The organism is Sphingomonas jatrophae (genome assembly GCF_900113315.1).
In the GTDB taxonomy this organism is placed as follows: domain Bacteria; phylum Pseudomonadota; class Alphaproteobacteria; order Sphingomonadales; family Sphingomonadaceae; genus Sphingomonas_P; species Sphingomonas_P jatrophae.
Genome location: NZ_FOZG01000002.1, coordinates 505,304 through 953,092, shown reverse-complemented (window position 1 = coordinate 953,092; position 447,789 = coordinate 505,304). Strand labels below are relative to the sequence as shown.

Genomic DNA, 447,789 nt, shown 5'->3' with positions numbered 1-447,789 from the left:
ACGCCGCATCATCAGGGCCGCTCTGCTCGCCACGCCAGAGAACTTCACGCAAGTCCTCCGTTAGATCAGCGAGATCGTCGATCGCGTCGCCAGTCATCGCTGCCTCCCCCAACGCTAAGGGACTTGAGACAGCGTAGAGGCCATAGGCAGGAAATCGTGTCGCAATCTGCCCATACACGGAAGTCCAATCACGATCGGTTCGCGCGACTTCGGCGTCGGCGGGCTCTGCCTCCGGAACGTCGTGGACAGCCGCTAGAAGGCGATCGAGGGCCACAAGCAACTCCGCGTCGGATGGGGGCACGTCCGCCCACACCACATCAAGAAAGGATCGCGCAACGACCATCGCAGAAGGCTTCATGATCCTGCCCAACTGTCACTCAGACCCGGCGAGCGGGACGTCCGCTTCCCACCAGTCCAAGCCATTCCGCTCCGGCGCCACAACCTTGATCTAGTTTCGGAAGCTGCCGGCCGAACAGTGCTGCGGCGCTCCGAAAGGCCCCTCGTCATGCTGAAACGAGTTCAGCATGAAGGGAGGAGGTAGGATGCGCGCTACTTCTTCGGGCGCCGCGCCGATTGTTCTTCGTAGGCGCGTTTGAATTCGCGGGAGAAGACTTCCATGAAGGCTTCGTCCGAGCCGTGGGCGACGCCGCCGAATTCGCGCTCATAGGCCTGCCACAGCGCCGCGTCGCGTGCGCCGGGGAGGATGCGGGACATCAGCCCCTTGTCTTCCGCGCGCGCCTTGATCGCGGTCGGCGAGAAGCGGTCGAGCGTGGCCTTGAGCGCGCCCTGCATCGCCTTCAGCGTGGCGATCTGGTGCGACTGGAGATCGTGGAACGCATCCTCGACCGCACGGTCGGCCGGCATGAAGCCGCGCTCTACGGGATTGAGCAACTGCGCCAGCGCGCCCTCGGGCGTGCGGGCGAACTTCATCGGGTTGTTGCCGTCGAACTCGAGCGCGGTGGACTGCGCACCCATCTGCGACTTGGCGCGGGCGCGGGCCTCCAGCATCACCACCAGCCCGGCGACGAGACGGCGGACGAGCCCGCCGGCGGACGCCATCAGATCGGCGTCATTGCCCTTGAGGTCGCCGCGCTTGAGCCCCGCCTCGGCAAGGAAGCGCGCCATCGCCTCGCCGCTGCCGGGCGCGGCGGCGGGGGGCTGCGGCGCGGCGGCGGGGGCGGCCGGCGCCTGCGGCGGCATCGGCATGGGGGCGGGCGGAGTATAGGCGGCAGCGGCAGGCGGCGTCGGAAAGGCGGTGGGCGCCGGGGCGGGCGCGGGGCGTGCAGCGGGCGGCGGGCTGCCGCCGAAGCCGGCGGCGGGCGGAGGCGTCGCAGGCAAGGCGGCGATGGCGTTGCGCGGCGTCAGGCCGAGCTTGTCCGTCTCGGCCGGCGCTGCTGCCGCGCCGAAGCCGCCGCGCGCCCAATCGACCACGTTGCCGTCGTTGATCTTGCCCCAGACATCGTCGGCGGTCGGAGCGCTCGGCCGGTCGGCGACCGCGCTGGACCAGCCTGAGGCGGCCTGCCCCTGTTCGGCCGGGCGATCCCAGGCGGAGGGGTTCGGCGCCTGCTCCACCGTCTTGTGCGTCGGCACGAACGCCTCGGTCGGCGCGGCGAAGGACGAGGTGGGGGACGGGCTGGCCGGTGCGGGCGCGGGTGCGGCCCAGCTGGCGTTGGACGGGGCAGGGCCGGTCGCGGGGGGTGGGCTACCCCAGCCGGCGGACGCGCCGCTCTCCGCGGCGGGTGCGGCGCCCCAGCCGTCATTGCTTGAGGGTGCCGGCGCGGCGGCGGCGCCCCATCCGTCGTTGCCGCCGGCGGCAGGCGCAGCGGGCGCGGCTCCCCAGCCGCCTGCATCGGCGGCTGGCGCTGCGGGTGCAGCACCCCACCCGTCATTGCCCGACGGCGCGGGCGCGCCCCAGCCATCGGTGGCAGGGGCGGCGGGCGTGGCAGGGCTGGCGGGTGTGCCCCACCCGTCCGACGCGGGTGCTGCGGGGCTGGCGGGTGCGCCCCAGCCGTCGGCCGACGGTGCGGCGGGCGTGGCAGCCGCGCCCCAACCGCCCGCGGCGTCGCCTGGCGGGGCGCCCCAGGCGGAGGCGTCGGGCTTCGGGATGGCAGGGGCGGCCCAGGCGGCAGAGGCTGCGCCGGCACCGAGAGCGGGCGCCGCGACCGATGCGGCCGACCCCCAGCCCGAGCCGGCCGCCGGCGCGGCCGCAGCGCCGCTATCCCACCCGCCCCAGCCGCCGGAGGCCGCGGGCGGCGCGGCGGGGGGCGGTGCGGCGGCGGCGGGGCCGCCGGTCAGCGTAACGACGATCTCGTAATGGCCGACGGCGATCACGTCGCCATCCTTCAGCGTGACGGGCTCGTAGCTCCGCTCGGTCGCGCCGTTGATGAAGGTGCCGTTGGTGCTGACGTCGATCAGGCGATATTGGCCGTCGACGAAATCGATCTCGGCGTGGCGCGACGAGATATAGGCGCGCGGATCGGGCAGGCTCCAGTCGACCGTCGCCGAGCGGCCGATGACGGCGCCGCGCTGATCGAGATCGATGCGGGTCGGAACGCCGTTATCGAGCGCGTCGACGTTGCGGATGGTGAGGCCGAGTTTGGGAGCGCCCGAGCCGTGCCCGCCCCACATCAGCCTGCCGCCTGCGGCGCAGGCGCGCCGGAGGCGACCGCCTCACCCGCGGCGAGTGCCGCCTGGAGCGCGGCGGCGCGCTCCCCCGCCACGCCGGCGGCGATCACCACGGCGGTGGATGCGAAGCGATTGCACATGCCGTCCTTGGGCAGCACCGGCGCGACCCCTTCGGGAGCGATGCTGCCGCCCGAATAGTAGGTCGCGAAGCCGAGCATCTGCTCTGGCCCGGCTTCGTCCAGCGCGCGCGCGGCATCGAAGGCGGCGCGGCGCAGGCTGTCATTCGGATCCTTGACCCACTCCGCGACGAGATCGAACACCGCCTGCTCGGCCGGTTCGGCCGGCGTGTGCGCGCGGGCGGCGGCGACCTGCGACGTCGCCCACGCGACGCTTTCATAGCGGGGCAGCGCATGGCCGACGAACGTCACCGCATCGGACAGCTCACCCGCCGTGGCGAGCGCGGTGCAATGCGCGCGCGGTGCCACGCCTTCGGCCGGCGCGTCGCGATCGCGGACGCCCATCAGCTGCGTCACCTGACGCGCCTGCGTCCACCTGACCTTGGTCCACTCGCTCATCGCTTCACCGACCCGCCTTAGTTCAACATGATCAGGCCGCCATCGACGTCCACCATCGCATCGCCCTTGATCGTCATCATGGGCGCCTGCTGGGACATCATGGCATCGGCCTTTTCGTCGATCATGATGCCTTTCAGCTTTATCCCGGTTTGGTCGATCACGATAGAGTTGCCGGCGACCTTGAGCGTGATCGAGGTGCCCGCCTCGATCTCGATCGTGTTGGTGACCTTGACCGTCTGCGACTGGTTGACGGTCAGCTTGTCGTTGTTGTCGATCGTGGTGGTGCGGCCGCCGTGGATCTCCGACGTCTGGTCGAGGCCGACATTGTGCGTCTCGTTGCGGCGGACGCGGGTGGCGAGATCGCGCTGGGCGTGGACGAACAGCTCCTCCTTGCCGACCATGTCCTCGAAGCGGATCTCGTTCGCGCTCGGGTTCTTGGTGTCGAGCGGCTTGGCCGCGCCGACATCGTCCGCGCCGCCCGCCGACGTATAGGTCTGCGTCCGCCACACGGCGCGCGTCTTGTTGCCGGGCAGCGCGTAGATCGGCATGTGCTGCTGGTTGAACACGCGGCCGACGACGAGCGGGCGATCGGGATCGCCGTCGAGGAAGTCGACGATTACCTCGTGGCCGACGCGCGGCAGGATGATGTTGCCGAGGCCGCCCGTCTGCGACACGCGCAGCCAGCATGTCATCTTGCTGACCGGATCGCCCGAGCGATCCCAGTGGAAGCGGACCTGGACGCGGCCATATTTGTCGGTGTGGATCGTCTCGCGCTCCGGCCCGATGACGATCGCGGTCTCGGGCCCGCGGACGACGGGGCGCGGCGTGAATTGCGGCGCGCGCCACTTGGCCTCGACCGGCACCGCTTCGAACACGACGCCCTGGTCGCCGCCGCCGCTGCCCGAGCGGTAGGTCTCCGTCACCAGCACGTGATGCGTGCGGGTGATCAGCAGCTCGCGATTATAGCGCTCGTTCGGGTGCGAGGCGATCTTCACCTTGGTGCCGATCTCCAGCAGCGGCAGCTGCGATTCCGCGGTGTAGAGCACCTGTTCGGCGCGGCGGCCGTCGAGGATCGCCTCGGCCAGCCGCTTGCCATGCGCCGGCTGGATGTAGGGGCCAGGCCACTCATAGACCTCAGCGACGGGCGCGGCGCTCGTCTCCTTGGCGTCGGCGACCTGGGTGAGCGGTTGGCCGGGCTTCTCGAAATCCCAGTCGCGCAGCGTCACCTTGGTCTCGGCGCCAGTGCTGACGCGTTCGTGCAGGCGCTGGACATATTTTTCGGAGCCGAGCGCGGTGCGCGCCGCGCTGTCGGCGTGCAGCACATGCGCGCTGGCGCTGTTGTAGGTGAGCGGCGTCGCCTTGCCGGCCTGGTGATCGGCGGGCTTTTCGCAGATCACCATCTTGTGACCGCCGGGACTGTGCGAATAGAAGTAATAAAGCCCTTCTTCCTCCATCAGGCGCGAGATGAAGGTGAAGTCGCTTTCACCATATTGGGTGCAATATTCGCGGACCAGCCCGCTGCCCGCCGCACGCACCTCGAGATTGGCGGAGAAGCCGGCCTGCGCGACGAGCGCCTTGATGATGTCGATCGCACTCTTGTTGTAGTGGATCATGAAGTTGCGGTTGTGCGACATGAAGTGGGTGAACGGCCGGAGCGCCAGGCGGTAATGATGCCCTTCCTCCTCGTTGAGGAATTCACCCTCCGCGATCAGGCCGTGAAAGTGGCGCTGCAGCTGGTCGTCATCCTGCTTGATCGTGACGCAGGCGGCCTTGCCGAGGTGCGGCAGCAGATCGATCTCGCCCAGTTCGGAGATGAGATCGACCGAGATCGAGAAGGGCCGGCCAAACGACTCGACCGCTTCGACCCGTTCCAGCAGGATCTGTTCGCCGCCGAGATTGATCGCGAGCTTGGCCTGCCGCTCGCCTCCCCCCGACTGACTGCTGAACGACGACTGCCTGTCTGCCATTACCCGCTCCCCGCCGGACGCACACGGGCGCCCGGAACCGAATTACACCACCCAATGACGGTTGCAATCTCGCCCGCCTGACTTGGATCTCTTGTGTTGCGGGTCACATACGATTTGAATTATGGGAAGTAATCATCGACTCCATCATCAACGAACCGTCTTGGGGGCTCCAAGCCATGAAGTCCGCGATTGTTGTCGCCGTGTCCCTGTCTGCTCTGTCGCTGCCGGGTGCGGCGCTGGCACAGGTGAAGGCGAGCCGTTCCGCTGCACAGGTCGTCTGCGAACTGACCGGTGACTGCGCTGCCGAGTCGGCGGACTCGGGCATCGAGCTGCCGAAGGAAGCGGCGTTCAGCTTCACCCGTCCGGGCACGGTGAAGGCGGCGACCGCGCCGGCGCGCCAGGCGCAGCCCGTGGCCGCACGGCCCGCCGCGCCGACCCGCGTCGCCTCCGTCGCCCGCCCCGCGCGCGGCGCAGCGGCGGCCGCTGCCGTCGCGGCACCCGCCCGTCCGGCATCGCCGCAGGGCATCGACATGCGCATCACCTTCGGCCTCGGTTCCGCCGAGATGACGCCGCAGGGCCGCGCCGAGGCGGAAGCCTTCGCCAAGGCGCTGCAGCTGCCGGCGCTGGCCTCGCGCAAGTTCGTCGTCGAGGGGCACACCGACGCGAGCGGCGATCGTGACGCGAATGTCCGCCTGTCGCAGGCGCGCGCCGAGTCGGTGGCGAACTTCCTCAAGGCGCAGGGCATCGCCGAGGACCGGCTGATCGCCAAGGGCTTCGGGCCCGACAAGCCGCTGCCGGGTCGCTCGGCGGCGGCGGCCGCGAACCGGCGGGTGCAGTTCGTTCCCGCCAGCTGATGGTTAAGCCAAGGCGGCCGCGGTTGATCCCGCGGCCGTTTTGGTTTCAAAGGTATCGGGTGGCGGATCGCGGGGGTTGGCGATCGCGTCACGGGTGAAGCGTACCGGGGGGTGCGACCATGGCGGTTGATGTCGCGTTATTGTTGGCACCCGTCGATGGCGACAGCCGCGTCGGCGAAGACCTGTCCTACGACGATGGACGCATCCAGATCGAGAGCGCGTTCGAGCGCTCGGTCAGCGACGACGATGACGCGCCCGAAGTCGAGGTCGACTGGCGCAGCACGATCAACGCGATCGTCGAGCAGAGCGCGCAGACCAAGGACGTGTGGCTGGCCGTCTATCTGGCGCGCGCGGGCGCCAAGGCGGGCCAGCTCGACGTAGTCGAGGCGGGTGCGCAATTCCTCGGCGGGCTGTTCGAGGATTATTGGCCCGACGTCCACCCGCAGCTCGACGAATACGGCTTCCAGGGCCGCAAGGGGCCGACCGAGTCGCTGACGCGCATCGGCGAATTCCTCGGGCCGCTGAAGAAATTGCCGGTGCTGCGCCACCCGCGTCTCGGCGTTTTTTCGGGCGCCGACTTCGCCCGCTTCCGCGAGGGCGGGGCGAGCGAGGATGGCTATGGCATGTTCCGCGCCGCGCTCGAGGATATCGGCGACGAGGGCCTCGGCGAGATCCTGCAGCAGATCGACAACATCATCGACGGCATCAAGCGCGCCGACCGGGTGATGGTGGCCAATGCCGATGGCGATACCGGCACCAATTTCCAGCCGACCTATGATGCGCTGAACGAGATCCGCCGCGGCATCGCCGCCTTCACCAGCACCGGCGCGGATGCGGGCGAGGAGGATGCGGCCGAGGCGGGCGACGACGATGCAGCGGCCTATGCCGGCAGCTTCGACAGCGGCAGCGGTGGCGGTGCTTCGGGCGGGCCGGCTTTCTCCGGCGGCGTCAACAGCCGCGAGGACGTGCTGCGCGCGCTCGACGCGATCGTCGGCTATTATCAGCGGCGCGAACCGTCTTCCCCCGTGCCGCTGGCGCTCAACCGGGCGCGCGAATGGGTCAACGCCGATTTCCTCACTGTGCTGGAAGACATAGCGTCCGGCGCCTTGGACGACGTTAAGCGCATTCTCGTCTCACAACGCTCGGACTATTGAGCGAGACGAATAAAGACGCGGAGCAGATTGTAGCAGACCTGCTCTTGGATTAATCTCAGGCAAGGCAGACCGTCCGGGCGGCAAGGGCCTCCCCGACGAGATCGAGGGGGTTCACGATGTCGAAAAGCGGCCAGCGTTTCATCAAGGAAAACCGGGCGCCTCGCGTCCACATCGAATATGAGGTCGAGACGTTCGGCTCGCGCCAGAAGGTCTCGCTGCCGTTCGTCATGGGCGTGCTGTCCGACCTGTCGGGCAAGAGCCATGTCGAGAAGAAGAGCCTCGACAAGCGCGACTTCGTCGAGTTCGACATGGACAATTTCGACCAGCGCATGGCCGCGATCGCGCCGCGCGCGGCGTTCAACGTCGAGAATACGCTGACGGGCGAGGGCAAGCTGGCCGTCGACCTGACCTTCAAGTCGATGGACGATTTCGATCCGGGTGCGATCGCCAAGAAGGTGCCGGCGCTGGCCAAGCTGCTCGACGCGCGGCGCGAGCTTAACGACCTCATGCTCTACATGGACGGCAAGGACGGCGCGCAGGACCTGCTCGACAAGGTGCTGAAGGATCCGTCGCTGATGAAGGCGCTCGCCGCCGCCAAGCCCGCGGGTGAGGCCGCCTCCGCCGACGAGCCGCAGGCCTGATCGCGCGGCCACACGCCAACGACATTCGGGAGTTCACGACCATGGCAACCCAGCTCGAGCAGGGTGGCGCACCGGAAGCGGTCGCGCTCGACGATTTCTCCGCGCTCCTCCAGAAGGAGTTCAAGCCGCAGGATGACACCAAGGCCAGCCGCATCGAGGCGGCCGTCGCCACGATGGCGCAGCAGGCGCTCGCCGATTCCAACGTGATCGGCGAAGACGTGTTCACGACGATGGACGCGATGCGCTCGGCGCTCGATCGCAAGCTGACCGAGCAGGTCAACCTGATCATGCATCACCCCGATTTCCAGAAGCTGGAATCGGCGTGGCGCGGCCTGAACTACATGGTGATGAACACCTCCACGGGCACGGACCTGAAGATCCGCGTGCTGAACATCGGCAAGGATGAGTGCCGCAAGATGTTCCGCCAGTTCCGCGACGCGTCGTGGGATCAGAGCCCGCTGTTCAAGAAGATTTACGAGAGCGAGTTCGGCCAGCTGGGCGGCCAGCCCTATGGCTCGTTCGTGTGCGATTACCAGTTCGACCATTCGGCGCCCGACCTGGAGGTGCTGAAGGGCCTGTCGAAGATCGGTGCGGCGGCGCATGCGCCCTTCATCGCCGCGGCGGCGCCGGGCCTGCTCGGCATGGAAAGCTGGCAGGAACTCAGCAATCCGCGCGACATCGCCAAGCAGTTCGACGCGACCGATTATGCCGCGTGGCGCTCGTTCCGCGACACGCCCGACAGCCGCTACATGGCGCTGACCATGCCGCGCTTCCTCGGCCGTCCGCTCTACGGCGCCAAGACCAACCCGGTCGAGGATTTCGCGTTCGAGGAGGATGCCGGCGGCAGCCACGACAACCATCTGTGGCTGAATGCGGCCTATGCGATGGGCACGCGCATCACCGAGGCGTTCAAGACCTATGGCTGGACGACGCGCATCCGCGGCGTCGAATCGGGCGGCACCGTCGAGGGCCTGCCCACCGCCACCTTCCCGACCGACGATGGCGGCGTGGACATGAAGTGCCCGACCGAGATCGCCATCTCCGACCGCCGCGAGGCGGAGCTGAGCAAGGCGGGCCTGATGGCGCTGGTCCACCGCAAGAATACCGACCAGGCGACCTTCATTGGGGCGCAGACGCTGAATGCGCCGCGCCAGTATGAGGATCCGGCGGCGACGGCGAACGCCAACCTCTCCTCGCGCCTGCCGTACATCTTCGCGTCGTGCCGCTTCGCGCACTACCTGAAGTGCATGGTGCGCGACTGGGTGGGCAGCACGCGCGAGGCGCCGCGCCTCGCCGCCGACCTGAACAGCTGGGTGCTGCAATATGTCGACGCGCAGCCCGACAGCTCGTCCGAGGAAATGAAGGCGCGCCTGCCGCTGAAGGACGCCAAGGTCGAGATCGTCGCGGACGAGGAAAACCCGGGTTACTACAAGGGCAAGTTCCTGTTCGTGCCGCATTACCAGCTCGAGGGGCTGGATATTTCGATGAGCATGACTTCGCGTCTGCCCAAGGCATAAGAAAAAAGTTTGGTGCCGGGCTTTCCGGTGATGAAAGTCACTGTCGGACTCGGCACCCACCTCTAAAAGCAAATTCAAGGCGGCCGGCCTCTTCCGGCCAAAGTAAAAAGCGGGAGTTTCTGAAATGGCCGTTGACTCATACCTGGACTTCCAGATCTCGAACAAGAAGATCGACGGCGAGTCGATGGACGACAAGTTCAAGAAGTGCATGCACATCCTGAACTATGAGTTCGCGGTCCGCCAGAAGGGCACCTCCTCGACCGGTTCGGGCCTCGGCGCCGGCAAGGCCGAGTTCGACGACTTCACCTTCACCAAGGCGACCGACTCCGCCTCGCCGCAGCTGATGAAGCACTGCGCCTCGGGCACCCACTTCGACAAGGTCGCGCTGCGCCTGCGCAAGGCCGGCGGCAGCCCCAAGGAATTCATGACCGTCACGTTCAAGGGCGTGCTGATCTCCGAGTTCACGCAGAACGGCGAAGAAGAAGCGACCGAGACGGTGAAGTTCAACTACACCTCGATCTTCTTCGAGTACAAGCCGCAGGACCAGGACGGCAACCTCGGCGCCGCGTCGAAGGGCGGCTGGGACCTCAAGGTCAACAAGGAAGTGCTGGAAGGCGAAGCGCCGAAGTCGGCCTGAGCCTGAACGCGTAAAGAGACGAAGATCATGCCGTCCGCGGACGAGCTGCTTCGCCAGGGCGATCTCGACGGGGCGCGTGCCGCGCTCGTCGAGGTCGTCCGTGCGCGCCCCGGTGATCCGGAGGCGCGCATCTTTCTTTTCCAGCTGATGGCCGTCGCCGGCGAATGGACCAAGGCGCGCACCCATCTCGACCTGCTCGCCAAATTGTCGGCCGAGGCGCAGATGCTGGCCGTCGCCTACAACCAGGCGCTGGAGGCGGAGATCTTCCGCAGCGCCGTGTTCGACGGCACCGCCACCGCGCCGATCCTGACGCGCGAGGCCGACTGGGCCAAGGACATCGCCGAGGCGATCAAGCTGGCCGCCTGCGGCGAGGCGAATGCCGCCGACGATGCGCGCGGCCGCGCCTTCGACGCCGCACCCGATACGCCGGGCACGCTGGACGGCATCGCATTCGACTGGATCGCCGACGCCGATGCGCGGTTCGGCCCCACGTTCGAGGCGATCATCGCGGGCCAATATGGGCTGGTCCCCTTCTCCGCCGTCGAGAAGATCACCAGCGAAGGTCCGAAGGATCTGCGCGACATCGTCTGGTATCCGGTGCAGATCGGCTGGAAGAACGGCCAGTCCGTCGCCGGCATGCTGCCCGCGCGCTATCCCGGCACCGAGCATTCGACCGATGGCGCCGAGCGGCTGGCCCGCGCGACCAGCTGGCGCGAGACGCCGGTGGGCGAGGCGGGATCGGGCCAGCACCTGCTCGCGCTGTCGGGCGGCGAGGAGCGGGGCCTGCTGGAACTCCGCGCGCTCAGCTTCGCCTGAGCCGCGCCATGGCCCTGCCTCCCCGCGCGCGCGCGACCCTGTTCGACAAGCTCGTCTCGGGCAACGACATGGAAGGCCTGATCGACCAGGGCGAGGGGCGCGTCACCTCCGTCAGCCGCGAGACGATGCGCACCTATGCGGTGCCCAAGGTCGAGCGGTTCAACGAGGAGGCGCTGCGCGTCACCGTGCGGCGCGAGATCGCCTGGCTGCTCAACACCACGCAGCTGGGCGCCGCCGTCGATCTGGAACCCTATCCGCACGTGCAGACGTCTGTCTTGAACTATGGCGTGCCCGATCTGGCGGGGCGGGCGATCACGCGCCGCATCATCGTTCAGCGCGCGCGCGACGTGCGCAACGCGATCCGAACCTTCGAGCCGCGCATCGACGACAGCTCTCTGGTCGTCGAGCCGCAGGAGAATGAGTTTGGCGACGGCGCGGTGCGGTTTGCCATCCACGGCGACGTGATCGCCGCGGCGCACCCGATGCCCGTCACCTTCACCACCGCAGTCGACCCGGATACCGCCGCGGTCGAGATCAGCGGCTGAGCGGCGCGCCGATGGATCCGCGGCTGCTGCGCGCATACAATGAGGAACTCGCCTATCTGCGCGAGACCGCGCGCGAATTCGGCGAGGAGCATGAGACGGTCGCCGGCCGGTTGGGGCTGAAGACCCCGACCGACCCCGACCCCTATGTCGAGCGGCTAATGGAGGGCGTCGCCTTCCTCAATGCGCGCGTGCAGCTGAAGCTGCAGGATCAATATCCGCAATTCACCGAGCATCTGCTGCAGGCGATCCAGCCGCATTATCTCGCGCCGACGCCGTCGATCGCCGTCGTGCAGCTGGAGCCGCTGGACAGCGATCCCGGCCTTGCCGCGGGCGTCGCCGTACCGCGCCAGACCGAGCTGGTCGCCATCGCCGAGGATCAGGGTGGCGCGCCCGTCACCTTCCGTACCGGCCATGAGGTGAAGCTCTGGCCGGTGAAGATCGTCGAGGCGGAATATCTGAGTTCCCGCGCGGCGGTGGCGGCCTATGCCGGCCGCGCCAACGTGCGCGCCGAGGCGGGGCTTCGCCTGCGCATCGCATCGACCGCCAAGGTGCCGCTGGCCAACCTGCCGATCAGCGAGCTGCCCGTCTATCTCGACGGATCGGAAGCGATACCGGGCGAGCTTTACCGCCAGATTGCAGGCGAGTCGCTGGCGGTGCTCGCCGGGCCGCCGGGCAAGGAGGCGGAGTGGCGGCGGCTGGACCTGCCGCGCCAGCACGGCTTCGGCGACGACGAGGCGCTGCTGCCGGCGGAGCAGCGGAGCTTCCGCGGCTATCGCCTGCTCAGCGAATATTTCGCCTGCCCTGAGCGCTTCCTGTTCGTCACGCTGACCGACCTGGCCAAGGGCTTCGCGAAATGCGACGAGCAGTGCGACATCGTCATCCTGTTCGGCCGCAACGCGCCGGCGCTTACCGGCGCGGTGGAGCCGGCCAACCTCAAGCTGTTCGCCACGCCTGCGATCAACCTGTTCGAGATGCAGCTCGGCCGCGTGCCGGTGACGCCGTTCGAGCATGAGTTCCACATCATTCCCGACCGCACTCGGCCGCTCGATTACGAGCTGTTCCGGCTGACCGAGGTCAAGGCGTTCGGGCGCGACAATGCCGATCCGCGGCCGGTGGCGCCGCTCTATGCGTTCGGCGCACTGCTCTACGACTGGCGGGATGCGCTGTTCTACACGACGCAGATCCGCACGCGGCGCTTATCTACGCGCGAGCAAAGGGTGCGGCGGCGCTCCGACTATGTCGGCACCGAGACGTGGATCAGCATCACCGCCCCCGGCGAGGCGGAGCGGCTGGAGGGGATCAACGAGCTGGCGGTGCGCGGCCTCGTTACTAATCGCGAGCTGCCCGAGACGCTGACCTTTCGCGGCGACAGCCACTTCCAGCTGACCGGCTTTCCGGTGACGCGCGTGCGCGTCGTCCGCGCGCCGACCAAGCCGCGCCCGCCCATGGGGCTGAACGACGCGGCGTGGCGCGTGTTGGGGCACCTCACCCCCAATTACGCGACCCTGGCGCCGATCGACCGCGACGATCCGTCGGTGCTGCGCGATCACCTCGCGCTCTACGGCCGGCAGGACGATCCGGGGCTGCGGCGCCAGATCGATGCGGTGACGGGCGTGCGCGCGCGGATGGTGACGCGGCGCGTGCCGGGGCTGGACCGGATGGCGGTGGCGCGGGGCCTGCGCATCACGCTGCGCCTCGACGATGCCGGCTTCGACAATGGCCGCATGTTCCTGTTCGCCGCGGTGCTGGAGCAGTTCCTCGCCGAATTCACCACCGTCAACAGCTTCACCGAGTGCGTGTTCGAGACGCCGTTGGAAGGAAATTTCGCCCGATGGCCCCCGAGGATCGGCCGCCGACACAACATCTGAGCTTCCTCCGCACGGCCGCCGAGACGGTCAAGCGGTGGGGGCTGTTCCCGATGGTGCGGGCGGCGGAGGCGCGTGCGCCGCAGCTGCCGCGCGTCGGCCGCGCGCGCACGCCGGCGCAGAACATCGTCGATCTCACCTCCTCCCCCTCGATGAGCTTCGCGCAGACGACGCTCGACCGGGTGGAGGAGAAGCATGGCCGCGCGCGCATCCGGGGATTGTGGCCGGGGCTGATCGGGCCGATGGGCGCGCTGCCGACTCACCTGACCGAATTCGCCATCTACGAGGCCCGCTATGCCAAGGCGCGGCCGTTCGGCGAGTGGCTGGACGTGCTGGCCGGGCGGCAGCTGCAATTCTTCTACCGCGCCTGGGCGGATTCGCAGCCGACCGCCTCGCTCGACCGGCCGGACGATGACCGGTTCGGCGACTATCTGGCCGCGCTGACCGGCGCGCGCGAGGGCGTGCAGGCGGACAGCGCGTTCCCGGCGCAGGCGCGGCTGCACTATGCCGCCCTGTTCGCCTCGCGCCGTTCCGCCGCCGCCATCGAGGACGGGCTGACCCACCTGATGCGCCAGCCGGTGCGCCTGATCGAATATCAGCCGCGCTGGCGCGACATCGAGCGGGAGGATCGCACCCGGCTCGGTCGCAGCTTCGCCAGCCTCGGCGACGATGCGGTGCTGGGCGCGCGGGTGAAGGCGGCGTCGGACGCCTTCCGTGTCGAGATCCGTGCCAAGAGCCTGCGCGACTACAAGACGTTGCTGCCGGGTGGCACGCGCTTTGCCGTCGCCTCCGAGGCGCTCAACGCCTTCGCGCCGAGCCACCTGGAATGGGACATCGCGCTGAAGATCGACGAGGCGGACGCACGGCCGGCGCGACTCGACGGGCAGACGCAGCTCGGCTGGACGGGGTGGATGACGAAGGCGGACAAGCAGATTGTTCGCGGGGATGCGCATCTTCGTCGCCGGACGCGTGTGCGGCGTGGTAGTAATCGGCAATAATCGCCACAGATTCAGATCAATCGGGGGAGTAGGGCAAAGATGAGCGAAATCAGCAGGTCGGCGCTGTTCGGGCGCCTCAACCAGACGGCGCTCAAGGGCATCGAGACCGCGACCGGTTTCTGCAAGATGCGCGGCAACCCGTATGTCGAGCTGGTCCATTGGCTGCACATCCTGGTGCAGGACAGCGCCAACGATCTCGCCTCGATGCGCACCGCCTTCGGCCTCGACGACACGAAGCTGGCCAAGGACATCGTCGCGGTGCTCGACGGCCTGCCGCGCGGCGCCACCGCCATCTCCGACTTTTCGCCGCTGATCGAAGAGGCGATCGAGAAGGGCTGGCTCTATGCCTCGCTGCAGTTCGGCGCGGGGAAGATCCGCACCGGCCACCTCGTCTATGGCATGCTGCGCACGCCCAGCCTGAAGAATGCGCTGATCGGCATCTCGCCCGAATTCCGCAAGCTGAACGCGGACAAGATCGCGACCGAGTTCGCCAGCGTCACGACGCAGTCGAAGGAGCAGACCGAGGCGGGCGGCGGTTCGTCCATCCCGACCGCGTCCACCGCGCCCGACGGCACGCCGCAGTCCGGCGAAGCAGGGGCGCTGGAGAAGTTCTCCGTCGATCTCACGCAGCAGGCGCGCGACGGCAAGATCGACAAGATCGTCGGCCGTGACGCGGAGGTGCGCCAGCTGATCGATATCCTGCTGCGCCGCCGCCAGAACAACCCGATGCTGATCGGCGAGGCGGGCGTCGGCAAGACGGCAGTGGCCGAGGGCTTTGCGCGTCGCATCGTCGACGGCGACGTGCCGCCGGTGCTGAAGGACGTGACGCTGCGCTCGCTCGACATCGGCCTGATGCAGGCGGGTGCGAGCGTGAAGGGCGAGTTCGAGAAGCGCCTGCGTGCGGTGATCGACGAGGTGGAGGCTTCCCCCAAGCCGATCATCATGTTCATCGACGAGGCGCATACGCTGGTGGGTGCCGGCGGGGCCGCAGGCACGGGTGACGCCGCCAACCTGCTGAAGCCGGCGCTGGCCCGCGGGCGGCTGCGGACGATCGGTGCGACGACGCGCGCCGAATATCGCCAATATTTCGAGAAGGATCCCGCGCTCACCCGCCGGTTCCAGACGGTGGACGTGCCCGAGCCCGAGACGGACGTCGCAATCGACATGATCCGCTCGATCACCTCGATCATGGAGAAGCACCACAAGATCGTCGTGCTGGACGAGGCGGTGGAGCAGGCGGTTAAGCTGTCGCAGCGCTACATTCCCGCGCGCCAGCTGCCCGACAAGGCGGTGAGCCTGCTGGATACCGCCTGCGCGCGCGTCGCCGTGTCGCAGCATGCGACCCCCGCCAAGGTGGAGGACCGTGCCCGCCGCGTCGAACTGCTGAACGTCGAGCGCGAGATCGCGCAGCGCGAGGCCGAGGGCCAATATGGCAAGGCCGAGCGGGTGGCGAAGCTGGATGCGGCGATCGCCGAGGCGCAGGCGCAGCTGGATGAAGTTAACGCCAAGTGGGCGGGCGAGAAGCAGGCGCTGACCGACCTGATCGAGGCCCGCCGCGCGCTGGCCGAGGCGCGCAAGGGCACGGGCGAGGGCGCGGTGCCCGCCGACGAAGTTGCGCTGCGCAAGAAACTGGACGAGGCGATCCTCGCCATGGCGGCGGCGCATGGCGACGATCCGATGGTGTTCGGCGTGGTCGATGCCGATGCGGTGGCCGCGGTGGTCGGCGACTGGACCGGCATCCCGATGGGCCGGATGGTGAAGGACGAGATCGCGTCCGTCCTGACGATCGAGAATGAGCTGAAGAAGCGCGTCGTCGGCCAGGATTATGCGATGGATACCATCGCCAAGCGCATCAAGACGAGCCGCGCGAAGCTGGACAATCCGGGCAAGCCGGTCGGCGTGTTCATGCTGTGCGGCCCCTCCGGCGTCGGCAAGACCGAGACGGCGCATGTGCTGTCGGAGATGCTCTATTCGGGCGACGACTCGATGATCGTCATCAACATGAGCGAGTTCCAGGAAGCGCACACCGTCTCGACGCTGAAGGGCGCGCCTGCGGGCTATGTCGGCTACGGCCAGGGCGGCGTGCTGACGGAAGCGGTCCGGCGGCGGCCTTATTCGATCGTGCTGCTCGACGAGGTTGAGAAGGCGCACCCCGACGTCCACGAGATGTTCTTCCAGGTGTTCGACAAGGGCTTCATGAACGACTCGGAAGGGCGCTTCATCGACTTCAAGAACACGCTGATCCTGCTCACCTCGAACGTCGGCACCGACCTCATCACGCAATCTAGCGAGGATGAGGAAACGAAGCCCGATCCCGAGGCGCTGGCGCAGATGCTGCGGCCGGAGCTGCTGAAGGTGTTCCCGCCGGCGCTGCTCGGCCGCCTGATCGTGCTGCCTTATTACCCGCTGTCGCCATCGATGCTGACCGGCATCGTCAAGCTGCAGCTGGGCCGCATCGTCAAGCGCATTGCCGAGAACCACAAGATCGCGTTCAACTATTCGCAGGACGTGGTGGATCTCATCGTCTCGCGCTGCAACGAGGTGGCGAGCGGCGGGCGCGTGATCGACGCGATCCTGACCAACACGATGCTGCCCGAACTCTCCATCGCGCTCTTGGAGCGGCAGATGGCGGGGGACGAGGTGACGGCGATCCAGGTCGGCACCGACGCCAACGGTTTCACCTATTCGTTCACCACGGCGGATGATGCGCCCGCAGCGGCGAACGACGTGGGCGCCGCGGTGGCGGCGGCGGAGTAAGCCCGTGCCTCCCCGTCATGCCGGACTTGTTTCGGCATCCACCGTGCGGCACGGCCCTAAGCTGCTGGCCAGGCACCGCGGTGGATGCTGAAACAAGTTCAGCATGACGAAGGATTATCAGATGCGCCGGTTGACGATGTTCGTGGCGGCCTCTCTCCTGGCCGCCGCCGCCCCTGCGCTGATGACGTGGGACGGCCTTCTCTCCCGCCCCAAGCCGACCCTGCCCCGCGAGCGGATCGCCTATGGCGCGGATCCGCTGCAGTTCGGCGAGCTGTGGCTGCCGGCAAAGGGCGTTGCGCGCAGGCGGGCGGTGGTGATGATCCATGGCGGCTGCTGGCGGAGTGACGTGGCCGACCGCACGATCATGGACTGGGCGGCGGCCGATCTCGCCGTGCGCGGGCATCCGGTCTGGAACATTGAATATCGCGGCATCGACCGGCCGGGCGGCGGCTACCCGGGCACGTTCCGCGATGTCGCCGCGGCGGCGGATGCGTGGCCGGGGATCGCGACCAAGCACCGGCTGGCAGCGGATGCGCCGGTGGTGCTGGGCCATTCGGCTGGCGGGCATCTGGCGCTCTGGCTGGCGGCAAGGGGACGGTTGCCGCGGGGCAGCGTGCTGGCGGCGGCACGGCCGCTGAAGGTGGCGGGCGCGGTCAGCCTCGGCGGGCTGCCCGACCTTCAGGCGGCGCGCGACCTGCCGGGGAATGACTGCGGCGCGTCTGCCGTGCCGCTGCTGATCGGGCGCGGGCGCGCCGACCCGCTGGCGGATACCTCCGTGCCGCGGCTGATGCCGCTGGGCGTGCCGCAGATGCTGGTCAATGGCGGGGAGGACCGGATCGCGCCGCCGGCCATGGCGCGAGACTATGCGGCGGCTGCGCGAAAGGCGGGTGACCGCGTGCAGGTGATCGAGGTGCCGGCGCAAGGCCATGTCGAGGAGATCGCGCCGGGCACGCCCGCGTGGGCGGCCGCTTTGGCGGCAGTGGAGCGCTTCTAACCCTTCCGGCGCACCAGCAGGAACAGCAGCACGCTGGCGGCGATCACGCCGAAGAAGCCGGCAATCTCCGCCCAGGCACCCATGAACAGGATCGTCACCATGCTGGCGATGCCGATCACGGCGGCGATCGGGGTGACGGCGAAGGTGAGCGGCGCGCCTTGCGTCGCCACGCCGCGGCGGCGCAGCACCAAGGCGGCGGCGCAGGCGAGCGAATAGATGCCGCAGCTGGCGAGGCCTGCCAGCACCGCCAGGTTCTCGAACGTGCCCGTGAGCGCGAGGACCAGCGCGAGCGCGGCGTGGACGAGGATCGCCACCCACGGCGCAGCGGTGCGCGGATGCAGCCGGCCGAGCGCCGCCGGCAGCAGCCCGTCCCGGCCGAAGGCGAACAGGAAGCGCGGGCCGCCGAGCAGATCGCCTGCCACCCAGCCGGTCAGCGACAGCAACGTGCCGGCCAGCAGCAGCGCGCCCAGCCGCGGATCGATGCGCATCATGCCATCCGCCAGCGGCGCCGCCGACGTGGCGAGCGCAGCGCCCAGCAGCCCCTGTGCAACCAGCTGCACCGCGACATAGAGGAGGAGGACGAACAGCATCGCGGCGATCAGCGCGCGTGGCACGGTGCGCGCAGGGTCACGCACCTCGCCGCTGGTCGCCAGGATCGTCTCCATGCCGGAGAAGGCGAACAAGGCGAGGATCACCGCACGGCCGAAGCCCGCCGGCTCCAGCGCGCCTGCGGGCACCACCCGGTCCATCGCGAACCAGCCGACCGCGACGAACAGGCCAAGCGGCACGAGCTTCACCAGCGTCATGAGGATGACGATGCCGGTGCCCGCGCGCACGCCGAGGATGTTGATCGCGGCAAAGGTGCCGAGCACCGCCGCCATGATCAGCGCCCGCGCACCGGGGCCATGCAGCGCGGGCGCGATCGTGCCCGCCGCATCGGCGATCGCCGCCACCACGCCGCCGCATGCCAGCACCGCCGAGAGCCACAGCAGCATGCCCTGAACGAAGCCGGTCAGCGGGCCGAACGCCGCCTCCACCGTGCCATAGGCGCCGCCGCTGGTCGGCACGCGGCTGCCCGCCTCGGCAAAGCAGATCACCACCGCCGCCATCGCGATCGCACAGGCGACGTAGGCGAGTGGCGCATAGGGGCCGACCGCGGCGGAGAGGCGGGCCGGCAAAGCGAAGATGCCGCTGCCGACCACGCCGTTGACGATGGCGATGGCGAGCGCAACCGGCCCGATGCCGCGCACCAGCCCGGCATCGCGGGCGCGTTCGTCGGCGGCGATGCGTGACGTGGCGATGATGGCGTCCCCCGAAGTGCCTTTGGCCGCGAGCATTGCCCGGCACGCGGGATCGGCCAAGCGGAATATCGCCATCGGCCGCGGTCGCGCGTTAGGGAGGGGCATGACGCTCGACGATGCCCGTGCGGCCGATGCGGCCGATCCCTTGCGCGGCTTTCGCGAGCGCTTCGTGCTGCCGGACGGCGTGATCTATCTCGACGGCAATTCGCTTGGCGCGCTGCCTGCCGTGACGGCGGCGCGCGTGGCGCGGACGGTGGCGGACGAGTGGGGCAGAGGGCTGATCCGCAGCTGGAACGATGCCGACTGGCTCGGCGCGCCGCAGCGCATCGGCGCACTGATCGCGCCGCTGCTGGGGGCGGCGGAAGACGAGGTGATCGTCGCCGATTCGACCTCCGCCAATCTGTTCAAGCTGCTCGCCGCCGCGATCCGCGCGACCGGCCGCTCGACCATCCTGACCGAGCCGGGCAATTTCCCGACGGACCTGCATGTGGCGCAGGGAGTCGCGGCGCTGCTGCCGGGCGTCAGCGTCCGCGCCGCGCCGGCGGACGAACTCGCCGCCGCGCTGGACGGCGACACGGCGGTGCTGCTGCTCAGCCACGTCCATTACCGAAGCGGCGCGCGCCACGACATGGCGGCGCTGTCCGCCGCGGCGCGGGCGGCAGGCGCGCTGTCGCTGTGGGATGTCAGCCACTCGGTGGGGGCGGTCCCGCTCGATCTGGTGCGGGACGGCGCGGATCTGGCGGTCGGCTGCGGCTACAAGTTCCTGAACGGCGGGCCGGGGGCGCCTGCCTTCCTGTTCGTCCGCCGCGCGCTCCAGCCGACGCTCGCCTCGCCGATCACCGGCTGGATGGGGCATAAACGGCCGTTCGCCTTCGAGGACGATTATGCCGCGGGCGAGGGCATGACGCGCTTCCTAGCGGGAACACCGCCGATCCTCGGCATGGCGGCGCTGGAGGAGGGCGTGCGCATCCTCCGCGAGGTGGACATGGCGGCGGTCGCGGCCAAGTCGGCGGCCCTGTTCGACCTGTTCGCGGCGCGCGTGGCCGCGCTGGCACCCGAACTGCGGCTCGTCTCTCCGACGCAGGCGCGTGCGCGGGGCAGCCACATCGCCTTCGCCCACCCTCATGCGCATGAGATCGTGCAGGCGCTGATCGCGGACGGGGTAATCGGCGATTTCCGCGCGCCCGACGTGCTGCGCTTCGGGCTGACGCCGCTTTACCTCGGCCATGAGGATGTGTGGCGCGCGACCGACATCCTCGGGCGGATCATGGCGGGGGGGAGCTGGCGGGATCCGCGCTTCGCGGTGCGCGCGCGGGTGACGTGAGGGTCAAAGTTGCTCGGCGCGCAAAGCCGTCTCGAAATCCATTTCCGCATCAGTAACCATGCGCTGAAGCAGTCCGGGCATGAGGAATGCGTCGCGTTCCCCCCGCCGCGCGCGGGCGGCGCGGGCGAGCAGGTCCACCTGCTCGGGATGGGCTGGCAGAACGACGTCGGCGTTGAACCGCCTCAGCCTCCAGAAGCTTCTGCGATAATCGTCAACGATACCCGGATAGCCGCGATTGCCGACCAGCTTGTTGCCCGCGACGCTCAGGCTGCAGGGAAAGATCACCCGCAGGTCGCGGCCTTGCTCTTTCACCGTCATCCACCATGTCGTGCAGCCCGGGGTGTGACCGGAGGTCAGCTTCGGGGTGAGCGAGACTTCGCCGAGTTTAACCGATCCCGGTTCGAAGTCAGCGGCCCTCACACTTTCGTCCACCTTCACGGGCGGGAAGCGGACGACTCCGTAGCTCGTCTCCGACGGCGGGATGCCGCTCTCCAGCGCAGACCGGTCCGCGGCGCTAGCGAGCAGGCGCGCGCCAGTGTCACGCTTCAGCCGCGCCAAGCCTCCGGCGTGATCGAAATGGGCGTGGCTGTTGAGCAGCAGCTTCACGGAGGACAGCGGCACGCCGAGCGAGCGGATGTTGCGCTCGATCGCCGGTACGTTCCGCTCGAGCGTGCCGTCGATCAAGATCGCACCCGCGGACGTGCGGATCAGCCATGACGCGAGGCCCTTGGTGCCGACGTACCAGATCGGCCCGACCACGTGGAACGGCGCGGTCGGGCGCGACCATGCCGGCGGATCGGCGGCTTGGGCGGGGGCGGCGAGTGCCAGAAGGAGTGCCGCACCGCGGCTGAGATACTTCGTCATGCTGAACTCGTTTCAGCATCCACCCTGCGGTGCAACCAGCGGCCGCAAGCCGGGCCGCACGGTGGACGCTGAACTAGGTTCAGCATGACGGAGGAAGTCAGGTCGTCGCTTCTTACAGGTCGACCAGCAGGCGCATCGGATCCTCGATCGCCTCCTTAATGCGGACGAGGAAGGTCACCGCCTCGCGCCCGTCGATTAGGCGGTGATCGTAGGAGAGCGCGAGATACATCATCGGCCGCGCAACGATCTGGCCGTTCCGCACCACCGGCCGATCCTCGATCCGGTGGAGGCCCAGCACCGCCGACTGCGGCGGGTTGATGATCGGGCTGGAGAGGAGCGAGCCGAACACGCCGCCGTTGGAGATGGTGAAGGTGCCGCCGCGCATCTCCTCCATCTTCAGCGTGCCGTCCTTGGCGCGCTTGCCGAAGTCGGCGATCGTCTTCTCGACGCCGGCGAAGCTCAGATCCTGCGCATCGCGGATGACGGGCACGACGAGCCCCTGCGGCGCGGACACCGCGACCGAGATGTCGGCATAGTCGCGATAGACGATCTCGTCGCCCTCGATGCTGGCATTGACCGCCGGCACGTCCTTCAGCGCGAGGCACGCCGCCTTGGTGAAGAAGCCCATGAAGCCGAGGCGGATGCCGTGCTTCTTCTCGAACAGGTCCTTGTAGCGGGTGCGCGCCTCGATCACAGCGGTCATGTCGACGTCGTTATACGTCGTCAGCATGGCGGCGGTGTTCTGCGCCTCCTTGAGGCGGCGGGCGACCGTCTGGCGCAGGCGCGTCATGCGCACGCGCTCCTCGCGGCGGCTGCCTTCCCGCGGGGCGGCGGACGGCGTGGTGGCGGGAGCGGATGCGGGCGCGGCGGGCGCCGGCTTGGTCTGGCCGGCGGCGGCGATCACATCGTCCTTGGTCAGCCGGCCGTCCTTGCCCGTGCCCTTGATCTTGGAAGGATCGACCTGATGCTCCAGCACCGCGCGGCGAACCGCCGGCGACAAAGTGAGCTGCGCATCGGCATCGGCGGGGGCGGAGGCGGGCTCCGCCGGCGCGGCGGCTTCGGCCTGGCCGACGGCGGTGCGGTTCTCCGCAGCAGGCGTGGCGGCGGTGGAGGCGCTGCCCGCCTCGATCTGCGCGATCACCGCGCCGACCTCGACCGTGTCGCCTTCCGCCACCGCCTGTGCGCCCATCACGCCCGCGACGGGCGCATTGACCTCGACCGACACCTTGTCGGTCTCGAGGCTGGCGATCGGCTCGTCCGCCGCTACCGCCTCGCCCGGCTGCTTCAGCCACTGGCCCAGCGTCGCCTCGGTGATCGATTCGCCGAGGGTCGGCACCTTCACTTCCGTCGCCATGATCTGTCCTACCGCCTTTGTCGGGACCGACTGGTCCTTACCGTTCGTGCCGAGCGTGTCGAAGCATCGTTCTGCCCTGTGCCGAAGATCCGTCCTCCGGCGGGCTCAGGGCGAACGAACTGCCTCAGCCCGCCTGCTGCTTCGACTGCGCACCTGCGCCGATCGCCGCGGCCACCTCCGCCGTCGGCTCGCCGAGGGCTTCAGCGACGAGCGCCTGCTGCTGCTCGGCATGCTTGCGGGCGAGGCCGGTCGCGGTCGCCGCCGAAGCCTTGCGGCCGGCATAGCGTGCGCGGCGCACCGGCCCTGCGGCCTGTGCCAGGCACGCCTCGATCAGCGGCTCGACGAAGAACCAGGCACCGTTGTTCTTCGGCTCCTCCTGCGCCCACACCACGTCGCGCAAGCGCGGCATGCGCGCGATCCGCGCGGCCAGCGCGTCGGACGGGAAGGGATAGAGCTGCTCGATGCGGACGATGCTGGTCGTCTCGTCGCCCGATTTGTCGCGCGCCTCGGCCAGATCGTAGAACACCTTGCCCGAGCACAGCACCAGCCGCTCGACCTTGTCGTCCGCCGGCGCCCTGGGGTCGGAGAGGATGCGGCGGAAGTGGCTGTCGCCGGTGAAGTCGGCGAGGGTGGAGACCGCCTCCTTCTTCCGCAGCAGCGACTTGGGCGTCATGATGATGAGCGGCTTGCGGAAGTTGCGCATCATCTGCCGCCGCAGCACGTGGAAATAATTGGCCGGCTCGGTGATGTTGCAGACCTGGAGATTATCCTCCGCGCAGAGCTGGAGATAGCGCTCCAGTCGGGCGGAGCTGTGCTCCGGACCCTGGCCCTCATAGCCGTGCGGCAGCAGCAGCACGAGGCCGTTGACGCGCAGCCACTTGGCCTCGCCCGCGGCGATGAACTGGTCGATCATCACCTGTGCGCCGTTGGCGAAGTCGCCGAACTGCGCCTCCCACAGCACGAGCGTGTTGGGCGACTGGCTGGCATAGCCATATTCGAAACCCATCACGCCGAATTCGGACAGCGGGCTGTCGAGCACCTGAAAACTGCGATCGACTGTGCTGAGCGGGATATATTTGTGCCCGTCCTTCTGATCGACCCAGACGGCGTGGCGCTGGCTGAACGTGCCGCGGCCCGAATCCTGGCCGGAGAGGCGGACGGCATATTTGTCCTGCAGCAACGTGCCGAAGGCGAGCGCCTCGGCGGTCGCCCAGTCGATGCCCTCGCCCGACTCCAGCATCTGCCGCTTGGCCTCGAGGATGCGGGCGAGCGTCTTGTGGATCGACAGGTCGGCCGGGGGCGTGGTCAGCACCTGCGCCAGCTCGGCGATCCGCTCGGGCGTGACGCCGGTCGCGGCGGCACGGCGTTCGCTGATCGTGTCGCGCGGCGCGGCGAAGCCCGCCCAGTCGCCCTCGAACCAGTCCGCCTTGTTGACGCGGTAGCCCTTAGCCGCTTCGAAATCGGCCTCGAGCAGCGCGATATAGTCGCGGCGCTGGCCCTCGGCCCAAGCCTCGTCGATCACGCCTTCCTGCGCGAGGCGTGCGGAATAGACGCCCGACACGCCCGGCTTCACCTTGATCGCGTCATACATGAGCGGCTGGGTGAAGCCCGGCTCGTCGCCCTCATTGTGGCCGAAGCGGCGATAGCACCACATGTCGATCACGACATCGCGCTTGAACGTCTGGCGGAACTCGGTCGCCACCTTGCAGGCGAAGGTGACCGCCTCGGGATCGTCGCCATTGACGTGCAGGATCGGCGCCTGGACCATCTTGGCGATGTCCGACGGATAGGGCGAGGAGCGCGCGAACTGCGGCGAGGTGGTGAAGCCCACCTGATTGTTGATGACGAAGTGGACGGTGCCGCCCGTCGAATAACCGGCGAGCCCGGAGAAGCCGAAGCACTCCATGATGATGCCCTGACCCGCAAAGGCGGCGTCGCCGTGCAGCAGAATGGGCATCACCTTCTCGCGCTTCACGTCGCCGAGCTTGGTCTGCTTGGCGCGCGCCTTGCCGAGCACCACCGGATCGACCGCCTCGAGGTGCGAGGGATTGGGCGCGAGGCTGAGATGGACGCTGCGGCCGTCGAAATCGCGGTCGGTAGAGGTGCCGAGGTGATATTTCACGTCGCCCGAGCCGCCGACATCCTCCGGATTGGCCGACCCGCCGGCGAATTCCGCGAAGATGGCGCGCGCGGGCTTGCGCATCATGTTGGTCAGCACGTTCAGCCGGCCGCGGTGCGCCATGCCGATGACGACCTCCGTCACGCCATATTGCGAGCCATATTTGATCACCGCCTCAAGCGCGGGGATCGCGCTCTCGCCGCCGTCGAGGCCGAAGCGCTTGGTGCCGACATATTTGCGGCCCAGGAATTTTTCCCACTCCTCCGCCTGGATGACGCGGGCCAGGATGGCCTTCTTGCCCTCGGGCGTGAACTGGATCTCGGCGTCCTTGCCTTCCATCCGCTCCTGCAGGAAGCGGCGCTCGGCGACGTCGCCGATGTGCATATATTCGAGACCGACCTTGCCGCAGTAGTTGCGGCGCAGGATCGCGACGATCTCGCGCACCGTCGCGCGCTCGAGGCCAAGCGTGCCGCCGAGATAGATCTCGCGGTCCATGTCGCTGTCGAAGAAGCCGTGGAATTCGGGCGTCAGGTCCGCCGGCAGATCGCGGCGGGTGAGCCCCAGCGGATCGAGATCGGCGGCCAGATGGCCACGCACGCGGTAGGTGCGGATCAGCATCTGCGCGCGGACCGCATCGGACAGCGCCTGCTGCGTCGCCTCACCCGCATCGGCGGCCGGCGTCGGCGCGGCAGCGGGCTTGGCCTTGTCCGCCTTGGGCGGCAGGGCGGACTGGGTGGGGTCGAGCCCGGCGGTGAGCGCGTCGGTGTCGCTCAGCGGCCAGTTGCTGCGCGTCCAGCTCGGGCCCGTCGCCTGGTCCAGCCCGTCGAACCAGTCGCGCCAGCCCTCCGACACCGTCTCGGGGTTCTTGCGCCATTGGCGGTACAGCCCCTCGACAAAGCCGGGGGAGACGCCTTCGACGCCGCTCAGTTCACTCGGTTCGAAACCCACTGGACCAAATCCTCACCCGCGGGACTGACTCCCGCGGGCGACGCATATAGGTGCATTCGTCCCGCGGGTCAGCCCGCTAATTGTCTGAGTTATCCCTTCAGCACCTCGACCAGCGTCTCGCCGAGCAGCGACGGGCTGGGCGACACGCGGATACCCGCAGCCTCCATCGCCGCGATCTTGTCCTCGGCGCCGCCCTGGCCGCCGGAGACGATCGCACCGGCATGGCCCATGCGACGGCCCGGAGGCGCGGTGCGGCCGGCGATGAAGCCGACCATCGGCTTGGAGCGGCCACGCTTCGCCTCGTCGGCGAGGAACTGCGCGGCCTCTTCCTCGGCGGAGCCGCCGATCTCGCCGATCATGATGATCGACTTGGTCGCCTCGTCGGCGAGGAACAGCTCGAGCACGTCAATGAAGTTGGTGCCGTTGACCGGATCGCCGCCGATGCCGACCGCGGTGGTCTGGCCGAGGCCGACGTTGGAGGTCTGGAACACCGCCTCGTAGGTCAGCGTGCCGGAGCGCGACACCACGCCGACCGAACCCGGCTTGAAGATGGAGCCGGGCATGATGCCGATCTTGCACTCGTTCGGGGTCAGCACGCCCGGGCAGTTCGGCCCGATCAGGCGCGACTTGGAGCCGGCCAGCGCACGCTTCACGCGCACCATGTCGAGCACTGGAATGCCCTCGGTGATGGTGACGATCAGCGGCACTTCCGCATCGATCGCCTCGAGGATCGAATCGGCCGCGAAGGGCGGCGGGACGTAGATGACGGACGCGGTCGCGCCCGTCTTCTCGATCGCCTCGTGCACCGTGTCGAAGTTCGGCAGGCCGAGCTCCTCATGCGTGGTGCCGCCCTTGCCGGGCGTCACGCCGCCGACCATCTGCGTGCCGTAATCCAGCGCCGCCTTGGTGTGGAAGGTGCCGGTCTTGCCGGTCATTCCCTGAGTGATGACCTTGGTGTTCTTGTCGACGAGGATGGACATCTTTCGTCTTTCGCCCTTGTAGCGGGAGGAATGGAGGCAGTCGGCGGGCGGTGTCAGGCCAGCGTGCTGTCGATGCCCTTGCAGGCGACCAGCAGTTCCTTGACGGCATCGACGGAGACCTGGAGGTTGGCCTTGGCCGTCTCGTCCAGCTCGATCTCGACGATCTCCTCCGCGCCGCCCGCACCGATCACCACCGGCACGCCGACATAGAGGCCGTCCACGCCATACTTGCCTTCGACATAGGCCGCCGTCGGCAGAATGCGCTTCTGGTCGTAGAGATAGGCCTCGGCCATCGCGATGCCGCTGGTGGCGGGCGCGTAGTAAGCCGAACCGGTCTTGAGCAGGGCGACGATCTCGCCGCCGCCCGAGCGGGTGCGCTGCACGATCGCGTCGATCCGCTCCTGCGTGGAACGGCCCATCTTGACGAGATCGGGCACGGGAATGCCGTTCACGGTGCTGTACTGCGGCACCGGCACCATCGTGTCGCCATGGCCGCCCAGCACGAAGCTGTTCACGTCCTTCACCGACACGCCGAACTCGTCAGCGAGGAAGTGGCTGAAGCGCGCCGAATCGAGCACGCCGGCCATGCCGACGACCTTGTTGTGCGGCAGGCCGGAAAATTCACGCAGCGCCCACACCATCGCGTCGAGCGGGTTGGTGATGCAGATGACGAACGCGTCGGGCGCGTTGTCGCGAATGCCCTCGCCGACGGCCTTCATCACCTTCAGGTTGATGCCGAGCAGGTCATCGCGGCTCATGCCGGGCTTCCGCGCGACACCGGCGGTGACGATGATCACGTCCGCGCCGGCGATGTCGGCATAATCGTTCGAGCCGGTGATCTTGGTGTCGAAGCCTTCGACCGGGCCGCACTGGCTGAGATCGAGCGCCTTGCCCTGCGGCACGCCCTCCACCACGTCGAACAGCACGATATCACCCAGCCCCTTCAGGGCAGCCAGGTGGGCGAGCGTGCCGCCGATATTGCCAGCGCCGATCAGCGCGATCTTCTTGCGAGCCATGTCTCTCCCCTCGGACGTGCGGACGCACGGGAATGCGGCCACGCCCAATGGGGCCGCGGGTCGGCACGCCGCTTAGCTGCGCTGCGGCAGAGGGGCAACCGTTTGATTGCCGATCCGGGCACGATCTTCTAGGTGCAGCGCACAGCATTTCTCCGACAGGAAAGCGTTCCATGGCTGACTATGACTTCGACGTGCTCGTGATCGGCGCGGGCCCGGGCGGCTATGTCGCCGCGATCCGCGCGGCGCAGCTGGGCCTGAAGACCGCATGCGCGGAGAGCCGCGAGACGCTGGGCGGCACCTGCCTCAATGTCGGCTGCATCCCGTCCAAGGCGCTGCTGCACGCGTCCGAGCTCTATGAGGAAGCCGCGGGCGGCGCGCTGGCGAAGCTGGGCGTGAAGATCGAGGGGATGAGCCTCGATCTCGACGCGATGCACGCGCAGCGGCTGGACGCGGTGAAGGGCCTGACCGGCGGCATCGAATATCTGTTCAAGAAGAACAAGGTGGAGTGGCTGAAGGGCCGCGCCAGCTTCGAGTCGGCCGATACCGTGACGGTCGGCGGGCGCACCGTGCGCGCGAAGAATATCGTCATCGCGACCGGCTCGTCCGTCACCCCGCTGCCGGGCGTGACCGTCGACCATGATCGCATCGTCGACTCGACCTCCGCGCTGGAGCTGCCCAAGGTGCCGGGCCACATGGTTGTGATCGGCGGCGGCGTGATCGGGCTGGAGCTGGGCTCCGTCTGGCGGCGTCTGGGCGCCAAGGTGACTGTGGTCGAATATCTCGACCAGATCCTGCCCGGCATGGACGGCGAGGTCCGCAAGGAAGCCAACAAGATCTTCAAGAAGCAGGGATTCGAGTTCAAGCTGTCGACCAAGGTGACGGGCGCGGAGACGAGCGGCGAGGGCGTCACCCTGACGCTGGAGCCGGCGGCCGGCGGCGCGGCCGAGACGATGCAGGCGGATGTCGTGCTGGTCGCCATCGGCCGGCGCCCGAACACCGAGGGGCTGGCGCTCGACAAGGCGGGCCTCCAGGTCAACAAGCGGGGCCAGGTTGACATCGACCATGATTTCCGCACGAGCGTGCCCGGCATTTGGGCGATCGGCGACGTCGCGCCCGGGCCCATGCTCGCCCACAAGGCCGAGGATGAGGGCATCGCCGTGGCCGAGAACATCGCCGGCCAGACGGGCATCGTGAACCATGCGGTGATCCCGAGCGTCGTCTACACCAATCCCGAGATTGCCGGCGTCGGCCTGACCGAGGAAGCGGCCAAGGAGCAGGGCGAGATCAAGGTCGGCAAGTTCCCGATGCTGGGCAACAGCCGCGCCAAGACCAATCATGAGCCCAACGGCTTCGTGAAGGTGATCGCGGATGCCAAGAGCGACCGCGTGCTGGGCGTGTGGATCATCGCCGTGCCCGCCGGCACGATGATCGCACAGGCGGCGCAGGCAATGGAGTTCGGCGCGACCAGCGAGGACATCGCCTACACCTGCCACGCCCACCCGACGCATTCGGAGGCGCTGAAGGAAGCGGCGATGGCGGTGACGGGCAAGCCCATCCACGTCTGATCCGTCCCGCCCGTAGCGGCGGGCCGGGAACCCGAATCGGCCGGCGCATCGTTCCACCTCCGCAAAGGAGTGACGAACGATGCGCAAGACGATCCCCCTCGCCGCCGCGGCCGGCGCGCTCGCGCTCACGGGATGTGGGCCGAAGGCACTGACATTGCCGGCCGATCCGGTGGAGCAGGCCGCGACCTGCGGCGTCGTTGCCGCGGCGGGCGCCCGCGTCGGCCAGGCGGCGGATGCCATCTCCAAGCCGCTGCCGCTCGCCGCACAGGCCAAGACGATCCACTATGCGCTGCTGGCCGGCGCCGCGTCCGAGCCCTTCTCGCAGGAGCGGGTCGCCGCGGTGGTGAACCGCATGCCGCAGATCGGCGACCAGGTGACCAAGGGCAAATGGCAGGATCTCGCGCCGGCCTGCGCTGCCGCCTATCCGCAGGCGGAGGCGGCGACGCCGGTGACGCTGCCCAAGGACGCGCTCGACGCGCAGCTCGGCTGCTACACGCTGGCCGCCTTCCTGGAGAAAGCGTTCGCCACGCAGGGGGATGCCTATCTCAGCGACACGTCGGCGTGGAGCGCGATGCGGCGCAAGCTCGATGACCGCATCGGATCGAAACTGTCGGCACGCGGCAAGGACGATGCCGAGTCGCAGGCGTCCGAGCGGGCGGATGCGCTGGGTGAGGCGGCGAAGCTCGGCCCGCCGGTGAAGGTGATGGAGGCGTGCGTCGCGCGGTTCGGGTGAGGGTCTGACGGGTGGATGCGGCGGCTCGCTCCGCTGCATCATCCTGCGCTAGGGAGGGGGCGTGACCCCGCTTCCGCCCCACCTCAGCGCCGTCTTCCCGCTGCTCGACCTGATCGGCATCGCGGTGTTCGCCGCATCCGGCGCGCTGGCAGCGGCGCAGCTGCGGCAGACGATGGTCACTTTCGCCTTCTTCGCGGTGATCACCGGCACGGGTGGCGGCACGCTGCGCGATTTGCTGATCGGCGCGCCGGTCTTCTGGATCCGCGACGCCTCGGCCCTGGCGGTGTGCCTTGCCATGGCGGCGATCGTCTGGATCAGCCCGCGCGGCCTGTGGCGCCCGCGCGCGCTCGACTGGTTCGATGCGGTCGGCCTTGCCGCCTACGCGGTCTATGGCGCGGCGAAGGCGCTGCGCTTCGGCGTGCCGCCGCTGCCCGCCGCGGCGATGGGGGTCGTGACGGCGTGCGTCGGCGGCATCCTGCGCGATGTGCTGGCGGGTGAGCCGTCCATCCTGCTGCGCCCCGAAATCTACGTCAGCGCGGCGGCACTGGCGGCGGGGCTGTTCATCGGGCTGACGCTGCTCGGCACGCCGTTCGGCTGGGCCGCGGTGGCGGGCGGCGGCGCCGGCTTCCTCCTGCGCGCATTGGCGATCGCACGGGGGCTGGCGCTGCCCGCCTATCGCAGGTGAGCAGCGCGGCGTGCGGCTCAGCCGCGTTGCGCGCCCTCATGGTCGCTCACCGTGCCGGTATCCGGCTGCACGTCGTCCGACTTGGTCGCGCTGGTGGCGGACGCATCGGGATTGAGCGCCTTGTTGACCTCGACGCGCGTGCCGACATCCGTCGCGACGCGGCCGCCGCTGCGCGAGGCTTCGCCGCCGCCGCCGGCCTCATCGGCCATGCGCTCGATCAGATCGTGATCGTCATTGGCGCGCGCGGTGTCGGCGCGGTCGATCGGGGGCTGCTGGTCCATGGTCAAACTCCTTCAGGGATGAGGAGAGAATGACCCGCAGCTTCCGCCGTTCCGATCAGGACGCCTCCGTTCCGTCCAGCAGCTTGATGATCGCGGAGAAATCAAGCCCGGCGGAGCCCGCATTGGCAAAGGCCTGGTAGAGAGACTCGGCCGCCGCCCCCATCGGCACGGCAGCGCCCGCCTCATGCGCGGCGGCCATGGCGAGCTTCAGGTCCTTCAGCATCAGCGCGGTGGCGAAGCCGCCCTGATAGCCGCGATCCGCTGGCGATTCGGGGCCGACACCGGGCACCGGGCAATAGCTGGTCATCGACCAGCTCTGGCCCGTCGCCTTGGACGAGATGTCGAAGAAGGTCTGCTGGTCGATCCCGAGCTTCTTGGCCAGCACGAATGCCTCGCACGTCGCGATCATGTTGGCGGCGAGCAGCATGTTGTTGACGATCTTGACCGCCTGACCTGCGCCCGATGCGCCGGCGTGGATCACCGCTTTGCCCATGCCGGCGAGAATCTCCTGCGCCGCGGCGAAATCCTCCGCGCTGCCGCCCACCATGAAGGTGAGCGTGCCGCCATTGGCGGCGGCGATCCCGCCCGAAACGGGTGCGTCGACCATGCGATAGCCGGCGGCTGCCGCATCCGCCGACACGGCCTTGGCCGACGCGCCGTCGATGGTGGAGCAGTCGATCAGCAGCGCGCCCGCGGGCGCCTTGCCGAGCACCTCGCCGGCATAGACCGCGCGGACATGCTTGCCCGCGGGCAGCATGGTGACGACCACCTCGGCATCGGCCACCGCCTCCGCCGCGGAGCCGGCGACCGTCGCGCCGGCTTCGGCGGCACGGTCCAGCGCCGCTTGGGCCAAGTCGAAGGCGCGGACCTGGTGGCCCGCCTTGACCAGATTGGCGGCCATGCCACCGCCCATGTTGCCGAGCCCGATGAAGCCGATCCGCGCCATGTGCGGGTTCCTTGAATGAAATGGGGTCAGAAGGTCAGCGGCCGGCCCAGTTGGCGGCGCGCTTCTCGACGAAGGCGGTCATGCCCTCGGCCTTGTCGTCGGTGGCGGTGAGGCCGTTGAACAGCCGCCGCTCGAACAGGATGCCCGTGCCGAGCGTCGATTCGAAGGCGAGGTTCACCATCTCCTTGTTGGCGATGGCGGCGAGCGGCGGCATCGACGCGATCGTCTTCGCCATGTCGAGCGCGGCGGGCACCAGCTCGGCCAGCGGCACGATCTTGGAGCAGAGATTGCCCTTCTCGGCCTCCACCGCATCCATCATCCGGCCGGTCAGGCACATGTCCATCGCCTTGGACTTGCCGACCGCACGCGTCAGCCGCTGCGACCCGCCCATGCCGGGCGCAACGCCGATCTTGATCTCGGGCTGGCCGAACTTGGCATTGTCGGCGACGATCATGATGTCGGCCATCATCGCCAGCTCGCACCCGCCGCCGAGCGCGAAGCCCGCAACGGCCGCGATCCACGGCTTGCGCGTGCGCGTCACCTGCTCGAACCCCGCGAAGAAATTCTCCGCATACATCTCGGCAAAGCCCTTGGCCTGCATCTGCTTGATGTCGGCGCCGGCGGCGAACGCCTTTTCGCTGCCCGTCAGCACCAGGCAGCGCTGCTCGGGATCGGCGTCGTAGGCGGCGAAGGCATGGATCAGATCGGCCAGCACCTGCGTGTTCAGCGCGTTCAGCGCCTGCGGGCGGTTGAGGCGGACGAGCGTCACCGCATCGTGGCGCTCGATCAGCAGGGTTTCATAGTCGGCCACGGCTCAGCTCTCCAGTTCCAGCGGATCCCAGGTCTTCTTGGCAGGCAAGGCGGTGAAGATCGCGTCGACCATCGCGTCGGTCACGCCCTCGGGCGTCGCGGGGTTCCACACCGGATTGCCGGTCTTCTCGATCAGCGCCGCGGTGACCCCCTCGAGGAAGTCGTGCTGGCGATACATGCGCGAGACGACCGCATATTCCAGCCGCATCTCGTCCTCGAAGGTCGGCTGGCGCGGGCTCTCCGTCAGCAGCCGCAGCGACACCTTGCAGGCGAGCGGGGAATGCTTGCGGATGCGGGCGAGCTCCTTGTCCGCCCACTCGGACCCGTCTGCTTCCAGCGCAGCGAGGATGTCCTCCAGCCGGTCGGAGGCGAACAGGCGGTCGATCCGCTCGTAATTGCTCTCGATCCGGGCGGGCGGCGGCGTCTCGGACGCGTCCGCCAGGATCTGCTCGACGTCGCCCGGCCGCTCGGTCAGCGCCTGCTTGACCGCGTCGAGCCGGTCGGACGGGATGTAATGCGTGGCGAGCCGGAGCGCCAAACACTCCGCCCCGTCGAGCCGCGCGCTGGTGAGGGCGAGGAACTGCGCCGCACGCCCGCGCAGGCGCGAGAGATAACGGCCCGCGCCGACATCGGGGAACAGGCCGATCGCGGTCTCGGGCATGGAGAAGACCGTCCGCTCGGTCGCGACGCGGTAGCGGCAGGGGCAGGAGATGCCGACGCCACCGCCCATGGTGATGCCGTCGAGGAAGACGACGCCCGCTTTCGGATAGGAATACATCAGATGGTTCATCCGATATTCCTGGTAGAAGAAGGCATCACCCGCGGCGCCGTGGCCTTCCGCGCTCTTGGCGATCGTCACCACGTCGCCGCCGGCGCAGAAGCCGCGGCCCTCGGCATGGTCGATCAGCACCAGCTCGACCGTGGGATCGTTGCGCCACTCAACCAGTGCGCGGGTCATCGCCTGCACCATGTCGAGGGTGAGCGCATGGATCGCCTTGGGGCGGTTCAGCCGCAGCCGGCCGACGCGTCCGTCGACGTGCGTCAGCACCTGATCCTGGGTCATGATGTTCACTGGCGCGTTTTCCTGAATTGTCACTGGTCGGCCAGCGCGTATGAACCCGGAGCGGGCTCGATCGCCGGCAGTGCGCCTTCACCAACCTCTCGCGCCGGCACGCGCTCGGCAGAACCGTGCGCGCCCAGCCACTCATTCCAGGTGGGCCACCATGAACCTGGCAGCTTCTCCGCCCCGGCGAGCCATTCGTCGGCGCTCTCCGGCATATCCGGGTTGCGCCAGAAACCGTGCTTGTTCGCGGCCGGCGGATTGATCACGCCGGCATTGTGCCCCGATCCGCCGAGCAGGAAGGTCACGTCGCCGCCGAACAGGCGCGCGCCGCGATAGACCGCGTCCCAGGCGGAGACGTGATCGTCCTTCAGCGCGATCGACAGGATGGGGGTGCGGATCGCGCCGAGATCGATCGGCACGTCGACCACCTTGAACGCCGCCGGCTCGCGCAGCCGGTTGTTGTAGAGCAGCTCGCGATTGTAGGATTTCAGGAAGGCGGCGGGGATGCGCGCGCCGTCCTCGAACCAGTAGAGCAGGTCGGACGGCGGGGCCGGCCGGTCGAGCAGATAATGGTTCACGACGGACGACCAGATCAGGTCGTTCGCGCGCACCGCGCTGAACAGCTGCTGCAGCTCGTCCGCATGGATGTAGCCGCGCTTGGCGGTATGTTCGTCCAGTGCATCGAGATGCGCCTCGTGGACGAAGGCGGACCAGTCGCGCATGTCGCCGAAATCGACCATGGAGCCGATCAAGGTCGCCGAGTTGGCGCGCTCCGCCTCGCCCTTCGCCGCGAGATAGGCGAGCGCGATGGCGATCAGCGTGCCGCCCAGGCAGAAGCCGAACAGGTCGGTGCCCGTCCGCCCCGTCGCCCGCTCCACGGCGCCGAGCGCCTCGATCACGCCCTCGGTGACGTAAGCGGAGACATCCGCATCGCGCTGAGCCTCACCCGGATTGACCCAGGAAATGACGAACACGGTGCGCCCCTGCTCGACCAGCCAGCGTACCATCGATGCCTTCGGCTTCAGGTCGATCATGTAATAGCGGTTCACCAGCGGCGGCACGTAGAGCATCGGCTCAGCCGCGACGTCCGGCGTTGTCGGATCGTACTGGATCAGCTGGAACAGGCGGTTCTGGAACACGACCGAGCCGGGCGTGGCGGCGATCGTCTCGCCCTTTTTGAACGCGTCCGGATCGGTGCGGCGGCGGACGATGCCGCGGCCGCTGGCGGCATCCTCCAGCAGGTTGGCGAAGCCGGCAACGAGGTTGGCGCCGCCCGTCTCCACCGTGCGGCGCGCCGCCTCGGGGTTGGTCAGCGGAAAGTTGCTGGGCGCGACCGCGTTGAGATAGCTCTCGACGAGGAAGTTCAGCATTGTCTTGCCCGGGCCCTCGCCCGCCGTCTGGTCGTTCAGCTGGCGCAGCTGGCGGCTGGCGAGCAGATAGGCATCGCGCAGCGTGCGATAGGCGGGGTCCTCCGCCCATTGCGGATCGGTGAAGCGCCGGTCCCCGCGCGCGATCGGCTGCTCCGCGCCTTGCCCGCGGAAAGTGGCGGCCCAGAAATCGGCCCACTCGCCCATCGCCTGCGTCTGGAGCTTGAACAGATCCTGCGGCCGCGACGCCCAATCCGCCATCGCGCCCAGCATCGACTGGAGGATGGGGGCGGGATCCCACGGCCGGCTGGCGGCAGGGGTGGGGGGCGACTTGGCGAGCGACAGCATCGCCGCGCCGGCGCGCTGCATCGCCTCGCTCCACTGGGCGACGGCGGCGGGGCGGGCGGTGTCGCTCATCCGCGCACCAGCTCGCGGCCGACGATCATGCGCATCACTTCGTTGGTGCCTTCGAGAATGCGGTGGACGCGCAGGTCGCGCCAGATCCGCTCGATCGGATAGTCCATCAGATAGCCGTAGCCGCCGTGCAGCTGCAAGGCGCGGTCGACCACCGCCTGGCCGGTATCGGTGGCGAAGCGCTTGGCCATGGCGGCGAAGCGCGTCTTGTCCGGTGCGCCTGCCGTCACCTTCGCAGCGGCGGCGTAGAGCAAGGCGCGCGCGGCCTGCAGCTCCGTTTCCATGTCGGCCAGCGTGAACTGGGTGTTCTGGAAGTCGGCAATCGCCTGGCCGAACTGGCGGCGGTCCTTGGTGTAGCGGATCGCCTCGTCCAGGCAGCGCTGCGCACCGCCGAGCGAGCAGGCGCCGATGTTGAGCCGCCCGCCATCGAGGCCGGACATCGCGATCTTGAAGCCGTCCCCCTCCGCGCCGACGAGGTTCTCCGCGGGCACGCGCACACCGTCGAAATTGACCTGCGCGGTCGGCTGCGAATGCCAGCCGAGCTTGCGCTCCTGCGCGCCGAACGACACGCCGGGCATGTCCTTCTCGATGACGAGGCACGAGATGCCCTTCGGCCCCTCAACCCCGGTGCGGACCATGACGACATAGACTTCGTTCTCGCCGCCGCCGGAGATGAACGCCTTGGAGCCGGTGACGACATAATCGTCGCCGTCCCGCACCGCGCGCGTCTTCAGCGCGGCCGCGTCGGAACCCGAGCCCGGCTCGGTCAGGCAGTAGGAGCCGAGCCGCGTGCAGCTGACCAGATCGGGCAGGTATTTCGCCTTCACGGTGTCGCTGCCGAAGCGGTCGATCATCCACGCGGCCATGTTGTGGATCGAGATGAACGCGGACGTGGAGGGACAGCCATAAGCCATTGCCTCCATGATCAGTGCGGATTCGAGCCGGCCGAGGCCGATGCCGCCGCTCTCCTCCGACACGTAGATCGCGCCGAAGCCGAGCTCGGCCGCGGCGCGGATCGTGTCGCGGGGAAAGATGTGATGCTCGTCCCACTCCGCCGCGAAGGGCGTGATCGCGTCCGCGGTGAACCGCTGCGCCATCTCCTGAATGGCGCGCTGGTCGTCGTCGAGATCGAACTGCGTCATCGTCATCCCGCCTGTCTCGTTCGGAGGAGCGCCACGGCGGCCGCCCCCCACATCGTCGCGACCCACATATAGAAGCCCGCACGCCAGCGGACGACCAGGTTCGATCCGCTATCATCGGGCAGATCGTGCCAGAAGAACGCGCCCGCGCCGCAGACGATCAGCGCGATGGCCCCGATCTGCAATGCGCGGGGCCGCACCCGCTCAGCGCCGATCAGCGGCAGCATGACGGGCAGCACGATGTTGCCGAGCCATGCCGGATTGCCCATCAGCACGCCGAACCAGCCGAACATCAGCAGGACGATGCCCTCTGCCTGGGGCCCGCGCGCGAGATCGCCGACCGGCATCATGCACGACACCGCCCAGACGAGGCCGAGCAGCCAGGCCAGCCGGCCCGGCTTCCCGATCCTGTGCGGGCGATCCACGTGCGTCGCCTTACCCCATCGTCGGAATGATGAAGGCGCTGTCGCCGCTGCCGCCGTCCGGCCAGCGCTGCGTCACCGTCTTCACCTTGGTCCAGAAACGGATGCCTTCCATGCCGTGCTGGTTGTGGTCACCGAAGGCGGAACGCTTCCAGCCGCCGAAGCTGTGATAGGCGACGGGCACCGGGATCGGCACGTTGATGCCGACCATGCCCACCTGGACGCGCTGGGCGAACTCCCGCGCGGCATGGCCGTTGCGCGTGAAGATGGCGACGCCGTTGCCATATTGGTGCTTGGACGGCAGCGCGACCGCCTCGTCGAAATCCCTGGCGCGGACGATCTGGAGGACGGGCCCGAAAATCTCTTCCTTGTAGGTCGTCATGTCGGTGGTGACGCGGTCGAACAGCGTCGGACCCACGAAGAAGCCGTCCTCATAGCCCTGCAGCTTGAAGCCCCGGCCGTCGACGACCAGTTCGGCGCCTTCGTCGACGCCCTTCTGGATGTAGCTCTCGACCTTGGCCTTGTGCGCGGCGGTGACGACGGGGCCGTAATGCGCATCCTTGTCGGTCGACACGCCGACGCGCAGCGCCTCGATCGCGGGCAGCAGCTTTGCGCGCAGCCGTTCGGCCGTGTCCTCGCCCACCGGCACGACGACGGGCAGCGCCATGCAGCGCTCACCGGCCGAGCCATAGGCTGCACCGATCAGGTCGTTCACCGCCTGGTCGAGATCGGCGTCGGGCATGATGATGCCGTGATTCTTGGCGCCGCCCATCGCCTGCACGCGCTTGCCCGCGGCGACGCCGCGCGAATAGACATATTGGGCGATGTCGGACGACCCGACGAAGCTGACCGCGCCGATATCGGGGTGGTCGAGGATCGCGTCGACCATCTCCTTGTCGCCGTGGACGCACTGGAAGATGCCGTCGGGCGCACCCGCTTCCTTCATCAGCTCGGTAAGCCGTACCGGCACCGACGGATCGCGCTCGGACGGCTTCAGGATGAAGGCGTTGCCGCACGCCACCGCCACCGCGCCCATCCACAGCGGGATCATCGCCGGGAAGTTGAACGGCGTGATGCCCGCGCCGATGCCGATCGGCTGGCGCATCGAGAAGACGTCGATGCCGGGGCCGGCGCCCTGGGTATATTCGCCCTTGAGCACATGGGGAATGCCGCAGGCGAACTCCACCACCTCAAGCCCGCGCTGGATGTCGCCCTTCGAATCGGCGATCACCTTGCCATGTTCGGACGAGAGCAGGTGGGCCAGCTCATCCATGTGCGCTTCGACCAGCGCCTTGAAGTTGAACATGATGCGCGCGCGGCGCTGCGGGTTGGTCGCGGCCCAGGCGGGCTGCGCCGCCTTCGCGGCATCCACCGCGGCCTGAAGCTCGGCCTGGCCGCCAAGCAGCACCTGCGCCTGCACCTGACCCGAATTCGGGTCGAACACATCGGACCGGCGGCTGCCGCCCCCGGCGCTGGCGCCTGCGACAAAATGTTCGACGACTCGCATGGCGTGAAAGACCTCCGCTCGTTCCCATCCGCCTTCTGCCATTGCGCCGTTGCATGCAACCGTGCAGCTTTGCACCGGGCAGCTGCGTTTTTGCAGGATAGGCGATGTTCGACTGGGACGATCTGCGCGTGTTCCTGGCGGTCGCGCGGACCGGCCGGATCGCACCGGCGGCGCGCACGCTGGCGCTGGACGCCACCACCGTTGCGCGCCGCCTGTCGCGGCTGGAGCGGGCGCTGGGTGCGGCGCTGTTCGAGGGGACGGGGGGCGAGCGCCGGCCGAGCGCGCGGGGCGAGGCGCTGCTGGCGCATGCCGAGGCGGCGGAAAGCGCCGCCATCGCCGCGGCGGGCGAGATTGCCGGCGGGGCGGCGGGCGCGAGCGGACAGGTGCGCGTGAGCGTCGCCGAGGGCTTTGCGACCTGGGTGCTGGCGCCGGCGGTCGCCGCCTTCGCCGCGGCACACCCGGCGCTGCGGCTCGATCTGGTCACCGCTTCGGGCTTTCTCGACCCCTCCCGGCGCGAGGCGGATCTGGCGGTCATGCTGGCGCGGCCGCGCTCGGGCCGGCTGGTGGCGGCCAAGCTGGCCGATTATGCGCTGCGCCTCTACGCCGCGCCGACCTACCTCGAGCGGCATGGCGCGCCCGGGGCCGCCGCCGACCTCGGCGAGCATCGGCTGGTCGGCTACGTCCCCGAATTCGTGCCTGCGCCCGAGCTGGATTATCTGGGCGAGCTTGGCGACGCTTTGGCGCCGGCGATCCGATCCCCGTCGATCAACGTCCAGCACCGCGCCATTGCGGGCGGCGGAGGCATCGGCGTGCTGCCGCAGTTCATCGGCGATGCCGATCCCGGGCTGGTGCCGATCCTGCCCGACTTCCGGCTGCGCCGCAGCTTCTGGCTGGTCACGCATGCCGATCTGCGCCGCGTCGCACGGGTGGAGGCGGTAGCGGCGTGGCTGCGTGCGTGCGCCGCGACGCTCGCCTGAGGCGGAGCACCGCCATTTCCTTAACCCTGTCCGGCCTATCCCGCCGTCACTGTGGACAGACCGGACCTTGCCTCGATGAACGACCTGAGCCCGAGCTTCAGCGCGACTCCACCCGTCGCCGCCGGATCGCTGGCGCAGGATCTCGAAGTCGGCCGCGTGCTGAGCATCGCCGGATCGGCGAGCGAGGTGGCGCTGGCCATGCCGATGCTGCGCGCGCTGGAGGACGATCCCGACCCGGCGGTCGCGGCGGCGGGGCAGGTGGGCAGCCAGCTGAAGATCCGCCTGGGCGGCCGCTGGCTGATCGCCAATGTGCGCGAGCTGCGGCTGGCGCCGGATGACGACGAGACGGTGCTGGCCGGCATCGACTTCCTGGGCGAGGGCGACGCCGCCTCCGAGGGCCGGATGCTCGGCTTCCGCCGCGGCGTCACGCGCTATCCGCTGCCCGGCGCGCGCGTCTATCCCGTCGCGACGAGCGACCTGAAGCAGATGTTTTCCGCCGACGAGCGGCCGCACATCGAGGTCGGCACCATCTATCCGACCAGCGACATCCGCGGTGCGCTGTACGTCGATGCCATGCTGGGCAAGCATTTCGCGCTGCTGGGATCGACCGGCACGGGCAAGTCGACCTCCGCCGCCTTGATCCTCCACCGCATCTGCGATCTGGCGCCCGAAGGCCACATCGTGATGATCGACCCGCACGGCGAATATAGCGCCGCCTTCCGCCACCGCGGCGAGATCTTCGACGTGGGCAACCTCGCTTTGCCCTACTGGATGATGAACTTCGAGGAACATGCCGAGGTGTTCGTCACCACCGAGGGTGCCGAGCGGCAGATGGACAGCGACATCCTCGCCAAGGCGCTGCTCGCCGCGCGGGCGAAGAACCGGCTGGCCGAGCAGATCACCAAGATGACGGTCGATTCGCCCGTCCCGTATCTCCTCTCCGATCTGACCAACATCCTGACGCAGGAAATGGGCAAGATGGAGAAAGCGGGCGGCACCGCGCCCTATATGCGGCTGAAGGCCAAGATCGACGAGATCAAGGCCGATCCGCGCTACGCCTTCATGTTCTCGGGCATGCTGGTGGCCGACAACATGCGCAACTTCCTGTCACGGCTGTTCCGCCTGCCGGGTCATGGCAAGCCGATCTCGATCATCGACGTGTCGGGCGTGCCGTCGGACATCACCAGCGTGGTGGTGGCGGTGCTGGCGCGCGCGGTGTTCGATTATGCCCTGTGGTCGCGCGACGATACGCAGCGGCCGATCCTGCTCGTCTGCGAGGAGGCGCATCGCTACATCCCGTCCGACCGGATGACGAGCGGCGCGGCCGTCCGCAAGATCCTCGAGCGGATCGCCAAGGAGGGCCGCAAATATGGCGTGTCGCTCGGCCTCATCACGCAGCGGCCGTCCGATCTGGCCGAGGGCGTGCTGTCGCAATGCGGCACGATCATCGCGATGCGGCTCAACAACGAGCGCGACCAGGCGTTCGTGAAGGCGGCGATGCCGGAAGGCGCACGCGGCTTCCTCGATTCAATCCCGGCGCTCAGAAACCGCGAATGCATCATCTGCGGCGAGGGTGTGTCCATCCCGATCCGCGTCTCGCTCGACGATCTGGAGCCGGAGAAAAGACCCGCCTCCAGCGATCCGCTCTTCTCCGATCTGTGGCGCCAGGTGGGTGGCGAGGAGGCGATGGTGGAGCGCGTCATCAAGAAGTGGCGCAACCAGGGACGCTGAGCCGGGGCAACCCCGCCGCCTTCCGCTGGTTCTGTCCCGGACTGTTCGTTCGGGAGCCTGTGCCATGATCCGATCCATCCTCATCGGCCTTGCCGCCGGCCAGCGTGCCATGTCGCCGCTGCCGGTGATTGCGGGGGCGTTCCGCCGAAAGAAGGCGGAGGCATCTGGCCCCTTCGCCTTGATGGCGCATCCGCTGGTCGCGGCCGGCGCGGTGGCGCTGTCGGCGGCGGAGATGGCGGGGGACAAGATGAAGACGGCGCCCGACCGGATCGTGCCCGTCGGCCTCGTCGCGCGGGCGGCCACCGGCGCGTTCGCCGGCGCGGCGCTGGCGGACGAGGGGCGGTGGCGGACGGGCGCGCTGCTGGGCGCTGCCGCCTCGGTCGCCTCCTCCTATGTCGGCTTTGCGCTGCGGGTGCGGGCGATGCGTCGCTATGGCCAGACGGCAACCGGCTTCGTCGAGGATGCGCTGGTGCTGGGGGGTGCGTGGGCGGCAGCGACCGCGCAGCGCACCGCCTAGCCGGCGGGCTTCGCCGCCTTTGCCGCGAGCTGCACCGCGCCGCCCGCCCGGACCGCCATCAGCCGGGCGAGCGTCGCCTTGAACCGCTGCAGCTCGCCGCCGGCAATCTGCTGGACGGAGGAGAAGGCGAAGGTGGCCGGATTGACCGGCGCACCGCCGCGATACACCTCGTAATGGAGGTGCGGCCCGGTCGACAGGCCGGTCGAGCCGACATAGCCGATCAGCTGCCCCTGCGCGACGTGGCTGCCCGGTCGCGCGACGATACGGCTCATGTGCGCATAGCCCGTCTCGATCCCGCCGCCATGCGCCACGCGGACGTAATTGCCATGCCCGCCATGCCAGCCGGCGAAGCGCACCGTGCCGTCCACCGACGCGACGATCGGCGTGCCGTAGGCGGCGGCGAAGTCCATCCCGCGGTGAAAGCGGGTGAAGCCGAGGATCGGATGGCGACGCAGGCCGAAGCTGGACGTCGTGCGCCCCTGCACCGGGCGCGTCATCATGCCGCGCCGCTCGCCCTGGCCCGACGCCTCGAACCATTGCTCGCGCCCGCCGAGCGTCCAGCGCAGCAGGCGCACGTCCTTCCCGCGGTGATCCAGCCCGGCATAGAGCAATTTGCCCGTCTCCGTCTCGCCGGTCGCGGCGCGGCGATGTTCCAGGATCAGGTCGAACCGGTCATCGCTGCCCATCGCACCGATGCTCATGCGGCTGGCAATCGCCTTCAGATAGGCTTCGACCGCGCGGGCGGGGGCGCCCGCCGCACGCGCGGTGCGATACAGGCTGGTGCCGACGCGACCGGTGACGCGTAGCGGCGTCTCGTCCACGGCGATCGGCTCGGGGCGGAGCAGGAAGCGATCGCCCTGCCGCTCCAGCCCGAGCGCGAGATCGAAGCGCGCGCGGAAGTGCAGCCGGTCGAGCGGGCGGGCGGTGGTGCGATCGGCCCGGCGGCCGAGCGTCAGGTCGATCCGCGTGCCGGGCGCGATCTCACCCAGCGGCTGGCGGCTGGCGACAAGATCCGCCACCTCGCGGGCCTGCTGTGCGCCCACGCCGGCACGCTCCAGTACGCGGGCGAAGCCGTCGCCGATGCCGAGCGTGGCGGTGAGATCGATCGTCGGCCGCTCGGGCGTGTCGGCCAGCGGCTGGACCTGCTCGGTCGCGGCCATGCGGCGGCCGGTATCGCCGCCGAAGCTGAGCGGGGAGATGGCCTGCGCGCGCGCCTCGTCATAATGGGCAGGCGCGAGCGGCGCGGGCACGGGCGTGTCGAGCACGGGCATGGCCGGGCGCAGCATCAGCGCGCCGGTGCACAGCGCCGTGCAGGTGGCGAGGCCGCGCCACCATTCGCCGCTGCCGATCCGCGCGCCGAGATCGACGACAAGGTCGATCCGCGCCAGCTTCTCGTCCAGCGCCTCCTGCAAGCCCGCCCGGCCGAACGTCGGCAAAGGGGGTGCGAGCGTCAGCGCGGCCGCAGGCCCGCCTCCGCCGAGGCCGAACTCTTCACGCTGGTACAAGGCCGAAGCCCCCCGCTAGTTTTCTTTTGCCCATCGCGTCCGACACACGGGCGCGACCCCGGCGATTTCACTGTGGGAGCACAGGGTTAAGGTCAACCTAACGGCCCCGCGCCCGAGTCGCGGCTGCGCCGAAGCGTTGCGGCGGCGGTCCGAGTCGCGCGAGGCCAACAAGCCTCTTGCCTTTGTCACGTGCGCCCCCGACATTCCGGTCATGGCCCGTGCCAGTCCCGTGGTCGCCGTCCTCGGCCCGACCAATACCGGCAAGACGCATCTCGCGATCGAGCGGATGTGCGGCCACTCCTCCGGCATGATCGGATTCCCGCTGCGCCTGCTCGCGCGCGAGGTCTATGACCGGGTGGTGCGGATCAAGGGCGAGCGTTCGGTCGCGCTGATCACGGGCGAGGAGAAGATCGTCCCCGCGGATGCGCGCTACTTCCTGTGCACCGCCGAATCGATGCCGCTGGACAAGGATTTCGCCTTCGTCGGGCTGGACGAGGCGCAGCTGGGTGCGGATCCCGAGCGTGGCCACGTCTTCACCGACCGCCTGCTGCGCGCGCGGGGGCGGGAGGAGACGATGGTGCTCGGCTCCGCCAGCCTCGCGCCCATGCTGAAGGCGCTGGCGCCGGGTAGCGAGATCGTCTCGCGCCCGCGCTTCTCGACCCTGAGCTTTGCCGGGCAGACCAAGCTCAGCCGCCTGCCGCCGCGCTCCGCCATCGTCGCCTTCTCGGCGGAGGAGGTTTATGCGGTGGCCGAGATGCTGCGGCGGATGCGTGGCGGTGCGGCCGTGGTGATGGGCGCGCTTTCACCCCGCACGCGCAATGCGCAGGTGCAGATGTTCCAGAATGGCGAGGTGGACTATCTCGTCGCCACCGACGCGATCGGCATGGGTCTCAACATGGACGTGGCGCATGTCGCCTTCGCGTCACTGCGCAAGTTCGACGGGCGGCGCCAGCGGCGGCTGACCGTCGCCGAGATGGCGCAGATCGCCGGCCGTGCGGGACGCCACCAGCGCGACGGCACGTTCGGCACGCTCTCCTTCGAAGGCACGCGCGGTGCGGCGTTCGAGGAGGAAGAGGTGCTGGCGATCGAGGAGCATCGCTTTCCGAATCTCGACCACCTCTACTGGCGCGAGGGGGCGCCCAGCCTCGCCAGCGTCGACGCGCTGATCGCCGATCTTGAGCGCCGCCCGTCGCTGCCGGGCCTGCGCGCGGCACCGCAGGCGACCGACCTCGCCGTGCTGAAGCGGATCGCCGACGAGGATTGGGTGCGCGACCGGGCCAAGGGCGCGCGCATGGTCGGCCGGCTGTGGGCGGCCTGCGGCCTGCCCGATTTCCGCCGCACCGGGCCGGAGGCGCACAGCCGCCTCGTCGCACGCGTCTGGCGGCACCTCAGCGAAGGTGCCGGCCACCTGCCGCCGCAATGGTTCGCCGAGGAGCTGGCGCGGCTCGACCAGGTGACGGGTGACGTCGAGACGGTGGCGGACCGGATCGCGGGCGTGCGCACCTGGGCCTATATCGCCCACCGCCCCGACTGGCTGGCCGACCCCGCCAAATGGGCCGAGCGGACGCGCGTGCTCGAGGAGAAGCTGTCCGACGCGCTGCACCAGCGGCTGACCCAGCGCTTCGTCGACCGCCGCACCTCCGTGCTGATGCGCGATCTCGGCGCGCGAGGCGTCGATGCGCTGCCCGTCGCAGTGGCGGAGGACGGCACCGTCACCGTCGCGGACGAGCCGATCGGCCGGCTTGAGGGCTTCCGCTTCCACGTCGATCCCGATGCGCGGTTGCAGGACAAGAAGCGCCTGCTGGCCGCGGCCGAGCGCCGGCTGGGCGGCGAACTGGGCGAGCGCGCCCGTACGCTGGCGGCGGATGCGGACGACGCCTTCACGCTCGACACCGCGCCGGGCCTTCCCGTCGCGATCCTGTGGCGCGGGCATCTGGTCGCACGGCTGGGGCACGGCAAGGGGCTGACCCGGCCGAGGCTGGTGCTGCACCGCGCGCTGGACGCGCTCGATCCCGCATCGCGGCGGCAGGTGGAGGCGCGACTCGACGGCTGGATCGCGGCGCGGGTGGAGGCGGCGCTGGCTCCGCTCTCCCGCCTGTGCGCCGCCGCGCGCGATCCGGCGCTGCCGCCCAGGCTGCGTGCGCTGATCGCGCCGCTGGCGGATGCCGGGGGTGTCGTCGAGCGGCGGAAGGTCGAGCCGGCGCTCGCCGCGCTCGACCGCGAGGATCGGCGGATCGCGGTGCGCTTCGGCTTAAGGATCGGCGCGCTCGATCTGTTCGTGCCCGCGCTGCTGAAGCCCGAGGCGGTGCGCTGGCGCGCGGCGCTGCTTGCTGCCGACGAGGACGGGCGCATGCCGGAGCTGCCGCCGCCGGCCGCGGTCGCCGTGCCGACGCCGGCGGAGCGGGGGGCCTGCGAGGCGCTGGCCCGGCTCGGCTGGCGGCCGTTCGGTGCGCAGATGCTGCGGATCGACATGGTCGAGAAGCTCGCCCGCGCCGCGCATGACGCACGCGAGGGCAAGGCCGCCTTCCTGCCCGATGCCGCGCTCGCCACCTCGCTCGGGTTGCTGCCCGCCAGCTTCGCGCAGGCGATGATGGCGCTCGGCTTCCGCCCTGCCGGGGATACCGGCTGGAGCTGGCGCGGCGCGCGGACGGACCGGCCGGCTGCGCCTGCGGCACCACGGCCGGGCAATGCGTTCGGCGCGCTCGCCGCGCTGACCGCCAAGGGGTGAGCGCAGGCCCGTGCGGCTCGACAAGTTCCTCTGGTTCACCCGCCTGACCAAGACGCGCACGCTGGCGCAGGCGCTGGCGGCGGAGGGGCATCTTCGGATCGACGGACGCGCGGTGGATCGCGCGCATGCCGAGGTGCGCGTGGGGCAGGTGCTCAGCTTCCCGCTGCACGGGCGCGTCCGCGTGCTGCGCGTGCTGGCGCTGCCCGCCCGCCGCGGCTCCGCACCCGAGGCGCAGGCCTGTTACGACGATCTGGCGCCCCCGCCGCAAGCTGCAAACGTGTCGCAGCAAGCCGCAAGTGATTGACCTGCCGAAAGGGCGGCCATAGCAGGGCGCCGCTTGACGCCCGGAGCGAGATTTCCATGACCTACGTCGTCACCGACGCCTGCATCCGCTGCAAATATATGGATTGCGTCGAGGTTTGTCCGGTGGACTGCTTCTACGAGGGCGAGAACATGCTCGTCATCAATCCCAACGAATGCATCGATTGTGGTGTGTGCGAGCCGGAATGCCCGGCCGAGGCGATCCTGCCCGATACCGAAGGCGGGCTGGAGCAGTGGATGGAGCTGAACGCCACCTACTCCGCGTCATGGCCCAACATCACGCGCAAGCGCGACGCACCGGCGGATGCCGACGAGCACAAGGGCGTGGACGGCAAGTTCGACAGATATTTCTCGGCAGAGCCCGGTCAGGGAGACTGAGCCGGGCGCGGGCACGTGCCCCGCGGCTGTCACGAAGCTGGCATTTTGTTGCGCAAGCTGCTATATGGCAGGCCTTCGCCGCGGACTTCTGCGTCCGCACGGTCTGGTAATTGGAGAATGCGCCTCCCGCCGTTGCTGTCCGGTTGTGCGGCAACGCCCGCGACCGCGGCTGTTCGGGGGTGCTCGCACGCGAAAGGCGACTCATGGCTGCAAAGCCCCTCAGCTTCGACGTCGGTGATTATGTTGTCTATCCCAAGCACGGCGTGGGCCGTGTGATCGAGCTGCAAAGCCAGGAAATCGCTGGGGCCAAACTCGAACTCTACGTGCTCCGCTTCGAGAAGGAGCGCATGACGCTCCGCGTGCCGACCAACAAGGCCGAGGCGGTGGGCATGCGCAAGCTGTCCTCCAACGTCACCATGAACGAGGCGCTGGCGACCCTGAAGGGCAAGCCCAAGGTGAAGCGCACCATGTGGTCGCGCCGCGCGCAGGAATATGAGGCGAAGATCAACTCGGGCGACCTCGTGTCGATCGCCGAGGTGGTGCGCGACCTGTTCCGCGCCGACGATCAGCCCGAGCAGAGCTATTCCGAGCGGCAGATCTTCGAGGCCGCGACCAGCCGCCTCGCGCGTGAACTGGCGGCAATGCGCGAAGTGGACGAGCCCAAGGCGCAGGAGGAGATCCTCGACATCCTGCGCGCGTCGGCGGGTATCCACGCCAAGTAATCCGCCGATACGGCTGTACGGGATGGGGCGGCTCCGCCAAGGGGCCGCCCTTTTCGTATCCGCTTGCGCCGCTGCGACCTCGCTGTATTATCCCGGCAATACAGCAGAGGGGAAGCCGATGATCGCCCGCCTGACCGCAGCCGCCGCGCTGCTCCTCGTCGCCGCCTGCTCGTCGGGCGGCAGCGACGCCACCGGCACACCGGCCAACGCGCAGACGCTCGGCCCCGATGCCACCCGCGATTATCCGCTGAACGGCTTCGACCGCGTCGAACTGGCTGGCATCGATGCGGTGTCGGTGCGCACGGGCCCTGGCTTCGCGGTGCGCGCGCAGGGCCCGCAGGGCGTGCTCGACCGGCTCGACATCCGCGTGCAGAACGGCACGCTCAAGGTCGGCCGCCGCTCCGACTCGCTCGACTGGGGCGGTGAGCGGTCCGCGGCCAAGGTGGTCGTGACCTTGCCCAAGCTGGCCGGTGCCACCGTCAGCGGATCGGGTGACATGGATGCGGATCGCGCCGACGGCGACCGATTCGAGGCGGCGGTGGCCGGCTCGGGCGATCTCACCGTGCGGATCGAGGCCAAGGAGGCGGTGCTCTCCATCGCCGGCTCGGGCAATCTCACCGCGCGCGGCAAGATCGCCAACGGCACCTACAGCGTCGCGGGTTCTGGCGAGCTCGACGCCGACGATCTGGAGGCGGGGACGATCCGCGCCTCCGTGGCAGGATCGGGCGACATCAGCGCCAAGGCGACCGGATCGGCCGCGGTCTCCATCATCGGCTCGGGCGATGTCGCGGTGGGCGGCGGTGCCCGCTGCACGGTCAACAAGGTCGGCTCGGGCGACGCCAAGTGCGACTGATCGCGGCTGCGCTGCTGGCGCTGGCGGTGCTACCCGCCGGGGCGAGCGCGGCGACCCGGAACTACACCGTCACAGGCTATGAACGCGTCCGGCTGCTCGCGCCCTTCCCCGTCACGCTGAGCGTTGGCCCGGCCGGCGCGGCGCGGGCGGAGGGGCGGCTGGAGGATCTCGATCGCCTGCGCATCGACGTGCAGAACCGCACGCTGATCATCTCGCTAGATCGGTCGGGCGGGACGCGGCCGATGGAACCGGTGAAGATCGTCGCCAGCACGCCGCTGTTGACCGCGGTGCAGGTGAGCGGCGCGGGCTCGCTCGCGGTCGATCGCGCCAAGGCCGACCGGTTCGACATCGCGCTCGGCGGCGCAGGCTCGCTGACGCTCGGCAGGCTGGATGCAGGGGCGGTGGCGATCAACGTGCTGGGTGCGGGCAACGTCACCCTGGCGGGCAAGGCGGCGCGCGCGCGGATCGCGGTGCAGGGCGCGGGCGATGTCGATGCCGCCGCGCTGACCGCGCAGGATGCGGACATCAGCGTGTCGGGAGCCGGTGATGTGACGCTGGCGGCGACACGGACCGCGAAGATCGCCTCGACAGGCATGGGGCAGGTGCGCGTGACGGGCGGAGCCGCGTGCACCGTCCAGCGGACGGGTATGGGCGAGGTCGACTGCGGCCGTTAGCGTGGGATCAGATCAGCGCGAGCGCCATCAGTTCGCGTGCGAGGGCAGGCGGCAGCAGTTCCAATGCATCCGCGTCACCATCGGCGAAATCGGCGGGCGCGTCCGCCGCAACAAGGTAGCGCCAGCCCTGATGCGCCCGCTTCGGTCGCGCCCTGACAGGCACGACCAGTCCACCTAGCCGGATACGGCAGCGCCCCTCCTCCGTCTCGACAAAGCCGAGGATCGCCTGGCGGGCGACCAGCCGGTGCTTGACGATCCAGTAGATGGAGCCGCCGATCAGTTCTGCATGGCGCGTCGGGCGATAGCGCGTCTCGAGCCACGCCTCCGCGCCGCCGGCGGCACGGGCCTCCATACGCTCGATCAGCGCCTCCATCGACGCACAGCCGACCGCGACCTTGGTGAGATGCAGGGGATGCATGGGTGACGCTCAGGTGGGGAGCCCGAGGCCCTCCGACAAGAAGCGTCAGCCCGCTAAGCCTGCTGCCGTCGCCAGACCGAGGAAAGCGAGAAAGCCCATCGAGTCTGTGGTCATCGTCACGAATACCGACGAGGCGACCGCCGGATCGGCGCCCGCGCGGTCGAGGGCGACGGGCACCAGCACGCCCGCCAGCCCGGCGATGAAGATGTTGGTCATCATCGCCGCCGCGATCACGCCGCCCAGCGCCGGGCTGGTGAAGACGAGCGCGACGCCGATGCCGATCACCGCCGCCACGGTGACGCCGTTGAGCAGCGCCACGCGGATCTCGCGCGTGATCGAGCGCCATGTGTTCGACGCTGTCAGCTGGTTGGTGGCGATGGCGCGCACGGTAACCGCCATCGTTTGCGTGCCGGCATTGCCGCCGACACCCGCGACGATCGGCATCAGCGTGGCCAGCGCCACCATCCGCGCGATGGTGCCCTCGAACAGGCTGATGATGGTCGAGGCGACGAGCGCTGTCAGCAGGTTCGCCAGCAGCCAGCGCACGCGCGCGCGGTAGCTGTCCAGCACGGGCTCGTTGATGTCGCCTTCGCCCGCGCCGGAGAGGAGCAGCACGTCCTCGCCCGCTTCCTCCTGGATGATGTGGACCACGTCGTCCACGGTGATCATGCCGACGAGCCGCCCCGAGCCGTCGACCACCGCGGCGGAGATGAGCGCATATTTCTGGAAGCGGAGCGCCACCTCCTCCTGATCCATGTCGACCGGGATCAAGGTCTGCTCGCGCTGCATTACATCGGCAATGGCAACGCCGCGCGGCGTGCGCAGCACCCAGCTGAGCTTGCACGTGCCGACCGGATGGTGGCGCGAATCGACGACGTAGATCTCCCAGAAGTCAGTCGTCAGATCGGCATTGCGCCGAAGATAGTCGAGCACGTCGCCGACGGTCCAATGCTCGGGCACCGCGATCAGATCGCGCTGCATCAGGCGGCCGGCGGACTCCTCGGGATAGCTCAGCGCCTCTTCGATCGCGGCGCGATCGTCGGGTTCCAGCGCGCGCAGCACGGCGCGCTGGTCCTCGTCGTCCATCTCCTCGATGATCGCGACCGCGTCGTCCGTATCGAGCTGCGCGGCGATCTCGGCGACCTCGTGCGGCGCAAGCACGTCGATCAGCTCGTCGCGGACCCACTCGTTCATCTCGGCGAACACGTCCGCGTCGAGCCGGTCGGAGATGGCGGCGGCGAGGCCGGCGCGGCGATCCTGCGGCACCAGCTCGAACAGGTCGGCGATATCGGCGGGGTGAAGCGGCTCCACCAGCGCCCGCGCGCCCTCGGCATCGCCCTCATCCAGCCGCGCCAGCACGCCCCCGACGAAGCCGGGGTCCATGCGGTCGTCCTCGTCGTGCAGCGGCGCGCGTGCCTCTTCGGGGTCGAGCCCGGTATCGCTCATCTATGGCCTCCCGCTGCCGGATGGGTGCCGCCTTTGGGATAGTGCGGAGGCCCGCGCAAGCGAAAGGGCCGGGGAGTCGCCTCCCCGGCCCTTCGTTGATCGGTGGTACAGCGACGCGGAGTGAATCCGCGCCGTTGGCCGGCCCAATTTCGTCTCCGGGGCAGCATGTCGCTGCCCCGGTGCGAAATCAGAAGTCCATGCCGCCCATGCCGCCCATGCCACCCATGCCGCCGGGCATGCCGCCGCCGGCCGGAGCCTTGTCCTCCGGAGCGTCCGAAACGGCCGCCTCGGTGGTGATCAGCAGGCCGGCGACCGAGGCCGCGTTCTGCAGCGCGGTGCGGACGACCTTGGTCGGGTCGATCACGCCGGCCGTGACGAGGTTCTCGTACGTGTCGGTCTGCGCGTTGAAGCCGAGCGTCGGGTCGTTGCTCTCGAGCAGCTTGCCCGAGACCACCGCGCCGTCATGGCCGGCATTCTGCGCGATCTGGCGGACCAGCGCGGTCAGCGAGCGGCGGACGATGTCGATGCCGCGAGTCTGATCCTCGTTGGCGCCGGTCAGGCCCTCGAGCGACTTGGTCGCATAGAGGAGCGCGGTGCCGCCGCCGGGGACGATGCCCTCTTCCACGGCCGCGCGGGTCGCGTGCAGCGCGTCGTCGACGCGGTCCTTGCGCTCCTTGACCTCGACCTCGGACGAACCGCCGACCTTGATCACCGCGACGCCGCCTGCGAGCTTCGCCAGACGCTCCTGGAGCTTCTCGCGGTCGTAGTCGGACGTGGTGTTCTCGATCTGGCGGCGGATCGCCTCGACGCGGCCCTTGATCGCCTCGGCCTCACCCGCACCGTCGACGATGGTGGTGTTGTCCTTGTCGATCGAGACGCGCTTGGCGGTGCCGAGCATGCCGAGCGTGACGCTCTCGAGCTTGATGCCGAGATCCTCGGAGATCATCTCGCCCTTGGTCAGGATCGCGATGTCCTCGAGCATCGCCTTGCGGCGATCGCCGAAGCCCGGCGCCTTGACGGCCGCGACCTTCAGGCCGCCGCGCAGCTTGTTCACGACGAGCGTGGCCAGCGCCTCGCCCTCGATGTCCTCGGCGATGATGAGGAGCGGACGGCCGCTCTGCACCACGGCCTCAAGGATCGGCAGCATCGCCTGCAGGTTCGAGAGCTTCTTCTCGTGGATCAGGATGTACGGGTCGTTGAGCTCGACCGTCATCTTCTCCGGGTTGGTGATGAAGTAGGGCGACAGATAGCCGCGGTCGAACTGCATGCCCTCGACGACGTCCAGCTCGAACTCGAGGCCCTTGGCCTCCTCGACCGTGATGACGCCTTCCTTGCCGACCTTCTCCATCGCCTCGGCGATCTTCTCGCCGACGACGGTGTCGCCATTGGCCGAGATGATGCCGACCTGCGCGACTTCCTGCGAGCCCGAGACGGGCTTGGAGCGCGCCTTCACGTCGGCGACGACCTTCTCGACCGCCTGGTCGATGCCGCGCTTCAGATCCATCGGGTTCATGCCGGCCGCGACCGACTTCATGCCCTCGCGCACGATCGCCTGGGCGAGCACGGTGGCGGTGGTGGTGCCGTCACCGGCATTGTCGTTGGTCTTCGAGGCCACTTCGCGCAGCATCTGCGCGCCCATGTTCTCGAACTTGTCCTTGAGCTCGATCTCCTTGGCGACAGTGACGCCGTCCTTGGTGATGCGCGGCGCGCCGAAGCTCTTGTCGATCACGACGTTGCGGCCCTTGGGGCCGAGCGTCACCTTCACCGCATCGGCGAGGATGTCGACGCCGCGCAGGATGCGCTCGCGCGCGTCGCGGCTGAATTTCACGTCCTTGGCTGCCATGTGGCTACCCTTTCAGATGATAAGTTGACGAAGTTGACACTCAGAGGGGCTTTTCCGACCCCTCGCGGACGTGTCAGCCGATGATCCCGAGAATGTCGGATTCCTTCATGATCAGCAGGTCTTCGCCGCCGATCTTGACCTCGGTGCCCGACCACTTGCCGAACAGGATGCGGTCACCCGCCTTGACGTCGAGCGGGGTCACCTTGCCCGTCTCGTCCTTGGCGCCGGCACCGGCGGCGACGACTTCGCCTTCCTGCGGCTTTTCCTTGGCGGTATCGGGGATGATGATGCCGCCGGCGGTCTTTTCCTCGGCGTCGACGCGCTTCACCAGCACGCGGTCGTGCAGCGGGCGAAAGTTCATGGGGCTTCGTCCTTCCTGTCTCGCGGCGGCCATCCCGGCCCGCCCGCGCTGTCGTTGGAATGGGTCATTAGCACTCCCCGGGGGCGAGTGCTAACGGTCGCCATATGGGGCAGCGAGCCCGAGCGTCAAGCGCATGTGCGCGAAAGTTCCATGACGAGTTACCGGGCGATGCGACAGGGCGTGGCAGGGGCGGCGTGGATGGCGCGGGCGAAGGCTGCTAAGCGTCCGGCCCGGTTCGACAGGAGCGTCACGCGTGCGGTTTCTCAAGGGCATCTGGAAGCTGCTCGTCGGCGTCAAGGACGGGCTCGTCCTACTGTTCATGCTGCTCTTCTTCGGGGTGATGTTCGCTGCCCTGTCGCGCAGCCCCAATCCGCGGCTGCCGGCGTCCGGCGCGCTGGTGCTCGACCTGCGCGGCAGCCTCGTCGAGCAGCCCGAGGATGCCGACCCGTTCGAGGCGGTGAGCGGCAGCGGGCCGCTGACGCGCGAATATCGCCTGCGCGACGTGATCCGCGCGGTGGATGGCGCCGCGCGCGACGCATCGATCAAGGCGGTGGTGCTTGATCTCGACCGCTTCACCGGCGGCGGCCAGACGGCGATCGCGTCGCTGGGCGAGGCGCTCGACCGGGTGCGCCGCACGGGCAAGCCGGTGCTGGCCTTCGCCACCGGCTATACCGACGACAGCTACCAGCTGGCGGCGCACGCCACGGAGGTGTGGCTCGATCCGTTGGGCGCGGTGCTGCTGACGGGGCCGGGCGGATCGCGGCTCTACTATAAGGGCCTGCTCGACAAGCTGGGCGTGACCGCCAACGTCTACCGGGTCGGCACCTACAAGTCGGCGGTCGAGCCGTTCACCCGCACCGACGCGTCGCCCGAGGCGAAGGCGGCGGATCAGGCGCTGGTCGATGCGCTCTGGGGCACGTGGCGGGCCGAGGTGTCGCAGGCGCGGCCCAAGGCGAATCTGGCCGCCTATCTGGCCGATCCCGAGGCGGTGGCCCGCGCGAGCGGCGGCAATGTCGCGCAGGCGGCGCAGGCGGCGGCCATGGTCGACAGGCTGGGCGACCGGATCGCCTTCGGACGGCGGGTCGCGGCGCTGGCGGGCGCCTCCACCGACAAGGACGGCGACGGCTATCAGGCGATCGGCCTCGCTAACTGGCTGTCGGCCAATCCGGTGCCCGAAGGCCAGGTCGGCGTGCTGACCATCGCGGGCGAGATCGTCGATGGCGAGACGGGCCCCGGCCGGGCGGGCGGTGAGACGATCGCGCGGCTGGTGCTGCAGGCGGTGCGCGAGAAGCGGATCAGGGCGCTGGTGGTGCGCGTCGATTCGCCCGGCGGCTCGGTCACCGCGTCCGAGCGCATCCGCGGCGCGATCATGACGGCGCGGGCGGCGGGGATGCCGGTCGCGGTGTCGATGGGCAATGTCGCGGCGTCGGGCGGCTATTGGGTGTCGACGCCGGGACAGCGGATCTTCGCCGAGCCGTCGACCATCACCGGATCGATCGGCGTGTTCGGCATCATCCCGACCTTTGCCGGCACGCTGGAAAAGGTCGGCCTGTCCGCCGACGGCGTGGCGACGACGCCGCTGTCCGGCCAGCCCGACGTGCTGCGCGGCACCTCGCCGCAGTTCGACCGGCTGGTGCAACTCGGGATCGAGGACATCTATGGCCGCTTCATCGGCCTCGTCGCGCAGGCGCGCCGCCTGCCAGTCGCGCGGGTGGACGAGATCGGCCAAGGCCGCGTCTGGGCGGGCGGCACCGCGCGGCAGATCGGTCTGGTCGATCAGTTCGGCGGGCTGGACGACGCCATTGCGTGGGCGGCGGGGCAGGCCAAGCTGAGCGGCGGCAGCGCCCGCCCGCTGTTCATCGAGAAGGAGCCGAGCGCGTGGCGCGGCTTCCTGCGCGATCTGCTGCGGCGCGAGCGGGGCGACGGGCAGGGCGGCGACGCGTCCGTCGGCGATGCGTGGTCGATGCTGGCGAGCCGGCCGGAGCGGGCGGTGGCGCAGGCGATCGGCGATGCGCGGGCGATCGCGGCCGGGCCGGCAATCCAGGTGCGCTGCCTGCAATGCGGCGGCAGCGGCCGGCCGGTGCCCCCGCGCGACATGCGGCTGTGGCAGCTGCTGCTGGCGCGGATCGGCGCATGAGGCTGCGGCCGGCCATCCTTGACGATGCGGGCGCGATCGCGGCGCTCTACGGCTGGTATGTCGAGCATGGCGCGGTGACGTTCGAGGAGGTGCCGCCGACGCCCGACGAGATGGCCGCGCGGATCGCGCCGCCCGGGCTCTGGCTGGTAGCGGAGGCGGACGGAAGGCTGCTCGGCTATGCCTATGCCAAGCCGTTTCACGCCCGCGCCGCCTATCGCTGGACGTGCGAGACGAGCATCTATCTGGCGCATGACGCGCGCGGGCAGGGTGTCGGCGGGCGGCTCTATGCCGCGTTGCTGGAGCGGGTGACGGCGGCGGGCTTCGTCACCGCGATGGCGCTGATCACCGAGCCCAATCCGGAGAGCACGAACTTCCACGAACGGTTCGGCTTTGCCCGCGTCGGGCTGGCGCGCGGGGTCGGCTACAAGCAGGGGCGCTGGCACGATGTCGGCTATTGGCAGCGCGACCTTGCGTCCCGCGCGGTGCCACCGGTGGAGCCGCGACTGGCCTGACGTGCGGCAGGGTGGGCGCGCCGGTCATCCGACGCGCCCTCTCATGCGATCAGGCGAATTCGAGGATCACCGCATCCACCGCCAGGCTCTCGCCCGGCTTGGCCGAGACCTTGGCGACCGTGCCCGCCTTCTCGGCGCGGAGGATGTTCTCCATCTTCATCGCCTCGACCACGGCGAGCGGCTGGCCCGCCTCCACCTTGTCCCCCTCGCCCACGTGGATCGCGGTGACGAGGCCGGGCATCGGGCAGAGCAGATACTTCGAGAGATCCGGCGGGACCTTCTCGATCATGTGGCGGGCAAGCTCGGCCACGCGCGGGCTCAGCACCGTCAGGCTGTGGCTCGCCCCGCGGGTGGTGACGCGCCAGCCGGTGCGGTTCTTCTCGACGCGCAGCGCCAGCGGCTCGCCATTGACCGTCGCCTCGACGAGGCGCTGGCCGGGCAGATAGGGCGCATCGACGACGAAGCTCTCGCCATCCACCGTCACCGTATCGCCGCCGAGGCTGACGCGATGCTCCGCCTTGTCGAGCAGCACGACCCACTCGGTCGGCACCTCGCCCGAACCGCCGAGCTGCCCGTCGATCCGGCCGCCGCGCGCCGCCTCGGCACTGGCGAGCAGACCCGCCACCGCCGACAGCTTGGCCGACAGCCCGTCGGATGCGGGCGCGCCCTGGAACCCCTCGGGATATTCCTCGGCGATGAAGCCGGTCGTGATGTTGCCCTCGCGGAAGCGCGGGTGCTGCATCAGCGCGGAGAGGAAATCGATATTGTGGCCGATGCCGTCGATCTCGAACCGGTCGAGCGCGGCGATCTGCGCATCGATCGCGCCTTCGCGGGTAGGGGCGTGGGTGATCAGCTTGGCGATCATCGGATCGTAGAACATGCTGATCTCGCTGCCCTCGACGACGCCGTCATCGACGCGCACCTCGCCGCCTTCCGCCGCCTCGGCCGCAGGCGGGCGATAGCGGACGAGCCGGCCGGTGGAGGGCAGGAAGCCGCGATAGGGATCCTCGGCATAGACGCGATTCTCGACCGCCCAGCCGTCGATCTTCACGTCGTCCTGGGTGAAGGCGAGCTTTTCGCCATAAGCGACGCGGATCATCTGCTCGACCAGATCGAGGCCGGTGATGCACTCGGTGACGGGATGCTCCACCTGCAGGCGGGTGTTCATCTCGAGGAAGTAGAAGCTCTCGCCCGTCTTGTCGGCGCCGGAGACGATCAGCTCCACGGTGCCTGCCGAATAATAGCCGACGGCGCGCGCCAGCGCGACCGCCTGCTCCCCCATGGCCTTGCGCATCTGCGGCGTGACGAAGGGGGAGGGCGCCTCCTCCACCACCTTCTGATGGCGGCGCTGGATCGAGCATTCGCGCTCGTTCAGATAGAGGATGTTGCCGTGCTGGTCGCCCAGCACCTGGATCTCGATGTGGCGTGGGCTTTCGATGAACTTCTCGATGAACACGCGGTCGTCGCCGAAGCTCGACAGGCCCTCGCGCTTGGTCGCCTCGAAGCCCTCGCGCACGTCCTGCTCGGAATAGGCCAGGCGCATGCCCTTGCCGCCGCCGCCGGCGGACGCCTTCATCATCACCGGATAGCCGATGTCGGATGCGATCCGCACCGCCTCATCCGTGTCGGCGATCTCCCCGAGATAGCCGGGGACGACGTTGACGCCCGCTTCCTTGGCGAGCTTCTTGGATTCGATCTTGTCGCCCATCGCGGCGATCGCATTGGCCGGCGGCCCGATGAAGGCGATGCCGGCATCCGCCAGCGCCTTGGCGAACGAAGTCCGCTCCGACAGGAAGCCATAGCCGGGATGGACCGCCTCCGCCCCCGTCGCCTTGCAGGCGAGGATGATCTCGTCGGCGAGCAGATAGCTCTGCGCCGCGGGCGGCGGCCCAAGGCGGACGCGCTCGTCCGCCATCTCGACATGCGGGCTGCGGGCGTCGGCGTCCGAATAGACGGCGACCGTCTTGATGCCCATGCGCTTGGCGGTGCGGATCACGCGGCAGGCGATCTCGCCGCGGTTGGCGATCAGGATCTTCTTGAACATAGGGCCCTTTATCGTTGCGCGAGGAGAAGCGCCTGGAGGCGCAGGTCGGTCTGGCCGCCGCTGGCGTTGGTGGTGGTGGCGATCAGGCGGGCGGTGCGGCCGTCGGGCTGGCGCACGTCCCAGATGGTCTGCGCGGCGCCGCGACCGGTGCGGGTGCGGCCGCCGGCAAGGCTGAGTGCCTGCGCCACGCGCGCGGCGAGCGTCAGCTGATCGGCGGCGCCGGCAAGCTTGGTGCGGAGCGTACACTGGCGGCTGGGGACGCCGGCGGGCAGATCGTCGCCCGCGACATAGGTCAGCACCGCCTCGTCCGTGCGCCAGACGGTGGTGGGACCGGACCTGGCCTTGGGCTGCTCGGCCAGCGGCAGGCTGAGCGTCGGGATGGCAGCGCGCAGATCGTCGGGCTCGCGGAAATGCGCCCAGCAGCTCAGCTTGAACGTGTCCACCGCGGTTGCCGCATCGCTCGGCCGCAGCTTGGGCGCAGCCGCCTCGACCGGTGCCGGGGTGACCGGCGCAGGCGGGGCGGCGGCGGGGGCCGCAGCCTGGAGCAGGGCGGCGAGCAGCATCATGCCGCCGCGGTCATCCCGAGACGGGCGAGCAGAACGGTGTCGGCATCGTCGCCGGCATTGCCCGCGGTCAGCAGCTTGTCGCCCGAGAAGATCGAGTTCGCGCCCGCCATGAAGCACAAAGCCTGCGTGGACGCGCTCATGCTCTCGCGCCCGGCGGACAGGCGGACGATCGAGCGCGGCATGGTGATGCGCGCGACGGCGACGGTGCGGACGAACTCGATCTCGTCGATCTGCGCCATGGGCGTATCGGCCAGCATGTCGCCCAGTACCGTGCCCTTGACCGGCACCAGCGCGTTGATCGGCACGCTCTCGGGATGCTCCATCGTGGCGAGCGCGTGGATGAAGCCGACGCGGTCGGGCCGCTGTTCGCCGAGGCCCACGATGCCGCCGCAGCAGACGTTGATCCCCGCCGCGCGCACAGCCTCCAGCGTGTCGACCCGGTCCTGGAAGGTCCGCGTCGAGATGACGTTGGTGTAGTTTTCGGGCGAGGTGTCGATATTGTGGTTGTAGTAGTCGAGCCCGGCGTCGGCGAGCTGCTCGGCCTGGCGAGGCGTCAGCATGCCGAGCGTCATGCAGGTCTCCAGCCCCATCTGGCGGACGCCCTTCACCATCTCGACGATGGCGGGCATGTCGCGCTCCTTGGGGCTCCGCCATGCGGCGCCCATGCAGAAGCGGGTGGAGCCGCTGTCCTTAGCCTGCGCGGCGGCCTGGAGCACCGCGCGCGGGTCCATCAGCTTGGTTGCCTTCAGGCCCGTGTCGGCATGCGCGGACTGCGAGCAGTAGCCGCAATCCTCGACGCAGCCGCCCGTCTTGATCGACAGCAGGGTGGCTCGCTGGACGGCGTTCGGATCGTGGTTCGCGCGGTGGATCGTGGCGGCGCGGAACAGCAGTTCGGGCAGCGGCAGATCGAACAGATCGGCAATCTCGCCCCGCGTCCAGTCGGTGCGGACGGCATCCTCGGTCGGACGGTCCAGCAGGTCGGTCGTCATTTACGCCACTCCAGCGACTTGAGCTGTGCGGTGCGCGCGTCGGTCAGGCGCGCCCGGCAGAAAGCGGTCGTCATAGCCTGTGCCGAGCCGCCGGCATATTCCCCACCCTCAATCGCGCACTCCGCGTCGCGGAAGCGCAGCCACGCCCGCTGGCTGGCGAGCAAGGCGGCGGCATAGCCGAAGCCGCCGCCGCGCGATCCGTTCGCCGCATCGCGCCGCTTCATTGCGGCGTTGGTGACCGCCCATTGCCGCGCCATCGCCGCATTGGCACGCGTGAAGGCGGCACCCGCACAGCGGTTCAGCATCGCCTGGGTCGGCGCCTCGCCACAGCCGTTGATGCCGGCCGCCAGCGCAAGCAGCAGCAGGCTCACTCCGCCGCTTCCTGCTCGGGCGGCATGTTGTGGCCGAGCAATGCCAGCACCTGACCCGCCGCATCGACGAGGTTCGTGCCCGGGCCGAAGATGCCCTGCACGCCCGCATCGCGGAGATATTGGTAATCCTGCGCGGGGATGACGCCGCCGGCGATCACCTTGATGTCGGAGCGCCCCGCATCGCGGAGATGGCCGATCAGTTCGGGGATCAGCGTCTTGTGGCCCGCGGCCAGCGACGACGCGCCGACCACGTCGACATCCTCGCGGATCGCGACCTCGGCGGCTTCCCTGGGCGTCTGGAACAACGGCCCTGCGACGATCTCGAAGCCGAGATCGCCGAAGGCGGAGGAGACGAGGTTGGCGCCGCGATCATGGCCGTCCTGGCCCATCTTGGCGACGAACATCTTCGGCTTGCGGCCCTTGCGCCGCTCCACCGCCGACACGCCGTCGATGAGGTTCGTCCAGCGCGCATCGTCCTTGTAGGCGCCGCCATAGATGCCCTGCACGGGCGTGGGCGTGGTGCCGTAGCGGCCGAACACGTCCTCCATGGCGAGGCTGATCTCGCCGAGCGTCGCGCGCTTGCGGGCGCATTCCACGGCGAGTTCGAGAAGGTTGCCATTGCCCCGCGCGCCTTCGCGCAGCGCATCGAGCGCCGTCCGGCAAGCGGCTTCGTCGCGCTCGGCCTTGACCTTCTCGATCCGGCGGATCTGCGCCTCGCGCACGGCGACGTTGTCGACATCGAGGATCTCGATCGGATCCTCCTTGTCCTTGACGTATTTGTTGACGCCGACGACGACCTCTTCGACACGGTCGACGCGCGCGGCCTTGGCCGCCGACGCCTGCTCGATCATCGCCTTGGGCCAGCCCGCGGCGACCGCCTTGGCCATGCCGCCCTCGGCCTCGACCTTCTCGATGATCTCCCACGCGCGGTCGACCAGTTCCTTGGTCAGGCTCTCGATATAGTAGGAGCCGCCCAGCGGATCGACGACGTTGCACATGCCGGTCTCCTCTTGGATGACCAGCTGCGTGTTGCGCGCGATGCGGGCGGAGAAATCGGTCGGCAGCGCGATGGCTTCGTCGAGCGCGTTGGTGTGGAGCGACTGGGTGCCGCCCAGCATCGCCGCCATCGCCTCGATCGTGGTGCGCATGACGTTGTTATAGGGGTCCTTCTCGGTCAGCGAGACGCCGCTCGTCTGGCAGTGCGTGCGCAGCATCTTGGAGCGCTCGTCCTTGGCGCCCAGCTGCGTCATCACGCGGTGCCACAGCACGCGCGCGGCGCGGAGCTTGGCGATCTCCATGAAGAAGTTCATGCCGATCGCGAAGAAGAAGCTGAGGCGCCCGGCGAACTTGTCGATGTCGAGGCCGGAGGCGACGCCGTATTTCACATATTCCATGCCGTCGGCGATGGTGAAGGCAAGCTCCTGCACCTGCGTGGCACCGGCTTCCTGCATGTGGTAGCCGGAGATCGAGATGCTGTTGAACTTGGGCATCTCACGCGACGTGTAGCCGAAAATGTCGGAGATGATCCGCATGCTCGGCTCGGGCGGGTAGATATAGGTGTTGCGGACCATGAACTCCTTGAGGATGTCGTTCTGGATGGTCCCGTCGAGCAGTTTGCGATCGACGCCCTGCTCCTCGCCCGCGACGATGAAGAAGGCGAGGATCGGGATCACCGCGCCGTTCATCGTCATCGAGACCGACATCTTGTCGAGCGGGATGCCGTCGAACAGGATCTTCATGTCGTCGATCGTGTCGATGGCAACGCCCGCCTTGCCGACATCGCCCGTCACGCGTGGATGGTCGCTGTCATAGCCGCGGTGGGTGGCGAGATCGAAGGCGACCGAGAGGCCCTTCTGCCCCGCCTTCAGGTTGCGGTGGTAGAAGGCGTTGGACTCCTCGGCCGTCGAGAAGCCGGCATATTGCCGGATCGTCCAGGGGCGCCCGGCATACATGGAGGCGCGCACGCCGCGGGTGAAGGGCGCGAAGCCGGGCAGGCCGGGATCGATGCCGGCCACGTCCTCGGCCGTGTAGAGCGGCTTCACTTCGATGCCCTCGGGCGTCGCCCAGGTGAGGTCCTTGCCCTTCACCTCCTTGGCGGCGGCAGCGGCCCAGTGGTCGAGCGTCGGCGTGGTCGCGGGGGCGGCCGGCTCGGCCTTGCGTGTCGCGCCGCTGTCCTCGCCCGTGTTCAGCTCGATCTCGGCCATGCTCATCGTCCCTCGAACTGCGGCTTCCGCTTTTCCGCAAAGGCGGCGACGGCCTCGCGGAAATCGGCGGTGCGGCCCGCCACGCGCTGATTGTCCCGCTCGGCATCCAGCGTCTCGTCGAGCGTCTGGCTGAGCGCGGCGGCGACCTGGCGACGGATCATGCCGATCGCGACCGTCGGCCCGGCGGCCAGCTTCGCCGCGATCGCCTGCGCCTGCTCCAGCACCGAGCCGTCATCGACCACACGGGTGACGAGACCTGCCTCATGCGCCTGATCGGCGGCCAGCTTCTCACCCAGCAGCGCCATTTCCAACGCCTTGGCGCGGCCGGCCCCCTTGGCGACGAGCCACGTCGCGCCGGCATCGGGCACGAGGCCGATATTGACGAAGGCGAGCAGCAGATAGGCCGAGCGTGCCATCACGACGATGTCGCCGAGCAGCGCGAGGCCGCAGCCCGCACCCGCCGCCAGCCCGTTCACCGCGGTGACGACGGGCACGTCGAGCGCGGCGATCTTGCGGCTGAAGGGATTATAGGCGCGGTCGATGATCGCGCCGAGATCCTCGGGGAGTGCATCGTCGCCCTCGCCGTGCAGATCCGCCCCCGAGCAGAAGGCGCGGCCCTCACCCGTGATGACCAGCGCGCGCGCACCCTGTTCGAGCGCGGCGTCGATCGCGTGGCTGGCCTCGTCGAACAGCGAGGGGACGAGCGCGTTCAGCCGCTCCGGCCGGGCGAGCGTGATCGTGGCGACGCGGTCGGCCAGATCGAGGCGGATGTGGCGGTAGGTCAATGCCCGGCACCTTCCTTTGGAGATTCCATGATCTCGGTCAGCACGCCGTTCATGTCCTTGGGGTGGACGAAGAAGATCAGCGTGCCGTGCGCACCGATGCGGGGTTCGCCCAGCACGCGCGCGCCGCGGCCCTCGAACCACGCCTTGGCTTCGTGGATGTCGGGCACTTCGTAGCACATGTGGTGCTGCCCGCCGGCCGGGTTCTTGGCGATAAAGCCGTGGATCGGCGACTCCGCCCCCAGCGGCTCGATCAGCTCGATCTGCGTGCCAGCCGTGCCATTCTCGCCGGGCGTATCGACGAAGCACACCTTCACGCCTTGCGCCGGCAGGTCGAACGGATCGTGGATCTTCGTCGCGCCCATCACGTCGCGATAATAAGCGATGCTCTTCTCGAGCGAGGGCGTCGCGACGCCGATATGGTTGAGGCGGCCGAGCTTCATGCGTCCATCCTTAAAGCGGGATGTTGTCGTGCTTCTTCCAAGGGTTCTCCAGCTGCTTGCCGCGCAGCTTGCGGAGGCCCAGTGCGATGCGGCGGCGGGTGGAGTGAGGCATAATCACCTCGTCGATGAAGCCCTTGGACGCCGCCACGAACGGGTTGGCGAAGCGCGCTTCATATTCAGCAGTGCGCGCGGCGATCTTATCGGGGTCGCCGATATCCTTGCGGAAGATGATCTCCACCGCACCCTTCGCACCCATCACGGCGATCTCGGCGGTCGGCCAGGCGTAGTTGAGGTCGCCGCGCAGATGCTTGGAGCTCATCACGTCATAGGCGCCGCCATAAGCCTTGCGCGTGATGACGGTGATCTTCGGCACGGTCGCCTCGGCATAGGCGAAGAGCAGCTTCGCGCCGTGCTTGATGATGCCGTTATGCTCCTGCGCGGTGCCGGGGAGGAAGCCTGGCACGTCGACGAAGGTGACGATCGGGATATCGAAGGCGTCGCAGAAGCGGACGAAGCGACCGCCTTTCTTGGCCGAATTGATGTCGAGCACGCCCGCCAGCGCCAGCGGCTGATTGGCGACGATGCCAACGGTGCGCCCCTCGATCCGGCCGAAGCCGGTGACGATGTTGGGCGCATGCGTCGGCTGCGTCTCGAAGAAATCGCCCTCGTCGACGACCTTCCGGATCAGCTCCTTCATGTCGTAGGGCTTGTTGGCGTTGTCGGGGATGAGCGTGTCGAGGCTCATGTCCAGCCGGTCGGCGGCGTCGTCGGTCGGCCGCTCGGGCACCTCGACGCGGTTGCTGAGCGGCAGAAAATCGAAGAAATCGCGCGTGGCGAGCAACGCCTCAATGTCATTCTCGAACGCGACGTCGGCCACGCCCGACTTGGTCGTGTGGGTGACGGCGCCGCCCAGTTCCTCCTGCGTCACCACCTCGTTGGTGACGGTCTTTACCACATCCGGCCCGGTGACGAACATGTAGCTGCTGTCCTTCACCATGAAGATGAAGTCCGTCATCGCCGGCGAATAGACCGCGCCGCCCGCGCACGGGCCCATGATCAGGCTGATCTGCGGCACGACGCCGGAGGCGAGCACGTTGCGCTGGAACACCTCGGCATAGCCGCCGAGCGAAGCGACGCCTTCCTGGATGCGCGCGCCGCCGGAATCGTTGAGGCCGATCACGGGCGCGCCAACCTTCAGCGCCATGTCCATGATCTTGCAGATCTTCTGCGCGTGCCGCTCGGACAGCGAGCCGCCGAAGACGGTGAAATCCTGGCTGAAGACGAAGACCAGCCGGCCGTTGATCGTGCCGGAGCCCGTGACCACGCCGTCGCCGGGGATCACCGTGTCCTGCATGCCGAAATCGACGCAGTTGTGCTCGACGTAGGCGTCCACCTCCTCGAACGAGCCGGGATCGAGCAGCACGTCCAGCCGCTCGCGCGCAGTGAGGCGGCCTTTCTTGTGCTGCGCGTCGATGCGCGCCTGACCGCCGCCCAGCCGCGCCTCGGCGCGCTTCTTTTCCAGCTTCTCCAGGATCGCGAGCACACTACCTCCACTTGGCCGGGCGCTTCCCCTCGCAAGCATGCCGCGATAAGTCCAATGTGAAGTTGCGGAATTGCGAACCATGGATCTGCATACAGGGACGCTACAGGCCGCGCCGGTGCGGCTGTTCGCCGGCGGCGCGATCCGCCGGCTGCGGCGCGAGGCGGGGCTGGGGCAGGCGGCATGCGCGGCGCGGCTGGGCCTGTCGGTCAGCTATCTGTCGCAGCTGGAGAATGACGACCGGCCGGTGACGGCGGCGGTGGATGCGGCGCTGGCGCGGGCCTTTCCGGCGGCGTGGAGTCGTGCGCAGGGCGTCCACCTCGCCGGGCTGGCGGAGGCGCTGGCCGACCCCCTGTTCGCCGATCTCGACGAGGCGCCCGGCCTCGCGCGGGCGGGCGAGGCGGCGCCCGCGCTGGCGCAGCGTTTCCTTCGCCTCCACGCTGCATGGCGCGCAACCGAGGAGGCGCGCCACATGCGCGACGAGGCGCTGGCGAGCGGGGTCTCGGGCGGGGAGGGCGCGCGCTTGCCGTGGGAGGAAGTGCGCGACTGGTTTCACCTCGCCGGCAATTATGTCGATCCGATCGACCGGGCGGCCGAAGCGCTGGCCGACGCACTGGGCGGGGCGGATGACGAGGCGCTCGCCCGCCGCCTGCGCGACCGGCACGGTGTCGTCATCGACACGGCAGGCGGCGAGGCACAGCCGCTCCGGGCGTTCGACCGTGCCGCGCGGCGGCTGACGATCGACCGGGTGGCGCCGCCCGCCAGCCGCCGCTTCCTGCTGGCGCACCAGCTGGCGGCGATGGAGCTGGACGGCGAGATCGCCGTGGTTGCGGCAGCGGCGGACCTGCGCACTGGCGAGGCGCGGCGGCTGCTGGCGGTCGGCCTCGCCAATTATGCCGCGGGGGCGCTGACCATGCCCTATGGCGACTTCCGCACGGCGGCGCGGGCGATGCGCCACGACATCGACCGGCTGGCGCAGCGCTTCGCGGTCAGCTTCGAGCAGGCGTGCCACCGCCTGTCCACCCTGCAGCGGCCGGACGCGCGGGGGCTGCCCGTCTTCTTCTGTCGCGTCGATATGGCGGGCAACATCACCAAGCGCCATTCGGCGACGCGGCTGCAATTCGCCCGCTTCGGCGGCGCCTGCCCGCTCTGGATCGTGCACGAGGCGGTCGCGATCCCTGATCGCATCCTCGTCCAGCTGGCGGAAACGCCCGACGGCGTGCGCTATGTGTCGATGGCCAAGGGGCTGGTGAAGCCATCGGGCAGCTTTGCGCGAGCCCCGCGCCGCTATGCCGTCGCGCTCGGCTGCGAGGCGAGCCATGCGGCCGAGTTCATCTATGCCGATGGGATCGACGTGAGCACGGGGGCGGCGACGCCGATCGGCATCTCCTGCCGCCTGTGCCCCCGCCCGGATTGCGACCAGCGCGCCTTCCCACCAGCCGAGCGGCCGATCGCGGTTGACCCCGACGTGCGCGGGGTGGTGCCGTACAAGGTGCTGTGATGCGCCAGCCGGGCCCGTGAGCGGGCTCCGGCCGGCGCATGCGGTTACTTGGCGGTGACGGTCAGCTCGGTGCGGCGATTCTCGAACTGCCCCTCGCTGGTGGCGTTGCTGTCGGTCGGGTTGGCCTCGCCGCCCGATACCGCCTCAAGCCGGCTGGCATCGATGCCCTTGGCGGTGAGCGCCGCGACCACCGCCTGCGCGCGCTCTGCGCCGAGCGTCGCGTTCGCCGCACCCGAACCGCGAGCGTCGGTATAGCCGGTGATGCGGCCACGCGCGGCCGGATAGGCGGCGAGGATCTGCGCGAGCGCATCGACATTTGCCTGATCCTCCGGCCGGATCACAGCGGAGCTGGTGTCGAAGTTCAGCTTGTCGAACTGGAAGGTGCGCGGCGCGGCCTCGTTGGAGGCAAGGTAGCGCTGCAGCGAATAGTTGAGCGAGTTCGGCTCGACGTTCACCGACGTGCCGTTGGGCAGCGCCACCGCCTCCACCGGCAGCGCCGCCGTCGCCCCCGACGCCGTTGCCGTGGCGGCCGGATCGGCGACCGGTGCAGGCTCGTCGCGATCTAAGCAGCTGCGCAGCAGCAGGAGCAGGAGAATCACGCCGACGATGCCGACGATCCACGGCAGGTAGAAATTGCCGCGCGGCTTGGCATCGTCCACCGCCCGGTTCTTGACCGGTGGCAGCAGGCCATCATGCGAGGCCCCGGCAGCACCCGCCGCCGCGCCGACGGCCGCAACGGGCATGTCGAGCAGGGCGGCGGTGTTGTTTAAATGCACCTTCTCGTCCACGCGGGCGACCGCGCTCAGCGGCAGGTGATGATGCTTGCCGTCGCCGGCATCCTTGCGCGCCAGCTTGATGCCGTCGTCGCCGGCATGATCCACCGTGCCGACATGCACGCCGACGGAATCGACCACGGCCATGTGCGCGCGGATATCCGATGCCTTCACCATCCCTGCCTCCTGTCCTTCAGGCAGGCAACAACCGGCAATTACAAGTCGTTCCGGTGCCGCGTCCGCTTACCCGCGATGAAAGGCGTCGCGCACGCTGGCCGTGCCGAGCGTGACGGCGAAGAGACTGGCGGCGAGGATCGGCACGAGCGCGAAATGGGTCCCGATGAAGTTCAGCATGGCAGGTCTCCTTGGTTGGTGCCGCTGCCTTGCGCCCCGCTGCCCGCCGCTTCCTTGACCGCGGTCAAAGTTGGTCGCGGGGCGGAGCCGTCCTATGTGGAGGCGCGATGACGGCCCCTGTCTGCTCCGATTGCGCGGTACGCGACCGGGCGCTGTGCGGCGCGCTCGACGACGTGCAGCTGGGTGCGCTGAACCGACTGGGGCGGCGGCGCAGGCTGGCGGCGGGCGAACGCTTCGCCTGGGCGGGTGATGAGAGCGACGTCTGCGCCAACCTGCTGTCGGGCATACTGACGCTGACCACCTCCAGCCTGGGTGGCGAAGAGCAGATCGTCGGCCTGCTCTACCCCGCGGACTTCGTCGGCCGCCCTTGGGCGACCCGCGCGGACTTTACGGTCACGGCGCTCGCCCCAGCCGAGCTGTGCGTCTTCCCGCGCGAGGGATTCGAGCGCGTGCTGGCGGAGCATCCGGCGATGGAGCGGCTGCTGCTGGAACGCACGCTGGCAGCACTCACCGAGGCACGGGGCCGCATGCTGACGCTCGCGCGCGGATCGGCGGAGGCGCGCATCGCCGGCTTCCTGCTCGACATCGCCGCGCGGGCGGGCGGATGCAGCGGGGCGCCGGGCCTGCCGGTCACGTTCGATCTGCCGCTCGATCGTGCCGGGATCGCCCGGCTGCTCGGCCTGACGATCGAGACGGTGAGCCGGCGGCTCACGCGATTCGAGCGCGACGGGCTGGTGCGGCTGCCGGCGCGGCGAGCGGTGACGATCCTCGACCCCGATGCCCTCGCCCGCCTCGCGGCGGGTTGAACCCTCAGCCCGCCAGCGCCTTTGCCCGGCGGCGCTGCACCGACGAGCCGAGGCCGATCGCCTCGCGATATTTGGCGACGGTGCGGCGCGCGAGATCGAAGCCGCGCTCGTTGAGCAGCTCGACCAGCTTGTCGTCGGAGAGGATCTTGTCGCCCTCGTTCGCGATCAGCCGGGCGATATGGCTTTTCACCGCCGCCGCACTCGCAGCCTCGCCACCGTCGGCCGAGGCGACGCCGCTCGTGAAGAAATATTTGAGCTCGAACAGGCCGCGCGCGCAGCTGAGATACTTGTTCGAGGTGACGCGGCTGACAGTCGATTCGTGCATGCCGATCGCGTCCGCCACCGCCTTCAGCGTCAGCGGCCTGAGCGCCTCGACGCCGTGGAGGAAGAAACCCTCCTGCTGCTTGACCAGTTCGGTCGCCACCTTGACGATGGTGCGCGCGCGCTGATCGAGCGCCTTGGCCAGCCAGTTGGCCGATTGCAGGCAGTCGGCCAGCCACGCCCTGGACGCCTTGTCCTGCGCACCCGACGACAGCTCGACATAATAGCTGCGGTTGACCAGCACGCGGGGCAGCGTGGCGGCGTTGAGCTCGATCGCCCAGCCGGCCTTGGTCCGCGCGACGAACAGATCGGGCGTGACGGGGGCCGCCGGCTCCCCGCCGAAGCGCAAACCTGGCTTCGGATCGTAGGCGCGCAGCTCGCGGATCATGTCCGCCAGATCCTCGTCGTCCACCCGGCAGATGCGCTTGAGCTGCGCGAGCTGGCCGCGCGCGACCAGATCAAGGTTTGCGATCAGCGCGGCCATGCAGGGATCGTAGCGATCCGCCTCGCGGGCCTGGAGTGCGAGGCATTCGGCGAGGCTGCGCGCACCGACGCCGGTCGGATCGAAGCCCTGCACGATCGTCAGCACCCGCTCCACCGCCGACTCCGCAAGGCCGAGGCGCAACGCCACTTCACCGAGTGGCGCTGTAAGGTATCCGGCATCGTCGATCAGGTCGATCAGATGCTCGGCGATCAGCCGGTCGCGTTCGCGCAGCGCAAGGCCGGCCTGCGCGCGCAGGTGATCGTGGAGCGACAGGCCGCCGGCGCCCAGGCCGTCAATGTCGGGCGCCTCGTCGCCACCGGCGCTCCGCCCGCCGTCGATACCGAACGCGCCGTCCAACCCCGGCGCGCCGTCGGTCGGGCCGTCATGGTGGAAGGTTTCGGCCGCATAATCGGCATCGAGCGGGGCGTCCGCGGCGGCGTCGCCCGTCTCGATCAGGCGGTCGGCGCTCTCGGGCTCGGGCGCCTCGTCACCACCGCCATCGGCGTCGTGCGTGTCCGCGGCGGGCTCGCTTGGCTCCTCCTCGCGCGCGGTTTCCAGCAGCGGGTTCTTCTCGATCTCCTCGGCGACCGCCGCTTCGACTTCCAGGTTGGACAGCGCGAGCAGGCGGATCGCCTGCTGCAACTGCGGCGTCATCACCAGCGACTGCGACTGGCGCAGGTCGAGGCGGGGGGCGAGGCTCATGCGCGCAACGGGGAGGGGCGCTGAGGCATAACGCTAGAGCGAGAAACCCTCGCCGAGATACAGCCGCCGCACATCCTCGTCGCGCACCAGCGCCTCGGGCGCGCCCTGGAACAGCACGCGGCCGTCATAGATGATCGCCGCACGGTCGACGATCTCCAGCGTCTCGCGGACGTTGTGATCGGTGATGAGCACGCCGATGTCGCGCCGCTTCAGATCGCGCACCAGATCGCGGATGTCGGCGATGGAGATGGGATCGATGCCGGCGAACGGCTCGTCCAGCAGGATGATCGACGGATCGGCGGCCAGCGCGCGGGCGATCTCGGCCCGCCGCCGCTCGCCGCCCGACAGCGCCATGGCGGGGGCATCGCGCAGGTGCGTCAGGTGAAACTCGTCGAGCAGGGTCTGCAGCCGCGCGGCGCGGCCGGCGGCGGTCGGCTCGGACAGTTCCAGCACCGCCATGATGTTCTGCCCGACCGTGAGGCCGCGGAAGATGGAGGTTTCCTGCGGGAGATAGCCGAGGCCGAGGATCGCGCGGCGATACATGGGCAGGCCGGTAATATCCTCGCCGTCGAGCAGGATGCGGCCGGCATCGGGCTTCACCAGGCCCATGACCGAATAGAAGCAGGTCGTCTTGCCCGCTCCATTGGGGCCGAGCAGGCCGACCACCTCGCCGCGCGCGACATCGAGGCTGACATCGGACAGCACCTGCCGCCGGTCATAGGCCTTGGCGATGGAGACGATCGACAGGCCGCGGCCGATGGCGCCGCCGCCGCCGGACGGATCGGCCAGATCGAGGATGGCGGCGTCGTTCATGCTCGTTCCCGAATGCGGGCGGAAAGGTAGCGAAGGGCAAGGGCGCCGGCAACCGGCATGCGCCTTGCAGGGCCTTCGCCTGGGCTCAGTTGCTGCGCGGCGCCACGGTGAAGCGGCCGGTGACGCGCCCGCCGCGGCCCGACGACACGCCGGTGCCGCCGCCCGCCACCGCGCTGCCATCGACGGTGGCGCGCCCGCTGTTCAGATCCATGACGAGGCGGCCACCCTTCACCTGGTTGGCGCCGCGCGTCAGCACGACATTGCCGAGCATGGTGATCAACCGGCGATTGAGATCGTAGATGGCGATGTTGCCCGTCGCCGTCTCGCTCGGCGACTGGACGACGACCCCGCCCGATGCGTCCAGCCGCTGGATCTGCGGGTTGCCGCCACTGGCATTGGCATAAGCCACGGTGAGGCGCTGCGCGGCGAGGTTGAGATTGCCCTGCTTCACCCGGACATTGCCCGAGAAGAGCGCGCGATCCGACCGGTCCTGCACCTCTATCCGGTCCGCCTCGACATCGACGGGGCCGTCGCTGTTGTGATTCTTGAGCGCGGACACCGCCTGCGCCCCGGCAGGCGCGGCGAGCGGCAGCAGAGCGGGCATCAGGGCTGCGAGGGCGAGGCGGCGGATCATCGCGTCCCTCTGGCGGCGCCCTGCACGATGTGCAAGCGCGCGCGACCGGTCAGCACCACCGTGCGGCCGCGCAGATCGGCGGACAGCTGGTTGGCGCGGAACGTGCCGAGCGGCATGCGCCCGTCCACCGCGCCGCCGCTGCGCACCATGCGCGTCGGCAGATCCACCGCCACGTCGCGCGTGTCGAGCTGATAGTCGTCTGCCCGGCGGAAGCGGACGGGGCCGTCGATCGCCACCGTCTCCTGGCTCATGTCGTAGCGGCCGCGCGGCGCGGTGACGGTGGCGGGGCCGTCCGCCATGTCGAGCCGGCCCGACAGATCGTTGAGGCGGACCACCGGATCGCGCGAGGTGAGCTGCACCGCCGAGCCGGCCTGGAGGGCGAAGCCCTGGCCCTTGGCATCCTGCCCGCGGTAGACGGCGCCTTCCGCGCGCATCCGCTCATGCGCGACGGCCACGCGGTCCTTGGACAGGACGAAGCTGATGTCGCGCCCGCCCAGCAGCGGCGCCAGTGCGAGCAGCACTGCCAGAGCGGCGACCGCCACCGGCAGGATGATCCGCAGCGCCCCGATCAGCCGATCGTGGCTGCTGCCCGCGGCCGCCCACGCCTGCCGTGCGCGGCGCTGGCGGACCGCGGCGTCAGACATGGGCGAAGATGTCGACCTCGGGCCAGCCGGCAATGTCCAGCGCGGCGCGCGACGGCAGGAAATCGAAACAGGCCTTGGCCAGCGCCATCCGTCCCTCGCGCACCAGCCGCTCGTCCAGCTTCACGCGGAGCTGGTGGAGGAAGCGCACGTCGGAGGCGGCATAATCCTTCTGCGCGTCGCTCAGCTCGGGCGCACCCCAGTCGGACGATTGCTGCTGCTTGGAGATATCCTGACCGAGCAGCTCGCGCACGATCTCCTTCAGGCCGTGGCGATCCGTATAGGTGCGCACCAGCCGCGAGGCGGTCTTGGTGCAATAGACCGGCGCGGCGACCGTCCCCAGATAATATTGGATCGCGGCAAGATCGAAGCGGGCGAAATGATAAAGCTTCAGCCGCGCAGGATCGCCCAGCACGCGCCGCAGCTCCGGCGCGGCATAGTCGCTGCCGGGCCTGAAGCGGACGAGATGCTCGTCCCCCTCGCCATCAGAGATCTGGACGACGCACAGCCGGTCGCGCGGCGTAATGAGCCCCATGGTCTCGGTATCGACGGCGATCGGGCCGGGGGCGAGGACGCCCTGCGGCAGATCCTCCTCGTGGAAATGAACAGCCATGCGGGCCCGCATAGGCGCGCGCGCCGCGGCGAACAATATGGCTGGTTCGGTCCGCTCTGGTGCCAAGAGCAGGACGGAGCGCCGTTGCAGCGGGTTCGATTGCACGGAAAGCGCTCGCTCCGTTCACAAATTTACTTTATGGCGATTCTTTGGCGCGGCAGATACATTCGCGCTGGAGGTCATGAGCGTCTCGGCGCCCGCGATCTTTCAAGCAGGGGCGACACGTGGGAAAGACGTTTCAGGCATGAGTTTCGATCGAGGACGGCGCGGGCAGCGCGGCGGCAAGGACAAGCGCGAGGGCTTCGGCGGCGACGACTTCTACGGCGGCGGCGGCGGCTTCGGTGATCGCGGCGGCTTCGGTGGCGGCGGCGGTTACGGCGGCGGTGGCGGCTATGGCGGCGGCGGCGGCGGTTACGGTGACCGCGGCGGCTTCGGCGGTGGCGATCGCGGCGGCTTCGGTGGCGGCGGCGGCGGTTACGGCGGCGGCGGCGGCGGTGGTTTCCGCGGTGGCGGCGGCGGTGGCGGCCGCGGCATGCCCGCGCAGGTCATCGGCGAAGGCAAGGGCGTCGTTAAGTTCTTCAACGCGCAGAAGGGCTTCGGCTTCGTCGTGCGCGATGACGGCGGCGAGGACGTGTTCGTCCACATCTCTGCGGTCGAGCAGGCGGGCCTGTCCGGTCTGGCCGAAGGTCAGCCGCTCGAGTTCACGCTGGTGGATCGCGGCGGCCGCATCTCGGCGACCGACCTCAAGATCGAAGGCGAGCCGATGCCCGTCACCGATCGCGCGCCTCCGCGCGATGCCGGTGGCATGGGTGGCCCGGGCGGCGCCCGTGGCGGCCCGCAGCGTCAGCTGACCGGTGAGAAGGCAAGCGGCACCGTCAAGTTCTTCAACGCGATGAAGGGCTTCGGCTTCATCCAGCGCGATGACGGGCAGCCGGATGCGTTTGTCCACATCTCCGCGGTCGAGCGTGCTGGCATGACCTCGCTCAACGAGGGCGACCGGCTGGAGTTCGAGCTCGAGGTGGATCGTCGTGGCAAGTATGCCGCGGTGAACCTGAGCCCGCTGCAGTAAGACCTCGCCTCCGGGCGACGTCGACAGAACAGGCCCGGTCGCCCCTGCGGCGGCCGGGCCTTTCTTTTGGCCGGCGCTGCACCGCGACGGCTCACCAGGTGCTGCCGCTGCCGGAACAAAAAAAGCGGCGCCGGCGGTGAAGCCGACGCCGCCAGTCGGGTCGCACCCATTTGATGGGCCGGATCGGAATAATCTGCATCACCCGATCGGGGGATGCTGGACATCACACCTCCGAGACGCGCACATAAAAAGCGGGGAAATCAGGGGGCAGCGCGGCGTGGCGACCGATGAGATTGCGCGACTTGCACATCTCTTTGCCCAGGCTGCGGTTAATGCGGATGGCTGGCTGCCCGCGCTTTCCGCGCTGAGTGCCGCGACTGCCAGCGCGCATGGCGAGCTGCTGTTCCTCGATCGACGCACGCAGGCTCCGTTCGGCTGGTGGTTCACCGATGTCGAGGCGATTAATCTCGACCGGTTCCGCGAAGCCGGCGGCTACGATCCCCGGGCCAACATGCGAATCGCGACGACCGGCCGTCCGATGCAGATTGTCCACGAACGGCATTACGATCTCGTCCAGCCGCTGCTGACCGAGGGTGAGGCGCTGCGCGACGTCTGGCTCGAGTCGCGGGTGGAATCGGGCTGCCAGGTCGTGCTGCTTGACGATCCCGACCTGCTCGTCGGGCTGGCGGTGCTGCGAGGCGGCCGCGACGGGCGGACCTGCGAGGCGGATCGCGCGCTGTTCGCCGCGGTAGCACCATTCGTCCGCGATGCCGCAACGATCAGCATCGGCATGGAGCGCCAGGGTGCGCAGCTGATGGCCGGTGCCTTCGAGTCGGTCGCCGCCGCCGCTTTCCTGCTCGACGGCATGGGCCGGCTGATGGCGCGGACCAGCGCGGCCGAGGCGTTGCTGCGCGACGGCCGCCTGCTGGTGATCGACGGCCGGCTGGTGGCGCCGGCGGGGGGTGCCATGGCCTTCGCCCGCGCGATCGCGCAGCGGCTGCGGCCGGAGCCCGGCCTGCCTCCGCCGCTCGCCACCGTGGCGCTGGAGAGCATGGCCGGGCTGCTCGTCGCCGATGTCTCCGCCTTGCCGCGCGGTGTGTGGAGCTATGGCGCGACGCCGTCGGTGCTGGTCGTGGTGCGGGGCGGGGCGCTGCGGCGCGACGGCGCGGCGGCGCGGCTGCGCGCGGCGTGGGACTTGTCACCGGCGGAGGCGGAGGTTGCGCTGGCGCTGGCCGACGGCCGCTCGCGGGCGGAGATTGCGGCGGCGCGCGGCGTCTCCCTGGAGACCGTACGCTCGCAGCTCAAGACGCTGTTCGGCAAGGCGGGCGTGACGCGCGAGGCGGAATTGGCGGCCCGCGCCGCGGCGCTGATCGGGGCGGCCTGACCTCGCCCGCTCAGGCGATCATGCGGCGCAGCGTCTCGATCCGGTCCGCCTCGTGTGCGGGCTTGTCGCGGCGGATGCGCGCGATCCGTGGGAAGCGCATGGCCACGCCCGATTTGTGGCGGCGCGATTCGTGGATCGAATCGAACGCAATCTCGAGCACGAGGCTCTTCTCCACCTCACGCACGGGGCCGAACCGCGCGGTGGTGTGCGCGCGGACGAAGCGGTCCATCTCGCGCACTTCCTCGTCGGTGATGCCCGAGTAGGCCTTGCCGACGGGCAGCAACTCGCCATCCTCGGTCCAGCAGCCGAAGGTGTAATCCGAATAATAGCTCGATCGTTTGCCGTGGCCGCGCTGCGCATACATGACGACGCAGTCGGCGGTGAGCGGATCGCGCTTCCACTTGTACCACAGGCCCGCGCGGCGGCCGGCGATATAGGGGCTGTCGCGGCGCTTCAGCATCACGCCCTCGATCGCGGCATCGCGCGCGCCTGCGCGGATCGCCTCCAGCGCGTCGAAGTCGGCGGCGTCGATCGTCTGCGACAGGTCGAACCGCTCGGGATCGAGCGCGGCGGCGAACCGCTCCAGACGCGGCCGCCGCTGTGCCCAGGGCAGTGCGCGCACATCCTCCGCGCCGTCGAAAAGGATGTCGTAGAGGCGGACGAACGGCGGATAATCCGCCGCCATCTTGGCCGACACCGTCTTGCGGCCCAGCCGCTGCTGCAGCGCGTTGAAGCTGGCGGCCGATCCGCCATGCTCGTCCGCGCCCTGATCGGCGCCGCGCACCATCAGCTCGCCATCGACGACGCCGCTGGTGCGATAGGCCGCGACGATCTCCGGGAAGGAGCCGCTGATGTCGTCTCCCGCGCGGCTGTAGAGCCGGGTCTGGCCACCCGCGCCGACGATCTGCACGCGGATGCCGTCCCACTTCCACTCGGCGGCATAGTCGGCGAGGTCGACGCGCGCATCCTCCAGCCCGTGCGCCAGCATGAAGGGGCGGAAGACGGGCGTGTCCTCTGCCGTCGGCTGTTCGCCATGCCCCTCGCCCCAGGCGAACAGCGGCAGGAAGGGCGGGGTCAGCCCGTGCCACACCTCCTCCACGGCCTCGACATCGAGACCGAACGCCTGCGCCAGCGCGGTCTTGGCGAGCCGCGCCGAGACGCCGACGCGCAGTTCGCCCGTGGCGAGCTTGAGCAGGGCGAAGCGGCCCGACGAATCGAGATGGTCGAGCATCTGCGCCACCGCCTGCGGCGCCTCCGACCGGCCGAGCGATTGCAGCCGCTCCACAACCGCGCCCAGTCGCAGCGATCCGTCGTCCAGCTCGGCGGGCTGGTCGATCCGCTTGGGCCAGATCAAGGCGGCGGTCTCCGCCAGGTCGCCGACGAAGTCGCGGCTCATCGCGAACAGCACGGGATCGACGCGTTCCTCGACAATGGCGCGGATCGCCGCGGCCTTCACCGCGCGGATGTCGAGCGTGCCCGTCAGCGCCGCCATGGCCCAGCCACGATCGGGATCGGGCGTGGCGCGCAGGTAATCGGCGATCAGCTTCAGCTTGGCATTGCGCGACCGCGTGTAGACGAGCGCATCGAGGAGCTGACTGAATTCCCGCACGCCTCGGCAACGCGCGTGGGCTCGCACCGGTTGCGGCGGCGATATGATCGGCTAGGACGGCAGCCATGCTGCGCCGCATCATCGCCGCCCTGCTGCTTGTCGGGATCGGGCTGACCGGGATCGCCTTCCTCGTCGCGCGGCAGACGCCTGCCGTTCACGCCTATCGTGTCGGCATGGTCGATTGGCCTGAAGGCACGCCGCCGCTCCGCCTCGTGATGCTGTCGGACACGCATGTCGGCAGCGCCGCCATGCCGCGCGCGCGGCTCGACGCCATTGTCGATCAGGTCAATGCGCTGCGGCCCGACTGCGTGCTGCTCGGCGGGGACTATATCGAGGGCTATCCCAGGCAGAGCACCGTCAAGGCCGAGGCGCGCGCGGTGGTGGCGCCGTTCGCGCGATTGCGCCCGCGGCTGGCGACGATCGCGGTCGCCGGCAATCACGACATGGTGCGCGACAGGGACGAGAGCCGCGCCATGCGCGCAGCGCTGGCGCGGATCGGCGCACGCCCGCTGGATTATTCGGCCACGCGCTGTGGCCCGCTGACCGTCGCCGGCTTCGATCATCCTCATTTCTCGAAGGAGCATGTGCGGCAGACGGCGGCGGCGGCGACGCGGCTGGGCGGCCCGGTGCTGCTCCTGTCCCACTCGCCCGAGCATTTCGAGCGGGAGGGTGTGCGGCGATTCCCGCTGATGGTGGCAGGCCACACGCATTGCGGGCAGATCGCCGCGCCCTTCTACGGCGCGATCCTGACCGCCAGCGTCGACCGGCGGCTGGCCTGCGGGCTGGTGCGCGAGGGGGGCAGGGTGCTGATCGTCGGGCCGGGGCTCGGCACGTCGGGGCTGCCGCTCAGGCTGTTCACCCGGCCCGAAATCCTGCTGATCGAAGTGGGTCCGCGTCAGGGATAGCTGACGGTGGTCGGCACGTCCGGCAACGGGATATGCTCCTCGGCATCGCCGGGGACGAGCGGGAAGCGGCCCGCGCGCCAGTCCGCCTTGGCCTGCTCGATCCGCTCGCGCGACGAGGAGACGAAGTTCCACCACACATGCCGCGGCGTGGCGAAGGCGGCGCCGCCCGCCAGCATAACGCGCCCGCCGCGCTGCGATCGCAGCGTGCCCGCATAACCGGGCTTGAGCAGGTAGAGCGTGCGCTGGAGCAGCGGGACCCCATCCACGCTGGCATCGCCATTGGCGAGATAGACGGCACGCTCCTCCGCCTCCGCATCGAGCGGCACGGCGGCGCCCATCGTGAGCAGGATGTCCGCATAGATGGTGGGGCTGTGCGCGGTGACGGGCGACGTCTCGCCCCACAAAGTTCCCATGATGACGCGGGCGCGCGCGCCTTCGGAGGACACCATCGGCAGCGCAGCGGCCGGCACATGCTCGAAAGCGGGATCGATCTCCTCTCGCCCGTCGGGCAGCGCCAGCCACGTCTGGATGCCCGACAGGCGCGGGCCGGCGGCGCGTGCGTCGGCGGGCGTGCGCTCCGAATGGACGATGCCGCGTCCTGCCGTCATCAGGTTCACCGCGCCCGGCTCGATCACGATGCGGGTGCCGAGCGAGTCGCGATGCTCGATCGCGCCGTCGAACAGATAGGTGACGGTGGCGAGATCGATGTGCGGGTGCGGCCGCACGTCGATGCCGCCGCCCGCCGGCAGCGTTGCCGGGCCCATCTGGTCGAAGAAGATGAACGGCCCCACCATCGTCCGTTCGCGTGAGGGCAGGGTGCGATGGACCTGGAAGCCGCCGAGATCGTGGCTGGCGGGCAGGATCGTCTGGAGGAAGGGGTCAGCCATGCGGTGCGGTCTCCAGCAGCATGTCGGCAAGATCGACGGGAAAGATGAGTTCGGGCCAGTCGGCCAGCTCGGCGGGTGTGAACCAGCGCCATTCCTGCATGATGCGGCGTTCCAGCTCGGTATGGCCGGCGGTGTCGACGGCGCACTCATCCACCTGAAGCCGGAAGAAGCGCTCGTCGGCATCCACCTCGACGCCCTCCAGCGTCAGGAACTGGACGACGCGGCGGGCGACGACGGCGCCGGGATCCGCATCCAGCCCGGTTTCCTCCAGCAGCTCGCGCCGCGCCGCCGCCTCATAGCTCTCGCCCCGCTCGACGGCACCGCCCGGCGTGACCCAGAAGGGCGGGCGATCCGCCGGCACGAAGCGGAACAGCAGGATGCGGCCGGCGCGATCCAGAAGCAGGATGCGCGCGGCCGGGCGCAGGGCGCGCATCGTCACGCCGCGTCCAGCTCCGGATAATGGCGGAACAAGCCGTCGCCGAACGCCTGACAGCGATTGCTGCCGAGATAGTCGGCGAGCTCGGGCAAAGCGGCGACACGTGCGTGCAGCTGGATCAGCCGCGGGCAATCGCGCGCGACGCCGGCGAAACGCTGCGGGAAGGCGAAGGCGAGCCCTTCGAGCAGGTGCCACAGCGAAAGGTCGGCATAGCTCCACCGCGCACCCGCCAGCCACGGCTGGTTGTGCAGCAGCACGCGCTCGAACCAGTGGAGGAATTTGGGGATGCGATCGGTGCGGAAGGCATGCGCGGCGCTGGCCGCCTCCGCCGCCTGCTCTTCATAGGTCAGCGCGACGGACACCGGGTGGTGGACGTTGTGCGCCTCCGCCGCCATGTCCATGATCGTCAGCTGCACCTGGTTGACCCACAGCCGCCCGGCCAGTTCGTCGGGGGCGAGGCCGTGCCGCTCGCCGAGGAACAGCAGGATATTCGCCGTCTGCGCGATGGTCATGCCCTCGGCGCGCAGCCAGGGCGGGGCGAGGGGCGGGTGATCGCGCGGGGTGACGAGCTCCTGCTGGAGCGCCGCGACGGCGTCCGGCTCGAGCGCCACGTCGCGATAGGGGATTCTGCCCGCTTCCAGCGCGAGGCGGACGAACTCGCCGCGCCCCGGTATGCCCGGCCAATACCACAGCTCGTAGGCGCTCATGCTTCCTCCGGCGATCGGGCCCTGATCGCCAGCGCATGGACCCGCTCGCGCAGCAGGTCGGCCAGCGCCGCATTGACCAGTCGCTGACGATCAACGCGCGACTTGCCGGTGAAGGCATGCGCGACGATCTCGACGGTGAAATGGCTTTCGCCGCGCGGATCGTGGCCGGCATGGCCGCGATGCTTGGCGCTGTCGTCCGTCACGACAAGCCGTTGAGGGGAAAGGGCGGATTGCAGCCGTGTGGCGATTTCTCGCGCCACCGGCCCGGTGCCAAGCGGGTCCATGACCCCTACATAGGCCCTTTCACTCCCAAGAGGCGAGCGTTGGCGGAACAGGGTAAGCGGCGGGAAACGCGTTTTCACGGCCGCATCGAACGGGAAGAGACATGCGCGCACCCCGGCTGCACCGAACCGGGTGAGTTCCGCGCGCCGGGCGAGCGGCGCGGCGGCTTCGACGGGCCGGGCGAGTGGCGCTGGCTGTGCCTCGATCATGTCCGTGCGTTCAACGGCGGCTACAACTTCTTCTCAGGCATGAGCACGGAGGAGATCGAGGCGGCGCAGCGGCCTTATGCCGGGTGGGAGCGCGAGACGCGCGCCTTTGCCGCGGGCGCGGGCTCGACGCCGCGCTGGGCGGATTTCACCGACCCGCTCGACGCGATCCAGGCATCCCTGCGCGGTCGCATGGCGGATGCCGCGCCGCGCGCCGATGGCCGCCCGCTGAGCGATGCGGACCGGCGATCGCTCAAGGTGCTGAAGCTCGGCCCCGATGCCGACCGGCGCGAGCTGCGCGAGCGTTATGCCGAGCTGGTCCGCCGTTACCACCCGGACCGCAACGGCGGGGATCGCAGCCATGAAAAGGCGCTCGGCGAGGTGATCGCCGCCTATCAGCATCTGCGCAAGGCGGCCGCCTTCGCCTGAACCGTCAGGCGAGCCTCAGTCGATCGAGCCGCCTTCCGCCAGCGTCTTCAACTGGTCGAGGCACGCGCCCCAGCCTTCGGCGAAGCCCATCGCCTCGTGCTGGGCGCACGCTTCCTCGGTCCAGTGGCGGGCGGTGCCGCGCAGGATCGTGCCGCCCGCGCCATCATCGTCGAAGCTCCAGATGCCGACCATGAAGGGACCGGCAGGCTGCCAGTCGCTTTGGAAGGCGTCGGTGGTGACGATGCGGTGCTCGCTCGCCTCTAGGACGATGCCGTGGTTCGGCATGTCCTCGCCGTCCGGACCCAGCATCCGCATCTGCGAAACGCCGCCGGGGTGCAGGTCCAGCCTGTCCACCACCATCCGCCATGGGCGCGGGCAGAACCACTCCTCGATCCGCTCCTCCCACATCCGTCGCACCGTGGCGGGTGGAGCGGCGACGCGGCGCTCGACGGTCAGTTCGTGCGCCTGCGCCGGGCGGATGGCGCAGCTATTGTCGGCCGTCTCGGTCATGCCCGTGCTCCGACGAAGCCGACGGTTGCGCCCTGCGGATCGCGCGCGACCAGCGCGAAGCTGCCGCCGGGGATCTCGTCCGGCCCCTGCAGCACCTCGCCGCCGCCCGCAGTGACAGCGCGCGCGGCGGCATCGATGTCGGGCACCATGAAGTAGGTCGTCCAGCCCGCCTTCGCGCCCCGTATCTCGCGCATCAGCGCGCCGATCGACAGCGCGCCCGCATGGAGGAAGCGATAATCGCCAAGCTCGCCCATCGGCATCGCGCCCTCCTGCCGCCAGCCGAACCGGCCAGCGTAGAAAGCGAGCGCGGCATCGGGATCGGGCGAGGCCAGCTCGTTCCACACGGCATGGCCGGGGCGGGCATCCTGCGCCGCCTCGAAGGCGCGGCGGTCGCCCTCCGTCTCGGGCGTCATGACGTAGAAGGTGGCGCCCCACGGATCGGCCAGCAGCGCCATGCGGCCGACGCCGCCCAGCGACATGGGCGGCATCAGGATGCGCCCGCCCGCCGCCTCGATCTCCGCCGCCTTGGCGTCAGTGTCCGTCACGCCGTAATAGGCGAACCAGGTTGGCCCGTCGCCGAAGCCTGGCGGCGCCGTCATCAGCCCGCCGATGGCCTCGCCATCCGGCGCCATCAGGATGCGGTAATCGATGCCCGGCATGCCGCTCGGCGCGATCGTCCAGCCGGTGACGGCGGCGTAGAAGGCCTGCGCCGCGTCCGCGTCGCTCGTCATCAGCTCATACCAGATCGGTTCGTTCTCGCTCATCGGATCAAGCTCCCGCTTCGTCGACGATGACGGCGAAGCCGCCGTAGATCATGCGCTTGCCGTCGAACGGCATGTCCTCGGGCGCCGTGTGCATGCGATCGTCCGCCATGATCGCCGCCATGCCGGCGTCGCGCGCGGCCTTGTCGGCCCATTCGCACCAGGAGAAGACGATCACGTCGCCGTCCTCCGCATGCGCGGCGCGGTAGAAGTCGGTGATCGTGCCCGCGGGCACGTCATCCCCCCACGCCTCGACGTAGCGCAGCACGCCATGATCGCGGAACACGACGGACGCCTTGGCGGCGAGCGCGGCATAGGCGTCACGCTTGGCCTTCGCCACCGGCAGGACGAAGCCGTCGATATAGCGGCCGCGCCCGCTCCCCTCGTCGAGGAAGGGCGCGAAGCCGCCGAACATCATGCGCTTACCGTCGAACGGCAGCTCGCCCATCTCCGCCATGCGCGGATCGCTCATCAGGCCGGCATTGGCCGCGTCATAGGTGGCGCGATCGGGATACTCAATCCAGCTGAACAGCGCCGCCTCATCGTCGCCGCGCTGCACCGCGCCATGAAAGTCGTTGAGCTTGCCGGTGGGCACGTCGTCGCCCCACGCCTCGACCAGCCGGGTCGCGCCATGGTCGGCGAACAGCGGCACCGCGCCGGTCGCGTGGCGGATATAGTCGTCACGCCGGGCGAGCGGCACGGGGGTGAGGAAGCCCTGCACATACGTCATCGCGCATCTCCCATGAAGACGGCGCGGAGCGCGGGGCGGCGCAGCAGCAGCCCGCCCCAGACGATCGCGCCGAGATAGAGGCCGAACAAGGTATGGCTGACCAGCGGATTGCCCACGCGCAGGTGGCAGGCGATGGCCCCGCCGAGATAGCCGGTCAGCAGCACCGCCCCCAGCACCGCCGTCCGCGGCCAGGTATAGAGCAGGGTGCAGGCCGCGAGGATGAGCCCGAGCAACCGGTAGAAACCGATCTCCGCCGGCAGGCCGAGCGGCGGGCTGTTGGCGATCATCGCCGCGGGCGCGATCAGCTTGCCGCCCGCATCCATGGCAAGGAACAGGATGGCGATGCCGCTGAGCACCCGGCCGGCAATGACACCGCGGGAGAGCCGCGCCGCCGGCTGCGCCGTCATGGCCGCCGCGCTCACGCCGCGACGCCTTGACCGGCGGTGGCCGCCATCGCTGCCTCCATGTCCATCCACGCCAGACCGATCATGTGACCGTCCGGATCGGTGAAGCCGCGGCCATACATCCAGCCATAATCCTCGACCGGCGCAGGATCCGCCGTGCCGCCCAGCGCGACCGCGCGGGCGACAGTGGCGTCCAGCGCCTCGCGGCTGTCCTCGGACAAGGTGATCAGCATCTGCGCGGTCGCGCTCGCTTGGGGCGCTCCTGCGGGCGCGAAATCGGCGAAGCGCGCGTGGCTGAGCAGCATGAAGTAGATCGTGTCGGAAAAGCGGACCGCCGCGCCCGCATCCCCTTCGCGATACCTGTCGTCCTCCGTTGCGCCGATGGCGCTATAGAAGGCGACGGCGCGGGCCACGTCGCTGACGGGCAGGTTCACGAAAATCATCCTCGCCATGGCAGTCCGCTCCCTTGATCCGGCGAATCGTCCCTTGAAGCTTGTGCCTGCGATAGTTACCTAAAGCAACCATGAAGTCCCAAAAACTAACTGACGTAGCTGCCGGGCGCTCGCGCTGGTATGATGACGCCTGCGGCACCGCCCATGCGCTCGAGCTGGTGGGTGAGCGCTGGTCGCTGCTGATCCTGCGCGAGCTGATGTTCGGCGCGCGCCGATTTTCCGAGCTGCGCCGCGCCCTGCCGGGGATCAGCGCCAACGTGCTGACGCAGCGGCTGGTCGGGCTGGAGCAGGCGGGGCTGCTCGTGCGGCGGCTGCTGCCGTCCCCCGCCAATGTCGCGGTCTACGAACTGACGCCGTGGGGCTATGAGGCGGAGGAGCCGATCAAGGTGCTCGGCCGCTGGGCGGTCCGCTCGCCCGATCACGATCCGACCCTGCCGCTGTCCGCTGCGTCGCTGATGATGTCGTTCCGCACGATGTTCGATGCGGGCCGGGCGGCGGGGCTGGAGGCGGTGATCGGCTTCGATCTCGGCGCGGCGGACCGCTTCGTCGCGACGATCGGGCAGGGCGCAATCGCCGTCGTTCGCGGCGATTGCGCTTCGGCGGGCTTGCGCCTCACCGGCACGCCCGAACAGGTCGGCGCCATCGTCTATGGGGGCGCCGCCGCGCAGGACGTGGGCGTGCGGGTGGACGGGGATGCGCCGCTGCTCGCGCGCTTCGCGCAGCTGTTCCCATTGCCGGAAAAGGCGGGCATTGCTCCGGGCGCTGCGGCTCAATAGGCACTTGCCCGATCCTGCGGCGTTATCCTCGCCCTGCCTCTCCTGGACCTGGACCCGATGACCGATCTGCCGAACACACAGCCCGACAGCCGTGCCGCCCCCGTGCTCGACGCGCCCGACAAGCGCGTGAAGGTGCGCGACATGTTCGGCATCGATTCAGATCTGGAGGTGCCTGCCTTCTCCGAGGCGGACGAGCGGGTGCCCGATCTCGATCCGGCCTATGTGTTCGATCCGGAGACGACGCTGGCGGTGCTCGCCGGCTTTGCCCACAATCGCCGCGTGATGGTGCAGGGCTATCACGGCACCGGCAAGTCGACGCATATCGAGCAGGTGGCCGCGCGGCTGAACTGGCCCTGCATCCGCATCAACCTCGACGCGCATATCAGCCGCATCGACCTGATCGGCCGCGACGCCATCGTGCTGCGCGACGGCGCGCAGGTGACCGAATTCCGCGAAGGCCTGCTGCCCTGGGCGCTGCAGACGCCGACCGCGCTCGTGTTCGACGAATATGATGCCGGCCGCCCCGACGTGATGTTCGTCATCCAGCGCGTGCTGGAGACAGAGGGCAAGCTGACCTTGCTCGACCAGAATCGCGTGATCCGGCCCAATCCGTGGTTCCGCCTGTTCGCCACCGCCAACACGGTGGGCCTCGGCGACACGACGGGGCTCTACCACGGCACGCAGCAGATCAATCAGGGCCAGATGGACCGCTGGAACGTGGTCGTCACGCTCAACTATCTGCCGGCCGCGGTCGAGGCGCAGATCGTGCTCGCCAAGTCGGGCGAATATGACAAGCCGGACGGCAAGAAGGTCGTCGACAACATGGTCAAGGTGGCGGATCTCACCCGCCGCGGCTTCGTCGCGGGCGATATCTCCACCGTGATGAGCCCGCGCACCGTGATCAGCTGGGCGCAGAATGCGCTGATCTTCGGCGATGTCGGCACGGCCTTCCGCCTGTCCTTCCTCAACAAGTGCGACGAGGCGGAGCGGTCGCTGGTCGCCGAATATTATCAGCGCGTCTTCGGCAAGGATCTGCCGGAAAGCGTCGTCGGCCGGAAGTGACCGGACGGGGAGGGCTTCGTCATGGCGGATAATTCGCCCATGGACGCGTTCCGCGCGGTCCTCGCCGGCACGGCGCGCGCGGTCTCGGGCGATCCCGAGGTCGAGGTTGCCTTCAGCGCGGATGGCGGCGGCGCGCTCGGCAAGCAGGTGCGCGTGCCGATGCCGTCGCGCAACCTGCCGTCCGAGCAGGTGGCCGAAGCGCGCGGTGCGGCGGACGGCGCGGCGCTGCGCCTGCGCCACCACGATGCCTCGCTCCACGGCCGCGGGCAGCCGATCGAGGCGGTGGCCCGCGCGGTGTTCGACTCGATCGAGCAGGCACGCGTCGAGGCGCTCGGCGCGCGATCGATGGCGGGCGTGCGCGCGAACCTCACCGCCAGCCTGACGCAGAAGCTCCGCTCCGACCCGCTGACCCGGGCGCGCACGCGCGACGAGGTGCCGCTCGCCTCCGCGCTCGGCCTGATCCTGCGCGAGCGACTGACCGGCGACGCGCCGCCTGCGGCTGCCACCGCGCCGTTGGCCCTCGTCCGCGACTGGATCGAGGAGCGCGCGGGCGGCGATCTCGATGCGATGGCGCTCGCCATCGACGATCAGCGCGCCTTCGCGGCGCTCTCGGCCAAGCTGCTGCAGGATCTGGAGCTGACCGCGGCCGATACGCCGCCCGAGGATGGCGACGCGCCCGAAGGCGAGCAGGAGCAGGAGGAAGGCGAGTCCGAACAGGACGGCGAAGACGATACCGACAATGAGTCGGGCGGCAGCGACAGCCAGATGGAGATGCGCGCCGAGGCCGGTGAGGACGAGGGCGACGAGGGCGAGCAGGGCGACCTCGACGAAGAGATGATGTCCGATGCCGAAAGCGGCATGGATGACGATTCGGACAATGGCGCCGCGCCGCAGCGGCCCAACCGGCCGCTGGCCGATCTTACCCCCGATTTCGGCTACAAGGCGTTCACCACCGTGTTCGACGAGGTGATCGAGGCGAACGAGCTGTGCGAGCCCGAGGAGCTCAACCGGCTGCGCGCCTATCTCGACCAGCAGCTCGTCCACTTGCAAGGCGCCGTCACCAAGCTGGCCAACCGGCTCCAGCGGCGGCTGATGGCGCAACAGTCGCGCAGCTGGGATTTCGATCAGGAAGAGGGGCTGCTCGATGCCGGGCGGCTGGCGCGCGTGGTCGTCAGCCCCGGCTCGTCGCTCAGCTACAAGGTGGAGCGCGATACTGAGTTCAAGGACACGATCGTCACGCTGCTGATCGACAATTCAGGGTCGATGCGCGGGCGGCCCATCTCGATCGCGGCGATCAGCGCGGACATCCTCGCGCGCACGCTGGAGCGGTGCGGCGTCAAGACCGAGATCCTCGGTTTCACCACGCGTGCGTGGAAGGGCGGCCAATCGCGCGAGCGCTGGCTGGCGGACGGCCGCCCGCCGACGCCCGGCCGGCTGAACGACCTGCGCCACATCGTCTACAAGCGTGCGGACGAGCCGTGGCGCCATGCGCGCCGCAACCTCGGCCTGATGATGCGCGAGGGATTGCTGAAGGAGAATATCGACGGCGAGGCGCTGCTGTGGGCGCACAACCGGCTGATCGGACGGGCTGAGGACCGCAAGGTGCTGATGGTCATCTCCGACGGTGCGCCCGTGGACGATTCGACGCTGTCGGTGAACTCAGGCAGCTATCTGGAGAAGCATCTGCGCCAGGTGATCGCCTGGATCGAGGGCCGCTCACCGGTCGAGCTGGTCGCCATCGGCATCGGCCATGACGTGACGCGTTATTATGCGCGCGCGGTGACGATAATGGACGCCGAGCAGCTGGGCGGCACGATGGTGGAGCAGCTGGCAGGCCTGTTCGACCTCAAGACCTGAGCGGCGCCGGACACGAAAAGGCCGGGCCCCGTTTCCGGAGCCCGGCCCTCCTCGTTACGCTACGCGAGGATCTCAGCAGTTGCGGTCGATCGCGCGGCCGGCCAGCGCACCCAGGCCGCCCCCGATGATCGCGCCTGCGGTGCCATCGCCCCGGCCGTAACGGCCGCTGCCCTGGCCGATCTCGTTGCCGAGCAGGCCGCCGGCGATCGCGCCGATGATGGTGCCGCCGGTGCCGTTGTCGCGGCAGCGATAGCCGCGGCCGTACCCGCGGGCATAGCCGCGCCCGCCATAATAGCCGCGGTTGCCGTAATAGCGGCCACCGTCGCGATAGCCGTATCCGCGGCCATAATAACGATCACCGCCGCGGTAGCGGGCGCCACGATAGCCGTCATAGCCGCGGTCGTAGCCACGGGCATAACCGCCATTGCCGTATCCATAACCCCAAGGCTGCGCCGACGCAGCGGTGGGCGCGACCAGCGCGGCGGCCGCCAGCGCCGTCGAGGTGCCGATCGTGAGAAGCTTGCGGAACATCGCCTGATCTCCTGTCCGAACCACTGGCGGCCTGCTCGCCGCCTCACCATGGCCTTATGCCGCCGGTCGCGTGACGCGAGGCTGAATGCCGATGTTAGCGGCCGTTCAGCTTGCGACCCCTTGGCGGGTAACGCGCGAGCACCGTAAACGGCCGCCGGTGCGCGCGCTTCGTCTCTTTCCCGCTCTGGCGATGCTGCTCGCGACCGCCTCGGTCCCGTTCGCGGCGCACGATCCGCACGCGCCGATCCGTGCCTGGCCGGTGCTGCTCGATCTCGACCGTCCGGCGCTGCGCACGCTTGGGCAGCTGCGCTTCGTCCGCGGGTGGGCGCTGGCGAGCGCGAATGCGTCGTTCGGCGGCATTTCGGGTCTGGTGGCATGGCGCGGCCGCCTGATGGCGGTGAGCGATACGGGCACCGCAATCAGCTTCCGCCTGCACGACGGGCAGATCGTCTCGCCCTGGATCCGGCCGCTGCCCGGCTTGGCCAGGCGCGCGCGCAAGAAATATCGCGACACCGAGTCGCTGACGATCGATCCGGCGACCGGCCGCCTGTGGGTCGCGACCGAGACGAACAACGAGGTGTGGCGATTCGCGGCCGACTTCGCGCGAGCCGAGGCGGTGGCGCGTCCGCCGGCGATGCACGACTGGCCCGACAATGGCGGCGCCGAATCGATGACGCGACTGCCCGACGGCCGCTTCGTGGTGGTGGCGGAGCATCGCGAGGGGCGCCGTCCCCGCACCGCCGAACTGCTCGTCTTCCCTGGCGATCCAACGGCTGGCGTCCGTCCGATCCGGCTGGACTATCGCCGGCCGCGCGGCTGCGTGCCGAGCGATGCCGCCGCCTTACCCGATGGGCGGCTGCTGGTGCTCAATCGCTGCTTCACGCTACGGCACGGCTTCTCGGCAGTGCTGGAGCGGGTAGACCTGAACCAAGGCCGGCGCAGCGACCTGTTGGTGGGGGAGGAGATTGCGCGCTTCGCCCGGCCGATCACGCTGGACAATCTGGAGGCGGTGGCGGTGGAGGCGGTTCCCGGCGGCGCGCGCCTGTGGATCGCGTCGGACGACAATTTCAGCATCGCACAGCGTACGTTGCTGCTGGAATTCATCCTGCCCGATTGAGGCAGGCCAAGTTTGCAGACACGGAAAAAGCCCCGGCTTTCGCCGAGGCTCCTTGTCCGGAAAGCGGCCCCGGCCTGTGGCCGGGGCGGGGCCTGATCAGGCCGCCTGCTTCTTGGCGATATCGCGCTTCAGGCGGCGCGCACGCAGCGACAGCTTGTCGTCGCTCGTCTTCAGCAGCCAGTTGTCGAGGCCGCCGACATGCTCGACCGAGCGCAGGCCGTGCGTCGAGACGCGCAGCTTCACGCTCTCGCCCAGCGCGTCGGAGATCAGCGTGACGTTCTGCAGGTTCGGCAGGAAGGTCCGCTTGGTCTTGTTGTTGGCGTGAGACACGTTGTGGCCCACCTGCCGGCCCTTGCCGGTCAGCTCGCAAATGCGCGACATCGCTTTCGAATCCTGCTGTTCGGTTGCCCGGAAAGTCGGCGCGGATAACGGCAGGCGGTGATTTCGTCAACCGCGGCAATCGTTGCGCGAATGCAACCGTATCCCAAATCGCCCGTTAGGGGCCACCGTCATGGGGACAACAGGAGAGACGAAATGCGCGGTGTGCTGATTGCTTTGGTGGTGGTCGTGTTGCTCGGCATCGCAGCAGTGGCGACCGGGTTCGTCAATCTCAGCGGCGACGCGGGCAAGCTGCCCGAGGTCGCGGTCGAAGGCGGCAAGCTGCCGTCGGTCGACGCCGATGTGGGCAAGGTCGTCGTCGGCACCAAGGAAACGCAGGTCGACGTGCCGAAGGTGACGACCGAGAAGGAGTCGATCGACGTTCCCGTCGTCGGCGTCCAGAAGGCCGACGGCAAGTAAGATGCCCGTGCTGGCGATCATCGCGGCGGTGCTGTTGCCGCCGCTCGGGGTGTTCCTCCGCGAGGGGCTGTCGACCGCCTTCTGGGTGGACGTGCTGCTGACCATCCTCGCCTGGGTGCCGGGCGTGATCTTCGCGCTGATCGTCGTGCTCAAGCCGGACCTGCTGCCCGCCGGATGGCGGCGGCAGGGACCGGCGCGGGTGAGGTGACGCAGGCCGCCCGGCTGTCTAGTCGGGCGGCATGGCCTTTCCACTGCCCTTGCCCATGCGCCGCGCGCTCGATCTGGCGAACGCGGCTGCGGCAGCGGGGGAGGTGCCTGTCGGTGCGGTGGTGATGCGGGGCGACGCGCTCGTCGCCACGTCTGCAAATGCGATGCGCGGGGGCAATGACCCGACCGCGCATGCCGAGATCGTCGCGATCCGGGCCGCTGCGGCGGCGCTCGGCACATCGCGACTCGATGATTGCGATCTGTGGGTGACGCTGGAGCCGTGCGCGATGTGCGCGGGCGCGATCGCGCTGGCGCGGCTGCGGCGGCTTTACTTCGCGGCGCCCGATCCGAAGGGCGGCGCCGTGCTGCATGGCCCGCGCCTGTTCGCGCAGCCGACCTGTCACCATCGTCCGGAGGTTTATCCGGGGATCGGCGAGAGCGAGGCGGCGGCGCAGTTGCGCGACTTCTTCGTCACGCGGCGCTGACCGCCGCAGAACCGCTCAGGCGGCGCGGCGTGGGCCGGTCTGGCTGAGCCACGAGCGTGCCTGGCGCTGTGCCTCGGCGATCTCGCGCTGGCTCATCTCGCCGGCGATTTCGGCGCGGCATTGCTGCGCATGCGCCGATCCCGCCACAGCGGCGAGGTTGAACCATTTATGTGCCTCGACGAGGTCGATCGCGACACCGCCTGCCCCGGCGGAGAAAGCGATGCCCAGATCGACCAAAGCGTCGACGTCACCTTGAACCGCATCGGCCATGCGGCTCGCCATCAGGAAATCGGCCGATTTCTGGCTGTATCCCATGTTCTTGCCCCTTTTCGACGAGAGGCAGGATGGCCCGGCGACCTTCAAGAAATGGTTAACACCGCTTTCGCCAGATCAGTTCTCGGCGTCCGGCTCCACCGCCAGATTGTCGATCAGCCGGGTGGTGCCGATCCGTGCGGCGACAAGCAGGCGGCCGGGTGCCGATTCGCGCGGCTCCAGCGTCACCGCATCGACCAGCGCGATGTAGTCGACCGTGGCGAAGCCCGCCTCAAGCAGCCGCCGCTCGGCCAGCGCAAGCGCTTCCGCCGCCGCCTGCCCGCGCGCGATCGCCGCCGCAGCCTCGCCCAGCGCTCGCGGCAGCGCACGCGCCGCCGCCCGCTCGTCCGGCGTCAGATAGGCGTTGCGCGAGGAGAGGGCGACGCCGTCATCCTCGCGCTGCGTCGGCACGCCGACGATCTCAACGGGCAGATCGAGGTCGGCAACCATGCGGCGGATGGTGGCGAGCTGCTGGAAATCCTTCTCGCCGAACAGCGCGACATCGGGCGCGACCTGGTTGAGCAGCTTGCACACCACCGTCGCCACGCCGGCGAAATGGCCGGGGCGGGACGTGCCGTCCCACCGCTCGGTCACGCCCGACACGGTGATGCTGGTAGCGAAGCCCGCCGGATACATGGCGGCGGCGTCGGGCGCCCACAGCAGCGCGGTGCCGCCCGCTTCTAGCATCGCCGCATCGGTTGCCTCGCGGCGGGGATAGCGGTCGAGATCCTCGTTTGCGCCGAACTGGGTCGGGTTGACGAAAATGGAGACGACCACCGCATCGGCCCGCCGCCGCGCCTCCGCCACCAGTGCCATGTGGCCGGCGTGCAGCGCGCCCATCGTCGGCACCAGCGCCACCCGCCGCCCGCCGGCGCGCAGGCCCGCCATCGCTGCCCGGAGTGCCGCCACGTCACGAACCGTTTGCACCCCCGGCCCCCCTCCACTAGGTTCGGCTGGCGCTTTAGGGGGGCGCTCGGGGGCCGATCAAGGGCCGTATTCCCGTTTTCGGAGCTGGTAGTGGCCAACGCGCATCTGATTGTCTTCGCAAATGAAAAAGGCGGGTCGGGCAAGTCCACCACCGCCGTCCACACCGCGGTCGCGCTCGCCAGCGCCGGCCGCCGCGTGGCCGCGCTGGATCTCGATCACCGCCAGCGGACCTTCGGCCGCTATCTCGACAATCGCGCGCTCACCGTGAAGAAGACCGGGGTCGAACTGCCGACGCCTGCGCACGAGACGCTCGATCCGGCCAAGCATGACGTGGCCGAGCGGATCGCCCACTGGCGCGATCAGGTGGACGTGATCATCGTCGACACGCCGGGCCGCGACGATGCGCAGGCGCGTGCGGCGGTGGAGCGGGCGGACACTTTGGTCACGCCGATCAACGACAGCTTCGTCGATCTCGACTTGATCGGCCAGGTCGATCCCGAGACTTACAGGATCCGCCGGCCGAGCTTCTATGCCGAGATCGTGTGGGATGCGCGCAAGGTGCGCGCCAAGGCAGATGGCGGCACGGTCGACTGGGTGGTGCTGCGCAACCGCCTGCAGCATATCGAGGCGCGCAACATGAAGCGCGTGGCGGCGGCGCTGGGCGAGCTTTCCAAGCGAGTCGGCTTCCGCGTCATCCCCGGTCTGTCCGAGCGCGTCATCTTCCGCGAACTCTTCCCCAAGGGCCTCACCTTGCTCGACCTCAAGGCGATCGGGCAGGAAGCGGGCCTCGCCCATGTCGCCGCGCGACAGGAATTGCGCGAGATGATTTCAGGCCTCGCACTGCCCGACTGGCTGAAGGGCAAGGCGCCCATGCTGCAGACGGCAGGGCTCGACATTGCCGGCGCGCCGGTGGCCGCCTGATGGGCCTGACGCTCATCGTCGCGATCCTCGTCACCGGCTGGGCGTGGAAGTCCGGCCGGCTGAAGGCGCTGCGTTACGGCGATGTTGCGGCGGCTGTCGCCGCACTGGTCGCGCTCAACGGGTTCCGCCACGGCTCGCCCGGCCTCGGCTTCCTCGGCTTCGCGGTTGCGGGCGCATGGCTGTTCTGGCGGCGCAAGGAGCCGGCGGTGCTGCCCGATACGGAGGAGGCGCGCCGCCTGCTCGAACTGCCCCACAATGCAAGCGCCGCCGAAGTGCGTGCGGCGCATCGCCGGCTGATCGCGCGGGTGCATCCTGACGCAGGCGGCTCGGCCGAACTGGCGCGCCGCGTCAACGCCGCGCGTGACGTGCTGCTGGAGGAGTTGAACTCCACCGCCGTTCGCGCGTCCTGACGCCGATCCTTAATGTCTGCGGCGTAACGACCGCGGCCGAACCACTTTCCGGGAGACCCGCATGACGCACCGCTTCGACCCGACCTCGCTGCGCGAATATGATATTCGCGGGATCGTCGGGCAGACGCTGGGCGAAGCGGATGCCTATGCCATCGGCCGCGGCTTCGCCACGCGGGTGCGCCGTGCGGGCGGCACGCGCGTGGCGGTGGGGCGCGACGGCCGGCTGTCGTCGGAGGCGCTGGAGGCGCAGCTGCTGCGCGGGCTGACCGAGGGCGGGGTGGACGTCGTCCGCATCGGTCTCGGCCCGACGCCGATGCTCTATTATGCCGAGGCGACGCTGGAGGTGGATGGCGGCATCCAGATCACCGGCAGCCACAATCCGGGCAATTACAACGGCTTCAAGATGGTGCTCCAGCACAAGCCCTTTTTCGGCGAGGACATTCAGTGGATCGGCCGCGCCGCAGCCGAGGGGGACTGGGAAGAGGGCAGCGGCACCATCACCGATGCCGACATCATGGACCTCTATGTCGAGCGGCTGATCGCCGGCTATTCGGGCGGCGACTTCAAGATTGGCTGGGACTGCGGCAACGGTGCGGCCGGGCCGGTGATCGAGAAGCTCGTCAAGCTGATCCCCGGGGAGCACCATCTGCTCTTCCCGGAAGTGGACGGCAACTTCCCGAATCACCATCCCGATCCGACCGAGGAGAAGAACCTCGCCGACCTCAAGGCGCTGGTCGCCGAGAAGGGCCTGGATTTCGGCCTCGCCTTCGATGGTGACGGCGACCGGCTGGGCGCGGTGGACGGCAAGGGCCGCGTCGTGTGGGGCGATCAGCTGCTCGCCGTGCTGGCCGAGCCGGTGCTGCGCGAGGAGCCTGGCGCGACGATCATCGCCGACGTGAAGGCATCCCAGGCGCTCTACGACCGGATCGCGGAGCTGGGCGGCACGCCGCTGATGTGGAAGACCGGCCATAGCCTGATCAAGACCAAGATGAAGGAGACGAACGCGCCGCTCGCCGGTGAGATGTCGGGCCACATCTTCTTCGCGCATGATTATTACGGGTTTGACGATGCGCAATATGCCGCCGTCCGCCTGATCCGCGCGGTGCGGCTGCTCGGCGGCTCGCTCACGGCACTGAAGGATGCGATGCCGGCGATGGTCAACACGCCCGAGATGCGCTTCCAGGTCGATGAGAGCCGCAAGTTCGCGGTGATCGACGAGGTGCTCGACCGGCTGGAGGCGGACGGCGCCGACGTGAACCGCACCGACGGCGCGCGCGTCAACACGGCGGATGGCTGGTGGCTGCTGCGCGCGTCCAACACGCAGGACGTGCTGGTGGCGCGCGCCGAGGCGAAGGATCAGGCCGGGCTCGACCGGCTGATGGCGCAGATCGACGCGCAGCTCGCCGCCAGCGGGCTCGAGCGCGGGCCGCAGGCGGGCCACTGAGGCCGCTGCTCGACGGGGATCGCCGCATCCCCGTCGCGCGGGGTGCCGCCTTCGTCGCTCCGCCCCGCGCCTCGTCGCAGGTGCGTGGCGCGCATCACAGGGCCGCTCCACCGATGCGTCAGGATCGACGCATCGGACGCAGGGGAGCGGTTTCATGATCTACCATCTATCGATCGAGGCGGACGTGCCGCAGCGCGTCGCGCAGGTGCTGGCCGAGCTGATGGGCGGCGTGGCGACGCCGTTCCCGCCGGTGACGCCCGGCAGCTGGCTCGCGCTCGCGCCCGACGCGCACAACAGCGCGGTCGAGGTATATCCGCGCGGCACGCAGCTGCACGAGACGCCGGGCGATGCCGATGCGCATGGCGTGATCGCGCCGACCTCGCGTCACTGCGCCACGCATTTCGCGCTGGGCGTCGACAGAAACGAGGCCGAGGTGATGGCGATCGCCGCGCGCGAGGGCTGGCCCGCCAAATATCGCAAGCGGGACGGTGTGTTCGGCGTGATCGAGCTCTGGGTCGAAGGCTGCCTGATGATCGAGGTGCTGACCCCCGAGATGCAGGCCGAATATCGCCAGGGGTTCACGATGGATGCGTGGCTCGCCGCCGTCGCGCGGATGGGGCTGGACCGTCAGGCTGCCTGACCGGCGCTTACCCCGGACGACGTGTCCGGAACGGGGTTGACGATCGTGCCGTCCGGCGCGGCGGTATAGTTGGTCTGCGTCGGATAGGCGAAGGGGATCCCCTCCTCGTTGAACCGGCGCATGATCGCGAGGCCCACGGCACTGCGCGCATTGTAGACCTCGTCGTAGATCTGGCTCATCACGTCGAACTGCACCTCGAAGTCGACCGAGGAGCCGGCAAAGGCGGTGAGGCCGCAGCGCACCAGCTTGCACTTGTCCTGCGCCTCGATGATCTCGCGGATCATCGCGGGCACGCGCTCCAGCACGTCGACCGGCGTCTCGTAGGTGAGGCTCAGCACGAAGCTCATCCGTCGCCGGTCGAGATTGGCGAGGTTGTGCAGTTCCTTGTCGAGCAGGTTCTTGTTCGAGATGATGATCTGCTCGCCCGTGATCGAGCGGACGCGCGTGGACTTGAGGCCGATCGATTCGACCGAGCCGTTGGTCCCGTCCCACCGCACCGAATCGCCGCGGCGGAACGGCTTGTCGAAGATGATCGCCAGCGCCGCGAACAGGTCCGCGAAGATGCCCTGCGCGGCGAGGCCGATGGCGATGCCGCCGATGCCGAGACCCGCAATCAGGCCGGTGACGTTGACGCCCAGATTGTCGAGCACCAGCACGATGGCGATGGCGAACAGGCCGAACGTCACCAGCAGGCGGATGATGCCCATGGCGGAGCCGAGCCGGCCATGCTCGGTATCGCCACCCGCACGATGCTCCACTGCACCCAGCACGATCTCGCGCGCCCAGATCGCCGCCTGGAAGGCCGCGGCGATGGTGAAGGCGGCCTGGATCACCTGCTGCACGCCCGCGGGCGGCTGCGCGATGCCGGACACCATCGCGGCGGCCAGCGCGACCATGAACCACAGATGCGTGCGGGAAACGGCGCGGCCGATGATCGTTCGCCAATGCGTGTAGCCCGGTTCGCGGCACAGCCGCGCGCCGATCATGCGCAGCCCGTAGAGCGCGGCGACGATGGCGACGCCTGCTGCCAGCGCGATGCCGATCTGGAGATAATGGGTCAGGAACCAGTCGACGCTCTGGTCCCACAAATCGCGGATATCCCCCGCCAGACTGGCGACGCGCTCGCTGGGGCGCACGGCGGGGGCCGTGGCATTGGCATTGCTCGTCATGTCAGGCCGCCTTCCGCTCCGCTTCCGCGGCCTTTTCGGCAGCCACCTCGCGGAGGAAGCCGATCAGCCCGCGCTCGGCCGGACGCATCCAGCGCGTGGCCCGCGGCAGCTTGAGCCCGCCGATGCAGGCGCCCTGGCGGGTCAGTTCGATCAGCGCCGGGTGAACATAGGATTTGCGCGCGATGGCGGGCGTGTTGCCCAGCGCCTGTGCGACAGGCTCCAGCATGGCCTTGAGCGAGCAGCTGGTATCGCCCGAGGCGAGCAGGGTCTCGAAAGCGATGACCGAGGCCCCCCAGGTGCGGAAATGCTTGGCGGTGAAATCCGTGCCCGTCGCGTCGCGGATATAATCGTTCACGTCGACCGAGCCGACGGCGTGGCGATGCCCGTCACCGTCGACATATTGGAACAGGCGCTGGCCCGGCAGATCCTGGCAACGCTTGACGATGGTGGCGAGACGCCGGTCCTCCACCGTGATCCGCTGCGTCTTGCCCGACTTGCCGAGATATTCGAGGTGCAGCCGTCCCTTCGAGAATTTGGCATGCCGATCGCGCAGCGTCGTTGCGCCGAAGCTCTTGTTCGCCTTGGCATAAGCATCGTTGCCAACGCGGACGCGACCGAGATCGAGCAGGCGGACGATCGCGGCGACCACCGTGTCGCGGCCGAGCGCGCGGCGCGACAGATCGCAGTCGACGCGCTGGCGCAGCTTCGGTAGCGCGTCGCCGAAATCGGCGGTCCGCTCATATTTCGCGGCTTCCTGCGCCTCGCGGAAGCCGAGGTGATAGCGATACTGCTTCCGCCCCTTCTCGTCCCAGCCGATCGCCTGGATGTGTCCATGCGGATCGGGGCAGAACCACGCGTCGCGATAGGCGGGCGGCAGCGCGATCTTGTTCAGCCGGTCGATCTCGTCCCGGTCGGTGATCCGCTCACCGCCTGCATCGAAATAGCCCCACTTGCCGCGGATCAGGCGGCGGGTGATGCCGGGCTCGGCGGGATCGGAGAAGCTGAGCGACGGCGGCACGCGCGGTCCTTAGGTGATTGCGGCAGGGCTGACGGATGAACGGCACGCCTCACCGTTTCGTTCCGGTGGCTCACGGAACGGCGCCTGTCGGCTGCGGGTTATGCGGCCTTCTTCCAGCGCCCGAAAGGTTAATCCCATGCCCGCCATCGCCGACGCGCGCGTCCTCATCATCGCTACCGACGGGTTCGAGCAGGCCGAGCTGTTCGGCCCGCTCGAACGGCTGCGCGAGGCGGGGGCGGACGTCACCCTTGCCAGCCTCAGGACCGATCCGATCCAGGGCATGGTGCATGACGAGAAGGGCAGGACGATCACGCCCGACACGCTGATCGCGGATGTCGATGCCGACGATTATGATGCGCTGGTCATCCCCGGCGGGGTCGCCAATCCCGACAAGCTGCGCACCGACGAGGCGACGGTCGCGCTGGTCCAGGCGTTCGACGATGCGGGCAAGCCGGTGGCGGCGATCTGCCATGGGCCGTGGCTGCTGGTCGAGGCGGACATGGTCGAGGATCGGACGGTGACGAGCTGGCCGTCGCTGCGCACCGATCTCGAAAATGCGGGCGGCGAGTGGGAGGACGAGCAGGTGGTGGTGGATGGCAACATCATCACCAGCCGCAAGCCGGACGACGTGCCCGCCTTCAACGAGGCGCTCATTCGCCTGATCGAGCAGGGCGTCGAGGAGGACTGAGCCGCCTCGACCGGCTCAGGACGAGGACGGTACGGGCGGCGCGCCGAACGGCGCCGCCGCCGGCCGGCCCCAGCCGACCTTTGCCGCGGCCGTGCCGCGCCGCCGGCAGTAATTGTCGAAGCCGATCTCCAGCGCGACCAGCATGTAGACGAACGGCTGGAAGGCGATGCCGACGAATGCGCCACCGACGAGATAGATGAGGTGCCCGTGCTGCAGCGCGGTGGCGAGCGGGGCGATCCAAGCATCTTCGGGCCCCGCCCGGGCATAGCGGCGGCGCAGCACCTCCATCCGGAACATGCCCGCTACGTGCAGTGCGATCCACAGCAGGAAGCCGGGGAAACCCTGCTCGCCCAGCATCTCGAAATAGCTGGAGTGGAAGGCGCGGCCGGCATCATAGGTGGTGCGCGCACTGGTGGTCGAGGTGCCGCCGACCTTCTCGGTCGCGACCTGATCGATCTTCAGCTTGTTCTGACGATACACCTCGAACCCGCCGCCCATCGGGTTTTCCTTCACATAGTCCCACGTCCATGCCCACACGGCGAGGCGTGTCGAGGCGGACTGGTCTGACTGGTAGCCGGCGATCGTGTCCATCCGGCTGAACCAGGCGGCGGGCAGGAATTGCAGCGCGATCATTCCGCCCGCGCCCAGCAGCATCAGGTACAGCACCCGCCGCTTGACCGAGCGCAGCATCAATACGGCAAGCAGGCCGATGCAGATCAGACCGGTGCGCGCCTGCGTGCCGACGGGGATCAGCAGGCAGGAGAAGATCAGCGCGCCGGCATAGGTGCGCACGCGCCAGTCCGGCGGGAAGATCGTGCCGTAGCGCGCCAGCCACAGGATCAGCGGGATGATCGCGACCGCCACCGCCGAGATGATCGATCCTTCGTAGAGGCCGCTATTATTGTCGACCATCAGGTTGAGCGAGCCGTAGCCGCCGCCCGACGCCAGCGTCTTCACGCCGCCGACGACGATGATCGACGAGGCGGAGAAGACCATCGCCAGCGCCAGCCCCTCCATCCGCACGCGGGTGCGCAGCGTCAGCGGCAGGAAGATGGCGAAGGCCAGCGCCTTCCACACCCACTCCCACTTTTCGGGTGCGGCATCGGGCAGGTCGGCGTTGATCGTCGTCCAGCTGCACCAGGCGAGCAGCAGCACCAGCAGCACCTGCCGCATGCTGAACCGCGTACCGCTCTTGTCGTCGCTCACCGCCCAGCCGCCGACCGCCAGCGCCGCCGCGATGAGCGACACGGGCACCGCGTTGAGCAGGAAGTAGGTCAATCGCTGCGGCGAGACGATGTCGATATAAACATAGGCGATGACGAAGAGGAACGGCCGGCGGAAGCCCAGGCCGAACAGCATGAGCAGGAAGCCGACGAGGGCGAGATCGCGCATCGATCAGGGCTCCTCGCGGTCGAGATCGGGGCGGCGCAGAAGCCGCCATGCCAGGATCGCGAGCAAGGCGTGGCTGAGCGCCAGCGAGAATGTATCGATCATCGCTCAGCCCCCGTCATGGTCGCCGCCTAGACGCGCCCGAGTTGACGTCGCGTTAAGCAGCGCGCCTTCATAGAGCTGCCTCATGCGGATTCTCCACGTCCTCGATCATTCGCTGCCCGCGCATAGCGGATATACCTTCCGCACGCGTGCGATCCTGAAGGCGCAGGCGGCACGCGGCTGGGAGGTGGCGGGGCTCAGCAGCTGCCGCCAGCCCGATCCGACCGGCGCGGCGGAGGAGATGGTCGACGGCCTGCGCTTCTTCCGCACCGCGCCGTGCCCGCCGAGCCCCAGCCCGATTCGCGAATGGCGCGAGATCGAGGCGCTGGCGCGGCGGCTGGATCAGGTGATCGACCAATGGCAGCCGGATCAGCTGCACGCCCATTCGCCGGTGCTGACCGCACTTGCCGCGATGCGGATCGCCAGGCGCCGCAAGCTGCCGCTCGTCTACGAGATCCGCGCCTTCTGGGAGGATGCGGCGGTCGGCAACGGCACCGATCGCGAAGGCTCGGCGCGCTACCGGGCGACGCGCATGCTGGAAACCTATGCCGCCAAGCGCGCCGATGCGGTGGCGGTGATCTGCGAGGGCCTGCGCGCCGATCTGGTCGCGCGCGGCGTCGATCCGGGCAAGATCGTCGTCTCGCCAAATGGCGTCGACCTGTCGCTGTTCGGCGATCCGCCGCCGGCCGACCAAGCGCTGGCCGAGTCCCTGGGGCTGGCGGAGGCCGAGGTGGTCGGCTTCGTCGGCTCCTTCTACGATTATGAAGGACTGGACGATCTGATCGCCGCCATGCCCGCGCTGATCGCCGCGCGCCCGCGGGCCAAGCTGCTGCTGGTCGGCGGCGGTCCGATGGAGCGCGCGCTCCACGCACAGGCGACCGCCTCGCCGGTTGCCGATCGCATCGTCTTCGTCGGCCGCGTGCCGCACCAGGAGGTGGAGCGCTATTACGGCCTGATCGACCTGCTCGCTTACCCGCGCAAGGCGATGCGGCTGACCGAGCTGGTGACGCCGCTCAAGCCGCTGGAGGCGATGGCGCAGCGCCGGCTGGTCGCCGCGTCGGACGTGGGCGGACACCGCGAGTTGATCGAGCATAATGTAACGGGCACCTTGTTCCCGCCGGACGATCCGCCGGCCCTCGCCGCCGCGCTCGCCGCTTTGCTGGCCGATCGCGGCGGGTGGGATCGCCGCCGCGCCGACGCCCGCGCGTTCGTCGAGCGGGATCGGGACTGGGCGTCGAACATTGCGCGCTATGCGCCGGTTTATGGCCGACTGACGGGCAAGACCTTGTGATGGGGGCTGATGTGATGAGAAACGGCATGATGCGCGCGCTGGATCGCCTGCCGCTGGGGCCGATCATGGCCGGTGCCTTCGCCGCGGCGCTCGCCTTCGCGCTCTACGCCATGCCCAACTGGCGGCTGGAGAGCGCCGTGGTGGCAAGCGGCCTGCCCGATCTGCTGGGTGCGGCGGAACCGCCGCTCGGCCGCACCGCGCGCACGCTGGTGATGCTCGCCGCCGCGCTGGCGGGCGGCGGCGCCGTGTGGGCGCTGTTCTGGTGGATCGAGCGCCCGCGCCCCGCACCCGCCGCGGCACCGGCCGCAACCGTCGCCATGCCCATCGACGAGGCGCCCACGCTGCGCCGCGCCGATGCGCATCCCGATGCGCCGCCGCGCCGCCCGATCTTCGCCGCGCAGGATCTCGGCGCGCCGCTCGACGAGGCCCCCGTCATTCCGTGGCGCGAGGATCGCCGCCAGCTGGCGCCCGTCACGATCGACGCGTCCGAACTGCTGCTCGACAAGCCGTTCGTCGAGCCCGCCGCCGATCCGCTGCCCGACAGCGCCGCCGGCCTGCTCGCGCGGCTGGAGGCGGGGCTGGTGAAGCGCGGCACCGCGCCGCGCCCCGACGCCCGCCTGCGCGAGGCGCTGACCCGCGGCGCCGCCTGATCGGGCTTCCCGTCGCGCCTCCGAGCCCCTAAGCACCGCGGCGGGGCAGGGGGCATAACACGAACATGGTCGCGCACGTCTCGACGGTGGCGTTCCTCGGGCTGGAGGCGCGGAGCGTCGAGGTGCAGGTGCATGTCGCCGCCGGCCTGCCCGCCTTCGTCATGGTGGGTCTGGCCGACAAGGCGGTGGGCGAGAGCCGCGAGCGGGTGCGCGCCGCGCTCTCCGCCATCGGGCTCGCGCTGCCGCCCAAGCGCATCACCGTGAACCTTTCTCCCGCCGATCTGCCCAAGGAGGGATCGCATTACGATCTCGCCGTGGCGCTCGGCCTGCTGGCCGCAATGGGCGTGGTCGATGCGGAGGCGCTGGCCGACTATCTCGTCGTCGGCGAACTCGCGCTCGACGGGCGGGTGCAGGCGGCGCCCGGCGTGCTGCTTGCCGCGCTGCATGCCGCAGAGCGCGGGCTCGGCCTGATCTGCCCCGCGACGCAAGGGCCCGAAGCCGCGTGGGCGAGCGGGATCGAGGTCGTCCCCGCCGCCGACCTGATGGGCCTGCTCCAGCACCTCAAGGGCGACACCCTGCTGCCGCCGGCCCCCGCGGGCGAGGCGGCGGCGGCGCCCGCCGGGCCCGATCTGCGCCAGGTCAAGGGCCAGGAAACCGCCAAGCGCGCGCTGGAGATCGCCGCGGCCGGCGGCCACAACCTGTTGATGAGCGGGCCGCCCGGCGCCGGCAAGTCGCTGATGGCCGCGTGCCTGCCGGGCATCCTGCCGCCGCTCACCCCCGCCGAGGCGCTGGAGGTGTCGATGATCGCCAGCGTCGCGGGGCTGCTGGAGGGCGGGCGGATCAGCCGCGCGCGCCCGTTCCGCACGCCGCATCACTCCGCATCGATGGCGGCTCTGGTCGGCGGCGGCCTGCGCGTGAAGCCGGGCGAGGTCAGCCTCGCGCATCTCGGCGTCCTGTTTCTCGACGAGCTGCCCGAGTTCCAGCGCGCGGTGCTCGATTCGCTGCGCCAGCCGCTGGAGACGGGGCGCGTCTCGGTTGCGCGGGCCAATGCGCACGTCACCTTTCCTGCGCGGGTTCAGTTGATCGCGGCGATGAACCCCTGCCGCTGCGGCCATCTGGGCGATCCCGCACTCGCCTGCGCACGCGCGCCGAAATGCGCGGCGGATTATCAGGCCAAGGTGTCGGGCCCGCTGCTCGACCGGATCGACCTGCATGTCGAGGTCGCCGCCGTCTCCGCCGCCGATCTCGCGCTACCGCCGCCGGCAGAAGGGTCGGCCGAGGTCGCCGCCCGCGTCGCCGCCGCGCGCGCGGTGCAGACGGAGCGCTATGCGGGGGAAAGCGTGCGCACCAATGCCGAGGCGGACGGCCCCCTGCTCGATACGGTGGCGACGCCGGACGAGCCCGGCCGGCTGCTGCTGGCGCAGGCGGCGGAGAAATTGCGGCTGTCAGCGCGCGGCTATCACCGCGTGCTGCGCGTCTCGCGGACGTTGGCGGATCTGGCGGGGGCCGAGTCGGTCGGGCGCGTCCATGTCGCCGAGGCGCTCAGCTATCGGCGGCGCGCACCGACCAACTGAGACTCAGTCCCGGCCCTTGCGCGTAGCGTCGCGGGCGCGCGCGTCGTGCCCGCTCTTGTCGCTGTAGAAGGCGGCCGCGAACAGGCCGCAACCAAGCAGGACCGAGAGGAACACGCCGGCGATCGTCGCGATCACCATGTGCAGCCTGAGCGGCCCCCAAAGCGACAGATACCACAGCGCGCCCGCCACCATCAGCACGCCGGCCAGTGCGATGGTCAGCATCATGCGCCGGAACTGGGCGGTGGCATCGCGATTGCGCATGGCAGTCTCCATCATGGCGGCGAGATAGGCACCGGGCGGATGCGTCGCCATAGGACAGATTGTCCCAGCACCGCCTCCGTCGCAGCCGCCGCGGGGCTCGTCGTGCTGCGCTGGCCCACGCCTGGGCTTCGCGCGATCCCGCTTGCAAGGAATCGCGGGAAGCATAGGCTGCCCGCCTCCGTCCCGAACCGAACAGGGGGTTGCGATATGGAATGGGCTCTACTGCCGCTCAAGCGCTACGCGGATTTCAACGGCCGGTCCCGGCGCAAGGAATATTGGTTCTTCGCGCTGATGATCCTGGCCATCTACCTCGTCATCACCGTCATTGGCATGGTGCTGGGCAGCCTGACGCCGTCCGATACGGCGAACGGCATCCTCGCCGCGCCGGCCTTCCTGCTGCTGCTGCTGTTCGGCCTCGCGGTGATCGTGCCGGGCATCGCGGTGCAGGTGCGGCGGTTCCACGATCAGGACAAATCGGGCTGGTTCGTGCTGCTGAACCTGATCCCTTATGTCGGCGGGCTCGTCGTGCTCGTCTTCATGTGCCTTGAGGGGACGCGCGGGCCGAACCGCTTCGGGCCGGATCCGAAGACCAACCTCGCCGGCGCTTACTGAGGGTGAGCGACGCCCCCTCCGGTCGAGGAGGGGGCGATGGTGCGGGCGGTCGGGCTCGAACCGACACTCCTTGCGGAACCGGATTTTGAGTCCGGCGCGTCTACCAATTTCACCACGCCCGCGTGGCCCACGCGATGCCATGCGCTCGCGCCGCCGTCCAGAGCGGATGCGTCAGGCGGGCCGCTCCAGCCGCACCACGGCAAGGTCGCAGCGCCGGCGAAAGCCGAGCGCCTCGTAGAGCGCGATGGCCCTGGCATTGTCCGCATAGGAGGTGAGGAACGGCGTCTCGCGGTCGCGCAGGATCCGCGCCGCCACGGCAAGGGTCAGCCGCGCGGCCAGACCTTGGCCGCGCGCGTCCGGGTGCGTGCAGACGCCGCTCACTTCGCGCCAGCCGGGCAAATGCAGCCGCTCGCCGGCCATCGCCAGCAGCCGCCCGCCCGCATCCCGCACGCCGACGAAGCGGCCGAGCTGGTGCGTGCGCGCAAAAAAGGGGCCGGGTGCGGTCAGCGTGGCGAGGGCCAGCATCTCCGCCGCATCCGCGTCGCCGAGCGGCACGATGTCGTCGCCATCAGGTGCGGTGACAGGCTCCGCCACCATCTGCACCCCGGCCCGCGTCGTTGCGGCGAGGCCGGGGGGCAGCGCGGGCATCTCCCGCTCGATCAGGATCACCGCATCGCCGGGCGCGATCAGCGCGGCAAGCGCTGCCGTCGCCGCCGCGCCGCGATCTGCGGCAGCCGCGAACATGGCGTAATCAGGATGGTAGCGGCGTGCCGCCTCCCCTCCGATCGCGAGGTGCGCCTGGTGCGTCGCGAGGGCGTGCCAGATCGGCCGGTCGAGCGGATGGTCCATGGCATGGCAGGCTAGCCGCACGCACGGCCTCGCGGAAGCGGGGGTGACGCGCCGCCGCGCCTTGTCTATCGCCCGCGCGGATGACGCCGCCCGCCCTCCGCCTCGCACTCGACGGCGCCGCGCTGGTCGCCAACTGGCGCGCCGTCGCGGCGCTTGGCCCGCAAGCTGCGTGCGGCGCGGCCGTGAAGGCCGATGGCTATGGCCTCGGCGCGCGCGAGGTGAGCGCGCGCCTCGCTGCCGCGGGGTGCCGTGACTTCTTCGTCGCGACCTGGGCCGAGGTGGAGAGCCTGGGCGCGCTGCCGGAAGGTGCTGCGCTTTCCGTTCTGCACGGCGTCCGCGGGGCGGACATGGCCGCAGCACGTGCCTCGCCCGCACGCCCGGTGCTCAATTCGCCGGAACAGGTCGCCCGTTGGCGCCAGACGGGGCGGCCCTGCGACGTGATGGTCGATACCGGCATGAACCGCCTCGGCCTCACGCCGGAGGAGGCGACGTCGGGCCTGCTCGATGGCGTGCCCATCGACACGCTGATGAGCCATTTCGCCTGCGCGGACGAGCCGGATCATCCGCTCACCGCCCGCCAGCGCGCCGCCTTCGACGCGGTCGCCGCACGCGTGCCCGCCCGGCGGCGCAGCATCGCCAATTCGGCGGGTGCGCTGCTCGGCCATGCGCTCGATCTCGTGCGGCCCGGCCTGGCCCTCTATGGCGGCGCGCCCGCGCCGGGCGCCGCCTTCGCGCAGGTCGTCCGCCCGCAGGCGGAGGTGCTGCAGCGCCGCCGCGTGCCGGCCGGCGAGACGGTCGGCTATGGCGCGACCTTCACCGCGCCCGTCGACATGGCCGTCGCCATCCTCAACATCGGCTATGCCGACGGCTATTTCCGCGCCTTCGCCGGGCACGGTGTCGCGCGGGCGGGAGAGGCCGCCTGTCCGCTGGTCGGGCGCGTGTCGATGGATCTCGTCGCGGTCGACGTGACCGGCACGGACGTGGCCGAGGGCGACTGGCTGACGCTCGATCTCGCGCTGCCGTCTGCCGCCGCGGCGACGGGCATGTCGCAATATGAGTTGCTGACCAGCCTCGGCCGCCGCTACAGCCGGGTGTGGGAATGATGTCCGGGTCTGTTCCGAGAGCGGTGATCGCTGCCTTTGCCGCAATCGGCGGGCTGATCGTGGCGATGCTGGCCGAAATCGGCCGCGTCACCCGTTTCGCTGCGCTGACCATCGGCCGTGCGCTCACCCCGCCTTATTATCCCGGCCGCCTGCTCGAACAGCTCGGCCATATCGGCTGGCTGTCGCTGCCCGTCGTCGGCCTCACCGCCATCTTCACCGGCGCGGCGCTGGCGCAGCAGATCTTCACCGCCGGATCGCGCTTCTCCGCCCAGTCGACCGTGCCCGCGGTCGTCGTGATCGGCATGGTGCGCGAGCTCGGGCCCGTCCTCGTCGGCCTGATGGTCGCGGGGCGCGTCTCCTCCGCCATGGCCGCCGAGATCGGCACGATGCGCGTGACCGAGCAGCTCGACGCGATGACCACTCTGCGCACCGATCCGTTCCGCTACCTGCTGTCGCCGCGGCTGTTCGCGGGCGTGATCGCGCTGCCGCTGCTGGTGCTCGTCGCCAACGCCATCGGCATCTTCGGCGGCTATCTGCTGGCGGTGCACAAGCTCGGCTTCAACGCGTCCAACTATCTCGCGGTCACGCGCCGCGTGTTGCGTGCGGACGATTTCCAGATGGCGCTGGTGAAGGCGGCGGTGTTCGGCTTCTTCATGGCGCTGATGGGCTGCTATCACGGTTATCGCACGGCAGGCGGTGCCGCGGGCGTCGGCCGGTCGACCACCAATGCGGTCGTCTCCGCCTTCGTGCTGATCATCCTGTCCAACCTGCTCATCACCATCGCGGCGTTCGGCTGATGGCGGGCGAGAAGATCCTGCTGGAGGACGTGCGCAAAAGCTTCGCCGGCCGCGCGGTGCTCGACGGCGTCAACCTCGCGATCGAGCCGGGCGAATCGCTCGCCATCATTGGCCAGTCGGGCAGCGGCAAGTCGGTCACGCTGAAGTGCATCCTCGGCCTGATCCGTCCCGATGCGGGCCGTATCCTCGTCGATGGCGAGGATGTCACCGCGATGCGGCCGGCGCAGCTGGAGAAGCTGCGCACCAAATTCGGCATGCTGTTCCAGGGCTCGGCTTTGTTCGATTCGCTGCCCGTCTGGCGCAACGTCACGTTCGGCATCACGCAGGGGCGGATGCGCGAGCCGGCGCGCATGCGGATGATCGCCGAGGAGAATCTGGAGCGCGTCGGTCTCGACGGCCGCATCCTCAACCTGCGCCCGTCCGAGCTGTCGGGCGGCATGCAGAAGCGCGTCGCGCTCGCCCGCGCCATCGCGCCCAGGCCCGAGATCATCTTCTTCGACGAGCCGACCACCGGCCTCGATCCGATCCGCGCCGACGTGATCAACGACCTCATCGTCAGCCTGGTCGACGATCTCGGCGTCACCGCGCTGACGATCACGCACGACATGGCGTCCGCCCGCAAGATCGCGCACCGCGTGGCGATGCTCTACCAAGGCCGCATCATCTGGCGGGGCCCGCGCGACCGGCTGTACGATTCGGGCAATCCTTACGTCGATCAGTTCGTGCTCGGCCGCGCCGAGGGACCGATCAAGTAAGGCGCACGTTCTTCCGCTCCGCCTTCAACCCGAACGGAGTGTCGCGATGCTCGGCCGCGAAATCCCCAACGTCATCCTGAAAACCCGCGTCCGCGACGAGAGCGTGGATGGCCCCAATCCCTTCCGTTGGCAGGACGTCCACACGCCCGAGCTGTTCAAGGGCAAGCGCGTCGTCGTCTTCTCGCTGCCCGGCGCCTTCACGCCGACCTGTTCGACCGAGCAATGCCCGGCGTTCGAGCGCAGCTATGCCGACCTGAAGGCCGCGGGCGCGGACGAGGTTTATTGCATCTCGGTCAATGACGCCTTCGTCATGTACCAGTGGGGCAAGCATCTCGGCGTCGAGCGGGTGAAGCTGCTGCCCGACGGATCGGGTGATTTCACCCGGCGGATGGGCATGCTGATCAACAAGAACCATCTCGGCTTCGGCGATCGCAGCTGGCGCTATGCGATGGTGGTCGACGATGGCCGCATCACCGGCTGGTTCGAGGAGCCCGGCATCAACGACGAGGGCGCTGACGACGACCCTTATGGCGAATCGAGCCCGGACAAGGTGCTGGAGTGGATGGCGGCGAACCCGCGGGGGTAATTACCCCGTCGTCACCCCGACTTGTTCCGGAGTCTACCGGGCGGCCAGACCAGCAGCGTCCGGATGTGCCGCGCGGTGGATGCTGAAACGAGTTCAGCATGACGAAGAAAGGGAGGGAGCGGCTCGTCACCGCTCCCCCTCGACTTACATCTCGTTGCGGATCTCGTCGCCCGCGCGGTCCGCGGCGTTGCCGATCGCGTCGCCGGCATTGTCCAGCGCGGAGCCCGTCGCCTCGGCGGCGTTGCTCGCCACGTTGCCGGCGGCATCCAGCGCGGCGCTGGTGTCGTCCACCGCCTCGGCGGCCGTCGCATTGACGTCGGCGGCAACCGCGGAGGCGGCCTCGCTCGTCTCGTTCTGGGCCTTGTCGCTGCACGCGCCGAGCGCGAGCGCGCCGGCGAGGATCAGGGGGAGTGCGATCTTCATGGTCATCCTTCCAGGAGGGTGGCGAGGTTGAACGCCAGCGTCGGCGACGGGGTTGCAGCCGTATCCGGCGGCGTGGTCGCGGTGTCCGCGGGCGCGGGGTCGGCGGGCGGCGTGACCGGCTCGGTGGCGGGCGTCGTCACGACAGCATCCCCGGCCGGCGTCGTCGCGGCATCGCTGCCCGTCTCGGGCGGCGGCGCGTCGGCACTGGTCGGGTCGAGGCTGGCCGGCGTCTCTCCCGCCGTGCCCGCATCGTCTTCGGCATCGGCGATCGCGGTGGCGCGGCCCTGCAGATAGGCCGAGCGCGCCGCCGCATAGGGATCGAGGCTGGTCTGGAGGAAGGTGTCTGCCCCGCTCTCGATCAGGTCGGAACGGATCGACACCAGCTCCGCCGCGGTGAAGCCCAGCCGCTCGATCTGGTTCAGGTTGGTGCACTGTTGCAGGCAGATGTTATACGGGTCGGCGACCATGGCGACGCCCGAGCCGATGCCGTCGCGGATGGTGGAGGGCCCGAGCAGCGGCAGCACGATATAGGTGCTGCTCTTGATGCCCCACCTGGCCAGCGTCTGGCCGAAATCCTCCGGCGCCGGGCGGATGCCGAGGTCGCTGGCCGGATCGCCGAGGCCGGCGACCCCCACCGTCGTGTTGACGACGAAGCGGCCGAGATTCTGCACCGCGCGGCCGGGCTTGCCCTGCAGCAGGTTGTTGATGAACGACCATGGCTCGTTCAGGTTGGCGAAGATGCGCGAAACGCCGCGCCGCACCGGCCGCGGCGTGACGAAGCGATAGACCACCGTCACCGGCTTGACGACGAAGCGGTCTGCCGTCTGGTTGAAGCCCCACACCGCGCGGTTGAAGCCTTCCAGCGGATCGCGCGGCGCATCGGCCAGCGGCGCCTCCCCGCCCGTCAGGCTGGCTGCGGCGGCGTCTGCCGTGGCGGCGTCGATCGGCGCTTCCGGCGGCGTCAGGTCGGCGCCTGCCGCCTGCGATGCGGCGCCGCCATCGGCTGCAGCCGGGGGCGGCGTGGACGGGCTGGCGCTCGCCGCCGGCAACTGCCATGCGGCCGCGGGGACCGCGGCGCTGGCAAGAGCGATCACCGCGACATGGGCGAATAGACGCATTGAGTTGTCCTGTGTGTCGAGCCCCCGCTCGCAAGCCTGTCCGCTTGCCATGGCGCATTGCAGCGCACAAGTCGCTTGCAGGGATATAAAGATATCTTTATGTCTTGAACTGACATGCAGCCCGCTCTCGACATCTTTCGCGCCCTGGCAGACCCCACGCGACTGCGCATCGTCGCGCTGATCGCGGCCATGGAGCTGTCCGTCGGCGAACTCGCGCAGGTGCTGGGGCAGAGCCAGCCGCGCGTGTCGCGCCACGTCAAGATCCTGACGGCCGCCGGCCTGGCCGAGCGGCGCAAGGAAGGCAGCTGGGTGTTCCTTGCGCCGGGTGCGCCGGCGCTGTTCGCGCCTGCCATGGCGGCCATCGCGGCGCTGGGCGGGGACGAATGGTCCGCGGCCGATCGCGCCCGCCTCGCCGCCGTGCGAGCCGATCGCAGTGCCGCGGCGGAGGCATGGTTCGCCGCGCATGCCGATGATTTCGACGCGCTTGCATCGCTCCAGGTGGGCGAGAGCGAAGTGGAGGCGGCGATGGCGCGCATCCTCGCCGGGCGCGGCATTGGCCGCCTGGTCGATATCGGCACCGGCACCGGCCGCATCCTCGAACTGTTCGGCCGCGACGCGACGAGTGCGCTCGGCCTCGATCGCAGTCCGGAGATGCTGCGCCTCGCCCGCGCGAAGCTCGGCGCCGCGGGCCTCACCCGCGCGGAGCTGCGGCAGGGCGACATGCATGCGTTGCCGCTGCCAGACGGCTCCGCCGACACGGTCGTGCTGCACCAGGTGCTGCATTATGCGCAGCAGCCCGCGGCGGCGGTGGCGGAAGCGGCGCGGCTGCTCGGCGACGGCGGGCGGCTGCTGGTGGTCGATCTCGCCGCGCACGACCGGGAGGAGCTGCGCACGCGTGATGCGCATGCCCGGCTCGGCTTTCGCGACGAACAGATGACGGCATGGTTCGAGGCGGGCGGGCTCAAGGCCGGCGCGATCGACCGGCTGGATGGTGGACTGACGGTGAAGCTGTGGCTGGCCACGCGCGAGACGACGCGTGGGCTCGGCGCGAAGGACGTGGAGAGGATCGCGGCATGACGTTCACTTTGACCCAGCTGGAGGAGGCGCGCCGCGCGCTGGACGCGCCGCTCTACGCGGATCTCGCCGGCGACGCGGAGGTTTCGTTCGAGTTCTTCCCGCCCAAGACGGCGAAGATGGAGGAGACGCTGTGGAGCGCGGTGGAAACGCTTGCGCCGCTCGCCCCCCGCTTCGTGTCCGTCACCTATGGCGCGGGGGGCTCGACGCGCGAGCGGACGCACGCCACCGTCGCGCGGATCGCCGCCGAGACGAACGTGCCGGCTGCCGCGCACCTCACCTGCGTCGAGGCGTCCAAGGGCGAGATCGCCGAGGTGGCGGATGCCTATTGGCAGGCGGGCGTGCGCCACATCGTCGCGCTGCGCGGTGATCCGCCGCGTGAGGGCGAGCGGTTCCAGCCGCATGCCGACGGCTACCGCTCCGCCGCCGAGCTGGTCGAGGGCCTGCTGAAGCTGCACCCGTTCGAGATTTCGGTCGCCGCCTATCCGGAGATGCACCCGGAGGCGGATTGCGCCGATACCGACGTGCTCAACCTCAAGCGCAAGCTGGATGCGGGCGCCGCCCAAGCGATCACGCAATTCTTCTTCTCGCCCGACGCTTATTTCCGCTTCCGCGACCGGGCGGCGGCGGCGGGCATCACCGCGGATATCGTGCCCGGCATCCTGCCCGTCTCGAACGTCGCGCAGACGCGCAAGTTCGCCGGCATGTGCGGCGCGGCGATCCCGCCGTGGATGGACCGCCTGTTCGAGGGGCTGGACGATCACCCCGCCACCCGCCAGCTCGTCGCCGCGACCGTGGCAGCGGAGATGTGCCGCAAGCTTTATGCCGGGGGCGTGCGCCAGTTCCACTTCTACACGCTGAACCGCGCCGAGCTGGCCTATGCCATCTGCCACCTGCTGGGGAAGCGCCCGGTACGCGCCGCAGCCCCGCTGGAGGTGGCGGCGTGAGCGTCACCCCCTCTGCCGCCGCCGCGCGCTTCCGCGCGGAGGCCGCGCGCCGCGTGATGCTGACCGACGGCGCGTTCGGCACGATGATCCAGAACTACAAGCTGGGCGAGGCGGATTATGCCGGCAGCCTCGGCCTCGCCCACGAGCAGAAGGGCAATAACGACATCCTCGCGCTGACCCGGCCCGACGTGATCGCCGAGATCACGCAGGCCTATCTCGACGCGGGATCGGACATCGTTTCCACCAACACGTTCAACGCCAACACGATCAGCCAGGCCGATTACGACGCGGTGCATCTGGTGCGCGAGATCAATCTCGCCTCCGCCCGGATTGCGCGCGAGGCGGCCGATGCGGCGCAGGCCAAGGACGGGCGCCCGCGCTTCGTCTCGGGCGCGCTGGGGCCGACCAACAAGACGCTGTCGCTGTCGCCCGATGTCAACGATCCCGGCTTCCGCGCGGTCGATTTCGACACCGTGGCGAATGTCTATGCCGATCAGACGCGCGCGCTGCTGGATGGCGGTGTCGATTTCATCCTGATCGAGACGATCTTCGACACGCTGAACGCCAAGGCGGCGATCTACGGCGTGCGGATGGTCGAGGCGGAGCGCGGGCTGGAAGTGCCGATCATGCTGTCCATGACGGTGACCGACATGTCGGGCCGCAACCTCTCCGGCCATTCGGTCGAGGCGTTCTGGCATGCGGTGCGCCACGCCCGGCCGCTGACCGTCGGCTTGAACTGCGCGTTCGGGGCGGAGCTGCTGCGGCCGCATGTGCAGGTGCTCAGCCACATCGCCGATGCGCTGGTGATGATCTATCCCAATGCCGGCCTGCCGAACGACCTCGGCGAATATGACGAGCTGCCCGCCACCACCGGCGGCCTGATCGGCGGCTGGGCGGAGGAGGGGCTGGTCAACGTCGTCGGCGGCTGCTGCGGCTCGACGCCGGGGCACATAGCCGCGATGGCCAAGGCCGTTGCCGGCCGCCCGCCGCGCTCCATCCCCGTCCTGCCGCCGCAGATGCGGCTGGCCGGGCTGGACCCGTTCAGCATGGCGGCGTGACGGCAGGCGTCATCCCAGCGAAAGCTGGGATCTCACGCGGCGCACGACACCCTTACCCCCCAAAGAGACCCCAGCATTCGCTGGGGTGACGATTAGGACCGACATGGCCACCGCCCCCAAGCTCGACGACGACCAGCCCGCCGCCGCCGCGTCCTCCGCCTTCGTCAACATCGGCGAGCGCACCAACGTCACCGGCTCCGCGGCGTTCAAGAAGCTGATCATGGCGGGCGATTACGCCCGCGCGGTCGAGGTCGCGCGCCAGCAGGTCGAGAATGGCGCGCAGGTGATCGACGTCAACATGGACGAGGGCCTGCTCGATGCCGAGCATGCCATGACCACCTTCCTCAAGCTGATCGCCGCCGAGCCCGATATCGCGCGCGTGCCGGTGATGGTCGATTCGTCCAAGTGGAGCGTGATCGAGGCGGGGCTGAAGTGCGTCTCGGGCAAGCCGATCGTCAATTCGATCAGCATGAAGGAGGGCGAGGAAGAGTTCCTCAAATATGCCCGCAAGTGCATGGCCTACGGCGCCGCCGTCGTCGTCATGGCGTTCGACGAGACGGGCCAGGCCGATACGATGGCGCGCAAGATCGAGATCTGCACGCGCGCCTATGACCTGCTGATGGGCATCGGCTTTCCGCCGGAAGACATCATCTTCGATCCCAACATCTTCGCGGTGGCGACGGGCATCGAGGAGCATAACAATTATGCGGTCGACTTCATCGAGGCGGTGAAGGTGATCCGCCAGCGCTGCCCGCACGCGCATTTCTCGGGCGGCCTGTCCAACCTGTCGTTCAGCTTCCGCGGCAACGAGCCCGTGCGCCGGGCGATGCACTCCATCTTCCTCTATCATGCCATCCCGGCCGGGCTGGATATGGCGATCGTCAATGCCGGGCAGCTCGACGTCTACGACACGATCGATCCCGATCTGCGCACCGCGTGCGAGGACGTCATCCTCAACCGCGATCCGGACGCGACTGACCGGCTGATCGCGATCGCCGAGCGCTACAAGGGCAAGGATGCCGTCGCCGAGAAGGCCGCCGAGGAATGGCGTGGCTGGCCCGTCGCCAAGCGGCTGGAACATGCGCTGGTCAAGGGCATCGACGCCTATGTGGTCGAGGATACGGAGGAGGCGCGCCAGTCCGCCGCGCGCCCCATCGAGGTGATCGAAGGCCCGCTGATGGACGGCATGAACGTCGTCGGCGACCTGTTCGGATCGGGCAAGATGTTCCTGCCGCAGGTGGTGAAATCCGCCCGCGTGATGAAGAAGGCGGTCGCCCACCTCATCCCCTATATCGAGGCGGCGAAGGAAGCGGGCGCGCGCGCGAAGGGCCGCATCGTCATGGCGACCGTGAAGGGCGACGTGCACGATATCGGCAAGAACATCGTCGGCGTCGTGCTCCAGTGCAACGGCTATGAGGTGATCGATCTCGGCGTGATGGTGCCGTGGCCGGCGATCCTCGCGGCGGCGAACGAGAATGATGCCGACATGATCGGCCTCTCGGGCCTCATCACCCCCTCGCTCGACGAGATGGTGACGGTGGCGGCGGAGATGGCGCGCTCGGGCATGACGATGCCGCTGCTGATCGGCGGCGCGACCACCTCCAAGGTCCACACCGCGCTGCGCATCGCGCCGGCCTATGAGGGGCCGGTCGTCCACGTGCTCGATGCGAGCCGAGCGGTGGGCGTCGCCTCCACGCTGATGAGCGACACGCAGCGCGATCCCTTCGTCGCCAAGACCGCGGCCGATTACCAGGCGGTGCGCGATGCGCGCGCCAACAAGGGCCAGAACGAGCTGGTGCCGATCGAGGCCGCGCGCGCCAATGCGCAGGCCTATGACGAGGCGCAGAAGCCCGCCGCGCCGGCAAAGCCTGGCCGCCACGTCTTCGAGTGGGATCTGGCGGACCTGCGTGAGTATATCGACTGGACGCCCTTCTTCCGCGCATGGGAGCTGGCGGGCAACTATCCCGCCATCCTCGACGATGCGGTGGTGGGCGAGAGCGCGCGCAGCCTCTGGGCCGATGCGCAGGCCATGCTCGACACGATCATCGCGGAGAAGTGGCTGACCGCGCGGGGCGTTGCGGCGCTGTGGCCGTGCCGCCGCGACGGCGACGACGTGCTGCTGGATGACGGCACGCGCCTGCCGTTCCTCCGCCAGCAGATCGCCAAGCGCGAGGGGCGGGCGAACATGTGCCTGGCCGACTTCATCAGCCCCGAGGGCGATACGCTCGGCGGCTTCGCGGTCGGCATCCACGGCATCGACGCGCACATCGCCCGCTTCAAGGCGGATCATGACGACTACAAGGACATCCTGCTGAAGGCGCTGGCGGATCGCCTGGCCGAAGCGTTTGCGGAAGCGTTGCACGCTCATGTCCGCACGGACCTGTGGGGCTATGCGCCGGACGAGCAGCTGACCAACGAGGCGCTGATCCGCGAGCAATATCGCGGCATCCGCCCCGCCCCCGGCTATCCGGCCTGCCCCGATCACAGCCTGAAGCCGATCCTGTTCGATCTGCTGGACGCAGGCGAGGGGGCCGGCCTGACCCTGACGGAGAGCTTCGCGATGCTGCCCACCGCCGCCGTCTCGGGCTTCTATTTCGGTCATCCGGATGCGGCCTATTTCGGCGTGGCGCGGGTGGGGCGCGACCAGCTCGAGGATTATGCGGCGCGGCGCGGCGTCGATCTCGACACGGCGGAGCGCTGGCTGCGGCCGAACCTCGACTGAGCGGGTGGGTAGGACGTGCGGGCGGATTTCGCCCGCAGGTTCAAGGAGTAAGAGGCCGACCGGCGCGTCCTGGTGCGCGCATCCGGGAGGGGGTCGCCCGTGTGACCGGGCCGCCCGCCTCAAGTTCTGGCGCGTCTGCCTTCGAGACGCTGCCGGTTCGGAAGCGGGATGGTGGCGGGGAAAGCGACCATGCCCCGCGACTGCCCGCATCCCGGCCCGGGCTTGCGCCCGAGCCGTTCAGTCCATCTCGCGAAGCTTCGGCTGGGAGCCGGATGTCTTCGCGCCGGTCGGTGCCCTGAGGCTGCCCCTTGCCCGCCGCCGCGATCACTGGTGGCGAGCGGGCGGGCTGTTAGCCGATATGGTTCGTTTTGTCAAGGGGCGGGCGTGGTGCTGATCCCAAGCGCCCTCAGCTCCGCCGCCGGAGGGATCCCGGACCAAGTCCGGCCTGACGAGGGAAGGACCGTTTCCCCCAGCGTCGTGCCAGCGAAAGCTGGCATCTCTCGAGGCCTGACCTAAGCCAGGAGGATGCGCGGCGGCTGATGCGCGAGAGACCCCAGCTTGCGCTGGGGTGACGCTGGAATGGCGCACGGCCACCGTCCGACTGGTTAACCCTCTCTCCACCTCGACTCATGTCGCGGGGCGCGGCATTTCGGCGACCATGCGCCAGACCCTCGCCCTCGCCGCCCTGCTTCTCGCGACCGCCGCTGCGGCGCAGAACCAGTCCCCGCCCTTTGTTGTCGCGGAGACGGGCAAGGGCTTTTACCGGCTGCAGGATGCGGTCTCCTCGATCGGCGAGCGGGATGGCACGATCCAGATCGCGCCGGGCACCTACCGCGACTGCGCGGTGGTCGATGCGGGGCGCGTCGCTTTCCAGGCGACCCAGCCCGGCACCGCCATCTTCGACGGCGGCACCTGCGAGGACAAGGCGGCGCTGGTCCTGCGCGGGCGCGATGCGGCGGTCGAGGGGCTGGTGTTCCAGAACCTGCGCGTGCCCGACGGCAATGGCGCCGGCATCCGGCTGGAGCGCGGCAATCTCACCGTCAGCCAGACCATCTTCCGCAATTCGGAGGAAGGCATCCTTACCGCCGACGATCGTGCGCAATCGGTGCGGATCGATCGCTCGACCTTCTCCGGCCTCGGCCGCTGCGATCGTGGCCTGTCCTGCGCGCACGCAATCTATGTCGGCCTGAGCGGTGCATTGTCCGTCACGCATTCGCGCTTCGAGCGCGGCACCGGCGGCCATTACGTCAAGAGCCGGGCGGCGAAGATCGAAGTCACCGATTCGAGCTTCGACGATTCGCAGGGCAAGACGACCAACTACATGATCGATCTGTCGACCGGCGCTGTCGGCACGATCGCCCGCAACGAGTTCGTGCAGGGGACCGACAAGGAGAACCGGTCCGCGCTGATCACCGTCGCCCCCGAGGCGCGCGAGAACCGCTCCGCCGGCTTGACGATCACCGGCAACAAGGCGCGGCTGGCGCCCGGTGCCGTGCCGACCGTCTTCCTGGCCGACTGGAGCCACGAGCCGCTGAACGTCAGCGCCAACACGCTCGGCAAGGGGCTGAAGCCCTTCGAGCAGCGGAACTGACGGGCCACTAAGTTGCCACGCCGTTGGACGGAGCGGCTGCGCCGCACCGCCGCCCGCCGTGGCATGTCTTCGGATTGCTGACGCAATCCGAAGCTGCCCGCTAGCGCCCGCAAGTACTTCCCGCGCCCGCGTCCAGATCGAGGCAGCGCCCGTCGATCTCGGCCGCGGGCACGTCCAGCCCGATCGTCGCGGCGAGTGTCGGCAGGATGTCCACCGTCTCGACCGGCAGCGGATGCTCGAAGCCGGTCATGCCCGGATACCAGAACAGGATCGGCACGCGCCGGTCATAGTTCCAGGGGCTCCCGTGCGTCGCGACATAGCCCTTGGTCGGATCCGCGATCGGTACGACATGCGGCTTCAGCGCGACGACGAGGTCGCCCGATCGCGCCGCATCGAAGCTGGCCCTGAACCGCTGGGCGAGCGGCCATTCGTCCATCGGCACCGCCGCGGTGGGTGACGGGACCGTCAGAAGCTCCTCCGCCGTGAACACCGCCGCCACCTGCGGCTCTGCCAGCAGCCGTGCCTTGGCGAGTGCCACCACCTGCGCCTTGCGGTCCGCCGGCACGTCCCGCGCGACATAGACGTCGCCGAACGGCCCCGTCCCCAGCAGCACCGGGCCGGACAGGCCGAGCGTGCGGCCGATGGCCTTGCCGACGGTGCCGACCGGATCGGCCGAGCTGACGCGCGCCGCATCGGCCGTGCCCTGCACCGTCAGGCGCTCGGGCAGGTCGAAGCCGCCATGATCGGCCGACAGCGCCACCTCGTAGGGAATGCCGATCCGGTCCAGCGCCGCCAGCAGGCGGCCGATCGTCGCATCCAGCCCGACCTGCTGCGCGCACATCTCCGCACCCTCGGTGCCGTAGGTGTGGCCGACATAATCGCTGGCGGAGAGGCCGACGATCAGCACGTCGGTGGCCGGGCCGCGGCCGAGCTTCATCTCGTCGGCAAGCGCGATGGCGAGATCCGCCACCGCCGCGTCGAACAGCGGCGAGGCGCGGAAGCCGCGCGCGTCGTTCGGCTTCATCGCCACCAGCCGGCCCACGCTCTTGCCCGCACCGATCGGCACCGCCACGTCGCGGCCGCGGCAGATCGGCGGCAGCGGCACGGCAGGCGGGCGCGCGACGGTTGCCGCGACGCGCGCATTCGCCGCGGCAACGGCGGCGGGGGCGGGGCCGGTGCGATCGACCAGAGTGACGAAGCCGGGCTTGCTGCTCGGATCCCAGAACCAGATCTGGTCCGTGGTGTGGCCGCCCATCATCACCGCCGCCCGGTCCTTGCCCGCAACCGAGACGACGCGGCTCTGCGGCGAGACGGCCTTCAGCCGGTCCCCCAGCGTCGGCACGCGCAGGTGGGCGGGGGAGACGACATAGGGCTGTCCGGGAGCGGGCGTCTTCGTCTCGTCCTCGGCGCAATAGACGCCGTGGCTGCTGTCCTTGCCGCGGGTGACGCCCAGATCGAGCCAGTCATTGGCGATGATGCCGGTGCGCGCCGGGCGCGATCCGGTGAGCAGGGTGGAGTGGCCGGGGCACGTCTCCGTCGCGGCGTGGCTCTGATAGCCGGCCGGGAAGACGCCGCCCTGCATCAGCCGCTTGAGGCCTGACGTGTAGGTGCCGCGATATTCGGCGAAGAGGTCGGCGGAGAACTGGTCCACCGAGATCATCACCACCAGCTTCGGCCGGGGCGGCGGCGCGGCGGAGGCAGCCGTGGGCAACAGCGCGGTCAGGGCCGCCAGGATCCAGTGCGCGCGCATATAACCTCCTCGGTGCAGGCCGCCTCGCCCGATGCTATAGCGCGGGGGGACGACGCAAGGAGGTTCGGTGGCGGCACTTGGTTTCAGGCTGATGGCGATGCTGCTGGCCCTGCTCGGCGCCGGCCTCGCGGTGGCGGCGCCGCCCCATATCGCCGCCACGTTGGAGGCCGAGTCGCGCGCGCCCAAGGCGGGCAGCCGCATCGACCTTGCCATCGCCTTCCGTCCCGCGCCGACATGGCACGGCTACTGGAAGAACCCCGGCGACGCGGGCACCGAGACTTTGGTCGAATGGACGCTGCCCGCGGGCGTCAAGGCGGGTGAGCTGCGCTATCCCGTGCCGGGCACGCTGCTGGTCGGCGGGATCATGAACCATGTCTATGAGGCGCCCTATGCGCTGCTGGTGCCGCTCGACGTGCCGGCGGGGCTTGCGCCGGGGACGCAGCTGCCGATTCGCGCCAAGGTCGACTGGCTCGCCTGCACGCGCGAGATCTGCGTGCCCGAGCGGGCGACGCTGAGTCTCGACCTGACTGTCGGCGATGGCGCGGTCGAGCCGGCGGCACGGACGCGCTTCGACGGCTGGCGGGCGGCGCTGCCGCGCCCGCTGGGGGCGCAGGCGCGGTTCGAGCGGGCGGGCGAGACGCTGCGGCTGGCGGTGCCGCTGCCGGCGTCGGCGGCGGTGAAGGAGCCGTGGTTCTTCCCGCTCGGCGACGATGTGACCGAGCAATCCGCGCCGCAGCGGGCCAGCCGTGCGGGCGACGCGCTGGTGATCGAGGCGAAGGTCGGCCGGGGCAGCCCGGAGCGGATCGAGGGCGTTGTGCGTATCGGGCCGGATCGCGGGCTCGCTATCGTCGCGGTGCCGGGCAAGGTGCCCGCGGGCGGCGCGGCAGCGGGTGCCGTGGAGAGCGAAGGCGAGGGCGGCGGCGGGCTGCTGCTGGCGCTCGGCGGCGCGCTGCTCGGCGGGCTGCTGCTCAACGTCATGCCCTGCGTCTTCCCGATTTTGAGCCTCAAGGCGCTGAGCCTCGCGCGCGGCGGCGGCTCGGCCGCGGCGGCACGGCGCGAGGCGCTGGCCTATACCGGCGGCGCGGTGATTGCCTGCGTCGCGCTGGGCGCGGCTTTGCTCGGCGTGCGGGCGGGTGGCGCGGCGGCGGGATGGGCGTTCCAGCTGACCGATCCGCGGATGATCGCGGCGCTGCTGCTGCTCAGCCTCGCCATCGCGCTCAACCTCGCCGGCCTGTTCGAGCTGCCGAGCCTCAGCGGCGGCCTGCATGCGCAGGGAGCCTTTGCCACAGGCGCGCTCGCCGCCTTCGTCGCGACGCCGTGCACCGGGCCGTTCATGGCGGCGGCGCTGGGGGCGGCGCTGGTGCTGCCATGGGTGCAGGCGCTGGCGGTGTTTGCCGGGCTGGGCCTCGGGCTGGCGCTGCCCTTCCTCCTCATCGGCTTCGTGCCGGCTCTGCGGCGGGCGCTGCCGAAGCCGGGGCCGTGGATGGCGACGATGCGGCACATCCTGTCCGTGCCGATGTTCGTGACCGCGCTCGCGCTCGCCTGGCTGCTCGGCCGGCAGGCGGGGGCGGACGGCATGGCGATGGGCCTCGCCGCGGCGCTGGCACTGGCGCTGGGCCTCTGGTGGGTCGGCCAGCGCGGGCTTGGCGTGCGCGCCTGGCTGCCGCTCGCCCCCGCGCTGGCGGTGAGCGCGGCGCTGATCCTGACGGTGCCGCGCGCCGGCCCGGCGGAGGCGGCGGTCGCATCCGCCGGGTCGGAGCCGTTCAGCGAGGCGAAGCTGGCGGCGCTGACGGGCGCGGGCACGCCCGTCTTCGTTTATTTCACCGCGGACTGGTGCCTAACCTGCAAGGTGAACGAGAAGGCGGCGATCGAGCGCAGCATTGTGCGCGACGCCTTTGCCGCCAAGGGCATCAAGGTGCTGGTGGGCGACTGGACGCAGGGCGATGCCGCAATCGGCCGCTTCCTCGAGTCGCAGGGGCGCTCGGGCGTGCCGCTCTATCTGTTCTACGCGCCCGGCCGCGCCCCCCAGGTTCTGCCGCAGCTGCTGACGCCGGGGCTCTTGACCGGGCTCGCCGTGTGAGCGGATGATCGGCGGATCAAGCGAAGGAGAGGTTCGATGCTGTACCGAACGATCGCGCTGTTGACCGCTCTTGCCCCCGCCATCGCCGCCGCCGCGGCGCAGGTGGGCGCGCCCGCCCCGGCCTTCACCGTGGCCGACAGCAAGGGCAAGCCGGTGCGGCTGGCCGACTACAAGGGCAAGCTGGTGGTGCTGGAGTGGAACAACCCCGGCTGCCCCTATGTCCAGAAGCATTACAACAGCGGCAACATGCAGCGCACGCAGGCCGCCGCGCGCGCGGCGGGCGCGGTGTGGCTGACGGTGAATAGCGGCGCGCCGGGCAAGCAGGGCCATATGTCGGGCCCACAGGCGGATGCCTTCGTCGCCTCGGCCAAGGCGCGGCCCGCGGCCTATCTGCTCGACGCCTCGGGCGCGGTCGGGCGCGCTTATGCGGCGAAGACGACACCGCACATGTTCGTCATCAACCCGGCGGGCCGGCTCGTCTATGACGGCGCGATCGACGACAAGCCGACCGCCGACCCCGCCGACATCAAGACCGCGAAGAACCTCGTGATGGCGGCGGTGAACGAGACCAGGGCGGGCAAGCCGGTCAGCGTGGCGACCAGCCGGCCCTATGGCTGCTCCGTCAAATATGCCGGCTGACGGCTATTTCCTGATCCACACACGCTGGCCGCCGACCCACGTTTCATAGACCTGCGTCGCGCGCAGTTCGCGCGGGGCGGCGGTCAGCGGGTTGCGATCGACGAGGATGAAGTCTGCGCGCTTGCCGGGCGTGAGGCTGCCGAGGCGGTCCTCGGCGAAGCCGGCATAGGCGGCGCCGGTGGTGAAGCCGGCGAGCGCCTGCTCGATCGTCACCTTCTCCTGCGGGCGCCAGCCGCCCGGCGGCTGCCCTTCCGCATCCTCGCGGCTGATCGCGGCGGCCAGGCCGGGGAAGGGATTGGGGCTCTCGACCGGATAGTCCGACCCGAAGGCGAGCCGCGCGCCTGCCTTGATCATGGTGGCCCAGGCATAGGCGCCGCCCAGCCGGCCCTCGCCCAGCCGGGTGCCTGCCATCTGCCAGTCGGACGTCTCGTGCACCGGCTGCATCGAGGCGATGATGCCGGTGCGGCCGAAGCGGGGGAGGTCCGCCGGATCTACGATCTGCGCATGTTCGATCCGCCAGCGGCGATCGCCCTTGTAGGTCTCCGCCACCTCCTCGATCGCGCCGAGCGCCTGCGCGTTGGCGGCATCGCCGATGGCGTGGACGGCGACCTGGAAGCCGTCCATCGCCGCGCGGCTCATCAGGTTGCGGATCTTGGTGTCGTCGAGGAACTGGAGCCCGCGCGTGGCCGCGTCGGAATAGGGATGCTTGAGCCACGCGCCGCGTGAGCCGAGCGCGCCGTCGGCATAGAGCTTGACGCCGACCATGCGCAGCCGATCGCCATAGAGCCACGGCGTCTTGCCCGTGCCCGCAACCGCGAGCAGCGGCTCGATCCCCTTGGCATAGGAGAGCAGGCGAACGCGCAGCCGCCCGGCATCGCCCGCACGGCGATAGACGTTCCAGTCCTCGGCGGTGGTGCCCATGTCGGCGGTGGCGGTGATGCCGGAGCCGAGCAATATGTCCTGCGCGCGTGCCAGCGCCTCGTCGCGCTCGCGCGGCAGCGGGGCGGGCACCGCGCGCCAGACCAGCTCCATCGCCGCATCGACGAAGGTGCCGGTGGGATTGCCCTTCGCATCCCGCTCGATCCGGCCGCCGGGCGGATCCTTCGTGGCGGCGGTGATCCCCGCCTCGCGCATCGCCGCGCTGTTGGCGAGGAGGGCGTGGCCGTCGACCCGCTCCAGCACGACCGGACGATCCGGCACCACCGCGTCGAGATCGGCGGCGGTCGGGAAGCGGCCGAGCTTCCAGCGCTCCTGATTCCAGCCGCCGCCCTGGATCCACGTCGGCGTCTCATGCTCGCGGGCATAGCGGCCGAGCGCGTTCTGCGCGTCGGCAAGCGAGGTGGTGGCGAACAGATCGAGCCGCAGCGCGCGGAAACCGAGATCCATGACGTGGCCGTGCGCGTCGATCAGCCCCGGCATCAGCACGCGGCCGCGCCCGTCCAGCTTGAAATCGAGCCACTCGGGGCGCTTGTCGCCGGCGGCGAGCAGGCGCTTCACATTGCCGTCCTTGCCGATCAGCAGGCCGGTGAAGCGGCGGACGCGGCCGTCCTCGTCCAGCGTCAGCCCGTCGACATTGTCGATCAGGCCGCCTTCGTTGGGCGGCGGGGCGGCGGGTTCGCGCTTGCGGGCGGCGGTGGCGGGCTGGGCGATGAGGGCGAGCGCGATCGCGGCGCCGGCCAGTCGGGCAAAGGCGCTCACTCGGGCAGCGTCCGCACCACCGCCGACACGTCCTGCCGTCCGCCGCCCATCGCCTGCACCTCCGCATAGAATTGATCGGCGAGCGCAGTGAGCGGGATCGCCGCGCCGTTGCCGCGCGCCTCATCGAGCGCGAGGCCGAGATCCTTGCGCATCAGATCCACCGCGAGACCGAAATCGAACCGGTCCTCGCGCATCGTCGCCCAGCGATTGCTGAGATACCAGCTGGCCGCCGCGCCGCCCGACACGGCTTCGTGCACGCGGTCGAGATCGAGGCCGGCCTTTTGCGCGAAGCGGAACGCCTCCGCCACGCCCTGCATCGCGCCGGCGATGGCAATCTGGTTGACCATCTTGGCCTGCTGCCCCGCGCCCGCGCCGCCGATGTGGATGACGCGCGCGGCATAGGCAGCGAAGAGCGGCTCGGCCGCGGCCATCGCCTTTTTCGGCCCGCCGCACATCACCGACAGCCGCCCCTCGCGCGCGCCGCTCTCGCCCCCCGAGACGGGCGCGTCGAGCACGAGCAGGCCGCGATCCTTGCCCTCGACCGCCAATTGCCGCGCGATGCGCGCGGACACGGTGGAATGATCGACGAACAGCGTGCCCGGCGCCATCGCGCGGAAACAGCCCTCCGCCCGCACGGTCGCGCTTTCGAGATCGAGATCGGAGCCGACGCAGGTGAACACCGCCACCGCGCCCTCGGCGGCGGCGGCAGGGCTGGCGACGGCGCGGCCGCCATGCTGCGCGACCCACGCCTCGGCCTTGGCGCGCGTGCGGTTGCACACGGCGACGTCGTGCCCCGCCGCGGCGAGACGCGCCGCGATCGGCGCGCCCAATGTTCCCACCCCGATGAAGCCCAACTTCGCCACACCCAAGGCGATAGGGGAGCGGGGGCGGTTTGAGAAGCGGGCGCGCTTGCGCTAAAGGCCCCCATGGCTACCGCGCTGATATCCGACGCCGTGCGCTCCGCACTCCCCGTGACGATCGACGATGTGCGGGCGGCGCACATGCGGATTGCGGACGCGATCGTGCGCACGCCCACGCTGCACAGCCGCACGCTCTCCGCGCTCACGGGTGCGGAAATCTACCTGAAGTTCGAGAACCTCCAGTTCACCGCCGCCTACAAGGAACGCGGTGCGCTCAACACGTTGCTGCAGCTGCCGGCGAACACGGTGGGCGTGATCGCGGCCTCGGCGGGCAATCACGCGCAGGGCCTCGCCTATCATGCCAACCGCCTCGGCATCCCGGCGACCATCGTCATGCCGACGCACACGCCCGTCGTGAAGGTGACGCAGACCGAGGGGCATGGCGCCACCGTGGTGCTGCACGGCGACACGTTCGACGAAGCTTCCGCCCACGCGCGGCTGCTGGAGAAGGAGCGCGGACTGACCTTCGTCCATCCGTTCGACGATGTGCGCGTGATTGCGGGGCAGGGCACCGTCGCGATCGAGATGCTGGAGGATGTGCCAGATATCGACCTGTTCGTCACGCCGATCGGCGGCGGCGGGCTGATCTCGGGCATGTCGGCGGTGGCGAAGGCCTGGCACCGCCCGATCGAGGTGGTCGGCGTCGAGGCCGAGCTCTACCCGTCCATGTACAATCGCCTGCACGGCACCGATCTGCCCTGCGCGGGCGACACGCTGGCCGAGGGCATTGCGGTGAAAGAGCCGGGCGGCATCACCGCGCAGATGGTGGCGGCGCTGGTGGACGAGGTGCTGCTCGTCGACGAGCGGCGGCTGGAGGAGGCGGTCAGCCTGCTGCTCCAGATCGAGAAGACGGTGGTGGAGGGCGCGGGCGCTGCCGGGCTTGCCGCGCTGCTGACGCATCGTGGCCGCTTTGCAGGACGCACCGTGGGCGTGGTGCTGTGCGGCGGCAATATCGACACGCGCCTGCTTGCCAACGTGCTGCTGCGCGATCTCGCCCGCTCGGGCCGCCTCGCGCGCCTGCGCATCCGGCTGAAGGACCAGCCGGGCCAGCTGTTCAAGGTGGCGCGCGTGTTCGACGAGCAGCAGGCGAACATCATCGAGGTCTATCACCAGCGCGTCTTCACGACGTTGCCCGCCAAGGGCCTGATCGCCGAGATCGAGTGCGAGACGCGCGATCGTGCGCATCTCGACCGGCTGATCCTCGCCTTGCAGAGTGCGGGCTACGAGGTCGCGACGGTCGAGCCCGCATAAACAGTGCCTTAACCTTTTTGTTTGCGGTGAACGCCCTTTTCACTCTGCCGAGCCGGTCGCATAACGGCCGACAGGTTGACCGATCGGGCGTGGCAGGGGAGAGACTAGGGAAGTGAGCGCACAGTTCCGCTTTCCCCGCTTCTTCGTCACGACGCCTTCGCCCTGCCCCTATTTGCCGGGGAAGACGGAGCGGAAGGTGTTCACGGAGCTGAACGGCCAGCATGCCGGTGAGCTGAACGACGCGCTCGGCCGGATCGGCTTCCGCCGCAGCCAGGGCGTCGCCTATCGCCCGTCCTGCCTGGATTGCACCGCCTGCGTCTCCGTCCGCGTCGTCGCGGGTGAGTTCCGGCCGAATGCCAGCCAGCGCAAGCTGCTGCGGCGCAACGCCGACCTGGTCGTCACCCCGTGCCGCCCGTGGACCACGGAGGAGCAGTTCGCCCTGCTCCGTCGCTATCTCGCCGCGCGTCATCCCGGCGGCGGCATGGCCGACATGGACGAACTCGATTTCGCCGACATGGTCGAGCAGACGCCGGTCGACACCTATGTCGTCGAATATCGCGAGCCGTCGGACGATCAGGGACGCCCCGGGCGGCTGGTGGGCGCCTGCCTGACCGACCGGCAGGGCGATGGCCTGTCGATGGTCTACAGCTTCTTCGAGCCGGACGAGGCGATTCGCCCCGGTCTCGGCACCTTCATCATCATGGATCACATCCTGCGCGCCGCCGAAGCGCAGCTGCCCTACGTCTATCTCGGCTACTGGGTCGATGGCTCGGCGCGGATGCAGTACAAGGCGCGCTTCCGCCCGATCGAGCGCTTGGGGCCGAGCGGCTGGCAGCGGTTCGAGCCGACGCCGCCCGCCTGCATCGCGGCCGCGCCCGCGATCGCGTTGACGGAGCCGGTCGCCGCGTAATGCGGAGCCTTGTGTAAAAAGGTCCGTTCCGACCTCTAATCGATCGTTAAGCAGTCCCTGCGATAGCTGTGGAAGTTCCGTAAGGAGACTTTCGTTGCTGCGCGTCTATGCCTGCATCGCAACCGAGCACGACATCCGTCTCGTGCTGGTCGCGGCCGTGATCTGCCTGTTCGCCAGCTGCACGGCCTTTGCGCTGGCGCGGCAGATGCGCCCCATGCGTGGCGGGCGGCGGACCTTGTGGCTGGCGGCGCTCGCCTTCGTCACCGGCACGGGGATCTGGGCGACGCACTTCATCGCGATGCTGGCGTTCCAGCCGCACATGCCGACCGGCTACGCGCCGGGGCTGACCCTGCTGTCGATCCTCATCGCCATCACGGTGACGGGCTTTGCGTGGCAGGTCGCGCTCAATCGCGGCGGCACCCTGCTGCCGGCTCTGCTGTTCACGGCCGGCATCGCGACGATGCACTTCACCGGCATGGCCGCGCTCCAGATCGGCGGGCGGATCGACTATGATCTGCCGACCGTCGCGATCGCAGCGCTGCTCGGCTGGTTGTTCGCGGCCGTCTCGGTCGATCGCTTCCGGCGGCACGCCCATGGCCTGCCGATCGTGCCCGCCCTGCTGTTCGTCGGCGCCATCTGCGTGCTGCATTTCGGCGCCATGTCGGCGGCCTCGATCCGTCCCGATCCCAGCATCACCATCTCGGCCTCGGCGGTCGAGACGAGCACGCTGGCCATCGCGATCGGCTCGCTCGTCGTGCTGATCCTCGGGCTGGCGACGGTCAGCGTGCTGACGGAGGCGCGACTGGTGCGCAATGCCGCGGAGGAGGCCGAGCGGCTGAAGCGCTTCACCGAGAGCGGCATGGAAGGCCTCGCCATCCTCGACCGTGGCCGTATCGTCGATGCCAACCGCATCTTCTGGGGCATGCTGGGCGTCGATCCTACCTTCCCGCCGACCGGGCTGGAGCTGGCGGCGATCATGCCCGGTGCGCCGGCGCGACCCGACGAAGCCGACGGCCCGCTGTTCCGCGAGGCGGAGCTGCTCCGGCCCGATGGCGGACGGCTGAGCGTGGACGTGGCGCGCCGTCTCGACCGGACGCGGGGCCAGCGCCGCGACATGGTGGTGCTGCGCGACATTTCGGAGCGCAAGGCGGCGGCGGCACGGATCGCGCACCTCGCCGCGCACGATCCGCTGACCGGCGCTGCCAACCGGCTCGCTTTCTCGCAGGTGCTCGACGAGACGATCCTGCGGTCCAGCATCGATGCGCCGGTCGCGATGCTGTGCCTCGATCTCGATCGCTTCAAGTCGGTGAACGACATTTACGGCCACCCGGCCGGCGACACGCTGCTGGTGGAGGCGACCCGGCGCGTGCGGGCCTGCCTGGGCGCGGACGAGATCCTGGCGCGCCTCGGCGGGGACGAGTTCGTCATCCTCCAGCCCCCCGGCGATCAGCCGAGCAGCGCGGGCCTCCTGGCGGAGCGTGTCTGCCGCACGCTGGCCGAGCCGTTCGAGATCGGCGCGCACCGCATCCAGATCGGTGCCAGCGTCGGCATCGCGCTGCACCCGATCGATGCGGACAGCGCGGAGGAGCTGCATCGCAAGGCGGACGTGGCGCTCTACCGCGCCAAGGCAGAGGCGCGCGGCACCGCCCGCTTCTTCGATGCGGAGATGGACGAGCAGCTGCTGCGCCGCCACCGCATGGAGGCCGAGCTGCGCGGCGCGGCGCAGGCCGGCGAGCTGCACCTCCACTACCAGCCGCTCGCCTCGACGCATGCGGGCGAGATCGTCGGCTTCGAGGCGCTGCTGCGCTGGCGCAGCCCGACCTTCGGCGATGTGCCGCCCGCCGCCTTCATCCCGCTGGCCGAGGAATCGGGTGCCATCGTCGACATCGGCGAATGGGTGCTGCGCGAGGCCTGCCGCGAAGCGGCGAGCTGGGTTCGCCCGCTGAAGATCGCCGTCAACCTGTCGCCGCTGCAATTCGCCTGCGGGGATCTGGTCGACACGGTGGAGCGGGTGCTGGCGGAAACCGGCCTCGAGGCGCACCGGCTGGATCTGGAGATCACCGAAGGCGTGCTGATCAAGGATGCGGACCGGGCGCTCGACGTGCTGACCCGGCTGAAGGGCCTTGGCGCCAGCATCGCCATGGACGATTTCGGCACCGGCTATTCGTCGCTCAGCTATTTCCGCACCTTCCCGTTCGACAAGGTGAAGATCGACCAGAGCTTCATTCGCGACATGGCGACGAGCCCGCAGGCGATGGCGATCGTCCGCGCGGTGATCGGGCTCGGCAAGACGCTCGACATGGCGGTGCTGGCCGAAGGGGTCGAGACGCTGGGGCAGATGGACATGCTGCAGCACGAGGGCTGCGCCCTGATGCAAGGCTATGCGATCAGCCGTCCCGCGCCGATCGCCGCCTTCGACGCGTTGCTGCGGGCGCCGACCGCCGATCCGCTGGACCGACGCGTGGCCGCCTGATCAGCCGGTGAGGAAGGGCGGATCGGGGATCGCCTCGCGCGCCTGTTCCAGCAGATCCTGCCAGAGGGTGGAGAGTGCGCGGAAATAGGCGTCGTCCTCCGCGATGCGATGCCGCACCGGCTGGCGCGCCTTGTCTGCCGGCACCACCATTATGTCGATCGGCAGCCCGACCGCGAGGTTCGAGCGGAGCGTCGCGTCGAAGGAGAGCAGGCCGACCTTCACCGCCTCGTCCAGCGGCGTCTCCCAGCGCACCGCCCGGTCGAGGATCGGCTTGCCGTAATGCGTGTCGCCGATCTGGAGGAAGGGCGTGTCGGGCCGGCAGGCGATGCTGTTGCCCGCAGCGTAGACGAGGTTCAGCGCCAGCGGCTCCGCGCCGATCCGCCCGCCGACCAGCAAGGTGACGCCCCAATCGACGCCCGCGCGCGCCAGATTGGGGCGGAGCGTATCGAGCGTGACGGTGAGCGCCTCGCCGACCAGCTGCGCGGCGCGGAACATGCTGGGCATAAGCGCGATCGTCCGCGGCGGATCCCCCTCCACCAAGGGCGGGAGCCCCTCGGCGAGCAGCGCGAGTGCCGCCTGCGTGACGGACAGGTTGCCCGCGCTCAGCGCCACCACCAGCCGGTCCTCGCCGTCCGCCAGCACGTGCAGCTTGGCATAGGACGAGATGTTGTCGATGCCCGCATTGGTGCGCGTGTCCGCCATCAGGACGAGGCCGTCGCGCAGCAGCAGGCCGAGGCAGTAGGTCATGCCGCTCCGACTAGAGCGGCGCCGCCCCGCCTGTCACGCTCAGCTGTCGCTGGCGGCGCTCTCGACGGTGACGCCTACCTCCAGCCGCTCGTCCCCGCCGCCGATGCGCGTGCCCGAGACGGGCGCCGCGCCGCGCGCGTCGAGCCCGATCGCCACGCGGACGTAGCGATCGTCGGGGCACATGGCATTCGCCGCGTCGAAGCCGATCCAGCCGAACCCCTCGACATGCAGTTCCGCCCAGGCATGGCCCGCCTCGTCACTCGCGCCGCCATCGTGACAGTAATGGCCCGACACATAGCGCGCCGGTATGCCGAGCGAGCGGGCGGAGGCGACCAGCACGTGCGTCAGATCCTGGCCGACGCCCGTCTTCGCCTCCAGCGCTTCCGCGGCGGTGCGCGCGGGATCGGGCCAGCTCTTCCGGTAGGCGACCCGCTCATGCACCGCGTGCATCAGCGCGTGGGCATGTTCCAGCCCGGTATCGCCGGTGGGCACCGCCGCGGCGAAGGCGGCGATGGCAGGATCCACCTTGGTCAGCTGCGTCGCCTGGAGGAAGGCGAGCGGCGGCAGCGGTTCGGCCGCGCCCGCGACCACGCCCGCCCGATCGTCGGTCAGCACCTCGCCATGCACCGACAGCGTGATCGCATCGAGCGGTCCTGCGGCATAGAGCATGTGCGTCTCGTTGCCGAAACCGTCGCGGCTGGCCTTCAGCCGCGCGTCGCAATCCACGTCGATCCGCCAATCGACCACGGTCTGGCCGTAATGCGATCCGGGCGTCAGCCGCAGCAACTGGACGACGCGCGCCTGCGGCTCGGTGAAGCGGTACACCGTCCGGTGACTGATCCGCAGCCTCATTTCAGGACCTGCATCAGGCGAAGCGGAACTGTGCGCCTATGGCGCGGTCGATGCGGCTATTCTCGACGATGTAGCCGGTCAGCCATTCATGCAGCCCGCCGGCGAAGATCTCCTCGATCGAGGCGCGGGCGAGCGTGGTCTGGCGCTGGCGGGCCAGCCGATCCGCCTCGCCCTGCATGCCCGTGATGCGGCCGATAAAGGACAGTTGCTGGACCACCTCATGCGCCGATGCGGCGAGCGAGCGCGGCATCTCGCCGCGGGTCAGCAGCAGTTCCGCCACCAGCCACGGGCGCAGCGTGTCGCGGTAGAGCCAGCGATAGGCGGTGACGGCGGAGACGGTGTGGAGGATGGTGGTCCACTGATCCCGGTCGATCAGGCCGCCTACCTGCTCGCCCTCGGGCAGCAGCAGGTGATATTTCACGTCCAGCAGGCGCGCGGTGTTGTCGCCTCGCTCGACCGCGGCGCCAAGCTCGATGAAGGCGTGCGATTCGTTGCGCAGCATGCGGTGGACCGCTCCCTCGAAGCCGCGCGTTTCCGCCTTCAGCGCTTCGATCAGCTGCATCCATTCCTGCGGGCCGGCGGCGGCGTTCATGCCGCGGAGGTTCAGCCAGCTGCGGTTGATCGCCTCCCACGCATCGCGGGTGAGCGCGGTGCGCACCGACTTGGCATTGGACCGCGCTCCATCAAGGCACGAGCGGATCGAGGACGGATTATCTGCCGACAGCGTGAGATAGCGGCCGACATTGGCGGGCGTGCGCTCCTCCCCCGTCGCGACGAAGCCCGATTCGGCCGCGGCGACGAGCAGCGCGCTTTCCCATGCGCTCTCGCCCGCGGGGCGGGCGGACAGGGCGTCGAGCCGGATCGTCGCTTCGATCAGGCGGGCGGTGAATTCGGCGCGTTCGACATAGCGGCCGATCCAGTAGAGGTGGGCGGCGGTGCGGGAGAGCATCAGCGCGGCTCCCCCAGGCTCTGCACCATGCCGACCATGGCCTGCGTCAGCCCTGCGCCCATCGACTGGGTCATGCCGCTCATGCTCTGCGTCATCGGTGCGTCGGCCAGGATCAGGCTGTCCTTGGTGCCGCCGCCCTGGCTGGAATTGACCACCAGCGATCCCTCGCGCAGCGCCACGCGGGTCAGGCCGCCGGGCACGATCGTCACGCCGTGCGTGCCGGTCAGGCAGAAGGGGCGGAAGTCGACATGGCGTGGCGCCACGCCCGCCTCGGTCAGCGTCGGCACGGTGGAGAGCGCCAGCGTCGGCTGCGCGATGTAGCGGTGCGGCTCGGCGACCAGCGCGGCGCGGAACTCGGCCACCTGCGCCTTGGTGGCGGTCGGTCCGACGAGCATGCCGTAGCCGCCCGAGCCGTCGACCAGCTTCACCACCAGCTTCTCGAGATTGTCGAGCGTGTACTGGAGTGCCTGCGGCTCGCGGCAGCGATAGGTCTCGACGTTCGGCAGCTTGGCCTCATCACCCGAATAGAATCGGACGATCTCGGGCATGTAGCTGTAGATCGCCTTGTCGTCGGCGATGCCCGTGCCCGGCGCATTCACCAGCGCGACATTGCCCGCCATATAGGCGGCGATCAGGCCGGGGACGCCCAGCAGGCTGTCCGGCCGAAAGGCGATGGGATCGATATAATCGTCGTCGATGCGGCGATAGATCACGTCCACGCGGACGCGCCCCTCGATGGTGCGCATCCAGACGACGTCGTCGTCCACCTCCAGGTCGGCGGCCTCGACCAGCTCGATCCCCATCGAATCGGCCAGGAAGCTGTGTTCGTAGAAGGCGGAGTTGAAGTGGCCCGGCGTCAGCAGCACGCAGACGGGCATGTCGCCGCGCCGCGGGGCGACCGACTGCATCGTCTCGCGCAGCGAATCGGGATAGCGATCGACCGGGCAGACGGGATAGCGCTGGAACAGCTCGGGGCAGAGGCGCAGCATCGCCTCGCGGTTTTCCAGCATGTAGCTGACGCCCGATGGCGTGCGGGCATTGTCCTCCAGCACGAAGAAGTCGGTCGGCCCCGTGCGGACGAGATCGATGCCGCAGATGTGGGCGAAGATGCCGTGCGGGGGCACCGTGCCGTGGAGGAAGCCGCGGAACTGCGGATTGGCGAGGATCAGCTCGGCCGGCACGATCCCTTCCTTGAGGATACGCTGCGGCCCGTAGACGTCGGTCAGGAAGGCGTTGATCGCCTCCACGCGCTGCACCAGCCCTTCGGACAGCTGGCGCCATTCGGGCGCGGTGAAGATGCGCGGCACGATGTCGAACGGGATGATCCGCTCCGCCGCCTCCTCCTCGCCATAGACGGCGAAGGTGATGCCCAGCTGGCGAAACGCGGCCTCGGCGGCCTGTTGGCGGCGTTGCAGCTCGCTGGCGGGGGTGTCGGCGATCCAGCCGGCGAGGTCCGTCAGCTCGGGCCGGCCCGCAGGATCGTGCGGCTTGCCCCAGACTTCGTCGAAAGCGATGATGTCGGCCAAGTTTACCCCTTTTGCGCCGGATTTCCGGGCCTAACGCATGTCTGCACAGAAGCGTTGCGGCGGCAAGCCGGGCGGCCGCGAAGATCGCTCAGGCGGGGAGCGGCGCCGTCGATCGCCGCCGCGCGACCAGCGCCGCGACGGGCACGGCGGCGAGCACCAGCACCAGCGGCATGGCGGGCGTCCGGTAGCGCGCCATGACGTAGACGATGCCGTGCATGCCCCAGAAGCCGACCAGCGCCGCGGCGACCACCCACAGGCCCGGCCTCCACCACCGCCACCCGGCGAACGCCACCAGCGCGAGTGCCAGCGCAAGGACATGCTGTGCCGCGCCCGCCCAGCGGATCGCGCGGATGGCGCCGCCGCCGTCGGCATCGCCGGCGTCGGGCGTGTCGGGTGCCCAGAACAGGACGAGCTTCTTCACGTCCAGCAGCGCCGTCTCGACCGGATGCGCCGCCATCCACTCGAACGCCAGTTGCTTCAGCAGCGTATCATGGCCGAGCTCGCCCAGCCGCGCGCGCGTCGCCTTCCAGTCGCGGCCGGCCGGCGTATCGCTCGGCGCGACATAGCCGCCCGTCGCGGTCGGATTGTTGCCGACATAAAGGTTGATGCCGCCATTGGTGGAGAAGACCGGCGCGCCCAGCTTCGCGGCGTTGCGCGCGATATAGGGGGCGACGACCAGGGCGGCGGCAACCGCGAAGGCGAGGGCCGGGGCCATCACCGTGCCCCCGGCGCGCCGCCGCTGCCACAGCGCAACCGCGACGGCGATACCGGCGAACAGGGAGGAGATGCCGGTCAGCAGTCCATAGCCGAAGACGAGGCCCGCCGCGGCGGCGATCAGGCCCGCGCGGCGTGAATCGGGCAGGCGCATCGCCAGCAGCACGAACAGCAGCAGCAGCGGCACGGACAGATGCTCGCGCTCCAGCACGTCGATCGACGCGACCAGCGGCACCAGCACCGCACAACCCGCAGCGGCGATCAGGCCGGCGAGCGGGTTCGCCGCACGCCGCCCGACGCCCCACGCAAGCGCCACCGCAGCAAGCCCGAGCAGCAGGTTGACCGCACGCGCGACACCGACGTCCGCACCGAACAGGCGGAAGGGCAGGGTGAGGAACAGCGGATAGCCCGGGCTATAGAGCGCGAGATTGCCGTAGATGTCACGCATCTCGGGGCCGGCGATCGCGGTCTGCGCCATGCGCAGATAGGCGGCACCGTCACTCTCGGGCGGGCGGTTCAGCACGGCCAGCGCGGCGAGGCGGACGATGAGCGCGCCGAGGAGGATCAGGAGGAGGAGGTTGCGCTCGAGCGGCGAGGGCGCGCCGTCCTCGCGGGAGAGATGGTCGATCCAGCGCATGCAGCGTCATCCTCGGGCGGCGTGCCTGCCGCGACGCCTCGCTATGCGGATAAAGCTGAGATCGCGTTAAGCAACGGCCCGGACGTAAATGCCGCCCGCGCTTCCTTCGTCATGCTGAACTTGTTTCAGCATCCACGGGCCGGCGCATCTTGGAACCGCCGGGCCGGGCACGACGGTGGACCCTGAAACAAGTTCAGGGTGACGACAGATCGATAAGGAAAGAGCGTCAGGCGGCCGTCAGGCCACCCGCGCGATATCCGCCTCGTCCGGCTCGCGCAGCACATAGCCGCGGCCCCACACCGTCTCGATATAGTTCTCGCCGCCGCACGCGAGGCTCAGCTTCTTGCGCAGCTTGCAGATGAACACGTCGATGATCTTCAGTTCGGGCTCGTCCATGCCGCCATAGAGATGGTTGAGGAACATCTCCTTGGTCAGCGTGGTGCCCTTGCGGAGCGACAGCAGCTCCAGCATCGCATATTCCTTGCCGGTCAGGTGGACCCGCGCGCCGTCGACTTCGACCGTCTTCGCGTCGAGGTTCACCGCCAGCTTGCCGGTGCGGATGACCGACTGCGAATGGCCCTTGGAGCGGCGCACGACCGCGTGGATGCGCGCGACCAGCTCGTCCCGGTGGAACGGCTTGGTGATGTAATCGTCCGCCCCGAAGCCGAGCGCGCGGACCTTGCTGTCCAGCTCGCCAATGCCCGACAGGATCATCACCGGCGTCTGCACCTTGGCGACGCGCAGCTTCTTCAGCACGTCATAGCCGTGCATGTCCGGCAGGTTGAGATCGAGGCAGATGATGTCGTAATCGTAGAGCTTGCCGAGGTCCAAGCCCTCCTCGCCAAGATCGGTGGTGTAGACGTTGAAGCCTTCGGCCCCCAACATCAGCTCGATCGCCTTGGCGGTCGACGGATCGTCTTCGATGAGCAGCACGCGCATAAGCCAGATCCCTGTTCGCTCGCCAAGCTGCCGCGTCCCTACGGCACGACCGACGACCTCATTAACCATCGCATCAGTGAAGGCAAAAGGTTAACGGCAGGTAAAGCGCTTTGACCTGAATATGTTGCGTCGATGCATCAAGCGGCGGCATCAAGAAAATACGGGAACAAAATCCAACATGCTGCTTGCTGACCGCATCCTCTTCATAGACGCCGAGGCCATGGTGCTCGACAAGCCGGCGGGCCTGCCGGTCGATGCGCCGCGGGATGGCGCGCTGGCGGTGGAGAATCACCTCGATTCTCTCCGTTTCGGATTTATTCGCCGTCCAAGTGCCGTCCACCGGCTCGATCGCGATACGAGCGGCTGCCTCCTGCTCGCGCGCAATCCCAAGGCGCATGCCCGCCTGTCCGCCGCATTCGAGGCCGGGGAGGTGCGCAAGACCTATCTCGCCGTGCTCGACGGCGTGCCGCAGGACAAATCGGGCATGATCGACCTGCCGCTCGCCAAGGTGTCGACGCGCGAGGCGGGGTGGCGGATGGTGCCCTCGCCCAAGGGGAAGGCGGCACGCACCGGCTGGACCCTGCTGGCGGCGCGCGGCGGGCGCGCGCTGGTCCGCTTCGCGCCGGAGACCGGGCGCACCCATCAACTGCGCGTCCATGCGGCCGCGGGCATCGGCCATGCCATCGTCGGCGATCCCGTCTACGGCCGGGGCGGGCGCGCGATGCTGCTCCATGCCTGGCAACTGGAGGTGCCGCGCCCGTCCAAGCCCGCCATCTCGGCCGAAGCGCCGCTGCCGCCCACCTTCGCCGACTTCGCCGATGCCGTCGCCTGAGCCGCCGCCGCTGCCCGAATCGGCGCTGGAGGAGCGCTTCCTCGCCGCCACCGGCCCCGGCGGGCAGAACGTCAACAAGGTGGCGACGGCCGTGCAGCTGCGGCTCGACGTCTATGCGCTGCGCCTCGCGCCCGATGTCTATCGCCGGCTGAAGGATCTGGCGGGAAGCCGCTGGACCGGCGAGGGCGAGATCCTCGTCACCGCGCGCGAGCATCGCACGCGCGAGGCGAATCGCACGGCGGCGCGGGCGCGGCTGGCGGATCTGGTCGCGCGCGCCCATGTCCGCCCGATCAAGCGCGTCGCCACCAAGCCCAGCCGCGCGGCCAAGGCCAAGCGCGTCGAGAGCAAGGCGGCGCGCGGTGCGATCAAGGCCGGCCGGCGCAAGCCCGGCTTCGACTGAGCCCATCACGAGGATTGCCATGTACCAGTTCGATATCGACACGGCCGACAAGGCCGCGCTCTACCGCGACCTGCTCGCCGCGGTGGACGCGATCACCTCGGGCGAGCCCGACCCCGTGGCCAACATGGCGAACGCCGCCGCCTTGCTGTGGGAATATCTGCCCGAGCTGAACTGGGCCGGCTTCTACCGTGCGGTGGACGGGGAACTGGTGCTCGGCCCGTTCCAGGGAAAGGCGGCGTGCATCCGCATCGCCTTCGGTAAGGGCGTGTGCGGAGCGGCGGCGGCGACGCTCCAATCGCAGGTGGTGGCGGATGTGCATGCCTTTCCGGGCCACATCGCCTGCGATGCCGCATCCGCGTCCGAGCTGGTCGTGCCCGTCGTGCAGGATGGCCGTCTGCTCGGCGTGATCGACCTGGATAGCCCCGTCGCGGGCCGCTTCGACGATGCCGACCGCGTCGGGGTGGAGGCGATCGCCGCCCTGCTGGCGACGCGGATCGGCTGACCCAAATAGAGACAGGCGCGCCGCGCACCCTTTCTGGCACAGCCGCCCTCCGAAATGTTACGCAACCGCTAACCATTCCGTCCGTTTGCGGCGGCGTGCTTTGGGAGCGGTGCGATATGCGGGTGCTGATCGGAATGCTGGCGGCGGCGGTGGCGTTCGTCCCCGCAATGGCGGTGGCCGGCGGCGCACCTGCGACGATGAATGTCGGCCATGGCCCGATGGTGCGGCCGGGCGGCGGCTGGGGGCCCGGCGGCTGGACCGGGGGCGTACGGCCCATGCCGCAGCCCGGCGGCATCCGGCCGGGCTTTGCCGGCGGCGTGCATCCCGGTGTGCCCGGCGGCGTCCGTCCGGGTGGCTGGGTCGGCCATCCCGGTTTCGCCGGTCGCTGGCAGGGCGGCTTTGCCGGCTATCGCCGTCCGTTCGTCGGCTATTACGTGCCGCGCACGTGGATCGCGCCCAATTACTACATCTCCAACTGGGGCGGATGGGGCCTCAGTGCGCCGGCCGCCGGCTATAACTGGTATCGCTATTATGACGATGCCGTGATGGTGGATGGTGCCGGCCGCGTGCGGGATTGGCGCGGCGGGATCGACTGGGATCGCCGCTCGACGACGGCAAGCGCGGGCGCCGCTTATGACGACGGCTACGAGGATGGCTATGACGACGGCTTCGACGACGGCGTCGAATATGCCGACGATGCCGTCGGCTATCGCGGCGACTGGAAGCGCGGCAAGGGCGGCAAGCATGATCGCGATGCACGCGCTTACCCGCCGGTCGCCCCCGGCGGGCCGCTGATGCCGCCGCCGCCGATGCGGCCTGGCTATCGCTACGACAGCTATTCGTCGGCACCCTATCGCTACAGCCCGGCACCGGGCACCACCGTGGTGGAGACGCCCGGCGGCGCCACGATCGTGACGGTGCAGACGGCGCCGCAGGTCACGACCACGACGACGACGACGACCAGCTACGAGACGGTCTCGGCGCCGCGCCGTGTGTGGCACGCGCCCGCACGCAAGCGGGTGGCGGCACGCGGCAAGACGCTCTGCCGCTGTTGAGGGCTTGAGCGCGCGCCCCGGCTCAGCGCCGGGGTGCCGCCCCCGCAAAGGTGACGAGGCTTTCGCGTCCGTCCGCCGCCAGGGCGGAGACGCCGAAGACATGGTCGTCGATGTTGACGTTGGGCAGCTTCAGTTCGCTGCCCGTCACGTCGCGCTGTTCGCTCCAGTCCATCCGGTCCGCCGGGCGCCAGCGCACGCGGTAGCCTGCGGCGGCTGGCACCGTGCTCCACCGCACGATCGTGTCCGCGGTTACCGCGCCCGCGATGGTCGCAGTTGCAGGCGCGGCCGGCGCGCCGGCCAGTTCGCGCGCCACCGCGACGTTCAGCGCGGTGACGCGGGCGAGATAGGGAAAATCCACGCCGTCGATCGTGTCGCCGAAGCGTTTGCCGTCCTGTGTCCGCAAGTCCTGGTGCTGGCGGTCGTAATTCTCCGCTGCTTCCGAGAAGCGGACGGCGGGATAGCCCGCCTCGAGGAAGGGCGTGTGATCGCCGCCGCGGCCGAACCGGTCGGGCCGGCGGACGAGCATGGCGGGCAGCAGCTTCTGGTCGCCCGCGACGCGCGCGATCGCCTTGGCCAGCGCGCGCGAGGGGCCGTCATCCTCGCCGCCGATGGCGCGGCGCGCCTTGGTTGCCGCGTCATCCTCCGCGGCGCGGATGCCTTCGCTGAACACGCGGACGTGGCTGGCGTCGGTCTGGCCGCCCTGGCCGTGGATGTTGCCGACGATGTCGTTGTTGAGCACGGCCGCGACCTGCCAGCCGCGCTTGCCCGCTTCCGCGGCGAGCAGCTTGCCGCCCCACAGCCCCTGTTCCTCGCCCGACAGCAGCGCATAGACGATGGTGCCGGCATGCTTCTCCCGCGACAGCAGCCGCGCCGCCTCGACCACCAGCGCCGAGCCGGAGGCGTCGTCATTGGCGCCCGGCGCGTCGATCTTGGCGTCCATCACGTCGGAGGCGCGGCTGTCGATATGCGCCTGGATGATGACGACGCGGTTCGGATCGCCGGTGCCGCGCTGGATTGCGATCACATCCTCCACCACGACGCCGTCGGGCGCGCGCGGGCCGGTGAAGCGCTCGGCCGGGCGCTCGATCGTCAGGCAGCCGCCGCAATCCCTGGAGATGGCGGCGAAGCGGGCCGCACCCCAGTTGCGTGCCGCACCGATGCCGCGCTTCGGATCGGTCGTCGTCGAGAGCGTGTGGCGCGTGCCGAAGCCGACCAGCGCCTCGATCGTGCGGCGCAGCTCCGCCTCGGACGGGGCAGGGGCGGGCGTGGCGGCGGCGAGGAGTAGGGGCAGGATCATGGGCCGACGCTGGCGCAGCCGCCGCGCCCGCGCAAGTCCCTCGATCCGCCCGCATAATCAGCTCAGCCGGTCGAGCGCCTCGTCCGACAGGGCGCCCGGCACGATCATCACGGGGCAGGGCATCTGCCCCACCTCCGCGCCGGCGAAATGGCTGACCAGCCGGCCCGGCCCGGCGCCCACCGCCGCGCCCAGCACCAGCGCCGCGATGTCGGGGGCGTCCGCCAGCGTCTCGCGCACCGCGGCCACCGGATCGCCCTGGCGCACCTCGATGATCGGGCGGAGACCCGTCTCCTCGATCAGCTCGCCCGCCACCTGCGCGACGAGGGCATCGGCGCGCAGCCGCGCTTCCTCCTCCATCGCCGCCTGCACGCCGCCCCACTGGACGAACTCCGCCTGGGGCACGAGCGCGAGGATGCGGACGCCGCCGCCGGTCTTGGCGGCGCGTCGCGCGGCGAACCGCAGGGCGGTGCGGCTCTCGGCGCTCTCGTCGATCACCACCAGATAGGTGCGCATGTCTAAACCCCCAGACTGCCCCGAGATTGCGTCGGCTGGGGCGACGACGCAAGCCGCCAGCCTTGACGCTCGCCGCCCCGGGCGCGAGAGGAGCCCTGCCTGACCAACCGGAGAGCCGCTCCATGCCGATCGAGATCAAGATGCCGGCCCTTTCGCCGACGATGGAGGAAGGCACGCTGGCGAAATGGCTGGTGAAGGAGGGCGATCCGGTCAAATCGGGGGACATCCTCGCCGAGATCGAGACCGACAAGGCGACCATGGAATATGAGGCGGTGGACGAGGGCGTCGTCGCCAAGCTGGTCGTCGCGGAAGGCACGGAAGGCGTGAAGGTGGGCGAGCTGATCGCCCTGATCGCGGAACAGGGCGAGGACGCCGAGGCCGCTGCGCCCGCGAAGACGGAGGCTGCCAGGCCCGCGCCGGCTGCCGATGCCGAGCAGAAGGCTGAGGCACCGGCCGAAAAGGGCTATGGCGCCAGCCCCGCCGACGATGTCGTGCCGGACTCCGCGCCGGCAAAGGCGGCGGCGAAGCCTGAAGCCGCACTGCCGGCCAAGCCTGCGCAGGCCCAGGCCGACGATGGCGAGCGGCTGCGCGCCAGCCCGCTGGCCCGCCGCATCGCCGCGCAGCAGGGCCTCGATCTTGCCAGCGTCACCGGCTCCGGCCCGAACGGCCGCATCGTCAAGGCCGACGTCGAGGGTGCCAGGGCCGGCACCGCGGCGCCCGCACCGGCCAAGGCGGCCGAGCCCGCCGCCCCGGCGGCCGAAGCCGCGCCTGCGCCTGCTTCGGCTCCGGCGGCCGGCACGAGCGACATCCCGCACGAAGAGATCAAGCTGTCCAACGTGCGCAAGGTGATCGCGCGCCGGCTGACCGAATCGAAGCAGCAGGTGCCGCACATCTACCTGACGGTGGATTGCCGGCTGGATGCGCTGCTGAAGCTGCGCGGCCAGCTGAACGAGGCGCTGGAGCCCCGCGGCGTCAAGCTGTCGGTGAACGACATCCTCATCAAGGCGCTGGCGCTGGCGCTGCTCGAAGTGCCGTCCTGCAACGTCTCGTTCGCGGGCGACAAGCTGCTGAAATACAGCCGTGCCGACATCTCGGTCGCCGTGTCGCTGCCGGCAGGGCTGATCACGCCGATCATCGTCGATGCGGGTACCAAGAGCCTGTCGGCCATCGCCACCGAGATGAAGACGCTCGCCGCCAAGGCACGCGACGGCAAGCTCCAGCCGCACGAATATCAGGGCGGCACCGCCTCCATCAGCAACATGGGCATGATGGGCATCAAGCAGTTCGACGCCGTCATCAATCCGCCGCAGGCGATGATCCTCGCGGTCGGGGCGGGCGAGCAGCGGCCTTATGTGATCGACGGCAAGCTGGACATGGCGACGGTGATGACCGTCACCGGCAGCTTCGACCACCGCGCGATCGACGGGGCGGACGGCGCGCAGCTGCTCGGCGCGTTCAAGCGGATGGTGGAAGCGCCGCTGGCCATGCTGGCCTGATCCGTAAGTTCCGGAAACCAGCCGCTAACCATCGGCTTACCCCCATCTGCTATCCCGTCATTCCTGCATCTGCGGGAGAGACGGGATGGCGGTCCTCAAGGCGGCAGCACTCGGCACGATCGCGGCGGTGGCGGTGCCGACGCTGCTCGCGGACGATGCCGGCATGTTGAGCGGCATGCTGCGCGCCGGCCTCTATCGGCCACCGCTCGGCGGCGCTGCGCTGCTCGTCTCGATTCCCATTCTTGTCACCGTCACGGCGCTCGGCTGGCTGCTGCTCCGCGCGGCGGAGGATCGCTGACGGTCTAGCCAAGCGCGCCGCACTGCGGCATCAGCGCCCCGAACCACCTCTTCCGCGATCGCGAGGACCGGCGGCTGCCCGCTCGTCTCCACGACCGCCTGTCTTCGGGGAGCGCCCAATGGCCGACACCTACGACCTCATCGTGCTGGGCTCCGGGCCCGGCGGCTATGTCGCGGCGATCCGCGCTGCGCAGCTGAAGCTTAAGGTGGCGATCGTCGAGCGCGAGAAGCTGGGCGGCATCTGCCTCAACTGGGGCTGCATCCCGACCAAGGCGTTGCTGCGCACCAGCGAGATCTACCATTATATGCAGCATGCCGGGGCCTATGGCCTCAGCGTGGACAAGGCCGGCTTCGACCTGCCGAAGATCGTCGAGCGCAGCCGCAAGGTGGCGGGCCAGCTGAACAGCGGCGTCACCGGGCTGATGAAGAAGAACAAGATCACCGTCGTCCCCGGTTTCGGCAAGCTGACCGGCAAGGGGCGCGTGACCGTCGCCGCGGACGGCGGCAAGACGACCGAGCTGTCGGCCAAGCACATCATCATCGCGACGGGCGCCCGCGCGCGCGAAATGCCGAACGCCAAGGCGGATGGCGAGCGCATCTGGACCTACCGTCACGCGATGACGCCCAAGGAGATGCCGACCAAGCTGCTCGTCGTCGGATCGGGCGCGATCGGGATCGAGTTCGCTTCCTTCTATTCGGACATGGGCGCCAAGGTGACCGTGGTCGAGACGATGGACCGCATCCTGCCCGTCGAGGATGCCGACGTGTCCGACTTCATGCACAAGGCGCTGACCAAGCAGGGCATGACGCTGCTGACCGGCGCATCGGTGCAGGGCATCAAGCCGCAGGCCGACGGCGTCGTCGCGACGATCAAGGACAAGGACGGCAAGGCGCAGGACGACAAGTTCAGCCACGTCATCATCGCCATCGGCATCGTGCCGAACGTCGAGGATCTCGGGCTGAAGGACGTCGGCATCGAGCAGGATCAGCGCTCGCACATCAAGGTGGATGGGCTCTGCCGCACCAATGTCGAGGGGATCTGGGCGATCGGCGACATCACCGGCCCGCCCTGGCTGGCGCACAAGGCCAGCCATGAGGGCGTGATCGCCGCCGAGGCGATCGCGCAGGCATTGGGCAACAAGGATGTCCACCCGCACCCGATGGACGTCGCCAACATTCCCGGCTGCACCTATTCGCGCCCGCAGGTCGCCAGCGTCGGCCTGACCGAGGCGCGCGCGAAGGCGGAGGGACGCGAGGTGAAGGTTGGCAAATTCCCCTTCATCGGCAACGGCAAGGCGATCGCGCTCGGCGAGGCGGAAGGCTTCGTGAAGACGGTGTTCGACGCCAAATCGGGCGAGCTGCTGGGCGCGCACATGGTCGGCGCGGAAGTGACCGAGCTGATCGAGGGCTATACCGTCGCCAAGCAGCTCGAGACGACCGAGGGCGAGCTGATGGAAACGGTGTTCCCGCACCCGACGCTGAGCGAAATGATGCACGAGAGCGTGCTGGCGGCCTACGGGCGGGCGCTGCACATCTGACGGGTAGGGGGCGGCGCGCTGCCGCCCCCGCCTTGATGCCTCAGATCCGCGCCTGATATTCGGCGACGAGCGGCCCGAAGGCGTCCATCGGCGGGAAGCGCTCGAAGCTGTGCGGCGCGCCCGTCTGCGCCCAGGTCAGCTTTTCTGCCGTCTGCGTCTCGACGAAGGGATCGAGCCCCGACGGATCGTCGAGCATCGTCGTCCGCACGTTGACGAAGCCCATCTCGGCCGGCGGCTGCGTGTAGAGCCAGCTCTTGCACCAGCCGCAATGGTGATGGTGGTAGGGCACGCGGCCGTCCTGCGCGCCGCCCGCCACCGTCTCGCCCGCGAGGATCTCCAGCGCGCCGGCCGGGACCGCGATGGACAGCGAGAAGGCGCTTGCCGTCATCCGCTGACAGCCCCGGCAATGGCACGCCATCGAGATCAGCGGCGGCGCGGTGATGCGGAACCGGACGCGGCCGCAGCGGCAGCCGCCCTCGCGGGAAGTGAAGTCGCTCATGGCGAAAGGCTGCGCTGAACCCGGTTGCGCCGCAAGCGCGAGGGTGCGACGAAACGGCCTGTTTCGGGGGAATCCATGCGCCTGCTCGTCGCCTGCCTGCTTGCCTGCCTGTCCGTGCCCGCTGCGGCGGAAACCACCGTCGTCACCGCCGCGCGGATGTTCGATCCCGTCGCCGGCCGCATCGTCGCCGATCCGGTGATCGTCGAAACGGACGGCAAGATCGTCTCGGTGGTGACGCAAGGCGGCGCGCGGCCGAACATTCCGGCGGGCGCCAGGCGCGTCGATCTCGGCGACATGACGATCCTGCCCGGGCTGATCGACATGCATGTCCACCTGACCAGCGTCGCCGAGATTGGCGGCTATCGCGGCTTGCAGTTCACCGACAGCTTCTGGACCGCCATCGGCGTCGCCAATGCCAAGACGACGCTGCAGGCGGGCTTCACCACCGTGCGCAACGTCGGCTCCAGCGACTTCGGCGATATCGGGCTGAAGCAGGCGATCGAGGGCGGCTATGTGCCCGGCCCGCGGATCGTCGGCGCGGGCTATGCACTGGGCGCGACGGGCGGGCATTGCGATCAGGGCGGCTTCCCGCCCTCGTTCGACAAGAAGCAGCCGAGCGTGATCGATTCGCCGGGCGAGGCGCGCGCCAAGGTGCGCTGGCTGCACAAATATGGCGCGCGCGTGATCAAGATCTGCGCGACGGGCGGCGTCTTCTCGCTGGGTGACGCGGTCGGCGCGCAGCAGCTGACGGGCGAGGAGATGAAGGCCATCGCCGACGAGGCGCATATGCTCGGCCTCAAGGTCGCCGCGCACGCGCATGGCGATGACGGCATCCGCGCCGCGATCGAGGCGGGCATCGACACGATCGAACATTGCAGCCTCGCCTCCGACGCGACGATCAAGCTCGCCGCGCAGAAAGGCACGTGGTTCGACATGGATATCTATAACGACGATTATATCCTGGCGACCGGCGAGGCGAACGGCACGCTGCCCGAGAGCCTGGAGAAGGAGCGCAAGATCGGCCGGCTCCAGCGCGAGACGTTCCGCCGCGCGGTGCGCGCGGGCGTGCCGATGCTGTTCGGCACCGATGCGGGCGTTTATCCGCATGGCGACAATGCGCGGCAGTTCGCCAAGATGGTCGAGTGGGGCATGACGCCCGCACAGGCGATCCGCGCGGCCACGGTGAGCGCCGCCAAGGCGCTGGGGCAGGAGGGCGAAGTCGGCGTGATCGCGCCCGGCGCGTGGGCGGACCTGATCGCAGTGTCCGGCGATCCGCTCGCCGACATTCGCGTGCTGGAGCGGGTCGTCTTCGTGATGAAGGGCGGCGCGGTGGCGAAGGGGCCGGAGGCACGATGAGCCGGAAATTCCATCTGCGTGTAAGCATGCTGCTCGCGGCGCTGGCGCTCGCGGCGTGCGACGCCGCGGCACCGCCGCCGATCGACGAGAATGCGGGAATGATGATCTCGAACGAGGTGGTCATGTCCGACGAGGTCGGGCTGGAGACCGCCAATGCCGCCGCTCCGGCGGAAATTGCGGCGGACAATGCGGCGGGCGACGTGGCCGATTAGGCGCGGGGCACGGCGTGCAGCTTGTCTTCCTCTACGGCCAGGTCGCGGCGGGCAAGCTGACCGTCGCGCGCGCTCTTGCGGCACGCACGGGCATGGCGCTGTTCCACAATCACCTGGTGGTCGATGCCGTCGCCGCGGTGTTTCCGTTCGGCTCGGAGCCGTTCATCCGCCTGCGCGAGGCGTTCTGGCTGGAGGTGATCGAGGCGGCGGCGCGGGACGGCCGCTCGCTCATCTTCACCTTCGCGCCGGAGGCGAGCGTCGCGGCGGACTTCCCCGAGCGTGTGCGCGGGCTGGTGGAGCGCTGCGGCGGGCGCACGATCTTCGTCGCGCTGACGCTGGAGCGGGACGAGCAGGCGCGGCGGCTGGTCGAGCCCGGCCGCGCCGCCTTCGGCAAGTTGCGCGATCCGGCGCTGTTCGCAACGCACGCAAGTGAGTTCGACCGCTGCATGGCCGCGATGCCGACGCCCGATCTGGCGATCGACAGCGGCAGTACCTCGCCTGAGGATGCGGCGGCGCAGATCGTGGCGCTAATGGAGCGCTGACGCGAACGGGGCGACAGGCTCGCGCCTGCCGCCCCGCCCCGAGCGCCGTGCCGAAGGGGGATCAGCTCGACGGCGCAAGCTTGGTGTTGAGGGTCCAGCCGACATTGTCGTTTTCGTCGGCCACTTCCCACCACATGCCCTCCTTGTTGCCGGTGGGATAGACTTCGCTGCCCGCGGGCAGGGTGCGGATCAGCGCGCCCTTGGGGTTGGGCGCCTTGCGCAGGCTGACCAGCGCGGTCGCGCGGAACGCCTTGGCGGGGGCCGCCTCGGCCGCGCCCGGCTGGAGCCCGCCAATGCCCTGGACCAGCTTGGAATAGGCCTCGATGAAGGCGAGCGTGACGATGCGGCCAATGTCCGTATCCTCATAGCCGCCGCCGATCGCGCCCGCGCCCCAGCCATTGCCGAGCCCGGTCAGCGCGCCGCCGCCGAAGGTGATGTCGTTCTTGGCGGCATGGCCTTCCTCCACCGCCACCGTCTCCGTCGTGCGGACGTTGGTGAGCGAGAGGACGGTGTTCGCCTCCAGCTTCTTGGAGCCGATGCCGCCGACGATGCCGCCCATCCAGCCGCCCACCGCACGGCCGAGGCCCGCGCCGATGCCGGAGCCGCCGGCATTCTTGTCCGCCGCCTGCACTTCGGCGACGAGGACATAGTCGGCCGACTTGATCTGGCCGCGGCCGACATTGGATCCGCGCTGCAGGCCCATGCCGCCGCCAATGTCGCGCTCCAGCTGCGCGGCGTTGAGGCCGGTGCCCCGGTCGACCAGGTTGAAGCAGCCGGAGCGCTGCACCAGCACCTTCAGCAGCTTGGCCGGCGGCGCGAGGCTGAACTGCGACCAGCCCGACGGATCGTCGCCATTGGCGATGGAGAGCGTGCCGATCTTGCGCGCGCATTTCGGCACGTCGGCGGCGGCGGCGGTCTGCATCTTCTGCACCTTGCTCGGCTTGGCCGGGCCGGCCTGGACGGCGGTGGAGGCGAGGAGGGTAGCGAGTGCGGCGGCCGCGCCGACGAAGAAACGGTTGGACATTGCGTGATCCCCTGGTTTGTCGGCACCGGCGCTATCCGCCGCCCCCGGGGGCCCGCCACGCGGCTGCGACAAGGCCGTGCCGCGCGTCGCCCGGGATGACGCCGCACGACGAAGGCTGCGCCTGGTGCGGCGAAGCGACAATGACGCGAATCACAGGGGCGCAAAGCTCCGAAACGGATGTTATGGAGCCGGTATGATCGCGCCTTTCCTGCTCGCCGCCGCAGCCGCTCTCGCCGCCGCCCCGACGTCCGGCCCGGACATCGGCGCCAACCTCGAACGGTTCGCTTATCCCTTCCCAGTCCACCGGCTGGAGCTGGCGCCGCAGGGCGCGACCCTGGGCATGGCCTATATGGACGTGGCGCCAACCGCCGCGCCGTCGGGCAAGACGGTGGTGCTCATGCACGGCAAGAACTTCTGCGGCGCGACGTGGGAGAGCAGCGCGCGAGCGCTCGCCCGCGCAGGCCACCGCGTGCTGATCCCCGACCAGATCGGCTTCTGCAAAAGCCCGAAGCCGGTCGGTTACCAATATTCGGTAGCCGGCCTCGCCGCGAATACGCGTGCGCTGCTGGATGCAGCGGGGGTGAAGCGCGCCACGCTGGTCGGCCATTCGATGGGCGGCATGATCGCGACGCGCCTCGCGCTGCTCTGGCCCGAGCGGGTGGAGCGGCTGGTGCTGGTCAATCCGATCGGTCTCGTCGATCGCACCGCGCAGGGCGTGCCCTATGCCGATCTGGCGCAGCTGAAGCGTGAGGAGCAGCGCACCGACTTCGCCAGCATCAAGGCGTATCAGCAGAGCAATTATTATCACGATCGCTGGCTGCCCGCGTACGATCGCTGGGCGGCGATGCTGGCCGGCCAGTATCGTGCGTCCGGCGGTGAGACGGTGCGTGAGGCGCAGGCGCGCACCTCCGAGATGATCCAGACGCAGCCCGTCGCGTACGAGTGGGGCCGGCTGAAGATGCCCGTGACGATGCTGATCGGCATGCTCGACCGCACCGCCTTTGGCCGCAACCGGGCGCCCGCCGCGATTCGCGATCGCATCCTGCCGGTGCCGTCGCTGGTCGATCGGGTGGCGGCACAGATTGCGCGCGCCGATGTCGTCCGCTTCGTTGATCTCGGCCATGCGCCGCAGGTGGAGGCGCCGGCCCGGTTCGAATCGGCGCTGCTGGAGACGCTGCGCAAATAGGGCTGTCCGGCCGGTCGGTTGACCGGCGGGGCCCTGCTGGCTATAGGGCCGCACGCCCGGAGGACTGAAGTTCGCCGGGCGCTTGAACATTGCCGATGCGATGTGGGGCTCGGGGCGACCGGTTTGGCCGCTTCCAGAGTCCCTTTTGCGTTTCCGGTCCACGCGGGCCGGGGCGCGGGATCGGGCACCGGTAAAGTAACCGCAAACGAGGTGAAGGGCTTCATGCCGACGATCAACCAGCTGATCCGCAAGGGTCGCGAGCCGCAGAAGGCCAAGTCCAAGGTGCCTGCGATGGAGCAGAACCCGCAGAAGCGCGGTGTCTGCACGCGCGTCTACACGACGACGCCGAAGAAGCCGAACTCGGCGCTGCGCAAGGTGGCCAAGATCCGCCTGACCAACCAGCGCGAAGTCATCAGCTACATCCCCGGCGAGGGGCACAACCTGCAGGAGCACTCGGTGGTGCTGATCCGCGGCGGCCGCGTTCGCGACTTGCCCGGTGTCCGCTATCACGTGCTGCGCGGCGTGCTCGACACGCAGGGTGTGAAGAACCGCAAGCAGAGCCGCTCCAAGTACGGCGCCAAGCGCCCGAAGTAAGTCGCTCCGGTTCTTTCGCTAAGCTGATTTCTAGAAGGAGGCCGAGATGGCCCGTCGTCGTCGTCCCGAAAAGCGCGAGATCCTGCCGGATCCGAAGTTCGGGGATATCATCCTTTCCAAGTTCATGAATTCCGTCATGCTCGACGGCAAGAAGTCCGTCGCCGAGGGCATCGTCTATTCCGCGCTCGATACGGTGCAGACGCGCGCCAAGCGTGATCCGCTGGGCGTGTTCCACGATGCGCTGAACAACATCCGCCCGGGCATCGAGGTCCGCTCGCGCCGCGTCGGCGGTGCGACCTACCAGGTGCCGGTCGAGGTTCGCCCCGATCGCTCGCAGGCGCTGGCCATCCGCTGGCTGATCGCCGCCGCCCGTGCGCGCAGCGAGAACACCATGTCCGCGCGCCTGTCGGGCGAGCTGATGGACGCGGCCAACAACCGCGGCAACGCGGTGAAGAAGCGCGAGGACACGCACCGCATGGCGGAAGCGAACCGCGCGTTCAGCCACTACCGCTGGTAACGGCCGCGCTGTAAGGCGCCGCTGCCAACTTGGAAGCGTCACGCTTCTGACCTATATCGTGGGGAGCCGGCCACCAGCCTGCTCCCCACATCGCTAAGGAAGTCCGACCATGGCCCGCAGCCATCCGCTCGACCGCTATCGCAACATCGGCATCATGGCGCACATCGACGCCGGCAAGACGACGACGACCGAGCGCATCCTGTATTACACCGGCAAGTCCTACAAGATCGGCGAAGTGCACGAAGGCACCGCGACGATGGACTGGATGGAGCAGGAGCAGGAGCGGGGCATCACCATCACCTCCGCCGCGACGACGTGCAAGTGGCGCGCCGCCGAGGGCAAGGGTGACGAGCACCTGATCAACATCATCGACACGCCCGGCCACGTCGACTTCACCATCGAGGTGGAGCGTTCGCTGCGCGTGCTGGACGGCGCGGTCGCCTGCTTCGACGGCGTCGCGGGCGTCGAGCCGCAGTCCGAGACGGTGTGGCGCCAGGCCGACAAGTATGGCGTGCCGCGCATGTGCTTCGTCAACAAGCTGGATCGCACCGGCGCGGACTTCTACTTCTGCGTCAACTCGATCATCGATCGCCTCGGCGCGCGTCCGGCGGTGCTGTACCTGCCGATCGGCATGGAAGGCGGCTTCAAGGGCCTCGTCGACCTGGTCGAGAACCGCGCGATCATCTGGCTGGAAGAGAGCCTGGGCGCGAAGTTCGAATATCGCGAGATCCCCGAGGATCTGGTCGAGAAGGCCGCCAAGTATCGCAGCGACCTGATCGAGATGGCGGTCGAGCTCGACGACGAGGTGATGGAGCAGTATCTGGAGGGCAACGAGCCCGACACGGCGACGCTCAAGCGCCTGATCCGCAAGGGCACGCTCTCCATGGCGTTCGTGCCGGTGGTGTGCGGCTCCGCGTTCAAGAACAAGGGCGTGCAGCCGCTGCTCGACGCGGTGGTCGATTATCTGCCGTCCCCGCTCGACGTGCCCGCCATCAAGGGCGTGAAGCTCGACGGCGAGACGCCGGACGAGCGTCCGTCGGACGACAATGCACCCTTTTCGGCGCTGGCGTTCAAGATCATGAATGATCCGTTTGTCGGCACGCTGACCTTCGCCCGCATCTATTCGGGCAAGCTCGAGGCGGCGTCGCAGGTGACCAACTCCGTCAAGGACAAGAAGGAGAAGGTCGGCCGCATGCTGCTGATGCATGCGAACGAGCGCGAGGACATCCAGGTGGCCTATGCGGGCGACATCGTCGCGCTGGCGGGCCTGAAGGACACGACGACGGGCGACACGCTCTGCGCGCCGACCGCGCCGATCATCCTCGAGCGGATGGAGTTCCCCGAGCCCGTCATCGAGCTGTCGGTGGAGCCGAAGACCAAGGCGGACCAGGAGAAGATGGGCGTCGCGCTCAATCGCCTCGCCCGCGAGGATCCCTCCTTCCGCGTGTCGTCCGACGCCGAGAGCGGCCAGACGATCATCAAGGGGATGGGCGAGCTCCACCTCGAGATCATCGTCGATCGCATGAAGCGCGAGTTCAAGGTCGAGGCGAATGTCGGTGCGCCGCAGGTGGCGTACCGCGAGAGCCTCGCGAAGAAGGTCGACGTCGACTACACCCACAAGAAGCAGTCGGGTGGCTCGGGTCAGTTCGGCCGCATCAAGTTCACGGTCGAGCCGGGCGAGCGCGGCCAGGGCGTCGTCTTCAAGGACGAGGTCAAGGGCGGCAACATCCCGAAGGAGTATATCCCCTCGGTCGAGAAGGGCATCCGCGAGGTCGCCGCAACGGGTTCGCTGATCGGCTTCCCGATCATCGACTTCACCGCGACGCTCTATGACGGTGCTTATCACGACGTCGATTCGTCGGCGCTGGCGTTCGAAATCACCGGTCGGGCCGGCATGCGCGAGGCTGCCCAGAAGGCAGGCATCAAGCTGCTCGAGCCGATCATGAAGGTCGAGGTGGTGACGCCCGAGGATTATCTCGGCGACGTGATCGGCGACCTTAACTCGCGGCGCGGGCAGATCCAGGGCACCGATACGCGCGGCAACGCGCAGGCGGTCGAGGCTCAGGTGCCGCTCGCCAACATGTTCGGTTACGTCAACCAACTGCGCTCGTTCACGCAGGGTCGCGCGCAGTACACGATGCAATTCTCTCACTATGAGGAAGTGCCGTCGAACGTCGCCGACGAAGTGAAGGCGAAGCTGGGCTGAGGCAGTCGGGGCCAGGCTCGCCTGGCCCCGTGACGCCGAAGGCTGGTATCGGCCGAAAAAGCTGCTATGGGCGCGCTCTCTCGCGGGTGCGCCCGCACCCCCGAAAGATTCGAAGCAAGGTAGGACCAAATGGCGAAGGCTAAGTTTGAGCGGAACAAGCCGCACTGCAACATCGGCACCATCGGGCACGTCGATCACGGCAAGACGTCGCTCACGGCCGCCATCACCAAGGTGCTCGCCGAGACCGGCGGCGCGACCTTCGTCGACTATGCCAACATCGACAAGGCTCCCGAGGAGCGTGAGCGCGGCATCACCATCTCGACCGCGCACGTCGAGTATGAGACCCAGGCGCGCCACTATGCGCACGTCGATTGCCCGGGCCACGCCGATTATGTGAAGAACATGATCACCGGCGCCGCGCAGATGGACGGCGGCATCCTCGTCGTGTCCGCGACGGACGGCCCGATGCCGCAGACCCGCGAGCACATCCTGCTCGCCCGCCAGGTCGGCGTGCCGGCGCTGGTCGTGTTCATGAACAAGGTCGACCTGGTCGACGACGCCGAGATCCTCGAGCTCGTCGAGCTCGAGATCCGCGAGCTGCTCTCCTCCTACGACTTCCCGGGCGACGACATCCCCGTCATCCAGGGTTCGGCGGTGAAGGCGCTCGACGGCACCAACGACGAGATCGGCAAGCAGGCCGTCCTGAAGCTGATGGCTGCCGTGGACGAGTATATCCCGCAGCCGGAGCGTCCGCTCGATCGTCCGTTCCTGATGCCGATCGAGGACGTGTTCTCGATTTCGGGTCGCGGCACCGTCGTGACCGGCCGTGTCGAGACCGGCATGGTCAAGGTCGGTGAGGAAGTCGAGATCGTCGGCCTCAAGGACACCCGCAAGACGACCGTCACCGGCGTCGAGATGTTCCGCAAGCTGCTCGACTCGGGCCAGGCTGGCGACAACATCGGCGCGCTGCTGCGCGGCGTGGCGCGTGACGACGTCGAGCGTGGTCAGGTGCTCTGCAAGCCCGGCTCGATCAAGCCGCACACCGATTTCTCCTCCGAGGTCTACGTGCTGTCGAAGGAGGAGGGTGGCCGTCACACGCCGTTCTTCGCCAACTACCGTCCGCAGTTCTACTTCCGCACCACGGACGTGACCGGCACCGTCGAGCTGCCCGAGGGCACCGAGATGGTCATGCCCGGCGACAACGTGCAGCTCGGCGTCAAGCTGATCGCCCCGATCGCCATGGAGGAGGGCCTGCGCTTCTCCATCCGTGAGGGTGGCCGCACCGTCGGTGCAGGGGTTGTCGCTTCGATCTCGAAGTAATATAGGCGCAAGCCTGACGAGCCGGCCGGCACCCTTACGGGGTGTCGGCCGGTTTGCTTTTTATGGAAGCCCCTTGAACGCAGGCAACTGTGGACGGGGCATGGCTCTTTCGCATCGGTAGGGACAATGGACAGCAACATCCGCATTCGCCTGAAGGCGTTCGATCACCGCGTGCTCGATCAGGCCACGGGCGAGATCGCCAACACCGCCCGCCGCACCGGCGCGCTCATCCGCGGTCCGATCCCTCTTCCGACGCGCATCGAAAAGTTCACGGTCAACCGTGGGCCGCACATCGACAAGAAGTCGCGCGAGCAGTTCGAGGTTCGCACCTACAAGCGCCTGCTCGACATCGTGCAGCCGACGCCGCAGACCGTCGACGCGCTGATGAAGCTGGACCTCGCGGCCGGCGTTGACGTCGAGATCAAGCTGGCGTAATAGGCCGGCTTCCGCGGGCGGTGATTCACTGCCCGCGTTCGTTTTTGGGGCGCTGCTCCGGAAACGATGGGAGTGACAGGGATACCGGCCAGCTCGCTGGCGACCGAGTCCCCGCCTTTCACCTTCGGTGAAAACCAGCCCGGGGCGGGGGAATTTCGGCATGGGTTGGAGGCTCCGGATGACCGGGGCCTTTTTCGTTGGAGCACGCCCGCAGGATTGCGGGCCTCTGTTGGGGAGTGAGTGGATCATGCGCACTGGCGTGATCGCGAAGAAAATGGGGATGACCCGCCTGTTCCAGGAGGATGGCCGGCACGTGCCCGTGACCGTCCTGCACCTGGACGGCGTGCAGGTCGTCGCCCGCCGGGAAGCCGACCGCGACGGCTATACTGCAGTTCAGCTGGGTGCCGGCGCCGCGAAGGCGAAGAACGTCGCCAAGCCGCAGCGCGGCCACTTCGGCAAGGCCGAGGTCGAGCCAAAGGCGATCCTCGCGGAGTTCCGCGTCGATGCCGACGGGCTGCTCGATGTCGGTGCCGAGCTGTCGGCCGACCATTTCGTCGCCGGCCAGCTGGTCGACGTGTCGGGCCACACGCAGGGCAAGGGCTTCCAGGGCGGCATGAAGCGCTGGGGCTTCGGCGGTCTGCGTGCCACCCACGGCGTCTCCGTCTCGCACCGCTCGCTCGGCTCGACCGGCCAGCGCCAGGATCCGGGCAAGGTCTTCAAGAACAAGAAGATGGCCGGCCACATGGGCGACCGTCAGCGCACCCAGCAGAACCTCGAGATCGTCCGCACGGACGCCGAGCGCGGCCTGCTGTTCGTGCGCGGTTCGGTTCCCGGCTCCAAGGGCACGTGGCTGCTCGTCAAGGACGCGACGAAGGTCGATCGTCACGCCGATGCGCCGTTCCCCGCGGGTCTGCTGGAGCGCAAGGCTCCGGTGATCGAACATGCCGAGGCCGGCCTCGTCGATGCGGGTGCCGTGCACGAGCTGCCGCCGCTGCCGGGCGCCGATGAGGTGCAGGCCGGCGTCGCTGCGGCGGATGCGCAGGCCGGTCCTGACGGCGGCGCGCCCAGCGATGCGCCGGCGGAAGGCTCGGTGAACGACATCGACAACGCCACCCCCAACAACCCCGGCCAGAAGGAGGGCTGATCATGAAGGTTTCGGTTCAGACCCTCGGCGGCGAGACCGGCGGCGACATCGAGCTCGCCGACGCGATCTTCGGCCTCGAGCCGCGTGCGGACATCCTGCACCGCGTCGTCACCTGGCAGCTCGAGAAGCGCCGCGGCACCGCCCGTCCGACGCGCGAGCGTGCGGACGTGGCCCGCTCGGGCAAGAAGCTCGGTCGCCAGAAGGGCGGCGGCACGGCGCGTCACGGCGATCGCCGCGCTCCCGTCTTCATCGGCGGCGGCAAGGCGCACGGCGCCCGTCTGCGTGACTTCAACCCGAGCCTCAACAAGAAGGTCCGGGCGCTTGGTCTCAAGATGGCGCTCAGCAGCAAGGCCAAGGACGGCAGCCTGATCGTGGTCGACGGCCTCGACGTGGAAGCCGGCAAGACCAAGGCGCTGGCGGGCCAGTTCGCCGCGCTGAACGTCGGCGTGAAGACGCTGGTGATCGACGGCGACGCGCTCAACGTCTCCTTCGCGAATGCGAGCGGCAACCTGCGGGGGGTCAACCTCCTGCCGGCGGTCGGCGCGAACGTGTACGACATCCTGAAGCATGACACGCTGGTGCTGACGCGCGCCGCGGTCGAGAAGCTGGAGGCGCGCCTCAATGGCTAAGAAGCAGGCCGGCGCGGTCGAGCTCGCCCACTATGACGTGGTGCTGGGGCCGCACATCACCGAGAAGTCGACCCTGCTCTCGGAGCAGAACGCGGTCGTCTTCAAGGTCGCCAACAAGGCATCGAAGCCCGCCATCAAGGCGGCGGTCGAGGCGCTGTTCGGCGTGTCCGTGACGGGCGTCAACACGATCGTCGTCAAGGGCAAGACGAAGAAGTGGAAGGGCCGCGATTACAAGCGGTCCGACGTCAAGAAGGCGATCGTGACGCTGGCCGAGGGCCAGTCGATCGACGTGACGGAAGGGGTGCGCTGAGATGGCGCTCAAGCATTATAATCCGACCTCGCCGGCGCGGCGTGGCCTGATCCTCGTCGACAAGTCGTCGCTGTGGAAGGGCAAGCCCGTCAAGGCGCTGACCGAGGGCAAGCGCAAGTCGGGTGGCCGCAACAACCAGGGCCACGCCACCGCGCGCGGCATCGCGGGCGGCCACAAGCAGAAGTATCGCTACGTCGACTTCAAGCGGCGCAAGTGGGATCAGCCGGCCACCGTCGAGCGGCTGGAATATGATCCCAACCGTTCCGCCTTCATCGCGCTGGTGAAGTATGAGGACGGCGAGCTGGCCTACATCCTCGCACCGCAGCGTCTCGCCGCGGGCGACCAGGTCGTCGCCGCCAAGCGCACCGACGTGAAGCCGGGCAATGCGATGGAGATCGGCCAGGCGCCGGTCGGCACGATCGTCCACAATGTCGAGATGAAGCCCGGCAAGGGCGGTCAGATCGCGCGGGCGGCGGGCACCTATGTGCAGGTCGTCGGCCGTGACAAGGGCATGGTCATGGTTCGCCTGAACTCGGGCGAGCAGCGCTATGTCCGCTCCGACTGCATGTGCACGGTGGGTGCGGTGTCGAACCCTGACAACGCCAACCAGAACCTCGCCAAGGCCGGCCGCAACCGCTGGCTGGGCAAGCGCCCGCTGACGCGCGGCGTCGCGAAGAACCCGGTCGACCACCCGCACGGCGGTGGTGAGGGCCGGACCTCGGGCGGCCGTCATCCGGTCACGCCTTGGGGCAAGCCGACCAAGGGTGCGCGCACCCGCCACAATAAGTCGACCGACAAGATGATCATCCGGTCGCGTCACGCGAAGAAGAAGAGGTAAGCGATGGCCCGTTCCGTCTGGAAAGGCCCGTTCGTCGAGCTCAGCCTGCTGAAGAAGGCGCAGGTTGCCAACGAGCAGGGTGCCCGCGCGCCGATCAAGACCTGGTCGCGCCGCTCCACCATCCTCCCCGACTTCGTCGGCCTGACGTTCAACGTCTATAATGGCCGCAAGTTCGTGCCGGTGTCGGTCAACGAGGACATGGTCGGCCACAAGCTCGGCGAGTTCGCGCCCACGCGCTACTTCCCGGGTCACGCCGCCGACAAGAAGGGCAAGCGCTGATGAGCAAGCCTGCATCCCCCCGCAAGGTGGGCGACAAGGAAGCCCTTGCCGTCAACACCAACGTGCGCGGCAGCCCCTACAAGCTCAATCTCGTCGCGGGCCTGATCCGCGGCAAGAAGGCCGGCGACGCGCTGAACATCCTCGCTTTCTCCAAGAAGGCGATGGCGGTGGACGTCCGCAAGGTGCTGCAGAGCGCCATTGCGAACGCCGAGAACAACCACAATCTGGATGTCGACGCGCTCGTCGTTCAGGAGGCGAGCGTCGGCAAGTCGATCGTGATGAAGCGGTTCGCCACCCGCGCCCGCGGCCGTTCGACCCGCATCATCAAGCCGTTCGCGCGCATCCGCGTGGTCGTGCGCGAGCAGGAAGAGGCGTAAGATGGGTCAGAAATCCAACCCGATCGGGATGCGGCTCCAGATCAACCGCACCTGGGACAGCCGCTGGTATGCCGACGGCGCCGATTATGGTCGGCTGCTGCTTGAGGATCTGAAGATCCGCAAGCACATCATGTCGTCGCTGCCGCAGGCCGCCATCTCCAAGGTGGTGATCGAGCGTCCGGCCAAGCTGTGCCGCATCTCCGTCTATGCCGCGCGCCCAGGCGTGATCATCGGCAAGAAGGGCGCGGACATCGAGAAGCTGCGCCGCACGCTCGGCAAGATGACCTCGTCCGACGTGTCGCTGAACATCGTCGAGATCCGCAAGCCCGAGATCGATGCCAAGCTCGTCGCGCAGTCGGTCGCCGATCAGCTCGAGCGTCGTATCGCCTTCCGTCGTGCGATGAAGCGCGCGGTGCAGTCGGCGCTGCGTCTCGGCGCCGAGGGCATCCGCATCACCTGCGCCGGCCGTCTCGGCGGCGCGGAGATCGCGCGGACCGAATGGTATCGCGAAGGCCGGGTGCCGCTGCACACGCTTCGCGCCAACGTCGACTATGCCGAAGCCGAAGCGCACACCGCTTATGGCGTCTGCGGCGTCAAGGTGTGGATCTTCAAGGGCGAGATCCTCGGCCATGATCCGCTCGCGCAGGATCGCCTGATGATGGAGGCCCAGACCTCCGGCGTGCGCCCCGCACGCGACGACGACCGCCGTCGCTGAGGAACTGAGAGATGCTGCAACCAAAGCGCACCAAATTCCGCAAGGCCTTCAAGGGCCGCATCCACGGCGACGCCAAGGGTGGCACCGCGCTGAACTTCGGCGCGTTCGGCCTGAAGGCGATGGAGCCGGATCGTATCACGGCCCGCCAGATCGAGGCGGCCCGCCGCGCGATAACGCGCCACATCAAGCGCCAAGGCCGCTTGTGGATCCGTATCTTCCCGGACGTGCCCGTCTCGTCGAAGCCCGCCGAAGTCCGCATGGGCTCGGGCAAGGGCGCGCCTGAGTTCTGGGTCGCCCGCGTGAAGCCCGGCCGCATCCTGTTCGAGCTGGACGGCGTCCCCGGCCCGCTCGCCCGCGTCGCTTTCGAGCGTGCGATGGAGAAGCTGCCGATCAAGACCAAGGTCGTCGCCCGCCTGGGCGAGTCCGTGCACGAGGCCGTGTAAGAAAGATGGCGAAGATCGAAAACCTCACCGCGAAGAGCGACAGCGAGCTGATGGATCAGCTCGGCGAGCTGAAGCGGGAGCAGTTCAACCTGCGCTTCCAGGCCGCGACCAGCCAGCTGGAGAAGCCCAGCCGCGTGCGCGAGGTGCGTCGCACCATCGCGCAGATCAAGACGCTCCAGGCGCAGCGCATCGCTGCGTCGGGCAAGTAAGGAGAGCCAGCCATGCCGAAGCGCGTGCTGACCGGAACGGTGGTCTCCGACAAGACCGACAAGACGGTGGTGGTCCTCGTCGAGCGGAAGGTTAAGCACCCGCTCTACGGCAAGATCATCCGCCGCTCGAAGAAGTATCATGCTCACGATGCCGAGAACCAGTATCGCCCCGGCGAGACGGTCCGCATCGAGGAGTGCAAGCCGATCTCCAAGCTCAAGACTTGGACGGTCATCGAACGGGTCGACACGCATGTCGCACCCGAAGCCGCACACGCCTGAACGGGAGGGCTGAACCATGATCCAGATGCAGTCCAACCTCGACGTGGCCGATAACTCGGGCGCCAAGCGCGTCCAGTGCATCAAGGTGCTCGGTGGCTCCAAGCGGCGCTTCGCGACCGTGGGCGACGTGATCGTCGTCTCGATCAAGGAAGCTGCGCCGCGTGGCAAGGTGAAGAAGGGCGACGTTCACCGTGCGGTGATCGTGCGCACCGCCAAGGACATCCATCGTCCCGACGGCTCCACCATCCGCTTCGACGGCAACGCCGCCGTCCTCATCAACAAGAACAGCGGCGAGCCGATCGGCACGCGCATCTTCGGGCCGGTGGTGCGCGAGCTCCGCGCCAAGAACCACATGAAGATCATCTCGCTCGCGCCCGAGGTGCTGTGATGGCTGCTGCGAAGATCAAGAAGGGCGACAAGGTCGTCGTCCTGTCCGGCAAGGACAAGGGCAAGCATGGCGAAGTGACCAAGGCTCTCCCGAAGGAGGGCAAGGTCATCGTGTCCGGCGTCAACGTCGCGACCCGCCACCGCAAGCCGAGCCAGGCCAATCCGCAGGGCGGGCTGGAGCGGATCGAAGCGCCGCTCCACGTGTCCAAGGTGGCGCTGGAAGATCCGAAGACGGGCAAGCCGACGCGCGTCCGCTTCGAGGTTCAGGACGGCAAGAAGGTCCGCGTGGCCGTCAAGTCCGGGGAGACGATCAATGGCTGACGGCTACACGCCCCGGCTGCGCAAGCTGTACGACGAGACGATCGTCAAGGCGATGACCGAGAAGTTCGGTTATGCCAACCCGATGCAGGTGCCCAAGCTCGACAAGATCGTGCTGAACATGGGCGTCGGCGAAGCGACGCAGGACAAGAAGAAGGTCGAGCAGGCCGCGGCAGAAATGACCGCGATCGCCGGCCAGAAGGCCGTCATCACCAAGGCCAAGAAGTCGATTGCGCAGTTCAAGCTGCGCGAAGGCATGCCGATCGGCTGCAAGGTGACGCTGCGTCGCGAGCGGATGTACGAGTTCCTCGACCGCTTCGTCACGATCGCGCTGCCGCGCGTCCGCGACTTCCGCGGCCTCAGCGACAAGTCGTTCGACGGCCGTGGCAATTACGCCACCGGCCTCAAGGAGCAGCTGATCTTCCCCGAGATCAGCTACGACAAGGTCGACAAGATCCGCGGCATGGACGTGATCGTCACGACCACCGCCAACACCGACGAGGAAGCGCGCGAGCTGCTCCGTCTGTTCGGTTTCCCGTTCCCGCTGCCCCAGGGCACGTCGGCTCCCGAGCCGGCCCAGCAGGCCGCTTGAGGCGTTAAGGAAGAGAGCTTAAGTCCATGGCGAAACTGAGTTCGATCAACAAGAACGAGCGGCGCAAGAAGCTGGTGAAGCAGTATGCGCCGAAGTTCGCGAAGCTGAAGGCGATCGCGAACGACGAGTCGCTCGACGAGACCGAGCGTCTCATCGCGCGCCTGAAGATGGCCGAGCTGCCGCGCAATGCGCACCCGACCCGCGTGCGCAACCGCTGCGAGGTGACCGGCCGTCCGCGCGCTTATTACCGCAAATTCCGCCTCGCCCGCGTGATGCTCCGTGAACTTGCCACCCGTGGCATGATCCCCGGCGTCACCAAGTCGAGCTGGTGAGGGCTACCTTATGTCGATGACCGATCCCGTGGGCGATCTGCTCACCCGCATCCGCAACGGCCAGCGCGCCCGCAAGGACAGCGTCACGAGCCCGAAGTCGAAGCTTCGTGCGCGCGTGCTCGATGTGCTCCAGCGCGAAGGCTATATCCGCGGCTATGGCGACGAAGAGGTGGGCGGCCATGAAGGCCTGCGCATCGAGCTGAAGTATTTCGAGGGCCAGCCCGCGATCCAGCACATCGCCCGCGTCTCCAAGCCCGGCCGTCGCGTCTATTCCGGCAGCCAGGAGCTGCCGCGGATCCGCAACGGCCTTGGCATCACCATCGTCTCGACGCCCCGTGGCGTTCTGTCCGACGCGGAAGCGCGCGAGCAGAATGTCGGCGGCGAGGTTCTCGCGGAGGTCTTCTGATGAGCCGCATCGGCAAGAAGCCGGTCCCCGTGCCGGCCGGCGTCACCGCCAGCATCGAGGGCCGCACGCTCAGCGTCAAGGGCCCGAAGGGCACGCTCACGCTGCCGCTCGCCGACGAGGTGAGCTATGCGGTCGAGGACGGCAACGTCTCCGTCCAGCCGGCGAACGAGACCAAGCGCGCGCGCTCCTTCTGGGGCATGCAGCGCACGCTGGTGCAGAACCTGATGACGGGCGTGACGCAGGGCTTCACCAAGCAGCTGCTGATCACCGGCGTCGGCTACCGCGCCAACGCGCAGGGCAAGAAGCTGAAGCTCCAGCTCGGCTACAGCCACGACGTCGACCTGGATGTGCCGGAGGGCCTGACGGTCGCGACGCCGGATCAGACGACGATCAACATCACCGGCATCGACAAGCAGGTGGTGGGCCAATTCGCCGCCGAGATCCGCCGCTGGCGCAAGCCCGAGCCCTACAAGGGCAAGGGCATCAAGTATGCCGGCGAGTTCATCTTCCGCAAGGAAGGGAAGAAGAAGTAATGGCCAAGCTGACTGTCTTTCAGAAGCGGCGCCAGCGCGTCCGCACGGCGCTCCGCGCCAATGGCGGTGGCCGTCCGCGGCTGTCGATCCATCGCTCGGGCCGGCATATCTATGCGCAGGTGATCGACGATGCGGCGGGCCGCACGATCGCGGCGGCGTCGTCGCTCGACAAGGACGTGCGCGGCACGACCGGTGCGACCGCTGCGGCGGCGGCCGAAGTCGGCAAGCGCGTGGCCGAGCGGGCGAGCGCGGCGGGCGTGACCCGCGTCGTGTTCGACCGCGGTGGCTTCCTGTTCCACGGCCGCGTCAAGGCGCTGGCGGATGCCGCCCGCGAAGGCGGATTGGAGTTCTAAATGGCTGACGAGACCGAAATCCAGGCGGGTGCCCCCGAGGGCGCGCCGGTCGATGCGGCACCGGCCGGTGGCGAGGGCCGTGGTCCGCGCGGTCCGCGCGGCGGCCGTGGGCGTGGCCCCGGCGGCGGCAATCGTGACGGGCGTGGCCGCGACGGCCGTGGCCGCCGCGACGATCGCAACCGCGACGAGGGTGGCGAGGAGCTGATCGAGAAGCTCGTCCACATCAATCGCGTGTCCAAGACGGTGAAGGGCGGCAAGCGCTTCGGCTTCGCAGCGCTGGTCATCGTCGGCGACGGCAAGGGCCGGGTCGGCTTCGGCCACGGCAAGGCGCGCGAAGTGCCCGAGGCGATCACCAAGGCCACTGCGGCGGCCAAGAAGGCCATGGTCCGCGTGCCGCTGCGCGAGGGTCGCACGCTGCACCATGACGGCAACGGCCACTTCGGCGCCGGCCGCGTGACGCTGCGCGCGGCGCCGCAGGGCACCGGCATCATCGCGGGTGGCCCGATGCGCGCCATCTTCGAGAGCCTGGGCGTTGCCGACGTCGTGACCAAGTCGGTCGGCACGTCCAACCCGTACAACATGATCCGCGCCACCTTCCAGGCGCTGAGCGAGCAGACTTCGCCGAAGTCGGTCGCGCAGCGGCGCGGCAAGAAGATCGCCGACCTGCTCGGCCGCGGTGGCGCCTCCGAGGCGGTTGCCGAGGCGGACGCCGCGGCGGTCGTGGAGTGAGCGAGATGGCCACGATCAAGATCACGCAGATCGGTTCGCCGATCCGGCGCACCCAGGATCAGCGCGCGACGCTGATCGGCTTGGGCCTCAACAAGATGCACCGGACCCGGGAGCTGGAAGACAGCCCCGAGGTCCGCGGGATGATCCGCAAGGTGCAGCACATGGTCAAGGTCGAGGGCTGAACCCAATACCTTGATGGAGGGACAGGCCGGTGGCTATGCCGCCGGCCTTTCTCTTATGAGACGCCGGCGGCAGCGCCCGTCCGGGTCATTGCCAGCGGCGCCGATAGCCGCTATCGGCCCGCGCTTCCCAATTCCGCGCGACCAAAGCGAAAGCGAGTGCACAGACCATGAAACTGAACGAAATTCGCGACAATGACGGCTCCCGCAAGGGCCGGATGCGCGTTGGCCGTGGTATCGGCTCCGGCAAGGGCAAGACTTCGGGCCGCGGCCAGAAGGGTCAGAAGAGCCGCGAGGGCGTCTCGATTAAGGGCTTCGAGGGCGGTCAGATGCCGCTCCACATGCGTCTGCCGAAGCGTGGCTTCAACAATCCCTTCACCAAGGACTATGCCGAGGTCAATCTCGGCCAGTTGCAGAAGCTGGTCGATGCCGGCACACTGGCGACCGACGGCACGATCGATCACGCCGCGCTGAAGGCGGCGGGCGTGGCGCGCGGCGGCAAGGATGGCGTGCGCCTCCTCGCCAAGGGTGCGCTGACGTCCGCGCTGCGCTTCCGCGTCGCCGGTGCCTCCGCGTCGGCCAAGGCTGCGGTCGAGGCGGCAGGCGGCTCGGTCGAGGTGATCGAGGTCGTCGCGGCCAAGGACAAGGCGGCCGCCAAGCACCGCGTCGCCCAGAAGGAGCGTGCGGCCGACAAGTCGGCCAAGCAGGCGGCGGCCCGCGGCTGATCGCCGGGCCAACGCCTTGGCGCATACGGGCTTAGACATGCCCGCCTGACATCTTATATGGCGGCGGGGCCGGCGTTCGCGCCTCCCCGCCGTCTTCATATCCGGGATCGTTCGTCCACATGGCATCCGCAGCCGAACAACTGGCCGCCAACGTCAGCCTGTCGCAGTTCGCGAAGGCGACGGACCTCAAGAAGCGGCTGTGGTTCACCATCGGCGCGCTGATCGTGTTCCGCCTGCTCAGCCACGTGCCGCTGCCCGGCATCGATCCGCGCGCGCTGACCACCCTGTTCAACACGACCAAGGGTGGCGTGTTGGATTTCTTCAACACCTTCTCCGGCGGCGCGCTCAACCGCATGTCGCTGATCGCGCTCGGCGTGATGCCCTACATCACCGCCTCGATCGTCGTGCAGCTGTCGACCTCGCTGTCGCCCGCACTCGCCGCGATCAAGAAGGAGGGTGAGAGCGGGCGCAAGAAGCTCAACCAATATACCCGCTACGGCACGGTGCTGCTCACCGCCATCCAGGGCTATTTCATTGCGGTCGGGCTCGAGAGCTGGGGCGCCAGCGAAGGCATGAGCGCGGTGGTGCAGCCCGGCATGCTGTTCCGCGTGACGACGGTGATCTCGCTGATCGGCGGCACGATGTTCCTGATGTGGCTGGGTGAGCAGATCACCAGCCGCGGCATCGGCAACGGCGTGTCGCTGATCATCATGGCCGGCATCGTCGCCGAGCTGCCGCGCACCATCGTCAACGAGCTGAACTCGATCCGCACCGGCGCGGGCAGCGGTCTCGCCGCGCTTGCCGCACTGGCGATGATCATCGGCCTGATCCTGTTCATCTGCTTCATGGAGCGCGCGCAGCGCCGCGTGCTGATCCAGTATCCCAAGCGCCAGACCGCGCGCGGCATGATGCAGCAGGACAAGAGCCATCTGCCGCTGAAGATCAACACGGCGAACGTGATTCCGCCAATCTTCGCCTCGTCGCTGCTGCTGATGCCGCTGACGATCACGCAGTTTGCCGGCAACCGCATCGATCCGGATACGGCGCTCGGCCAGGCGTTCGGCTGGCTGAACCTCAACCTGGCCCACGGCACGCCGCTCTATCTCGTGCTCTACACGGTCGGGATCGTGTTCTTCTCCTTCTTCTACACCGCGGTGGTGTTCAACCCGGAGGAGACGGCGGACAATCTGAAGCGCTATGGCGGCTTCATCCCCGGCATCCGGCCGGGCAAGAACACCGAAGTCTATCTGGATTACGTGCTGACGCGCATCACCGTGCTCGGCGCTGCTTATCTGGCCTTCATCTGCGTGGTGCCCGAGATGGTCATCCCGCGCAGCCTGATCGGCTTCGGCGGCACCAGCCTGCTGATCGTCGTCAACGTGACGGTGGATACGGTGACGCAGATCCAGAGCCACCTGCTCGCCCACCAATATGGTGATCTCATCAAGAAGGCGAAGCTCAAGGGTGGCGCGCGGCGCTGATCTGCGCCACGGACGACCAAAAAGGGGAGAGGCCGTCGATGAACATCATCCTGCTGGGGCCGCCAGGGGCGGGCAAGGGCACGCAGGCGACGCGGCTGGAGCGCGAGCGCGGCATGGTGCAGCTCTCCACCGGCGACATGCTGCGCGCGGCCGTGAAGGCGGAAACGCCCGTCGGGCTGAAGGCCAAGGCGGTGATGGAGGCGGGTGGGCTCGTCTCCGACGCGATCGTCTCGGCGCTGATCGGCGAGCGGCTCGATTCGCCGGAGGCACAGCGCGGCGCCATTTTCGACGGCTATCCCCGCACGCAGGCGCAGGCCGAGGCGCTCGACATCCTGCTGGAGGAGCGCGGCCGCAAGCTCGACCATGTGATCGAGCTGGCGGTGGACGAGGATGCGCTGGTCGAGCGGATCACCGGGCGCTTCACCTGCGCGCGCTGCGGTGCCGGCTATCACGACACGTTCAAGCAGCCGGCCGTGCCGGGCGTCTGCGACGTCTGCGGCAATGACGAGTTCAAGCGCCGCCCGGACGACAATGCCGAGACGGTGCGCACCCGCATGGCCGAATATCGCGCCAAGACCGCGCCGATCCTGCCTTATTACGAAGCGCAGGGGCTCGTGACCCGCGTCGACGGCATGGCCGACATGGATGCGGTGGCATCCTCGCTCGAGGCGATTCTCGGGCCCAGGTAACGCCCGCGTGGGGCGGACGTGGCGCGGGGACCGTCGCGCCGCCAGCCCGCGCTTCTCCCCTAATCACAGAGCTGCAGGCGCGCGCCGACGGCCCCAGGTCGTCGCTGCACGCGCCTGCATGAACCATTTGTCATGCCCCCTCCACCGCCGCGTATGGCACAGGTGCCTAGAGATGGTGACGACGCCGCGGGGCGCATCCCGCGGCCGACCAAGGAGATCCAGGCATGAACATCCTGCGCCGTATCGCTCCGCTCGCCATGTTGGCCGTCGTCGCCACGCCTGCGCTGGCCGCACATGCGCCCAAGGCGAAGACCGAGAAGCCGGCCAAGCACGTCAAGGTGGTCAAGACCGTCAAGACGACCAAGGCCGCCAAGACCAACTGATCGGGACCATCTGCGCGGCGCACATTCCCTGTCCCTAGGTGCGCTGCACAGCGGCTGCCCGGCGCGACTGACCCCCGCGCCGGGCGGCCATCTTGCATCCGGGCGGCCGGTTGCGTGAGGATGAAGCGATGGGCCGCAGGATCCTGCTGATCGAAGATGATGTCGAGACCGCGGACTATGTCGCGCGCGGCCTTGCCGAGCAGGGCCATGTCGTCGATCGCGCCGCCGATGGCCGCCAGGGCCTGTTCCTCGCCTCCGATGGCGGCTTCGATCTCGTCATCCTCGATCGGCTGCTGCCGGGCCTGGACGGCCTGTCCGTGCTGCGCGGCTTGCGGGCCGCAGGCGTGGCGACGCCGGTGCTGATCCTGTCCGCGCTCGGCGGTGTGGAGGATCGCGTCTCGGGCCTCGAGGAAGGCTCGGACGACTATCTCGCCAAGCCCTTCGCCTTTGCCGAGCTGTCCGCGCGGACCGCCGCGCTGCTGCGCCGCGGGGAGGGCCGCGCGGTGGCGGAGACGCGCCTGTCCGTCGGCGATCTGGAGATCGACCTGCTCGCCCGCAGCGTGCGGCGGGGCGGGCGGCCCGTGTCGCTGCTGCCGCGCGAATATAAGCTGCTCGAATATCTCGCCCGCCACGCCGGCCGCGTCGTCACGCGGACCATGCTGCTGGAGGGCGTCTGGGATTATCATTTCGATCCGGGCACCAACGTCGTCGACGTCCATGTCGGGCGGCTCCGGCGGAAGCTGGAGGAGGGGGCGCAGACCCCGATCCTCCACACCGTCCGCGGCGCCGGTTACCGGCTGGCGGCAGACCCTTGATCGGGCGCCCTGCATGACCCTGCGCACCGCGCCCACCACCGTCCGCGTCGCGCTGCTCGCCGCTCTGCTCGCGCTCGCCACCAGCCTGACGTTGCTCGGCTTCATCTACTGGCGGATGCATGACGACGCGCTGACGACGTTGCGCGCGCAGGTGGCCGAGGAATCGCGCGTGCTGGCCGAGGTTAGCCGGGCCGGCGGCGTGCAGGCGCTCGCCGCCGCGGTGGCGGGGGAGGCGGCGGTGGACGATCCCGCTTTGATCGTCCTGCTGCTGGATCGTGCCGGCCGCCGGCTCGCCGGCTCGCCGCTGCCGGCACCCGCGGCACGGCTCACCCGCGCCGGCGGCTTCCGCATCGTCGCGGTGGCGGGCGGTGAGGCTGGCGTGATCGCCCGCCCCGTGGCCGGCGGCTGGCTGATCGCCGGCCGTCGCTTCGGGGAACGGCTGGCGTGGCAGCGCACGCTGGAACGCTCGCTCGGGCTCGCCGTGCTGCTTGCAGGCGTGCTGGGCGCGGGCTGCGGCCTGATCGTCGCCCGCTATGTCGGCTCCCGCGTGGCGGCGATCACCGCCGCTGTGGACCGGGTGGGCGCCGGCGCGATGGACGGCCGCGTGCCGCTCGCCGGCAGCCGCGACGCGTTCGATGCCCTGGCGCTCCGCATCAACCGCATGCTCGATCGCATCGGCTCGCTGATGGCGGAGCTGCGGCTGCTAACGGACGGGCTGGCGCACGATCTGCGCTCTCCCATCGGCCGCCTCCGCACCCGGGTGGAGCGCGCGCTTGCCAGCGACGATCCCGCAACGCGCGATCAGCTGCTGCCCGGCGTGCTGGCGGAGGCGGATGCGCTCACCCGCATCCTCACCAACGTGCTCGACATCGGCCGCATGGAGGCGGGCGCACGGCCGATGGACCCGCTCGATCCCGCCGCGCTCGTCGCGGACGTCGCGGAGGTCTATGCGCCGACGCTGGAGGATGCCGGCTTGGCGTTGGCCATCGAGGTGGACGACGCGCTTCCGCCCGTCGCCGGCCAGCGCCAGCTGCTCGCGCAGGCGCTGTCCAACCTCGTCGACAATGCGCTGACCTATGCCGCCGAGGGGCGGCGCCTGTGCCTGTTCGCGCACAAGCGGGAAGGGGGCGTCGCGCTGGGGGTGGCCGATGCCGGTCCGGGCATTCCGCCCGCGTTGCACGGCGAGGCGCGGCGGCGGTTCGGCCGGCTGGATGCCGCACGGTCGGCGCCGGGCGGGGCGGGGCTCGGGCTGGCGCTGGTCGATGCGGTGGCGCGCCATCATGGCGGACGGCTGGAACTGAGCGACGCCCAGCCGGGTTTGATCGCGACGCTGCTGCTGCCCGCATCCGGGCCACCGCTTGACATGGGCCGATTCGCCTCCTAACTCGCCGCCTCCCGAGACAGGTCGTGATCCGGCTGCGCACCTCTGCGCGCGCCGGCTTTTCGCGGTTCGGTTCCCGGGTGACGCGTCGAGATGGGCCGGTCGCCAACTGGCCTGTGGAGCAGGAGATCGAATAGAATGGCACGTATCGCGGGTGTAAACATCCCGACCAACAAGCGCGTCGAGATCGCGCTGACCTACATCCATGGCATCGGCCCGGCCAAGGCCAAGGAAATCACCGCCAAGCTGGGCATCGCGCCCGAGCGTCGCGTCCAGGAACTGTCGGACCAGGAAGTCCTGCAGATCCGCGAGACGATCGACGGGGCCTACACCGTCGAGGGCGACCTGCGCCGCCAGACCGCGATGAACATCAAGCGGCTGATGGATCTCGCCTGCTATCGTGGCCTGCGCCACCGCAAGGGCCTGCCGGTCCGCGGCCAGCGCACGCACACCAACGCGCGCACCCGCAAGGGCAAGGCGAAGCCGATCGCGGGCAAGAAGAAGTAAACGGTCCGGGGGACCGTTTACTCCGCCGGAGGCAGGCCTGCTGATGAAGCGGCAAATCCTCCGGCCCGCATCGACCACATAGATTCAGGTCAGGACGACATCCATGGCACAAGCCCCTCAGCGCCTCCGCCGTCGCGAGCGCAAGAACATCACCGCCGGCGTCGCGCACGTGAATGCCAGCTTCAACAACACCATGATCACCATCACCGACGCGCAGGGCAATGCCATCGCCTGGTCGTCCGCCGGCATGATGGGCTTCAAGGGCAGCCGCAAGTCGACGCCCTATGCCGCCCAGGTCGCCGCCGAGGATGCCGGCAAGAAGGCTGCCGAGCACGGCGTCCGCACGCTCGAGGTCGAGGTCAAGGGCCCCGGCTCGGGTCGTGAGAGCGCGCTGCGCGCCCTCCAGGCGGTCGGCTTCCACATCACGTCGATCCGCGACGTGACGCCGATCCCGCACAACGGCGTGCGCCCGTCCAAGCGCCGCCGCGTCTGATCTCTCCCGGGCGCCGGACTTCCGGCGCGCGTATCAAGTCGGTCCGGGCGGACGCGCACGGACCCAACCCGAAGGGACACCCATGGCCGTCAACGCCAAGAACTGGCAGGAAATGAAGAAGCCGAACGGGCTCGAACGGAAGCCGGGGGGCGATGCGAAGCGGAAGGCCACGTTCGTGGCAGAGCCGCTCGAGCGCGGCTTCGGGCTGACGCTCGGCAATTCGCTGCGCCGCGTGCTCCTGTCGTCGCTTCAGGGTGCCGCCGTCACCTCGATCAAGATCGAGAACGTCCTGCACGAATTCTCGTCGCTGGCCGGCGTGCGCGAGGACGTGACGGACATCGTCCTGAACGTCAAGCAGATCGCGCTCAAGATGCAGGGCGAAGGGCCGAAGCGCCTTCAGCTGTCGGCGACCGGTCCGGCGGAGGTCACCGCGGGCGACATCGCGGTCACCGGCGACATCGAGGTGATGAACCCCGATCTGGTCATCTGCCACCTCGACGACGGTGCCACGCTCAACATGGAGCTGACTGCCGATATCGGGAAGGGCTATGTCCCGGCGGCGAACAACCGCCCGATCGACGCGCCGATCGGCCTCATCCCGGTCGATGCGCTCTACTCGCCCGTGCGGCAGGTCGCCTACAAGGTCGAGAACACCCGCGTCGGGCAGGAGCTTGACTATGACAAGCTGACGCTGACGATCGAGACGGACGGCACGGTCACGCCCGACGATGCGGTCGGCTATGCCGCGCGCATCCTGCAGGATCAGCTGCAGCTGTTCGTCCACTTCGACGAAGGCATGGTCACCGCCTCGGCGCCGATCGGCGTCGCGGTCCCGGCGCATGCCGCGGGCGCGGCGGAGCCGGAAGCCGACACCAACCAGCTCAACCGCTTCCTGCTGAAGAAGGTGGACGAGCTCGAACTGTCGGTGCGTTCGGCCAACTGCCTGAAGAACGACAACATCATCTACATCGGCGATCTCGTCGGCAAGACGGAGGCGGAGATGCTCCGCACGCCGAACTTCGGCCGCAAGTCGCTGAACGAGATCAAGGAAGTGCTGTCCTCGATGGGGCTGCGGCTGGGCATGGAGATCCCCGGCTGGCCGCCCGAGAACATCGAGGAAATGGCGAAGAAGCTCGAACAGGAATATTGATCGTTTCGCGCCCGTTCCGGTGTCGGAATAGGGCGTCTGAGTGTCAACTTCGTCACCTTAAGGGGTTTTGGGCGGTGCCCCCTGTCACCGCCCGGCCCGCAGTGCCTCGTACGGCTGCGGGACGAACGTGAAGGATCGAGACAATGCGCCATCGTGTCGGCGGACGTAAGCTTCAGCGGACCTCGTCCCACCGCGCCGCGCTGTTCCGCAACCAGTCGGCCGCGCTCATCAAGCACGAGCAGATCACGACCACGCTCGCCAAGGCGAAGGAGCTTCGCCCCTATGTCGAGAAGCTGGTCACGCTCGCCAAGCGCGGCGGCCTGTCCAACCGCCGTCTGGCGCATTCCCGCCTGCTCGACGACGCCCAGCTGGTGAAGCTGTTCGACGTGCTGGCGGCGCGCTACGCCTCGCGCAACGGCGGCTATACCCGCATCATCAAGGCCGGCTACCGCGCGTCGGACGCGTCGGCCATGGCGATCATCGAGTTCGTCGATCGCGACACTTCCGCCAAGGGCCAGGATTCGGGTCCGGTCCTGAACGACGAGGATTTCGACGAGGCCGCCTGAGCCTCATCGGGGCAGAAGCGGTTGCAGAAGGGGCCGGGGACGTTAGTCTCCGGCCCTTTCCGTATTCGAGGGTTCTCCGACGCTTATGCGCTTCCTCCTGCCTTTCCTCCTGCTCGGATCCGCCATGTCCGCCACCGCTGCGCCGCTCTCCTATCCCGCGACCGAGAAGGGCGCGGTTGTCGATCAGTCGTTCGGCCAGGCCGTGCCCGATCCCTATCGCTGGCTGGAGAATGACGTCCGCGTCGATCCCAAGGTGCGTGCCTGGGTGACCGCGCAGAACCAGCTGACCCAATCCTATCTCGCCACGCTCCCCGGCCGCGACGCGATCGAGAAGCGGCTGACGGCGCTGTGGAACTATGAGCGGTTCGGCGTCCCGCGAAAGAAGGGCGGTCGCTACTTCTACACGCGCAATGCGGGCCTCCAGAACCAGTCCGTCCTCTACGTCCGCGATACGCTGGACGGGCAGGGTCGCGTGCTGCTCGATCCGAACGGCTGGTCCGCCGACGGCGCCACGGCGTTGGCGGAGTGGGAGCCGAGTGAGGACGGCAGCAAGCTGCTCTACGCCATCCAGGATGGTGGCACGGACTGGCGCATCATCAAGGTGCTGGATGTCGCGACGGGCAAGACGCTGAGCGACGAGGTCCGCTGGTCCAAGTTCGGTGGCGGCGAGTGGGCCAAGGACGGATCCGGCTTCTATTATTCCCGCTTCGACGCACCGGCCGAAGGCGCGACGTTCCAGGCCACCAACCTCAACCAGAAGGTCTACTTCCACCGCCTCGGCACGCCGCAGAGCGAGGATCGGCTGGTCTATGCCACGCCCGATCATCCCACCTGGGGCCATCATGCGACTGTCAGCGACGATGGCCGCTGGCTCGTCATCAGCACCAACGAAGGCACCGATCCGCGCAACGACGTGACGGTGATCGACCTGAAGCAGCCGAGCGCCAAGCCGCGCCTGCTGTTCACCGGGCTCAAGAACGAGTGGAGCTTCCTCGGCTCGACCGACAGCCGCCTGATCTTCGCGACCGACTCCGATGCACCGATGCGGCGCATCGTCGCGGTGGACACCAGCGACGCGACGCCGCGTCCCGTCCAGATCGTCGGCGAGGACAAGGTCAAGCTGGAAAGCGTCCGCATTGCGGGCAACGCGATCGTCGCCGACTATCTGGTCGACGCCAAGAGCGAGCTGCGCCTCTTCGATCTGGCCGGCAAGCGGCTGAAGGACGTGCCGCTGGCGGGTGTCGGCAGCGTGCTCGCCACCAGCGGTGACATGGGCGAGCGCGAGGCCTTCTTCGCCTTCGCCAGCTTCAACCGGCCGACGACGATTTATCGGCTCGATACCACGACCGGCCAAGCGACGACGTTCGCCGCGCCCAAGGTGGCGTTCAACCCCGACGACTACGTGGTGGAGCAGCGCTTCGTGCCGTCCAAGGACGGCACCAAGGTGCCGCTGTTCGTCGTGCACAAGAAGGGGCTGGACCTCTCCAAGGGCGCACCGACCCTGCTCTACGCCTATGGCGGGTTCGACATCTCGATGACGCCGGCTTTCTCGCCCTCCAACCTCGCCTGGATGGATATGGGCGGCGTGTATGCACAGGCGTCGCTGCGGGGTGGCGGCGAATATGGCCGGGCGTGGCACGATGCCGGCCGGCTCGCCAAGAAGCAGAACGTGTTCGACGACATGATCGCGTCGGGCGAGTATCTGAAGCGCGAGAAGATCGCCTCGGCGCTCGTCGTCCGCGGTGGATCGAATGGCGGGCTCCTGGTCGGCGCTGTCGTCAACCAGCGGCCGGACCTGTGGGCGGCGGCGCTGCCCGCGGTCGGCGTGATGGACATGCTGCGCTTCGACCGCTTCACCGCCGGGCGCTACTGGGTCGACGATTACGGCTATCCGACGAAAGAGGCCGACTGGCGTGTGCTGCGGACCTATTCGCCCTATCACAACATCGCCGCCGGCAAGGACTATCCGGCGATCCTCGTGACGACGGCGGACACGGACGACCGCGTCGTGCCCGGCCACAGCTTCAAATATACCGCGGCGCTCCAGGCGGCGCAGATCGGCAACAAGCCGCACCTGATTCGCATCGAGACGCGCGCGGGCCACGGATCGGGCAAGCCCACTTCCAAGCTGATCGAGGAAACGGCGGATCAGTGGGCGTTCGCCGCAAAATGGTCGGGCCTCGCGCTTCCGGCCGAAGGCACCGCGGCCAAGTAACCGCACGGCCGGGATCACGCCGTCTCGTGCCATGCTCGGGCGGCGTGATCGCGCTTTTGCCGGCCGAACACCGCCGTGCTGGACAGGGCAGGGCGGCATGGCCTAGCGGCCCTTGGCATGACCGTTCAGCCCAGCGACTGCATCCTCATCGTCGATTTCGGCAGCCAGGTGACCCAGCTGATCGCGCGCCGCGTGCGCGAAGCGGGCGTCTATAGCGAGATCGCGCCGTTCAACGCCGCCGATGCCGCGTTCGATCGCCTCAAACCGAAGGGGATCATCCTCTCAGGCGGGCCCGCCTCGGTGACGACCGAGGGCAGCCCGCGTGCGCCACAGCGTTTGTTCGAGGCGGGCATCCCCGTGCTCGGCATCTGCTACGGCCAGCAGACCATGGCGATGCAGCTGGGCGGCAAGGTGATCACCTCGACGACGGGGGGCGAGTTTGGGCGCGCCTTCATCGAGGTGAAAAAGCGCTCGTCGCTGTTCGACGGCCTGTGGCGCGAGGGCGAGCGGCACCAGGTCTGGATGAGCCACGGCGACAAGGTCGACGCGCTTCCGCCGGGCTTCGAGCCGGTGGCCGTGTCCGAGGGTGCGCCCTATGCCGTGACCGCGGATGAGGCGCGGCGCTTCTATGGCGTGCAGTTCCACCCTGAGGTGGTTCACACGCCCGATGGCGGCCGCCTGATCGCCACCTTTGCCCGCCACGTCTGCGGTCTGGCCGGTGATTGGACGATGGCGGAGTTTCGCGAGGCGAAGATTGCCGAGATCCGCGCGCAGGTGGGATCATCGCGTGTGATCTGCGGCCTTTCAGGGGGCGTCGACTCGGCGGTCGCCGCGGTGCTGATCCATGAGGCGATCGGCGACCAGCTGACCTGCGTGTTCGTCGATCACGGCCTTATGCGCAGCGGGGAGGCGGATCAGGTGGTCGGCCTTTTCCGCGAGCATTACAAGATCCCGCTCGTCCACGTGAATGCCGAGACCTTGTTCATGTCCGGCCTGAAGGGGGTGACCGACCCCGAGGCCAAGCGCAAGTTCATCGGGAAGACGTTCATCGAGGTGTTCGAGGCGGAGGCCAAGAAGATCGGCGGTGCGGAGTTCCTCGCGCAGGGCACGCTTTATCCGGACGTGATCGAGAGCGTCAGTTTCACCGGCGGGCCTTCGGTGACGATCAAGAGCCACCACAATGTCGGCGGCCTGCCCGAGCGGATGAACATGAAGCTCGTCGAGCCGCTGCGCGAGCTGTTCAAGGACGAGGTGCGCGTGCTCGGCCGCGAGCTTGGCCTGCCCGACATGTTCGTCGGGCGGCACCCGTTCCCCGGGCCCGGCCTCGCCATCCGCATCCCCGGCGAGGTGACGAAGGAACGCTGCGACATCCTGCGCAAGGCGGACGCCATCTATCTGGAGGAGATTCGCGCCGCCGGCCTCTACGATGCGATCTGGCAGGCGTTCGCGGTGCTGCTGCCGGTGCGCACGGTGGGCGTGATGGGCGACCATCGCACCTATGACAGCGTCTGCGCACTCCGTGCCGTCACCTCGACCGACGGGATGACGGCGGACATCTATCCGTTCGATGCAGGCTTCCTGTCGCGTGTGGCAACGCGGATCGTCAACGAGGTCGAGGGCATCAACCGCGTTACCTACGACTACACCTCGAAGCCTCCCGGCACGATCGAGTGGGAATGAGCAGGCGCGACGATCCGGAAGATCGTCGTCTCTGTCAGCTCAATCGAGAGACCCGGTTTGCTAACGCGGCGTGTCCCCGTCAGACACCCTCGAGTGGCATGCGCGTCGGTGCCGGCTCGTCGGTTGTGTCCGCTCCGTCAGCCCGCTCTTCAAGCAGAACCTTGATCATCGCGACGATCGGATCGGCAAGCGCGAGACCGAGGATGCCGAACAGCGCGCCGAACAGCAGCTGGGCCCCGAGCACGAGGGCAGGGGCGAGATCGACGGAGCGCTTCGCCACCATCGGCACGATTAGATAGCCGTCGATGCCCTGCACCAGAACGTAGATCACGATCGCCCAAATACCCGTCTCGAACCCGGCGGAAAAGCCGACAAGGACGATCAGCACGCCCGAGATGATCGCACCGATATTCGGCAGGAACGCCATCAGACCGGTGATGATTCCGATCAGCGCCGCCATCGGAATGCCCACGGCCCACGCGAAGATGCCGGTGAACACGCCCTCCACCGCCATGCCGAGCAGCCGCCCGAACATCAGCAGCCGCAGCGTGCGGCCCATCCGCTTCGAGGTCTCGTAAAAGGCGTCGCGCTTGCCCATCGGCAGCATCCAGGCGACGCCGCGCTCATACAGGCGAGGCTCCACCACGAGGAAGATGCCGATGACGAGGATCATGGCGAGGCTGGAAATCGCGCCTAGAGCCGATCCGACGAAGCCGGTCAGCTGCCCCAGCGAGCCCATCAGCTGCTTGCCGATCGCGTTGAACTGCGCGCCTGCCGGGCCCTGCACGAGGCCCATCGAGCGGGCCCAGCCGAGCAGCCGGTCGAGCTGCGTCTGAACCGTGGTGCGGAGCACCTCGAACTGCCCGCCGATCGTCGCACCGGCATAATAGAAGGTCCACACTAGGAAGCCGAAGCCGGCCAGCGTGACGATCAGCAGCCGCCAGCCGCGCCCGATCGGCAACACGCGGCCGAGCAGGCGGGTGCCGCCATCCAGGATCGCGGCGAAGACGATGCCGCCGATGATCAGGAGGATCGGCTGCGCCAGATACCAGGTGGCGAGCACGGCGGTGGCGAGGCCGATCCACACCGCGGCCCGCTTCAACTCACGGACCGTGGTGGGGTCGCTCGCGTCGGAGGGGCCGGGCTGCTCGTTCCGCCGCGCCGGCGCCCTGTCGCTCACTGCTTGGTCGCCGGGTGGAGGCTGGTGCCGGCGCGGCCGCCGCGCATCGCCGTGAACCAGCTGAGCGGGTTCAACAGCTGCGACGTGCCATCGAGCGAGAAGGTGATGAACTCGGCACGCCCACCCAGATTCTCCCACGGAACAGGCCCGCCGAGGCCGCCATTGTTGACCGGGAAACGGCTGTCCGCCGAATCGTCGCGATTGTCGCCCATGAGGAAAACATGGCCGGCTGGCACGGTGATCTCGTCATACTCGTCCGAGATCGGAAAGTAGCCGAGATCGATCGTGTCATAGTTGCGGCCGTCCGGCAGCCACTCGTGGAACACGGGCAGCGCGCAGACGGGCTTGCCCCCCGGACCCATGACCCGGCGCGAAAACACCTTGTCGCCCGTGCAGGGCACGTTGGCGTCGATCGGGATCAACGCATCGGCCCGCTTCTCACGCCGCAGCGCGCGACCGTTCAGCCACACAGCGCCGCCGCGCACCGCGATCCGGTCGCCGGGCAGGCCGATCACACGCTTGATATAGTCGCTCTTCTCGCCGGGGGGCGTGACGATCACGATGTCTCCGCGGGTCGGCATGCGGCCGAACAGCCGTCCGTTCATGAAAGGGAGAACGTGGAAGGACGGCGACACCCACGACCAGCCATAGGGATATTTCGTCACCACCAGCCGGTCGCCCTTGAGCAGGGTCGGCATCATCGATTCGGACGGGATATAGAAAGGCTTGGCGAGAAAGCTGTGAAAGGCCAGCACCGCCAGCACGAGCCACAGCACGCCCTTCGCCTCGGCCCACCAGTCCGTGCCTTTGGCATGGGGCTGGACGGGCTGGCGCAGCGACTTGTCGGAGGCGGTCATATCGGCATCGGCCAACGGGGGTTCCTTCACGCAGGCGTGGGGCGCGCTTCAAGGATGACGAACGCCTGGGCCCAGGGGTGATCGTCGGTCAGGGTGAGATGGATGTGCATCGCGTGGCCCGGCGGCACCAACGCGTCAAGCGCGGCCTTGGCCCCGCCGGAAACCGCCAAGGTCGGCGCGCCGGACGGCAGGTTGACCACGCCGATATCCCGCATGAACACACCGCGGCTGAAGCCGGTGCCGACCGCCTTGGAGAAGGCCTCCTTCGCGGCGAATCGCTTGGCATAGGTTCCCGCGCGGGTCAGCGAGCGGCGCTCGGCGCGGGCGCGTTCGCGCTCGGTGAAGACGCGGTTGGTGAAGCGGTCGCCGAATCGGTCGAGCGAGGCCTGGATCCGCTCGATGCTGCACAGGTCCGAGCCCAGGCCGACGATCATCGCGCCGTATCCATCAGCGCGCGCATCGCCCGCACGCTCTCGCTCAGCCCGGTGAAGATCGCCTCACCGACGAGAAAATGCCCGATGTTCAGCTCGCGCAGCTGCGGAATGGCCGCGACGGGCACGACATTGTCGAAGGTGAGGCCGTGCCCGGCATGGATTTCCAGACCGTTCTTGGCGCCGAGTGCGGCGGCATCGGCAAGGCGGCGCAATTCCATCGACCTGTCCTCCCCCTCCAGCTCGGCATAACGGCCGGTGTGCAGTTCGACGACAGGGGCACCGAGGCGCAAGGCAGCGTCGATCTGGCGCGCATCCGGCTCGACGAACAGGCTGACGCGTATGCCGGCATCGACCAACGCCGCGACGAAAGGCTTCAGCCGATCAATCTGTGCCGCGGCATCGAGCCCGCCTTCGGTGGTCCGCTCCTCCCGCCGCTCGGGCACGATGCAGGCGGCATGCGGGCGATGGCGGAGCGCGATGGCGAGCATCTCGTCCGTCGCCGCCATTTCAAGGTTCAGCGGCACCGAGATGGCGTTCACCAGCAGATCGATGTCGTGATCGGTGATATGGCGCCGATCTTCACGCAGATGCGCGGTGATGCCGTCCGCTCCTGCCTCGACCGCCATGAACGCGGCGCGCAGGGGATCGGGATGGCCGCCGCCGCGCGCGTTGCGGATGGTGGCGACATGATCGATGTTGACGCCCAGGCGAAGCTGATTGGCCATTGGTGATCCGTTCCGTGCCTCGCTCGGGGAAGTCGCCCGGCTATATGGGGCGGCCGGGCGGCGGCGAAAGAGGGCGGTTCAGGCCGCGGCGCGGCTGCCGGGCTTTATCGCGGGGATCGCCGCAAGCTCGGGCGGCAGCGCATCCGCGGCGTAGGCAGGCACGTCGAGCTGGATCAGCGGAAAGAAGGGGACGCCCAGATCCACGGTGCCGTTGGAGCGATCCACCAGCGCCGCCGCGGCGATCACCTCCGCACCGGTCGCCTCGACCGCGGCGATCGCCTCACGCGAGGACAGGCCGGTGGTGACGACATCCTCGACGAGCAGCACCTTGGTGCCTGGAGCCAGCGCGAATCCGCGGCGCAATTCGAACGTGCCGGTGGGCCGCTCGACGAACATCGCATCGAGCCCGAGCGCCCGCCCCATCTCATGCCCGACGATCACGCCACCCATGGCAGGCGAAACGACCGCGCCGAGGCGGATCTTGATCTTGTCCGGCAAGGTGAAGGCGAGTGCGGAGGCCAGCCGGGCGGCGCGTGCCGGGTTCATCAGCACGCGGGCGCATTGCAGATAACGGGAGGAGCGCAGCCCCGAGGACAGGATGAAATGACCCTCGAGCAGCGCACCTGCGGCACGGAACTCCGCCAGCACCTCGTCTTCGGTCATCGCCTTTTCCCCGTTGCGCGGGGCGCCTTAGCCGCCTAGCGGGGACGCGGCAACCGCTTGAGGGGATGCGGACCCACGCCTATAAGGCGCGTGGTTCCGCGGCCTGACCGCTGATCGTCGCACCGTTTCGCGTGCCGGCATCGCGGCCGAGCTTGGGGGAAGAATGACGACGCTGAAGACCTTTCTGGCCGCGCTCGCGCTGACGACCCTGTCGGCCACGGCTGCTCCGCTGGCTGCGCAGACCGCCGCGCCGCCGTCGCCCGTCGCCAATCCGGGCGCGGTGCAGACCGCGCCGCAGGGTGCAGCCGTTGGCCCTGCCGTGGCAGCGCCGGCTGCTGCGGGTGGCCTGCCTGTAACGTCCGCGCCGGCGCCTGCCGCGGGGCCGACTGCCGGCACCAATGCGGGCGACACCAATGCGGTCGTGACCGACGCGGAGGCTGCCGCCTCGGCCGCCAAGCCGAAGGCGCCGCCGCTGGTCGCGCCGACGCCCGGCATCGGCATGCCCGACGGCCGCATGGGCCTGCAGGATCAGTTCACCGAAGTGGGCGAGGATGCGCGCACCTTCCACAACGCGATCCTGATGCCGATCATCACGGCGATCTCGCTGCTCGTCCTTGCGCTGCTGCTGTGGGTGATCGCGCGCTATCGCCGGAGCGCGAACCCGATTCCGTCGCGCACCAGCCACAACACCACCATCGAGGTGATCTGGACGCTGGCGCCGGTGCTGCTGCTGGTGGTGATCGCGGTTCCGTCGATCCGCCTGCTGGCCAAGCAATATGCTCCGCCCAAGGCCGACCTGACGGTGAAGGTGATCGGCAACCAATGGTATTGGACCTATCAGTATCCGGACAACGGCGACTTCGAAGTCGTCTCCAACATGCTGAAGGAGAAGAACGAGGTTCAGCCGGGCACGCGCGCGCGTACCGACCTCGACGGTCCGCGCTTGCTGGCGGTGGACGAGCGGATGGTGGTGCCCGCGGGCGCCGTCGTGAAGCTGATCGTTACCTCCAACGACGTGATCCACTCGTTCGCGGTGCCGGCGTTCTGGAACAAGATGGATGCGGTCCCGGGTCGCCTGAACGAGACCTGGTTCAAGGTGGATCGCCCCGGCGTCTATTTCGGCCAGTGCTCCGAGCTGTGCGGCGCGCGCCACGCCTTCATGCCGATCGCGGTCGAAGTCGTCCCGCCGGCGCAATATGCTGCCTGGGTCGCCTCCAAGGGCGGCACGATGCCGGGGGCTGCCGGTGCCGCAAACCCGGACGCGACGACGCCGGCCAGCCCGGCCACGGCAGCTCCTGCTGCTGCGGGTGCGCCGATGGCGGTGGGCGCCGCGGGTGCCCCGTCCGATCCCGCCGATAATGCTACTGCCGCGCCTGCGCCGACCACGCAGGGTGCGACCGCCAACGAAGGCTCGCAGACGAAATGACCGACACCACCGCAGGCGCGCTGCACTTCCAGGCGCATGATGATCACGCGCATCAGCACGATGCCGATCACAAACCGGCGTTCTTCCAGCGCTGGTTCATGTCCACCAACCACAAGGACATCGGCACGCTCTACCTGATCTTCGCGATCATCGCGGGGATCATCGGTGGCGCGATCTCGGGTCTGATGCGCGCCGAGCTGGCCGAGCCGGGGATCCAGTATCTCCAGGCCTGGTCGGGTGAGCAGGGCGATGCGGCGCTGCACTTCTGGAACGTCCTGATCACCGCCCACGGCATGATCATGGTGTTCTTCATGGTCATGCCGGCGATGATCGGCGGGTTCGGCAACTGGTTCGTGCCGCTGATGATCGGCGCGCCCGACATGGCCTTTCCGCGCATGAACAACATCAGCTTCTGGCTGCTGGTGCCGGCGTTCACGCTGCTGCTCGGCTCCGCCTTCACCGGCGGCGCAGGCACGGGGTGGACCGTCTATGCGCCGCTCTCCACATACGGTGAGCCGGGGCCGTCGGTCGACATGGCGATCTTCGCGCTTCACCTCGCGGGTGCGTCGTCGATCCTCGGCGCGATCAACTTCATCACCACCATCTTCAACATGCGCGCGCCGGGCATGACCCTGCACAAGATGCCGCTGTTCGTGTGGTCGGTGCTGGTCACCGCCTTCCTGCTGCTGCTCGCTCTCCCGGTGCTCGCCGCGGCGATCACGATGCTGCTGACCGACCGCAACTTCGGCACGACCTTCTTCGATCCGGCCGGCGGTGGCGATCCGATCCTCTACCAGCACCTGTTCTGGTTCTTCGGCCATCCCGAAGTGTACATCATGATCCTGCCGGGCTTCGGCATCGTCAGCCAGGTGGTCGCGACGTTCAGCCGCAAGCCGGTGTTCGGCTATCTCGGCATGGCCTATGCCATGGTCGCGATCGGTGTCGTCGGCTTCATCGTGTGGGCGCACCACATGTTCACGACCGGCCTGGACGTGAACACCAAGATGTACTTCACCGCGGCGACGATGGTGATCGCGGTGCCGACCGGCATCAAGATCTTCTCGTGGATCGCGACGATGTGGGGCGGCTCGCTCAGCTTCAAGACGCCGATGGTGTGGGCGCTGGGCTTCATCTTCATGTTCACGGTCGGCGGCGTGACGGGCGTCGTGCTCGCCAATGGCGGCGTCGACAACTACATGCACGACACCTACTATGTGGTGGCGCACTTCCACTATGTGCTGTCGCTGGGTGCGGTGTTCGGCCTGTTCTGCGGCTTCTACTACTGGTTTCCGAAGATGTTCGGGAAGATGTACAACGAGCTGCTCGGCCAGCTGCACTTTTGGGTGTTCTTCATCGGCGTGAACCTGCTGTTCTTCCCGATGCACTTCCTCGGTCTCGACGGCATGCCGCGTCGTTACCCCGACTATCCGGATGCCTTTGCCTACTGGAACAAGATCGCGAGCCATGGCTACGAGATCATGGCCGCCGGCATGGTGATCTTCTTCATCAACGTGATCTGGTCGCTGATCGCCGGCAAGAAGGCGCCCGACAATCCCTGGGGCGAGGGTGCGACGACGCTGGAGTGGACGCTGTCCTCGCCGCCGCCGTTCCACCAGTTCGAGACGCTCCCCGTCATCGACGGTGGCGACAAGCACTGAGGCTGGCCCGTCAGGTCGTAGCTGAGCGCCGCCCGTTCCTGCACAATGCGGGGGCGGGCGGCGGGAGTTTAAGATGAACGCGATCCCGCTGACCTCCGCCGCCACCGCTTATCCTGTGGCCGACTGGCGCGACTTCCTCGCGCTGACGAAGCCGCGCGTGCTGAGCCTGGTGGTATTCACCGGTCTCTGTGGTCTGTTGGCGGCACCGGTGACGATCCATCCCGTGCTCGGTTTCACCGCCATCCTGTGCATTGCGCTGGGGGCGGGTGCGGCGGGTGCGCTCAACCAGTGGTACGAAGCGGATCTCGACGCCAAGATGGCGCGGACAGCCAAGCGGCCCTTGCCCGCCGGGCGAATGGCACCCGAATCGGCGCTGCACTTCGGCGTCGGCTTGGCCGCCTTCTCGGTCCTGCTGATGGGGCTGGCGCTGAACCTGCTTGCGGCGGCGATCCTCCTCGCCTCCATCCTTTATTACGTCGTCATCTACACGGTGTGGCTGAAGCGCCGGACGCCGCAGAACATCGTGATCGGTGGCGGTGCCGGTGCCTTTCCGGCAATGATCGGCTGGGCCGCGGCGACGGGCCGTGTCGACATGCTGCCCGTGCTGTTGTTCGTCCTCGTCTTCCTGTGGACGGCGCCGCATTTCTGGGCGCTCGCGCTGTTCATCCGCATGGATTACGCCGCCGCGGGCGTGCCGATGCTGCCGGTGGTGGCGGGTCTGCGCATGACGCGGATCCAGCAGTTCCTCTACACGGTGCCGATGGCGGCATCGGCTGTGGCGCCATGGGCGCTCGGCTTGACCGGCATGCTCTACGGTGTCGCGGCAATTGCGCTTACCGTGCCGTTCGTCGTGCTGTCCGCCCAAGTGGCGCTCAGCCGGGAGAGCGATCCTGCCGCGATGAAGCCGGAGCGGCGGCTGTTCGCTTATTCGATCGTGTATCTGTTCGCCGTATTCGGCGCGCTGGTGGCCGATCGCTGGCTGCTCGCATGACGCCCGAAGAAGACATCCGCCGGCGCCAGCGCAACCGCGCGGCTGCGATGGCGCTGGTACTCGGCCTGCTGGTGGTGCTGTTCTACGCCATCTCCATCGCCAAGATGGCGGCGAAATGACGCTGGCGGAACGCAACCGCCGGCTGGGCCTGATCGCAGCTGCCTTTGTCGCGGCGATGGTCGGCGTCGGCTTTGCCAGCGTGCCGCTCTACCGGCTGTTCTGTCAGGCGACCGGCTTCAACGGCACCACGCAGCGTGCCGACGCCGTTCCCGAGACGACCCCCGTTGGCCGGATCGTCAAAGTCAGGTTCGATGGGAACGTGCAGCCCGATCTGCCATGGACCTTCCGCCCGGAGCAGACGGTGGAGCGCGCCGCACTCGGTGCGCGCAAGATGGCGTTCTTCACGGCGACGAACCTCGGCAGCGAGCCGATCACGGGCAGCGCCGTGTTCAACGTGACGCCTTCGCAGGCCGGCGGCTATTTCACCAAGATCCAGTGCTTCTGCTTCACCGAGCAGACGTTGAAGCCGGGTGAGACGGTGCGCATGCCGGTCATCTACTATGTCGATCCGAAGCTGGCTGACGACGCCAGGACGAGCGACATCGACGAGATCACGCTGAGCTACACCTTCTACCGCGCTACAAAGGGCGTGGAAAAGGCCGGGCGACCGGGCTAGGGCAAGGCAGCAATCATCCCCGCTGCCGCCGAGGCAAGCCGGGGTGCGACAGGGACGAGAAGGGCTGACGCATGGCCGGTGCCAAGAACCACGATTATCATATCCTGCCGCCAAGCTTCTGGCCCTTCATGGGCTCGATGACCGCGCTTGCGCTGACGGGCGGCGGCGTGATGTGGATGCACAGCCATCCGTTCGGCCCGTGGGTCTTCGCCCTCGGCCTCGCCGGCGTGCTGGCGACGATGTATTTCTGGTGGGCGGATGTGATCCGCGAAGCCCGCGCGGGGGATCATACGCCCGTTGTGCAGCTGCACCTGCGTTATGGCATGATCCTGTTCATCGCCTCCGAAGTCATGTTCTTCGTCGGCTGGTTCTGGGCGTTTTTCGACTTCTCGCTCTTCCCCTCGACCGTAGACGCGGTGGGCGGCACTTGGCCGCCGAAGGGCATTGAGGTGATCGATCCGTTCGCCTTCCCGCTGCTGAACACGATGATCCTGCTCTGCTCGGGCACGACCGTGACGTGGGCGCACCATGCGCTGCTGCACGGGGACCGTGCCGGCCTGAAGAAGGGCCTGTGGTGCACGATCCTGCTGGGCGCGCTGTTCAGCTGCATCCAGGTCTATGAATATGTCCATGCGCCGTTCGCCTTTAAGGGCCTGAACTACGGAGCCGCTTTCTTCATGGCGACGGGCTTCCACGGCTTCCACGTGCTGATCGGCACGATCTTCCTGATCGTCTGCCTCGTGCGCACCTACAAGGGTGACTTCACGCCGCGGCAGCATTTCGGGTTCGAGGCGGCCGCCTGGTACTGGCACTTCGTCGACGTGGTGTGGCTGTTCCTCTTTGTCACCATCTACGTCTGGGGCGGCTGGGGCGCGCCGATCCACGCTGGCTGAGCCGCACCGATCGCCGAGCGGGGTGGAGGTCGCGGTGCGCGGCCTCTGCCCGAAGTGCGGGGCCGCGACTTTGTTCGCCGGCCCCGTTCGTTTTGCGGACCGCTGCCGCGCCTGCGGGCTGGACTTCGCCGGCTTCAACGTCGGCGACGGGCCAGCGGCCTTCCTGACGCTCGGCATAGGCGCGCTGATCGTGATTCTGGCCGTGTCGGTGGAGCTGGCGTGGGAGCCACCCGTCTTGGTGCATGTGCTGCTCTGGCTGCCGCTGACCGCTGGGCTGGTGATCGGATCGCTACGCGTGGCCAAGGCGTGGCTGCTGGCCTCGGAATATCGCAACGCTGCGGGCGAGGGGCGGCGGCGTTGAACCCGCGCGCGCGTCGATTAGCGAAGGCGGGGGCGGTCAAACTCTCCGGATGTCTGCCGGCACGGCAGCAGGGAAGCTTCCGTAGCTGTCAGCTTCGTGGCTTGCGGATGGCTTCAGCATCGCTGGCCCGCCGCACTCGACATCTGTTCGCCGGAAAGGCTTGCCGGTGAGACGGGTTCCGGTCGTCGCCACGATCATCGTCTTGCTCGCCTGCACGACGATGGTTTGGCTGGGCGTGTGGCAGCTCCAGCGCGCGCGCTGGAAGGAGTCGTTGCTGGGGAGCTATGCGGCGGCGGAGGGTCAGCCGCTGCTGACGGGCTTGCCGGACGGGGCGATCGACGACCCCGAGAGCGTGGCCTTCCGGCGCGCTCGGCTGACCTGCTCCACCATGGATCCCGCGGTCCAGATCGGGGGGCGCAATCGCGCTGGGGCAACCGGATACCGCACCATCCGCGCGTGCCGGACACCGGGAGGCGCTCTCCTGATGGTCGATCTAGGCTGGGCACCGCCGGGCGGCGCGAAAGCGGTATCGGCCGAAGGGCTGAAAGACTTCACTGGCGTGTTGATCCCCGACCCCGTCTTGTTTGAGCGAGTGATGCCGGCCGAAACGGCCGCGATCGGCAAGAAGGTGCCGCTGCTGCTCGTTGCCGAGACGCCGGTGACGCCACTCCAGCCCTCCGTCCCGCCGTCGATCGCCGAGATCCCCAACAATCACCGTGCCTATGCGGTGCAATGGTTCCTGTTCGCCGCCACCGCGTTGATCGTCTATCTTCTGGCGCTCCGTCGTCGGCGGGGTTAAGCGGCGCGGCTTATGCGCTACGTCAGCACTCGCGGTTCCGCGCCGATTCTCGGCTTTGAGGATGTCACGCTCGCCGGTCTTGCGGCCGATGGCGGGCTTTACTTGCCCGAGATCTGGCCGACGCTGACGAGGGACGAGATCGCCGGGCTCGCAGGCCTGTCCTATGTCGAAACCGCCGTCGCGATCATGGCGCCATTCGTCGGCGATGCGCTGAGCCGGACGGAGTTGAAGCTGCTGTGCGAGGCGGCCTATGGGCGCTTCAGCCATGCCGCGGTGACGCCACTCACACAGCTTGACCATCGCCACTGGCTGCTCGAGCTGTTTCACGGGCCGACGCTGGCGTTCAAGGACGTCGCGCTCCAGCTGCTCGGCCTGCTGTTCGAGCGGTTTCTGTCCAGCCGCGACACGCACCTGACGGTGATCGGCGCGACCAGCGGGGATACCGGTTCGGCCGCGATCGACGCGCTGGCGGGGCGGGCCAAAGTCGACATCTTCATGCTGCACCCGCAGGGTCGCGTGTCCGACGTGCAGCGGCGGCAGATGACGACGGTACTCGCGCCCAACGTCCACAATATCGCGATCGACGGCAGCTTCGACGACGCGCAGGCGCTGGTGAAGGCGATGTTCGCCGACCGGGCGTTCGCCGGCCGGTTCAGCCTGTCGGCGGTGAACTCGATCAACTGGGCGCGGCTGATGGCCCAGATTGTCTATTATTTCTACGCCGCCGTGCGCCTCGGTGCGCCCGACCGGCCGGTCGCTTTCTCGGTGCCCACGGGCAACTTCGGCGACGTGTTCGCGGGCTACGTTGCCGCGCGCATGGGCCTGCCCGTCGCCAAGCTGATCGTCGCGACCAACGTCAATGACATCCTCCACCGCGCGCTCTCCGTGGGAGATTATTCGGTCGGTACCGTCACGGCGACTGCGGCGCCGTCGATGGATATCCAGGTCTCGTCCAATTTCGAGCGGCTGCTGTTCGACCTGCACGGCCGCGAGGGCGCGCGTTTGGCCGCATCGATGCAGGGCTTCGAGAGCGAGCGGAAGCTGGCGCTGACTGCGGACATGCTGTCGGAGGCGGGCGGCATCTTCGCCAGCGCGCGGGTGGATGCCGACGAGATGGCGCTGGCCATGCGTTGGGCGTGCCAGAATGCCAACGAGGTGATCGACCCCCACTCCGCTATCGGCCTCGCCGCCGCGCGCGCCGCTGCGCTGCCGGCCGACGTGCCGGTGGTGACGCTCGCCACCGCGCACCCGGCCAAGTTCGTCGAGGCAGTGGAGCGGGCGACGGGCAAGCGGCCGGGGCTGCCGGCGCGTGCCGCCGGCCTGTTCGAGCGCGAGGAGCGTTATGCGCGCCTGCCGGCCGAGATCGGCGCGATCGAGGCCTATATCGCCGAGCGGGCGACGCCGACCGCATGAGTGCGATGCTGCACCGCCTGTCCAACGGCCTGACCGTCGCGGTCGATCCGATGGCGGAGGTCGAGACGGTAGCGGTCGGCCTCTATGCCGATGTCGGCGCGCGATCCGAGCGCAAGGGAAAGGCCGGGCTCGCCCACATGGTCGAGCATATGCTGTTCAAGGGCGCCGGCCCGCGCGATGCCAAGGCGATCGCCGAGCATGTCGAGGATGTCGGCGGCAGCCTGAATGCCTGGACGGCGCGCGACCAGACCGTCTTTCATGCAAGGCTGCTCGGCGGCGATCTGGCGCTCGGCGTCGAGATCATCGCCGATCTCGTTCGCTCGGCGCACTTGGCGGAGGACGAGCTGGCGCGCGAGAAAGGCGTCGTCCTGTCCGAACTGGGCGAGGCACGCGACACGCCCGACGACATCGTGTTCGATCATCTCCAGGGCGCTGCCTTCCCCGATCAGGCGATCGGCGCGCCGGTGCTGGGCGACGAGGCGAGCATCGACGGCTTCACCCGTGACGACCTGACCGGCTGGCTCGCGACGCATTACCGGCCGGAGTCGCTGGTCCTGGCGGCGGCGGGCAAGGTGGACGCGGACGCGCTGCTGAAGCTGGCCGAAGCGCGGTTTGGCGATCTCCCTGCGGGCGGGCGGCCCGAGCCGGCGCCCGCCCGCTATGTCGGCGGACGCCATGCCGATCGGCGGAAGTTCGATCAGACGCATGTGACGCTCGCCTTTCCGACGGTCGGCCTGCTCGATCCGGCGCTGCACGCGATCGGGCTCTTCAGCCATGCGGCAGGCGGCGGCATGTCCTCGCGCCTGTTCCAGGAAGTGCGCGAGGCGCGCGGGCTTGCCTACAGCATCTACAGCTGGTCGCATCATTATGCCGATGCCGGGCTGTTCGGGCTCTACCTGGCGGCTGGGCAGGGCGATGCCGGCAAGGCGCTGGCGCTGGCGCGCGAGATCCTGACCGCGGTGGCGGACAATCTGGATGAGGCGGAGCTGGCGCGGGCCAAGGCCTATGGCCGCGCGAGCTTCCTGATGGGGCTGGAGGGCGTGCAGGCGCGCTGCGATCATCTCGCCCGGCAGATCCAGATCCACGGCCGCATCGTGCCGGCGGCGGAGTCCGTCGGGCAGATGGAGGCGGTGACACTCGCCGAGGCGCGGGCCGCAGGAGCGGCGGCGATCGGCGGCGGCGAGACGCTGGCGAGCGTCGGCGGCAAGCTGAAGGACGCGGCGTGAACGGCGCGGTGGGGCCGCTCGGGCAGCTCGTTGCCGAGCCGTGGGATGATTTCGGTCTGATCGACTCCGGCTATGGCCGCAAGCTGGAGCGCTACGGCCGCTTCCGCTTCATCCGGCCGGAGCCGCAGGCGATGTGGGCGCCGGCGATGGCCGATTGGGCGCATGATGGCGAGTTCATCGGCGCCTCCGACGAGGATGGCGGCGGCAAGTGGCACAACAATCGCGACGTGCCCTGGAATGGCTGGCACCTGAAGTGGCAGGACGTGCGCTTCCAGGCGCAGTGCACGCCGTTCCGTCACCTCGCTTTCTTCCCGGACATGGCGCCGCAATGGTCTTGGATGCGCGACCGGATCGCCGAGGGTGACGAGGTGCTCAACCTGTTCGGCTATACCGGCGTCGGCTCGCTCGCGCTGGCCGGGCGGGGCGCGCGGGTGACGCATGTCGATGCCTCGAAGAAGTCGGTCGAGCAGGGCAAGGCGAACGCCTTGCTGTCGGACATGGCGGACCGGCCGATCCGCTGGATGGTCGATGATGCCGCCAAGTTCACTGCGCGCGAGGTGCGCCGTGGGCGGCGCTATGACGGTATCATGCTCGATCCGCCGAAATTCGGCCGCGGCCCGACGGGCGAGACGTGGCGGCTGGAAGAGGGGCTGCCGGGCCTGATCGGCGACTGCGTCAAGCTGCTCGACGGTGAATCGAAGTTCCTCGTGCTCACCGTCTATGCGGTGCGCATGTCCGCGCTGGCGATCGGCGAGCTGCTGCGTCAGGCCACCGCCTCGCTCGGCGGCCAAGTCGAGGCCGGTGAGATGGCGGTGCGGGAGGAAGCGCGCGGCCTGCTGTTGCCGACCGCCATCTTCGCGCGCTGGAGCCGCTAGCTGCGCGCGGCGCGCAGCGCGGCACCGGCGACGAAGGGCGCGCCCGCGACGTAGAGCAGCGAGGTGGCGGCGAGCAGCTTGAGCGCACCGGCGCCCGCTCCTCCGAGCGCACCCGCGCCGAAGATCAGCAGCGGCACGGCCAGCGGCAGCATGACGAGGCCTGCCACCGCCCCCGCGCCGCGCAGCGAGCCGGTGAGCGCCGCCACCGCGACCCCCAGCGCCGCAAGCCCCGGCGTGCCGAGCGCCAGCCCCGCCTCAAGCCGTGCGAGCGTCGCGCCGCCCAGCCGCAGCAGCGCGGCGGCAGGCAGCGCCGCGACCATCAGCGCGGGCGCGAAGCTGAGCCACAGCGCGGCCAGCTTCGCCACGGCAACCAGCTCCTCGCCGATACCGCGGACTGCCAGCTGATCGATGACGCCCGCCTCCAGATCGGGCGCGATCAGCCGCTCGACCGGAAGCAGCGCGGCAAGCAGGGCGGCCATCCACAGAGCCCCGCCACCGCCGCGGGCGAGCAGCGCGGCATCGGGTCCGACCGCGAAGGGGAACAAGGTGGCGACCAGCAGGAAGAAGGCGATCGGCAGCAACGCCGCGCGCGCGCCTGCGCCGAGATCGCGACGGATCAGGCGGAGCAGGGTCATAGCTGGATCCCGCGCGCGTCGCTGAGGCCGATGGGCTGGTGCGTCGCCGCGAGCACGATGCCGCCCTCGGCGCGGTGCCTTGCCATGGCGTCCGCCAGCCGCTCACTGGCAGATGCGTCGAGGCCGTTCCCGGGCTCGTCCAGCAGCCAGATTGCGGCACCGCCGGCGATTACGCGGGCGAGCGCGGCACGGCGGCGCTGGCCGGTGGAGAGCAGGCGCACCGGCACCTGTGCGAGATGCGCGATGCCCATGGCGTCGAGCGCGTCGGCGACGGCACTCGGCCGTACCCGGTCGAGCGCCGCCCAGAAGCCGAGCGCGCGGGCGAGTGGCAGCGCCCCGTCGAGCGCGGTGCCGTCCGCCGCGGCCAGTGCGCGCGTGCCCTCTGCCTGCACCCGGCCGGCGGCGGGGCGCAGCAGCCCGGCGGCGATCCGCAGCAGGCTGGATTTACCCGCACCGTTCGGCCCCGTCACCAGCGCCGCTTCACCGGGCGCCAGCGTGAAGCTCAGCCCCTCGAACAGCAGCCGGTCGCCGCGCAGGCAGGCGACGGCATCGAACGCAAGGGTGGCGCTCAGGCCTCGTCCTCCAGAGCGTGCATCGCCTCGTCCGACAGGCCGAAATGGTGGCCGACTTCGTGCACCAGCACGTGCGAGACGAGCGCCTCGAGCGTGACCCCCGTCTCGATCCATTCCTCCAGCAAGGCGCGGCGGAACAGGTGGATCATGTCCGGCAGCTGGCCGCCCGCGGCCATGCTCTTCTCCCCCACGGCGACGCCGGTGTAGAGGCCGGTCAGGTCGAACGGATCGTCGATGCCGAGTTCGTCCAGCACGTCGTCGTCGGCGAACTCCTCCACCTTCAGCACGACGCCTTCGAGATGTGCGCGGAACGCCTGGGGCAGCCGCGCCATCGCGGCGCGGGCCATCTCCTCGATCTCATCCGCTGTCGGCGCGATGCGCCCCATTGCCCGCCTTTCTCTGTAACTCACGCGAATCGCTGGCATGACGCGCGGCCGAGTGCAAGACAGGGGCGCACCACGGGGGAGGAAGCCATGATCGAGCCATTGTCCGAAGCCGAGCGCGCCGACGCGCTCGATGCGCTGGCCGACTGGGATCATGACGATGGACGCGATGCGATCACGCGCTCGTTCAAGTTCGTCGACTTCAGCGAGGCCTTCGCCTTCATGACGCGCGTGGCCTTGCTCGCGGAGAAGGCGGACCATCACCCCGAATGGTCCAACGTGTGGAACCGGGTCGACATCCTGCTGACGACGCACGACGCAGGCGGGCTTTCGACGCGCGACGTGGCGCTGGCGCAGGCGATCGACGCGCTGGTGGAGTGACCGCGCCCGCGCTCCGCTGGGCAGGCGTTGCGAAGCGGTTCGACGGGGTCGTCGCGCTGGACGGCGTCAGCCTCGATGTGCCGGCAGGACAGTTCGTCGCGCTGGTCGGTCCCTCGGGGTCGGGCAAGTCGACCCTGCTGCGCACCGCCAACCGGCTGGTCGAGCCCGAATCCGGGCGGATCGAGCTGGATGGGGCAGATGTCGCGGTGGAGCCTGCGCCCTTGCTGCGGCGCCGGATCGGCTACGTCTTCCAGGAGATCGGCCTGTTTCCGCATCTGAGCGTGGCGGAGAATATCGTGCTGCCCGCGCGTGTGGCCGGGCGGAGCGCGCCCGACGTAGCCGAACTGCTGGCGCTGGTGGACCTGCCCGCCGAGGTGGCGCCGCGGCGGCCGGACGCGCTTTCGGGTGGGCAGCGGCAGCGTGTCGGCGTGGCACGCGCGCTGTCGACGGGGGCGCGGCTGATGCTGATGGACGAGCCGTTCGGCGCGCTCGATCCGGTCACCCGCGATGCGCTGGCGACGGCCGTGCGCGCGCTGCACGATCGGCTGGGCCTCACGACGGTGATGGTGACGCACGACATGGCGGAGGCGCTGCTGCTGGCGGATCGCGTCGTCGTGCTGGCGAAGGGCCGCATCGTGGCGGACGCAGCCCCGGCCACGTTGCTGGCGGGGGAGGCGGGGGCTGAGGCGGCGGCGCTGGTGGCGGTGCCGCGTGCGCAGGCGGAGCGGCTGGCGGCGATGGCGCGCGCGTGAACGCCGCACTCGCCCAACTGCCGGCGCTCGCCGTCAGCCACTTAGCGCTGGCGGCAGCAGCACTGCTGCTGGCGCTAGGCGTGGCCGTACCGCTGGGGCTGGCGGCGGCACGACGGCCTCGGCTGGCCCGCATCGCGCTGGGTATGGCGGGCATTGTCCAGACCATTCCGGGGCTGGCGCTGCTGGCGCTCTTCTACCCGCTGCTGCTGGCGCTCTCGACGCTGGTCGGTGCGCGAATGCCGGCGCTTGGCTTTCTGCCGTCGCTGCTGGCGCTCGCGCTCTATGCGGTGCTGCCGATCCTGCGCAATCTGGTGGCGGGGCTGCAGGGGATCGCACCCGGACTGATCGAGGCGGCCAACGGGATCGGGATGACCCCGTCGCAGCGCTTGCGGCTGGTGGAGCTGCCGCTGGCGGCGCCCATCGCCATGGCGGGTCTGCGCACGGCGACGGTGTGGACGATCGGTGCGGCGACGCTCTCTACCACGGTCGGCTATCCGAGCCTGGGCAACCTGATCTTCTCCGGCCTGCAGACGGAGACGTGGCCGCTGGTGCTGACCGGGTGCATCGCCGCGGCGGTGCTGGCGCTCGCGGCGGACGGGCTGCTCGCCCTGGTCGAGCGCGGACTGGCGACGCGGCGGCGGGGGCTGGTGATCGGGCCGGGTGCGATCGTGCTGGTGCTGCTCGGCGCCGCGCTGGCATGGGCGGCGTGGCCTGCCCCGCCCGTGGTGACGATCGGCGCCAAGACCTTCTCCGAGCAGTATATCCTGGCCCGCGTGATCGGGCGGCGGCTGGAGCAAGCGGGCTACCGTGTGCGCTACCGTGAGGGGCTGGGCTCGGCCGTGGCGCTGCGTGCGCTGGAGGCGGGCGAGATCGACGCCTATGTCGATTATTCGGGCACGCTGTGGAGCAATGCCATGGGACGGCAGCCGCCCGTCGATCGCGCCGCGATCACGCGCTGGCTGGCGGCGCGATCGGGCGTGCGCGTGATCGGGCCGCTCGGCTTCGAAAATGCCTATGCGCTGGCGGTGCGCGGCGATGCGCCGTTCCGATCGCTTCAAGACCTGGCCGGGGCGGCGCCGCGGCTGACCTTGGCGGCAGATCTGGAGTTCCTCGATCGGCCGGAATGGGCGGCCTTGCGCGAGGCCTACGGCCTGCGCTTCGCTGCGACGCGCGCCTATGCGCCGACCTTCATGTACCGGGCGCTGAGCGGCGGGCAGGCGGACGCGATCGCTGCGTTTTCATCGGACGGGCGGATTGCGGCGGACGGTCTGCGCGTGCTGGCGGACCCGCGCCATGCGCTACCGGCTTACGAGGCGCTGCTGATGGTCGCACCGACGCGGGCGCGGGACGAACGCTTCGTGCGCGCGCTGACGCCGCTGGTGGGCGCGATCCCGGTCGAGCGGATGCGTGCGGCCAATCTGATGGTGGACCGAGACCGCGACAAGCGCACGCCCGACGAGGCGGCGGCGTGGCTGGATCCACGCTGACCGCCCCGCCCGGCGCGGCTCAGTCGGGCAGGCCGTCGAGCAGCTTGTCGAGCGTGATCGGGAAGTCGCGCACGCGCACGCCCGTCGCATTGAAGACGGCGTTGGCGATCGCTGCGCCCGATCCGCAGATGCCGAGCTCGCCAATGCCCTTCACGCCGAGCGGGTTGGCGTAGCGATCGTCCTCCTCAAGGAAGGTGACGTCGATCGCCGGCGCATCGGCATTCACCGGCACGTGATATTCGGCAAGGTCGTGATTGACGAAGACACCGCGCCGTTCGTCCAGCGCGGCTTCCTCCATCAACGCGCCGCTCATTCCCCAGATCAGGCCGCCCAGCACCTGGCTGCGCGCCGTCTTGGGATTGAGAATGCGACCGGCGGCGAGCGTGGCATCGAGGCGGCGGACCCGGATTTCTCCGGTGACGGCGTTCACCGCCACCTCCGCGAACACCGCGCCATAGGCGACCTGCGTATGCGTCAGCTGGACAGCACCCGACTGGATCGTCCCTTCCGCCTCCAGAGGCTCGGGGCCGACCGCGTCGGCGAGCGGCATGGTCCGATTGCCCGTGATGACCTGCCCGTCCTTGAACGTGAGCTGGTCCGCCTCGACACCCAGACGCTTGGCGATCTGCTCGATCAGGGCCTCGGCGGCGACCAGGACGGACGAGGCGCCGCTGGCCGCGCCCCACGATCCGCCGGAGCCGGAGGATTTCGGCAGGGTCGAATCGCCCAGCCGCACCTCGATCGCGTCCATCGGCAGGCCGAGCACGTCGCCCGCCACCTGCGCCAGGATGGTGTAGGTGCCGGTGCCGATGTCCGTATGGTCCGTCTCGATCTCGGCGGTGCCCGCCGGCGTCAGCCGCACGCGCGCGGACGAGGTGGAGAGATAGTTGTTGCGCGACAGCGCAGCGACCCCGAGCCCGACCAGCCAATCGCCTTCGCGCCGTGCACCGGGTTGCGGCTTGCGCTCGGCCCAGCCGAACGCCTCGGCGCCCTGCGTCAGGCACTTGGCCAGCTTGCGGGTGGAGAAGGGCGTGCCCGCCTGCGGATCGGTGTCGGGTTCGTTGCGGAGGCGCAGCTCGACCGGATCGAGGCCGAGCGTGTGCGCCAGCTCGTCCATCGCGCTTTCCAGGGCGAGCATGCCGATCGCCTCGCCCGGCGCGCGCATGGAGACGGAGATCATCAGGTCCATCGCCGCCTGACGGTGCGACACGAGACGGTTCTCGCCCGCATAGAGCGTCGGGGTGGAGATGCCTGCCGGCTCGTAGAAGGTCTCGCCGTCGCGGTTGGAGACGAGGCTTTCGTGCGCGATGGCGAGGATGCGGCCGTCGGCCTCCGCCCCCAGCCGGATGCGCTGGATCGAATCGGAGCGGCGGCCGCTGATACCGAACAGCTGCTGCCGCGTGATCGCGATCTTCACCGGCCGCTTCAGCGCACGCGCGGCGACCGCGGCCATGACCGACTCGGGGTTCAGCCCCAGCTTGGAGCCGAAGCCGCCGCCGACATAGGGACTCATCAGGTGGATCTTGTCCGCCTTGATGCCGAGTACCTTGGCCAGCTGCGCGGCGACGTTGCCGATCATCTGGTAGGAGGCGTGGATGGTCAGCTTGCCCTCCGCCTCGTCCCACGATGCGGTGGCGGCGTGCGGCTCCATCGCCGCGTGGATCTGCGAGGGCGTGGTATAGGTGGCGTCGACCTGCACCGGCGCGGTCGCGAAGGCACCGTCGAAATCGCCGGTGTTCATGTTCGCCTTGTTGAAGAAGGGATAGCCCGGCGTCTTGGCCTTGGGTGCTTCCTCCGCCAGCACGAAGCGGCCGCCTTCCTCCGGCGCATAATCGACACGGACCTTGGCGGCAGCTTCGCGCGCGGCCTCGAACGTGTCGGCCACCACCATCAGCAGCGGCTGACCGTAGTGGGTTACGTGATCATTGCCCTGCTCGGGGTTCGAGCTGGTATTGGCCGCCTGCGTCGTCGTGCGCTTGCCCGCGTCGATCACCGCGACCACGCCGGGCACGGCGAGCGCGGCGTCGAAATCGTAGCCGTTCACCTTGCCGCGGGCGATGGTGGCGGTGACGAGATAGCCGAAGGCGACGTTCGCGGGGTGATGCTCATAGGCGTAGGGCGCGCGGCCGGAGACCTTGAGCGGACCCTCCTTGCGATCGAGCGGGGCGCCGATCAGGCCCTGCGGCGCATGATCGGCGCGGTTCAGGCCCTGTTTCGCGTTCATCCGCAGCGTGGCGGTGGTGCTGCTCATCGCGCAGTTCCTTCGGTGGCGTCACGGAGCGCGGCGACGAGCGTGCGGCGCAGCAGCGGGATCTTGAAGTCGTTGCCGCCCTGGCCCTCAGCCCCGGCGAGCAGCACCGCGGCGGCGCCGCGGAAGGCGGCATCATCGGGCCGTGCGCCGACCAGCGCTGCCTCAACGTCGGGATTGCGCCACGGCTTGTGGGCGAGGCCGCCGAAGGCGAGGCGGGCGGAGGCGATGCGGCCGTCCGCCACCTCGATCGCGGCGGCAACGGAGACGAGCGCGAAGGCGTAGGAGGCGCGATCGCGCACCTTGCGGTAGAGCTGGCGGCCGGGCGGCGGCGGCGGCAGGACGACCGCGGTGATCAGCTCGCCGGGCTTGAGATTGGTGTCGATGTGCGGCGTATCGCCGGGCAGGCGGTGGAGCTCGGCCAGCGGCAAGGTGCGCGTGGCGCCGCCGGGGCGGAGCGTCTCGACCTTGGCATCCAGCGCCAGCATGGCGACGGCCATGTCGCTCGGGTGCGTGGCGATGCACTTGTCGCTGGTGCCGAGGATGGCGTGGATGCGGTTGACCCCGCCGATCGCGCCGCAGCCGGAGCCGGGGTCGCGCTTGTTGCAGGGCAGAGCGGAATCGTAGAAATAATAGCAGCGGGTGCGCTGGAGCAGGTTGCCGCCCGTCGTCGCCTTGTTGCGCAGCTGGCCCGAGGCGCCGGCCAGCAGCGCTTCGGCCAGCAGCGGATAGCGGGTGCGGACGAGATCGTGCGCGGCGAGATCGCTGTTGGGAACCTGGCTCCCGATGCGCAGGCCGCCGTCCGCCTCCTCCACCTCATTGAGCGGCAGGCGGCTGATGTCGACGAGGCGTGCGGGCGTCTCAATGCCGAGCTTCATCAGGTCGAGCAGGTTGGTGCCGCCGGCGATGTAGCGCGCGCCGGTCTCGGCGACCGCCTCCTCTGGAGAGGCGGCGCGGGTGAGCGTGAATGGCCTCATGCCGGCTGCTCCCCGGCAAACTCGCTGATCGCGTCGACGATGTTCGGGTAGGCGGCGCAGCGGCAGATGTTGCCGCTCATCCGCTCGGCAATCTCCTCGCGGGTGAGCGCGGGGCGATCGGCGACCGAACCGGTGGCGTGGCTCGGCCAGCCCTGCCTGTGCTCCTCCACCATGCCGAGCGCGGACATGATCTGGCCGGGCGTGCAATAGCCGCACTGATAGCCGTCGTGCCGGACGAAGCCCGCCTGGAGCGGGTGGAGCGCCTGCGGCGTGCCGACGCCCTCGATCGTGGTGATGGCATCGCCCTCATGCATGGCGGCGAGCGCGAGGCAGGAGTTGATCCGCCGCCCCTCGACCAGCACGGTGCAGGCGCCGCACTGGCCGTGATCGCAGCCTTTCTTGGCGCCGGTCAGGTGGAGATGATCGCGCAGCGCGTCGAGCAGCGTGGTGCGGCTGTCGAGCGCCAGCGCATGATCCTCGCCGTTGACGGTGAGCGTGACGGACAGGCGCTGGGGCGCATCGGCCGGAGCGGAGCCGCCGGGCGCGACTTGCGGGGAGAGGGGCATGGCGGCTCCGTTGGGGCTGGAGGGGTCAGCGGCGGCGCATCAGGTGGGTGCCGACCGCGCCCAGCGCGACGGCGGCCGCGGCGCCGCCGGCGAGCGTGAGCCAGCTGGCCGGCGGGACGTGAGGCTGCTCGGCAGGCGCGGGGGCGGCAGGCTCGGCGGCGTGGGGCGCGGCGTGCGGCATGACCTTGTTCGGGATGTGGGACATGGGGACGCTCCTGGAGGCGGGGATCAGGAGCGGCGAACGCATGGCGGCGGCATCGGCTCCGACCGGACGGATCGATGGCGGCTCAAGCCTTTAGGTGGACGAAGCGACGCTCGGAGGACCAGTTCCGACAGGTGGCGGGAGACCCGCCGGGGCGGCACGAGCGGCGGGCTTGACCGCGTCCGCGTAGCATGATGTGATCACATCACATTCACGCCAAGGAGGATCAGATGCGCAGCGTCTCCACCCCCGCGATCGATGCCCGGCCGATGGCGGCGCTCAACATGACGCCGCTGATCGACGTGCTGCTGGTGCTGCTCATCATGTTCATCCTCACCGTGCCGATGGCGACGCACAAGGTGGCGCTCGATCTGCCGGTGCCGGCAGAGGGCGCGGCGAGCCCGCCGACGGTCCACCGCCTCGTGCTCGGGGCGGACGGCGAAGCGACGCTGGACGGGCGGAGCGGCGACCTGCCCGCCCGCCTGCGCGCGATCGCGGCGGAGCCGCAGGGCCAGCTCCGCTTCGCCCCTTCAGCGGAGACGCGCTATGCGCGGGTGGACGAGGTGCTGGCCGAGGTGAAGCGCGCGGGCGTGGTGCGGATGGGGTTCGAGTAAACGGTATCCGCTTACCCGAAGGTCACGAAGGTCGCACCTAGACGCGTGTTTTCACGTGTCGGAGCCGGGGATGAGCGGCTCGGTCGCGGCCTCGTCGGTGAGGCGGTGGACGAGGCGCTTCAGCTCGCCATCGGCGGCATCGCGCGGATCGGCGACCGCATGCGGGTGCAATCCGGCGAGGTGGCCGAAGCGCAGCGGATCGCCGTGGCGCAGCAGGAACATGAGCAGGCGATCATTGTAGCGCCGCTCCTCGCCGACCTGCTCGCCCTTGTGCCAGACGGGCCTGGCGACGCCGTTGATCGCGCGTTCATAGGCGACGGCGGCGAGGCGGCGCGAGGCGGCGACCAGCGCCTCGTCCCACGCCGCGGCAAACGCCTCCGCGCCCAAGCGGCGGCGCAGGCGATAGGCGGAGCGGACAGAGAGGCCGGCTTCGGCGGCGGCGTCGGACACGCAGCCCGTATCGGCCAGCGCGAAGAGGAAGCGGCGCTGGCGCTCGACGGTCCAGCCGTCATGGCGGTGCTGCACGGGGACGACGGGTGCGTCTGGCATGGAGCGACTCCTGTGAGGGAGGTCAGGCGACTAACCAGATGGGTTTGTGTTGGAAAGGGGGTTTTCGGGTTGGTGAGGGGCGCGACGATCGCCGGCGTGGGCGGCGACCTGCCCGCCCGCCTGCGCGCCATCGCGGTGGAGCCAGAGAGCGGGCTCCGCTTCGCTCCTCCCGCGGAGGTGCGCGATGGGCGGTTGGATGAGGTGCTGGTGGAGGTGAAGCGCGCGGGCGTGATGCGGATGAGATTGAGTGAGGAGACGCTGTGCCGTCCGAATTAGATGCCTAACCAAAGGCTTCTACAGGACTCTAAACATCTTGGGGAGCGCCAACCCTAATAGCCATCGCTTGCTCAGATACACCGAACATCCGCGCCAGCTGTGGAACACTCGTGATCCCATGGTCAATTAGCTCATTTAATCGATCACGTGGCATAAGTATGTCCGCTGCCAAGCGGTTAGCTTGAGCTTCAACCCGGTTGGACAAGCCCGATCGATAGAGAGCGTCGTCGGTGATTCCGTCTCCAATCAGGTCAGGATGTAGAATCGCATGAGCGCACTCATGTGCGATAGTGAAGCGCCGACGCGTCTCAGGATGCGCTGCGTTCACGAAAATATCGAAGCCGCTTGCACTGGTATTACTCTTCGAGATCATCCCGGAGAGTGTGTCCGGCCAATTCGGAACCCGGTAAACCTCGATGCCGAGATCGTTAGCTAACGGCACCATCTGTATCGGAAGATCGCCCTTTTGGTGCCTTGCGACTACCTTCATCGCCTCGATTACGCTCATCATCTCTCTGTGGCCTTTCCTTTACCGCCCCGGCGGTGGAAACGGTCGCAGGGTCATAACTGTGAGCCTGACGATTTCGCTTGACTCTTACACGCTGCTTAGACCCGCGGCTAGCCCCTTCAGCCACAAAGTATGTTCCGTTCTCGGTATGTTCAAGGTTTGCGTATTCCTGCGCAACCTTCCGCGCCTCCTCCCGAGCAACTTTCCCAGCTTCATCAAGCGCTTCGCGCCGTATCATCCAAAAACCCATGAAAGCGAATACGGCCAACAGCAGTCCGCCGGTAGTGAGCAGGAAGGAGACCAAATCCAAGCGGCCAATCATTTGCGCTGCTGCTACGCTGTCATATGCGCGGGCTCCAGCGAGACATACCTGCGCGCCCTCAGTGATCTTGCGCAGGTTGGAGCCGTAAGCGACAGCTACCCAGACAACCGCCACTGTCAGAGAAGCGCAAGCTGCCAGTGAGACGATAGCGAGCATGCGCCATGCCATCTTGCTCACCGAGCTAGCCTCTTTTTCTTAAAGCCGCACTGACAGTTATTATTCCGCCGCCACACCTGCCGTCGCGAACATGTCCGCTTCCGCCTCCTCGTTCGCCGCCGGTGCCGCCACCGCCGCCTTGCGCTGGTCGAAGCGGCCCCACACGTCGCCCCAATTGCCGCGCGTCGCGGCCTTGGAATATTCGGTGGCGCGGGTTTCGAAGAAGTTGGCGTGCTCGACGCCGTTGAGCAGGGGGGCGAGCCAGGGGAGGGGGTGTTCGTCGATCAGGTAGATGGGCTCGAGGCCCAGCTGGCCGAGGCGCCAGTCGGCGATGAAGCGGACGTACTTCTTGATGTCCTTGGGCTTCATCCCCTCGACCGGGCCCATTTCGAAGACGAGATCGATGAACGCATCTTCGATCCGCACCGTCTTCTGGCACATGTCGCGAATGTCGTCCTTCACCCGCGCGGAATAGCAGTCCCGCTCCTTCACGAAAGCGTGGAACAGCTTGATGATGCCTTCGCAGTGCAGGCTCTCGTCGCGCACCGACCAGCTGACGATCTGGCCCATGCCCTTCATCTTGTTGAAGCGCGGGAAGTTCATCAGCATGGCGAAGCTGGCGAAGAGCTGCAGCCCCTCGGTGAAGCCGCCGAACATGGCGAGCGTCTTGGCGATGTCCTCGTCCGTATCGACGCCGAACTGCGACAGATAGTCATGCTTGTCCTTCATCTCCTTATACTGGAGGAAGGCCGAATATTCGGTCTCGGGCATGCCGATCGTGTCGAGCAGGTGCGAATAAGCGGCGATGTGCACCGTCTCCATGTTGGAGAAGGCGGTGAGCATCATCTTGATCTCGGTCGGCTTGAACACGCGGCCATATTTGTCGTGGTAGCAATCCTGCACCTCGACGTCGGCCTGCGTGAAGAAGCGGAAGATCTGCGTCAGCAGGTTGCGCTCGTGCGGGCTGAGCTTCTGCGCCCAGTCGCGGCAATCCTCGCCGAGCGGCACTTCCTCGGGCATCCAGTGGATCTGCTGCTGGCGCTTCCAATATTCGAACGCCCACGGATATTCGAACGGCTTGTAGGAGCGCGAGGCCTGGAGGAGGGACATGGGGTTACTCCGACGCGAAAGGGGATGAACGGAGCCGGGCGACGGCGGCGCGCGCCTCGGCATAAGCGGGGGTGTCGCTGCCGAGGCGGAAGCGGACGATGCGGGCGTAAGCGCGGGCGCGGGCGAGGCGGAGCGCGCGGATCATGCGGCGGCCCGCAGGGAGTGGCTTCGGAGCTTCCCTGCCGTTCGCCCTGAGCTTGTCGAAGGGCTGCCTTTCTCCGCCGGGTTCGAGAAGAACGGTGCTTCGACAGGCTCAGCACGAACGGGGAAGGCCGGCATCGTCTGAGCCCGGCCGCTCAGCTCCAGAACACCCAGCTGCCGGCGAACACGATCAGGACGAGGCCGAGCGCGCAGACCATCACGCCCGCCAGCCGCGAGACGTAGCGCGATTCCTCGTGCCGGCGCTGGCCCGCGGCGATCAGCAGGCCGATGCCGAGCGCCAGCGCGGCGGCGCCGACGAGGGCCATGAAGATCAGCGAGGCGTTTGTCATGCGGCGATCCTTCGCGTCGTGCGTTCGGGGCCGGGTCAACGCATGGAGGACGAGTTCGATGGCCGATCTGACACAGGTTAAGGAACATGCCGAGGTGATCGGCGCGGACGGCGTGCATGTCGGCACGGTCGACGCGGTCGAGGGCAACCGCATCAAGCTGACCAAGAAGGACAGCGGGCAGGGCAGCCACGAAGGGCATCACCATTATATCGACGGCGGCCTCGTCGCCACGGTCGAGGACGGCACGGTCCGCCTGTCCGCCAATGCGGATGTCGCGGTGACGTTCGAGACGGAGGAGTAAGCCGGACGCCCCGGGTTGCACGCGCAGCCCGGGGCTATGCCGCAGCGGGCGGCGGGACGGCGTGACCGTCCCGACCGACGGCGCGGTGGATGGTTCAGGGGCGGGCATTGCCTGATCTAGTGAGCGCGGGTCGCCACGCCGTCGGTCGAGGCGGCAAAGCCGCCCCGCCGGCCGACGTGGCGAGTGTTCGGATTGCTGGTGCAATCCGAACCCGCCCGCGTCACTGGCACGCCAGACACTCATCATAGTCCGTCGCTTCGCCCAGCTCGAACTTGGGCTTCTCGATCGTGTTGTCCGCCTCGACGCCGCCGGCAAAGCCTGCGCGCTGGATCGACTTGGAGCGGAGATAGTAGAGCGACTTGATGCCCAGCTCCCACGCGCGGAAGTGGAGCATCAGCAGATCCCACTTCTCGACATCGGCCGGGATGAACAGGTTGAGGCTGGACGACTGGTCGATATAGGGCGTGCGATCCGCCTGCAGTTCGATCAACCAGCGCTGGTCGATCTCGAACGAGGTCTTGTAACAGTCCTTCTCGTCCTGCGTCAGGAAGTCGAGATGCTGGACGGAGCCGCCCTTCTCCAGGATCGTGTTCCACACATTGTCGCTGTTCTTCGACTTCGCGATCAGCAGCTTTTCGAGATAGGGATTGCGGATCGAGAAGCTGCCCGACAGCGTCTTGTGCGTGTAGATGTTGGCCGGGATCGGCTCGATGCAGGCGGACGTGCCGCCGCAGATGATCGAGATGGACGCAGTCGGCGCGATCGCCATCTTGCAGGAGAAACGCTCCATCACGCCGCGGTCGGCCGCATCGGGGCAGGGGCCCCGCTCGGTCGCGAGCAGCATGGAGGCTTCCTCGGCGCGGCCGGCGATATGCTTGAAGATGCGCAGGTTCCACGACTTGGCCATGGCGCCTTCGAACGGCAGGCCGCGCGCCTGGAGGAAGGAGTGGAAGCCCATGACGCCGAGGCCCACCGACCGCTCGCGCATCGCGGAATAGCGGGCGCGCGCCATCTCCTCGGGCGCCCGCTCGATATAGTCGGTCAGCACATTGTCGAGGAAGCGCATCACGTCCTCGATGAAGCGCTTGTCGCCGTTCCACTCGTCCCACGTCTCGAGGTTGAGCGACGACAGGCAGCAGACCGCGGTGCGATCATTGCCGAGGTGATCGCGCCCCGTCGGCAGCGTGATCTCCGAGCAGAGGTTGGAGGTGGAAACCTTGAGGCCGAGCTCGCGGTGGTGGCGCGGCATCATCCGGTTCACCGTGTCGGAGAAGACGATATAGGGCTCGCCCGTCGCCAGCCGCGTCTCGACCAGCTTCTGGAACAGCGAGCGCGCGTCCACCTCGCCGCGGGGGCTGCCGTCCTTGGGGCTGACGAGCGTCCAGGGCTGGCCGTCGCGCACCGCTTCCATGAAGGCGTCGGACAGGAGGACGCCGTGGTGGAGATTGAGCGCCTTGCGGTTGAAGTCTCCGCTGGGCTTCCGGATCTCGAGGAACTCCTCGATCTCGGGGTGCGACACGTCGAGATAGACGGCGGCCGAGCCGCGGCGGAGCGACCCCTGGCTGATCGCGAGGGTGAGCGAATCCATCACGCGGACGAAGGGGATGATGCCGCTGGTCTTGCCGTTGAGGCCGACCGGCTCGCCGATGCCGCGGACCGAGCCCCAATAGGTGCCGATGCCGCCGCCGCGCGAGGCGAGCCAGACATTCTCGTTCCACGTATTGACGATGCCCTCGAGGCTGTCGTCGACCGAGTTGAGATAGCAGCTGATCGGCAGGCCGCGGCCGGTGCCGCCGTTGGACAGGACCGGGGTCGCCGGCATGAACCACAGGCGCGAGATATAGTCGTAGAGGCGCTGGGCGTGCGCGGCATCGTCGGCATAAGCGGAGGCGACGCGGACGAAGAGATCCTGGAAGCCTTCGCCGGGCAGCAGGTAGCGATCCTTCAGCGTCTCCTTGCCGAAATCGGTCAGCAGCGCATCGCGCGAATGATCGACCTCGACCGCATAAGGCTGCGGCCGGGCGCCCTGCGAGGAGACCGATTCGCGCTCGGTGCGCGGGGCTTCAAGGGTCGTCGCCACGTCGTTCGCTTCCACTTCGCTGCTGCCGCTCAGATCCATGACGCCCTCTTGTCCGTTCCTGTTCCGTTCGACTCGGGCGCGGGCCGCGAGACTATACCGGGACGGGGCAAAAGGCAGCGGTTTCGCGTGCTTTTCCCCATCTTTTTCGAGCCATCCACGCAGCGCACACGCCGCCTGAGCCGGCCCCTGGAGGCCCGCGCCTAGGCAGAATATGGTAGCTGGCCTCCCCGATGACCACCATCACTTGTGCCCATCCGTGCGAAAGACACAACGGGAGAATCGCTCGATGGTCGCTCCGTTCGTCGCAAAGGCAATTGCGGCGAACAGAGCGCGGAAGGGCTGGACAGAAGCGGAAAGCGCGGACGCCCGGCGCGTCGCGGGGCGGGACGGTCAGCCCAGGCTGACGCGCACCGTCAGCGCGACGAGGCCGAGCACCGCGATCGCCATCTGCGGCGGGCGGAGCCGGGCGAAGTGGGCCGGCACCTCGCCCCGCTTCGCCGCGCGCGGGTCGGTCAGGCCGACGGTGCCGTAGCCGAGGATCTGGGCGAGGAAGGCGAAGGGGGCAGGGAGGGCGAGCCCGGCGAGGCCGAGCACGAACAGCCACACGGAGGTGGCGACCTGGACGGGGCGGGGGCCGCCCTCGGTGAAGAAGCTGAGGCCCCGGCGCACGCCCGCCAGGAACAGCAGGATCGACCCGCCCCACAATTGCGCGAGCGCGACCGCGATCCATGCGGTGCGCGGCGGCAGCAGGAAGGCGGCGAGCGCCAGCAGCGGCAATATGGCCGCCGGGCCGAAGCCGAGCGCCACGCTGAGCGGCGGGATGCGCGGATCGCGCGCGGCGGCGGTGGGGGCGGGTCCGGTCATGCACGCGGCAACGGGGCTGGCGGAGCGGCGTTCCCGACGGGGCGTGACGCCGCTGGTTATCTTTGTTAAGCTGGACGCCTGCTGCCCGGAGAGCCCGCATGCTTCGCCTCTATGGACACCCTTTCTCCTCCTACACCTGGAAGGTGCTGATCGCGCTGTGGGAGACCGGCACCGCGTTCGACTATCGCAGCTTGGCCGAGGAAGGCGTGGGCGCGGAGTTCGCCGCGATCGCGCCGTTCGGCAAGTTCCCGCTGCTGGTGGACGGCGACCGGGTGGTGGCGGAAAGCTCAATCATCATCGAACATCTCCAGATCCACCATCCCGGCCACACCGCGATGATCCCGGCCGATCCGGCGGCGGCGCTGGAGGTGCGGCTGCTCGATCGCCTGTCCGACACCTACCTGATGAACCAGATGCAGGTGCCCGTCTCCGACCGGCTGCGCGACGAAGGCAGCCGCGATCCGCTGGGCGTGGCGCGGGCACGGGAGGGACTGGGAGCGGCCTATCGCTGGTGGGACGGGCACATGGCCGGGCGGACGTGGGCGGCGGGCGAGGCGTTCACGCTGGCCGACTGCGCCGCGGCACCGGCGCTGTTCTATGGCGACTGGGTGCAGCCGATCCCCGACGCGCTGGTGACGCTCAAGGCCTATCGCGCGCGGCTGCTGGCGCGGCCGAGCGTCCGCCGCGCGGTGGACGAGGCGCGGCCCTTCCGGAGCTTCTTCCCGCTCGGCGCGCCCGACCGGGATTGAGGCGACAGCCGGTCAGATCGCGCCGTCGGTGGACCAGCTGCCCATGCCGACGGCGACGCCCTTGCGCGCGCGACCGCGGGCGGGCCGCGCGGCGCGCTTGACGAGGCGGAGCGTCGGCCAGTCGCCGAAGCGCGCATCCTCAGCCAGCCGCAGCCCCTGGCGGCGATAGGCGGTGGCGACGGCCTCGGCCTGCGTTTGCAGCAGGCCGGCGAGGATCAGCGTGCCGCCGGGCGCCAGCGCGCGGGCAAAGACGGGCGCCAGCTCGACCAGCGGGCCGGCGAGGATGTTGGCGATCAGCAGATCATAGGGCGCGCGTGCTTTCAGCCGCGGATGGTCGAGCCCGGCAGCGACGACCAGCTCGATCGCGGTGCGCGCGCGGCCGACGGGCACGGCGTTCGCCGCGGCATTCTCCACCGTTACCTCGATTGAGACGGGATCGATGTCCGATGCGACGATGCGGGCCGACGGCCACAGCGAACGCGCGGCGAAGGCGAGCAGGCCGGTGCCGGTGCCGACATCGGCGATGTTGCCGTAATGATGGCCGGCGCGGCGCAGCCGATCGAGCATGGCGAGGCAGCCCGCCGTCGTCTCGTGATGGCCGGTGCCGAAGGCGCGGCCCGCGGCGATGGCGAAGCGGACGCTGCCCGCCGGCGCATCGTCCGCCCCATGCTGCGGCGTATGGACCCAGAAGCGGCCGGCATGGATCGGCGCCAGCCCTTCCTGGCTGAGTGTGACCCAATCTTCCTCTGGCACATGCTCCAGCGCCGGCGCGGTGCCGGCGGCGGAGGGGACGAGATCGCGGATCAGCCGGATCGAGGCGGCGTCGGGCTCGGCCTCGAAATAGGCGTCGAGGCGCCACGCATCGGGGGCATCCGGATCGGGCTCGCTCGTCATCAGCGTGGGCGGGGGATCGAGCAAGGCGAGCGTCGGCAGATCGCCCGCCAGCGCGTCCGCCTCCGCGCGGGTGCAGGGGAGCGTCAGCTTCCAGCTGCCGTCGCGCGGGGCATCGAAGGGGAAGCCCGTCACCCCGTCCCCGCGCGGCTCAGCGGACATAGGAGGCTCCGTTGAGGTCGAGCACCGCGCCGGTCATCGACGGCGGGGCCTCCAGCGCGAGGAAGCGGACCGCCTCGGCCACCTCCGCCGGATCGGCGACGCGGCCGAGCGGAATGTCGGCCAGCAGCTGATCGCCGCCGCGGCTGGCGAGATAATCCTCCGCCATGCCGGTCATGGTGAAGCCCGGGCAGACGGCGAAGGCGAGGATGCCGTCGCGCGCATAGCCGCGCGCGATCGTCTTGGTCATGGCGACCATGCCCGCCTTGGACGCGGCATAATGCCAGTGGGCGGGCGAATCGCCGCGATAGGCGGCGCGGGAGGCGACGTTGACGAGGCGGCCGCGGCCCGCCTCGGCCCCCGCGCCCTGCTGCTGCCAGTGGAGCACGGCGAGGCGGGAGAGTTCGGCGGAGGCGGTGAGGTTGACCTGCATCGTCCGCTCCCACGCGTCGCGCCACGCCTGGTCGGGCGCGTCGATCGAGGCGGCCTCGAAGATGCCGGCATTGTTGACCAGCACGTCGATCCGCCCGTCGAGCGCCGCCAGCGCCTCGCGCCACAGCAGGCCGGCGGCCTCCGGGCGGGACAGGTCGGCGGCGAGGCGGCCATCGTCCGCGGTGGTGGCGTGGCCGACGACGCGGGCGTGGGGGGCGAGCGCCGCGACGATGGCGGCGCCGATGCCGCGGCTGGTGCCGGTGACGAGGATGTGGGGCTGGGTCATGGCCGCGGCGGATAGACAAGGCGGCGGGGCGTGGGAAGCTGGGCCGGACGGGCGGCGGCGGGGCCGGGACGAAGCGAGCCCCACCCGGCTTTCGCCGCAGGAACGAACGGCCCAGACTGGATGTTGCAGGGGAACCACGTCCCAAAGGAGCCTGTCATGGCAGTCATTCGCGGGAACGAGCAGAATAACGACCTGAACGGCACGGCCGGTGCCGACGAGATTTACGGCTATCGCGGCGCCGACACGCTGAGCGGCGGCGGCGGCAACGACCGCCTGTTCGGCGGCGCGGGGAACGACCGGCTTTACGGCAATGCCGGCAACGACACGATCCAAGGCGATCTCGGCGACGACGTGCTGTGGGGCGGCGACGGCACCGACCTGATGTTCGGCGGCGGCGGCAATGATCGCCTGATCGGCGGGCGCGGCGGCGACACCCTGATCGGCGGCTATGGCGCCGACACCTTCGTCTACGAGAACATCCGCGCGGACGACATTCAGAGCGGCTTCTCGATCGACAGCATCTACGATTTCGACCGCGGCGAGGGCGACAGGATCGACCTGCGCGGGATCGACGGCAACTGGAACCGCGCCGGCGACCAGCCGCTCCGCTGGATCGGCGAGCGGGATTTCCCCGAGGACGGGATCGGCTCGGTCAACGTCGTCTACAGCGCGGGCAGCGCTTACCTGAACATCGATGCCAACGGCGACGGCAGCGTCGAGCTGGGTTTCGAACTGCAGGACATCACGCGGGTCTACGCCTCGGACCTGTTCCTCTAGGGGCCCGCACGGGCGGGTTCAGGCGGCGATCTTCGCCACGAACTCGCCCGTCGTCGCGTCCATCTCGCCCAGTCGCGCATCGACGTTGCGGAAGCCCGTCGCCAGCCGGTCGATCTCCGAGGCGACATGTTCGGTATCGAGGCGGATGGCGGCGATGGTGCCCGACATCGAATCGGCGGCGAGCGCGGTTTCGTCCACCGCTGCGGTGATCATGGTGACGGTCTGGGCCTGCGCCTCCATCGCCTCGCGGATGCGGCCGGCGGAGGTCTTCACCTCGCCGACGATGTGACGGATCTGGCCGTTGGCGGCGAGCGTCAGCTTGGAGGCGGCCTGGATGGCGGCGATCTTGGCGGCGATGTCGTCCGTTGCGCGCGCGGTCTGGCGGGCGAGGCTCTTCACCTCCTGCGCGACGACCGCGAAGCCGCGCCCGGCATCGCCCGCGCGCGCCGCCTCGATCGTGGCGTTGAGGGCGAGCAGGTTGGTCTGCCCGGCAATGTCGCGGATCAGGCCGAGGATCGATTCGATCGCCTGGGCATGGCCCGACAGCGCCTCCGACGTCTCCAGCGCCTGGGCGGACTGCTCGGCGGCGCGGTGGGCGACGGCGGCGGAGGCGTCGACCTGCGTGCGCGCCTCCTCGATCGCGCGGATCAGGCCGGCGGCGGTCTGCGCGGCCTCGCGCATCGCCAGCGCCGACTGTTCGGCCGCGGCGGCGACTTCGGACGCCTTGCCGAGCATGCCGCGTGCGGAGGCGGAGGTCTGCAGCGACTGATCGCGCAGCGCCGCGGAGCCGGCCTGCGCGTCGCTCAGCAGCTGATGGATCTGGTCGCGATAGGCGGCGCCCTGCGCATCGAGCGCGCGGGCACTCTCCTCGCGCTGGAGCTTGCTGATCTCGGCGAACATCACCTCGAGCTGGATGGTGTTGACCGTGGCGAGCAGATTGCGCGTGTCGGCGACGAAATCGGGCTCGTCGGCGAAGCGGGTGGCGATCGCGGCGGCAATGGCGTTGGACAGGGACGAGACATGGGTCACCGCCTGCGGCGTCGGCAGGCGGCGGCGATAGATGGCCGCGCCGTGGCCGGCGATGCGGCGCATCCAGTCGCGATCGAACGGGCGGTTATAGGCCTCGAGGCTGATCTCGACGAGCTGATCGACCAGCGCGGCGCGATCCTGCGGGGCGGCGGCGGTGTGCTCCTGCCAGCCGGTCCAGTGGCGGCGCGCGCCGTCGCGGATCGCATCGCCCGCGCGCGCCCACAACCGCCGGAGCGCGGCATCGAGGCCGCCATCGGGATCGAAGGTGGCGAGCCTGGCGGCGATCGCCCGGTCGCTGAGCGCCGCGACGGGATCGTCCGCCAGAAAGGTCTCATAGGCCGACATGGATCGAGTCGCCCGCTGGTTGCACGTAGGCAGCAGATTAGCGCGGGACGGTAAACGGGAGGTTGCGGCGAGGCGCGGCGAATGACGGCGCGGTCTCGCGGTTGCAACAAACGCCGCGCCCGCTAAGAGGAGCGCGATTTGTCGAGCCGAGGATAAAGATGGCACGTCCGCGCAGCCGGCCCTTGTCGCCGCACCTCACCATCTGGCGGTGGGGCCCGCACATGCTGGTGTCGATCCTGCACCGTGCCACCGGCGTCGGCCTGGCGCTGGGCGGGGCGACGCTGTTCACCTGGTGGCTGGCGGCCGCGGCCGGCGGGCCGGCCAGCTATGCCCGCTTCCTCGACCTGATGACGCGTGACCAGCCGATCGGCCCCGACGGGCTGCCGCTGCCGGGCACGGCGATGCTGAACCCGCTGCCGGCGCTGATCCTGATCGGGCTGACCTGGGCCTTCTTCCAGCACATGGCGAACGGCATCCGCCACCTCGTCATGGATCTGGGTGCCGCCTACGAGCTCAAGACCAACAAGACGACGTCGCTCGCGACGATCGCCTTCTCCATCATCGCCACGCTCCTGCTGTGGGCGTGGATCTTCACCAGGTAAGGCCGGACATATGGGCACGGGAACGGGGATCGGGCGCGTCCGGGGGCTGGGGTCGGCCAAATCGGGCGCGCATCACTGGTGGATGCAGCGGGTGACGGCGGCGGGCAACCTGCTGCTGGTCGTCTGGTTCGTCCTGTCGATCGTGCGGCTGCCCAGCCTCGATTATCGCACCGTCACCCTGTGGCTGTCGTCGCCGTTCGTGGCGGTGCCGCTGGTGCTGCTGGTGATCAACACCTTCTACCACTTCCGCCTGGGGCTGCAGGTGGTGCTGGAGGATTACCAGAAGGAATCCAGCAAGGTGGCCGGCCTGATCGCCATCAACTTCTTCACGATCGGCGCGGGTGCGCTCGCGATCTTCTCGATCCTCAAGATTGCCTTCGCGGGAGCGCGCTGAAATGGCGGAAGCCTACAAGATCATCGACCATGTCTATGACGCGGTGGTCGTCGGAGCCGGCGGCTCGGGCCTGCGCGCGACGATGGGCATCGCCGAGAAGGGGCTGAAGACCGCCTGCATCACCAAGGTCTTCCCGACGCGCTCGCATACCGTGGCCGCGCAGGGCGGCATCGCCGCGTCGCTCGGCAACATGGGTCCCGATCACTGGACCTGGCACATGTACGACACCGTCAAGGGCTCCGACTGGCTCGGCGACCAGGACGCGATCGAATATATGGTGCGCGAAGCGCCCGCCGCGGTGATCGAGCTGGAACATGCCGGCGTGCCGTTCAGCCGCACGGAGGAAGGCAAGATCTACCAGCGGCCGTTCGGCGGCCACATGCAGAACATGGGCGCCGGCCCGCCCGTGCAGCGCACCTGCGCCGCCGCGGACCGCACCGGCCATGCCATGCTGCACTCGCTCTACCAGCAGAGCCTGCGCTACGACGCGGACTTCTACGTCGAATATTTCGCGCTCGACCTCATCATGGTGAACGGCGAGTGCAAGGGCGTGATCGCGCTCTGCATGGAGGACGGCTCCATCCACCGCTTCCGCAGCCACGCAACCGTGCTGGCGACGGGCGGCGGCGGCCGCATGTATTTCTCCGCCACCTCGGCGCACACCTGCACCGGCGACGGCAACGGCATGGTGCTGCGCGCGGGCCTGCCGCTGCAGGACATGGAGTTCGTCCAGTTCCACCCGACCGGCATCTACGGCGCGGGCGTGCTCATCACCGAGGGCGCGCGCGGCGAGGGCGGTTACCTGACCAACTCCGAGGGCGAGCGCTTCATGGAGCGCTATGCCCCGTCGGCCAAGGACCTGGCCTCGCGCGACGTCGTCGCCCGCTCGATGGCCATGGAGATGCGCGAGGGCCGCGGCGTCGGCAAGGACAAGGACCACATCTTCCTGCACCTCGATCATATCGATCCCAAGGTGCTGGCCGAGCGGCTGCCCGGCATCACCGAGACGGGCAAGATCTTTGCCGGCGTCGATCTCACCCGCCAGCCGCTGCCCGTCACGCCGACGGTGCATTACAATATGGGCGGCATCCCCTGTAACTATCACGGCGAGGTCGTGACGCTGAAGGACGGCAATCCGGACAGCGTGGTGCCCGGCCTGTTCGCGGTGGGCGAGGCGGCGTGCGTCTCCGTCCACGGCGCCAACCGGCTCGGCTCCAACAGCCTGATCGATCTGGTCGTGTTCGGCCGCGCGACGGGCTTCCGCATCGCCGACATCGTCAAGCCCGGCACGCCGCATGTCGCCGTGTCCAAGGATGCGGACGATTTCGCGGTGAGCCGCGTCGATCGCTATCGCAACGCCAAGGGCGGCACGCCGACCGCGCAGATCCGCTCCAACATGCAGCGCACCATGCAGAAGCATTGCGCGGTGTTCCGCGACACGGCGCTGCTGCGCGAGGGGCAGGGCCAGATCGACAACATCTTCGGCAGCCTGCAGGATATCGGCATCACCGATCGCTCGATGATCTGGAACACCGACCTGGTCGAGACGCTGGAGCTGGACAATCTGCTGCCGCAGGCGGTGGTGACGATGCACTCGGCGGCCAACCGCAAGGAAAGCCGCGGCGCGCACATGCACGAGGACTTCCCCGAGCGGAACGACGCCGAGTGGATGAAGCACACGATCACGTGGTTCGACAAGGGCGCGGTGCGGATCGATTACCGCCCGGTCCACGATTACACGCTGACCGACGACGTCGAATATATCAAGCCGAAGGCACGCGTTTACTGATGCGCGTGCCCGCGGCGGTCGCGGCGCTGGCGCTGTGTGCCGCCGCCGCACCTCCGTCCGCGCCGCCGCCGGCGATCCTGCCGCTGCGCGCGCAGGCCGCGTTGATCGATGCCGAGCTGAAGCTGCGGCTGGACACGATCGTGCCGAAGCTGATGCGCCAGCACGGCATCGACATGTGGGTGCTGATCGCCCGCGAATATGGCGAGGATCCGGTCGTCTCGACCATGCTCGACGCGCGGTCGATGCATGCGCGGCGAACCACCATCCTGATCTTCCACGATCCCGGCGACGGCCGGCCGGTGGAGCGGCTGACCGTCAGCCGCTACGGGCTGGCTGGGCTGTTCGCGCCGGCCTGGGATCCGGCGAAGGAGCCAGACCAATATGCCCGCGCCGCCGCGCTGATCGCCGAGCGCAAGCCCAACCGGATCGCGCTCAACGTCTCGCCCGCCACCGCCTTTGCCGACGGGCTGACGCACAGCCAGTATGAGGCGCTGACGGCCAGGCTGCCGGCGAGCTTACGCGCACGCATCGTCCCGGCCGAGCCGCTGGCAGTCGGCTGGCTGGAGACGCGGAGCGCGGGCGAGCTGGCGCGCTATCCCGGCATCGTCGCCGTCGCGCACCGTATCATCGCCGACGGCTATGCGCAGGTGCGGCCCGGCATCACCACCGCCGACGACCTCGTCTGGTGGCAGCGCGAGCGGGTGCGGGCGCTCGGGCTCGACACGTGGTTCCACCCCTCGGTCGCGATCTTCCGCAAGGGGGTGGCCGAGCCGCTGGAGGGCGATGCGGTGATCCGGCCCGGCGACATGCTGTGGACCGATTTCGGCATCACCTATCTGCGGCTGAACACCGACACGCAGCAGCTGGCCTATGTGCTGCGCCCGGGCGAGACGGACGCGCCGGCCGGGCTGAAGGCGGGCCTTGCCGCCGCCAACCGCGTGCAGGATGCGCTGACCGCCACCTTCCGCACCGGCAGGACGGGCAATGAAATGCTGGTCGAGGCGCGTGCGACCGCGATCGCCGCGGGGCTGAAGCCGACCATCTATTCGCACCCGCTCGGCTATCACGGCCATGCCGCGGGGGCGGCGATCGGCTTCTGGGACGACCAGACCCCGTCGCCGCGCGGTGACCATCCGCTCGCCCCCGATACGGGCTGGTCGATCGAGCTGAAGGCCGACATGGCCGTGCCCGAATGGGGCGAACAGACCGTCCCGTTCCGGCTGGAGGAGGATGGCTGGTTCGATGGCCGGACCTTCCGCTGGCTGGACGGGCGGCAGACGCGTTTCCACCTGATCGCAACCCCGCGATAGACAGACGCCGCGGCGTCCGCTTTGATCGCCGCCGATCGGCGGGAGGGCGACTTGGCAGGCATGAGCGGGGAGACGGTGCGACCGCGCACGCCGTCGTGGAAGTTCGGCATGGTGGTGCTGCTCGGCCTGCTGCTGACGCTGCCGCTCTTCTCCGTCTACCTGCTCGTCTACGATCGCGAATCGCAGTCGCAGACGGCGCGCGGATCGATCGTGGCAGGGTGGGGCGAGCCACAGACGCTGGGCGGGCCGTTCCTCGCCATTCCCTTCACGCGCGTGGTGGAGACGCAGGCGACCGAGAATGGCCGCGAGGTGCGCCGGCAGGAACGGCGCGAGGAGCAGTTGATCATCGCACCCGCCATGCTCGACATGGAGGTGGCGCTGGCGCCGCAGCTCAGGCGGCGATCGATCTACCAGGCGGTGATCTACGATGCGCAGGTGCGCGCGCGCGGGCGCTTCGTGCTTCCCGATCTGGCGGCGCTCAACATCGATCCCGCATCGGTGCGGCTGGGCGAGACGGAACTGAAGCTCGGCATCAGCAGCGCCAAGGGGCTGGCCGGATCGCAGCCGCGCGTCGTGGTGGACGGGCGGCGCCTGCCGCTCATCCCCGGCTCGGGCCTGTCGCAGACGGCGGGCAGCGGCTTTTCCGGCCGGCTCGGCGCGGCGCCCGGCGGCACGGTCGACTTCGACATCGGCTTTTCGGTGCGCGGGCACGATTCGATCAGCCTGCTGCCGGTGGCGCAGGACACACGCTGGCGGGTGCGGTCGAGCTGGCCGCATCCGAGCTTCCTCGGCGGCTTCCTGCCCGAGCGGCGCCAGGTCGGCGCGGAGGGTTTTTCCGCGGACTGGCGGATCGGCAATCTCGCGCTCAACCGGCCGACCGTGTCGATCGGCGAGCAGGGCGCGTCGGAGACGGACAAGATCACCGTCGGCCTGATCGATCCGGTGGACCTGTATGACGAGGTGACGCGCGCCACCAAATATGGCTTCCTGTTCATCGGCTTCACCTTCGTCGCGCTCCTGATGTTCGATCTGCTGGCGGGCGTGAGCGTGCCGGGGCCGGCCTATCTGCTGGTCGGCGCAGGGCTCGTCCTGTTCTTCGTGCTGCTGCTGGCGCTGGCGGAGGTGATCGGCTTCACGCCCGCATATCTGCTGGCCAGCCTTGCCATCGTCGCGCTGGTCGGCAGCTATGCCACAGCGATCCTGCGCAGCCGGCGGCGGGGTGCGCTCGTCGCGGCGATGCTGGCGGGCCTTTATGCGGTGCTGTTCGCGCTCCTGAGCCTGGAGGCCTATTCGCTGCTGATCGGCGCGCTGCTGCTGTTCGCGGCGCTGGCGGGCGTCATGTACGTCACGCGCAACCTGGACTGGCGCGCGGTCGGCGTCCGCGGGGGCGAGCCGGCCGCCTGAGCGGCGATCAAGCGGGACAAAAGCAGGCGAAACCGCCCCTTTGCGCTTGGCTCGCGCGCTGCCCTGCGTATATCGCAGGTGCAGCAGCGCCGCGCGCTTGAGCGACAGGAACGAACATGGCCGAATTCGCCCTTCCGAAGAACAGCGTCATCCGCAAGAATGGCGAGCGCCACAAGGCGGCGGCGGACGCCAGGAACGTCAAGGCGTTCAAGGTCTATCGTTACGATCCCGACAGCGGCGAGAATCCGCGCTACGACACGTTCGAGGTGGATCTGGACAGCTGCGGGCCGATGGTGCTCGACGCGCTGATCAAGATGAAGTCGGAGCAGGATCCGTCGCTCACCTTCCGCCGCTCCTGCCGCGAGGGCATTTGCGGCAGCTGCTCGATGAACATCGACGGCCGCAACGGCCTCGCCTGCACGACCGCGATCGAGGACATCAAGGGTGAGGTGCGGATCACGCCGCTGCCGCACATGGACGTGATCAAGGATCTCGTCCCCGATTTCACGCACTTCTACGCGCAATATGCCTCGATCAAGCCGTGGCTGCAGACCGTGACGCCCGCGCCGTCGGGCAAGGAGCGGCTCCAGTCGCCCGAGGACCGCTCCAAGCTGGACGGCCTCTACGAGTGCATCCTGTGCGCCTGCTGCTCGACCAGCTGCCCGAGCTACTGGTGGAACAGCGACAAGTTCCTGGGTCCGGCAATCCTGCTCCAGGCCTATCGCTGGCTGGCGGACAGCCGCGACGAGATGACGGGTGAGCGGCTGGACGAGCTGGAGGATCCGTTCCGCCTGTATCGCTGCCACACGATCATGAACTGCGCCAACGTCTGCCCCAAGGGCCTTTCCCCCGCGCGCGCGATCGCCGAGATCAAGAAGATGGAGGTCGAGCGCCAGCTGTGAGCGGGGCGGCGGCGACCTCGCCCGGCTGGACGATCTGGGCGCTGCAGCAGCCGGACAGCTTCAACTCGGTGCTGGGCCCGTTGCAGGTGCGGCCGGAGCCGCCGCGTGGCGCCCGCGTGCGGATCGTGCCGGGCTCGGTCCACGCCAATTTGCATGGCGGCTTTCACGGCGGTGCGGTGATGACGCTGGTCGACGTGGCGCTGTTCGCGACGGCGGACGTCTGCGGCGTGCCGCATGTCACTCACGCCACCACGGTCGACTGTTCGGTGCAGTTCATGAGCGCCATGTCGGTGCACGCACCGATCGAGTGCGCGACGGAGATCCTGCGCGAGACGGGCCGCCTGCTGTTCATGCGCGGGCTGGTGACGCAGGAGGGCGTCGACACGCCCTGCGCCAGCTTCACCGCCACCGTGCGCAAGGGCAGCCCGCGGACATGAGCCTGATCGACCGCTACGACCAGCTCGTCGCCGAGGGGCAGCTGAGGCCCGATCCCGATCAGGCGAAGACGGTGCGGCGGCTGGCCGGGCTGGCGGATGCGCTGGCGGCGATGCCGAACAAGGGATCGGTGCTGTGGCGGATGCTGCGGCGCACGCCCGAGCCGCCCAAGGGCCTGTACCTGTGGGGCGGGGTGGGGCGCGGCAAGTCCATGCTGATGGACCTGTTCTTCGCCAATGCGCCGGTCACGCCCAAGCGCCGCGTCCACTTCCACGAATTCATGCTGGAGGTGCATGCGCGGCTGGCGGAGGAGCGCAAGAAGGAGGCGGGCGACCCGATCCCGCCCGTCGTCGACGCCATCGCCGCGGAGGCGCGCCTGCTCGCCTTCGACGAGATGGTGGTGAACAACATGGCGGATGCCGCCATCCTGTCGCGCCTGTTCACCGGGCTGATCGTCGACAAGGGTGTCGTCGTCGTCACCACCTCCAACCGGCCGCCGTCCGATCTCTACAAGGACGGGCTGAACCGTCAGCTGTTCCTGCCCTTCATCGCGCTGATCGAGGAACGGCTGGAGGTGATCCCGCTCAACGGCGCGACCGATTACCGCATGGCACGGCTGGGCGGCTTTCCCACCTGGTATGTGCCGAACGGCCCGCAGGCGACGCAGGCGCTGAGCCGGGCTTTCTATCGCCTGACCGACTTCCCGGTGGAGGATGCCGCGCACGTGCCGGCGGAGGAGCTGCGCATCTCCGACAACCGCCACATGCATGTGCCGAAAGCGGTGAAGGGCGTTGCCGTCTTCTCGTTCAAGCGGCTGTGCGGCGAGGCGCGCGGCGCGCCCGACTACCTCGCCATCGCGCGGCATTACCACACGGTGATCATCGTCGGCATCCCCGTGCTGGGGCCGGAGAAGCGCAACGAGGCGGCGCGCTTCAAGGTGCTGATCGACGCGCTCTACGAACATGGGGTGAAGCTGCTCGCCGCTGCCGATGCGAGCCCGGAGAAGCTGTATCCGGAAGGGGACGGCGCGTTCGAGTTCGAGCGGACGGTGAGCCGGCTGACCGAGATGCAGAGCGCCGATTATCTGGCGCGCGGCCACGGGGTGGAGTGAGACCGGGGGCGGCTCAGCCCGTCCGCGCCATGCGTGCCGCGTCGGCCTGCTCGGCGACGACACGGTTCCGGCCGCCATGCTTGGCGGCGTAGAGGGCGAGATCGGCGCGGGCGAGGGCGGCGTCGATGTCGCGGTCGTTGGGCGATACGGCGGCGATGCCGATGCTGACGGTGAGCGCGAGCGGCGGGCCCTGCGCCAGTCCGATGCGGAGCGCGGCGGTGGCGGCGCGGAGCGACTCGGCGCCGGCCGCCGCATCCGACGACTCGCTCCGCAGGAGCACGCCGAACTCCTCGCCGCCCAGCCGCCCGATCACCGCGCCGGGATCCAGCGTGCGCGTGCACAGCGCGCCGAACGCGCGCAGCGCGGCATCGCCGGCACTGTGGCCGCGGCTGTCGTTGATCGCCTTGAAGTGATCGAGATCGACCATCAGCAAGGCGAGCGGCTGGCGGGTGCGCGTGGCGCGCAGCATTTCGGCGCGGGCGGCGGCGAAGAAGCTCAGCCGGTTGCGCAGGCCGGTCAGCGCGTCGGTCGAGGCGAGGCGTTCGAGGCTGGTCTGCTCCGCCTTGCGGCGCGTGATGTCGACCAGGCCCGCGAGCACAACGTCGCGCCCGTCCACCTCCAGTGCCGCGGCGTGGACCAGCAGGGTGCGGTCGCCGCGATCGGCCGTGGCGAGCTGCACCTCGTAATCGGTCGCACCGGCATCCGCCCCCAGCGTACGGGCGAGCCGCTCGGCCGCGGGATCGGCCGGGCCGGGTCCGGCCAGCGCGCTCGACGGGGCGGAGCCGATCAGCGCGGCGCAGCTGTCGCTCATCCGGATGAGGCTGCCGCTGGCGCGATCGGTGAGGATCAGCGGCACGGGGCAGGCATCGAACAGCCGCTGAAGCTGCGCGCGGCTGCGATCGAGCGCGGCACGCAGGCCGGATTCGGTGCGCGCGGCGAGCCAGGCGGTGCGGCTCATCCGGTTGGCGCGCGTGACGGTGAGCGCGAGCGCGACATTGGCCATCATCATGGCGAGCAGGATGCCGATGCCGTTGCCGCGGGGCAGGTCGCTCGATGCGAGCCCCGCCAGCATCGCCGCCGAGGCGAACACGCCGCAGCCGAGCGTCCAGCCGAAGCGGACGGGCACGCAGAGATAGTAGATGGCGGGCAGCAGGAAGGCGATCACCAGCGCGATCTCGCTGCCCGACGTGACGAGCAGGCCGACGGGCAGCGCATTGCCGATCATCCAGGCGACCAGCACGCGGTGCAGGACGGCGGCGCTGCGCAGGCGCGTGACGAGCAGCAAGGCGGTGGCTGCCCATGCGACCACGACCAGGCGGGCGGACAGCGCCAGCCAGAAATGCGGCGTGCCGTGGAAGCGCCAATCGCTGATGAGGAACAGCAGGTTGATCAGCACCGCTGCGCCGAGCAGCCCGCGCGCATGCCGGACGCTTTCGGGCGCGCGGTCCTGCTCGAAGGCCGTTTCCAGCGCCGCATCGCGGAACATGCCGCCAAAGGTGCGCAGGGGATCGCCCGCGCCCGGCGGCAGCGCGTGTTCGGATGGCGGGAGCGGCGTCACCCCCTGACGCTACGGACAGGGCGGTTAGAAACGCGTTAAGCGTGCCCCATTCCGGTCCTTTCTCCAATGCCGGCGCATCAGATCGCGGAGGCGGTGCCGGCCATGTAGCTGTGCCAGGCGAAGATCGCCGCCGCGCCGCGATAGGGCCGCCAATTCTCCGCCAGCGTGCGCGTGGCGCGCTCGGCTGGGCGCGCGTCGAGGCCGAGCATCCGGCCGACCTCCACCTGCACGGCGAGATCGCCCGCCGGCCAGATGTCGGGCCGCCCCTCGGCGAACAGCAGGTAGATCTCCGCCGACCAGCGGCCGATGCCGTTCACCGCCACCAGCCGGGCGATCGCCGCCTCATCCTCCTCGGGCAGCGCCGCCAGATCGAGCCGGCCGGACAGCACCTCGTCGGCGAGGCTGCGGGCATAGGCCGCCTTCTGGCGGGAGAGGCCCGCGGTGCGCAGCGTGGCATCGTCCGTGGCGGCGATGGCGTCGAGCGGCATGTCCGCGCCGAACAGCGCCTCCAGCCGGCCCCAGATCGCATTGGCCGAGGCGACGCTGACCTGCTGGCCGACGATCGTGCGCAGCAGCGTCTGGTGCCCGCGCGCGCGGATGCGGGGTTCCGGATAACCGACGCGCGCCAGCGTGCGGCCGATCGCCGGATCGCGTTCGGCAAGCAGATCGAGATGCGCCCGGAGGAGTTCGGCGGGGAGACCCATGAGTGCATGCCTTGATTTGCGCTTGGCTGCCCGACATAGCCGCAGCAACGTCTTCGGAGGAGCCTTCTACATGCCGCAGCTGATCGTCACCACGCGCGAGGGCGAGGAGCGCACGCTCGAAGCGGATGCCGGCCTGTCGGTCATGGAAGTGATTCGCGACGGCGGCATCGACGAACTGCTGGCGCTGTGCGGCGGCTGCTGCTCCTGCGCGACCTGCCACGTCCACATTGATCCGGCTTTCGTCGACAAGCTGCCGGCGATGAGCGAGGACGAGAGCGACCTGCTGGACAGCTCCGACCACCGCGACGCGACCTCGCGCCTGTCGTGCCAGGTGATGATGTCCGACGCGCTCGACGGCCTGCGCGTGCGGATCGCCGAAGAGGATTGAGCCGCCACGGCCCGGCCGAGCGCCGGGCCATGACGCCGCGTCAGCCGCGCACCGCCGTCGCGTAGAGCGCGACCGCGGCGGCGTTGGACACGTTCAGGCTTTCGGCATTGGCGCTGATCGGCAGGCGCGCCAGCTCGTCGCAATGCGCCTCGGTATTCTGGCGCATGCCCTCGCCCTCGGCGCCCAGCACCAGCGCGACCTTCGCCTGGCCGAGCGCCTCGCCCAGCGTCCGCGAGGCATGGCCGGTGAGGCCGATCCGCCAGAAGCCGGCATCGGCAATCTCGTCCAGCGCGCGGGCGAGGTTCACCACGCGCACCCACGGCACCACCTCGAGCGCGCCCGAGGCGGCGCGTGCCAGCGCCCCCGATTCGGGCGGGGCGTGACGATCCTGCGTGACGATGCCGAGCGCGTTGAACGCCGCGGCCGAGCGCAGGATCGCGCCGACATTGTGCGGATCGGTCACCTGATCGAGCACGAGCAGCGGGCGGCGGGCGTCCGCATCCTCGCCCAGCAGCTCGTCGAGGAAGCGATCGGGCAGCGGCTCCACCTCGATGACGATGCCCTGGTGCGGCGCGTCGCCGGGCACCAGCCGGCCGAGATCGGCAACCTCCGCGCGGGTGACCGTGATCGCCGGATCGATGCTGACGGCGGCGAGCGCCTCCTGCGTCGCCCAGACGCGGCGCACGACCCGCTCGGGGTTGGCGAGCGCCGCACTGACCGCGTGACGGCCCCAGAAACGGGGCCTGCCGGAGGCCGGCTGCGAGGGACGATGACCGCGGGCCATCAGCGGCGGCGTGCGTGGAAGTGGATCATGTGCCGCCAATAGGGCGAGGCGGCGTTGACAGCCAAGCCCTCGTTCGCCATGGACGCGCCTCGCTTCGCGCGGGCGCCTGGGTAGGTGGCCGAGTGGTTAAAGGCAGCAGACTGTAAATCTGCCCGGGTCTCCCGTACGCTGGTTCGAATCCAGCCCTGCCCACCACCCCGCGCGAAGCGATCCACTCCATGACCGCGCTCGAACTCAGCCTGATCGTCGTCGGCGTGCCCTATGACAATGCGGGGCCGGGCAATCGCGCGTTCGAGGTCGCCATGTCGCAGCCGGGCGAGCCGGTGGAGCTGCGGCGGGAGCCGCGCAACCGGCACGATCCGCAGGCGGTGGCCGTCTACAGCAGCCGCGGCATCCAGATCGGCTATCTGAGCGCCGAGCGGTGCGGCTGGATCGGCGGCAAGCTGGCGGCGGGGGAGACGTGCGTCGCGGTGTTCCAGCAGGCGCTGGACGGGGCGGCGGCGATCCGGGTGCGGTTCGGCGGCGGTGCGCCGACCTTGCCGCCGGCGGAACGGGCAGCGAGGCCGGCCGTGGACCCGCACGATTTCCAGCCCGATCCCGATCCGGGCGAGTGGGGCGCGTGAGTCGAGGCGCGGCACCCCTGCCGCTTGTCCCGTCCAGCCGATGCCGCTAGGGAGCGCCACGCGCGGGCGGGTATAGCTCAATGGTAGAGCACTAGCCTTCCAAGCTTGTGATGCGGGTTCGATCCCCGCTACCCGCTCCAGCCGCTCCCAGCTTCGGCCAATATCAGCCTCGGGCGAAAAAACGGGCCGGTCCGCAGAGGCGGCCGACCCTGAAGTCTAGGAGAGGATGCCTGAAAGGCCCGATCCTTGTGCGCCTGCGAGATCGTGTTCGCAAGTGCAAAATGCGCGGCGGGCCCTCATCATTTTGTCAGGTGGGTTCACGTCTTCGTTACGTCACCCGGCTAGGGCAGGCAGCGGGCATGTTCGGGTGGAGCAAGCGGTGACGATAGCGACGCGGGCGCCGCATGGCCCCGGCCCGGACATCCGGCCGCGCTCTGCCGTGAGCACGGGCGTCGGCCTGGCGGGCATGGCGGGGCTGGGCCTGTGGCTCGCCGCGGCGATTCGCTGGGGCATGGACGGGCCTTATGCGGCGATGTCGGCAGTGATCGCGTGCGGCGTGCCGATGATCCTGTGGTCGCTGCTGATCGACCGGGTGCATCGCAATCCGACGACGGGAATCGACTGGTCCGCGCCGCCGAGACCGTGGCGCGAGAGCCTGGACGTCAGCATCGTCAAGCTGGTCGGCCTGTGGGCGACGTGGGGCGTGATCGCCGCCTTCTACTTCGTCGGCCGCTGGTACTGGCAGGGGCAATATCTGTTCGCGATGGCGGTGCTGCAGGGATTGGTGCCGTGGCTGGTGGCGCTGTCCGTCCCCTATGTGCTGTGGCTCGACCGCAAATTGGTCGAGCCGAGGGACGGCGCCTGGCATTTCGGGCTGATGCTGCTCGGCCGCGGCGCGCTGGCGGACCGGGCGCGCATCGTCGAACATGCGCGCAGCTGGGCGGTGAAGGGCTTCTTCACCGCCTTCATGATCTCGATCGTGCCGGGCAACTGGATGGACGTGGTGCAGCGCTCGCTGCCGTCGCTGAGCAACCCGGCCGCGCTGGCCAGCTGGCTGATCGCGGTGATGTTCCTGATCGACGTGGCCTTTGCGACGGTCGGCTATCTGCTGACGATGCGGCCGCTCGATTCGCACATCCGCAGCGCCAACCCTTATGCAGCGGGGTGGACGGCGGCGCTGATCTGCTATCCGCCCTTCATCCTGATGAATGCGGGCGGGCCGCTCGACTATCATAGCGGCGGTGCGGAATGGGGCTATTGGTTCGAGGGGAGCCCGCGCATCCTGGGCGCCATCGGGCTGGTGCTGGCGGCGCTGACGGCCGTCTATGCGTGGGCGACGGTGGCATTCGGGCTGCGTTTCTCCAACCTGACGCACCGCGGCATCCTGACCCACGGGCCCTATGCGCTGACCAAGCACCCGGCCTATCTGGCGAAGAACGTCTTCTGGTGGATCTCGTCGCTGCCGATGCTGACGACGACGAACAGCTGGTCCGACGCGGTGCGCAACACGGCGATCCTGGCCGCGGTGAGCGGCGTCTATTACTGGCGCGCGCGGACCGAAGAGCGGCACCTCTCCGCCGATCCGGACTATGTGGCTTATGCGGCGTGGGCGCGGGACCATGCGCCGGTGCCGCGCTTCTTCGGCTGGCTGGGGCGGGGATTAGGCCTGGCGAGGTAAGCCTGCCCCGGCGCAGGCCGGGGCGACGGGAGGATCGGGCTAGTAGCTCATCTCGTCATAGACCCTGGAAACGTCGCCGCCCCATGGCCCGTTGTAGAGATCGAGCAGCCGTTCCGCCTGCGTCTTGCCGCTGGCGACGATCTCGCGCAGCGGATCGAGGAAGCCGGCCTCAGTGTCGCCGATGCCGTTGAGCTTGCCGCGGGCATTGAGGCCGGCCGCCGCGATGTCGAGCACGCGCGCACCCAGGTCCTGAAAGCTGCGGCCGCGGGGACCGCGGGCCTTGAGGCCGAGGCGGGGCACCTCGGCCCGGATGCGGTGGTGATCCTCGATCGTCCAGTGCTTCACCTCGTCCCACGCCGCATCGAGCGCACCCGAATCGTAGAGCAGGCCGACCCACAAAGCCGGCAGCGCGCAGATGCGGTTCCATGGGCCGCCATCGGCGCCGCGCATCTCGAGGAAGCTCTTGAGCCGCACTTCGGGGAAGGCGGTGGAGAGGTGGTCCGTCCAGTCGCCGAGCAGCGGCTTCTCGCCGGGCAGAACCTCGAGCTTGCCGTCGAGGAAATCGCGGAAGGACAGGCCAGCGGCATCGATGTAGCGTCCGTCTCGAAAGGCGAAATACATCGGCACGTCGAGCATGTAATCGGCGTAGCGTTCGTAGCCGAAGCCGTCCTCGAACACGAAGGGCAGCATGCCGGTGCGGTGCGGATCGGTATCCGTCCAGATGTGCGAGCGGTAGGACAAGAAGCCGTTGGGCTTGCCCTCGGTAAAGGGCGAGTTGGCGAAGAGCGCGGTGGCGAGCGGCTGGAGCGCGAGGCTGACGCGGAACTTCTTCACCATGTCCGCCTCGCTCGCATAATCGAGGTTGGTCTGGATGGTGCAGGTGCGCAGCATCATGTCGAGCCCCAGAGAGCCGACGCGCGGCATGTGGTTCAGCATGATGGCGTAGCGGCCCTTGGGCATGATCGGCAGCTCGGCGCGGGTCTTGTCCGGCCAGAAGCCGAGACCGAGGAAGCCGATGCCGAGCCGGTCGCCCACCGCCTTGACCTGCTCAAGGTGGCGCGACGTTTCCGCGCAGGTCTGGTGCAGCGTCTCCAGCGGCGCGCCCGACAGCTCGAACTGGCCCGCCGGCTCCAGGCTGACGCCGCCGTCGGCTCCGGCCAGGGCGATGACCTTGTCGCCCTCATAGACCGGTTCCCAGCCATATCTGGTAAGGCCGATCAGCAGCGCGTGGATGCCGCCCTGTTCCTCGTAGGACGGCGCGCGGTGGCTGTCCTTCCAGTAGACGAACTTCTCGTGCTCGGTGCCGATGCGCCACCGCTCCCTGGGCTTCTCGCCCTTCTCGAAGATGCGCAGCAGATCGGCGCGCGATTCGATTGGCGGATCGTCCGTGGTGGCGGTGCGCGTGCTCATGATCGCGCGCCTAGCCGAGCCGCCGGGGCTTGCAAGCGTATTTCGGTCAGCGCCAGTCGCCCGCCGCCGCCATCCAGATCGAGACGGCGGCGGCGAGCGCGGTGTCCGCGCGGAGGATGCGGGGGCCGAGCGAGACGGGCACCGCTTGGGGCAGGCCACGGATGGCGGCGCGCTCCTCGTCGGTGAAGCCGCCTTCGGGGCCGATCAGGATGGCGGCCGGGCCGGGCTTTGCCGCCTCCGCAAGGGAGGTGCCGCCCTGTTCGTCGGCGAAGATGAGGGCGCGGGTCCCCGGCCAGTCACGCAGCAGAGCGGGCAGCTTCACCGGATCGGCGAGCGCCGGCAGCGCGGTGCGGCCGCATTGCTCGGCCGCCTCGATCATGTGCGCGCGCAGGCGATCGAGCTTGGGATGATCGACGATGGTGCGGGCGGTGAGCACGGGGACGAAGCGGGCGACGCCCAGCTCGCACGCTTTCTCCGCCATCCAGTCGATCCGGCCCTTCTTGATCGGCGCGGCGCAGATCCAGAGGTCGGGCACCGCTTCCCGCTCCGCCAGCAATTCGGTCACGTCGAGCATCACGTCGCGCTTGCCCGCGGCGGCGACGGTGGCGAGCCATTCGCCCGTCTCGTCGTCGAACAGGCGGACGGGATCGCCGGCCTTCAGGCGCATGACGCCGGCGAGATAATGGGCGGCGGGGCCGTCGATGCGGCGGGGGCCGGGCGCGAGCGGCGCCTCGACGAACAGGCGCGGGGTGGAGCGCGGCGGCCAGGCGGGGGTGGCGGGCATGAGCAGACCCTTGCCGCAAGCGGGGCAGGCGGGCCAGCCCGCGGCGTCATCGACGCTGCAACATTCGCCGTGGTGGCTCGTTAGCCCGGCCGCTTTACAAGGAGATACCTCGTGAGCGAGCCCGGGTTCAACGCATTCGGCATCGTCTATCTGCTCGTCGCCGTCTCGGTCGTGCTGCTCGTCGCCGGGCTGGTGATGCGGCGGCGGGGTGCGCTGCGCTCGCGGGGTGCGGCGATCGGCTGGGCGGTGCTGACCGTGCTGCCGCTGGTGATTGCGGGCCTCGCCTTCCGCGGCAAGCATGTGGCGGAGGACGCGACCGGCACCGAAGTGGTCGAGCCGAGCGGCCGTCCGGGCCTGCCCGCGGACGAGCAGGCGGAGGGTGCGGCTGCGGCGTCCGACATCAACAATGCCGCGCTGTCGAGCCCGCGGCCGAACACGCTGGAGCCGGGCGACCTGACCAACTCGACCACCGACGTCGGCGGCGGCGCGGCGGTGGACAAGGCGCCGACCGGGCAGTGATCTGACCGAACGGGTGTGGCGGTCAGGCGCCGGACGCGTCTAGGATGCGGCGGATGACGCCGCCCGCCACCCCCACCATCACCCCCGACAGCGAGGCGCGCGGGCTCGTCGGCCGGCTGCCGGCGGGCGTGCGGCCTTACTGGCTGCTTGCGCGGTTCGATCGGCCGATCGGGGCGTGGCTGCTATTCTGGCCGGGCGCGTGGGCGATCGCGCTGGCGGGCGGCACGTCGCCGCGGTGGGATCTGCTGGCGTGGTTCGCGCTCGGCTCGGTGGCGATGCGCAGCGCCGGCTGCGTGTTCAACGACATTGTCGACCGCGATCTCGACCGCAAGGTGGCGCGCACCGCCGCGCGCCCGCTGGCGAGCGGGGCGGTGTCGCTGAAGGCGGCGTGGGCGTGGCTGGTGGCGCTGTGCCTCGTCGGGCTGGTGGTGCTGGTGCAGCTGACCGGCCAGGCGCAGATCGCGGCGCTGGCCAGCCTCGCGCCCGTCGCCGCCTATCCGTACATGAAGCGGATCACGTGGTGGCCGCAGGCGTGGCTGGGCCTCGTCTTCTCATGGGCGGCGCTGGTCGGCTGGCCGGCGGCGACGGGCGGCTTCCAGGCGGCGGGGCTGCTGCTCTATGCCGGATCGGTCGCGTGGGTGATCGGCTATGACACGATCTACGCGCTGCAGGATCTGGAGGACGATGCGCTGGCAGGGGTGAAATCCTCCGCCCGGGCGCTGGGCGGACAGGTGCGCGGCGGTGTCGCTTTCTGTTATGCGGTGGCGGCTCTTCTGTGGGCGGCGGCGCTGTGGCAGGTGCGGCCGCAGCCGGTGGTGCTCCTGGTGCTGGCGCCCGCGGTGCTGCATCTCGGCTGGCAGGTCGCGCGGCTGCGGCGCGACGATCCGGCGCTGGCGCTCAGGCTGTTCCGCTCCAACCGCTTTGCCGGGTTGCTGATGTTCCTTGCCTGCCTGACGGTGGGTGCGGCGGGGTAGCGCCACGCCGGCCCGCACCCTAAGTGCAGGCCATGCTCGATATCGCCGCCGCTGAATCCCGCACCGCCGATCTGGTCGCCGCCGCCACGCGGAGCGGCGCGGACGCGGCCGACGCGCTCTATGTCGGCGATGCCGCCACGCAGGTCTCCGTCCGGCTGGGCGAGCTGGAGGATGTCGGCCGCTCCGAGGGCGAGGAGATCGGCCTGCGCGTCTTCGTCGGGCGGCGGTCGGCGACGGTGTCCTCCTCCGATCTGTCGGCCGACGCGCTGGCGGCGCTGGTCGAGCGCGCGGTGGCGATGGCGCGCGAGGCGCCGGAGGATCCCTATGCCGGCCTCGCGCCCGAGGACCGCCTGTTGCGGGACGAGCCGCCCGCGATCGACGCCGACGATGGCGGCGACCCCGCACCGGCCGCCTTGCGCGAACGCGCGCTGGCGGCGGAGGAGGCGGCTCGCGCAGTCGCGGGCGTCACCAACAGCGAGGGCGGCGGCGCATCGGCCAACCGCGTGACGATCGCGCTGGCGACCTCCGCCGGCTTCGCGCGCGGATACCGCACCACCGGCTATGGCTGCTCCGCCAGCGTGATTGCGGGCGAGGGTGGCGCGATGCAGCGTGATTATGCCTTCCACTCGGCACGATATCTGGAAGACCTCGAGGCGTCCGACGCGATCGGCCGCCGGGCGGGCGAGCGCGCGGTGGCGCGGCTTGGGCCCCGCAAGCTCGAATCGGGATCGATGCCCGTCGTCTACGATCCGCGCGTGTCGGCCAGCATGGTCGGCCACCTGCTCGGCGCGATCAACGGCGCGGGGATCGCGCGGCGGACGAGCTTCCTGCTCGGCAAGCTGGGCGAGCGGGTGTTCGCGCCCGGCATCACCATCGTCGACGATCCGCTGCGCCTGCGCGGGCTTCGCTCCAAGCCGTTCGACGGCGAGGGCCTGCCGACCGCGCGGCGCGAGCTGGTGCAGGATGGTGTGCTGACGACGTGGCTGATGGACAGCGCGTCGGCGCGACAGCTGGGCCTGGAGCCGACCGGCCATGCCGCGCGCGGCACGGGCGGTGCGCCGGGGGCGAGCGGCAGCAACACCTATCTGGCGGCGGGCACGCTCTCGCGCGACGATCTGATCGCCGACATCAAGCTCGGCGTCTATGTGACGGAGCTGATCGGGCAGGGCGTGAACGGCATCACCGGCGATTACAGCCGTGGCGCATCGGGCTTCGTTATCCGCGACGGCCGGATCGCGGAGGCGGTGGCGGAGATCACGGTCGCGGGCAATTTGACCGACATGTTCCTGCATATGACGCCGGCGAGCGACCTTGAGTTCCGCCACGCGGTGGATGCGCCGACGCTCAGGATCGACGGGATGGCGATCGCCGGTGCCTGACACACTGGCCGATGCGGTGGCGGCGATCGCCGCCGAGGTCGGCCAGATGGCGCTTGCCCGCGGGGCGGGCCAGTATCAGCGGTGGGAGAAGGTGCCGGGGCACCCGGTGTGCGACGTCGATCTCGCCGCCGATGCGCTGCTGCGCGAGCGTCTGTCCGCGCTGGACCCCGAGGCGGGCTGGCTGTCCGAGGAGTCGGTCGATTCGGCCGAGCGGCTGATGTGCGTGCGCACCTGGGTGGTCGATCCGATCGACGGCACGCGCGATTTCCTGCGCGGGCGGCCGGGCTGGGCGGTGTCGATCGCGCTGGTCGAGGGCGGGCGCGCGGTGCTGGGCGTGCTCGATGCACCGGCGAGGGGCGAAAGCTGGCGGGCGGAGGCGGGCCGCGGTGCGACGCTGAACGGCGTGGGCCTGCGCTGTTCGGCGCGGACGACCCTGCCGGGCGCACGCGTCCCCGTCGATGCGCTGCCCAAGGCGGATGCCGATCTGGTGCCGGTGTTCAAGCCCAACTCGATCGCACTGCGCATCGCGATGGTGGCGGCGGGTGAGGCGGACCTGCTCGCCTCGCTGCGCTGGGGCATGGAGTGGGACATCGCCGCCGCCGCGCTGATCGCGGAGGAAGCGGGTGCGGCCGTGAGCGATGCGCGCGGGCGGCCGCTGCGCTTCAATTCGACGCGGGGCGAACTGTTCGGCGTGGTCGCGGCGGCGCCCGGCATCCATGCCGCGGCGATCGAGCGGCTGGGCGGCCGCGCCGCGGCGGCGGAGGCGCGCTGACGCGGACGGGAGGTGGCGATGCTGGGCTTGGTGCTGGTGCTGGCGATGCAGTTGGGCGACCCGTCCTCGCGCGCGGTGCGCAATTACGAAGCGGTGGCGCGCGGGCAGATCCCGTTCAGTGCGCTCACGCCCCTGGAGCAGCAGGAGGTGCGCGAGGCCGACCGCATCTTCCGCGCGCGCCAGAAAGGGCTGCCGACCTGGCGGGAGCGCTGCATCGCGCAGCAGAAGCTGGCGGGCGACACGCCGACCCGGCTCGAACAGGCGACGATCGACCTGAAATGCGGGAAGTGACGGGCACCGGAGCGGCGGCAGCGGGTTGAACCGCTGCCAACGATACAAGGATGTTCGCACATGGGCCTGTTCGACAAGATCAAGCACGCCATCTTCGGTGACAAGGGGCCGCTCGGCGGTCAGTTCTCCGGGCGCAAGGACACGCCCGCTCCCGCACCGGCGCCCGCCGCCCCGCGCCCGGCAGCCGCGCCTGCCGCAGCGGCGCCGAAGCCTGCTGCGGCGCCGACTGCTGCCCCGGCCCCCGCACCCGCCCCGGTCGATGTCGAGGCGGTGCTGACGCAGAAGGCGGCGGCGCGGGGCAAGCCCAGCAACTGGCGCACCTCGATCGTCGACCTGCTCCAGCTGCTCGATCTCGATTCCAGCCTGGAGGCGCGCAAGGAGCTGGCGGGCGAGCTCAACGTCCATGCCGGCGCGCATGGCAGCGCCGAGCAGAACATCGCGCTGCACAAGGCGGTGATGAAGGCGCTGGCGCAGAATGGCGGCAAGGTGCCCGCCGACCTGGCGGACTGAGACCGGTCCACCTTCCTTTCGTCACCCCGGACTTGGTCCGGGGTCCACCGGGCGGTTGCGCCTAGCGGCGTCAGGATGTGCCGCACGGTGGATGCCGGACCAAGTCCGGCATGACGAAGAAGGGAGAGGGCGGCCCCTCAGGCCGGATCGCTGACCCGCGGCACGCGCAGGCGGGGGATCTCGATCTTCGGGCAGCGATCCATCACCACCTTGAGGCCGGCGGCCTCGGCGCGGGCGGCGGCTTCCTCGTTGATCACGCCGATCTGCAGCCAGACCGACTTGGCGCCGATGGCGATCGCCTCGTCCACCGCCTCGCCCGCGGCCATCGGGCGGCGGAAGATATCGACCATGTCGATCGGCTCCCCGATCTGGGCGAGTTCGCGCCAGACATATTCGCCGTGAACATGCTCGCCGGTGATCTGCGGGTTGACCGGGATCACGCGGTAGCCGTGCGCCTGGAGCGCCTTCATCACGCCATAGCTCGGCCGGTCGGGCCGGTCGGATGCGCCGACCAGCGCGATGGTGCGGGTGTTCGCCAGCAGGTCGCCGATGTCGGCGTCGGCGGTGAGGGGCATTGCGTTGGCTCCTTCGGGTGTGCCGTCATTTCCGTTCATCCTGAGCCTGTCGGAGGACTGTTCTTCTTCGCACGGCGGCAGAAGGACAGGGCTTCGACCTCGCTCAGCCCGAACGGGGGCGGCTGGGGCGCGTCAGGCGTTCAACCCGCCGGCTGCCGTCAGGTTCATCGCGGCCGCCACCTTCGCCGCCAGCGCATGGAAGGGCGCGCCCACAGGCCCGTCCTGCGCGGCGGGTGGCTCGCCCGCGTCGGAGGCGGTGCGGATGGCGATCTCCAGCGGCACGCGGCCGAGGAAGGGCAGGTCCATGGTCGCCGCTGCCGCCTCCGCGCCGCCACGGCCGAACGGGTCGGAGATCTCGCCGCAATGCGGGCAGGCATAGCCCGCCATGTTCTCGACGAGGCCGAGCACGGGCACCGTCGCCTTGCGGAACAGGTCGATCGCGCGCGTCGCATCGATCAGCGCGAGATCCTGCGGGGTGGAGACGATCAGCGCGGCGCCGGGCTTGTGCTTCTGCACCATGGTCAGCTGCACGTCGCCGGTGCCGGGCGGCAGATCGAGGATCAGCAGCCGGGTGGCGCCCCAATCGGCATCGACCAGTTGGCCGAGCGCATTGCCCGCCATCGGCCCGCGCCACGCAATCGCCTGTCCCGGCGGCACCAGCATGCCCATCGACAGCATCGGCACGCCGAAGCGGCTCATCACCGGGTTCATGCGCTGCTTGTCCGCAGTCGGCTTCTCGCCCTCGGTGCCGAGCAGGCGCGGCTGGGAGGGGCCGTAGATGTCGGCGTCGATCAGGCCGACGCTCACCCCCATCCGCGCCAGCGCCACTGCGAGATTGGCCGACACGGTGGACTTGCCGACGCCGCCCTTGCCCGATGCGACCGCGAGCAGGGTGCGGCCAACGCGCTCGGCGGTGAGCAGCAGCCGCACCTCGCCGACGCCCGGCACGGCAGCGAGCGCGGCGCGGGCGGCGCCTTCCAGCGCGGTGCGCGCCTCGTCGGACAGGCCCGTCACATCGATGGTGGCGCGCGCGACCGGCCCTTGCGCGGTGGGCGGCGCGGCGCGGCCGGCGGCGACGAGACCGCGGCCGGTGACGGGATCAGGCAGCGCGTCGAGCGCGCGGTGCAGCAACTGAAGGTCGATCATCGTTGCGGAATTAGGCGTGTCTGTGGGGCGCGCCACTGTTTTTCCCTTGATCGCACCCCTATACTGGCTTGCATGAACGCTGAGAACGGATGGCGCCACGCCGGGGAGAGCATGCTCAATGAATCCGGCGGCCCCTGGGGCGGCGGGAATAGCGGCGGCTCCGGTGGGAGCGGCGGCGGATCGGGCAGCGGTGGCAGCGGCGGTTCTGGCGGTGGCTCCGGCGGGGGCGGCGATGGGCTCGGCCCGCGCAATCCGTGGAACCAGCCACCGCGCAAGCGCCCGAACCGCGGGCCGACGCCGACGGCACTTGACGAATTTCTCCGCCGCAGCCGCGGCCGCCTGCCGCAGGGGCTGCCGCGCGGCGGCCGGCCGCTGTGGGGCTGGGCGGTGCTGGGGCTGGTGGCACTCTGGATCATCTTCACCTGCTCGCACCAGATCGGGCCGCAGCAGCGGGGCGTCGTGTCGCAGTTCGGGCGCTATTCGCGCACGCTGCAGCCGGGCATCCGCTTCACCTTCCCGCTGCCGATCGAGCGGGTGACGCGCGTCAACGTGGACGAGATCAAGACGATCGATGTCGGCTCCACCGCGGCCAGCGCGCAGAACCTGATGCTGACGGGCGACCAGAACATCGTCGACCTCGCTTATTCGGCGCGCTGGAACATCGCCGATCCGAAGCTCTATCTGTATGAGCTGCGCGATCCCGAGGACACGATCCGCGAAGTGGCGGAAAGCGCGATGCGGGCCGAGGTGGCGCGCGTCAGCCTGAACGACGCGATCGGCCCGCAGCGCAGCGCCATCGAGACGCGCGTGCAGCTGCGCATGCAGGAAATCCTCAACAGCTACCGCGCAGGCGTCCAGGTGCAGGGCATCGCGATCAAGCAGGCCGACCCGCCCGGGGCGGTGGTGGATGCGTTCAAGTCGGTCTCGGCCGCGCAGCAGGCGCGCGAGGCGGATCTGAACCAGGCGCGCGCCTATGCGCAGCAGCTCTCCTCCAAGGCGGAGGGCGAGGCGGCCGCGTTCAACAAGGTCTACGAACAGTATCGCCTGAGCCCGGAGGTGACGCGGCGGCGCATGTATTACGAGACGATGGAGGACGTGCTGGCCCGGACGGACAAGGTGGTCGTGGAGACGCCGGGCGTCGCGCCGCTGCTGCCGCTGCCGGGAGCCGCGCCGAAGCCGAAGCCCGCGACGGAGGCCGGACGATGAGTCTCGTCGAGCGGATCGGGCGCAACCCGATCGGGTGGGCGATTGCCGCGGTGATCGCCGCCATCCTGCTGACCAGCGTGTTCACGGTGGTGCCGGAGACCAAGCAGGCGGTGGTGCTGCGGCTGGGCGAGCCGGCCGGCGTGTTCAACCCCTACCGCCCGAACGAGGAGCCGGGGCGGACGCAGGCGGGCATCATCGCGCGCATCCCGTTCATCGACCAGCTCGTCTGGGTCGACAAGCGCGTGCTGGATTTCGACATGGAGCGCCAGTCGGTGCTGTCGACCGACCAGCTGCGCCTCGAGGTGGATGCCTTTGCGCGCTACCGCATCGTCGATCCGCTGCGCATGTACCTCTCCGCTGGCAGCGAGGAGCGGGTGGCGACGCAGCTGGCGCCGATCCTCGGCTCGTCGCTGCGGAACGAGTTGGGCAAGGTGCGCTTCGCCGACCTGCTCAGCCCCGAGCGCGGCGTCATCATGGACAATATCCAGGCGCGGCTGAACAAGGTGGCGCGGCAATATGGCGCCGAGATCGTCGACGTGCGGATCAAGCGCGCCGACCTGCCGGACGGCAGCCCGCTGGAAAGCGCGTTCCAGCGCATGCGCGTCGCGCGTGAGCAGGAAGCGCTGACCATCCGCGCCGAGGGCCGCCGCCAGGCACAGGAGATTACCGGCCAGGCGGATGCCGACGCCGCGCGCGTCTATGCCGAGGCGTTCGGCAAGGATGCGGACTTCTACGATTTCTATCGTGCGATGCAGTCCTATCGTCATACCTTCGGGTCGGACGGGCAGGGGGCATCGGGCAGCAGCCAGGTGATCATGGGCCGCGACAACGAATATCTGCGCGAGTTCATGGGCCGGCGGAACTGAGCCGGGCAGCCGCGGCAATGCGGCACCCGGTCTATTCAAACAGCGTTCATTCAGGGAATATCAAGTCAAACGGCGCCCGCAGGGGTCTTGTAGAGCGGGCAGTCTCTCCCAGGAGGTCGAATACAGTGCGTTACGCCTACGCCATCACTGCCGCCATGCTCGCGGGCGGTGCGACCGCGACGCTCGTGACCCAGGGGCCCGCCGGTGCTCAGGTCGCGCAAAACGCGCCCGGCACCATCGCCGCCGCCACCCCGCGGCCGGGTGCGCCGCTGAGCTTCGCGGATCTCGCCGCCAAGCTGCAGCCGGCGGTCGTCAACATCTCCACCACGCAGCGCGTGCAGGTGCAGCAGCAGCAGAACCCGTTTGCGGGGTCGCCGTTCGAGGATCTGTTCAAGCGCTTCGGCGGCGGCGGCACCGACGATCAGGGCCGCCCGGTGACGCGTGAGGCGACCTCGCTCGGCTCGGGCTTCATCATCTCGCCCGACGGTTATATCGTTACCAACAACCACGTCATTTCGGGCGCGCCCGGCAATGCCCAGGCGACGACGACCGTGTCCTCGATCACCGTCACGCTGAACGACCGCAAGGAATATAAGGCGCGGGTGATCGGCAAGGACGTGAACAGCGATCTGGCCGTGCTGAAGATCGAGGCCAAGGGCCTGCCCTTCGTCCAGTTCGGCGATTCCACCCGGACGCGCGTGGGTGACTGGGTGCTGGCGGTCGGCCAGCCTTACGGCCTTGGCGGCACGGTGACGGCGGGCATCGTCTCGGCGCTGCACCGCAATATCGGCCTTGGCGGCGCTTATGATCGCTACATTCAGACGGATGCGTCGATCAACCAGGGCAATTCCGGCGGCCCGATGTTCGACCTGAACGGCAACGTGATCGGCATCAACACCGCTATCTTCTCGCCCACCGGCGGCAATGTCGGCATCGGCTTCGCCATTCCGGCGGAAGAGGCCAAGCCCGTCATCGACGCGCTGCGCACCGGCGGCCGGGTGAAGCGCGGCTATTTCGGCGTCGGCATCCAGCCCATGAGCGACGACATTGCAGCCGGCCTCGGCCTGCCCAAGGATCGCGGCGAGATCATTACGCGGGTGGAGCCGGGCTATCCGGCGGCGCGCGCGGGCATCCGCCAGGGCGACGTGATTACCAAGGTGAACAACGAGGAGATCACGCCCGACAACACGCTCTCCTACATCGTCGCCAACCTGCCGATCGGCAGCCGCGTGCCGGTGGAGCTGATCCGCGACGGCAAGCGCCAGACGGTGACGGCGGTGGTCAGCGAGCGGCCGCCCGAGGACCAGCTGGCCGCGGCGGCGGGCGAGGGCTTGCAGGACGAGAATGCGACGCCGACGCCGGGCACGCCCAATGCAGGCGCCTCGACACGCGCATCGATCGGCCTGACGTTGCAGGCGCTCACCCCCGAGATCGCGCGCCAAATCGGCGTGCCGCCGACGACGCGCGGCGTGGTGGTGGCCGCGGTCGATGCATCGAGCGATGCGGCAACCGAGGGTCTGCAGCGTGGCGACATCATCCTGTCGGTCAACCAGCGCCCGGTGCTGACCGCGGCCGAGGTGGCGGCGGCGGTGCAGGCGGCGAAGGCGGCCAACCGCACCAACGTGCTGCTGCTCGTCCAGCGCGGCAACGGCCCGGCGCGCTATGTCGGCGTGGAGATCCGCGCGCAGTAAGGCGAAGGACAACCCCGTTCGTGCCGAGCTTGTCGAAGTGTCGTCCTTCTTCTACGCCGAAGGACAGGACGGCCCTTCGACAGGCTCAGGGCGAACGTGGGGGCCTGGAAGCGCGCCGGCACGGGAGCGCGCATGGCGGCTGACAACATTCTCTTCATCGGTGCCACCGCCGAGGGCGAGCGGCAGGAGCTCGTCCTCGCCCGCGCCAACCGCCACGGCCTGATTGCGGGCGCGACGGGCACGGGCAAGACGGTCACGCTGCAGGGCATGGCCGAGGGCTTCAGCCGCGCGGGCGTGCCGGTGTTCGTCGCCGACGTGAAGGGCGATCTCGCCGGCCTCGCCATGGCGGGCTCCCCCGGGGGCAAGATGCATGAGACGCTGGCCGCGCGCGCCGCCGAGATCGGCGATGCGGACTGGCATTATGCCGACACGCCGGTGGTCTTCTGGGATCTGTTCGGCGCCAAGGGTCACCCCGTCCGCACGACCGTGTCGGAGATGGGGCCGCTGCTGCTCGCGCGGCTGATGGGCCTGAACGAGGTGCAGGAGGGCGTGCTCGCCATCGCCTTCCGCGTGGCGGACGAGCAGGGCCTGCTGCTGCTCGACCTGGGCGATCTTCAGGCGATGCTCGCCTGGTGTGCCGAGAACGCGGCCGAGCTGACGACGCGCTATGGCAATGTCAGCCGCCAGTCGGTGGGCGCGATCCAGCGCCAGCTGCTCCAGCTGGAGGGGCAAAGCGGGGACGCATTCTTCGGCGAGCCGGCGCTCGACATCCATGACCTGATCCGGACCGACGAGCAGGGCCGCGGCATCGTCAACATCCTCGCCGCCGACCGGCTGATGGCGGCGCCGAAGCTCTACGCCACCTTCCTGCTGTGGCTGTTGTCCGAGCTGTTCGAGACGCTGCCCGAAGTGGGCGATCCGGACAGGCCGAAGCTCGTCTTCTTCTTCGACGAGGCGCACCTGCTGTTCGACGATGCGCCCGATGCGCTGCAGGACAAGATCGAGCAGGTCGTGCGGCTGATCCGATCCAAGGGTGTCGGCGTCTATTTCGTCACGCAGAACCCGATCGACGTGCCCGAGCGTGTCGCGGGCCAGCTGGGCAATCGCGTGCAGCATGCGCTCCGCGCCTTCACCCCGCGCGACCAGAAGGCGATCCGCGCGGCGGCGGAGACGTTCCGCGCGCGGCCGGGCCTCGACGTTGCAACGCTCATTTCCGAGCTGAAGGTGGGCGAGGCGCTGGTGTCGCTGTTGCAGCCGGATGGCGCGCCGTCGCCGGTGGCGCGCACGCTGATCCGCGTGCCGGGATCGCGGCTGGGGCCGCTCAGCGACAAGGAGCGGGCGGTGATCGTCGCCACTTCGCCGCTGGCGGGCAAGTATGACGAGGCGGTCGACCGCGAGTCCGCCGAGGAGATCCTCGCCGGCAAGGCAGAGGCGGCGGCAGGCGCGGCCGCGCGCGCCAAGGCCGCGGCGCAGGCGGCGAAGGATGCCGCCGCCGCCGACAAGGGGCAGGCAGCGGCAGACCGGGCGGCGGCCCGCGACGCTGCGGCACGCGAGCGGGCGGAAGCGCGGGCCGCGGCCAGCTCACCCTGGAACAAGGCCGCCACCTCCGCCACGCGCGCGGCCGCGTCCTCGATCGGCCGGCAGGTGGCGAACGAGATCGGGCGGCAGGTGTTCGGCGGCCCGACCCGGCGGCGCTCCTCCTCGGGCGGGATCGCGGGGGAACTGGTGCGCGGCATCCTGGGTGGGATCTTCCGGGGCCGCTGAGACGCGCGGAGAGGGAAGCAATGGTGAGCGACGCCGCCGCGATCCTGTCCCAGCTCCGCGAGCGCCTCGCTTTGCTGGAGGCGAGCGAACATTCCCCAGCCGCCACGCTCGCCACGCTGCAGGCCGAGCGCCTTGCCACCGTCGCCGCGCACCATGCGCAGCACAGCCCCGCTTTCGCCGCCCGCCTCGCCGCCGCGGGGCTGACTGCGGCCGAGCTGCCGGGCGCGCTCCATCGCCTGCCGCCGCTGACCCGGCGCGATCTCCAGCGCGATCCCGGCCATTATGCCCGCATCGTGCCCGCCGAGGACGGGCCGGTGAACGAGACGCGCACGTCGGGCTCGACCGGCGAGCCGGTGGTGGTCCGCCGCACCTTCGCCAACCAGCTCGACTGGATGGCCGCGACGATGCGCGATCACCGCTGGAACAGGCGCGACCTGAGCGGCCGCTTCGCCGCGATCATGCGGCTGGACGGGGTGCAACGCCTGCCCGACTGGGGCCCGCCTGCCGCTTTGCTGGCGCAGACCGGCCCGGCGCTCGGCATTCCGATGACGGTGCCGCTGGACGAGCAGATGACGCTGCTGCGTGCGTTTCGGCCGACCTCGCTGCTGGTCTACACCTCCAACCTCGCCGGCCTGCTCGACCGGATCGAGGCGGGCGAGACGCTGCCGGACCTGCGCGACATCCGCACCGTCAGCTCGATCGTGACGCCGGCCCTGCGTGCCCGCACGCGCGCGCTGACCGGCATCGCGATCGCGGACATCTACTCAAGCGAGGAGAACGGCTTCATCGCGCTGCAATGCCCAATCAGCGGCCTCTACCATGTGATGGCCGAGACGGTGCTGGTGGAGATCGTGCGCGAGGATGGCACGCCCTGCGCGCCGGGCGAGACGGGGCGCGTGATCGTCACCGATCTCGTCAACCGCGCCACCGCGCTGATCCGCTATGCCAATGGCGACTGGGCGGAGGCGGCGGGGCCGTGCCCGTGCGGGCGGACGCTGCCCACGATCGGAGCGATCCGCGGGCGCACGCGCAACCTGATGACGCATGCCGATGGCGGGCGCAGCTGGCCCTATCTCGCCAGCATCGATCACCGATCCATCGCGCCTGTCGTCCAGTATCAATATGTCCAGCATGCGCGCGACCTGATCGAGGTGCGGCTGGTGACGGAACGGCCGTTGACCGGCGGGGAGGAGGACGCGCTTGCGGCGCTGATCCGCGCGCGGCTGGGATTTCCCTTCCACCTCGATTTCACCTATCCCGGCGAACGCCTCGACCGGCCGGCGGCCAAGTTCGAGGAGTTTCTCAATCGGATAGACCCGGAATGACCGACGCACTCTCGAACGACATCGCCGACCCCGCGACCGAGCAGGTGGCCTCGGTCAGCCTCGCGCAGGCGGACAGCGATCCCGACGGCTTCGCTGCCGAGATCGGCCGCTCGTTCGAACGCTACGGCTTCGCGGTGGTGCGCGATCATGGCGTGCCGGCCGCGCTGATCGCCGAGGCCGAGGCGGCATCGCGCGCCTTCTTCGCGCTGCCGACGGAGGACAAGCGCGCCTATCACCTGCCCGGCACCGGCGGTGCGCGCGGCTATATTCCGTTCGGGATCGAGACCGCCAAGGGCGCGACCCACGTCGACCTCAAGGAATTCTGGCATGTCGGGCGCGAGCTGCCCGAGGGGCATCCCTTCGCCGAGGTGATGGCGCCGAACCTGTGGCCGCGCGAGGTGGCGGGGTTTCGCCAGACGATGCTCGACCTGTTCGCGGCCTTCGATGCGGCGGGCGCCAAGATCCTCTCCGCCATCGCCCGCCATCTCGGCCTTGCGCCCGATTTCTTCGTCGACACGGTGCGCGACGGCAATTCGGTGCTGCGCCTGCTCCATTATCCGCCGGTGCCGGCGGACGCGCCCGGCATCCGTGCGGGCGCGCATGAGGATATCAACACGATCACCCTGCTGCTGGGCGCGGCCGAGGCGGGGCTGCAGCTGAAGCTGGCGGACGGGCGCTGGCTGCCGATCTACGCCAAGGAGGGCGAGCTGGTCGTCAATATCGGCGACATGCTGCAGCGGCTGACCAACCACCGCCTGGTCTCCACCAGCCACCGCGTGATGAACCCACCACCGGAGCGGCGCGGCATATCCCGCTATTCGATGCCGTTCTTCCTGCATTTCCGGCCCGATTACCGGATCGAGACGCTGCCGCAGATGGTGGATGCCGATCATCCGGATCGCTATCCGGAGAGCATCACCGCGCATGATTTCCTCGCGCAGAGGTTGCGCGAGATCAAGCTGGCCTGAAGCCCCCACCAGCCGGCACCCTCCGCCCGGCTTGTTCCCGGTGGAGGAGCACCGGAACAAGCCGGGCCATGTTGATGAGAAGGGGGGCTTCTCAAGGTTTGGTCATGCCGCTAACCCGTTGACATGATCCGCTCCGCTCTGGCCGTCGCCCTCCTTTTCGCCACCCCCGCCTTTGCGCAGGACAAGCCCGACACGGCTGCCGAGAAGAAGGAGGCGGCGCGCGACATTCCGCCGCCCGTCGTCTCGGTCACGCGCCATTCGGGCACGTTCGGCGGCGTCAGGGTCAATTACCGCGCGACCGCGGGCGAAACCTACCTGAAGGACAAGGACGGCAACCCGCTCGCCGCCATCACCAGCTATTCCTACGTGAAGGAAGGCAAGACCGATCCCAACCGGCCGGTGACCTTCCTGTGGAATGGCGGGCCGGGGTCTGGCTCGCTGTGGCTGCACATGGGGGCGTTCGGGCCGAAGCGCGTCGTCATCCCGTCAGACGCGCGCGACGATGGCGCACCGCCGTACCCGATCGTCGACAACGCCTTTTCGCTGCTGGACGTGACCGATCTCGTCTTCATCGATCCGGTCGGCACGGGGTTCAGCCGCGCGCTGGGTAAGACGGACCCGAAGAATTACTGGGGCATCACCAAAGACGCCAAGTCGATGGCGCAGTTCATCCGCCTGTGGCTGAACGAGAATGATCGCTGGAACGCGCCGAAATATATCGGTGGCGAAAGCTATGGCACGACGCGCTCGGCCGCGGTGATCCGCGAGCTGGAGGGCACCTATACCGACGTGGCGGTGAACGGGATCATCCTGATCTCGTCCATCCTCGACTTCAGCCAGGCCGCGGATGCGCCGGGCAACGAGCTTGGCTACGTCACCAACCTGCCGTCCATGGCGGCCACCGCCTGGTATCACAACAAGGTGGCGAACAAGCCCGCGACGGTCGAGGAGTTCGTCGCCGAGGCCAAGGCGTTCGCGATCGGGCCTTATGCCTCCGCGCTGCTCAAGGGCAACTCGCTCTCGGCGGAGGAGCGCGCGTCGGTGCGGCCGCAGCTCTCCCGCTTCACCGGCGTGTCCGAGGCGTTCCTCGACCGGGCCGACCTGCGCCTGTCGCCGGGCCGCTTCTACAAGGAGCTGCTGCGCGATCGCGGGCTGACGATCGGCCGCCTCGACACGCGCTATACCGGCAAGGATTATGACGCGGCGGGCGAGGAGCCGGACAACGATCCCAGCTTCTACGCGATCGACGGCGCCTATACCGCCGCGATGAACGCCTATGCGCGCAGCACGCTGAAATATTCGCCCGACGTGGTCTATTCGTCGATCGGCGGCACGGGCGAGTGGGACTGGAACATCGGCGAAGGGCCGCGCGGCGGCTCGGGCTACCTCAATGTCGCGCCTTACATCGGCAAGGCGCTGCGCGAGAATAGCGGGCTGCGCGTGTTCGTGGCGCAGGGCTATTATGATTTCGCCACGCCCTTCTTCGGCGCGGAATATTCGCTCAACCGCACCGGCATCCCGAATGACGGCCGCATTTCGTGGCACTGGTATCATGCCGGCCACATGATGTACGTGCGCGAGGACGATCTGCGGAAGCTGTCGACGGACATTCGCAGCTTCATCCGCACGGGCGGCACGGGGCGCTAAGGCGCCGCTCCCGCAGTCTTGAAGTTCGCGAGGGGCTGTCCTTCTCCGCTGGAGAGGGGCAGCCCCTCGACGTTCAAGGGGGATCGCAGGCGGCGCTTCAGCCGCGCCCGCGATAGCCCGCAACGCCCTGATCCGGCACCCACAGGCCTGCAGGCGGTGCATCGCTCTGCCAGAAGACGTCGATCGGGATGCCGCCACGCGGATACCAGTAGCCGCCGATGCGCAGCCATCGCGGCTTCATCTCATCGAACAGGCGCTGGCCGATGCCGACGGTTACATCCTCGTGGAAGCCGCAATGGTTGCGGAACGAGCCGAGGAACAGCTTGAGCGACTTGGATTCCACGATCGTCTCGCCCGGCGCATAATCGATCACCAGATGCGCGAAATCGGGCTGGCCGGTCACCGGACAGAGCGAGGTGAATTCGGGCGCGGCGAAGCGCACGAGATAGAGCGTGCCGGCGCGTGGATTGGGCACGTAATCCAGCACCGCCTCGTGCGGAGAGGCGGGCAGCGGGGTCGAGCGACCGAGATGCAGGGGTTCCATCGCGGCCATATAGGGGCGCGGCCGGGCTTCGTCATGCCGGACTTGGCGCCGCTCGGGCGAGCAGGGGGGGCTGGTTGAACCTGCCCGCGGCGGCCGCTACCCCTTCTCGCCATGGACAGTCTCCTCTCCACCGGCTGGCTTGCCGAGCATCTCGGCGATCCCGATCTGCGGCTGGTCGATGCCAGCGCCCACCCGCTCGATCCCGCCCGCGACGCGGCGGCGGAGTTTGCCGGGGGGCATATACCGGGCGCGCGCTTTCTCGACCTCGCGACGCTTATCGACGCCGACCATCCCGCCCCCGGCATGGCGCCGGATGCTGCCGCCTTCGCGGCCCGGCTGGGCGGCCTGGGCATCGCCAGAAGGGACCGGATCGTCCTGTATGACGATGCCTCGCACCATACCGCCTGCCGCGCCTGGTGGCTGCTGCGCCGCTTCGGCGCCGAGCATGTCGCCATTCTCGACGGCGGGCTGGCGAAATGGCGTGCCGAGGGGCGGCTGATCGAGCAGGGCAGAAGCGGAGTGACGCCAGTCGCTTTCGCGCTCGGGCAGCCGCTGACGGGGGTTCGCGACCTTGAACAGATGCGCGCCAATCTCGACAGCCGCGCCGAACAGGTCGTCGATGCGCGCAGCCCGGCGCGCTTCAGCGGGGTGGAGGCCGATCCGCGCACAGGCGTGGCGCCGGGCCACATCCCCGGCAGCACCAACCTGCGCTACGATGCGCTGCTCAACCCGGATCGGACGTGGAAGTCGCCCGCGGAGCTGCGGGCGGCGTTCGAGACCGCAGGGGTCGACCTCGCCCGCCCGATTGTCACCACCTGCGGCTCGGGCGTGACCGCGGCCATCCTGCTGTTCGGCCTGCATCTGCTCGGGCTCGACGATGCCGCGCTCTATGACGGATCGTGGAGCGAATGGGGCGCGGACGCGACGACGCCGAAGGCGACCGCATGAGCGGTCAGGAGGAGCGGCCGGCGACCCGGCTGGTCACTGCCGGGCGGCGCAAGGCGTGGACCCAGGGGATCGTCAATCCGCCCGTCTGGCGCGCCTCCACCGTGCTGTTCGACAGCGTGGCCGACCTGCGCGCCGCCTCCGCGGCGCCTGACGACAACCTCTATTATGGCCGTCGCGGCACGCCGACGCAGTGGGCGCTGGCGGATGCGCTGACCACGCTGGAACCCGGGGGGGCGGGGACGATGCTCTATCCGTCCGGCGTGGCCGCGGTGGCGGGGGCCATGCTCTCCGTCCTGTCGCCGGGCGACGAGCTGCTGATGGTCGATAGCGCCTATGAGCCGACGCGCGCCTTCTGCCGCACCGTGCTGAAGCCGATGGGGATCACGACCCGCTTCTACGATCCGCTGATCGGCGCTGGCATCGCCGAGCTGATCGGGCCGAACACGCGCGCCCTGTTCCTCGAAAGCCCCGGCAGCCTGACGTTCGAGGTGCAGGATGTGCCCGCTTTGTGCGCCGCGGCGAAGGCGCGCGGGCTGGTGACCCTGCTCGACAACACCTGGGCGACGCCGTTGCTGTTTCCGGCCATCGCGCACGGCGTCGACCTGTCGATCCTCGCCTGCACGAAATATGTCGTCGGCCATTCCGACACGATGCTGGGATCGGTGACGGCGAATGCAGCCTGCTTCCCGCGGCTGCGGCAGGTGGCGCAGTCGCTCGGCCAATATGTCTCGCCGGATGATGCCTTCCTGGCGCTGCGGGGCTTGCGGACGATGGGCGTGCGGCTGCGCCAGCATGAGGCGGGGGGGCTGGCGGTGGCGAGCTGGCTGGCCGAGCAGCCGGAGGTGGCCGCGGTGCTCCACCCCGCGCTGCCGGGCTGCCCGGGGCATGATCTGTGGCGCCGCGACTTTGCCGGTGCCTCGGGGCTGTTCGCCTTCGTGTTGGATGGCGGCAGTGATGCGGCACGCACCGCGCTGATCGATGGCCTGCGCCACTTCGGCATCGGTTTCTCGTGGGGCGGCTATGAGAGCCTCGCTTTGCCCATCGACCCCACACCGATCCGCAGCGCCACCCGCTGGACGGCGGCAGGCCCGGCCGTGCGGCTGCACATCGGCCTGGAGGATCCCGCCGACCTGATCGACGATCTGGCCGAGGGGCTGGCGCGCTTCCGCAAAGCACGCTGAGCATCCGGGCAGGGGCGGCGCAACACTCCTCGCTTCTCGCAACGCCGACAAAGAAAAGGCCGCCGCCCGGTATCCCGGACGGCGGCCTTTCTTTGTGTCAGGTGCGTGAGCGTCAGTCGTTCAGATACTCACCCGCATCCGCATCGGTGCCGTGGCCCGAGGGCACGACCTCCGCCAGCGGATCGCTGCCGACGCCCGTCGAGTCCCGCGGGGAGCGCTTCAGCTCCGCTGCATGCTCTTCCGCCGCCGAAACGGGCGCCACGATCGCCGCCGCAACGCTCCGCTGCGAGGCCCGCAGCGCCGCATCGCGCGAGGAGGCGGTGACGCGGAGCCGGTTCATGCCGGCACCGGTGCCGGCCGGGATCAGGCGGCCGACGATCACATTCTCCTTGAGGCCGTCGAGCGTGTCGATCTTGCCCTGCACCGACGCCTCGGTCAGCACCCGCGTCGTCTCCTGGAAGGAGGCGGCGGAGATGAACGAGCGCGTCTGGAGCGACGCCTTGGTGATGCCGAGCAGCACGGGCTTGCCGAACGCCTTCTGCCGGCCCTCGGCCGCCAGCTTCTCGTTCGCCTCGTCCATCTCGAGGCGGTCGAGCTGCTCGCCCACCAGGAAGGTGCTGTCGCCCGCGTCGGTGATCTCGACCTTCTGCAGCATCTGACGAACGATCGTTTCGATGTGCTTGTCGTTGATCTTCACGCCCTGGAGTCGATAGACTTCCTGGATTTCCGACACGAGATATTCGGCCAGCGGCTCGATGCCGAGCACTTCGAGGATGTCGTGCGGATCGGGCGAGCCGCCGATCAGGTTGTCGCCACGCTTGACGTAGTCGCCTTCCTGAACGTCGATCACCTTGGACTTGGGCACCAGATACTCGATCGGCTCCGAACCGTCCTCCGGACGGATCAGGATCTTGCGCTTCGCCTTATAGTCCTTGCCGAATTCGACCCGGCCGGAGACCTTGGCGATGATCGCATTCTCCTTCGGCTTGCGCGCCTCGAACAGCTCCGCCACCCGCGGCAGACCGCCGGTGATGTCGCGCGTCTTGGCGCTCTCGCGGCTGGCACGCGCCAGCACTTCGCCCGCCTGCACCTGCTGGCCATCCTCCACCGAAAGCACGGTGCCGGGGGTCAGCATGTAGCGCGCGGCCTCGCCCGAACCCTCGTCGAGGAGGGTGAGGCGCGGACGGAGATCCTCCTTGCGGCTGGTCGGGCGATATTCGGTCACCACCTTCTGGGCGATGCCGGTCGCTTCGTCCGTCTGCTCGGAGAGCGTCTGGTTCTCGATCAGGTCCTGATACTTCACCGTGCCGCCCGTCTCGGTGATGACCGGCATGGTGAAGGGATCCCACTCCGCCAGGCGATCGCCCTTGGAGGCGATGTGCCCGTCGTCGTGCAGCAGCGTCGCGCCGTAGGGGATACGGTGCGTCGCCCGCTCGCGGCCGTCCATGTCGACGATCGCCAGCTCGCCGTTGCGGCTGAGCGAGATACGGCGTCCGCGCGGATCGACGATGATCCGGAGGTCGCGATATTCCACCCGCCCGTCGGCGACCGCCTCGAGGTTGGACTGCTCGTTCAGCTGCGCCGCACCACCGATGTGGAAGGTGCGCATCGTCAGCTGCGTGCCCGGCTCACCGATCGACTGCGCGGCGATGACGCCGACAGCCTCGCCGATGTTCACCGGCGTGCCGCGGGCGAGATCGCGCCCGTAGCAGGCGCCGCACACGCCGCCCTTGGATTCGCACACCAGCGGCGAGCGGATCTTGACGCCCTGGATGCCGATGGCCTCGATCGCGGCGATGTGCGCCTCGTCGAGCAAGGTGCCCTCGGCGACCAGCACGTCGCCGGTCTTGGAGTCGACGATGTCCTCGGCCGTGGTGCGGCCCAGGATGCGCTCGCCCAGCGACGCGATGGTCGCGCCGCCCTGCACGATCGCCTTCATGTCCAGCGCGCGCTCGGTGCCGCAATCCAGCTCGACGACGACGCAATCCTGCGACACGTCGACCAGACGGCGGGTGAGGTAGCCCGAATTGGCCGTCTTCAACGCCGTATCCGCGAGGCCCTTGCGGGCGCCGTGGGTGGAGTTGAAATATTCAAGGACGGTCAGGCCTTCCTTGAAGTTCGAGATGATCGGCGTCTCGATGATCTCGCCCGACGGCTTGGCCATCAGGCCGCGCATGCCGGCCAGCTGCTTGATCTGGGCCTGCGAACCACGGGCACCGGAATGCGCCATCATGTAGATGGCGTTGATCGGGGCTTCGCGGCCGCTGTCCAGCTTCTTGACCGCCTGGATCTCCTTCATCATCGACGCGGCCACCTGATCGCCGCAGCGCGACCAGGCATCGATCACCTTGTTGTACTTTTCCTGCTGGGTGATCAGACCGTCCTGATACTGCTGCTCGTAATCCTTCACGAGCGTGCGCGTCTCGTCGACCTTGGCTTCCTTGTCGGCCGGGATGATCATGTCATCCTTGCCGAAGGAGATGCCCGCCTTGAAGGCGTGACGGAAGCCGAGCGCCATGATCGCGTCGGCGAAGAGCACCGTCTCCTTCTGGCCGGTGTGGCGATAGACCACGTCGATGACGTCGCCGATCTCCTTCTTGGTCAGCAGGCGGTTGACCGTCTCGAACGGCACCTTGTGGCTCTTGGGCAGCGTTTCGCCGAGCAGCATGCGACCGGGCGTGGTCTCATACCGCTTCATGTACTGCGCGCCATTCTCGTCCGTCTGCGGCACGCGCGACGTGATCTTGGTGTGCAGCGTGACGGAGCCGGATTCGAGCGCCTGGTGCACCTCGATCATGTCGGCCAGCATCATGCCTTCGCCCGGCTCGCCCGCCTTCTCCATGGAGAGGTAGTAGAGGCCGAGGACCATGTCCTGCGACGGCACGATGATCGGCTTGCCGTTCGCGGGCGAGAGGATGTTGTTGGTCGACATCATCAGCACGCGCGCTTCCAGCTGCGCCTCGAGGCTCAGCGGCACGTGCACGGCCATCTGGTCACCGTCGAAGTCGGCGTTGAACGCCGAGCAGACGAGCGGGTGCAGCTGGATCGCCTTGCCCTCGATCAGCACGGGCTCGAACGCCTGGATGCCGAGGCGGTGGAGCGTCGGCGCGCGGTTCAGGAGCACGGGATGCTCGCGGATGACCTCATCCAGGATGTCCCAGACTTCCTTGCGCTCCTTCTCCACCCACTTCTTCGCCTGCTTGAGCGTCATGCTCAGGCCCTTGGCGTCGAGGCGCGCGTAGATGAACGGCTTGAACAGCTCGAGCGCCATCTTCTTGGGCAGGCCGCACTGGTGCAGCTTCAGCTCCGGACCGGTGACGATGACCGAGCGGCCCGAATAGTCGACGCGCTTGCCAAGCAGGTTCTGGCGGAAGCGGCCCTGCTTGCCCTTCAGCATGTCGGACAGCGACTTCAGCGGACGCTTGTTGGCGCCCGTGATCGTGCGGCCGCGGCGGCCATTGTCGAACAGCGCGTCCACCGACTCCTGCAGCATGCGCTTCTCGTTGCGGACGATGATGTCCGGCGCGCGCAGCTCCATCAGCCGCTTGAGGCGGTTGTTGCGGTTGATCACGCGGCGATACAGGTCGTTCAGATCCGACGTCGCGAAGCGGCCGCCGTCCAGCGGCACCAGCGGACGCAGTTCCGGCGGGATGACCGGGATCACCTCGAGGATCATCCACTCGGGCCGGTTGCCGGATTCAAGGAAGCTCTCGACGACCTTGAGGCGCTTGATGATCTTCTTGGGCTTCAGCTCCGACTTGGTCGTCGCCAGCTCTTCCAGCAGATCCTTGCGCTCGCCCTCGAGATCGAGATTCTCCAGCATGACGCGCACCGCTTCGGCGCCGATGCCGGCGGAGAAGGCGTCCTCGCCATATTCGTCCTGCGCCTCGAGCAGCTCATCCTCGGTGAGGAGCTGATACTTCTCCAGCGGGGTCAGGCCCGGCTCGATGACGATGTAGCTCTCGAAATAGAGCACGCGCTCCAGCTGCTTCAGCTGCATGTCGAGCAGCAGGCCGATGCGGCTGGGCAGCGACTTCAGGAACCAGATGTGCGCGACGGGGGCGGCCAGCTCGATATGGCCCATCCGCTCGCGGCGGACCTTCGAGACGGTGACCTCGACGCCGCACTTCTCGCAGACGATGCCCTTGTACTTCATGCGCTTGTACTTGCCGCACAGGCACTCATAGTCCTTGATCGGACCGAAGATGCGCGCGCAGAACAGGCCGTCACGCTCGGGCTTGAACGTGCGATAGTTGATCGTCTCGGGCTTCTTGATCTCGCCGAACGACCAGGATCGGATCTTGTCGGGCGACGCGATGCCGATCTTGATCTGGTCGAACGTCTCGGGCTTCGCGACCGGGTTCGCGAAATTGGTCATCTCGTTCATATTCTCGTCCCTCTAGAGGGTAAACTTGGTCGGGCGAGGGCAGGGGAGGCGGCGGGCGCCTCCCCGCCGGATCACTCCGCTGCCTGCGCGATGCCGTCCTCGTCGTCGGCGACGCTCGCCAGATCGACGTTGAGGCCGAGCGAGCGCATTTCCTTGACCAGCACGTTGAAGCTCTCGGGGATGCCGGCCTCGAACGTGTCGTCGCCCTTGACGATCGCCTCGTAGACCTTGGTGCGGCCGACGACGTCGTCGGACTTCACCGTCAGCATCTCCTGCAGCGTGTAGGCGGCGCCGTAGGCCTGGAGCGCCCACACCTCCATCTCGCCGAAGCGCTGGCCGCCGAACTGCGCCTTGCCGCCCAGCGGCTGCTGGGTGACGAGGCTGTACGGCCCGATCGAACGCGCGTGGATCTTGTCGTCCACCAGGTGGTGCAGCTTCAGCATGTAGATGTAGCCAACGGTCACCTTGCGGTCGAACGCCTCGCCGGTGCGGCCGTCGAACAGCTCGACCTGCCCCGACGTGTCGAGACCGGCGCGGCTGAGCATCTCCGCCACGTCGCTCTCGCGCGCGCCGTCGAACACCGGCGTCGCCATCGGCACGCCGTTCTTCAGCAGGCCCGCCATCTCGACGACCTTGTCAGCCTCCATGCCCTCGATCTCGGCGTGATAGTCCTCGCCGTAGACCGTCTTCAGCCGCTCCACGACCGCTGCCGGTGCCTGGCCGTCCGACACCCCGTCCGGGTTCGCCTCGCGCCACGCCTCCAGCGCCGCCGTCACCTGCTTGCCGAGACCGCGCGCGGCCCAGCCAAGGTGCGTCTCGAAGATCTGGCCGACGTTCATGCGGCTGGGCACGCCCAGCGGGTTGAGCACGATGTCGACCGGCGTGCCGTCCTCGAGGAACGGCATATCTTCATTCGGCAGGATGCGGCTGATCACGCCCTTGTTGCCGTGGCGGCCGGCCATCTTGTCGCCCGGCTGCAGCTTGCGCTTCACCGCGACGAACACCTTGACCATCTTCAGCACGCCCGGCGGCAGCTCGTCACCGCGCTGCAGCTTCTCGACACGGTCTTCGAAGCGCGCCTTGATGGCGCCCGCGGCCTCGTCATACTGCGCCTTCACGGCTTCGAGATCGGCCTGGCGGGCATCGTCCGCCACCGCGAACTTCCACCAGTCGGTCCGCTCCACCGTCGCCAGCGTCTCGTCGTCGATCACCGCGCCCTTCTTGAAGCCCTTGGGGGCGGCAGTCGCGGTCTGGCCGGCCAGCATTTCCTTCAGCCGCGACCAGGTGGCGCGGTTCAGGATGGCGCGCTCGTCCTCGGCGTCCTTGCGCAGGCGGTCGATCTCCTCGCGCTCGATCGCCATCGCGCGCTCGTCCTTGTCGATGCCGTGACGGTTGAAGACGCGAACGTCCACCACCGTGCCCGACACGCCCGGCGGCAGGCGGAGCGACGTGTCGCGCACGTCGGACGCCTTTTCACCGAAGATGGCGCGGAGGAGCTTTTCCTCCGGCGTCATCGGGCTTTCGCCCTTGGGCGTGATCTTGCCGCACAGGATGTCGCCCGGCTCCACCTCGGCGCCGATATAGACGATGCCTGCCTCGTCGAGGTTGCGCAGCGCCTCCTCGCCGACGTTCGGGATGTCGCGCGTGATGTCCTCGGGCCCGAGCTTGGTGTCACGGGCCATCACCTCGAACTCGTCGATGTGGATCGACGTGAACACGTCGTCCTTCACGATCCGCTCGGAGATGAGGATCGAGTCCTCGTAGTTGTAGCCGTTCCACGGCATGAACGCGACGAGCACGTTGCGGCCGAGCGCCAGCTCACCGAACTCGGTCGACGGGCCGTCGGCGATGATGTCGCCCTTGGCCACCCGGTCGCCCACCTTCACCAGCGGGCGCTGGTTGATGCAGGTCGACTGGTTGGAGCGCTGGAACTTCATCAGCGTGTAGATGTCGACGCCCGACTTGCCGGCCTCGACCTCCTCGGTCGCGCGGATCACGATGCGCGCCGCGTCGACCTGATCGACGATGCCGCCACGGCGTGCGCCGATGGCCGCACCGGAGTCGCGCGCCACCGTCTCTTCCATGCCGGTGCCGACGAACGGCGCCTCGGCCCGGACCAGCGGCACCGCCTGGCGCTGCATGTTGGAGCCCATCAGCGCGCGGTTGGCGTCGTCATTCTCCAGGAAGGGAATGAGCGAGGCCGCGACCGACACGAGCTGCTTGGGGCTCACGTCCATCAGCGTGATGTGATCGCGCGGCGCCATCAGGAACTCGCCCGCCTCACGCGCGGAGATCAGGTCCTCGACGAACGTGCCGTCGGGCGCGATCTCGGCGTTCGCCTGCGCGATCGTGTGCTTGGCCTCCTCCATGGCGGAGAGATAGACCACGTCGCCCGTCACCTTGTGGTCGACGACCTTGCGGTACGGCGTCTCGATGAAGCCGTACTTGTTGACGCGGCTGAACGACGCCAGCGAGTTGATCAGACCGATGTTCGGGCCTTCCGGCGTTTCGATCGGGCAGATGCGGCCATAGTGGGTCGGGTGAACGTCGCGAACCTCGAAGCCCGCACGCTCACGCGTCAGGCCGCCCGGCCCGAGCGCCGAGACGCGACGCTTGTGCGTCACTTCGGAGAGCGGGTTGGTCTGGTCCATGAACTGCGACAGCTGCGACGAGCCGAAGAATTCGCGCACCGCGGCAACCGCCGGCTTCGCGTTGATCAGGTCGTTCGGCATGACGGTGGACACGTCCACCGACGACATGCGCTCCTTCACCGCGCGCTCCATGCGCAGCAGGCCGACGCGATACTGGTTCTCGAGCAGCTCGCCGACCGAGCGCACGCGGCGGTTGCCGAGATTGTCGATGTCGTCGATCTCGCCCTTGCCGTCCTTCAGGCCGACCAGCGTCTGCACCACGGCGAGGATGTCCTCGGCACGCAGCGTCGTCACCGTATCCTCGGCATCGAGGTCGAGGCGCATGTTGAGCTTCACGCGGCCGACGGCCGAGAGGTCATAGCGTTCGGGATCGAAGAACAGGCCGCCGAACAGCGCTTCCGCCGTCTCCTTCGTCGGCGGCTCGCCGGGGCGCATGACACGGTAGATTTCGGACAGCGCGTGATCGCGCTCCTCCACCTTGTCGGCCTTCAGCGTGTTACGGATCCACGGACCGGTGGAGACATGGTCGATGTCGAGCAGCTGCAGCTCCTCGATCCCCGCCGCGTCCAGCTTCTCGAGGTTCTCCGGCGACACTTCGTCACCCGCCTCGATGTAGATGCGGCCGGTCGACTCGTCGATCAGGTCGTAGGCGCTGTAGCGGCCGAAGATCTCCTCGGTCGGGATCAGCAAAGTGGTAAGGCCGTCCTTGGCCGCCTTGTTGGCAGCGCGCGGGCTGATCTTGGTGCCGGCCGGGAAGATCGCCTCGCCCGTGTCGGCATTGACGACGTCGAAGCTTGGCTTCGCCCCACGCCAATTCTCGGGGAGGAAGGGCACCTTCCAGCCGCCGGGGCCGCGCACATAGGTGGCGGTCTTGTAGAAGTGGTTGAGGATGTCCTCGCCGTTCATGCCGAGCGCGTACAGCAGCGTCGTCACCGGCAGCTTGCGCTTGCGGTCGATACGGACGTTGACGATGTCCTTGGCGTCGAACTCGAAGTCGAGCCACGAGCCGCGATACGGGATCACGCGCGCGGCGAAGAGATACTTGCCCGAAGCATGCGTCTTGCCGCGGTCATGGTCGAACAGCACACCAGGGCTACGGTGCATCTGCGAGACGATCACGCGCTCGGTGCCGTTCACGATGAACGTGCCGTTCTGCGTCATGAGCGGCATGTCGCCCATGTAGACATCCTGCTCCTTGATATCGAGCACGGAGCGGGTTTCCGTATCGGGATCCACCTCGAACACGATCAGGCGCAGCGTGACGCGCATCGGGGCTGCATAGGTGATGCCGCGCTGGCGGCATTCCTCGGTGTCGAACTTCGGCGGCTCGAGCTCGTAGTTGACGAAGTCGAGCTCGGCGGTGCCGGCGAAATCGCGGATCGGGAAGACCGAGCGCAGCGTCTTCTCCAGGCCGGAGACATAGCCGTCCTCGGGCCGCGAGCGGAGGAACTGCTCGTAGCTTTCGCGCTGAACCTCGATCAGGTTCGGCATCTGCACCACTTCGTGGATGTTGCCGAACACCTTGCGGATGCGCTTCTTGGCCGAGCCCGTCAGGGGAGCCGGAACCGTCTGCGTCGCCATGTATTGCCCTCGCATCGTCAAAACCGCGGCCAGTGCGGACACGAACCGGATGGCTCGGCCACGAAAAAAAGTGCGGGTCCGGGCCATCGGAACCGCACTGCCAGCGTCTGGTAGTCCCCGGGCCGCTTCCCATCCGTCGCGGCCCCCCTCGCCAGAGGGGCCGTGTCCCGGAAGCCGCCGGGGCGGCGCCGTCCCGTGAAGGGCAGGCGCCTGAAACTCGTGTGATCGCGATATAGGACGCTGGCGCCCGCTTGGGAACCCCTTGCGATTCGGCCCGGCGAATCGCGCCGCCCGCGTCGTTCGTCGGTCGGAATGCCGCTTGTCGTAGCGTCACCCGGCCGACGAACCGCATGCTGAACACCGGTTCATGCCGTTCGTCGCCACCGAAATGGTCTTCGTCGGGGACGAACCGCTCGGTCGATGCCGGTTCCATGCCCGTCGAAGCGGCCGCGCGATCCGGCCACAGCGGGCGTAACAAGGCTCCAGCAGCGGCAAGGCGGGGGCACCCCAGGCCCCGATCCTAAAGCTTCTGCGAAAGGCCGCCGGGTCTACCCCACCCGGCGGCCGCCCAACCAGACCGTTCGCAGATCAAGGTTCAGGAGACGTCCAATGTTCACCCGTTTCATCGCAAAGGCAATGCTCGTGCCCGTCGCGCTGGTCGCAGCCGCTGCCAATGCCGCTCCCGCCGCCGACAGCGAAGGCGTCAGCCGCACCGTCAGCTATGCCGATCTCGATCTTTCCAGCCAGAAGGGCGCCGCGACGCTCGAGCGCCGCATCCGCCTTGCCGCCAACTCGATCTGCGGGGCCGGCCAGCGCGCGCCGATCAGCATGATGGCCAAGGCCAATGAGTGCCGCGACGCTGCGATCGCGTCGGCCGAACCGCAGGTCCAGATCGTGCTCGCACAGGCTGCCCGCGGTGAGCGTTATGCCAGCGCCTCCGATGCGGTGATCACGCTCGCCGGCAACTGATCGGCATGATCGCCGCGCGTCACGCCCCCGGGGGAAGCCCTCCGGGGGCGTTTTCGCGTGGGTGTCAGAAGCGGGCCGCCAGCGTCACGCCGTAGGTGCGCGGATCGGCCGGCTGGCCGGCGATCAGGCCGGTATTGCCCGGCGTCGTCGCCAGCACCTCGTAATAGTCCTTGTCGAAGATGTTGCGCACCCAGCCATAGACGTTGAGCCCGTCCGCATTGCGGAAGCCCGCACGCAGGTTGTTGACCGAATAGCCCGCAATGTCCGTGTAGATGGAGCGGGAGGCGTTGGACGAGAATTTGGTGCGGTAGCTGCCGTCCCAGCCGAGATAGAATTGCCCGCCTTCACCTGTCAGGAAGCTGGTCGGCAGATTGACCTCGGCGCCGTAGGACAGCGACCATTTCGACACGCCGGGCAGCCACTGGCCGGAAATGTCGCACACCGCCGGGCTCAGCGCGCCCGGCACGCCCGCTGCGCCCGGCGTCTGGCCTGCGCCCGCGATCGTGCCGCCGGACAGTTCGGGCGGGCAGGGGGCGTTCTTGAAATCCTCGTAGGTCGCATCGGTATAGGCGCCGTTCAGATAGGCGTTGACCCGCTCGTTCGGCCGCACGGAGAAGTCCGCCTCCACGCCGCGCGTGCGCGCCTTCTTGGCATTGGCCAGATAGCCGCGCAGCACCGAGGTGGAGCCGTCGTTCACGATCGCCTGGTAATCGTGCACGTCGGTCCAGTAGCCGGTGAGATTGAGCGTCGCGCGCCGATCCCAGAACTGCGTCTTCAGGCCCAACTCGAAATGGTCGACCTTTTCGGGATCGACCGTCGCCACCTGCGTCTGCGGCACGCCAGCGGCATCGTTGGGCACGCCATTCAGGTTGACGCCGCCCGATTTGAAGCTGCGCGCATAGGTGGCGTAGGCGAGCACGTCGTCGGCCACCTTGTAGGACAGGTTGAGGTCGTAGGACAGGTTCCAGTCGCTGAAGTTGGCGCGGAAGAATTGCGGCGCCTGCACGCCGCGCTGCGCCACGATCCACGGATCGGTGCTGGCGAAGGTCACGCGCTGGCGCACGCCGTTCGATGCGGTGCCGGTGACGACCGAGTCATACTGGCCGCGCTTCTTGTCGTAATTGACGCGGATGCCGGGTGCGATGCTCAGGCGGTCCGTCACCCGCCACGTCAGCTTGCCGAACACGGCGGCGCTGGTGTTGTTGAGGCGGATGTCGTTGTCCGCCTGCAACCCGTCGAGCACGGCGGGATTGCGGGACAGCGCGCTCGACGGCGCCAGCAGCCACAGGCTCGCATCGCGGCCATAGGTCTGGATGCCGCGGGTGCGGATCGTCTGGTGGAAGCCGAAGGCGCCGGCGACGAGGTCGAACCGCTTGCTGCTGATCGCGTAGCGGAATTCCTGCGTATATTGCTTCTGGTCGGTGGGGTTGTTCACCTTGGGATTGACGGCAAGCCCGGTGAAGTCGCGGTCGTTCGACGGATCCCAGTCCCAGTAGCGGTAGGCGCTGACGGAGGTCACGGTGCCGCCGCCGACATCCCATTCGGCGCGCAAGGATGCGCCGCCATGCTCGTTGCGCGCGGCCAGCGGCGCATCGAGATCGGTCAGGCGATCAAACGCGTCGGTGCTGGGCACCCGGTAGGGGCGGGTGGGATTGGCGGCATTATAGGCGGCGACCAGCGCCGGATATTGGCGGTTGGCGGCGCGCTGCGTCGGCCCGTAGCGGACATAGATCTGCGCGCAGCAGACCGGATCCTGCACGTTGTAATCGCCCGCGAGGAAGATGTTCAGCCGCTCGGTCGGCTTCCACAGCAACGTGCCGCGCAGGCCGAGATTGTCCTGCGAATTGACCCGCTGGCTCGTCACCACGTTGCGGATCGTGCCCGCCCGGTCGGTCGCCGCGACGCTGATCCGCGCCGCCAGCGTGTCGCTCAAGGGGCCGGAGACCGACGCCTTGCCCTGCTTGAAGTTGTAATTGCCGATCGACACCTCCGCCCGCGCCTCCGGCTCGAAGCTGGGCGCGCGCGTCGTGATGTTGATCGCGCCGGCGACCGTATTCTTGCCGTAGAGCGTGCCCTGCGGCCCACGCAGCACCTCGACCTGCTCGACATCGACGAAGTCCAGCGTCGAGGCGGCGACGCGGTTGTAATAGACCTGGTCGATATAGATGCCGACGCCCTGCTCGATCCCGTCATTGGTCAGGCCGAGCGGCGCGCCGAGGCCGCGGATGTTAATCGAGCTGTTGCGCGGATTGGTGGAGAAGAATTGCAGCGTCGGCTGAAGCTGCTGCAGCCGGTTGATATTGTAGCTGCCCGTCTGTTCCAGCGCGAGGCCGCTGACCACCGACACCGCGATCGGCACGTCCTGCACATTCTCCACGCGTCGCCGCGCGGTGACGACGATCTCGCCCGCCTGATTGGCTGCGGCGCCCGCGGAGATGGGCGACAGGGCCGGCGCGGCGGGGGTGGTGACCGGCGCGGGCGCCTCCGCCGGCTGGAGCGCAGCCGCAGCGGTGCTGGCGAGCAGCAGGAACATGTGACTCTTCCCCTTCTTTCTCTACTCTATAGATGGAGAAGGCTTGTCTACTATGGCACTTCAGAATTCCAGCAAGGGAAAGTTTGTCCCCTGCAAGCCCGTCGCGCATCAGGCGAAGGCGGCGTTCACCCCCGCCTCGGTCAGCCCGAACGCGTCCAGCGAATAGCGATGGTGATGCAGCGGCGCCCGTGCCGCCCTCGCCACATAGGCAGCCATGCGCCGTTCCACCGCGGCGGTCAGCGGCAGGCCGAGCATCGCGTAGACGCGCCGCATCTCACCTCGCCAGTCGCGGTTCATGTCGGAAAAGTGCACCTCCACCTGCGGCACGTGCGCCGCCGCCGCGCGCGCGGCGGCAGCCCGGCCGTGGCGCAGCACCGCCTTGTGCAGCCATTCGCGGCCGATCCAGTGCGGGTCCGGTGCGTCGCATTGCAGCGCCATCTGGTTCAGCACCAGCGACGCCGAAGACGCGACCGTGGCCGTCGCATCGCGGTGCAGGCAGACCAGCCGCGCATCGGGGAAGGTGGCCAGCACCGCCGGCAGATCCTGCATCATCTGCGGCAGCTTCAGCACCCATGGCCGTGCCGGGGCGCCGCGCAGCCACGCCACCGTCTGCATCAACCGGCGGAACTCGGCATAAACCGGCGACGGCTCCAGCGCCTCGCAGTGGCGGGCGAAGGCGGGCACGCGCCACTGTGCCTCGAATGTCGCGCCATAGAGGCTGATGCTGTGGAAGCCCGCTTCCTCGTCCGGCGCCGATGCGCCGGTCGGGTGGATCGCGGCAAAGCTCGGGTTGAGCAGCCGGGCGAGGCCGAGGCCGAGGATCGCGCGCAGCCGCCGGTCGTCGATGGCCCCCGTCGGCACCGGGTTGAGGCTCTCGAACAGCCGCGTGTGCGCCAGCCGCGGATCGCAGGCGAGCAGGCGCTGCATCCGCGTCGTGCCGCTGCGCATCTGTCCCAGCACGATGATCGGTGCGGCGAGCGGTTGTTCGGCAATCTCGGGATGGCGCCGCCACAAGGCCGAGAGCCGCGCGCGATCCGCCAGCGCGGCGACGATCTGGCCATGCGCGATGGTGCGGCCAAGCGCGCTCAGGCCTGCCTCCGCCTCCAGCGCGGCCGCCAGCACGTCGAGGTTGGTGCGCCACGGCCCCGCATCCTCCAGCGCATCACTCCGCACGCGCGCGGTCGCGGCGGCGACGAGATGAGCGGGATCGAGCGAGGGGACGCTCGCCGCCCCGCTCGCCCATGCCTGCTCCAGCAGGCGATTGGCGAGGCGACGGCGGCGCGTGCCGACGGGGGCGGGGTGGGGCTGGGAGGACAAATCGGGAGCGGTGAATGCGAGCGTGGCCATCGCTGCGGCGTAACCGTCGAAGCCGTCCTTCGGGCCCGTGCTATTCGGTCGTGTTGCCGATCCCCGCCTGCGCATCCAGCATCTCGGCGGCATTGTTCAGCTGCGCCGCTTCCTCGGCGGACAAACCCGCCACCGGGGCCGCCGCATCACCCCCGCATGCCGCCAGCAGCGCCGCCGCCGCGAGCAGTGCCAGCCCCGTCCGCTCCTGCCGCACATCCGCCTCCCATTGGCTAACCTGGATCACAATCCGGAACTCGACTCGGAACAGCCCCGTTTCCAGCCCGAACTTACGATCCAAGGACTTATCTCGCCATGGCGACCCGCATCACCGACGCTGGCCTCCGACGTAGCGCGTCGCAATTCCTCACCGACAGCTTCCAGCGCGGCCTTGCCCACTGGAATCGCGAGCGCCTGGCGCCGCAATTCGCCACCGACGACTGGCAGAAGACACTTGAGCGCGACCTGCGCATGACCCGGCTTGAGGGCGGCTTCATCGAGGAGCTGCGCGCCGAGATCGTCGCCGAAGCCGCTGCCGTGCCGCAGGATGCCGAAGGCTTCGTCGCCTGGTTCGAAGGATTGAAGGCGACCGGCCCGGGCCAGGGCGATCCGCTCTTCCCGTGGCTGGCCGAAGAGGCGACGCGCGACGAGCTGCGCTGGTTCTTCGAGCAGGAAGCCGCGGGCGAGGCCGGTTTCGACGATCTCGTCGCTTACACGCAGGTGAAGCTGCCCAAGCAGGCCAAGATGGAGCTCGCCGCCAATTACTGGGACGAGATGGGCCGCGGCAACATGAAGGGCATGCACGGCCCGATGCTCGATGCGCTGGTGGAAACACTGGAGGTGGATCCCGCGATCGAGAACACCGTCTGGGAAAGCCTGGCGCTGGCCAATGCCATGACGGCGATGGCGACGACGCGGCGCTATGCGTGGCAGTCGGTCGGCGCGCTCGGCGTGATCGAGCTGACCGCGCCCGGCCGCTCAGCGCTGGTTGCCAAGGGGCTGAAGCGGATCGGGCTGAGCGAGCGCGAGCGCCGCTATTTCGATCTCCACGCGGTGCTCGACGTCAAGCACAGCGCCGACTGGAACGCCAACGCGCTGATCCCGCTGGTGCAGGAAGACCCGCGCCGCGCCGCCGCCATCGCCGAAGGCGCGCTGATCCGCCTCAATTGCGGCGCCCGCTGCTTCGAGCGTTACCGCACGCACCTTTGGGGCTGAGCCCGGCGGACGCGTCGTGGCGGCGGACAGCCGCGGCGTCTTTGCCGTCTAGCTTGCCCAGAGATCCAGCGGCGCCTGCCGGATCCAGCGCGTCGCCATCCATTTATGGCCGGCGGTCACCGGCAACCCGGCATGCTGGGCGGCCGGATCGGGCCGGCCATCAGGCAGCAGGTTGCGGAACAGCAGCCCGTCGCCTCGCCGGCCCTTCACCGTCAGCCCGCTCGGGCTGAACCGTGTCTCGCCGCCGGCATAGCCGTCATTGAGCCAGACCAGCATCGTCCACGCGCGCTGGTTGGCAACGCCGGCAATGGCATCGTGGTGCGGCCGATATTGCTGCCCCGGGCCGTAGCGCAGGATGGTCAGCGGCTCCCCCGCCGCAACATCCGTCCCGCTCGCCGCCGCGATCCGGAGGTTGATCGCGCGGACGACCAGATCCTCGCGCGCCGGCCCGATTGCGGCTTCATCGGCGTTGCGGACGGGGTGACGAACCCTTCGGCCGCTTGCCGGGTCGAGCACGCTTGCAGGCTCGAACAGCGGGTCCGCCGTCCGGGCGAGATGCACGCACTCGTCGGCCGTCAGCAATGCGGGGAAGTGGCGGACGTGGGGCTGTTCCGACACGGGTCGCGGCGCCGGCTGCGTGACAGGCTTGCCGTCTGTTGTCAGGCGCATGGCACGTACGAGGCGGAGCTGCTCGGCCGCGACCGGATCTGCGCCCGCGGCACCCGTCAGCAGCGAGAGCGCGCGCGTCCAGTCGTCGGGGCCCGCGCTGCCATTGGCAGTCAGGGCGATTTCCATCAGCGCCGCATCAACGTGGCCGATCATGCGGGCGCGGGAGAGCAGGGCGTAGGCGGCAGGCACGTTGCGTGGCAGCGGATCGCCGATCAGCTGCCACGCGGCGAGCCGGAACAGCGCATCGACGTCACCGCTGTCGCCGGCAGCATGAAGCAGCGCCGCGGCGTCACCGACCCGGCCCGCGGCCACCAGCCTGTCGGCCTGCTCGATCAGAGTGTCGGTCATGCCGGTGCTATCGGCGGCACGCAGACAAAAAGAAAGGGCCGGGGGATCGCTCCCCCGGCCCTTGAGATCAGGCTTTACCGTTCGCCTTAGAACTTGGCGACGACACCGCCGTAGAAGTAGCGGCCGCGGTTATCGAACAGGCCGGTCACGCCGACATTGTCGAGGCCCGCACCGATGCCGGTGCCGCCATAAGGCGGAAGGCGGTTCGTGATGTTGTCGGCGCCGAAGTAGATGTTGAACTTGTCCGACACCTCATAATCGAGCCGCACGTCGTGGTAGTAGATGTTCGGATAGCCCGAGACATCGGCATAGTCGGCATTCTGCGGCGGATTGCCTTGGTGCGACACGGTGTTCTCCGCCTCACCCAGCAGCTGCTTGCCGATCCAGCGGAACTGGTAGCCGAAGGTCACCTTGCCACGCTTGATGTTGGCATTGGCAACGATCCGGTTCTTCGGATCGCCGACCTCGCCCAGGATCCGGTCCGATGCACGCGGATCGGACGGATCGAGGAACTGATCGTTCTGGATGTAGCGCGTGTAGTTCGCGCGCAGACCGATCGTGCCGAAATCGAACGTGTGACGATAGGCGATCTCGCTATCGATACCGCGCACCTTCAGCTTGGCGAAGTTGAGCGACGAGACGAGCAGCGAGCCCGGAATGACCTGGAACGGGATCACGCCGGCAGGACCGCCAGTGGCACCCGCACGCTGGAACGAGGCGCAGAACGGATTGTTGAGGTCCGCCGCGTCGTAGCAGTTGTTGAGGATGTCCTGCGCATCGACCGAGGTGATGACGTCCTTCACCGTGATGTCGAAGTAATCGACCGACAGCGACAGGCCGGGGATGAAGCGCGGCGTCAGCACACCACCGACGGTGTAGTTGTCCGACTTCTCCTCAGTCAGGTTCGGGTTGCCACCCGAGACGATCTCCAGCGAGCTGGTGTAGACGAAGTCGTAATTCGCCGGACGGCCTGCCGCGTTGCAGTTCGCGACGCGGGTCGCCGAACCGGTGGCGAGGTTACGCGCCGAGCAGGGGTCGTTCGGAGCCGGGGTGAAGTTCTGCCCCTGCGCCGAGTAGAGCTCGGTCAGGTTCGGTGCACGGATTGCGCGGGTGTAGCTGCCGCGAAGCCGCAGATCCTCAATCGGCTTCCAGACGATTTCGCCGCCGTAGCTGTAAACCGTGCCGGTCGAGCCCTTGTAGTCGGCGATCCGGCCGGAGCCCGTCACCGTCAGCTCCTGGAAGAAGGTCATGTCCTTCAGCAGCGGCACGCGCAGCTCGCCGTAGACTTCCTTCACCTCGAACGACGGCGCGCTGAACGACGGGATCGAGTTGTAGAAGGCGTATCCCGCCTGCGTGAACGGATCGAGGTCGTAGCGCACCGTCTCACGCCGATACTCGGCACCGAGGGTGGCACCGACGCCGCCGCCGGGCAGCTCGAACCACTCGGACGAGTCGCCCGAGATGAAGCCCGAGGCGACGAACTGCGTGATCTTGCCGCTCGCGCGGGAGTCGACCAGCAGATAGTCGCGATTGGCCTGCGTCGCGGAGCCTTCGCCGAACGGGTTCAGCGGAACGCAGGCTGCGATGTCCGCCGCCAGGTTCGCGGCATTGCCACCGCGATCGGTTCCGGCCTGCGTCGGGTCGACCTGCGAACGGCAGACGATCTGGCCCTGCGCGTTGCGCACGGTGTCGACCGAGAGCAGGTAACGCTGCTTGTTCACGTTGCCGATGATCTGGTTCTTCTCGCGGTGCTCGCCATAATTGGCGGACACTTCGTAGTTCCAGTTGCCACCCAGGTCGCCGCGCACGCCGACCACGCCGCGATAGGTCTCGCGCGTGATCTTCTCGTCGCGGATGCCGAGGTCGAGCCAGTTGCGGCGGAGCGCGAAGGTGGTCGCACCGTTCGAGGTCTGACCGTTGGCGTCGCGTGCGGCGATGATCGTGTCGCGCGCCTGAGCGCTCAGATAGGGGTTGTCGAGACGGATCAGCTCGCGGTTGCGGCCGCCGGGCTGGCCGGCGAACGTGTCACCCGCCTGCGCGCCCTGCGTGAAGAACGGGCCGCTCTGCGAACCCTGCGCTTCGGTGCGGACATACTTGGCCTCGAAGAACGGCACGAACGCCGGCGAGACCTCGAAATGGCCGATCAGGTTGGCCGAATAACGCTTCAGCTCAGGCGAAAGCGCGACCAGCCGGCCCTCGCGACCCGAATAGCCGTTGCCGCCGATGAAGCTGCCGTTCGGCGCCAGGCCGACGCGCTGACCCGTCTGCGGAACCAGCCGGCCGTCCGACTGGAACAGATAGGTGCAGTTATAGGCCGCATTGGTGGCATCGCGGCCGCAGGCGGTGCCCTGGGCGAGGTTGACGAGGCCGCCGAGCGAGATGGTGGTCGAGCGGATGTCGCTCAGGACCGTGCGGTCGGGCACGCCGTCCGAACCGTTCGTGGCGCCCGCCGGATCGCTGTCGACGACGACGAAGCCCTTCGCCGTGCGCAGTTCCTTGCGGCCCGACGCATAGTAATCCTGCTGGTGCGCGATTTCGGCGTTGAACGCGATGTTGCCGCGCCCATCGGCGAAGTTCGTGCCGGCGAGGATCGAGGCATATTGGTTGCCCGCATCGCCATACTTGCTGATGCCGGTCTGGCCGCGCACCTGCACGCCCTCATAATCCTGCTTCAGCACGAAGTTGACCGCGCCCGCGATCGCGTCCGAACCGTAGACGGTCGCGCCCGAGCCGGTCAGCAGGTCGACGCGCTCGATCAGGTCGGTCGGGAAGGTGTTGACGTCCGGCGAGACGGCGTTGTTCAGCACGTCGCCGGGCACGTGCCGGCGGCCGTTGACCAGCACCAGCGTGCGCTGCGACCCGAGGCCGCGCAGATCGAGCAGGTTGAGGCCGCGCGTGCCGAGGAAGCGCGTCGAGTTCTGCTGGCTGAAGGTGGAGCGGAGCTGCGGCAGCTCGTTCAGCACGTCGCCGATCGAGACCTGGCCGGTCTGGAAGAATTCGTCGCCGGTGACGGTGGTGATCGGCGCGCCCGACTCAAGGTTCGGACGACGGATGCGCGAACCGGTGACGACGATCGTGTCGGTGCTGCCAGCGGCGTCGGGGCCGTTGGTCGGCCCGGCCGACGGCTCGGTCACCGCGGTCGCGGACGCCTTGGCCGCATCCGCTGCGGCGCCGGTCGGGTCGGATGTGACCTGCGCCGAGGCAGCGCCCGGCAGGAAGATGGCGCCGGCGGCAAGCGCGCTGGCAGCCAGAAGGCTGGACTTCAACATTCGAAACGTCCCCAGGATGGAACGGCGCGACCCCTCGCGCCATCCCGCCATGAAAGAGGCGTGCCGCGCGCTGAGCAATGTTAATCTTGAGTTCAGGCCATGGATCGTCGCGGTTTCGTTGCAAGTGTCACCTCCTTGCAACAAAAGGGTTCGGCGCGGGAACATTGTTTCAGAACGGGCGTTTAGGGCCGCCCTCGCGGCCTGAAACGATGTCTTTTTGGGGCCTCAGGACGGGCCGAGCGCAGCCAGCCACGCGCGCAATGGCTCCCACAATGCCGTCCTTGCCCGCCCGCCCACGATCATGCCGACATGGCCGAGCGCGAGGCGCAGCGGTGTGCCGAGGCTGGCGGCCGTCGCCCGCGGTACGATGCGGTCGGTGGTGGAGGCGATGTCTAGCACCGGGCAGGTGAGCGCCGCCGCATCCACCGGCGTGCCGTCAACGTGCCACACGCCACGGCCCGGCTGGTCGTCGCGGATGAAGCCTTCCACCAGCTGGCGTGCCGCGTCGCGGGTGAGCGGCGGGCCGTCATTCGCCCAATCCTCCAGCGCGACGAAGCCGGCCGCCGTGTCCGAGGCGGGGTCGAGCCGGCCGAACCGCTCGAACTTGGCGACGGTACGCGCCGGATCGAGTTGCCAGAAGGCCGCCTGGAAGACCTCCAACGGGCAGAGGTCGATCGCCTCCGCCGTCGGCTTTGCGGCGGTCCACATCACCAGTTGCGCCTCGCGTGCTTCCTGCGGATAGCCGGCGAAGTGCCATGGCGCCGCGATCAGCGTGAGCCCCGCGACGGGCCGCCGCGCCGCTGCCGCCAGCGCCATCGTGCCGCCGAGGCAGTAACCGACCACCGCCGCATCGCGGCCGATGGCATCGATCAGCGGCAGCAGCAGCGCCTCGACATGACCGGCAATGTCGAGCGCCGCGTCGTCCGCGGTCGGGCTGCCCCACTCCACCAGCAGCGGCCGGATGCCGCTTTCCGCCAGCCAGCGCAGCAGCGACGTGCCCGGCTGCAGATCGAGCACCGTCGGCGCGTTGATCAGCGAGGGCACGAAGATCGCCGGCCGCCCGCGGCCGCCATAATCGCGCAGCATCGCACGGCCCGCCTGCGCAACGACCGGCATGGGCGGTGGCGGGGCGAAGCGGTGTGCCTGCTGGTAGGCGCGCAGACCTGCCAGCGCTGCGGCCAGCCGCTCGGGCGATGCTGCGGTTTCGCTGCGCACAAGATCGAGGAACAGCGGCAACGGCCTCGGCCTGTGTTGCGCCGCATCATGCGATGATGCTAGGCTGCGGAATATCTCGGGTATGGGCATGATACGATGGCAAAATCCTCGGGCGGCTCCGATACGGTCATCATCAAGAAGTACGCGAATCGTCGTCTCTACAATACCGAGAGTTCGAGCTACATCACGCTCGACCATCTCGCCGCGATGACGCGCGAGGGGCGGGACTTCAAGGTGATCGACGCCAAGTCCGAGGAGGACATCACCCACAACGTCCTCACCCAAATTATCATGGAGGAGGAGGCGCAGGGCGGCCAGTCGCTGCTGCCCGTCAGCTTCCTGCGCCAGCTGATCGCGCTCTACGGCGATTCGATGCAGTCGATGGTGCCGCAATATCTCGAAGCGTCGATGGACGCCTTCAAGCGCAACCAGCTGCAGTTCCGCAGCGCGATGGAAGGCGCCTTCGCCGGCGGTCCCTTTGCCGAGATCGCCAAGCGCAACATGGACATGTTCGAGGCCGCGGCGCAGGCGTTCAAGCCGCCGGCAGGGGGCGCCAAGCCGGCCACGCCGTCGCCCGCACCTGCGCCACAAGGCGCGACCGACGAAGTCGCGGCGCTGAAGGCGCAGCTCGCCGGCCTCCAGGCGCAGATCGACAAGCTGGGGCACTGATCCTGGGGTTCCGGGTCGGCCGGCAGCTGCGCTGACTGGGTGCGGTAGCGGGCATTTTCGCAGGTTTGAGGCCGGTGGCGGAACGCGCCGCGCGCCGCTATGCTCGTCCGATATGGGCGGGCTAAACTGCTGAGGACCATGGACGATCGCGAGCAGCAACGGTTGGCTGCGCTGGACCGATATGCGGTGCTCGACACGCCGCGCGAGGAAAGCTTCGACGAGCTTGCCCAACTCGCCGCCAGGCTGTGCGATGCGCCGATCGCAGCGATCAACCTGATCGGCGACGGCCGGCTGTTCTCCAAGGCGGAGGTCGGTCTCGGCGGGCGGGAGGCGCCGCTGGAAAGCTCCTTCTGTGCGCAGGCGATCCTTGAGCAGGACATGCTGGTCGTGCCCGACGCGACGCAGGATCCGCGCTTTGCCGGCAATCCGCTGGTGATCGGCGAGCCGCATCTGCGCTTCTACGCCGGCGCGATCCTCAGAAGTGCGGAAGGGATGCCGATCGGCACGCTCTGCATCCTCGACCACCAGCCGCGCCAGCTCGGCGACGTGCAGCAGGAGACGCTGCGCGTGCTGGCGCGTCAGGTGATGGCGCAGCTGGACCTGCGCCGCACCTTGCGCGATCGCGATCGCCGGCTGGAAGAGGCGCTGGCCAGCGAGACGCGCTATCGCCTCGTGCTCGACAGCGCGCGCGATTACGCCATCGTCATCCTGAATGAGCAGCGCCGCATCGCCGGCTGGTCGGCGGGTGCGGAGATGACGTTCGGCTGGTCCGAGGCGGAAGCGATCGGCCGCCCGTTCGAGGATCTGTTCACCCCGGAGGACCGCGCGGCGGGCGTGCCTGCCGAGGAGATCGCCCGCGCCGCGGTGGACGGTTGTACGCCCGACGCCCGGTGGCACCAGCGCGCCGATGGTGCGCGCGTGTTCCTGAACGGCTCGACCCACCCCTTGCCGGGCCCGGGCGGCGGCTTTCTCAAGATCGCGCGCAACGAGACGAACGAGCGCCGCCAGGCCGAGGAGCTCGCCACGACGCGCGCCGCGCTGGTCGACAGCGAGGCGCGGTTCCGCAACATGGCCGATCATGCGCCGGTGATGATGTGGGTCACCGATGCCACCGGCTCTTGCACCTATCTCAATCGCAGCTGGTACGATTTCACCGGCCAGACGGAGGCGGAGGCGCTCGGCTATGGCTGGCTGGAGGCCACGCATCCGGACGATTGTGCCGAGGCGGAGCGCGCCTTCCGCACCGCGAATGCGGACCATGTGCCGTTCCGCGTCGAATATCGCCTTCGCCGCGCCGATGGCAGCTATCGCTGGGCGATCGATGCGGCCAGTCCCCGCTTCGGCGCGAACGGCGAGTATCTCGGCTATGTCGGATCGGTCATCGATATCGAGGACCGGCGCGCCGCCGAGGAGCGCGTCCGCACCAACGAGGAGCAGCTGCGCCTCGCGACCGACGCCGCCGACGTCGGCATGTGGGACGTCGATCTTGATAACGACACGCTGTTCTGGCCGGCCCGCGTCAAGGCGATGTTCGGCATCTCGCCCGACGTGCCCGTCAGCATGGCGGACTTCTATGCCGGCCTGCATCCGCAGGATTTCGACCAGGCGGCTGCCGCCTTCGCCGCCGCGGTCGATCCCGCCGTCCGCACCGTCTACGATGTCGAATATCGCACCGTCGGCAAGGAGGATGGCGTCATCCGCTGGGTCGCCGCCAAGGGGCGCGGCGTGTTCGACGATGCGGGCGTGTGCCACCGCGCCATCGGCACCGCGATCGACATCACCGAGCGCAAGAAGATCGAGCAGGCGCTGAAGGACCTGAACGAGACACTCGAACAGCGGGTCGCCAGCGAGGTGGCGCAGCGCGCCGAGGCCGAGGAGGCGCTGCGCCAGGCGCAGAAGATGGAGGCGGTCGGCCAGCTGACCGGCGGCATCGCGCACGATTTCAACAACATGCTGACCGGCGTGATCGGCAGCCTCGATCTCGTCCAGCGTTACATCGCCACCGGCCGGATGGACCGTGTCGGCCGCTATATCGAGGCGGCGAGCACATCGGCGCAGCGCGCCGCCTCCCTCACCGCGCGGCTGCTCGCCTTCGGGCGGCGCCAGTCGCTCGATCTGCGCGGGGTGGACGTGAACGCGCTCGTCGCGGGCATGGAGGACATGCTGCACCGGACGCTGGGCGAGCAGGTCGCCCTCGAGACGCACCTCGCGGGTGATCTGTGGGCTGGCCACACCGATGCCAACCAGCTCGAAAGCGCGCTCCTGAACCTGTGCATCAATGCGCGCGACGCGATGCCCACCGGCGGCAAGCTGACGATCGAGACCGCCAATACGCGGCTCGACGAGGCGGCCGTCCGCGATCATGCCGAACTGGCGCCGGGCGATTATGTCGTCATCTGCGTGTCGGACACCGGGATCGGCATGGCCGCATCCACGGTCGAAAAGGTGTTCGAGCCCTTCTTCACCACCAAGCCGGTGGGGCAGGGCACCGGCCTCGGCCTGTCGATGATCTACGGTTTCGCGCGCCAGTCGGGCGGGCATGTCCGCATCTATAGCGAGCTTGGCCAGGGCACGACGATCAAGCTCTACATCCCGCGCGCGCGTAATGCGGTGGCGGCCGCACCCGCGTGGCAGGCGGCAGCGCCCGCGGGGGATGGCGAGACGGTGATGGTGGTGGAGGATGACGCCTCCGTCCGCCTGATCGTGCTCGATGTGCTGGGTGCGCTCGGCTACGATGCGATCGAGGCGGTGGATGGCCGCGCCGCCGTCCCGATCCTGCAATCGGACCGGAAGATCGATCTGCTAATCTCCGATGTCGGCCTGCCCGGTCTCAATGGCCGCCAGCTGGCGGAGATTGCGCGCCAGCATCGCCCCGGCCTGCAGGTGCTGTTCATCACCGGCTATGCGCAGAACGCCGCCGTCCGCGCGGGCTTCCTCGATGCCGGCATGGAGATGATGACCAAGCCGTTCGCGGTCGATGCGCTCGCCACCAAGATCCGCGAGATGCTCGAAGGCCGCAGCGTCGCGGCCGCGTCGGTCGGGTGAGCGCCACGCCCTCGACCCACCCGGCCCGGCCCGGTATCCGGACGCGATGACGCCCGACCGCCCCCGCTTCGAGTTCCGCCTCCACAAGACCGACGGCAAGGCCCGGCTCGGCACGCTCGCGCTGAAGCGCGGCGACATCCGCACGCCCGCCTTCATGCCCGTCGGCACCGCCGCCACCGTCAAGGCGATGAAGCCGCAGGACGTGCGTGCGACCGGCGCCGACATCATCCTCGGCAACACCTATCACCTCATGCTTCGCCCGGGGGCGGAGCGGGTGGCGCGGCTGGGCGGCCTGCACGGCTTCATGGGCTGGGATCGCCCGATCCTGACCGACAGCGGCGGCTATCAGGTGATGAGCCTGTCCGAGCTGACCAAGCGCAGCGAGGAGGGCGTCTCCTTCGCCAGCCATCTCGATGGCTCGCGCCACATGATGAGCCCCGAGCGCTCGATGGAGATCCAGCGGCTACTCGGCTCCGACATCGTCATGGCGTTCGACGAGCTGGTGCCGACCACCTCGACGCGCGAGGTGCAGGATGCGGCGATGGAGCGCTCAATGCGCTGGGCCGTCCGCTCACGCGAGGCCTTCCTGTCGGGCCACGACCATGCGCAGCAGGCCGCGCAGTTCGGCATCCAGCAGGGCGCGCTTGATCCCGAGCTGCGCGGGCGGTCGGCCGAGGCGCTGCTGAAGCTCGGCTTCGATGGCTATGCGGTCGGCGGGCTGGCGGTGGGGGAGGGGCAGGCGGCGATGTTCGGCGTGCTCGATTACGCGCCCGACATGCTGCCCGCGGATCGGCCGCGCTACCTGATGGGCGTCGGCAAGCCCGACGACATCGTCGGCGCGGTGGAGCGCGGCATCGACATGTTCGATTGCGTGCTGCCGACCCGCTCGGGCCGCACCGGCCAGGCCTTCACGCGCGAGGGGCCGATCAACATCCGCAACGCCCGCTTCGCCGAGGATCAGGGGCCGCTCGATCCCGAATGCGCCTGCCCGGTCTGCAAGGGCTGGAGCCGCGCCTATCTCCACCACCTCGTCCGTGCGGGCGAGATCCTGGGCGCGATGCTGATGACCGAGCACAACCTCGCCTTCTACCAGGCGCTGATGGCGGATCTGCGCGCCGCGATCGGCGCGGGCACGCTCACGGCCTTCGCCACCACCTTCCGCGCCCGCTATGGCGCCGCCAGGGGGTCCTGATCTGGATTGTTGACGGCGGGGGCCGATTGCTGCTTCGCTGCATCGCAGCAGGGAGAGTCGCGATGATCGAGTTCCGTTCCGCCGACGGTGCCGTGGTTCAGCTCGATCCGCTGCTCGTCGAATCGGTGCGGCCGGATGCGGACGGCGTCGTGCTGCGGATGATCAACGGCGTGCGTCAGGCGGTTAAGGAGCCCTATGGCGAGGTGCTGGAGCGTCTCGCCCGGTTCTGAACCGCACCCTCAGGCGATGGCCTGTCCGCTTACCAGCAAGGCGACCGACAAAGCCGATCCCCACAGGAGCAGGGACAGGCCGGCGATCACCGCAAAGCGCGCAGGCTTCGGCAATTTGTCATTGGACTGCTCCGGCTCCTCGTAGCGCATAGCCTCTCCCGATGCGTGCGAGGCACGGAGCCCCGTCTCTCCGCCTTTCTAGCGGAGGGACGGTTCCGGAAGGTTTAGGGCCGGGCCGGTTTTTGTCTGTGTAAGATCCGTATCGAACCTTGTTTCTACGCAATCTCTCAGAAGCTGTTGCGCCGCAGCTGCCGCTCCCAGCCGAGCGCGTGGCCGACGATGGTGTCGAGGTCGGCGAGCGCGGGGCGCCAGGGCAACCGGGCCAGGATCGCGCGATTGTCCGCCACCAGCGCATCGGGATCGCCCGCGCGGCGCGGCTCCATCCGCCGGTCGAGCGTGACGCCCGACACCCGCTCGACGCTGTCCAGCACCTCCAGCACGGAGAAGCCGCGGCCATAGCCGCAGTTGAGCGTGAAGCTTTCCTCCGGCGATGCGATCAGCGCCTCCAGCGCCAGCACGTGCGCCGCGGCGAGGTCCGCCACATGGATGTAGTCGCGCACGCCCGTGCCATCCGCCGTGGCATAGTCGCTGCCATAGACGGACACATGGGCCCGCTTGCCGCACGCCGCCTCGCAGGCGATCTTGATGAGGTGCGTGGCGCCCGCGGTGGACTGGCCGGCGCGGCCCTGCGGATCGGCGCCCGCCACGTTGAAGTAGCGCAGCGCGCCATAGTTGAACGGGTGGGTGAAGGCGACGTCGGCCAGCATCGCCTCGGTCATCAGTTTCGACATGCCGTAGGGGTTGATCGGCACCTTGGGCGCATCCTCCGCCACGGGGATCGCCTGCGGGATGCCGTAGGTAGCGGCGGTGGACGAGAAGAGCAGGTGGCGCACGCCCGCACCGATCGCGGCTTCCAACAGGTTGCGCGTGGCGGCGGTGTTGTTGCGATAATATTTGAGCGGATCGGATACGGATTCGGGCACCACCACCGATCCGGCGAAGTGCATGATCGCGCCGATGCCATGCTCGGCGATCACCTGCGCGACCAGCGCCATGTCCTCGATCGCGCCCTCGACGAAGGTGGCGCGCGGATCGACCGCTTCGCGGAAGCCGGTCACCAGATTGTCCAGCACGACGACGCGCCAGCCCGCATCGCCGAGCGCCAGCACCGCATGGCTGCCGATATAGCCTGCGCCGCCGGTGACGAGCACGGTCGGGCGGTCGGTCGGATTCGTGTCGGTCATGGGTCCTCCGCGTGAGGGGCGGCTGCTATCATGCGAGGTGCAGCCGCGGAAGGCTGTGGCCCGGCGTCAGCGCCCCATCAGCGCGCGGGCGGCGGGCAGGTAGGTGCGGCCGATGCGGATCGCCTCGCCGTCGCTCAGCTCCGCATGCCACACGCCGAGACCGTCGTGGCGCAGCTTGGCGATGCGGTCGCGGCGGACGATGGTGGAGCGGTGCAGGCGGATGAAGCGGGCCGGGTCCAGCCGCCGCTCCAGCTCGCTGATCGTCTGGTGCAGCAGGAAGGAGCGGGGCCCGACGTGGAGACGCATATAATCGCGCTCCGCCTCGATCCGGTCGATGTCCTGCGCGGCGATGCGCACCACTTCGGAGCGGTGCGGCACCCAGAATTCCTCGGTGAAGCCGGGCGCCTCGGGCACCGGCGCCTGTGTTTCGGGCGCGGCCGGCGCGGGCGCTCCCGACAGTTTCTCCGCCGCGCGCGCCACCGCGCGGGACAGCCGATCGGGCGCGACGGGCTTGAGGAGGTAATCCACCGCCGCCACGTCGAACGCCGCCACCGCGAACTGATCATAGGCGGTGCAGAAGATGACCGCGGGCCGGCGCGTGCGCTTCTCCAGCGCGCGCGCCACGCCCATGCCGTCGAGGCCGGGCATCGAAATGTCGAGCAGCAGCAGGTCCGGCTCCAGCGCCTCGACCAGCCGCAGCGCCGCCTCGCCATCGGCGGCGGTGCCGACGAGATCGACCATCGGCTCGCGCGCGCAGAGGATCTGCAGACGCTCGATCGCCAGCGGCTCGTCATCGACGACGAGCGTGCGGAGAACGGGAGGTGCGCCCGCGCCGTCAGCAGCCACGACAGGTCAGCCTGATGAACTGTTCAGCAGCCATTGCGGACCAGCGGCATGGTCAGCACCACCGCCCAGCCGCCGCCGGGGCGCCGGCCCCAGGCAGCGTCCGCCGCGTCGCCGAACCGCGCCGCCAAGCGCTCGCGCACGTTCCTCAGGCCGATTCCGTTCGTCACGCCAGGCTCGCCGATGGTTGCACCTGTCGGCTTATCGTCGCCGTCGTCCTCCACCGCAAGCACCAGCCGCCCTTCGCTCTCCCGCGCGCGCACGCTGATCCGCACCACGCGGCGGGCCGGCGACACGCCATATTTGATCGCATTCTCGATTAATGGCTGCAGGATCAGGCCCGGCACGCACGCATCCATCAGCGCGTCGGGCACGGCGATGTCGACCAGCATGCGCTCGGGGAAGCGCACCGTCTCGATATCGAGATAGAGCCGCTGGAGCCGCAGTTCGTCCGACAGCCGCATGTCCTCGGTCGGATCGCCCGTCAGGCTGGTGCGAAAGAAGGTCGATAGGTTCATCACCATCGCCTCCGCCGCATCGCGCCGGTCGGTCATGATCAGCGAGGAGAGCGAATTCAGCGTGTTGAACAGGAAGTGCGGGTTCACCTGATAGCGGAGCGCGCGCAGCTCGGCCGATTGCGCGGCGGCGCGGAACCGCGCGACGCGGCGCTCGGCATGGCCCGTCTCGGCGGCATAGGTCAGCGCGAGGAACAAGGCGGCCCAGGCGGCGAAGAAGAAATAGCCGTTGGCGGCATTGTCCGCGATCGCCATCACCGGCGACTTTTCGTCGGCGTGCGTCATGTCGACCTGCACGGTCAGCGTCTTCTCGTCCGCCTTGTTGGCGATGACCACGCTCTTGGGCAGGCCGAAATCGTAGAAGACGTAGTAGTTGACCGCGGAATAGACGATCGACGCGGGCACGGCGAGCAAGGCGGCCGCCGCCACCCGCCGGCTGAGCGGCGCGCCATGCACCCGCCGCAGCAGCAGCCAGACGACCATGGTGATGCCGATGCTGACCAGGGTGACGACCGCGCGACGGACCAGCATCTCCAGCTGATCGTCGAAGCCGAGCACCGCGGCGCGCAGCGTGACGATCACGAAGTGGAATGCCCAGAATCCGAGGATGGACAGGATGGCGGTGCGGGACGTGATGCCCTCACGCGACGACGCGACGTCTGAAATCATCGAGACCTTGTAACGCAGGTCAGGCTGGCGCGCCCGGCGTCCGGTCGAAGCGGGGGCGACATTCATCGAAAGTTCAGCCACCGTTACGGTCACGTAACAGGGAACGGCGGCTCCACCGGAGACGTTCTGTTTCCGAGAGGAGCACATCATGCCCACGGATAACAGGACGACCGATCAGATTGCGGCCGATGCGCCGCGGGACCCCGGCCATGTCGAGGACAAGGCCGGCGGTTTGCGCGAAGGGCTGGATGCCGAGGACGTGCAGCGGCTAAAGCGCGATCCGTCGGACGAGGACGCCAAGCTCGACGTCGCGCTGGACGAGACCTTCCCCGGCTCCGACGCGCCCAGCAACACGCAGCCCGGCAAGGGCAAGGATCCGGCACCGTCAACCGGCTTCGATCCGGACGAAGAGCGTCAGCAGACGGGATCGAACGGCTGATCTCCGCCACCCCGTCGCTCCACTGAGCGGCGGGGTGCGCTGTTGCAGCGATGCCGCAGCGTCGCTGCCTCGCTCGTCGCGGGCGCACTTTCCATGTTGCGCCGCAACAGACTTCATGATCCCATCCGATCGTGCCGCTTCACGGCCGGGTTCAGTGCGCGTTTACCATGCGCGTGCGACGCTCCGTCCAGGGTTGGCGCAAGGCCAAGGGGAGCATGATGGCTGCACAAATGAAGCCCGCACATGGCGCGATGACCTTCGCCGAGATGAAGGAGTTTGCCGGCTTCAGCGCGGCGACGCAGCGCTACATCCGCCGCTCGCTCGATATCGGGCTCGACCGGCTGGATGCGGTGAAGCGCTGGTCGCGCGACATCGGCGAGGCGGCCAGCATCCGTGCGCAATCGCGCATCTACACGCGGCTGGATTATCTCCGCGATCACGTGCCCGATGATAGCGGACTCGATGCGGTGGAGCCGTTCATGGCGCCGCTCGTCACCATGACCGCCTTCGATCTCGGTCAGGATCGCCTGCCCACCTTCGGCAGCTACCGCTTTCTCTACGAGCGGCTGATCGGCGCCACCGTGCGGCCGTGGCTGCCCGGCGCCTTCTGCGCCGCCGCCGCGCTGCCGCACCTGCACCCGGACAAGCGCCGGCTGCTGCTCCAGTCGATCAGCGAAGCCGCGGCGACTGCGCCGGGATGGTCGAATCGCGAGCCGAGCTTCTTCCCCGAATGGGTCGACAAGGGAGAGCCGCGCGTCGCAAACTGACGCCGGGGGTCGCCGTGCGGGAGGTGCGGCGAAACCGAATCTTAAGCGGGTGGCGGCAGGGTCGCCCCACTCCTTGGGTTACGGCGAGCGTGCTTTATGCGTCGAGCGGGGTGTGTGTTGTTGTGTCTGGGCCTGCTCGCCGCGCCGCTCCGCGCGGAACGGGTCGGCCCCGCGCCGGGAACGGGCGAATGCGTGCCGTTCGCGCGCGCCATTTCGGGCGTCCGGCTCTACGGCGATGCCTGGTCCTGGTGGGACAAGGCGGAGGGCGTCTATGCCCGTGGTGCCCGGCCGGAGGTGGGCGCGGTGCTCGTCTTCCGGGCAGCCGGCGCGATGCGCCTCGGCCATGTCGCGGTGGTCAGCCGCGTGATCGATCCGCGCATCGTCATGGTGACGCATGCCAACTGGTCGCGCATCGGCGGCCAGCGCGGGCAGATCGAGCGCGACGTGACGATGACCGACGTGTCCGATCGGGGTGACTGGAGCCGCGTCAAGGTCTGGTACGACCAGAATGACGGCCTGGGCGGCAGCACCTACCCGACCTATGGCTTCATCTACGGCCGCGCGGCCGGTGGCGCCCGGGTGCAGTTGGCCCATGCCTCGCCCGAGCTGACGGGCACCGATCCTGACATCATCGGCTCCGTGATCGACACGATCCGTTAGACCCTGATCGGTCCGGGCAGCGCCCGGATCGTGAATCAGGGTCTCGACGAGAGGGTCACCGGCACGCCCGCCAGCCGGCGGTGCCGCGCGCCGCCTGGTCGAGGTGCAGGTGATCGCGGTGCGCCGCATTGTAGTCGGGCGACAAGGTCGTCGCGAACAGGCGGCAGGCGCCGTCGCGCACGTCATGGAGGAAGCGGGCCGCAGCATCCTCGCCGCGCCAGTCCCCCGCCACGGTGATGCGCCGCCCGTCGGCGAGGCGGAAGCCGGCGATGTCGATCGCATCCGCGGTCGAATGTTCGCTCCAGCCGCCCTCGCGCCGGCCATAGAGGCGGCGGCAGGAATAGCTGCCGAACGTCTCGATCGAGACCACGGTGGTGCCGAAGTGTCGCACCGCCGCCGGCTGCACCGCATCCCACGTCCACCGCGCTAGGCTTGCCGCCACCGCGCAGGACGTGCCGAGCGATGCGGGTGCCAGCTTCACCGTCGCAGCGCCGCCGCTCAGCCGCACGCCGTCCGCATAGCCGCAATGGCCGGCGCGCACCGGCGCCAGCGCGGTGTAGCGCACGCCGGCCCGCTCCAGCGCCGCCCGGCACCCGCGAAAGTCGCCGGTCAGCCCGGTCAGCCGGCGCCCGTCCAGCAGGCCGGGTGGCGCACCGAGATCGAGCGCGCCTTCCCGCTCGCGCGCCTGATACAGCGTCCAGCCGAACCAGCCCGCGCCTGCGAGGATGAGGAGGAGGAGCAGACGCAGCATCGCTCCCCGAACGCGACGGACCTCGCCCGCGATCCCCGGCGTTGCTTCGCCCATGAAGGTGTTTCTCGATTTCGAGGCGTCATCGCTCGGCCGCCACGGCTTTCCGGTCGAGGTCGGCTGGGTGTGGGAGGACGGGCGCGAGGAGGCGCACCTCATCCGCCCTGCGCCCGGCTGGGACGAGTGGGACGACGCCGCCGAGGCGATCCACCGCCTGCCGCGCGCAAGGCTCGAGGCGGAGGGCGAGCCGGTCGAGACGGTCGCCGCACGCATGCTGGACGAGCTCGCCGGGCATGATCTGATGGCAAGCGCGCCGTCGTGGGACGGCAAGTGGCTGAGCCTTCTGCTCCGCGCCGCCGGCCAGCCGCGCCACGCGCTCCGCCTGCGCGACACGGAGGCGGCGTGGGCCGAGGTGCTTGCCGGCCGCGCCGATGCCGATACGCTGCTGGCACAGGCGAAGGCGGAGGCGGCGACGTGGGAGGTGGCGCATCGTGCCGTTGCCGATGCCGCGCGCGAACGTCGCTTCTGGCTGCGGCTGCGCGAACTGGCGGGCTAGACCGCGCGCACCAGCGTCCGCGCGACGGCACCCCAGGCGGGTGCGGGGATCGCCTGCGGCTTGGCACCCGCCGCGGGGGGCAAGAGCTTGAGTTCGCCGTCGCCGCCGATTTCGAGCAGCCGGCCGAAGGCGAAGCGCCCCGCTGCCAGCGGCACCAGCAGGTCGCGGTTCAGCGCCTGCGCCAGCGCGTCGCCGCCCAGCCGCTCGCACCACAGCACGTCGCCCGCGCGGTAATCGCCGACGCCCGCATCCACGGTCACCGCGACCATGCCGGGCAGCACCTGCGGCGGCGTCGCCACCTGCGCCCGGCGCGGCGCCTGCGCGCCATCGCGGCCGAGCAGGGCAGCGACGGGCAGGTCCGCCTGCTCGGGCAGCTCGACGAGGTCGCCTGCGGCCACGCCCAGCGCATGCGCGATGCGGTTCAGCCAGCCGACCGACACGGTGCGCGTGCCCGTCTCCAGCCGCCCGATGGTCTGGGCGGTGGTCGGCGGCTCGCACGCCGCGCCCACCTCGGCCAAGGTCATCCCCTTGGCACGGCGGACCTCGCGAATGCGGGTGATCATCGGCCCCCTCCTGTCTCTGCCCGTAACCGGATCGGTTATCTCCTTTCCAACATCATCGCCGCCGTGGCAAGCCGATTCGCAAAGATGGAACAGGAGCAGCGGATGCGCAGGCTGGCGGAACGGACGATCGCGACCGGGGCAGGCGGGCGTGCTGCCCGGTCGGTGACGGTCAATCTCGCCGAATCGCCGCTGGCATGGCTCGCCGCGCGGGGGCACCTCACCGCCCGGCAGGCGGAGGCCGGCGGGCGGCTGCGCGGGGATTACGAGCGCGCCGGCCTCGCCGCGCATGTCACGATGCGCTGGGATGCGGCGCCCGCCGCCGCCCGCGGCGCGCCGGATGCGTGCGATCCGACGCTGGCGCAGATCGATGCCAGGCGCCGCTTCGATGCGGCGCTTGGCGCGGTCGGCGCGGGTCTCAACGACGTGCTGTGGCGGATCGTCTGCGCGGGCGAGGGGCTTGAGGCGGCGGAGCGCGGGCTCGGCTGGCCGAAGCGGGCGGGCAAGCTGGTGCTCGGCCTCGCGCTCGATCGGCTGGCGGATCATTACCGCCTGCCGTGATCCGCTGGCGCTTGGGCCCGTTTCCATATCATAAGCGGGGGCATGATCGAGCCGCGCACCCGCCAATCGCCTGCCGACGTGGCCGGCCACTATGACGAGCTCGATCACATCTACCGCGCCGTCTGGGGCGAGCATGTCCACCATGGGCTGTGGACCAGCGGTCGCGAGACGAGCGAGGAGGCGACCGAGGCGCTGAGCCTCGCCGTTGCCGATCGGCTGGGATTGCGCGGCGGCGAGGCGCTGGTCGATATCGGCTGCGGCTATGGCGCCACCGCCGCGCTGTTCGCCAGACGGTTCGACGCGCGCGTGACGGGGTTCAGCCTGTCGCCGGCGCAGGTTGCGGTGGCAGCGGCGCGGGGCGACGCGCGCCTGTCCTTCCACGTCCGCGACTGGCTCGACAATCGCCTGCCCGACGCGAACCGCGACGGCGCCTATGCGATCGAGAGCAGCGAGCATATCGCCGACAAGCCCGCCTTCTTCGCCGAGGCGGCGCGCGTGCTGAAGCCGAGCGCGCGCTTCGTCGTCTGCGCCTGGATCGCGGCGGACAGGCCGACGCGCTGGCAGGTCGATCACCTGCTCGAACCGATCTGCCGCGAGGGCCGCCTGCCCGGCATGGGCACCGAGGGCGAATATGTCGCCATGGCCGAGGCCGCCGGCTTCGGGCCGGTCAAGGCGCAGGATGTCAGCGACCGCGTGGCGCGCACCTGGACGATCTGCCTGCGCCGCTTCCTCGTCCGCCTGACGCATGACGCCGCCGCCCGGCGCGTCCTGCGGCATGGCCGTGACCGCGCCTTTGCGCTCAGCGTGCCGCGGCTGATCTGGGCCTATCGCAGCGGCGCGATGCGCTACATCATCTTCACCTTCGAGCGGAGATCCGCATGATCCTCTACGGCAGCAGCTTTTCCCCCTTTGTCCGCAAGGTGATCGCCTTCGCCGCCGAACGCGGCGTCGCGCTGGAGAACAAGGCGATCCTGCTCGGCGATCCCGATCCCGCCTTCCGCGCAGCCAGCCCGCTGGCCAAGATGCCCGCTCTGGTCGACGGCGATTTCTCGATCGCGGATTCGACCGCGATCGTCACCTATCTCGACGGCGTGGCCCCGGGCGCCAAGCTGATCCCGGAGACTCCGCGCGAGCGGGCGACGGTCTATTGGTGGGACGAGTTCGCCGATACCGAGCTGTTCGGCGTCGGCCGGCGCATGTTCTTCAACCGGGTGGTGGCGCCGCTCTTCCAGCGCAATCCCGCCATCGCCGATGCGGCCGACGCGGACGCGGCGGAGCGCGACGATCTGCCGCGGATCCTAGCCTATCTGGAAGACGTCGTGCCGGAGCCGGGCGGCTGGCTGGTCGGCAGCAGCCTCAGCCTGGCCGATATCGCCGTCGCCAGCCCGTTCGTGAACTTCGATCATTGCGCCAGCAGCCCTTGGGCCGACGCCTATCCGCGCGTCGCCGCCTGGGTCCGCCCGATCCTCGCGCGGCCGAGCTTCGCCGGCGTCGTCGACAGTGAGACGCGGCTGCTCGCCAAGGTGCGGGGGAGGGGGGCGGCATGATCCTCGCCGCTGCGCTGCTGCTCGCCGCCGCGCCTGGCGATGCGGCGCTCGCCGCGCGGGTCGACAAGGTGCTGGCGCGGACCCCCATCGTCGACGGGCATAACGATCTGCCGTGGGAGCTGCGCGCCAATCACGGCCGGCGGGTGGAGGCGGTGGACCTGCGCGCCGGCACCGACCGGCTCGCCGCGCCGCTGCAGACCGACATCGCCCGGCTCCGGCGCGGCCATGTCGGCGCGCAATTCTGGTCGGTGTGGATCCCGGCGACGCTGAGTGGGGACGAGGCGATCCGCACCACGCTGGAGGAGATCGACATCGTCCACCGCCTCGTCGCGCGCTGGCCGGACACGTTCGAATTCGCCCGCACCGCGGCCGACGTGCGGCGGATCGAGCAGGCGGGCCGCATCGCCAGCCTGATCGGCGTGGAAGGTGGCGCGCAGATCGGCGGCAGCCTCGCCACGCTGCGGCTCTATCGCCGGCTCGGCGTCGCCTACATGACGCTGACCCACTCGAAGACGACCGACTGGGCGGACAGCGCCACCGATGCGCCGCGCCACGACGGCCTTTCGCCGTTCGGCGTGGCGGTGGTGCGCGAGATGAACCGGATCGGCATGATCGTCGATCTCAGCCATGTGTCGGAAGCGACGATGCTCGATGCGCTCGCCGCGACGAAGGCGCCGGTGATTTTCTCCCATTCGGGTGCACGCGGCGTCAACGATCATCCGCGCAACGTGCCCGACAGCGTGCTGGCGAAGCTGCCGGCCAATGGCGGCGTGGTGATGGTCAACGTCTATCCCGCCTTCGTCTCGCGCGCCTATCGCGACTGGTCGGCCGCGCGCTCGGGCGAGGAGGCACGGCTGAAGGCGCTCTATCCGGGCGATGCGGCCGCGGCGGCTGCGGCGCTCGCCACATGGGACAATGCCCATGCGGTCCCGCGCGTCACGCCGGCCGACCTCGCCGATCATGTCGAGCATATCGCCCGCGTGGCAGGGCGCGATCATGTCGGCATCGGTGGCGATTATGACGGGATCGACGGCACCGGGCCGGAAGGGATGCGCGGCGTCGACGGCTATCCCCTGCTGTTCGTCGAACTCGCCCGCCGCGGCTGGAGCGATGCGGATCTCGCCAAGCTGTCCGGTGGCAACGTGCTGCGCGTGATGGCGCGGGCGGAGGCGGTGGCCGCGGCGATGAAGGATGTCCCGCCGGCGATGGAGGATGTGACGCCCACGCAATGAAGTTGCGCCATTGGTGTGACTTTCGTGACCTTCGCCGGAACGCAGCGTCGCCGCGAATGAGACGGTTCTGTTGCGGCGCGGCATGAGGTAAGGGCGCGCTCATGCTGAATCTGTCCAACGTCACCGTCCGCCTCGGCGGGCGCACGATCCTCGACGGTGCCACGGCCGCGCTGCCTCCCGGCAGCCGCGTCGGGCTGATCGGCCGCAACGGTGCGGGCAAGTCGACGCTGGTGCGCGTGATCGCGGGCTTGCTGGAGCCGGACGGCGGGTCGGCGGACATGCCGCGCGGCGCCCGTCTCGGCTATATCGCGCAGGAGGCTCCCGCGGGCGATGCCACGCCGTTCGAGACGGTGCTCGCCGCCGATACCGAGCGCGCCGCGCTGATGGCCGAGAGCGAGACGTGCGAGGATCCCGATCGCCTCGGCGACCTCTACGAGCGGCTGATCGCCATCGACGCCTATACCGCGCCCGCCCGTGCCGCCGGCATCCTCGTCGGCCTCGGCTTCGACGAGGAGATGCAGGGCCGCCCGCTCGACAGCTTCTCGGGCGGCTGGAAGATGCGCGTCGCGCTCGCGGCCCTGCTGTTCAGCCAGCCGGATCTGCTGCTGCTCGACGAGCCATCGAACCACCTCGATCTCGAAGCGGTGATGTGGCTGGAGGACTTCCTGCGCGGCTACAAGGCGACCATCGTCGTCGTCAGCCACGAGCGGGATTTCCTCAACAACGTGGTCGATCACATCCTGCACCTGCAGAACGGCAAGATCACGCTCTATCCCGGCGGCTATGACGCGTTCGAGCGGCAGCGGGCCGAGCGGATGGCGCAGCTGGCGGCCGCCAAGGCCAATCAGGATGCGCAGCGCGCCAAGCTGCAGGATTATGTCGCGCGCAACTCCGCCCGCGCATCGACCGCAAAGCAGGCGCAGAGCCGGGCCAAGATGCTCGCCAAGATGCAGCCGATTGCCGAGCTGGCGAACGATCCCTCGCTGTCCTTCGGCTTCCCCAACCCTTCCGAGCTCAGGCCCCCGCTCATCACGCTCGACCTCGCATCGGTCGGCTATGCCGAGGTGCCGATCCTCAAGCGGCTGAACCTGCGCGTCGATCCGGACGACCGGATCGCGCTGCTCGGCCGCAACGGCAACGGCAAGACGACGCTCGCCCGCCTGCTCGCCGCGCAACTGGCGCCGATGGAAGGCGCGATGAACGCCAGCGGCAAGATGAAGGTCGGCTATTTCACCCAGTATCAGGTGGAGGAGCTGGACGCCGACGACACGCCGCTGGAGCATATGACGCGGACTATGAAGGGCGCGACGCCGGCCGCGGTGCGCGCGCAGCTCGGCCGCTTCGGCTTCTCGGGCGACAAGGCGACGGGCAAGGTCGGCAAGATGTCGGGCGGCGAGAAGGCGCGGCTGGCGCTGGCCCTCATCACCCGCGACGCGCCGCACCTGCTGATCCTCGACGAGCCGACCAACCACCTCGACGTCGATGCCCGCGAGGCGCTGGTGCAGGCGCTGAACGACTATACCGGCGCCGTCGTGCTGGTCAGCCACGACCGCCACATGCTGGAGCTGACCGCCGACCGGCTGGTGCTGGTGGACGGCGGCACCGCGCGCGACTTCGACGGCAGCCTCGATGATTATATCGCCTTCGTGCTGGCAGGCGATCCGGCCAAGGCGGGCGGCGCCAAGGCCAAGCGCGACAAGAAAGCGGCCGCCGCGCAGAAGGAGCGGGACAGCCAGCTGAAGAAGGCGATCCGCGAGATCGAGGCGGAAACCGCCGCGCTCAACGAACGCCGCAGCGCGCTCGACCGCGCGATGTTCGATCCCTCAGGCGCGGAGCCGTCGCTCAAAGGGCTGGCCATGTCCGAGCTGATGAAGCGCCGCGCCGACGTGCAGGAGAAGCTGGACGCCGCGGAAGCGCGGTGGCTGGAGGCGAGCGAGGCGCTGGAGGGCGTCAGCGCCTGACGCGTGCCGGGGTGACGAAATAGGAGCGGGACTCAGATCCGCTTCTCGTAGATCCGATAGGTCTTGTTGACCCGCCCGTTCACCGTCTCGGCGATCGAGCGCATGCCCTGATTGTCCTCCAGGATCCAGCCGATCTCGCCCCGTGTCGCGCCATAATCGGCGACGGAGGCGCGGCGGATATATTCGATCATCATGAAGGCGAGCTGGCTGGCCAGCCGCGTCGCCTGCAGCCGCTTGACGACGCCCATCAGCGGCACGCGCATCGTCCGCACCTTTGGCCGGCGCATCCACAGCAGCATCTTCACCCAGTTGAAGGGCAGCAGCGATCCGCCGAAGCCGGCCAGCTGCTCGTTGAGGTCCGGCCACGTCATCATGAACGCCGCAGGCTCGCCGTCCACCTCGGCCACCATCACCAGATCCTCGAAGATGATCGGCTTCAGCTTCTTGCCGGCGAAAGCGATCTCCGCATCGGTGAAAGGCACAAAGCCCCAATTGTCCGACCATGCATCGTTGAGGATGTTCAGGATCGTCGCTGCTTCCTCGGCGAAGCGGGACTTGTCGACCTTGCGGATGCGGATGCGGGGGTTGCGCTCGCCCGACGCGATGATGCGCTGGACGATGGGCGGGAACTGGTTGGTGATGTCCAGCTCGAACGTCTGGAGATCCTTGGCGGGCGTGTAGCCGGCACCCTCGACGATCGCTTCGTAGCCGGGCTTGTTGTGGCCCATCATCACCGTCGGCGGATGATCGTGGCCCTGGATCAGCAGGCCCGGCTCCTCCCACATCGACATGGAGATGGGCGCCAGCACGCGGCTGAGCCCGCGCGCCTTCAGCCGCGCCTCGGCATGCGCGATCAGCGCGGCGCCGACCTCGGCATCCTCCGCCTCGAGCAGGCCCCAATTGCCCATGTCCGGGCCACCACCCTGTTCGGGCGACATTTGCTGGAACAGCCGGTCGACATGGGCCGAGATGCGCCCGACCACCCGGCCGCCGCGCTCGGCGAGGAACAGCTCGACCTCGGCATGTTCGAAGAACGGATTCTTGCCCGGCGTGATCAGGCCGAGCAGTTCGTCCTTCAGGTTCGGCACCCAGGCGGGATCGTCCGCATAGAGGCGGAACTGGAGATCGACGAACGCCTTGCGATCCGCCTTGCCGGCGACGGGGCGGATGGTGATCGCGGTCAAGATAATCCTCCGGAGAGCGGCGGGGTCGAGCAATCCCGCGGCTAGGCCAAGGCCGCGGGTTCGACAAGCGCTGGCCAGACACGGACTGGCAACGCCGCGATGCTGCCACTATCTTGGGGCTTAGGCACCCCATGACCAGCACGACCCTTTCCCCCCGCGACGTTGGCGCAGCGGCGCCCGCCCGCGGCCGTCCGCGCGGTGGCGACGATGCTGCGCTGCTGCGTGTCGCGGCCGAGGCGGCGCGCGATTTCGCCGCGCCCGATCCGCGCATCTTCTGGGCGGACATGCTCGCCTCCGCTACGCTCGGCTATGCCGCGCTGGTGGCTGCGATCCTGCTGCACGGTGCGGCGGCGTGGGGGGCGGGCGTCGTCGCGGCGCTGGCGCTCTACCGCGCGGGCAGCTTCATTCATGAGCTGACGCACGTGAAGCATGCGCAGCTGCGCGGCTTCCGCCTCGGCTGGAATCTTGCCGTCGGCGTGCCGCTGCTGGCGCCGTCCTTCATGTATGAGGGCGTGCACACGCTGCACCATGCCCGCACGCGTTATGGCACGATCGACGACCCCGAATATCTGCCGCTCGCCCGGATGAAGCCGTGGACGGTGCCGCTGTTCGTGTTGACCGCAGCCCTCGCGCCGATCGCGCTAATTTTCCGCTTCGCGGTGCTGACGCCCTTGTCGCTGCTCAGCCCGCGGCTGCGCGCCACGGTGGTGGCGCGTTACTCGGCGCTGGCGATCAACCCCGCCTTTCGCCGCCGCCCGCCCGAAGGCGCGCTTGCCCGGCAGTGGCGCTGGCAGGAGGCGGGGGCGAGCTTGTGGGCGATCGCGCTCGTCCTGCTGGTGGCGACGGGCACGCTGCCGCTCCGCGCCTTCCTGATCGGCTTGGGCGTCACCTCGGCGATGATGGTGGTCAACCAGATCCGCACCCTCGTCGCGCATCTCTGGGAGAATGAGGGCGAGGCGATGAGCGTGACCGCGCAATATCTCGACTCGGTCAACGTGCCGCCGCCGACGCTGCTGCCCGCTTTGTGGGCGCCGGTCGGCCTCCGCTACCACGCGCTGCATCACCTGCTGCCGAGCGTGCCCTATCACCGGCTCGGCGCGGCGCACCGCCGGCTGGTGACGGCGCTGGGCGCGGACTCGCCCTATCATGCGGCGAACCATCCGGGGTTGCCGCAGCTGGTGGCGCGGCTGGTGCGGGGAACGCTGCGGGGCTGAGCCCCGCGCGGCCTCATTCTTCGGTGCGGATCAGGATCGTCTCGCCGATCAGCAGGAACAGCACGAACGGCGCCCATGCCGCGAGGAGCGGCGGGTAGGCGCCGAGATTGCCCATGGCGAGGGCGAAATTGTCCGCCACGAAATAGGCGAAGCCCAGCCCCATGCCGATGACGAGGCGGACGAACAGCCGCCCGGATCGCGCAAGCCCGAACGCCGCCACCGCGCCGAGCAGCGGCATCAGCACGGCCGAGAGCGGCCCCGAAATCTTGTGCCACAGCACCGAGCGGAGCGCCCCGACCGGGCGGCCCGCCTTCTCCAGCTCGTCGATCGCATCGGCGAGGCCGATGAAGGAGCGGCCTTCGGGATCGACATCGGCGAGGGTGAACCGGTCGGGCGTGATGCCGCGGCCGATCTCGGCCGCCGGCACGGCGATGACCTTGCCCGAGGCGACGTCGAAGCGGCTTGCCTGCGCGACCCGCCAGCCGCTGCCCGCGCGGACGCCCTGCGCCCCGGTCAGGATCGACACGAGCCGGCCGCCATCCCGCTCATAGACGGTGACGCCCGTCAGACGCACCGCATTGCCCCGGCCCGACGCGGTGTCGGCATGGATCAGGTCGTCACCGTCGCGCACCCAGACGTTGGAAACGATGCCCCGATCGCGCGGCACCGGCCCGTAATCCGCCGCCTCCCACGCCGACAAGGCAGCGGTGGCGCGCGAGACGATGCGATCGTTGAACGCGAAGGAGGCGACCGCGATGCCGAGGCTGGCAAGCACCAGCGGCGCGAGGATCTGGTGGGCGGAGACACCGCCCGCCTTCATCGAGATGATCTCGCTATTCTGGTTGAGGCTGGCGAAGCAGATCAGCGTGCCCAGCAGCACCGCGAAGGGCAGGAAACGCTGGATGATCTGCGGCAGCCGCAAGCCGGCATAGCGCCACAGCTCCGCATCGCCATTGCCGCGATAGGCCAGCACCTTGCCGGATTCGCCGAGCAGATCGAGCGTCAGCAGCACCAGCACCAGGGCGCCGAGCACCGACGCGCTCGTCATGAGGAAGCGCCGCGCCATGTAGCGGGTGATCGTCGCCGAGGGGAAGAAGGCGATGTTCATGCGCTCGCTCCCCCGCCGCGGCGGAACAGGCGCGCAATGCCGCGACGCACGCCCGCCATGGCCTTCGATGCCCAGCGTTCCAGCGCACCGATCGGTTGCCCGCCAGGCACATGCGCCAGCGTTCGATACAGCCACCAGCTCAGCGCCGCGAACAGCAGGAACGGCACCCACAAGGCGACTGCGGGATCCACGCCGCCGCGATCGCCCAGATCCTGCGCATATTCGTTGATCTTGTGCTGGGTGACGATCAGCACGATCGACAGGAACACGCCGAGCGCGGACGAGGACCGCTTCGGCGGCACCGCCAGCGCGACCGCCAGCAGCGGCAGCACGAACATGGCCGCCACCTCGACCAGACGGTAGTGGAACTCGGCGCGCAGCTCGTTGGACGTGCGCTTGGGCGTGCCCGCAGCCTTCGCGTCCCGCGCCAGCTCGGGAATGGTCAGCTCCCGGTCGCGGCCGCCGCGCTGGCGGAAGGATTCCATCTTCGGCAGGTCGATCGGCAGATCGTGCCGCTGGAAGGCGAGCACGCGGGGGGCACGGAAGCTCGGTGCATTGTGGACGAGCGTGCCGTTCCGCAGGCGGAAGATGATCGTGTTCGGATCATCCGTCGCCAGGAACGTCCCCTGCTCGGCGGTGACGGCGAGCGACTTGCCGTCGCTGCCCTCGGCACGGACGAAGATGCCGGTCAGGTCGCGCCCGCCGGCAGCCGATTTCTCGATCCTGAGCGTCATCCGCTTGCCAAGCTTGGTGAACTCGCCGACCTTGATGGAGGCGCCCAGCGCGCCCGAGCGCAGTTCGTAGCGCAGCCGCTCATAGCCATAGCGCGCCCAGGGCTGGACGTAGCTGACGATGCCGAGATTCACGACCGCCAGCGCCAGCGCATACATGTAGGGCACGCGCAGCAGCCGGCCGTAGCTGAGGCCCACCGCCCGGAAGATGTCCAGCTCGTTCGACAGCGCCAGCTTGCGGAAGGCGAGCAGGATGCCGAGCATCAGCCCGATCGGAATGCCAAGCGAGAGATATTCGGGGATCAGGTTCGCCAGCATCCGCCAGACGACGGAGACCGGTCCGCCCTCCTGCGCGACGAACTCGAACAGGCGCAGCATGCGGTCGAGGATCAGCAGCATGGCCGCCAGCAGCAGCGTGCCCATCAGCGGCACGAAGATCAGGCGGGCGATGTAACGATCCGTGAGGCTGGCGATTTTCAAGATACGGACGTCCCGCCACCATGTTCTCGCCGCAATCGCGGCCCACCTGCATCGACGACAAGGGGGTTTGTGACCTCTGCGCGACGCGCGGGGGCTATAGCTGCCGGGAGTAGATCGGTCATGCTGAAAAGGTGCGGTTGGACGATGGCGGCGGCAGGGCTGGTCGCCCTCGGCATGCCCGCGGCCGCCGCGGTGCTCGGGCCGGAGGCGCCTGCCTGCCGGGCGGAAGCGAATGTACCGGCGGTGCTGGTGCGGGTGGACGGGTTCAAGGCGCGCACGGGCGGCCTGCGCGTGCAGATTTACGGCTCGAACCCGGACGACTTTCTCGAGAAGGGGCGCAAGCTGAAGCGCATCGACCTGCCGGTCACGCCGCGCGGTGCGATGGAGGTGTGCGTGGCGCTGCCGAAGGCCGGCAATTACGCGGTGGCGGTACGTCACGACATCGACGGCTCGGGCAAGTCGGGCTGGAACGACGGCGGCGGCTTCTCGCGCAATCCCAAGCTGTCGCTGTTCTCCTACAAGCCGAAATATGAAGAGGTCGTGGTCGGCGTCGGTGCCGGCACGCGCACGGTCGATGTGCGGCTGAACTATCGCCAGGGTCTGTCGATCGGGCCGGTGAGGCGCGAGGGATGACCGGCATGGCGCGCGTTGCCCTCCTCTCCAATCCGCGCTCGACGGGCAATCGCGCGCTGCTGCCGCGCGTGCGCAGCTTCTGCGCGCAGCGCTCCGACATCTTCCACTATGAGGTGGAGGATGTGAGCCAGATCGGTGAGGCGTTGCGCACCATCGCCCGGGTTAAGCCGGCGGTGCTGGTGGTCAATGGCGGCGACGGCACGGTCCAGACGACGCTGACCGAGCTGCATCACGGCGGCTGGTTCGGCGATACGCCGCCGCCGGTCGCGGTGCTGCCCAACGGCAAGACCAACCTGATCGCGCTCGATCTGGGCGCGGAGGGCGATCCCATCGCCGCCTTGGAGCGGGTGCTGGAGATTGCGCGCGAGGGTGTGGAGAAGCACGTCATCACGCGCGAACTGATCGCGCTCAGCCATGACGGCGAGGGCGAGGGCAATGCCCGGCCGGTGCTGGGCATGTTCCTCGGCGGTGCGGGGCTGGCCGATTCGATCCTGTTCTGCCGGCAGAAGGTCTATCCGCTTGGGCTGCCCAACGGCTTCAGCCATGTGCTGACGGCGCTGGCGGTGATCGCATCGCTGATCTTCGGCATCCGCGCCGCCTTCCTGCCGCCACGGCCGGGGCACGTGAAGGTGTCGCTGATGCGCCAGGGCCAGCATCAGGGCCGGTTCTCGCTGCTGATCGTCACCACGCTGGAGCGGATGCTGATCGGCACGCGGACGGTGCGACAGGGCGGCATGAAGCTGATGCTGGTGGATCACCGGCCGTTCACGCTTGTCCGCGCGATCTTCGCGGGCGTGTCGGGCAAGCTTGGCCGGCAGACGATGAACGGCGTCCATCTGGGCGAGGGGGATGAGATCCGGATCGAGGGCGTGCGCTCCAGCGTGATCCTCGACGGGGAGATCTTCTCGGCGGACAAGGACCGCGCCATCGTGCTCCGCCAGACTGCGCCCGTGCCGTTCCTGCGGCTGGCGGCATAAGCGGCGCTCTTGTCCCCCGGACGGTTCCGGGGAACGGCTCGACGATGGACGGCTCCGCACTTCTCGATCTCGTCACGGCCGAGCTGGCGCAACCCGTCGATCCGCGCGTGGCGGCGCTCGCAGGCGAGGTCGCACGCCGCCATCCGGGATCGCTGGCGGTGCTGTTCTACGGATCCTGCCTGTGGAAGCAGGGGCAGGGCCTCGACGGGCAGATGCTGGATTTCTACCTGATCGTCGAGGATTATGCCCGCGCCTTCGGCAAGCGCTGGCAGGCGGTCGCGAACCGGCTGCTGCCGCCCAATGTCTTCCCGATCGAAGCCGGCGGGCTGGCGGCCAAATATGCCGTGCTGAGCCTCGATCATCTGCGTCGCGAATGCGGCCCGGCTGCGCATGATGCCTCCACCTATGCACGCTTCGCCCAGCCGGCGCGGCTTGCCTGGATGGCATCAACGGAGGCTGGCGTGGAGATTGCCGATGCAGTGGCCCTCGCCGCACCGACGCTGCTGCGCTTTGCGGCGCCGATGGTGCCGGCAGGCGAGGGCGACCCGCTCGACCTGTGGCGCACCGCTTTCGATCTGACCTACCGTGCGGAGCTTAGGGCGGAGCGCAAGGGGCGTTCGGGCTCGATCGTCGAGGCCGATCCGGCGCGATATGCGCGCTTTGCCGAAGCGATTCTCGCCGCTGAACCCGCGTTGGCCGGGCCGTTCGACGCTGCCCATCGGCGCACTGCGGCGGAAGGCTGGGCACATATCGCCAGGCGCGGCAAGCGTCGCCAGCTGGCCAAGCTCGCCAAGGCAAGCCTGACCTATGCCGGCGGCATCGATTACCTTGCCTGGAAGATCAATCGCCACGCGGGCACGCAGATCGCCATCCGTCCGTGGCAGCGGCGGTGGCCGCTGCTTGGCGCCCTGACGCTGCTGCCGCGGCTGATCCGTGGCGGTGCGGTGCGCTGATCGATCAGGCGGCGCGCTCGGCCGGGGGCAATGTAATCGCCTCGGCAACGGCACGCGCCAGCTGATCGACGGTGAAGGGCTTGCGCAGCACGGCATGGCCACGGAAATCCTCCGCATCGCCAGCCTCACCGACATAGCCCGTGACGAACAGCACCGGCAGCGCCGGCGCGCGGCGGGCAAGCTCGGCGGCAAGCGCAGGACCGGTCATGCCGGGCATCACCACGTCGGTGACGACGAGCCGAACGCCCGCCAGATCCTGCGCCAAGGCCTCGTCACCGCTGGTACAGGCGATCGGCAGGTAGCCGAGCTCCTCCAACGCGCCGATCGTTGCGCCACGGACGCGGGGATCATCCTCCACCACCAGCACGCGGCTGCCGCGTTCTGCGACGGTCGGTGCCAGCTGGAGCTGCACGACGGGCGCCGCCACCGCCGGGGCAACGGCCTCGTAGCGCGGCAGCAGCAGCGACAGCGTAGTGCCTGTGCCGACGGCGCTGCGGATCGCTACCTCTCCACCCGACTGGCGGGCAAAGCCGAAGATTTGGCTGAGCCCAAGACCGGTGCCCTTGCCGACAGGCTTGGTGGTGAAGAACGGCTCGAACACGCGCTCGGCGAGTTCCGGCGGCATGCCGCAGCCGGTGTCCGCAATGTCTATGCGCACGTAATCGCCCGCCGGTGCGTCGCCGACCTCGCCGGCACGCAGCGTCACGTTGGTGGTCGCGATGGTCAGGCGGCCTTCGCCCTCCATCGCGTCGCGCGCATTCACCGCGGCGTTGAGGATGGCATTCTCCAGCTGCCCGGGATCGCACCAGACATGCCAGGGGGCGGCGGGTGCCTGCACCACCACCTCGATCCGCTCACCCAGCGTCCGATCGATCAGGTCGGACATGCCCCCGATCAGCCGCGTCGGGTCGACCCCCTCGGGCAGCAACGGCTCGGCGCGGGCAAAGGCAAGCAGGCGGCGGGTGAGGGCGGCCGCGCGGTTCGCCCCCTCGAGCGCATTGTCGAGGTGGCGGGCCGCATCGGGGGCCTGCGTGCCAAGCCGCCGCCGGGCGAGATCGAGACCGCCAACGACGACCGCCAGCATATTGTTGAAGTCGTGCGCGATGCCGCCGGTCAGCTGGCCAACTGCCTCCATCTTCTGGATCTGACGCAATTGTGCCTCGGCAGCCGCACGCGTCTCGGCCTCGGCGCGGAGGGCGGCATTGGCGTCGGACAGTTCGCGCGTCCGCTCGGCCACCGCAGCCTCCAGCGACAAGGCGCGTATCTCCTCCTCGTCCGCGCGGCGGCGGGCGGAAGCGCGCTGGCCAAAGGCTTCGACCGCCAGCCACACCAGCACGCCCGCGACGAACACTAGCGCGACGCCGAGCAGGGATAGCAGGCGCGCCAGCCGGTTGGATCGCTCGACCTTCTGCTGCGCCAGATCGGACAGTCGTCCCAGCCGGGCACGCTCGTGATCGGCGATCTCCTCCATCCGCCGGGCGATCACCGGAATGGTCAGCGCCTTGCCGGCCTCGTAGAACATCGACAGCGCCGGCCAGCCCTGGTGATAGGTGGCGCGCGTCGCGGGAGCGGCGAGCTCATCGCCACGCTCGCGGTACAGGCGCGCGAGGTCCCGCACGCGCTGCGCCTGCGCGGGATCGTCGGCGACGAGGGTGCGCAGCTTCTCCAGCTGCGTGCCCGCGCGGCGCCATTCGTCGAAGTAGAGGAAGCCGGTGCGCCGATCGCCCGAAATGACGAAGCGGCCGAGCGCCGCTTCCGAACGCGCCATGGCAGCGTCGAGCCCGCGAATGACGAGCAGCACGTCGTAGCTGCGCCGCTCGCGCGCGAGCGCGTCGTCACGCGCGCGGTTCGACAGCGCGACAAGGACCACCAGCGCGATGAGGAGCAGGGCCGCGGCGAACGCGCCGCCGGTGGCAGCACCGCGCCGCCAGACCTTGCCGGTCCCCCCTTCGCGCGTGGCAACGATCGGTTCGGTCGCCATGCGGACGCGACTATGCCGGAATAACGCAGATGGTTCCCGGCAGCCCGACTCAGCTCAGCCGATACAGCCCACGGCCTGTCCGGCAGCGGCGAACATCGTCAGGATTTCCCCGACCTGCTTGTCGCTATGCTCGGCACAGAGCGAGCAGCGCAGCAGGAAAGTGCCGGCGGGCGTCGCCGGCGGGCGCGCCATGTTGACGTAGAGTCCCTGCTCCAGCAGCGCCTGCCACATGCCGACCGCCTGCTCCTGATCGGGCAGGATCACCGCGATGATCGCTGACTGCGCGGTTTCGGTGCCGAGCTTGAACCCCAGTTCGCGCAGGCCCGCGTGCAGGCGGCGCGAGTTCTTCCACAGATGCGCGCGCTTGTCGGCGGCGTGCATCAGCTTGCGGATCGAGGCAGCGGCGGTGGCAACAACCGACGGCGGCAGCGAGGCGGTGAAGACGTAAGGGCGACAGACGAGCCGCAGCACTTCGAACTTCGGGTGGTTGGAGACGCAGAAACCGCCCACCGTGCCGACCGACTTGGAGAAGGTGCCGACGACGAAGTCGATGTCGTCGGCGACGCCCATCTCCTCATAAACGCCGCGGCCGTTCGCGCCGAAGAAGCCCATGCCATGCGCTTCGTCGCACAGGATCATCGCGCCATGCTTCTTCGCCACCGCCACCATCTCGGGCAGCGGCGCGACATCGCCGAACATCGAATAGACGCCTTCGAGGACGACGAGCTTGCCTGCCTCCTTCGGCAGCCGGCCGAGCCGCTTGTCGAGATCCTCGACCGAATTGTGGCGGAAGCGGACCACCTCGGCATTGCCCAGCCAGCAGCCGTCATAGATCGACGCGTGGCTGTCCGCATCGAGGATGATGTAGTCACCCTTGCCCGCGAGCGTGGAGATCATCCCCAGATTGGCCTGGTAGCCGGTGGAGAAGACCATCGCATGTTCGGTGCCGTAGAATTCGCGCAGCGCCGCTTCGCAATCCTTGTGCGGATCGTAGGTGCCGTTCAGCACGCGGCTGCCCGTGGTGCCCGAACCGAAATCGTCGAGTGCGGCCTTGCCGGCGGCAATAACGTCCGGATCGAACGTCATGCCCATATAATTGTAGGTGCCGAGCAGGATGGTGCGGCGGCCCTGGATGATCGCCTCGGTCGGGCTGGTCACCCGCTCCATCACGATGGCGAAGGGATCGCGCACGCCGGTGGCGAGCAGCGCCTCCCGCTCGGCGATCAGCGGATCGAACTTGGAGAAGAGATCGCGCGAGGGCGCGGCGTCGTCGCCCAGGCGGACGGCGTCGGGGGTCTCGACCGCGTCCGTCATGCCTTCAGCTTTTCCACCGCATCGACCAGCTGGCCGACCGTCTCGATCTCCGCCTGCATGTTCATGGTGATGGTGATGTCGAACGCATCCTCTACCGCTGCGACGAAATCCATCACGGTCAGGCTATCCCATTCGAGATCGCCGGCGAAGGTGGTGGCATCGGTGAGGCTGATGCCCTTCTTGTTGAAGGGCTCGATTTCAGCGGCGACCTTTGCGAAGGTCTCGGTCCTGTCGGTCATGGCGGCGATCCTTAGCGGGGGCGCATGGTGCCTGCCAAGCGATTGCGGCGCAAAGAAGCTCCGGTTAGGCGGGCAGGAAGCGTTGTCGGCGGGCGGGCATGAACGAACCGGTTCAGATGAGCGACGATACCTGGGTCCACGCCATGCACATGGTGCGGACCGGGCAGCAGATCCACGTCTCGCTCAGCCAGATGGCGGATCAGAAGGCGTCGATCCTGATGGGCGCCACCTTCGTCATCTTCACGATCACAATCAGCCAGTCGCGCGGCGGCCACGCGCCGCTGCCGCTGCTGATCCTGGGCGCGTTCGCCTTCTTCGCGGCGGTGTTCGCGGTGCTGGCGATCCTGCCGGCGACCAAGCCGCCGCAAGGGCCGATCAACCTCCTGTTCTTCGGCTCGTTCACGCAGCTGAGCGAGCAAGATTATGTCCGCCGGGTGGTGGGCGAGCTGACGGCGGAGCCGGACATCTACCGCACGATGATCCGGGACATGTACCAGAACGGGGTGGTGCTGGCGCGCAAGAAGTATCGCTTTCTCGGATATGCCTACCGCATCTTCCTCGTCGGGCTGACGCTCAGCTTCGTCGCGTTTGTCGTGCAGTGGGCGCTGACGCAGGGCTGAGCCGCCCTAGAGCCAGCCCTTGTCGCGATACCAGTCGGCGGTCGCCTTCAGGCCGTCCGCGGTGGCGATCTGCGGCTGCCAGAGCGCTGGATCGGGGCGCGTCCGCACGACCCAGTCGGGATGGCACATGTAGCGCACTCGGTCCGCGGTGAGCTTGGCGGCACCCCGGCGGACCAGCCCGTCGGCGAGGCTGGCGACCCGCAGCAGCGGCCGCGGCAGCGCCACCGGCACGGCACGGCGACCGACCGCGGCACCGATGGCGCGGGCGAAATCGCCATGGCTCCAGCCTGCCGCCACGCCGTCGTCCGGCTCAAGGATGCGGTGGCGCGGCGTCGGCGCGGTGGCGAGCGCGAGCAGCAGCCGCGCGAGATCCTCGGCATGGATGACGGACAGCCGCCCCCCCCCCGGCGGCAGCGCGACGATCCCGCGCTTGGCCATGCGGAACAGCTCCAGGATCTCGCGATCGCCGGGGCCGTAGATTGCTGGCGGGCGGACGATCACCCAACCGAGCGGCGCCGTTTCGACCAGCGTCTCCGCCTCGGCCTTCGACGTGCCGTAATCGGATAGGCTGGGTTCGCGCGCCGAGAGCGAGGAGACGAATACCAAGCGATCGATGCTGGTGCCGATCGTGGCATCGAGCAGCGCCTGCGTGCCCGCGACATTGCCCGCGCGAAAGCCCGCCAGGTTACGCGCATTGACCACGCCGGCGACGTGGATGACCGCATGCGCCCCCTCTACCAAGCGCGCCAGCGCGGGCGCGTCGGCCAGCGTGCCTTCGACCCAGGTGATGCCGGGGTGCGGCATTTGCGGACGGCGGGTCAGCGCGCGCACCTCATGCCCGCCATCCAGCGCGACACGCAGGACGTGGCCGCCGACGAAACCGGTGGCGCCGGTCAGCGCGAGGATCACAGCAGCACCAGATGGTCGCGGTGGACCATCGCGGATCTGGGCGCGTAGCCGAGGATCGCCGCCAGCGCGTCACTCCGCCGGCCGACGATGCGGGCGGCGTCGGCCGCATCATATTCGGCCAGGCCACGGGCGATCCGGCCTTCGGGCCCGTGAATGTCGATCACGTCGCCGCGGGCGAAGCGTCCTTCGACGACCAGCGCGCCCGCCGCCAGCAGGCTGTTGCCCGCGGCAAGAGCAGCGGCGGCGCCAGCGTCGATCCGGATCACGCCGCGCGCGGTCAGCCGCCCGGCCAGCCACGCCTTGCGGGAGCGGGCGCGGGCGGCCGCGACGAACACGCTGCCGCGACCGTCCGCTTCCCACGCCGCCAGCGGCCGATCGCGCTTGCCCGAGACGATGGCGAGATGCGCGCCCGCGGAGGTGGCGATCCGCGCCGCCTCAAGCTTCGACACCATGCCGCCCGAGCCCATTCCGGAGGCCGAGCCGCCATCCGCCATGGCGCGGATGCGCGCGTCTATGCGGGTGATTTCGGGGATGAAGGCAGCGTCCGGATCGCGGCCGGGATTGGCGGTGTAGAGACCGTCCACGTCGGACAGCAGCACGACGCCTTGCGCCGCCGCCGCCTGACCGATCCGCGCGGCCAGCCGGTCATTGTCGCCGAAGCGGATCTCCTCGGTGGCGACCGAATCATTCTCGTTGATGACGGGCACGACGCCGAGCGACAGCAGCCGGTCGAGCGTGGAGGCGGCATTGAGATAGCGGCGGCGATCCTCGAGATCGTCGAGCGTGACGAGCATCTGCGCGGCGGTCAGCCCCTCGGCGCCGAGCAGTTCGGCCCAGCAGTGCGACAGCGCGATCTGGCCGGTCGCGGCGGCGGCCTGCGCATCCTCAAGGCTGGCGCGGCCTCCCTTGGGCAGCTTCAGCCGCCGCGCGCCGAGCGCGATCGCGCCCGACGAGACGACCGCGACCTGCTGCCCGGCCCGCGCTCGCGCCGCCAGATCGGCGACGACCCCGGCCAGCCAGTCACGACGGACATGGCCGGCGGGATCGACCAGCAGCGCCGAGCCGATCTTGACGACGAGCCGCGGGCAGGCGGCGGGAGCGAAGCGGCGGGGCATCAGGCGCGCGCTAGATGGGGGACCATTCGCCGCCGCTCTGCGCCGCCGGCGACTGGAGCGGCCCGAGCGCCTCGACGATGCGATCGAGCGCCGCGTCGACGCCGGTGCCTGCCGCGCCCGAGAGCAGCAGCACCTCCGCCCCGCTCGCCTTGGCCAGCTTCTTCTGGAGCTTGGCGACGTCCTTTAGCTCGACCGCATCTATCTTGTTCAAGGCGACGATCTCGGGCTTGTCCTCCAGCCCTGCGCCGTAAGCCTCCAGCTCGTCCCGCACGATGGCATAGGCATCCAGCGGATCGTCGCCCGAGGCGTCGACGAGGTGGAGGAGGACGCGGCAGCGCTCGATATGGCCGAGGAAGCGGTCGCCGATGCCGGCGCCGTCCGCCGCGCCCTCGATCAGGCCGGGAATGTCGGCGATGACGAACTCGCGCCCGTGACGGCTTGCGACGCCGAGCTGCGGGCGCGTGGTGGTGAAGGGGTAGGCGCCGACCTTGGCCTGCGCGTTGGTGACCGCGTTGATGAAGGTCGACTTGCCGGCATTGGGCAGGCCGACGAGGCCCGCGTCGGCCAGCAGCTTCAGCCGCAGCCAGACATAGGCCTCGTCGCCCGGCCAGCCGGTGCCGTGCTGGCGCGGCGCGCGGTTGGTGGAGGTCTTGTAGCTCAGGTTGCCGCGGCCGCCGTCGCCGCCGCGCATGAAGACGACGCGCTGGCCGGGCTCGGTCAGGTCGAGCAGCAGCGTGCGCTCCTCGTCGTCGGCGAGAACCTGCGTGCCGACGGGCACCTTGATGACGAGATCGTCGCCGCCGGCGCCCGTGCGGTTGGAGCCGGCGCCGCCGGAGCCGCGGGGCGCGCGGAAGTGCTGGGTGTAGCGGAAGTCGATCAGCGTGTTGAGGCCGGGCACCGCTTCGAACACGATGTCGCCGCCCTTGCCGCCATTGCCGCCGTCGGGGCCGCCATATTCGATGAACTTCTCGCGGCGGAAGCTGACGGCTCCGGGGCCGCCCGCGCCCGAGCGGACGAAGATCTTTGCCTGGTCGAGGAAATGCATGGAGCGCCCGATAGCGGAAGGCGGGGCGAAATGCGATTAAGTTGACGAAGTTGACACTCAGAGGCCCGTTTCCGACATGGACGGGCCCTTGTAGGGCGGGCCCTATCGCCCGGCCATGAGCGTCGGCACCTCGCCCGGCAGCTCACGCGCGAGCAGGCCGATGGGGCCGAGCCGGGCGGAGACGCGGCGGCCCGCCTCGCCGTGCAGCCACACGCCCCAGGCCGCTGCCAGCAGCGGCGCCGCACCGCGGGCGAGCAGGCCGGCGATCACGCCCGCCAGCACATCGCCCGAACCGCCTGTCGCGAGGCCCGAGCCGCCGCCTTCATAGTGCAGCGTCTCGCCATCCGGCGCCGCGATCACCGTCCGGGCGGACTTGAGCACGACCACCGCGCCCAGCCGCGCCGCCGCCTCGCAGGCGTGGCGCGCGGGATCGGCGCCGATGGCGTCCTCATCCTCGCCGGTCAGCGCCGCCATCTCGCCGAAATGCGGCGTCAGCACGATGCGGCCGTGCCAGCGATCGAGCGTGCCGCCGCACTCGCCGAGGCAGGAGATGGCGGCGGCATCGAGCAGCAGCGCAGGGCCCTCGGGCGGATCGGCGAGCAGCGCGCGCACCAGCCGCCCCGCCGCATCGCGGCTGCCCATGCCCGGGCCGAGCGCCAGCACGTCGCAGCGGCCGAGCCCGGCGCGGAGCGGCTCCGCCGCCGCCTCGGCCAGTTCGCCATCTTCGTCCGCGGGCAGCGCCAGCACGGCACATTCGGGGAGCAGCAGGCCGAGGCCGATCGCCGCCTGATCGATCGTGCCGGCGCGCACCTTGCCCGCGCCCGCACGCAGCGCCGCCTCGGCCGTCAGCCGCAGCGCGCCGGGGCAGAGCGCCGATCCGCCGGCCAGCAGCACGCGCCCGCGGCTGTTCTTGTCGGTCGCCGAGTCGCAGTCGGGCAGGGGGTTGGAGTCGAGCCAGGCGCGGTCGAGCGGGGTCATCCGCGCACCGCGACGGGCGGCTCGGGTTCGTCCGTCACCGGCACGTCCGCCGCCTCGACCGGCGCGGTGACGTTGTAGCGGGTGAGGACGAGATTGCCGTCGCGCCCCGAGGAGGGATCGAAGCGATATTCGGTGATCGAGCAATTGGCGACATCGCCTTCGCGATCGATTGCGAGGATCTGCGCCTCGTCCAGATTTTCGATGATGTAGCGCAGGCACAGGACGACGACCTGATGCGCGACGATCATCACGCGGCGGCCGGCATAATGGAGCGACACGGTGTCGAGCACCGAGCGCAGCCGCAGGATCACGTCGCACCAGCTCTCGCCACCCGGCGGGCGGTGATAAAATTTGCCGAGCAGGCGGCGGAATTCGGCCTGGTCGGGCAGCGTTTCGTGGATCCCCGCGGTGGTCAGGCCATCGAGGATGCCGAACTCCTTTTCGCGCAGCCGCTCGTCGCAGCAGATCGGCTCATCCGGGTCGCAGCCGCCGGCCGCGCGAAACAGTCGCGCGGTGTTCATCGCGCGGACGTAAGGCGAGGCGAGCATCACCTCCGGCCGCTCCTCCGCGCCGGCGAACCAGCGGCCGAGCGCATCGGCCTGCCGCTCGCCCAACGGGGACAGGGGCACGTCGACATCGCGACTGTCGAGCGGGATGCGCGCCAGCCCTTCGGCATGGGCGGCGTCGCGCGCGACATTGCCGGCGCTCTGCCCGTGGCGGACCAGCCACAGGTGCGAGGGCCAGCGCGACGCGCTCACGCCACCTGATCCAGCGACACGTGGCCTTGTGCCTTCAGTGCCTCGACCGCGCGCTTGACCTCCTGGCTGGAGCCGCGCGGCAGGATCAGCACGGCATCGCCCGTCGCGATCACGATCAGATCCTGCACGCCGACCGCGGCGACGAGCGGGCCATCGCTGCGGATCAGGCAGTTGCGCGTGTCGATCGCCAGCACCTCGCCATGAGCGGCATTGTCCCGGTCGTCGCGGGCGGCGAGGGCGTGGAGCGCATCCCAGCTGCCGACGTCGGACCAGCCCATCTCGACCGGCACGACGGCGACCTTGTCCGCTTTCTCCATCACCGCATAGTCGATCGAATCGGACGGCGAAGCGGCAAAGGCATCCGCGTCGGGATAGAGCCGCGTGCCCTCGCGCCGGGCGGCCTCGTGCGCGGCGCGCGCGGCCGCGGTGATGCCGGGGGCGTGCGCGTCGAGCGCGGCGAGAAAGGCATCGGCGCGGAACAGGAAGATGCCGCCGTTCCAGTTATAGGCGCCGGTGCTGAGATAATGTTCGGCCGTCGCGCGATCGGGCTTCTCGACGAAGCGCTCGACCTTGTGGACGCCGGGCATCAGCGCCTCGCCCGTGCAGATATAGCCATAGCCCGTTTCCGGGGCATCGGGCGTGATGCCGAAGGTGGCGAGCCAGCCGCGATCGACCAGCGAACGCGCGACGGCGACGGCATCGCGGAAGGCGGCGACATCGGCGATGACATGATCGCTGGGCATCACCAGCATCTGTGCGTCGCCCGGCAGCGCGAGCGCGGCGAGCGCGATCGCCGGCGCGGTGTTGCGGGCGACGGGCTCGAGGATCAGCGCGGCGGCGGGCGTGCCGACGGCGGCAAGCTGCGCCTCGATCTCGTCGGCATGTGCAGCGCTGGCGACGACGATCGGCGGATCGAACGCCTGCACGTCGGCCGTGCGCTGCGCGGTGAGCTGAAGCATCGTTTCCGCCGCGGTGAGGCTCAACAGCTGCTTAGGCCGGGCGGTGCGCGAGAGCGGCCACAGCCGCGTGCCCGATCCACCCGAAAGGATGACCGGCGTGATCCTGCTCGTCTCGCCCATGCGGCGTCTCAATCCCCTGTGCGGCTTTGCCCCCGGCGCAAGTGCGCCGTTACGGCAGTGTAATCGATATCACGACGGGAAGGTTGCAAGCCGGGCAGCGCGGTTCAGTTTTTCTTTGCCATTCTGCGCTAGGGCGCCAAGCGTCGGATTAGTTTACAGGTGCCGGGGATAGACGCGTGGTCAGGCTGTTCAAACATTATGTGCCGCACGCGGTGCTGATGCTCGGCCTGCTGGATTTCCTGCTGCTGCTGGTGTCGGCCGAGGCGGGCTGGCTGATTCGCAACGCGCAGATCGGCAACGATCCCGGCGCGATCACCAATCGCGTGCCGCAGATCCTGAGCTTCGCACTGGCCATCCAGATCGCGATGATCGGCGTCGGCGTCTACGGCGCGGACGCGGTCAATTCCGTGCGCTTCGCCGCGGCGCGGCTGATCGTCGCCATCTCGCTCGGCACGATCTTCGTCTCGGTCATGTTCTTCCTGATGCCCGAGCTGACGCTGTGGCGATCCAACTCGCTCTACGCCATCGGGATCGCGTTCCTGTCGATGATGGCGATCCGCAGCGTGTTCGGCGGTCTGGTCGGCGTGCAGGCGTTCAAGACGCGCATCCTGGTGCTGGGCGCGGGCCGCCGGGCGGAGCGGGTGCGCGAGCTGGCGAAGCAGCCGGGACGCGGATTCCTGATCGCCGGCTTCGTTGGCATGAACGAGGGGCCGCAGCGCATCTCCTCCGCGATCAACCGCGATGCGATCGAGAGCCTGTCCGATCACGTCGTCAACCTGAACGTATCCGAGGTGGTGCTGGCACTGGACGAGCGCCGCAACGCCTTGCCGCTGCAGGATCTGCTGCGGATCAAGACGACGGGCGTCCACGTCAACGAGCTGTCGACCTTTCTCGAGCGGCAGACGGGGCGCGTCGACCTGGACAGCGTCAATCCGAGCTGGCTAATCTTCTCCGACGGGTTCACCGCGGGGCGGCGCCTGTCGAGCGCGTCGAAGCGCTTGTTCGATCTCGTCGCCAGCTGCATCGGCCTGTGCCTCGCCTGGCCGATCATCCTGCTCGGCGCCATCGCGGTGAAGCTGGAGAGCCGCGGGCCGGCCTTCTACGCGCAGCGCCGCGTCGGGCTCTACGGGCAGGAGTTCACCATCCTGAAGCTCCGCTCGATGCGCACCGACGCCGAGGTGGGCGGCCAGGCGGTGTGGGCGGAGAAGGACGATCCGCGCATCACCCGCGTCGGCCGCATCATCCGCAAGATCCGGGTGGACGAGCTGCCGCAGCTGTGGACCGTGCTGAAGGGCGAGATGAGCTTCGTCGGGCCCCGCCCCGAGCGGCGCCAGTTCGTCGAGGATCTGGAGCAGAAGCTACGCTTCTACGCCGAGCGGCATATGGTGAAGCCCGGCATCACCGGCTGGGCGCAGATCAACTATCCCTATGGCGCGAGCCTGGAGGATGCCCGGCACAAGCTGGAATATGACCTTTATTACGCGAAGAACTACACGCCCTTCCTCGATCTGCTGATCCTGATCCAGACCGCGCGGGTGCTGTTGTTTCCTTCCGGCGCGCGATGAGCGGGGCGGCGCGCTGGAGCCCCTCGCTGGTCGAGGCGCGGGGGCAGCGGCCGGGGCGGGTGCGGCTGAGCCGGCACGCGCTGCTCCAGTCGCTCGTGCTGCTGGCCTTTGCCGGATCGCTGGTGGCGATGATCCTGCTCGGCTCATGGCTGCCGCGCCTGCCCGACGACGTGCTGCGGACTGTTGCCGTGTCGATCGTCTGCGCGATCAGCGCGGCGGTGATCGCGCTGCTGCCCTCCAGCCGCACACGCGCGCTGGCCAAGGTGATGCTGGCCAAGCATCTGTTCGCGCACCGTTACGACTATCGCGAGGAATGGCTGCGCTTCGTCGCTGCGCTGGGGCGGACGGGGGCGGATGCCGCGCCGCTCGGCACACGCGTGGCGCAGGCGATCGCCGATATCGTCGGATCCCCCGCCGCGCTGCTGCTCGTCGCGCGCGAGGAGGGAGAATTGCGCATCGCGACCGAGTGGCGCTGGCCCGATGCACTGGCCGCGGGCGCCGGACTGCCCCTGGCCGACCACCTGCGGGCGACCGGCCGCGTGCTCGCCTTCGACCGGCTGCGTGCCGGGGAGTGGCCGGAGGAATATGTCCTGGTTCCCGAGTGGATGCTGGCGGAGGAGGCGCTGTGGGCGGGCGTGCCGCTGCTGCATGGCGACCGGCTGGAAGGGCTGCTGCTGCTCCACCGGCCGGTGATCGACCGGGCGCTCGACTGGGAGGATTTCGACCTGCTGCGGCTCGCCGGGCAGCAGGCGGCCGGGCATCTGGCCGAGGCGCGGGTGCAGGAGGCGCTGGCCGAGGCGCGCCGCTTCGACGAGTTCAACCGCCGCTTCGCCTTCATCATGCATGACGTGAAGAACCTCGTCAGCCAGCTCGCCTTGCTCGCGCGCAATGCCGAGCGACATGCCGACAATCCCGCCTTCCGCGCCGACATGATCGAGACGCTGAACGGATCGGCGACGCGGCTGAACGACATGCTGGCGCGGCTAGACCAGCATCACCGGCCGCGGGCGGAGGAGCGGCGCGCTTTCTCGCTCGGCCGCGCAGCGTGTGCGGCGGCGCTGGCCAAGCGGGCGCAGCACCCGATCGAGGTTGCCGCCGATCCGTGCCTCGGCGCGCTCGGCGACGTGCGGCGGCTGGAGCAGGCGTTGGAGCATCTGATCCAGAATGCGATCGAGGCGAGCCCGGCGGGGGTGCCCGTGATCGTCGCGACCGAGCGGCGCGGCGATGCGGCGGCGGTGATCATCGCGGATCGCGGCTGCGGCATGGATGCCGAGTTCGTCGCGCACCGCCTGTTCCGCCCCTTTGCCTCGACCAAGCCGGCGGGCTTCGGCATCGGCGCTTACGAGGTGCGCGCGCTGATCCGGGCGATGGGCGGGCGGCTGGAGGTGGAGAGCGCGCCGGGCCGCGGCACCCGCTTCACCGTGCTGCTCCCCTCTGCCGAGCTGGACGGCGAGGCGCGCCAGCCCGCGCTGGCGGCGGCACGATGAGCGAGGCTGCAACCAAGCGCCGCCTGCTGGTGGTGGAGGACGATGCCGGCCTCGCCCGTCAGCTTCGCTGGGCGTATGATGATTACGAGGTGACGGTGGCGCCCGACCGCGAGGCGGCGATCACGGCACTCCGCGCCGAGGCGCCCGATGTGGTCACGCTCGACCTCGGCCTGCCGCCCGATCCCGACGGCGTGACTGAAGGCTTTGCGGTGCTGGGCGAGATCCTGCGGCTGAAGCCTGACACCAAGGTGATCGTCGCCTCCGGCCATGGCGAGCGGGCGAGCGCGCTGCGCGCCATCGATGCGGGTGCGTGGGATTTCTACCAGAAGCCGATCGATATCGACGCGCTGGGGCTGATCGTCGCGCGCGCCTTCCACGTCCATGCGCTGGAAGCGGAGAACCGGCGGCTGGCGGACGCCGCGGCGGCGGTGCCGCTGGCGGGCGACCTCGTCACCGCAGCACCCGAAATGCTGAAGGTGGCGCGGACGATCGAGCGGGTGGCGCCGGCGGACGTTTCCGTCCTGCTGCTGGGCGCCAGCGGCACGGGGAAGGAGGTGCTGGCCCGGCGGTTGCACGCGGCCAGCCGGCGTTCGGGCAAGTCCTTCGTCGCGATCAACTGTGCCGCGATCCCCGACACGCTGCTGGAGGCCGAGCTGTTCGGCCATGAGAAGGGCGCCTTCACCGGCGCGGTCAAGGCGACCGAAGGCAAGATCGAGCTGGCGCATGGCGGCACCCTGTTCCTCGACGAGATTGGCGACGTGCCGCTGCCGCTCCAGGTCAAGCTGCTGCGTTTCCTGCAGGAGCGGGTGATCGAGCGGATCGGCGGACGCCGTGCCATATCCGTCGATACGCGGATCGTCGCGGCGACGCACCGCGACGTGGCCGCGATGGTGGCCGAGGGCAGCTTCCGAGAGGATCTGTGGTATCGCCTCGCCGAGATCGTGGTGCGCCTGCCGTCGCTCGCGGAGCGGAGCGGCGATGCGGTGTTGCTGGCGCGCCACTTCCTCGCGCGGCTGGCGCCGGTGCTGAACCCGGCGGTGACGGCGCTGGCGCCCGATGCGGCCGCGGCGATCGAGGCGTGGACCTGGCCCGGCAACGTGCGCGAGCTGGAGAACCGGGTGAAGCGCGCCATCATCATGGCGGATGGGCGTGCGATCACCGCTGCGGATCTCGAACTGGCCGACCCGGCCGGCACCGACCCGCTCAACCTGCGCGAGGTGCGCGACGCAGCGGACCGGCGCGCCGTGCAATCGGCGCTGACGCGGGCGGAAGGCAACGTCTCGGCCGCTGCCCGTCTGCTCGGGATCAGCCGGCCGACGCTCTACGACCTGATGAAGGCCCATGCGCTGGGCTGACGCGGCGGCGCTGCTGATGCTGACGCTCGCAGCCCCTGCCGCCGCTTATCCGGCTGAACTCTACCCGGCCTACAACATGTGGAAGGCGGGCCGCCCGGCCGACGCGATGCCGCTGGCGGAGGCGGCGATCGCGGCGAACCCGGCTGATCCGTGGACGCGCATCCTCGCCGCGCGCGTGCGCCTCTCGCTCGGCGACGGCATCGGGGCGGAGGCGGAGCTGGACCGTGCCGAGGCGGCGGGCCTGCCGCGCGCGCTGACCAATCACCTGCGCGCGCATGCGCTGCTGCTGGAAGGGCGGCCGGCGCGCGCGCTGGATGCTGCCTTTCCGGAGGGCGTCGCGCCACGCTTCCGCGGCTATGCCGCGCGGATGCGGGGGCGGGCGCTGGCGGCGCAGGGCGATCTGGCCGGCGCGGATGCCGCCTATGACGAGGCGCGTGCACGCGATCCGAACGATCCCGAGGCGTGGGTCGACACCGCCACCTTCCGCCGCGCGACGGGCGATCTGCGCGGCAGCATCGCCGCGGCGGACCGGGCGGTGGCGCTGGGCCCGCGCAACGTGGCCGCGCTGATCGCCAAGGGGGAGGCGGCGCGGACGCAATACGGCCTGCGTGCGGCGCTCCCCTGGTTCGAGCGCGCGCTGGAGGTCGATCCCCGCAACATCGACGCGCTGATCGCGCGTGCGGCGACGGAGGGCGACCTCGGCCAGATGCGCGCGATGCTGGCGACGACGCGCGCGGTGATCCGCATCGATCCGCGCAATGGCGACGCCTTCTACCTGCAGGCGGTGCTGGCGGCGCGGGCAAAGCGCTGGGTGCTGGCACGCACTCTGCTCGACAAAGCGGGTGACGGCGTGGCGGAGCGGCCTTCCGTGATGCTGCTGGACGGCATCGTCTCCCTGCAGTCGGGCAATCCCGAACAGGCCATCGCCAAGCTGCGGCGACTGGTGGCGATGCAGCCAGACAACCTCAAGGCGCGCCGCGTGCTCGCTGCCGCTGCCTGGAATACGGGCGATGCGGCGGCGGTGATCGAGACGCTGGCGCCCGTGGCGGACGATCCGCGGGCGGACAGCTACACGCTTACGCTGATCGGTCGCGCGCTGGAGCGGACGGGGGATCGCGCGCGCGCCGCCGCCTATCTCGACCGGGCGGCGATGCCGGCGGATCGTGGTGCGGATCTTGGCCGCGAGGCGCTGACGCCCGAGCGACTGGCGACGCTGCGCGGGGCGGCGGCGCGCGGCGGGGCGGGCGCGCGGATCGCGCTCGTCCGTGCGCTGTTGCGCGGCGAAAGGGGCACCGAGGCCCTTGCCGAAGCGACGATGCTGCGCGATGCCGATCCCGGCGTGCCCGCAACGCACCTGCTGGTGGGCGACGCGCTTGCCGCGCTTGGCCGATATCGCGAGGCGGCGGGCAGTTACCGGACCGCGGCGGACATCCAGTTCAGCGAACCCGTCGCGCTGCGCCTGATCGATGCGCTGCGCCGGGCCGGCGACGGGCCGGGCGCGCAGCGGGCGCTCGGCCTCTATCTCCAGCAGAACCCCCGCAGCCTTGCCGGCCATCTGCTGCGCGCCGACCTGCTGCTGGCGGCAGGCCATTGGGCGGAGGCGGCCCCGCTGCTGGAGCGGCTGCGCAGCCGTATCGGGCCACGCGACGCGATCGTCACCGGCAATCTCGCCTGGGCCTATTGGGAGCTCGGCCGGCGGGACGAGGCGCTCGCGCTGGGCGCGCAGGCCTACCGGCTGGCGCCGGCCAATGCCGCGGTGGCGACGGGCTATGGCTGGCTGCTCCACGCCTCGGGCAAGGACCGCGCGCGCGGCATCGCGCTGATGCGGCAGGGCAGCGCGCAGGCGCCGCGCGATCCATGGCCGCACTGGCGGCTTGCGCTGGCCTATGCGGCGGAGGGCCGCCGCAAGGAGGCGCGGGCGGCGGCGCAGGCGGCGCTTAGCCTGCCGGGCTTCGGGCAGGCGGGCGCGGCGAGGGCGTTGTTGGGCCGGTTGTAGGAAGGTGGGCGCGGAGGCCCGATCAAGCCTCTCTTCTCGTCATCCCGGACTTGTTCCGGGATCCACCGGGCGGTTGCGCCTCGTGCACACGGTTGCAGACAGGGAGTGACGCCTGCCCGTCGTCTTCAACGGTCGGGCGCCCCGTGCAGTGGATTCCCGCCTTCGCGGGAATGACGAGCGAAAGGGAAGCGGGCGGAACTCCGCTTCTCCCCTCAATCCTCAGCGGACGCGCGGGCCGCCATAGGGAAGCGGCGGCGGCGGGCGGCGGTCGCGGCGGGGAAGCTGCGCCTGATAGGCCACCGAGCAATGCTCGAGGCAATAAGGGAAGCCCGGGTTCACCGGCGTGCCGCAGAAGTGGAAGTCGGGCTCACCCGGATGGCCGAGCGGCCACTTGCAGATCTTGTCGCTGAGTTCGAGCAGCGAGGTCTTGCCGGCAATCTCTGCCGACGGCTTGGCCGGCACCAGCCGGCGGGGCGGCGCAGGCGTGGACGGCGGCTGCTGCTCGCCAGGCCCTGAGCGGACGAAGCCGCCGGGCCCGATCGAGCGGACCATGGGCTGCGGCGGGGGCGGCGGGGCGACGGGCGCGGCCTGCACGGGCGCGACGACGGGCTCTTCCACCTCGACCGGCTCGGGCTCGGGCGCGACGGGTTCCTCGACCATGGCGACAGGCTCGGCCACCGGCTCCGGCGCGGCGGCGACAACGACGGGCTCCGCCGCCGCCTCGTGCGGGCGAACGGGGGAGGGACGCGCCTGCAGGCCCAGGCGGTGCGCCTTGCCGATCACCGCATTGCGGCTGACATCGCCCAGCTCGTCGGCGATCTGGCTCGCCGTCATGCCCTGTTCCCAGAGCTTGCGGAGCAGCTCGATCCGCTCGTCCGTCCACGCCATCGTCTTAACTCCTTGCGGGTGCGGGCAGCGGCCGATAGGCGGCGGCCATGCCCGGACCCGATCAATTCACGCTGCCCACCCCCGGCGAACCGGTGATCCCGATCGTCAACTGGAGTGGGATGAAGGCCCTCTATGTGAAGGAGGTGCGCCGCTTCTTCAAGGTCCACCTCCAGACGATCTGGGCGCCGGCGATCAATACCCTGCTCTATCTGGTGGTGTTCGTCGTGGCGCTGGGCGGCGGCGGGCGCACCGTGATGGGGCATCCCTTCGCCAATTTCGTGGCACCCGGACTGATCGTGGCGACGGGCATGATGGGCAGCGCCTTTGCCAATTCCTCCTTCTCGCTGCTGGCGGGCAAGATGAACGGCACCATCGTCGACTATCTGATGCCGCCCATTTCGGTGGGCGAGATGCTGTTCGGGCTGGTCGGCGCGGCGATCACGCGCGCGGTGCTGGTGGGTCTGGCCATCTGGGCGGCGATCGCCTTTTTCCCTGACGTGCAGGCGGTGCCGCTGCATCTGTGGGCGGTGGTGTGGTTCGGGCTGCTCGGCTCGCTGCTCGTCTCGTTCATCGGCGTGCTGAGCTCGATCTGGGCGGAGAAGTTCGACCAGTCGGCGGCGATCACCAACTTCGTCGTCCAGCCGCTGCTGCTGCTGTCGGGCACCTTCTATTCGGTCGAGCGGTTGACGCCCGTCTTCCGCGACATCAGCCACGCCAACCCGTTCTTCTACGCCATTTCGGGCTTCCGCTACGGCTTCATCGGCACCAGCGATTCGAACCTTCTGACGGGCACGCTGGTGCTGGTCGGCGTCAATCTGGTGCTCGGCATCTGGTGCTACGTGGCACTCGCAAAGGGATGGCGGCTGAAGGCCTGATCCGGGAACATCGCCGCGGGCGGTGCGCTGTCGCTGCCATGTCCGATCTCAGCACCCCGCAGAAACTCGCGCTCGGCCTTGCCGCCGGGCTTGTCGGCACCGTCGTCATGACGCTCGGCCAGAAGCTCGAAATGGCGCTGACCGATCGCCCACCGTCGACGACGCCGGCCAAGGCGGTGGAGACGGTGACCGGGATCGAGCCGTCAAAGCCTGACGAGGCGCGCCTGAGCAACGCGACGCACTTTGCCTATGGCACGGCGCTCGGCGCCGGGCTCGCCGCGCTGGACCGCGTGCCCGAGCCGGCGCGCACGCTCGCCTTCCTCGCAATGGCGCAGGGCACCGGTGCGGCGATCCTCCAGGCGCTCGACCTGTCCGGCAAGCCGAGCGAGTGGGGCGTGCAGGATGCGGCGATCGATGTCGGGCACCACCTCGTCTATGCCGTCACGGCCGGTCTTGCCTATCAGGGCGGCAAGACGCTGGCGCAGCGGCTGAGTTGACGTAAGGGCCTGCGCTCCGTTACAGCATGATCTCGCATGAAGGCGGCCGGAATGGGCCGCCTTTTCGCGTTTCTGGAGTTGTCACCGACCTTTTTCCCGACTGGAGTAAGTCCGATGCCGATCACCCCGCTGATGCCCGTCTATCCCCGGTGCGGGGTTCGGCCGGTGCGCGGCGAGGGCGCGTGGCTGATCGGCGAGCGAGGGGAACGCTATCTGGATTTCGCCTCCGGCATTGCGGTGAATGCGCTTGGCCACGGCCACCCGCATCTGGTGCAGGCGATCCAGCAACAGGCGGCGACGCTGATGCACGTCTCCAACCTGTACGGTAGCCCGCAGGGCGAGGCGCTGGCGCAGCGGCTGGTCGATGCGACCTTCGCCGACACCGTGTTCTTCACCAATTCGGGCGCGGAGGCGGTGGAGTGCGCGATCAAGACCGCGCGCCGCTATCATTTCGCGAACGGCAATCCCGAGCGGCACAAGATCGTCAGCTTCGGCAATGCCTTCCACGGGCGAACGCTGGGTACCATCTCCGCGACCAACCAGCCGAAGATGCGCGACGGGTTCGAGCCGCTGCTGCCAGGCTTCGAGGTGGTTGCGTTCAACGACCTTGAGGGGGCGGAAGCGGCGGTGGACGAGACGACCGCGGGCTTCCTGGTGGAGCCGGTCCAGGGCGAGGGCGGCATCCTCCCCGCCACGCGCGACTTCCTCCAAGGGCTGCGCCGCATCGCCGATGAGCGCGGGCTGTTGCTGATCCTCGACGAGGTGCAGTGCGGCATGGCGCGAACCGGCTATCTCTTCGCGCACGAGCTGTATGGCGTGACGCCGGACATCGTTGCGTCCGCCAAGGGGATCGGCGGCGGCTTTCCGCTCGGCGCCTGCCTCGCCACCGAGGAGGCGGCGAAGGGCATGGTGATCGGCACGCATGGCTCCACCTATGGCGGCAATCCGCTGGCGATGGCGGCGGGCAATGCGATGCTGGACGTGCTGCTCGCGCCCGGCTTCCTCGAGCAGGTCCGCCAGACGGGCGAGCGGCTGCGCGCGAGCCTCGAGCAGCTCATCCCCAACCACGATCACCTGTTCGACAGCGTGCGTGGCGAAGGGCTGATGCTCGGCCTCAAGCTGAAGGGCGACAGCCGTGCCTTCGTCGCTCACCTGCGCGACGAGCATGGGCTGCTGACGGTGGCGGCGGGCGACAATGTCGTCCGTATCCTGCCGCCGCTCAACATCGAGGACAGCCATATCGCCGAATGCATCGAGCGGCTGTCGGCCGGGGCGCGGAGCTTCCAGCTCCCGGCTGCGGCATGACGCGGCGCTTCCTCGACCTCGCCGACGCCGGCGCGGATGCGATCGCGGCGATGCTGGCGGACGCGCTCGACCGCAAGGCCGCGCGTGCCACCCTGCCGAAGGGCGCGGTCGATCCCGACGCGCCACTGGCGGGCCGCACGCTGGCGATGATCTTCGAGAAGAACTCGACGCGCACCCGCGTTTCGTTCGACATGGCGATGCGCCAGCTGGGCGGCACCACCATCGTCATGGATGCGGGTTCGATGCAGCTCGGCCGGGGCGAGCCGATCGCGGACACGGCGCGCGTGCTCTCGCGCTATGTCGATGCGATCATGCTGCGCACCGACGATCATGCCAAGGCGGTGGCGATGGCGGATCATGCCAGCGTGCCCGTCATCAACGGGCTGACCGACCACAGCCATCCCTGCCAAGTGATGGCGGACATGCTGACCGTGCTCGACGCGACGGGCAAGCTGGCGGGGACGAAGTGGGCGTGGCTGGGCGATGGCAACAATGTCGCCCACTCGATCGTCGAGGCGGGCAGCCTGATGCGCTTCCCCGTCGCGGTGGCGACGCCGGAGGGCTATGACTGCGCAGCGGAGGTGATCGCCGCGGCGCAGGGGCGCGGGGCCGATCTGATGCTGACGCGATCGGCCGAGGAGGCGGTGGCGGGTGCTGACGTGGTCGTCACCGATACGTGGATCTCGATGGGGCAGGCGGATTCCGACGCGAAACTCGCCGCGATGCAGCCCTATCAGGTCACCGAGACGCTGATGGACGCCGCCGGCCCGAATGCTCGCTTCCTCCACTGCCTGCCCGCGCACCGCGGCGAGGAGGTGGAGGATGCCGTGATCGACGGGCCGCGCTCGCTCATCTGGGACGAGGCGGAAAACCGGCTGCACGCGCAGAAGTCGGTGCTGCTGTGGTGCTTCGGCCTGCTGGGATAAGCGCCTAGCCGACCTGCTCGACCGCCAGCGTGCCGGCGGGCAGGGGGGCGATCAGGCGTTGCGAGGGGATCGTGTCGTCGAGCCACGATCCCCATTGCTCGGGGCCGAGCAGTACGACCTGGCGGCCATGATAGGGGGCGATGTCCGGCCCCGGCTCGGTCGTCAGCATGGTGAAGGCCTCGCCCACCGCATCGTCACGGCGCCACAGGCCGGCGATGCAGAACCAGCGGTGCGGCGGCCAGGTGAACAGCCACTTGTCCTTGCGCTTCTTGGCCGGGTCCGCGGGGTCGGTGAACTCGTAGAAGCCGTCGACTGGGATCAGGCAGCGGCCGTGGCGCAGGTCACGGCGCTCGGAGCGGTAATTGTAGACGGGCTTGCCCGAGGGGCCGGGCCAGCTCCAGCGCCGCACCGCAAGCTCCGCGCCGTCGGGGGCGGCGCGGATGATCGGCGTCTGGTCGGTGATGCGGACGCTGTCGGTGGCGGCGAGGTTGGGCAGGCCCTCGGGGAAGACGAGCGGGATGCGCGTCTGCCCCCAATCGGTGCGGATGTCGCCCAGCGCGACCTGGCGGCGGGCCTCGTTGCACATCGGCCGGCTCAGCGGACGTAGATATTGCCCTTCAGCTTCTCGGCCGCGTCGAGCAGGTTGGTGCTGCGGAAGCGATAGACGGCGTTGGGCGTGTCGGGCGCGATGATGCGGATGGTGGCGCGCTGGCCGGGGCGCAGATCGACCTTGTTGTCGCTGACCAGCCGCCCGTCGCGCGGAGCGACGCGGGCGAGGCCGAAGAAGTCGGGCGCGGAGAAGTTGTGGCGCCGGTCGGAGGCGTTGCGGATGGTGATCGCATAGGCGCGGCCGCGGCGCAGGTTGATGCGGTCGGGGATGAAGCGATCGTTGGTGACGGTGACCGCGATGGGCGTGCCGCGGTTGAAGTTGGGCGAGGGGGCGGCGAGCGTCGGGGTGGCGGCGGCGAGGGCGAGGAGGGCGAAAGCGGCTTTCATCGTGGGGCTCCGGCAGAGGCAGGGACAGGTCGGCGCGACAGGCTCAGGTGAGCGTGTGGCTGAGCGTCACCTCGGCATTGAGGAGCTTGGAGATGGGGCAATTCTCCTTGGCCTCGAAGGCGAGGTCGCGGAAGCGGTCGGGATCGATGCCGGGGACGTGGGCATTGAGCGTCAGATCCGAGCGGGTGACCTTGAAGCCGGCGCCGTCCTGTTCGAGCTTGACCGCGGCCTTGGTCTCCAGCGTGCCCTCTTCATAGCCGGCGCCCGCCAGCGCGAAGGACAGGGCCATGGTGAAGCAGCCGGCGTGGGAGGCGGCGATCAGCTCCTCCGGATTGGTGCCTTTCTCGTCGCCGAAGCGGGTGTTGAAGCTGTAGGGCGTGGCATCGAGCACGCCGGACTGGCTGGTCAGCTGGCCTTTGCCGGCCTTGCCGAAGCCGGAATAGCGGGCGGTGGCGGTGCGGGTGGTCATGGGGCGGGCTCCCTTGGGAAAACAGGTCGCCCGCGTAACGTCTGCCCCGCCGCCGCGGTTGCGCCGCCCGCCGCCGCCGCCGCCCGCCTCGCCTTAAGTTGACAAAGGTGACACTCAGACGCCCTTTTCCGACACGGGCAGAGCGGGCCGATCCGGCGCCGCGGCGAGCGCCGGCGCCTCCGCCGGGCGGTAGGACGAGCGGAGCAAATCCATCTCCGGCGCGACCGGATCGGGCTCCGCCCCGTCGAGCCGGGCGAGCGCGGCGTCGAGCGTTTCCGACGCATTCTCGACCGGGCGGACCTGCTGCCACTGGCCAAGCTCCGCCAGCGGCGCATAGGCGGCAGGATCGCGCACGCGCAGCAGGAACATGATTAGGCGATTGTCGTAGCGGCGGCGATAGCCCATCGTCTCGCCCCGCCACACGATCGGCTCCTCGACGCCCTCCACCGCGCGCTCGAACGCGGTATCCGCCAGCACGCCGACCGAGACGCGCAGCGCCGCATCCCACGCGGCGCGGAAGGCGTGGGCGTGCGGCGCGTTGCGCAGGCGATAGGCGCAGTTGCGCGAGATGCCGGTGACGGCGGCCGCGGCGCCGACGCTGGCGGTGGCGGCGAGCATCTCGATGAAATAACGCTGCCGCTCGGGCGAGAAGCCGTCCTGCCGCGTGCGCCGTTCCTTCTTCAGATTGGGCGGCGTGAACTGGCCGCGGACGATCTCCTCGGGCGAGCAGTAATAATAGATGGGGATGCGCCCGTCGGCATCGCGCGGCAGCAGGTGGGCGGGGCCGTGCGCGGGATGCGGCTCCCCCTGCCGCCAGCCGGGCGGATCGGGATCGAGCACGCCCGGATGCGCCGGATCGAGCGCATGTTCGTGGGCGCGAAGCTCGTCGGCCTCGTCATATTCGGGGAGATCCTCCCGCCGGCTCACCGCAGCGCCTCCCGGTGGCGGGCGGCGCGGGCGCGGAAGATCGCGTCATTGTGCGCGAGCCTGGCGAGCTGCTCGGGGGTGGGCGGGATACGGTTGCCGATCAGCCCTGCGTCGAGGAGGCGCTCCCATTCGAGCCTGTGCTCGATTTCGGACTGGGTGGCACGCCGGGCGTAGAAGGGTCGTTGGTCGCGCATGGTTGCTCCTTAGGGTTGGAGCTAACCCATTTGGCACAATGTGGGAGTGTTGGAAAAGGAATTTGTGGGACGCTGTTCCGTTTGGGACGTCGAGGCGCCTCCGCTTTAACTCTGCAGATTAGGCTATCAGAAGGCGACCCAGACGCCACCCGCCCTTTTGCCTTGCCACTGTTTGCTATCACTAGTCATACAGAAGAATGCCAATCAACGCGGCAGTTAGAGTAGCATGGCAAAGGATGCAGAAAGCATGGATGCGATAGCGGCGGCGATTGAGCTTGGAACTGCTACAGCGCCCTCGGCTATGAGCCTTCTCAAGACCGTGGGCAAGGATAAGTACAACAAGTTCGTCGCTACGTACACGAACATATTTCAAGATCATGTAAGCGTCACTATGAGGAGGTGTGCGAAGATAAAGACTCTAATACAGAGGGATGTTCCTGTTTCAATTGATAGCCAGTACGTAAATCTCTTATTTTCATCTGGAGGTGAGTTGTCGTTAAAGGACCAAGATGTCCTCCAAAAAATGCTGTTTGAATCTTCGTCCTTTGTTGTGTCAGGGCTTGCAGGTTGTGGCAAGTCAATGTTCATGAAATGGGCGGCGCTTAGGATGATTGAGGCGCTCCCAAACACCCAGAAGATCCCTCTGTTCGTTGAAGCTAGGGAAATCGATGGCGCCACTCTGTCGCTTCCGTTCGATCAGATGATTTTTAAGAAAACCAGCTCCGATGGTTCAAACGCTAATTTCGAACAGTTTCGGGTCGGGCTGGTGCAAGGCATGTTTGCAGTGCTGATCGATGGACTGGACGAGGTGCCACTTAAGTATCGAGATGGAGTCCTCGCGGAGGTATCCGATTTTCAGCGCCGGTTTCCCCACTCAAGCCTGATCTGCTCTACTCGTCCTGATCGGAAATTAGAAAGCGCAACCGGCCTAACAACGATTCACGTCGATAGTATGTCCTTGGATCAAATCAAACGCGTCATTCAAAATATTGGGTTCGATGAAGTGAAGAAGAAAGGCTTTATTATTGCCTTAGAAGATGGTCTGTATGAGGAGCATAAAAGCTTTTTATCTAATCCGCTTCTTGCAACTATAATGCTAATCACATTCGACTTCTCAGTAAGTGTGCCATCTAAGCTAAGCTTGTTTTATAGCCAAGTGTATGAATCACTATTCTACAAGCATGACTCGTCTAAAGGGGTGTACGTACGAGAGCACTACACAGATCTGGACATCGATGAATTTGAGCAGGTATTCCGTACGTTCTGCTTCCAAACCTACGCGACGCAGAAGTTAAGCTTCGAAACCGCTGACTTAATGTCTTTGATGCGGACCTCAATTGAGCAGTGCCGGGTCAACGTAAAAGCAGATAGTTTTATCAAAGATTGTATTAAGTCAACGTCGCTGTTGCAAGAAGATGGTCTCTTTGTCTCCTTCGTCCATAGGTCGTTTCAAGAATACTTCTGCGCAAGATTTCTTATGCAATACACCGGCGCCGAATACAAGAATCTTGTAGATGGTTTAGTGTTGAGGTTGGTTGATAATGCATTTTTGATGCTTTGCCAGATGTCAGGCGAAGACGTGCTTAGAAGATGGGCATTGCCCAAGATAGAAGAATACATATCCAGAACAAATCTGGTTGACGCGAGTGAACCAAGCCAAGTGGTAGAATTCATAAAGGATCTGACTCCTTCAATTGATTTATCGATACAGACTGGTGAGTGTCTAGCTATAGCTCATGATAAGAAGGGATTAGTTCCTTCTCTTGTGGCACTTGACCGCGTGCTCAGCCAAGAAGGTGTCGGCGCAATCCTAAGCTTCTTGAGCGCGCCATTGCTTCCGGCGGAGGGCGTAAACGGCGTCAAAAAGGCGTTTGCTGAAGCTGTAGAGGAAAGTGGCGAGGATCAATGCACGCTATATACTTCGAAACTAAACGCAGAGTGGATTATGGAAACTTCGCTTCCAAATATGATATCGCTTTTTAGAAAATCTTTGTTGGAAGCCCGAAGTGAAATAGAAATGCGTTTCGACAGAACGGACCACTTTGCGAAGCACATCGGCAATATGTTCACTCGTCCGAGCTAACCTATCTTTCGGGTCGGCATGATTTAACTAACTCTCGGGTCATAATCATGCCGCTTTAGCTTCTTAAGATCGTACTCTTGGCACTCAATTTCATCCTGACTAAGCCGCCTTCCGCTTCCGCCCCTTCGGCTTCTCCGCCACAGCCTCGACCGGCGCCGCACCCTTCAGCAGCGGCCCCAGATAGCGCCCCGTATAGCTCGCCGGGCACGCCGCAACCGTCTCGGGGACGCCCGCGACGACGATCTCGCCGCCGCCAGTGCCGCCTTCGGGGCCGAGATCGATCACCCAGTCGGCGGTCTTGATGACCTCCAGATTGTGTTCGATCACGACGACGGTGTTGCCCTGCTCGACCAAGGCATGGAGGACTTCAAGGAGCTTGCGGACATCCTCGAAGTGGAGGCCCGTGGTCGGCTCGTCGAGGATGTACAGCGTGTTGCCGGTGGCTCTACGGCTGAGTTCCTTGGCGAGCTTGACGCGCTGCGCCTCGCCGCCGGAGAGCGTCGTCGCCTGCTGGCCGACCTTGACGTAGCCGAGGCCCACTTCCGCCAGCATCGCCATCTTGTCGCGGATCGGCGGCACGGCCTTGAAGAACTCGACCGCATCCTCGACCGTCATGTCGAGCACGTCGGCGATCGACTTGTCCTTGAACTTCACCTCCAGCGTCTCGCGATTGTAGCGGTGGCCGTGGCAGACATCGCAGGTGACGTAGACGTCGGGCAGGAAGTGCATCTCGATCTTGAGCACGCCGTCGCCCTGGCACGCCTCGCACCGCCCGCCCTTGACGTTGAACGAGAAGCGGCCGGGCTTGTAGCCGCGAGCCTGCGATTCCGGCAGCCCGGCGAACCAGTCGCGGATCTGGGTGAAGGCGCCGGTATAGGTGGCGGGGTTGGAGCGGGGGGTGCGGCCGATCGGCGACTGATCGATGTCGATCACCTTGTCGAGATGCTGGAGGCCGTCAATCCCCTCGCACGGCCCGCACGTCATCCGCGCGCCGTTGAGCGCGCGTGCGGCGCCGGCATAGAGCGTGTCGATGGTGAAGGAGGATTTGCCCGAGCCCGACACGCCGGTGATGCAGGTGAAGGTGCCGAGCGGGATGGAGGCGGTGGCGCCCTTCAGATTGTTGGCGGTGGCGCCGCGGACGGTGAGCTGGCGGCCATTGCCGGTGCGGCGTTGCTTGGGCAGCGGCACCATGCGGCGGCCGGCGAGATAGTCGCCGGTCAGGCTGTTCTCGTTGGCGAGGATGTCGGCGAGCGTGCCTTCCGCGATGACCTGCCCGCCATGTACGCCTGCGCCCGGCCCCATGTCGACGACGTGATCGGCGGTGCGGATGGCGTCCTCGTCATGCTCGACGACGATCACCGTGTTGCCGAGATCGCGGAGCCGTTTCAGGGTGACGATCAGCCGGTCATTGTCGCGCTGGTGGAGGCCGATGGACGGCTCGTCCAGCACGTAGAGGACGCCCGACAGGCCCGAGCCGATCTGCGAGGCGAGGCGGATGCGCTGGCTCTCGCCGCCGGATAGCGTGCCGGAGGTGCGATCGAGGTTGAGGTAATCGAGGCCGACATTGTCGAGGAAGCCCAGCCGCTCGACGATCTCCTTCAGGATGGGCGTGGCGATCTGGCTCTGCTGCGGGTTCAGCCGCTCAGGGAGCGCGCGGAAGAAGGCGAGCGCCTCGCCCACCGGGCGGCGGGTGGAGAGCGAGATGTCCTCGCCCGCCAGCTTCACCGCCAGCGCCTCGGGCTTGAGGCGGGCGCCGTGGCACGTCTCGCACGGGGCGGAGGACTGGTATTTGGCCAGCTCCTCCTTCATCCACGCGCTCTCCGTCTGCGCCATGCGGCGCTCGAGATTGCCGATGACGCCCTCGAACGGCTTCTTCACCTCGTAGCTCTTCTTGCCGTCGATGAAGCGGAGCGTGACGGGCACGCCCTTCGTGCCGTGGAGGATGGCGTCCTGCGTCGCCGCGGGCAGATCGCGCCAGGCCGTGTCCAGCTCGAAGCCGAAATGGCGCGCGAGGCTGCCCAGCACCTGCATGTAATAAGGCGAGGGCGGGTTGGACTTGGCCCAGGGCACGACCGCGCCCTTCTTGATGCTGAGCGTCTCGTTGGGGACGACGAGCGCGGGATCGAACAGTAATTTCTCGCCGAGGCCGTCGCACGCCGGGCAGGCGCCCTGCGGCGCGTTGAAGCTGAACAGCCGCGGCTCGATCTCGGCGATGGTGAAGCCGGATTCGGGGCAGGCGAACTTCTCGGAAAAGGTGATCCGCTCCGCCACGCCCGCGGGCAGGGCGAGCGCCTTGATGCCCTTCTTGATGTCCGCCGTCGGCGCGGCCTCGCCGAGGATGTCGACATAAGCGAGGCCATCGGCCAGCTTCAGCGCGGTCTCGAAGCTCTGCGCGAGGCGCGTCGTCTCGCTGTCCGGACGGATGACGAGGCGGTCGACGACGACCTCGATGTCATGCTTGTACTTCTTGTCGAGCGCGGGGGCGTCCTCGATCTCGTAAATCTCGCCGTCGATGCGGACGCGGCCGAAGCCGGCCTTCTGCCACTCGGCCAGCTCCTTCCTGTACTCGCCCTTGCGGCCGCGGACGACGGGGGCGAGGAGCAGCAGGCGGGTGCCGTCGGGCAGCGCCTTCACCCGGTCGACCATCTGGCTGACGGTCTGCGCGCTGATCGGCAGCCCGGTGACGGGCGAATAGGGCACGCCGGTGCGCGCCCACAGCAGGCGCATGTAATCGTAGATCTCGGTGACGGTGGCGACCGTCGAGCGCGGGTTGCGACTGGTCGTCTTCTGCTCGATCGAGATGGCGGGCGAGAGGCCCTCGATATGATCGACGTCGGGCTTCTGCATCAGCTCGAGAAACTGGCGCGCATAGGCCGACAGTGATTCGACATAGCGGCGCTGGCCCTCGGCATAGATGGTGTCGAAGGCGAGGCTCGACTTGCCCGAGCCCGACAGCCCCGTGATGACGACGAGCTTGTCGCGCGGCAGATCGAGCGACACGTCCTTGAGATTATGCTCCCGCGCGCCGCGGACGGAGATGTGGGTAAGGGCCATGCGCGTGTTCTAGGTCCGTTCCGGGTGGGATGCCAGAGCGGGAGATAGGAAGCGGGGAGGGGGAGTGCTAGCGGGCGGGCAGATCCAGCCGGGCGATCACCCCTTCGGCTGACTCCGCGCGCGGCGCCACGCCAGCGAACGGGCGTTGAGCGCGGGCAGGTCCGCCGTGCCGACTGCCGCCGCTTCGCCGAGGGCGACGGCGGCGGTGAGCAGGTCGGTGGGGGCGAAAGCATAGGCCGGGCGGCCGGCGATGCGGTCATACCAGACGCCCTCGCAGGCTGCGTCGAGCAGGATGCGCTGGAAGCAATGGTCGGCGTTGACCGGCCACTCGCGTGCGGCGGCGAGCGCGGGCAACGTCTCGCGCGTGAGCGTCAGCCAGCTTTGCTCGAGCGCGGCGCGGGTGGGATCGGGAACAGTGCGTCTGGGCAGGGGAGCCTCCGCTGGCGCGGCGGTGCCGTCGCATGGGGGAGAGGAAACGGCTAGAGCGGGGGCATGATCCGTCGCCTTGCCGCTGCCCTGCTCGCAGGCGTGCCCGCCGCCTGCTCGCCGCTCGGGCTGTTCGCCACGCTGGTACCGCAGGACCGGGCGGTGCGCGTCGCCAGGGATGTCGCTTACGGCGCGGGCGAGCGGCGGCGGCTGGATGTCTATGCGCCGCGGGCGCGGGGCGGCAGGGCACGGCCGGTGATCGTCTTCTTCTATGGCGGCAGCTGGGCGAGCGGATCGCGCCGTGATTATGGCTGGGTCGGCCGCGCGCTGGCGGCGCAAGGCTTCGTCGTCGCGGTGCCCGATTACCGGCTGGTGCCGGAGGGGCGTTATCCCGGGTTCGTCGAGGATGGCGCGGCGGCGGTCGCTTACGTTCGCGGCCATGCGGCGGCCTGGGGTGGGGATGGCGGACGCATCCTGCTCGCCGGTCATTCGGCGGGCGCTTATATTGCGGCGATGCTGGCGGTCGATCCGCGCTGGCTGGGGGACGGCCGGACGGCAGTGCGCGGGCTGATCGGTCTGGCCGGGCCCTATGACTTCGCGCCGTTCGATGTGGCGGCGAGCCGTGCCGCCTTCGGCCATTGGCCCGATGCTGCCGAGACGCAGCCGGTCAGTCATGCCGGCGCGGGAGATCCGCCGGCGCTGCTGCTGAGCGGTGCGGACGACCGGACGGTGCAGCCGCGCAACACGCAGGCGCTCGCGGCACGGCTGCGCGCCGGCGGCGTAGCGGCGGAGGTAAAGCTTTATCCCGGCATCGCCCATGTCGGCATCCTGACCGCGCTGGCGCGGCCGCTGCGCGGGCGGGCGCCGGTGCTGCGCGACATGGCCGCCTTTGCGCACCGAGTGACTGCCGGCGCGGCACCGCAGGCGACGTCGAACGGGACGCCGGAGGCAGATTGATCGTCAGGCTGAAGGTGCAGCCTGCGACAGGCTACGCCTTCTGCATGCGAAAAGGGCGGCCTGTTGCCAGGCCGCCCTCTTGCGGGGCCGGATCGCGCCGGCCCCTGATCGATCCCGGCACGGAGGCCAGGGCCAAGCAAGCCGTGAGGCTTACTTGATCTCGACAGTCGCGCCGGCGTCTTCGAGCTGCTTCTTGAGCTTCTCGGCCTCGTCCTTCGACACGCCTTCCTTGACGGCCTTGGGCGCGCCCTCGACCAGCGCCTTCGCTTCGGTCAGGCCGAGCGAGGTGATCGCTCGGACTTCCTTGATGACGTTGATCTTCTTGCCGCCGTCGCCGGTCAGGATGACGTCGAACTCGGTCTTCTCTTCAGCGGCCGGCGCACCGGCGCCAGCACCGCCATCGGCGGGCGCGGCAACCGCGACCGCAGCAGCGGCGGACACGCCCCACTTCTCTTCGAGCATCTTCGAGAGCTCGGCGGCTTCGAGGACGGTGAGCGCCGACAGGTCGTCAACAATCTTCTGCAGGTCTGCCATGATAGTCTCCATGCGGGGCTGGTCGCCCCATGTTCGTTCGCTTCAATCGATGATCGCTGCCGCTCAGGCGGCTTCCGCATCCTTGGCCGCATAGGCGCCAAGCACGCGCGCGAGCTGGCCAGCCGGCGCCTGGACGATCTGCACCACCTTGGTCGCGGGCGCCTGCACGAGGCCCACGATCTTGGCGCGCAGCTCATCGAGCGACGGCAGGGTGGCAAGCGCACGAACGCCATCGGCGTCGAGCACCTGGCCGGCCATCGCGCCGCCGACGATTTCCAGCTTGTCGTTGGTCCGCGCGAACTCGACGATCACCTTCGCAGGCGCCACCGGATCGACGGACGTGGACAGAGCGGTCGGGCCCGTCAGCAGGTCGGCCACACCCGCATAGGGCGTGCCTTCCGCGGCGATGCGGGCGAGCGTATTCTTGTAGACCCGATGCTGGGCGCCGGCTTCGCGCATCCGGTTCCGTAGCGCAGTCGACTGCGCGACGGTGAGCCCCTTGTTGCGCGTCACGATGACGACGCTGGTGCTCCCGAAATTGCCCTTCAGCTCGGCGACGAGATCGGTCTTCTGTGCTCGATCCATTGCCTCACTCCTTCAACAAACAACCGCCCGTCGCCGGGCGGATGCGGTTACAGCCCCGCGCGGGAACCCGCGCGAGGCAACGTCCAGATGGGGAGGAGCTAGGGCCTGGACGCCTGATGCGGCGACACATGGCAGACGACGCATCGCGGACGATACGGCCGGCAAATCTCTTCCCGCCTCGGCGGGATGATTAAGCCCCGGAGGGCACCCGCTGTCTCGGACGGACTGCCGGGCAAGCGAACCTGCCCGGCGAAGGTCGGGCGCTTAGCAGATTTGCGCGGGGAAGCAAGGGGGGGTGGGGCCTGCGCACCGGCCCACCCCGTCGTCATGCTGAACTTGTTTCAGCATCCACTGCGCCTCCTGGCTGAGCGGTGTCAGGATGTGCCGCCCGGTGGATCCCGGACCAAGTCCGGGATGACGAAGAAAGAAGGGGTGAGCGGGAGGCGGGTTGGCGCCTCCCACCGATTCTTAATTCGATGTCGTAACTGTCGTCGTGGTCTTCTCCGTCGTCACCGGGCGCGCCGCTGTGGTGCGGCGGACGACCTTCTTGACCGGGCGCTTGGCCGTCGTGCGGACGGTGCCGGCGCCGGCAGTGGTCTTCACCGTTTCGGTGGTCACCGTGGTGGCGGCGGCCTGCGTGGGGACGACGACCGGGGGTGCGGCGCGCGCGGCGGCGGCATCGGCCTGCGCCTGTGCGGCGGCGCGCTCCGCGGCCTCGGCGCGGGCATTTGCGGCGGCGGCATCCTGCGCGGCGGCCTGGGCGGCGACCGCCTGGCCGTCGACGGCGGCGTTGGTGCGCTGCTGCGCGCGGCCGATGGCGCTGTCGGCGAACTGCTGCGCCTCGATCGCGGCCTGGATCGCCTTCTGCTCATGGCCGCTCTTGATCTCTTCCTCGGCGAGGCGGAGCGAGGCTTGCGCGCGGGCAAAGGCATCGGGCGTGACCGTATCCGCCTTGATCCGCATCGCAGCATCGATCTTGCCACGCGCCTCGGCGATGGCGGCGCGGGCGCGCTCCTCATCGCCGGCGAGCGCGGGCGTGGCGGCGATCATCAGGGCGGATGCGGCGATCATGCCGCGAAGGGTGGAGCCGAACTTCATGGGGAACCTCCTTGGCTGTGCCATGCCGCGGCCGAACGGCATGGCACAGCTCCGGTTCCAAGCCCCGATCAGCCGGTGGCGGCGATCTGGTGAAGGAAATCGACGTAGCCCATCACCGCATCGTCATAGCCGAGCACCTTGGGATTGCTGCTTTCGATCAGCAGATATTCGTCGGGTGCGTGCGCGCCGCTGCCATGGCCGAAGCCGAACTGGCCCGCGGGTTGCGACACCGGTGCCGAGGTGAAGACATAGCCCGGCCATGAGCCCGCGAGGCGCGGATAGACCGTCGTCTGGATGCCAGCGCGGGCGCAGGTGGCCAGCTCCGCCTTGATCAGCGCGCTATTCTCGTCCGTCTGCGTCGGATCATAGCCGCCCGAGACATTGACCTCGATGTCGCCGAAGCCGCGCTTGGCGAGATGCGCCTTCAGCTTGGCGACGCAATCATCCTTGGTCTGCGCGGGGACGAGGCGCATGTCGATCTTGGCCACCGCACGCGCGGGCAGCACCGTCTTGCCGCCCGGACCGGTATAGCCCGCGACGAGGCCCTCGATGTTGATCGTCGGCATGGCGGCGAGGCGTTCCAGCGTTTCCTGCCACGTCATGTCGCCGACGAACTTCTTGACGCCCATCTGCGCCATCTCGCGCGCCTGATCGCGCTTGGCGGCGCTGTCCGCGATCAGCGCCTTTTCGCGGGGGGTGAGCGGCAGCACGTGCTCGAACCAGCCGTCGATGGCGGGCGTGTTGCCATCGGGGGTGACGAGCGTGGCGAGCGCCTCGACGAGGTGCCACGCCGGGCTGTCGACGATCGCCTTGTTGCTGGAATGGAGATCCTTGGCCGGACCGCGACCCCATTTCTCGCCCGAGGCGACCAGCTCCAGCTCGATCACGCCCTTGGCGCCGAGATTGACCGAGACGTTGCCGTTGCCCGGCGCCTGCGAGGGGAAGGGAATGATCACGCCGCTGCATTTCTTCAGCGCGGCGAGCACCTTGGGCGTGCGGACGATCTCGGCAAAATTGGGCGAGCCGATCTCCTCCTCGCCTTCCGCGATCAGGACGAGGTTCACCGGCGGCTTGCGGCCCGTCTTCTTGAAGGCGTGGAGCGCGGCGAGCATCATCGACTCGGGCCCCTTCTGGTTGGTCGCGCCCCGGCCGATCAGCACCTTGCCCATGCCGGCGCGGTCGACGATGCGGCCTTCCAGCGGCGGCGAGCTCCATTCGGCCGGGTCGAACTGCTTGACGTCATACATGAAGTAGAGGCCGAGCGTCTTCTTGGCACCATTGTCCATCGTGGCGAAGACGGCCGGGATGCCCTTGGCGGGCTTGATCGTCTCGACCGTCTGGAAGCCCGCATCGCGCGCCAGCTGCGTCATGTGCGCGACGCCCTGGTCGATGTTGCGGCCTTCCGCCGCGATGGTGGGCAGCGCGATCCAATCCTGCAGGCGCTTGATGTTGACGTCGTGATCGGCCTTCACCGCGGCGCGGAGGGCGGCCGTGTCCGGCGTCCCCGCGGCGCCCGCGGCGGTGGCGGCAAGCGCGGTGGTGCCGAGGGCTGCCCCGCGCAGGACATCGCGGCGGGCAGGCGAGGCGGGCGAAGACGTATCCATGCTGATCCCCCTGTTGGTCGGGCAGGAGGATGACCCGCAGGTGATTGCCTTGGCAATATGATGTTGTGCGCAGATGTCAGAAAATTGCGGACGACGCGTGCCGGTGCGCGGCCCATGCGAAAAGGGCCGGGATCGCTCCCGGCCCTTCGCGTTCGTTCGTCAGGAGCGAGGCTCAGGCCGCGCTCACCTCGGCCGGATCGACCTTGATGCCCGGGCCCATCGTCGAGGAGACCGCGATCTTCCTGACATACTTGCCCTTGGCGCCCGACGGCTTGGCCTTGACCAGCGCGTCCAGCAGCGCGTCGAAGTTGGCGCGCAGATCCTCGGCCGGGAAGCTCGCCTTGCCGATGCCGGAGTGGATGATGCCGGCCTTCTCGACGCGATACTCGACCTGACCGCCCTTCGCCGCTTCGACCGCGGCAGCGACGTTCATCGTCACCGTGCCGAGCTTGGGGTTGGGCATCAGGCCCTTCGGACCCAGGATCTTGCCCAGGCGGCCGACGAGGCCCATCATGTCGGGCGTGGCGATGCAGCGATCGAATTCGATCGTGCCGCCCTGCACCGTCTCCAGCAGGTCCTCCGCACCGACGACGTCGGCACCGGCGGCGCGCGCCTCATCGGCCTTGGCACCGCGGGCGAACACGCCGACGCGGACGGTCTTGCCGGTGCCCTTGGGCAGCGTGACGACGCCGCGGACCATCTGGTCGGCGTGACGCGGATCGACGCCGAGATTGACGGCGACCTCGATCGTCTCGTCGAACTTGGAAGATGCATGCGTGCGGGCGAGACCGATCGCCTCGTCGACGCCGTGCAGCTTCAGCGCGTCAACCGCCGCGGCCATCGCCTTGGCCTTCTTGCTCAGCTTCGCCATGTTCAGCCCTCCACCACCTGAAGGCCCATCGCGCGGGCCGAGCCCTCGATGATGCGCGTGGCCGATTCGACGTCGTTCGCGTTCAAGTCCTTCATCTTCGCATTCGCGATCTCGGTGACCTGCGAGCGCTTGATGGTTCCCGCCGACGTCTTGCCCGGCTCCTTGGAGCCCGACTTCAGGTTCGCCGCCTTCTTCAGCAGGTAGGTGGCGGGCGGCGTCTTCGTCTCGAACGAGAAGCTGCGATCGGCGTAGACGGTGATGACCGTCGGCAGCGGCGTGCCGACCTCGGTGCCCTCGGCCTGCGTCTTGGCGTTGAACGCCTTGCAGAATTCCATGATGTTGACGCCGCGCTGACCCAGCGCCGGGCCGATCGGCGGCGACGGATTGGCCTTGCCGGCCGGCACCTGCAATTTGATGTAACCGGTAATCTTCTTCGCCATGTGAACCTCTCTATGGCTTAGCGGTGCTGACGGCGGGCCGAAGCCTGCCTCCCGCGGGATTGCACCTTCACTTCGTCATGCCAGCGAAGGCTGGCATCTCGTCGAGGCTGGCGGTGCCCTCCACCTCATGAGACCCCAGCATTCGCTGGGGTGACGTAATTACTTCGGCTACCAGGCCAGGCCGGTAGAGGCCGTTACTTGACCCGCTCGACCTGCTCGAACTCCAGCTCGACCGGCGTGGCGCGGCCGAAGATGGAGACGGAGACCTTCACGCGGCCGCGATCGAAATCCAGCTCCTCGACCAGGCCGTTGAAGCTGGCGAAGGGGCCGTCGAGCACCTTGACCGAATCGCCGATCTCGTAATCGACCTTGAGCTTGGCCTTGGGCGCGGCGGCAGCGGCCTCGTCCTTGGTGTTGAGGATGCGCGCGGCCTCGGCCTCGCTGATCGGCTGCGGCTTGCCAGACGAACCGAGGAAGCCCGTCACCTTCGGCGTGTTCTTGACGAGGTGATAGACCTGGTCGTTCATCTCGAGCTTCGCCAGCACGTAGCCGGGGAAAAACTTGCGATCCGACGTCACCTTCTTGCCGCGGCGGACCTCGGTCACCTTCTCGGTCGGCACTTCGACGGATTCGACCAGCTGCTCCAGGCCGAGGCGCGTCGCGTCGGCGAGGATCGCCTCGCGCACCTTGTTCTCGAAGCCCGAATAGGCGTGGATGATGTACCAGCGCGACATGGGTGTGGTGTTACTCCGAAGCCTTAGGCCAGCAGGCCGAGCAGCGCCTGGACGATCTGGCTGAACACCGAATCGACCAGGAAGAAGAACAGGCCGAGCACGACCGCCATGATGACCACCATGATGGCCGTCATGTAGGTTTCCTTCCAGCTCGGCCATGCGACCTTGCCGGTCTCGGTCCGCACCTGCTGGATGAACTCGCCCGGCGTCGTCTTGGCCATGCGACCGTCCTCAAATAGCTTTTGCGAGGGCATAGGCCGCCCGCCGGCCCCGACAGGGTCCAGCGGATAGGCCCGCGACCTCGCTGACTGTCTCCGAACCCTTGCCTGTCAGCCGCGGCGGCTGGCAGGAGTGGAGGGACTCGAACCCCCGGCCCTCGGTTTTGGAGACCGATGCTCTACCAACTGAGCTACACTCCTCCGGGTCCGGAGAGGGGCGCACATAGCGGGGCCCGCACGCCCGCGCAAGGGCGGGGTCGCGAAGGCGCTGCCTCAGCGTGCGGCCACCATCGGCTCCGGCGCGTCGACCAGCTGCCGCACCGCGTCCGCGGGCATCGGCGCACCGGCATAATGGCCCTGCATGTGGCGGCAGCCGAGATCGCGCATGCGGCGATATTCGACGTCCGTCTCCATGCCCTCGGCCACCGTCGAGATGCCGAGCGATCCGGCGAGCGCCACCACCGAGCGGACGATGGCGAGGCTTTCGGGTTCGCTCTGCGCCGCGCCGCGGACGAACGCCTGGTCGATCTTGATCGTGTCGAACCGCCCGCGGCGGACATAGCCGAGCGCCGCATAGCCGCTGCCGAAATCGTCGAGCGCGATGCGGACGCCGAGGGAGCGGAGCTGATCGAGCACCGTCACCACCGTGCCGTTGTCGCGCAGGAAGCTCTGTTCGGAGACGTCAAGCTCCAGCCGCTGCGCGGCCAGCCCCGAGCCGGCAAGGGCCGCGACGACGATGGCGGGAAGCTGGCGATCGGCAAGCTGCTCGCTCGACAGGTTGACCGCGACGCGGAGTGGCTGCGGCCAGTGCGCCGCCTCGACGCAGGCGCTCCGCAGCACCCAGGCGCCCAGCCGCGCCGCGAGCTGCGCCTCCTCCGCCACCTTGAGGAAATCGACCGGGGCGATCTCGCCCAGCGTCGGATGGGTCCAGCGGATCAGCGCCTCGAACCCGACGATGCGGCCGCCGTCGCCCTCGATCATTGGCTGGTAGAGGAGGGTGAACTGGTCCGTCTCCAACGCCTCGCGCAGCGCGCTCTCGATCGCACGGCGGCGCTCCGAATCGGCGAGCAAGGCGGGGATGAAGCGGCGGTGGCAGCCGCGGCCGTCATGCTTGGCGCGGTAGAGCGCGAGATCGGCATTGCGCACGATCGTCTCCAGCGTGCGGCCGTCGCGCAGCGCCAAAGCAGAGCCGATGCTGGCGCCGATGCGGATCAGCTGGCCGTCCACCTCGAACGGCTCCACCAGCACGGCAATCAGCTCGGTCGCGAGCGCGGCGACGCGCGGATCGTCGGCATGGCTGCGGACGAGCACGGCGAATTCGTCACCGCCCAGCCGGCCGGCAAGATCATTGGGGCCGATCCGCCCGCGCGTCCGCTCCGCCACGCGTTTCAGCAGCTTGTCGCCGACGGGGTGGCCGAGCGTGTCATTGACCGGCTTGAACTTGTCGAGATCGATCAGCAGCAGCGCGGCGCGATCACCATCGCGGTGGGCAGCGGCGATCGCCTTGCGTGCCTCGTTCATGAAGTGGGCGCGGTTGCACAGGCCGGTGAGGGCATCGAAGCGGGCGGCATGCTCGATCCGGTCGGTCGAGCGGCGCCGCTCGGTGACGTCGGAGCCGACGCCGCGGAACCCGGCAAAGCCGCCGCGTTCGTCCAGCCGCGGCGCAGCGGAGAGCGACCACCAGCGTTCCTCGCCATTCAGCGTGACGGGCACCTCGAAATTGGACACCCGCTCGCGCGCATTCAGCCGCTCGACCAGCTCGGCGATCTCCGGCGCGGTCTCGCCCGTTTCCCAGCCCGCGCCTGCCAGCAGACGGATCAGGGAACAGCCCTCGATCTCGGCCGCCGGCAGGCCGGCTGCGCGCGCGAGCCGGCCGGAGACGCGGCGCAGCAGCTTGGCGCTGTCCACCTCCCACAGCCAGTCGGCATCCTGCCCCTCGCTCTCGCGCAGCAGCAGGCGGACCACCTCGCTCTGCTCCTCGAGCGCCAGCTCCGCCCAGCGCCGCGCGATCAGCGCGCGCGCCGCGGAGGCGCCGCCCATGATCAGCAGCGTCGCATAAGCGAGCGGCAGGAGGGCAAGGCCGATCGAGCCGGTGCCCGCCGCCATGGCGGTGAGCCCCGCGCCGGTGACGAGCGCGAACACCGCCGCCACGACGGGCAGCGGTCCGCAGGTCAGCGCCACCAGACCCATCATGGCCGCCGGTGCCATCGCCATGGCAAGTTGTTCGACGAGCGGCGCGCCGCCGGAGAAGAGCGTGGGCGGCAGCGCCCAGATGAGGCCGAACAGGCCGCTGAAGACGATCGAATGCGGAATGCTCCACACCCGCGGGCCTGCCGGCTTTGCCTGGCCGGCGGCAAAGATGCCGAGCGCCGAGACGAGCAGGCTGAGCACCGCCCACGTGGCCAGCGGCAAGGGCGGGACGCTGTTGCGGCACATCCACGTGAGCAGCAGCGTGGCGCCGCAATGCGCCGCCGAGACGAGGGGCAACTGGCGGACGAGTTCGTCCTGCTGCGCCGTGCGCACGCGATCCCACCCCGGCGTCGACCGTTCGGAGAACCCGAGCACGGCCTGCCAGGTGATGCGGATGGGCGGGGTGGTATCGTCCGGGCGGCTGGTCACGGCGCCGATTTAGCCCCGATGCTTAAACGGACCCCTAATCTCCGCAATTCCTGAACCGAATTACGGATAATCGATCGGCATCGGACCGGATAACCCGAAGAGCGGGAATCTGCCCTGATCTGAGAGGCTTCGGGCCGGAGGGTCGCGCGCGACCCAGCCCGGCCCGTCACGCGGCGATGTTGTAGGGCTGGATCTCGCCCGAGAGATAAAGATTGCGCGCCTTGGCCCGGCTGAGCTTGCCGGACGAGGTGCGCGGCAGCGTGCGCGGCGGCACCAGCTCGATCACGCAGTTCATGCCGGTGATGGCGCGCACCCGCTCACGAATCTCCTCGCGCAGGCGGGCACGCTCGGCCAGATCCGAGGTGCGGCACTGGACGAGGACGGCGGGCGTCTCCTCCCCGCCGGGGGTCGTGATGGCGAAAGCGGCGATGTCGCCCGCCTTGAAGCCCGGCAGCTGCTCCACCGCCCACTCGATATCCTGCGGCCAGTGGTTCTTGCCGTTGACGATGATCATGTCCTTCGCCCGGCCGACGATGTAGATATAGCCGTCAGACAAATAGCCCATGTCGCCCGTGTCGAGCCAGCCGTCCGCCATGCACGCGGCGGTCGCCTCCGGGTCGCGGAAATAGCCCTCCATGACGGAGGTGCCGCGGCACCACACCTTGCCGATCGCGCGGTCGGGCAGCGGCTGGCCGTCCTCCTCGCGGATCTCGATCTCCATGCCGCGCACCGGCTTGCCGCAGTTGACGACGGCGCGGTAGCGCTGCGGCCGGTCCTTCGCGGCGACGCCGCCACCCGACAGCTCGGTCTCCTCGACCAGCTCGACGACAATGCCTTCGCCGGGCGGCATGATCGACACGGCGAGCGTCGCCTCGGCGAGGCCGTAGGAGGGAGTGAAGGCGTGCGCGTCGAAGCCGGCATCGGCGAAGGCATCGACAAAGGCCTGCATCACGTCGGGCCGGATCATGTCCGCGCCGTTGCCGGCGAGGCGCCAGCGCGACAGATCGAAGCGATCGGCGGCGCGCGTCTGCGACGACATGCGCCGCGCGCAGATATCGTAGCCGAAGGTGGGCGAGTAGGAGAGCGTCTGGCCGGGATTGCGGCTGATCAGGTCCAGCCAGGCCAGCGGACGGCGGGCGAAATCCTCGGTCTTGAGGTAATCGCCCGACACCTGGTTGGCGACGAGCGACAGGAAGCAGCCGACCAGCCCCATGTCGTGATACCAGGGCAGCCATGAGACGCAGCGATCCCCGTCGCGCACGTCCATGCCGTGGCTGTGCGCGGCAAGATTGGCGAGCAGCGCGTGGTGGGTGACGGCGACGCCGTGGGGGAAGCGCGTCGAGCCGCTGCTATATTGCAGATAGGCGATGTCGTCGGGGCTGGCCGTCGGCAGCGTCGCTGGCGGGGCGGGGCGCGCGGCGAACGTCTCCCAATCCTCGCCCGTCAGGCCGCAGGCGGTGGCAGCGGCCGCCGCCATGCCGGCGAGCTCGGCCGGATACAGGAACAACGCGGGGTCGGAGCTGCCGAGCTGGACCTCGAGCTGTCCGATATAGCTGTCCTTGCCGGCAAAGCTGGTCGGCAGCGGCAACGGCACGGGCCACGCGCCGGCATAGACCGCGCCGAAGAAGAGCGCGGCGAAGTCGGTGCCCGTCTCCGCCACCAGCGCGACGCGATCACCCGGGCGGATGCCCGCCGCGATCAGCCGGCGCGCATGGCCCAGCGCATCGGCGCGCATCTCGGAAAACGGATAGGCACGGATCAGCGTGCCGCGGGCGTCGTGGAAGTTGAGCCCGCGTTTGCCTTGCGCCGCATAATCCAGTGATTCGCCCAAGGTCGCAAAATCGGCGTAGCGACGCGTCAGGGCGTCGTCCGTCGGCGTCACCACGAGCGGTGCCTGCGCGCCCGCGCGGCCCTTCGCATCGTCTGCCCTCTCCGCGCCGGTCATGTCGGGAGCCGTCACTCGATACCCTTCTTCCATCTCCGCATCGCCGTGCCCCTGCGCGGGGGCGGCGAAACCGTTACAGCCTGCCCTGATGCGGGCATGCCGGGTTCAAAATCCGGCCCGACTGTGGCACGAATGGGGCGCGTGGCACGGCCTTCACGAAATCGCAACCTACCGCCGCTCGATCGGGCGGCGCTGGACGGCATGGCGATCCGCTATGTCGGCCGATTTGCCACCACGCGCGCGAGACTGGCGGCCTATCTGCAAAGAAAGATTACCGAGCGAGGCTGGGCGGGCGAGGGCGCGCCCCCGGTCGAGGCGCTGGTCGAGCGGATGGCGGCGGCGGGCTATGTCGACGACCGCGCCTTCGCCGCCGCGCGCACGGCATCGCTGGCCAGGCGGGGCTATGGCGCGCGGCGACAGGCGGATGCGCTGCGCGCCGCCGGCGTGACGCGCGAGGATGCCGCGGCGCTTCGCGATGCGGAGGAGGATGCCGAAGGCGCGGCGCTGGCGGCGGCGCGCGCCTTTGCCCGGCGCAAGCGGCTGGGGCCATGGGGTGGGCCGGCAGACCCCGACAAGGCCCGTCGACAGCTCGCGGCGATGCTGCGTGCCGGCCATGACTTCGCGGTGGCGCGGCTTGTTCTCGGTGGCAGTGCGCTCGACTGTGACGACGAGGTTGCCGACTGAAGACCGTCCGACATCTGCGCTAATCCCGCAAATTGCCGCTACGTTTCCACCTAGGTTCATGTTAGCGTCATCTTAAGGGGGAAGGACGGTCGCATGCGACTCGACCAGCAACAGGACGAGGGGGAGACGCGCGTCGGCGCGGCAGGCATCGCCGTGCCCGGCTCCGTGATCGCTTTCCCGGTCGAGGACGAGGGCGAGGCCGTTACGGGCACGGTGAAGTGGTTCGACGTGGTCCGCGGCTTCGGCTTCCTCGTCGCGGAGGATGGCGGGGGAGACGTGCTCGTCCACTTCAGTGCGCTGCGCGATCATGGCCGCCGCTCGCTGCCGGAGGGGGCGCGGGTGGAATGCCTCGCCGTGGCGCGGGACCGGGGGCGTCAAGCCCGCCGTGTTGTCGCGATCGACCTGAGCTGCGCCACCGTCGCCGATCCCGAGCCGGCGCTCCGTCGCGCCGCCGACCGCACCGATCCCGTTGCGCTGGTCGATGCGGCGGGCGCGTGGGAGCCGGTGATCGTCAAGTGGTTCAACCGGCTGCGCGGCTATGGCTTCGTCAACCGGGCGGGGTCGGACGACGACATCTTCGTCCACATGGAGACGGTGCGGCGGGGCGGGCTGGTCGATCTCACGCCCGAACAGCCGTTGCAGGTGCGCATCGCCGAAGGGCGTAAAGGGCCGTTGGTGGTGATGGTCGCCGCGCCCGACTGAGCCGCCGATGCGCGGAGAAGGCGCCAAACTGGACCGGACCGCGCCCCAAAGAGGATGAGATCGCGCCACAATGGCGGCTCCACGATGAGGAGCCTGCCATGGACCTGCCGACCGACCGTCTGCCGACACTGCGCCTCGACGACCTGCCCGATCTCGACACGCGCGTAGGCCTTGCCGGCACGCTGCACCAGGCGGAAGTGGGCGGCAGCGTCTGCTTCAACAGCGTCATAACCGTCGTCGTCGTCACCGAGGGCTGACCGGCATGTCCTTCGCCGCGGAGTGGCGGACATGGGCGCCCGTCGCCGCCTATCTGCGCGCGAGCAGGGCGGCGGCGGGCGACGCGGCGGCGGCTGAGCAGGCGGTGCGCGCCCTGCTCGCCGCCGATGGCTGGGCGGAGCGGACCGTTGCGGCGCTCGCGGCCGAGGCGCGTCGCCGGCCGGACGCGCCCTTGCCCTTTCCGGCCATAGCGGGCGGGCTGGCGCAGGGGCTGGTGCTGATCGACGATGCCTGCGCGACCATCTCGCTGGCGACGATCGCGGTCGATCGGCTGGCGGCGCGCAAGCAGGCGGGCGGCGGGCGCGGATCGATCGGGTTTGAGGGGGCGACGATCCTCTACCGCGTGCTCGACGCAGGGGGCGCCACGCTCGGCTGGTGGGATGCGCCGGCGATCGACGCGGGGTTCGACGCGGGCGCCGGGCCGCGCTGCACCTATCGCGGGGCAGCCCCGCTGCAAACGAGCGCGCTGCTGCGCGTCGACGGGCGGCGCGAAGGCTTCATCGTCGAGAGCGCCAGCCGCGACATCCTGTGGGTGCAGGCGCTGGTGAAGACGGGGCGCGAAGGCCTGCGCGCCGAATATGACGCGACGACGCACGCACTGGTCGGCGCGGCCGCGGGCGAGGCGGAGGCGAGCCTCGCGCAGATGCTGATGCGGCTGCTGGCCGAAACGGGGCGTGCCGATGCGGTGCCAACTGTGGCGCGGTGGCTGGAGGATCCGCGCTTCTTCCTCCGCTGGGCCGCGGCGCGGACCCTGGTCGCGCTCGATCCGGCGGCGGGCCGCGCGGCGGTCACGCAGCTGGCGGACGATCCTCACCGCGATGTCGCCGCGGCAGCGCGGGCGGCGTTGGCACGGGCCGCGCGTGAGGCGCAGCCATGCCGGTAGCGCTGGCAGCAGGCGGCGGCACGGAGCGGCTCTGCCTCGACGATGCGGCCGCGCGCCTGGCCGATGCACGGTTCGATCCGCGGGACGAGGCGGCGTTGGCGGCGCAGGCGCCGATCCTCGCTGCACTGGGGCGGGACCGGCGCTTCCTCGGCGATCTCGCGATTGCCGCGCTGGTGGCGCGCTGCGCCCCTCAGGCGCGCGCCAGCCGCTACAGCGCGCAGGTGATGATGCTTCATCGCGGGGACGGCTGGTTCCTGCGTGCCTGCCTATGGCCGGCGCCAGACGATCCGGTGGTGCGCGCGGGCGGGCTGGCGCCCTTCTTCTACGGCGTCGCGCACGATCACGATTTCGCCTTCGTGACGCTCGGCTATCACGGGCCGGGCTATGCCAGCGACTATTGGGAGCGCGATCCGGCGCTCGGTTCGGCCGCGCCGGGTGCGGCGGCAGGGCTGGTGCCGGCAGGGCGGCGCATGCTGGGGCCGGGCGAGCTGATGCTCTACCGCGCGCACCGCGATGTGCATCGCCAGCTGCCGGCCGAGCGGCTGTCGATCACGATCAACCTGATGGCGGAGACGCGCGGCCGCGCGCCGGCGGTGCAGCACCGCTTCGATCCCGAGGCGGACCGCGTCACGGAGGTGCTGACGACCACCTCGCTCACGGCGCTGCTGCCGCTCGCCGCGGCGCTGGGCGGCGAGGAGGGGCGGGCGCTGGTGGCGGAGGTGGGGGCCGGCCATCCCAATGGCTGGGCGCGCTTCGCGGCCCTCGCCGCAGCGGCGCGGGTGGCGCCGTCACGTGCCGAGCGGGCGGACGCTTTTGCGCGGGCGGCGCGCGATGCGGATCCGTTCGTCGCCGGGCTGGCGGCAGAGGCGATCGCGACGATGAGGGCGGGGGAGCGGTGGGTGGCGGCCGCCCATGGCTGACACGGGCGGCCGCAAGCGGCCTTATTTGCTCGCGAACTGGCCTGCCTGCGCGCCAAATTCCTGCTTGGCATGGGCGCGGGCGGCGGTGGCGGTGGCGAATGTCTCCGGCTGCAGCGTCGACACCGTGATCGGATAATTCTGCGAATTGTAGCGGGTGCTGCGGATGGTGATGCGGAACCGGCCCTCCTCATCCTTGGCGATCAGATAGGGTGCGGGGGAGGTTCTCGACATATCGGTCTTTCTAAGGCGCCGGACGGTGCCGGCCATGCTGCGACTGCCGGCCTGCACGGCGCATCGCAAAGGGAAGGGGCGGGTGGCGGCCGCGTGCGCCCGCCACGCACGGTCAGGCGCTCTGCAGGTTCACTGCGGAGGTCTTGCCACGCCGATCGGTCTCCAGCTCGTAGGAGACGCGCTGGTCCTTGTTGAGCGTCGCCATGCCGGCGCGCTCGACCGCGGAGATATGGACGAAGGCGTCGTCGCCGCCGGTCTCGGGCGCGATGAAGCCATAGCCCTTGTCGGCGTTGAAGAATTTGACGGTGCCGGTGATCATCAGGATGTCCTTGTCCCATGGGTGGCGGGCATGCGCCAACAGCGGCACATCCCGGCGTCTTGAAGCTTGAAGGGACAAAGGGAGGCGCCAGAGCGCCCCATCATCCGTCGCGGGCGACGTTCAGCCAGACCGACATAGCGGAAGTGGACAAGAAAAGCGACTCTGCCGCCGGCGGGGCGTGGATCGCCCCGCCAGCGCGGCGATCAGCCCTGGAGCTTGGAGAAGACCGACTGAAGCTGCATGGCGACGCCCATGTCGCCGTCCAGCCGGATCTTGCCCGACATGAAAGCGGTCATCGGGTTGAGCTGGCCCTTGGCGAGCGACTTGAAGTCGTCCCACGAGATATTCACCGTAGCGTCGCTTGCCGCGCCGGTGTCGTCCTCGAGGATGGTCTGGCTGTTGCCGTCGAGCGTGACGCTGCCATCCGGGCCGAAATCAAGGCGCACGACCTTGCCGGGCAGAGTGGCATTGGCCTGGCGGAGTTTTTCGGCGAGGTCGGACTTCGTCATGCGGGCATCTCCTTGCGTGAGCGCGCGAAATGGGATGCGCGATCGCTTGACGCAAGCGTGAAGCCGAGCGGTCAGCCGGCCTGGCGCAGGTGGCGGAGCGCGCCTGCATCGATGTTGCGGTGGAACATCAGGCCGCACGACTGGTCCGTCGCCCACGCGACCGTCGCGACGATTTCCATCGCGCCCGCGCTCAGCACCACTTCCGTGCCGCGTTCGGGCAGGTCGGCGCCGGTGACGAGCGCGCCCGAGCGGGAGACGTTTTCGACGAGGATCTCGTCGCGGTGGCGGTAGGTCAGCAGGGCGCCGGCGAGACGGGTGGCGTAACGCGGTTCCCGCCGGTTCTCCATCACTGCCGCCCAATCTTCCAGCAAGGCTGCATAGCGCGTGCCCATCGATGATCCTCCCGCAGCGGAAGGGTTATGACCAGTCTGGTAAACGATTGGTTTCGGTGCTCACCCACTGCGCAGCAGGGTGATCTTCGCCTTGCCGAACACGCGCTCCGCTTCCACCGCCCAGCCGGGCACGACGACGTCCTCGCCCCGCCCGGTCTCGACGCTGGCCCATGCGCCGGGCGGCGGCGCGAGCGCGGCAAGCGCGGTCTGGCCGAGGCCGCTGGCATAAGGCGGATCGAGGAAGGCGAGATCGAAGGCGCCCGCGCGAAAGGCTGCGACGGAGGACGCGCGGACGATCGCGCCCTCTGCGCCGAGCGCGGCGATGTTGGCATTCAGCGCGGCAAGGGCGGCCCGGTCATGCTCGACGAACGTGCAGGCGGCGGCGCCGCGTGACAGTGCCTCCAGCCCCAGCGCGCCGGTGCCGGCGAACAGGTCCAGCACGCGCAAGCCCTCGAAGCTGCCGATGCGGCTGGCCAGCATGGAGAAGAGCGCCTCGCGCACGCGATCCCCTGTCGGGCGCGTGGCGGCGCCTTCCGGCGCACGCAGCGGCCGGCCGCGCCAGCGTCCCGCAACGATGCGCATGAGCTCAGGGCCGCCGTTTCGCCGGGGGACGGGGGCCCCGCGGCTGGGCGACGATGATGCGCGAATTGGGCGAGGGCGGTGGCGCCGTGCCCTCGGGCCGCGGCCGCGGATCGGGCGCGGCCTTGAGCGTCTTGCGGAACACGACGAGATCGTGCTGGCGCACCTCCTCCACCGCGCCCGGCGCCAGGTCGGCCAGCGGGAAGGGGCCGTAAGCGGTGCGGATCAGCCGGCCGACCTTGAGGCCGAGATGCTCCAGCACGCGGCGGACTTCGCGATTCTTGCCCTCCGCGAGCTTCATCTCGATCCACACGTTCGCGCCGGTGCGGCGTTCGAGATTGGCGTCGATCGAGCCGTAGCGCACGCCCTCGATCTCGATGCCGTGGATCAGCTCCTCCAGCTGCGCCTGGCTGATCTGGCCATAAGCGCGCGCCCGGTAGGTGCGCGGCACGCCGGTGGAGGGCAGCTCCAGCTGGCGTTTCAGCGATCCGTCGGTGGTGAGGAGCAGCAGCCCCTCCGTGTTGAGATCGAGCCGGCCGACGGGCACGAGCCGCGGGAGGCCCTCCGGCAGGCGATCATAGATGGTCGGCCGGCCCTTGGGGTCGCGCTCGGCCGTCAGCAGGCCGGCGGGCTTGTGGTAGCGGAACAGGCGCGCGGGCGCGGGCGCGGCGACGGGCTTGCCATCGACGGTGACGCCGTGGAGCGACGTGACCAGGGTGGCCGGAGTTTCGAGCACGACGCCGTTCAGCGCTACGCGGCCCGCCTCGATCATCCGCTCGATCTCGCGCCTGGAGGCGACACCGGCGCGGGCGAGCAGCTTGGCGATGCGCTGATCCTCGCGCTTGGACGCCTTGAGAGGGCGGTCCGGCTCGTTACGGGGCGGGTGGCTGGGCAGGGGGTGTTCCGATCGTGTGACGCATGGGCGAGCGTTTGGAAATAATCACCCGATGGCGCGTTCGCCAGCCAATCCCCCATTCGGAGCGGAGACGCAACGATCCATGGCTCCCCTTCGATGATCTTTGGCCGGCGCAAGCGGCGGATCGAGCGCATCCTGATCGTCGAGGACGAGCCGCTCGTCGCCTTCGATAACGAGCATGTCCTGGGGGACGCCGGCTATCGCGTCGTGGCGACGGTGGACACCGTGGCGGATGCGGTGGCCGCGCTGGAGGACGGCGCCGATCTGGTGCTGGCGGACGTCAGCCTGTCCGACGGCGGCAACGGGATCGACGTGGCGCAGGCGGCCAAGGCGCGCGGCACGCCCCTGCTGTTCGTCACCGGCGCCTGTCCCGTCGACGCACAGGCGCTGGCGGTCGGCTGCCTCGCCAAGCCCTATTCACAGCGTGACCTGCTGGCCGCGATCGAGGCAGTCGATGCGCGGCTTGGCGGCGAACGCGTGCGCCGCGCTCCGCCGGGGCTGACGCTGTTCGAGGCATAGACGACGGCGAAGGGGGCGGGCTTCTCAGCGTCGGCGGGGCAGCTATAGCTTGCGCATGACCGCCGCCGTCCGCCGCCTCTCCTTTCTCGACACGCTGAAGCCCTATGTGCGGCCGCGACCGATTGCGGCGCTGCTGCTCGGCATATCGTCGGGCTTCCCGCTGACGTTGCTGCTGGCGACGATGACCTTCTGGCTGGCGAAGGTCGGCATCGACAAGAAGACGATCGGCTTCGCTGTCGGCCTAACGACGCCCTATACGCTGAAGTGGATCTGGGCGCCGCTGATCGACCGGCTCCGCGTACCGGGGCTCACGGCCTTGTTCGGGCAGCGGCGGGCGTGGCTGTTCCTGATCCAGGCCCTGCTGTTCGTCAGCGTGTGGATGCTGGGCGCGAGCGATCCGGCGCGACACCTCGGACTGTTCGCCTTCTGGGCGATCGTGACGGCGTTCCTGTCCGCCACGCAGGATATCGTCATCGACGCATACCGGATCGAGATCCTGCCGGATGACGAACTGCCGCACGGCACCGCAACCAACCAGTTCGGCTATCGCATCGGCAATTTGATCGCGGGCGTGGGCACCATCGCCATCGCCTCGCCCGAGGGCTGGGGCATGGGCTGGGCGCTTGGCTACGGCCTGACCGCCTTCTGCGTCGTGCCCGCGGCGCTTGCCGCCTTGTGGGCAGGGCCGGGACTGCATGATCGCACGCTGACCGCGGCAAAGACGGGCGGGCGCTGGCTGGAGGACACGATCCTCGGGCCCTTCCGGGAATTCTGCCGCCGCCGCGGGGCGGTGCTGATCCTGCTGTTCGTGCTGATCTACAAGCTGGGCGACGCGATGGGGCAGGTGATGCTCAATCCGATGATCGTCGAGCTGGGCTTCAGCGACTCCGAGTTCATCGCGATCAACAAGCTGGTCGGGTTCTGGGGTCTGATCCTCGGCACCGCACTGGCTGCGCCGTTTCTCGCATGGCTGGGCATGGGGCGGGCGCTGTTCGTCTCGGGGCTGATGATGATGGCGTCGAACCTCGTCTTCGTCATCCTCGCGCTGAACGGCCACTCGGTCTTCTGGCTGACCGCGGCGGTGGCGACCGAACAGGTGACGAGCGGGATCGGGCTGACCGTGTTCGTCACCTATCTCTCGGGCCTGTCGAACCTCGCCTACACCGCGACGCAATTCGCTTTGCTGTCCTCCTTCGCAGCGGTCGGGCGGACGTGGCTGTCGGCACCGTCCGGCTATGCGGCGGAGGCGCTGGGCTGGCCGGGCTTCTGGTTGCTGACGATGCTGGTCGCCGTGCCGGGCATGGGGCTGCTGTGGCTGCTGTGGCGGCGCGGCTTCGTGGTTGAAACGGTGCGGCAACCGGGCGTGGAGGAGGGGGCATGATCTTTCTCATCGTCTCGCTGATGATCCAGGCGGCGATGATCGTCCATGTCGTTCGCCATGGCCGCAACCAGCTGTGGATCTTTGCGATCGCGCTGCTGCCGGTGGCGGGCACGCTGGCATATCTGTTCGTCGAGGTGTTACCCGGCATGAAGCACAACCGGCATGTCCGAGGCGTGCGCGCAGCGGCGACGCAGGCGATCGATCCAGAGCGAGAACTCCGCGCATCGCGCGACGCGCTGGCGCTGGCGGATACCCTGGCCAACCGGCTGCGCCTGGCCGATGCGCTTGGCGGCCTTGGGCGATGGTCTGAAGCGGTGCCGGTCTATGAGGACGCCTCGGCCCGCGGTATCGCGGGCGACAACACGACGCGCATGAAGCTGGCACACGCTTTGTTCGAGGCGGGGCAGCCCGTCAGAGCGCTTGAGATGATCCACACGATCGAGCCGCCACGCGGCCAAAGCGCCGTCGACCGGCTGAACTTTCTGAAGGCGAAGGCGCTGGAAGAGGCCGGGCGAGGTGCAGAGGCACTGCCGATCTACGCCGACATTGTCACCCGCCTCCCGGGCGACGAGGCGCGCTGCCGCTTTGCTGCTCTGTTGCTGGCGCGCAATGAGCGGGCACATGCGGCCGAGATCCTGGAGGAGGTCGTCGCGCGCGCGAACCGGTTGTCGCGTTCGGAGCGCCGGGCGCAGGCAGAGATGTACGACTGGGCGGAAGCGACGGCGACGGACTTGCGGGCAGGCTGAGGCGCAAAGCCTGACTTACCCCCAGCGGCCCGTTTCCATCCAGGTGAACAGCCGGCGGAAGGGGAACAGCCAGATCCAGCCGATGCCGGCGACCACGTAGACGATCGGCTGGAGCAGGCCGGGCAGGCGGCCGATCGGCAGGCTGGCGATCAGCACCGCCCAGGCGACGATCAGCGCGATCAGGACGAAGGCGCCCGCGGGCTTGCGCCACGTCGGCTCCGTCACCGGAATGTCCCCCGGCTCGCGCGGGCTCACTGGATCACGCCACGTTCGGTGACGACCGCGTGGAGCGGCACGTCATGCGCGTCGGCGGGGATGGCGTCCGCCTGCTGCGCGCTCCAGGCGATGCCGATGCGGCGGGCATCCGGCGCGGCGGCGAAGGCGCGATCATAATAGCCGGCGCCCTGGCCGAGCCGGTTGAGCCGGGCGTCGAACCCCACCAGCGGCGCAAGGATCAGATCGGGCGTGACGCGCTCCGCCGTGGCAAGCGGCTGATCGATGCGGAACGGCCCTTCCTCCAGCGGATCGCCCGGCAGCCATTCGTGGAAGGTCATCGGCGCATCGGGGCCCGTGACCCGCGGCAAAGCGAGGCCGGCGCCGCGATCCAGCGCGCGCAGCAGGATCGGCATGGGATCGGGCTCGAACGGGGTCGAGAGATAGGCGGCGACGATGCGCGCCTGACCGATCAGCGGCGCGGCATGTTCGGCGAGCTGGAGCGTGTCGACCAGCAGGGTCGCCTTCTGCGCCAGATCGATGACGAACGCCTGCCGCCGGTTGCGCAGCTCGACGCGCAGCGCGGCCTTCGCCTCGGCGGCGGTCCGCTCAGTCATGCGCGAGACAGACGTGAAGTGGCGGGACCGCCATGACCGTTTGCCTGATATCCACTGACGCCGAGAACGTCAGGTGGGCGCCGTGTATTTTGGACCAAGGTCCTAACAGGGACAGCTCCCATGGATGAAGAATAGCCTCAGGGATGATCGACGGCTCGTATCGGGCAGTGCCCGCCGGTTGCCTATCTAGGGTGCCGTGCCGCCCGGCTCAAGCCCGTGCCTGCTCCAGCTGTTCGGCCAGCGCCTCGGCCCGGTCCGCCAGCCGCTCCAGCGCGGCGGGATCAAGCGTCGGGGCGGGGGCAGGGGCGGGTGCCGCGGCTGCTGCGCGTGCCGCGTCGAGCTCATCGGCGAGCAGCAGCGCGGCGAATAGCAGCTGCCGCCCCTCGGTCAGCCCGCCCATGCCGCGCGCGGCCTGCATCGCCTTGTCGTCGACCAGTCTCGCGAGTTCGGTGAAGCGCGGCTCGTCCCCGTCGCGCACGGCAATGTCGTAGGGCCGGCCGGCGACGTTGAGGGTGACGCGGGCCATCAGCGCGGCTCCTCGGGCGCGGGCGAGACCTCAAGCGCCGGATCCACGGCGGGGCCGAGCAGGGTATCGAGCCGGGCGATCGCCGCCTGCGTCGAGTCGCGCAGGCGCTGGTGGCGGGCGCGCAGCTCTTCATCCGGGTCGGCCACGGGGGCGGATGGGGGCCGTGCGGCTGCCGCCTCGGCACGGGCGAGCGCGCGTTCCAGCCGCCCGACCGCCACGATGATCCTCTCGTCGTTCATGGCGATGGGCATAACATGGGTCCAGCCAGCGGCAAGCGGGTGCGGTTGACGGGTGCGCCCGCGCGCGCCAAGGGAGCGCCGGGCGGCGTCCGACCGCTTCATCTCAGGAGCATCAAGGCGCGTGACGATCGACCGGACCCAGCTTGCCAACGCAATCCGCGCGCTGGCGATGGACGCGGTCGAAGCCGCCAATTCGGGCCATCCCGGCATGCCGATGGGCATGGCCGATGCGGCGACCGTGCTGTTCGCCGAGCAGATGAAGTTCGATCCCGCCGATCCGCACTGGCCGGATCGCGACCGCTTCGTGCTGTCCGCCGGCCATGGCTCGATGCTGATCTACGCGCTGCTGCACCTGACCGGCTATGCCCGGCCGACGATCGAGGACATCGCCAATTTCCGGAAGCTGGGCAGCCCGTGTGCCGGCCACCCCGAGAATTTCGAGCTGGCGGGCGTCGAGTGCACCACCGGTCCGCTCGGCCAGGGGCTGGCGATGGCGGTCGGCATGGCAATCGCCGAGCGGCACCTGAATGCGGGCTTCGGCGACGAACTGGTCGATCACCGCACCTGGGTGATTGCGGGCGACGGCTGCCTGATGGAAGGCGTCAATCACGAGGCGGCGGGCTTGGCCGGCCACCTCAAGCTCGGCCGGCTGAACGTGCTGTGGGACGATAACCGCATCACCATTGACGGCGCGGTGTCGCTCTCGTCGAGCGAGGATATTGCCGCGCGCTATGCTGCTTATGGCTGGCATGTCGTGGCATGCGACGGGCATGACATGGCGGACGTGTCCCGCGCGCTCAAGGAAGCGGCGGCGGATGCGCGGCCGTCGCTGATCGCCTGCCGCACGATCATCGGCAAGGGCGCGCCAAACGTCGCGGGCACCAGCAAGGTGCACGGTGCGGCGCTGGGCGCGGCCGAAGTCGCCGCCGCGCGCGAATCGCTGGTGTGGACGGATGAGCCGTTCGTCATCCCGCAGCCGATCCGCGATGGCTGGGCCGAGATCGGCCGTCGTGGCGCCGCCCCGCATGCCGCGTGGGCCGAGCGGCTGAAGGCACATCCTCAGGCCGCCGAGTTCAGCCGCCGCATGGCGGGCGACCTGCCTGCCGAGGACTGGCTGGCCCCCTATCTCGACACGCTCTACGCCAATCCGCCCAAGGTCGCGTCGCGCAAGGCGAGCGAGATGGCGCTGGAGGCGATGACCGCAGCGATGCCCGAGATGCTGGGCGGATCGGCCGACCTCACCTCGTCCAATCTCACCAAGGCCAAGGCGCAGACCCCGTTCACCGCCGACGATGCCGCCGGCCGCTATCTCTATTACGGCATCCGCGAATTCGGCATGTCCGCCGCGATGAACGGCATGGCGCTGCACGGCGGCGTCATTCCCTATGGCGGCACCTTCCTCGTCTTCGCCGATTATGCGCGCGGTGCGATCCGCCTGTCGGCACTGCAGAAGGCGCGCGTCGTCTATGTCATGACGCATGACAGCATCGGCCTCGGCGAGGACGGGCCAACGCACCAACCGATCGAGCATCTCGCGTCGCTGCGCGCCATGCCGAACCTCCACGTCTATCGCCCTGCCGATGCGGTCGAGACGGCCGAATGTTGGGCGCTGGCGCTGGAGCGCAAGGACGGCCCGTCGCTCTTGGCGCTGAGCCGGCAGAATCTTCGCCCCGTGCGCACGCAAGCGGCAGGCGAGAATCTGTCCGGCCGCGGTGCCTATCGCCTGCGCAGCGCCGTGGCCGAGCGCCGCGTGATCCTGATCGCCACCGGCTCCGAGGTCGAGATTGCGCTCGATACCGCCGAGCTGCTGGAAGCGCAGGGCATCGGCGCCGATGTCGTCTCGATGCCGTCGTGGGAGCGGTTTGCCGCGCAGCCGGCCGACTATCGCGACGACATCCTGCCGCCGCTCAAGCCCGAGCAGCTGCTCCGCGTCTCGATCGAGGCAGGCTCCACCTTCGGGTGGGAGCGGCACACGATGGTGGAGGGCCTGCGCTTCGGCATCGACGGCTGGGGCGCCTCCGCGCCGGCGCCGGACCTCTACAAGCATTTTGGCCTGACCGCCGACCAGATCGCGCCGAAGGTGCTTGCGGCGCTGCGTGTTTGATTGTCGCGATCGACGAATGGGCGGGCTGCGTCCGCCCTGCGATCGCCTGAGCAAGGGGAAGTGACATGACGAAGGTTGCGATCAACGGGTTCGGGCGGATCGGCCGCCTCGTCGCACGGGCGATCCTCGAGCGGCCCGATTGCGGGCTGGAGCTGGTGACGATCAACGACCTGGCCGATGCCAAGTCGAATGCCTGGCTGTTCAGCCGCGATTCGGTCCACGGCAAGTATCCGGGCGAGGTGAAGGCCGAGGGTGACGACATCGTCATCGACGGCAAGCGCATCAAGGTGACCAAGGAGCGCGACCCCGCCAACCTGCCGCATGCCACCAACGGCGTCGATCTGGTGCTGGAGTGCACCGGCTTCTTCACCGACCGTGAGAGCGCGCAGAAGCATATCGACGGCGGCGCCAAGAAGGTGTTGATCTCCGCGCCCGCCAAGGGCGTCGACCTGACCGTCGTCTACGGCGTCAACAACGACAAGCTGACCGCCGAGCACAAGATCGTCTCCAACGCCTCCTGCACGACCAACTGCCTCGCCCCCGTCGCCAAGGTGCTGAACGACACGGTCGGCATCGAGCGCGGCCTGATGACGACGATCCACGCCTACACCAACGACCAGAAGATCCTCGACCAGATCCACCCCGATCTGCGCCGTGCGCGTGCCGCCGCGATGAACATCATCCCGACGACGACGGGCGCCGCCCGCGCGGTGGGCGAGGTGTTGCCCGAGCTGAAGGGCAAGCTGGACGGCTCCGCGGTGCGCGTGCCCGTCGCCGACGGCAGCCTCGTCGACCTGACCTTTACCCCGAAGCGCGACACCACCGTCGAGGAGGTCAACTCGATCCTCAAGGCCGCGGCCGAGAGCGGCCCGCTCAAGGGCGTGCTGGTCTATTCGGACGAGCCGCTCGTCTCGATCGACATCGTCCACACGCCGGCATCCTCGACGGTCGACAGCCTCGAGACGGCGGTGCTCGAGGGCAAGCTGGTGCGCGTCGTCAGCTGGTACGACAATGAGTGGGGCTTCTCCAACCGCATGGTCGACACGGCCTGCGCGATGGCGAAGCTCTGAGGCCAGCGGCTCGGACCCTGTCCGTCGCCCCGGCGCAGGCCGGGGTGGCGGATCGGATCGGGCGTGACGGGGAGGGAAGAGGCATGATCGGCCGCCTCCTCGGCATTGCCTGCCATGCGAAGCCGAAAGCGGCGATGCAGCTGCTGCCGGATGCCGATGTCACGCTGATGGAAGGCATTGTCGGCGATTTCCGCGGTGGCCTGAAGCCCGGTCGCAACAAGCGCCAGGTTACGGTGATGCGCGCGGAGGACTGGCATGCGGCGCTGGCGGAGCTTGGGGCCGATGTCGCGTGGCAGGAGCGGCGGGTGAACCTCCTCGTCGAGGGGATCGCGCTCGAGAACATGACCGGAGCGACGCTGCGTTTCGCAGGCGGCGTCGTGCTGGAGATTACCGGTGAGTGCGATCCCTGCTTCCGCATGGAGGCGGTCCACCCCGGACTGGAAGCGGCGCTGACCCCGCATTGGCGGGCCGGCGTGTGCACCCGGGTGACGGCCGAGGGGCGGCTGGCGCCGGGCGACGAAGTGAGGCTGGAGCTGCCATGACCGGGTTTCGGACGATCGACGATATGGGCGACATCGCGGGCAAGCGCGTGCTCGTCCGCGAGGATCTGAACGTGCCGATGGACGGCGCGAAGGTGACCGACGACACGCGACTGCGCGCCGCGGTGCCGACCGTGGCCGAGCTGGCCGACAAGGGCGCGATCGTGCTGGTGCTGGCCCATTTCGGCCGGCCCAAGGGACAGCCGAGCCCCGAATATTCGCTGGCGCAGGTGACGCAGCCCTTCGCCGCGGTGCTGGGCCGCGAGGTCCGCTATATCGACTGGGAAGGCGTGGCGGATTCGGTCGCGACCTTGCGTCCGGGCGATGTCGCGCTGCTGGAGAATACCCGCTTCTTCGGGGGCGAGGAGAAGAACGATCCCGCGGTGGTGGAGCGTTTCGCGGCGCTCGGTGACCTGTACGTCAATGATGCCTTCTCCGCCGCGCACCGCGCGCACGCCTCGACCGAGGGCCTGGCGCACAAGCTGCCGGCATTCGCCGGGCGGCAGATGGAAGCGGAGCTGAGGGCGCTGGAAAAGGCGTTGGGCGCGCCCGAGCATCCCGTCGCCGCGGTGGTCGGCGGCGCCAAGGTGTCGACCAAGCTCGACGTGCTGAAGCACCTCGTCGCGAAGGTGGATCACCTGATCATCGGCGGCGGCATGGCGAATACCTTCCTCGCGGCTCGCGGCGTCGATGTCGGCAAGTCGCTGTGCGAGCATGACCTGAAGGACACCGCGCTCGCCATCCTCGATGCGGCGGATGCGGCGAACTGCACCGTCCACCTGCCCTATGACGTTGTCGTGGCGAAGGAATTCCGCGCCAATCCGCCGACGCGCACCGTGAACGTGCACGAAGTCGCGGCGGACGAGATGATCCTCGATGTCGGCCCCGCCGCGGTCGAGGCGCTGGGCGACGCGATCAAGACGTGCCGCACGCTTGTCTGGAACGGTCCGCTCGGCGCGTTCGAGACCGCGCCGTTCGATGCCGCGACGGTCGCGCTGGCGCAGACGGCGGCCGCGCTGACGCAGGGCGGCGAGCTCGTCTCTGTCGCAGGCGGCGGCGATACGGTCGCGGCGCTCAACCAGGCGGGCGTGGCGGATTCGTTCAGCTTCGTTTCGACCGCGGGCGGTGCCTTCCTCGAGTGGATGGAAGGCAAGGAGCTGCCCGGCGTCGCGGCGCTGACGCAGGGCTGATCCACCGCCCCTGTCCCATTGCGGGGAGGCGGGGGCGGTTGTCCCCCGCGGCCCTGCTGGTTATCAGCGGCACGTTTCCGCACCGCAACAAGTCGGCGGTGCCGATCACAGAACAGGGGATGCGACATGCAGCAGCAGGACATGGTGGAGAAGATCGCCGGCGGCCGGGGCTTCATCGCCGCGCTGGACCAGAGCGGCGGCTCCACGCCGAAGGCGCTGAAGGGCTATGGCGTCGAGGAAAGCGCCTATAGCGGCGACGAGCAGATGTTCGGCCTGATCCACGACATGCGCGTGCGGATCATCACCTCGCCCGCCTTCACCGGCGACAAGGTGCTCGGCGCGATCCTGTTCGAGCGGACGATGGACGGCGAGGCGAACGGCAAGCCCGTGCCGCAGGCGCTGATCGAGCGCGGCGTGGTGCCCTTCATCAAGATCGACAAGGGTCTTGAGGACGAGGCGAACGGCGTCCAGCTGATGAAGCCGATGCCCGAGCTCGACACGCTGCTGGCGCGCGCCAAGTCGCTCGGCGTGTTCGGCACCAAGGAGCGTTCGGTCATCAACCTCGCCAACCGCGAGGGCATCGCCGCGGTCGTCAAGCAGCAGTTCGAGGTGGGCCAGCAGGTGCTCGCCGGCGGGCTGGTGCCGATCATCGAGCCCGAGGTGAACATCAAGAGCGCCGAGCGCGCCGAGGCGGACGCGATCCTGCTCGACGAGCTGGTCAAGGCGCTGGACGCGATGCCCGGCGACGACAAGGTTATGCTGAAGCTGTCGCTGCCGAAGCAGCCCGGCCTGTTCGATCCGCTGGTCGATCATCCGCGCGTGCTGCGCGTCGTCGCTCTGTCGGGCGGCTTCGCCCGTCCCGAGGCATGTGTCGAGCTGGCGAAGAATCGCGGCGTGATCGCGAGCTTCAGCCGTGCGCTGCTGGAGGATCTGCGCTTCCAGATGAGCGACGAGGAGTTCGACGCGGCGCTGGGGCAGGCGATCGACGCGATCTACACGGCCTCGGTCGAAAAGACCGCCTGATCGGGTCCGCGCCCCGGCGTCGGGCCGGGGCGCGATTTTCGCGCGCCGGAGTGGGCGGCGCCAGGGTGCCCGCCGCTTCCACGAACGGGCGTAGCACCGCATCCCGGAAGCCGTGCGGCGCTGTGCCGGCATCCTCGACACCGAAGCTCAGCTTCTCGCGCTTGAGCGTGGGAATTAGCAGGGTGCCTGCCAGGCGATCGAACAGCGCCAACGTCGAGCCGAAGTTGCGCCCGTGATGGCGCGGGTCGGCGCTGTGGTGCAGCTGGTGGTGTGCGGGGCTCATCAACAGCCGGCCGAGCGCGCCGGGCCAGGCGATCCAGATGTGCGAGTGCTGCAGGTAGGTCAGCACGATCGTGGCGGCGAAGACGATTGCATTGGATCCGCCGACCACCGCCTGCGCCGACGGCCCGATCAGTCGCGCGCAGAGCGCCCCCGTCACCCCCATCAGCGCGGCGGCCATGTTGTAGAAGACGATCGTGTCGACCGGGTGGACGCGGAAATTGGTGAGCAGCGACAGCGATTCGGCGCTGTGATGCACCTTGTGGAACGCCCAGAGCGCCGGCACGCGGTGGCTGAGCCAGTGGTTCAGCCAATAGGCCGCCTCATAGGCAACGAACAGCGCGACGGTGACGAGCGGGATGGCGGCCCAGCCGGGCAGGCGCGCAAGTACAGGGCCATGGCCGAGCAGCGCCGTCGCTTGATCGCCCCACCAGTTCGCCGAAACCAGCGCCCAGCCGAGCATGCTGCCGGCGAGCAGGGCGGAGAAGAGGAAGGCGGCAATGTCGAGCCGGCCCGAGGCGGAGCGCAGGACGCGCCGCGGCAGCAGCGCCCGCGCCACCACAGCGACGCGCACGCGCCGCCGCCGCCCGCGCGGCACGGCCCCCCGCACCGCCAGCAGGGCGAGCAGGGCAGCGGCAGCGAGCCACATCGGCAATGCGGGCAGAGCGAGCGATCCCATGCCGGCCGGATCTAGCCGGCGGAGGTAAGGGGCTGGTTAAGCGGACGCGCTACCGCCGCCGGATCAGGCTTCGTCGCCGCTTTCGTCGCTGACCGGCCCGGCAAGGCCGCCCGTGCCGAAGCCGAACGCCAAGAAGGCGGGCACGGGGCCGTTCCAGCCATCGTCCGCCGGCTCCGAGCCGTAGCTGCCGGAGCGTGGGCGCTCGTCATGGCGGGCCGGGCGGCGCTCCTCGCGCGGCGTTTCCCGCGCAGTCTCGCGCGGTGCGTCGCGGCGGTCATCGCGTCGCGGCTCGCGCCCGCGGCGGGGGGCCTCGCGCTCACGGCGACGCTCGCGACGGGGTTCACGCTCAGCGGGCTCGGCCTCCGGCTCACTCACGGCCGGCGCGGCGCTGCCGGCGACGCGCGGGATCGGGCTGCCGGTCAGCTTCTCGATGTTGGCGACCGCCTCGGCATCGTCGGGGGTGGCGAGAGTGAAGGCCTTGCCCGTCGCGCCCGCGCGGCCGGTGCGGCCGATGCGGTGGACGTAATCGTCAGGATGCCACGGCACGTCGAAGTTGAAGACGTGGCTGACGCCCTTGATGTCGAGACCGCGCGCGGCGACGTCGGAGGCGACGAGGATGTTGATCTCGCCCGCCTTGAACCGCTCCAGCTCGCGCAGGCGCTCCGACTGCTCCATGTCGCCATGGATCTGGCTGGCAGCGAAGTTGTTGCGCTGAAGCGAGGTGGCGAGTTCGCGCACCGTCGTCTTGCGATTGGCGAAGATGATCGCGGTGCGCACATCGTCCGCGCGCAGCAGATCGCGCAGCACGTCACGCTTGGCGCGCGCGCTCGTCTCCACCAACGCCTGCTCGATCGAGGCGTTGGTGGTAGCTGGGCGGGCGACCTCGACCTGCTTGGGATTGGACAGGAAGCGATCGGCCAGCTTCTTGATCGGCCCCGGCATCGTCGCGGAGAAGAGCAAGGTCTGCCGCGTCGGCGGCAGCTTGGCGCAGATTTCCTCGATGTCGGGGATGAAGCCCATGTCGAGCATGCGATCCGCTTCGTCGATGACGAGGATCGAGCAGCCGGACAGCAGGATCTTGCCGCGCTCGAACAGATCCTTGAGGCGGCCGGGCGTCGCGATCAGCACGTCGACGCCCTTTTCCAGCGCCTTGACCTGATCGCCCATCTGCACGCCGCCGATCAGCAGCGCCATCGAGAGCTTGTGATACTTGCCGTATTTCTCGAAATTCTCGGCGACCTGCGCCGCCAGTTCGCGCGTGGGCTCGAGGATCAGGCTGCGCGGCATCATCGCGCGGGCGCGGCCCTGTGCCAGGATGTCGATCATCGGCAGCACGAACGATGCGGTCTTGCCCGTGCCGGTCTGCGCGATCGCGATCAGATCGCGGTTCATCAGCACGGGCGGGATCGCCGCGGCCTGCACCGGGGTCGGATCCTTGTAGCCGGACTCGTCCAGCGCGCGGAGCAGTTCGTCGGAAAGGCCGATATCGGCAAAGGTCATGGGCGGCCCGGTCAGTGCGGCGCGCCCAGCACGGGGGCCGCGGACAAGAGCGGCGCTAGGCTGCGCCGATGCCCAAAGTCAAGCGAATCAGCCCGGGCGGTCCCGCTCAGCGGCGCTTCGCCGCTGGCGCTTCGACGGGCACCAGCCGGCGAAAGCGTTCCACCGCGCACTCGCCGCCGGAGCGATCGCGGATCGAATCGCGATCGGCGCAGATCTTCCGGTCCATCGTCGGCAGGACATAGAAGCCGGTATAGAAGGACAGGCCGGGGCAGGAGCGGGTGAATTCCGCCCGCATCCGATCGCCCCCACGCAGGATCAGGTCGACGCTGTCGCGCTCGGTCACGACGGCGCCGGCTAGCTGGTCCATGCCGATGCAGCGTGGACCCTTCTTCTCCTTCCAGACGATCTTGCGCTGCGGGAGCGGCGGGCGCGCGGGCACGCGCACGATCAGGCTCTGCCGGATGGTGAGCTGCGCGACGGCCGGCGCGGACGGGGCGGCCGGGGCCGCAAGGAGCGCTAGGGCGAGGGCGGACACGATCGCGGCGCTTCTGCTGATGCGATTGAACGGTCGATGAACCGGGCGGCTCAGGCGGCCGGCAGGCGTGCGGCTTCGGCCTGGTAGGCGGCGCGCTGCGCTGCCTCCAGCGCCTCGGCGCGGCTGCGCGCGGCGTCGAGTGCGGCCGTGTCGGGCGGCGTGGCGGCCTGTGCTGCCGCAAGGCGCAGCGCGTCGAGATCCGCCAGCGCCTGCGAGGCGGGCCCACGCGCGGCATCGAGCCGGGTGAGCGCGAGCTGCGCGGCGATCCACGCCTCGCTTCCGACCGCCGGCGCAGAGCCGGTGCGGCGAAGCGCAGCCAGCGCCTCGGCAAAGTCGCGCTCGGCCGCGTCCAGCCGCGCCACCACCTCGGCCACCTTGGCGTCGAGCGCGGGATCGCGCGTGGCGGCAGGCGTGGCGCGCTCCGGCTCCTCGAACAGCGCCTGCTGCTCGATCGGGCGGGGGGCCAGCGACGGATAGCCCTTGTGCGAGGCGGTGCAGCCCGCGACGAGCAGCAGGGGAAGGAAGCGGCGCATGGGCTACGGGCTTAATGGCTTCACCGCGGCCGGGAAAGCGGCGGAGCGGCGCGCACGATTATTTCGACGACAGGGGTTGCGCCCCCCGGAGGACGCGGCTATCCGGCCCATCCCACGCGCCCGTAGCTCAGCTGGATAGAGCATCAGACTACGAATCTGAGGGTCGGACGTTCGAATCGTTCCGGGCGCGCCATTTTTCAAAGGGTTAGCAGGGGCCATCCCTCACCCGAGTGGCTCTAGGTAACACACTAGGTAACACGCCCCTCCAAACGGGGAGGCGAGGGCCGATCGGTCTGTCAGATGAGTCTGTCACGCTGTCCTCCGAATCCGCCGAGCTTACGCCAGCTTTTCTCTTCCTTGCAGCCTCAACCGGCCGGCTTCGCAGGTCGGCTGTCGATCCACTGATCGATGTCATTTACAAGCCATGCAACGGCCCGCGGCCCGAGCTTGCGAGGGCGTGGAAAGCCGCCGTCCTCCATCATGCGATAGATGGATGATCGGGCGAGCCCAGTCCGAAGCTTGACTTCAGGCAGCCTGATAAGGCGCGTGGGTGTGTGAGCATCTGTGGCCATAAACAGCTCCAAGCAGGATAGCCCCTTCCCTTACGATCCTATGGCCTGAGGGATCGTTGGGGAAATGTTGAGGCGACAGCAGCCGGCAAAAGACGCTTTGTGCCTCGGTAGAGCGGAGACGAATCGCGGGGTCGCTAGTCTCATCGGCACCTTTACGACATGCATGGCGCTGCAAGCGCGATCGCGCTCGCAGCTACCGCGAGCCGTGTCGCGCGAATCACCATGTGAGCCACTCGAAGCGAACTTCAGCCTTTGGGATTAGGTAACACGCTGAAAAGGGGCGGGAGGCGCCCGCTTGGCAACAATCCCTGAGACGTACGAATGCCGATCGCCCGACAGTTTGGGTGGAAACCAGACTGGCCGCTTCAAAAAAGATATTTCAGTCATTTTGCCTGTGTGTTCAGATTAGAATTATGCAATCCGGCCGGCCAATGGTCGGAAGACGGACTGTCGCAATGGCGTTCCGAAGGTCAGAGGTTCGATGCGCCTCGGCTCCAACACCAGCTCCATTAAACAGCTGAGCGAGACCGTCGCCGAGCGAGCTCGCCGCCCAGCCGTGTAAGCCGCCTAGGCGGTTCCAAGGTCGCGCAGCCAGTCTTCCATTGTGTCGGGCTGCGGCGGGAAGACGACTTCCGGGCCGGGGTTCTCCCATTTGCCCAGGCCATCCATCACATAGGCCCGGTCGACGAGTTCGTCCCGCGTGCCCACCCGCAGCACCGCGCAGACATAGTCGCATTGCCCCATGAGTACGGGCTGTCCCGCGCCACAATCGTCATCGACCTCGTAGGCCGTGACTGTGAAGGTGGCGCCCGTGACGGTCAGACCGTGCTCGGCCATGGCGTTGAGAAGCCGCAGGGCTTCGAGTTCCAGCTTCACCTGCGCAACGGCACCGGCCGGAATGCGGCTCGGGCCGAGCGGCGAACACCAGGTTTGAAGCTGTTCGACGAGTTCCGCCTGGCCGAGATCGCTCAGTTCGACGAAGCTGAAGTCGAGCGACTCGCCCCGCCCGATCAGACCCACAAGTTGGCGTCCGCTGCGGATCGTCTCCAGCGGAAGATAGGGCTGATCGTCCTGCGCCTGCTCCGAAGAGGTCAGGTCGGTTGCGTGGAGGTCGAACGCGGCCGCCAGCGACGCGATGGTGTCGGCAGAGAGCCGCTCGCCCCGCTCCGCGCGCTGGATTGTCGCAAGCGCCAGGCCTGACCGTCCAGCCAGATCCTCCTGGGTCATCGCTCGCTCCTTGCGGAGCGTCTTCACGCGGTCGCCGAGCGCCATGATGGAAGTATAAAGGGTCATCGTCTGTTCCTCCATTGCTGGTGGCGCAGCTTTCGTCCTGACTGTGGTCGTCAGGCCACGTCAGCAACCCTCAGGCGATGCGGCAGCGGTATCCCACCGCAGATCGTCGCTCACCCGAAAGCATAGCAGCGACCTAAGGCGCATCTCCCTTGATCAAGCCGATGTCCGCGATCGCATGGCGGTGGTCGCGGGCGAGGCCGACTTCCTGTCCCTGTTTCAGTAGCAAAAAACCTTACCAACCGGCCGACGCCGACCGATGACGGTCAACGGCGGTGCATGCAGCCGTAGCGCCCTAGGTAAGATCATGAGCCAGTGAGCGTCTAATCACCGAACAGGACGCTGAAGAAGGCCTGGTTGCGCTTTTTGGCATGGGCGATCAGCGTATCGTAGCCCATAGCCTGGATGAAGATCTGCTCGTTGTCGCGGTAGCGAACGTAGATGTCAGGGTTCCAGTCGTTCTTAAAGTCGTGGTTGCGCAGCACATTCACGAGTGACGGCTTCAGGTCCGCGACGATATAGCCAAACCGGCGCACGACGCCGCGGAACGCGAAGTGCGAACCGTCCGTCCGCGCGATCCCGCCCGCCATGGTGGCGTCCTTGAGCGTCTCGATCACCTGCATGACGGGATCGTGCTTGACGTCTCCGAACCGGTAATCGTCGCGGCTCGGCCGCTTGAACTCGATGATCGTGATCGTCGTGCCGTCATTGTCGCCGAGGACGAGGCTGTCATCGAAGAAGGCGAGATCGGCGATCTTGTCGCCTTTCTTGCGGCCCTTGCCGTGCATCGCGCGGTCGCTCGAGATGTACGGCAGGAACGCCAGCGCGTCGTCGACCAGCCACAGATTGTGCTCGAAATAGTCGGTATCGACGCTGTCCGAAAAGCGGTGGAAGACGAGATCGTGGATCGTGTCTTCGGGCGCGTGGGTGCCGCTCGAGCCATATTTGCGCGCGGCCTCGATCAGCTCGATCACCTTCTTGCGGTGGACGACATACTCGGCGAGCGCCTCCTTGTTGGAGGCATCGATCTTGTCGACGATGTCCTTGATGTTGGTCATGTAGTTGTCGGGGTCGTTGGCCGCGCTGGTGATCGCCTTGGTCAGATCCCGCGACACGCGGTAACGCTCGATCGCGAGGTCCGACACGAACTGCTGCGCCTTCCAGTTGTTCGGCTTTCCCGCGACGTAACTCGAAATCGACTGACCTTTGAGCCCGATCCGAAGGATCGGATTTTCCTGGAGCGCCGTCTCGAGATCGCGCGATTGAGTCGTCTTGATCTTGTCAATTTGGCTCTTCTCGGTCGACTGAATGATGTCGCCGACCGCACCGACAATCTCTTCAATGATCGCCGGCGAAATGTTGATCCCGGTCCGCGCGTCGTTCAGCCGCGTCTCGAACGCGTCCGATCGCACAACGCCGATCACGATATAGGGCTTGTCCTGATCGTCCATGAAGGCGGGCTGGCCGAGCAGATTGGTGAGGTCGCGCGGATTGCCGACGATGCGATCGCCCGCGGCGAACAGCAGGCTGTGGTTTTTGAACGACCGGGTGCGCGGCACCTTGGTCAGCGAATAGTCGATCGTCTCTGCCTTGCCATCGATCTGGACGTCGAAGGAGCCCAATTCCGACTGGACGAAGATGTTCTTGAAGTGGGCGGTGATGCTGCTGGCCTCGGCGTCGTCGAACCGGATCGTGATCTCGGGCAGCCAGCGGTAGAGGAAATGCGGCAGGAAGTGGCTGCCGATATGGTCGGCGATGTCGCTCTCGTCGAGCGTGGCGATCAGCTCGTGCCACTCGGGGCGGGGCTCGTCATAGTCGACGCGAAGGCCGAGATGCGCAAAGTCCGGCTCGCCGTCATGGTAGATAAGTTCGTCCTCCCGGTGGATGTCGAAACGGAAGGTGCGCCTGTCGGGCGCCGGCAGTGCCTCGAACCGGCTCGAGTAGAGGATGCGGTTGAACACCTTGAAGGCGATGAAGCGGCCGAAGCCGCGGCCATTCTGCTGAAGCTTGTGGCCTGAAAACGGGGTCTTGAACGAGCGGTAGTTGCCGTCGTCGAGACCGATGCCGTTGTCGGTAATCGAGATCATCAGGTGCTGGGGATCGTTGATGCTCGACATCGCGATTTCGATCGTGCCCTGCTTGCGGGCGTCATCGCGGAAGCGCGCCTCTATCCCGTGCATCGCGTTCGACACCGCCTCGAGCGTCGGCAGCAGAAAGCCGTGGAGATCCTTGCTGACGTGGGTCCGCTGGAGCACCGCCACCATGTCGGGTTTGACGAGCGTGTCGGTCTCAGCGGTCACAGTGCGATCCTCCCCGGCACGGCTTAGGCGAACCGGTGCAGGTGTGACAATCGATCGCATCGATCGTCCTCGCTACCGGGCCTCACGCGACGGGCGGCTATCGGGATATCCCCTTTTTGCCGTTTAGTGCCGCTGCCTGAGTTGCAGAAGGCTTGATCAAACAGCGTGAACAGGTGTCTGCTTCGGGCAAGCTGGGTTAGTGCCCTGAGTGACCAAGTGTTGGGGGCAAGCGGACTGGCTGCTTTCTAATCCAGGCGCGGTCTGCAGGTCTGGAAGCAGGCGCTCGTCGATATCGACGTAGAATTTCGACATTCTAAGTCTAGCACATCTTGAGCAACAGCTCTCGTTTCCAGCCGCTGGCTGCACCTCCTAAAAGATCGCTTCATCATTTGTCGAACAGTTCGACGGCCAGCTTCGTGATCGCCCCGCTATCAATGCCGCCCGCTAAGCTATCCTCGGTCACAATCAGCCGCCCACCGGGATTGTCTGCGCTCCAAGGCGTGATCCCCTGCGCTTCATACCATTTCTTCTTACGCGCCCATCGCTCGCGATATTGCGGCTGACCCATCAGGCCGCAATGCTCCCAAAACCACGTCTCGGCGTCCTTTTCGACAGTAAAGTCTGGGAGTCGCAGCGCGCCCGATGCATCGGTTAGTGGTTTTTCGAAACTGTAGCGGATCCGCCCGTGCTGCTCGAGATCGTAGAGGATGTCGGCGATCACCAGCTCGGATTTGGAGCTGACGAGATCGCCGCGCTTGGTGGCGTGGATGAGATTAGCCGCCAGCCAACCGGTGCGGACGCCGCCGGGGCTCGTCACGGCTGCGTCGTACATGTCGGGTGCGCCGAACAGATTTGTCGAGCGCCGTTTCGTTTCGGAGAAGAAGTCGGAGCGAAGCCGCAGGTAGTGCGCAAACGGCCCTTGATGGAGAATCCAGACGCGCTCCTTCTGCCGGGTAAGGGCGGTGTAGAGCATCTCGCGGGTCAGCAGTCGGCTGTTATGTGGCAGCACGAGGATGACCGTGCCGAACTCTGAGCCTTGAGCCTTGTGAACGGTCACTGCATAGGCGAGCTCGAGATAGGGGCTGCCTTCTTCTGAAAAGTCGCTCTTGCGGAAGCTGTAACTTTCGCCGGGCTGAGAGGCGAACTCGACCTTGGTGTAGGTCGGTTTGTAGTTGCCCGCGTCGCCATTGACGATCCCGACCTCGCCATTGGCGAGATAGCCCTTGCGCTTGCCGTCGACATTGTTCCAGCGATTGCGCGGGTGGTTGCGCAGGCAGATGACTTTGTCGCCATAGGTGATCTGATCGGCGCCGCGCGGCTCGATCATCCGCCAGCCGTAACCGCGACGACGAGCCGTCGCCAGCCGCTCGGCGCGAATCGTTTGCTTCAAGAAGCGATTGAGCTCGGCCGAGCCGCTGGCCATATTGCGGTGCGCCGAGAGGATCTGCCAAGCCTCGGCGCGCTCGCCGCAGCCGCGGTTGAAATAGATGTGATTCCCGCTGGGCGTCCCGCCGAGCGAGCGTTCGATCTCCGCTTCGAGGGCGTCGCGCTCGGCGTCGAATTCGTCGCCAAGGACGTCGAGCAACTGCTCGCGCAGCTGCACGGGCGTGTCCCATTCGACGAGCTTTAAGCGGTCGCTCGCCTGCGCTTGGTCGATGATCCCGACGATCTCGTCCTCGCCAGGTTCGGCGGCACGCCCGGAGAACAGATTGGCGAGCTGGACGTCGGCAAGCGAGAGGGCAGGGACCAGGCCTGCGGCTGCCTGTCGTCGGCTGACGGTGAGGTCGGCGAGGCCCGCGCCGCCATGCTGCTTGCGCAGATGGGCGATGATGTCGACGAACGGGCGGCCGGCGCCGATCGGCGGCAGCTGCTGCGGGTCGCCGACCAGGATCAGCCGCGCCGATAAGGGCAGCGCGCTGCACAAGGCGGCCAACTGATCCTCGGTCAGCATCGAGCATTCATCGACTACGCAGGTCGTGACCGCGGCCGTCGGGCCATCGGCGATCACCGCATAATGGCCGGTTTTGGTGTTGTAGCGGCCATGTTCGAGCAGGAACTGCGCGAGCGTGCGCGCCTTGTCTGGACGCTTGGTTTGCTGCCCGAGACGTACCCGCGCCTTCCCGGTCGGGGCGAGCAACTGGACATCGTTGCCGACGAGCTTCTTCTGATCGAGGAAGATCTTGAGCAGCGTCGTCTTGCCGGTGCCCGCCGGCCCGGTCAGCACCGAGATCCGGCTGGCCTCGAGCACGGCGAGCGCCTTGATCTTCTCGTCTTGCGCCGCGCGTTCGTCGCTATCGCCGGCGACCGGCGCGCCAAATTGCGCCTCGACCAACGTGCGCCAGTCGATCGTGGCGACGCCGCTCGCCACCCGCGCATCGACATGCTGGCGAAGCACGTCGCGCGTGCCGACATAGCGCACGAGCTGGGCGAGCGTCGGGCCATCTTCGCTAAGGATCGCCACTTCGGGCGCGAAGTCGTCGGCGCAGATCTCGAGCGCGGTCGCGTCGACCGAGACCGGCGCCGACAACGGCAGCTCGGCGACGGCGGCATTGATTCGCGCGGCCGGCAGCACCGTGTGGCCGGCAGCAGCCGCACGTTCGAGCGCTTCGATGACCAGCGCGCGCAGCCGCAGCGGGTCTTCGGGCTCGGTCAGATCGACCGCGAGATCGTCGGGAAGCAACGGCCGGACCAATTTCGGGTCGGATGGATACAGGCTGCGGTCAACCGTGGTCAGGCTGATCGGCGTCTCGGTCAGGCGCGACGCTTCGTAAAGGCGATAGGGGTTGGCCAGGATGGCCTCGACCTCGTCACCATTGAACGCCGCCTGCGCCTGGTCGCGACTGAGCTCGAAGCTGGCCAGCAGCCGCAGCATCTTCGCGCCTTGCGGATCGGTGCGATGGAGGTGCTGCCAGCGCTTGCGCTGCATCGAGGTGAGGCGTGGCGCGCCCTCGGGCGGTTTGCGCGTGTCGGCGAAGATCGCGTCGACCACCGGCCAGGGATCGGCCCCGTCCTCGAGCTCGCCGGCGATGGCGTGAGCGAACAAAGTGCCGTTGAAATTGGGGTCGAAGCATGAGAGCGCGCTGCCAAGGCCGGGCGTCGGGCCTTGCATTGCCCAGAGCTCGCTCAGCTCGTTATCGATCCACGCGATGTACCGCGCCCAAGGCCCGGGCAGCACCTCGGCGGTCGCCTCGAGCGAAGCGCGCACCGCCTGCAGCGCGGTGATCGCGCTGCCATGAGTGACGTGATCGGTCCCGTAGAGAAATTGCTCATAAGCTTCCTCGGGCACTTCGGCGACGAGGCGCGAGGGATCGAGCTCGGGCTGCGTCGCCGCCTGTGCGATCAGCGCGTGATAGGGTAGGACGACACCGCCGAGCCAAGCGCCGTCCCCGTCGGGATCGGGTCGCAGTGAGTGCTGAAACGGTCGTTCCCAGATCATTGACCGCAGCCGTCCGGCGGCTTTGCCGCCTTCGTACGGATACTCCCCGACGCTGCCGAGCGTCTCCAACTTGGCGACGGCGACGATCTGGCGGCGTCCGGAATCGGTCAGCGGCGTCTGCTTGGCGTAGAAGAAGATGAGCGAGCCGGTTGGCGAGAGGCTGCGGCTGAAGCCGTCGAGAAGCGCCGCCTGATTGTCGCAATCTTGCACCCAGGCGGTGTGGACGATGAGATCGGGGGCCTCGCCTTCTTTGGGCTCGCGCGCCTCTTCGGCATCGATCCCGTGCGCCTCGGCGAGCGGCCAGGCATGCTCGCGCAGCATCCAGCGATAGGGCGTGAGCACGCCGCCATAGGCCGGCACCTGCACCGTCTGGGGCAGGATATGGCGATGTGCGTCGCTGTAGCGCGAATAGTCGAGTTCGGTCCTGAGCGGCAGGCCGAAGGGCGACAGGAAGGCGCCGCGCTCGGCGAGACAGGGCGGCAGCCGATCGAGCTCTTCGAACGCCTCGCCCGCGCATGCGGTCTCATAGGCGTCATCGCGACTTTCGGCGGTGCGCTTGAGCGCGAGACACGCCGAATTGGCGCGGACGTCGTTGCAGACGCGGCCGTTCCAGCCGCTGTCGTGCCATGGCACGCGCACCGAAAGATGACGAATATTGCCCCTGCCCAGAACCGCCACTCCCCCCAACGCGCTGATCGATGGCGCGAACTCAAAAGCAGACGCTACACAGCCGTTATGACCTTAACAATGGCGGGAAACTTCGCCAGATTGCGCTCGGGGAATTAGAACTTTTTGGGGGACAAGTGGCGTCGGTTTCTGTTGAGTCAGCCAATCCGGGCGGCGCGTTCGCCGCACTCGCCGCTTTCGTCGCCGATGAATGCGATCGCCGCCTGCGGGCGTACAGCGCGCAGCCCCGCGACGCGAACGAGCATTTTGAGACCGAGGTCGAAGTCCTCTCGGGCGGCTATGCCTATCGCCAGCTGTTCGAGCTGGTCCAGAACGCCGCCGACGCGATCGGCGAAGGCGGCGAGGAGCGCGGCCGTATCGAGGTGGTGCTTGACCGAAAGCGTCTGGCGGCGGCGAACACCGGCGCGCCGATCGATCAGGACGGAGTTGTCGCTCTCCTCAACGCGCGCAGCTCGTCGAAGCGCGCGGGCCAGATCGGCCGGTTCGGGATCGGCTTCAAGTCGCTGCTGAAATTGGGCGGGCAGGTCGACCTCGTCAGCCGCTCGATCGGGCTGCGCTTCGATCCGGTCTGGTGCCGCGGGCAGATCCGCGATCATCTCGGGCTCGCCGCTGACGCGCGCGCGCCGGGTATGCGCCTGGCGCAAGTGCTAGATCCAGCGGCGCCTGAGGGGCCGCTGCGCCGCCATGGCGCGTTCGACTGGGCGACCACCGTTGTGACCGCGGCGATCGAGCAGCCTGACGTCTACGACCGGCTCTCCGAAGAAATGGCAAGCTTCCCCGCCGAGTTCATCCTTTTCCTCGATGCCGATGTCGAACTCGTCCTCGAAACTGACGCGGGGCTGCGCCGGAAGATCACGCGTCGGCGCGAGGGTGAGATCTTTATCGTCGATGACGGCACGACCGAAAGCCGATGGCGGCTGTTCCAGACCAAGGTTCGCGTCACCGATCCCTCGGCGCTGTCCGACGCCCAGCATCTGCAGGCGCGAGAGGAAGTGCCGCTCGCCTGGGCGGTACCGCTCGGCGCGCGCGAGATTGCCGGGCGGTTCTGGGCCTTCTTTCCGACGCAGAGCGACACATTCGCGGCTGGCATCCTCAATGCGCCGTGGAAGCTGAACAGCGACCGCACCAATGTCATCGCCGGACCGTGGAACACTATCCTGATGGCCGAGGCAGCCGCGCTGATCGCAGCCAATATAGCGGCGTTGGCGACACCCGGCGACCCGGGCGCGCCGATCTCGGCGCTGCCCCGCCAGCTCGAACGCAAGGACGAGCTCGCCGCTTCCCTTGTTGAGCCGCTTTGGGCGGCGCTGATCAACCGGGCGATCGTCGCCGACGGCGCGGGTGACCTGCAGCAAGCCGCGACGCTCGGTCGCCATCCGCTGGTCGAGCCTGAAGCACTGCGCTGGTGGGCGGGCTTCGCGCCCACCGGGACGCGCGACCAGTTAGTTCATACCGCTTGCCAGTCGGGCCGGCGCCGGGCGGCTCGGCTCGAAGCGTTCGCGCGCGAAATCACCGAGCGGTCGGGCAAGGCGGCAACCCCGTCGCTACGGTCATGGGGCGAAACTGAATGGCTGGAGGCTGCCGCGACCGCTGACCCGGCGAACGCCGTCGCCTTCCTCCATTTCGTCGACGAGATTGTAAATGTCCGCAAATTGATGCCGCTGCAGCGCATCCGGCAGGCGCGGATCGTTCCGACAGTCGATGGGCGGCTGGTGACGCCGGCGCAGGCGATCCTGGCACCGGTGGCGTTGACGCCGGCCGGATTCAGCGCCGTCGCGTCGGCCGTGGGTGAAGACGCGCGCGCCCATGAGCTGCTGACCGCGACTTTCGGCGTCAAGGTGCTGTCTGACGATGTCTGGGGCCAGCTGCTCGAGCAATCGCTGGGTAGCGCGGTGTCGGGCGATGAAACCGCCTTATGGCTGACCTTTTGGGCCAATCTGGCCGAGGCGCCGCGCGCCGCGACCACCCAGTTCTTCGAGGAGGCGCATCTTGGCTCACTGCAGTTCCGCAATGTTTCCGGTGAGTTCAAGCCGCGCGACGAGTTGGTCGCGCTCGCGCCGGACGCACGCAAGGGGATCGCTGCGGCACTGCTGCTCGACACCGACTATCACGCCGCACACCGCGAGCGGCTGCCGGACGAGTTTTGGACGCCGTTCGGGCCGACCGACTGCGAATGGGTGAGCGAGTGGCCCGGCCTGAACTGGGCGCACATGAAGCCCTATCTGGACAAGGTGCAGCAGGTCGGCTGGCCAAAAATGCCCGGCAATCCGCAATATGGCAAAGTCGGCATCCTCGATCGCGATTACATCAAGATGCCCTCCAGCTGGCGGCTACTGCCGTCGCTTCCCGCCGACCACGCCGCGGCGCTCACCCTTCATTTGCTTGGGGGCATGGCGAACAGTCAGCGTGACCGCTTCCGGCCGGCCGCGCAGCCTGCGCCATGGCCCGCGATCAGCTATGGCCACCTCACGCGACGCGACCATTATCCGTCGCTGACCGCTGCGCATCCGCTGATGTTCTGGCTGTTCCGGTTCGGCACCTTTGCTGTCGGGAGCGCGCTAGTCCGACTGAAATGCCTCGACATTGATCTGGTCTCGGCCTTCGCCGCTGCCCAATTAGCCGGGGCACCGGCCTTGCTGCCGCTGTTCGAGGCACAAGCGGCTCAGGTCGACGTCCGGATCGCGCGCGATCGCGACGAGCTCGACTCCGCGTTGCGCGGCGCGTTCTGGCAAGCGGTGTTCGCGGCCCTCGAGGGGGCGTCAAAAGGGTTCGCAGAGTTGCGACCGGTTTGGGAGCAAGCGAGCGCACACCAGGAAGTGCCAGCTCGGGTGCCGACGCGCGCCGGGCCGTTGCCGCTAACTGAGATTTTCGTGGCGACCGACAACAATCCATTCGCGGCCAGTGACGACGACGGCCGCATCGTCATCTTGTCGAACGCGGCCGCTGAGCGATGGGCCAATGCGGGCGCGCGCGAACTTGACGCGCACAGCGAGGTCGAGGCCGGCTCGCAGCTCGGCGCCCCCTTGCTGCTGCGCGACATTTTTCCCGAGCTCAGCAATGTCCTGACTAGCCGCGCCGCCAAGCGCGCCGATGCGGTCTGGGTCGAAGGCCTGGTCGAAAAGGCCGGCCATCGTGTCTCCGAACCCGCGATCGCCCAAGACAGCACCGGTCTGATCATGATTGACCGGCAGCGCTTTCTTGCGCTCAGCTGGATTGAGGGTCGGGCGTTGTTGCTGCGCAGCCTGATTGCCTTCGGCTTGGTGCAAGGCGAGGTCGAGGCGCTGCTGAACCAGCTTCGCGGGGCACGCTCACGCGACGCCCGCGCCGCCGTGCGCGCCGCTGAAGGACTGCCGGCGCGCCTGCTCTGTGCGGTTGGCGGCACCGCCACGCCACTCATGGCCATTCTGCCCGAGCCGGTGGTGGATGCCATAGAGACTGGCCTTAGCGACAGCGCCATTGCCGAACTTGCGTTGGCGGTGTTCGGGCCAACGATTTTGGTCAAGCTTGCCGCCGTGCTCACCGCCGAGGGCCTCGACCCGCCGGGACGTTGGGGTGGCCCGGCCGCGCGCGAGTTTGTCACCGAGCTCGGCTTTCCGCTCGAATTTGGCACGAGCGCTTCGGTGCGTCGCGATGCGGAGCTGCTGGTTGGCGGACCATTGGCGCTGCCCGAGCTGCATGACTATCAACAGGACATTCTCGGCGGTCTCGAAACGCTGCTCGAGTCAGGTCTTGGCCGTCGCCGCGCCGTCGTCAGCCTTCCGACCGGTGGTGGCAAGACGCGCGTAGCCGCCGAGGCCGTTGTGCGCCTGGTGCTCAATCGCGACGGTCAGCGTAGCGCCTTATGGATCGCCCAAACCGACGAACTGTGCGAGCAGGCGGTACAATGCTTCCGCCAACTCTGGTCAAACGTCGGCGTTGAAGGCGAGGATTTGCGCGTGGTCCGGCTCTGGGGTGGCCAGAACAGCCCGGTGCCCCCCGAGGCCGGTGAAGCGATCGTCGTGGTGGCAAGTATCCAGACGCTCAACGCGCGGCTCGATCACAACAGCCTTGATTGGCTCAGCCAACCCGGGATCGTTGTCATCGACGAGTGTCACCATGCAATTGCCCCGAGCTACAGCTCGTTGTTGCGTTGGCTTGATGTGCAGACCGGCGGTGAAGCCGAGCGCGAGAACGAGCCGCCGGTGATCGGGCTTAGCGCCACCCCTTGGCGCGGCCGCGACGACGATGAATCGGCGCGTCTTGCGGCGCGGTTTGATCGACGCTGGTTGCCTGCCGACCAAGAGGGTCTTTATGATGAGCTGAGGAGGCGTCAGGTGCTGTCGGCGCTCACCTACAGCCCAATCACTTACGACCGCCCGTTCGAGCTGTCCGACACGGACATCCGCCACTTCGAGCAATATGGAGAGCTACCTGAGTCTGTGATGGAGGAGCTCGGCGCCGACCCCGACCGCAACGACGAGATCGTCAAGCGTGTGCTTGCCAGCAATGCGTCTTCAGTTCTGTTGTTCGCCAATTCGGTCAAACATGCTCAGTTCCTGGCCGCGAAGCTCCATCTGCTCGGCTGCCCAGCAGGGGCGGTCAGCGGCGAAACCGATCGGCTCGCGCGCCAGCATTTCATACGTCGATTTCGGTCGGGCGAATTACGAGTCCTTTGCAACCACAGCGTGCTGACCACCGGATTCGACGCCCCACGCTCCGACATGATTTTGATCTCTCGGCCAGTGTTTAGCCCAGTCCGCTACATGCAGATGGTCGGCCGCGGCCTGCGCGGTACGGCAAATGGCGGAACTGAAACCTGCGAGGTGGCTACCGTTGAGGACAACATCCTCAATTATCGTGACAGACTGGCTCACCAATTTTGCCGGCGTTTTTTTGAGAGCGGGTCGTGAGGCCTTAGCCACGCTGGTAGAGCGCAAGCGATGAGTGCGCGCCCTCTACACACAAGAGCAGCCTGCCTCTGCGGGCCTCAATTCCTGCCTTCAAACGTCTCGGGACCAACGGCCACTTTCCGTGAGCGAGTAAGCGCTCCGGCGTGAACGGATTAGGTCTGCTCGGATGACCGGCGACTGCGGGTAAAGCGCCAGACTAGAGTTGTCTCACAAACGATCGGGGCTGTTGAAATACACCGGACACGTTGACCTGACCCCTGTGTTGCACTCCCGGGGTTGAGGGAGTGAGGCCATGATGGGCACGAGCTGCGACCGTGGGCGGTCGGGACCCGGTTCCCGCACCATAGAAGCCATGTTGCCGCGTGACCACCTTCTCCGGCGCGTGGACCGGCTGCTCGAAATGGGCAAGCTCAGGGCGGCTCTGTCGTCGCACTACAGTGCGCGCGGTCGGCCGTCGGTGGATCCCGAGTTGCTGATCCGTATGGCGTTGATCGGCCGCATCTATGCGATCACGTCCGAGCGCCGGTTGTGCGAGGAGCTGCGCTACAACCTCGCTTATCGCTGGTTCTGCCGTCTGGCGCCCGGCGCGGCTGTCCCGCACCACTCCACCTTCAGCAAAAACCGGCACGGGCGATTTCGAGACGCCGGCGTGTTCCGGCTTTTGTTCGAGAACACGGTGCGGCGCTGCCTTGCGAAGGGGCTGGTCTCCGGCAAGGACGCTGCGATCGACGCCTCGTTTATCGCCGCGGACGCGAGCTGGCAGCGCAAGGTCTTGCCGGCCAATCTGCCCGACGCGAGCAGGGCAAGTCGCCCTGTGCGCGAGTGGCTTGCCGATCGGACGCGGGTGCCGGAGCCGCTGACCGGGACGGGCAAGGGTTTCCCAAGTGTTTCGCGGACCGATCCCGCGGCGGCCTGGTCGGCGCGAACGGTGCGAGGGCGGTTCGGCTATGCCCTCAACGTCATGATCGACACGCCAGGCGGAGCCGCGCTCGAAGTCGAGGCAACCCCCGCCCGCTTCGCGGAAGAGGTGGCGGCGGGTCGTGACATGCTGGCGCGAGCTGCCGATCGGTTCGGTTATCGGCCCAAGCGGGTCGCCGCGGATAAGGCTTATGGGAGCGCCGCGTTTCTCGCCTTCGTGCGCGACCAGGGCGCGCTGCCTCACATCCCCGTGATCGACCGCTCCGAACAGACCAGGGGCAAGTTCCCGCGCGAAGCGTTCACCTACGATCGCGGTCGCGACTGCTTCACCTGCCCTGCGGGCAAAGCACTGGCGCACCGCGGCTTCCATCAACCCACTGGAGTGCACCGCTACAGGGCGCGACCTGACGATTGCCGGGCGTGTTCGCTGCGCCAGCAATGCACGAGCGCTCGTGGGCGTGCCCTGTGTCGCATGGAGAACGAGGATGCCCGCGACCTTGCCCGGGCCCAGATGCGGACCGGTCTCTTCAAACGATCCATGCGGCTGCGCCGAGGGGTCGAGCGCCTGTTCGCCGATGCAAAGGTGAAGCATGGCATGGGGCGGCTGCATCTCCGCGGAATCCGAGGCGCGGAAGAGGAGTTTCTGATCGGCGCGGCGGTGCTCAACCTGCTGCTGCTGGCTAGGCCCGATCATGCCGGTTCCCGCTCGCTCGCGGGGAAGTGACGGTAGAAGGTCGAACGACCGACCTGAAGCAGCTTCGCCACCTTGGCGGGCTTGTCGCCCGCGGCGAGCAGCTTGCGCGCGGTGTCGAGCATGTCGGGGGTCATCACCGATTTGCGGCCTCCGCCGGTGCCGCCCTTCGCCCGTGCTGCCGCCAACCCGGCGATGGTCCGCTCCTTGATCAGCTCGCGTTCCATCTCGGCGACCGAGGCGAGTATGTGAAACAGGAGTCGGCCCGAGGACGTGGAGGTGTCGAAGCCATCCGTCAGCGAACGGAAATGGACCTTGCGTGCCGACAGGTCGGCCGCCAGCTCGATCAGCCCCTGGATCGAGCGGCCGAGCCGGTCGAGCTTCCAGATCACCAGCGTGTCGCCGGCCCGCACGAAGTCGAGCGCTTCCGTCAGGCCCGGTCGGGTCGTCTTCGCGCCGCTCGCTTTGTCGGTGAACAGCTTCTCGCATCCGGCCTTGGTCAGCGCATCGGTTTGCAGCGTCAGATCCTGATCGGCGGTCGAGACACGCGCATAGCCGATCAGCACTTGTCCCGTAACTCCATCCCGAACCGCCAGTTTCGGGACTCATATTTCGGGAACAGGTTTTGGGAAAGCGAAATCTGCTGTTGAGGCCCTATGAGGCGGCCCAGCCGACCGTCCCGCTGAACGTTCCCAATCGGGAAGGCTGATAACCGGCTCACCCATGGAATAAACCCGGGCGAGCGTCGTCTATGCTTTCAGGACTGATGCGCCGGAGGCTTATGCATAGACGAAACTGGATGCTGGGTCTGACTGCTCCGGCCCTACTTACAGGCGCAGCCGCGGCCTCCCCTGCCGATGGCTACGCCAGCATAGTGTCTGCCGCGATGGACCGGATGATGGCGGGCATGATGGTCAAGCCGTCCGGCGACGTCGACCGCGACTTCGTGGCGATGATGCTCCCGCATCATCAGGGCGCCATCGATATGGCGGTGGCGGAGCTGCGCTATGGCCATAACGAGCAGCTCAAGCGCATCGCGCAGGAGATCATCATCGACCAGCAGCAGGAGATCGCCGCCATGAAGCTGGCGATCGGTCAGCCGCTACCCCCTTCGACGCCAGCCCCGACGCAGGGCGGCGACCACCATAGCCCTATGGAGCACTGACATGATCCGGACCATCCTGCGCTCGGCCGCCTTGCTGATGAGCGCCGCACCGGGCCTCGCCATGGCCCAGCAGGCGCCGTGGAACGCTAAGGACATGCCCGTCAGCCACCGCGACCGCGTCTATGCGTCTGAACAATTCTCCAACACGGTGTCGGTGACGGACCCGGCCGACAACCGGCTGCTCGGCGTCATCAAGCTCGGCGATCCGCAGCCGATGAACTTTTCGCCGCTCTACAAGGGACAGGTGCTGGTCCACGGCCTCGGCTTCTCGCCGGACGGGAAGACCTTGGCGGTCGTGTCGATCGGATCGAACGCCGTGTCGTGGATCGACACCGCCACCAACACGGTCAAACACACGACCTATGTCGGGCGCAGTCCGCACGAGGCGTTCTTCACGCCAAACGGCAAGGAGGTGTGGGTCACGGTCCGCGGCGAGGATTATATCGCCGTGCTCGACCCCACGACGTACAAGGAGACGGGGCGCATCAAGACGCCCGGTGGTCCGGGCATGACGATCTTCTCTCCCGATGGCCGGTACGGCTATGTCTGTTCGTCGTTCAATCCGGTGCTGGCCGTGTTCGATGTCGCGACCCACGCGCAGGTCGGACAGGTGGCACAGCCAAGCCCGTTCTGTCCCAATATTGCCGCGACGCCGGACGGCAAGCAGGTGTGGTTCACGCTGAAGGACATCGGCAAGACGGTCGCATTCGATGCGAGACCACCCTTCGCGATCCTGAAGGTGCTGGATACCGGGCCGATCACCAACCATGTCAACTTCGCCCGCACGGCCAAGGGGCAGTTCGCCTATGTGACGGTCGGCGGAGAGAATGCGGTGAAGGTGTTCCGCACATCCGACTTCGCGCCCGTCGCCACCATCCCGGTCGGCAAGATGCCGCACGGTGTCTGGCCATCGGGCGACGGCCGGCGCATCTACGTCGGGCTGGAGAATGCCGATGAGCTCGCCGCGATCGACACCGCTGGCAACACGGTCGTTGCCACCGTGCCGGTCGGACAGGCACCGCAGGCGATCGCCTATGTGTCGAACGCAGTTCCGACAGGCCCCGGCACCGACAATCTCCAGCCGCTCGGCACGGCCGGCAAGGCGTTGCATCTGACCATGGGGCCGATCGGCGGCAAAGGTACAGCAAGCAGCATCACCCTCTTCGACCAGGGCATCATTCAGGTCGTGCAAAGTGCCGTTACCGGTTTGCAGCCCAAAAAGCCTTACATGCTCGTGCTGACCGCCAATGCGGACGGCAGTGGTGCGGTAGAGCCGCTTGCGAACTTCATGAGCAACCCGGCAGGTGCGGCGATCGTCAACGCATCGGGTCCGATCCGGCAGATCGTTCAGGGCAGCACCGCGACACCCCGGCGCTTTCTGGCGGTTGCGGAGGTGGTGAACGGCGCGCCGGGGCGCATCGTGCAGGTGCAGCGCGACTGAGATGGACCCGCTTGCCGCCGCGATCGAACCGCTGATCCCCGGGCTGCGCCGCTATGCCCGGTCGTGGTTGCGCGACCGGGTGATGGCGGATGACGTGGTGCAGGATTGCCTGGAGCGCGCGGTCGGGCGCTGGCGACAGCGACGGGGTGCGGAGGTCCGCCCGTGGGTCTATGCGATCCTGCACAATTTGTTGGTCGATCATCAGCGGCAGCATAGCCGGCGAGGTACGGCGGTTCCGCTCCACCTCGTGGACGACGCCGCGCTCGGCCGCCCGGCCGATCAGGACACAGGCCTGCACCACCGCGACCTGCTGCGCGCGCTTGATGCGTTGCCTGAAGAACAGCGAACGGTGCTGCTCCTGGTCTCGGTCGAGGGCCTGCCCTATGCGGAGGTCGCTGCCGTAGCCGGCGTGCCGCTGGGCACGGTAATGTCGCGCATATCGCGGGGGCGCGACCGTCTGGCGACACTCCTCCGGGAGGGTGAACGGCCGCGATTGAGGAGCGTGCAATGACCAGCCCGATCGGCGAGGACGATCTGGCCGCATGGATCGATGGCAGGTTGTCGCCCGAGCGGCAGCGCCTGGTTGACGCCTACCTTAAAGGCCAGCCGGATCTGCATGCCCGTTTGCGGGAGCAGGCGGAGCAGGCGCGAGCCCTCGCATCCCTGTTCACCACGATCGCGGACGAACCCATTCCGGCGACGATGCGCGTGGCAGCGATCAGGGGACGGCAAAGGCAACCGCGTTGGCAACTCGCCATTGCCGCGTCACTTCTGCTGGCGTTGGGGTTTGGCGGGGGCTGGTCGAGCGCGCGGTGGAGCGGTGAACCCCGCGCGGGCATCGCGGCGCTGGCCAACGAGGCGAGTGACAATTTCCGTGTCTATGCCGCCGACCGGATACGACCGGCGGAAATCGGCCCCGACCAGCGCGCCATGCTGATCCGGTGGACCTCCGCCCGACTGGGTGAGCGCGTCACCATCCCGGACCTCAGCACAGCCGGCTATCGCTATGGCGGGGGGCGATTGGTCGCGACGCCTCACGGCCCTGCGGCACTGCTCCTCTACGACGGACCGCAAGCGTCGAAACTCGCGGTGCTGACGAGGCCTATGCAGATCGACAAGACCGCGAGCATGACCAGCACGTCCAGCGGGACCATGGGCCGGGTCACATGGGCGGTTGATGGGATCGGCTATAGTGTGGTGGGCGAGCGACCCGCGGCCGAGTTGCATCCGATCGCCGACGAGGTCCGGCGCCAGGCCGATGCGGCGCTGGTGTCCTGATTGCACCTTGCCGCTTCCCGACGCCGACAGGCACCGGGCGATCCAGCGGGATCACGGCTTGCGCTCGACGTCCTTCCTGTCGGCCTCGGCCGGCGTCCGGCGAGCCCGCTCGCGGATGCGGCGTTCCAGCGGCGCACCGACGAACAGGACGAGCATTGCAAGGCTCACCCCGCCGATGATGAGCGGCCACACTGCCAACCCCGCTGCCGCGCCGATCGTGGCCGTCACCCAGATGCACGCGGCGGTCGCCAATCCATGCACTTCCTGACCCTGGCCGACCCGCAGCACCGCGCCGGCACCGATGAAACCGACGCCTGTCAGAATGCCCTGCATCGCCCGCCCTGCGGCGTCGGCGTTTACATTTGGCAGGCCACTATGCACGACCGCCTGCACGGCGATGCAGCTCGCCAGACCGACCAGACCCAGCGTTCGCAAGCCCATGATCTGCCGGTTCTCGCGCGAGCGTTCCCAGCCGAGCACCATCCCGGCCGCGGTCGCCACCACCAGCCGCCCGATCGCATCGATCCAGAAGCCGATGTCCGATGCCCCTGACGCTTCGATCATTCGACCAGCACGTGGACGTGATGCCAGGCGGTGCACAGATAGCCGGCGAAGTTCCACATCGTGTCCGGCCGTTCGGGCTGTCCCTGTCCAGCCCCGTCGAAGGCGCGCACGACAAGGTGCTGGCGACCTTTGGCAAGCGTGGCGTCGAGGGTCCAGCGCCGCCAACCCCAGTGCGTCTCCGGATCATCGGCGAACGTCGCCTGTTGCCACTCGCGACCACCGTTTACCGACACTTCGACCCGAGAGACGCGGCGATCATAGGCGATGGCATAGCCCTCGATCCGCACCTCCCCGGCCGGCAGGCTTTCGCCAGAGCCGGGCACGCAGATCGCGGCGTTGAGCGGCATGGCATTGATGGTCAGACCCCGGCTCCAGTCGACGGTGTCGCTCGTCACATCGGCGGGAAACAGCTTGTAGTCGTGCGCCTGGATCGGTGCGTCGGAAGGCATGTCTCGCACCTCGATCCGTGTCAGCCATTTGGCGCTGCGCACGCCGGCATAGCCCGGCACCACCATGCGGAGCGGTGCGCCGTGTTCGGGCGTCAGCGGCTCGCCGTTCATCGCCCAGACGAGGAGGACGTCGGGCTGCCGCGCCTTGCTCATGGCGATCGATACCCCGAACAAGGCTTCCTCGCCCTCCACGTCCACCTCGTCCGCGCCGGTGAACGCCACGAACAGGTCGGACGCATCAGGTGCGCCGACCGCATCGAGCACATCGGCCAGGCGTACGCCGGTCCACTCTGCATTGCCGATCGCGCCGACATCCCAAGGATCACCCGACGTTTTTCCGACCTGCTGGAGGTCAGTGCGCCGGTTGCCGGCGCACTGGAGAACTGCCGTCACCGTCCGCGTGGGGAACGTAGCTTTCAGTTCCTCTACCGAGAAAGAGCGGCTCGCCATGCCCGTCCCGCTCACCTCGATCCGATGATTGGCGGGCAGATCCGGCACTGGCCCGTGGCTGCGCACGTAGAACAGCGCCTGCGGCGTCAGGAACCGCTCGATCAACGCACTGGGCGTCGGCTCGGCGTTGTAGGGATCGGATTTGCGCTCGATCATATCGGTCATGGACGAACAAACGCCGCGGGCACGCGGATCGCTTCAAGTCTTCAAGACCATCACAGACGAAAGGCTGCCGATCGTTCCGATATCCAGATTGGAATGAGCAGATCAAACGGTTGGTCGTATCGATCAGATTGCGCGATATAAGCTGCATGACCCTGGAGCAGCTCAGAATATTCGTCGGTGTCGCGGAGCGCGAACACGTCACCAAGGCAGCGGAGGTGCTGAACGTCACGCAGTCTGCTGCCTCCGGCGCGATTGCTGCCCTCGAAGCGCGCTACGGGGTTCCTCTGTTTCACCGCGTCGGGCGTGGCATCCAGCTGACCGAAGCAGGCCGCGGCTTTCTGGAGGAAGCGCGCGCGGTGCTGGGGCGGGCAGCGCATGCCGAGACGATGCTGGCGGACTATGCCGGGCTTGCCCGTGGTTCATTGCGGATCGTCGCCAGCCAGACGATCGCGAGCTACTGGTTGCCGGCAAAGCTCGCCGCCTTCCACGAACGCCACCCGCAGATCGCGGTTGAGCTCGCGATCGACAACACCGAAGGTGCGGCAGCGCAGGTCCTGAGCGGCGCGGCGGAACTCGGCTTTGTCGAGGGCGAGGTGGACGAACCGGCACTCGCCCACTGGACTGTCGGGCGTGATCCGATGGTGCTGGTCGGCCGCGAGGACGCCGAACGTGTCGACGAGGCCTGGCTGCGCACTGAACGCTGGATCGTCCGTGAGCTGGGATCCGGTACGCGCTCGACCTTCGAGGACGTGCTGCGAACGCGCGGGTTTGATCCGGCCCAGCTGACGATAGCGATGACGCTGCCGTCCAACGAGGCGGTGCGTACCGCGGTCGAGGCCGGTGCCGGCGTTGCCGTCTTGTCGCGATTGGTCGTAGCTCGTGCGCTCAAGGCCGGTGACCTTGTCGAGCTGCCGCTCGGGCTGCCCGACCGCGCCTTTCACGCGCTGCGCCACAAGGAACGCTATCGCACCCGCGCGGCCGACGCGCTGACGGACCTCATCAAGGAGCAGGTCGCATGACTGCCGACACGCACTCCGTTCTGAGCGGCCTCAAGCCGCTCAGCCGGCTCGATCACCCCCGCGAGATGATCCGCCAGTTCACGCCCAACTGGTTCGCCGCGACGATGGGCACGGGCATCCTCGCGCTCGCACTGCCGCAGGTACCCGGCATTGGACCCTCGCTGAAGCCATTCGGCGAGGTGTTGTGGTTCTTCAACATCGCACTCTTCGCGCTGTTCGCCGGCCTCTATGGCGCGCGCTGGGTGATGTTCGGGCATGAGGCGCGGCGCATCTTCGGGCACAACACCGTGTCAATGTTCATCGGGACCATCCCGATGGGGCTGGCGACAATCATCAACGGCTGCCTCGCCTTCGGCATCGCGCGGTTCGGGAATGGCATCGTACCGGTCGCGCAGGTCTTGTGGTGGATCGACGTCGCCATGTCGCTCGCCTGCGGCGTGCTGATCCCGTACCTGATGTTCACCCGCCACGAGCATAGCCTGGACGGCATGACCGCGGTATGGCTGCTGCCGGTCGTCGCTGCCGAAGTGGCGGGTGCCAGCGGCGGGCTGCTCGCGCCGCATCTGGCCGATCCCCACGCGCAGCTAGTCACGCTTGCGACCTCCTATGTGCTGTGGGCCTATTCGGTGCCGGTCGCGTTTGGCATCCTCGCCATCCTCATCCTGCGCATGGCACTCCATAAGTTGCCGCATGAAAGCATGGCGGCATCCTCCTGGCTGGCGCTGGGGCCGATCGGCACGGGTGCTCTGGGCATGCTGGTGCTCGGGGCAGATGCGCCGGCGATCCTCGCGGCGCACGGGTTGGCCGATGTCGGTAGCGTCGCTCAAGGGATCGGCGTTGTCGCCGGACTCTGCCTGTGGGGTTTCGGCCTGTGGTGGCTGGCGCTCGCGACGCTTATCACCATCCGCTACTGGCGCGCTGGTGTGCCGTTCAACCTGGGCTGGTGGGGCTATACCTTTCCGCTCGGCGTCTACACCGTCGCCACCTTCCGCCTCGGCACGACGCTGAACCTCGGCTTCTTCGGCATAGCTGGCACGGTGCTGACAGTCGCGCTTGCGGCGATGTGGCTGCTGGTCGGTGCCAAGACGCTGGCTGGCGCATGGCGGGGCAACCTGTTCGTCTCGCCCTGCATCGCCACCCCGAACTGATCCGCCGTGGTGATCGGATCAGTCGGTTCGATCACTTGCAGAACGCCCCTTCGATCCGCCAGCGTGGCTGGCCACAGGAGAGCCTTGTCATGGACAATTTCGACGCCGGGCTGGCGAGTGAGACCAGCCGTCGCCGCTTTCTTAGGCATGCCGCGCTCGGCAGCGCCGGCCTTGCCGCAGCACCTGCGCTGGCACAGCAGCTCGTCGACCTGAAGCTGCCTGGCGGCAATGCCGAACGGCCGATGACCAGCGCCTTTCCCGGCAAGGGCAGCATGATCCTCCAGCGTGTCCATCCGCCTTTGCTGGAAACGCCGATGGACGTGTTCGACAAGTCGGTGTTCACGCCCAACGACCAGTTCTTCGTCCGCTGGCACTGGGCCGACATCCCGACCTCGATCGATGTCGAGACTTTCCGCCTCAACGTCTTCGGCCACGTCAACCGACCGCTGTCGATCAGCCTCGCCCAGCTGCTGCGCCTGCCGCGGGTCGAGATGGCGGCGGTCAACCAATGCTCGGGAAACAGCCGTGGGCTGTTCCAGCCACGTGTTGCCGGCGCGCAATGGGGCAACGGCGCGATGGGCAATGCCAAATGGCTCGGTGTGCGCCTGCGCGACGTGCTCGACCTCGCCGGGGTCAAGACAGGCGCGGTGCAGGTGCGCTTCGGTGCGCTCGATCAACCGGTCGTGGCGGGCGCCCCTGACTTTGAGAAGGCGCTCGACATCGACCATGCCCGCGACGGCGAAGTGATGATCGCCTTCGGCATGAACGGCGAGCAGCTGCCGCTCCTCAATGGCTTTCCCTGCCGGCTGATCGTGCCGGGCTGGTACTCGACCTATTGGGTCAAGATGCTGAACGCGATCGAGGTACTGCCCGGCCCTGACGACCAGTATTGGATGGCCAAGGCCTACAAGATCCCCGCGACGCCGGGCGCGAATGTCGCGCCCGGCGCCAGAGACTTCCCGACTGTCCCCATCAACCGCATGATCCCGCGCAGCTGGATGACCAGCCTGCCCGATGGCCAGACGATAGCCTATGAGGCATCGATCCCGGTCGGCGGGATCGCGATGGGCGGCGATTGCGGCGTCGCCAAGGTCGATGTGTCGTCGGACGGTGGCCGCACCTGGTACAGGACGACGCTCGGCGCGGACGAGGGCAGGTACAGCTTCCGGCGCTGGGATGGTCGCGTGCCGCTGCGACGCGGGCCCAACCCCATCATGGTGCGCTGCTGGAATACCAACGGCGTCGCCCAGCCGATGAAGCCGATCTGGAACCCGGGCGGGTTCATGCGCGGCAACATTGAGACCACCACCATCATCGCGGCTTGAGGAGCGAGTAGCATGAAGACCCTCTCCCCCGGCGTGCTGGCCGCTGGCCTGATCGGCCTGACCGGCATCATCCTCGTCTCGATCGGCGCGCCGAGCAGCCGCAAGGCGCCCGTTCCGATATCCGAGACGTCCGAGCCGGCGCCGCCCGCCAGCGTGTCGGCGCGCGGCTTTTCGCTTGCCTCAACTAGCGTTGACCTGCCGGTCGACGACGCGACCTATCCCGACGGCCCGCACGCCGACGTTATCAACGCCAACTGCACCTCGTGCCACTCGGCCAGCATGGCGCTGACCCAGCCTGCGCTATCGGCGGACCAGTGGAAGGCGACCGTCACCAAGATGCGTGAGGTGTACAAGGCGCCGGTGGCCGAGAAGGACGTTGATGCGATCGTTGCTTATCTCACCGCTATGCCGAGCCAGAAGGTGGCACCCGCGACCGGCAAGGCGCAGGACCCAGACCCCAAAGTGGCTCCTGATGTCTCAGGTGGAACCGGCTAACCGATCTACTTCCATAATCCCGAAATACCATCCCAATCGGGACGGGCAGCTCGGGGAGCTACGGCCTTTTTCAACAGCCCCGATCGATTTTGATACGCGATCATGTGAGAACGTCTAGCAACCTTCAAAGCCCTATCAAAGCACTTTCTCGATTGGTTCTTCTCGTGATAGGCGGCGCGGATGAGTTTTGAGAAGACCTCATGCTGATCGGGTATGCCCGGGTCTCGACACCCGAACAGGATCTGACGCCTCAGCTCGAGGCGTTGCGCGACGTCGGCTGCGAGCGGACCTTCTCCGATAAGGCGAGCGGCGCCAAGGCGAACCGCGCGGGGCTGGCGGACGCGTTGTCGCACGCTCGCTCCGGCGACGTGCTGGTAGTTTGGAAGCTCGACCGTCTCGGTCGGACCATGAAGGGGTTGGTCGACCTCGCGGCCGAGCTGGCGAACGGCGGCATCGGGCTGCGCTCGATCACCGACGGGATCGACACGGCAGGGACTGCCGGCAAGCTCGTCTTTCACATCCTTGCCGCAATGGCGGAGATGGAGCGCGATCTGAATCGCGAACGCACGACGGCCGCGCTAATTGTGGCGCGGCGCGAAGGAAGGGTAGGCGGCCGCAAGACGGTGATGACACCTAAGCGGCTCGAGGCGGCGCGCAAGCTCCTCGCTTCTGGGATGACCATAAGAGAAATCGCGCCGACGATCGGCGTCTCGGTTCCCACCCTCTATCGTCACCTCCCGGCACCGGAGCAGGAGGCCATAAACGTCGACATGGCCGTTGACTGATGTGCTCCCGCTTACTCGATTTTCTGCCATTCTCGGCCTCACTACTGATGCAAGTGACAAGGCTGGAGAGCGGAGTGACAGCTATCCGCCAGACGGGGGTTAATATCTGAATATGCTGGGTTTAACGCTTCGCGATGAGTTCAAGAGCAAGCGCCTGAAGGGCACTGCTATCGAGCTTTCCAATGATTCCCATACCGGCGCGACGCAGATTGCGGCGCAGGCATTTCTCAACATCACCTATCCCACCCACGATCTGTTGAAGGGTATTGATGCGGTTGGGCCGGGGAAAGGGCGCCCGGTCGTCGTCATTGGCGAACGCGGGCTCGGCAAGTCGCACCTTATGGCGGCCCTATACCATTCGGTGAATGATCCAGACTCTACTCGGTCTTGGCTCAATAGCTGGTCGACAACGCTCGGCGATCCCAACCTCGCGACTATCCAATTGCGCGATCCCATGACGGTGATCGGCGAGAGCCTTCATAGGCAGCGTTATAAGTTCCTTTGGGATCTCCTTTTCGACCGGCATCCGCACGGGATCTATATCAAGGGCAAATGGGAGGGGATGGGCGAAGCCAAGACCGACATCCCCTCCGACCAGCTCATTGTCGAGATGCTTGAGAAAGCTCCGACGATGCTCTTGCTCGACGAGTTTCAGACTTGGTTCGACGGCCTGACCAACACGAAGCAATATCCCTGGAAGGTCTGGGCCTTCAACTTTATCCAGATTCTTTCTGAAGTCGCGAAAGAGCGGCCTGATCTCCTCGTTCTCGTGATTTCCGTTCGGAACGGTAGTAGCGATGCCTATCAACAGGTGCATAGGGTCAATCCTGTCGCGATCGACTTCCAGGCGGGAGGCAACGCCGAGCGCATCCAACAAGATCGGCGACGGATGCTCCTGCACCGCCTTTTCGAGAACAGGCTGCAAATCCCAACCGCGACGATCGCAGCCGGGATTAATACCCATGTGGTGCAAAGCTTCCGCCTGTTGGACGTGCCGCCCGCGGAGCAGGAGCGGAAACGCAACGAATTTGCTGAGTCTTGGCCATTCGCGCCGCATCTACTCCGCCTGCTGGAAGAGCAGGTCCTGATCGCTACGGACGCTCAGGAAACACGCGACATGATCCGCATTCTGGCGAACCTATACAAAAGCCGGGGTGAGAGTTCGCCAATCCTGACAGCCGCAGATTTCCGACTGGATGACGACGGTTCGGGTATTGGGGCGCTGCTGGATTCCGTATCGAATGAGCATCATCGCACCCTGCGCGCGAAGGCACAGCAAAACATTATCTCTGTGACGGAGGCCATTCCCAGACACGCGGAGCTTCTTCCACATCTCCAGGAAGTGATCGGCGCCCTGTGGCTTCGGTCAATTGCTGTCGGCAACATGGCCGGCGCCGAGCCGGCGACATTGCAAGTCGATATCACCCATTCGATAGCTGTTGATGACAATGCTTTCCAAGCTGAACTCTCAACTATTGTCGAGAATAGCTTTAACATTCATCAAGATGGAATGCGTCTTGTTTTCCGGGAGGAGGAGAACCCACGCGCTAAGCTGATGGCGTGCGCGCGAAACGATAAGCTATTCACGGACGGTTCGGATCAGGCACAACTCTCAAAACAGATACGGTATGTTATCGGTGGGGCCGATGAAGTCGCAAAGCAGTTCCGCGTCATTGCTTTGCCTCGATCATGGCAAAGCGATCCCTGGTCTAAATTGGAGGAATCCGAAAGGCCTGACCGCTGGGACGATAGGCTTCCTGTCCTCGTACTCCCTGAAGAGCCGGAGAATATTGGCCCCTCCTTGGGGCGTTGGCTCAAGGACCATCTCCAGACGCGTCGTAATACGGTGCGATTCCTACTTCCTGTAACCGGTTCATCAAACGCCTTTCAGGACCGCGACCTTCTCATTCTGGCGCGTGCCGAAATGAAGGCGCAAGAATGGAGCGGTCAAAACCCAGAGTATCGTAAGCTCCATAGCGAATATCAGAGCGCTCTTCGCGATATGCTGAAGAAGCGCTTTGATCGCTTTGCGGTCTTACACCGGTGGAACTACGCAGACCCCAGTCAGTGCATGTTCAATGTTGAGGTGCTGAAAAGGCAAGGCTCTCAGATACCCGACGCGATCGAAGAGACGCTTATCAACGATCTCTTCGTGCCTGAGGATTTCGAGGATCTTGCCCTCGAAGCAGCGGCAGAAAACACCGCTGTCGGTAAGCTCCTCCGCGAATTGCAAGAACCGCGCCCAGCAGGTTTGGATTGCATTCCGTGGCTCGGCGAAACGATGATGAAGGAGCGCATCCTGCGCCTCTGTGCGCGGGGTAGGATCGCGATCAATTTACGCGGAATGGAATTGCTCCAAGCTCATCCTGGGGAGGACGGCGATCTCGCTTGGAAACGGTTGCGCCCTAAGCTGGCCTTCACGGGACGGCAGTTGGATGAAATCACGCTCATGTTGCCGTCTGCCGCCCCCAGCACGGGGGGCTCGCCCGCTTCATCACAGCCGGTAAGCGCGCCGCAGAGCGGCGGACTCTTCCCACCTGCTGCCCCGAATCCGCCAACCGACAGTCATGTCGATCCTAGCCCTTTCGGGGAGGGGGGTACGGCTCCCCTTGGTAACATCTTCGGATCACCTGACGCTTCCGCGGAAAGGCCTCGAGACGCGTATAGCGCCCCTGCTACCTCGTCGCTGAACCTCATCGGGAAACTTGAAGGCTGGGGCATTGGCCCCGCCACGAAGGTCTCGGATGTCGTTATCAGGATTTCCGCAGCCAATGGCGCGCAGCTCAAGGAGCTGCTCAAAAAGCTGCCGGACGGGATGACCTTCGAGATCAGGCTCGAGAAGGAGGCCGAATGATGGCCTTCGATGCGGCCATCGTGCAGGGCTTGGTTCAAGGCTCCGACGAGGATGCCTGGCGGGTTATAGTCGATCGGGCGCTGTCGGTCGCAAGCAAATCCCTTGCGCCGGCGAGCGCACCAAGCGAGATAGTAAAGCGCGAGCGCGAGATCGCTTCGCTAGATCACTTCCTATCTGCCGCAGCTTGGGATTTATGGCAGAGTTTTGCCACATCCGTTGAGCGCAACTCCACGCGCCTGGTGCGCTGGTGGGCGGAGCCGTACAGTGCCAAAGCCATTCTCATCCTTGACGGGCTATCCCTGCGCGAGCTGCCTTGGATTCTTGAGGGCGCTCGAGAACGGGGCTTCGTCATCCATGAGGTAAATGCCTTCGCATCCGAACTTCCCGGCGAAACAAACGAGTTTGCCAGAGCCTTGGGGTTCGGAAGCCGCAGCCAGCTTCAAAACGACGGGGGAGGGCTATCGCACAAGCTCCAACCAACGGCCACGGAAAGCGTCGACATGCCGTGGGAGGACTGCGAACGCCTGATAAGCGCGGCGAAGAATTGGGTGTTCTGGCATCACTGGCCGGACAGTAAGGTTCATGACGGAGCGGTCGCTGGGCAAGGCTTGGACACCCTGACCCGGGATGCAGCGGAACAACTACGCGATCCCGATTTTTGGTCATTCGTTGAGAGGCTTGCCACGGGGCGCCGCCTAGTTGTCACTTCGGATCACGGTTATGCCGCGACAGGATACTTCCCCGACGCTGACGGCGAGGTTGGCCAGTTCCTGAAAGCGACTTTCTCAAGCGGCCGAAGCGTGAAAGGTCAGGGCGAGTGCGGCCCGTTCGTACCGCCCGTGGCGATGCCGATTTCCGGCCCACACGGAGACTACCGGCTCGCGCTAGGTCGCTGGAAATGGAAAAGCCCAGGTGGCTATCCAACAATGACGCACGGCGGCCTTTCGATACTCGAAGTCCTGTCACCCTTCATCGAGATTACCAAGTAAGGACTGCGCCGACATGGCATCAAAAAAAGAGCAGATGGCGCAGGAAATTGCCAAGGCCGTTGGAGCTGGCAGGCTTGCCTCTTTAGAAACCGTGGATTTCAACGATCCTAACCGGCCAAAGACATGCCTCGAGGTAGACTTTCCAATCCTTCCTGTGAATCAGGTCGCAGTAGTTGAGGGGAATGCTAGCAAGCCCATCTACCAAATGTCCAAATGGTGGGCGCGGCGTCGATCGAGTGTGTTTCGCTCGATGCTGCTGGCGGCTGCTACCAAAGCTCCAGATGATAAGTCTCATGCTGCCAAGCTGGTGTGGGATAACTATTATGCTAATCATCAAAAGAAAGGCGCATTCAAAAATTTGAGGGTCGCCGATATCTTCATGGGTGGCGGCACAACGCTGGTGGAGGGCTCCCGTCTCGGGATGGAGATGATCGGCAACGATCTAAATCCCGTAGCCTGGTTCGTGGTGAAGCAAGAGCTTGCTGATGTCGATCTGAGCGAGGTCAATGCGCTCCTTGCAGACATCGAAGCTCAGATTAAGCCCCAAATTATGCCATTCATGGCATGTGATGGACCGGACGGCGAGAAAGGCAAGTGGACCCACCTGCCATCTAATCGGGTCATGGCATCGGATTTCGATCCTCTGACTCTCACCCAGAGCGAGCGGTCGGAATATCGCTACGACGGACCCGAAATAATTTACACCTTCTGGGCCAAACACGGCCCCTGCCAAGTGACAGGATGCGGACATCGCACGCCCATAATGTCTAGCAACGTGATTGCGATCAAAAGCATCAGCGTAAAACATTGGCAGCATGTTTGCCGCACTTGTAGCACTCGTTTTGACGTCGAAGCGGACGACGCTCGAATGGCGCCCGACGTGCCTCTTTTCGTGGCCGATACAGAAGAACGCTTTTCGGTTCTTGATCGCCGTAATGGGGTGATCTGCCCATCATGCGGCGCGAATGAAATCGTGAATCTCGGCAAGGGAACAAACAAGAAAGTCGAGTTGAGCCTCCTGATGCACCCCGATTGGTTAGCGGGAAGCTCATCGCGTGATACACAAGGGCAGTCATATGGTGGGACGGCACAGGATAATGCTGCGTCCACGGCGAGCTGGGACCAAGAACGTGCATCCCGCATCCGCCTTCTCGAAGTGCGGGGAAAGCTACCGGAGGAGGTCACTTGCCCGGAGACCGGGATCGTCTTTGCGGCGGGGAAGGGGGGCGGAACCGTCCCCAAAAAGGCACATTTCACGTGCGGGGCGTGCGGCACGGTCCAAAGTGTCCTGGAAACCGTAAAGGCGAGCAAAAAAACGGGACCAATGGCGGGCTACGCCATTCATGGCTATTCCCCAGCGAGAGACGAGGCCGGTGCAGCCTATAGCGGCAGATTCTTCGCGCAGTTCGACGATCAGATTGCACGTCAATATGACGCTGCCACGGCAGAGTGGGAGCGCCGGAAAAACGCCGATTTGGCCGGATATTGGCCGGAATCGGAGGTGCCCTTCGGCTTCATGACCGCTCTGAACAATGGCGATATCAGGATCGGCCACGGCTACACGCACTGGTCGCATATGTTCAATCCGCGTCAGTTGCTGAGCCTTGCTCAACTTCTGAAGGGCATAATGACGATCGGTGATTATGCTGACAGCACTCGCGAGGCATTACTCGGCGCTTTCCAACAAAGCGTTCGTTATCAGAACATGTTTTGTTTTTGGGACATAAATTACGACAAAATGGTCCCGCACATGAGTAACAACAACTATCATCCTAAAACGAACATTGTCGAAGGGTCTTGTTTCGGGATCATGGGAAGCGGGCGATGGTCTGCTTGCGCGTCTGGCGTCGTTGACGGCATCGAATGGAGAAATGCTCCCTACGATCTCGTAAGCCCGCAGCACGTCGGTCAGCTTTCAGGCGCCAATGATGCGAAGCAACCCAGCGTCAAAGCGTATATTTCGGACCCTGCTGATACCCCTGTCGAGATAACTGCGGTTTCCAGCACCGAACTTACCCACATTCCCGACTCGTCGGTGGATCTCGTCGTCACCGATCCTCCCTTCGGGGGCTTGTTGCATTATTCGGAGCTTGCAGACTTCTTTTATGTCTGGCTGCGGCTTCCGCTTAAAGATCGGTATCCGTCCCAATTTGAGCCTGAATACACCCCTAAGTCGCTCGAAGCGGTTTCCAACAAAGCTCGGGAACCAGAGGACCCGGACGGTTTCTATAAGCGATTACTTACACAATGTTGGGCTGAGGCGAATCGTATACTTAAGCCAGGCGGGATACTCACATTCACATTTCACCACAGTGCCGATGAGCCATGGGTGGCTGTGTTAGAATCACTATTTGAATCCGGCTATTATCTTGAGTCAACATATCCGATACGCTCAGATGAGACCAAGGGCGAGGGCGCTAAGCCTGGCACGTTTGGATCGCAGACGATCGAATATGACATCATTCACGTTTGCAGGAAGCGGACCGAGGAGCCCAGCTCCGTGAGCTGGGGCCGCATGCGCCGCGAGGTGATGGCTGACGTTCGCCAGCTCCAAGCCTTGCTTGAGAACCACGCAAAGGAGGGGCTTCCAGCGGCCGACCTTCAGGTGATCCGTCGCGGTAAAGCTCTGGAATATTTCTCGCGGCACTACGGTAAGGTGTACGTGGACGAGGGAAGGGCGATCTCGGTCAAGGACGCTCTCGTCGGCATTAACCAGCTCATCGACGAGGACTCGGACAAGGGCAAGGAACCGCCCCCAGTGAACGCCGAGCCCATTACGCGACAATTTCTGCGCACGTTCGGATCAGCGAAAGAAATGAAGCGTGACCAGCTTCAGAAGTTTTTGCGTGGTTCGATCACTACCCCTGATGAATTTGAGCAACGTGGATGGTGTACCGAAAAGGCCAAGGTCATCACGCGGGTTGATCCGCTAACTTTCGCACGGGACTGGTCTGGCCGTCATAAGAGACGACTAACATCGGATCTGGATCAAGCCCTAGTCCTGATCGGATCGTGCTTTGACGGAAGCGGGATCAACGCTTCCGACACACTGAAGAATGAAAACTTCAAGCCCCATATAGCGCTCAAGCCGCTACTGGAATGGCTTCAGGCCAACGGCCCCGACCAACCGAACCGCAACGCGGCATCGCGAGCGTTGACGATCTATAATTCTTGGGCGGCCTCTCTAGCCGTGAAACCCCACCAAGGCTCGCTGTTCGAGGAGTACGAGGTATGAAATATACCCTCGATACCGTTTGGCAGCGCAGGGGAACAAGCTGGATTTGGGACGAGGAGGCTCGGAACCAGGTCTGTGCGGCCGATGAGGTTTGGAGCATCAGGCAATTTTTACGCGCTGCCGGGAATTGGCCTGAGGATCTGCCAAGCAATCAGAACGACACGCTCGTCGTCGCGGGTCTCGATGGATGCCTCGATTTGCTGAGTCCGAGCGAGGCCGAGGCATGGCTAGGCGATGCCGTGAAGGGGGCCATCTTATCATTCCAAGCGCACTACGAAAGTGAGGCAGCACTGATCTTTTGGCTTCCTTCCGGGCTTGGCCGCGTCAAGCTGCACCCGGCCACGGACTCGGTCGAATGGCGCTGCGCTGCTCCGCATACAGATAGCATGTTGGCCTTCGGACGCATCCTGTGGGGAGAGGCCAACGAATACCCTCAAGAGATCCTGCTGCGCGAGGGAGCCAAACCCGCGGGCCTGTTTCATCTGCGTATCACCTGAGGCGATCGTGGCAACAGCACACGAGTTTGCTCCCGGCGAACGGGTCACACACCAAGAATTTGGTCAGGGCGTCGTCATTGAACCGGCGCGGGACGGCTATCTGCGCGCCTTCTTCAGCGCAGGCGAACGCCGTGTATCGCTATCAGCGTTGCGGTCCGAGCAGTCCCGAACAGAGCGCATACTTGGATCGGTAAAGGGCGGCGCAGAGCGGGCGCGTCGTGCCTGGCTATCCTTTGAGGCGCAGGCGCTACCCATCATGGAAAGCGCCTCGGCGCTCACCTCGGCCAGAATCGACCTTCTCCCCCATCAGGTTGTCCTCACGCACCGCGTTGCGACCGCTTCGCCACGCAGATTCCTCATCGCGGATGAAGTCGGCCTGGGCAAAACGATTGAAACGGCGCTCGTTCTCCGTGAGCTGGCGAGCAGGGGCGAGCTTGACCGCGCGCTGATGGTTGTGCCTGCCGGCCTCCTTCATAACTGGCACCGTGAACTCAACGAGGTTTTTAACCTCGATTTCGAGATCTTTGGGTCAGAAGGCGACATTACCGATCGCAAGACCAACGCGTTCGCAAAGCACGACAGACTTATCGCGAGCATAGACACGCTGAAGCGCCCTGCTCGTATTAAGCGCCTGCTAGAAGCACCACGTTGGGATCTGGTGGTCTTTGACGAGGCCCACCACCTCACGGCGCACCGCACTGGGGGGAAGGTCAGGAAAACCGAGAATTACAAGCTGGCTGAAGCTCTCAAAGATCATTCCCGTGATCTTCTCCTGCTATCTGCAACACCGCATCAAGGAAATCATTTTCAGTTCTGGATGCTAATCCAGCTTCTAAACCCGACGTTATTCAACACATCGGATGAGATGGTAGAGAACCGGCACAGACTAAATACTGTCATGTATCGGCGCACCAAGGCCGATGCTTGCCAACCAGACGGATCGCCGCTGTTTGCTCGCCGCTGGGTGCATACAGAGTCGTTCCTGATGGGCGACGACGAACGCCATTTCTACGAGAAGCTGAGGGAGTATCTGGAAGACGGCTTTGATCTCGCGAAGCGGCAAGGCGGGAGGGGGCGCGCGCTCGGGTTCCTGATGGCGATCTTCCAGAAAATCGCCGCGTCCAGCTTCGCGGCCGTAAGGCGCACGCTGAAGCGCAGATTGCTAATGCTGACTCTCCACGAAGCGCATCTTCGCGACAAGGAAATGGACATTGAGGGCCGGGAACGCCTTACTGACGAGGCCCGGATCCTCATCCATGAGGAATTTCAGATCGGCAACGATGCCATCGGACGTAGCGAGGTGGATCGTGTTATCGCGGACCTAAAATATCGCTTAGTGCGAAAGCTGGATGACGAAGCCCTTGAAATGGCCTCTGATCCTTACGCGACGGAATTCTCCGCGCTGCACGCGGAAGAAGCCGCCTCGGCTGTTGTGGATCTCCATTTGCCCGAGGAGCGCCTCCGGATTGACGATCTGCTTCGCGCCTTTCCCGTCCAGCGCGAAACCAAGGCGCAAAAGCTGCTCGACGGACTGGGTGCCCTATGGCGGCAGAACCCCCAGGAGAAGATCGTCATCTTCGCGACGTACCTGGGCACGGTCGATCTCATCGCACGGGAGATCGAGCAGGCGTTCCCGGGCCAAGGAGTAGTCGTGCTTAGAGGTGGCAATCACGGCGCTAAAACCGCCGCCGAACGTAAATTCCGCCAAAAGGATGGTCCGCGCGTCCTAGTTTGTACCGCTGCCGGCAGGGAGGGCATCAACCTTCAATTCGCACGCATCTTGTTCAACTTCGACCTGCCCTGGAATCCGATGGACCTGGAGCAGAGGATTGGCCGCATCCATCGCTACGGCCAAAACCACACCGCTCAGGTCTACAATCTCGTACTTTCCGACACGATCGAAGGTCGCATCTTCCTGCTGCTGGACGAAAAGCTGGCGGAAATCGCCCGGACAGTCGGCAAGGTCGATGAGCAGGGGAATGTGGCAGAGGATCTGAAAGCACAAATTCTCGGCCAACTATCAGAGCGATTGAACTATGATAGATTATATCAGGAAGCACTCTCCGATCCTGAATTGAAGCGAACCCACGTAGAGCTTGAAGCCGCCCTTTCTAATTCGAAAGAGGCGCGTAGCGTTGTTTTCGACCTTTTTCAGGATTTAGATGGTTTCAGCATCGACGACTACAAGCCATTTTCGGATGTGTCCTCGAGCATGGCCCGGCTGCTAAACTTCTTCCGAAGCGCCGCGGCCGACCAGCGCCTAACGCTGAAAACGCTCGACGCTGAGACCTACGTCCTCGATGGCAGCGACACCTCCCCTGTCCGTTTCACCACGAACCGCGACACCGCCACGAGCCAAGAGGGGTTACAGCTGCTCGGGATAGACCATCCGCTGATTCAACATTCCCTAGCTCGGTGGAGCAACACGGCTCCGGAAGAAATCGGCCTCGCCGTGGCCTCAAACGATACCGTAGAACCCGCCGTATTGTCCTTGTGGAAGGTCGCCACCTCCACAGCCAGCGGCGAAAAACGCACCATCTTGCAACCCATTGCCGTAAGCGAGGCAGGAACGAGAATGCCTGTGATAGAGCGGCAGCACGACCGATTTTGGCAGGCTCAAGCGGCAGCACCACGTCTGACGGCTCAGCAACGCTTCGATCTTTTCTCAAGCGTTGTGGAACCGACCCTCCAAAGAGAGCTACGCCATAAGGGAACGGTCAACGCCGACGGAAGCTACTCGGCCGAGTTGATCGGATATGTCGAGATCAGCCCGGCCTAATCCGGGAAAGCCATAGCGCCGGCGTTCGGATGATGGCGAACTATTTTGACAGCAGCAATCTGCTCAGGCCTAAGTGCGCAACCCGCCGGTTGGCCTAAACTCGCCGAGCTTCTCCTCTCGCTCGATCAGCTCATCGATGTGGCTCGCGATCCGCTGCGCCACAAATTTCGCCACGGCCGGCCCCCAGCGCGGATCGACGCGATCGCTGCTTTCGGCGAGTTCGGCAGCGAGCGCGTCCGGCAGGGCGGCGACGAGTGTCTCCAGGAACGCAGCCATGCCGGACCGCGACCACTCGCTGGCGAGATCGCGACGATCAAAGAGAGCAAGGGTGAGGGCGCCGCGTGCCGGCAAGCCTGCAGCGGAAAGCATCGATCCTGCTTCCTCAAGGCTCAGATGCCGCGTGCCCTTCAGCGTACGACAGATCTGATCCTTCGACAGGCCGACCTTTGCCGCGAGGTCGCGCTGGCTGAGCCCGCTCTGATCGACGAGGTCTCCAATGATGATGTGCAGCGGTATCGAGGACAGGGCTGCCGGGCTGCTGGTGGTCACGACTCCAACTCCAAGGACTGATTCGCACGCACGGTACCAAGCGCGAAGCCTGTAGGAAAACAAAACGGGAACATCCTACCCAGTAGCGCAACTCTCGATTGGCACAGTCGCGTCCCACGCGGCGCCGTCATCTCGCCGGAAATGCAGGTAGCGAAGATAGAAAGCGATTCGCGACGGCTGTCGCCAGCGACCGCACCGGTCTTGTCGCAAGGCGCGAAAGGCATCGCGCGAAGCTAGGAAACTTCATACTCCAGACGCGATCGGTGTCGCGGATTTCGCGACCAAAGGGCCGAACCGTTCTCCTGATGTTCCTTTTCGTTGAGCGCCGGTCCGAGCCGGCGTGAAGGTGATTGTGCGGTCGGGATGCGGCCGCGGCGAACACCTTCGGAGACGCTCTCGATGCACAGCCTCAAGCTCCCGCTGCCTCGTGCCGGCCTCGGCCGGGCCAGCGACTATCTCATCCCGGCAATCGGCCTCATGGCCGTGGCGAGCGCGGCCTATGCCGGTGCCGACACGACCTTCGGTCCGGCGCTCACCAAGTTCACCGACTTTCTGGAGGGCTCGGGCGGCAAGATCATCGCCGTGCTCAGCCTGGCCGGCGGCATCATCGGCATGGCGTCCGGCCGGTTCACGCTCGGGCAGGTGGCGATCCCCGTCGCCGTCGGCATCGGCGTCGGCACGGGCGTGCCGATCGTCACCTCCACCGTGACCGCGATCATCTGATCGCGGCGGCGAGGGCGGCGCAGCGCACATGACTGACAAGTATATTGTTCCCCGGCGGCTCGACGATCCGGAGCTCATCGGCCTTTGGACCCTGGACGAATTCTTGGGGCTCGCGGCGCCGTTCGCCTGGGGCATCTTCTCCCAGCACATCCTGCTGGGTCTCGTGGGTGCCGGAGGAGCGTGGTTCGCGCTTCGCAAGGCCAAGGCTGGCCGGGCCAGTTCCTGGATCATCCACGCGGCCTACTGGTACCTGGGGGCAAGCTTCGTCAGGCTTCGCGCCACGCCGCCCTCCCACTGCCGCCGGCTCGCCGGCTGAGGGGAGGGGCTCCATGCTGTCCGATATCGCGCATCAGCGCAGCCAGTCGCTGCTCCGCCAGCGCAAGGTCCTGGTCGTCGCGGCCGCCGCGTCGTTCCTGGCGAATCTCGCATTGCTGACGGCGCTCAGCAGCCGCGACCGCGAAGTGATCCTGCAGCCGGTCACGACCCGGCAATTGGCGATCAGCTCTTCGGGCGTGTCGGCCGACTATCTCGAGCTGGTGACGCGCGACGTCGCGCTGATGCTGCTCAACCGGTCGCCGACCGGGCTCGATTACTGGATGGAGCAGATTCTCAAGGTGGCCGACCCGTCTGCCTATGGGGCGCTCAAGGCCGAGCTGGTCAAGATCGTCACCGAGCAGCGCGGCTCCGACCTCGCGCAGGCCTTCGTGATCACCGGCATGACCGTCGATCCGAAGGGCCTGAGCTCCACCGTCGAGGGCGACCTCAAGACCTTCGTCGGCGGCCAGGTCATCGCCAGCGAGAAGAAGCGGTTCCGGTTCGGCTGGACCTACGTCGGCCTGCGCCTCTCGCTCTCGAGCTTCGCGCTCGTCTCAAGCAACAAGGAGGCGCTCCAATGATCGCCGCGACACCCGCCTGCCTGCTCGGGGCCGGCGCCGCCACCTTTGCGGCCGGCACGTCCCGACCGCGGGACATCAGCCTGAAGCCGCTCGGAATGGCACTGATCGGCGCTGCCATCGCGCTCGTCGCCACACCGGCGTGGGCCGACCAGTATCGGCAGGCCGCCGACAATGCGCAGGTCGACTGCGTCGTCTCGAACCATGAGCTGACGCGGATCAGCCTGGTCGGCGATGCCTTCGCCAGCGTCAGCAAGATCACAACGGGCTATCCATACAACGACTTCACCGTCACCAACGAGCCGGTCCGCGGCGACATCTACCTGTCGATACCCGAGGGCTTCGCGCCGGGGCGGCTGAGCTTCTTCGCCACGACCCGCAAGGGCTATGTCTACAAGTTCGCCTGCAGCGTCGGCGGACCCGAGGCCGAGCAGATATTCGTCTCCAACCCGGCGATCGCCGGCGAGCGGGCGCAGGCGTGGGAAGCGAAGGCTGGACCGCGCGATGCCGCGGTGCGCCTGATCCAGGCCATGGCCGCGAACAGCGCGCCGGATGGCTATACGATGCGGCAGGTCGCTGCCGCCCCGACCCGGGTCGGTGATCTCACCGTACGCCTCGTCGCCGAGTATCGCGGTGCCGCGCTCACGGGGCGCGTGCTGCGGATCGACAATCGCGGTGCCAAGCCTGTCACCGTCGATCCGGCGCAACTCACCCCGGCTGGCAGTCTCGCGGTCAGCGTCGCCGAGCGCGAGCTTGGCACGCAGCAGGCAACGACGCTCTACGTCGTGTTCGACGGGAGTGCCGGCGCATGAGCGAGCAGGCCACCCCTCCGTCCGGCCCGGCGCAGGAGAGCGTCACAGCCCTAGGCGCACTCAACGCCAAGACCCGCGCACGCCAGCGCATGCTGCTGCTCGGCGGTGGCGGTTCCGCCGCGATGCTCGCACTCTGGTTCGTGTTCGGCGGCACCGGCGATCACACGCCGGCCGCGGACGCGCCGCAGAAGATCGAGACCGACGGCATCGTCAATCGCGACCTCAGCCAGAAGGAGTTCGTCGCGATCTACGGCAACCGGCTGGATGCGCAGGCGCGTCAGCTGAAGGCGCTCGAAGAGAGCAAGGCGGTCGCGCCCGAGGTGCAGGCCAGACTCGACGCGCTCGCGGCCGAGAACCAGGCGCTCAAGACCGACGGCACCAAGACGATCGATGCGCTGACGCAGGAGAACAGCACGCTCCGGAGCGAGCTCACCCGCGCGCAGACGCAGCCAGCTCCGCCCCCGCCGATCGCCGCGCGCGACCCGTCGATCCCGTCGGGCTCGCCGCTCGACCCGAACATGGCTGCAGCGCAGGGCGCGACGCTGCCGCCGCCGGCCGAACGACAGGTGAAAACCGTCTCGTTCACGAGCGGCACGTCGGAGGCCGGTTCGACCGCGAAGACCGGCCTCAGGGCTGGTCGACCGAGTGCGCCGGCGATCGAGATCGAGAACAGCCCCGAGTATCTGCCGCCCAACAGCTATGCGCCGGCCCGCGTCATCGTCGGCGTCGATGCCTCGGCGGGTGTCTCCAGCCAGACGGATCCGCTGCCGGTCGTGTTGCGGATCACCGGACCGGCGCGCTCGGTCGTCAAGGACGGCAAGCTGCTAACCACTCGCATCCAGGGCTGTGTCGTCAACGGCGCGGCGCGCGGCGATCTCTCGGCCGAGAAGGTCTACGTGAAGCTCCAGAAGATGACCTGCGACCAGCCGGGCGGGCGTGTCGCGGTCAGCGAGGTGAAGGGCTTCATCAGCTTCGCCGGCAAGACCGGCGTGCGCGGTCGGGTCGTCAGCCGCGAGGGCAGCCTCGTCAGCCAAGCGCTGCTCGCGGGCATCGTCGGTGGCTTCGGGCGCGGCTTCTCCGCCAACTCGAACAGCCTCTTCTCCGGGATCACCACCGGGGTCGACGGCAAGCGCCAGCAGCTTTCGGGCGGCGACATCGTCCAGGGCGGACTCGGTCAGGGCGTCGCCGATGCCTCGGACACGGTGTCCAAATATCTGATCGAGCGCGCCGAACAATATCAGCCAGTCGTGGAGATGCCGACCGGCATCGATGTCGAAATCGTCTTCCTCGACGGCGTCTATGTGAGGAACTCCCAATGAATTCGTCTGACACTCGTCTTGGCCGCGAGCTGGCCAGGATGCGCCGCATGGAAGGCGCACCCTTCTGGAGCCTGATCGCATCCGCCTCGCTCGCGCTCGGCATGGGGGCTGGGCTGGTCGCCAAGAGCGTCCACGCCGCCCCGACGACAGCGGGCATCGATACCACGCTGGTCCGCGAGGCGCTCAAGCTGCGCCTGCCGAAGACGCGCATCGGCGCGATCGACTGCGGTCGCTTTGGCGGTCTGTGCGAGGTCGTTGCCGGCACCACGCTCTTCTACGTCGATCGGAACGCGCGCTACCTCATGATCGGGCGACTCTACGACATGGAGGCGCGCAGCGACCTCACCGCGACGCGGCTGCTTGAGCTCAACCCGGATCTGCTCGCCGCTGGCGCGGCGGGCCGGCGCGACGACGAGGAGGCGAAGCCTTCCGCGGCGACGCAGGCGGCTGCCAAGGTCGACCTCGCCACGCTGCCAGCCGGTGGCGCGATCCACTGGGGTCCGGCGAACGGTCCCAGGCTCGTGATCCTCAGCGACTTTCACTGCGGCTACTGCCGCAAGCTCGCCGGAGAACTCGCCCGCATGGGCGCGCGTGTAGAGGAGCGCCCGATCTCCATCTTCGGCGCGGAGAGCCGCAAGCTCGCCGAGGCGGTGCTCTGCGCCCCCGATCCCGCCGCCGCGGCTCATGCCGCTTATGCGGGCCAGCCGGTGGTGCCCGGCAAGACCTGCGACGTGTCGGGGCTCGACGCCAACGAAGCGTTCGCCCGCAAGCACGGGTTCGGCGGCACGCCGGTGATCATCCGCGCCGATGGTGCGGTGCTCCAGGGCTTCCACACCGCCGAGCAGCTCAAGGCCTTTGTCGCGGGAGGCCGGGCATGATCCGCGCCATTCTCCCGCTCCTGCTCGCCGGTGCCTCGGCGCTCGGCGGCTGCACGACGCTCGGCGGCACCGTGAAGGGGGATTTCACCTGCCGCGCGTCGGCGGGCACCTGCGCACCGATGACCAGGATCGATGCGGCCGCAATCGGCCAAGTCGCCGAGGAAGGCGCCGATTCTGCGGCAGTGCCGGAGCGGCAGCCGGTGCGGACGGGTCGTGGCGGCAGCGTCGCTGTCCGGACGGGCGAGCGCATGCTCTCCATCCTGCTGCCCGCGCATGTCGACGAGGCCGGCGTGCTGCACGATGCGGCGACCGTCCATGCGGTGGTCGAGCAGCCCGGCTGGACCTTCACCGCCGCGACCGACCCGACTCCCTATTCCGAGATCTCGCGCAGTCCCGCCCCTTCCTCCCTGCGCGAGGCGATCGCCGGTGCTTCGGCACCGGTGATCGAGGGGCTTGAGACTCCTCCCGCTCAAGCCCCTCAACCTTTCAGTTCGGCCGCGTTGCCCCGCGCGGTCGAACCCGGCGCGCCGACCGCGGCATCGCTCGCGGCCGCGAGCGCCGGGCATCGGATCGGCACCGCGGATGCAATCCCTGCGTCAGCCGCTCCCGCTGAACCGAGCCAGTCGGCGCGGCGGTCCCTGCCGGCTGGCAAGGTCGTGCTCCCGCAAGGTGACGCGGCGGCCGCGCGGGCGCGGCTCAAGGCGCTCGCCACCCCCGATCTGGCGCGGCTGGGCAGGCGGTCCGACCAGACGGCCGGGCCAGCGGAAAGCGATGCCAGCCCGTTCAGCGCGCCAGCAGGCCAGGAGCAGCCGCGATGAGCCTGTCGCTGAAGACGCTCACCGGGTCGCTCATGACCGGACTGTTCGGCGATGCCGAGGAGAGCGAGGGCGAGCGGCCGGTGCTGGGCCTCGACATGCTGTCGAGCTTCCTGCCGTACCGGGTCTACGAGCCCTCGACGAAGCTTTACCTCAATGCGCGCTCGTCCGGGTTTATCCTCAACGTCGCACCCCTGGTCGGTGCCGACGAGCGGGTGGGCGATCTGCTCGGCCAGTTCCTGTCCGAAGGGCTGCCGGCGGGCGCCTGCGTGCAGATCGTCCACTGGGCGTCTCCACGGATCAGCCGCAACATCGCGCCATGGTTTGCGCCGCGCTACGCCCGCGGCGGCGTGTATGAGCAGATCGCACGGGCACGCACCCAGTGCCTCTACGATCTCGTCTGGACCAGCGGCTCCAGCGGCGCGCCGTTCCATGCGCGTCACCACCAGCTGCTCGTGTCGGTCGGCGTGCCCGCGAACGGCAGCACGTCGAAGGAAGAGCTGGTGGCGGTGCGAGAGAGCTTCGTCGGCGTACTGCGCTCGCTCGATGTGCCGGCGCTTGATGTCGATCCCGTCGAGCTCATCGCCTTCCTCGACGACCTGACCTCGCCGACCACCGCGAGCGGCGACGATGCGGTCGACTACAACCCGCTCGATCCGATCGCCGACCAGGCGATCCGCCGAGATATCGAGCTCACCGTCGAGGAGAGCCGCATGCTGCTCCGAACCGAGCGCTTTCGCCCGACCGGCGGGCATGACGGCGAGGCGCCCGAAATCGGCGAGATCTTTCCCGACCGCTTCGACGTGCGGCATTTCGGCGTCCGCAACATGCCGGTGCGCTGGACGCCGTGGGAGACCGCGCGGCTGATCGGCGACCTGTTCACCGACAAGCTCCGCTACCCGTGCCCCGCGGCGACGATGCTCTGCCTCGTCTATCCCGACCAGGAGGCCGCCTCGACGCGCGCAGGCATGAAGTTCCTGCGCACGACCAGCCTCTCCGAAGGCAAGTCCGCGCGCTACGTGCCCAAGCTCCGTGAACAGGCAGCCGAGTGGCGCGAGGTTCAGGCGCAGCTTCAGGAAGGCCGACGATTGGTCCGCGCCTTCTACGGCGTGACGACCTTCTCGCCGGCCGGCGACGGCGACCGCAACGAGCGCATGGTCAAGTCGCTCTACAAGTCGGCGGGCTGGGACCTGGCCGACGAGCGCTTCCTCCAGGTGCAGGGCCTGCTCGCGGCGATGCCGCTCACGCTTGCCGACGGGCTCGCCGCCGACCTTGAGCGCTGCCGCCGGATGCGCACCATGCTGTCGACGACAGCCGCCAACATCGCTCCTGTCCAGGGCGAATATCTCGGTGGCGCGGTGCCGCACCTCCTGTTCCTCGGCCGACGCGGCCAGCCCTTCTTCTGGTCGCCGTTCGAGAATGGTGCGGGCAACCACAATGTCGCGATTCTCGGCAAGTCGGGCTCGGGCAAGTCGGTGCTGCTGCAGGAGATGTGCGCGAGCCTGTGCGGCGCCGGCGCCAAGGTCGTCGTGATCGACGACGGCCGCTCCTTCATGAACAGCTGCCGCCTGCAGGGCGGCCGCTTCATCGAGTTCACGCTGGCGAGCGGCTTCTGCCTCAACCCCTTCTCGATGGTCGACGCCGAGCGGGTCGTCGAGGACGAGGATTACAGGCTCGACTGCATGGCGATGCTCAAGGCCATCGTCGGCCAGATGGCGCGCTTCGTCGACCGCCTGACCGACACCGAGCGCGGCCTGATCGACCAGGCGGTCAACCGGGTCTGGGAAGAGCAGGGCAGGGCCGGATCGGTCGAGGCCGTCGCGCTCTCGCTGGAGGCAACCGGCAATGCGGACGCCGCCAACCTCGCCATCGCCATGGGCCCGTTCCGCGCGGGCGGCACCTATGGCGGGTTCTTCAACGGCGAAGCGACGCTCCGGCTCGAGGCCGACTTCACCGTCTTCGAGATGTCGGACCTTGCGACGCGCGAGGAGCTGCGCTCGGTCGTGCTCACCGCGATCATGTTCATGACCGGCCAGGCCATGACGCGCTCACCGCGCTCGGTGAAGAAGCTGCTGCTGATCGACGAGGCCTGGGCGATGCTCAAGGGCGGGTCGATGTCCGACTTCGTCGAGACCTACGCGCGCACCGCCCGCAAATATGGCGGGGCGCTCTGCACGGCGACCCAGTCGCTCAACGACTTCTACAAGTCGGATGGCGCCACCGCCGCTCTCGAGAACTCGGACTGGATGCTGGTGCTCCAGCAGAAACCCGAGACGATCGCCGATCTGCGCAAGTCGGCGAGGCTCGACATGGACGACCGCACCGAAGGGCTGATCCGCTCGCTGAAACGCTCGGGCAGCGAATATTCGGAGGTCTTCATCCGCGGCTCGGAGTGCCAGGCGATCGGACGGCTGGTGCTCGACCGCTTCTCCGCGACCGTCTTCTCCTCCTCGCCGGACACCTATGCCGCCATCGAGGCACGGGTCGCGGCCGGCGAGCCGATCGCCGACGCGATCGACGCTGTGGCGCGCGGCGAAGCCGATTCCTCTCATCCGGAGCGCCGCAATGGCTGATCCCCGACCCAAGTTGCGAGCGCGGCTCGCGCGCGCCGGGCGCGTCACGTCCGACATCTGCCACGTCGGCCTGAGCGTCAGCCTGTGGCTATCCGGCACCCTGCTGGCGGCGCTCGGAATGGTGCTCGCCTTCCTGTTCGTCGCGGCTGACGGACGACCGCTGCGCTTCTTCGCGCACCTCCAGAACCTCTCGACCCACTATCTGTTCGCGGATCCGCTGGCGCGCGCGCACTTCGACCGGCAGGTGCTGGCGCTGCTTCTCGGCTTGGTAGGCCTCCTCGCCATCGCCCGGCTGCCGTCCTTCGTCGGCAAGCTGCGGCGCGATCTGGCGCGTGGGGGTCGGAATGACTGAGCCCGCCGCTCGCAAGCACCGCATGATTGCCGGCTGGCCGCTCGCGCGCGTGATCGCCGCCGTCCTGCTCACAGCCGCGCTCGTCTGGGCGGCGTGGCTGACACGGACGCTCTTCGAGCTCCAGCAGCGCCGGATCGTGTCGGTCAGCCTCTCGCGGCTGGTCGAGGATTTCGTCGCCGCCGAGGCCCGCAATGGCGGCACGCCGGAACAGTCGGCGAGCCGCACGGCGAGCTACCTGGCGGCGGTCAACAAGGCGGTCGCTCAGCTCGGGCAGGATGGCACCACTGTCCTCGTATCCGAAGCAACGCTTGGGCGCTCCGTCGACGACCGCACCGCCGATGTTCGGGCGCGGGTCGCCCGCGCGATGGAGGCCGAGCATGATCCCCGCTGATGCCGATCGGCGCTTCTGGTCGCCTATCCGCCGCCAGCGCTGGGGCGTGATGCTGGCGGTGGCGGCCGCGGCCAGCGCCTATGCCAGCCTGGCCAGCTGGAGCGACCGGCACGTGTTCCTCGTCAACCAGAGTACCAGCCTGCCCAGCTGGGCGTTCCTGGTCGAGCGCCATCGGGTCCCAGCACGCGGCGACACGATCTTCTTCGATCCGCCGGCGAGCCGACTGCTCGAGCGTCACTTCGGGCGCGATCATCCGCCGTTCGGCAAAATCGTCTACGGCATCGCCGGCGACGCGGTGAAGCGCCGGGGACGGCTGTTCCTCGTCAACGGCCGGGCGGTGGCGCTCGCCAAGGAGCGGACGCTGCGCGGCGAGCCGCTGGCGCTCGGGCCGACCGGGATCGTGCCGCGCGGCTGCTATTTTGTCGGCACGCCCAACAAGGACAGCTTCGACAGTCGCTATGCACTCATCGGCTGGGTCTGTGGCCGCCAGCTAATCGGTGTCGGAAGGGCGATCCTGTGAGCGCGCGGCTTGTCCCGCTCGGGCTCGCAGCCCTGCTCATCGCCGCTCCGGCGGCGGCGCGCGATTATGGCCAGCAGGGCGCGGTCTTCCCGGTCATCGAAGCGGATCTGCTCTCAGTCATCCAGCAGCGGCTGACGTCGATGCAGGCGAGCGGCGCGATCGAGCGCGCGAACCGGCAGCTGGCCGAGCGCACCGCCGCGCGGGTGCGCCGCCCACTCCCCGTGCCCGGGATCGTCCCAGCGACCGAGGAGCGGCGCTGGACCTTCGATCCGACGATCACCGTGCGCCAGGATCTGCGCGACGGACGCGGCCGCATCGTGGTGGCCGCCGGTACGCGGGTGAACCCGCTCGACACAGTGCCGCTCCGCCAGCGGCTGGTGTTCCTCGATGGCGATGATCCGGCTCAGGTTGCCTGGGCACGCAGCACGACGACCGCGCTCAACGCCAAGCTCATCCTTGTCGGCGGATCACCATTCGCGCTGATGAAGGCCGAGCAGCGCCGCTTCTATTTCGACCAGCAGGGCACGCTGACCCGCCACTTCGGCATCCATGCCGTGCCGGCGCTCATCGAGCAGCAGGGGCGCACGCTCGCCATCCGCGAGCTGGTAATCCGGGGAACAAAAGGAGATCGCAAGTGAGCGCGCTAAGCAATCGCGAGTGGTTCGCCGCGTCCGCCCGGCGCCGTGCCCTCGTTCGCCGCCGTGCTCGTTGGGTGCTGGCGAGCCTCGCCGCACTCGTGCTGATCGTCAGCTTCGTGCTCGCCTCGCCGGCCCGAGCAGAGGGCACGCCAGGGCGATGCACGGGTCGCTTCGTCAACCCGATTACCGACGTCTGCTGGAGCTGCATGTTCCCGATGTCGGTCGGCGGGCTCAACATCTGGCCTTCGCTTGCCGGTCGCCCCGACACCGACAATCCAGCGCTGCCGGTCTGTGCCTGCGGCCTGCGTGTCGGCATCGCCATGGGCTTCTGGGAACCGGTGCGGCTGGCCGACGTCAGCATGAAGCCGTGGTGCTTCGTGAACCTGGGCGGGCTCAAGCTCGATCCCGGGTTCGATATCGGCTTCAAGACCATCGCCGGGCCGAGCGCGATCGGGGGCAAGGCGCAGAACACCAGCGGCTGGCACGTCCACTGGTACGCCTATCCGCTGCTCTACTGGATGGAGATCGTCGCCGACTTCCTCTGTCTCGAGCAGGGCTCGATCGACATCCTCTACATCACCGAGGTCGATCCGCTCTGGCAGGATTCCGAGCTCACCGCGCTGATCAACCCGGAGGCGGTGCTGTTCGCCAATCCGCTGGCGCTCGCCGCCTGCGCGGCCGACTGCGTCGCCGCGAGCGCCAGGCTGCCGACCGACCCGCTCTTCTGGTGCGCGGGCTGCCAGGGCACGATGTATCCCCTGAACGGCAACATCGGTGCGTCGATCGGCCATGTGCAGGCCTCACGCCTCGCGCTTGCCCGCTTCGCCTACAAGCTCCACCGCGAGCTCGTCGCCTGGGGCACGATGGGCAGCAAGGGCCTGTGCGGCAGCTACCTGATGCCGGTGATGCGCAAGCAGCAATACCGCTTCCAGGCCACCAATCCCAATCCGCAGACCGGCGGGCGCTACGCCTGCGCGCCGATCGGCGCGTCGACCACCTTCATGTCGGCTGGCCAGGTCTATCCCGCGATCGGAGAAGATATGGGCTATCTCGTCTGGCGCAAACGCAATTGCTGCGTGCTGTGATGCGGCGCCGTGTTCCCCTGATCATCGGCAGCACCGCGCTGGTCGGCCTGCTTCTCGGTCTCGGTGCCGGATCGGCGGCGCAGACCGTCGAGGGTCTCGACCTTGCCAAGGTGCGTGCCCGCGCAAAGCTGTCGCCTCAGGACGCCGAGGCGCTGACCACGGTCGTCGCGCGCCGCGGCGAGGCACTGCGCAAAGAGGCGACGGCGAACGCCGACGCCGCGCGGGCAGCGTCATCACGCTATGCGCGGAAAGCGGGTCCCGGCGATCCGACAGCGACCTTCGACTTTGATACGATGGTCGCGGCGGCCGCCGGGCCTATGGCGCCGCAGGACGCGCCGCGGCTTGTCGCGTTCGCCAGCCTCTCCATGCCCGCGGCCTCGCTCAAGGCGATGATCGCCGATGTCGGCCGCGCCGGCGGCTCCGTCGTGTTTCGGGGCATGCCGGGCAACTCGGCGCGCACCTTCACGACCGCCCTCGCCAAGGTGCTGCCGCAAGGCGAGGTCAAAGCGGCCGTCGGAATCGACCCGCGTCTGTTCCGAGCCTTCGGCATTGAAGCAGTGCCGGCGTATATCGTGACTGCCACCGACTTCGATTTGTGCGACGGGTTCGACTGCCGCACGGCGCTGCCGCCGCATGACCGCATGTCCGGCAACGTCAGTCTTGCTTATGCGCTCGATGCCTTCGCGGACGGCGGCGGCACCGCTGCTCGCATCTCGGCTGTCTATCGCGCGCGTTTGGGAGACCAACGGTGAGCCGGGCCCGTCTCAGCTGCGCACTCGCGCTTTCGCTGTTCACGGCCGGGCTCGGCAGCGGCGCCTTCGGACAGAGTCAGACCGGCACCGAGGCGGCACGAGCGGAGGGCAAGGCGTTCGGCGGCGAGGTGCTCGGCAAGGCGCAGACCGCCGCCAAAACCCAGCCCACCGCCGACCGCGTGCCGGGCTTCGCCGGCACACCGAGCCAGTCGACCCTGTTCGACGATCCCGACGCGATCGCGCGACAGGCGGCAACGGCAGCGTCCTCGAACGAGGGCTATGCGACGGTGCGCTCCTCGCTTGACAGCCGCCCGCGCGTCGCCGTCGAGGACATCGAGGCGGCCATCGCCGGTGGCCGGACGATTTCTGATGATCCCGCCGGCTATGTCAGCGGCATGAGCGTCGGCGGCGGGCAGGGGAACTGCCGCGAGCTGCCGCCCTCAAGCGGCACCACCGGCACCTATGAGGCAACCTGCAACGACGGCGTCGCGCTCGAACAGCGCACCGCCAGCTGCACTATCCCGCTCAGCGTTAGCGTCACGCGCACGACCGGCTACCGCTACTGGTGCAGCGACTTCAATGCCGGCTTCAACCGTGTCGATGACTGCAGCCTCTTCGAACAGACCTCGTGCCAGCGGACGGGGTCGCACGAGGGGCGCTGCCTTCAGGGCCGTAATCGCCCTCCCTATGAGTGGTGCACCGAGCCGGGCGAACCGGTTCACGAACTGCTCTGCGACGCGGAGGTCGCCCGCGGCACGCTGCGCGGCACTGAGACGAGCAGCAGCGTCAGCGAACGGCGCGACGAGAGCGGATGCGCAAGCCTCGCGGGCGACGCGAGCTGCACCAGCACGGATGAGACCTGCACGTCGAGCGATCCGGTCACCCGCGTCATCGACGGTGTCTCGGTCACGAAGCCCTGCTGGGCGTGGACGCGAAGCTATGAGTGTCATCGCGCTGTGCCAGCGCAGGACTGCGGTACGCTTGAGAACGACAGCAATTGCCGGTTCGATCGCGAGGAGTGCCTGACCGACGAGGTCCCGTGCCCCACCCGCGAGCGCATCTATGTCTGCAACGTGCCGGGCGGCCCCGCACCCGAGAAGCAATATGTCTGCGACGGCGACATCTACTGCATCAACGGTGAGTGCGAGACGATCGATCGCCAGCCCAACACCGAGTTCAAGGATGCCGCGGTCGCGCTCAACGCTGCATCGCAGGCCGGCAAGGAGTTCGATCCGTCCAACCTGACGCTGTTCAAGGGCGAGCGGGAGACCTGCCATTCCAAGGTGTTCGGCATCCTCAATTGCTGCGCGGGCAAGGCCTTCCCGCTGATCCCTTACTCGCAGCTGCTGGTGGCGCTCGGCTGCAACCGCGAGGAGGTGCTGCTGCACCAGCGCGATGCGCAGGGGCTCTGCCATTATGTCGGCAGCTATTGTTCGGACAGTGTCTTCGGAATCTGCGTCACCAAGAAGAAGGCCTATTGCTGTTTCGAGTCCAAGCTCAGCCGGATCCTGCAGGAGCAGGGGCGGGCGCAGATCAACAAGCCATGGGGCTCACCCAAGCGGGAGAGCTGCCTAGGCTTCACCATCGACGAGTTTGCCCGGCTTGACCTCAGCCGGATGGACTTCTCCGAAGTCTATGCCGAGTTCCAGGACGCGGCCAAGCTGCCCGAGGAGCTCGGCACCGTCGAGACGATGCAGCGCAAGATCGCGGACTTCTACGTGATCAATGGAGGCGGCCGATGAGCCCGGTCGCTAACTCCAAGTGCATTGTCACGCTCGTCGCGACCGCGCTCATGCTGGCGCCGGCCCACGCCCAGCCGCCGGTCGGCCCGCAGGCGGTACAGGCAGGCGACCGCTTCTACTGCCAGGATCGCAAGCTCGGCACCTGGTTCTACTGCGAGCGTCCACGAGACGAGGAACCGGCGTCCGTCCCGCCGCCACCGCCGACGAAGTCGGCGGCCGAGCAGCTGGACGAGGTCACGGCCGAACTGCGCGAGCTCAAGGCGCGTGCGATCCTCGAGCCGACGCCGGACAACGTCACCGCCTATATCCGCTTCCAGCGCGCTCAGCTCGATCGTGCCTCCCTGTTCGGCGACGTGTGGCAGCGGTCGCTCTGGCAGGCACCTGACCTCGACTACACGCTTCAGCGGCCGGTCGGGACGGTCGCCAAGCAGCAGTGGACCGATGCGCGCAAGGTCGAGCGCGACCAGGCGCTTGATCGGCTTGGGGCACGCTACGGGCTCTTCTACTTCTTCGCCCAGAGCTGCGGCGCGTGCCGTGTCATGTCGCCGATCGTGAAGGCGGTCGCTGACACCCATCACCTGACGGTCCGTGCGATCTCGACTGATGGCGGCCCGTCCGAGACCTTCCCGCGCTACACGGTCGAGACCAACCAGCGGACACGAATGGGCCTGACCGCCAAGGTCACGCCCGCCGTGGTCCTGTTCGACAGCGCGACCCAGACCGCCATTCCCATCGGCTACGGCATCATCGCTGCCGACGAGCTGATGGAGCGCATCTTCCTCCTCACCCAGCGAAAGGCCGGCAGTGATTATTGATCCAGCGTCCGTCGTCGGGCGCCTTCGCGCGCTCGCCCGTTCCGCGCTCGACACTACGGGCACTGCTCTCGGCCGCTGCGCCCGTTTCGCGGGCACGCTGGCCTGCTCGCTGAGCCTCGCCGGCGTCATTGTGCCGCTGATGCTGCCAGCCGCGCCAGCTGCCGCGGATGTCGGCGGAGCGATGGACAGGTTCGTGGCAGAAGCTGGCGGTGCCGCAAACGTTACCGGCCCGAGCGCCTTCCAGGGCCAGTCGGCTGGCTACTACAGTCTCGGCAACGTCTGGACCCGCTTCCCGCAGAAGACGACCAACCTTGCCAACCTGCAGCTGCCCTCGGCGCGCGCGGGCTGCGGCGGCATCGACCTGTTCGCCGGCAGCTTCAGCTTCATCAACTCGAGCGAGATCGTCGCCATGCTGAAGGCGGTCGCGAACAACGCGGTCGGCTTCGCCTTCAAGCTGGCGATCGACACGGTCTGCCCGGAATGCTCGAAGGTCATGGATGAGTTCGCTCAGAAGGCGCAGCTCATGAACAACCTTAATATCTCGAGCTGCGAAGCGGCTCAGGCGCTCGTCGGCTCGGTGTGGCCGAAGGGCGACCTTGCTGACAAGGCAATCTGCGAGGCGATCGGCAACTCCGACGGCATCTTCTCGGACTATGCCGCCGCCAAGCACGGTTGCGGCAGCAAGGGCGATCGTAGCTCGACCATCAACGGCGCCGATCCGTCGAAGTGGGACGCCGTGAACAGCGCGGTGCCGCGCAACTACACCTGGCACGTGCTGCGGGGTTCCAAGTTCTTCAACGCCGGCGGCAGCTTCGACCGCGACCTTGCTGAGTACGTCATGACCATGGTCGGCACGATCATCTACGTGCCGCCGACAGACAGCGATGCGGGTCGTTTCCAGCCGCTGACCGGTGACACGACATCGACGCTCGTCACCGCGCTCCTCGATGGCACCAGCGCCGGCGAGGTTCAGGTCTATCACTGCGACACCGAGGACCAGTGCCTCAACCCGAGGCTTAGCCCGCTGTCGGTGCCGACCGCCAAGGCATTGCGGCCGCGCGTGACCGCGCTGATCGACGGGATGGTCGAGGCGATCCGAACCGACACGGCGATCAGCCCCGAACAGAAAGAGCTGCTCCAGATCTCATCCATTCCGCTCTACAAGATCCTGACCGTGCAGGCGGCCTACGCGCGCGGGCTCTCCACCGACGACCGCTCGACCCTCGCCGAGATCGCTTCGATTGACCTCCTCTACGCGATCCTCGACCAGCTGGTGAGCGAGGTTGGCAAGTCAAAGGCGACGTTTATTGCCGCCGACGAGGCGAAACTCGCGACCTGGACGGCGCAGATCAACACGGCCCGGACCACGCTCGCCGATCGCCAGCAGACGACACAGGCCCGGGTGACCGCGATCATGGCGATCATTCAGAAGACGCAGTTCCTCGAGAACGTCCTCTCCAACTCGATGTCGCCGGGAATGGCGGCGTCGCTCGACTGGTCCCGCGGCGTCGCTGCGCGCGGCCTCAACTAAGCTTCGGGATCGGACGAGATGGGCACGGTCGAGCTCTTCACGATCGGCGGAGGCGAGTACATCGTCAACGTCCTCAATGCGGTGGCGGCCTGGACCGGGGCGGGGGGCTACAAGAGCCTGCTCCAGGTCGTGATGGTCATGGGGCTGGGCTATACGGTCCTGATCGTCGCCTTCAACCTAGACTGGAAAGCGTGGCTGCACTGGTTCCTGCAGGCGATGCTCATGTACATGGTGCTGATGGTGCCGCGGCTCGACGTGCACGTCACCGATCGCATCAACCCCAGCCTCGCGCCCGCGCAAGTCGCCAACGTGCCGCTTGGGCTGGCAATGATGGCGAGCTTCACGAGCCAGGTTGGCGATTATCTCGTCCGATCGTCCGAGCTGGTATTCGGCCTGCCGGGCGACCTCGATTACAGCCGCAACGGCATGATCTACGGCTCGCGGCTGTTCGAGGCGACGCGCAGCCTCAGGATCAACGATCCCGAGTTCGCCGCCAACCTCGACGAGCACTTCAAGCAATGCGTCTTCTACGACGTCCTGCTCGGTCGCTACTCGATGGAGACGCTGGCGAAGTCGCCCGATCTCTGGACCGCAATTGCGCCGGGCAGCCAAGCGCGAGCGCAGCGCTTCCTGACGCGCGATGGCTCGGAGGCGGTGACGTCGTCGATCCAGACCTGCCGCGAGGCGTACGCGACGCTCAGTGGCCAGTGGAACGGCATGGTCGACGATCTCGGTCGCGCCTTTGGACGCCAGCTCTACCCGAAGCAGACGGCAGATCTCGCCCGTGCCAAGCTCTTCGCCGATTTGCCGGTGGCTTATCAGTACCTGACCGGCGTCTCCGCGTCTGCGAGCACGATCCTTCGGCAGACACTCACGATCAACGCGATGCAGCAGGCGATGCACAGCGCAGCGGGCACAAGCGGCACCGGCAGCGTCGATGTCTACGCCCAGACCCGCGCCGACATTCAAACTGAACGGACCTACGGGTCGATCGCCCACGCCGCAATGAAGTGGGTACCGGTCCTCAACATCGTTCTGACGGTGGTCTTCTATGCCCTGTTCCCGGTGCTCTTTCCGCTTTTTTTGATGCCGCGGAGCGGTCCTTATGCCCTGAAGGGCTACCTGACCGGCTTCTTCTATCTCGCCGCGTGGGGACCGCTCTACGTCATCCTCCACATGGTGATGATGTTCAAAGGCGCCGCCGAAGTGGCCGGTGCCAGCGGCGGAGGCGGTCTGACGCTCGCCAGCTTCGCCGGCATGACCGAGGCCAACGATGACATCGGTCTGCTCGCCGGCTACCTCGTGGCCTCGATCCCGTTCCTCGCCGGAGGGATCGCTCGCGGCGCGATGGCGATCTCGAGCCAAGCGACGAGCTACCTCAACCCGTCGCAGAACGCTGCCGAAGAAGCGGCGCGGGAAGCTTCCACTGGGAATATCGCGCTGGGGAACTCGAGCTTCGACAATCAGACCGTGCAAACTCGCCAGCACGACCAATGGAACCAGGCGCCAAGCTTCACCTACGGCGCCGCGCAGACCCGGTCGTTCAACGACACCGGCACACTAGCGACCAGCTTCTCCGGCAATCAGCTGCTAGACGTACCTGTGTCCAAGCTGCCTTTTATGCCGCAGGTCACTCAATCCGTCGCCGCCGAAGCTGCAAAGGTAGCCTCAGAGACGCGCAGCCGTGGTGAGACCCTGTCTAATCAAGCGGTTCAGAGCACTTCAAATGCGGTGACACGTTTCCAAGAGTTCCGGCATGCTGTGAGCAATGATCGGTCGATTTCGAATAGCTACGGCAGCGATGACCGCGCGGCCATAAGCGAGAGCTTCAACGAAGTGGACCGTGCATCAGAGATGCTGCAGAACCGCTTCGGCCTTCGAGCCGAAGTGGCAGATACGATCGCTGCCGAGAAGTTCATCACCGGATCGGTCGGCATAGAAGGTAATATCGGCGGCTCGATCGGCATCGCTCGAGTAGGGGCCTCCGCGGGAGCGTCCGCCGGGGCTTACAAGCGTTGGAGTTCCACGGACGTTGCAGCGGTCAGCAAAGATGCTAGCCGGATAGCCGACGCGCTTAGCTCGTGGTCATCTGATCGAGGCTGGTCGCACACGCGCGACGCTTTCGAACGGTCAGCCGTCACCTCAACGCGCTCGGACGTAGCTAGCAACGCTTCTGGAATTAGTTCGGCTGCGACCACCGCTCAGACGCAGAGTCGAGAATCGCGTCGTTACTTCGAAACGGCAGATCGGATCGAGCAGCGTTGGTCCAGCAGCTCCTCAAACAGCGCTAGCGGCGCGCTAAACACAAGTGACGCATTTCTTAAGTTCGCTCGTGAAGAGATCGCCTCGACACCTCTCGTGTACCAAAGGTTTGATCCAGCCAATGCTGCAGACTGGTCGAGCTCAGATATGAATGTGACGGCAGAAAGAGACCTTCTGATAAGCCGATATATCAAGAATGCTGGCGATAGAATCCGTTCAGAGGCTGAAGAACGAGTTCGGTTGGTCGATGGGAGTGCTTTAGAACGTCCGCAGGCGAATCCAAGATCGATGCCTGTGCCGCAGCAGAGCGTTCCGGAAACGCTTGCATTGCCGGCCCTCGATGTCCGGTCAGAAGTGGCCGAAGCGTTGAGAAGAGGGCACGCAGCTGTCGATCGCCAGCAGTCTTCCGTTGCGCGTTCCACGATCCTCGACGCTGTCGAGTTGGATAGGGCTAGCGCGAAAGAGACACAGGAATGGGGTAAGCGAAAGTGAAATTTACACCAAAAGATAGGTCATAATTAGTGACATAGTTACTACGAATACGACGAGCCACCAACCACTGATGGGATGACTTGTACCCGGCCTAACTCTTGCCCGCGCTTCCCTGTTAAACATTCCAGGATCGAGACTTGAATGAGTTGTACCATCGCCCGTAGCAGGGCGACGTCGCCACTCAGCTTCACCAGTAGCCGATTGGCTCACAAGGTAATCGGTCGGGTCGGACATGCTTCGGGAGTATGCTCGCGCGATCGCCATATTTCCACCCCTCTGAGGTAGGCAGGTGCAAACTTACCCCCCTTCCTGTCCTCCATACCTCGCTCGACGGCTCACGAATAAACTGGGCGTGTCAGTCGACGGTGGTTCCGCACTGTCGCATCTCAGCCGCTCCGATCCTTCATGGTGGCTGCTCGCGCGAACAACAGACGTGTCCACCACAAACGGTGCACGCCCATTAAATCACGCTCATAAGCTGGGACGGGTAGGCGGACACAAGCGGCAGCGCCTCTTCCGCGGGCGCGGTGAGCCAGCGATCATGGTCCTCGGCCATGAGAATCACGGGCATCGCCTTGGGGTGCTTGGGCGCCACCAGCGGGTTCGGCTCGGTTGTGCAGAACGCATACACCCGATCATGATCCTGATCGACTTTCCAGACGCCTGCGAAGCAGGGTTCGGGCTGGTCGGAGACGGTGAACCACCAGTTGGTATCGCCAGGGCCGCTCCGATCGGCCACCGCCTTCGGCTCGGCGAAGCGCGAGAAGGGCACAAGGCAACGATGCTCGGGCTTGAGCAGCCAGGGACGCCACATATTGCTCGAGAGATTGCGACAGTTAGTCCACCAATCGTGCATGAACGGCATCTCGCCTTCCCGCGCCGGGCGCTTCCTCGGCTTCCTGGTCGGGAACCCCCACCTCATGGTGCTGAGCACCCGCCGACCATCCTCGACCCGCACCACATAACCCGGCTTACCCGGCGCGGCATACGTCTTGGTGACTTCGAGCTCGTTGCGGGCATCCTCGCCTGCCTGGAAATAGTCGAGATACTCCCAGCGCTCGACCTTGAGGTTGTACAGGTTGCACATGAATGCGATCCCATCACGAGCGATAACGTGACACAACCCTCTTCCATTCGTGGCGATCGGGGTAGGGCGGCTGCGGCCCTTCGGGTTGCTCCCTCGTGACCACGAAGCGGGGACGAACCACGCGCCCGCCTGCCCGGCATGGCTCACAGCAGAGCCGACCAAGCGCCTGCGGCAGGGTGTCGTCCCAGCCGCGCTTCACGAACAGCCACCAGAGTGGGACGGCATCGAGCCGTCTTACCCGCTCGCAGGCAGGGCAGGTCAGGCGGAACGTGCGCCGGTGCAGCGCGCATTGCTCGAGCGTCCGCAACTTGCGGCCGACATGATCGACCGCATCCTCTCCCCGGCGGTCCGCTGGTGCCTGGCGGGTGCTCGAAGTCTCAGTCTTCATAGCGGCCAGCCGCGCGTAGCTGGCGCACGATCCCGTTGAACGCCGCTGTGGTGCCCTGGGCGCGGCCGATTTCGTTGTCTTGAGCTGCCGAGTCCCAGAACAGCTCGAGCGGCCAGCGCTCCGGGCAATGCTGGAGCAGACAGCGGAGCGCCAGCCGGACCTCGACGACATCGACGCGCATCTCGCCCGAGCGGGCCATTGCCGCGCGCAGGATGTGAACCGACAATGAGATGATCACGCGCTGGTGGCGCGGCAGGGTCGCCATCGCTCACCGGAAGTCGCGCGTCTTGACCCGCACGACCTCCTCCGGATCCATGCCGGCGGCGTGCGGCGGCCAGTAGCTGTCGCGCGGCCCGGGTTTCCACCCAGCTTCGCCGCGATCCGGCGCTCCCGAATGACGGGCACCGTCGCCCCGTCCGGTCGCATGCGGGAAGTTCATCTGGCCGACACGGCCGAGGAGGTCGCCATAGTTGATGACCCGGTCGCAGATGACGTGGATGACCTCGCCTTCTTTCTGAACGCGTCCCTTCATTCCGATCATCGCCGCCGACATGACGGTCCGGCGCTGCGCCTCGAAGCGGTCGGGCCAGAGGATGCCGTTGGCGATCCCGCTCTCGTCCTCGATGGTGATGAACAGTACGCCCTTGGCCGAGCCGGGCTTCTGGCGGACGAGGATGATGCCGGCGACCTCGACATGACGGCCGTCCCGGATGCCCGCCAGGTCCGCGCATCGCTTCACCCCGCGGCGGGTCAGATCGTCGCGGAGGAAGGCGAGCGGGTGCGCGCGCAACGAGAGCTGAAGCGCGCGATAGTCCTCGACCACCTCGCGGCCGTCGGACATCGGCTTCAACTCAACAGCCGGCTCGAGCCCTTCCGGGCTGAAGGCTGCGTCACGGGCATCAGCAGCGGCGAACAGCGGGAGGGGCGCCTCGCCCAATCCGCGCACCTTCCACAGGCCCTGGCGCCGGTCCTGGCCCAGAGCGTGAAAGGCGTCTGCCTCGGCCAGCCGCTCGATCGCGGCGCGAGGAACGCCTGCGCGCCGCCAGACCTCCTCTACGGACTCGAACGGCGCCTCGCCTCGGGCGGCGACGATGGCGGCGCCGTGCACGTTGGCGAGCCCACGCACTTGCCTGAGGCCCAGACGCACGGCGAGATATCGGCTGTTGGTCGGTTCCAGCGTACAGTCCCAGCGGCTGGCGTTAATGCAGGCCGGCCGCACCTCGACACCATGCCCGCGCGCATCGCGCACCACCTGCGCCGGCGCATAGAAGCCCATCGGCTGCGCGTTCAGCAGCGCCGCGCAGAACACGTCGGGATGATGGTGCTTCATCCAACAGGAGGCGTAGGCGATCTTGGCGAACGAGGCCGCGTGGCTCTCGGGGAAGCCGTATGAGCCGAAGCCTTCGATCTGCTTGAAGGTCCGCTCCGCGAAGTCGCGAGGATAGCCGCGCTCGACCATCCCCTCGACCAGCTTGTCATAGAAGTGGCTGACCCCGCCGGTGAACTTGAAGGTCGCCATGGCGCGTCGCAGCTGGTCGGCTTCGCTGGCCGTAAAACCCGCGCCGACGATCGCGACCTTCATCGCCTGTTCCTGAAACAGGGGCACTCCCAGGGTCTTCTCGAGTACAGCGCGAAGCTCGGGGCGAGGGTAGTCCGGCTTCTCGATGCCCTCGCGGCGACGCAGATACGGGTGGACCATGTCGCCCTGGATCGGGCCCGGCCGGACGATCGCGACCTCGATCACGAGATCGTAGAAGCGCTGCGGCTTCATCCGCGGCAGCATGCTCATCTGCGCCCGACTCTCGATCTGGAAGACGCCGAGCGTGTCGGCCTTCTGAATCATCGCATAGACGTCGGGGTCATCGTCCTGGAGGTCGGCCATGCCGACCCGGACGCCCTTCGCTTCATCGAGCAGGTTAAAGGCCCGGTTCATGCAGCCGAGCATGCCGAGGCCGAGCACGTCGACCTTCATGAACTTCAGGGCGTCGATGTCGTCCTTGTCCCACTCGATGACCTGGCGGTCGACCATCGCCGCGGGCTCGATGGGCACGAGATCGTCGAGCCGCTCGTGGGTGAGCACGAAGCCGCCGGGATGCTGCGACAGGTGCCGTGGGACGCCGATCAGCTTTCTCGCGAGGTCCAGCGCCAGCCTGAGGCGTCGGTCCTCCATGTTGAGACCGAGCTCGTTTACCTGCTTCTCGCCGACACCTTCCTGGCTCCAGCCCCAGACGAGGCCGGCCAGCGCCTTGGTGAGATCCTCGGGCAGACCGAGCGCCTTGCCGACCTCGCGCACGGCCCCGCGCGCCCGGTAACGCGTCACCACCGCGGTCAGCGCGGCGCGGTCACGTCCGTAGGTTTCGTAGATCCATTGGATGATCTCCTCGCGGCGCTCATGCTCGAAGTCGACGTCGATGTCCGGCGGCTCGCGGCGCTCCCCTGAGACGAAGCGTTCGAACAGCAGCTCATGCTTGATGGGATCGATGCTGGTCACCCCCAGCACGAAACAGACGCAGCTGTTCGCCGCCGAGCCGCGTCCCTGGCAGAGGATGCCGCGCCTGCGGCTTTCCGCGACAATGCTGTTCACGGTCAGGAAGTAGGGCGCATAGCCGAGATCGCCGATCAGCTGCAGCTCGTGGGCGATTTGCTTTTGGTAGGGCAGGGGGACACCACCCGGGAACATGCGCTCGGCCGCCTCGCGGGTCAGCTGCTCGAGCGCGCCCTGCGCGCTCAGGCCTTCGACCACCTCCTCGTGCGGATATTGGTAGCTGAGCTCGCCGAGGTCGAAGGTGCACGCGCGGGCGATGTCGGCTGTGGCCGCGATCGCGTCGGGGAAGGCGCCGAAGCGCCGCTCCATCTCTTCCGGTGACTTCAGGTGGCGATCGGCGTGGCGCTCGCGCCGATCCCCCAATGTATCGACCGTGCACTTCTCGCGAATGGCCGAGACGACATCCTGGAGCAGCCGCGCTTCGGGCGCATGGTAGAGCACGTCGCCGGTCGCGACGGCGCGGACGCGGGCGGCGTGCGCCTGGCGGGCCAACTCGTAGAGCCGCATCGCGTCATCGGGCCGGCGCCGGAGCGCAAGCGAGCAATAGGCTCTGGTCCCGAACACCTCCCGCAACTCGCCCAGATGATGCGCTGTCGTTTCCTCGGGCATGTCAGGCAGCAGGATCGCGATCAGCCCCTCGCTCCATGCCGCGACGTCGCGCCACCCCAGGGTACAGCCGCCTTTACCGGCCCTGGACTTGCCCATGGTCAGCAGCCGGCTGAGCCGCGACCAGGCGGGCCGGTCCGTGGGGTAGAGGAGCAGCTGACGACCATCGTCGAGGAGCACCCGCGTTCCCGCGATCAACCGGACGCCCGTCGCCTTCTGCGCCTCCCAGGCGCGCACCACACCCGCGACGCTGCCGAGGTCCGCGATTCCGAGCGCCTTGTGGCCGAGCAGCGCCGCGGCGCTGAAAAGTTCGTCGGGCGAGGAGGCGCCACGCAGGAACGAGAAATGGCTCGTCACCTGGAGCTCGACATAGGTCGGGGCAGGCAAGGCCATCAGCCGAACAGCCCGTGCATGTACCAGCTGAGATCGCCGGTCGCGGTGTCCACGCCGTCGCCGCGACGGAACAGCCAGAAGCGCGCGCCCTGCTCGTCCTCCACCCGGAAATAATCTCGGACGGCCCAGACCTCGCCATCGCGCCGCCACCACTCGCCATGGATCCGCTCGGGTCCGTCACCGGCGACGACCACATGCACAGACCCCCGCCAGCGGAAGCGGCGCGGCGGATGGTCGGGCAGCAGCGCCACCACATTGGTCAAGGGCTCGGGACGCCGGAGCAGGTGCACGGGGCGCTTCCAGGCCGGCCAGCCGCGCGGGCTCGCCAGTGGCTCGTCGCGAACGGTGGCACGCTCGGGCACGTCACTCTGCACCGAGCCGATCGTAAACAGCGCGTGTGAGCCTGCGCGGCCCGCCAGTTGATCGACCAGAGTGGCGAGGTCCGCTGTCCCGGGACCGTCGGCGAGCGCGGGCCCGAGCGCCGTCGCACCGAGCGGCTCCGATCGCACCGCCGCGAGCCGCATCGTCTCGATGCCAAGGCCCGGATCGATGCGCTCGACGCGCAGATGGAAAAGGCGCGCGAGATGGGCGGCATCGCGGCTCGCCCTGACCGTGCCGATGCTGAGGCGCTGTTCGCTCCCGTCGACACGATCGAGCGCGAGCATCAGGGTGCGCGCACCAAGTCCACGCGCTCGGAGCTGTGCGACCAGATCGGCAAGAAGGTCCCCGATGACCTGCTCAATCGCTTCGGCCGTCCCGATCGGCTCGAGCAGCCGCAGTGTCGCCACCGGTACTTCCTCGGGAACCACCGGGATGATCGGCTCCGCCACCCGTCCGAGGGCCTCATCGAGCCGACGAATGCTGGCGAGACCCAGCCGGCGGGCGAGCGGCCCGCGCGGAAGCGGCAGCAGGTCGCCGACCCGCTCCAGCCCGAAACGGGCGGCCGCGGCCAGCGCGTCCGGGGAGATGCGGAGACTGGCAAGCGGCAGCGGTGCCAGGACCTGGGCTTCGCGACCGGCCTCGATCTGCTCGATCGTCCGCCTGCCGAACCGCGCGAGCGCATGCGCTGCGCCCGGCGTTCCCGCAACCGCGACCCGTGCCGTCAGGCGTAGTCGCCCGCAGAAGGCGAGCACGCGGGCGCAGAAGCGGTCCTCGCCGCCGAACAGGTGCGTGACGCCGGTCAGGTCAAGCCAGATGCCATCCGCGCCGCTCACCGCCGCGGTCGGGGTCCAGTGGCGCACGGCATGGAGCACGAGCTGGTCCAGCAACGCGGCATCTGCGGCCGGCTCTGCAGGGCGGATGTCGAGCTCTGGCACGAGTGCGCGTGCCTGGGTCACGGCCATTCCGGGCGTGAGCCCAAGTCCCAGCGCAGCCGGGCAGGCGGCCGAGATCAGCTGCTTGTTGCCGACCTGGGCTGCGAGGATCAACGGCGGGGCTGACGGCGACGGGTTCTCGGCGCCAGTGCCAGTCGACGCTAGTGGCGCGTTCTGCCCGCCCTTGAACGGATGTACGGCCGCTTCCGATCTCCGCCCCAGTTCGCGCATCGTGGGCTGCTGGTGACGAGGCAGGGCCTTTGCCGCCGCCGCGACCTGTGCGCGATCGGGAGTGCCCTCCCGAGCCCAACGGGCGCCCGGACGCCAGTTGCCGCCCCGCGGCACCGAACAGGCACCGGGGTCGTCATCGACGGGGAGAGGCTGGAGGGCACGCGGCTCAGGCAGCGCGCGCGGCCGCTCCAACCGCCGGAGCCGCTCGATGCTGAGCCGCGGCAGGAAGAGCGAGGCGACCCGTGTCATCGCAAGCCTCGAGTAGAAGAGAGAAGGGGTTGCCGCCCCGCTGACGGACAAGCTCGACGGTCCAGCGCGGCCGGCCGACGCCCGAAGCCGGCAATCGCGCGGAGGGAGCGCAACCGATGCGCCAGCGCGTCGACGCAGCGGAAAGTTCGGTCAGCGGGCAGACGCCCTGCCGTCGCCACCGACGCGACAGAAAGGCAGGCGTCTTTCCCGCATCGGCGGCCAGTTGCAGTCGCCGGCTCGCTGTCATGTCGGCGCGCCGGACCTCGCCGATGACCGCCGCCAGAGCGCCATGTCGGAGGCCGTCCTCCATCAGAGCGAGCACGTCCCGGTCCTCGCGCCCTTCGGCGAAGATCAGACGCTCGGGGCTGAGACCGACTTGCTCAAGTCCCGGTGCGTAGAGGTCGAACCGGCTCACCACCCAGAGAACCCGGGCGTCCGTCATCGCTGCCATTCGAGCGGCGATGCCCGCGACAAATAAGGTCGCCGCAGCCTCATCGCTGAGCGCTGGAGCGGCAGGAGCGATCTCGTGCAGGGCGGCACCATCCAGGCCGCGGTCCGCAAGCCGGTCGTCCAATTGGGCGATCTCAAAAGGCAGGGCAGCCGCCTCTCGTGAGCGCACGTCAGCGATCGCCTCCCGCAGGTGCGCCAAAATCTCGGTTCGGGTACTGGCCTCAGGCATCAGGCGGAATCGACTCATTTGTTCGCTATATGTTCCAGCGCGAGGCCATGTTGGTCAAGGGAGAGGATCGTGTGCTGACCGAGGAAGACGAGCGTTGGATGCGGCGTGCGATCGAGATCGCCCGATCAAAGGGCTCGGACCCGTCGACCTCACCGCTCGGGTCGGTGATCGTGCTGAACGGCCGTGAGATCAGCGCCGAGCGCAACCAGACCGATGACCTGCCCGACGCCACCGCCCATGCCGAGATGATGGCGATCCGCCGCGCCTGCGAGGGTACGGGCGAGCTCGAGTTGCGCGGAGCGACGCTCTACTCGACCCTGCAGCCCTGCGGGATGTGCACCATGGCCTCGATCTGGTCCAAGGTCGGGCGCGTCGTCTATGGTGCCGGACGCGAGGACGTGCACCCGATGTATTTCGAGGCGCGGCATGTCGATGCGCTGTCGTTCATCGCGGACGCCTACCGCGACGACATCGTGATTGAGGGTGGCTGCCTTCGCGAAGAGTGTGCCGACCTCTATTATCCGCCTGATGCCGACCTGCCGCGCGAGGAACAGGCGAACCTGTGAGCGAGCCCGAAACCCTGATGCTCGGCCAAAACGGCTGGGTGCCGAACAATTCCGCGCTGCCGGTGCTCGTCTATCGCGGTGTTGTGCCGTCTGGCGACCTGGATGCAGTCGAGGCGCTGCTTCTCCGGAATGACTGGCGGCCAGACTGGCGCGACGGCGTCTATTCCTATCACCATTATCATTCCACGGCGCACGAAGCCTTGGCCTGCACCAGCGGCGTGGCCGATCTGATGCTGGGCGGCGAGGGCGGCCGACAGGTGCAGATCGAAGCGGGCGATCTCCTCGTGCTGCCGGCGGGCACCGGGCATTGCCGTATCCGCGCGAGCGACGATTTCCTGCTGGTCGGTGCCTATCCGCAAGGGCAGGACTGGGACGTCTGCCGGACGGCAGCGGATCGTGCGACGCTTGCGCGCATTGCGGCCGTACTGCTCCCGAAGGGCGACCCGATCGATGGTCCGGACGGAGCGCTCACTCGGTTGTGGAGCAAAGAGGCATGATCGACATCAACACGGCATCTGCCGACGAGATCGATGCGGTTCCGCAGCTGACGGGGCACGGGTTCGAGATCGTCCGCTACCGCGAGGAGCGGGGCCGGTTCGAGGCGGTGCGGCAGCTCGAGGAGGTGCCCGGCATGGCGGGCAAGACTGCCGGGCTGGAGGATACCGTCCGCTTCGGCTGACCTCAGGCACGCGCCTCCGCAGCGACCAGCGGATCGCTCTTCCGACCGTCCGCGAGCACATGAGTTTGGACATCGTGGAAGCCGGCTCTCTCAAGGTAGAGCCGGATGAGCGCTGCTTGGCCGTTCATGTCGAGCGCGCGCCAGATCGCCACCGCCTTTGTCGGAAAGCACCGGTTCGAGAAGCTGGCGATCGCCACGCCGTTGGGTTTGAGGACGCGCCTGATCTCGCGGAACACGGTCAGCGGGTTCTGGAGATACTGGACGCCGACACACACCAGCACCGCGTCGAACGCATCGGCTGGCTCCGGCAGGACGGCATTCTGGTTGAGGTCCTGGACGAACCACCGCTTGAGGCGCGGATTGGCGGCGAGCTCGTCCGCATTCATGCCGTGGCCGACGACCTCGAGGTCGAGGGTGCCCGGCAGGTGGCTGACCCAGCTGGACATGAGGTCAAGGACGCGATCGCCCGGTTTCAGTTTCTCGCCATAGTGTCTGGTGAGAGCCTCGATCGCCGGTTCATCGATGTGCGTGACCAGGCGAGGCGGCGCATAGAAGTCGAGGTCGTCCCCGCCGTCCTGCTTGGCGAACGCCTCGGGCGGCAGACCCAGCGCGTCGGCGTCGCTCATGCCTTACTCCCGAGGGCTGCGTACCAGTCGGCATAAACGGTGTTCCACGCCATCCGCCGGTTCTGGTCAGGCGTGCCGTCGATCCACCAAACAGGACCACGCTCACTCAGCGCGACCTTTGCGTCATGCACCCGCGTCCGCGCGGCGGCGAGTGCGACCTCGTCTCGGGCGCGCAGGGCTGCGCCCACGGCCCGCCGGGCGCTCATCAGCTCGTCAGTGAGCGCCTTGCGCTGCTGATCATCAAGGCCAGAGTTGGACCGCCGCCAGAGCCGGCCACGCACGACGATGTAGCGGCCGTCAGGAGTGACCAGGGGTGGCGCTGATGTCGTTGCGACGGAGGCGGTCTCGAGTGAAGACATCTGCTCCGAACGAGCGGGTGGCTGGCCGGTTCAGGCATCGGTCGACGCGTCGGTGCATTCAGCCGACTGTCGAGTGCTGACCGACCTGAAGCTGTTCCAGACGCGCGGCGGGGATGGTGAAGCGCTCGACGCCCAGGCTGTCGCCCTTCGCCCGAAGCGCCTCGATCCGCCCGAGAACCCAAGCCATGGCCCGCCCGCCATGAAGCCGCTCGATCGCGAGCGCTTCAGCCCATCGCTCCTGGTCCTGGGTCATCGGCATGGACAGACACCATAGTCAGCGCGGACCATTTGACCACGCCGAGCCACGGCCTCCTGATCTAAACAGATCGGATCAGATGCCGATGTCATAGGGCCTGCTGCGGCCGGGTTCGAGATCCAGGCTTCGCTCCGGAGAAGTGACGGATGCGCGACTGCTGTCTCTGCCCGGTGCGGATCGCAGCTGACCGCTCGTCTCCAGGGCTGAGGTTTTGCCGCCCGGATTGCGCGCCAGCTTGGCCTGGAGCTTGTCGGCATTGTCGACGATCAGCGTCAGCGAGTCCCGCAGGCGCGTCACGGTCACCAGGAAGGTCTGCTGATTGACGAGCTTCGCATCACGGGTTTCGATCACCGCGATCCCCCGATCCGAGGTCAGGCCCTGCGCCATGTGAGCGTTGAGCGCATAAGCGAGATCCAGCCGCGAGAGCATCGGATCATCGGCACGCATTGTGACCGTCAATCCCTGGCTGGTCGCGACCGTCACCCGCCCGCGGTCGATCGCCAGCACCTGCGCCTGGTCGGCGTTGAAGAGGCCGCGATCGTGATCGTTGGCGGTCCACCGGATCCGGTCGCGCTCGTGGAGCGTCAGGCTCTTCTGCTCGTAGAGCTGGACGGGGGAAGCACCGTCACGAATGCGGAGCCTGGCAGGGCGGATGACGCGCTCCGCGCCACCCGACAGCTTGAGCGTGACCGTTCCGGCGAGCGCATCGACGCGCTCGACGGTGGAACGGGCACGAGGCAGTCGCAGGCCCGGCTGCGCGCGGCTGATCTCGACGACCATCCCGGTCGCGTAGCTATGCGGATAGCGCAGCTCCTCGTCGGTCAGGCTGACACGATCGAGGACGGTCAGATTCAGCTTGCCGGGACCGAGCTCGCCGCGCGCGAGCAGGCCGGCCTGAACCGCGCTGTTCACCTCGGCGCGCAGGCGTCGCCCTGACGCGTAGATCGCGGTGCGTGCCCGATCGGCGTCCGGCAGCGCCAGCCAGCGGTCGGCCGCCTCCGCGCTCGCCCGATCCGGCGCTTCGACAGTGAAGGGCCGCAACGCTTCCATCGCGCGGTCAACGGCACCGATCTGCGCCGCGGCAGCCGCTGTGCGAATATCCTCGCTGCGCGCGCGAAGATTCTCGCTCATCTGGGCCATCGGTGCGCCTGCCTGCTGCATGACCGAGAAGGGCTTGCCCGCGTCCACCGCGCCGAGCTGACGGGCATCGCCCACGAACGCCAGGCGTCCGACACCGGCCAGATTGGCGAGCCGGACGAGGCTCAACTGGTCGCGGTTCGACAGCATCGAGGCCTCGTCGACGAGGATCGCTGCACCGCCGAGCGAAGTCCGCGCCTGCGCCAGAGCGATCGGATCCGGGGTGGGACGGAGTGCGGCTTCATGCGTCTTCAGGAAGCGCGCGACGGTCATCGACGGGATACCGGTTTCGCGCTGGAGCATCTGCACCAGGGTGTTCTGGACCGCGAGCCCGATCACCTTGTCACCGTGGCTCAAGATGATCTCGGCTGCGGGCGCGAGAACGCTGCTCTTGCCGGCGCCGGCGACACCCTGGATCGCGACGATGCGGTTGGGTGAGGACAACAGCATGGTGCCGGCGGCCTGCTGGCCAGCGTTCAGCCTGATCCCCGACCGCTTGGTGGCGGCCGCCTGCAGCGCTGCGGGCGCGTGCGCCATCGTGTGATAGGCACGGCCCTGGCCGCGACCGACCTCGATCGCATCGAGGATCGCGGCCTCGGTCGCGATGCCCTGCGCGGTCGTGAGCATCGTGTCCCGACGCCCCATGCCGCGCACCAACGCGCCTGCGGCGAGGAGTTGCTCGACACGCCGCTCCACCGCTTCGATGTTGGTGGGCAGCCCGGTGTCGAGCGCCGCCTTGAGGAGGTCGGTTCTCGCAAAGGCCGCCTCGCGTGCCTCCAGATGACGAACACCCGAGGCGACCGCATGGGCCGCAGCGGCGCTGTCCGGGCGAAGGCCTGGCCCTAGCCGCGGCAGGTACGGGTCACCTGTCGCCAGCCCGAGCTTGCGTCCGAGATCGCCGACAACATCCTTCATTCTCGTCGCGACCGAACCGATCGATTGGGCCAGGCGCGCCCAGGGCGCGCCGGTGGCAGTGGCGATCCGCTCTGCGCCGGACATCACGCCCGCGAGATCCAGGCCGACCTCGGCAGCGCTGCCCCGCCAGCTGGTGTAGAGCGCGGCACGGTCGCTGACTGGCGCCTTGTCCGGACGGGTCATGAGCGTCGCGGCGTCGAACGCGGCGGGGCTTCTGGCGCCCAGTTCCGCGACCTTGGCGAGGATCTGCTGGCGGCGCGTGCTGAAGGCCATCACGAGATTGCGCGGGATCCCCGCCGCCTCGAAATTGCCGTGGCGGGAGCGGTCGCCGACCCTGTACCCCAGCGCCTCCAAGCGCTCCCGAAAGCCAGTCATGGCGATGGCGTTGAGCAAGGTGTTGAGCTGCCAGAGCTTGCCGTTGTGAAGAGCACGCCACTTGCCATCTGGTCCCTGCGTAACGTTCGCGACCACCGCATGGAGGTGCGCCTGCGGATCGTGCGCCCGACTGGTATCATGCTCGAACAGCGCGACCACGAGGTTGTTCGTGGCCACCACCTTCTCGCGCCCGCGCACCTCCATTCGCGTCTCGGCAGCATTCTTTTCGGCCCAGGCGAGCGTATGTTTGACGGCCTCGCGATAGGCTTCGACGATGCGCCGATCGCCGCCGACCAGGGCGAGCAGCGACCAGCTCTTGGGAAGCGAAAAGGTCAGGTCGACGCCGGCGCTGTGCCGCTCCGGAACGCCGACCTGCTGACCGTTCGGTAGCGTGCCGCGAAGTACCGCTTCGAACGCTTTCTGGTCGACCGGACCGACCAGACCAAGCGTCGCGGCGCCGCGGCCGACCCACTCGCCCGCCGCCTCGGGCTGGTCGGCCGTGTAGTAGTTATCGGCGGCGAAATAGCCCGCCGCGCCCTGAGCTGAGCGGACCGTCGCCACCGACAACATGGTTGTTTCTCAGAAGTCGAGTTCGGGTTCGTCGCTGGGGTGCGGGTCTGAGGGCGCAATGCCCTCACGCAGCTCACGACGGGTGATATTCTCCTGTTGCCGCGGGAGTTCGGTCGCGCCTGTACGACGACCAGCGTCTGCGCCGGTCCGGGTCACCGGGGTGGCAGGCGCCGTCGCTTGCTCCTTGACCTCCGCGGTCCCGTCAGTTGCTCCGGTCGCCTTTGAGAGTAGGGGCAGGGCCGATCCGGCGGCGGCGGTCGGCTGCCGAGCGCCGTGTGGTAGGCCTTCGCCGTTGTGCCTGTCGCGCGGTGGATCTGCCGGCGCCTTGCCGAAGGCGGGCTCGCGGTCGGCGGCACGCATCTTCGGCTTCGCGTATCCGTCCGGCAGCTCGCGCACGCCCGCCTGATCGGCTTTGCGCTCCTGCTGTGAGCGCGGGCCCGGCCCCTGGTCGCTCGCGCCGCTCGTATCTGCGACGGGCTCGCCTGCAGAGCCGACGGCGTCCGCTGACGGGGCAGACGGAGGCGTGGGAGAGCGGGGAACGAACGGCTCGGCACGGCTCGGATAGGCGACATAGTCGAGGCGCACAGGTGCCGCCGGAAACCCGTCGGGGAACTTGAGATAGCCTTGCAGCCGCGGCAGGTTCATTAGCTGGTCGGGCAGCAGAAGCGGTTCGATCTGACGCCGCGGCGTGAGGCTTACGGCGTCCCGCGTATTGTTATATCCATAGCTATAGCCCTCCTCCATCTCGCGATACTGGCGGTGGCCGATGAAGTCGGAGCACCAGGTCGCGGACTCCCGATCGGCAGTGGCGAAGATGAGCTTGGTGCGTGCGAGCGCGGCAAGGGTCATCGCCATGTTGTCGCCGTAGGTCTCCTTCAGCTTGGCATAGGCGTGCACCCCGGCGACGATCGCGCCGCCATAGTTGCGCGCGGTCTGGAGACCTTTTTCAAGCGCGGGCAAGCGATGCAGCGCGCCGAGCTCGTCAAACAGGAACCAGACCTTGAGGTCGGTGGTGCGCGGTCCAGCCATGAGCGTGTTCATGGCTGTGTCCATCCAGACGGTCAGGAGTCTGGAAGCGACCGACATGTCGACATAGCGGGCCGAGACGAAGAGAAAGCTTGCCTCGGCACAGTCACCCTCGACCCACCGGCGGACAGAGAAGGGGACCCCCGTCACCGGCAGCATGCGGAGCGCCTTGGCGTTGGCATTGAAGACCGCGCGGATCGACTCCGCCATGCGCGCGGCCTCGGGTGCGGTGAGCGGATCGGCGACGGTGCCCTGCATCAACTGATGGACATGGGCGAGGCTGGCCGTCATCAGCTCGCTCGAGAGCGCCGCATTGGTCGCGCGCTCCTCCGCGGCGAGCTTGAGGCACATCTCGACGAACAGCATGCGGGCCGCGAGAACCCAGAAGGCCTCCGCGCCGCCGCCGTCATGCGGCACGAGCGCTTCCGCGGCAGCGGTGAAACTCGCCTCGTCTGTGCAATCCTCGAAGACCGACCATTGCGGGCAGCGCGCATCGAGCGGGTTGAGGATGACGTCCCGCTCGGGATCATAGAATGCTTCGATAAAGGCGCCGGTCAGGTCGAAGATCACCGCGCGGTGCCCAGCGGCGCGGACCTGGCTCAGCAGGTCACGCAGGCAGACGGTCTTGCCGGTGCCGGTCGTGCCGATGAGCATGGCGTGGCTCTGCTCGAGGCGCCACGGGAAGGGAACGCCCGCCAGACGATAAGGTGCGTAGAGCTGCGCGGCGCGGCGCTCTGCCGGTGAGGTGAGGCGCCATCCGGGACCGAGCGCCCGCCGATACTCGATTGCGCGCTCGCCGCGATTATGAGCGTCGATCTCGCCAACCAGGGTCGGAAGATCGGCCAGCGTGGCGCCGCGCTCGTGCTTGCTTTCCTTCGAGCGGCGGCCGAACCACGCGGCGATCCAGGCGAAGGCAACCGTTGCGGGAACCGTGATGAGGGAGGCGGTCACGGCGCCGTCGCGCGCTGCGACCAGGCACTTGGACCATGCAGCCGCCATGATCGGATGGCTGGCCGCGCGGGCCATCGGCACGAGCAAGGGCGCGCCGTCCCGCGCCAGATTGACCGGACGCCCGGGATCGAATTCGAACCAGGTGTAGCCGGCGACATAGAGGCGCATCCAGCACAAATAGCTCTCGGCATTGGTGAGGGCTGCCGACACGCGCCACCAGATGAAGCCCCCGAAGATCGCCATGGCGAAGAGAAGAGGGCCCTTCAGACCGGCGGCGAACATGAAGCCGAAATGGCCGATGAGCTGGGAGCCGCGGGTGAAGTTGACGAGCTTATTGCGCATCGGACGACGCCTCCTCGTCGAGGCGCGTGCGCCATTGCTGGATGACATGGTCACGCAGCGTCTCATCGCTGTGCGCGGCGAGGAGCTCGTCCATGGCGATTGCCAGAAATAAGAGCTGACCGAGCGCCTCTCGCGCGCGGTGACGCCCGACTGCGAGCTCGAACGCGATCAGATCGCGGACGAGTTTGCCGACATCGAGCTGGCGCTCGGCGGCATAAGCGAACAGCTCGGCACGCATGGTGCCGCTCATCCGCACGGTTATGAATTCATGATACGACATGCACGTCTCCATCACCGGATGGAGCGTGGTCGCGCTTCGCAAGGCACGGTCGGTTTACCGCGATAGACGGGTTGTAGGAAAACGATTTCGTGCGCCGCCTGCGGAACTGTAATCCAGACAATTCAACAGGTTGGCCGCTCGCCAAATCGGACCCACGAAATCGAACGGCGTGTGGGACAGGTTTGCTCTGCCGAAATCAATCACTTAACCTGCGGGCTTGCCGCATAGGGTGTGCCCTCTTTGCCCCACATCGTCGAGGTGCTGCGGTCGGTGATGATGGTCTGTCGATCGGGTGCTGATCGGTCATCCGGTGGGATTGCGGAGACGCGAGTCGCTCCTGAGTTTCAGGCTCGCGGTTCCACTTGGACCGGCGTTTTCTACTCTTACTCCCGGCTGGCCGATTGCTCTGGACGAGCAAAGCGAGAGGCGCCGGAGCCCCTCTCGCCAGGTTACTCCTCGTCGCTGCGGCCTGCCGTCACGGTGTGGACGATCCGGTCGACCAGATCTGCCATCAGGCTTTCGTAGTCGCCCTCGTCGGCGACCCAGTAGCAGCCATCGTCGGTGCGGATGATGTGCTGGTCGAAGTAACTGTAGGGCGCCCTGGCGGCGGCCTTGGCATAGGCGGCCATATAGGCGTCGTGGTCCGCAGTGGCGGCGGCGGTGGTGTTGATCGGGCTGTAGAAGGTCATCGTCCGTCCTCTCAAATCTCAAGTGAAAGACGGCGTCTGAGGGACAGCGGGGAAGATCGGGGGTCAGGGACCGCTCCGAAGGAGCGGCCGCGCCAGCGGCGATGGGGGTCACGATTTTTCCGGCCGCGCGATGACGCTGGTGATGAGGACGAACGTTGATCGGCCGGAAAAATGGTGGGGCCCCGTCGTCCTTGAGGCCCGGTCTTCGCCGCTGTCATGCTACACCTTGTCGAGCGAGTAGAAGAGCTCGGCCGGCGCGGGCTCGATGCCCGCGGCGGCCGATTGGATGCGGCACCCTCGAGGGAAGGGACCTGACCTGGGCAGCTGAAGAAAGCGCTTTCCTACAGCCATGCCGCTGCGCGAAGAGGGACATCGGAAGGGGCTTCGACCGACAGGAGACTGGTCGTGGCCAAGAAGAAGCCGAGCGCGCTCGATGCGCTCACCCGACATGACGAAGAAGAACGGCGGCTCGCCAGCCTGCGCGACGCATTGCGCCAGGCCGCCGCACTCGAACTCGGTACGATCGTGCTCGACGCCGGGGGCGGGGCACTCGGCTCCGAAGGCCTCCGCGTGGCGATCCGCAAGGCACTCGGCGGCACGTCGCAGGATCCTGGTGTCGGGCTCAAGCCGGCCGGAATGCCTGGTGTGAAGCGAGGCGACGATGGCCAGCCCTGAGCCGCGGTTCGACGGAGCCGAGGTCGTCGAGTTGCTGGCGATCCTCGCCGACCCCGCGACCAGCTACTGGCTGCGTGACGCGATCGTGTCGTCCTGCGCGCGTGATCCGTTCGATGCGGAGCGCGATGCGCTGGCGCTTGCCGCACTGCTGACGCGGCGCCTGGATGCCATCGTCGCCCGGCATTTCGGAACCCGCCCGCAGGCATGAAGAAAGCCCCGGCGGCGATGCCGCCGGGGCTGATCGGGCCCGGTCAGAAGGGCAGGTCGTCGTCGATATCGTTCTGGCCCGAAGGCTCGCCGCTCCCCGTCGGCTTGCCGCGGCTGAGGAACTGGACATCCTCGGCGATGATCTCGCAGCCGTAGCGCTCGACACCCTCCCGGTCGGTCCACTTGCTGTAGTGGATGCGGCCCCGCACGGCGACCATCATGCCCTTGGCGGCATATTGCGCGACCGTCTTGCCGAGGCCGTTGAAGCAGGTGATGCGGTGCCACTCGGTTTCCTTGGCGGTGTAGCCGCTCGCATCCTTGAAGGTCTTGCCCTCGCTGTCGCGCTTGGGCCGGCTGGTGCCGAGGCTCAGGCTGACGACACGGGTTTCGCCGCGGGTAGTGCGGGTCTCGGGATCGGTGCCGAGGTTGCCGACGAGAAGAACGGTGTTGGTCATGAGGCTCACTCCTGGAAGGGTCGCCGGGACCGTCCCCGTCGACGCAGAACCCGGCCATGGCGGGCTCGAGCGGCGCGCTGCACCGGAGGCCGTGAGGCCGGAGGGAAACCTGACGGGCAAGGCTGGCGCGGGCAGCGCCAAGCGTCAGCGCGGGCGCAACACGGGCCTTGAACGGCGGGTTGCAGGGATCCGCGGCCGCCATAGGGATCAGGCGGCGATGGGGAGGGTTTCGGACGCGCTCAGGAACGCGAGCCGTCCGGCAGCGATGGGTCAGGACGAGCCTGGGTCCGATCGGCAGACCAGCCTGCCATCATAGCGCGCCCAAGACACGGCGTAGCCGCCCCGGACCATCGCACAGGAGAGGTCACCCGTTTTGTCAGAGCGGCAGAAAGCGCCCGTCCGGGAGCCGCGGGCAGAGCCATTCGAACGGCAGCTGAGCACCGGACCGCGCACAACGACATGGCCGGTCCGCAGCGTGCCGCGCGCTCCACCCAGCAGGGTGACGAGGTGATCGCGCGCTTCTCGGCCCGAAGCACGGGGACAGGGATGACCTGGTCGGCAGCTGCCGTCGATCTCGCGTACGGCGATCCCGGCCAGCCGGACGCGGGGTCCCTCCCGGCACCAGATCGGACCATCGCCGTCCCAGACCGCGACGGGGGTGCAGGTGAAACGCTCGCCGGGGGGCACGACCATCGAAGCGGCAGCGAGGAGCAGGAGTGACATGGCGACGTCCTAGCGGTCCCATCCAAGTGTAGGAAAGCGAGCGGATACAATGTGATGGAACGGGCCGGCCGGAGGTGCTCTAGACATTGATCGTGATCATCCTCTCGCTTCATCCGTGACGCCTCAGTCGGCCGCCATACCCTACCGTGTCGAATCCGGCGGAGATGTATCGGTGCTGCTCGTGACCTCACGCACGCGGCGGCGCTGGATCCTGCCGAAGGGCAAGATCGCCCGCGGGTTGATGGCTTCGCGTTCCGCCGAACGCGAAGCCTATGAGGAAGCGGGTGTAACCGGCCACATCGCGTCAGAGCCGGTCGGACGCTACCGTCAGCCGGGCGGATCGATGCTCAGGTTCGGCGGAACGATCCGGATCGACGCATTTCCGCTGGAGGTCCAGGCCGAGCTCGCGGACTGGCAGGAACGGCACCAGCGGCAGCGGCAATGGTTCACGCTTCCCCACGCCCGGCGCGCCGTCAAGGACGCAGAACTGCGCCAGGTGCTGGAAGCATTTGAGCGGTGGATCAAGGCGTCGCCCGCGACGTGATGCGCCTGAAGCAACGGCTGGAGGAGCGTGGCCGAAGCCACGCTCCCGATGGATCAGGGTCGCCCTGACGCCTGCGCACGCGCATGCTGCTTGGGATTGGTGCCGAGCGGACCGCGGCGATCGACAACGGAGAGACCGCGCTCCTTGGCCTGGATGACGAGGCGCTCGAGGACGCCGTTGCCGGCAAAGGCGACGACGTAGCGCGGCTTCAGATCGAGCATCTGCTCGTTGCGCTTGAACCCGGCCCGAGCACCGAGCCGCGTGTCGAGGCTGAAGGCGATCTGGGGCACCTTGTGCCGTTCGGCCCAGGATGCCGCCAGGCGGTCAGCACCCTTGCCGTCTCCGCCATGGACAAGGACCATGTCTCCGACATTGGCCCGCACGCGATCGAGTGTCTGCCAGATCGCATCGCCATAGGTCTTGGCATCATCGGTCGAGGTGAAGCTCAAGCGCCCACCGGCAAAGACGATCGGTGTGCCCTGCGGCATCGCCGCGCGGCGCTTGCCCTCGGCGCGTGCCTTGAGGAACTCTCGACCCTGGACGACCGCCGAGGTGGTCAGCGCGTCATGGCTGAGCCGCGAACCACCGGCCGGCCGCCACGATGACCCGGTCTCGGCGAGGTAGAGGGCAGCGGCGGTCTCGCGGAGCGCCTCCAGCGCCAGCATCTCGTCCTCCGCGACCTGGGCGCGTTCGACCTGCTGTTCGAGCTCGGTGGTATGGATCTCCGAACCATCGTTGGTCGCCAGCAGCAGCCGGATCTCGTCCGTCGCGCGATCGATCCGGATCGATGCCTTGGCGGCGGCGCGGTGGAACAGGTTGACGACACCCCAGCCGAGTTCCTCGGCCTGATCCTCGAGGACGGTATCGGTGAAAAGCCCGAAGAGGTCGGACCAGACCGCCGCCAAGGTCTGGTCGATGGCATCGGGTTGAAGGGGATTGCGGCACGCGGTGCTCGCGTCGGCGCTGATCGAGAGGTGACCGAGTTCCAGCGCGGCGAGTTGGGCGGCAAGGGTCGTGGGCATGAGAGGTCTCCAGGTCTGACGCCGCGCAAGTGCGGCGACGCGCCCTCCCGCCCGTCGGCATCAGGGGTGGGCGCCACTCCCCGGCAAGGCTGGCGCGGGCAGCCCGGCGGCGACCACGTCGCCGGGCAACACGGGCCGCAGGCGGGCGGGTTGCGCACATCCCGCCGGCGGGTAGAGGGCCTCTCGCGCCGCATGCCGGCGTCGCCTGAAACCCTCCGCCACCCTCACGCGACCAGCCGGGGCTGGATCTCCGCAGCCAGGAAAAGGCCGAGCTCCTGCGCGATCCGCCGGGCAAGAGCCGACGTGTCGAGCAAGGCGGGCATGCGGGCCCAGTGGTTGAGCTCGCCGCAATAATCCGAACGGCCGCGGCACCGGCGGAACAGGATCTCACCACCGCCAAAGCCGCTGATCGAGACCTGGAGATAGAGCTCCTCGGCGTGGAGGATGACCTCGCCGGAAACCGCAGGCCCACCCTCGCATACGCGGATGTCGAAGCTCTTCGCCGGCAGTTGCAGGTCGCCCGCGAGCCGTTTCAGCGCACGCCGGGCCTCGGTGTGGAAGGTGCGCTTGGCATCGGCGTCGTAGGAGACGCCGCGGGCTGCGAGTAGCACCAGGAGGGGCGTACGCGCGATCTCAGCGAGTGCATCGCCGCAGAGCGATCGGAGTGCGGGGCGGTCTGGCATCTTTATCGTCGCGACGCTTCCGAGATGCTGCGCGAGCAGCACCACGGCAGGATCGGTCTCGAACGGCTTGCCCGCATTGCTGCAGTCCTTGGCGGCTGCCTGGAGGGCATGAAGGCACGTGGCGATAGTGTCGAGGCCGCTCGGATCGAGCGCCTGCGAGAAGCGATAGCCGACGTCGTAGGTCATGGGAATTGCTCCGGTCGAATGCCGCCGTGGCGCCGCATCTGGCGCGTCGATGGCGGCAATGTGGGGGTGGGATCAGGCGGCGAGCCGCTCGGCCTCTTGCGCTTGCCCGCGTGCCTGGGAGGCGAGCAGGAAGGCGCTGGCTTCCTCGGCCTTGGCAGCGGCGGTCAGGATCGCGCGGCTGTCGGTTTTCAGCACCTTGAGCCAGGAAGCGAGGTAGCTCGCATGATCGTCGAGATGATCGACCGGCAGCCCGAGCTCGGCGCCGATCATCGCCGCGGTGAGTTCCGCGACGAGCTCTTCCATCGCATAGGCGTCGCTGCCGAAGCGATTGCCGAGCGTGCGATCGAGCCGGCTGGCGTGCCCGGTCCAGTGCGCCATCTCGTGTGCGAGCGTTGCCCGGTAATGGTCGCGACTGCGGAACGCCGCGATCTCCGGCATCGTGATCTCGTCGGTCGACGGCATGTAATAGGCCTCGCCGCCACCGTGGCGAAGCCGGGCCGGCACGGCGGCGAACCAGGCGTCGAGCGCGCCGTCGCGCTCGTTGAGCTCGGGCAGGGGCATCGTCACGGGCAGGAACCGTTCGGGAAGCCGATCGATCTGGTCGACGTTGAAGACGGTGAAGCTCTTGAGCACGCGGCGGGCTTCATCCTCGCGCTCGCCCGTGCCCGGGTTCTCGACCTCCTTGGTGTAGCTCTTGTAGAAGATCGCCAGCGTACCGCGCTCGCCCTTGCGGACCTGGCCGCCGAGCAGCTGGGCCTGATGGTAGGTCATCCACGTGGGGGAAGCGAAGCCGCGCGCCTGTGCCGCCATCCACAGCCAGATGACATTGGCACCGCGATACGGCGTGCCGCAGACGCGCAAGGGTCGAGAAACCGGGCCACCGGCCCAAGGCTGCCGCCACGGGCGGACGCCCGCCTCGAGGCGTTCGATGATGGCTCGGGTGATCGTCTCGGCGGGGTTGGCCGGGACCTTGTCTGATCGATACTGGCGCATGGCGCGTCTCCCTCTGACGAGCCGGGATCGGCTCGCCCCGGCGCCAGCCGCCTTTCCTCTTGCCGAAGGCGGACAGGAGAAAGGGGCGACCTCGCCGGCGAGGTCGCCCCGGACGTTCTACAGGTAAGAGGTTCAGGCGGCGGCGCGCGGCGCTGCGGGATTTCCGATGCCGCCTGGCTCCTCGACGCATGCAGCATCGACGATCTCGGGATCCGTCGCGGCGCCGGTCGCCGCGTCGGGATCACCGGTGGGCGAGGCGAAGCGCATCGCTGCGGGAAGCCAGGCGCGCGCGACCTCCTTGGTCCCGACCTCACCGATGAAATCGCCTGCGCAGATGCGCTCGCACGTAGCGGCGAGGTCAGCCTTCTTGGCGGCGCCGTATCGCGCGGCGAGCGCCGGTCCGTCGATCTGATCGAGTGCCTCGAACATCACCGGCTTGGTGACCTTGTCGAAGAAGTTGGTAGCGGTGGGACGCCACCAGGCTGCGACGTCGACCCCGAGCACGTGCCCGAGATGATCGTGGAACCGGCACGCACTCGCGCCCGTCCCGCCGACGCTGGCCTCGAGCGATGCTGCGACCGCGTGACCCAGCCACGCCGCCCGCTGCTCCGGGTCGAGCGCGCGGAAGGCGTCGAAGCGCGCCTCGACCTGGTCGTGCCCGGCCCAGCTGCGATCGAGCCGCTCCTCGGCTTCGGCCCGCGCGATCGTCGCGGCCGCCCCAGGCGTGCGGAAGCCGATGACCGGCTCCTGGGGCGGACGAGCGCTCAGCGTCGAGCCGTAGCGGTCCGTCCGGTGACCGGAGAGGCGATCGACCATCAGGAAGATGGTGAGATCGAGTGCGAAGTCCGGCTCGGCCGCGACATGAACGGCCAGGATGTCGCGCCGCTGGATCGCGAGTTCATCGGTCAGTCGCTGGGAGAGGCCGATGGTGCGGGGTGAAGGTGTGTCGACGCCGTCACCCGGCGTTTCGCCGTCTTCGCTGTCGCTGGAGACGGGGCAATCGGCATACAGGGTCTGGTGCAGTTTGGGCTGGCCATCGGGGCCGAGCACCAGGAACGCGCCGATGGTCGGACGAAGGTCGTCGCCCAGCACCGGCGGCTTGTCGGTGATCGCCTCGAGCGCCTTGTCGAGCGCTTCGAGCTTCGCTTCGGCGGCGGCGCGATCTTCCTCGCTGCTGGCCTCATCTTCCAGCACGCCGACCTGGTCCGCCGCCTGCGCTTCCAGCTCGGCGACCTGCCGCTGCTCGTCGTCGCTGAGCTCAGCTGCTTCGAGTTCAACGCGCGTCAAACCCTCGGTCTGCTGCCAGTCGACGTAGCGGTCGAGCGTCGGGCGCACCCAGGCGAAGCCGGTTTCGGCCGCCAGCGCTTCAGCGGCCTCTTCCATCCTTTCGTTGGCGAGCCGCTCGAGAATGGCGATGTCGAGCCATCGGGTCGAGGCATCGTCGGCGAACAGGTCACGGTCGATCCGGCCACCCGCCGCAAGATAGGCATCCTCGCCGACGAGCCGCGCGCGCGCATCGCTCGCCGACACGGTGGCCTGTGTCATCATGCGCCGCACGCTGTCGGGATGCGCGCCGCCGTAGCCGCGGCTCATCTGGTCGAAGACATGCGCCTGACGCTCGCGGTCGGGCGTCGAGCCATAAGCCTTGGCGACATCGAGCGTGATCTCGCCATCGGCAAGCGCCTGGAAGACGACCGGAGCGAGGCTGGCGAGGCGCAGCCGGCCTTCGACGAAGCGGACGGTGACGCCGAAGCGACGCGCAATGCCCTCGACGTCCGAGCCCTGCTCGATGAAGTGCTGGAAAGCGAGGCATTCGTCGGCGGGATTGAGGGCGAGCTTCTGGAAGTTCTCGGCGAGGCTCGCTTCCGAGACGGCACTGCCGAGGTCGTCGAGCACGAGGCAGGGCACCGCGACGTCGGCCGCGAGCATGCCCGCGTCGGCCAGCGCCTTAAGCGCGGCGTGCCGGCGTCCGCCCGCTTCGACCGCGAAGGTGCCGCGAGGCTTCTTGTTGGCGGTGACGATCAGATTCTGCAGCAGGCCGCGCGCCTCGATGTCGGCGCGCAGCTGCGCGTCCGCCGCCTCGTCGCTCCGTCGCCGGACGTTGCGCATGGAGGGAATGAGCTTGTTGAGCGGGATGGTCTGGATCATGGGTCAGGCTCCATGAGCCCTGGCGCCCGATTGCGCCCGAGGCTCACCCGCCCGGCGCCTGCCTTTCCTCTCTCCTGTGGCTCAGGCGAAGAGCCGCGTCAGCCGATCGTCTTGTGTCGCTGCGAGAGGGTTCAGGACCGTAACGCCGCGCCAGGTGAAGCCGCTGCTCATGTCCTCGGATAGGAGGAGCGTGCAGCCCGCCTCGGCCGCGGCATTGAGGATCAGCGCGTCCCAGAACTGAAGCTGGTGCGCCGCGACAAGATCCAGTGCCGAGTGGAGTGCCGATGCCGCGCTGTCTGCGGTGCCGAAGGCTTCGGTCATCCGCAGCACCGTCGTACGCGCGTCGCTGCGGCTGGCGCCGGCGCGGGTGAGCACGACGAACAGCTCGCCCATGACCTGGACCGGGACGACCAGCGAGGCGCGTCCGCGCAGGCACTTCAGCAGCGTGCGGCTCGCGTCGATCTTGGCGGCATCATCCGCGTGACGGTCGACGCCGGCGACATAAGCGAGGATGTTGGTGTCGAGCGCGACGCGGCTCACTCGTAGAGGTCCGCGCGGCTCCAGCTGGCCAGTGACCGCCGCGGCAGCGTCTCGACGTGCGCGAGCAGAGCATCGATCGCGGGCGCCTGCCGGTCGAGATCGTCGACAGGGACCATCTTGGCGACGGGGCGTCCGCGCGAGGTCACGACGAAGGTCTCGCCGTCCTGCACCTCGCGCAGCAGTTCGGAAAAGCGCTGGTTGGCATCGCTGGCGGTGATCGCGCGTTCCATGTCGAAGCCTTTCTAGTGGCAGCACCTAAATAGGTCGTAAGGTGGCGCGTGTCGAGCATGGCGGCGATCAGGCGGCCAGCGCCGGCAGGATCGCGTTTGCGCGGTCGAGCGGGACGAAGAGCCGGGTCTGATACCGGATGATCTCGGTAAAGCAGCCAAGCGCCTTGTATTCGGGCAGGCGGCCCGGCTCGAAGCCGGCGAGTTCGAGCCGCCGTTCGCCGCCCACGAGCGCACGCTTGAGCGTCAGGCCGGCAAGGCCGGGCAGCGCGCAGGCGCGCCCCGTGTCGAGTACAGCATTCGCGATCAGCGCCGGATCGAGTGCGCGATCGAGATCGAGCCCGAGCCGTCGGCCGAGTTCTGGCAGCGCCAATACGGGGACCTCACGGCCGAGAAGCGATTGGCCGGTCTGATCGACGATGCGGAGAACCTGGACATGATCATTTGGCAGGACGTTCCAGATCGGCAGCAGAAGCCCGGTTGCGAGGTAGAGCGTTTCGGTCGAGGTGGAGGCGAGCGCCTCTTCCATCTCCTCATGCCAGGCGCGCTCGAAGGCTTGGGGGCTTGCCTCGGTCCAGCTCGTCTCCCCGAACCGATCGGCTGCGACATGCTCGCGCTTCATGGGCCTGACGAGTTCGTATCGTCGCTGCAGCTGGCCATCCTCGGTGAGCAGGCTGCGCCCGTCACGACACACCGCCGCACGTCCGGACCGTGTGTTGACGAGCAGGCGACCCCGCCCGTCCTCGGCCAAGCGTCGAGCGGACGCGAGCGTAAGCGGGCGCGGCCGGCGGGTCAGCGCCAGCTCCAGCAGGTGGGTTTCGGCGCCGCTCGAGGGATCGGTGCGCAGCAGCGTGTCACAGACGATCCGGATGTCCTCGACCGGCAGCGTCTCGACGCCCAGGTCGAGCGTGCCGGCTTCTCGTGCCGCATCGACCCGCGCCTCGACCAGTCCGAGATACTCGTCGAAGATGGCGTTCTGCAGCGCGATCGGGAACGCCAGGAGCCGGTTGAGCCAGCGTTGGATGGGCGGCAGGTCTTCGCGGAGGCCGCCGCCTTCTGCCTCAAGGCCCAGACCAGATCGCTCCTGGAAGTCCTTCAGCGTGATCGACTGGAGCTTGGCGGCGTAGAGCAGGCGGTACCAGGCGAGCAGCGCATCCTTGGCGTAGCTGCTCTCGAGGTTGTCGGCCGGGTTGAAGAGGTTCTGCCCGCCGGTCTGGCGCTGCCCCCGCGTCAGGGCACCCAGTGTGTCGAGCCGCCGGGCGATGGTCGAGATGAAGCGTCGCTCGCCGCGTACATCGGTGGTCACCGGTCGGAACAGCGGTGCCGATGCTTGTGCGCTGCGATGCGTACGGCCGAGGCCCTGGATCGCGGCGTCGGCGCGCCAGCCAGGCTCGAGGAGGTAGTGGATACGGCGCGCCTGATTCTTCGCGTGCACGCAGGCATGATAGCTGCGGCCGGTTCCACCGGCGTCGCTGAAGACGAGCAGCTTCTTGGCGCCGTCCATGAACGCCTGCGCTTCGGTGAGATTCGCTCGCTGGCTGCGGCGCTCGATCCGCTGCGCGCCGTCCGAGCCGACCACCAGCCGGCGAGTGCGTCCAGTGACTTCGGCAACCGCGTCGACACCGAAGCGCTCGATGATGGCGTCGAGAGCGGTCGCGATCGGCGGTAAGGCGCAAAGCTGCTCCACCAGAGCGTCCCGCGCGGCCTCGGCCTCGCGGCAATGGACCGGGTTACCTTGGTCGTCGCACATCGGCTCGGAGCGGGTATTTCCGTCCGGATCGGTGAAGACGCGCATCTGCCGGATCGGGAATGCGCCGAGCAGATAGTCGATGACATATTCGCGCGGCGACAGGTCGATCTCGAGGCTTTCCCGCTCCTCGGGGGTGAGTTCGGCGAGCCGGCGACCGAGCATCGCCTCGGCGGTCGAGACGAGCTGGACGACCACCGCGTCCCCGCGGCCGAGATCCTGCTCGATCGCGGGCAGCAGGCTCGGAAGCTTCGCCGACAGGAGCAGTTGCGCGAAGAAGCGCTGCTTGACGCTCTCGAACCTCGAGAGCGCTGCTGATTTCGCGTTGGCGTTGAGCGTGGAGCCGGTGACGCTGTCGACGACGCGGGTCGCCTCGAGTGCGGCGGTCAGGTTGCGGTGGATGATCGCCCAGGCGTCCGCATAGGCGTCGTAAGTCCCGATCTGTTCTGGCGTGAGCTGGTGCTCGAGCAGATCATATTCAACACCGGCAAAGGACAGCGCGCGGGCAGTGTAGAGACCGAGCGCCTTGAGGTCCCGCGCGACGAGTTCCATCGCGGCGATGCCGCCTTGCCGCACGCCCGACACGAAGGCCTCGCGGTCGGCAAAGGCGGTGCCCTGACCCCATAGGCCGAGCCGTGTCGCATAGCTCAGGTTGGCGACGTCGGAGGCGCCGGTCGCCGAGACGTATAGGACGCGAGCGCGCGGCAGAAGGTTCTGAAGGCGCAGGCCCGCGACGCCCTGTTCCGAGCCCTTGACCCGACCGCGCGAGCCTTCGCCGCCGGCAGCATTGGCGAGCGCGTGAGCTTCGTCGAAGGCGATTACGCCGTCAAAGCTATCGCCTGCCCAGTCGAGGATCTGCCGCAGCCGGGTCGCATCCTCGCGGCCCGACCGCAATGTCGGGTAAGTGACGAAGAGGACGCCGGCGTCCAGCGTGATCGCGGTCCCGAGCTTCCACGCTGAGAGCGGCTGGACGTCTAAGGCGACGCCGCCGACCGCCGTCCAGTCGCGACGGGCATCCTCGAGCAGTGCCTCGTTCTTGCTGAACCAGATATGGCGACGACGTCCTCGGAGCCATTGGTCGAGGATGATGCCGGCGACCTGGCGGCCCTTGCCGGCGCCTGTCCCGTCGCCAAGATAGAAGCCTTGGGCATAGGCGTTGCCCTGCTCAGTGGGCTCGAGCGCTCCGCCCTCGTCCTTGGCCACGAAAAGTCCAGGCAGATCGCGCTCGAACGCGGCACCGGCATAGACGAGGGTCTCGAGCTGTGCGGCGGAGAGGATGCCGTCGGCTACGGTCCGGGCGGGGAGCAGCGGAACATGATTAGCCTTGGGCGCTGCGATCGAGCCCATCGCCAGGGACTCGACCAGCGGCGTCGGATGTTCTGCCGCGCCGGGCAGCTGCAGGCGGCTCGCTCGCCATGGCAGATAGATACCGGCAGGATCGCCGGCAGGTGCGGGCTCGTCCAACACCGACACGCTGACCGGTTCGGGCGCCGACCGATCGGCGCGCCCGGGTGCGGGAACCGGTGCCGCGGGTCGAGGCCCCGTCGCCCTGCCGAACAGCGACAGCCGACGTGGGGCGGAGAGCCCCGGCCGCACCGGTGTCGTGGCGCAGGCATCAAGCAGGGGCAGCGCCAGCACGCGGCCCAAGAGGTCAGGCAGGTCGAAGACCTCGCAGGAAGCTGCAGGTGCGGGTCCCGCTAGTCGATCGCAGATGATCAGGCGCACGGCGACGCCGGTCCCGTGCCTGGCATAGATGCCGCGTGGCAGCATCGCATCCAGCCGGATGGTGACGTCAGAGGAGAGGCGGCTGACATCAAGGCGGGGTGGCAGCAGCGCGACGAGCCGGCCACCGGGTCGCAGCCGCCGGACCGCGGCGCGCACATGGCGTTCGGCCGCGTGGCGGTCCTCGCCGCGACCGGTCGAGCGCGCGAACGGCGGGTTCATCAGGACTCTGTCGGCGATCAGATGCGGTGCAAGCAGGTCGTCGATCAGTTCGGCATCGTGGCCGGTGAGCGCGTCACCTGGAAAAGCTTCGGCAAGGCAGGCCTGGCGGTCCGTGTCGATCTCGTTGAGCAGCAGCCGGGCAGTTGGCGGCGAGGCCCACACGAGCATGCCGGTGCCGGCGGAGGGCTCAAGCACCGTCGTGCCCTGTCGTATCGCTGCGGCCTGAGCCATGATCCAGGCGAGCGGGGCAGGGGTCGAGAACTGCTGGAGCGCGAGCTGGTCATCGGTGCGGATGCTCTGAATCGGCAGCTTGGCCGCAATTCCTTGAACGAAGGCCAGGACGGCGTGAGCCCCGTCATGGGGAAGCGGCTGCGATCGGAGATACAATACCTGCGCGAGCTCGAGTGCGTCATAAGCATGACGCATCGACCAGCCGGAAGCTGCCTGGCTTTGCCCCGTGGCGTCGCTGAACAAGGTGCGCAGGAGGCGAGCGTCGATCGCTTCTCCGGCGTCGAGGAACGCGAGCAGGCGCCGGGCGACGTGGACGATTGGATGCGGGGCGACAGCGAGGTTTCGAACGGCAGCAGGCATGACAGGATCTCCGCCCCGGCCGGCTCGATCGCCGTCACGCGGGCATCACCTGCCGTCCCTCTTTCCTCTCAGCCTCGGCGCTGACTTGGCGTTTCCGCCGCAGGACATCGTTCCAGTCCTCGCCCTGTGAAGCAGGCATGCGGGAAGCAATACAGAGAGTCGGAAAGGCTTCGCGAGCGAGCCGTTCGGCGCGGTGGCCACCGTCGTCATGGTCGAGGAAAAGGACGAGCCGCTCGACGTGAGACGGCAGCGCGACGCGGCGGAAGCGCTCGGTCCCGAGTGTCGCCCAGACCGGCACGCTGAAGAGGGTTTGCGCAGACAAAGCCGTCTCGATCCCCTCGGCAAGGCCGAGCGTGCATGCCGCTGGTGCCAGCCTGACAAGCCCGGTGCCGAGCCGTCCAAGCGCAGCCTTGGCGGGTTGACGATCGGACAGCTGCCCATCGTTGGTCAGGAAGGTTCGGTGGACCGCCACCAGGCCGGTCTCGTCGCACACTGCTGCGATCAGGGCAGGCACGAAGCGGGTGAGCGGCGAGCGACCCTGCGGGGTACGCGGGTGGAACCGCAGGGCAGACGTCGCCGCCAGTCCGCGCCGCCGGAGATAATCTGCACCGGGCGTGTCTAGGATCGGTCGTGCTTCCGACCAAAGACGCGCAGCCAGAGGGACGCCTCGCGCCTTGTCGTCCGGCGGCTCGCGATCGGTCCACCCGGTTGTGGTCGGTAGGTTCAAGCGGCGGAGAGCGCAGAGCACGTCCTCCGTCCGGCAACCGGCAAAGCAGTGGAAGAGCAGCCGGCGGCGACCTGGTCGAACGCTGAGCGAGGGGCTGCGGTCGGGATGAGCGGGACAGCGGCACAAACCGCCGCGCGCCGTCCAGTGGCCGCCAAGCGCTTCAACGATGGTCCGGCCATCTGGGAACGCGCTGTCGAACCGGTGATCGTGCAAGGTCATGGGCATCTCGCATCCTGGTTGCGTGCCCCGCACCGCCGCCTGTCCTCTGCTGCCGCGGCGCTTTCCTACACCATCATGTTCGCATTATGTTCCGATTCGAGGAAGAGGGTATTTGCTTGATGCGAGACGATGATGATCCGATCCCTTCTCCTGGCGGTAACCGTGGCGGTTGCCAGCCAGTCCTGTCCGGCTGTGGCGCAGACACATGACGAGGCACTGATCTCCGCGAGTTTCAGTCTCGTCGAGCATCGTATCGGCACCTCGGCACCAGATTCGGTTCTCCCAGAGCAACCCGGCCTCGCTCCGGCTAATGGCAAGCCGCGAAGCGTGCTCCAGCCGATGCCTTCCCAAGCAGGCTTTGCACGCCCGGCTGGTCGCGAAAAGTTTCTGACGTTCGTTCGTGCAGCGGAGCTTCGGCACGCGCTGCCCGAAGGGCTGCTCGACGCCCTAGTTGCAGTGGAGTCTGCCTATCGCCCGGACATCGTCAGTCGGGCGGGTGCGATGGGACTTGCGCAGTTGATGCCGGCAACGGCGCGCTCGCTCGGCGTCTTCGAACCTTTCGATCCGCGCGCCAATATCGATGGTGGCGCCCGCTTCCTTCGGGCCATGCTCGATCGCTTCGGATCGGTCGCTCTCGCACTTGCAGCCTACAATGCAGGTCCTAGGGCGGTGATCCGTGCCGGCGGCATTCCAGGGAATGCCGAGACTCCCGGCTACGTTCAGAAAGTCCTTGCGCTGTGGCGCATGGCGCCCCGCTGATGGATTGCGCTCGGCGGCAGGGATCAGGCGCCATGCTCGACCAAGTACGCGGCGACGCGGGCATGGACGAGACGGCGGGGCCGGCGCCCGGCGCGCAGGTCGAACACGAAGCGCGGATCATGCACCACGATGCGGCCGAACCGCGTTGCGCTGAGGCCGACCCGGACCAGGAACGCCTCGATGCGGGGCAGGAGATCTCCGTCCATCGGTAACGACTCGCTTTACTGTGTTCTCCATATGTTCTATATCGCGCGCCAGGAGCGATAGGAAATACCCTATGATGGTCCCGACGATCGAACATCCGCGTGAGGCGCTCCAGCGCCTGATCGACGAGAACAAGGAAGAGTATGCGGCGCTGTCGCGGCTGATCGGCCGCAATCCCGCGTACATTCAGCAGTTCATCAAGCGTGGCACGCCCAAGCGCCTCGCCGAGGAGGACCGGCGCAGGCTAGCTGCGTATTTCGGCGTCAAGGAGACGCTGCTCGGGGGCGCCGAGGAGTGGGAGAAGCCGACGCTCCAGCAGGTGCCGGTGCTCGACGTCTATGCTTCGGCAGGGTTCGGCGCCGCCGACTTCGGAGAGGCACGACGCACCTCGATCGGGTTCGACCCGCGCTGGCTCCGTGCGCGGACGAGGGGGTCGGCCGATGCGCTGTCGATCATCCAGGTGAAGGGCGACTCCATGGCGCCCACCCTTGCCGATGGCGATGACGTGCTCGTTGATCGCAAGGACGGAGTAGGGCGCCTTCGCGACGGCATCTACGTGTTGCGGCTCGACGACAGCCTGATGGTCAAGCGGCTCGCCCGCCAGCCGTCGGGCAGGGGCATCTCGATCAGGAGCGACAATCCCGATTATCCCAGCTGGCAGAACATTGAGCTCAGCCGCATCGACATTGTCGGTCGGGTGCTGTGGTTCGGCCGAACGCTGAGTTGAACGATGCGGTCGTGCGAGGGCCAAATCATGAAGCAGATGAGCCTGCACGTCGTCGGCGCGAACCACGCAAACGCTGACGGTGGCAATCGGCGCTTTGAGATCCTGCTCTGCGTTCCCGGCGAGGCCGTCGACCTTGTCTCTGAGCCCAAGAACCCCGCTGACCCAAACGCGATCGCAGTGTTCAGCTGCCGCGGGGTTCAGATTGGCTACCTGACCGCTGACCGGGCGCCGTGGATTGGCGGCATGCTGCGCAACGGCCGTCCGGTCGCTGCAATCTTTCAGACAGCGACGCCCCGCGGCGCTGCAATCCGCGTGGGCTTCGACGGTGACGAGCCCCTTCTGCCCCCGGTTGCACCGGCTCCGCTCTCGCCTGCGCCGCTGACGGACCTCGAGTTTTGGCCAGACGAGATCTACCCTGATGAGTGACCGCGACATTCATACTCACGTCGAAAAGGAACTCCTGCCCAGAGATCCAGCCGTTTCGCCTGACTTGCTCATTTTAGATGAGGCATGGGCAATTGCGGTCGATCTGCGCGCCGATCTTGGAATTGTTGAGGCGGTCGCGTGGGCCGACGCCTACCTGGATGAAGTCCGGCGACGGGAGAGTGCCTCTGCTGTGGCGCGTTGGGCGGTGGTAATCAGCGCGTTGGAGGAGCTGCAGCTGGCGAGCGTGCATTAAGTTTGCCTGAGCCTTAGGGCGGCTCCTGCAAAGCCGCTTTCTGGCTAGGCGCGACAGAGTTGATGCCGCCGGTCTGAGCCGTTCGGTAGAGCTAAATCGCGCCGCAGTTAGGTTCAATGGACGCTATGCCCTACCCCGGCCGTCCGGCGCCGAAACAACAGGCGATCAGCGCGCAAGGAGTATAGCACTGATAGGATCAATCGGGGTCGAATGCCGTCAGAATGGGGCAGGGGCCTTCCGAGCCTGAACCACATTCGTGCGCAAGCCGCTGGAGCGAGGCTTGCACGCGTTTCAGCTCATGGATCTTCGCATCCAGCGCCGCGATCCGCTCGTTGGCAAGCTGTCGTGCCCTGGCGCGATCGTCGGTTGCGTCCAGCGCCACCAACTCCTCGATCTGTTGCAAAGTGAAGCCGGCGGCCTGTGCCGATCGAATAAACCGAAGCCGGCGAACATCGTCCGCCGTGTAGCGGCGAATACCGCCGCTTGAGCCTGAGCCTCCGGGCCTTTTCGGCGTCTCCAGCAAGCCTCTGCGCTGATAATAGCGCACCGTCTCCACGCCGACGCCGCCCTCGCGCGCGAGCCCTGCAATTGTCACTTCGGCCATGCCTTGACTCCGTACCATAGTACGGCCCCCATATAGGCGTCGCGAACATGGTGGAGAAGAACATGGCGACCGCGGCGCCCAAGAAGGCAACGATCTACCGCATGGTGATGCCGACGCACACCTGCCCCTACGGCCTCAAGGCAAAGGACCTGCTTAGGCGCGAAGGGTACGACGTCGAAGACCATTGGCTGCGCACGCGCGAGGAAACCGACGCGTTCAAGACGGAGCACGGGGTCAAAACGACGCCACAGACCTTCATCGGTGGCGAGCGGGTTGGAGGCTATGACGATCTGCGCCGCTTCTTCGGCAAAACGGTCCGCGACCCCAAGGCGGTGACTTATCGGCCGGTGATCGCGGTATTCGCGTTGACGGCGCTGATGGCGCTTGCGGCCAGCTATGCCGTGTTCAGCACACCATTCACCGTGCGCGCGGGTGAGTGGTTCATCGCCTTCTCGATGTGCGTGCTCGCCATGCTCAAGCTCCAGAACGTCGAGAGCTTTTCGAGCATGTTCCTGAATTACGACCTGCTCGCCAAACGCTGGGTGCCCTACTCCTATATCTATCCTTACGCGGAAGGAGCTGCGGGCGTGCTAATGGCAGCGGGCATGCTGACCTGGCTGTCAGTGCCGATCGCGCTGTTCATCGGAACGATCGGCGCGATTTCGGTCATCAAGGCGGTCTACATCGACAAGCGCGAACTCAAATGTGCGTGCGTGGGCGGTGACAGCAACGTCCCCTTGGGCTTCCTCTCGCTGACCGAGAACGTGATGATGGTGGTCATGGCGATCTGGATGGTGTCGGGCATCGCGCATTGATCTGGCGCGGTAGGCCGGCGCACCCTAGAAAGCAGCATGAGCTTCGGCCGCCTCTTCCGCGTGTTTGCGCTGACCCTGCTGGGCGCGATGCTGCTCATTCGTATGGGGCCGATGTGCGAGGCTATGGCACAGGCAGCTCCGCTTGCGGAAACGCACGCCGCGATGGCCGATTGTGATCGCACGCCGGCCATACCCGCAAAGAAGGTTCCACCGGCCGCCTGCACCGGTGCGTGCATCGCCACGGCCCTCGATGTCCACGCGTCTCCGGCGACGCAGTTCGCGGCGCGGACAGATCTGCTCGCACCCGAGCATCCTGCTCTCGATGGCCGATCGGGCGGCCCTGCGCCGCCACCTCCTCGAACCGCCTGATCGACAGGGATTTCGATCACACAGTGCATTCGAGGACAATCAGATATGAAGACCATCAAGTTCATCGGCGCGGCAGTCGCGCTCGCGCTCGTTCCGGCCACGGCCTTTGCCGCCGCTGATTGCTGCGCGGGGAAGGATTGCTGCAAGGACGGCGCCGACTGCTGCAAAGACAAGGACGGCGCGAACAAGGATTGCTGCGCCGACATGAAGGACATGAAGCACGGCGAGCATACCGGTCACGACATGTCGGATATGCAAAAGAAGTAAGATAACGGGTGGGGGTGCCTGGTGGTGCCCCCCCTAGAACGCGTCAGGGTAGTGGCGGCGGAAGCCGTTGAGGCGCACCGCTTAGCCTCCGTGATGCGCGAAAACACGGCGGCCTGCCGGACCGAACGCGATGACGTCATAGGGTTGGGCCTTCATGCCCGGCATTTCCATGCCGGGTGAGCCCATCGGCATGCCGGCGACTGCGAGGCCAGTGACGCCCTTCGGATGCGACGCCAATGCGCGCTTCATGTCCGCGATCGGAACGTGGCCCTCGAAGGCCATGCCGTCGATCACTGCGGTGTGACACGAGGCGAGGTCTGCGGGTACGCCCCGCGCCTTCATAAAGGCTGGGCGGTTCGCATCATCGATGACACGCACGCCGCGGCCAAACTGCGCCTTCACCTGCTGCGCCCACTTCTCGCAGCACGGGCAACCCGGATCACGATGCATCAGCACCGGTTCTGCGGCGAGCGCCCCGATGGGAGTACCGAAAGCCAGCGCGGCAGCGAGAAGGCGGATGCGATCCATAGCTTAATTCCTAGGTGGCCGTCCCCCCGCATTCTGGCGGGGGGAGGGACGAGAGTCGATTACTGGGCGCGCTTGCCATGCGCTCGCAACCAGGCGTTCAGCTCGCCGACTTCCTTGGTCTGCTCGGCGATCGTCTTCGTGGCCATCTGGCGAACCTTGGGGTCCTTGGTTTCGCGGAGTACGATGCGCGACATAGCGATGCCACCACGGTGGTGCTCGACCATCTTGCGGACCCAAGTCTCGGTCGCGTCGGCACCCATCGCCGACATCATCTTCTGATGCATGTCCATCTCGGCCGCCGGGTACGGGTTCGCCGGCGTGGGCTGCATCATCTGCCCATGGTTCATGCCCTGCATCTGGGCGACCGCGGGGGCCGCGCCGAGGGCGGCCGCGACGGCCATAATCATCATCTTCTTCATCGTGTCGCTCCTGCGTCAAAGCCCCCGCTCAACAGGGATACGGCCCCGGCGAATTTAGCCCTCAGGCGATGCTGCGCTCAGCGGATCGGCTGAAGCGTGTTGATGCCGACGCTTTCGTCCGTTTCGGGGGGCGGCGGGGCCACCTGTTTGTCGCGATAGGAGGGAAGGTCGGGTGCATTGTCGGGCGTGGGATGCGCCTCGAGCCGGGCGATGTAGCGCTTCATCTGCGTGATTTCGCGAACCTGGGCATCAATGATGCCATCCGCCAGCTTTCGCACCTCCGGATCTTTGATGTGCGCACGCTCGCTGGTCATGATCGCGATCGAATGATGCGGGATCATGGCCTTCATATAGGCAACGTCGCCCACAGTCTCCTGACTGCGGACCAGCCATAGAGCGCCGGCGAAGACGACAACGGCGCCGACGACGATGCCGAGGTTGGCGCGCCGGTTGGGGTACATGCCCCACATGAAGCCGATCATGATGAGCGCCATCACCGCTCCCATGACGATCGCCATCCATGTCCTCGTCTGGCTGTATTCGACATGGCTCAGCGCATAGGTGTTGAGATACATGAGGCCAAACATCACGACCGTCGAGGTCGCGATCATCGCGGCGAAGCGCCCGTAGCTCATGCCCATACCGCCGCCCTGTTTGGCGTGGGGGTCGTCGTGGTCCATCATGCGCTCTCCTGTGCAGGCCCACCCACTCAGGATACGCGGCTCGCTAGCGAGGCCCTTGCGCTTTTCTGCGCCGGCGACGGGGCCAGCGCAGGAAGAGCAGGATCGCGCCGGCAACGCCGAACACCAGCCCGCCCGCTGCGAACGCGTTGAGCCACGGCGTGTTGAACCGTTCGTGCTCGGTCCAATCCATGATGTGGAGGCCCCAGAAGAAGTCGTAGAGCCGCCACGTGCCGGTGCGCACCGATGTCAGCCGTCCCGTCTCGGCCGCCACGTAGATGCGGGTCCCGTCGGGATCGGCGAAGGAAACTCGCCAGGCGGGGAGGGCAGCGCGGTACTCGGTGCTCGGGCGCTCGATGCGCTCGACGACGGGTGCCGAACCTGCGTCGCCGCGGTAGGCCTGCCGCGCGATCAGCGCTGCGGTCGCGCCGTCGACCGGCGGCAACGGCTCTGCGGAGCGTGCGTCCAGCAAGCGCACCTTGCCGTTGCCGAGCTGGGCTTCGACGACCGGCCGTCCCAGCAGCATCCGGTGCTGAAGCTGACGCACCGGCGCCCCCGCCGACGCGAGAAGGGCAGGGACGGGCGCGAAGTCCTGGGTTGCGATCAGGGCGGGTTCGACGTTCCGATCAATCCGGTGATCGCCATGCACCGTGTCGATCGGCAGCAGGCTCATGACCAGCCCGCTGGTGAACCAGACGATGACCTGGGCGCCGATCAGGAGCGCAAGCCAGCGATGGACCTTGCTCGCCCCGACATGGAGGCGAAGCCGCGGGCTCAGAACCAGGTCCTCACGCCCGCGACGAAGCTGAAGCCACCGGTGCTGTCGCCGCGCGCACGGGTGAACCGTGCGGTGTCGCCAAACTGCCGCTCCCACGACACGCCGATATAGGGCGCGAACTCGCGACGGCCCTCATAGCGGAGCCTGAAGCCGGCTTCCAAATCTGTCAGTCCGGAGCCCGTCCCTGTCTCGGGCACGTCCTGCGCGGAGAAGTTGGCCTCAACCCGGGGCTGGAGGACGAAGTAGTTGGTGATGCGCTGGTCGTAATAGCCTTCGGCGCGAGCGAGCACGTCGCCCTTGTCGGAGAGAAACAGCGCGCCTTCGACCTCGAACCAGTAGGGCGCCAGCCCTTCGATACCGATCGTCGCGTAGGTGCGTGAGGGATTGGGCTTGAAGTCGTAGCGGACGCCCGCCTGGAGGTTCCAATAGGGATCGAGGGCATGGCTGTAGAGGGCCTGTACCTCCGCACTCTCCAGCGGCTTGCCGAAGCTCCCTTCGCCCTCGGACTTCAGCCACAGGCGATCGATGTCACCCCCGACCCATGCCTCGCCGTCCCAGCGATAGCCGTCACGGCCTTTGCGCGCCTGATACTCGGCCAGGTTGAACAGCACTTGGTAGTAGGTCATGCCCCCGTGCTCACGACGCAGGTCGTCCTCGCGCGAGTCCGCCATCGCTTTGGCGCCCCAATAGCGGTCCGCGAGATGGTCCCCGGCCGGCGCGGGCGCGGGCTTGTTGCCCGGCTTGAGGTCGGTGCCCGTCGGTGCCGGGGACATGCCCGGCATCGACGTCATGTCGTGCTGCATCGTCTGGCCCGGGGCCATGGTCATGCCCGACATCCCGTTCATGTCGTGGCCGCTGTGCTCGGTCGTTGGCGAAGCCGGCGCCGGGTTCATGCCGGGCATAGCGGACATGTCATGGCCCGCATGGGGATCGGCAGCGGGAGCCTGACCCATGCTCATTCCCGGCATATTCATGCCCGACATGTCGTGCCCGGCGTGCGGATCGACCACGGGTCGAGCGGCACGCCTGACAGGTGCCTTCCGAGCCGGTGCCTTCCGAGCTGCGGGCGTTTTCGCGGCCGGCTTCGCTTTCGCGGGCATCTTCATTCCGGGCATGCTCATGCCGGGCATCATGGAATGGTCCATGCTTTGCCCGAACGCGGGCGCGGCGAGGCCGAACGACGCCAGGCCGGCGAGAAGGAGCGCCCGCGTCATGCTGCCGCTCCTTCGACCTTACGGACCTGGACGACGCGCATCATGCCGGCATGCATGTGGTATAGCATGTGACAGTGAAAGGCCCAGTCTCCTTCCTCGCCGGTCACGTCCCAGCTCACCGTGCCGCCCGGCTGCACCAGCACCGTATGCTTGCGGGGAGCGTGGTCGCCCTTTCCCGTCACGAGGTCGAAGAAGTGACCGTGGATATGGATCGGATGCCCCATCATGGTGTCGTTGATGAGCGTCACCCGGACCCGCTCGCCATGCAGCAAGGTAATCGGGTCGGGGTTCTCCGACAGCTTCTCGCCATCGAAGCCCCACATGTAGCGCTCCATATTGCCGGTGAGGTGAAGCTTGATCTCCCGCTCCGGCGCGCGCGTGTCGGGATTGCGGTCCAGCGCCACTAGGTCGCGGTAGGTAAGAACCCGGTGCCCGACGTTTTCGAGGCCCTGGCCGGGGTCGCCGGTACGATCGACGGGCATGGCTGAAATGGTCTGCACGCCCGGCCCCTTCTTGACCTCGGGTGCCTTCGAGAAGTCCCGCATGTTCATGGCACCCATGTCCATGCCGGCCATGTCCATCCCGCCCATTTGGGCGCTGTTCATCCCGGGCATTGAGCCGGAGCCGTGATCCATCCCGGCCATGGCATCACCTTGGGTCTGGCCGTGGTTCATGCCCGCCATGCCGCCCGCTGCGGCGCCGGCCGCGCCATGGTTCATCTGGGAATGATCCATCCTCGCCATCGCGTCGGCCCCCGCGCCATGGTTCATTGCGCTGTGGTCCATGCCGGTCATGGAGGTGCCGGTCGCGCCGCCCATGGCCCCGTGGTCCATCGAACCGTGATCCATGCCGCCCATGCCCATGTCCTTCATGGTAGCGAGCGGACGTTTTCGCAGCGGCGGGATCTCGGCCGCCATGCCCTCGCGAGGTGCGAGCGTCGCCCGCGCCATGCCGGAACGGTCGACGCTCTCTCCGACCAGCGTATAGGCGCGCAGGTCGGGCGGGGTGACGATCGCGTCATAGGTTTCGGCCGGGCCGAACTGGAACTCGTCAATCTCGACCGGGCGCACGTTCAGGCCGTCGGCCGCGACGATCGTCATCGGCAGACCGGGAATGCGGACGTTGAAGGTCGTCATCGACGACGCGTTGATGAAGCGAAGCCGCACCCGCTCGCCCGGTTTGAACAGGGCGGTCCAGTTGTCCTTCGGACCGTGCCCGTTGACCAGGTAGGTGTAGGTCGAGGCGGTCACATCGGCGACATCGGCCGGGTCCATCCGCATCTTGCCCCACATCAGCCGCTCCTTGAGGGACTGATCCTTGCCGGCGAGGAGGCCGGAGAGGGTCTGGCGCTGGCGGTTGAAGTAGCCCGACTCCTTCTTCAGCCGGTCGAACAGGTAGTGCGGATGCTGGAAGCTATGATCGGACAGCACGATCACGTGCTCCCGGTCGAACTGAACGGGGTCCGCGTTCTTCGGATCGATTACGATGGGGCCGTAGTGCCCCTCCTGCTCCTGAAGCCCCGAGTGGCTGTGATACCAGTAGGTGCCGCTCTGGATGATCGGGAAGTCGTAGGTGAACGTTGATCGGGCCGGGATGCCGGGGAAGGCGATGCCGGGCACGCCATCCATTTGGAAGGGCAGCAGCAGCCCGTGCCAGTGGATCGAGGTTTCCTCGTCCAGCTCGTTGACGACATGCAGGCGCACGTTCTGGCCTTCGCGCAGGCGGATGAGAGGCGCAGGGACCGTTCCATTGATGCCGATGGCGTGGCTCTGCCGCCCGTCGATCATCATCATCTGATGCGCGACCCGGAGCGTGATGTCCTCGCCCGAAACCCTGGGTAGCGGCTTGGCGATGCCGGCAGAAACGGACTGTGCCCATGCCGGCATATAGGCCGACAAGGCGAGGCCGCCTCCTGCCAGACTGGCACCGCGCAGCACCTGGCGGCGGTCGAGAACGTGCGACATGCAAGCTCCTAAGGATGTTGGCCGTGAAGGGCCGTCGTCCTTTCTACGCGGCCGGTCCGCCCACCCCTCAGCGGGGTCCGAGTTTTTCGAGCAACCGCGCACGCGCGCGATAGAGGCGGGTTTCGACCGCCTTCTGGCTGATCCCCAGCACCTCGGCCGTCTCGGCCTGGCTCAGGCCTTCGATGGTGCGCAGCACCAGCGGCTCCTTCAGGTTCGCCGGCAGGGTCGATATGGCGCGGGTCACGCGGTCGAGTTCCTGACGGTCGCCTGCCGCGTCGTCGATCGGCGCCTGCTCGTCGACGATGCTCTGAACCTGCTCGTCGTTCGGCAGCGCGAACGACAGAAAGCGGCGCACGGCGCGCTTGCGTGCCCAGTCCCGGCATTTGTTGATGGCGATGGTCGTGAGCCACGCCTGCATCGAGCGATTGGGGTCGTAGCGCGGCAACGCCTGATGGGCGGCCACGAACGCTTCCTGCGTCACGTCCAGCGCGTCGTCGGCATCGCCGAGAAAGGCGCGCGAGAGCCGAAACATCGGCTGCCGGTAACGGCGCACGATCTCGGCGAAAGCGGCTTGTCGGCCGGCGATGCTGAGCGTCGCCAGTTCGCCATCCGACAGCGCGGTCCAATCGAGGCTCACCCCTGGCCGTCGGTGAGCGCCTTCACCACCGCATCATCGAATTGAGAGGTCTGATCGGGCCGGAGCAGCTGACGCATGGCGAAGATGTGCGCCAGCGTCGCCTTCTGCAGCTCGCCCATCGCAGCATGGCTCTGATCGACCGCAGCCGCGACCCGCGGACCGTTGCCGTGTTCGGTCTCGATCGCCTCGGCAAGGTGGGCGTTGGCGGCGCGCAGCTCCAGCTCGAGCGCGCGGCGCTGCACCGCGAACCGGTCCTCCAGAACCTTCAATCGGGCCTGCTGGTCGGCATCAAGCGCCAGCCTATGGTGCAGCACTTCATGCAGCGCCGCGCCCGGCTGCTTCGGCTGGGGCAGCAACATCCGCCCGATGAAGACGCCCCCGATCGCTGCCAGAAAGGCAAGCAAGGCGCACAGGACAATCCGCTTGGTCGAGGTCATGGTTCGCCGATCAGCAACGCGGAAGGTGCAAGCGGGGAGGCTCCGCCGAGCGGGGCGAGCGACACAGCGGGGCTTGCCGTCGCGGGCAGCTCGGCCCCCACGATCCCGATGCCGAGCGCTGCGGCGGTTATCACACCGATCCCGAGCCCAGCCCCACGCACTGCGGGGCGGCTGCCGATCCGCGCAAGGATCCGGTCCTCGATGCTCTCCAACGCGGCCGGGGCGGGCGCGCCAGCCAGTCGGGCTAATGCTTTGTTGAGATCGTCCATGCTTTCCACTCCGCCCCTCTACCATCGGATACGCAGCGCTGCCCATCATCCCTCACCGGCCAGGCTGAGGGGTTGGACGATGCGCCGCGTAGAAGTGGGCACGTACCCCGTCGGAGTATCCCATGCGTCCTCTCGCCCTTTCTGCCGCCCTTGCTCTCCTGAGCCTCGCCAGCGCGGCCCAGGCTCACCCGAAGCTCGTCTCGGCCTCGCCCGCGCCCAGCTCGACCGTCGCCAAGCCGGCGCGTGTCGCCTTGCAGTTCAGCGAGCGACTGATGCCTAAATTCTCCGGCGCGGACCTGATGATGACCGGCCATGGCGGCACCACGCACCCGCCAATGAAGGTTTCAGCCACCGCACAGGTGGCAGCCGATGGCCGAACGCTGGTCATCGTGCCCAAGTCGCCGCTCGGCGCGGGTCGCTATAGCGTCGCCTGGCATGTCGTCTCGGCCGACACGCACCGGGTTTCCGGCAACTTCGCCTTCGCGGTGAAGTGAGGTGGACGCCGACTGGCCGCTGATCGCAATCCGCTTCGCGCTCTATGGGACGCTAAGCGGGCTGTTCGGCCTGTCGGCATTCAGCCTTTTTGGGCTCAAGGCGGGGGAACGCGCGGACGCGCTTGCCTTGCGCCCGTGGCTGGTCGGGAGCGGCCTCCTCGGCCTCCTGTTCTCCGGCATCGCGCTCGCCCTGCTCGCGGCGGCGATGGCCGGTGCGCCGGCGTGGCCGATCGATCGCGAGGCCATCGGAATGCTGCTCACAGGCTCTGCGACGGGCGCAGCTTGGGAGGCGCGCATGGTCGCGCTGGTAGTCGCGTCGGTCCTTGCGCTGATAGCGGCGGGCCGTGTCGTCCCGCTCGGCCTGATTGCGTTCGCTGCGGGGATCGCGCTTGCGACGCTTGCTTGGACGGGTCACGGCGCAATGGACGACGGTGCGATCGGCTGGGTGCATCTGGTGGCCGATGTTCTTCACCTGCTCGCCGGGGGTGCTTGGGTGGGGGCGCTGCTCGGGCTTATGCTTCTGGCCACCCGACCTGTCAGTCGGGTGAACGAAGCCCATCTCCGGCTCACCCATCGGGCACTGCACGGGTTCGGCACGGTCGGCACGATCCTGGTCGGCACGATCGTCGTGACGGGTCTGGTGAATGGCTGGCTATTAGTCGGTCCTGGCAACCTGCCGAAGCTGGCCGTCACGCTCTACGGCCAGTTCCTGATCGCCAAGCTCACGCTATTTGGCGCCATGCTCGCCTTGGCATCGCTGAACCGGTTTCGCCTCACGCCCGCCTTCGAGCGGTCGATCGAAGCGGCCGATCACCGGGGAGCGCTTGGCGCGCTACGGCGCAGCCTTGCGGTCGAGGCCGCCTGTGCGGTCATGATCCTGGCGCTGGTCGCCTGGCTGGGGACGCTCGAACCGCCCGCATCGGGGATGTGAGGGCGGGCGGCTGCCCGCCGCCCGCCCGTCTCCGATCAGGCGGCCATCTTCTCGCACGCGTCCGCGCAGCGCTCGCACGCGGCGACACACTCTTCCATGCCATCGAGCCCTTTGCAGCTTGCCGCGCAAGCCCGGCAGATTTGCGCGCAAATGCCGCACACGAGCTTATGCTGGTCGGAGCCACGCGCCATGAAGTCGAGCGAGGTCGCGCAAATCTGCGCGCAATCGAGCATGATCTTGATGTGCTCGGGCGCGGCGTGGGCACCCCCCACCTGAAGGCAGTGTTGGGTCGTCATCGACAGGCAGGTGACGTGACAGTGATGGCAGGCGTCCATGCAAGCCTGCATCTCGGCGCTCATCTGATGGTGCATCGGTCGTTCTCCGCGTGAGCCCCCGCCCGCTGAGTAGTACGCGGCGCAACGCATCCTCCCTCACGGCCTGGCTCGACGGACCGATGCGCCGATTAGCTAGCCGCGCTGGGGGCAAAGGCCCCAAGAATACGGCAATCGGCCATTGTCCCGCCTGCGCAGCTCGCGATCACGCCGGCCAGCTCACGACGTAGCGCCATCAGATCGGCAATCTTTCGATCGATCTCCTCCAAATGCCGCGTCGCCAACTCGTCGACCGTGCCGCAATCGCGGTCGCGCTGAGCGGCCAGGTTCAATAGCGCGCGAACCTCATCCAGTGAGAAACCCAGGTCGCGCGTGCGCCGGATGAAGCGCAGGCGCTCAAGGTCCTCTGGACGATAAGCGCGGTAGTTCCCGTCGGTCCGCGCGGGAGGATCGATGAGGCCAGCGCGTTCATAGTAGCGGACGGTCTCCACCTTCGTCCCCGTAGCGGACGCCAACTTGCCAATCGTCAGTGCAACCATCTCTTGACCCTGTACCAACTACAGGGTCCATATAGGATGTCGCACGAACACGCGAAGGGCGACAATCATGGCTTGCGGCGACTGCTGCGCCTCTTCCTCAACGAAGAGCAGGACCAACGATCCTCGTTGGCGTCGGGCGCTCTGGATCGCGCTGGGGGTGAACGCGGCTATGTTCGCGGCTGAGATCGTCGCGGGTGTTGCAGGCGGCTCAAAGGCCCTGCAGGCCGATGCCCTCGACTTTCTCGGTGATGCCGCCAATTACGCCATCAGCCTCGGCGTTGCCGGCATGGCGCTCACGTGGCGCGCCCGCGCCGCCCTGCTGAAGGGTGCGACGCTGGCAGTTCTCGGCCTCTACGTTCTAGGCGCGGCGCTCTGGGCGGTCTGGCATGGCGGCGTGCCCCATGCGGAGATGATGGGCATTGTCGGCCTGGTGGCGCTGCTCGCCAACGCGGGTGTCGCGCTCATGCTGTATCGCTTCCGCACCGGCGACGCGAACATGCGCTCGGTGTGGATTTGCTCTCGAAACGACGCGATCGGCAACATCGCCGTGGTACTCGCGGCTGCCGGCGTGTTCGGGACCGGCACGGCGTGGCCAGACCTTATCGTCGCCGGCGTCATGGCGATGCTCGGCATCTCAGGTGGGGTCCAGATCATCGTGCAGGCGCGGCGCGAGCTTGCCCCCGAAGGACGGGGTTACGCGGTGGCCGCGGAATGATAGAAAGGAAGCGGATGCGCGCGCTGCTGCCTTTTTTTGCTTGCCTGATGCTGGTTCTCACCGGCTGGACAGGCGTGGCACACGCGACGGAAAGCATCCGGTGTATTGAGACTTCTCAGGTCGATGCCGCCATGCACATGGATGGCGATTGCGACGAGGTGCCGGCGGATGCGGACAAGGGCTATCCGCATCATCATGCCGCCTGTCATGGGCACCATGTCGCCACCCCTGCCGAGCATAGCGTTGCCGTCACCCTGAACGGCGGCTGGGCAGATTTCACGGGGCACAAGGCACCGATCTGGCTCGCGCACCAAGGCGATCCGGCGCTACGACCACCGCAAGCCTGACAACGCGCCGGGCGCCTCACGGCGCCTGAGACCCGTTCGTCAGGAGCACCTACAATGAAACGCATGATGGCGGCCGTCCTAGCCGCGACAGCCTGCGCGTCGACCAGTTCGGCGCAGGCACAGGACACGGAGGCGTCGGCACCGTCGCTGACCCTTGGCGAGGCACTCACCGCAGCGGGCGCAGTCTCGCCCGCTATCGAGGCCTCACAGTCCGGGATCAAGGCTGCGCAAGCGCAGCGATCGATCGCCGGGCTGAGGCCCAATCCATCCCTCGATGCCATGACCGAGAATGTCGCGGGCACCGGCATGTACCGGGGCTTGCGCTCGTCGGAGACGACGGTCGGCCTCTCGCTACCGCTCGAACTAGGCGGCAAGCGATCGGCGCGCGTTGCAGTTGCCAATGCGCAGCTCGATCGCGCCACGCTGGAAGCGGCGATCACCCAAGCCGATCTCCGGCTGCGGGTGACGCAAGCCTATAACGAGGCCGCTGCGGCGCAGCGCCGTGCCGCAAACGCGCGGGAACAGGTCGGCATCGCAGCCGAAGTGCTGAGAGCTGCCCGCGTTCGTGTCACCGCCGGTCGCGCGTCACCGCTGGAAGAACAGCGCGCCGACGTCGCACGGCTGAACGCCGAAGGCGCAGCCGAACGCGCTGACCGCTCGGCGCAGGTCGCGCTCGGCAATCTCATCCGCCTGATCGGCCGCGGTGCGACCACGCTCGACGCCGCCTGGTTCGCCCGGGTCGAGGGCGCCGGCCCACGTCTGCCAGTCCGAAGCGAGGGCAGCTTGGCGGTCGCGGCCGTCCAGGCCGAT

At 68.2% G+C, this 447,789-nt stretch carries 450 protein-coding genes, 5 tRNA genes and 1 other RNA gene (2 of these 456 only partly in view); 251 read left to right on the top strand and 205 right to left on the bottom strand.

Annotated features, from left to right (window positions below; translation table 11 throughout):
* From BM360_RS13895 to BM360_RS13880, 4 genes are all read right to left on the bottom strand, one after another.
* Positions 1 to 370, bottom strand: partial view of a DUF5063 domain-containing protein gene (locus tag BM360_RS13895; RefSeq protein ID WP_242653484.1) — the 5' portion only. It extends 95 nt beyond the left edge of the window; the window shows 370 of its 465 coding nt (coding positions 1-370); the start codon lies at positions 368 to 370; its stop codon lies beyond the left edge, outside the window.
* A 179-nt stretch (positions 371 to 549) separates the two neighbouring features.
* Positions 550 to 2,628: a type VI secretion system-associated FHA domain protein TagH gene (gene tagH / locus BM360_RS13890; RefSeq protein WP_093315584.1), complete on the bottom strand. Its 2,079-nt coding sequence runs from the start codon at positions 2,626 to 2,628 to the stop codon at positions 550 to 552.
* Positions 2,628 to 3,200: a DUF6931 family protein gene (locus BM360_RS13885; protein ID WP_093315581.1), complete on the bottom strand. Its 573-nt coding sequence runs from the start codon at positions 3,198 to 3,200 to the stop codon at positions 2,628 to 2,630. The genes tagH and BM360_RS13885 overlap by 1 nt, the downstream gene beginning before the upstream one ends.
* 17 nt (positions 3,201 to 3,217) lie before the next feature.
* On the bottom strand, positions 3,218 to 5,167 hold the full coding sequence (locus BM360_RS13880; RefSeq protein ID WP_093315579.1) for a type VI secretion system Vgr family protein: 1,950 nt from the start codon (positions 5,165 to 5,167) through the stop codon (positions 3,218 to 3,220).
* A 176-nt stretch (positions 5,168 to 5,343) separates the two neighbouring features.
* Here BM360_RS13880 and BM360_RS13875 point away from each other — a divergent pair, with 176 nt between their 5' ends.
* From BM360_RS13875 to BM360_RS13825, 11 genes are all read left to right on the top strand, one after another.
* Positions 5,344 to 6,021: an OmpA family protein gene (locus BM360_RS13875; RefSeq protein ID WP_093315576.1), complete on the top strand. Its 678-nt coding sequence runs from the start codon at positions 5,344 to 5,346 to the stop codon at positions 6,019 to 6,021.
* Between the two features lie 119 nt (positions 6,022 to 6,140).
* The gene (locus tag BM360_RS13870; protein WP_093315573.1) at positions 6,141 to 7,175 is read left to right on the top strand and encodes a type VI secretion system protein TssA; all 1,035 of its coding nucleotides are present in this window, start codon (positions 6,141 to 6,143) and stop codon (positions 7,173 to 7,175) included.
* A 116-nt stretch (positions 7,176 to 7,291) separates the two neighbouring features.
* Positions 7,292 to 7,816 (top strand): type VI secretion system contractile sheath small subunit, encoded by a 525-nt coding sequence (gene tssB, locus BM360_RS13865; protein WP_093315571.1) that lies wholly within the window; start codon positions 7,292 to 7,294, stop codon positions 7,814 to 7,816.
* Between the two features lie 41 nt (positions 7,817 to 7,857).
* Positions 7,858 to 9,333 carry a type VI secretion system contractile sheath large subunit gene (tssC, locus tag BM360_RS13860; protein WP_093315569.1) on the top strand — a complete coding sequence of 492 codons (1,476 nt, stop codon included), beginning with the start codon at positions 7,858 to 7,860 and terminating at the stop codon, positions 9,331 to 9,333.
* Between the two features lie 124 nt (positions 9,334 to 9,457).
* Positions 9,458 to 9,970, top strand: a complete 513-nt coding sequence (locus BM360_RS13855; RefSeq protein ID WP_093315567.1) for an Hcp family type VI secretion system effector — start codon at positions 9,458 to 9,460, stop codon at positions 9,968 to 9,970.
* A gap of 27 nt (positions 9,971 to 9,997) precedes the next feature.
* Positions 9,998 to 10,786, top strand: coding sequence for a type VI secretion system accessory protein TagJ (locus BM360_RS13850; protein WP_093315565.1), 789 nt, complete (start codon positions 9,998 to 10,000; stop codon positions 10,784 to 10,786).
* 8 nt (positions 10,787 to 10,794) lie between these two features.
* A complete protein-coding gene (gene tssE / locus BM360_RS13845) occupies positions 10,795 to 11,331 on the top strand; it encodes a type VI secretion system baseplate subunit TssE (RefSeq protein ID WP_093315563.1) in 537 nt (178 codons plus the stop codon).
* Between the two features lie 11 nt (positions 11,332 to 11,342).
* A complete protein-coding gene (gene tssF / locus BM360_RS13840) occupies positions 11,343 to 13,199 on the top strand; it encodes a type VI secretion system baseplate subunit TssF (RefSeq protein WP_093315561.1) in 1,857 nt (618 codons plus the stop codon).
* Positions 13,163 to 14,194, top strand: coding sequence for a type VI secretion system baseplate subunit TssG (gene tssG, locus BM360_RS13835; RefSeq protein WP_093315559.1), 1,032 nt, complete (start codon positions 13,163 to 13,165; stop codon positions 14,192 to 14,194). The genes tssF and tssG overlap by 37 nt, the downstream gene beginning before the upstream one ends.
* Before the next feature lie 39 nt (positions 14,195 to 14,233).
* Entirely contained in the window at positions 14,234 to 16,951 is a 2,718-nt protein-coding gene (gene tssH, locus BM360_RS13830) for a type VI secretion system ATPase TssH (protein WP_093315558.1), read from the top strand.
* 121 nt (positions 16,952 to 17,072) lie between these two features.
* Positions 17,073 to 17,945 (top strand): alpha/beta hydrolase, encoded by an 873-nt coding sequence (locus tag BM360_RS13825; RefSeq protein WP_242653483.1) that lies wholly within the window; start codon positions 17,073 to 17,075, stop codon positions 17,943 to 17,945.
* Here BM360_RS13825 and BM360_RS13820 read toward each other — a convergent pair.
* Positions 17,942 to 19,306, bottom strand: coding sequence for an APC family permease (locus BM360_RS13820; protein ID WP_165611311.1), 1,365 nt, complete (start codon positions 19,304 to 19,306; stop codon positions 17,942 to 17,944). The genes BM360_RS13825 and BM360_RS13820 overlap by 4 nt on opposite strands.
* Before the next feature lie 43 nt (positions 19,307 to 19,349).
* Between BM360_RS13820 and kynU the strand changes: the two genes are divergently transcribed.
* A complete protein-coding gene (kynU, locus tag BM360_RS13815) occupies positions 19,350 to 20,570 on the top strand; it encodes a kynureninase (RefSeq protein WP_093315554.1) in 1,221 nt (406 codons plus the stop codon).
* Positions 20,571 to 20,573: 3 nt separating this feature from the next.
* Here kynU and bla read toward each other — a convergent pair whose 3' ends face one another.
* The 5 genes from bla to mdh all read right to left on the bottom strand — a co-directional run bounded on the left by bla (position 20,574) and on the right by mdh (position 27,851).
* Positions 20,574 to 21,434 (bottom strand): subclass B3 metallo-beta-lactamase, encoded by an 861-nt coding sequence (gene bla, locus BM360_RS13810; protein ID WP_093315552.1) that lies wholly within the window; start codon positions 21,432 to 21,434, stop codon positions 20,574 to 20,576.
* 112 nt (positions 21,435 to 21,546) lie between these two features.
* The gene (gene odhB, locus BM360_RS13805; protein ID WP_093315550.1) at positions 21,547 to 22,788 is read right to left on the bottom strand and encodes a 2-oxoglutarate dehydrogenase complex dihydrolipoyllysine-residue succinyltransferase; all 1,242 of its coding nucleotides are present in this window, start codon (positions 22,786 to 22,788) and stop codon (positions 21,547 to 21,549) included.
* A 124-nt stretch (positions 22,789 to 22,912) separates the two neighbouring features.
* Positions 22,913 to 25,855 carry a 2-oxoglutarate dehydrogenase E1 component gene (locus BM360_RS13800; RefSeq protein ID WP_093315548.1) on the bottom strand — a complete coding sequence of 981 codons (2,943 nt, stop codon included), beginning with the start codon at positions 25,853 to 25,855 and terminating at the stop codon, positions 22,913 to 22,915.
* Positions 25,856 to 25,944: 89 nt separating this feature from the next.
* The gene (sucD, locus tag BM360_RS13795; protein ID WP_093315546.1) at positions 25,945 to 26,835 is read right to left on the bottom strand and encodes a succinate--CoA ligase subunit alpha; all 891 of its coding nucleotides are present in this window, start codon (positions 26,833 to 26,835) and stop codon (positions 25,945 to 25,947) included.
* 53 nt (positions 26,836 to 26,888) lie between these two features.
* Positions 26,889 to 27,851 (bottom strand): malate dehydrogenase, encoded by a 963-nt coding sequence (gene mdh, locus BM360_RS13790; RefSeq protein WP_093315544.1) that lies wholly within the window; start codon positions 27,849 to 27,851, stop codon positions 26,889 to 26,891.
* Positions 27,852 to 28,021: 170 nt separating this feature from the next.
* Here mdh and lpdA (BM360_RS13785) point away from each other — a divergent pair, with 170 nt between their 5' ends.
* The 3 genes from lpdA (BM360_RS13785) to BM360_RS13775 all read left to right on the top strand — a co-directional run bounded on the left by lpdA (BM360_RS13785) (position 28,022) and on the right by BM360_RS13775 (position 30,834).
* Positions 28,022 to 29,416: a dihydrolipoyl dehydrogenase gene (gene lpdA, locus BM360_RS13785; protein ID WP_093315542.1), complete on the top strand. Its 1,395-nt coding sequence runs from the start codon at positions 28,022 to 28,024 to the stop codon at positions 29,414 to 29,416.
* Positions 29,417 to 29,495: 79 nt separating this feature from the next.
* Complete coding sequence (locus tag BM360_RS19630; RefSeq protein ID WP_093315541.1) at positions 29,496 to 30,149, top strand: hypothetical protein; 654 nt, start codon at positions 29,496 to 29,498, stop codon at positions 30,147 to 30,149.
* A gap of 61 nt (positions 30,150 to 30,210) precedes the next feature.
* A complete protein-coding gene (locus tag BM360_RS13775) occupies positions 30,211 to 30,834 on the top strand; it encodes a trimeric intracellular cation channel family protein (protein WP_093315539.1) in 624 nt (207 codons plus the stop codon).
* A 17-nt stretch (positions 30,835 to 30,851) separates the two neighbouring features.
* Here the strand turns inward: BM360_RS13775 and BM360_RS13770 are convergent, their stop codons facing one another.
* From BM360_RS13770 to BM360_RS13735, 8 genes are read right to left on the bottom strand one after another with little or no spacing between them, the layout of a single operon-like run.
* Positions 30,852 to 31,115, bottom strand: a complete 264-nt coding sequence (locus BM360_RS13770; RefSeq protein ID WP_093315537.1) for a hypothetical protein — start codon at positions 31,113 to 31,115, stop codon at positions 30,852 to 30,854.
* 55 nt (positions 31,116 to 31,170) lie between these two features.
* A complete protein-coding gene (gene mmsB / locus BM360_RS13765; protein ID WP_278247455.1) occupies positions 31,171 to 32,091 on the bottom strand; it encodes a 3-hydroxyisobutyrate dehydrogenase in 921 nt (306 codons plus the stop codon).
* A 4-nt stretch (positions 32,092 to 32,095) separates the two neighbouring features.
* Complete coding sequence (locus BM360_RS13760) at positions 32,096 to 32,872, bottom strand: enoyl-CoA hydratase-related protein (protein WP_093315533.1); 777 nt, start codon at positions 32,870 to 32,872, stop codon at positions 32,096 to 32,098.
* A gap of 3 nt (positions 32,873 to 32,875) precedes the next feature.
* On the bottom strand, positions 32,876 to 33,934 hold the full coding sequence (locus tag BM360_RS13755; RefSeq protein ID WP_093316058.1) for an enoyl-CoA hydratase/isomerase family protein: 1,059 nt from the start codon (positions 33,932 to 33,934) through the stop codon (positions 32,876 to 32,878).
* A 29-nt stretch (positions 33,935 to 33,963) separates the two neighbouring features.
* A complete protein-coding gene (locus BM360_RS13750) occupies positions 33,964 to 35,718 on the bottom strand; it encodes an alpha/beta fold hydrolase (protein ID WP_093315531.1) in 1,755 nt (584 codons plus the stop codon).
* Entirely contained in the window at positions 35,715 to 36,857 is a 1,143-nt protein-coding gene (locus BM360_RS13745; protein ID WP_093315530.1) for an acyl-CoA dehydrogenase family protein, read from the bottom strand. Before BM360_RS13745 ends, BM360_RS13750 begins: the two co-directional genes overlap by 4 nt.
* Positions 36,858 to 36,859: 2 nt before the next feature.
* Positions 36,860 to 37,279, bottom strand: a complete 420-nt coding sequence (locus BM360_RS13740) for a hypothetical protein (protein WP_093315528.1) — start codon at positions 37,277 to 37,279, stop codon at positions 36,860 to 36,862.
* Between the two features lie 10 nt (positions 37,280 to 37,289).
* Positions 37,290 to 38,783: a CoA-acylating methylmalonate-semialdehyde dehydrogenase gene (locus tag BM360_RS13735; protein ID WP_093315526.1), complete on the bottom strand. Its 1,494-nt coding sequence runs from the start codon at positions 38,781 to 38,783 to the stop codon at positions 37,290 to 37,292.
* Between the two features lie 104 nt (positions 38,784 to 38,887).
* Here BM360_RS13735 and BM360_RS13730 point away from each other — a divergent pair, with 104 nt between their 5' ends.
* The 3 genes from BM360_RS13730 (at position 38,888) to BM360_RS13720 (ending at position 42,008) form a co-directional block, all read left to right on the top strand.
* A complete protein-coding gene (locus BM360_RS13730) occupies positions 38,888 to 39,760 on the top strand; it encodes a LysR family transcriptional regulator (RefSeq protein ID WP_093315525.1) in 873 nt (290 codons plus the stop codon).
* 75 nt (positions 39,761 to 39,835) lie between these two features.
* Complete coding sequence (locus BM360_RS13725; protein WP_093315523.1) at positions 39,836 to 41,491, top strand: ATP-binding protein; 1,656 nt, start codon at positions 39,836 to 39,838, stop codon at positions 41,489 to 41,491.
* Between the two features lie 64 nt (positions 41,492 to 41,555).
* Positions 41,556 to 42,008 (top strand): DUF4126 family protein, encoded by a 453-nt coding sequence (locus BM360_RS13720; protein WP_093315521.1) that lies wholly within the window; start codon positions 41,556 to 41,558, stop codon positions 42,006 to 42,008.
* On the opposite strand, the gene BM360_RS13715 is transcribed toward BM360_RS13720, so the two are convergent.
* Entirely contained in the window at positions 42,005 to 43,513 is a 1,509-nt protein-coding gene (locus tag BM360_RS13715; protein ID WP_093315520.1) for a M23 family metallopeptidase, read from the bottom strand. The two genes, BM360_RS13720 and BM360_RS13715, sit on opposite strands and share 4 nt — an antisense overlap.
* 211 nt (positions 43,514 to 43,724) lie before the next feature.
* Here BM360_RS13715 and BM360_RS13710 point away from each other — a divergent pair, with 211 nt between their 5' ends.
* From BM360_RS13710 to BM360_RS13685, 6 genes are all read left to right on the top strand, one after another.
* Positions 43,725 to 46,241, top strand: a complete 2,517-nt coding sequence (locus BM360_RS13710) for a helicase-related protein (protein ID WP_207544598.1) — start codon at positions 43,725 to 43,727, stop codon at positions 46,239 to 46,241.
* A gap of 10 nt (positions 46,242 to 46,251) precedes the next feature.
* On the top strand, positions 46,252 to 46,545 hold the full coding sequence (locus BM360_RS13705) for an RNA-binding S4 domain-containing protein (RefSeq protein ID WP_093315518.1): 294 nt from the start codon (positions 46,252 to 46,254) through the stop codon (positions 46,543 to 46,545).
* A 56-nt stretch (positions 46,546 to 46,601) separates the two neighbouring features.
* A complete protein-coding gene (gene fdxA / locus BM360_RS13700; RefSeq protein ID WP_093315516.1) occupies positions 46,602 to 46,940 on the top strand; it encodes a ferredoxin FdxA in 339 nt (112 codons plus the stop codon).
* Between the two features lie 203 nt (positions 46,941 to 47,143).
* Positions 47,144 to 47,662, top strand: a complete 519-nt coding sequence (locus BM360_RS13695; protein WP_093315514.1) for a CarD family transcriptional regulator — start codon at positions 47,144 to 47,146, stop codon at positions 47,660 to 47,662.
* A 118-nt stretch (positions 47,663 to 47,780) separates the two neighbouring features.
* Positions 47,781 to 48,515 carry a head GIN domain-containing protein gene (locus tag BM360_RS13690; RefSeq protein WP_165611310.1) on the top strand — a complete coding sequence of 245 codons (735 nt, stop codon included), beginning with the start codon at positions 47,781 to 47,783 and terminating at the stop codon, positions 48,513 to 48,515.
* Positions 48,506 to 49,189: a head GIN domain-containing protein gene (locus tag BM360_RS13685; RefSeq protein ID WP_165611309.1), complete on the top strand. Its 684-nt coding sequence runs from the start codon at positions 48,506 to 48,508 to the stop codon at positions 49,187 to 49,189. The genes BM360_RS13690 and BM360_RS13685 overlap by 10 nt, the downstream gene beginning before the upstream one ends.
* Before the next feature lie 7 nt (positions 49,190 to 49,196).
* On the opposite strand, the gene BM360_RS13680 is transcribed toward BM360_RS13685, so the two are convergent.
* From BM360_RS13680 to groES, 4 genes are all read right to left on the bottom strand, one after another.
* Positions 49,197 to 49,607 (bottom strand): DUF1489 family protein, encoded by a 411-nt coding sequence (locus tag BM360_RS13680; RefSeq protein WP_093315508.1) that lies wholly within the window; start codon positions 49,605 to 49,607, stop codon positions 49,197 to 49,199.
* A 45-nt stretch (positions 49,608 to 49,652) separates the two neighbouring features.
* Positions 49,653 to 51,053 (bottom strand): magnesium transporter, encoded by a 1,401-nt coding sequence (gene mgtE / locus BM360_RS13675; RefSeq protein ID WP_093315506.1) that lies wholly within the window; start codon positions 51,051 to 51,053, stop codon positions 49,653 to 49,655.
* Between the two features lie 187 nt (positions 51,054 to 51,240).
* Positions 51,241 to 52,896, bottom strand: a complete 1,656-nt coding sequence (gene groL, locus BM360_RS13670) for a chaperonin GroEL (protein ID WP_093315504.1) — start codon at positions 52,894 to 52,896, stop codon at positions 51,241 to 51,243.
* A 73-nt stretch (positions 52,897 to 52,969) separates the two neighbouring features.
* Positions 52,970 to 53,257, bottom strand: coding sequence for a co-chaperone GroES (gene groES / locus BM360_RS13665; RefSeq protein WP_093315503.1), 288 nt, complete (start codon positions 53,255 to 53,257; stop codon positions 52,970 to 52,972).
* 253 nt (positions 53,258 to 53,510) lie between these two features.
* Between groES and sppA the strand changes: the two genes are divergently transcribed.
* Both sppA and BM360_RS13655 read left to right on the top strand, forming a co-directional pair.
* Entirely contained in the window at positions 53,511 to 55,394 is a 1,884-nt protein-coding gene (sppA, locus tag BM360_RS13660) for a signal peptide peptidase SppA (protein WP_093315501.1), read from the top strand.
* Entirely contained in the window at positions 55,391 to 55,906 is a 516-nt protein-coding gene (locus BM360_RS13655) for a GNAT family N-acetyltransferase (RefSeq protein ID WP_093315499.1), read from the top strand. The genes sppA and BM360_RS13655 overlap by 4 nt, the downstream gene beginning before the upstream one ends.
* Before the next feature lie 49 nt (positions 55,907 to 55,955).
* On the opposite strand, the gene BM360_RS13650 is transcribed toward BM360_RS13655, so the two are convergent.
* Genes BM360_RS13650 through BM360_RS13615 form a run of 8 tightly spaced genes read right to left on the bottom strand, consistent with a single transcriptional unit; the run spans position 55,956 to position 64,887 of the window.
* Positions 55,956 to 57,950 carry an acetyl-CoA carboxylase biotin carboxylase subunit gene (locus BM360_RS13650; protein ID WP_093315498.1) on the bottom strand — a complete coding sequence of 665 codons (1,995 nt, stop codon included), beginning with the start codon at positions 57,948 to 57,950 and terminating at the stop codon, positions 55,956 to 55,958.
* 8 nt (positions 57,951 to 57,958) lie between these two features.
* Positions 57,959 to 58,516: a hypothetical protein gene (locus BM360_RS13645; RefSeq protein ID WP_242653482.1), complete on the bottom strand. Its 558-nt coding sequence runs from the start codon at positions 58,514 to 58,516 to the stop codon at positions 57,959 to 57,961.
* Complete coding sequence (gene bioB, locus BM360_RS13640; protein WP_093315496.1) at positions 58,513 to 59,505, bottom strand: biotin synthase BioB; 993 nt, start codon at positions 59,503 to 59,505, stop codon at positions 58,513 to 58,515. The genes BM360_RS13645 and bioB overlap by 4 nt, the downstream gene beginning before the upstream one ends.
* Positions 59,502 to 59,876 (bottom strand): lysozyme inhibitor LprI family protein, encoded by a 375-nt coding sequence (locus tag BM360_RS13635; RefSeq protein ID WP_242653481.1) that lies wholly within the window; start codon positions 59,874 to 59,876, stop codon positions 59,502 to 59,504. The genes bioB and BM360_RS13635 overlap by 4 nt, the downstream gene beginning before the upstream one ends.
* Entirely contained in the window at positions 59,873 to 62,080 is a 2,208-nt protein-coding gene (scpA, locus tag BM360_RS13630) for a methylmalonyl-CoA mutase (protein WP_093315494.1), read from the bottom strand. Before scpA ends, BM360_RS13635 begins: the two co-directional genes overlap by 4 nt.
* Positions 62,081 to 62,082: 2 nt before the next feature.
* Entirely contained in the window at positions 62,083 to 62,865 is a 783-nt protein-coding gene (locus BM360_RS13625; protein ID WP_093315492.1) for an enoyl-CoA hydratase-related protein, read from the bottom strand.
* Positions 62,862 to 63,305 carry a methylmalonyl-CoA epimerase gene (gene mce, locus BM360_RS13620; protein ID WP_093315490.1) on the bottom strand — a complete coding sequence of 148 codons (444 nt, stop codon included), beginning with the start codon at positions 63,303 to 63,305 and terminating at the stop codon, positions 62,862 to 62,864. The genes BM360_RS13625 and mce overlap by 4 nt, the downstream gene beginning before the upstream one ends.
* A gap of 10 nt (positions 63,306 to 63,315) precedes the next feature.
* On the bottom strand, positions 63,316 to 64,887 hold the full coding sequence (locus tag BM360_RS13615; protein WP_423228910.1) for an acyl-CoA carboxylase subunit beta: 1,572 nt from the start codon (positions 64,885 to 64,887) through the stop codon (positions 63,316 to 63,318).
* A gap of 40 nt (positions 64,888 to 64,927) precedes the next feature.
* On the opposite strand from BM360_RS13615, the gene BM360_RS13610 reads away from it, so the two are divergent.
* A complete protein-coding gene (locus BM360_RS13610; protein ID WP_093315486.1) occupies positions 64,928 to 66,346 on the top strand; it encodes a helix-turn-helix transcriptional regulator in 1,419 nt (472 codons plus the stop codon).
* 44 nt (positions 66,347 to 66,390) lie between these two features.
* On the opposite strand, the gene BM360_RS13605 is transcribed toward BM360_RS13610, so the two are convergent.
* Entirely contained in the window at positions 66,391 to 67,296 is a 906-nt protein-coding gene (locus BM360_RS13605; RefSeq protein ID WP_093315484.1) for a DUF2171 domain-containing protein, read from the bottom strand.
* Positions 67,297 to 67,580: 284 nt separating this feature from the next.
* Here BM360_RS13605 and BM360_RS13600 point away from each other — a divergent pair, with 284 nt between their 5' ends.
* Complete coding sequence (locus BM360_RS13600) at positions 67,581 to 68,279, top strand: Crp/Fnr family transcriptional regulator (protein WP_093315482.1); 699 nt, start codon at positions 67,581 to 67,583, stop codon at positions 68,277 to 68,279.
* A 4-nt stretch (positions 68,280 to 68,283) separates the two neighbouring features.
* On the opposite strand, the gene rpoN is transcribed toward BM360_RS13600, so the two are convergent.
* The 5 genes from rpoN to BM360_RS13575 form a co-directional block, all read right to left on the bottom strand.
* Entirely contained in the window at positions 68,284 to 69,786 is a 1,503-nt protein-coding gene (rpoN, locus tag BM360_RS13595; protein ID WP_093315479.1) for an RNA polymerase factor sigma-54, read from the bottom strand.
* A gap of 33 nt (positions 69,787 to 69,819) precedes the next feature.
* Positions 69,820 to 70,599: an LPS export ABC transporter ATP-binding protein gene (gene lptB / locus BM360_RS13590; protein ID WP_093315477.1), complete on the bottom strand. Its 780-nt coding sequence runs from the start codon at positions 70,597 to 70,599 to the stop codon at positions 69,820 to 69,822.
* 85 nt (positions 70,600 to 70,684) lie between these two features.
* Positions 70,685 to 71,233 carry an LptA/OstA family protein gene (locus BM360_RS13585; RefSeq protein ID WP_093315475.1) on the bottom strand — a complete coding sequence of 183 codons (549 nt, stop codon included), beginning with the start codon at positions 71,231 to 71,233 and terminating at the stop codon, positions 70,685 to 70,687.
* Entirely contained in the window at positions 71,230 to 71,877 is a 648-nt protein-coding gene (gene lptC, locus BM360_RS13580) for an LPS export ABC transporter periplasmic protein LptC (RefSeq protein ID WP_093315472.1), read from the bottom strand. The genes BM360_RS13585 and lptC overlap by 4 nt, the downstream gene beginning before the upstream one ends.
* A complete protein-coding gene (locus tag BM360_RS13575) occupies positions 71,870 to 72,487 on the bottom strand; it encodes a ribonuclease D (RefSeq protein ID WP_093315470.1) in 618 nt (205 codons plus the stop codon). Before BM360_RS13575 ends, lptC begins: the two co-directional genes overlap by 8 nt.
* Positions 72,488 to 72,731: 244 nt before the next feature.
* Here BM360_RS13575 and BM360_RS20045 point away from each other — a divergent pair, with 244 nt between their 5' ends.
* Both BM360_RS20045 and BM360_RS13565 read left to right on the top strand, forming a co-directional pair.
* Positions 72,732 to 73,556 carry a cold-shock protein gene (locus BM360_RS20045; RefSeq protein WP_093315467.1) on the top strand — a complete coding sequence of 275 codons (825 nt, stop codon included), beginning with the start codon at positions 72,732 to 72,734 and terminating at the stop codon, positions 73,554 to 73,556.
* A 277-nt stretch (positions 73,557 to 73,833) separates the two neighbouring features.
* Entirely contained in the window at positions 73,834 to 74,940 is a 1,107-nt protein-coding gene (locus BM360_RS13565; protein WP_093315465.1) for a helix-turn-helix transcriptional regulator, read from the top strand.
* Between the two features lie 10 nt (positions 74,941 to 74,950).
* Here BM360_RS13565 and BM360_RS13560 read toward each other — a convergent pair whose 3' ends face one another.
* Positions 74,951 to 76,549: a cisplatin damage response ATP-dependent DNA ligase gene (locus tag BM360_RS13560; protein WP_093315463.1), complete on the bottom strand. Its 1,599-nt coding sequence runs from the start codon at positions 76,547 to 76,549 to the stop codon at positions 74,951 to 74,953.
* Positions 76,550 to 76,614: 65 nt separating this feature from the next.
* On the opposite strand from BM360_RS13560, the gene BM360_RS13555 reads away from it, so the two are divergent.
* Positions 76,615 to 77,454 carry a metallophosphoesterase gene (locus tag BM360_RS13555; protein ID WP_093315460.1) on the top strand — a complete coding sequence of 280 codons (840 nt, stop codon included), beginning with the start codon at positions 76,615 to 76,617 and terminating at the stop codon, positions 77,452 to 77,454.
* On the opposite strand, the gene BM360_RS13550 is transcribed toward BM360_RS13555, so the two are convergent.
* Genes BM360_RS13550 through BM360_RS13535 form a run of 4 tightly spaced genes read right to left on the bottom strand, consistent with a single transcriptional unit; the run spans position 77,445 to position 79,768 of the window.
* Positions 77,445 to 78,341 (bottom strand): pirin family protein, encoded by an 897-nt coding sequence (locus BM360_RS13550; RefSeq protein WP_093315457.1) that lies wholly within the window; start codon positions 78,339 to 78,341, stop codon positions 77,445 to 77,447. The genes BM360_RS13555 and BM360_RS13550 overlap by 10 nt on opposite strands.
* Entirely contained in the window at positions 78,334 to 78,774 is a 441-nt protein-coding gene (locus BM360_RS13545) for an NUDIX hydrolase (protein ID WP_093315455.1), read from the bottom strand. The genes BM360_RS13550 and BM360_RS13545 overlap by 8 nt, the downstream gene beginning before the upstream one ends.
* 2 nt (positions 78,775 to 78,776) lie before the next feature.
* Positions 78,777 to 79,484 carry a glutathione S-transferase gene (locus BM360_RS13540; RefSeq protein ID WP_093315453.1) on the bottom strand — a complete coding sequence of 236 codons (708 nt, stop codon included), beginning with the start codon at positions 79,482 to 79,484 and terminating at the stop codon, positions 78,777 to 78,779.
* Entirely contained in the window at positions 79,481 to 79,768 is a 288-nt protein-coding gene (locus BM360_RS13535; RefSeq protein WP_093315451.1) for a BolA family protein, read from the bottom strand. The genes BM360_RS13540 and BM360_RS13535 overlap by 4 nt, the downstream gene beginning before the upstream one ends.
* A 39-nt stretch (positions 79,769 to 79,807) precedes the next feature.
* On the opposite strand from BM360_RS13535, the gene BM360_RS13530 reads away from it, so the two are divergent.
* Positions 79,808 to 80,401, top strand: coding sequence for a J domain-containing protein (locus BM360_RS13530; RefSeq protein ID WP_093315449.1), 594 nt, complete (start codon positions 79,808 to 79,810; stop codon positions 80,399 to 80,401).
* A gap of 15 nt (positions 80,402 to 80,416) precedes the next feature.
* Here BM360_RS13530 and BM360_RS13525 read toward each other — a convergent pair whose 3' ends face one another.
* Genes BM360_RS13525 through BM360_RS13505 form a run of 5 tightly spaced genes read right to left on the bottom strand, consistent with a single transcriptional unit; the run spans position 80,417 to position 83,258 of the window.
* Entirely contained in the window at positions 80,417 to 80,911 is a 495-nt protein-coding gene (locus BM360_RS13525) for an SRPBCC domain-containing protein (RefSeq protein WP_093315447.1), read from the bottom strand.
* Positions 80,908 to 81,675 (bottom strand): VOC family protein, encoded by a 768-nt coding sequence (locus tag BM360_RS13520; protein ID WP_093315444.1) that lies wholly within the window; start codon positions 81,673 to 81,675, stop codon positions 80,908 to 80,910. Before BM360_RS13520 ends, BM360_RS13525 begins: the two co-directional genes overlap by 4 nt.
* A 4-nt stretch (positions 81,676 to 81,679) precedes the next feature.
* Entirely contained in the window at positions 81,680 to 82,402 is a 723-nt protein-coding gene (locus BM360_RS20130) for a DUF1428 domain-containing protein (RefSeq protein ID WP_093315442.1), read from the bottom strand.
* Positions 82,399 to 82,824: a DoxX family protein gene (locus BM360_RS13510; protein WP_207544596.1), complete on the bottom strand. Its 426-nt coding sequence runs from the start codon at positions 82,822 to 82,824 to the stop codon at positions 82,399 to 82,401. Before BM360_RS13510 ends, BM360_RS20130 begins: the two co-directional genes overlap by 4 nt.
* Positions 82,821 to 83,258 carry a VOC family protein gene (locus BM360_RS13505; RefSeq protein ID WP_093315440.1) on the bottom strand — a complete coding sequence of 146 codons (438 nt, stop codon included), beginning with the start codon at positions 83,256 to 83,258 and terminating at the stop codon, positions 82,821 to 82,823. Before BM360_RS13505 ends, BM360_RS13510 begins: the two co-directional genes overlap by 4 nt.
* A gap of 71 nt (positions 83,259 to 83,329) precedes the next feature.
* On the opposite strand from BM360_RS13505, the gene BM360_RS13500 reads away from it, so the two are divergent.
* From BM360_RS13500 to cobT, 3 genes are read left to right on the top strand one after another with little or no spacing between them, the layout of a single operon-like run.
* Complete coding sequence (locus BM360_RS13500) at positions 83,330 to 84,034, top strand: winged helix-turn-helix transcriptional regulator (protein WP_093315437.1); 705 nt, start codon at positions 83,330 to 83,332, stop codon at positions 84,032 to 84,034.
* Between the two features lie 57 nt (positions 84,035 to 84,091).
* On the top strand, positions 84,092 to 85,096 hold the full coding sequence (gene cobS, locus BM360_RS13495; protein ID WP_093315434.1) for a cobaltochelatase subunit CobS: 1,005 nt from the start codon (positions 84,092 to 84,094) through the stop codon (positions 85,094 to 85,096).
* Positions 85,097 to 85,117: 21 nt separating this feature from the next.
* On the top strand, positions 85,118 to 86,953 hold the full coding sequence (gene cobT / locus BM360_RS13490; protein WP_093315432.1) for a cobaltochelatase subunit CobT: 1,836 nt from the start codon (positions 85,118 to 85,120) through the stop codon (positions 86,951 to 86,953).
* Between the two features lie 72 nt (positions 86,954 to 87,025).
* Here the strand turns inward: cobT and BM360_RS13485 are convergent, their stop codons facing one another.
* A complete protein-coding gene (locus BM360_RS13485; protein ID WP_093315430.1) occupies positions 87,026 to 87,484 on the bottom strand; it encodes a glycine zipper 2TM domain-containing protein in 459 nt (152 codons plus the stop codon).
* A gap of 157 nt (positions 87,485 to 87,641) precedes the next feature.
* On the opposite strand from BM360_RS13485, the gene BM360_RS13480 reads away from it, so the two are divergent.
* Positions 87,642 to 88,601 (top strand): esterase-like activity of phytase family protein, encoded by a 960-nt coding sequence (locus BM360_RS13480; RefSeq protein ID WP_165611308.1) that lies wholly within the window; start codon positions 87,642 to 87,644, stop codon positions 88,599 to 88,601.
* A gap of 96 nt (positions 88,602 to 88,697) precedes the next feature.
* Here BM360_RS13480 and rpmB read toward each other — a convergent pair whose 3' ends face one another.
* On the bottom strand, positions 88,698 to 88,982 hold the full coding sequence (gene rpmB / locus BM360_RS13475) for a 50S ribosomal protein L28 (RefSeq protein ID WP_093315425.1): 285 nt from the start codon (positions 88,980 to 88,982) through the stop codon (positions 88,698 to 88,700).
* 153 nt (positions 88,983 to 89,135) lie between these two features.
* Between rpmB and BM360_RS13470 the strand changes: the two genes are divergently transcribed.
* The 3 genes from BM360_RS13470 to BM360_RS13460 are packed head-to-tail and all read left to right on the top strand — an operon-like array spanning position 89,136 to position 90,091.
* The gene (locus BM360_RS13470; protein ID WP_093315423.1) at positions 89,136 to 89,399 is read left to right on the top strand and encodes a hypothetical protein; all 264 of its coding nucleotides are present in this window, start codon (positions 89,136 to 89,138) and stop codon (positions 89,397 to 89,399) included.
* Positions 89,400 to 89,406: 7 nt separating this feature from the next.
* Positions 89,407 to 89,607, top strand: a complete 201-nt coding sequence (locus tag BM360_RS13465) for a YqaE/Pmp3 family membrane protein (protein ID WP_242653480.1) — start codon at positions 89,407 to 89,409, stop codon at positions 89,605 to 89,607.
* Between the two features lie 31 nt (positions 89,608 to 89,638).
* Positions 89,639 to 90,091: a nucleoside deaminase gene (locus BM360_RS13460; RefSeq protein ID WP_093315419.1), complete on the top strand. Its 453-nt coding sequence runs from the start codon at positions 89,639 to 89,641 to the stop codon at positions 90,089 to 90,091.
* Positions 90,092 to 90,106: 15 nt separating this feature from the next.
* Here BM360_RS13460 and BM360_RS13455 read toward each other — a convergent pair whose 3' ends face one another.
* Positions 90,107 to 90,406: an SEL1-like repeat protein gene (locus BM360_RS13455; RefSeq protein WP_093315417.1), complete on the bottom strand. Its 300-nt coding sequence runs from the start codon at positions 90,404 to 90,406 to the stop codon at positions 90,107 to 90,109.
* A 75-nt stretch (positions 90,407 to 90,481) separates the two neighbouring features.
* A complete protein-coding gene (gene panC, locus BM360_RS13450) occupies positions 90,482 to 91,330 on the bottom strand; it encodes a pantoate--beta-alanine ligase (RefSeq protein ID WP_093315415.1) in 849 nt (282 codons plus the stop codon).
* Between the two features lie 84 nt (positions 91,331 to 91,414).
* Here panC and BM360_RS13445 point away from each other — a divergent pair, with 84 nt between their 5' ends.
* The 4 genes from BM360_RS13445 to BM360_RS13430 all read left to right on the top strand — a co-directional run bounded on the left by BM360_RS13445 (position 91,415) and on the right by BM360_RS13430 (position 94,745).
* Entirely contained in the window at positions 91,415 to 92,251 is an 837-nt protein-coding gene (locus BM360_RS13445) for a division plane positioning ATPase MipZ (RefSeq protein ID WP_423228916.1), read from the top strand.
* Positions 92,251 to 92,661, top strand: coding sequence for a J domain-containing protein (locus BM360_RS13440; protein WP_242653479.1), 411 nt, complete (start codon positions 92,251 to 92,253; stop codon positions 92,659 to 92,661). The genes BM360_RS13445 and BM360_RS13440 overlap by 1 nt, the downstream gene beginning before the upstream one ends.
* A 61-nt stretch (positions 92,662 to 92,722) precedes the next feature.
* Positions 92,723 to 94,105 carry a phosphoglucomutase/phosphomannomutase PgmG gene (gene pgmG, locus BM360_RS13435; protein ID WP_093315410.1) on the top strand — a complete coding sequence of 461 codons (1,383 nt, stop codon included), beginning with the start codon at positions 92,723 to 92,725 and terminating at the stop codon, positions 94,103 to 94,105.
* 154 nt (positions 94,106 to 94,259) lie between these two features.
* The gene (locus tag BM360_RS13430) at positions 94,260 to 94,745 is read left to right on the top strand and encodes a hypothetical protein (protein WP_093315407.1); all 486 of its coding nucleotides are present in this window, start codon (positions 94,260 to 94,262) and stop codon (positions 94,743 to 94,745) included.
* On the opposite strand, the gene BM360_RS13425 is transcribed toward BM360_RS13430, so the two are convergent.
* Positions 94,733 to 95,914 (bottom strand): mechanosensitive ion channel family protein, encoded by a 1,182-nt coding sequence (locus tag BM360_RS13425; protein WP_093315405.1) that lies wholly within the window; start codon positions 95,912 to 95,914, stop codon positions 94,733 to 94,735. The two genes, BM360_RS13430 and BM360_RS13425, sit on opposite strands and share 13 nt — an antisense overlap.
* A 1-nt stretch (position 95,915) precedes the next feature.
* On the bottom strand, positions 95,916 to 96,932 hold the full coding sequence (locus tag BM360_RS13420) for a DNA topoisomerase IB (protein WP_093315403.1): 1,017 nt from the start codon (positions 96,930 to 96,932) through the stop codon (positions 95,916 to 95,918).
* A 136-nt stretch (positions 96,933 to 97,068) separates the two neighbouring features.
* Between BM360_RS13420 and BM360_RS13415 the strand changes: the two genes are divergently transcribed.
* A complete protein-coding gene (locus tag BM360_RS13415; RefSeq protein WP_093315400.1) occupies positions 97,069 to 97,620 on the top strand; it encodes a type 1 glutamine amidotransferase domain-containing protein in 552 nt (183 codons plus the stop codon).
* Positions 97,621 to 97,635: 15 nt separating this feature from the next.
* Here BM360_RS13415 and BM360_RS13410 read toward each other — a convergent pair whose 3' ends face one another.
* On the bottom strand, positions 97,636 to 99,012 hold the full coding sequence (locus BM360_RS13410) for a putative O-glycosylation ligase, exosortase A system-associated (RefSeq protein WP_093315398.1): 1,377 nt from the start codon (positions 99,010 to 99,012) through the stop codon (positions 97,636 to 97,638).
* Between the two features lie 184 nt (positions 99,013 to 99,196).
* Here BM360_RS13410 and BM360_RS13405 point away from each other — a divergent pair, with 184 nt between their 5' ends.
* The 3 genes from BM360_RS13405 (at position 99,197) to BM360_RS13395 (ending at position 102,626) form a co-directional block, all read left to right on the top strand.
* A complete protein-coding gene (locus BM360_RS13405) occupies positions 99,197 to 100,402 on the top strand; it encodes a TIGR04063 family PEP-CTERM/XrtA system glycosyltransferase (RefSeq protein WP_093315396.1) in 1,206 nt (401 codons plus the stop codon).
* A 26-nt stretch (positions 100,403 to 100,428) separates the two neighbouring features.
* A complete protein-coding gene (locus BM360_RS13400; RefSeq protein WP_093315394.1) occupies positions 100,429 to 101,052 on the top strand; it encodes a hypothetical protein in 624 nt (207 codons plus the stop codon).
* Between the two features lie 65 nt (positions 101,053 to 101,117).
* A complete protein-coding gene (locus BM360_RS13395; RefSeq protein WP_093315392.1) occupies positions 101,118 to 102,626 on the top strand; it encodes a YifB family Mg chelatase-like AAA ATPase in 1,509 nt (502 codons plus the stop codon).
* Positions 102,627 to 102,629: 3 nt separating this feature from the next.
* Here BM360_RS13395 and BM360_RS13390 read toward each other — a convergent pair whose 3' ends face one another.
* On the bottom strand, positions 102,630 to 102,938 hold the full coding sequence (locus tag BM360_RS13390; protein WP_242653478.1) for a hypothetical protein: 309 nt from the start codon (positions 102,936 to 102,938) through the stop codon (positions 102,630 to 102,632).
* Between the two features lie 156 nt (positions 102,939 to 103,094).
* Between BM360_RS13390 and BM360_RS13385 the strand changes: the two genes are divergently transcribed.
* Positions 103,095 to 103,499: a DUF805 domain-containing protein gene (locus BM360_RS13385; protein WP_093315390.1), complete on the top strand. Its 405-nt coding sequence runs from the start codon at positions 103,095 to 103,097 to the stop codon at positions 103,497 to 103,499.
* A gap of 37 nt (positions 103,500 to 103,536) precedes the next feature.
* Here BM360_RS13385 and BM360_RS13380 read toward each other — a convergent pair.
* Positions 103,537 to 103,621, bottom strand: a tRNA-Leu gene (locus tag BM360_RS13380).
* A gap of 49 nt (positions 103,622 to 103,670) precedes the next feature.
* The gene (locus BM360_RS13375; RefSeq protein WP_093315388.1) at positions 103,671 to 104,348 is read right to left on the bottom strand and encodes a GNAT family N-acetyltransferase; all 678 of its coding nucleotides are present in this window, start codon (positions 104,346 to 104,348) and stop codon (positions 103,671 to 103,673) included.
* A gap of 80 nt (positions 104,349 to 104,428) precedes the next feature.
* On the opposite strand from BM360_RS13375, the gene alr reads away from it, so the two are divergent.
* The 4 genes from alr to BM360_RS13355 are packed head-to-tail and all read left to right on the top strand — an operon-like array spanning position 104,429 to position 107,589.
* Positions 104,429 to 105,451: an alanine racemase gene (gene alr / locus BM360_RS13370; protein WP_093315386.1), complete on the top strand. Its 1,023-nt coding sequence runs from the start codon at positions 104,429 to 104,431 to the stop codon at positions 105,449 to 105,451.
* Positions 105,451 to 106,248 (top strand): MlaE family ABC transporter permease, encoded by a 798-nt coding sequence (locus tag BM360_RS13365; RefSeq protein ID WP_093316051.1) that lies wholly within the window; start codon positions 105,451 to 105,453, stop codon positions 106,246 to 106,248. The genes alr and BM360_RS13365 overlap by 1 nt, the downstream gene beginning before the upstream one ends.
* Positions 106,248 to 107,003, top strand: coding sequence for an ABC transporter ATP-binding protein (locus tag BM360_RS13360; protein WP_093315384.1), 756 nt, complete (start codon positions 106,248 to 106,250; stop codon positions 107,001 to 107,003). The genes BM360_RS13365 and BM360_RS13360 overlap by 1 nt, the downstream gene beginning before the upstream one ends.
* A 46-nt stretch (positions 107,004 to 107,049) precedes the next feature.
* Complete coding sequence (locus BM360_RS13355) at positions 107,050 to 107,589, top strand: peroxiredoxin (protein ID WP_093315382.1); 540 nt, start codon at positions 107,050 to 107,052, stop codon at positions 107,587 to 107,589.
* 144 nt (positions 107,590 to 107,733) lie between these two features.
* Here the strand turns inward: BM360_RS13355 and BM360_RS13350 are convergent, their stop codons facing one another.
* Complete coding sequence (locus BM360_RS13350; protein ID WP_242653477.1) at positions 107,734 to 108,012, bottom strand: hypothetical protein; 279 nt, start codon at positions 108,010 to 108,012, stop codon at positions 107,734 to 107,736.
* A gap of 2 nt (positions 108,013 to 108,014) precedes the next feature.
* Entirely contained in the window at positions 108,015 to 109,130 is a 1,116-nt protein-coding gene (locus tag BM360_RS13345; RefSeq protein ID WP_093315378.1) for an MlaA family lipoprotein, read from the bottom strand.
* 114 nt (positions 109,131 to 109,244) lie between these two features.
* On the opposite strand from BM360_RS13345, the gene BM360_RS13340 reads away from it, so the two are divergent.
* The 5 genes from BM360_RS13340 to BM360_RS13320 all read left to right on the top strand — a co-directional run bounded on the left by BM360_RS13340 (position 109,245) and on the right by BM360_RS13320 (position 116,522).
* The gene (locus BM360_RS13340) at positions 109,245 to 110,207 is read left to right on the top strand and encodes an ArsR/SmtB family transcription factor (protein ID WP_093315376.1); all 963 of its coding nucleotides are present in this window, start codon (positions 109,245 to 109,247) and stop codon (positions 110,205 to 110,207) included.
* Entirely contained in the window at positions 110,204 to 111,151 is a 948-nt protein-coding gene (metF, locus tag BM360_RS13335) for a methylenetetrahydrofolate reductase (protein ID WP_093315374.1), read from the top strand. Before BM360_RS13340 ends, metF begins: the two co-directional genes overlap by 4 nt.
* A 56-nt stretch (positions 111,152 to 111,207) precedes the next feature.
* A complete protein-coding gene (locus BM360_RS13330) occupies positions 111,208 to 112,209 on the top strand; it encodes a homocysteine S-methyltransferase family protein (RefSeq protein WP_207544625.1) in 1,002 nt (333 codons plus the stop codon).
* A 103-nt stretch (positions 112,210 to 112,312) separates the two neighbouring features.
* Complete coding sequence (gene metH / locus BM360_RS13325; protein WP_093315370.1) at positions 112,313 to 114,931, top strand: methionine synthase; 2,619 nt, start codon at positions 112,313 to 112,315, stop codon at positions 114,929 to 114,931.
* A gap of 658 nt (positions 114,932 to 115,589) precedes the next feature.
* On the top strand, positions 115,590 to 116,522 hold the full coding sequence (locus BM360_RS13320) for a right-handed parallel beta-helix repeat-containing protein (RefSeq protein WP_093315368.1): 933 nt from the start codon (positions 115,590 to 115,592) through the stop codon (positions 116,520 to 116,522).
* A gap of 100 nt (positions 116,523 to 116,622) precedes the next feature.
* Here the strand turns inward: BM360_RS13320 and BM360_RS13315 are convergent, their stop codons facing one another.
* Positions 116,623 to 118,272 (bottom strand): alkaline phosphatase family protein, encoded by a 1,650-nt coding sequence (locus tag BM360_RS13315; protein ID WP_093315366.1) that lies wholly within the window; start codon positions 118,270 to 118,272, stop codon positions 116,623 to 116,625.
* A gap of 91 nt (positions 118,273 to 118,363) precedes the next feature.
* Between BM360_RS13315 and BM360_RS13310 the strand changes: the two genes are divergently transcribed.
* Entirely contained in the window at positions 118,364 to 120,352 is a 1,989-nt protein-coding gene (locus BM360_RS13310) for a protein-disulfide reductase DsbD family protein (protein WP_093315364.1), read from the top strand.
* A 36-nt stretch (positions 120,353 to 120,388) separates the two neighbouring features.
* Positions 120,389 to 120,991: a redoxin domain-containing protein gene (locus BM360_RS13305; protein ID WP_093315362.1), complete on the top strand. Its 603-nt coding sequence runs from the start codon at positions 120,389 to 120,391 to the stop codon at positions 120,989 to 120,991.
* 3 nt (positions 120,992 to 120,994) lie between these two features.
* Here BM360_RS13305 and BM360_RS13300 read toward each other — a convergent pair whose 3' ends face one another.
* Both BM360_RS13300 and BM360_RS13295 read right to left on the bottom strand, forming a co-directional pair.
* On the bottom strand, positions 120,995 to 122,689 hold the full coding sequence (locus BM360_RS13300; protein WP_207544595.1) for an amidohydrolase: 1,695 nt from the start codon (positions 122,687 to 122,689) through the stop codon (positions 120,995 to 120,997).
* Positions 122,686 to 123,552: an NAD(P)-dependent oxidoreductase gene (locus BM360_RS13295; protein ID WP_093315360.1), complete on the bottom strand. Its 867-nt coding sequence runs from the start codon at positions 123,550 to 123,552 to the stop codon at positions 122,686 to 122,688. Before BM360_RS13295 ends, BM360_RS13300 begins: the two co-directional genes overlap by 4 nt.
* 63 nt (positions 123,553 to 123,615) lie before the next feature.
* Here BM360_RS13295 and BM360_RS13290 point away from each other — a divergent pair, with 63 nt between their 5' ends.
* The 3 genes from BM360_RS13290 (at position 123,616) to BM360_RS13280 (ending at position 128,243) form a co-directional block, all read left to right on the top strand.
* Entirely contained in the window at positions 123,616 to 124,860 is a 1,245-nt protein-coding gene (locus tag BM360_RS13290) for a threonine ammonia-lyase (protein WP_093315358.1), read from the top strand.
* Between the two features lie 112 nt (positions 124,861 to 124,972).
* A complete protein-coding gene (locus BM360_RS13285; RefSeq protein ID WP_093315356.1) occupies positions 124,973 to 125,770 on the top strand; it encodes an arginyltransferase in 798 nt (265 codons plus the stop codon).
* A gap of 94 nt (positions 125,771 to 125,864) precedes the next feature.
* Positions 125,865 to 128,243, top strand: coding sequence for a bifunctional diguanylate cyclase/phosphodiesterase (locus BM360_RS13280; protein WP_093315354.1), 2,379 nt, complete (start codon positions 125,865 to 125,867; stop codon positions 128,241 to 128,243).
* Here BM360_RS13280 and BM360_RS13275 read toward each other — a convergent pair whose 3' ends face one another.
* The 6 genes from BM360_RS13275 to ctrA form a co-directional block, all read right to left on the bottom strand.
* Positions 128,244 to 128,990 (bottom strand): proteasome-type protease, encoded by a 747-nt coding sequence (locus tag BM360_RS13275; protein ID WP_093315353.1) that lies wholly within the window; start codon positions 128,988 to 128,990, stop codon positions 128,244 to 128,246. It lies immediately after the preceding gene.
* 39 nt (positions 128,991 to 129,029) lie between these two features.
* Positions 129,030 to 129,842, bottom strand: coding sequence for a transglutaminase family protein (locus BM360_RS13270; RefSeq protein ID WP_093315351.1), 813 nt, complete (start codon positions 129,840 to 129,842; stop codon positions 129,030 to 129,032).
* Positions 129,843 to 129,855: 13 nt separating this feature from the next.
* Positions 129,856 to 130,791 carry an alpha-E domain-containing protein gene (locus BM360_RS13265; RefSeq protein ID WP_093315349.1) on the bottom strand — a complete coding sequence of 312 codons (936 nt, stop codon included), beginning with the start codon at positions 130,789 to 130,791 and terminating at the stop codon, positions 129,856 to 129,858.
* Entirely contained in the window at positions 130,791 to 132,317 is a 1,527-nt protein-coding gene (locus BM360_RS13260) for a circularly permuted type 2 ATP-grasp protein (protein ID WP_093315347.1), read from the bottom strand. The genes BM360_RS13265 and BM360_RS13260 overlap by 1 nt, the downstream gene beginning before the upstream one ends.
* A gap of 88 nt (positions 132,318 to 132,405) precedes the next feature.
* Entirely contained in the window at positions 132,406 to 133,668 is a 1,263-nt protein-coding gene (locus BM360_RS13255) for a glycosyltransferase family 39 protein (RefSeq protein ID WP_093315345.1), read from the bottom strand.
* 237 nt (positions 133,669 to 133,905) lie between these two features.
* Complete coding sequence (ctrA, locus tag BM360_RS13250) at positions 133,906 to 134,607, bottom strand: response regulator transcription factor CtrA (RefSeq protein WP_093315344.1); 702 nt, start codon at positions 134,605 to 134,607, stop codon at positions 133,906 to 133,908.
* A gap of 178 nt (positions 134,608 to 134,785) precedes the next feature.
* Between ctrA and BM360_RS13245 the strand changes: the two genes are divergently transcribed.
* The 4 genes from BM360_RS13245 (at position 134,786) to BM360_RS13230 (ending at position 137,396) form a co-directional block, all read left to right on the top strand.
* Positions 134,786 to 135,439: an RluA family pseudouridine synthase gene (locus tag BM360_RS13245; protein WP_093315342.1), complete on the top strand. Its 654-nt coding sequence runs from the start codon at positions 134,786 to 134,788 to the stop codon at positions 135,437 to 135,439.
* On the top strand, positions 135,426 to 135,839 hold the full coding sequence (arfB, locus tag BM360_RS13240; RefSeq protein ID WP_093315340.1) for an alternative ribosome rescue aminoacyl-tRNA hydrolase ArfB: 414 nt from the start codon (positions 135,426 to 135,428) through the stop codon (positions 135,837 to 135,839). The genes BM360_RS13245 and arfB overlap by 14 nt, the downstream gene beginning before the upstream one ends.
* Before the next feature lie 19 nt (positions 135,840 to 135,858).
* On the top strand, positions 135,859 to 136,341 hold the full coding sequence (locus tag BM360_RS13235) for a GAF domain-containing protein (RefSeq protein ID WP_093315338.1): 483 nt from the start codon (positions 135,859 to 135,861) through the stop codon (positions 136,339 to 136,341).
* Positions 136,342 to 136,457: 116 nt separating this feature from the next.
* Positions 136,458 to 137,396, top strand: a complete 939-nt coding sequence (locus BM360_RS13230) for an RcnB family protein (RefSeq protein WP_106407391.1) — start codon at positions 136,458 to 136,460, stop codon at positions 137,394 to 137,396.
* Positions 137,397 to 137,418: 22 nt separating this feature from the next.
* Here the strand turns inward: BM360_RS13230 and BM360_RS13225 are convergent, their stop codons facing one another.
* The gene (locus BM360_RS13225) at positions 137,419 to 138,693 is read right to left on the bottom strand and encodes a M20/M25/M40 family metallo-hydrolase (protein WP_093315336.1); all 1,275 of its coding nucleotides are present in this window, start codon (positions 138,691 to 138,693) and stop codon (positions 137,419 to 137,421) included.
* Positions 138,694 to 138,750: 57 nt separating this feature from the next.
* Positions 138,751 to 139,206 carry a universal stress protein gene (locus BM360_RS13220; protein WP_093315335.1) on the bottom strand — a complete coding sequence of 152 codons (456 nt, stop codon included), beginning with the start codon at positions 139,204 to 139,206 and terminating at the stop codon, positions 138,751 to 138,753.
* Positions 139,207 to 139,328: 122 nt separating this feature from the next.
* Between BM360_RS13220 and BM360_RS13215 the strand changes: the two genes are divergently transcribed.
* From BM360_RS13215 to lpdA (BM360_RS13205), 3 genes are all read left to right on the top strand, one after another.
* Entirely contained in the window at positions 139,329 to 140,702 is a 1,374-nt protein-coding gene (locus BM360_RS13215; RefSeq protein ID WP_093315333.1) for a pyruvate dehydrogenase complex dihydrolipoamide acetyltransferase, read from the top strand.
* An 85-nt stretch (positions 140,703 to 140,787) separates the two neighbouring features.
* Complete coding sequence (locus tag BM360_RS13210) at positions 140,788 to 141,000, top strand: hypothetical protein (RefSeq protein ID WP_093315331.1); 213 nt, start codon at positions 140,788 to 140,790, stop codon at positions 140,998 to 141,000.
* A 118-nt stretch (positions 141,001 to 141,118) separates the two neighbouring features.
* On the top strand, positions 141,119 to 142,537 hold the full coding sequence (lpdA, locus tag BM360_RS13205; protein WP_093315329.1) for a dihydrolipoyl dehydrogenase: 1,419 nt from the start codon (positions 141,119 to 141,121) through the stop codon (positions 142,535 to 142,537).
* A 40-nt stretch (positions 142,538 to 142,577) separates the two neighbouring features.
* Here lpdA (BM360_RS13205) and BM360_RS13200 read toward each other — a convergent pair whose 3' ends face one another.
* Entirely contained in the window at positions 142,578 to 143,036 is a 459-nt protein-coding gene (locus BM360_RS13200) for a GFA family protein (protein WP_093315327.1), read from the bottom strand.
* 75 nt (positions 143,037 to 143,111) lie between these two features.
* Between BM360_RS13200 and BM360_RS13195 the strand changes: the two genes are divergently transcribed.
* The 3 genes from BM360_RS13195 to BM360_RS13185 are packed head-to-tail and all read left to right on the top strand — an operon-like array spanning position 143,112 to position 145,146.
* Positions 143,112 to 144,392, top strand: coding sequence for a Xaa-Pro dipeptidase (locus BM360_RS13195; RefSeq protein WP_093315324.1), 1,281 nt, complete (start codon positions 143,112 to 143,114; stop codon positions 144,390 to 144,392).
* Positions 144,389 to 144,604 carry a hypothetical protein gene (locus BM360_RS13190; RefSeq protein ID WP_131819270.1) on the top strand — a complete coding sequence of 72 codons (216 nt, stop codon included), beginning with the start codon at positions 144,389 to 144,391 and terminating at the stop codon, positions 144,602 to 144,604. The genes BM360_RS13195 and BM360_RS13190 overlap by 4 nt, the downstream gene beginning before the upstream one ends.
* A gap of 14 nt (positions 144,605 to 144,618) precedes the next feature.
* Entirely contained in the window at positions 144,619 to 145,146 is a 528-nt protein-coding gene (locus BM360_RS13185) for a phosphotransferase-like protein (RefSeq protein WP_093315319.1), read from the top strand.
* 61 nt (positions 145,147 to 145,207) lie between these two features.
* Here the strand turns inward: BM360_RS13185 and BM360_RS13180 are convergent, their stop codons facing one another.
* Positions 145,208 to 146,170, bottom strand: a complete 963-nt coding sequence (locus tag BM360_RS13180; protein ID WP_093315317.1) for a CsgG/HfaB family protein — start codon at positions 146,168 to 146,170, stop codon at positions 145,208 to 145,210.
* Between the two features lie 193 nt (positions 146,171 to 146,363).
* Between BM360_RS13180 and BM360_RS13175 the strand changes: the two genes are divergently transcribed.
* The 37 genes from BM360_RS13175 (at position 146,364) to guaA (ending at position 173,565) form a co-directional block, all read left to right on the top strand.
* Entirely contained in the window at positions 146,364 to 147,356 is a 993-nt protein-coding gene (locus BM360_RS13175; protein ID WP_093315315.1) for an alpha/beta fold hydrolase, read from the top strand.
* Positions 147,357 to 147,578: 222 nt separating this feature from the next.
* Positions 147,579 to 147,950, top strand: a complete 372-nt coding sequence (gene rpsL / locus BM360_RS13170; protein WP_093316048.1) for a 30S ribosomal protein S12 — start codon at positions 147,579 to 147,581, stop codon at positions 147,948 to 147,950.
* A gap of 46 nt (positions 147,951 to 147,996) precedes the next feature.
* Positions 147,997 to 148,467, top strand: coding sequence for a 30S ribosomal protein S7 (gene rpsG, locus BM360_RS13165; RefSeq protein WP_093315313.1), 471 nt, complete (start codon positions 147,997 to 147,999; stop codon positions 148,465 to 148,467).
* Between the two features lie 109 nt (positions 148,468 to 148,576).
* Positions 148,577 to 150,673 (top strand): elongation factor G, encoded by a 2,097-nt coding sequence (gene fusA, locus BM360_RS13160; protein WP_093315310.1) that lies wholly within the window; start codon positions 148,577 to 148,579, stop codon positions 150,671 to 150,673.
* 129 nt (positions 150,674 to 150,802) lie between these two features.
* The gene (gene tuf / locus BM360_RS13155; RefSeq protein ID WP_093315308.1) at positions 150,803 to 151,993 is read left to right on the top strand and encodes an elongation factor Tu; all 1,191 of its coding nucleotides are present in this window, start codon (positions 150,803 to 150,805) and stop codon (positions 151,991 to 151,993) included.
* A gap of 126 nt (positions 151,994 to 152,119) precedes the next feature.
* Entirely contained in the window at positions 152,120 to 152,428 is a 309-nt protein-coding gene (gene rpsJ, locus BM360_RS13150) for a 30S ribosomal protein S10 (RefSeq protein WP_093315306.1), read from the top strand.
* Between the two features lie 247 nt (positions 152,429 to 152,675).
* The gene (gene rplC, locus BM360_RS13145; RefSeq protein ID WP_093315304.1) at positions 152,676 to 153,572 is read left to right on the top strand and encodes a 50S ribosomal protein L3; all 897 of its coding nucleotides are present in this window, start codon (positions 152,676 to 152,678) and stop codon (positions 153,570 to 153,572) included.
* Between the two features lie 2 nt (positions 153,573 to 153,574).
* Entirely contained in the window at positions 153,575 to 154,201 is a 627-nt protein-coding gene (gene rplD, locus BM360_RS13140) for a 50S ribosomal protein L4 (protein ID WP_093315302.1), read from the top strand.
* Positions 154,194 to 154,511, top strand: coding sequence for a 50S ribosomal protein L23 (locus BM360_RS13135; RefSeq protein ID WP_093315300.1), 318 nt, complete (start codon positions 154,194 to 154,196; stop codon positions 154,509 to 154,511). The genes rplD and BM360_RS13135 overlap by 8 nt, the downstream gene beginning before the upstream one ends.
* Position 154,512: 1 nt before the next feature.
* Positions 154,513 to 155,349, top strand: coding sequence for a 50S ribosomal protein L2 (gene rplB, locus BM360_RS13130; RefSeq protein ID WP_093315298.1), 837 nt, complete (start codon positions 154,513 to 154,515; stop codon positions 155,347 to 155,349).
* A gap of 3 nt (positions 155,350 to 155,352) precedes the next feature.
* Positions 155,353 to 155,628: a 30S ribosomal protein S19 gene (rpsS, locus tag BM360_RS13125; RefSeq protein WP_093315295.1), complete on the top strand. Its 276-nt coding sequence runs from the start codon at positions 155,353 to 155,355 to the stop codon at positions 155,626 to 155,628.
* Positions 155,628 to 156,005: a 50S ribosomal protein L22 gene (gene rplV, locus BM360_RS13120; protein ID WP_093315293.1), complete on the top strand. Its 378-nt coding sequence runs from the start codon at positions 155,628 to 155,630 to the stop codon at positions 156,003 to 156,005. The genes rpsS and rplV overlap by 1 nt, the downstream gene beginning before the upstream one ends.
* A gap of 1 nt (position 156,006) precedes the next feature.
* Complete coding sequence (gene rpsC, locus BM360_RS13115) at positions 156,007 to 156,720, top strand: 30S ribosomal protein S3 (protein ID WP_093315291.1); 714 nt, start codon at positions 156,007 to 156,009, stop codon at positions 156,718 to 156,720.
* An 11-nt stretch (positions 156,721 to 156,731) separates the two neighbouring features.
* Positions 156,732 to 157,163, top strand: a complete 432-nt coding sequence (gene rplP, locus BM360_RS13110; RefSeq protein ID WP_093315289.1) for a 50S ribosomal protein L16 — start codon at positions 156,732 to 156,734, stop codon at positions 157,161 to 157,163.
* Between the two features lie 5 nt (positions 157,164 to 157,168).
* The gene (rpmC, locus tag BM360_RS13105; protein ID WP_093315287.1) at positions 157,169 to 157,372 is read left to right on the top strand and encodes a 50S ribosomal protein L29; all 204 of its coding nucleotides are present in this window, start codon (positions 157,169 to 157,171) and stop codon (positions 157,370 to 157,372) included.
* A gap of 12 nt (positions 157,373 to 157,384) precedes the next feature.
* Positions 157,385 to 157,651 (top strand): 30S ribosomal protein S17, encoded by a 267-nt coding sequence (gene rpsQ, locus BM360_RS13100; protein ID WP_093315285.1) that lies wholly within the window; start codon positions 157,385 to 157,387, stop codon positions 157,649 to 157,651.
* Between the two features lie 16 nt (positions 157,652 to 157,667).
* Positions 157,668 to 158,039 (top strand): 50S ribosomal protein L14, encoded by a 372-nt coding sequence (rplN, locus tag BM360_RS13095; protein WP_093315282.1) that lies wholly within the window; start codon positions 157,668 to 157,670, stop codon positions 158,037 to 158,039.
* Complete coding sequence (rplX, locus tag BM360_RS13090; protein WP_093315280.1) at positions 158,039 to 158,359, top strand: 50S ribosomal protein L24; 321 nt, start codon at positions 158,039 to 158,041, stop codon at positions 158,357 to 158,359. The genes rplN and rplX overlap by 1 nt, the downstream gene beginning before the upstream one ends.
* Positions 158,352 to 158,948: a 50S ribosomal protein L5 gene (gene rplE / locus BM360_RS13085; RefSeq protein ID WP_093315277.1), complete on the top strand. Its 597-nt coding sequence runs from the start codon at positions 158,352 to 158,354 to the stop codon at positions 158,946 to 158,948. Before rplX ends, rplE begins: the two co-directional genes overlap by 8 nt.
* A gap of 26 nt (positions 158,949 to 158,974) precedes the next feature.
* Entirely contained in the window at positions 158,975 to 159,280 is a 306-nt protein-coding gene (rpsN, locus tag BM360_RS13080; RefSeq protein WP_093315275.1) for a 30S ribosomal protein S14, read from the top strand.
* A 10-nt stretch (positions 159,281 to 159,290) separates the two neighbouring features.
* On the top strand, positions 159,291 to 159,686 hold the full coding sequence (rpsH, locus tag BM360_RS13075) for a 30S ribosomal protein S8 (protein ID WP_093315273.1): 396 nt from the start codon (positions 159,291 to 159,293) through the stop codon (positions 159,684 to 159,686).
* Positions 159,686 to 160,219: a 50S ribosomal protein L6 gene (gene rplF, locus BM360_RS13070; protein ID WP_093315270.1), complete on the top strand. Its 534-nt coding sequence runs from the start codon at positions 159,686 to 159,688 to the stop codon at positions 160,217 to 160,219. Before rpsH ends, rplF begins: the two co-directional genes overlap by 1 nt.
* A complete protein-coding gene (gene rplR / locus BM360_RS13065; RefSeq protein WP_093315267.1) occupies positions 160,219 to 160,572 on the top strand; it encodes a 50S ribosomal protein L18 in 354 nt (117 codons plus the stop codon). The genes rplF and rplR overlap by 1 nt, the downstream gene beginning before the upstream one ends.
* Complete coding sequence (gene rpsE, locus BM360_RS13060) at positions 160,573 to 161,301, top strand: 30S ribosomal protein S5 (RefSeq protein ID WP_093315265.1); 729 nt, start codon at positions 160,573 to 160,575, stop codon at positions 161,299 to 161,301.
* Between the two features lie 5 nt (positions 161,302 to 161,306).
* Positions 161,307 to 161,483, top strand: coding sequence for a 50S ribosomal protein L30 (gene rpmD / locus BM360_RS13055; protein WP_093316047.1), 177 nt, complete (start codon positions 161,307 to 161,309; stop codon positions 161,481 to 161,483).
* Between the two features lie 167 nt (positions 161,484 to 161,650).
* Entirely contained in the window at positions 161,651 to 162,205 is a 555-nt protein-coding gene (gene rplO / locus BM360_RS13050; protein WP_093315263.1) for a 50S ribosomal protein L15, read from the top strand.
* Positions 162,206 to 162,324: 119 nt separating this feature from the next.
* Positions 162,325 to 163,686: a preprotein translocase subunit SecY gene (gene secY, locus BM360_RS13045; protein WP_093315261.1), complete on the top strand. Its 1,362-nt coding sequence runs from the start codon at positions 162,325 to 162,327 to the stop codon at positions 163,684 to 163,686.
* 38 nt (positions 163,687 to 163,724) lie between these two features.
* Positions 163,725 to 164,375, top strand: a complete 651-nt coding sequence (locus tag BM360_RS13040) for an adenylate kinase (RefSeq protein WP_093315259.1) — start codon at positions 163,725 to 163,727, stop codon at positions 164,373 to 164,375.
* A 224-nt stretch (positions 164,376 to 164,599) separates the two neighbouring features.
* Positions 164,600 to 164,758: a hypothetical protein gene (locus tag BM360_RS19620; protein WP_165611307.1), complete on the top strand. Its 159-nt coding sequence runs from the start codon at positions 164,600 to 164,602 to the stop codon at positions 164,756 to 164,758.
* 128 nt (positions 164,759 to 164,886) lie between these two features.
* Positions 164,887 to 165,573, top strand: coding sequence for a winged helix-turn-helix domain-containing protein (locus BM360_RS13035; RefSeq protein ID WP_093315257.1), 687 nt, complete (start codon positions 164,887 to 164,889; stop codon positions 165,571 to 165,573).
* Between the two features lie 13 nt (positions 165,574 to 165,586).
* Positions 165,587 to 166,957, top strand: a complete 1,371-nt coding sequence (locus BM360_RS13030) for a sensor histidine kinase (RefSeq protein WP_106407390.1) — start codon at positions 165,587 to 165,589, stop codon at positions 166,955 to 166,957.
* Between the two features lie 135 nt (positions 166,958 to 167,092).
* Positions 167,093 to 167,461, top strand: a complete 369-nt coding sequence (rpsM, locus tag BM360_RS13025) for a 30S ribosomal protein S13 (RefSeq protein WP_093315252.1) — start codon at positions 167,093 to 167,095, stop codon at positions 167,459 to 167,461.
* A gap of 103 nt (positions 167,462 to 167,564) precedes the next feature.
* Positions 167,565 to 167,954 carry a 30S ribosomal protein S11 gene (rpsK, locus tag BM360_RS13020; RefSeq protein WP_093315250.1) on the top strand — a complete coding sequence of 130 codons (390 nt, stop codon included), beginning with the start codon at positions 167,565 to 167,567 and terminating at the stop codon, positions 167,952 to 167,954.
* Positions 167,955 to 168,036: 82 nt separating this feature from the next.
* A complete protein-coding gene (locus BM360_RS13015; protein ID WP_093315248.1) occupies positions 168,037 to 169,104 on the top strand; it encodes a DNA-directed RNA polymerase subunit alpha in 1,068 nt (355 codons plus the stop codon).
* A gap of 143 nt (positions 169,105 to 169,247) precedes the next feature.
* A complete protein-coding gene (gene rplQ, locus BM360_RS13010) occupies positions 169,248 to 169,670 on the top strand; it encodes a 50S ribosomal protein L17 (RefSeq protein WP_093315246.1) in 423 nt (140 codons plus the stop codon).
* Positions 169,671 to 169,755: 85 nt separating this feature from the next.
* Complete coding sequence (locus BM360_RS13005; RefSeq protein WP_093315244.1) at positions 169,756 to 171,885, top strand: prolyl oligopeptidase family serine peptidase; 2,130 nt, start codon at positions 169,756 to 169,758, stop codon at positions 171,883 to 171,885.
* 117 nt (positions 171,886 to 172,002) lie between these two features.
* Positions 172,003 to 173,565: a glutamine-hydrolyzing GMP synthase gene (gene guaA, locus BM360_RS13000; protein ID WP_093315242.1), complete on the top strand. Its 1,563-nt coding sequence runs from the start codon at positions 172,003 to 172,005 to the stop codon at positions 173,563 to 173,565.
* 79 nt (positions 173,566 to 173,644) lie between these two features.
* Here the strand turns inward: guaA and BM360_RS12995 are convergent, their stop codons facing one another.
* The 5 genes from BM360_RS12995 to pyrE all read right to left on the bottom strand — a co-directional run bounded on the left by BM360_RS12995 (position 173,645) and on the right by pyrE (position 177,424).
* Entirely contained in the window at positions 173,645 to 174,745 is a 1,101-nt protein-coding gene (locus tag BM360_RS12995) for an AI-2E family transporter (protein WP_093315240.1), read from the bottom strand.
* Positions 174,742 to 175,602, bottom strand: coding sequence for a signal peptidase I (gene lepB / locus BM360_RS12990; RefSeq protein ID WP_093316046.1), 861 nt, complete (start codon positions 175,600 to 175,602; stop codon positions 174,742 to 174,744). Before lepB ends, BM360_RS12995 begins: the two co-directional genes overlap by 4 nt.
* 26 nt (positions 175,603 to 175,628) lie before the next feature.
* Positions 175,629 to 176,036, bottom strand: a complete 408-nt coding sequence (acpS, locus tag BM360_RS12985; protein WP_093315238.1) for a holo-ACP synthase — start codon at positions 176,034 to 176,036, stop codon at positions 175,629 to 175,631.
* Complete coding sequence (locus tag BM360_RS12980; RefSeq protein ID WP_093315237.1) at positions 176,033 to 176,761, bottom strand: pyridoxine 5'-phosphate synthase; 729 nt, start codon at positions 176,759 to 176,761, stop codon at positions 176,033 to 176,035. Before BM360_RS12980 ends, acpS begins: the two co-directional genes overlap by 4 nt.
* Before the next feature lie 78 nt (positions 176,762 to 176,839).
* The gene (gene pyrE, locus BM360_RS12975; protein ID WP_093315235.1) at positions 176,840 to 177,424 is read right to left on the bottom strand and encodes an orotate phosphoribosyltransferase; all 585 of its coding nucleotides are present in this window, start codon (positions 177,422 to 177,424) and stop codon (positions 176,840 to 176,842) included.
* A gap of 163 nt (positions 177,425 to 177,587) precedes the next feature.
* On the opposite strand from pyrE, the gene coxB reads away from it, so the two are divergent.
* The 11 genes from coxB (at position 177,588) to BM360_RS12925 (ending at position 187,742) form a co-directional block, all read left to right on the top strand.
* Complete coding sequence (coxB, locus tag BM360_RS12970) at positions 177,588 to 178,850, top strand: cytochrome c oxidase subunit II (RefSeq protein ID WP_093315233.1); 1,263 nt, start codon at positions 177,588 to 177,590, stop codon at positions 178,848 to 178,850.
* Positions 178,847 to 180,508: a cytochrome c oxidase subunit I gene (gene ctaD / locus BM360_RS12965; RefSeq protein ID WP_093315231.1), complete on the top strand. Its 1,662-nt coding sequence runs from the start codon at positions 178,847 to 178,849 to the stop codon at positions 180,506 to 180,508. Before coxB ends, ctaD begins: the two co-directional genes overlap by 4 nt.
* A 73-nt stretch (positions 180,509 to 180,581) precedes the next feature.
* The gene (locus BM360_RS12960) at positions 180,582 to 181,499 is read left to right on the top strand and encodes a heme o synthase (protein ID WP_093315229.1); all 918 of its coding nucleotides are present in this window, start codon (positions 180,582 to 180,584) and stop codon (positions 181,497 to 181,499) included.
* Positions 181,496 to 181,618: a hypothetical protein gene (locus BM360_RS20040; protein ID WP_278247437.1), complete on the top strand. Its 123-nt coding sequence runs from the start codon at positions 181,496 to 181,498 to the stop codon at positions 181,616 to 181,618. Before BM360_RS12960 ends, BM360_RS20040 begins: the two co-directional genes overlap by 4 nt.
* A complete protein-coding gene (locus BM360_RS12955; protein WP_093315227.1) occupies positions 181,615 to 182,175 on the top strand; it encodes a cytochrome c oxidase assembly protein in 561 nt (186 codons plus the stop codon). Before BM360_RS20040 ends, BM360_RS12955 begins: the two co-directional genes overlap by 4 nt.
* Before the next feature lie 71 nt (positions 182,176 to 182,246).
* A complete protein-coding gene (locus BM360_RS12950) occupies positions 182,247 to 183,068 on the top strand; it encodes a cytochrome c oxidase subunit 3 (RefSeq protein ID WP_093315225.1) in 822 nt (273 codons plus the stop codon).
* Positions 183,061 to 183,429, top strand: a complete 369-nt coding sequence (locus BM360_RS12945) for a DUF983 domain-containing protein (protein WP_093316045.1) — start codon at positions 183,061 to 183,063, stop codon at positions 183,427 to 183,429. The genes BM360_RS12950 and BM360_RS12945 overlap by 8 nt, the downstream gene beginning before the upstream one ends.
* Positions 183,430 to 183,595: 166 nt before the next feature.
* Positions 183,596 to 184,228, top strand: a complete 633-nt coding sequence (locus BM360_RS12940) for an SURF1 family protein (RefSeq protein WP_242653476.1) — start codon at positions 183,596 to 183,598, stop codon at positions 184,226 to 184,228.
* 12 nt (positions 184,229 to 184,240) lie between these two features.
* Entirely contained in the window at positions 184,241 to 185,641 is a 1,401-nt protein-coding gene (gene thrC, locus BM360_RS12935) for a threonine synthase (protein WP_093315223.1), read from the top strand.
* The gene (locus BM360_RS12930; protein ID WP_093315221.1) at positions 185,638 to 186,867 is read left to right on the top strand and encodes a M16 family metallopeptidase; all 1,230 of its coding nucleotides are present in this window, start codon (positions 185,638 to 185,640) and stop codon (positions 186,865 to 186,867) included. Before thrC ends, BM360_RS12930 begins: the two co-directional genes overlap by 4 nt.
* On the top strand, positions 186,864 to 187,742 hold the full coding sequence (locus BM360_RS12925; protein WP_207544594.1) for a class I SAM-dependent methyltransferase: 879 nt from the start codon (positions 186,864 to 186,866) through the stop codon (positions 187,740 to 187,742). The genes BM360_RS12930 and BM360_RS12925 overlap by 4 nt, the downstream gene beginning before the upstream one ends.
* On the opposite strand, the gene BM360_RS12920 is transcribed toward BM360_RS12925, so the two are convergent.
* From BM360_RS12920 to BM360_RS12910, 3 genes are read right to left on the bottom strand one after another with little or no spacing between them, the layout of a single operon-like run.
* Positions 187,739 to 188,377: a heme exporter protein CcmB gene (locus BM360_RS12920; protein WP_093315219.1), complete on the bottom strand. Its 639-nt coding sequence runs from the start codon at positions 188,375 to 188,377 to the stop codon at positions 187,739 to 187,741. The genes BM360_RS12925 and BM360_RS12920 overlap by 4 nt on opposite strands.
* Positions 188,374 to 188,949 carry a heme ABC exporter ATP-binding protein CcmA gene (ccmA, locus tag BM360_RS12915; protein WP_093316041.1) on the bottom strand — a complete coding sequence of 192 codons (576 nt, stop codon included), beginning with the start codon at positions 188,947 to 188,949 and terminating at the stop codon, positions 188,374 to 188,376. The genes BM360_RS12920 and ccmA overlap by 4 nt, the downstream gene beginning before the upstream one ends.
* Complete coding sequence (locus tag BM360_RS12910; RefSeq protein ID WP_242653475.1) at positions 188,946 to 189,335, bottom strand: metallopeptidase family protein; 390 nt, start codon at positions 189,333 to 189,335, stop codon at positions 188,946 to 188,948. The genes ccmA and BM360_RS12910 overlap by 4 nt, the downstream gene beginning before the upstream one ends.
* Positions 189,336 to 189,422: 87 nt before the next feature.
* Here BM360_RS12910 and BM360_RS12905 point away from each other — a divergent pair, with 87 nt between their 5' ends.
* From BM360_RS12905 to BM360_RS12895, 3 genes are read left to right on the top strand one after another with little or no spacing between them, the layout of a single operon-like run.
* On the top strand, positions 189,423 to 189,713 hold the full coding sequence (locus BM360_RS12905) for a 4a-hydroxytetrahydrobiopterin dehydratase (protein ID WP_093315217.1): 291 nt from the start codon (positions 189,423 to 189,425) through the stop codon (positions 189,711 to 189,713).
* Positions 189,710 to 190,465: an ATP-binding cassette domain-containing protein gene (locus tag BM360_RS12900; RefSeq protein WP_242653474.1), complete on the top strand. Its 756-nt coding sequence runs from the start codon at positions 189,710 to 189,712 to the stop codon at positions 190,463 to 190,465. Before BM360_RS12905 ends, BM360_RS12900 begins: the two co-directional genes overlap by 4 nt.
* A complete protein-coding gene (locus BM360_RS12895; RefSeq protein WP_093315213.1) occupies positions 190,462 to 191,952 on the top strand; it encodes an ABC transporter permease/substrate-binding protein in 1,491 nt (496 codons plus the stop codon). The genes BM360_RS12900 and BM360_RS12895 overlap by 4 nt, the downstream gene beginning before the upstream one ends.
* Positions 191,953 to 191,971: 19 nt before the next feature.
* Here BM360_RS12895 and BM360_RS12890 read toward each other — a convergent pair whose 3' ends face one another.
* Genes BM360_RS12890 through BM360_RS12875 form a run of 4 tightly spaced genes read right to left on the bottom strand, consistent with a single transcriptional unit; the run spans position 191,972 to position 195,948 of the window.
* The gene (locus tag BM360_RS12890) at positions 191,972 to 194,203 is read right to left on the bottom strand and encodes a xanthine dehydrogenase family protein molybdopterin-binding subunit (RefSeq protein WP_093315211.1); all 2,232 of its coding nucleotides are present in this window, start codon (positions 194,201 to 194,203) and stop codon (positions 191,972 to 191,974) included.
* Positions 194,200 to 195,177: an FAD binding domain-containing protein gene (locus BM360_RS12885; RefSeq protein WP_093315209.1), complete on the bottom strand. Its 978-nt coding sequence runs from the start codon at positions 195,175 to 195,177 to the stop codon at positions 194,200 to 194,202. Before BM360_RS12885 ends, BM360_RS12890 begins: the two co-directional genes overlap by 4 nt.
* Positions 195,174 to 195,743, bottom strand: a complete 570-nt coding sequence (locus BM360_RS12880; protein WP_093315207.1) for a 2Fe-2S iron-sulfur cluster-binding protein — start codon at positions 195,741 to 195,743, stop codon at positions 195,174 to 195,176. Before BM360_RS12880 ends, BM360_RS12885 begins: the two co-directional genes overlap by 4 nt.
* Positions 195,744 to 195,768: 25 nt before the next feature.
* A complete protein-coding gene (locus BM360_RS12875) occupies positions 195,769 to 195,948 on the bottom strand; it encodes a hypothetical protein (RefSeq protein WP_093315205.1) in 180 nt (59 codons plus the stop codon).
* Between the two features lie 227 nt (positions 195,949 to 196,175).
* Between BM360_RS12875 and BM360_RS12870 the strand changes: the two genes are divergently transcribed.
* Positions 196,176 to 196,559: an ExbD/TolR family protein gene (locus tag BM360_RS12870; RefSeq protein WP_093315203.1), complete on the top strand. Its 384-nt coding sequence runs from the start codon at positions 196,176 to 196,178 to the stop codon at positions 196,557 to 196,559.
* Between the two features lie 51 nt (positions 196,560 to 196,610).
* Here BM360_RS12870 and BM360_RS12865 read toward each other — a convergent pair whose 3' ends face one another.
* On the bottom strand, positions 196,611 to 197,108 hold the full coding sequence (locus BM360_RS12865; protein WP_131819269.1) for a hypothetical protein: 498 nt from the start codon (positions 197,106 to 197,108) through the stop codon (positions 196,611 to 196,613).
* Between the two features lie 72 nt (positions 197,109 to 197,180).
* Between BM360_RS12865 and BM360_RS12860 the strand changes: the two genes are divergently transcribed.
* Entirely contained in the window at positions 197,181 to 197,384 is a 204-nt protein-coding gene (locus BM360_RS12860) for a hypothetical protein (protein WP_131819268.1), read from the top strand.
* 28 nt (positions 197,385 to 197,412) lie between these two features.
* Here the strand turns inward: BM360_RS12860 and BM360_RS12855 are convergent, their stop codons facing one another.
* From BM360_RS12855 to BM360_RS12845, 4 genes are all read right to left on the bottom strand, one after another.
* Positions 197,413 to 197,892 (bottom strand): ImmA/IrrE family metallo-endopeptidase, encoded by a 480-nt coding sequence (locus BM360_RS12855; protein WP_207544592.1) that lies wholly within the window; start codon positions 197,890 to 197,892, stop codon positions 197,413 to 197,415.
* A 538-nt stretch (positions 197,893 to 198,430) separates the two neighbouring features.
* Positions 198,431 to 199,480: a ribonucleotide-diphosphate reductase subunit beta gene (locus BM360_RS12850; RefSeq protein ID WP_093315194.1), complete on the bottom strand. Its 1,050-nt coding sequence runs from the start codon at positions 199,478 to 199,480 to the stop codon at positions 198,431 to 198,433.
* 4 nt (positions 199,481 to 199,484) lie between these two features.
* The gene (locus BM360_RS19615; RefSeq protein ID WP_165611306.1) at positions 199,485 to 199,625 is read right to left on the bottom strand and encodes a hypothetical protein; all 141 of its coding nucleotides are present in this window, start codon (positions 199,623 to 199,625) and stop codon (positions 199,485 to 199,487) included.
* A 151-nt stretch (positions 199,626 to 199,776) separates the two neighbouring features.
* Positions 199,777 to 199,971: a hypothetical protein gene (locus BM360_RS12845; RefSeq protein WP_093315191.1), complete on the bottom strand. Its 195-nt coding sequence runs from the start codon at positions 199,969 to 199,971 to the stop codon at positions 199,777 to 199,779.
* 58 nt (positions 199,972 to 200,029) lie between these two features.
* Between BM360_RS12845 and BM360_RS12840 the strand changes: the two genes are divergently transcribed.
* Positions 200,030 to 200,272, top strand: a complete 243-nt coding sequence (locus tag BM360_RS12840) for a DUF2171 domain-containing protein (protein ID WP_093315189.1) — start codon at positions 200,030 to 200,032, stop codon at positions 200,270 to 200,272.
* A 220-nt stretch (positions 200,273 to 200,492) separates the two neighbouring features.
* Here the strand turns inward: BM360_RS12840 and BM360_RS12835 are convergent, their stop codons facing one another.
* Both BM360_RS12835 and BM360_RS12830 read right to left on the bottom strand, forming a co-directional pair.
* Positions 200,493 to 202,391: a ribonucleoside-diphosphate reductase subunit alpha gene (locus BM360_RS12835; RefSeq protein ID WP_093315187.1), complete on the bottom strand. Its 1,899-nt coding sequence runs from the start codon at positions 202,389 to 202,391 to the stop codon at positions 200,493 to 200,495.
* A 351-nt stretch (positions 202,392 to 202,742) separates the two neighbouring features.
* Positions 202,743 to 203,216 carry a DUF3429 domain-containing protein gene (locus BM360_RS12830; RefSeq protein WP_093315185.1) on the bottom strand — a complete coding sequence of 158 codons (474 nt, stop codon included), beginning with the start codon at positions 203,214 to 203,216 and terminating at the stop codon, positions 202,743 to 202,745.
* 98 nt (positions 203,217 to 203,314) lie between these two features.
* Between BM360_RS12830 and BM360_RS12825 the strand changes: the two genes are divergently transcribed.
* A complete protein-coding gene (locus BM360_RS12825; RefSeq protein WP_093315183.1) occupies positions 203,315 to 203,965 on the top strand; it encodes a glutathione S-transferase family protein in 651 nt (216 codons plus the stop codon).
* A gap of 12 nt (positions 203,966 to 203,977) precedes the next feature.
* On the opposite strand, the gene BM360_RS12820 is transcribed toward BM360_RS12825, so the two are convergent.
* Together BM360_RS12820 and BM360_RS12815 are read right to left on the bottom strand one after the other, a co-directional pair.
* Positions 203,978 to 205,018, bottom strand: coding sequence for a 50S ribosomal protein L11 methyltransferase (locus tag BM360_RS12820; RefSeq protein WP_093315181.1), 1,041 nt, complete (start codon positions 205,016 to 205,018; stop codon positions 203,978 to 203,980).
* Positions 205,008 to 205,733, bottom strand: a complete 726-nt coding sequence (locus BM360_RS12815) for an SDR family NAD(P)-dependent oxidoreductase (protein WP_093315179.1) — start codon at positions 205,731 to 205,733, stop codon at positions 205,008 to 205,010. The genes BM360_RS12820 and BM360_RS12815 overlap by 11 nt, the downstream gene beginning before the upstream one ends.
* Positions 205,734 to 205,889: 156 nt before the next feature.
* Here BM360_RS12815 and BM360_RS19610 point away from each other — a divergent pair, with 156 nt between their 5' ends.
* Positions 205,890 to 206,510 (top strand): calcium-binding protein, encoded by a 621-nt coding sequence (locus tag BM360_RS19610; protein WP_207544591.1) that lies wholly within the window; start codon positions 205,890 to 205,892, stop codon positions 206,508 to 206,510.
* Positions 206,511 to 206,528: 18 nt separating this feature from the next.
* On the opposite strand, the gene BM360_RS12805 is transcribed toward BM360_RS19610, so the two are convergent.
* Positions 206,529 to 207,884, bottom strand: coding sequence for a methyl-accepting chemotaxis protein (locus BM360_RS12805; protein WP_093315175.1), 1,356 nt, complete (start codon positions 207,882 to 207,884; stop codon positions 206,529 to 206,531).
* A 158-nt stretch (positions 207,885 to 208,042) separates the two neighbouring features.
* On the opposite strand from BM360_RS12805, the gene sdhC reads away from it, so the two are divergent.
* The 8 genes from sdhC to zapE all read left to right on the top strand — a co-directional run bounded on the left by sdhC (position 208,043) and on the right by zapE (position 215,831).
* Positions 208,043 to 208,486 (top strand): succinate dehydrogenase, cytochrome b556 subunit, encoded by a 444-nt coding sequence (gene sdhC / locus BM360_RS12800; RefSeq protein WP_093315173.1) that lies wholly within the window; start codon positions 208,043 to 208,045, stop codon positions 208,484 to 208,486.
* Positions 208,487 to 208,496: 10 nt separating this feature from the next.
* Positions 208,497 to 208,880: a succinate dehydrogenase, hydrophobic membrane anchor protein gene (gene sdhD / locus BM360_RS12795; protein ID WP_093315171.1), complete on the top strand. Its 384-nt coding sequence runs from the start codon at positions 208,497 to 208,499 to the stop codon at positions 208,878 to 208,880.
* Position 208,881: 1 nt separating this feature from the next.
* Positions 208,882 to 210,669, top strand: coding sequence for a succinate dehydrogenase flavoprotein subunit (sdhA, locus tag BM360_RS12790; RefSeq protein ID WP_093315169.1), 1,788 nt, complete (start codon positions 208,882 to 208,884; stop codon positions 210,667 to 210,669).
* Entirely contained in the window at positions 210,669 to 211,979 is a 1,311-nt protein-coding gene (locus tag BM360_RS12785) for a M24 family metallopeptidase (protein ID WP_093315167.1), read from the top strand. The genes sdhA and BM360_RS12785 overlap by 1 nt, the downstream gene beginning before the upstream one ends.
* A 60-nt stretch (positions 211,980 to 212,039) precedes the next feature.
* Positions 212,040 to 213,383: a cell envelope integrity protein CreD gene (gene creD, locus BM360_RS12780; protein WP_093315165.1), complete on the top strand. Its 1,344-nt coding sequence runs from the start codon at positions 212,040 to 212,042 to the stop codon at positions 213,381 to 213,383.
* 116 nt (positions 213,384 to 213,499) lie between these two features.
* The gene (locus tag BM360_RS12775; protein WP_093315163.1) at positions 213,500 to 214,285 is read left to right on the top strand and encodes a succinate dehydrogenase iron-sulfur subunit; all 786 of its coding nucleotides are present in this window, start codon (positions 213,500 to 213,502) and stop codon (positions 214,283 to 214,285) included.
* A complete protein-coding gene (locus tag BM360_RS12770; protein ID WP_093315161.1) occupies positions 214,282 to 214,722 on the top strand; it encodes a PaaI family thioesterase in 441 nt (146 codons plus the stop codon). The genes BM360_RS12775 and BM360_RS12770 overlap by 4 nt, the downstream gene beginning before the upstream one ends.
* The gene (gene zapE, locus BM360_RS12765; RefSeq protein ID WP_093315159.1) at positions 214,719 to 215,831 is read left to right on the top strand and encodes a cell division protein ZapE; all 1,113 of its coding nucleotides are present in this window, start codon (positions 214,719 to 214,721) and stop codon (positions 215,829 to 215,831) included. Before BM360_RS12770 ends, zapE begins: the two co-directional genes overlap by 4 nt.
* 13 nt (positions 215,832 to 215,844) lie before the next feature.
* On the opposite strand, the gene BM360_RS12760 is transcribed toward zapE, so the two are convergent.
* On the bottom strand, positions 215,845 to 217,389 hold the full coding sequence (locus tag BM360_RS12760) for a GGDEF domain-containing protein (protein WP_093315157.1): 1,545 nt from the start codon (positions 217,387 to 217,389) through the stop codon (positions 215,845 to 215,847).
* 77 nt (positions 217,390 to 217,466) lie between these two features.
* Complete coding sequence (locus BM360_RS12755) at positions 217,467 to 218,093, bottom strand: DNA-3-methyladenine glycosylase family protein (protein WP_093315155.1); 627 nt, start codon at positions 218,091 to 218,093, stop codon at positions 217,467 to 217,469.
* Between the two features lie 70 nt (positions 218,094 to 218,163).
* On the opposite strand from BM360_RS12755, the gene BM360_RS12750 reads away from it, so the two are divergent.
* Entirely contained in the window at positions 218,164 to 218,481 is a 318-nt protein-coding gene (locus BM360_RS12750; RefSeq protein ID WP_093315153.1) for a 2Fe-2S iron-sulfur cluster-binding protein, read from the top strand.
* Between the two features lie 40 nt (positions 218,482 to 218,521).
* On the opposite strand, the gene rlmB is transcribed toward BM360_RS12750, so the two are convergent.
* Positions 218,522 to 219,265 (bottom strand): 23S rRNA (guanosine(2251)-2'-O)-methyltransferase RlmB, encoded by a 744-nt coding sequence (gene rlmB / locus BM360_RS12745; protein WP_093315151.1) that lies wholly within the window; start codon positions 219,263 to 219,265, stop codon positions 218,522 to 218,524.
* A 108-nt stretch (positions 219,266 to 219,373) separates the two neighbouring features.
* On the opposite strand from rlmB, the gene BM360_RS12740 reads away from it, so the two are divergent.
* The 4 genes from BM360_RS12740 (at position 219,374) to BM360_RS12725 (ending at position 221,566) form a co-directional block, all read left to right on the top strand.
* Positions 219,374 to 219,460, top strand: a tRNA-Tyr gene (locus BM360_RS12740).
* A 23-nt stretch (positions 219,461 to 219,483) separates the two neighbouring features.
* Positions 219,484 to 219,888 carry an HIRAN domain-containing protein gene (locus BM360_RS12735; protein ID WP_242653473.1) on the top strand — a complete coding sequence of 135 codons (405 nt, stop codon included), beginning with the start codon at positions 219,484 to 219,486 and terminating at the stop codon, positions 219,886 to 219,888.
* A 66-nt stretch (positions 219,889 to 219,954) separates the two neighbouring features.
* Positions 219,955 to 220,028, top strand: a tRNA-Gly gene (locus tag BM360_RS12730).
* Between the two features lie 245 nt (positions 220,029 to 220,273).
* Entirely contained in the window at positions 220,274 to 221,566 is a 1,293-nt protein-coding gene (locus BM360_RS12725; RefSeq protein ID WP_423228915.1) for a methyltransferase family protein, read from the top strand.
* A 39-nt stretch (positions 221,567 to 221,605) separates the two neighbouring features.
* Here the strand turns inward: BM360_RS12725 and BM360_RS12720 are convergent, their stop codons facing one another.
* Positions 221,606 to 222,976 (bottom strand): glutamate--cysteine ligase, encoded by a 1,371-nt coding sequence (locus tag BM360_RS12720; protein ID WP_093315149.1) that lies wholly within the window; start codon positions 222,974 to 222,976, stop codon positions 221,606 to 221,608.
* A 46-nt stretch (positions 222,977 to 223,022) separates the two neighbouring features.
* Positions 223,023 to 223,760: a 16S rRNA (uracil(1498)-N(3))-methyltransferase gene (locus BM360_RS12715; protein ID WP_093315147.1), complete on the bottom strand. Its 738-nt coding sequence runs from the start codon at positions 223,758 to 223,760 to the stop codon at positions 223,023 to 223,025.
* Positions 223,761 to 223,871: 111 nt separating this feature from the next.
* Here BM360_RS12715 and BM360_RS12710 point away from each other — a divergent pair, with 111 nt between their 5' ends.
* The 6 genes from BM360_RS12710 to BM360_RS12685 are packed head-to-tail and all read left to right on the top strand — an operon-like array spanning position 223,872 to position 228,205.
* Complete coding sequence (locus BM360_RS12710; protein ID WP_093315145.1) at positions 223,872 to 224,279, top strand: hypothetical protein; 408 nt, start codon at positions 223,872 to 223,874, stop codon at positions 224,277 to 224,279.
* A 53-nt stretch (positions 224,280 to 224,332) separates the two neighbouring features.
* The gene (ubiA, locus tag BM360_RS12705) at positions 224,333 to 225,253 is read left to right on the top strand and encodes a 4-hydroxybenzoate octaprenyltransferase (protein ID WP_093315143.1); all 921 of its coding nucleotides are present in this window, start codon (positions 224,333 to 224,335) and stop codon (positions 225,251 to 225,253) included.
* Between the two features lie 32 nt (positions 225,254 to 225,285).
* The gene (locus BM360_RS12700; protein WP_093316038.1) at positions 225,286 to 226,632 is read left to right on the top strand and encodes a TldD/PmbA family protein; all 1,347 of its coding nucleotides are present in this window, start codon (positions 225,286 to 225,288) and stop codon (positions 226,630 to 226,632) included.
* Entirely contained in the window at positions 226,625 to 227,404 is a 780-nt protein-coding gene (locus BM360_RS12695) for a 3'(2'),5'-bisphosphate nucleotidase CysQ (RefSeq protein ID WP_093315141.1), read from the top strand. The genes BM360_RS12700 and BM360_RS12695 overlap by 8 nt, the downstream gene beginning before the upstream one ends.
* A gap of 18 nt (positions 227,405 to 227,422) precedes the next feature.
* Positions 227,423 to 227,695, top strand: a complete 273-nt coding sequence (locus tag BM360_RS12690; RefSeq protein WP_093315139.1) for a hypothetical protein — start codon at positions 227,423 to 227,425, stop codon at positions 227,693 to 227,695.
* Positions 227,696 to 227,755: 60 nt separating this feature from the next.
* Positions 227,756 to 228,205, top strand: coding sequence for a DUF3597 family protein (locus tag BM360_RS12685; RefSeq protein WP_093315137.1), 450 nt, complete (start codon positions 227,756 to 227,758; stop codon positions 228,203 to 228,205).
* 137 nt (positions 228,206 to 228,342) lie between these two features.
* Here the strand turns inward: BM360_RS12685 and BM360_RS12680 are convergent, their stop codons facing one another.
* Together BM360_RS12680 and BM360_RS12675 are read right to left on the bottom strand one after the other, a co-directional pair.
* Positions 228,343 to 228,780, bottom strand: coding sequence for a CoA-binding protein (locus BM360_RS12680; RefSeq protein WP_093315135.1), 438 nt, complete (start codon positions 228,778 to 228,780; stop codon positions 228,343 to 228,345).
* A gap of 132 nt (positions 228,781 to 228,912) precedes the next feature.
* Entirely contained in the window at positions 228,913 to 229,926 is a 1,014-nt protein-coding gene (locus tag BM360_RS12675) for an Mrp/NBP35 family ATP-binding protein (protein WP_093315133.1), read from the bottom strand.
* A gap of 111 nt (positions 229,927 to 230,037) precedes the next feature.
* Between BM360_RS12675 and hflK the strand changes: the two genes are divergently transcribed.
* From hflK to BM360_RS12640, 7 genes are all read left to right on the top strand, one after another.
* Positions 230,038 to 231,132: an FtsH protease activity modulator HflK gene (gene hflK / locus BM360_RS12670; RefSeq protein ID WP_207544590.1), complete on the top strand. Its 1,095-nt coding sequence runs from the start codon at positions 230,038 to 230,040 to the stop codon at positions 231,130 to 231,132.
* Positions 231,129 to 231,998 (top strand): protease modulator HflC, encoded by an 870-nt coding sequence (hflC, locus tag BM360_RS12665; protein WP_093315129.1) that lies wholly within the window; start codon positions 231,129 to 231,131, stop codon positions 231,996 to 231,998. Before hflK ends, hflC begins: the two co-directional genes overlap by 4 nt.
* A gap of 125 nt (positions 231,999 to 232,123) precedes the next feature.
* Positions 232,124 to 233,689 (top strand): Do family serine endopeptidase, encoded by a 1,566-nt coding sequence (locus BM360_RS12660; RefSeq protein WP_093315128.1) that lies wholly within the window; start codon positions 232,124 to 232,126, stop codon positions 233,687 to 233,689.
* Between the two features lie 132 nt (positions 233,690 to 233,821).
* Positions 233,822 to 235,453 carry a helicase HerA-like domain-containing protein gene (locus tag BM360_RS12655; protein ID WP_093316037.1) on the top strand — a complete coding sequence of 544 codons (1,632 nt, stop codon included), beginning with the start codon at positions 233,822 to 233,824 and terminating at the stop codon, positions 235,451 to 235,453.
* A gap of 23 nt (positions 235,454 to 235,476) precedes the next feature.
* Positions 235,477 to 236,778, top strand: coding sequence for a phenylacetate--CoA ligase family protein (locus BM360_RS12650; RefSeq protein ID WP_131819267.1), 1,302 nt, complete (start codon positions 235,477 to 235,479; stop codon positions 236,776 to 236,778).
* Positions 236,775 to 237,746 (top strand): isopenicillin N synthase family dioxygenase, encoded by a 972-nt coding sequence (locus BM360_RS12645; protein WP_093315125.1) that lies wholly within the window; start codon positions 236,775 to 236,777, stop codon positions 237,744 to 237,746. The genes BM360_RS12650 and BM360_RS12645 overlap by 4 nt, the downstream gene beginning before the upstream one ends.
* Before the next feature lie 123 nt (positions 237,747 to 237,869).
* Positions 237,870 to 239,393: a S10 family peptidase gene (locus BM360_RS12640; RefSeq protein WP_093315123.1), complete on the top strand. Its 1,524-nt coding sequence runs from the start codon at positions 237,870 to 237,872 to the stop codon at positions 239,391 to 239,393.
* Positions 239,394 to 239,490: 97 nt separating this feature from the next.
* Here the strand turns inward: BM360_RS12640 and queF are convergent, their stop codons facing one another.
* The gene (gene queF / locus BM360_RS12635; RefSeq protein ID WP_093316036.1) at positions 239,491 to 239,937 is read right to left on the bottom strand and encodes a preQ(1) synthase; all 447 of its coding nucleotides are present in this window, start codon (positions 239,935 to 239,937) and stop codon (positions 239,491 to 239,493) included.
* A 111-nt stretch (positions 239,938 to 240,048) separates the two neighbouring features.
* On the opposite strand from queF, the gene sseA reads away from it, so the two are divergent.
* Both sseA and metC read left to right on the top strand, forming a co-directional pair.
* A complete protein-coding gene (sseA, locus tag BM360_RS12630) occupies positions 240,049 to 240,885 on the top strand; it encodes a 3-mercaptopyruvate sulfurtransferase (protein ID WP_093315121.1) in 837 nt (278 codons plus the stop codon).
* Complete coding sequence (gene metC / locus BM360_RS12625) at positions 240,882 to 242,066, top strand: cystathionine beta-lyase (protein WP_093316035.1); 1,185 nt, start codon at positions 240,882 to 240,884, stop codon at positions 242,064 to 242,066. The genes sseA and metC overlap by 4 nt, the downstream gene beginning before the upstream one ends.
* A 112-nt stretch (positions 242,067 to 242,178) precedes the next feature.
* On the opposite strand, the gene rpoC is transcribed toward metC, so the two are convergent.
* Positions 242,179 to 246,453 carry a DNA-directed RNA polymerase subunit beta' gene (gene rpoC / locus BM360_RS12620; protein ID WP_093315119.1) on the bottom strand — a complete coding sequence of 1,425 codons (4,275 nt, stop codon included), beginning with the start codon at positions 246,451 to 246,453 and terminating at the stop codon, positions 242,179 to 242,181.
* Between the two features lie 71 nt (positions 246,454 to 246,524).
* Positions 246,525 to 250,685, bottom strand: a complete 4,161-nt coding sequence (gene rpoB, locus BM360_RS12615) for a DNA-directed RNA polymerase subunit beta (protein ID WP_093315117.1) — start codon at positions 250,683 to 250,685, stop codon at positions 246,525 to 246,527.
* A gap of 609 nt (positions 250,686 to 251,294) precedes the next feature.
* On the opposite strand from rpoB, the gene BM360_RS12610 reads away from it, so the two are divergent.
* A complete protein-coding gene (locus tag BM360_RS12610; RefSeq protein WP_165611304.1) occupies positions 251,295 to 251,654 on the top strand; it encodes a UrcA family protein in 360 nt (119 codons plus the stop codon).
* Positions 251,655 to 251,718: 64 nt separating this feature from the next.
* On the opposite strand, the gene BM360_RS12605 is transcribed toward BM360_RS12610, so the two are convergent.
* The 3 genes from BM360_RS12605 to BM360_RS19360 all read right to left on the bottom strand — a co-directional run bounded on the left by BM360_RS12605 (position 251,719) and on the right by BM360_RS19360 (position 255,832).
* The gene (locus BM360_RS12605) at positions 251,719 to 254,187 is read right to left on the bottom strand and encodes a TonB-dependent receptor (RefSeq protein WP_093315113.1); all 2,469 of its coding nucleotides are present in this window, start codon (positions 254,185 to 254,187) and stop codon (positions 251,719 to 251,721) included.
* Between the two features lie 108 nt (positions 254,188 to 254,295).
* The gene (locus BM360_RS12600; protein ID WP_106407389.1) at positions 254,296 to 255,534 is read right to left on the bottom strand and encodes a sulfotransferase family protein; all 1,239 of its coding nucleotides are present in this window, start codon (positions 255,532 to 255,534) and stop codon (positions 254,296 to 254,298) included.
* Between the two features lie 40 nt (positions 255,535 to 255,574).
* Positions 255,575 to 255,832, bottom strand: coding sequence for a hypothetical protein (locus BM360_RS19360; protein ID WP_093315109.1), 258 nt, complete (start codon positions 255,830 to 255,832; stop codon positions 255,575 to 255,577).
* Positions 255,833 to 255,846: 14 nt separating this feature from the next.
* Between BM360_RS19360 and BM360_RS12590 the strand changes: the two genes are divergently transcribed.
* Positions 255,847 to 256,746 (top strand): iron-containing redox enzyme family protein, encoded by a 900-nt coding sequence (locus BM360_RS12590; RefSeq protein ID WP_093315107.1) that lies wholly within the window; start codon positions 255,847 to 255,849, stop codon positions 256,744 to 256,746.
* 48 nt (positions 256,747 to 256,794) lie between these two features.
* Here BM360_RS12590 and BM360_RS12585 read toward each other — a convergent pair whose 3' ends face one another.
* From BM360_RS12585 to BM360_RS12575, 3 genes are all read right to left on the bottom strand, one after another.
* Complete coding sequence (locus BM360_RS12585) at positions 256,795 to 257,763, bottom strand: 2OG-Fe(II) oxygenase (protein ID WP_093315104.1); 969 nt, start codon at positions 257,761 to 257,763, stop codon at positions 256,795 to 256,797.
* Between the two features lie 86 nt (positions 257,764 to 257,849).
* Positions 257,850 to 261,032 (bottom strand): TonB-dependent receptor domain-containing protein, encoded by a 3,183-nt coding sequence (locus BM360_RS12580; protein WP_093315102.1) that lies wholly within the window; start codon positions 261,030 to 261,032, stop codon positions 257,850 to 257,852.
* A 225-nt stretch (positions 261,033 to 261,257) separates the two neighbouring features.
* On the bottom strand, positions 261,258 to 262,268 hold the full coding sequence (locus BM360_RS12575) for an alpha/beta fold hydrolase (protein WP_207544589.1): 1,011 nt from the start codon (positions 262,266 to 262,268) through the stop codon (positions 261,258 to 261,260).
* A gap of 75 nt (positions 262,269 to 262,343) precedes the next feature.
* On the opposite strand from BM360_RS12575, the gene phaR reads away from it, so the two are divergent.
* The 4 genes from phaR (at position 262,344) to BM360_RS19605 (ending at position 267,383) form a co-directional block, all read left to right on the top strand.
* Positions 262,344 to 262,916, top strand: a complete 573-nt coding sequence (gene phaR, locus BM360_RS12570; protein WP_093315098.1) for a polyhydroxyalkanoate synthesis repressor PhaR — start codon at positions 262,344 to 262,346, stop codon at positions 262,914 to 262,916.
* Positions 262,917 to 263,054: 138 nt separating this feature from the next.
* Positions 263,055 to 265,961, top strand: coding sequence for a PAS domain S-box protein (locus BM360_RS12565; protein WP_165611303.1), 2,907 nt, complete (start codon positions 263,055 to 263,057; stop codon positions 265,959 to 265,961).
* Between the two features lie 46 nt (positions 265,962 to 266,007).
* Entirely contained in the window at positions 266,008 to 267,153 is a 1,146-nt protein-coding gene (tgt, locus tag BM360_RS12560; RefSeq protein WP_093315094.1) for a tRNA guanosine(34) transglycosylase Tgt, read from the top strand.
* Positions 267,154 to 267,215: 62 nt separating this feature from the next.
* The gene (locus BM360_RS19605; RefSeq protein WP_165611302.1) at positions 267,216 to 267,383 is read left to right on the top strand and encodes a flagellar FlbD family protein; all 168 of its coding nucleotides are present in this window, start codon (positions 267,216 to 267,218) and stop codon (positions 267,381 to 267,383) included.
* 9 nt (positions 267,384 to 267,392) lie between these two features.
* Here the strand turns inward: BM360_RS19605 and BM360_RS19600 are convergent, their stop codons facing one another.
* The 4 genes from BM360_RS19600 to BM360_RS12545 form a co-directional block, all read right to left on the bottom strand.
* Complete coding sequence (locus BM360_RS19600; protein ID WP_165611301.1) at positions 267,393 to 267,533, bottom strand: hypothetical protein; 141 nt, start codon at positions 267,531 to 267,533, stop codon at positions 267,393 to 267,395.
* Between the two features lie 137 nt (positions 267,534 to 267,670).
* A complete protein-coding gene (gene galE / locus BM360_RS12555) occupies positions 267,671 to 268,687 on the bottom strand; it encodes a UDP-glucose 4-epimerase GalE (protein ID WP_093315092.1) in 1,017 nt (338 codons plus the stop codon).
* A gap of 66 nt (positions 268,688 to 268,753) precedes the next feature.
* Positions 268,754 to 269,533 carry a LytR/AlgR family response regulator transcription factor gene (locus tag BM360_RS12550; RefSeq protein WP_093315090.1) on the bottom strand — a complete coding sequence of 260 codons (780 nt, stop codon included), beginning with the start codon at positions 269,531 to 269,533 and terminating at the stop codon, positions 268,754 to 268,756.
* Positions 269,534 to 269,556: 23 nt separating this feature from the next.
* A complete protein-coding gene (locus BM360_RS12545; protein ID WP_093316034.1) occupies positions 269,557 to 270,714 on the bottom strand; it encodes a sensor histidine kinase in 1,158 nt (385 codons plus the stop codon).
* Between the two features lie 148 nt (positions 270,715 to 270,862).
* Here BM360_RS12545 and BM360_RS12540 point away from each other — a divergent pair, with 148 nt between their 5' ends.
* From BM360_RS12540 to BM360_RS12530, 3 genes are all read left to right on the top strand, one after another.
* Positions 270,863 to 271,153: a hypothetical protein gene (locus BM360_RS12540; RefSeq protein ID WP_242653472.1), complete on the top strand. Its 291-nt coding sequence runs from the start codon at positions 270,863 to 270,865 to the stop codon at positions 271,151 to 271,153.
* A 218-nt stretch (positions 271,154 to 271,371) separates the two neighbouring features.
* Positions 271,372 to 271,920, top strand: coding sequence for a hypothetical protein (locus BM360_RS12535; protein WP_093316032.1), 549 nt, complete (start codon positions 271,372 to 271,374; stop codon positions 271,918 to 271,920).
* A 114-nt stretch (positions 271,921 to 272,034) separates the two neighbouring features.
* Positions 272,035 to 272,580, top strand: a complete 546-nt coding sequence (locus tag BM360_RS12530; RefSeq protein WP_242653471.1) for a CHAP domain-containing protein — start codon at positions 272,035 to 272,037, stop codon at positions 272,578 to 272,580.
* A gap of 55 nt (positions 272,581 to 272,635) precedes the next feature.
* Here the strand turns inward: BM360_RS12530 and BM360_RS12525 are convergent, their stop codons facing one another.
* On the bottom strand, positions 272,636 to 273,331 hold the full coding sequence (locus BM360_RS12525) for an extensin-like domain-containing protein (protein WP_093316031.1): 696 nt from the start codon (positions 273,329 to 273,331) through the stop codon (positions 272,636 to 272,638).
* 52 nt (positions 273,332 to 273,383) lie between these two features.
* On the opposite strand from BM360_RS12525, the gene BM360_RS12520 reads away from it, so the two are divergent.
* Positions 273,384 to 273,884: a 3'-5' exonuclease family protein gene (locus tag BM360_RS12520; RefSeq protein WP_093315086.1), complete on the top strand. Its 501-nt coding sequence runs from the start codon at positions 273,384 to 273,386 to the stop codon at positions 273,882 to 273,884.
* Here BM360_RS12520 and BM360_RS12515 read toward each other — a convergent pair.
* Complete coding sequence (locus tag BM360_RS12515; protein ID WP_093315084.1) at positions 273,881 to 274,447, bottom strand: helix-turn-helix domain-containing protein; 567 nt, start codon at positions 274,445 to 274,447, stop codon at positions 273,881 to 273,883. The two genes, BM360_RS12520 and BM360_RS12515, sit on opposite strands and share 4 nt — an antisense overlap.
* Positions 274,448 to 274,549: 102 nt before the next feature.
* Between BM360_RS12515 and BM360_RS12510 the strand changes: the two genes are divergently transcribed.
* The 5 genes from BM360_RS12510 to BM360_RS12490 all read left to right on the top strand — a co-directional run bounded on the left by BM360_RS12510 (position 274,550) and on the right by BM360_RS12490 (position 279,745).
* Positions 274,550 to 275,005 carry a DUF6456 domain-containing protein gene (locus BM360_RS12510; RefSeq protein WP_093316030.1) on the top strand — a complete coding sequence of 152 codons (456 nt, stop codon included), beginning with the start codon at positions 274,550 to 274,552 and terminating at the stop codon, positions 275,003 to 275,005.
* A gap of 42 nt (positions 275,006 to 275,047) precedes the next feature.
* Entirely contained in the window at positions 275,048 to 275,887 is an 840-nt protein-coding gene (locus BM360_RS12505) for a methyltransferase domain-containing protein (RefSeq protein WP_093315082.1), read from the top strand.
* Positions 275,884 to 276,552 (top strand): glutathione S-transferase family protein, encoded by a 669-nt coding sequence (locus BM360_RS12500; protein ID WP_093315080.1) that lies wholly within the window; start codon positions 275,884 to 275,886, stop codon positions 276,550 to 276,552. Before BM360_RS12505 ends, BM360_RS12500 begins: the two co-directional genes overlap by 4 nt.
* Positions 276,549 to 277,784 carry a dipeptidase gene (locus BM360_RS12495; RefSeq protein WP_093315078.1) on the top strand — a complete coding sequence of 412 codons (1,236 nt, stop codon included), beginning with the start codon at positions 276,549 to 276,551 and terminating at the stop codon, positions 277,782 to 277,784. Before BM360_RS12500 ends, BM360_RS12495 begins: the two co-directional genes overlap by 4 nt.
* A 101-nt stretch (positions 277,785 to 277,885) precedes the next feature.
* Positions 277,886 to 279,745, top strand: coding sequence for an ABC-F family ATP-binding cassette domain-containing protein (locus BM360_RS12490; RefSeq protein WP_093315076.1), 1,860 nt, complete (start codon positions 277,886 to 277,888; stop codon positions 279,743 to 279,745).
* A gap of 32 nt (positions 279,746 to 279,777) precedes the next feature.
* Here BM360_RS12490 and BM360_RS12485 read toward each other — a convergent pair whose 3' ends face one another.
* Entirely contained in the window at positions 279,778 to 280,929 is a 1,152-nt protein-coding gene (locus BM360_RS12485) for an N-acetyltransferase (RefSeq protein ID WP_423228908.1), read from the bottom strand.
* A 131-nt stretch (positions 280,930 to 281,060) separates the two neighbouring features.
* Here BM360_RS12485 and BM360_RS12480 point away from each other — a divergent pair, with 131 nt between their 5' ends.
* Entirely contained in the window at positions 281,061 to 282,143 is a 1,083-nt protein-coding gene (locus BM360_RS12480; RefSeq protein ID WP_093315074.1) for a fatty acid desaturase family protein, read from the top strand.
* A gap of 13 nt (positions 282,144 to 282,156) precedes the next feature.
* Here the strand turns inward: BM360_RS12480 and lptG are convergent, their stop codons facing one another.
* Both lptG and lptF read right to left on the bottom strand, forming a co-directional pair.
* Positions 282,157 to 283,251 carry an LPS export ABC transporter permease LptG gene (gene lptG, locus BM360_RS12475; RefSeq protein ID WP_093315072.1) on the bottom strand — a complete coding sequence of 365 codons (1,095 nt, stop codon included), beginning with the start codon at positions 283,249 to 283,251 and terminating at the stop codon, positions 282,157 to 282,159.
* Positions 283,248 to 284,462, bottom strand: coding sequence for an LPS export ABC transporter permease LptF (lptF, locus tag BM360_RS12470; protein WP_093315070.1), 1,215 nt, complete (start codon positions 284,460 to 284,462; stop codon positions 283,248 to 283,250). The genes lptG and lptF overlap by 4 nt, the downstream gene beginning before the upstream one ends.
* 120 nt (positions 284,463 to 284,582) lie before the next feature.
* Here lptF and BM360_RS12465 point away from each other — a divergent pair, with 120 nt between their 5' ends.
* The 3 genes from BM360_RS12465 to BM360_RS12455 are packed head-to-tail and all read left to right on the top strand — an operon-like array spanning position 284,583 to position 287,025.
* On the top strand, positions 284,583 to 285,095 hold the full coding sequence (locus tag BM360_RS12465) for a DUF2141 domain-containing protein (RefSeq protein WP_093315068.1): 513 nt from the start codon (positions 284,583 to 284,585) through the stop codon (positions 285,093 to 285,095).
* Between the two features lie 5 nt (positions 285,096 to 285,100).
* Positions 285,101 to 286,072: a diacylglycerol/lipid kinase family protein gene (locus BM360_RS12460; RefSeq protein ID WP_093316028.1), complete on the top strand. Its 972-nt coding sequence runs from the start codon at positions 285,101 to 285,103 to the stop codon at positions 286,070 to 286,072.
* 44 nt (positions 286,073 to 286,116) lie between these two features.
* Complete coding sequence (locus BM360_RS12455; RefSeq protein ID WP_093315066.1) at positions 286,117 to 287,025, top strand: PIN domain-containing protein; 909 nt, start codon at positions 286,117 to 286,119, stop codon at positions 287,023 to 287,025.
* Between the two features lie 4 nt (positions 287,026 to 287,029).
* Here BM360_RS12455 and BM360_RS12450 read toward each other — a convergent pair whose 3' ends face one another.
* Genes BM360_RS12450 through BM360_RS12440 form a run of 3 tightly spaced genes read right to left on the bottom strand, consistent with a single transcriptional unit; the run spans position 287,030 to position 290,559 of the window.
* Complete coding sequence (locus BM360_RS12450; RefSeq protein WP_093315064.1) at positions 287,030 to 289,006, bottom strand: ATP-binding protein; 1,977 nt, start codon at positions 289,004 to 289,006, stop codon at positions 287,030 to 287,032.
* A gap of 54 nt (positions 289,007 to 289,060) precedes the next feature.
* A complete protein-coding gene (gene spt / locus BM360_RS12445) occupies positions 289,061 to 290,320 on the bottom strand; it encodes a serine palmitoyltransferase (RefSeq protein ID WP_093315062.1) in 1,260 nt (419 codons plus the stop codon).
* Positions 290,317 to 290,559 (bottom strand): acyl carrier protein, encoded by a 243-nt coding sequence (locus BM360_RS12440; RefSeq protein WP_093315060.1) that lies wholly within the window; start codon positions 290,557 to 290,559, stop codon positions 290,317 to 290,319. Before BM360_RS12440 ends, spt begins: the two co-directional genes overlap by 4 nt.
* A gap of 98 nt (positions 290,560 to 290,657) precedes the next feature.
* Between BM360_RS12440 and BM360_RS12435 the strand changes: the two genes are divergently transcribed.
* Positions 290,658 to 291,179, top strand: a complete 522-nt coding sequence (locus BM360_RS12435) for a Pycsar system effector family protein (protein WP_165611300.1) — start codon at positions 290,658 to 290,660, stop codon at positions 291,177 to 291,179.
* Positions 291,180 to 291,185: 6 nt separating this feature from the next.
* On the opposite strand, the gene BM360_RS12430 is transcribed toward BM360_RS12435, so the two are convergent.
* The 6 genes from BM360_RS12430 to BM360_RS12405 form a co-directional block, all read right to left on the bottom strand.
* Entirely contained in the window at positions 291,186 to 292,088 is a 903-nt protein-coding gene (locus BM360_RS12430; protein ID WP_093315058.1) for an NAD-dependent epimerase/dehydratase family protein, read from the bottom strand.
* On the bottom strand, positions 292,085 to 293,203 hold the full coding sequence (gene proB / locus BM360_RS12425; RefSeq protein ID WP_093315056.1) for a glutamate 5-kinase: 1,119 nt from the start codon (positions 293,201 to 293,203) through the stop codon (positions 292,085 to 292,087). The genes BM360_RS12430 and proB overlap by 4 nt, the downstream gene beginning before the upstream one ends.
* 10 nt (positions 293,204 to 293,213) lie before the next feature.
* On the bottom strand, positions 293,214 to 294,248 hold the full coding sequence (obgE, locus tag BM360_RS12420) for a GTPase ObgE (RefSeq protein ID WP_093315054.1): 1,035 nt from the start codon (positions 294,246 to 294,248) through the stop codon (positions 293,214 to 293,216).
* A 102-nt stretch (positions 294,249 to 294,350) separates the two neighbouring features.
* Complete coding sequence (locus tag BM360_RS12415) at positions 294,351 to 295,226, bottom strand: NAD(P)H-hydrate dehydratase (protein ID WP_093315052.1); 876 nt, start codon at positions 295,224 to 295,226, stop codon at positions 294,351 to 294,353.
* Positions 295,223 to 295,984: a histidine phosphatase family protein gene (locus BM360_RS12410; RefSeq protein ID WP_093315049.1), complete on the bottom strand. Its 762-nt coding sequence runs from the start codon at positions 295,982 to 295,984 to the stop codon at positions 295,223 to 295,225. The genes BM360_RS12415 and BM360_RS12410 overlap by 4 nt, the downstream gene beginning before the upstream one ends.
* Entirely contained in the window at positions 295,981 to 297,063 is a 1,083-nt protein-coding gene (locus BM360_RS12405; RefSeq protein ID WP_093315047.1) for a mannose-1-phosphate guanylyltransferase/mannose-6-phosphate isomerase, read from the bottom strand. Before BM360_RS12405 ends, BM360_RS12410 begins: the two co-directional genes overlap by 4 nt.
* Before the next feature lie 176 nt (positions 297,064 to 297,239).
* On the opposite strand from BM360_RS12405, the gene BM360_RS12400 reads away from it, so the two are divergent.
* From BM360_RS12400 to BM360_RS12385, 4 genes are read left to right on the top strand one after another with little or no spacing between them, the layout of a single operon-like run.
* Positions 297,240 to 298,628: a TIGR03013 family XrtA/PEP-CTERM system glycosyltransferase gene (locus tag BM360_RS12400; protein WP_093315045.1), complete on the top strand. Its 1,389-nt coding sequence runs from the start codon at positions 297,240 to 297,242 to the stop codon at positions 298,626 to 298,628.
* Complete coding sequence (prsK, locus tag BM360_RS12395) at positions 298,625 to 300,115, top strand: XrtA/PEP-CTERM system histidine kinase PrsK (RefSeq protein ID WP_093315043.1); 1,491 nt, start codon at positions 298,625 to 298,627, stop codon at positions 300,113 to 300,115. Before BM360_RS12400 ends, prsK begins: the two co-directional genes overlap by 4 nt.
* On the top strand, positions 300,112 to 301,470 hold the full coding sequence (prsR, locus tag BM360_RS12390; RefSeq protein ID WP_093315041.1) for a PEP-CTERM-box response regulator transcription factor: 1,359 nt from the start codon (positions 300,112 to 300,114) through the stop codon (positions 301,468 to 301,470). The genes prsK and prsR overlap by 4 nt, the downstream gene beginning before the upstream one ends.
* The gene (locus BM360_RS12385; RefSeq protein ID WP_093315039.1) at positions 301,457 to 303,466 is read left to right on the top strand and encodes a tetratricopeptide repeat protein; all 2,010 of its coding nucleotides are present in this window, start codon (positions 301,457 to 301,459) and stop codon (positions 303,464 to 303,466) included. The genes prsR and BM360_RS12385 overlap by 14 nt, the downstream gene beginning before the upstream one ends.
* Positions 303,467 to 303,685: 219 nt before the next feature.
* Here BM360_RS12385 and BM360_RS12380 read toward each other — a convergent pair whose 3' ends face one another.
* Positions 303,686 to 304,354: a GcrA family cell cycle regulator gene (locus BM360_RS12380; RefSeq protein ID WP_093315037.1), complete on the bottom strand. Its 669-nt coding sequence runs from the start codon at positions 304,352 to 304,354 to the stop codon at positions 303,686 to 303,688.
* 47 nt (positions 304,355 to 304,401) lie between these two features.
* Here BM360_RS12380 and BM360_RS12375 point away from each other — a divergent pair, with 47 nt between their 5' ends.
* The 4 genes from BM360_RS12375 to argF all read left to right on the top strand — a co-directional run bounded on the left by BM360_RS12375 (position 304,402) and on the right by argF (position 307,957).
* Entirely contained in the window at positions 304,402 to 305,229 is an 828-nt protein-coding gene (locus BM360_RS12375; protein WP_093315035.1) for an ABC transporter permease, read from the top strand.
* A 38-nt stretch (positions 305,230 to 305,267) separates the two neighbouring features.
* Entirely contained in the window at positions 305,268 to 305,726 is a 459-nt protein-coding gene (locus BM360_RS12370) for a hypothetical protein (protein ID WP_131819266.1), read from the top strand.
* Between the two features lie 114 nt (positions 305,727 to 305,840).
* Entirely contained in the window at positions 305,841 to 307,031 is a 1,191-nt protein-coding gene (locus tag BM360_RS12365; protein WP_093315031.1) for an aspartate aminotransferase family protein, read from the top strand.
* Positions 307,028 to 307,957: an ornithine carbamoyltransferase gene (gene argF / locus BM360_RS12360; RefSeq protein WP_093315029.1), complete on the top strand. Its 930-nt coding sequence runs from the start codon at positions 307,028 to 307,030 to the stop codon at positions 307,955 to 307,957. Before BM360_RS12365 ends, argF begins: the two co-directional genes overlap by 4 nt.
* A gap of 4 nt (positions 307,958 to 307,961) precedes the next feature.
* Here the strand turns inward: argF and BM360_RS12355 are convergent, their stop codons facing one another.
* The 5 genes from BM360_RS12355 to BM360_RS12335 all read right to left on the bottom strand — a co-directional run bounded on the left by BM360_RS12355 (position 307,962) and on the right by BM360_RS12335 (position 310,543).
* Entirely contained in the window at positions 307,962 to 308,543 is a 582-nt protein-coding gene (locus tag BM360_RS12355; protein ID WP_093315027.1) for an SOS response-associated peptidase family protein, read from the bottom strand.
* An 8-nt stretch (positions 308,544 to 308,551) separates the two neighbouring features.
* Complete coding sequence (locus BM360_RS12350; protein ID WP_093315025.1) at positions 308,552 to 308,953, bottom strand: cupredoxin domain-containing protein; 402 nt, start codon at positions 308,951 to 308,953, stop codon at positions 308,552 to 308,554.
* Positions 308,954 to 308,996: 43 nt separating this feature from the next.
* Positions 308,997 to 309,422 (bottom strand): OsmC family protein, encoded by a 426-nt coding sequence (locus tag BM360_RS12345; RefSeq protein WP_093315023.1) that lies wholly within the window; start codon positions 309,420 to 309,422, stop codon positions 308,997 to 308,999.
* A gap of 114 nt (positions 309,423 to 309,536) precedes the next feature.
* Positions 309,537 to 310,349, bottom strand: a complete 813-nt coding sequence (locus BM360_RS12340) for a hypothetical protein (RefSeq protein WP_093315021.1) — start codon at positions 310,347 to 310,349, stop codon at positions 309,537 to 309,539.
* Complete coding sequence (locus BM360_RS12335) at positions 310,346 to 310,543, bottom strand: hypothetical protein (RefSeq protein WP_093315019.1); 198 nt, start codon at positions 310,541 to 310,543, stop codon at positions 310,346 to 310,348. Before BM360_RS12335 ends, BM360_RS12340 begins: the two co-directional genes overlap by 4 nt.
* 226 nt (positions 310,544 to 310,769) lie before the next feature.
* Between BM360_RS12335 and BM360_RS12330 the strand changes: the two genes are divergently transcribed.
* A complete protein-coding gene (locus tag BM360_RS12330; protein ID WP_093315017.1) occupies positions 310,770 to 312,626 on the top strand; it encodes an NACHT domain-containing protein in 1,857 nt (618 codons plus the stop codon).
* 99 nt (positions 312,627 to 312,725) lie between these two features.
* On the opposite strand, the gene uvrA is transcribed toward BM360_RS12330, so the two are convergent.
* Positions 312,726 to 315,680, bottom strand: a complete 2,955-nt coding sequence (gene uvrA / locus BM360_RS12325; RefSeq protein WP_093315015.1) for an excinuclease ABC subunit UvrA — start codon at positions 315,678 to 315,680, stop codon at positions 312,726 to 312,728.
* Positions 315,681 to 315,776: 96 nt separating this feature from the next.
* Entirely contained in the window at positions 315,777 to 316,034 is a 258-nt protein-coding gene (locus BM360_RS12320) for a GCN5-related N-acetyltransferase (RefSeq protein WP_242653470.1), read from the bottom strand.
* 138 nt (positions 316,035 to 316,172) lie between these two features.
* Here BM360_RS12320 and BM360_RS12315 point away from each other — a divergent pair, with 138 nt between their 5' ends.
* Positions 316,173 to 317,063, top strand: coding sequence for an alpha/beta hydrolase (locus BM360_RS12315; protein WP_093315013.1), 891 nt, complete (start codon positions 316,173 to 316,175; stop codon positions 317,061 to 317,063).
* A 150-nt stretch (positions 317,064 to 317,213) separates the two neighbouring features.
* On the opposite strand, the gene rplL is transcribed toward BM360_RS12315, so the two are convergent.
* The 11 genes from rplL to BM360_RS12260 all read right to left on the bottom strand — a co-directional run bounded on the left by rplL (position 317,214) and on the right by BM360_RS12260 (position 327,711).
* A complete protein-coding gene (gene rplL / locus BM360_RS12310) occupies positions 317,214 to 317,597 on the bottom strand; it encodes a 50S ribosomal protein L7/L12 (RefSeq protein WP_093316025.1) in 384 nt (127 codons plus the stop codon).
* A 63-nt stretch (positions 317,598 to 317,660) separates the two neighbouring features.
* Positions 317,661 to 318,182, bottom strand: a complete 522-nt coding sequence (gene rplJ / locus BM360_RS12305) for a 50S ribosomal protein L10 (protein ID WP_093315011.1) — start codon at positions 318,180 to 318,182, stop codon at positions 317,661 to 317,663.
* Positions 318,183 to 318,650: 468 nt separating this feature from the next.
* Complete coding sequence (locus BM360_RS12300; protein ID WP_093315009.1) at positions 318,651 to 319,280, bottom strand: hypothetical protein; 630 nt, start codon at positions 319,278 to 319,280, stop codon at positions 318,651 to 318,653.
* 68 nt (positions 319,281 to 319,348) lie between these two features.
* Positions 319,349 to 320,884: a M20/M25/M40 family metallo-hydrolase gene (locus tag BM360_RS12295; RefSeq protein ID WP_093315007.1), complete on the bottom strand. Its 1,536-nt coding sequence runs from the start codon at positions 320,882 to 320,884 to the stop codon at positions 319,349 to 319,351.
* Between the two features lie 172 nt (positions 320,885 to 321,056).
* A complete protein-coding gene (rplA, locus tag BM360_RS12290; protein ID WP_093315006.1) occupies positions 321,057 to 321,755 on the bottom strand; it encodes a 50S ribosomal protein L1 in 699 nt (232 codons plus the stop codon).
* Between the two features lie 2 nt (positions 321,756 to 321,757).
* Positions 321,758 to 322,195, bottom strand: a complete 438-nt coding sequence (gene rplK / locus BM360_RS12285) for a 50S ribosomal protein L11 (RefSeq protein ID WP_093315004.1) — start codon at positions 322,193 to 322,195, stop codon at positions 321,758 to 321,760.
* A 194-nt stretch (positions 322,196 to 322,389) separates the two neighbouring features.
* Positions 322,390 to 322,929, bottom strand: a complete 540-nt coding sequence (gene nusG, locus BM360_RS12280; RefSeq protein ID WP_093315002.1) for a transcription termination/antitermination protein NusG — start codon at positions 322,927 to 322,929, stop codon at positions 322,390 to 322,392.
* 23 nt (positions 322,930 to 322,952) lie between these two features.
* On the bottom strand, positions 322,953 to 323,150 hold the full coding sequence (gene secE / locus BM360_RS12275) for a preprotein translocase subunit SecE (RefSeq protein ID WP_093315000.1): 198 nt from the start codon (positions 323,148 to 323,150) through the stop codon (positions 322,953 to 322,955).
* Positions 323,151 to 323,272: 122 nt separating this feature from the next.
* Positions 323,273 to 323,348: transfer RNA gene (locus tag BM360_RS12270), tRNA-Trp, on the bottom strand.
* Positions 323,349 to 323,420: 72 nt separating this feature from the next.
* Entirely contained in the window at positions 323,421 to 325,766 is a 2,346-nt protein-coding gene (locus BM360_RS12265) for a putative bifunctional diguanylate cyclase/phosphodiesterase (protein WP_093314998.1), read from the bottom strand.
* A gap of 166 nt (positions 325,767 to 325,932) precedes the next feature.
* Positions 325,933 to 327,711 carry a fatty acyl-AMP ligase gene (locus tag BM360_RS12260; protein ID WP_093314996.1) on the bottom strand — a complete coding sequence of 593 codons (1,779 nt, stop codon included), beginning with the start codon at positions 327,709 to 327,711 and terminating at the stop codon, positions 325,933 to 325,935.
* Between the two features lie 141 nt (positions 327,712 to 327,852).
* Here BM360_RS12260 and BM360_RS12255 point away from each other — a divergent pair, with 141 nt between their 5' ends.
* From BM360_RS12255 to BM360_RS12240, 5 genes are all read left to right on the top strand, one after another.
* The gene (locus tag BM360_RS12255) at positions 327,853 to 328,395 is read left to right on the top strand and encodes a regulatory protein RecX (protein ID WP_242653469.1); all 543 of its coding nucleotides are present in this window, start codon (positions 327,853 to 327,855) and stop codon (positions 328,393 to 328,395) included.
* Positions 328,396 to 328,488: 93 nt separating this feature from the next.
* The gene (locus BM360_RS12250; RefSeq protein ID WP_093314992.1) at positions 328,489 to 329,097 is read left to right on the top strand and encodes a cold-shock protein; all 609 of its coding nucleotides are present in this window, start codon (positions 328,489 to 328,491) and stop codon (positions 329,095 to 329,097) included.
* 98 nt (positions 329,098 to 329,195) lie between these two features.
* On the top strand, positions 329,196 to 329,354 hold the full coding sequence (locus BM360_RS19595; protein WP_165611299.1) for a hypothetical protein: 159 nt from the start codon (positions 329,196 to 329,198) through the stop codon (positions 329,352 to 329,354).
* A 5-nt stretch (positions 329,355 to 329,359) separates the two neighbouring features.
* The gene (locus tag BM360_RS12245; protein WP_093314990.1) at positions 329,360 to 330,256 is read left to right on the top strand and encodes a HEAT repeat domain-containing protein; all 897 of its coding nucleotides are present in this window, start codon (positions 329,360 to 329,362) and stop codon (positions 330,254 to 330,256) included.
* On the top strand, positions 330,247 to 331,176 hold the full coding sequence (locus BM360_RS12240) for a hypothetical protein (protein WP_093314988.1): 930 nt from the start codon (positions 330,247 to 330,249) through the stop codon (positions 331,174 to 331,176). The genes BM360_RS12245 and BM360_RS12240 overlap by 10 nt, the downstream gene beginning before the upstream one ends.
* A 21-nt stretch (positions 331,177 to 331,197) precedes the next feature.
* On the opposite strand, the gene BM360_RS12235 is transcribed toward BM360_RS12240, so the two are convergent.
* From BM360_RS12235 to BM360_RS12210, 6 genes are all read right to left on the bottom strand, one after another.
* A complete protein-coding gene (locus BM360_RS12235; protein ID WP_093314986.1) occupies positions 331,198 to 331,407 on the bottom strand; it encodes a hypothetical protein in 210 nt (69 codons plus the stop codon).
* A 112-nt stretch (positions 331,408 to 331,519) separates the two neighbouring features.
* On the bottom strand, positions 331,520 to 331,726 hold the full coding sequence (locus BM360_RS12230; protein WP_093316024.1) for a cold-shock protein: 207 nt from the start codon (positions 331,724 to 331,726) through the stop codon (positions 331,520 to 331,522).
* A 203-nt stretch (positions 331,727 to 331,929) separates the two neighbouring features.
* Entirely contained in the window at positions 331,930 to 332,235 is a 306-nt protein-coding gene (locus BM360_RS12225; RefSeq protein WP_093314984.1) for an SCP2 sterol-binding domain-containing protein, read from the bottom strand.
* A gap of 71 nt (positions 332,236 to 332,306) precedes the next feature.
* Positions 332,307 to 332,627, bottom strand: a complete 321-nt coding sequence (locus tag BM360_RS12220; protein WP_093314982.1) for a PilZ domain-containing protein — start codon at positions 332,625 to 332,627, stop codon at positions 332,307 to 332,309.
* A gap of 60 nt (positions 332,628 to 332,687) precedes the next feature.
* Positions 332,688 to 333,209, bottom strand: a complete 522-nt coding sequence (gene rsmD, locus BM360_RS12215) for a 16S rRNA (guanine(966)-N(2))-methyltransferase RsmD (protein WP_093314980.1) — start codon at positions 333,207 to 333,209, stop codon at positions 332,688 to 332,690.
* A 4-nt stretch (positions 333,210 to 333,213) separates the two neighbouring features.
* The gene (locus BM360_RS12210; RefSeq protein ID WP_242653468.1) at positions 333,214 to 333,978 is read right to left on the bottom strand and encodes a pseudouridine synthase; all 765 of its coding nucleotides are present in this window, start codon (positions 333,976 to 333,978) and stop codon (positions 333,214 to 333,216) included.
* A 240-nt stretch (positions 333,979 to 334,218) separates the two neighbouring features.
* On the opposite strand from BM360_RS12210, the gene BM360_RS12205 reads away from it, so the two are divergent.
* Genes BM360_RS12205 through BM360_RS12195 form a run of 3 tightly spaced genes read left to right on the top strand, consistent with a single transcriptional unit; the run spans position 334,219 to position 336,768 of the window.
* Positions 334,219 to 334,641, top strand: a complete 423-nt coding sequence (locus tag BM360_RS12205) for a response regulator (protein ID WP_093314976.1) — start codon at positions 334,219 to 334,221, stop codon at positions 334,639 to 334,641.
* A gap of 55 nt (positions 334,642 to 334,696) precedes the next feature.
* The gene (locus BM360_RS12200) at positions 334,697 to 336,022 is read left to right on the top strand and encodes an AmpG family muropeptide MFS transporter (protein WP_093314974.1); all 1,326 of its coding nucleotides are present in this window, start codon (positions 334,697 to 334,699) and stop codon (positions 336,020 to 336,022) included.
* Complete coding sequence (locus tag BM360_RS12195) at positions 336,019 to 336,768, top strand: tetratricopeptide repeat protein (RefSeq protein WP_093314972.1); 750 nt, start codon at positions 336,019 to 336,021, stop codon at positions 336,766 to 336,768. The genes BM360_RS12200 and BM360_RS12195 overlap by 4 nt, the downstream gene beginning before the upstream one ends.
* A 15-nt stretch (positions 336,769 to 336,783) precedes the next feature.
* On the opposite strand, the gene BM360_RS12190 is transcribed toward BM360_RS12195, so the two are convergent.
* The 5 genes from BM360_RS12190 to BM360_RS12175 form a co-directional block, all read right to left on the bottom strand.
* Complete coding sequence (locus BM360_RS12190) at positions 336,784 to 337,023, bottom strand: DUF2842 domain-containing protein (RefSeq protein WP_242653467.1); 240 nt, start codon at positions 337,021 to 337,023, stop codon at positions 336,784 to 336,786.
* On the bottom strand, positions 337,020 to 337,598 hold the full coding sequence (locus BM360_RS12185) for a 5-formyltetrahydrofolate cyclo-ligase (protein ID WP_093314970.1): 579 nt from the start codon (positions 337,596 to 337,598) through the stop codon (positions 337,020 to 337,022). The genes BM360_RS12190 and BM360_RS12185 overlap by 4 nt, the downstream gene beginning before the upstream one ends.
* A gap of 20 nt (positions 337,599 to 337,618) precedes the next feature.
* Positions 337,619 to 337,772: non-coding RNA, 6S RNA (gene ssrS / locus BM360_RS20125), on the bottom strand.
* A 34-nt stretch (positions 337,773 to 337,806) separates the two neighbouring features.
* A complete protein-coding gene (zapA, locus tag BM360_RS12180) occupies positions 337,807 to 338,124 on the bottom strand; it encodes a cell division protein ZapA (RefSeq protein ID WP_093314968.1) in 318 nt (105 codons plus the stop codon).
* Positions 338,124 to 338,363: a hypothetical protein gene (locus BM360_RS12175; RefSeq protein WP_131819265.1), complete on the bottom strand. Its 240-nt coding sequence runs from the start codon at positions 338,361 to 338,363 to the stop codon at positions 338,124 to 338,126. The genes zapA and BM360_RS12175 overlap by 1 nt, the downstream gene beginning before the upstream one ends.
* Before the next feature lie 169 nt (positions 338,364 to 338,532).
* On the opposite strand from BM360_RS12175, the gene tkt reads away from it, so the two are divergent.
* From tkt to BM360_RS12150, 5 genes are all read left to right on the top strand, one after another.
* Complete coding sequence (gene tkt, locus BM360_RS12170; protein WP_423228914.1) at positions 338,533 to 340,467, top strand: transketolase; 1,935 nt, start codon at positions 338,533 to 338,535, stop codon at positions 340,465 to 340,467.
* 65 nt (positions 340,468 to 340,532) lie between these two features.
* A complete protein-coding gene (gap, locus tag BM360_RS12165) occupies positions 340,533 to 341,537 on the top strand; it encodes a type I glyceraldehyde-3-phosphate dehydrogenase (RefSeq protein ID WP_093314962.1) in 1,005 nt (334 codons plus the stop codon).
* Between the two features lie 83 nt (positions 341,538 to 341,620).
* Complete coding sequence (locus tag BM360_RS12160; protein ID WP_093314960.1) at positions 341,621 to 342,079, top strand: MOSC domain-containing protein; 459 nt, start codon at positions 341,621 to 341,623, stop codon at positions 342,077 to 342,079.
* Positions 342,076 to 343,266, top strand: a complete 1,191-nt coding sequence (locus BM360_RS12155; protein WP_093314958.1) for a phosphoglycerate kinase — start codon at positions 342,076 to 342,078, stop codon at positions 343,264 to 343,266. The genes BM360_RS12160 and BM360_RS12155 overlap by 4 nt, the downstream gene beginning before the upstream one ends.
* A 126-nt stretch (positions 343,267 to 343,392) precedes the next feature.
* The gene (locus BM360_RS12150) at positions 343,393 to 344,289 is read left to right on the top strand and encodes a fructose bisphosphate aldolase (RefSeq protein WP_093314956.1); all 897 of its coding nucleotides are present in this window, start codon (positions 343,393 to 343,395) and stop codon (positions 344,287 to 344,289) included.
* On the opposite strand, the gene BM360_RS12145 is transcribed toward BM360_RS12150, so the two are convergent.
* The 4 genes from BM360_RS12145 to BM360_RS12130 all read right to left on the bottom strand — a co-directional run bounded on the left by BM360_RS12145 (position 344,174) and on the right by BM360_RS12130 (position 347,815).
* Positions 344,174 to 345,247, bottom strand: a complete 1,074-nt coding sequence (locus BM360_RS12145; protein WP_093314954.1) for a sterol desaturase family protein — start codon at positions 345,245 to 345,247, stop codon at positions 344,174 to 344,176. The two genes, BM360_RS12150 and BM360_RS12145, sit on opposite strands and share 116 nt — an antisense overlap.
* A 63-nt stretch (positions 345,248 to 345,310) precedes the next feature.
* Positions 345,311 to 346,747 (bottom strand): DEAD/DEAH box helicase, encoded by a 1,437-nt coding sequence (locus tag BM360_RS12140; RefSeq protein ID WP_093314952.1) that lies wholly within the window; start codon positions 346,745 to 346,747, stop codon positions 345,311 to 345,313.
* Between the two features lie 106 nt (positions 346,748 to 346,853).
* Positions 346,854 to 347,282, bottom strand: a complete 429-nt coding sequence (locus tag BM360_RS12135; RefSeq protein WP_242653466.1) for a hypothetical protein — start codon at positions 347,280 to 347,282, stop codon at positions 346,854 to 346,856.
* A 50-nt stretch (positions 347,283 to 347,332) separates the two neighbouring features.
* Complete coding sequence (locus tag BM360_RS12130) at positions 347,333 to 347,815, bottom strand: hypothetical protein (RefSeq protein ID WP_093314950.1); 483 nt, start codon at positions 347,813 to 347,815, stop codon at positions 347,333 to 347,335.
* A gap of 116 nt (positions 347,816 to 347,931) precedes the next feature.
* Here BM360_RS12130 and BM360_RS12125 point away from each other — a divergent pair.
* Positions 347,932 to 348,008, top strand: a tRNA-Arg gene (locus BM360_RS12125).
* 172 nt (positions 348,009 to 348,180) lie between these two features.
* Here the strand turns inward: BM360_RS12125 and BM360_RS12120 are convergent.
* The 4 genes from BM360_RS12120 to BM360_RS12105 form a co-directional block, all read right to left on the bottom strand.
* Complete coding sequence (locus tag BM360_RS12120) at positions 348,181 to 348,387, bottom strand: AlpA family transcriptional regulator (RefSeq protein ID WP_093316021.1); 207 nt, start codon at positions 348,385 to 348,387, stop codon at positions 348,181 to 348,183.
* Between the two features lie 567 nt (positions 348,388 to 348,954).
* A complete protein-coding gene (locus BM360_RS12115) occupies positions 348,955 to 349,680 on the bottom strand; it encodes a helix-turn-helix domain-containing protein (RefSeq protein ID WP_165611298.1) in 726 nt (241 codons plus the stop codon).
* A gap of 320 nt (positions 349,681 to 350,000) precedes the next feature.
* Positions 350,001 to 351,977: an ATP-binding protein gene (locus BM360_RS12110; RefSeq protein ID WP_165611297.1), complete on the bottom strand. Its 1,977-nt coding sequence runs from the start codon at positions 351,975 to 351,977 to the stop codon at positions 350,001 to 350,003.
* 385 nt (positions 351,978 to 352,362) lie between these two features.
* A complete protein-coding gene (locus BM360_RS12105) occupies positions 352,363 to 356,091 on the bottom strand; it encodes an AAA family ATPase (protein ID WP_131819264.1) in 3,729 nt (1,242 codons plus the stop codon).
* 20 nt (positions 356,092 to 356,111) lie between these two features.
* Between BM360_RS12105 and BM360_RS12100 the strand changes: the two genes are divergently transcribed.
* Together BM360_RS12100 and BM360_RS12095 are read left to right on the top strand one after the other, a co-directional pair.
* On the top strand, positions 356,112 to 360,989 hold the full coding sequence (locus BM360_RS12100; RefSeq protein ID WP_093314942.1) for a DEAD/DEAH box helicase: 4,878 nt from the start codon (positions 356,112 to 356,114) through the stop codon (positions 360,987 to 360,989).
* Positions 360,990 to 361,281: 292 nt separating this feature from the next.
* Positions 361,282 to 362,631 carry a transposase gene (locus BM360_RS12095; protein WP_207544588.1) on the top strand — a complete coding sequence of 450 codons (1,350 nt, stop codon included), beginning with the start codon at positions 361,282 to 361,284 and terminating at the stop codon, positions 362,629 to 362,631.
* On the opposite strand, the gene BM360_RS12090 is transcribed toward BM360_RS12095, so the two are convergent.
* Positions 362,598 to 363,164 carry a recombinase family protein gene (locus BM360_RS12090; RefSeq protein ID WP_093008097.1) on the bottom strand — a complete coding sequence of 189 codons (567 nt, stop codon included), beginning with the start codon at positions 363,162 to 363,164 and terminating at the stop codon, positions 362,598 to 362,600. The genes BM360_RS12095 and BM360_RS12090 overlap by 34 nt on opposite strands.
* A gap of 185 nt (positions 363,165 to 363,349) precedes the next feature.
* Between BM360_RS12090 and BM360_RS12085 the strand changes: the two genes are divergently transcribed.
* Genes BM360_RS12085 through BM360_RS12070 form a run of 4 tightly spaced genes read left to right on the top strand, consistent with a single transcriptional unit; the run spans position 363,350 to position 366,482 of the window.
* A complete protein-coding gene (locus BM360_RS12085) occupies positions 363,350 to 363,763 on the top strand; it encodes a DUF305 domain-containing protein (RefSeq protein ID WP_479725489.1) in 414 nt (137 codons plus the stop codon).
* A 1-nt stretch (position 363,764) separates the two neighbouring features.
* Positions 363,765 to 365,204: a YncE family protein gene (locus BM360_RS12080; RefSeq protein ID WP_058733715.1), complete on the top strand. Its 1,440-nt coding sequence runs from the start codon at positions 363,765 to 363,767 to the stop codon at positions 365,202 to 365,204.
* A 1-nt stretch (position 365,205) separates the two neighbouring features.
* Positions 365,206 to 365,715, top strand: a complete 510-nt coding sequence (locus BM360_RS12075; RefSeq protein ID WP_093008095.1) for an RNA polymerase sigma factor — start codon at positions 365,206 to 365,208, stop codon at positions 365,713 to 365,715.
* On the top strand, positions 365,712 to 366,482 hold the full coding sequence (locus BM360_RS12070) for an anti-sigma factor family protein (RefSeq protein WP_058733713.1): 771 nt from the start codon (positions 365,712 to 365,714) through the stop codon (positions 366,480 to 366,482). Before BM360_RS12075 ends, BM360_RS12070 begins: the two co-directional genes overlap by 4 nt.
* A 51-nt stretch (positions 366,483 to 366,533) precedes the next feature.
* Here BM360_RS12070 and BM360_RS12065 read toward each other — a convergent pair whose 3' ends face one another.
* On the bottom strand, positions 366,534 to 367,046 hold the full coding sequence (locus tag BM360_RS12065) for an MgtC/SapB family protein (RefSeq protein WP_093008093.1): 513 nt from the start codon (positions 367,044 to 367,046) through the stop codon (positions 366,534 to 366,536).
* Positions 367,043 to 368,110 carry a molybdopterin-dependent oxidoreductase gene (locus tag BM360_RS12060; protein WP_058733711.1) on the bottom strand — a complete coding sequence of 356 codons (1,068 nt, stop codon included), beginning with the start codon at positions 368,108 to 368,110 and terminating at the stop codon, positions 367,043 to 367,045. The genes BM360_RS12065 and BM360_RS12060 overlap by 4 nt, the downstream gene beginning before the upstream one ends.
* Positions 368,111 to 368,256: 146 nt before the next feature.
* On the opposite strand from BM360_RS12060, the gene BM360_RS12055 reads away from it, so the two are divergent.
* The 10 genes from BM360_RS12055 to BM360_RS12010 all read left to right on the top strand — a co-directional run bounded on the left by BM360_RS12055 (position 368,257) and on the right by BM360_RS12010 (position 383,236).
* Positions 368,257 to 369,129: a LysR family transcriptional regulator gene (locus BM360_RS12055; RefSeq protein ID WP_058733710.1), complete on the top strand. Its 873-nt coding sequence runs from the start codon at positions 368,257 to 368,259 to the stop codon at positions 369,127 to 369,129.
* Positions 369,126 to 370,277 carry a TDT family transporter gene (locus BM360_RS12050; RefSeq protein WP_093008091.1) on the top strand — a complete coding sequence of 384 codons (1,152 nt, stop codon included), beginning with the start codon at positions 369,126 to 369,128 and terminating at the stop codon, positions 370,275 to 370,277. Before BM360_RS12055 ends, BM360_RS12050 begins: the two co-directional genes overlap by 4 nt.
* Before the next feature lie 89 nt (positions 370,278 to 370,366).
* Complete coding sequence (locus tag BM360_RS12045; protein ID WP_093008089.1) at positions 370,367 to 371,602, top strand: molybdopterin-dependent oxidoreductase; 1,236 nt, start codon at positions 370,367 to 370,369, stop codon at positions 371,600 to 371,602.
* Between the two features lie 12 nt (positions 371,603 to 371,614).
* Positions 371,615 to 372,097, top strand: a complete 483-nt coding sequence (locus BM360_RS12040) for a c-type cytochrome (protein ID WP_058734567.1) — start codon at positions 371,615 to 371,617, stop codon at positions 372,095 to 372,097.
* Between the two features lie 200 nt (positions 372,098 to 372,297).
* Positions 372,298 to 372,882 carry a recombinase family protein gene (locus tag BM360_RS12035; protein WP_093314940.1) on the top strand — a complete coding sequence of 195 codons (585 nt, stop codon included), beginning with the start codon at positions 372,298 to 372,300 and terminating at the stop codon, positions 372,880 to 372,882.
* A 112-nt stretch (positions 372,883 to 372,994) separates the two neighbouring features.
* Positions 372,995 to 375,736, top strand: coding sequence for a nucleoporin FG repeat-containing protein (locus tag BM360_RS12030; RefSeq protein WP_093314938.1), 2,742 nt, complete (start codon positions 372,995 to 372,997; stop codon positions 375,734 to 375,736).
* A complete protein-coding gene (locus BM360_RS12025) occupies positions 375,733 to 376,725 on the top strand; it encodes an alkaline phosphatase family protein (protein WP_242653465.1) in 993 nt (330 codons plus the stop codon). Before BM360_RS12030 ends, BM360_RS12025 begins: the two co-directional genes overlap by 4 nt.
* Before the next feature lie 34 nt (positions 376,726 to 376,759).
* Positions 376,760 to 379,960, top strand: coding sequence for a hypothetical protein (locus BM360_RS19910; protein ID WP_242653464.1), 3,201 nt, complete (start codon positions 376,760 to 376,762; stop codon positions 379,958 to 379,960).
* Positions 379,957 to 380,457: a hypothetical protein gene (locus BM360_RS12015; RefSeq protein WP_093314934.1), complete on the top strand. Its 501-nt coding sequence runs from the start codon at positions 379,957 to 379,959 to the stop codon at positions 380,455 to 380,457. The genes BM360_RS19910 and BM360_RS12015 overlap by 4 nt, the downstream gene beginning before the upstream one ends.
* Before the next feature lie 7 nt (positions 380,458 to 380,464).
* The gene (locus tag BM360_RS12010; protein ID WP_093314932.1) at positions 380,465 to 383,236 is read left to right on the top strand and encodes a DEAD/DEAH box helicase; all 2,772 of its coding nucleotides are present in this window, start codon (positions 380,465 to 380,467) and stop codon (positions 383,234 to 383,236) included.
* A 69-nt stretch (positions 383,237 to 383,305) separates the two neighbouring features.
* Here BM360_RS12010 and BM360_RS12005 read toward each other — a convergent pair whose 3' ends face one another.
* Positions 383,306 to 383,785 carry a helix-turn-helix domain-containing protein gene (locus BM360_RS12005; protein ID WP_093314930.1) on the bottom strand — a complete coding sequence of 160 codons (480 nt, stop codon included), beginning with the start codon at positions 383,783 to 383,785 and terminating at the stop codon, positions 383,306 to 383,308.
* A gap of 477 nt (positions 383,786 to 384,262) precedes the next feature.
* On the opposite strand from BM360_RS12005, the gene BM360_RS12000 reads away from it, so the two are divergent.
* From BM360_RS12000 to BM360_RS11915, 18 genes are all read left to right on the top strand, one after another.
* The gene (locus BM360_RS12000; protein ID WP_409314177.1) at positions 384,263 to 384,508 is read left to right on the top strand and encodes a hypothetical protein; all 246 of its coding nucleotides are present in this window, start codon (positions 384,263 to 384,265) and stop codon (positions 384,506 to 384,508) included.
* Between the two features lie 28 nt (positions 384,509 to 384,536).
* Positions 384,537 to 384,824 (top strand): type IV conjugative transfer system protein TraL, encoded by a 288-nt coding sequence (traL, locus tag BM360_RS11995; RefSeq protein WP_093314926.1) that lies wholly within the window; start codon positions 384,537 to 384,539, stop codon positions 384,822 to 384,824.
* A 13-nt stretch (positions 384,825 to 384,837) separates the two neighbouring features.
* Positions 384,838 to 385,404, top strand: coding sequence for a type IV conjugative transfer system protein TraE (locus BM360_RS11990; RefSeq protein ID WP_093314924.1), 567 nt, complete (start codon positions 384,838 to 384,840; stop codon positions 385,402 to 385,404).
* Positions 385,401 to 386,213, top strand: coding sequence for a type-F conjugative transfer system secretin TraK (locus tag BM360_RS11985; protein WP_093314922.1), 813 nt, complete (start codon positions 385,401 to 385,403; stop codon positions 386,211 to 386,213). Before BM360_RS11990 ends, BM360_RS11985 begins: the two co-directional genes overlap by 4 nt.
* Positions 386,210 to 387,532, top strand: a complete 1,323-nt coding sequence (locus tag BM360_RS11980; protein ID WP_093314920.1) for a TraB/TrbI/VirB10 family type IV secretion system protein — start codon at positions 386,210 to 386,212, stop codon at positions 387,530 to 387,532. Before BM360_RS11985 ends, BM360_RS11980 begins: the two co-directional genes overlap by 4 nt.
* A gap of 47 nt (positions 387,533 to 387,579) precedes the next feature.
* Positions 387,580 to 388,410 carry a DsbC family protein gene (locus BM360_RS11975; RefSeq protein WP_423228907.1) on the top strand — a complete coding sequence of 277 codons (831 nt, stop codon included), beginning with the start codon at positions 387,580 to 387,582 and terminating at the stop codon, positions 388,408 to 388,410.
* Positions 388,407 to 389,228, top strand: coding sequence for a TraV family lipoprotein (locus BM360_RS11970; protein WP_093314916.1), 822 nt, complete (start codon positions 388,407 to 388,409; stop codon positions 389,226 to 389,228). The genes BM360_RS11975 and BM360_RS11970 overlap by 4 nt, the downstream gene beginning before the upstream one ends.
* A complete protein-coding gene (gene traC, locus BM360_RS11965; protein ID WP_093314914.1) occupies positions 389,225 to 391,798 on the top strand; it encodes a type IV secretion system protein TraC in 2,574 nt (857 codons plus the stop codon). Before BM360_RS11970 ends, traC begins: the two co-directional genes overlap by 4 nt.
* A complete protein-coding gene (locus BM360_RS11960) occupies positions 391,791 to 392,150 on the top strand; it encodes a hypothetical protein (RefSeq protein WP_131819262.1) in 360 nt (119 codons plus the stop codon). The genes traC and BM360_RS11960 overlap by 8 nt, the downstream gene beginning before the upstream one ends.
* On the top strand, positions 392,143 to 392,541 hold the full coding sequence (locus BM360_RS11955) for a TrbI F-type domain-containing protein (protein ID WP_093314910.1): 399 nt from the start codon (positions 392,143 to 392,145) through the stop codon (positions 392,539 to 392,541). Before BM360_RS11960 ends, BM360_RS11955 begins: the two co-directional genes overlap by 8 nt.
* Positions 392,528 to 393,061, top strand: a complete 534-nt coding sequence (locus tag BM360_RS11950; RefSeq protein WP_093314908.1) for a S26 family signal peptidase — start codon at positions 392,528 to 392,530, stop codon at positions 393,059 to 393,061. Before BM360_RS11955 ends, BM360_RS11950 begins: the two co-directional genes overlap by 14 nt.
* Positions 393,058 to 393,699 carry a type-F conjugative transfer system protein TraW gene (gene traW / locus BM360_RS11945; protein ID WP_207544587.1) on the top strand — a complete coding sequence of 214 codons (642 nt, stop codon included), beginning with the start codon at positions 393,058 to 393,060 and terminating at the stop codon, positions 393,697 to 393,699. The genes BM360_RS11950 and traW overlap by 4 nt, the downstream gene beginning before the upstream one ends.
* A gap of 98 nt (positions 393,700 to 393,797) precedes the next feature.
* Entirely contained in the window at positions 393,798 to 394,784 is a 987-nt protein-coding gene (gene traU, locus BM360_RS11940; RefSeq protein WP_423228913.1) for a conjugal transfer pilus assembly protein TraU, read from the top strand.
* Positions 394,769 to 395,536 carry a type-F conjugative transfer system pilin assembly protein TrbC gene (trbC, locus tag BM360_RS11935; protein ID WP_242653463.1) on the top strand — a complete coding sequence of 256 codons (768 nt, stop codon included), beginning with the start codon at positions 394,769 to 394,771 and terminating at the stop codon, positions 395,534 to 395,536. Before traU ends, trbC begins: the two co-directional genes overlap by 16 nt.
* Complete coding sequence (locus BM360_RS11930) at positions 395,533 to 397,278, top strand: conjugal transfer protein TraN (RefSeq protein WP_242653462.1); 1,746 nt, start codon at positions 395,533 to 395,535, stop codon at positions 397,276 to 397,278. The genes trbC and BM360_RS11930 overlap by 4 nt, the downstream gene beginning before the upstream one ends.
* Complete coding sequence (locus tag BM360_RS11925; RefSeq protein WP_093314904.1) at positions 397,275 to 398,093, top strand: conjugal transfer protein TraF; 819 nt, start codon at positions 397,275 to 397,277, stop codon at positions 398,091 to 398,093. The genes BM360_RS11930 and BM360_RS11925 overlap by 4 nt, the downstream gene beginning before the upstream one ends.
* A 139-nt stretch (positions 398,094 to 398,232) precedes the next feature.
* Positions 398,233 to 399,624, top strand: a complete 1,392-nt coding sequence (locus BM360_RS11920) for a conjugal transfer protein TraH (RefSeq protein WP_165611319.1) — start codon at positions 398,233 to 398,235, stop codon at positions 399,622 to 399,624.
* 18 nt (positions 399,625 to 399,642) lie between these two features.
* A complete protein-coding gene (locus BM360_RS11915) occupies positions 399,643 to 402,378 on the top strand; it encodes a conjugal transfer protein TraG N-terminal domain-containing protein (protein ID WP_093314902.1) in 2,736 nt (911 codons plus the stop codon).
* Positions 402,379 to 402,838: 460 nt separating this feature from the next.
* Here the strand turns inward: BM360_RS11915 and BM360_RS11910 are convergent, their stop codons facing one another.
* The 5 genes from BM360_RS11910 to BM360_RS11890 form a co-directional block, all read right to left on the bottom strand.
* Positions 402,839 to 403,465: an SOS response-associated peptidase family protein gene (locus BM360_RS11910; RefSeq protein WP_093314900.1), complete on the bottom strand. Its 627-nt coding sequence runs from the start codon at positions 403,463 to 403,465 to the stop codon at positions 402,839 to 402,841.
* Between the two features lie 377 nt (positions 403,466 to 403,842).
* Positions 403,843 to 404,118 carry a hypothetical protein gene (locus BM360_RS11905; protein ID WP_093314898.1) on the bottom strand — a complete coding sequence of 92 codons (276 nt, stop codon included), beginning with the start codon at positions 404,116 to 404,118 and terminating at the stop codon, positions 403,843 to 403,845.
* A 3-nt stretch (positions 404,119 to 404,121) separates the two neighbouring features.
* Entirely contained in the window at positions 404,122 to 407,397 is a 3,276-nt protein-coding gene (locus tag BM360_RS11900) for an error-prone DNA polymerase (RefSeq protein ID WP_093314896.1), read from the bottom strand.
* Positions 407,397 to 408,941: a Y-family DNA polymerase gene (locus BM360_RS11895; protein WP_242653461.1), complete on the bottom strand. Its 1,545-nt coding sequence runs from the start codon at positions 408,939 to 408,941 to the stop codon at positions 407,397 to 407,399. Before BM360_RS11895 ends, BM360_RS11900 begins: the two co-directional genes overlap by 1 nt.
* 166 nt (positions 408,942 to 409,107) lie before the next feature.
* Positions 409,108 to 409,887 carry an ImuA family protein gene (locus BM360_RS11890; RefSeq protein ID WP_242653460.1) on the bottom strand — a complete coding sequence of 260 codons (780 nt, stop codon included), beginning with the start codon at positions 409,885 to 409,887 and terminating at the stop codon, positions 409,108 to 409,110.
* Positions 409,888 to 409,916: 29 nt separating this feature from the next.
* On the opposite strand from BM360_RS11890, the gene BM360_RS11885 reads away from it, so the two are divergent.
* From BM360_RS11885 to BM360_RS11875, 3 genes are read left to right on the top strand one after another with little or no spacing between them, the layout of a single operon-like run.
* Entirely contained in the window at positions 409,917 to 410,435 is a 519-nt protein-coding gene (locus tag BM360_RS11885; RefSeq protein ID WP_207544586.1) for a nucleoside deaminase, read from the top strand.
* The gene (locus BM360_RS11880; protein ID WP_242653459.1) at positions 410,432 to 410,932 is read left to right on the top strand and encodes a cupin domain-containing protein; all 501 of its coding nucleotides are present in this window, start codon (positions 410,432 to 410,434) and stop codon (positions 410,930 to 410,932) included. Before BM360_RS11885 ends, BM360_RS11880 begins: the two co-directional genes overlap by 4 nt.
* The gene (locus BM360_RS11875) at positions 410,929 to 411,114 is read left to right on the top strand and encodes a helix-hairpin-helix domain-containing protein (RefSeq protein WP_093314892.1); all 186 of its coding nucleotides are present in this window, start codon (positions 410,929 to 410,931) and stop codon (positions 411,112 to 411,114) included. The genes BM360_RS11880 and BM360_RS11875 overlap by 4 nt, the downstream gene beginning before the upstream one ends.
* A gap of 2 nt (positions 411,115 to 411,116) precedes the next feature.
* Here BM360_RS11875 and BM360_RS11870 read toward each other — a convergent pair whose 3' ends face one another.
* The 7 genes from BM360_RS11870 to BM360_RS11840 all read right to left on the bottom strand — a co-directional run bounded on the left by BM360_RS11870 (position 411,117) and on the right by BM360_RS11840 (position 418,640).
* Positions 411,117 to 411,740, bottom strand: a complete 624-nt coding sequence (locus tag BM360_RS11870; protein ID WP_093314890.1) for a class I SAM-dependent methyltransferase — start codon at positions 411,738 to 411,740, stop codon at positions 411,117 to 411,119.
* A complete protein-coding gene (locus BM360_RS11865; protein ID WP_093314887.1) occupies positions 411,737 to 412,099 on the bottom strand; it encodes a hypothetical protein in 363 nt (120 codons plus the stop codon). Before BM360_RS11865 ends, BM360_RS11870 begins: the two co-directional genes overlap by 4 nt.
* A gap of 58 nt (positions 412,100 to 412,157) precedes the next feature.
* Positions 412,158 to 412,358 carry a DUF6961 family protein gene (locus BM360_RS11860; protein WP_131819261.1) on the bottom strand — a complete coding sequence of 67 codons (201 nt, stop codon included), beginning with the start codon at positions 412,356 to 412,358 and terminating at the stop codon, positions 412,158 to 412,160.
* A 72-nt stretch (positions 412,359 to 412,430) separates the two neighbouring features.
* Entirely contained in the window at positions 412,431 to 415,352 is a 2,922-nt protein-coding gene (gene mobF, locus BM360_RS11855) for a MobF family relaxase (protein WP_093314883.1), read from the bottom strand.
* Between the two features lie 9 nt (positions 415,353 to 415,361).
* Positions 415,362 to 417,671 (bottom strand): type IV secretion system DNA-binding domain-containing protein, encoded by a 2,310-nt coding sequence (locus BM360_RS11850; protein ID WP_093314881.1) that lies wholly within the window; start codon positions 417,669 to 417,671, stop codon positions 415,362 to 415,364.
* Complete coding sequence (locus BM360_RS11845; protein WP_131819260.1) at positions 417,661 to 417,951, bottom strand: hypothetical protein; 291 nt, start codon at positions 417,949 to 417,951, stop codon at positions 417,661 to 417,663. Before BM360_RS11845 ends, BM360_RS11850 begins: the two co-directional genes overlap by 11 nt.
* A 449-nt stretch (positions 417,952 to 418,400) precedes the next feature.
* Complete coding sequence (locus BM360_RS11840; RefSeq protein WP_093314877.1) at positions 418,401 to 418,640, bottom strand: hypothetical protein; 240 nt, start codon at positions 418,638 to 418,640, stop codon at positions 418,401 to 418,403.
* Between the two features lie 405 nt (positions 418,641 to 419,045).
* Between BM360_RS11840 and BM360_RS11835 the strand changes: the two genes are divergently transcribed.
* Positions 419,046 to 419,315, top strand: coding sequence for a DUF6437 family protein (locus BM360_RS11835; protein WP_093314875.1), 270 nt, complete (start codon positions 419,046 to 419,048; stop codon positions 419,313 to 419,315).
* Complete coding sequence (locus BM360_RS11830; protein WP_093314873.1) at positions 419,302 to 419,523, top strand: hypothetical protein; 222 nt, start codon at positions 419,302 to 419,304, stop codon at positions 419,521 to 419,523. The genes BM360_RS11835 and BM360_RS11830 overlap by 14 nt, the downstream gene beginning before the upstream one ends.
* A gap of 43 nt (positions 419,524 to 419,566) precedes the next feature.
* On the opposite strand, the gene BM360_RS11825 is transcribed toward BM360_RS11830, so the two are convergent.
* The gene (locus BM360_RS11825; protein WP_093314871.1) at positions 419,567 to 419,977 is read right to left on the bottom strand and encodes a single-stranded DNA-binding protein; all 411 of its coding nucleotides are present in this window, start codon (positions 419,975 to 419,977) and stop codon (positions 419,567 to 419,569) included.
* 270 nt (positions 419,978 to 420,247) lie between these two features.
* Entirely contained in the window at positions 420,248 to 420,700 is a 453-nt protein-coding gene (locus BM360_RS19905) for a thermonuclease family protein (RefSeq protein ID WP_093314869.1), read from the bottom strand.
* A gap of 115 nt (positions 420,701 to 420,815) precedes the next feature.
* On the opposite strand from BM360_RS19905, the gene BM360_RS11815 reads away from it, so the two are divergent.
* Positions 420,816 to 421,244 (top strand): NUDIX hydrolase, encoded by a 429-nt coding sequence (locus BM360_RS11815; RefSeq protein ID WP_278247430.1) that lies wholly within the window; start codon positions 420,816 to 420,818, stop codon positions 421,242 to 421,244.
* Between the two features lie 53 nt (positions 421,245 to 421,297).
* Here BM360_RS11815 and BM360_RS11810 read toward each other — a convergent pair whose 3' ends face one another.
* From BM360_RS11810 to BM360_RS11775, 8 genes are all read right to left on the bottom strand, one after another.
* On the bottom strand, positions 421,298 to 422,266 hold the full coding sequence (locus tag BM360_RS11810; protein ID WP_093314865.1) for a DUF2493 domain-containing protein: 969 nt from the start codon (positions 422,264 to 422,266) through the stop codon (positions 421,298 to 421,300).
* 224 nt (positions 422,267 to 422,490) lie between these two features.
* Positions 422,491 to 423,135, bottom strand: a complete 645-nt coding sequence (locus tag BM360_RS11805) for a hypothetical protein (protein ID WP_093314863.1) — start codon at positions 423,133 to 423,135, stop codon at positions 422,491 to 422,493.
* A 72-nt stretch (positions 423,136 to 423,207) separates the two neighbouring features.
* Positions 423,208 to 424,128: an ArdC family protein gene (locus BM360_RS11800; protein ID WP_093314861.1), complete on the bottom strand. Its 921-nt coding sequence runs from the start codon at positions 424,126 to 424,128 to the stop codon at positions 423,208 to 423,210.
* Positions 424,129 to 424,260: 132 nt separating this feature from the next.
* Positions 424,261 to 426,276 (bottom strand): ParB/RepB/Spo0J family partition protein, encoded by a 2,016-nt coding sequence (locus BM360_RS11795; protein WP_093314859.1) that lies wholly within the window; start codon positions 426,274 to 426,276, stop codon positions 424,261 to 424,263.
* Between the two features lie 81 nt (positions 426,277 to 426,357).
* Positions 426,358 to 426,816 (bottom strand): PIN domain-containing protein, encoded by a 459-nt coding sequence (locus tag BM360_RS11790; protein ID WP_093314857.1) that lies wholly within the window; start codon positions 426,814 to 426,816, stop codon positions 426,358 to 426,360.
* Complete coding sequence (locus BM360_RS11785; protein ID WP_093314855.1) at positions 426,813 to 427,046, bottom strand: type II toxin-antitoxin system Phd/YefM family antitoxin; 234 nt, start codon at positions 427,044 to 427,046, stop codon at positions 426,813 to 426,815. The genes BM360_RS11790 and BM360_RS11785 overlap by 4 nt, the downstream gene beginning before the upstream one ends.
* Before the next feature lie 67 nt (positions 427,047 to 427,113).
* Positions 427,114 to 431,325, bottom strand: coding sequence for a strawberry notch-like NTP hydrolase domain-containing protein (locus BM360_RS11780; protein ID WP_093314853.1), 4,212 nt, complete (start codon positions 431,323 to 431,325; stop codon positions 427,114 to 427,116).
* Between the two features lie 34 nt (positions 431,326 to 431,359).
* Positions 431,360 to 432,271, bottom strand: coding sequence for a DUF7146 domain-containing protein (locus BM360_RS11775; RefSeq protein WP_242653458.1), 912 nt, complete (start codon positions 432,269 to 432,271; stop codon positions 431,360 to 431,362).
* Positions 432,272 to 432,400: 129 nt separating this feature from the next.
* Between BM360_RS11775 and BM360_RS11770 the strand changes: the two genes are divergently transcribed.
* On the top strand, positions 432,401 to 433,030 hold the full coding sequence (locus tag BM360_RS11770) for a lytic transglycosylase domain-containing protein (RefSeq protein WP_093314849.1): 630 nt from the start codon (positions 432,401 to 432,403) through the stop codon (positions 433,028 to 433,030).
* Positions 433,031 to 433,053: 23 nt separating this feature from the next.
* Here the strand turns inward: BM360_RS11770 and BM360_RS11765 are convergent, their stop codons facing one another.
* Positions 433,054 to 433,236, bottom strand: coding sequence for a hypothetical protein (locus tag BM360_RS11765; protein ID WP_093314847.1), 183 nt, complete (start codon positions 433,234 to 433,236; stop codon positions 433,054 to 433,056).
* Between the two features lie 71 nt (positions 433,237 to 433,307).
* On the opposite strand from BM360_RS11765, the gene BM360_RS11760 reads away from it, so the two are divergent.
* The 3 genes from BM360_RS11760 to BM360_RS11750 are packed head-to-tail and all read left to right on the top strand — an operon-like array spanning position 433,308 to position 434,640.
* Positions 433,308 to 433,961: a S24 family peptidase gene (locus BM360_RS11760; RefSeq protein ID WP_479725488.1), complete on the top strand. Its 654-nt coding sequence runs from the start codon at positions 433,308 to 433,310 to the stop codon at positions 433,959 to 433,961.
* 27 nt (positions 433,962 to 433,988) lie between these two features.
* Positions 433,989 to 434,387 (top strand): HIRAN domain-containing protein, encoded by a 399-nt coding sequence (locus tag BM360_RS11755; RefSeq protein ID WP_093316011.1) that lies wholly within the window; start codon positions 433,989 to 433,991, stop codon positions 434,385 to 434,387.
* On the top strand, positions 434,380 to 434,640 hold the full coding sequence (locus BM360_RS11750) for a hypothetical protein (RefSeq protein ID WP_093314845.1): 261 nt from the start codon (positions 434,380 to 434,382) through the stop codon (positions 434,638 to 434,640). The genes BM360_RS11755 and BM360_RS11750 overlap by 8 nt, the downstream gene beginning before the upstream one ends.
* A 196-nt stretch (positions 434,641 to 434,836) precedes the next feature.
* On the opposite strand, the gene BM360_RS11745 is transcribed toward BM360_RS11750, so the two are convergent.
* Positions 434,837 to 435,244: a MerR family transcriptional regulator gene (locus BM360_RS11745; RefSeq protein ID WP_093314843.1), complete on the bottom strand. Its 408-nt coding sequence runs from the start codon at positions 435,242 to 435,244 to the stop codon at positions 434,837 to 434,839.
* Between the two features lie 62 nt (positions 435,245 to 435,306).
* Between BM360_RS11745 and BM360_RS11740 the strand changes: the two genes are divergently transcribed.
* Positions 435,307 to 436,059, top strand: coding sequence for a MauE/DoxX family redox-associated membrane protein (locus tag BM360_RS11740; RefSeq protein ID WP_093316010.1), 753 nt, complete (start codon positions 435,307 to 435,309; stop codon positions 436,057 to 436,059).
* A gap of 414 nt (positions 436,060 to 436,473) precedes the next feature.
* Positions 436,474 to 436,695: a hypothetical protein gene (locus BM360_RS11730; RefSeq protein WP_093314839.1), complete on the top strand. Its 222-nt coding sequence runs from the start codon at positions 436,474 to 436,476 to the stop codon at positions 436,693 to 436,695.
* 81 nt (positions 436,696 to 436,776) lie between these two features.
* Here BM360_RS11730 and BM360_RS11725 read toward each other — a convergent pair whose 3' ends face one another.
* From BM360_RS11725 to BM360_RS11685, 9 genes are all read right to left on the bottom strand, one after another.
* A complete protein-coding gene (locus tag BM360_RS11725) occupies positions 436,777 to 437,223 on the bottom strand; it encodes a DUF411 domain-containing protein (protein WP_242653457.1) in 447 nt (148 codons plus the stop codon).
* 59 nt (positions 437,224 to 437,282) lie between these two features.
* Positions 437,283 to 437,642: a DUF305 domain-containing protein gene (locus BM360_RS11720; RefSeq protein ID WP_093314837.1), complete on the bottom strand. Its 360-nt coding sequence runs from the start codon at positions 437,640 to 437,642 to the stop codon at positions 437,283 to 437,285.
* A 77-nt stretch (positions 437,643 to 437,719) separates the two neighbouring features.
* Positions 437,720 to 438,325, bottom strand: coding sequence for a DUF305 domain-containing protein (locus tag BM360_RS11715; RefSeq protein WP_242653456.1), 606 nt, complete (start codon positions 438,323 to 438,325; stop codon positions 437,720 to 437,722).
* Positions 438,326 to 438,368: 43 nt separating this feature from the next.
* Positions 438,369 to 439,100, bottom strand: coding sequence for a PepSY domain-containing protein (locus BM360_RS11710; protein ID WP_278247451.1), 732 nt, complete (start codon positions 439,098 to 439,100; stop codon positions 438,369 to 438,371).
* Positions 439,097 to 440,314, bottom strand: a complete 1,218-nt coding sequence (locus BM360_RS11705; RefSeq protein WP_093314835.1) for a copper resistance protein B — start codon at positions 440,312 to 440,314, stop codon at positions 439,097 to 439,099. Before BM360_RS11705 ends, BM360_RS11710 begins: the two co-directional genes overlap by 4 nt.
* A complete protein-coding gene (locus BM360_RS11700) occupies positions 440,311 to 442,278 on the bottom strand; it encodes a copper resistance system multicopper oxidase (protein WP_093314833.1) in 1,968 nt (655 codons plus the stop codon). The genes BM360_RS11705 and BM360_RS11700 overlap by 4 nt, the downstream gene beginning before the upstream one ends.
* Before the next feature lie 67 nt (positions 442,279 to 442,345).
* On the bottom strand, positions 442,346 to 442,915 hold the full coding sequence (locus BM360_RS11695) for an RNA polymerase sigma factor (protein WP_093314831.1): 570 nt from the start codon (positions 442,913 to 442,915) through the stop codon (positions 442,346 to 442,348).
* Complete coding sequence (locus BM360_RS11690) at positions 442,912 to 443,352, bottom strand: periplasmic heavy metal sensor (protein ID WP_093314829.1); 441 nt, start codon at positions 443,350 to 443,352, stop codon at positions 442,912 to 442,914. The genes BM360_RS11695 and BM360_RS11690 overlap by 4 nt, the downstream gene beginning before the upstream one ends.
* Positions 443,349 to 443,621 carry a hypothetical protein gene (locus tag BM360_RS11685; protein WP_093314827.1) on the bottom strand — a complete coding sequence of 91 codons (273 nt, stop codon included), beginning with the start codon at positions 443,619 to 443,621 and terminating at the stop codon, positions 443,349 to 443,351. Before BM360_RS11685 ends, BM360_RS11690 begins: the two co-directional genes overlap by 4 nt.
* Positions 443,622 to 443,743: 122 nt before the next feature.
* Between BM360_RS11685 and copC the strand changes: the two genes are divergently transcribed.
* Entirely contained in the window at positions 443,744 to 444,115 is a 372-nt protein-coding gene (gene copC / locus BM360_RS11680; RefSeq protein WP_093314825.1) for a copper homeostasis periplasmic binding protein CopC, read from the top strand.
* Position 444,116: 1 nt separating this feature from the next.
* On the top strand, positions 444,117 to 445,046 hold the full coding sequence (gene copD, locus BM360_RS11675) for a copper homeostasis membrane protein CopD (protein WP_093314823.1): 930 nt from the start codon (positions 444,117 to 444,119) through the stop codon (positions 445,044 to 445,046).
* A gap of 35 nt (positions 445,047 to 445,081) precedes the next feature.
* On the opposite strand, the gene BM360_RS11670 is transcribed toward copD, so the two are convergent.
* Positions 445,082 to 445,417, bottom strand: coding sequence for a four-helix bundle copper-binding protein (locus BM360_RS11670; protein WP_093314821.1), 336 nt, complete (start codon positions 445,415 to 445,417; stop codon positions 445,082 to 445,084).
* A gap of 92 nt (positions 445,418 to 445,509) precedes the next feature.
* On the bottom strand, positions 445,510 to 445,917 hold the full coding sequence (locus BM360_RS11665; RefSeq protein WP_093314819.1) for a MerR family transcriptional regulator: 408 nt from the start codon (positions 445,915 to 445,917) through the stop codon (positions 445,510 to 445,512).
* Between the two features lie 67 nt (positions 445,918 to 445,984).
* Here BM360_RS11665 and BM360_RS11660 point away from each other — a divergent pair, with 67 nt between their 5' ends.
* The 3 genes in view from BM360_RS11660 to BM360_RS11650 are tightly spaced (at most 54 nt apart) and all read left to right on the top strand, a layout consistent with a single transcriptional unit that may run on beyond the window.
* A complete protein-coding gene (locus BM360_RS11660) occupies positions 445,985 to 446,632 on the top strand; it encodes a cation efflux transmembrane domain-containing protein (RefSeq protein WP_093314817.1) in 648 nt (215 codons plus the stop codon).
* A gap of 14 nt (positions 446,633 to 446,646) precedes the next feature.
* Positions 446,647 to 446,979, top strand: coding sequence for a hypothetical protein (locus BM360_RS11655; RefSeq protein WP_093314815.1), 333 nt, complete (start codon positions 446,647 to 446,649; stop codon positions 446,977 to 446,979).
* A gap of 54 nt (positions 446,980 to 447,033) precedes the next feature.
* On the top strand, positions 447,034 to 447,789 hold the 5' portion of the coding sequence (locus tag BM360_RS11650) for a TolC family protein (protein ID WP_093314813.1). The gene runs 507 nt beyond the window's last position; only the first 756 of its 1,263 coding nucleotides appear in the window; its start codon is at positions 447,034 to 447,036; its stop codon lies beyond the right edge, outside the window.

Coding starts and splice junctions, on each gene's coding strand:
- BM360_RS13235 (WP_093315338.1), top strand. CDS start 135,859: ATGTACCAGTTCGATATCGACACGGCCGACAAGGCCGCGCTCTACCGC.
- prsR (WP_093315041.1), top strand. CDS start 300,112: ATGAGCGAGGCTGCAACCAAGCGCCGCCTGCTGGTGGTGGAGGACGAT.
- BM360_RS12355 (WP_093315027.1), bottom strand. CDS start 308,543: ATGTGCAACGAGGCCCGCCGCCAGGTCGCGCTGGGCGACATCCGCACC.
- BM360_RS13255 (WP_093315345.1), bottom strand. CDS start 133,668: ATGCGCTGGATCGACCATCTCTCCCGCGAGGACGGCGCGCCCTCGCCG.
- BM360_RS11750 (WP_093314845.1), top strand. CDS start 434,380: ATGAGTGACCGCGACATTCATACTCACGTCGAAAAGGAACTCCTGCCC.
- gap (WP_093314962.1), top strand. CDS start 340,533: ATGACGAAGGTTGCGATCAACGGGTTCGGGCGGATCGGCCGCCTCGTC.
- BM360_RS13200 (WP_093315327.1), bottom strand. CDS start 143,036: ATGAGCGACTTCACTTCCCGCGAGGGCGGCTGCCGCTGCGGCCGCGTC.
- BM360_RS12025 (WP_242653465.1), top strand. CDS start 375,733: ATGATGGCCTTCGATGCGGCCATCGTGCAGGGCTTGGTTCAAGGCTCC.
- BM360_RS12235 (WP_093314986.1), bottom strand. CDS start 331,407: ATGTCGAGAACCTCCCCCGCACCCTATCTGATCGCCAAGGATGAGGAG.
- BM360_RS13460 (WP_093315419.1), top strand. CDS start 89,639: ATGGCCTTTCCACTGCCCTTGCCCATGCGCCGCGCGCTCGATCTGGCG.
- BM360_RS12160 (WP_093314960.1), top strand. CDS start 341,621: ATGATCGGCCGCCTCCTCGGCATTGCCTGCCATGCGAAGCCGAAAGCG.
- BM360_RS13880 (WP_093315579.1), bottom strand. CDS start 5,167: ATGGCAGACAGGCAGTCGTCGTTCAGCAGTCAGTCGGGGGGAGGCGAG.
- BM360_RS11910 (WP_093314900.1), bottom strand. CDS start 403,465: ATGTGCAACCTGTACAACCTCAAGGTCGAGCGCTGGGAGTATCTCGAC.
- metF (WP_093315374.1), top strand. CDS start 110,204: ATGACGTTCACTTTGACCCAGCTGGAGGAGGCGCGCCGCGCGCTGGAC.
- acpS (WP_093315238.1), bottom strand. CDS start 176,036: ATGATCGTCGGCCTGGGCTCGGACCTGTGCAGCATCGAGCGGATCCAG.
- BM360_RS13650 (WP_093315498.1), bottom strand. CDS start 57,950: ATGTTCAAGAAGATCCTGATCGCCAACCGCGGCGAGATCGCCTGCCGC.
- BM360_RS12885 (WP_093315209.1), bottom strand. CDS start 195,177: ATGAGGCCATTCACGCTCACCCGCGCCGCCTCTCCAGAGGAGGCGGTC.
- BM360_RS12520 (WP_093315086.1), top strand. CDS start 273,384: ATGAAGGTGTTTCTCGATTTCGAGGCGTCATCGCTCGGCCGCCACGGC.
- BM360_RS12545 (WP_093316034.1), bottom strand. CDS start 270,714: ATGATTTCAGACGTCGCGTCGTCGCGTGAGGGCATCACGTCCCGCACC.
- BM360_RS11715 (WP_242653456.1), bottom strand. CDS start 438,325: ATGATGGACCACGACGACCCCCACGCCAAACAGGGCGGCGGTATGGGC.
- BM360_RS12200 (WP_093314974.1), top strand. CDS start 334,697: ATGACCGCCGCCGTCCGCCGCCTCTCCTTTCTCGACACGCTGAAGCCC.
- BM360_RS12920 (WP_093315219.1), bottom strand. CDS start 188,377: ATGACCCTGCTCCGCCTGATCCGTCGCGATCTCGGCGCAGGCGCGCGC.
- BM360_RS11845 (WP_131819260.1), bottom strand. CDS start 417,951: ATGTCGTATCATGAATTCATAACCGTGCGGATGAGCGGCACCATGCGT.
- BM360_RS12755 (WP_093315155.1), bottom strand. CDS start 218,093: ATGGGTCTCCCCGCCGAACTCCTCCGGGCGCATCTCGATCTGCTTGCC.
- BM360_RS12435 (WP_165611300.1), top strand. CDS start 290,658: ATGAACGAACCGGTTCAGATGAGCGACGATACCTGGGTCCACGCCATG.
- BM360_RS12680 (WP_093315135.1), bottom strand. CDS start 228,780: ATGCCCCTCACCGCCGACGCCGACATCGGCGACCTGCTGGCGAACACC.
- BM360_RS12820 (WP_093315181.1), bottom strand. CDS start 205,018: ATGTCCGCTGAGCCGCGCGGGGACGGGGTGACGGGCTTCCCCTTCGAT.
- BM360_RS13355 (WP_093315382.1), top strand. CDS start 107,050: ATGCTCGGCCGCGAAATCCCCAACGTCATCCTGAAAACCCGCGTCCGC.
- BM360_RS20040 (WP_278247437.1), top strand. CDS start 181,496: ATGACGCCCGAAGAAGACATCCGCCGGCGCCAGCGCAACCGCGCGGCT.
- rpmB (WP_093315425.1), bottom strand. CDS start 88,982: ATGTCGCGCATTTGCGAGCTGACCGGCAAGGGCCGGCAGGTGGGCCAC.
- BM360_RS13575 (WP_093315470.1), bottom strand. CDS start 72,487: ATGGCTGTTCATTTCCACGAGGAGGATCTGCCGCAGGGCGTCCTCGCC.
- BM360_RS13385 (WP_093315390.1), top strand. CDS start 103,095: ATGGAATGGGCTCTACTGCCGCTCAAGCGCTACGCGGATTTCAACGGC.
- BM360_RS12870 (WP_093315203.1), top strand. CDS start 196,176: ATGCGCAGCGTCTCCACCCCCGCGATCGATGCCCGGCCGATGGCGGCG.
- BM360_RS12230 (WP_093316024.1), bottom strand. CDS start 331,726: ATGATCACCGGCACCGTCAAATTCTTCAACGCCGACAAGGGCTATGGC.
- BM360_RS11745 (WP_093314843.1), bottom strand. CDS start 435,244: ATGGCCGAAGTGACAATTGCAGGGCTCGCGCGCGAGGGCGGCGTCGGC.
- BM360_RS13340 (WP_093315376.1), top strand. CDS start 109,245: ATGCAGCCCGCTCTCGACATCTTTCGCGCCCTGGCAGACCCCACGCGA.
- cobS (WP_093315434.1), top strand. CDS start 84,092: ATGACCGATCTGCCGAACACACAGCCCGACAGCCGTGCCGCCCCCGTG.
- BM360_RS13220 (WP_093315335.1), bottom strand. CDS start 139,206: ATGCGCACCTATCTGGTGGTGATCGACGAGAGCGCCGAGAGCCGCACC.
- BM360_RS11830 (WP_093314873.1), top strand. CDS start 419,302: ATGGCCAGCCCTGAGCCGCGGTTCGACGGAGCCGAGGTCGTCGAGTTG.
- BM360_RS12205 (WP_093314976.1), top strand. CDS start 334,219: ATGATCTTTGGCCGGCGCAAGCGGCGGATCGAGCGCATCCTGATCGTC.
- BM360_RS13720 (WP_093315521.1), top strand. CDS start 41,556: ATGATCCGATCCATCCTCATCGGCCTTGCCGCCGGCCAGCGTGCCATG.
- phaR (WP_093315098.1), top strand. CDS start 262,344: ATGGCAAAATCCTCGGGCGGCTCCGATACGGTCATCATCAAGAAGTAC.
- BM360_RS12115 (WP_165611298.1), bottom strand. CDS start 349,680: ATGACCCTTTATACTTCCATCATGGCGCTCGGCGACCGCGTGAAGACG.
- tgt (WP_093315094.1), top strand. CDS start 266,008: ATGACGCCCGACCGCCCCCGCTTCGAGTTCCGCCTCCACAAGACCGAC.
- BM360_RS12750 (WP_093315153.1), top strand. CDS start 218,164: ATGCCGCAGCTGATCGTCACCACGCGCGAGGGCGAGGAGCGCACGCTC.
- BM360_RS12175 (WP_131819265.1), bottom strand. CDS start 338,363: ATGAACGACGAGAGGATCATCGTGGCGGTCGGGCGGCTGGAACGCGCG.
- BM360_RS12130 (WP_093314950.1), bottom strand. CDS start 347,815: ATGCGCCGCTTCCTTCCCCTGCTGCTCGTCGCGGGCTGCACCGCCTCG.
- rplC (WP_093315304.1), top strand. CDS start 152,676: ATGCGCACTGGCGTGATCGCGAAGAAAATGGGGATGACCCGCCTGTTC.
- BM360_RS13750 (WP_093315531.1), bottom strand. CDS start 35,718: ATGAGCGACACCGCCCGCCCCGCCGCCGTCGCCCAGTGGAGCGAGGCG.
- BM360_RS13350 (WP_242653477.1), bottom strand. CDS start 108,012: ATGAAGATCGCACTCCCCCTGATCCTCGCCGGCGCGCTCGCGCTCGGC.
- BM360_RS12415 (WP_093315052.1), bottom strand. CDS start 295,226: ATGACCCCGCTCGACCGCGCCTGGCTCGACTCCAACCCCCTGCCCGAC.
- rplV (WP_093315293.1), top strand. CDS start 155,628: ATGAGCAAGCCTGCATCCCCCCGCAAGGTGGGCGACAAGGAAGCCCTT.
- BM360_RS12145 (WP_093314954.1), bottom strand. CDS start 345,247: ATGGGATCGCTCGCTCTGCCCGCATTGCCGATGTGGCTCGCTGCCGCT.
- BM360_RS11890 (WP_242653460.1), bottom strand. CDS start 409,887: ATGAGTCGATTCCGCCTGATGCCTGAGGCCAGTACCCGAACCGAGATT.
- BM360_RS12465 (WP_093315068.1), top strand. CDS start 284,583: ATGCTGAAAAGGTGCGGTTGGACGATGGCGGCGGCAGGGCTGGTCGCC.
- BM360_RS11780 (WP_093314853.1), bottom strand. CDS start 431,325: ATGCCTGCTGCCGTTCGAAACCTCGCTGTCGCCCCGCATCCAATCGTC.
- BM360_RS13415 (WP_093315400.1), top strand. CDS start 97,069: ATGCCCGCCATCGCCGACGCGCGCGTCCTCATCATCGCTACCGACGGG.
- BM360_RS13030 (WP_106407390.1), top strand. CDS start 165,587: ATGACCCTGCGCACCGCGCCCACCACCGTCCGCGTCGCGCTGCTCGCC.
- BM360_RS19905 (WP_093314869.1), bottom strand. CDS start 420,700: ATGTCACTCCTGCTCCTCGCTGCCGCTTCGATGGTCGTGCCCCCCGGC.
- BM360_RS12645 (WP_093315125.1), top strand. CDS start 236,775: ATGACCGACGCACTCTCGAACGACATCGCCGACCCCGCGACCGAGCAG.
- odhB (WP_093315550.1), bottom strand. CDS start 22,788: ATGGCGACGGAAGTGAAGGTGCCGACCCTCGGCGAATCGATCACCGAG.
- rpsC (WP_093315291.1), top strand. CDS start 156,007: ATGGGTCAGAAATCCAACCCGATCGGGATGCGGCTCCAGATCAACCGC.
- BM360_RS11655 (WP_093314815.1), top strand. CDS start 446,647: ATGCGCGCGCTGCTGCCTTTTTTTGCTTGCCTGATGCTGGTTCTCACC.
- rpsG (WP_093315313.1), top strand. CDS start 147,997: ATGGCCCGTCGTCGTCGTCCCGAAAAGCGCGAGATCCTGCCGGATCCG.
- zapA (WP_093314968.1), bottom strand. CDS start 338,124: ATGGCCCGCGTCACCCTCAACGTCGCCGGCCGGCCCTACGACATTGCC.
- BM360_RS13405 (WP_093315396.1), top strand. CDS start 99,197: ATGCGGATTCTCCACGTCCTCGATCATTCGCTGCCCGCGCATAGCGGA.
- BM360_RS13180 (WP_093315317.1), bottom strand. CDS start 146,170: ATGTCCAACCGTTTCTTCGTCGGCGCGGCCGCCGCACTCGCTACCCTC.
- BM360_RS11840 (WP_093314877.1), bottom strand. CDS start 418,640: ATGACCTTCTACAGCCCGATCAACACCACCGCCGCCGCCACTGCGGAC.
- BM360_RS12495 (WP_093315078.1), top strand. CDS start 276,549: ATGATCCTCGCCGCTGCGCTGCTGCTCGCCGCCGCGCCTGGCGATGCG.
- BM360_RS11895 (WP_242653461.1), bottom strand. CDS start 408,941: ATGCGCGAACTGGGGCGGAGATCGGAAGCGGCCGTACATCCGTTCAAG.
- BM360_RS12585 (WP_093315104.1), bottom strand. CDS start 257,763: ATGACCGACACTCTGATCGAGCAGGCCGACAGGCTGGTGGCCGCGGGC.
- secY (WP_093315261.1), top strand. CDS start 162,325: ATGGCATCCGCAGCCGAACAACTGGCCGCCAACGTCAGCCTGTCGCAG.
- BM360_RS11850 (WP_093314881.1), bottom strand. CDS start 417,671: ATGCGCAATAAGCTCGTCAACTTCACCCGCGGCTCCCAGCTCATCGGC.
- BM360_RS11740 (WP_093316010.1), top strand. CDS start 435,307: ATGGCGACCGCGGCGCCCAAGAAGGCAACGATCTACCGCATGGTGATG.
- tssC (WP_093315569.1), top strand. CDS start 7,858: ATGGCAACCCAGCTCGAGCAGGGTGGCGCACCGGAAGCGGTCGCGCTC.
- rplL (WP_093316025.1), bottom strand. CDS start 317,597: ATGGCAGACCTGCAGAAGATTGTTGACGACCTGTCGGCGCTCACCGTC.
- BM360_RS11980 (WP_093314920.1), top strand. CDS start 386,210: ATGAGCGAGCAGGCCACCCCTCCGTCCGGCCCGGCGCAGGAGAGCGTC.
- BM360_RS12155 (WP_093314958.1), top strand. CDS start 342,076: ATGACCGGGTTTCGGACGATCGACGATATGGGCGACATCGCGGGCAAG.
- BM360_RS12210 (WP_242653468.1), bottom strand. CDS start 333,978: ATGATCGAGGCGGGCCGCGTAGCGCTGAACGGCGTCGTGCTCGAAACT.
- BM360_RS12365 (WP_093315031.1), top strand. CDS start 305,841: ATGCCGATCACCCCGCTGATGCCCGTCTATCCCCGGTGCGGGGTTCGG.
- BM360_RS12050 (WP_093008091.1), top strand. CDS start 369,126: ATGACTGCCGACACGCACTCCGTTCTGAGCGGCCTCAAGCCGCTCAGC.
- rlmB (WP_093315151.1), bottom strand. CDS start 219,265: ATGGCCCGCGGTCATCGTCCCTCGCAGCCGGCCTCCGGCAGGCCCCGT.
- BM360_RS12315 (WP_093315013.1), top strand. CDS start 316,173: ATGATCCGTCGCCTTGCCGCTGCCCTGCTCGCAGGCGTGCCCGCCGCC.
- BM360_RS11720 (WP_093314837.1), bottom strand. CDS start 437,642: ATGAAGAAGATGATGATTATGGCCGTCGCGGCCGCCCTCGGCGCGGCC.
- BM360_RS13135 (WP_093315300.1), top strand. CDS start 154,194: ATGGCTAAGAAGCAGGCCGGCGCGGTCGAGCTCGCCCACTATGACGTG.
- BM360_RS13875 (WP_093315576.1), top strand. CDS start 5,344: ATGAAGTCCGCGATTGTTGTCGCCGTGTCCCTGTCTGCTCTGTCGCTG.
- tssF (WP_093315561.1), top strand. CDS start 11,343: ATGGATCCGCGGCTGCTGCGCGCATACAATGAGGAACTCGCCTATCTG.
- BM360_RS12500 (WP_093315080.1), top strand. CDS start 275,884: ATGATCCTCTACGGCAGCAGCTTTTCCCCCTTTGTCCGCAAGGTGATC.
- BM360_RS12035 (WP_093314940.1), top strand. CDS start 372,298: ATGCTGATCGGGTATGCCCGGGTCTCGACACCCGAACAGGATCTGACG.
- BM360_RS12225 (WP_093314984.1), bottom strand. CDS start 332,235: ATGACGAAGTCCGACCTCGCCGAAAAACTCCGCCAGGCCAATGCCACT.
- lpdA (WP_093315542.1), top strand. CDS start 28,022: ATGGCTGACTATGACTTCGACGTGCTCGTGATCGGCGCGGGCCCGGGC.
- spt (WP_093315062.1), bottom strand. CDS start 290,320: ATGACGGACGCGGTCGAGACCCCCGACGCCGTCCGCCTGGGCGACGAC.
- BM360_RS12950 (WP_093315225.1), top strand. CDS start 182,247: ATGGCCGGTGCCAAGAACCACGATTATCATATCCTGCCGCCAAGCTTC.
- BM360_RS11685 (WP_093314827.1), bottom strand. CDS start 443,621: ATGGACGATCTCAACAAAGCATTAGCCCGACTGGCTGGCGCGCCCGCC.
- rplJ (WP_093315011.1), bottom strand. CDS start 318,182: ATGGATCGAGCACAGAAGACCGATCTCGTCGCCGAGCTGAAGGGCAAT.
- BM360_RS13430 (WP_093315407.1), top strand. CDS start 94,260: ATGATCTACCATCTATCGATCGAGGCGGACGTGCCGCAGCGCGTCGCG.
- BM360_RS13375 (WP_093315388.1), bottom strand. CDS start 104,348: ATGGACCATCCGCTCGACCGGCCGATCTGGCACGCCCTCGCGACGCAC.
- BM360_RS13395 (WP_093315392.1), top strand. CDS start 101,118: ATGGTCGCGCACGTCTCGACGGTGGCGTTCCTCGGGCTGGAGGCGCGG.
- sucD (WP_093315546.1), bottom strand. CDS start 26,835: ATGTCCATCCTCGTCGACAAGAACACCAAGGTCATCACTCAGGGAATG.
- BM360_RS12580 (WP_093315102.1), bottom strand. CDS start 261,032: ATGTTGAAGTCCAGCCTTCTGGCTGCCAGCGCGCTTGCCGCCGGCGCC.
- BM360_RS13005 (WP_093315244.1), top strand. CDS start 169,756: ATGCGCTTCCTCCTGCCTTTCCTCCTGCTCGGATCCGCCATGTCCGCC.
- fdxA (WP_093315516.1), top strand. CDS start 46,602: ATGACCTACGTCGTCACCGACGCCTGCATCCGCTGCAAATATATGGAT.
- BM360_RS12490 (WP_093315076.1), top strand. CDS start 277,886: ATGCTGAATCTGTCCAACGTCACCGTCCGCCTCGGCGGGCGCACGATC.
- BM360_RS11875 (WP_093314892.1), top strand. CDS start 410,929: ATGATCGACATCAACACGGCATCTGCCGACGAGATCGATGCGGTTCCG.
- BM360_RS12510 (WP_093316030.1), top strand. CDS start 274,550: ATGCGCAGGCTGGCGGAACGGACGATCGCGACCGGGGCAGGCGGGCGT.
- BM360_RS13175 (WP_093315315.1), top strand. CDS start 146,364: ATGATCGCGCCTTTCCTGCTCGCCGCCGCAGCCGCTCTCGCCGCCGCC.
- copC (WP_093314825.1), top strand. CDS start 443,744: ATGCGTCCTCTCGCCCTTTCTGCCGCCCTTGCTCTCCTGAGCCTCGCC.
- BM360_RS12525 (WP_093316031.1), bottom strand. CDS start 273,331: ATGCTGCGTCTGCTCCTCCTCCTCATCCTCGCAGGCGCGGGCTGGTTC.
- zapE (WP_093315159.1), top strand. CDS start 214,719: ATGAGCCTGATCGACCGCTACGACCAGCTCGTCGCCGAGGGGCAGCTG.
- BM360_RS13500 (WP_093315437.1), top strand. CDS start 83,330: ATGAAGTCCCAAAAACTAACTGACGTAGCTGCCGGGCGCTCGCGCTGG.
- sdhD (WP_093315171.1), top strand. CDS start 208,497: ATGGGCACGGGAACGGGGATCGGGCGCGTCCGGGGGCTGGGGTCGGCC.
- BM360_RS12830 (WP_093315185.1), bottom strand. CDS start 203,216: ATGACCGGACCCGCCCCCACCGCCGCCGCGCGCGATCCGCGCATCCCG.
- tagH (WP_093315584.1), bottom strand. CDS start 2,628: ATGTGGGGCGGGCACGGCTCGGGCGCTCCCAAACTCGGCCTCACCATC.
- traL (WP_093314926.1), top strand. CDS start 384,537: ATGACTGACAAGTATATTGTTCCCCGGCGGCTCGACGATCCGGAGCTC.
- BM360_RS11960 (WP_131819262.1), top strand. CDS start 391,791: ATGGCTGATCCCCGACCCAAGTTGCGAGCGCGGCTCGCGCGCGCCGGG.
- BM360_RS12855 (WP_207544592.1), bottom strand. CDS start 197,892: ATGAGCGTAATCGAGGCGATGAAGGTAGTCGCAAGGCACCAAAAGGGC.
- BM360_RS13245 (WP_093315342.1), top strand. CDS start 134,786: ATGCTGCTTGCTGACCGCATCCTCTTCATAGACGCCGAGGCCATGGTG.
- BM360_RS12815 (WP_093315179.1), bottom strand. CDS start 205,733: ATGACCCAGCCCCACATCCTCGTCACCGGCACCAGCCGCGGCATCGGC.
- BM360_RS13040 (WP_093315259.1), top strand. CDS start 163,725: ATGAACATCATCCTGCTGGGGCCGCCAGGGGCGGGCAAGGGCACGCAG.
- BM360_RS13730 (WP_093315525.1), top strand. CDS start 38,888: ATGTTCGACTGGGACGATCTGCGCGTGTTCCTGGCGGTCGCGCGGACC.
- pgmG (WP_093315410.1), top strand. CDS start 92,723: ATGACGCACCGCTTCGACCCGACCTCGCTGCGCGAATATGATATTCGC.
- BM360_RS13190 (WP_131819270.1), top strand. CDS start 144,389: ATGAGCCGGAAATTCCATCTGCGTGTAAGCATGCTGCTCGCGGCGCTG.
- BM360_RS12675 (WP_093315133.1), bottom strand. CDS start 229,926: ATGATCGACCTTCAGTTGCTGCACCGCGCGCTCGACGCGCTGCCTGAT.
- BM360_RS12330 (WP_093315017.1), top strand. CDS start 310,770: ATGGCAAAGGATGCAGAAAGCATGGATGCGATAGCGGCGGCGATTGAG.
- ctaD (WP_093315231.1), top strand. CDS start 178,847: ATGACCGACACCACCGCAGGCGCGCTGCACTTCCAGGCGCATGATGAT.
- mdh (WP_093315544.1), bottom strand. CDS start 27,851: ATGGCTCGCAAGAAGATCGCGCTGATCGGCGCTGGCAATATCGGCGGC.
- mce (WP_093315490.1), bottom strand. CDS start 63,305: ATGAAGCTCGGCCGCCTCAACCATATCGGCGTCGCGACGCCCTCGCTC.
- BM360_RS13365 (WP_093316051.1), top strand. CDS start 105,451: ATGTCCGGGTCTGTTCCGAGAGCGGTGATCGCTGCCTTTGCCGCAATC.
- BM360_RS12850 (WP_093315194.1), bottom strand. CDS start 199,480: ATGTCCCTCCTCCAGGCCTCGCGCTCCTACAAGCCGTTCGAATATCCG.
- BM360_RS20045 (WP_093315467.1), top strand. CDS start 72,732: ATGAGTTTCGATCGAGGACGGCGCGGGCAGCGCGGCGGCAAGGACAAG.
- BM360_RS13615 (WP_423228910.1), bottom strand. CDS start 64,887: ATGCTTGCGAGGGGAAGCGCCCGGCCAAGTGGAGGTAGTGTGCTCGCG.
- BM360_RS19615 (WP_165611306.1), bottom strand. CDS start 199,625: ATGATCCGCGCGCTCCGCCTCGCCCGCGCCCGCGCTTACGCCCGCATC.
- BM360_RS12055 (WP_058733710.1), top strand. CDS start 368,257: ATGACCCTGGAGCAGCTCAGAATATTCGTCGGTGTCGCGGAGCGCGAA.
- BM360_RS13330 (WP_207544625.1), top strand. CDS start 111,208: ATGCTGACCGACGGCGCGTTCGGCACGATGATCCAGAACTACAAGCTG.
- BM360_RS13390 (WP_242653478.1), bottom strand. CDS start 102,938: ATGGCGACGCATCCGCCCGGTGCCTATCTCGCCGCCATGATGGAGACT.
- BM360_RS11730 (WP_093314839.1), top strand. CDS start 436,474: ATGAAGACCATCAAGTTCATCGGCGCGGCAGTCGCGCTCGCGCTCGTT.
- BM360_RS13855 (WP_093315567.1), top strand. CDS start 9,458: ATGGCCGTTGACTCATACCTGGACTTCCAGATCTCGAACAAGAAGATC.
- BM360_RS13265 (WP_093315349.1), bottom strand. CDS start 130,791: ATGCTCTCCCGCACCGCCGCCCACCTCTACTGGATCGGCCGCTATGTC.
- BM360_RS12140 (WP_093314952.1), bottom strand. CDS start 346,747: ATGACCTTTGCCGATATCGGCCTTTCCGACGAACTGCTCCGCGCGCTG.
- BM360_RS12700 (WP_093316038.1), top strand. CDS start 225,286: ATGCTCGATATCGCCGCCGCTGAATCCCGCACCGCCGATCTGGTCGCC.
- BM360_RS13540 (WP_093315453.1), bottom strand. CDS start 79,484: ATGAGCGCCTACGAGCTGTGGTATTGGCCGGGCATACCGGGGCGCGGC.
- obgE (WP_093315054.1), bottom strand. CDS start 294,248: ATGCATTTCCTCGACCAGGCAAAGATCTTCGTCCGCTCGGGCGCGGGC.
- metC (WP_093316035.1), top strand. CDS start 240,882: ATGAGCGGTCAGGAGGAGCGGCCGGCGACCCGGCTGGTCACTGCCGGG.
- BM360_RS12590 (WP_093315107.1), top strand. CDS start 255,847: ATGGCGACCCGCATCACCGACGCTGGCCTCCGACGTAGCGCGTCGCAA.
- BM360_RS20130 (WP_093315442.1), bottom strand. CDS start 82,402: ATGACGTATGTGCAGGGCTTCCTCACCCCCGTGCCGCTCGCCCGGCGT.
- BM360_RS11920 (WP_165611319.1), top strand. CDS start 398,233: ATGCTGCCAGCCGCGCCAGCTGCCGCGGATGTCGGCGGAGCGATGGAC.
- lptB (WP_093315477.1), bottom strand. CDS start 70,599: ATGAACGACGCCGCCATCCTCGATCTGGCCGATCCGTCCGGCGGCGGC.
- BM360_RS13015 (WP_093315248.1), top strand. CDS start 168,037: ATGGCCGTCAACGCCAAGAACTGGCAGGAAATGAAGAAGCCGAACGGG.
- rpsE (WP_093315265.1), top strand. CDS start 160,573: ATGGCTGACGAGACCGAAATCCAGGCGGGTGCCCCCGAGGGCGCGCCG.
- BM360_RS11970 (WP_093314916.1), top strand. CDS start 388,407: ATGATCCGCGCCATTCTCCCGCTCCTGCTCGCCGGTGCCTCGGCGCTC.
- BM360_RS12910 (WP_242653475.1), bottom strand. CDS start 189,335: ATGGGGCGCATCGCGCCGACAGCGGATGAGATCGAGGAGATGGCCCGC.
- prsK (WP_093315043.1), top strand. CDS start 298,625: ATGAGCGGGGCGGCGCGCTGGAGCCCCTCGCTGGTCGAGGCGCGGGGG.
- ctrA (WP_093315344.1), bottom strand. CDS start 134,607: ATGCGCGTGCTGCTCATCGAAGACGATCCGTCGACCGCCAAGGCGATC.
- cobT (WP_093315432.1), top strand. CDS start 85,118: ATGGCGGATAATTCGCCCATGGACGCGTTCCGCGCGGTCCTCGCCGGC.
- rplE (WP_093315277.1), top strand. CDS start 158,352: ATGGCTGACGGCTACACGCCCCGGCTGCGCAAGCTGTACGACGAGACG.
- BM360_RS13315 (WP_093315366.1), bottom strand. CDS start 118,272: ATGCGCGCGCACTGGATCCTGGCGGCCCTGACCGCGCTGTTGCCCACG.
- sseA (WP_093315121.1), top strand. CDS start 240,049: ATGGACAGTCTCCTCTCCACCGGCTGGCTTGCCGAGCATCTCGGCGAT.
- arfB (WP_093315340.1), top strand. CDS start 135,426: ATGCCGTCGCCTGAGCCGCCGCCGCTGCCCGAATCGGCGCTGGAGGAG.
- BM360_RS13225 (WP_093315336.1), bottom strand. CDS start 138,693: ATGATCCTGCCCCTACTCCTCGCCGCCGCCACGCCCGCCCCTGCCCCG.
- BM360_RS12385 (WP_093315039.1), top strand. CDS start 301,457: ATGCGCTGGGCTGACGCGGCGGCGCTGCTGATGCTGACGCTCGCAGCC.
- rpsH (WP_093315273.1), top strand. CDS start 159,291: ATGTCGATGACCGATCCCGTGGGCGATCTGCTCACCCGCATCCGCAAC.
- BM360_RS13885 (WP_093315581.1), bottom strand. CDS start 3,200: ATGAGCGAGTGGACCAAGGTCAGGTGGACGCAGGCGCGTCAGGTGACG.
- BM360_RS12505 (WP_093315082.1), top strand. CDS start 275,048: ATGATCGAGCCGCGCACCCGCCAATCGCCTGCCGACGTGGCCGGCCAC.
- BM360_RS12065 (WP_093008093.1), bottom strand. CDS start 367,046: ATGATCGAAGCGTCAGGGGCATCGGACATCGGCTTCTGGATCGATGCG.
- BM360_RS11950 (WP_093314908.1), top strand. CDS start 392,528: ATGATCCCCGCTGATGCCGATCGGCGCTTCTGGTCGCCTATCCGCCGC.
- BM360_RS11660 (WP_093314817.1), top strand. CDS start 445,985: ATGGCTTGCGGCGACTGCTGCGCCTCTTCCTCAACGAAGAGCAGGACC.
- BM360_RS13035 (WP_093315257.1), top strand. CDS start 164,887: ATGGGCCGCAGGATCCTGCTGATCGAAGATGATGTCGAGACCGCGGAC.
- BM360_RS12405 (WP_093315047.1), bottom strand. CDS start 297,063: ATGGGCGAGACGAGCAGGATCACGCCGGTCATCCTTTCGGGTGGATCG.
- BM360_RS13525 (WP_093315447.1), bottom strand. CDS start 80,911: ATGACCGAGACGGCCGACAATAGCTGCGCCATCCGCCCGGCGCAGGCG.
- BM360_RS13555 (WP_093315460.1), top strand. CDS start 76,615: ATGCTGCGCCGCATCATCGCCGCCCTGCTGCTTGTCGGGATCGGGCTG.
- BM360_RS13485 (WP_093315430.1), bottom strand. CDS start 87,484: ATGTTCCGCAAGCTTCTCACGATCGGCACCTCGACGGCGCTGGCGGCC.
- BM360_RS11690 (WP_093314829.1), bottom strand. CDS start 443,352: ATGACCTCGACCAAGCGGATTGTCCTGTGCGCCTTGCTTGCCTTTCTG.
- BM360_RS13230 (WP_106407391.1), top strand. CDS start 136,458: ATGCGGGTGCTGATCGGAATGCTGGCGGCGGCGGTGGCGTTCGTCCCC.
- BM360_RS19605 (WP_165611302.1), top strand. CDS start 267,216: ATGATCGAGTTCCGTTCCGCCGACGGTGCCGTGGTTCAGCTCGATCCG.
- rplD (WP_093315302.1), top strand. CDS start 153,575: ATGAAGGTTTCGGTTCAGACCCTCGGCGGCGAGACCGGCGGCGACATC.
- metH (WP_093315370.1), top strand. CDS start 112,313: ATGGCCACCGCCCCCAAGCTCGACGACGACCAGCCCGCCGCCGCCGCG.
- fusA (WP_093315310.1), top strand. CDS start 148,577: ATGGCCCGCAGCCATCCGCTCGACCGCTATCGCAACATCGGCATCATG.
- BM360_RS12075 (WP_093008095.1), top strand. CDS start 365,206: ATGGACCCGCTTGCCGCCGCGATCGAACCGCTGATCCCCGGGCTGCGC.
- BM360_RS13270 (WP_093315351.1), bottom strand. CDS start 129,842: ATGAGGCTGCGGATCAGTCACCGGACGGTGTACCGCTTCACCGAGCCG.
- mobF (WP_093314883.1), bottom strand. CDS start 415,352: ATGTTGTCGGTGGCGACGGTCCGCTCAGCTCAGGGCGCGGCGGGCTAT.
- BM360_RS11860 (WP_131819261.1), bottom strand. CDS start 412,358: ATGCCGATGACCCAGGACCAGGAGCGATGGGCTGAAGCGCTCGCGATC.
- BM360_RS13695 (WP_093315514.1), top strand. CDS start 47,144: ATGGCTGCAAAGCCCCTCAGCTTCGACGTCGGTGATTATGTTGTCTAT.
- BM360_RS13215 (WP_093315333.1), top strand. CDS start 139,329: ATGCCGATCGAGATCAAGATGCCGGCCCTTTCGCCGACGATGGAGGAA.
- BM360_RS12455 (WP_093315066.1), top strand. CDS start 286,117: ATGGACGGCTCCGCACTTCTCGATCTCGTCACGGCCGAGCTGGCGCAA.
- BM360_RS11915 (WP_093314902.1), top strand. CDS start 399,643: ATGGGCACGGTCGAGCTCTTCACGATCGGCGGAGGCGAGTACATCGTC.
- scpA (WP_093315494.1), bottom strand. CDS start 62,080: ATGGCCGAGATCGAGCTGAACACGGGCGAGGACAGCGGCGCGACACGC.
- BM360_RS11760 (WP_479725488.1), top strand. CDS start 433,308: ATGATGGTCCCGACGATCGAACATCCGCGTGAGGCGCTCCAGCGCCTG.
- BM360_RS12335 (WP_093315019.1), bottom strand. CDS start 310,543: ATGCGCGACCAACGACCCTTCTACGCCCGGCGTGCCACCCAGTCCGAA.
- BM360_RS11825 (WP_093314871.1), bottom strand. CDS start 419,977: ATGACCAACACCGTTCTTCTCGTCGGCAACCTCGGCACCGATCCCGAG.
- alr (WP_093315386.1), top strand. CDS start 104,429: ATGACGCCGCCCGCCCTCCGCCTCGCACTCGACGGCGCCGCGCTGGTC.
- rplP (WP_093315289.1), top strand. CDS start 156,732: ATGCTGCAACCAAAGCGCACCAAATTCCGCAAGGCCTTCAAGGGCCGC.
- BM360_RS12295 (WP_093315007.1), bottom strand. CDS start 320,884: ATGGATACGTCTTCGCCCGCCTCGCCTGCCCGCCGCGATGTCCTGCGC.
- BM360_RS12095 (WP_207544588.1), top strand. CDS start 361,282: ATGATGGGCACGAGCTGCGACCGTGGGCGGTCGGGACCCGGTTCCCGC.
- BM360_RS12100 (WP_093314942.1), top strand. CDS start 356,112: ATGGCGCGAACTCAAAAGCAGACGCTACACAGCCGTTATGACCTTAAC.
- lpdA (WP_093315329.1), top strand. CDS start 141,119: ATGGCCGACACCTACGACCTCATCGTGCTGGGCTCCGGGCCCGGCGGC.
- BM360_RS12610 (WP_165611304.1), top strand. CDS start 251,295: ATGTTCACCCGTTTCATCGCAAAGGCAATGCTCGTGCCCGTCGCGCTG.
- rpmC (WP_093315287.1), top strand. CDS start 157,169: ATGGCGAAGATCGAAAACCTCACCGCGAAGAGCGACAGCGAGCTGATG.
- rplX (WP_093315280.1), top strand. CDS start 158,039: ATGGCTGCTGCGAAGATCAAGAAGGGCGACAAGGTCGTCGTCCTGTCC.
- rpsL (WP_093316048.1), top strand. CDS start 147,579: ATGCCGACGATCAACCAGCTGATCCGCAAGGGTCGCGAGCCGCAGAAG.
- tkt (WP_423228914.1), top strand. CDS start 338,533: ATGGACGCGGTCGAAGCCGCCAATTCGGGCCATCCCGGCATGCCGATG.
- BM360_RS13600 (WP_093315482.1), top strand. CDS start 67,581: ATGACGGCCCCTGTCTGCTCCGATTGCGCGGTACGCGACCGGGCGCTG.
- BM360_RS12080 (WP_058733715.1), top strand. CDS start 363,765: ATGATCCGGACCATCCTGCGCTCGGCCGCCTTGCTGATGAGCGCCGCA.
- BM360_RS13725 (WP_093315523.1), top strand. CDS start 39,836: ATGAACGACCTGAGCCCGAGCTTCAGCGCGACTCCACCCGTCGCCGCC.
- tssH (WP_093315558.1), top strand. CDS start 14,234: ATGAGCGAAATCAGCAGGTCGGCGCTGTTCGGGCGCCTCAACCAGACG.
- BM360_RS12515 (WP_093315084.1), bottom strand. CDS start 274,447: ATGATCACCCGCATTCGCGAGGTCCGCCGTGCCAAGGGGATGACCTTG.
- groL (WP_093315504.1), bottom strand. CDS start 52,896: ATGGCAGCCAAGGACGTGAAATTCAGCCGCGACGCGCGCGAGCGCATC.
- BM360_RS12735 (WP_242653473.1), top strand. CDS start 219,484: ATGACCGCGCTCGAACTCAGCCTGATCGTCGTCGGCGTGCCCTATGAC.
- galE (WP_093315092.1), bottom strand. CDS start 268,687: ATGACCGACACGAATCCGACCGACCGCCCGACCGTGCTCGTCACCGGC.
- BM360_RS12980 (WP_093315237.1), bottom strand. CDS start 176,761: ATGGCCAATCAGCTTCGCCTGGGCGTCAACATCGATCATGTCGCCACC.
- BM360_RS11865 (WP_093314887.1), bottom strand. CDS start 412,099: ATGTCTTCACTCGAGACCGCCTCCGTCGCAACGACATCAGCGCCACCC.
- BM360_RS12835 (WP_093315187.1), bottom strand. CDS start 202,391: ATGGATCTGAGCGGCAGCAGCGAAGTGGAAGCGAACGACGTGGCGACG.
- BM360_RS12890 (WP_093315211.1), bottom strand. CDS start 194,203: ATGAGCAGCACCACCGCCACGCTGCGGATGAACGCGAAACAGGGCCTG.
- proB (WP_093315056.1), bottom strand. CDS start 293,203: ATGCCCCGCCGCTTCGCTCCCGCCGCCTGCCCGCGGCTCGTCGTCAAG.
- BM360_RS13680 (WP_093315508.1), bottom strand. CDS start 49,607: ATGCATCCCCTGCATCTCACCAAGGTCGCGGTCGGCTGTGCGTCGATG.
- BM360_RS13345 (WP_093315378.1), bottom strand. CDS start 109,130: ATGCGTCTATTCGCCCATGTCGCGGTGATCGCTCTTGCCAGCGCCGCG.
- BM360_RS13710 (WP_207544598.1), top strand. CDS start 43,725: ATGGCCCGTGCCAGTCCCGTGGTCGCCGTCCTCGGCCCGACCAATACC.
- BM360_RS11870 (WP_093314890.1), bottom strand. CDS start 411,740: ATGAGCGACGCCGACGCGCTGGGTCTGCCGCCCGAGGCGTTCGCCAAG.
- BM360_RS12450 (WP_093315064.1), bottom strand. CDS start 289,006: ATGGCGACCGAACCGATCGTTGCCACGCGCGAAGGGGGGACCGGCAAG.
- BM360_RS12955 (WP_093315227.1), top strand. CDS start 181,615: ATGACGCTGGCGGAACGCAACCGCCGGCTGGGCCTGATCGCAGCTGCC.
- BM360_RS13605 (WP_093315484.1), bottom strand. CDS start 67,296: ATGGTGAAGGCATCGGATATCCGCGCGCACATGGCCGTGGTCGATTCC.
- rplR (WP_093315267.1), top strand. CDS start 160,219: ATGGCCAAGCTGACTGTCTTTCAGAAGCGGCGCCAGCGCGTCCGCACG.
- BM360_RS13550 (WP_093315457.1), bottom strand. CDS start 78,341: ATGGCTGACCCCTTCCTCCAGACGATCCTGCCCGCCAGCCACGATCTC.
- tssG (WP_093315559.1), top strand. CDS start 13,163: ATGGCCCCCGAGGATCGGCCGCCGACACAACATCTGAGCTTCCTCCGC.
- BM360_RS13520 (WP_093315444.1), bottom strand. CDS start 81,675: ATGAGCGAGAACGAACCGATCTGGTATGAGCTGATGACGAGCGACGCG.
- BM360_RS11805 (WP_093314863.1), bottom strand. CDS start 423,135: ATGACCTACGACGTCGGCTATCGCTTCTCGCAGGCGCTCGATCCGAGC.
- rplQ (WP_093315246.1), top strand. CDS start 169,248: ATGCGCCATCGTGTCGGCGGACGTAAGCTTCAGCGGACCTCGTCCCAC.
- BM360_RS19630 (WP_093315541.1), top strand. CDS start 29,496: ATGCGCAAGACGATCCCCCTCGCCGCCGCGGCCGGCGCGCTCGCGCTC.
- tssE (WP_093315563.1), top strand. CDS start 10,795: ATGGCCCTGCCTCCCCGCGCGCGCGCGACCCTGTTCGACAAGCTCGTC.
- lepB (WP_093316046.1), bottom strand. CDS start 175,602: ATGACCGCCTCCGACAAGTCGCTGCGCCAGCCCGTCCAGCCCCATGCC.
- BM360_RS12150 (WP_093314956.1), top strand. CDS start 343,393: ATGCAGCAGCAGGACATGGTGGAGAAGATCGCCGGCGGCCGGGGCTTC.
- BM360_RS11990 (WP_093314924.1), top strand. CDS start 384,838: ATGCTGTCCGATATCGCGCATCAGCGCAGCCAGTCGCTGCTCCGCCAG.
- BM360_RS12905 (WP_093315217.1), top strand. CDS start 189,423: ATGATCGAGCCATTGTCCGAAGCCGAGCGCGCCGACGCGCTCGATGCG.
- BM360_RS13440 (WP_242653479.1), top strand. CDS start 92,251: ATGGGCCTGACGCTCATCGTCGCGATCCTCGTCACCGGCTGGGCGTGG.
- BM360_RS12605 (WP_093315113.1), bottom strand. CDS start 254,187: ATGTTCCTGCTGCTCGCCAGCACCGCTGCGGCTGCGCTCCAGCCGGCG.
- BM360_RS11775 (WP_242653458.1), bottom strand. CDS start 432,271: ATGACCTTGCACGATCACCGGTTCGACAGCGCGTTCCCAGATGGCCGG.
- BM360_RS11905 (WP_093314898.1), bottom strand. CDS start 404,118: ATGGCGACCCTGCCGCGCCACCAGCGCGTGATCATCTCATTGTCGGTT.
- BM360_RS12060 (WP_058733711.1), bottom strand. CDS start 368,110: ATGACCGATATGATCGAGCGCAAATCCGATCCCTACAACGCCGAGCCG.
- BM360_RS13305 (WP_093315362.1), top strand. CDS start 120,389: ATGCTGTACCGAACGATCGCGCTGTTGACCGCTCTTGCCCCCGCCATC.
- rpsS (WP_093315295.1), top strand. CDS start 155,353: ATGGCCCGTTCCGTCTGGAAAGGCCCGTTCGTCGAGCTCAGCCTGCTG.
- BM360_RS13275 (WP_093315353.1), bottom strand. CDS start 128,990: ATGACCTACTGCCTCGGCCTGCTGCTGCGCGACGGCCTCGTCCTGATG.
- BM360_RS12045 (WP_093008089.1), top strand. CDS start 370,367: ATGGACAATTTCGACGCCGGGCTGGCGAGTGAGACCAGCCGTCGCCGC.
- BM360_RS11670 (WP_093314821.1), bottom strand. CDS start 445,417: ATGCACCATCAGATGAGCGCCGAGATGCAGGCTTGCATGGACGCCTGC.
- BM360_RS19620 (WP_165611307.1), top strand. CDS start 164,600: ATGAACATCCTGCGCCGTATCGCTCCGCTCGCCATGTTGGCCGTCGTC.
- rplO (WP_093315263.1), top strand. CDS start 161,651: ATGAAACTGAACGAAATTCGCGACAATGACGGCTCCCGCAAGGGCCGG.
- BM360_RS13455 (WP_093315417.1), bottom strand. CDS start 90,406: ATGGGATACAGCCAGAAATCGGCCGATTTCCTGATGGCGAGCCGCATG.
- BM360_RS13745 (WP_093315530.1), bottom strand. CDS start 36,857: ATGACGCAGTTCGATCTCGACGACGACCAGCGCGCCATTCAGGAGATG.
- BM360_RS12370 (WP_131819266.1), top strand. CDS start 305,268: ATGTCCGATCTCAGCACCCCGCAGAAACTCGCGCTCGGCCTTGCCGCC.
- BM360_RS12015 (WP_093314934.1), top strand. CDS start 379,957: ATGAAATATACCCTCGATACCGTTTGGCAGCGCAGGGGAACAAGCTGG.
- BM360_RS12880 (WP_093315207.1), bottom strand. CDS start 195,743: ATGCCCCTCTCCCCGCAAGTCGCGCCCGGCGGCTCCGCTCCGGCCGAT.
- BM360_RS12220 (WP_093314982.1), bottom strand. CDS start 332,627: ATGGGCACGCGCTATGCAGCCTTGCTGGAAGATTGGGCGGCAGTGATG.
- traC (WP_093314914.1), top strand. CDS start 389,225: ATGAGCCTGTCGCTGAAGACGCTCACCGGGTCGCTCATGACCGGACTG.
- argF (WP_093315029.1), top strand. CDS start 307,028: ATGACGCGGCGCTTCCTCGACCTCGCCGACGCCGGCGCGGATGCGATC.
- BM360_RS12195 (WP_093314972.1), top strand. CDS start 336,019: ATGATCTTTCTCATCGTCTCGCTGATGATCCAGGCGGCGATGATCGTC.
- rpoN (WP_093315479.1), bottom strand. CDS start 69,786: ATGAGCCTCGCCCCCCGCCTCGACCTGCGCCAGTCGCAGTCGCTGGTG.
- BM360_RS12350 (WP_093315025.1), bottom strand. CDS start 308,953: ATGAAAGCCGCTTTCGCCCTCCTCGCCCTCGCCGCCGCCACCCCGACG.
- BM360_RS12375 (WP_093315035.1), top strand. CDS start 304,402: ATGCCCGGACCCGATCAATTCACGCTGCCCACCCCCGGCGAACCGGTG.
- BM360_RS12460 (WP_093316028.1), top strand. CDS start 285,101: ATGGCGCGCGTTGCCCTCCTCTCCAATCCGCGCTCGACGGGCAATCGC.
- coxB (WP_093315233.1), top strand. CDS start 177,588: ATGACGACGCTGAAGACCTTTCTGGCCGCGCTCGCGCTGACGACCCTG.
- rpsK (WP_093315250.1), top strand. CDS start 167,565: ATGGCACAAGCCCCTCAGCGCCTCCGCCGTCGCGAGCGCAAGAACATC.
- BM360_RS12300 (WP_093315009.1), bottom strand. CDS start 319,280: ATGAAGTTCGGCTCCACCCTTCGCGGCATGATCGCCGCATCCGCCCTG.
- secE (WP_093315000.1), bottom strand. CDS start 323,150: ATGGCCAAGACGACGCCGGGCGAGTTCATCCAGCAGGTGCGGACCGAG.
- BM360_RS12655 (WP_093316037.1), top strand. CDS start 233,822: ATGGCGGCTGACAACATTCTCTTCATCGGTGCCACCGCCGAGGGCGAG.
- BM360_RS12440 (WP_093315060.1), bottom strand. CDS start 290,559: ATGACCGACAGGACCGAGACCTTCGCAAAGGTCGCCGCTGAAATCGAG.
- BM360_RS13655 (WP_093315499.1), top strand. CDS start 55,391: ATGAGGCTGCGGCCGGCCATCCTTGACGATGCGGGCGCGATCGCGGCG.
- BM360_RS19600 (WP_165611301.1), bottom strand. CDS start 267,533: ATGCGCTACGAGGAGCCGGAGCAGTCCAATGACAAATTGCCGAAGCCT.
- BM360_RS11975 (WP_423228907.1), top strand. CDS start 387,580: ATGGAAGGCGCACCCTTCTGGAGCCTGATCGCATCCGCCTCGCTCGCG.
- rpsQ (WP_093315285.1), top strand. CDS start 157,385: ATGCCGAAGCGCGTGCTGACCGGAACGGTGGTCTCCGACAAGACCGAC.
- BM360_RS11705 (WP_093314835.1), bottom strand. CDS start 440,314: ATGACGCGGGCGCTCCTTCTCGCCGGCCTGGCGTCGTTCGGCCTCGCC.
- BM360_RS13195 (WP_093315324.1), top strand. CDS start 143,112: ATGCGCCTGCTCGTCGCCTGCCTGCTTGCCTGCCTGTCCGTGCCCGCT.
- rpsJ (WP_093315306.1), top strand. CDS start 152,120: ATGGACAGCAACATCCGCATTCGCCTGAAGGCGTTCGATCACCGCGTG.
- BM360_RS11900 (WP_093314896.1), bottom strand. CDS start 407,397: ATGGCCTTGCCTGCCCCGACCTATGTCGAGCTCCAGGTGACGAGCCAT.
- BM360_RS11665 (WP_093314819.1), bottom strand. CDS start 445,917: ATGGTTGCACTGACGATTGGCAAGTTGGCGTCCGCTACGGGGACGAAG.
- BM360_RS11785 (WP_093314855.1), bottom strand. CDS start 427,046: ATGGAACGCGCGATCACCGCCAGCGATGCCAACCAGCGCTTTTCCGAA.
- lptC (WP_093315472.1), bottom strand. CDS start 71,877: ATGTCTGACGCCGCGGTCCGCCAGCGCCGCGCACGGCAGGCGTGGGCG.
- BM360_RS11885 (WP_207544586.1), top strand. CDS start 409,917: ATGTTGGTCAAGGGAGAGGATCGTGTGCTGACCGAGGAAGACGAGCGT.
- BM360_RS13360 (WP_093315384.1), top strand. CDS start 106,248: ATGGCGGGCGAGAAGATCCTGCTGGAGGACGTGCGCAAAAGCTTCGCC.
- sdhA (WP_093315169.1), top strand. CDS start 208,882: ATGGCGGAAGCCTACAAGATCATCGACCATGTCTATGACGCGGTGGTC.
- hflK (WP_207544590.1), top strand. CDS start 230,038: ATGCTCAATGAATCCGGCGGCCCCTGGGGCGGCGGGAATAGCGGCGGC.
- thrC (WP_093315223.1), top strand. CDS start 184,241: ATGCGCTACGTCAGCACTCGCGGTTCCGCGCCGATTCTCGGCTTTGAG.
- BM360_RS13470 (WP_093315423.1), top strand. CDS start 89,136: ATGCGCGGTGTGCTGATTGCTTTGGTGGTGGTCGTGTTGCTCGGCATC.
- BM360_RS12540 (WP_242653472.1), top strand. CDS start 270,863: ATGCCCACGGATAACAGGACGACCGATCAGATTGCGGCCGATGCGCCG.
- BM360_RS12030 (WP_093314938.1), top strand. CDS start 372,995: ATGCTGGGTTTAACGCTTCGCGATGAGTTCAAGAGCAAGCGCCTGAAG.
- BM360_RS12715 (WP_093315147.1), bottom strand. CDS start 223,760: ATGCCCGCCACCCCCGCCTGGCCGCCGCGCTCCACCCCGCGCCTGTTC.
- sdhC (WP_093315173.1), top strand. CDS start 208,043: ATGGCACGTCCGCGCAGCCGGCCCTTGTCGCCGCACCTCACCATCTGG.
- BM360_RS13585 (WP_093315475.1), bottom strand. CDS start 71,233: ATGATCCGCCGCCTCGCCCTCGCAGCCCTGATGCCCGCTCTGCTGCCG.
- guaA (WP_093315242.1), top strand. CDS start 172,003: ATGACCGTTCAGCCCAGCGACTGCATCCTCATCGTCGATTTCGGCAGC.
- kynU (WP_093315554.1), top strand. CDS start 19,350: ATGACGCTCGACGATGCCCGTGCGGCCGATGCGGCCGATCCCTTGCGC.
- BM360_RS13425 (WP_093315405.1), bottom strand. CDS start 95,914: ATGACGAGCAATGCCAATGCCACGGCCCCCGCCGTGCGCCCCAGCGAG.
- BM360_RS13690 (WP_165611310.1), top strand. CDS start 47,781: ATGATCGCCCGCCTGACCGCAGCCGCCGCGCTGCTCCTCGTCGCCGCC.
- BM360_RS12600 (WP_106407389.1), bottom strand. CDS start 255,534: ATGGCCACGCTCGCATTCACCGCTCCCGATTTGTCCTCCCAGCCCCAC.
- BM360_RS12930 (WP_093315221.1), top strand. CDS start 185,638: ATGAGTGCGATGCTGCACCGCCTGTCCAACGGCCTGACCGTCGCGGTC.
- BM360_RS11795 (WP_093314859.1), bottom strand. CDS start 426,276: ATGATCCAGACCATCCCGCTCAACAAGCTCATTCCCTCCATGCGCAAC.
- BM360_RS12690 (WP_093315139.1), top strand. CDS start 227,423: ATGCTGGGCTTGGTGCTGGTGCTGGCGATGCAGTTGGGCGACCCGTCC.
- BM360_RS12040 (WP_058734567.1), top strand. CDS start 371,615: ATGAAGACCCTCTCCCCCGGCGTGCTGGCCGCTGGCCTGATCGGCCTG.
- BM360_RS12840 (WP_093315189.1), top strand. CDS start 200,030: ATGGCCGATCTGACACAGGTTAAGGAACATGCCGAGGTGATCGGCGCG.
- BM360_RS13535 (WP_093315451.1), bottom strand. CDS start 79,768: ATGGACCCGCTTGGCACCGGGCCGGTGGCGCGAGAAATCGCCACACGG.
- BM360_RS12535 (WP_093316032.1), top strand. CDS start 271,372: ATGGCTGCACAAATGAAGCCCGCACATGGCGCGATGACCTTCGCCGAG.
- BM360_RS12825 (WP_093315183.1), top strand. CDS start 203,315: ATGCTTCGCCTCTATGGACACCCTTTCTCCTCCTACACCTGGAAGGTG.
- bla (WP_093315552.1), bottom strand. CDS start 21,434: ATGACGAAGTATCTCAGCCGCGGTGCGGCACTCCTTCTGGCACTCGCC.
- BM360_RS13645 (WP_242653482.1), bottom strand. CDS start 58,516: ATGATGCTGCTCGCCGCCCTGCTCCAGGCTGCGGCCCCCGCCGCCGCC.
- BM360_RS13320 (WP_093315368.1), top strand. CDS start 115,590: ATGCGCCAGACCCTCGCCCTCGCCGCCCTGCTTCTCGCGACCGCCGCT.
- uvrA (WP_093315015.1), bottom strand. CDS start 315,680: ATGGCCCTTACCCACATCTCCGTCCGCGGCGCGCGGGAGCATAATCTC.
- BM360_RS12685 (WP_093315137.1), top strand. CDS start 227,756: ATGGGCCTGTTCGACAAGATCAAGCACGCCATCTTCGGTGACAAGGGG.
- queF (WP_093316036.1), bottom strand. CDS start 239,937: ATGGAACCCCTGCATCTCGGTCGCTCGACCCCGCTGCCCGCCTCTCCG.
- BM360_RS12240 (WP_093314988.1), top strand. CDS start 330,247: ATGCCGGTAGCGCTGGCAGCAGGCGGCGGCACGGAGCGGCTCTGCCTC.
- BM360_RS13770 (WP_093315537.1), bottom strand. CDS start 31,115: ATGGACCAGCAGCCCCCGATCGACCGCGCCGACACCGCGCGCGCCAAT.
- BM360_RS11955 (WP_093314910.1), top strand. CDS start 392,143: ATGACTGAGCCCGCCGCTCGCAAGCACCGCATGATTGCCGGCTGGCCG.
- BM360_RS12805 (WP_093315175.1), bottom strand. CDS start 207,884: ATGTCGGCCTATGAGACCTTTCTGGCGGACGATCCCGTCGCGGCGCTC.
- BM360_RS13850 (WP_093315565.1), top strand. CDS start 9,998: ATGCCGTCCGCGGACGAGCTGCTTCGCCAGGGCGATCTCGACGGGGCG.
- rplA (WP_093315006.1), bottom strand. CDS start 321,755: ATGGCGAAGCTGAGCAAGAAGGCCAAGGCGATGGCCGCGGCGGTTGAC.
- BM360_RS11755 (WP_093316011.1), top strand. CDS start 433,989: ATGAAGCAGATGAGCCTGCACGTCGTCGGCGCGAACCACGCAAACGCT.
- BM360_RS11725 (WP_242653457.1), bottom strand. CDS start 437,223: ATGGATCGCATCCGCCTTCTCGCTGCCGCGCTGGCTTTCGGTACTCCC.
- BM360_RS12250 (WP_093314992.1), top strand. CDS start 328,489: ATGCGACTCGACCAGCAACAGGACGAGGGGGAGACGCGCGTCGGCGCG.
- rpoB (WP_093315117.1), bottom strand. CDS start 250,685: ATGGCGACGCAGACGGTTCCGGCTCCCCTGACGGGCTCGGCCAAGAAG.
- BM360_RS11800 (WP_093314861.1), bottom strand. CDS start 424,128: ATGCGCCAGTATCGATCAGACAAGGTCCCGGCCAACCCCGCCGAGACG.
- BM360_RS11810 (WP_093314865.1), bottom strand. CDS start 422,266: ATGCCCACGACCCTTGCCGCCCAACTCGCCGCGCTGGAACTCGGTCAC.
- BM360_RS12480 (WP_093315074.1), top strand. CDS start 281,061: ATGACCAGCACGACCCTTTCCCCCCGCGACGTTGGCGCAGCGGCGCCC.
- BM360_RS13755 (WP_093316058.1), bottom strand. CDS start 33,934: ATGACCCAGGATCAGGTGCTGACGCACGTCGACGGACGCGTCGGCCGG.
- creD (WP_093315165.1), top strand. CDS start 212,040: ATGAGCGGGGAGACGGTGCGACCGCGCACGCCGTCGTGGAAGTTCGGC.
- BM360_RS12000 (WP_409314177.1), top strand. CDS start 384,263: ATGGCCGTGGCGAGCGCGGCCTATGCCGGTGCCGACACGACCTTCGGT.
- BM360_RS12245 (WP_093314990.1), top strand. CDS start 329,360: ATGTCCTTCGCCGCGGAGTGGCGGACATGGGCGCCCGTCGCCGCCTAT.
- rpoC (WP_093315119.1), bottom strand. CDS start 246,453: ATGAACGAGATGACCAATTTCGCGAACCCGGTCGCGAAGCCCGAGACG.
- BM360_RS12565 (WP_165611303.1), top strand. CDS start 263,055: ATGGACGATCGCGAGCAGCAACGGTTGGCTGCGCTGGACCGATATGCG.
- BM360_RS12960 (WP_093315229.1), top strand. CDS start 180,582: ATGAACGCGATCCCGCTGACCTCCGCCGCCACCGCTTATCCTGTGGCC.
- BM360_RS13400 (WP_093315394.1), top strand. CDS start 100,429: ATGATGCGCGCGCTGGATCGCCTGCCGCTGGGGCCGATCATGGCCGGT.
- rplK (WP_093315004.1), bottom strand. CDS start 322,195: ATGGCGAAGAAGATTACCGGTTACATCAAATTGCAGGTGCCGGCCGGC.
- rpsN (WP_093315275.1), top strand. CDS start 158,975: ATGGCGAAACTGAGTTCGATCAACAAGAACGAGCGGCGCAAGAAGCTG.
- BM360_RS13505 (WP_093315440.1), bottom strand. CDS start 83,258: ATGGCGAGGATGATTTTCGTGAACCTGCCCGTCAGCGACGTGGCCCGC.
- rpsM (WP_093315252.1), top strand. CDS start 167,093: ATGGCACGTATCGCGGGTGTAAACATCCCGACCAACAAGCGCGTCGAG.
- BM360_RS13545 (WP_093315455.1), bottom strand. CDS start 78,774: ATGCGCGCCCTGCGCCCGGCCGCGCGCATCCTGCTTCTGGATCGCGCC.
- BM360_RS13290 (WP_093315358.1), top strand. CDS start 123,616: ATGGCTACCGCGCTGATATCCGACGCCGTGCGCTCCGCACTCCCCGTG.
- BM360_RS12845 (WP_093315191.1), bottom strand. CDS start 199,971: ATGACAAACGCCTCGCTGATCTTCATGGCCCTCGTCGGCGCCGCCGCG.
- BM360_RS12640 (WP_093315123.1), top strand. CDS start 237,870: ATGATCCGCTCCGCTCTGGCCGTCGCCCTCCTTTTCGCCACCCCCGCC.
- BM360_RS12345 (WP_093315023.1), bottom strand. CDS start 309,422: ATGACCACCCGCACCGCCACCGCCCGCTATTCCGGCTTCGGCAAGGCC.
- bioB (WP_093315496.1), bottom strand. CDS start 59,505: ATGACGACCGACCTGCTGGACCGTCCGACCGAGGATGCCGTCCGCACC.
- BM360_RS12720 (WP_093315149.1), bottom strand. CDS start 222,976: ATGAGCACGCGCACCGCCACCACGGACGATCCGCCAATCGAATCGCGC.
- BM360_RS11700 (WP_093314833.1), bottom strand. CDS start 442,278: ATGTCGCACGTTCTCGACCGCCGCCAGGTGCTGCGCGGTGCCAGTCTG.
- mgtE (WP_093315506.1), bottom strand. CDS start 51,053: ATGAGCGATACCGGGCTCGACCCCGAAGAGGCACGCGCGCCGCTGCAC.
- BM360_RS13735 (WP_093315526.1), bottom strand. CDS start 38,783: ATGCGAGTCGTCGAACATTTTGTCGCAGGCGCCAGCGCCGGGGGCGGC.
- rplF (WP_093315270.1), top strand. CDS start 159,686: ATGAGCCGCATCGGCAAGAAGCCGGTCCCCGTGCCGGCCGGCGTCACC.
- BM360_RS12185 (WP_093314970.1), bottom strand. CDS start 337,598: ATGACTGAGCGGACCGCCGCCGAGGCGAAGGCCGCGCTGCGCGTCGAG.
- lptG (WP_093315072.1), bottom strand. CDS start 283,251: ATGAACATCGCCTTCTTCCCCTCGGCGACGATCACCCGCTACATGGCG.
- BM360_RS12260 (WP_093314996.1), bottom strand. CDS start 327,711: ATGACCGGCGCGGAGAGGGCAGACGATGCGAAGGGCCGCGCGGGCGCG.
- rpmD (WP_093316047.1), top strand. CDS start 161,307: ATGGCCACGATCAAGATCACGCAGATCGGTTCGCCGATCCGGCGCACC.
- BM360_RS13610 (WP_093315486.1), top strand. CDS start 64,928: ATGGATCTGCATACAGGGACGCTACAGGCCGCGCCGGTGCGGCTGTTC.
- hflC (WP_093315129.1), top strand. CDS start 231,129: ATGAGTCTCGTCGAGCGGATCGGGCGCAACCCGATCGGGTGGGCGATT.
- tssB (WP_093315571.1), top strand. CDS start 7,292: ATGTCGAAAAGCGGCCAGCGTTTCATCAAGGAAAACCGGGCGCCTCGC.
- nusG (WP_093315002.1), bottom strand. CDS start 322,929: ATGTCGCGCTGGTACATCATCCACGCCTATTCGGGCTTCGAGAACAAG.
- BM360_RS12775 (WP_093315163.1), top strand. CDS start 213,500: ATGGCCGAATTCGCCCTTCCGAAGAACAGCGTCATCCGCAAGAATGGC.
- BM360_RS11985 (WP_093314922.1), top strand. CDS start 385,401: ATGATCGCCGCGACACCCGCCTGCCTGCTCGGGGCCGGCGCCGCCACC.
- BM360_RS11925 (WP_093314904.1), top strand. CDS start 397,275: ATGAGCCCGGTCGCTAACTCCAAGTGCATTGTCACGCTCGTCGCGACC.
- BM360_RS19910 (WP_242653464.1), top strand. CDS start 376,760: ATGGCGCAGGAAATTGCCAAGGCCGTTGGAGCTGGCAGGCTTGCCTCT.
- BM360_RS13310 (WP_093315364.1), top strand. CDS start 118,364: ATGGCGATGCTGCTGGCCCTGCTCGGCGCCGGCCTCGCGGTGGCGGCG.
- ubiA (WP_093315143.1), top strand. CDS start 224,333: ATGACGCCGCCCGCCACCCCCACCATCACCCCCGACAGCGAGGCGCGC.
- BM360_RS13825 (WP_242653483.1), top strand. CDS start 17,073: ATGCGCCGGTTGACGATGTTCGTGGCGGCCTCTCTCCTGGCCGCCGCC.
- rsmD (WP_093314980.1), bottom strand. CDS start 333,209: ATGCGCATCGTTGCGGGACGCTGGCGCGGCCGGCCGCTGCGTGCGCCG.
- BM360_RS12070 (WP_058733713.1), top strand. CDS start 365,712: ATGACCAGCCCGATCGGCGAGGACGATCTGGCCGCATGGATCGATGGC.
- BM360_RS11765 (WP_093314847.1), bottom strand. CDS start 433,236: ATGGACGGAGATCTCCTGCCCCGCATCGAGGCGTTCCTGGTCCGGGTC.
- pyrE (WP_093315235.1), bottom strand. CDS start 177,424: ATGACCGAAGACGAGGTGCTGGCGGAGTTCCGTGCCGCAGGTGCGCTG.
- rplN (WP_093315282.1), top strand. CDS start 157,668: ATGATCCAGATGCAGTCCAACCTCGACGTGGCCGATAACTCGGGCGCC.
- BM360_RS12785 (WP_093315167.1), top strand. CDS start 210,669: ATGCGCGTGCCCGCGGCGGTCGCGGCGCTGGCGCTGTGTGCCGCCGCC.
- BM360_RS11770 (WP_093314849.1), top strand. CDS start 432,401: ATGATGATCCGATCCCTTCTCCTGGCGGTAACCGTGGCGGTTGCCAGC.
- BM360_RS12085 (WP_479725489.1), top strand. CDS start 363,350: ATGCTTTCAGGACTGATGCGCCGGAGGCTTATGCATAGACGAAACTGG.
- BM360_RS19610 (WP_207544591.1), top strand. CDS start 205,890: ATGGCAGTCATTCGCGGGAACGAGCAGAATAACGACCTGAACGGCACG.
- BM360_RS13410 (WP_093315398.1), bottom strand. CDS start 99,012: ATGCGCGATCTCGCCCTCGTCGGCTTCCTGCTCATGCTGTTCGGCCTG.
- BM360_RS12865 (WP_131819269.1), bottom strand. CDS start 197,108: ATGCCAGACGCACCCGTCGTCCCCGTGCAGCACCGCCATGACGGCTGG.
- BM360_RS12380 (WP_093315037.1), bottom strand. CDS start 304,354: ATGGCGTGGACGGACGAGCGGATCGAGCTGCTCCGCAAGCTCTGGGAA.
- groES (WP_093315503.1), bottom strand. CDS start 53,257: ATGAACTTTCGCCCGCTGCACGACCGCGTGCTGGTGAAGCGCGTCGAC.
- BM360_RS19595 (WP_165611299.1), top strand. CDS start 329,196: ATGGACCTGCCGACCGACCGTCTGCCGACACTGCGCCTCGACGACCTG.
- rplB (WP_093315298.1), top strand. CDS start 154,513: ATGGCGCTCAAGCATTATAATCCGACCTCGCCGGCGCGGCGTGGCCTG.
- tuf (WP_093315308.1), top strand. CDS start 150,803: ATGGCGAAGGCTAAGTTTGAGCGGAACAAGCCGCACTGCAACATCGGC.
- BM360_RS12875 (WP_093315205.1), bottom strand. CDS start 195,948: ATGTCCCACATCCCGAACAAGGTCATGCCGCACGCCGCGCCCCACGCC.
- BM360_RS13210 (WP_093315331.1), top strand. CDS start 140,788: ATGGCGGTCCTCAAGGCGGCAGCACTCGGCACGATCGCGGCGGTGGCG.
- BM360_RS12120 (WP_093316021.1), bottom strand. CDS start 348,387: ATGGCCACAGATGCTCACACACCCACGCGCCTTATCAGGCTGCCTGAA.
- BM360_RS13870 (WP_093315573.1), top strand. CDS start 6,141: ATGGCGGTTGATGTCGCGTTATTGTTGGCACCCGTCGATGGCGACAGC.